General features: G+C 73.1%; 384 protein-coding genes, 8 tRNA genes and 13 pseudogenes (1 of these 405 cut by a window edge). 176 read left to right on the top strand and 229 right to left on the bottom strand.

Annotated features, from left to right (window positions below; genetic code table 11):
• Positions 1-529: the 3' portion of a DUF5336 domain-containing protein gene (locus BN2279_RS26515; RefSeq protein WP_059013544.1), read on the top strand. The gene continues 275 nt to the left of window position 1, outside the view; only the last 529 of its 804 coding nucleotides appear in the window; its start codon lies beyond the left edge, outside the window; the stop codon is at positions 527-529.
• An 87-nt stretch (positions 530-616) separates the two neighbouring features.
• On the opposite strand, the gene BN2279_RS26510 is transcribed toward BN2279_RS26515, so the two are convergent.
• From BN2279_RS26510 to BN2279_RS26500, 3 genes are read right to left on the bottom strand one after another with little or no spacing between them, the layout of a single operon-like run.
• Positions 617-1,690 (bottom strand): prenyltransferase/squalene oxidase repeat-containing protein, encoded by a 1,074-nt coding sequence (locus tag BN2279_RS26510; RefSeq protein WP_059013543.1) that lies wholly within the window; start codon positions 1,688-1,690, stop codon positions 617-619.
• Entirely contained in the window at positions 1,687-2,412 is a 726-nt protein-coding gene (locus BN2279_RS26505; protein ID WP_059013542.1) for a class I SAM-dependent methyltransferase, read from the bottom strand. Before BN2279_RS26505 ends, BN2279_RS26510 begins: the two co-directional genes overlap by 4 nt.
• 4 nt (positions 2,413-2,416) lie before the next feature.
• Positions 2,417-3,736, bottom strand: coding sequence for a glycosyltransferase family 4 protein (locus tag BN2279_RS26500; RefSeq protein ID WP_059013541.1), 1,320 nt, complete (start codon positions 3,734-3,736; stop codon positions 2,417-2,419).
• Between the two features lie 149 nt (positions 3,737-3,885).
• Here BN2279_RS26500 and BN2279_RS26495 point away from each other — a divergent pair, with 149 nt between their 5' ends.
• From BN2279_RS26495 to BN2279_RS26470, 6 genes are all read left to right on the top strand, one after another.
• Positions 3,886-4,497 carry a TetR family transcriptional regulator gene (locus BN2279_RS26495; protein WP_059013540.1) on the top strand — a complete coding sequence of 204 codons (612 nt, stop codon included), beginning with the start codon at positions 3,886-3,888 and terminating at the stop codon, positions 4,495-4,497.
• Between the two features lie 263 nt (positions 4,498-4,760).
• On the top strand, positions 4,761-6,167 hold the full coding sequence (locus BN2279_RS26490) for a prenyltransferase/squalene oxidase repeat-containing protein (protein WP_059013539.1): 1,407 nt from the start codon (positions 4,761-4,763) through the stop codon (positions 6,165-6,167).
• 29 nt (positions 6,168-6,196) lie between these two features.
• Positions 6,197-6,811, top strand: a complete 615-nt coding sequence (locus BN2279_RS26485) for an SCO2322 family protein (protein ID WP_234348091.1) — start codon at positions 6,197-6,199, stop codon at positions 6,809-6,811.
• Entirely contained in the window at positions 6,808-7,944 is a 1,137-nt protein-coding gene (locus tag BN2279_RS26480; protein ID WP_059013537.1) for a CbiQ family ECF transporter T component, read from the top strand. The genes BN2279_RS26485 and BN2279_RS26480 overlap by 4 nt, the downstream gene beginning before the upstream one ends.
• Entirely contained in the window at positions 7,941-9,566 is a 1,626-nt protein-coding gene (locus BN2279_RS26475) for an ABC transporter ATP-binding protein (protein ID WP_059013536.1), read from the top strand. Before BN2279_RS26480 ends, BN2279_RS26475 begins: the two co-directional genes overlap by 4 nt.
• A complete protein-coding gene (locus BN2279_RS26470) occupies positions 9,563-10,390 on the top strand; it encodes an ECF transporter S component (RefSeq protein ID WP_059013535.1) in 828 nt (275 codons plus the stop codon). Before BN2279_RS26475 ends, BN2279_RS26470 begins: the two co-directional genes overlap by 4 nt.
• A gap of 28 nt (positions 10,391-10,418) precedes the next feature.
• On the opposite strand, the gene BN2279_RS30895 is transcribed toward BN2279_RS26470, so the two are convergent.
• Entirely contained in the window at positions 10,419-10,886 is a 468-nt protein-coding gene (locus tag BN2279_RS30895) for a peptidoglycan-binding domain-containing protein (protein ID WP_079032521.1), read from the bottom strand.
• A gap of 587 nt (positions 10,887-11,473) precedes the next feature.
• Here BN2279_RS30895 and BN2279_RS26460 point away from each other — a divergent pair.
• Positions 11,474-13,492 carry an MDR family MFS transporter gene (locus BN2279_RS26460; RefSeq protein WP_059013533.1) on the top strand — a complete coding sequence of 673 codons (2,019 nt, stop codon included), beginning with the start codon at positions 11,474-11,476 and terminating at the stop codon, positions 13,490-13,492.
• 131 nt (positions 13,493-13,623) lie between these two features.
• Here the strand turns inward: BN2279_RS26460 and BN2279_RS26455 are convergent, their stop codons facing one another.
• Both BN2279_RS26455 and BN2279_RS26450 read right to left on the bottom strand, forming a co-directional pair.
• Positions 13,624-14,217, bottom strand: a complete 594-nt coding sequence (locus BN2279_RS26455) for a TMEM165/GDT1 family protein (RefSeq protein WP_059013532.1) — start codon at positions 14,215-14,217, stop codon at positions 13,624-13,626.
• 285 nt (positions 14,218-14,502) lie between these two features.
• The gene (locus tag BN2279_RS26450) at positions 14,503-15,066 is read right to left on the bottom strand and encodes a superoxide dismutase family protein (protein WP_059013531.1); all 564 of its coding nucleotides are present in this window, start codon (positions 15,064-15,066) and stop codon (positions 14,503-14,505) included.
• Positions 15,067-15,263: 197 nt separating this feature from the next.
• Here BN2279_RS26450 and BN2279_RS26445 point away from each other — a divergent pair, with 197 nt between their 5' ends.
• Positions 15,264-15,893 carry a DedA family protein gene (locus tag BN2279_RS26445; protein ID WP_079032520.1) on the top strand — a complete coding sequence of 210 codons (630 nt, stop codon included), beginning with the start codon at positions 15,264-15,266 and terminating at the stop codon, positions 15,891-15,893.
• A 7-nt stretch (positions 15,894-15,900) separates the two neighbouring features.
• Here the strand turns inward: BN2279_RS26445 and BN2279_RS26440 are convergent, their stop codons facing one another.
• Complete coding sequence (locus BN2279_RS26440) at positions 15,901-16,710, bottom strand: SAM-dependent methyltransferase (protein WP_059013529.1); 810 nt, start codon at positions 16,708-16,710, stop codon at positions 15,901-15,903.
• Positions 16,711-16,806: 96 nt separating this feature from the next.
• On the bottom strand, positions 16,807-17,346 hold the full coding sequence (locus BN2279_RS26435) for a hypothetical protein (protein WP_059013528.1): 540 nt from the start codon (positions 17,344-17,346) through the stop codon (positions 16,807-16,809).
• Between the two features lie 208 nt (positions 17,347-17,554).
• Between BN2279_RS26435 and BN2279_RS26430 the strand changes: the two genes are divergently transcribed.
• A complete protein-coding gene (locus tag BN2279_RS26430; RefSeq protein ID WP_059013527.1) occupies positions 17,555-18,931 on the top strand; it encodes an NsdA family TPR-like regulatory protein in 1,377 nt (458 codons plus the stop codon).
• Positions 18,932-18,939: 8 nt separating this feature from the next.
• On the opposite strand, the gene BN2279_RS26425 is transcribed toward BN2279_RS26430, so the two are convergent.
• Positions 18,940-19,011 (bottom strand) — tRNA-Val (locus tag BN2279_RS26425).
• Between the two features lie 159 nt (positions 19,012-19,170).
• Here BN2279_RS26425 and BN2279_RS26420 point away from each other — a divergent pair.
• Together BN2279_RS26420 and BN2279_RS26415 are read left to right on the top strand one after the other, a co-directional pair.
• A complete protein-coding gene (locus tag BN2279_RS26420) occupies positions 19,171-20,439 on the top strand; it encodes a hypothetical protein (RefSeq protein ID WP_407702318.1) in 1,269 nt (422 codons plus the stop codon).
• A 67-nt stretch (positions 20,440-20,506) separates the two neighbouring features.
• Positions 20,507-21,169, top strand: a complete 663-nt coding sequence (locus tag BN2279_RS26415) for a DUF4383 domain-containing protein (RefSeq protein WP_079032555.1) — start codon at positions 20,507-20,509, stop codon at positions 21,167-21,169.
• On the opposite strand, the gene BN2279_RS26410 is transcribed toward BN2279_RS26415, so the two are convergent.
• Genes BN2279_RS26410 through BN2279_RS26400 form a run of 3 tightly spaced genes read right to left on the bottom strand, consistent with a single transcriptional unit; the run spans position 21,102 to position 25,563 of the window.
• The gene (locus BN2279_RS26410; protein WP_059013525.1) at positions 21,102-21,929 is read right to left on the bottom strand and encodes an HAD family hydrolase; all 828 of its coding nucleotides are present in this window, start codon (positions 21,927-21,929) and stop codon (positions 21,102-21,104) included. The two genes, BN2279_RS26415 and BN2279_RS26410, sit on opposite strands and share 68 nt — an antisense overlap.
• The gene (locus tag BN2279_RS26405) at positions 21,926-24,403 is read right to left on the bottom strand and encodes a phosphoribosyltransferase (RefSeq protein WP_059013524.1); all 2,478 of its coding nucleotides are present in this window, start codon (positions 24,401-24,403) and stop codon (positions 21,926-21,928) included. Before BN2279_RS26405 ends, BN2279_RS26410 begins: the two co-directional genes overlap by 4 nt.
• Positions 24,400-25,563 (bottom strand): HpcH/HpaI aldolase/citrate lyase family protein, encoded by a 1,164-nt coding sequence (locus BN2279_RS26400; protein ID WP_059013523.1) that lies wholly within the window; start codon positions 25,561-25,563, stop codon positions 24,400-24,402. Before BN2279_RS26400 ends, BN2279_RS26405 begins: the two co-directional genes overlap by 4 nt.
• A gap of 118 nt (positions 25,564-25,681) precedes the next feature.
• On the opposite strand from BN2279_RS26400, the pseudogene BN2279_RS30890 reads away from it, so the two are divergent.
• Both BN2279_RS30890 and BN2279_RS30885 read left to right on the top strand, forming a co-directional pair.
• Positions 25,682-26,155, top strand: a pseudogene (locus BN2279_RS30890) (TerD family protein); the annotation flags it as partial.
• Between the two features lie 197 nt (positions 26,156-26,352).
• On the top strand, positions 26,353-26,493 hold the full coding sequence (locus BN2279_RS30885) for a hypothetical protein (protein WP_234348110.1): 141 nt from the start codon (positions 26,353-26,355) through the stop codon (positions 26,491-26,493).
• A gap of 29 nt (positions 26,494-26,522) precedes the next feature.
• On the opposite strand, the gene BN2279_RS26390 is transcribed toward BN2279_RS30885, so the two are convergent.
• The 4 genes from BN2279_RS26390 to BN2279_RS26375 form a co-directional block, all read right to left on the bottom strand.
• A complete protein-coding gene (locus BN2279_RS26390) occupies positions 26,523-27,278 on the bottom strand; it encodes a Tellurium resistance (RefSeq protein ID WP_059013521.1) in 756 nt (251 codons plus the stop codon).
• Between the two features lie 100 nt (positions 27,279-27,378).
• A complete protein-coding gene (locus tag BN2279_RS26385; protein ID WP_059013520.1) occupies positions 27,379-28,533 on the bottom strand; it encodes a DUF475 domain-containing protein in 1,155 nt (384 codons plus the stop codon).
• 100 nt (positions 28,534-28,633) lie between these two features.
• On the bottom strand, positions 28,634-29,092 hold the full coding sequence (locus BN2279_RS26380) for a peroxiredoxin (RefSeq protein WP_059013519.1): 459 nt from the start codon (positions 29,090-29,092) through the stop codon (positions 28,634-28,636).
• A 112-nt stretch (positions 29,093-29,204) separates the two neighbouring features.
• Positions 29,205-29,639, bottom strand: a complete 435-nt coding sequence (locus tag BN2279_RS26375; protein WP_059013518.1) for a DUF3052 domain-containing protein — start codon at positions 29,637-29,639, stop codon at positions 29,205-29,207.
• A gap of 368 nt (positions 29,640-30,007) precedes the next feature.
• On the opposite strand from BN2279_RS26375, the gene aceE reads away from it, so the two are divergent.
• The 3 genes from aceE (at position 30,008) to BN2279_RS26360 (ending at position 34,644) form a co-directional block, all read left to right on the top strand.
• Positions 30,008-32,740 (top strand): pyruvate dehydrogenase (acetyl-transferring), homodimeric type, encoded by a 2,733-nt coding sequence (aceE, locus tag BN2279_RS26370; protein ID WP_059013517.1) that lies wholly within the window; start codon positions 30,008-30,010, stop codon positions 32,738-32,740.
• A gap of 105 nt (positions 32,741-32,845) precedes the next feature.
• On the top strand, positions 32,846-33,703 hold the full coding sequence (locus tag BN2279_RS26365; protein WP_079032517.1) for a potassium channel family protein: 858 nt from the start codon (positions 32,846-32,848) through the stop codon (positions 33,701-33,703).
• A gap of 65 nt (positions 33,704-33,768) precedes the next feature.
• The gene (locus BN2279_RS26360) at positions 33,769-34,644 is read left to right on the top strand and encodes a DUF4429 domain-containing protein (RefSeq protein WP_059013688.1); all 876 of its coding nucleotides are present in this window, start codon (positions 33,769-33,771) and stop codon (positions 34,642-34,644) included.
• Between the two features lie 66 nt (positions 34,645-34,710).
• Here BN2279_RS26360 and BN2279_RS26355 read toward each other — a convergent pair whose 3' ends face one another.
• Positions 34,711-35,730: an aldo/keto reductase gene (locus BN2279_RS26355; RefSeq protein ID WP_059013516.1), complete on the bottom strand. Its 1,020-nt coding sequence runs from the start codon at positions 35,728-35,730 to the stop codon at positions 34,711-34,713.
• 8 nt (positions 35,731-35,738) lie between these two features.
• Positions 35,739-36,203, bottom strand: a complete 465-nt coding sequence (locus BN2279_RS26350; RefSeq protein WP_059013515.1) for a MerR family transcriptional regulator — start codon at positions 36,201-36,203, stop codon at positions 35,739-35,741.
• 157 nt (positions 36,204-36,360) lie between these two features.
• Here BN2279_RS26350 and BN2279_RS26345 point away from each other — a divergent pair.
• Positions 36,361-37,170: pseudogene (locus tag BN2279_RS26345) on the top strand (serine hydrolase domain-containing protein); the annotation flags it as partial.
• 139 nt (positions 37,171-37,309) lie between these two features.
• Here the strand turns inward: BN2279_RS26345 and BN2279_RS26340 are convergent.
• Complete coding sequence (locus BN2279_RS26340; protein WP_059013514.1) at positions 37,310-37,975, bottom strand: pirin family protein; 666 nt, start codon at positions 37,973-37,975, stop codon at positions 37,310-37,312.
• A 163-nt stretch (positions 37,976-38,138) separates the two neighbouring features.
• Between BN2279_RS26340 and BN2279_RS26335 the strand changes: the two genes are divergently transcribed.
• From BN2279_RS26335 to BN2279_RS26315, 5 genes are all read left to right on the top strand, one after another.
• A complete protein-coding gene (locus tag BN2279_RS26335) occupies positions 38,139-39,296 on the top strand; it encodes a PucR family transcriptional regulator (RefSeq protein ID WP_059013687.1) in 1,158 nt (385 codons plus the stop codon).
• An 88-nt stretch (positions 39,297-39,384) separates the two neighbouring features.
• On the top strand, positions 39,385-40,326 hold the full coding sequence (locus BN2279_RS26330) for an ACP S-malonyltransferase (RefSeq protein WP_059013513.1): 942 nt from the start codon (positions 39,385-39,387) through the stop codon (positions 40,324-40,326).
• Positions 40,327-40,331: 5 nt separating this feature from the next.
• Positions 40,332-41,318 (top strand): beta-ketoacyl-ACP synthase 3, encoded by a 987-nt coding sequence (locus tag BN2279_RS26325; protein ID WP_059013512.1) that lies wholly within the window; start codon positions 40,332-40,334, stop codon positions 41,316-41,318.
• Positions 41,319-41,396: 78 nt separating this feature from the next.
• Positions 41,397-42,350, top strand: coding sequence for a pentapeptide repeat-containing protein (locus BN2279_RS26320; RefSeq protein WP_059013511.1), 954 nt, complete (start codon positions 41,397-41,399; stop codon positions 42,348-42,350).
• A 174-nt stretch (positions 42,351-42,524) separates the two neighbouring features.
• A complete protein-coding gene (locus tag BN2279_RS26315; protein ID WP_059013510.1) occupies positions 42,525-43,676 on the top strand; it encodes an alkaline phosphatase PhoX in 1,152 nt (383 codons plus the stop codon).
• 80 nt (positions 43,677-43,756) lie between these two features.
• Here the strand turns inward: BN2279_RS26315 and BN2279_RS26310 are convergent, their stop codons facing one another.
• From BN2279_RS26310 to BN2279_RS26300, 3 genes are all read right to left on the bottom strand, one after another.
• A complete protein-coding gene (locus tag BN2279_RS26310) occupies positions 43,757-44,407 on the bottom strand; it encodes an acetoacetate decarboxylase family protein (RefSeq protein WP_079032515.1) in 651 nt (216 codons plus the stop codon).
• Between the two features lie 304 nt (positions 44,408-44,711).
• The gene (locus BN2279_RS26305; protein ID WP_059013508.1) at positions 44,712-45,203 is read right to left on the bottom strand and encodes an SRPBCC family protein; all 492 of its coding nucleotides are present in this window, start codon (positions 45,201-45,203) and stop codon (positions 44,712-44,714) included.
• A gap of 176 nt (positions 45,204-45,379) precedes the next feature.
• Complete coding sequence (locus tag BN2279_RS26300; protein WP_059013507.1) at positions 45,380-45,976, bottom strand: ArsR/SmtB family transcription factor; 597 nt, start codon at positions 45,974-45,976, stop codon at positions 45,380-45,382.
• Positions 45,977-46,116: 140 nt separating this feature from the next.
• On the opposite strand from BN2279_RS26300, the gene BN2279_RS26295 reads away from it, so the two are divergent.
• From BN2279_RS26295 to BN2279_RS26280, 4 genes are all read left to right on the top strand, one after another.
• A complete protein-coding gene (locus tag BN2279_RS26295; RefSeq protein ID WP_059013506.1) occupies positions 46,117-46,596 on the top strand; it encodes a cation:proton antiporter regulatory subunit in 480 nt (159 codons plus the stop codon).
• 61 nt (positions 46,597-46,657) lie between these two features.
• On the top strand, positions 46,658-47,875 hold the full coding sequence (locus BN2279_RS26290; RefSeq protein WP_079032554.1) for a cation:proton antiporter: 1,218 nt from the start codon (positions 46,658-46,660) through the stop codon (positions 47,873-47,875).
• 214 nt (positions 47,876-48,089) lie between these two features.
• On the top strand, positions 48,090-49,517 hold the full coding sequence (locus BN2279_RS26285) for an FGGY family carbohydrate kinase (protein WP_199827803.1): 1,428 nt from the start codon (positions 48,090-48,092) through the stop codon (positions 49,515-49,517).
• Positions 49,514-49,864 carry a DoxX family protein gene (locus BN2279_RS26280; RefSeq protein ID WP_059013505.1) on the top strand — a complete coding sequence of 117 codons (351 nt, stop codon included), beginning with the start codon at positions 49,514-49,516 and terminating at the stop codon, positions 49,862-49,864. Before BN2279_RS26285 ends, BN2279_RS26280 begins: the two co-directional genes overlap by 4 nt.
• Here BN2279_RS26280 and BN2279_RS26275 read toward each other — a convergent pair.
• Complete coding sequence (locus tag BN2279_RS26275) at positions 49,849-50,721, bottom strand: helix-turn-helix transcriptional regulator (protein WP_199827802.1); 873 nt, start codon at positions 50,719-50,721, stop codon at positions 49,849-49,851. The two genes, BN2279_RS26280 and BN2279_RS26275, sit on opposite strands and share 16 nt — an antisense overlap.
• A 217-nt stretch (positions 50,722-50,938) precedes the next feature.
• On the opposite strand from BN2279_RS26275, the gene BN2279_RS26270 reads away from it, so the two are divergent.
• Positions 50,939-51,808, top strand: a complete 870-nt coding sequence (locus BN2279_RS26270; RefSeq protein WP_059013504.1) for an oxidoreductase — start codon at positions 50,939-50,941, stop codon at positions 51,806-51,808.
• A gap of 8 nt (positions 51,809-51,816) precedes the next feature.
• Here the strand turns inward: BN2279_RS26270 and BN2279_RS26265 are convergent, their stop codons facing one another.
• The 8 genes and pseudogenes from BN2279_RS26265 to BN2279_RS26230 all read right to left on the bottom strand — a co-directional run bounded on the left by BN2279_RS26265 (position 51,817) and on the right by BN2279_RS26230 (position 57,953).
• A complete protein-coding gene (locus BN2279_RS26265; RefSeq protein ID WP_159037344.1) occupies positions 51,817-52,155 on the bottom strand; it encodes a hypothetical protein in 339 nt (112 codons plus the stop codon).
• A pseudogene (locus tag BN2279_RS26260) lies at positions 52,148-52,824 on the bottom strand (endonuclease V). The gene BN2279_RS26265 and the pseudogene BN2279_RS26260 overlap by 8 nt, the downstream one beginning before the upstream one ends.
• Positions 52,825-53,178: 354 nt before the next feature.
• Positions 53,179-53,820, bottom strand: coding sequence for a hypothetical protein (locus BN2279_RS26255; RefSeq protein WP_234348090.1), 642 nt, complete (start codon positions 53,818-53,820; stop codon positions 53,179-53,181).
• Positions 53,821-53,927: 107 nt separating this feature from the next.
• Positions 53,928-54,779, bottom strand: a complete 852-nt coding sequence (locus BN2279_RS26250; RefSeq protein ID WP_059013502.1) for a hypothetical protein — start codon at positions 54,777-54,779, stop codon at positions 53,928-53,930.
• Positions 54,769-56,868, bottom strand: coding sequence for a hypothetical protein (locus tag BN2279_RS26245; RefSeq protein ID WP_059013501.1), 2,100 nt, complete (start codon positions 56,866-56,868; stop codon positions 54,769-54,771). Before BN2279_RS26245 ends, BN2279_RS26250 begins: the two co-directional genes overlap by 11 nt.
• A gap of 2 nt (positions 56,869-56,870) precedes the next feature.
• Positions 56,871-57,257, bottom strand: a complete 387-nt coding sequence (locus BN2279_RS26240; RefSeq protein ID WP_059013500.1) for a DUF6507 family protein — start codon at positions 57,255-57,257, stop codon at positions 56,871-56,873.
• A 36-nt stretch (positions 57,258-57,293) separates the two neighbouring features.
• Positions 57,294-57,605 carry a pore-forming ESAT-6 family protein gene (locus tag BN2279_RS26235; protein ID WP_059013499.1) on the bottom strand — a complete coding sequence of 104 codons (312 nt, stop codon included), beginning with the start codon at positions 57,603-57,605 and terminating at the stop codon, positions 57,294-57,296.
• Positions 57,606-57,617: 12 nt separating this feature from the next.
• A complete protein-coding gene (locus BN2279_RS26230) occupies positions 57,618-57,953 on the bottom strand; it encodes a hypothetical protein (RefSeq protein WP_059013683.1) in 336 nt (111 codons plus the stop codon).
• Between the two features lie 246 nt (positions 57,954-58,199).
• Between BN2279_RS26230 and BN2279_RS26225 the strand changes: the two genes are divergently transcribed.
• From BN2279_RS26225 to BN2279_RS26205, 5 genes are read left to right on the top strand one after another with little or no spacing between them, the layout of a single operon-like run.
• Positions 58,200-58,445, top strand: a complete 246-nt coding sequence (locus BN2279_RS26225; protein ID WP_059013498.1) for a hypothetical protein — start codon at positions 58,200-58,202, stop codon at positions 58,443-58,445.
• The gene (eccD, locus tag BN2279_RS26220; protein ID WP_059013497.1) at positions 58,439-59,743 is read left to right on the top strand and encodes a type VII secretion integral membrane protein EccD; all 1,305 of its coding nucleotides are present in this window, start codon (positions 58,439-58,441) and stop codon (positions 59,741-59,743) included. The genes BN2279_RS26225 and eccD overlap by 7 nt, the downstream gene beginning before the upstream one ends.
• Before the next feature lie 25 nt (positions 59,744-59,768).
• Positions 59,769-60,875 carry a CpaE/TadZ family protein gene (locus tag BN2279_RS26215; protein ID WP_079032513.1) on the top strand — a complete coding sequence of 369 codons (1,107 nt, stop codon included), beginning with the start codon at positions 59,769-59,771 and terminating at the stop codon, positions 60,873-60,875.
• Positions 60,872-64,981, top strand: a complete 4,110-nt coding sequence (gene eccCa, locus BN2279_RS26210) for a type VII secretion protein EccCa (RefSeq protein ID WP_059013496.1) — start codon at positions 60,872-60,874, stop codon at positions 64,979-64,981. Before BN2279_RS26215 ends, eccCa begins: the two co-directional genes overlap by 4 nt.
• A complete protein-coding gene (locus BN2279_RS26205; RefSeq protein WP_059013495.1) occupies positions 64,978-66,396 on the top strand; it encodes a DUF6177 family protein in 1,419 nt (472 codons plus the stop codon). The genes eccCa and BN2279_RS26205 overlap by 4 nt, the downstream gene beginning before the upstream one ends.
• On the opposite strand, the gene BN2279_RS26200 is transcribed toward BN2279_RS26205, so the two are convergent.
• The 10 genes and pseudogenes from BN2279_RS26200 to BN2279_RS26165 form a co-directional block, all read right to left on the bottom strand.
• On the bottom strand, positions 66,384-67,475 hold the full coding sequence (locus BN2279_RS26200; protein WP_079032512.1) for an RNA polymerase sigma factor: 1,092 nt from the start codon (positions 67,473-67,475) through the stop codon (positions 66,384-66,386). The genes BN2279_RS26205 and BN2279_RS26200 overlap by 13 nt on opposite strands.
• A gap of 100 nt (positions 67,476-67,575) precedes the next feature.
• Positions 67,576-68,088, bottom strand: coding sequence for a hypothetical protein (locus BN2279_RS30880; RefSeq protein ID WP_407702317.1), 513 nt, complete (start codon positions 68,086-68,088; stop codon positions 67,576-67,578).
• A gap of 41 nt (positions 68,089-68,129) precedes the next feature.
• Entirely contained in the window at positions 68,130-69,104 is a 975-nt protein-coding gene (locus BN2279_RS30875; RefSeq protein WP_234348109.1) for a hypothetical protein, read from the bottom strand.
• A 96-nt stretch (positions 69,105-69,200) separates the two neighbouring features.
• Positions 69,201-70,554: pseudogene (dnaG, locus tag BN2279_RS28225) on the bottom strand (DNA primase); the annotation flags it as partial.
• Between the two features lie 629 nt (positions 70,555-71,183).
• Positions 71,184-72,926, bottom strand: coding sequence for a pyruvate dehydrogenase (locus BN2279_RS26190; protein ID WP_059013681.1), 1,743 nt, complete (start codon positions 72,924-72,926; stop codon positions 71,184-71,186).
• Positions 72,927-73,022: 96 nt separating this feature from the next.
• Positions 73,023-73,538 (bottom strand): GNAT family N-acetyltransferase, encoded by a 516-nt coding sequence (locus BN2279_RS26185; protein WP_079032511.1) that lies wholly within the window; start codon positions 73,536-73,538, stop codon positions 73,023-73,025.
• Positions 73,539-73,547: 9 nt separating this feature from the next.
• The gene (locus BN2279_RS26180) at positions 73,548-74,540 is read right to left on the bottom strand and encodes an Acg family FMN-binding oxidoreductase (RefSeq protein WP_059013493.1); all 993 of its coding nucleotides are present in this window, start codon (positions 74,538-74,540) and stop codon (positions 73,548-73,550) included.
• 71 nt (positions 74,541-74,611) lie between these two features.
• Entirely contained in the window at positions 74,612-75,853 is a 1,242-nt protein-coding gene (locus BN2279_RS26175; protein ID WP_059013492.1) for an NAD(P)/FAD-dependent oxidoreductase, read from the bottom strand.
• Positions 75,854-76,002: 149 nt separating this feature from the next.
• Positions 76,003-77,271, bottom strand: coding sequence for a deoxyguanosinetriphosphate triphosphohydrolase (locus BN2279_RS26170; protein ID WP_059013491.1), 1,269 nt, complete (start codon positions 77,269-77,271; stop codon positions 76,003-76,005).
• Between the two features lie 38 nt (positions 77,272-77,309).
• Positions 77,310-78,047 carry a sirohydrochlorin chelatase gene (locus tag BN2279_RS26165; protein WP_059013680.1) on the bottom strand — a complete coding sequence of 246 codons (738 nt, stop codon included), beginning with the start codon at positions 78,045-78,047 and terminating at the stop codon, positions 77,310-77,312.
• Positions 78,048-78,208: 161 nt separating this feature from the next.
• On the opposite strand from BN2279_RS26165, the gene BN2279_RS26160 reads away from it, so the two are divergent.
• The 3 genes from BN2279_RS26160 (at position 78,209) to BN2279_RS26150 (ending at position 82,426) form a co-directional block, all read left to right on the top strand.
• The gene (locus BN2279_RS26160) at positions 78,209-80,419 is read left to right on the top strand and encodes a molybdopterin oxidoreductase family protein (RefSeq protein ID WP_234348089.1); all 2,211 of its coding nucleotides are present in this window, start codon (positions 78,209-78,211) and stop codon (positions 80,417-80,419) included.
• Between the two features lie 39 nt (positions 80,420-80,458).
• Positions 80,459-80,842, top strand: a complete 384-nt coding sequence (locus tag BN2279_RS26155) for a cupin domain-containing protein (protein WP_059013490.1) — start codon at positions 80,459-80,461, stop codon at positions 80,840-80,842.
• 81 nt (positions 80,843-80,923) lie between these two features.
• Positions 80,924-82,426: a bifunctional phosphatase PAP2/diacylglycerol kinase family protein gene (locus BN2279_RS26150; protein ID WP_059013489.1), complete on the top strand. Its 1,503-nt coding sequence runs from the start codon at positions 80,924-80,926 to the stop codon at positions 82,424-82,426.
• Here BN2279_RS26150 and BN2279_RS26145 read toward each other — a convergent pair.
• The gene (locus tag BN2279_RS26145; protein ID WP_059013488.1) at positions 82,393-83,367 is read right to left on the bottom strand and encodes an AraC family transcriptional regulator; all 975 of its coding nucleotides are present in this window, start codon (positions 83,365-83,367) and stop codon (positions 82,393-82,395) included. The genes BN2279_RS26150 and BN2279_RS26145 overlap by 34 nt on opposite strands.
• 140 nt (positions 83,368-83,507) lie before the next feature.
• On the opposite strand from BN2279_RS26145, the gene BN2279_RS26140 reads away from it, so the two are divergent.
• A complete protein-coding gene (locus BN2279_RS26140; protein WP_059013487.1) occupies positions 83,508-84,008 on the top strand; it encodes a GNAT family N-acetyltransferase in 501 nt (166 codons plus the stop codon).
• 43 nt (positions 84,009-84,051) lie between these two features.
• Here the strand turns inward: BN2279_RS26140 and BN2279_RS26135 are convergent, their stop codons facing one another.
• The 4 genes from BN2279_RS26135 to BN2279_RS26120 form a co-directional block, all read right to left on the bottom strand.
• Positions 84,052-84,780, bottom strand: coding sequence for a hypothetical protein (locus BN2279_RS26135; protein WP_059013486.1), 729 nt, complete (start codon positions 84,778-84,780; stop codon positions 84,052-84,054).
• An 84-nt stretch (positions 84,781-84,864) separates the two neighbouring features.
• Positions 84,865-86,403 (bottom strand): WXG100 family type VII secretion target, encoded by a 1,539-nt coding sequence (locus BN2279_RS26130; RefSeq protein WP_059013678.1) that lies wholly within the window; start codon positions 86,401-86,403, stop codon positions 84,865-84,867.
• Positions 86,404-86,522: 119 nt separating this feature from the next.
• Positions 86,523-87,065 (bottom strand): GNAT family N-acetyltransferase, encoded by a 543-nt coding sequence (locus BN2279_RS26125; protein ID WP_407702310.1) that lies wholly within the window; start codon positions 87,063-87,065, stop codon positions 86,523-86,525.
• A gap of 18 nt (positions 87,066-87,083) precedes the next feature.
• A complete protein-coding gene (locus tag BN2279_RS26120) occupies positions 87,084-88,022 on the bottom strand; it encodes a sulfotransferase family protein (protein WP_059013484.1) in 939 nt (312 codons plus the stop codon).
• 112 nt (positions 88,023-88,134) lie between these two features.
• On the opposite strand from BN2279_RS26120, the gene BN2279_RS26115 reads away from it, so the two are divergent.
• The 4 genes from BN2279_RS26115 (at position 88,135) to BN2279_RS26100 (ending at position 93,450) form a co-directional block, all read left to right on the top strand.
• Entirely contained in the window at positions 88,135-89,367 is a 1,233-nt protein-coding gene (locus BN2279_RS26115) for an NAD(P)/FAD-dependent oxidoreductase (protein ID WP_059013483.1), read from the top strand.
• Positions 89,368-89,370: 3 nt separating this feature from the next.
• Positions 89,371-92,007 (top strand): nitrite reductase large subunit NirB, encoded by a 2,637-nt coding sequence (gene nirB / locus BN2279_RS26110; protein ID WP_059013482.1) that lies wholly within the window; start codon positions 89,371-89,373, stop codon positions 92,005-92,007.
• Positions 92,004-92,342 carry a nitrite reductase small subunit NirD gene (locus BN2279_RS26105; protein WP_059013481.1) on the top strand — a complete coding sequence of 113 codons (339 nt, stop codon included), beginning with the start codon at positions 92,004-92,006 and terminating at the stop codon, positions 92,340-92,342. The genes nirB and BN2279_RS26105 overlap by 4 nt, the downstream gene beginning before the upstream one ends.
• Positions 92,343-92,559: 217 nt before the next feature.
• A complete protein-coding gene (locus BN2279_RS26100; RefSeq protein WP_059013480.1) occupies positions 92,560-93,450 on the top strand; it encodes a universal stress protein in 891 nt (296 codons plus the stop codon).
• A 50-nt stretch (positions 93,451-93,500) separates the two neighbouring features.
• On the opposite strand, the gene BN2279_RS26095 is transcribed toward BN2279_RS26100, so the two are convergent.
• The 10 genes from BN2279_RS26095 to BN2279_RS26050 form a co-directional block, all read right to left on the bottom strand.
• Positions 93,501-95,930, bottom strand: coding sequence for a glycoside hydrolase family 65 protein (locus BN2279_RS26095; RefSeq protein ID WP_059013677.1), 2,430 nt, complete (start codon positions 95,928-95,930; stop codon positions 93,501-93,503).
• A gap of 9 nt (positions 95,931-95,939) precedes the next feature.
• Positions 95,940-96,644, bottom strand: coding sequence for an HAD family hydrolase (locus BN2279_RS26090; protein ID WP_059013479.1), 705 nt, complete (start codon positions 96,642-96,644; stop codon positions 95,940-95,942).
• 71 nt (positions 96,645-96,715) lie between these two features.
• Complete coding sequence (locus BN2279_RS26085; protein WP_059013478.1) at positions 96,716-97,369, bottom strand: pyridoxamine 5'-phosphate oxidase family protein; 654 nt, start codon at positions 97,367-97,369, stop codon at positions 96,716-96,718.
• Between the two features lie 19 nt (positions 97,370-97,388).
• On the bottom strand, positions 97,389-97,685 hold the full coding sequence (locus BN2279_RS26080) for a hypothetical protein (protein ID WP_059013477.1): 297 nt from the start codon (positions 97,683-97,685) through the stop codon (positions 97,389-97,391).
• Between the two features lie 158 nt (positions 97,686-97,843).
• The gene (locus BN2279_RS26075) at positions 97,844-98,206 is read right to left on the bottom strand and encodes a nuclear transport factor 2 family protein (RefSeq protein ID WP_059013476.1); all 363 of its coding nucleotides are present in this window, start codon (positions 98,204-98,206) and stop codon (positions 97,844-97,846) included.
• A gap of 176 nt (positions 98,207-98,382) precedes the next feature.
• Positions 98,383-99,654 (bottom strand): lanthionine synthetase C family protein, encoded by a 1,272-nt coding sequence (locus BN2279_RS26070; protein ID WP_059013475.1) that lies wholly within the window; start codon positions 99,652-99,654, stop codon positions 98,383-98,385.
• On the bottom strand, positions 99,638-102,526 hold the full coding sequence (locus BN2279_RS26065; RefSeq protein ID WP_059013474.1) for a lantibiotic dehydratase: 2,889 nt from the start codon (positions 102,524-102,526) through the stop codon (positions 99,638-99,640). Before BN2279_RS26065 ends, BN2279_RS26070 begins: the two co-directional genes overlap by 17 nt.
• 97 nt (positions 102,527-102,623) lie before the next feature.
• Positions 102,624-102,836, bottom strand: a complete 213-nt coding sequence (locus BN2279_RS26060; protein ID WP_234348088.1) for a hypothetical protein — start codon at positions 102,834-102,836, stop codon at positions 102,624-102,626.
• An 85-nt stretch (positions 102,837-102,921) separates the two neighbouring features.
• Positions 102,922-104,157, bottom strand: coding sequence for a methyltransferase, FxLD system (gene fxlM / locus BN2279_RS26055; RefSeq protein ID WP_159037343.1), 1,236 nt, complete (start codon positions 104,155-104,157; stop codon positions 102,922-102,924).
• 835 nt (positions 104,158-104,992) lie between these two features.
• Positions 104,993-105,346, bottom strand: coding sequence for an ATP-binding protein (locus BN2279_RS26050; protein WP_234348087.1), 354 nt, complete (start codon positions 105,344-105,346; stop codon positions 104,993-104,995).
• A 329-nt stretch (positions 105,347-105,675) separates the two neighbouring features.
• Here BN2279_RS26050 and BN2279_RS26045 point away from each other — a divergent pair, with 329 nt between their 5' ends.
• The 3 genes from BN2279_RS26045 to BN2279_RS26030 all read left to right on the top strand — a co-directional run bounded on the left by BN2279_RS26045 (position 105,676) and on the right by BN2279_RS26030 (position 108,236).
• Complete coding sequence (locus BN2279_RS26045; protein ID WP_059013471.1) at positions 105,676-106,539, top strand: helix-turn-helix domain-containing protein; 864 nt, start codon at positions 105,676-105,678, stop codon at positions 106,537-106,539.
• A gap of 463 nt (positions 106,540-107,002) precedes the next feature.
• Positions 107,003-107,845, top strand: coding sequence for an NAD(P)H-binding protein (locus BN2279_RS26035; protein WP_059013470.1), 843 nt, complete (start codon positions 107,003-107,005; stop codon positions 107,843-107,845).
• Positions 107,846-107,948: 103 nt separating this feature from the next.
• A complete protein-coding gene (locus tag BN2279_RS26030; protein ID WP_159037342.1) occupies positions 107,949-108,236 on the top strand; it encodes a DUF1330 domain-containing protein in 288 nt (95 codons plus the stop codon).
• A 13-nt stretch (positions 108,237-108,249) separates the two neighbouring features.
• Here the strand turns inward: BN2279_RS26030 and BN2279_RS26025 are convergent, their stop codons facing one another.
• The gene (locus tag BN2279_RS26025; RefSeq protein ID WP_059013469.1) at positions 108,250-108,702 is read right to left on the bottom strand and encodes a nitroreductase family deazaflavin-dependent oxidoreductase; all 453 of its coding nucleotides are present in this window, start codon (positions 108,700-108,702) and stop codon (positions 108,250-108,252) included.
• Between the two features lie 160 nt (positions 108,703-108,862).
• Between BN2279_RS26025 and BN2279_RS26020 the strand changes: the two genes are divergently transcribed.
• Positions 108,863-109,564, top strand: coding sequence for a TetR/AcrR family transcriptional regulator (locus BN2279_RS26020; protein ID WP_059013468.1), 702 nt, complete (start codon positions 108,863-108,865; stop codon positions 109,562-109,564).
• A gap of 212 nt (positions 109,565-109,776) precedes the next feature.
• Here the strand turns inward: BN2279_RS26020 and BN2279_RS26015 are convergent, their stop codons facing one another.
• Entirely contained in the window at positions 109,777-111,018 is a 1,242-nt protein-coding gene (locus tag BN2279_RS26015; RefSeq protein WP_059013467.1) for a beta-ketoacyl-[acyl-carrier-protein] synthase family protein, read from the bottom strand.
• Complete coding sequence (locus tag BN2279_RS26010) at positions 111,015-111,254, bottom strand: acyl carrier protein (RefSeq protein ID WP_059013466.1); 240 nt, start codon at positions 111,252-111,254, stop codon at positions 111,015-111,017. The genes BN2279_RS26015 and BN2279_RS26010 overlap by 4 nt, the downstream gene beginning before the upstream one ends.
• Positions 111,255-111,560: 306 nt before the next feature.
• Between BN2279_RS26010 and BN2279_RS26005 the strand changes: the two genes are divergently transcribed.
• The 5 genes from BN2279_RS26005 to BN2279_RS25990 all read left to right on the top strand — a co-directional run bounded on the left by BN2279_RS26005 (position 111,561) and on the right by BN2279_RS25990 (position 115,558).
• On the top strand, positions 111,561-112,484 hold the full coding sequence (locus BN2279_RS26005; protein WP_059013465.1) for an oxidoreductase: 924 nt from the start codon (positions 111,561-111,563) through the stop codon (positions 112,482-112,484).
• Between the two features lie 372 nt (positions 112,485-112,856).
• Complete coding sequence (locus tag BN2279_RS26000; protein ID WP_199827801.1) at positions 112,857-114,086, top strand: lipase family protein; 1,230 nt, start codon at positions 112,857-112,859, stop codon at positions 114,084-114,086.
• Between the two features lie 165 nt (positions 114,087-114,251).
• Positions 114,252-114,887 (top strand): DUF2617 family protein, encoded by a 636-nt coding sequence (locus BN2279_RS25995; protein WP_199827800.1) that lies wholly within the window; start codon positions 114,252-114,254, stop codon positions 114,885-114,887.
• On the top strand, positions 114,880-115,026 hold the full coding sequence (locus BN2279_RS29640) for a hypothetical protein (RefSeq protein ID WP_159037341.1): 147 nt from the start codon (positions 114,880-114,882) through the stop codon (positions 115,024-115,026). The genes BN2279_RS25995 and BN2279_RS29640 overlap by 8 nt, the downstream gene beginning before the upstream one ends.
• A 76-nt stretch (positions 115,027-115,102) precedes the next feature.
• Positions 115,103-115,558 carry a hypothetical protein gene (locus BN2279_RS25990; protein ID WP_159037340.1) on the top strand — a complete coding sequence of 152 codons (456 nt, stop codon included), beginning with the start codon at positions 115,103-115,105 and terminating at the stop codon, positions 115,556-115,558.
• A 175-nt stretch (positions 115,559-115,733) separates the two neighbouring features.
• On the opposite strand, the gene BN2279_RS25985 is transcribed toward BN2279_RS25990, so the two are convergent.
• From BN2279_RS25985 to BN2279_RS25975, 3 genes are read right to left on the bottom strand one after another with little or no spacing between them, the layout of a single operon-like run.
• Positions 115,734-116,582: a helix-turn-helix domain-containing protein gene (locus BN2279_RS25985; RefSeq protein ID WP_059013462.1), complete on the bottom strand. Its 849-nt coding sequence runs from the start codon at positions 116,580-116,582 to the stop codon at positions 115,734-115,736.
• Between the two features lie 21 nt (positions 116,583-116,603).
• Positions 116,604-117,128: a DUF6879 family protein gene (locus BN2279_RS25980; protein WP_059013675.1), complete on the bottom strand. Its 525-nt coding sequence runs from the start codon at positions 117,126-117,128 to the stop codon at positions 116,604-116,606.
• Positions 117,100-117,372 carry a hypothetical protein gene (locus BN2279_RS25975; RefSeq protein WP_059013461.1) on the bottom strand — a complete coding sequence of 91 codons (273 nt, stop codon included), beginning with the start codon at positions 117,370-117,372 and terminating at the stop codon, positions 117,100-117,102. Before BN2279_RS25975 ends, BN2279_RS25980 begins: the two co-directional genes overlap by 29 nt.
• A 338-nt stretch (positions 117,373-117,710) precedes the next feature.
• Between BN2279_RS25975 and BN2279_RS25970 the strand changes: the two genes are divergently transcribed.
• Positions 117,711-118,130: a hypothetical protein gene (locus BN2279_RS25970; RefSeq protein ID WP_159037339.1), complete on the top strand. Its 420-nt coding sequence runs from the start codon at positions 117,711-117,713 to the stop codon at positions 118,128-118,130.
• Between the two features lie 713 nt (positions 118,131-118,843).
• On the opposite strand, the gene ppdK is transcribed toward BN2279_RS25970, so the two are convergent.
• Both ppdK and BN2279_RS25960 read right to left on the bottom strand, forming a co-directional pair.
• Positions 118,844-121,498 (bottom strand): pyruvate, phosphate dikinase, encoded by a 2,655-nt coding sequence (gene ppdK, locus BN2279_RS25965; protein WP_059013674.1) that lies wholly within the window; start codon positions 121,496-121,498, stop codon positions 118,844-118,846.
• Positions 121,499-121,850: 352 nt separating this feature from the next.
• On the bottom strand, positions 121,851-123,050 hold the full coding sequence (locus BN2279_RS25960; protein ID WP_059013459.1) for an ROK family transcriptional regulator: 1,200 nt from the start codon (positions 123,048-123,050) through the stop codon (positions 121,851-121,853).
• A gap of 166 nt (positions 123,051-123,216) precedes the next feature.
• On the opposite strand from BN2279_RS25960, the gene BN2279_RS25955 reads away from it, so the two are divergent.
• Both BN2279_RS25955 and BN2279_RS28210 read left to right on the top strand, forming a co-directional pair.
• Positions 123,217-124,551, top strand: coding sequence for an MGH1-like glycoside hydrolase domain-containing protein (locus tag BN2279_RS25955; RefSeq protein ID WP_059013458.1), 1,335 nt, complete (start codon positions 123,217-123,219; stop codon positions 124,549-124,551).
• Positions 124,551-126,461 (top strand): annotated as a pseudogene (locus tag BN2279_RS28210) (amylo-alpha-1,6-glucosidase); the annotation flags it as partial. The gene BN2279_RS25955 and the pseudogene BN2279_RS28210, both read left to right, overlap by 1 nt.
• 24 nt (positions 126,462-126,485) lie before the next feature.
• Here the strand turns inward: BN2279_RS28210 and dusB are convergent.
• The 3 genes from dusB to BN2279_RS25930 are packed head-to-tail and all read right to left on the bottom strand — an operon-like array spanning position 126,486 to position 128,801.
• Positions 126,486-127,622: a tRNA dihydrouridine synthase DusB gene (dusB, locus tag BN2279_RS25940; protein WP_059013455.1), complete on the bottom strand. Its 1,137-nt coding sequence runs from the start codon at positions 127,620-127,622 to the stop codon at positions 126,486-126,488.
• A complete protein-coding gene (locus BN2279_RS25935; protein WP_199827813.1) occupies positions 127,619-127,801 on the bottom strand; it encodes a hypothetical protein in 183 nt (60 codons plus the stop codon). Before BN2279_RS25935 ends, dusB begins: the two co-directional genes overlap by 4 nt.
• Before the next feature lie 46 nt (positions 127,802-127,847).
• On the bottom strand, positions 127,848-128,801 hold the full coding sequence (locus tag BN2279_RS25930; protein WP_079032505.1) for a helix-turn-helix transcriptional regulator: 954 nt from the start codon (positions 128,799-128,801) through the stop codon (positions 127,848-127,850).
• A gap of 53 nt (positions 128,802-128,854) precedes the next feature.
• Here BN2279_RS25930 and BN2279_RS25925 point away from each other — a divergent pair, with 53 nt between their 5' ends.
• On the top strand, positions 128,855-130,387 hold the full coding sequence (locus BN2279_RS25925) for an MFS transporter (RefSeq protein WP_079032504.1): 1,533 nt from the start codon (positions 128,855-128,857) through the stop codon (positions 130,385-130,387).
• 69 nt (positions 130,388-130,456) lie between these two features.
• On the opposite strand, the gene BN2279_RS25920 is transcribed toward BN2279_RS25925, so the two are convergent.
• Positions 130,457-131,839, bottom strand: coding sequence for a glycine--tRNA ligase (locus tag BN2279_RS25920; RefSeq protein WP_059013453.1), 1,383 nt, complete (start codon positions 131,837-131,839; stop codon positions 130,457-130,459).
• A 195-nt stretch (positions 131,840-132,034) separates the two neighbouring features.
• On the opposite strand from BN2279_RS25920, the gene BN2279_RS25915 reads away from it, so the two are divergent.
• Genes BN2279_RS25915 through BN2279_RS25900 form a run of 4 tightly spaced genes read left to right on the top strand, consistent with a single transcriptional unit; the run spans position 132,035 to position 135,197 of the window.
• On the top strand, positions 132,035-133,051 hold the full coding sequence (locus BN2279_RS25915) for a metal ABC transporter substrate-binding protein (protein WP_104531121.1): 1,017 nt from the start codon (positions 132,035-132,037) through the stop codon (positions 133,049-133,051).
• Between the two features lie 25 nt (positions 133,052-133,076).
• Complete coding sequence (locus BN2279_RS25910) at positions 133,077-133,832, top strand: metal ABC transporter ATP-binding protein (protein ID WP_059013451.1); 756 nt, start codon at positions 133,077-133,079, stop codon at positions 133,830-133,832.
• A gap of 7 nt (positions 133,833-133,839) precedes the next feature.
• Positions 133,840-134,718 (top strand): metal ABC transporter permease, encoded by an 879-nt coding sequence (locus tag BN2279_RS25905; protein WP_059013450.1) that lies wholly within the window; start codon positions 133,840-133,842, stop codon positions 134,716-134,718.
• A gap of 59 nt (positions 134,719-134,777) precedes the next feature.
• Positions 134,778-135,197 (top strand): Fur family transcriptional regulator, encoded by a 420-nt coding sequence (locus tag BN2279_RS25900; RefSeq protein ID WP_059013449.1) that lies wholly within the window; start codon positions 134,778-134,780, stop codon positions 135,195-135,197.
• A 37-nt stretch (positions 135,198-135,234) separates the two neighbouring features.
• Here the strand turns inward: BN2279_RS25900 and BN2279_RS25895 are convergent, their stop codons facing one another.
• The gene (locus tag BN2279_RS25895) at positions 135,235-136,077 is read right to left on the bottom strand and encodes an isoprenyl transferase (RefSeq protein ID WP_059013448.1); all 843 of its coding nucleotides are present in this window, start codon (positions 136,075-136,077) and stop codon (positions 135,235-135,237) included.
• A 48-nt stretch (positions 136,078-136,125) separates the two neighbouring features.
• Positions 136,126-136,875 (bottom strand): DNA repair protein RecO, encoded by a 750-nt coding sequence (gene recO, locus BN2279_RS25890; protein WP_059013672.1) that lies wholly within the window; start codon positions 136,873-136,875, stop codon positions 136,126-136,128.
• Positions 136,876-136,951: 76 nt separating this feature from the next.
• Here recO and BN2279_RS25885 point away from each other — a divergent pair, with 76 nt between their 5' ends.
• The 5 genes from BN2279_RS25885 to BN2279_RS25865 all read left to right on the top strand — a co-directional run bounded on the left by BN2279_RS25885 (position 136,952) and on the right by BN2279_RS25865 (position 141,827).
• Positions 136,952-137,776, top strand: coding sequence for a SpoIIE family protein phosphatase (locus BN2279_RS25885; RefSeq protein ID WP_059013447.1), 825 nt, complete (start codon positions 136,952-136,954; stop codon positions 137,774-137,776).
• An 81-nt stretch (positions 137,777-137,857) separates the two neighbouring features.
• Complete coding sequence (locus BN2279_RS28825; RefSeq protein ID WP_059013446.1) at positions 137,858-138,133, top strand: SpoIIE family protein phosphatase; 276 nt, start codon at positions 137,858-137,860, stop codon at positions 138,131-138,133.
• Between the two features lie 9 nt (positions 138,134-138,142).
• On the top strand, positions 138,143-139,030 hold the full coding sequence (locus tag BN2279_RS25875) for a hypothetical protein (protein WP_159037338.1): 888 nt from the start codon (positions 138,143-138,145) through the stop codon (positions 139,028-139,030).
• 255 nt (positions 139,031-139,285) lie between these two features.
• Positions 139,286-141,073: a 2-isopropylmalate synthase gene (gene leuA / locus BN2279_RS25870; RefSeq protein WP_059013444.1), complete on the top strand. Its 1,788-nt coding sequence runs from the start codon at positions 139,286-139,288 to the stop codon at positions 141,071-141,073.
• Between the two features lie 106 nt (positions 141,074-141,179).
• On the top strand, positions 141,180-141,827 hold the full coding sequence (locus tag BN2279_RS25865; RefSeq protein WP_059013443.1) for a TerB family tellurite resistance protein: 648 nt from the start codon (positions 141,180-141,182) through the stop codon (positions 141,825-141,827).
• Between the two features lie 899 nt (positions 141,828-142,726).
• On the opposite strand, the gene BN2279_RS25860 is transcribed toward BN2279_RS25865, so the two are convergent.
• The 4 genes from BN2279_RS25860 to BN2279_RS25845 all read right to left on the bottom strand — a co-directional run bounded on the left by BN2279_RS25860 (position 142,727) and on the right by BN2279_RS25845 (position 147,211).
• Positions 142,727-143,584: an SAM-dependent methyltransferase gene (locus BN2279_RS25860; RefSeq protein WP_059013442.1), complete on the bottom strand. Its 858-nt coding sequence runs from the start codon at positions 143,582-143,584 to the stop codon at positions 142,727-142,729.
• Between the two features lie 217 nt (positions 143,585-143,801).
• Positions 143,802-144,707, bottom strand: coding sequence for an alpha/beta hydrolase fold domain-containing protein (locus BN2279_RS25855; RefSeq protein WP_059013441.1), 906 nt, complete (start codon positions 144,705-144,707; stop codon positions 143,802-143,804).
• 62 nt (positions 144,708-144,769) lie between these two features.
• The gene (locus BN2279_RS25850) at positions 144,770-146,245 is read right to left on the bottom strand and encodes a flavin-containing monooxygenase (RefSeq protein WP_059013440.1); all 1,476 of its coding nucleotides are present in this window, start codon (positions 146,243-146,245) and stop codon (positions 144,770-144,772) included.
• A 54-nt stretch (positions 146,246-146,299) separates the two neighbouring features.
• A complete protein-coding gene (locus BN2279_RS25845) occupies positions 146,300-147,211 on the bottom strand; it encodes an SDR family oxidoreductase (protein ID WP_059013439.1) in 912 nt (303 codons plus the stop codon).
• Positions 147,212-147,303: 92 nt separating this feature from the next.
• Here BN2279_RS25845 and BN2279_RS25840 point away from each other — a divergent pair, with 92 nt between their 5' ends.
• On the top strand, positions 147,304-147,975 hold the full coding sequence (locus BN2279_RS25840) for a TetR/AcrR family transcriptional regulator (protein WP_059013438.1): 672 nt from the start codon (positions 147,304-147,306) through the stop codon (positions 147,973-147,975).
• A gap of 88 nt (positions 147,976-148,063) precedes the next feature.
• Here BN2279_RS25840 and era read toward each other — a convergent pair whose 3' ends face one another.
• From era to BN2279_RS25800, 8 genes and pseudogenes are all read right to left on the bottom strand, one after another.
• The gene (gene era, locus BN2279_RS25835; RefSeq protein ID WP_059013437.1) at positions 148,064-148,993 is read right to left on the bottom strand and encodes a GTPase Era; all 930 of its coding nucleotides are present in this window, start codon (positions 148,991-148,993) and stop codon (positions 148,064-148,066) included.
• Positions 148,990-149,375, bottom strand: a pseudogene (locus BN2279_RS25830) (cytidine deaminase). The gene era and the pseudogene BN2279_RS25830 overlap by 4 nt, the downstream one beginning before the upstream one ends.
• Positions 149,376-149,403: 28 nt before the next feature.
• On the bottom strand, positions 149,404-150,159 hold the full coding sequence (locus BN2279_RS25825; RefSeq protein ID WP_059013436.1) for a hypothetical protein: 756 nt from the start codon (positions 150,157-150,159) through the stop codon (positions 149,404-149,406).
• A gap of 580 nt (positions 150,160-150,739) precedes the next feature.
• Positions 150,740-152,113, bottom strand: a complete 1,374-nt coding sequence (locus tag BN2279_RS25820; RefSeq protein ID WP_059013435.1) for a hemolysin family protein — start codon at positions 152,111-152,113, stop codon at positions 150,740-150,742.
• Complete coding sequence (gene ybeY, locus BN2279_RS25815) at positions 152,110-152,607, bottom strand: rRNA maturation RNase YbeY (protein WP_059013434.1); 498 nt, start codon at positions 152,605-152,607, stop codon at positions 152,110-152,112. The genes BN2279_RS25820 and ybeY overlap by 4 nt, the downstream gene beginning before the upstream one ends.
• Positions 152,608-152,619: 12 nt before the next feature.
• Positions 152,620-153,636 carry a PhoH family protein gene (locus BN2279_RS25810; protein WP_059013433.1) on the bottom strand — a complete coding sequence of 339 codons (1,017 nt, stop codon included), beginning with the start codon at positions 153,634-153,636 and terminating at the stop codon, positions 152,620-152,622.
• A 90-nt stretch (positions 153,637-153,726) separates the two neighbouring features.
• On the bottom strand, positions 153,727-154,404 hold the full coding sequence (locus BN2279_RS25805; protein WP_059013432.1) for a YoaK family protein: 678 nt from the start codon (positions 154,402-154,404) through the stop codon (positions 153,727-153,729).
• 10 nt (positions 154,405-154,414) lie between these two features.
• On the bottom strand, positions 154,415-155,500 hold the full coding sequence (locus BN2279_RS25800) for a PfkB family carbohydrate kinase (RefSeq protein ID WP_059013671.1): 1,086 nt from the start codon (positions 155,498-155,500) through the stop codon (positions 154,415-154,417).
• Between the two features lie 57 nt (positions 155,501-155,557).
• On the opposite strand from BN2279_RS25800, the gene BN2279_RS25795 reads away from it, so the two are divergent.
• Positions 155,558-156,886: a 6-phospho-beta-glucosidase gene (locus BN2279_RS25795; protein WP_059013670.1), complete on the top strand. Its 1,329-nt coding sequence runs from the start codon at positions 155,558-155,560 to the stop codon at positions 156,884-156,886.
• A gap of 29 nt (positions 156,887-156,915) precedes the next feature.
• On the opposite strand, the gene BN2279_RS25790 is transcribed toward BN2279_RS25795, so the two are convergent.
• Together BN2279_RS25790 and BN2279_RS25785 are read right to left on the bottom strand one after the other, a co-directional pair.
• Complete coding sequence (locus BN2279_RS25790) at positions 156,916-157,836, bottom strand: ribonuclease Z (protein ID WP_059013431.1); 921 nt, start codon at positions 157,834-157,836, stop codon at positions 156,916-156,918.
• A gap of 9 nt (positions 157,837-157,845) precedes the next feature.
• Complete coding sequence (locus BN2279_RS25785; RefSeq protein ID WP_059013669.1) at positions 157,846-158,205, bottom strand: histidine triad nucleotide-binding protein; 360 nt, start codon at positions 158,203-158,205, stop codon at positions 157,846-157,848.
• A gap of 245 nt (positions 158,206-158,450) precedes the next feature.
• On the opposite strand from BN2279_RS25785, the gene BN2279_RS25780 reads away from it, so the two are divergent.
• Positions 158,451-159,833 (top strand): GTPase-associated protein 1-related protein, encoded by a 1,383-nt coding sequence (locus BN2279_RS25780; protein ID WP_059013430.1) that lies wholly within the window; start codon positions 158,451-158,453, stop codon positions 159,831-159,833.
• 29 nt (positions 159,834-159,862) lie between these two features.
• On the opposite strand, the gene BN2279_RS25775 is transcribed toward BN2279_RS25780, so the two are convergent.
• Genes BN2279_RS25775 through hrcA form a run of 3 tightly spaced genes read right to left on the bottom strand, consistent with a single transcriptional unit; the run spans position 159,863 to position 162,769 of the window.
• Positions 159,863-160,615: a 16S rRNA (uracil(1498)-N(3))-methyltransferase gene (locus BN2279_RS25775; RefSeq protein ID WP_059013429.1), complete on the bottom strand. Its 753-nt coding sequence runs from the start codon at positions 160,613-160,615 to the stop codon at positions 159,863-159,865.
• Positions 160,616-161,752, bottom strand: a complete 1,137-nt coding sequence (gene dnaJ / locus BN2279_RS25770) for a molecular chaperone DnaJ (protein WP_059013428.1) — start codon at positions 161,750-161,752, stop codon at positions 160,616-160,618. It lies immediately after the preceding gene.
• Positions 161,753-162,769 (bottom strand): heat-inducible transcriptional repressor HrcA, encoded by a 1,017-nt coding sequence (hrcA, locus tag BN2279_RS25765; protein WP_059013427.1) that lies wholly within the window; start codon positions 162,767-162,769, stop codon positions 161,753-161,755.
• Positions 162,770-162,924: 155 nt separating this feature from the next.
• Here hrcA and BN2279_RS25760 point away from each other — a divergent pair, with 155 nt between their 5' ends.
• A complete protein-coding gene (locus BN2279_RS25760; protein WP_059013426.1) occupies positions 162,925-163,647 on the top strand; it encodes an MBL fold metallo-hydrolase in 723 nt (240 codons plus the stop codon).
• A gap of 32 nt (positions 163,648-163,679) precedes the next feature.
• Positions 163,680-164,528, top strand: a complete 849-nt coding sequence (locus BN2279_RS25755; protein ID WP_059013425.1) for a DUF3097 domain-containing protein — start codon at positions 163,680-163,682, stop codon at positions 164,526-164,528.
• Here BN2279_RS25755 and BN2279_RS25750 read toward each other — a convergent pair.
• Positions 164,525-166,996, bottom strand: a complete 2,472-nt coding sequence (locus BN2279_RS25750; RefSeq protein ID WP_059013424.1) for a SpoIIE family protein phosphatase — start codon at positions 166,994-166,996, stop codon at positions 164,525-164,527. The genes BN2279_RS25755 and BN2279_RS25750 overlap by 4 nt on opposite strands.
• A 101-nt stretch (positions 166,997-167,097) precedes the next feature.
• On the opposite strand from BN2279_RS25750, the gene hemW reads away from it, so the two are divergent.
• Entirely contained in the window at positions 167,098-168,330 is a 1,233-nt protein-coding gene (gene hemW / locus BN2279_RS25745) for a radical SAM family heme chaperone HemW (RefSeq protein ID WP_059013423.1), read from the top strand.
• 64 nt (positions 168,331-168,394) lie between these two features.
• On the opposite strand, the gene BN2279_RS25740 is transcribed toward hemW, so the two are convergent.
• Positions 168,395-170,272 (bottom strand): AMP-dependent synthetase/ligase, encoded by a 1,878-nt coding sequence (locus BN2279_RS25740; RefSeq protein WP_059013422.1) that lies wholly within the window; start codon positions 170,270-170,272, stop codon positions 168,395-168,397.
• Between the two features lie 98 nt (positions 170,273-170,370).
• Positions 170,371-172,230, bottom strand: a complete 1,860-nt coding sequence (gene lepA, locus BN2279_RS25735) for a translation elongation factor 4 (protein ID WP_059013421.1) — start codon at positions 172,228-172,230, stop codon at positions 170,371-170,373.
• 199 nt (positions 172,231-172,429) lie between these two features.
• On the opposite strand from lepA, the gene rpsT reads away from it, so the two are divergent.
• Together rpsT and BN2279_RS25725 are read left to right on the top strand one after the other, a co-directional pair.
• A complete protein-coding gene (rpsT, locus tag BN2279_RS25730) occupies positions 172,430-172,696 on the top strand; it encodes a 30S ribosomal protein S20 (RefSeq protein WP_059013420.1) in 267 nt (88 codons plus the stop codon).
• 230 nt (positions 172,697-172,926) lie between these two features.
• Positions 172,927-173,757, top strand: coding sequence for a hypothetical protein (locus tag BN2279_RS25725; RefSeq protein WP_159037337.1), 831 nt, complete (start codon positions 172,927-172,929; stop codon positions 173,755-173,757).
• A 42-nt stretch (positions 173,758-173,799) separates the two neighbouring features.
• Here BN2279_RS25725 and holA read toward each other — a convergent pair whose 3' ends face one another.
• Positions 173,800-174,786, bottom strand: a complete 987-nt coding sequence (gene holA, locus BN2279_RS25720) for a DNA polymerase III subunit delta (protein WP_234348085.1) — start codon at positions 174,784-174,786, stop codon at positions 173,800-173,802.
• Between the two features lie 60 nt (positions 174,787-174,846).
• On the opposite strand from holA, the gene BN2279_RS25715 reads away from it, so the two are divergent.
• A complete protein-coding gene (locus BN2279_RS25715; protein ID WP_059013417.1) occupies positions 174,847-175,104 on the top strand; it encodes a hypothetical protein in 258 nt (85 codons plus the stop codon).
• Between the two features lie 72 nt (positions 175,105-175,176).
• Positions 175,177-175,635: a pyridoxamine 5'-phosphate oxidase family protein gene (locus tag BN2279_RS25710; RefSeq protein WP_059013668.1), complete on the top strand. Its 459-nt coding sequence runs from the start codon at positions 175,177-175,179 to the stop codon at positions 175,633-175,635.
• Here BN2279_RS25710 and BN2279_RS25705 read toward each other — a convergent pair.
• Positions 175,541-176,980: pseudogene (locus BN2279_RS25705) on the bottom strand (ComEC/Rec2 family competence protein); the annotation flags it as partial. The gene BN2279_RS25710 and the pseudogene BN2279_RS25705 overlap by 95 nt on opposite strands.
• Positions 176,981-177,042: 62 nt before the next feature.
• Between BN2279_RS25705 and BN2279_RS28205 the strand changes: the two are divergent.
• Both BN2279_RS28205 and BN2279_RS25695 read left to right on the top strand, forming a co-directional pair.
• Positions 177,043-178,671, top strand: coding sequence for a recombinase family protein (locus BN2279_RS28205; RefSeq protein WP_079032502.1), 1,629 nt, complete (start codon positions 177,043-177,045; stop codon positions 178,669-178,671).
• Positions 178,672-179,336: 665 nt separating this feature from the next.
• On the top strand, positions 179,337-180,881 hold the full coding sequence (locus BN2279_RS25695) for an HK97 family phage prohead protease (protein WP_199827799.1): 1,545 nt from the start codon (positions 179,337-179,339) through the stop codon (positions 180,879-180,881).
• Between the two features lie 766 nt (positions 180,882-181,647).
• On the opposite strand, the gene BN2279_RS28200 is transcribed toward BN2279_RS25695, so the two are convergent.
• Positions 181,648-182,871: a helix-turn-helix transcriptional regulator gene (locus tag BN2279_RS28200; protein ID WP_079032500.1), complete on the bottom strand. Its 1,224-nt coding sequence runs from the start codon at positions 182,869-182,871 to the stop codon at positions 181,648-181,650.
• Between the two features lie 200 nt (positions 182,872-183,071).
• On the opposite strand from BN2279_RS28200, the gene BN2279_RS25690 reads away from it, so the two are divergent.
• The 5 genes from BN2279_RS25690 (at position 183,072) to BN2279_RS25675 (ending at position 185,164) form a co-directional block, all read left to right on the top strand.
• On the top strand, positions 183,072-183,317 hold the full coding sequence (locus BN2279_RS25690) for a hypothetical protein (RefSeq protein WP_059013414.1): 246 nt from the start codon (positions 183,072-183,074) through the stop codon (positions 183,315-183,317).
• Positions 183,314-183,475, top strand: coding sequence for a hypothetical protein (locus BN2279_RS29635; RefSeq protein ID WP_159037336.1), 162 nt, complete (start codon positions 183,314-183,316; stop codon positions 183,473-183,475). The genes BN2279_RS25690 and BN2279_RS29635 overlap by 4 nt, the downstream gene beginning before the upstream one ends.
• Positions 183,476-183,744: 269 nt before the next feature.
• On the top strand, positions 183,745-184,125 hold the full coding sequence (locus tag BN2279_RS31640) for a helix-turn-helix domain-containing protein (protein WP_059013413.1): 381 nt from the start codon (positions 183,745-183,747) through the stop codon (positions 184,123-184,125).
• Positions 184,126-184,143: 18 nt separating this feature from the next.
• Complete coding sequence (locus BN2279_RS25680) at positions 184,144-184,668, top strand: NUDIX domain-containing protein (protein ID WP_059013412.1); 525 nt, start codon at positions 184,144-184,146, stop codon at positions 184,666-184,668.
• Positions 184,669-184,816: 148 nt separating this feature from the next.
• Positions 184,817-185,164: a hypothetical protein gene (locus BN2279_RS25675; protein ID WP_079032499.1), complete on the top strand. Its 348-nt coding sequence runs from the start codon at positions 184,817-184,819 to the stop codon at positions 185,162-185,164.
• Between the two features lie 97 nt (positions 185,165-185,261).
• On the opposite strand, the gene BN2279_RS25670 is transcribed toward BN2279_RS25675, so the two are convergent.
• From BN2279_RS25670 to BN2279_RS25660, 3 genes are read right to left on the bottom strand one after another with little or no spacing between them, the layout of a single operon-like run.
• The gene (locus BN2279_RS25670) at positions 185,262-186,161 is read right to left on the bottom strand and encodes a ComEC/Rec2 family competence protein (RefSeq protein ID WP_059013410.1); all 900 of its coding nucleotides are present in this window, start codon (positions 186,159-186,161) and stop codon (positions 185,262-185,264) included.
• Positions 186,162-186,202: 41 nt separating this feature from the next.
• A complete protein-coding gene (locus BN2279_RS31635) occupies positions 186,203-186,610 on the bottom strand; it encodes a hypothetical protein (RefSeq protein ID WP_059013409.1) in 408 nt (135 codons plus the stop codon).
• Positions 186,597-187,280 carry a ComEA family DNA-binding protein gene (locus tag BN2279_RS25660; protein ID WP_234348083.1) on the bottom strand — a complete coding sequence of 228 codons (684 nt, stop codon included), beginning with the start codon at positions 187,278-187,280 and terminating at the stop codon, positions 186,597-186,599. The genes BN2279_RS31635 and BN2279_RS25660 overlap by 14 nt, the downstream gene beginning before the upstream one ends.
• Positions 187,281-187,605: 325 nt before the next feature.
• On the opposite strand from BN2279_RS25660, the gene BN2279_RS29625 reads away from it, so the two are divergent.
• A complete protein-coding gene (locus BN2279_RS29625; protein WP_059013407.1) occupies positions 187,606-188,721 on the top strand; it encodes a hypothetical protein in 1,116 nt (371 codons plus the stop codon).
• Positions 188,722-188,850: 129 nt separating this feature from the next.
• The gene (locus tag BN2279_RS25650; protein ID WP_059013406.1) at positions 188,851-189,960 is read left to right on the top strand and encodes a hypothetical protein; all 1,110 of its coding nucleotides are present in this window, start codon (positions 188,851-188,853) and stop codon (positions 189,958-189,960) included.
• Positions 189,961-190,062: 102 nt separating this feature from the next.
• Here the strand turns inward: BN2279_RS25650 and BN2279_RS25645 are convergent, their stop codons facing one another.
• Positions 190,063-190,908 (bottom strand): DegV family protein, encoded by an 846-nt coding sequence (locus BN2279_RS25645; RefSeq protein WP_059013405.1) that lies wholly within the window; start codon positions 190,906-190,908, stop codon positions 190,063-190,065.
• 211 nt (positions 190,909-191,119) lie between these two features.
• Between BN2279_RS25645 and BN2279_RS25640 the strand changes: the two genes are divergently transcribed.
• From BN2279_RS25640 to BN2279_RS25630, 3 genes are all read left to right on the top strand, one after another.
• Positions 191,120-191,965, top strand: coding sequence for a helix-turn-helix transcriptional regulator (locus BN2279_RS25640; RefSeq protein WP_059013404.1), 846 nt, complete (start codon positions 191,120-191,122; stop codon positions 191,963-191,965).
• Between the two features lie 180 nt (positions 191,966-192,145).
• Positions 192,146-192,898, top strand: coding sequence for a dienelactone hydrolase family protein (locus BN2279_RS25635; RefSeq protein WP_059013403.1), 753 nt, complete (start codon positions 192,146-192,148; stop codon positions 192,896-192,898).
• Positions 192,895-193,302, top strand: coding sequence for a carboxymuconolactone decarboxylase family protein (locus BN2279_RS25630; protein WP_059013402.1), 408 nt, complete (start codon positions 192,895-192,897; stop codon positions 193,300-193,302). The genes BN2279_RS25635 and BN2279_RS25630 overlap by 4 nt, the downstream gene beginning before the upstream one ends.
• Before the next feature lie 10 nt (positions 193,303-193,312).
• On the opposite strand, the gene BN2279_RS25625 is transcribed toward BN2279_RS25630, so the two are convergent.
• On the bottom strand, positions 193,313-193,942 hold the full coding sequence (locus BN2279_RS25625; protein WP_199827798.1) for a hypothetical protein: 630 nt from the start codon (positions 193,940-193,942) through the stop codon (positions 193,313-193,315).
• Between the two features lie 30 nt (positions 193,943-193,972).
• Positions 193,973-196,819 (bottom strand): leucine--tRNA ligase, encoded by a 2,847-nt coding sequence (gene leuS / locus BN2279_RS25620; RefSeq protein ID WP_104531136.1) that lies wholly within the window; start codon positions 196,817-196,819, stop codon positions 193,973-193,975.
• 338 nt (positions 196,820-197,157) lie between these two features.
• Here leuS and BN2279_RS25615 point away from each other — a divergent pair, with 338 nt between their 5' ends.
• Positions 197,158-198,600: an FG-GAP and VCBS repeat-containing protein gene (locus BN2279_RS25615; RefSeq protein WP_079032496.1), complete on the top strand. Its 1,443-nt coding sequence runs from the start codon at positions 197,158-197,160 to the stop codon at positions 198,598-198,600.
• 79 nt (positions 198,601-198,679) lie between these two features.
• On the opposite strand, the gene BN2279_RS25610 is transcribed toward BN2279_RS25615, so the two are convergent.
• The 3 genes from BN2279_RS25610 to BN2279_RS25600 form a co-directional block, all read right to left on the bottom strand.
• Positions 198,680-198,752: transfer RNA gene (locus BN2279_RS25610), tRNA-Ala, on the bottom strand.
• A 115-nt stretch (positions 198,753-198,867) separates the two neighbouring features.
• Positions 198,868-199,101 (bottom strand): hypothetical protein, encoded by a 234-nt coding sequence (locus BN2279_RS25605; protein WP_049575784.1) that lies wholly within the window; start codon positions 199,099-199,101, stop codon positions 198,868-198,870.
• A 184-nt stretch (positions 199,102-199,285) separates the two neighbouring features.
• Positions 199,286-200,737 (bottom strand): MFS transporter, encoded by a 1,452-nt coding sequence (locus BN2279_RS25600; RefSeq protein WP_079032495.1) that lies wholly within the window; start codon positions 200,735-200,737, stop codon positions 199,286-199,288.
• Between the two features lie 110 nt (positions 200,738-200,847).
• Between BN2279_RS25600 and BN2279_RS25595 the strand changes: the two genes are divergently transcribed.
• On the top strand, positions 200,848-201,750 hold the full coding sequence (locus tag BN2279_RS25595) for a helix-turn-helix transcriptional regulator (protein ID WP_059013399.1): 903 nt from the start codon (positions 200,848-200,850) through the stop codon (positions 201,748-201,750).
• On the opposite strand, the gene BN2279_RS25590 is transcribed toward BN2279_RS25595, so the two are convergent.
• From BN2279_RS25590 to proB, 10 genes are all read right to left on the bottom strand, one after another.
• Positions 201,731-202,378, bottom strand: coding sequence for a histidine phosphatase family protein (locus tag BN2279_RS25590; RefSeq protein ID WP_059013398.1), 648 nt, complete (start codon positions 202,376-202,378; stop codon positions 201,731-201,733). The two genes, BN2279_RS25595 and BN2279_RS25590, sit on opposite strands and share 20 nt — an antisense overlap.
• Positions 202,375-202,803, bottom strand: coding sequence for a ribosome silencing factor (gene rsfS / locus BN2279_RS25585; RefSeq protein WP_059013397.1), 429 nt, complete (start codon positions 202,801-202,803; stop codon positions 202,375-202,377). Before rsfS ends, BN2279_RS25590 begins: the two co-directional genes overlap by 4 nt.
• Positions 202,804-202,878: 75 nt before the next feature.
• Positions 202,879-204,561, bottom strand: a complete 1,683-nt coding sequence (locus tag BN2279_RS25580; RefSeq protein WP_059013396.1) for an LCP family protein — start codon at positions 204,559-204,561, stop codon at positions 202,879-202,881.
• Positions 204,562-204,581: 20 nt separating this feature from the next.
• Positions 204,582-205,205 carry a nicotinate-nucleotide adenylyltransferase gene (nadD, locus tag BN2279_RS25575; RefSeq protein ID WP_059013395.1) on the bottom strand — a complete coding sequence of 208 codons (624 nt, stop codon included), beginning with the start codon at positions 205,203-205,205 and terminating at the stop codon, positions 204,582-204,584.
• A 10-nt stretch (positions 205,206-205,215) separates the two neighbouring features.
• The gene (locus BN2279_RS30055) at positions 205,216-205,377 is read right to left on the bottom strand and encodes a hypothetical protein (RefSeq protein WP_199827797.1); all 162 of its coding nucleotides are present in this window, start codon (positions 205,375-205,377) and stop codon (positions 205,216-205,218) included.
• A gap of 97 nt (positions 205,378-205,474) precedes the next feature.
• A complete protein-coding gene (locus BN2279_RS25570) occupies positions 205,475-206,539 on the bottom strand; it encodes an SCO2583 family membrane protein (protein WP_059013394.1) in 1,065 nt (354 codons plus the stop codon).
• Between the two features lie 54 nt (positions 206,540-206,593).
• Positions 206,594-207,292, bottom strand: coding sequence for an SCO2584 family spore wall biosynthesis protein (locus tag BN2279_RS25565; protein WP_159037335.1), 699 nt, complete (start codon positions 207,290-207,292; stop codon positions 206,594-206,596).
• A gap of 68 nt (positions 207,293-207,360) precedes the next feature.
• Positions 207,361-208,674, bottom strand: a complete 1,314-nt coding sequence (locus BN2279_RS25560) for a glutamate-5-semialdehyde dehydrogenase (RefSeq protein WP_059013392.1) — start codon at positions 208,672-208,674, stop codon at positions 207,361-207,363.
• A gap of 30 nt (positions 208,675-208,704) precedes the next feature.
• Complete coding sequence (locus tag BN2279_RS25555; protein ID WP_059013391.1) at positions 208,705-209,112, bottom strand: hypothetical protein; 408 nt, start codon at positions 209,110-209,112, stop codon at positions 208,705-208,707.
• Between the two features lie 193 nt (positions 209,113-209,305).
• Complete coding sequence (gene proB / locus BN2279_RS25550) at positions 209,306-210,475, bottom strand: glutamate 5-kinase (RefSeq protein ID WP_079032549.1); 1,170 nt, start codon at positions 210,473-210,475, stop codon at positions 209,306-209,308.
• A 631-nt stretch (positions 210,476-211,106) separates the two neighbouring features.
• Between proB and BN2279_RS25545 the strand changes: the two genes are divergently transcribed.
• Positions 211,107-213,317 carry a flagellar biosynthesis protein FlhF gene (locus tag BN2279_RS25545; RefSeq protein ID WP_059013389.1) on the top strand — a complete coding sequence of 737 codons (2,211 nt, stop codon included), beginning with the start codon at positions 211,107-211,109 and terminating at the stop codon, positions 213,315-213,317.
• Here BN2279_RS25545 and BN2279_RS25540 read toward each other — a convergent pair.
• Complete coding sequence (locus tag BN2279_RS25540) at positions 213,294-213,923, bottom strand: alpha/beta hydrolase family protein (protein ID WP_059013388.1); 630 nt, start codon at positions 213,921-213,923, stop codon at positions 213,294-213,296. The two genes, BN2279_RS25545 and BN2279_RS25540, sit on opposite strands and share 24 nt — an antisense overlap.
• 75 nt (positions 213,924-213,998) lie before the next feature.
• On the opposite strand from BN2279_RS25540, the gene BN2279_RS25535 reads away from it, so the two are divergent.
• Positions 213,999-215,096: an acyltransferase family protein gene (locus BN2279_RS25535; RefSeq protein WP_059013387.1), complete on the top strand. Its 1,098-nt coding sequence runs from the start codon at positions 213,999-214,001 to the stop codon at positions 215,094-215,096.
• Between the two features lie 34 nt (positions 215,097-215,130).
• On the opposite strand, the gene BN2279_RS25530 is transcribed toward BN2279_RS25535, so the two are convergent.
• From BN2279_RS25530 to BN2279_RS25440, 19 genes and pseudogenes are all read right to left on the bottom strand, one after another.
• Complete coding sequence (locus tag BN2279_RS25530) at positions 215,131-217,848, bottom strand: CDP-glycerol glycerophosphotransferase family protein (protein ID WP_079032548.1); 2,718 nt, start codon at positions 217,846-217,848, stop codon at positions 215,131-215,133.
• 85 nt (positions 217,849-217,933) lie between these two features.
• Positions 217,934-219,997 carry a hypothetical protein gene (locus BN2279_RS25525; RefSeq protein ID WP_059013385.1) on the bottom strand — a complete coding sequence of 688 codons (2,064 nt, stop codon included), beginning with the start codon at positions 219,995-219,997 and terminating at the stop codon, positions 217,934-217,936.
• Positions 219,994-221,499, bottom strand: a complete 1,506-nt coding sequence (locus BN2279_RS25520; protein ID WP_059013665.1) for a bifunctional cytidylyltransferase/SDR family oxidoreductase — start codon at positions 221,497-221,499, stop codon at positions 219,994-219,996. Before BN2279_RS25520 ends, BN2279_RS25525 begins: the two co-directional genes overlap by 4 nt.
• Positions 221,500-221,670: 171 nt before the next feature.
• On the bottom strand, positions 221,671-223,113 hold the full coding sequence (gene obgE, locus BN2279_RS25515) for a GTPase ObgE (RefSeq protein ID WP_059013384.1): 1,443 nt from the start codon (positions 223,111-223,113) through the stop codon (positions 221,671-221,673).
• 112 nt (positions 223,114-223,225) lie between these two features.
• The gene (rpmA, locus tag BN2279_RS25510) at positions 223,226-223,483 is read right to left on the bottom strand and encodes a 50S ribosomal protein L27 (RefSeq protein WP_059013383.1); all 258 of its coding nucleotides are present in this window, start codon (positions 223,481-223,483) and stop codon (positions 223,226-223,228) included.
• A gap of 14 nt (positions 223,484-223,497) precedes the next feature.
• A complete protein-coding gene (rplU, locus tag BN2279_RS25505; RefSeq protein ID WP_059013382.1) occupies positions 223,498-223,821 on the bottom strand; it encodes a 50S ribosomal protein L21 in 324 nt (107 codons plus the stop codon).
• 206 nt (positions 223,822-224,027) lie between these two features.
• A pseudogene (locus BN2279_RS25500) lies at positions 224,028-228,028 on the bottom strand (Rne/Rng family ribonuclease).
• Between the two features lie 201 nt (positions 228,029-228,229).
• Positions 228,230-229,021, bottom strand: a complete 792-nt coding sequence (locus tag BN2279_RS25495; protein ID WP_059013381.1) for a TIGR03936 family radical SAM-associated protein — start codon at positions 229,019-229,021, stop codon at positions 228,230-228,232.
• Between the two features lie 125 nt (positions 229,022-229,146).
• Entirely contained in the window at positions 229,147-229,686 is a 540-nt protein-coding gene (locus BN2279_RS25490; RefSeq protein ID WP_059013380.1) for a GNAT family N-acetyltransferase, read from the bottom strand.
• Positions 229,687-229,725: 39 nt separating this feature from the next.
• On the bottom strand, positions 229,726-231,651 hold the full coding sequence (locus BN2279_RS25485; protein ID WP_059013379.1) for a TIGR03960 family B12-binding radical SAM protein: 1,926 nt from the start codon (positions 231,649-231,651) through the stop codon (positions 229,726-229,728).
• 87 nt (positions 231,652-231,738) lie between these two features.
• The gene (locus BN2279_RS25480; RefSeq protein WP_059013378.1) at positions 231,739-232,926 is read right to left on the bottom strand and encodes an FtsW/RodA/SpoVE family cell cycle protein; all 1,188 of its coding nucleotides are present in this window, start codon (positions 232,924-232,926) and stop codon (positions 231,739-231,741) included.
• Between the two features lie 9 nt (positions 232,927-232,935).
• Entirely contained in the window at positions 232,936-235,047 is a 2,112-nt protein-coding gene (gene mrdA, locus BN2279_RS25475; protein WP_059013377.1) for a penicillin-binding protein 2, read from the bottom strand.
• A gap of 64 nt (positions 235,048-235,111) precedes the next feature.
• Positions 235,112-235,822, bottom strand: a complete 711-nt coding sequence (gene mreD / locus BN2279_RS25470) for a rod shape-determining protein MreD (RefSeq protein WP_059013376.1) — start codon at positions 235,820-235,822, stop codon at positions 235,112-235,114.
• Between the two features lie 3 nt (positions 235,823-235,825).
• Positions 235,826-236,950 (bottom strand): rod shape-determining protein MreC, encoded by a 1,125-nt coding sequence (mreC, locus tag BN2279_RS25465; protein ID WP_059013375.1) that lies wholly within the window; start codon positions 236,948-236,950, stop codon positions 235,826-235,828.
• A gap of 133 nt (positions 236,951-237,083) precedes the next feature.
• The gene (locus tag BN2279_RS25460; RefSeq protein ID WP_059013374.1) at positions 237,084-238,103 is read right to left on the bottom strand and encodes a rod shape-determining protein; all 1,020 of its coding nucleotides are present in this window, start codon (positions 238,101-238,103) and stop codon (positions 237,084-237,086) included.
• Positions 238,104-238,439: 336 nt separating this feature from the next.
• Positions 238,440-238,853 carry a nucleoside-diphosphate kinase gene (gene ndk, locus BN2279_RS25455; RefSeq protein ID WP_059013373.1) on the bottom strand — a complete coding sequence of 138 codons (414 nt, stop codon included), beginning with the start codon at positions 238,851-238,853 and terminating at the stop codon, positions 238,440-238,442.
• 57 nt (positions 238,854-238,910) lie between these two features.
• Positions 238,911-239,261 carry a DUF4233 domain-containing protein gene (locus tag BN2279_RS25450; RefSeq protein WP_059013372.1) on the bottom strand — a complete coding sequence of 117 codons (351 nt, stop codon included), beginning with the start codon at positions 239,259-239,261 and terminating at the stop codon, positions 238,911-238,913.
• Positions 239,261-240,769 carry a bifunctional tetrahydrofolate synthase/dihydrofolate synthase gene (gene folC / locus BN2279_RS25445; protein ID WP_059013371.1) on the bottom strand — a complete coding sequence of 503 codons (1,509 nt, stop codon included), beginning with the start codon at positions 240,767-240,769 and terminating at the stop codon, positions 239,261-239,263. The genes BN2279_RS25450 and folC overlap by 1 nt, the downstream gene beginning before the upstream one ends.
• Before the next feature lie 103 nt (positions 240,770-240,872).
• Positions 240,873-243,506 (bottom strand): valine--tRNA ligase, encoded by a 2,634-nt coding sequence (locus BN2279_RS25440; protein WP_059013370.1) that lies wholly within the window; start codon positions 243,504-243,506, stop codon positions 240,873-240,875.
• 485 nt (positions 243,507-243,991) lie between these two features.
• On the opposite strand from BN2279_RS25440, the gene BN2279_RS25435 reads away from it, so the two are divergent.
• Positions 243,992-244,723 carry a hypothetical protein gene (locus tag BN2279_RS25435; protein ID WP_059013369.1) on the top strand — a complete coding sequence of 244 codons (732 nt, stop codon included), beginning with the start codon at positions 243,992-243,994 and terminating at the stop codon, positions 244,721-244,723.
• Positions 244,724-244,804: 81 nt separating this feature from the next.
• Here BN2279_RS25435 and clpX read toward each other — a convergent pair whose 3' ends face one another.
• From clpX to BN2279_RS25410, 5 genes are all read right to left on the bottom strand, one after another.
• The gene (gene clpX / locus BN2279_RS25430; protein ID WP_059013368.1) at positions 244,805-246,106 is read right to left on the bottom strand and encodes an ATP-dependent Clp protease ATP-binding subunit ClpX; all 1,302 of its coding nucleotides are present in this window, start codon (positions 246,104-246,106) and stop codon (positions 244,805-244,807) included.
• 202 nt (positions 246,107-246,308) lie between these two features.
• Entirely contained in the window at positions 246,309-246,956 is a 648-nt protein-coding gene (locus tag BN2279_RS25425) for an ATP-dependent Clp protease proteolytic subunit (protein WP_059013367.1), read from the bottom strand.
• 61 nt (positions 246,957-247,017) lie between these two features.
• Complete coding sequence (locus BN2279_RS25420; RefSeq protein ID WP_059013366.1) at positions 247,018-247,632, bottom strand: ATP-dependent Clp protease proteolytic subunit; 615 nt, start codon at positions 247,630-247,632, stop codon at positions 247,018-247,020.
• Positions 247,633-247,847: 215 nt separating this feature from the next.
• A complete protein-coding gene (gene tig / locus BN2279_RS25415; protein ID WP_059013365.1) occupies positions 247,848-249,278 on the bottom strand; it encodes a trigger factor in 1,431 nt (476 codons plus the stop codon).
• A 110-nt stretch (positions 249,279-249,388) separates the two neighbouring features.
• Positions 249,389-249,465: transfer RNA gene (locus tag BN2279_RS25410), tRNA-Pro, on the bottom strand.
• 123 nt (positions 249,466-249,588) lie between these two features.
• Here BN2279_RS25410 and BN2279_RS25405 point away from each other — a divergent pair.
• Positions 249,589-249,659 (top strand) — tRNA-Gly (locus BN2279_RS25405).
• A gap of 64 nt (positions 249,660-249,723) precedes the next feature.
• On the opposite strand, the gene BN2279_RS25400 is transcribed toward BN2279_RS25405, so the two are convergent.
• Positions 249,724-249,942 (bottom strand): hypothetical protein, encoded by a 219-nt coding sequence (locus BN2279_RS25400; RefSeq protein ID WP_059013364.1) that lies wholly within the window; start codon positions 249,940-249,942, stop codon positions 249,724-249,726.
• 436 nt (positions 249,943-250,378) lie between these two features.
• Here BN2279_RS25400 and BN2279_RS25395 point away from each other — a divergent pair, with 436 nt between their 5' ends.
• Positions 250,379-251,521: an acyltransferase family protein gene (locus BN2279_RS25395; RefSeq protein ID WP_059013363.1), complete on the top strand. Its 1,143-nt coding sequence runs from the start codon at positions 250,379-250,381 to the stop codon at positions 251,519-251,521.
• 12 nt (positions 251,522-251,533) lie between these two features.
• Here the strand turns inward: BN2279_RS25395 and BN2279_RS30050 are convergent, their stop codons facing one another.
• A complete protein-coding gene (locus BN2279_RS30050) occupies positions 251,534-252,253 on the bottom strand; it encodes a M23 family metallopeptidase (protein ID WP_234348082.1) in 720 nt (239 codons plus the stop codon).
• 165 nt (positions 252,254-252,418) lie between these two features.
• On the bottom strand, positions 252,419-253,573 hold the full coding sequence (locus tag BN2279_RS25385; protein WP_059013361.1) for a PP2C family protein-serine/threonine phosphatase: 1,155 nt from the start codon (positions 253,571-253,573) through the stop codon (positions 252,419-252,421).
• Positions 253,574-253,700: 127 nt separating this feature from the next.
• On the opposite strand from BN2279_RS25385, the gene BN2279_RS25380 reads away from it, so the two are divergent.
• A complete protein-coding gene (locus BN2279_RS25380) occupies positions 253,701-254,930 on the top strand; it encodes a GNAT family N-acetyltransferase (protein ID WP_059013360.1) in 1,230 nt (409 codons plus the stop codon).
• 158 nt (positions 254,931-255,088) lie between these two features.
• Here BN2279_RS25380 and BN2279_RS25375 read toward each other — a convergent pair whose 3' ends face one another.
• Positions 255,089-255,565, bottom strand: a complete 477-nt coding sequence (locus BN2279_RS25375; protein WP_059013359.1) for a ribose-5-phosphate isomerase — start codon at positions 255,563-255,565, stop codon at positions 255,089-255,091.
• Between the two features lie 25 nt (positions 255,566-255,590).
• Complete coding sequence (locus tag BN2279_RS25370) at positions 255,591-256,184, bottom strand: biotin transporter BioY (RefSeq protein ID WP_059013358.1); 594 nt, start codon at positions 256,182-256,184, stop codon at positions 255,591-255,593.
• A gap of 154 nt (positions 256,185-256,338) precedes the next feature.
• Here BN2279_RS25370 and BN2279_RS25365 point away from each other — a divergent pair, with 154 nt between their 5' ends.
• Positions 256,339-256,980, top strand: a complete 642-nt coding sequence (locus tag BN2279_RS25365; RefSeq protein WP_059013664.1) for a superoxide dismutase — start codon at positions 256,339-256,341, stop codon at positions 256,978-256,980.
• 251 nt (positions 256,981-257,231) lie between these two features.
• Here the strand turns inward: BN2279_RS25365 and BN2279_RS25360 are convergent, their stop codons facing one another.
• Positions 257,232-257,864 carry a mycothiol-dependent nitroreductase Rv2466c family protein gene (locus tag BN2279_RS25360; protein WP_059013357.1) on the bottom strand — a complete coding sequence of 211 codons (633 nt, stop codon included), beginning with the start codon at positions 257,862-257,864 and terminating at the stop codon, positions 257,232-257,234.
• Positions 257,865-258,025: 161 nt separating this feature from the next.
• Between BN2279_RS25360 and pepN (BN2279_RS25355) the strand changes: the two genes are divergently transcribed.
• The 4 genes from pepN (BN2279_RS25355) (at position 258,026) to pepN (BN2279_RS25340) (ending at position 267,946) form a co-directional block, all read left to right on the top strand.
• Entirely contained in the window at positions 258,026-260,626 is a 2,601-nt protein-coding gene (gene pepN, locus BN2279_RS25355) for an aminopeptidase N (RefSeq protein ID WP_059013356.1), read from the top strand.
• A gap of 172 nt (positions 260,627-260,798) precedes the next feature.
• The gene (locus BN2279_RS25350) at positions 260,799-261,785 is read left to right on the top strand and encodes a PDDEXK family nuclease (RefSeq protein ID WP_059013355.1); all 987 of its coding nucleotides are present in this window, start codon (positions 260,799-260,801) and stop codon (positions 261,783-261,785) included.
• Between the two features lie 132 nt (positions 261,786-261,917).
• Positions 261,918-265,241, top strand: a complete 3,324-nt coding sequence (locus BN2279_RS25345) for a S8 family serine peptidase (RefSeq protein ID WP_059013354.1) — start codon at positions 261,918-261,920, stop codon at positions 265,239-265,241.
• Positions 265,242-265,378: 137 nt separating this feature from the next.
• Positions 265,379-267,946, top strand: a complete 2,568-nt coding sequence (gene pepN, locus BN2279_RS25340) for an aminopeptidase N (RefSeq protein WP_059013353.1) — start codon at positions 265,379-265,381, stop codon at positions 267,944-267,946.
• A 72-nt stretch (positions 267,947-268,018) separates the two neighbouring features.
• Here pepN (BN2279_RS25340) and BN2279_RS25335 read toward each other — a convergent pair whose 3' ends face one another.
• The 3 genes from BN2279_RS25335 to BN2279_RS25325 are packed head-to-tail and all read right to left on the bottom strand — an operon-like array spanning position 268,019 to position 270,859.
• Complete coding sequence (locus BN2279_RS25335) at positions 268,019-268,231, bottom strand: hypothetical protein (protein ID WP_059013663.1); 213 nt, start codon at positions 268,229-268,231, stop codon at positions 268,019-268,021.
• 44 nt (positions 268,232-268,275) lie between these two features.
• Positions 268,276-270,339, bottom strand: coding sequence for a 4-alpha-glucanotransferase (gene malQ, locus BN2279_RS25330; protein WP_079032493.1), 2,064 nt, complete (start codon positions 270,337-270,339; stop codon positions 268,276-268,278).
• Complete coding sequence (locus BN2279_RS25325) at positions 270,323-270,859, bottom strand: HNH endonuclease (protein ID WP_059013662.1); 537 nt, start codon at positions 270,857-270,859, stop codon at positions 270,323-270,325. Before BN2279_RS25325 ends, malQ begins: the two co-directional genes overlap by 17 nt.
• A 318-nt stretch (positions 270,860-271,177) precedes the next feature.
• Between BN2279_RS25325 and BN2279_RS25320 the strand changes: the two genes are divergently transcribed.
• Positions 271,178-272,206 carry a mechanosensitive ion channel family protein gene (locus tag BN2279_RS25320; protein WP_059013351.1) on the top strand — a complete coding sequence of 343 codons (1,029 nt, stop codon included), beginning with the start codon at positions 271,178-271,180 and terminating at the stop codon, positions 272,204-272,206.
• 90 nt (positions 272,207-272,296) lie between these two features.
• On the opposite strand, the gene BN2279_RS25315 is transcribed toward BN2279_RS25320, so the two are convergent.
• Positions 272,297-272,572: a hypothetical protein gene (locus tag BN2279_RS25315; protein ID WP_059013350.1), complete on the bottom strand. Its 276-nt coding sequence runs from the start codon at positions 272,570-272,572 to the stop codon at positions 272,297-272,299.
• A gap of 315 nt (positions 272,573-272,887) precedes the next feature.
• Positions 272,888-273,460 carry a GNAT family N-acetyltransferase gene (locus tag BN2279_RS25310; protein WP_059013349.1) on the bottom strand — a complete coding sequence of 191 codons (573 nt, stop codon included), beginning with the start codon at positions 273,458-273,460 and terminating at the stop codon, positions 272,888-272,890.
• A gap of 185 nt (positions 273,461-273,645) precedes the next feature.
• Here BN2279_RS25310 and BN2279_RS25305 point away from each other — a divergent pair, with 185 nt between their 5' ends.
• From BN2279_RS25305 to BN2279_RS25260, 9 genes and pseudogenes are all read left to right on the top strand, one after another.
• Positions 273,646-275,058 (top strand): hypothetical protein, encoded by a 1,413-nt coding sequence (locus BN2279_RS25305; RefSeq protein ID WP_079032492.1) that lies wholly within the window; start codon positions 273,646-273,648, stop codon positions 275,056-275,058.
• 20 nt (positions 275,059-275,078) lie between these two features.
• A complete protein-coding gene (locus BN2279_RS25300; RefSeq protein WP_059013661.1) occupies positions 275,079-276,146 on the top strand; it encodes a glutamate ABC transporter substrate-binding protein in 1,068 nt (355 codons plus the stop codon).
• A gap of 45 nt (positions 276,147-276,191) precedes the next feature.
• Positions 276,192-277,463, top strand: coding sequence for a hypothetical protein (locus BN2279_RS25295; protein WP_059013347.1), 1,272 nt, complete (start codon positions 276,192-276,194; stop codon positions 277,461-277,463).
• A gap of 41 nt (positions 277,464-277,504) precedes the next feature.
• Positions 277,505-280,018: a serine/threonine-protein kinase gene (locus tag BN2279_RS25285; protein WP_079032491.1), complete on the top strand. Its 2,514-nt coding sequence runs from the start codon at positions 277,505-277,507 to the stop codon at positions 280,016-280,018.
• Entirely contained in the window at positions 280,009-281,397 is a 1,389-nt protein-coding gene (locus BN2279_RS25280) for a PP2C family protein-serine/threonine phosphatase (RefSeq protein WP_324612871.1), read from the top strand. Before BN2279_RS25285 ends, BN2279_RS25280 begins: the two co-directional genes overlap by 10 nt.
• Positions 281,398-281,458: 61 nt before the next feature.
• Positions 281,459-282,814 carry a vWA domain-containing protein gene (locus BN2279_RS25275; RefSeq protein WP_059013343.1) on the top strand — a complete coding sequence of 452 codons (1,356 nt, stop codon included), beginning with the start codon at positions 281,459-281,461 and terminating at the stop codon, positions 282,812-282,814.
• A gap of 369 nt (positions 282,815-283,183) precedes the next feature.
• Positions 283,184-284,032, top strand: a pseudogene (locus tag BN2279_RS28195) (FHA domain-containing protein); the annotation flags it as partial.
• Positions 284,033-284,072: 40 nt separating this feature from the next.
• Positions 284,073-284,807, top strand: a complete 735-nt coding sequence (locus BN2279_RS25265; RefSeq protein ID WP_199827795.1) for an ABC transporter ATP-binding protein — start codon at positions 284,073-284,075, stop codon at positions 284,805-284,807.
• Positions 284,804-285,868, top strand: a complete 1,065-nt coding sequence (locus tag BN2279_RS25260; protein ID WP_059013341.1) for an ABC transporter permease — start codon at positions 284,804-284,806, stop codon at positions 285,866-285,868. Before BN2279_RS25265 ends, BN2279_RS25260 begins: the two co-directional genes overlap by 4 nt.
• Positions 285,869-285,894: 26 nt before the next feature.
• On the opposite strand, the gene BN2279_RS25255 is transcribed toward BN2279_RS25260, so the two are convergent.
• The gene (locus BN2279_RS25255) at positions 285,895-286,278 is read right to left on the bottom strand and encodes a globin (RefSeq protein WP_059013340.1); all 384 of its coding nucleotides are present in this window, start codon (positions 286,276-286,278) and stop codon (positions 285,895-285,897) included.
• 141 nt (positions 286,279-286,419) lie between these two features.
• Here BN2279_RS25255 and BN2279_RS25250 point away from each other — a divergent pair, with 141 nt between their 5' ends.
• Complete coding sequence (locus BN2279_RS25250; protein WP_159037333.1) at positions 286,420-287,583, top strand: acyltransferase family protein; 1,164 nt, start codon at positions 286,420-286,422, stop codon at positions 287,581-287,583.
• Between the two features lie 105 nt (positions 287,584-287,688).
• Here the strand turns inward: BN2279_RS25250 and BN2279_RS25245 are convergent, their stop codons facing one another.
• The 6 genes from BN2279_RS25245 to BN2279_RS25220 form a co-directional block, all read right to left on the bottom strand.
• Positions 287,689-288,345, bottom strand: coding sequence for a DUF8010 domain-containing protein (locus tag BN2279_RS25245; RefSeq protein ID WP_059013338.1), 657 nt, complete (start codon positions 288,343-288,345; stop codon positions 287,689-287,691).
• Positions 288,342-288,770, bottom strand: a complete 429-nt coding sequence (locus BN2279_RS25240) for an acyl-CoA thioesterase (RefSeq protein WP_324612870.1) — start codon at positions 288,768-288,770, stop codon at positions 288,342-288,344. The genes BN2279_RS25245 and BN2279_RS25240 overlap by 4 nt, the downstream gene beginning before the upstream one ends.
• A gap of 2 nt (positions 288,771-288,772) precedes the next feature.
• Complete coding sequence (gene ettA / locus BN2279_RS25235; protein WP_059013337.1) at positions 288,773-290,437, bottom strand: energy-dependent translational throttle protein EttA; 1,665 nt, start codon at positions 290,435-290,437, stop codon at positions 288,773-288,775.
• A gap of 156 nt (positions 290,438-290,593) precedes the next feature.
• Complete coding sequence (locus BN2279_RS25230; RefSeq protein WP_059013336.1) at positions 290,594-292,024, bottom strand: thioester domain-containing protein; 1,431 nt, start codon at positions 292,022-292,024, stop codon at positions 290,594-290,596.
• A 163-nt stretch (positions 292,025-292,187) separates the two neighbouring features.
• The gene (locus BN2279_RS25225; protein ID WP_059013335.1) at positions 292,188-293,840 is read right to left on the bottom strand and encodes a GTPase; all 1,653 of its coding nucleotides are present in this window, start codon (positions 293,838-293,840) and stop codon (positions 292,188-292,190) included.
• 41 nt (positions 293,841-293,881) lie between these two features.
• Positions 293,882-295,462 (bottom strand): dynamin family protein, encoded by a 1,581-nt coding sequence (locus tag BN2279_RS25220; RefSeq protein ID WP_104531134.1) that lies wholly within the window; start codon positions 295,460-295,462, stop codon positions 293,882-293,884.
• A 297-nt stretch (positions 295,463-295,759) separates the two neighbouring features.
• Between BN2279_RS25220 and BN2279_RS25215 the strand changes: the two genes are divergently transcribed.
• From BN2279_RS25215 to BN2279_RS25190, 6 genes are all read left to right on the top strand, one after another.
• A tRNA-Arg gene (locus BN2279_RS25215) sits at positions 295,760-295,832 on the top strand.
• 1,109 nt (positions 295,833-296,941) lie between these two features.
• Positions 296,942-299,404: a sensor histidine kinase gene (locus BN2279_RS25210; RefSeq protein WP_059013333.1), complete on the top strand. Its 2,463-nt coding sequence runs from the start codon at positions 296,942-296,944 to the stop codon at positions 299,402-299,404.
• Complete coding sequence (locus BN2279_RS25205) at positions 299,382-299,837, top strand: roadblock/LC7 domain-containing protein (protein WP_059013332.1); 456 nt, start codon at positions 299,382-299,384, stop codon at positions 299,835-299,837. The genes BN2279_RS25210 and BN2279_RS25205 overlap by 23 nt, the downstream gene beginning before the upstream one ends.
• On the top strand, positions 299,834-300,205 hold the full coding sequence (locus BN2279_RS25200; RefSeq protein ID WP_059013331.1) for a DUF742 domain-containing protein: 372 nt from the start codon (positions 299,834-299,836) through the stop codon (positions 300,203-300,205). Before BN2279_RS25205 ends, BN2279_RS25200 begins: the two co-directional genes overlap by 4 nt.
• Positions 300,186-300,767: a GTP-binding protein gene (locus tag BN2279_RS25195; RefSeq protein ID WP_059013330.1), complete on the top strand. Its 582-nt coding sequence runs from the start codon at positions 300,186-300,188 to the stop codon at positions 300,765-300,767. The genes BN2279_RS25200 and BN2279_RS25195 overlap by 20 nt, the downstream gene beginning before the upstream one ends.
• 205 nt (positions 300,768-300,972) lie before the next feature.
• Positions 300,973-302,688, top strand: coding sequence for an AMP-binding protein (locus BN2279_RS25190; RefSeq protein WP_059013329.1), 1,716 nt, complete (start codon positions 300,973-300,975; stop codon positions 302,686-302,688).
• Positions 302,689-303,166: 478 nt separating this feature from the next.
• Here the strand turns inward: BN2279_RS25190 and BN2279_RS25185 are convergent, their stop codons facing one another.
• Positions 303,167-304,678 (bottom strand): MFS transporter, encoded by a 1,512-nt coding sequence (locus tag BN2279_RS25185; protein ID WP_199827794.1) that lies wholly within the window; start codon positions 304,676-304,678, stop codon positions 303,167-303,169.
• A gap of 234 nt (positions 304,679-304,912) precedes the next feature.
• Between BN2279_RS25185 and BN2279_RS25180 the strand changes: the two genes are divergently transcribed.
• The 6 genes from BN2279_RS25180 to BN2279_RS25155 all read left to right on the top strand — a co-directional run bounded on the left by BN2279_RS25180 (position 304,913) and on the right by BN2279_RS25155 (position 315,063).
• Positions 304,913-306,730, top strand: a complete 1,818-nt coding sequence (locus BN2279_RS25180) for a fatty acyl-AMP ligase (RefSeq protein ID WP_059013328.1) — start codon at positions 304,913-304,915, stop codon at positions 306,728-306,730.
• Positions 306,727-311,109 carry a type I polyketide synthase gene (locus BN2279_RS25175; protein ID WP_059013327.1) on the top strand — a complete coding sequence of 1,461 codons (4,383 nt, stop codon included), beginning with the start codon at positions 306,727-306,729 and terminating at the stop codon, positions 311,107-311,109. The genes BN2279_RS25180 and BN2279_RS25175 overlap by 4 nt, the downstream gene beginning before the upstream one ends.
• A 16-nt stretch (positions 311,110-311,125) precedes the next feature.
• Complete coding sequence (locus BN2279_RS25170) at positions 311,126-312,178, top strand: alpha/beta hydrolase (RefSeq protein WP_059013326.1); 1,053 nt, start codon at positions 311,126-311,128, stop codon at positions 312,176-312,178.
• Positions 312,175-313,158: an acyl-CoA desaturase gene (locus BN2279_RS25165; RefSeq protein WP_059013325.1), complete on the top strand. Its 984-nt coding sequence runs from the start codon at positions 312,175-312,177 to the stop codon at positions 313,156-313,158. Before BN2279_RS25170 ends, BN2279_RS25165 begins: the two co-directional genes overlap by 4 nt.
• Before the next feature lie 112 nt (positions 313,159-313,270).
• Positions 313,271-314,425, top strand: a complete 1,155-nt coding sequence (locus BN2279_RS25160) for a GAF domain-containing sensor histidine kinase (RefSeq protein WP_059013324.1) — start codon at positions 313,271-313,273, stop codon at positions 314,423-314,425.
• The gene (locus BN2279_RS25155) at positions 314,413-315,063 is read left to right on the top strand and encodes a response regulator (protein ID WP_199827793.1); all 651 of its coding nucleotides are present in this window, start codon (positions 314,413-314,415) and stop codon (positions 315,061-315,063) included. Before BN2279_RS25160 ends, BN2279_RS25155 begins: the two co-directional genes overlap by 13 nt.
• Positions 315,064-315,075: 12 nt before the next feature.
• Here the strand turns inward: BN2279_RS25155 and BN2279_RS25150 are convergent, their stop codons facing one another.
• Positions 315,076-316,611, bottom strand: a complete 1,536-nt coding sequence (locus BN2279_RS25150; protein WP_059013658.1) for an AMP-binding protein — start codon at positions 316,609-316,611, stop codon at positions 315,076-315,078.
• A 234-nt stretch (positions 316,612-316,845) separates the two neighbouring features.
• On the opposite strand from BN2279_RS25150, the gene BN2279_RS25145 reads away from it, so the two are divergent.
• From BN2279_RS25145 to BN2279_RS25120, 7 genes are all read left to right on the top strand, one after another.
• Positions 316,846-317,664, top strand: a complete 819-nt coding sequence (locus BN2279_RS25145; protein ID WP_059013323.1) for an alpha/beta hydrolase — start codon at positions 316,846-316,848, stop codon at positions 317,662-317,664.
• A 121-nt stretch (positions 317,665-317,785) separates the two neighbouring features.
• Positions 317,786-318,091: a hypothetical protein gene (locus tag BN2279_RS29620; protein WP_159037332.1), complete on the top strand. Its 306-nt coding sequence runs from the start codon at positions 317,786-317,788 to the stop codon at positions 318,089-318,091.
• A 519-nt stretch (positions 318,092-318,610) separates the two neighbouring features.
• On the top strand, positions 318,611-320,848 hold the full coding sequence (locus tag BN2279_RS25140; RefSeq protein WP_079032488.1) for an MMPL family transporter: 2,238 nt from the start codon (positions 318,611-318,613) through the stop codon (positions 320,846-320,848).
• Between the two features lie 378 nt (positions 320,849-321,226).
• Positions 321,227-321,970, top strand: coding sequence for a hypothetical protein (locus tag BN2279_RS25135; protein ID WP_059013322.1), 744 nt, complete (start codon positions 321,227-321,229; stop codon positions 321,968-321,970).
• A gap of 119 nt (positions 321,971-322,089) precedes the next feature.
• Positions 322,090-323,439 (top strand): alkaline phosphatase PhoX, encoded by a 1,350-nt coding sequence (locus BN2279_RS25130; protein WP_059013321.1) that lies wholly within the window; start codon positions 322,090-322,092, stop codon positions 323,437-323,439.
• Between the two features lie 103 nt (positions 323,440-323,542).
• Complete coding sequence (locus tag BN2279_RS25125) at positions 323,543-325,315, top strand: ABC transporter ATP-binding protein (protein WP_407702305.1); 1,773 nt, start codon at positions 323,543-323,545, stop codon at positions 325,313-325,315.
• Between the two features lie 114 nt (positions 325,316-325,429).
• Positions 325,430-325,780 (top strand): heavy metal-responsive transcriptional regulator, encoded by a 351-nt coding sequence (locus BN2279_RS25120; protein ID WP_059013320.1) that lies wholly within the window; start codon positions 325,430-325,432, stop codon positions 325,778-325,780.
• 13 nt (positions 325,781-325,793) lie between these two features.
• Here the strand turns inward: BN2279_RS25120 and BN2279_RS25115 are convergent, their stop codons facing one another.
• Together BN2279_RS25115 and BN2279_RS25110 are read right to left on the bottom strand one after the other, a co-directional pair.
• Positions 325,794-326,384 carry a hypothetical protein gene (locus tag BN2279_RS25115; RefSeq protein WP_159037331.1) on the bottom strand — a complete coding sequence of 197 codons (591 nt, stop codon included), beginning with the start codon at positions 326,382-326,384 and terminating at the stop codon, positions 325,794-325,796.
• 83 nt (positions 326,385-326,467) lie between these two features.
• A complete protein-coding gene (locus tag BN2279_RS25110; RefSeq protein WP_059013318.1) occupies positions 326,468-331,042 on the bottom strand; it encodes an FtsK/SpoIIIE domain-containing protein in 4,575 nt (1,524 codons plus the stop codon).
• Positions 331,043-331,333: 291 nt separating this feature from the next.
• On the opposite strand from BN2279_RS25110, the gene BN2279_RS25105 reads away from it, so the two are divergent.
• Positions 331,334-331,633: a WXG100 family type VII secretion target gene (locus BN2279_RS25105; RefSeq protein WP_079032487.1), complete on the top strand. Its 300-nt coding sequence runs from the start codon at positions 331,334-331,336 to the stop codon at positions 331,631-331,633.
• A 605-nt stretch (positions 331,634-332,238) separates the two neighbouring features.
• On the opposite strand, the gene BN2279_RS25095 is transcribed toward BN2279_RS25105, so the two are convergent.
• From BN2279_RS25095 to BN2279_RS29615, 4 genes are all read right to left on the bottom strand, one after another.
• The gene (locus BN2279_RS25095) at positions 332,239-332,523 is read right to left on the bottom strand and encodes a hypothetical protein (RefSeq protein WP_059013316.1); all 285 of its coding nucleotides are present in this window, start codon (positions 332,521-332,523) and stop codon (positions 332,239-332,241) included.
• Positions 332,524-332,840: 317 nt separating this feature from the next.
• Positions 332,841-333,107, bottom strand: a complete 267-nt coding sequence (locus BN2279_RS25090) for a hypothetical protein (protein ID WP_159037330.1) — start codon at positions 333,105-333,107, stop codon at positions 332,841-332,843.
• A 26-nt stretch (positions 333,108-333,133) separates the two neighbouring features.
• Positions 333,134-333,346 carry a hypothetical protein gene (locus tag BN2279_RS25085; RefSeq protein WP_159037329.1) on the bottom strand — a complete coding sequence of 71 codons (213 nt, stop codon included), beginning with the start codon at positions 333,344-333,346 and terminating at the stop codon, positions 333,134-333,136.
• A 351-nt stretch (positions 333,347-333,697) separates the two neighbouring features.
• Positions 333,698-333,919, bottom strand: coding sequence for a DUF6896 domain-containing protein (locus BN2279_RS29615; RefSeq protein WP_407702316.1), 222 nt, complete (start codon positions 333,917-333,919; stop codon positions 333,698-333,700).
• Between BN2279_RS29615 and BN2279_RS29610 the strand changes: the two genes are divergently transcribed.
• Positions 333,890-334,054 carry a hypothetical protein gene (locus BN2279_RS29610; RefSeq protein WP_159037327.1) on the top strand — a complete coding sequence of 55 codons (165 nt, stop codon included), beginning with the start codon at positions 333,890-333,892 and terminating at the stop codon, positions 334,052-334,054. The two genes, BN2279_RS29615 and BN2279_RS29610, sit on opposite strands and share 30 nt — an antisense overlap.
• Positions 334,055-334,291: 237 nt before the next feature.
• On the opposite strand, the gene BN2279_RS25080 is transcribed toward BN2279_RS29610, so the two are convergent.
• From BN2279_RS25080 to BN2279_RS25070, 3 genes are all read right to left on the bottom strand, one after another.
• Positions 334,292-334,759: a hypothetical protein gene (locus BN2279_RS25080; RefSeq protein WP_159037326.1), complete on the bottom strand. Its 468-nt coding sequence runs from the start codon at positions 334,757-334,759 to the stop codon at positions 334,292-334,294.
• Positions 334,746-336,884 (bottom strand): RHS repeat-associated core domain-containing protein, encoded by a 2,139-nt coding sequence (locus BN2279_RS25075; protein WP_059013313.1) that lies wholly within the window; start codon positions 336,882-336,884, stop codon positions 334,746-334,748. The genes BN2279_RS25080 and BN2279_RS25075 overlap by 14 nt, the downstream gene beginning before the upstream one ends.
• A 114-nt stretch (positions 336,885-336,998) precedes the next feature.
• On the bottom strand, positions 336,999-339,170 hold the full coding sequence (locus BN2279_RS25070) for a DUF6531 domain-containing protein (RefSeq protein ID WP_079032486.1): 2,172 nt from the start codon (positions 339,168-339,170) through the stop codon (positions 336,999-337,001).
• Positions 339,171-339,356: 186 nt separating this feature from the next.
• Between BN2279_RS25070 and BN2279_RS25065 the strand changes: the two genes are divergently transcribed.
• Positions 339,357-339,815, top strand: a complete 459-nt coding sequence (locus tag BN2279_RS25065; protein WP_059013311.1) for a hypothetical protein — start codon at positions 339,357-339,359, stop codon at positions 339,813-339,815.
• Here the strand turns inward: BN2279_RS25065 and BN2279_RS25060 are convergent.
• Genes BN2279_RS25060 through BN2279_RS25050 form a run of 3 tightly spaced genes read right to left on the bottom strand, consistent with a single transcriptional unit; the run spans position 339,807 to position 347,320 of the window.
• Complete coding sequence (locus BN2279_RS25060) at positions 339,807-344,519, bottom strand: DNA repair ATPase (RefSeq protein ID WP_059013310.1); 4,713 nt, start codon at positions 344,517-344,519, stop codon at positions 339,807-339,809. The genes BN2279_RS25065 and BN2279_RS25060 overlap by 9 nt on opposite strands.
• 14 nt (positions 344,520-344,533) lie before the next feature.
• Complete coding sequence (locus BN2279_RS25055; protein ID WP_059013309.1) at positions 344,534-346,600, bottom strand: SPFH domain-containing protein; 2,067 nt, start codon at positions 346,598-346,600, stop codon at positions 344,534-344,536.
• 54 nt (positions 346,601-346,654) lie between these two features.
• Positions 346,655-347,320 (bottom strand): hypothetical protein, encoded by a 666-nt coding sequence (locus tag BN2279_RS25050; RefSeq protein ID WP_324612869.1) that lies wholly within the window; start codon positions 347,318-347,320, stop codon positions 346,655-346,657.
• A 131-nt stretch (positions 347,321-347,451) separates the two neighbouring features.
• Between BN2279_RS25050 and BN2279_RS25045 the strand changes: the two genes are divergently transcribed.
• The 3 genes from BN2279_RS25045 (at position 347,452) to nhaA (ending at position 351,150) form a co-directional block, all read left to right on the top strand.
• Complete coding sequence (locus BN2279_RS25045; RefSeq protein ID WP_234348080.1) at positions 347,452-348,825, top strand: TrkH family potassium uptake protein; 1,374 nt, start codon at positions 347,452-347,454, stop codon at positions 348,823-348,825.
• A 72-nt stretch (positions 348,826-348,897) separates the two neighbouring features.
• Positions 348,898-349,623, top strand: a complete 726-nt coding sequence (locus tag BN2279_RS25040) for a potassium channel family protein (RefSeq protein ID WP_079032485.1) — start codon at positions 348,898-348,900, stop codon at positions 349,621-349,623.
• A 144-nt stretch (positions 349,624-349,767) separates the two neighbouring features.
• A complete protein-coding gene (nhaA, locus tag BN2279_RS25035) occupies positions 349,768-351,150 on the top strand; it encodes a Na+/H+ antiporter NhaA (RefSeq protein ID WP_079032484.1) in 1,383 nt (460 codons plus the stop codon).
• Here the strand turns inward: nhaA and BN2279_RS31275 are convergent.
• A complete protein-coding gene (locus BN2279_RS31275; RefSeq protein ID WP_324612868.1) occupies positions 351,120-352,055 on the bottom strand; it encodes a tetratricopeptide repeat protein in 936 nt (311 codons plus the stop codon). The two genes, nhaA and BN2279_RS31275, sit on opposite strands and share 31 nt — an antisense overlap.
• A 162-nt stretch (positions 352,056-352,217) precedes the next feature.
• On the opposite strand from BN2279_RS31275, the gene BN2279_RS25025 reads away from it, so the two are divergent.
• Both BN2279_RS25025 and BN2279_RS25020 read left to right on the top strand, forming a co-directional pair.
• Positions 352,218-352,760, top strand: coding sequence for a UTRA domain-containing protein (locus BN2279_RS25025; RefSeq protein ID WP_059013307.1), 543 nt, complete (start codon positions 352,218-352,220; stop codon positions 352,758-352,760).
• A complete protein-coding gene (locus BN2279_RS25020; RefSeq protein ID WP_059013306.1) occupies positions 352,757-353,572 on the top strand; it encodes a GntR family transcriptional regulator in 816 nt (271 codons plus the stop codon). The genes BN2279_RS25025 and BN2279_RS25020 overlap by 4 nt, the downstream gene beginning before the upstream one ends.
• On the opposite strand, the gene BN2279_RS25015 is transcribed toward BN2279_RS25020, so the two are convergent.
• Both BN2279_RS25015 and BN2279_RS25010 read right to left on the bottom strand, forming a co-directional pair.
• Positions 353,546-354,028, bottom strand: coding sequence for a MarR family winged helix-turn-helix transcriptional regulator (locus BN2279_RS25015; RefSeq protein WP_059013305.1), 483 nt, complete (start codon positions 354,026-354,028; stop codon positions 353,546-353,548). The genes BN2279_RS25020 and BN2279_RS25015 overlap by 27 nt on opposite strands.
• A gap of 121 nt (positions 354,029-354,149) precedes the next feature.
• Positions 354,150-354,620: a pyridoxamine 5'-phosphate oxidase family protein gene (locus BN2279_RS25010; RefSeq protein WP_059013304.1), complete on the bottom strand. Its 471-nt coding sequence runs from the start codon at positions 354,618-354,620 to the stop codon at positions 354,150-354,152.
• Between the two features lie 867 nt (positions 354,621-355,487).
• Here BN2279_RS25010 and BN2279_RS25005 point away from each other — a divergent pair.
• Entirely contained in the window at positions 355,488-356,483 is a 996-nt protein-coding gene (locus tag BN2279_RS25005; RefSeq protein WP_059013303.1) for a DUF1259 domain-containing protein, read from the top strand.
• Positions 356,484-356,492: 9 nt separating this feature from the next.
• On the opposite strand, the gene BN2279_RS25000 is transcribed toward BN2279_RS25005, so the two are convergent.
• From BN2279_RS25000 to BN2279_RS24970, 7 genes are all read right to left on the bottom strand, one after another.
• A tRNA-Cys gene (locus BN2279_RS25000) sits at positions 356,493-356,564 on the bottom strand.
• A gap of 112 nt (positions 356,565-356,676) precedes the next feature.
• The gene (locus BN2279_RS24995; protein ID WP_079032482.1) at positions 356,677-357,414 is read right to left on the bottom strand and encodes a GntR family transcriptional regulator; all 738 of its coding nucleotides are present in this window, start codon (positions 357,412-357,414) and stop codon (positions 356,677-356,679) included.
• Positions 357,415-357,466: 52 nt separating this feature from the next.
• Positions 357,467-358,492: a Gfo/Idh/MocA family protein gene (locus tag BN2279_RS24990; RefSeq protein ID WP_059013301.1), complete on the bottom strand. Its 1,026-nt coding sequence runs from the start codon at positions 358,490-358,492 to the stop codon at positions 357,467-357,469.
• A 39-nt stretch (positions 358,493-358,531) separates the two neighbouring features.
• On the bottom strand, positions 358,532-359,434 hold the full coding sequence (locus BN2279_RS24985; RefSeq protein WP_059013650.1) for a sugar phosphate isomerase/epimerase family protein: 903 nt from the start codon (positions 359,432-359,434) through the stop codon (positions 358,532-358,534).
• Positions 359,418-360,260 carry an ATP-binding cassette domain-containing protein gene (locus tag BN2279_RS24980; protein ID WP_059013300.1) on the bottom strand — a complete coding sequence of 281 codons (843 nt, stop codon included), beginning with the start codon at positions 360,258-360,260 and terminating at the stop codon, positions 359,418-359,420. Before BN2279_RS24980 ends, BN2279_RS24985 begins: the two co-directional genes overlap by 17 nt.
• Complete coding sequence (locus BN2279_RS24975) at positions 360,257-361,339, bottom strand: ABC transporter permease (RefSeq protein ID WP_199827792.1); 1,083 nt, start codon at positions 361,337-361,339, stop codon at positions 360,257-360,259. The genes BN2279_RS24980 and BN2279_RS24975 overlap by 4 nt, the downstream gene beginning before the upstream one ends.
• A gap of 5 nt (positions 361,340-361,344) precedes the next feature.
• Positions 361,345-362,352, bottom strand: a complete 1,008-nt coding sequence (locus tag BN2279_RS24970) for a substrate-binding domain-containing protein (RefSeq protein WP_059013298.1) — start codon at positions 362,350-362,352, stop codon at positions 361,345-361,347.
• A gap of 206 nt (positions 362,353-362,558) precedes the next feature.
• Here BN2279_RS24970 and iolC point away from each other — a divergent pair, with 206 nt between their 5' ends.
• From iolC to BN2279_RS24945, 5 genes are all read left to right on the top strand, one after another.
• Complete coding sequence (gene iolC / locus BN2279_RS24965) at positions 362,559-363,581, top strand: 5-dehydro-2-deoxygluconokinase (protein WP_059013297.1); 1,023 nt, start codon at positions 362,559-362,561, stop codon at positions 363,579-363,581.
• Positions 363,578-364,456 (top strand): Cgl0159 family (beta/alpha)8-fold protein, encoded by an 879-nt coding sequence (locus BN2279_RS24960; protein WP_059013296.1) that lies wholly within the window; start codon positions 363,578-363,580, stop codon positions 364,454-364,456. Before iolC ends, BN2279_RS24960 begins: the two co-directional genes overlap by 4 nt.
• Before the next feature lie 77 nt (positions 364,457-364,533).
• Entirely contained in the window at positions 364,534-365,454 is a 921-nt protein-coding gene (iolB, locus tag BN2279_RS24955; protein WP_059013295.1) for a 5-deoxy-glucuronate isomerase, read from the top strand.
• Positions 365,451-367,340, top strand: a complete 1,890-nt coding sequence (gene iolD / locus BN2279_RS24950; RefSeq protein ID WP_059013294.1) for a 3D-(3,5/4)-trihydroxycyclohexane-1,2-dione acylhydrolase (decyclizing) — start codon at positions 365,451-365,453, stop codon at positions 367,338-367,340. The genes iolB and iolD overlap by 4 nt, the downstream gene beginning before the upstream one ends.
• A 236-nt stretch (positions 367,341-367,576) precedes the next feature.
• On the top strand, positions 367,577-367,777 hold the full coding sequence (locus BN2279_RS24945) for a MerR family transcriptional regulator (protein WP_059013293.1): 201 nt from the start codon (positions 367,577-367,579) through the stop codon (positions 367,775-367,777).
• Here the strand turns inward: BN2279_RS24945 and BN2279_RS24940 are convergent.
• Positions 367,737-368,339, bottom strand: a complete 603-nt coding sequence (locus BN2279_RS24940; protein ID WP_059013292.1) for a DedA family protein — start codon at positions 368,337-368,339, stop codon at positions 367,737-367,739. The two genes, BN2279_RS24945 and BN2279_RS24940, sit on opposite strands and share 41 nt — an antisense overlap.
• A gap of 195 nt (positions 368,340-368,534) precedes the next feature.
• Between BN2279_RS24940 and BN2279_RS24935 the strand changes: the two genes are divergently transcribed.
• Positions 368,535-368,801 (top strand): heavy-metal-associated domain-containing protein, encoded by a 267-nt coding sequence (locus tag BN2279_RS24935; RefSeq protein WP_059013291.1) that lies wholly within the window; start codon positions 368,535-368,537, stop codon positions 368,799-368,801.
• 245 nt (positions 368,802-369,046) lie between these two features.
• Here BN2279_RS24935 and BN2279_RS24930 read toward each other — a convergent pair whose 3' ends face one another.
• Positions 369,047-370,372: a citrate synthase gene (locus BN2279_RS24930; RefSeq protein ID WP_407702302.1), complete on the bottom strand. Its 1,326-nt coding sequence runs from the start codon at positions 370,370-370,372 to the stop codon at positions 369,047-369,049.
• 136 nt (positions 370,373-370,508) lie between these two features.
• Positions 370,509-372,743, bottom strand: coding sequence for an SF1B family DNA helicase RecD2 (gene recD2 / locus BN2279_RS24925; RefSeq protein WP_059013289.1), 2,235 nt, complete (start codon positions 372,741-372,743; stop codon positions 370,509-370,511).
• Positions 372,744-373,009: 266 nt separating this feature from the next.
• Here recD2 and BN2279_RS24920 point away from each other — a divergent pair, with 266 nt between their 5' ends.
• From BN2279_RS24920 to BN2279_RS24910, 3 genes are all read left to right on the top strand, one after another.
• The gene (locus BN2279_RS24920) at positions 373,010-375,046 is read left to right on the top strand and encodes a PEP/pyruvate-binding domain-containing protein (protein WP_059013288.1); all 2,037 of its coding nucleotides are present in this window, start codon (positions 373,010-373,012) and stop codon (positions 375,044-375,046) included.
• Positions 375,043-375,966 (top strand): hypothetical protein, encoded by a 924-nt coding sequence (locus tag BN2279_RS24915; RefSeq protein ID WP_059013287.1) that lies wholly within the window; start codon positions 375,043-375,045, stop codon positions 375,964-375,966. The genes BN2279_RS24920 and BN2279_RS24915 overlap by 4 nt, the downstream gene beginning before the upstream one ends.
• Positions 375,967-376,267: 301 nt before the next feature.
• A complete protein-coding gene (locus BN2279_RS24910) occupies positions 376,268-377,971 on the top strand; it encodes a BCCT family transporter (protein WP_059013286.1) in 1,704 nt (567 codons plus the stop codon).
• Between the two features lie 31 nt (positions 377,972-378,002).
• Here the strand turns inward: BN2279_RS24910 and BN2279_RS24905 are convergent, their stop codons facing one another.
• From BN2279_RS24905 to BN2279_RS24895, 3 genes are read right to left on the bottom strand one after another with little or no spacing between them, the layout of a single operon-like run.
• Positions 378,003-378,524, bottom strand: coding sequence for a GNAT family N-acetyltransferase (locus BN2279_RS24905; protein ID WP_059013285.1), 522 nt, complete (start codon positions 378,522-378,524; stop codon positions 378,003-378,005).
• Positions 378,521-379,090: a helix-turn-helix domain-containing protein gene (locus BN2279_RS24900; RefSeq protein ID WP_059013284.1), complete on the bottom strand. Its 570-nt coding sequence runs from the start codon at positions 379,088-379,090 to the stop codon at positions 378,521-378,523. Before BN2279_RS24900 ends, BN2279_RS24905 begins: the two co-directional genes overlap by 4 nt.
• 20 nt (positions 379,091-379,110) lie before the next feature.
• A complete protein-coding gene (locus BN2279_RS24895) occupies positions 379,111-379,536 on the bottom strand; it encodes an SRPBCC family protein (protein ID WP_059013649.1) in 426 nt (141 codons plus the stop codon).
• 91 nt (positions 379,537-379,627) lie between these two features.
• Between BN2279_RS24895 and BN2279_RS24890 the strand changes: the two genes are divergently transcribed.
• A complete protein-coding gene (locus BN2279_RS24890; protein ID WP_059013283.1) occupies positions 379,628-380,131 on the top strand; it encodes an NUDIX hydrolase in 504 nt (167 codons plus the stop codon).
• Between the two features lie 10 nt (positions 380,132-380,141).
• Positions 380,142-380,351, top strand: a complete 210-nt coding sequence (locus BN2279_RS24885) for a hypothetical protein (RefSeq protein ID WP_059013282.1) — start codon at positions 380,142-380,144, stop codon at positions 380,349-380,351.
• On the opposite strand, the gene BN2279_RS24880 is transcribed toward BN2279_RS24885, so the two are convergent.
• Positions 380,345-380,542 (bottom strand): hypothetical protein, encoded by a 198-nt coding sequence (locus BN2279_RS24880; protein ID WP_234348104.1) that lies wholly within the window; start codon positions 380,540-380,542, stop codon positions 380,345-380,347. The two genes, BN2279_RS24885 and BN2279_RS24880, sit on opposite strands and share 7 nt — an antisense overlap.
• Before the next feature lie 934 nt (positions 380,543-381,476).
• Here BN2279_RS24880 and BN2279_RS31110 point away from each other — a divergent pair.
• From BN2279_RS31110 to BN2279_RS24865, 4 genes and pseudogenes are all read left to right on the top strand, one after another.
• Positions 381,477-381,959 (top strand): annotated as a pseudogene (locus BN2279_RS31110) (hypothetical protein); the annotation flags it as partial.
• The gene (locus BN2279_RS24875) at positions 381,933-382,916 is read left to right on the top strand and encodes a PHA/PHB synthase family protein (protein WP_267887144.1); all 984 of its coding nucleotides are present in this window, start codon (positions 381,933-381,935) and stop codon (positions 382,914-382,916) included. The pseudogene BN2279_RS31110 and the gene BN2279_RS24875, both read left to right, overlap by 27 nt.
• Before the next feature lie 280 nt (positions 382,917-383,196).
• On the top strand, positions 383,197-384,072 hold the full coding sequence (locus BN2279_RS24870; RefSeq protein WP_079032480.1) for an alpha/beta fold hydrolase: 876 nt from the start codon (positions 383,197-383,199) through the stop codon (positions 384,070-384,072).
• A 247-nt stretch (positions 384,073-384,319) separates the two neighbouring features.
• Positions 384,320-385,852, top strand: a complete 1,533-nt coding sequence (locus BN2279_RS24865; protein WP_059013278.1) for a GMC oxidoreductase — start codon at positions 384,320-384,322, stop codon at positions 385,850-385,852.
• 285 nt (positions 385,853-386,137) lie between these two features.
• Here the strand turns inward: BN2279_RS24865 and BN2279_RS24855 are convergent, their stop codons facing one another.
• Complete coding sequence (locus BN2279_RS24855; protein WP_079032479.1) at positions 386,138-389,869, bottom strand: ABC transporter ATP-binding protein; 3,732 nt, start codon at positions 389,867-389,869, stop codon at positions 386,138-386,140.
• A 288-nt stretch (positions 389,870-390,157) separates the two neighbouring features.
• Between BN2279_RS24855 and erm the strand changes: the two genes are divergently transcribed.
• Together erm and BN2279_RS24845 are read left to right on the top strand one after the other, a co-directional pair.
• Positions 390,158-390,931 carry a 23S ribosomal RNA methyltransferase Erm gene (erm, locus tag BN2279_RS24850; protein WP_059013275.1) on the top strand — a complete coding sequence of 258 codons (774 nt, stop codon included), beginning with the start codon at positions 390,158-390,160 and terminating at the stop codon, positions 390,929-390,931.
• An 82-nt stretch (positions 390,932-391,013) separates the two neighbouring features.
• Positions 391,014-391,391 carry a VOC family protein gene (locus BN2279_RS24845; RefSeq protein ID WP_107115544.1) on the top strand — a complete coding sequence of 126 codons (378 nt, stop codon included), beginning with the start codon at positions 391,014-391,016 and terminating at the stop codon, positions 391,389-391,391.
• Here BN2279_RS24845 and BN2279_RS24840 read toward each other — a convergent pair.
• On the bottom strand, positions 391,367-391,645 hold the full coding sequence (locus BN2279_RS24840; protein WP_059013273.1) for a hypothetical protein: 279 nt from the start codon (positions 391,643-391,645) through the stop codon (positions 391,367-391,369). The two genes, BN2279_RS24845 and BN2279_RS24840, sit on opposite strands and share 25 nt — an antisense overlap.
• Before the next feature lie 51 nt (positions 391,646-391,696).
• Between BN2279_RS24840 and BN2279_RS24835 the strand changes: the two genes are divergently transcribed.
• Positions 391,697-392,491 carry a phosphatase gene (locus BN2279_RS24835; RefSeq protein WP_059013272.1) on the top strand — a complete coding sequence of 265 codons (795 nt, stop codon included), beginning with the start codon at positions 391,697-391,699 and terminating at the stop codon, positions 392,489-392,491.
• Positions 392,488-393,330: a GNAT family N-acetyltransferase gene (locus BN2279_RS24830; RefSeq protein ID WP_059013271.1), complete on the top strand. Its 843-nt coding sequence runs from the start codon at positions 392,488-392,490 to the stop codon at positions 393,328-393,330. The genes BN2279_RS24835 and BN2279_RS24830 overlap by 4 nt, the downstream gene beginning before the upstream one ends.
• A 27-nt stretch (positions 393,331-393,357) precedes the next feature.
• Here the strand turns inward: BN2279_RS24830 and BN2279_RS24825 are convergent, their stop codons facing one another.
• The 3 genes from BN2279_RS24825 to BN2279_RS24815 form a co-directional block, all read right to left on the bottom strand.
• A complete protein-coding gene (locus BN2279_RS24825) occupies positions 393,358-394,248 on the bottom strand; it encodes an acyl-CoA thioesterase (protein WP_059013270.1) in 891 nt (296 codons plus the stop codon).
• Positions 394,249-394,316: 68 nt separating this feature from the next.
• Positions 394,317-394,390: transfer RNA gene (locus BN2279_RS24820), tRNA-Met, on the bottom strand.
• A 49-nt stretch (positions 394,391-394,439) separates the two neighbouring features.
• Positions 394,440-394,874, bottom strand: coding sequence for a Fur family transcriptional regulator (locus BN2279_RS24815; protein ID WP_059013269.1), 435 nt, complete (start codon positions 394,872-394,874; stop codon positions 394,440-394,442).
• A gap of 168 nt (positions 394,875-395,042) precedes the next feature.
• On the opposite strand from BN2279_RS24815, the gene BN2279_RS24810 reads away from it, so the two are divergent.
• On the top strand, positions 395,043-396,494 hold the full coding sequence (locus BN2279_RS24810; protein WP_234348102.1) for a catalase: 1,452 nt from the start codon (positions 395,043-395,045) through the stop codon (positions 396,492-396,494).
• A gap of 106 nt (positions 396,495-396,600) precedes the next feature.
• On the opposite strand, the gene BN2279_RS24805 is transcribed toward BN2279_RS24810, so the two are convergent.
• Together BN2279_RS24805 and hisN are read right to left on the bottom strand one after the other, a co-directional pair.
• Positions 396,601-396,987 (bottom strand): CBS domain-containing protein, encoded by a 387-nt coding sequence (locus BN2279_RS24805; RefSeq protein ID WP_059013267.1) that lies wholly within the window; start codon positions 396,985-396,987, stop codon positions 396,601-396,603.
• Between the two features lie 176 nt (positions 396,988-397,163).
• Positions 397,164-397,961: a histidinol-phosphatase gene (gene hisN, locus BN2279_RS24800; RefSeq protein WP_059013266.1), complete on the bottom strand. Its 798-nt coding sequence runs from the start codon at positions 397,959-397,961 to the stop codon at positions 397,164-397,166.
• Positions 397,962-398,107: 146 nt separating this feature from the next.
• Between hisN and BN2279_RS24795 the strand changes: the two genes are divergently transcribed.
• Positions 398,108-398,563: a TetR/AcrR family transcriptional regulator gene (locus tag BN2279_RS24795; protein WP_059013265.1), complete on the top strand. Its 456-nt coding sequence runs from the start codon at positions 398,108-398,110 to the stop codon at positions 398,561-398,563.
• Positions 398,564-398,684: 121 nt separating this feature from the next.
• Here the strand turns inward: BN2279_RS24795 and rsgA are convergent.
• From rsgA to BN2279_RS28175, 4 genes and pseudogenes are all read right to left on the bottom strand, one after another.
• Positions 398,685-399,668, bottom strand: a pseudogene (gene rsgA / locus BN2279_RS24790) (ribosome small subunit-dependent GTPase A); the annotation flags it as partial.
• Positions 399,669-399,678: 10 nt separating this feature from the next.
• Entirely contained in the window at positions 399,679-401,028 is a 1,350-nt protein-coding gene (gene aroA, locus BN2279_RS24785; RefSeq protein ID WP_059013264.1) for a 3-phosphoshikimate 1-carboxyvinyltransferase, read from the bottom strand.
• Between the two features lie 42 nt (positions 401,029-401,070).
• Positions 401,071-401,784: a M50 family metallopeptidase gene (locus BN2279_RS24780; RefSeq protein WP_059013263.1), complete on the bottom strand. Its 714-nt coding sequence runs from the start codon at positions 401,782-401,784 to the stop codon at positions 401,071-401,073.
• A gap of 38 nt (positions 401,785-401,822) precedes the next feature.
• Complete coding sequence (locus tag BN2279_RS28175; RefSeq protein ID WP_104531116.1) at positions 401,823-402,782, bottom strand: peptidoglycan recognition protein family protein; 960 nt, start codon at positions 402,780-402,782, stop codon at positions 401,823-401,825.
• A 213-nt stretch (positions 402,783-402,995) separates the two neighbouring features.
• Between BN2279_RS28175 and BN2279_RS28810 the strand changes: the two genes are divergently transcribed.
• The gene (locus BN2279_RS28810; protein WP_059013262.1) at positions 402,996-403,319 is read left to right on the top strand and encodes a hypothetical protein; all 324 of its coding nucleotides are present in this window, start codon (positions 402,996-402,998) and stop codon (positions 403,317-403,319) included.
• Positions 403,320-403,394: 75 nt separating this feature from the next.
• Here BN2279_RS28810 and BN2279_RS28805 read toward each other — a convergent pair whose 3' ends face one another.
• The 4 genes from BN2279_RS28805 to BN2279_RS24750 form a co-directional block, all read right to left on the bottom strand.
• Entirely contained in the window at positions 403,395-403,586 is a 192-nt protein-coding gene (locus tag BN2279_RS28805) for a hypothetical protein (RefSeq protein WP_059013261.1), read from the bottom strand.
• A gap of 428 nt (positions 403,587-404,014) precedes the next feature.
• Positions 404,015-404,090: transfer RNA gene (locus tag BN2279_RS24760), tRNA-His, on the bottom strand.
• A 90-nt stretch (positions 404,091-404,180) separates the two neighbouring features.
• Entirely contained in the window at positions 404,181-404,777 is a 597-nt protein-coding gene (orn, locus tag BN2279_RS24755) for an oligoribonuclease (RefSeq protein ID WP_059013260.1), read from the bottom strand.
• A gap of 46 nt (positions 404,778-404,823) precedes the next feature.
• Positions 404,824-405,930, bottom strand: a complete 1,107-nt coding sequence (locus BN2279_RS24750; protein WP_059013259.1) for a GlxA family transcriptional regulator — start codon at positions 405,928-405,930, stop codon at positions 404,824-404,826.
• A 745-nt stretch (positions 405,931-406,675) separates the two neighbouring features.
• On the opposite strand from BN2279_RS24750, the gene BN2279_RS24745 reads away from it, so the two are divergent.
• A complete protein-coding gene (locus tag BN2279_RS24745) occupies positions 406,676-407,197 on the top strand; it encodes a universal stress protein (protein WP_059013258.1) in 522 nt (173 codons plus the stop codon).
• Positions 407,198-407,497: 300 nt separating this feature from the next.
• Here the strand turns inward: BN2279_RS24745 and glmS are convergent, their stop codons facing one another.
• Both glmS and BN2279_RS24735 read right to left on the bottom strand, forming a co-directional pair.
• A complete protein-coding gene (gene glmS, locus BN2279_RS24740; protein WP_059013257.1) occupies positions 407,498-409,318 on the bottom strand; it encodes a glutamine--fructose-6-phosphate transaminase (isomerizing) in 1,821 nt (606 codons plus the stop codon).
• A 33-nt stretch (positions 409,319-409,351) separates the two neighbouring features.
• Positions 409,352-409,627: a hypothetical protein gene (locus BN2279_RS24735; RefSeq protein ID WP_059013256.1), complete on the bottom strand. Its 276-nt coding sequence runs from the start codon at positions 409,625-409,627 to the stop codon at positions 409,352-409,354.
• A 140-nt stretch (positions 409,628-409,767) separates the two neighbouring features.
• Between BN2279_RS24735 and BN2279_RS24730 the strand changes: the two genes are divergently transcribed.
• A complete protein-coding gene (locus BN2279_RS24730) occupies positions 409,768-410,379 on the top strand; it encodes a hypothetical protein (protein WP_234348079.1) in 612 nt (203 codons plus the stop codon).
• Between the two features lie 13 nt (positions 410,380-410,392).
• Here the strand turns inward: BN2279_RS24730 and BN2279_RS24725 are convergent, their stop codons facing one another.
• Genes BN2279_RS24725 through BN2279_RS24710 form a run of 4 tightly spaced genes read right to left on the bottom strand, consistent with a single transcriptional unit; the run spans position 410,393 to position 416,111 of the window.
• On the bottom strand, positions 410,393-411,544 hold the full coding sequence (locus BN2279_RS24725; protein ID WP_059013254.1) for an acyl-CoA dehydrogenase family protein: 1,152 nt from the start codon (positions 411,542-411,544) through the stop codon (positions 410,393-410,395).
• Positions 411,545-411,551: 7 nt separating this feature from the next.
• Positions 411,552-412,478, bottom strand: coding sequence for a hydroxymethylglutaryl-CoA lyase (locus BN2279_RS24720; RefSeq protein WP_059013253.1), 927 nt, complete (start codon positions 412,476-412,478; stop codon positions 411,552-411,554).
• Positions 412,478-414,472: an acetyl/propionyl/methylcrotonyl-CoA carboxylase subunit alpha gene (locus BN2279_RS24715; protein ID WP_059013252.1), complete on the bottom strand. Its 1,995-nt coding sequence runs from the start codon at positions 414,470-414,472 to the stop codon at positions 412,478-412,480. The genes BN2279_RS24720 and BN2279_RS24715 overlap by 1 nt, the downstream gene beginning before the upstream one ends.
• Before the next feature lie 25 nt (positions 414,473-414,497).
• Positions 414,498-416,111 carry a carboxyl transferase domain-containing protein gene (locus BN2279_RS24710; protein WP_059013251.1) on the bottom strand — a complete coding sequence of 538 codons (1,614 nt, stop codon included), beginning with the start codon at positions 416,109-416,111 and terminating at the stop codon, positions 414,498-414,500.
• 48 nt (positions 416,112-416,159) lie between these two features.
• Between BN2279_RS24710 and BN2279_RS24705 the strand changes: the two genes are divergently transcribed.
• Complete coding sequence (locus BN2279_RS24705) at positions 416,160-416,783, top strand: SACE_7040 family transcriptional regulator (protein ID WP_059013250.1); 624 nt, start codon at positions 416,160-416,162, stop codon at positions 416,781-416,783.
• A gap of 10 nt (positions 416,784-416,793) precedes the next feature.
• Here BN2279_RS24705 and BN2279_RS24700 read toward each other — a convergent pair whose 3' ends face one another.
• Positions 416,794-418,428 (bottom strand): tetratricopeptide repeat protein, encoded by a 1,635-nt coding sequence (locus BN2279_RS24700; protein ID WP_059013249.1) that lies wholly within the window; start codon positions 418,426-418,428, stop codon positions 416,794-416,796.
• A gap of 291 nt (positions 418,429-418,719) precedes the next feature.
• The gene (locus BN2279_RS24695; protein ID WP_079032475.1) at positions 418,720-421,668 is read right to left on the bottom strand and encodes a UPF0182 family membrane protein; all 2,949 of its coding nucleotides are present in this window, start codon (positions 421,666-421,668) and stop codon (positions 418,720-418,722) included.
• A 129-nt stretch (positions 421,669-421,797) separates the two neighbouring features.
• Here BN2279_RS24695 and BN2279_RS24690 point away from each other — a divergent pair, with 129 nt between their 5' ends.
• Positions 421,798-422,361 carry a PPA1309 family protein gene (locus tag BN2279_RS24690; protein WP_059013248.1) on the top strand — a complete coding sequence of 188 codons (564 nt, stop codon included), beginning with the start codon at positions 421,798-421,800 and terminating at the stop codon, positions 422,359-422,361.
• 18 nt (positions 422,362-422,379) lie between these two features.
• Here the strand turns inward: BN2279_RS24690 and BN2279_RS24685 are convergent, their stop codons facing one another.
• The 4 genes from BN2279_RS24685 to BN2279_RS24675 form a co-directional block, all read right to left on the bottom strand.
• Positions 422,380-423,471: a YlbL family protein gene (locus BN2279_RS24685; protein WP_059013247.1), complete on the bottom strand. Its 1,092-nt coding sequence runs from the start codon at positions 423,469-423,471 to the stop codon at positions 422,380-422,382.
• A 25-nt stretch (positions 423,472-423,496) separates the two neighbouring features.
• Positions 423,497-423,670: a hypothetical protein gene (locus BN2279_RS30045; protein WP_199827791.1), complete on the bottom strand. Its 174-nt coding sequence runs from the start codon at positions 423,668-423,670 to the stop codon at positions 423,497-423,499.
• A 236-nt stretch (positions 423,671-423,906) separates the two neighbouring features.
• On the bottom strand, positions 423,907-424,344 hold the full coding sequence (locus BN2279_RS24680; RefSeq protein ID WP_059013246.1) for a molybdenum cofactor biosynthesis protein MoaE: 438 nt from the start codon (positions 424,342-424,344) through the stop codon (positions 423,907-423,909).
• Between the two features lie 23 nt (positions 424,345-424,367).
• A complete protein-coding gene (locus BN2279_RS24675) occupies positions 424,368-425,528 on the bottom strand; it encodes an NAD-dependent epimerase/dehydratase family protein (RefSeq protein ID WP_059013245.1) in 1,161 nt (386 codons plus the stop codon).
• 134 nt (positions 425,529-425,662) lie between these two features.
• Between BN2279_RS24675 and BN2279_RS24670 the strand changes: the two genes are divergently transcribed.
• Both BN2279_RS24670 and BN2279_RS24665 read left to right on the top strand, forming a co-directional pair.
• Positions 425,663-427,111 (top strand): zinc-dependent metalloprotease, encoded by a 1,449-nt coding sequence (locus tag BN2279_RS24670; protein WP_059013244.1) that lies wholly within the window; start codon positions 425,663-425,665, stop codon positions 427,109-427,111.
• Complete coding sequence (locus tag BN2279_RS24665; protein ID WP_059013243.1) at positions 427,108-427,632, top strand: NUDIX hydrolase; 525 nt, start codon at positions 427,108-427,110, stop codon at positions 427,630-427,632. The genes BN2279_RS24670 and BN2279_RS24665 overlap by 4 nt, the downstream gene beginning before the upstream one ends.
• A 12-nt stretch (positions 427,633-427,644) precedes the next feature.
• On the opposite strand, the gene BN2279_RS24660 is transcribed toward BN2279_RS24665, so the two are convergent.
• From BN2279_RS24660 to BN2279_RS24645, 4 genes and pseudogenes are all read right to left on the bottom strand, one after another.
• A complete protein-coding gene (locus BN2279_RS24660; protein WP_059013242.1) occupies positions 427,645-428,400 on the bottom strand; it encodes an AIM24 family protein in 756 nt (251 codons plus the stop codon).
• 15 nt (positions 428,401-428,415) lie between these two features.
• Positions 428,416-429,102: an AIM24 family protein gene (locus BN2279_RS24655; RefSeq protein WP_059013241.1), complete on the bottom strand. Its 687-nt coding sequence runs from the start codon at positions 429,100-429,102 to the stop codon at positions 428,416-428,418.
• A 12-nt stretch (positions 429,103-429,114) separates the two neighbouring features.
• Positions 429,115-430,447, bottom strand: a pseudogene (locus BN2279_RS24650) (TerD family protein).
• Between the two features lie 94 nt (positions 430,448-430,541).
• Positions 430,542-431,147: a M48 metallopeptidase family protein gene (locus BN2279_RS24645; RefSeq protein ID WP_059013240.1), complete on the bottom strand. Its 606-nt coding sequence runs from the start codon at positions 431,145-431,147 to the stop codon at positions 430,542-430,544.
• A 176-nt stretch (positions 431,148-431,323) separates the two neighbouring features.
• Here BN2279_RS24645 and BN2279_RS31270 point away from each other — a divergent pair, with 176 nt between their 5' ends.
• From BN2279_RS31270 to BN2279_RS24635, 3 genes are all read left to right on the top strand, one after another.
• Positions 431,324-431,809 carry a hypothetical protein gene (locus BN2279_RS31270; RefSeq protein WP_324612866.1) on the top strand — a complete coding sequence of 162 codons (486 nt, stop codon included), beginning with the start codon at positions 431,324-431,326 and terminating at the stop codon, positions 431,807-431,809.
• A 111-nt stretch (positions 431,810-431,920) separates the two neighbouring features.
• Positions 431,921-432,520 carry a ThiF family adenylyltransferase gene (locus BN2279_RS31265; RefSeq protein WP_324612865.1) on the top strand — a complete coding sequence of 200 codons (600 nt, stop codon included), beginning with the start codon at positions 431,921-431,923 and terminating at the stop codon, positions 432,518-432,520.
• A 102-nt stretch (positions 432,521-432,622) separates the two neighbouring features.
• Positions 432,623-434,077, top strand: coding sequence for an ABC1 kinase family protein (locus BN2279_RS24635; RefSeq protein WP_059013239.1), 1,455 nt, complete (start codon positions 432,623-432,625; stop codon positions 434,075-434,077).
• Positions 434,078-434,113: 36 nt separating this feature from the next.
• Here BN2279_RS24635 and BN2279_RS24630 read toward each other — a convergent pair whose 3' ends face one another.
• The 4 genes from BN2279_RS24630 to BN2279_RS24615 form a co-directional block, all read right to left on the bottom strand.
• Complete coding sequence (locus BN2279_RS24630) at positions 434,114-434,434, bottom strand: hypothetical protein (protein WP_059013238.1); 321 nt, start codon at positions 434,432-434,434, stop codon at positions 434,114-434,116.
• A complete protein-coding gene (locus BN2279_RS24625; protein WP_059013237.1) occupies positions 434,431-434,781 on the bottom strand; it encodes a WhiB family transcriptional regulator in 351 nt (116 codons plus the stop codon). The genes BN2279_RS24630 and BN2279_RS24625 overlap by 4 nt, the downstream gene beginning before the upstream one ends.
• Positions 434,782-434,905: 124 nt before the next feature.
• On the bottom strand, positions 434,906-435,232 hold the full coding sequence (locus BN2279_RS24620) for a hypothetical protein (protein ID WP_059013236.1): 327 nt from the start codon (positions 435,230-435,232) through the stop codon (positions 434,906-434,908).
• Between the two features lie 146 nt (positions 435,233-435,378).
• Positions 435,379-437,670, bottom strand: coding sequence for an ATP-dependent DNA helicase UvrD2 (locus BN2279_RS24615; RefSeq protein WP_079032545.1), 2,292 nt, complete (start codon positions 437,668-437,670; stop codon positions 435,379-435,381).
• Between the two features lie 132 nt (positions 437,671-437,802).
• On the opposite strand from BN2279_RS24615, the gene BN2279_RS24610 reads away from it, so the two are divergent.
• Entirely contained in the window at positions 437,803-438,060 is a 258-nt protein-coding gene (locus tag BN2279_RS24610; RefSeq protein ID WP_059013235.1) for a mycoredoxin, read from the top strand.
• A gap of 33 nt (positions 438,061-438,093) precedes the next feature.
• Here the strand turns inward: BN2279_RS24610 and nudC are convergent, their stop codons facing one another.
• The 4 genes from nudC to BN2279_RS24590 are packed head-to-tail and all read right to left on the bottom strand — an operon-like array spanning position 438,094 to position 446,131.
• Positions 438,094-439,041, bottom strand: a complete 948-nt coding sequence (nudC, locus tag BN2279_RS24605) for an NAD(+) diphosphatase (RefSeq protein ID WP_059013234.1) — start codon at positions 439,039-439,041, stop codon at positions 438,094-438,096.
• A gap of 9 nt (positions 439,042-439,050) precedes the next feature.
• On the bottom strand, positions 439,051-442,311 hold the full coding sequence (locus tag BN2279_RS24600; protein WP_059013233.1) for an ATP-dependent DNA helicase: 3,261 nt from the start codon (positions 442,309-442,311) through the stop codon (positions 439,051-439,053).
• A 56-nt stretch (positions 442,312-442,367) separates the two neighbouring features.
• Positions 442,368-445,613 (bottom strand): ATP-dependent helicase, encoded by a 3,246-nt coding sequence (locus BN2279_RS24595; RefSeq protein ID WP_079032474.1) that lies wholly within the window; start codon positions 445,611-445,613, stop codon positions 442,368-442,370.
• 20 nt (positions 445,614-445,633) lie between these two features.
• Positions 445,634-446,131, bottom strand: a complete 498-nt coding sequence (locus BN2279_RS24590; protein ID WP_324612864.1) for an MGMT family protein — start codon at positions 446,129-446,131, stop codon at positions 445,634-445,636.
• A 116-nt stretch (positions 446,132-446,247) separates the two neighbouring features.
• On the opposite strand from BN2279_RS24590, the gene BN2279_RS24585 reads away from it, so the two are divergent.
• The 7 genes and pseudogenes from BN2279_RS24585 (at position 446,248) to BN2279_RS24555 (ending at position 456,164) form a co-directional block, all read left to right on the top strand.
• Positions 446,248-448,944 carry a lysylphosphatidylglycerol synthase transmembrane domain-containing protein gene (locus BN2279_RS24585; RefSeq protein ID WP_104531113.1) on the top strand — a complete coding sequence of 899 codons (2,697 nt, stop codon included), beginning with the start codon at positions 446,248-446,250 and terminating at the stop codon, positions 448,942-448,944.
• Between the two features lie 87 nt (positions 448,945-449,031).
• Positions 449,032-449,436, top strand: coding sequence for a TOBE domain-containing protein (locus BN2279_RS24580; protein ID WP_059013231.1), 405 nt, complete (start codon positions 449,032-449,034; stop codon positions 449,434-449,436).
• 3 nt (positions 449,437-449,439) lie between these two features.
• On the top strand, positions 449,440-450,249 hold the full coding sequence (modA, locus tag BN2279_RS24575; RefSeq protein WP_059013230.1) for a molybdate ABC transporter substrate-binding protein: 810 nt from the start codon (positions 449,440-449,442) through the stop codon (positions 450,247-450,249).
• A 6-nt stretch (positions 450,250-450,255) separates the two neighbouring features.
• Positions 450,256-451,026 (top strand): annotated as a pseudogene (locus BN2279_RS24570) (ABC transporter permease); the annotation flags it as partial.
• Positions 451,027-451,125: 99 nt separating this feature from the next.
• Positions 451,126-452,745: an alpha/beta hydrolase gene (locus tag BN2279_RS24565; RefSeq protein ID WP_059013645.1), complete on the top strand. Its 1,620-nt coding sequence runs from the start codon at positions 451,126-451,128 to the stop codon at positions 452,743-452,745.
• A 365-nt stretch (positions 452,746-453,110) separates the two neighbouring features.
• Positions 453,111-454,496: an alpha/beta hydrolase gene (locus tag BN2279_RS24560; protein ID WP_059013228.1), complete on the top strand. Its 1,386-nt coding sequence runs from the start codon at positions 453,111-453,113 to the stop codon at positions 454,494-454,496.
• A 21-nt stretch (positions 454,497-454,517) separates the two neighbouring features.
• Positions 454,518-456,164 carry an alpha/beta hydrolase gene (locus BN2279_RS24555; protein WP_059013227.1) on the top strand — a complete coding sequence of 549 codons (1,647 nt, stop codon included), beginning with the start codon at positions 454,518-454,520 and terminating at the stop codon, positions 456,162-456,164.
• Between the two features lie 72 nt (positions 456,165-456,236).
• On the opposite strand, the gene moeZ is transcribed toward BN2279_RS24555, so the two are convergent.
• From moeZ to BN2279_RS24535, 4 genes are all read right to left on the bottom strand, one after another.
• The gene (gene moeZ / locus BN2279_RS24550) at positions 456,237-457,415 is read right to left on the bottom strand and encodes an adenylyltransferase/sulfurtransferase MoeZ (RefSeq protein WP_059013226.1); all 1,179 of its coding nucleotides are present in this window, start codon (positions 457,413-457,415) and stop codon (positions 456,237-456,239) included.
• Positions 457,416-457,526: 111 nt separating this feature from the next.
• The gene (locus BN2279_RS24545) at positions 457,527-458,480 is read right to left on the bottom strand and encodes an SDR family oxidoreductase (protein WP_059013225.1); all 954 of its coding nucleotides are present in this window, start codon (positions 458,478-458,480) and stop codon (positions 457,527-457,529) included.
• A gap of 46 nt (positions 458,481-458,526) precedes the next feature.
• The gene (locus BN2279_RS24540; protein ID WP_059013224.1) at positions 458,527-459,099 is read right to left on the bottom strand and encodes a hypothetical protein; all 573 of its coding nucleotides are present in this window, start codon (positions 459,097-459,099) and stop codon (positions 458,527-458,529) included.
• Positions 459,096-459,773 (bottom strand): glycosyltransferase (locus BN2279_RS24535; protein ID WP_159037325.1); only part of this gene is annotated, 678 nt, incomplete at its 5' end. The genes BN2279_RS24535 and BN2279_RS24540, both read right to left, overlap by 4 nt.

Raw genomic sequence — 459,773 nt, 5'->3', positions numbered from 1 at the left:
GTTCGCCGCCTGGTCGGCGCTGTGGATGCTGTTCGCCAACCCGCTGGGCTACGGGGACGTGCTGGAGGCGGGCGCGGGCATGGTGCTGAGCCTGATCGCCGTGCTCCTCCTGGCCGCCGCCGCGGTGCTGACGCAGACCCTCCCGGCGCTCCAGGTGCCGCTGACCACCAGCGGCCCCCGCCCGCAGGTGGGCCTCGCCGGCCAGCCGCCGTACGGCGGTCAGACGCCCGGCTACGGCTACCCGGCGGCCGGCAACCCGCAGCAGGCGTACCAGCCGACGCAGGCGATGCCCGCCACCCCGGCGGCCGGTTCGGGCACCGGTACCGACCCGAACTTCCAGCCGTTCTGGTTCGCCGTCCCGGCCGCCCGGCCGCTGTACGGCGAGGACGGTTCGCCGACCCCGGTCGCCGAACTCGCCCCCGGCACCTGGTACCTGGCGGTCGAGCAGCGCGGCCAGGCCCTGGTGGCGCAGACGCAGGACGGCCGGCGCGGCGTGCTCCAGGACACCTCGGGCATCCAGCGCGGCTGATCCGCCGTAGACGGACGGACGAGAACGGCGGCGGCCCGGGGCGGAGAAGCCCGGGGCCGCCGCCGTTCGGCGTTCACGCGTCGCGGATCAGTCCCGGCAGCAGTCCGGTTCGAGGCCGCGCGGCAGGCGGGTGCCGCCGAAGACGGCGCGCGTGGGCTCGTCGCCGGTGAGCACGGCCACGGCCAGCAGCACCGAACCGGCGGTCCAGCTCGTGAGTTCCGTCGGCCAGACGGCGTCGTCGGCGAAGACGTACCCCGTCCAGTACAGGCCGTCCTCGGCCCGGAGGTGGCCGATCCAGCGCAGGATGTCGGTGGCCCGGCCGGGCAGGCCCGCCGCCCACAGCGCGATGGCCAGCTCGGCGCTCTCGCCGCCGGTCACCCAGGGTCTGTTGACGACGCAGCGGACGCCGAGGTCGGGAACGACGAAGGCGTCCCAGTCCTTCTCCAGCCTGGCCCTGGCCTCCGCGCCGCGCAGCGCGCCGCCGAGGACCGGGTAGTACCAGTCCATGGAGTAGCGGGACTTGTCGAGGAAACGCTCGGGGTGGCGGCGCACCGCGTGCCCGAGGCGGCCGGCGGCCAGCTCCCAGTCGGGCTGGGGGGCGCGTTCCAGCTCGGCGAGGGCGAGGGCGCAGCGCAGCGCGTGGTAGACGGACGACGAGCCGGTGAGCAGGGCCTCGGGCACGGCGGTGCCGTCGGGGTCGCGGCGCCAGCCGATCTGGCCGCCGTCCTGCTGGAGTCCGAGGACGAACTCGACGGCGGCGGTGACCATCGGCCACATCCGCTGCCGGAACAGCTCGTCGCCGGTGGTGAGGTAGTGGTGGAGGACGCCGACGGCCGGGTAGGCGCAGAAGTTGCTCTCCTTGCCCAGGTCGGTGGGGTGGGCGGCGTCGCCGTCGGCGTAGGCGGCGTACCAGGAGCCGTCGGCGTTCTGGTGACGGGCCAGCCACTCGTACGCGGCGGCGGCGCGCTCGTGCTCGCCCGCGCTGTCCAGGGCCATGGCGGCCTCGACGTGGTCCCAGGGGTCGAGGTGGTGGCCGCGGAACCAGGGGATCGCGCCGTCGTCACGCTGCGTCGCGGCGATCCCGGCGGCGGTGGCGGCGGCCTCGGCGGCGGTCAGGACTCCGGGCAGCGCGAGGCGCTCGGTGCGCTCGGGGCTTGTCACGCACGCTCCAGGCGGGGCTTGGTGGCGTAGGCCACGAAGCTCTTGCCGAGCAGCGGGTTGAGCGCCTGCTCGGCGACGCGGGTCGCCAGCGGGCGCTTCATGATGTCCCAGACGAGGAGCTTGTGGTAGGCGCGGACGGGGAGCGCCTTGTCGTTGTCCACGCCGAAGGCGCACTTGAGCCACCAGTAGGGCGCGTGCAGCGCGTGGGCGTGGTGGGTGCCGTAGGGGCGCAGGCCGGCCTCGCGGAGCCGGTCGATCAGCTCGTCGCCGCGGTAGATGCGGATGTGGCCGCCCTCCACCTCGTGGTAGGCGTCGGACAGCGCCCAGCAGACGCGTTCGGGGCCGTAGCGCGGGACGGAGACGGCGATCCGGCCGCCGGGGCGCAGCACGCGGACGGCCTCGGCGAGCAGGCCCTTGTCGTCGGGCACGTGCTCCATGACCTCGGAGACGATCAGCGCGTCGAAGCTGTCGTCGGGGAAGGGCAGCGCCAGGGCGTCGCCCTCCATGGCGGTGGCGGTGGCCGTGGCCGGGGCCTCGCCGGCCTCCTTCATGGCGGCCAGCCAGGAGGCGACGTGCTCGACGTCCTTGGGGTTCTGGTCGAGGGCGACGACGTGCGCGCCGCGCCGGTAGCACTCGAAGGCGTGCCGGCCCTCGCCGCAGCCCAGGTCGAGGACCCGGTCCCCCGGCGCGAGCGGGAATCGGGTGAAGTCCACGGTCAGCACGCGGTCAGCTCCTTCGGTGCGCGGGCGTCTGGGCCCGGGCGGTCTTCTCGGCCGGCGCGGCCCTCTCGGCCAGCGCGGCGCGGTAGTGCTCCGCGGTGGCGCGGGCGGCCTGCTCCCAGGTGAAGCGGCGGAGCACGCGTTCACGGCCCGCGTGGGCGATTCTCGTACGGAGTTCCTCGTCCGTGAGGAGACGCGCCAGGGCGGCGGCCAGGGCGCCGGCGTCGCCGGGCGGCACGGCCAGACAGGTCTCGCCGTCCGGGCCCGCGACCTCGGGGATGGCACCGCCGGTGGTGGCGACGAGGGGAGTGCCGGAGGCCATGGCCTCCGCGGCGGGCAGCGAGAAGCCCTCGTAGAGGGAGGGGACGCACGCGATCTCGGCGCCGCGCACCAGATCGGCGAGCTCCTCGTCGCTGATGCCCTTGCGGAACTCGACGGCGCGGTGCAGCCCGAAGCGGTCCATCGCGTCGGCGACCGGGCCGGTCGCGGGGCGGTTGCCGACGACCAGGAGGTGGGCGCGGGGGTGTTCGGTGCGGAGCTTGGCCAGCGCCTCGATGAGGTGGACCAGGCCCTTGAGGGGGGCGTCGGCGCTGGAGGTGGTGACGATGCGGCCGGGCACCTTCGGTGTCGCCGGGTCGGGGTGGAAGACGCGGGCGTCGGCGCCGATCGGCACGACGTGGACGCGGTCGGCGGGGACGGCGAAGTCCTCGACGATCTCACGGCGGGAGGCGCCGGAGACGGTGAGCACGGTCGGCAGGCGGCGGGCGACACGTTTCTGCATGCGTGTGAAGCCGTACCAGCGGCGTACCGAGAAGCGGCGCCTGCGGTCGGCCGCGGCGGCCAGGTCCAGGCGGCGGTCCACGGTGATGGGGTGGTGGATCGTGGTGACCAGGGGCAGGCCGAGACGTTCGATGCCCAACAGGCCGTAGCCGAGGGTCTGGTTGTCGTGCACGACGTCGAACTCGGCGCGGCGCGCGGCCAGTTCGCGGCGGGCGCGGAGGGAGAACGTCAGCGGCTCGGGGAAGCCGCCGGTCCACATGGTGGCGACCTCCAGCACGTCCACCCAGTCGCGGTACTCGTCGCGCTTCGGTGTCCGGAAAGGGTCGGGCTGCCGGTAGAGGTCGAGACTCGGCAGTTCGGTGAGGGTCACCCCCTCGTCCAGGACCGGGTACGGCTGGGCGCCGATGACCTCGATCCGGTGACCGAGCCTGGCCAGTTCGCGGGAGAGATGCCGGACGTACACGCCCTGGCCGCCGCAGAACGGATTCCCCTTGTAGCTGAGCAGCGCCACTCGCAAGGGGCGATCCACACCAGCCTCAGCCGTCACGCCCGCTCCTTCACTTAGCTGCTACTCGCGGGTACCGAAGATAACGCGCCGTCCGTCAGCCGGAATGCGTCGAGTCAGGTGATTATCACCACGTGGGCGCGATGAGTAAACTGCAACGAGTTTCAGAGCCTGCCTCGGGAGCGCCCACCATGACGACGCGACCCCAGCCCTCCGCTCCGGCACGGACCGAGCGGCAGCGGGCCCGCAGGCGACGCATCCTCGACGCCACCACCCGGCTGGCCGCCGCCGGCGGTTTCGACGCCGTGCAGATGCGCGAGGTCGCCGAGAGCGCCCAGGTGGCCCTGGGCACCCTCTACCGGTACTTCCCGTCCAAGATCCACCTGCTGGTCGCCGTTCTGTGCGACCAGTTGGAGCAGTTGCACGAGACGCTGCGGGAGCGCCCGCTGACCGAACGGACGCCCGGCGACCGGCTCGTGCGGACCCTCAAGCGCGCCTTCCGCGCCCACCAGCGCGAACCCCGCCTGGCCGAGGCGATGATGCGCGCCCTGCTGTTCGCCGACGGCTCGGTGCGGGCGGAGGTCGGCGCGGTGTCGCGGGTGACCGCCGCGCTGCTGCGGGACGCCGCCGGGCTGTCGGAGGAGGAGACCGAACGGAACCTCAGCGCCTTCCGCGTCATCGCCCACACCTGGCAGTCGACACTCGTCTACTGGCTCTCCGGCAACATCACGCTCGCCCAGGCCCACCAGGACATCGAAACGGCCTGCCGCCTCGTGAGCCCCTCGTCTGCGCCGATAGAGTGACCGGCATCAGTTCGCCCGCGGCGGGGAAAGTCCGGTGAGAGTCCGGCGCTGACCCGCAACCGTGTGCGGAGCCGCACCGCCCGGGACGAGCGGCCGGCGCCGCGAGCCGGAGCGCCTGCCCGCGGGCCGCACTGGCCGTTCGGTCGCCCGCCCGGCGACCGGCACCGTCGTGGAGTACGGCGCTGAGCCCGGTGCCCCGCAGCGCGACGCCGCGCCGTGGCGGTCGGCCGTGCCGGCGGACCAGCACAGCGAAAGGCGTTCCCGTGTCCCACCAGCCCACCCCGACCTTCGCGCGGTCCCGCGGACACCGCGCCGCCGCGGCGCTGGCCGGCGCCGCCGTGCTGCTGACGGCCGCGCTCCCGGCCGCGTCCGCGGCCGACGACGCCGACTCCGACGCCACCTCGGCGTCGGACCCGCTCTTCGGCGAGGCCGACCCGCAGTACGACGGGGTGTGGCGGCAGTCCCTCGCGCTGCTGGCGCAGGACGCGGCGGGGGACGCGCCGGCCGGTGAGGCGGTGGAGTGGCTGCTCGCGCAGCAGGGCGAGGACGGCTCGTTCCTCGCCTCCCGCGCCGACGTCTCCCGGCCCTGCGACGACGTCACGGCGGCCGACTCCAACGCCACCGCGGTCGCCGTCCAGGCGCTGGCCGCGCTCGGCGGCCACGACGAGGCCGTGGCGTCCGCGCTGGCCTGGCTGACCGGGGTGCAGAACGAGGACGGCGGCTGGAGCTACAACCCCGGCGGCGCCAGCGACGCGGACTCCACCGGTGTGGTCGTCGGCGCGTTCGCCGCGGCGGGCGAGGACCCGGCGGACGTGGTCCGTGACGGCAGCTCCCCGTTCGACGCGCTGGCCGCGCTCCAGCTCGGGTGCGGCGCGGACCAGGAGGAGCGCGGGGCGTTCGCGTGGCAGCCGGAGCCGGGCGGGGAGCTGTTCCCCAGCGACCTGGCGACGGTGGACGCGGTGCTCGCCTCGTACGGCAGCGGGCTGCTGGTCGATCCGGAGAGCGTGACGCAGGCGCCGGTCGTACCGCTGGACTGCGAGGGGGACGAGGACCCGGCGGACCCCGAGGGTTCCGGGGCCACCGAGGGCTCCGGGGACACCGAGGACTCCCAGGAGGCGGAGGACCCGGAGAACCCGGAGGCCACCGACGAGGCGGCGCTCTCGCCGCGGCTCGCGTCGGCCTCGGCGGGCGCGGCGCGGCTGGCGGGCCTGCTGGCGGACGGCGAGCAGCACCTGGTGACGGTCCTGCCCGGCGGCGAGGAGCAGCCGGACTACGCGACGACGGCGCGGGCCGTGATCGCGCTCTCGGCGGGCGGCCACGAGGAGGCGCGCCAGGGCCCGCTGGACTGGCTGCGCGAGCACCACGACGAGTGGACCGGCCGGGCGGACAGCCCGCAGTCGCTGGCCGTGCTGGTGCTGGCGGCCCACGCCGGGGGCGCCTCGCCCCACGACTTCGGCGGCAGCGACCTGGTCGAGGAGCTGAACGCCCTGGGTCCCGCCCCCGAGGAGGCCGGGTCCGCCGACGGCACGGGCGGCGCGGGCGCGTCGGACGACGGCTCGGGATCCGGCGCCCTGCCCTGGGTGCTGGGCGCCGGCCTGGCGCTGGGGCTGCTGATCGGCGTGTTCCTGAGCCTGCGCGGTCGGCGCGCGAAGTCCGACGCCACGCCGTGAGCCGGTCGCGCCGCGCGTGGTGGCCCCTGGTGGCCGCCGTGGTGACCGTCGTGTCCGGGCTGCTCGGGCCGGGCGCGGCGCCCGCCGTCGCCGCGGACTCCGCGTACCGGTACTGGTCGTTCTGGACCTGGGACACGGACGAGGACCGGTGGACGTACGCCACGCAGGGCCCCGGGACCCTGCGGGTCGGGGACGGTGATCTGATCGGGTTCCGGTTCGCCGTCAGCGACGGGGCGTCCGACATGCGCGCGCCGCGCGACGCGAGCGCGTACGACGCCATCTGCGGCGACGGCGCAGGGGTTGCGATCGTCGTCGACTTCGGCACCGCGCGGGACGCCCCGGAGGGTGAGACGCCGCCCGCGCCGCGGACCGCGTGCGCCCGGCCCCCCGGCGGGGCCACCGCCGCCGAGGCGCTGGCCGGGGTCGCCGAGCCGCTGCGGTACGACTCCGACGCCCTGCTCTGCGCCATCGCCGGCTACCCGGCGCGCGGCTGCGCCGACCAGCTCTCCGAGGACGGCGACGGCGACAGCGCCGCGAGCGGCGACGGTGGCGGGTCGGCCGTCGCCGTCCTGGCGGGCGTCGGCACGGTCGCCGCGCTGGCCGCCGCCGCCTGGCTGCGCGCCCGGCGCCGACGGCGGGCATGAGCGACGCCCTCGCCCGGCTGCGCGCGCCCCTGGTCACCCGGAGCAACGCCCTGCACGCGGGCGCCTGGTGGCTGTGGGCGCTCGGCCTGGCCGCCGCCGCCTCCCGCACCACCAACCCGCTGCTGCTGGCCCTGCTCGTCGCCGTCGCCGGTTACGTGGTCGCCGCGCGCCGCACGGACGCGCCGTGGGCGTACGCGTTCGGGTTCTTCCTGGCGCTCGGCGCGCTGGTGGTGGCGATCCGCGTCGTCTTCGCCGTGCTCCTGGGCTCCCCCATCGGCGGCACCACGGTGGTGTTCACGCTGCCCGAGGTGCCGCTCCCGGACTGGGCGCGGGGCGTGCGGCTCGGCGGCCGGGTCACGGCCGAGGCGCTGGTCTTCGCGTTCGAGGACGGGCTGAAGCTGGCGACGCTGCTGGTCTGCCTGGGCGCCGCCAACGCCCTGGCCAACCCGGCGCGGCTGCTGAAGTCGCTGCCCGGCGCGCTGTACGAGCTGGGCGTGGCGGTCGTGGTGGCGATGACGTTCGCGCCGCGGCTCGTGGCCGACCTGCTGCGGATGCGGGCCGCGCGGCGGCTGCGGGGGCGCGCGGACCGGGGCGCGCGGTCGCTGATCGCCGTCGCGCGGCCCGTCCTCGAAGGCGCGCTGGAACGGTCGGTCGCGCTGGCCGCCGCGATGGACGCCCGGGGCTACGGCCGGACCGCCGACGTGCCGCCCGCCGTCCGGCACACCACCACCGCGCTGACGCTGGGCGGGCTGCTGGGCGTGTGCGCCGGCTCGTACGGGCTGCTGGCGGCCGAGGGCGCCGGTTTCGGGCTGCCGCCGCTGCTGGCCGGTCTGCTGGCGGCCCTGGGCGGCCTGTGGCTGGGCGGGCGGCGCAGCCCCCGGAGCCGGTACCGGCCCGACCGGTGGGGCGCGCGGGCGTGGCTGGTGGCCGGTTCGGGCGTGGCCGCCGCCGTGCTCGTCGCCTGGGCGGGCGGCTCCGATCCGGCGGCGCTCAACCCGCCCGCCGTTCCGCTGACCGCGCCCGGATTCCCGCCGCTGCCCGCCGCCGCGATCCTGCTGGGGCTGCTGCCCGCGTTCGTCGCCCCCCGTCCGCCGCGACCCGGCACCGCCCACGCCGAGGAGGCCCGCCCGTGATCCGTTTCTCCCAGGTCTCCGTCACCTACCCGGACGCCGCGAAGCCGGTGCTCGGCCCGGTGGACCTGACCGTGCCGGAGGGTGAACTCTGCCTGCTCGTCGGCCCGTCCGGCGTCGGCAAGTCGACTCTGCTGGGCACCGTCTCCGGGCTGGTGCCGCACTTCACGGGCGGCACGCTGCACGGCCGGGTCACGGTCGCCGGGCGGGACACCCGCACCCACCGGCCGCGCGACCTCGCCGATGTGGTGGGCAGCGTCGGGCAGGACCCGCTGGCGCACTTCGTGACCGACACCGTCGAGGACGAACTCGCCTACGGCATGGAGTCGCTGGGCCTGCCCCCGGCGACGATGCGGCGGCGCGTCGAGGAGACGCTCGACCTGCTGGGCCTGGCCGGGCTGCGGGACCGGCCCATCGCGACGCTCTCCGGCGGCCAGCAGCAGCGCGTCGCCATCGGCTCGGTCCTCACCCTCCACCCGCGCGTACTGGTGCTGGACGAGCCGACGTCCGCGCTCGACCCGGGCGCCGCCGAGGAGGTGCTGGCCGTCCTCCAGCGGCTGGTGCACGACCTCGGCACGACGGTCCTGATGGCCGAGCACCGCCTGGAGCGCGTCGTGCAGTACGCCGACCGGGTACTGCTGCTGCCCGCGCCCGGCGCCGCGCCCGTGCTGGGCGAGCCGGCCGCGGTCATGGCCCGCTCCCCCGTTCACCCGCCCGTGGTGGCGCTGGGCCGGCTGGCGGGCTGGGACCCGCTGCCGCTGTCGGTCCGCGACGCCCGCCGCGCGGCCGGTCCGCTGCGCGAGCGGCTATCCGGCCGCGCGCCGGCCGCCCCGGCCAGGACGGCCGGCGGCGAACCGCTGCTGACCGTCCGGGCCCTGTCCGTGCGCCGCGACCGCGCCGAAGTCCTGCGCGGGATCGATCTGGTGGTGCGGCCCGGCGAGACAGTCGCGCTGATGGGCCGCAACGGCGCGGGCAAGTCCACACTGCTGCGCACCCTCGTCGGCATGCACCCGCCCGCCTCCGGCGGAGTGGAACTCGCCGGAGGCGTCGTCCCGCACCGCGCCGAGCCGGGGCGACTGCTGCGCCACGCCGGGCTGGTGCCGCAGGACCCGCGCGATCTGCTGTTCGCCGAGACGGTCGCCGCCGAGTGCGCGGGCGCCGACACCGACGCGGGCGCGGCGCCCGGCCCCTGCCGGGCGCTGGTGGCCGAACTGCTGCCGGGCGTCCCGGACTCCACCCATCCGAGGGACCTGTCGGAGGGGCAACGGCTGGCGCTGGCACTGGCGGTGGGGCCCCCCGCCGCGCCGCCCGCGCTGCTGCTGGACGAGCCGACCCGCGGCCTGGACTACGCCGCCAAGGCGCGTCTCGCGGCCGTGCTGCGGAAGCTGGCGGCGGCCGGGCACTGCGTGGTGCTGGCCACCCACGACGTGGAGCTGGCCGCCGAACTCGCCCAGCGCGTCGTGGTGCTGGCCGACGGCGAGGTCGTCGCGGACGGCCCGACGGCCGAAGTGGTGGTCGCCTCGCCGTCGTTCGCCCCGCAGGTCGCCAAGGTCCTCGCGCCGCAGGGCTGGCTGACGGTCGGTCAGGTCGCGACCGCGCTCGACGGCATACCGGACGCGGCGTGACCGGCCCGGGGAACGCGCCCCAGCGGCAGGCGCGGCCGATCCGGCCCGGCCCGCGGTCGGCCGCCGCGCTGGCCCTGGTCTCGGCCCCCGGCGTGGTCGCGTTCGGCTGGCCGCTGCTGGCGAGTTCGTCGTCCGGCCTCGCCCACTCCGCGGACGCGCCCTGGCTGTTCGCGCTGCTGCTGCCGCTGCTGCTGGCCGTCGCGGCGGCCACGGTCGCGGACACCGGCCTGGACGCGAAGGCCGTCGCGATGCTCGGCGTGCTGGCCGCCGCCGGTGCCGCGCTGCGCCCGCTCGGCGCGGGCACGGCCGGGCTCCAGCCGATGTTCTTCCTGATGGTCCTCTCGGGCCGGGTCCTGGGTCCCGGGTTCGGCTTCGTCCTCGGCTCGGTGTCGATGTTCGCGTCCGCGCTGCTGACCGGCGGGGGCGGGCCGTGGATGCCGTTCCAGATGCTGTCCATGGGCTGGGTGACGATGGGCGCCGGGCTGCTGCCGGGGCCGCACTCGGTGCGCGGGCGCGGCGAGCTGGCGCTGCTGGCGGCGTACGGGGCGGTGTCGTCGCTGTTCTACGGCCTGGTGATGAACCTCCAGGGCTGGCCGTACATCGCGGGCATGAGCAGCGGCATCTCGTTCGTCCCCGGTGACCCGCTGCCGGACAACCTGGCCCGGTACGCCGCCTACGTGCTGGCCACCTCGCTCGGCTGGGACGTCCCGCGCGCCCTGCTCACCGTGGTGCTCATCCTGACCTGCGGCGGGACCGTGCTGCGGGCCCTGCGCCGGGCGACGCGGCGGGCCGCGTTCGACGTCCCGGCGCGGTTCGGGGACTGACCGCCCCGGGCGCGGGCGCCGGGCGGCGTCAGGGCTCGATGGTCATCGACTCCAGCAGGTCGCGCGTCGCGGCCCCGTAGACGCCCTCGGGGTCGCCCGTCACGCCGTTCGCGAGCTGGAAGCGGGCCACGGCCAGGCGCGTCTCGTCGTCGTACCGGCCGTGCAGCCCGCCGTTGTAGGCCCAGTCGAGCTGCCGCAGCCGGCGCTGCAACTCGGAGACCTCCGGCCCCCGGTCGCCCTCGCTCAGCACCGGGCCGTCGCCCCCGTCCGGCGACGGGCCGCTGGTCGGGCCGCCCGCCGGCGAGGGGGGCGCCGGCGGCTCCAAGCCGTCCGGGGTGGGGCCCCGCGTGCCCGGCCCGGAGGGGCCGGGGCCGCCTCCACCGGCCTCCCCGTCCCGCGTGCGCCGCTCCCCGCTCCCCCGCGCGCCCTTCCGCCTCGCCCCCTCCTGGGCCGCCCGGCCCTCGCCGCCCACGGGCACGGGCCCGCGAGTCTTCACCGCCCCCGGAGTGCGGCGCCGACGTCCCCGCGGCGGGGTGGGGCGGCGGGTGGCCGCCGAGGGGCGGGCGGAGGCAGGCCTGCCCGTCGTCGGCCGCGGCGGGGCCGGGGGGGGGGGGGGGCGGCGCGGCGGGGGCGGGGCGGCCCCCCACCGCCGCGACGGCGCCCCCGGCGGCGACGGCGATCCGGGCGCGCTGGCGCGGCTTGCGGTGGGAGGCGTGGGGGCGGCGCGGGCCGAAGAGCAGCCCGTCGCCCGGCTCGTCGAACAGCGCGACATCGGCCGGGTCGGGGCCGTGCTGCGGGGGCCCGACCGGGCGGGAGAGGGAGTGGGTGAGGCACTCGCAGTCCGGCTCACCGTTGGGCCGTGTCGCGCGACCACAGACGAGGCAGTCGAGCTGGTCGGCCATCACGCCCTCCCCAACGGTCGATTGGCAGCGATTATGCACCACCCGTCCGGGCTACGCCGGAGCCTTACCCGACAAGCGGATTCCGGCATAACCGGACAGAATAACCGCAAGGAAGTGCGACCATCCCGAAGCGTTCGAAGCACGCGGATCGCCGCGAGCGGATCACCGCGAGGAGGCGTCCATGACCCAGGCGCGGCCCTCCCCCGCGACCGGCCCCGGGCCGGCCGGACCGGGCGGGCACACCCGCGGCACTCTGTGGCTCCCGCTCGGCGCGCTGCTGCTCGGGCTGTTCCTGGCCGCATTGGACCAGACCATCGTGGCCACCGCGCTGCCCACGATCGTGAGCGACCTCGGCGGCCTCGACCACCTCTCGTGGGTCGTCACCGCCTACCTCCTCGCCTCCACGGCGGGCACGCCGCTGTGGGGGAAGCTGGGCGACCAGTACGGCCGGAAGACGCTCTTCCAGACGGCAATCGTGATCTTTCTCATCGGCTCGGCGCTCTGCGGCCTGGCCCGGAACATGCCCGAACTGATCGGCTTCCGCTTCCTCCAGGGCCTGGGCGGCGGCGGGCTGATCGTGCTGTCGATGGCGATCGTCGGGGACCTCGTGCCGCCGCGCGAACGCGGCCGGTACCAGGGCCTGTTCGGCGCGGTGTTCGGCGCCACCAGCGTGCTGGGGCCGCTGCTCGGCGGGCTGTTCGTGGATCATCTGAGCTGGCGCTGGGTGTTCTACGTCAATCTCCCGGTCGGCGCGATCGCCCTCGCGGTGATCGCCGGGGTGCTGCACATCCCCCGACGGAGCGAACGGCATGTGATCGACTACGCGGGCACGCTGCTCATCGCCACCATCGCCGCCGCCCTGGTCGTCATCGCCTCCCTCGGCGGCACGACCTGGGCCTGGGCCTCCTGGCAGATCGCCTCGGTGGCGGCGCTGGCCGCGGTCTGCCTGCTGGCGTTCCGGCGGGTGGAACGGCGGGCCGCCGAACCGGTGCTGCCGCTGTCCCTGTTCTCCGTCCGCACCTTCGCGCTCTGCTGCGCCATCGCGTTCGTCATCGGCTTCGCGATGTTCGGCGGCATGACCTACCTGCCGACGTTCCTCCAGGTCGTGCACGGCATCTCGCCCACGCTCTCCGGGGTGCACCTGCTGCCGATGGTGCTCGGACTGCTGCTGACGTCCACGCTGTCGGGGCAGTTGATCAGCCGCACCGGCCGGTGGAAGGTCTACCCGGTGCTCGGCACGGCGATCACGGCCGTCGGCCTGCTGCTCCTGCGCGGCCTGGACGCGGAGAGCGGCGACATCGAGATGAGCCTGTGCTTCGCGGTGTTCGGCATGGGCATCGGACTGGTGCTCCAGGTGCTCGTGCTGGCCGTGCAGAACGCCGTCTCCTACGAGGACCTGGGCGTGGCGACGTCGGGCGTGACGTTCTTCCGCTCCATCGGCGCGGCCTTCGGCGTGGCCGTCTTCGGCACGATCTTCCCCAACCGCCTGGAGGACAAGCTCACCGCCGCCCTCCGCGACACGCGGCTGCCGCGGGGCGTGACGGTGGAGTCGCTGCTGCACGACCCGCGCGGTGCCGGGGCGTTGCCGGGCGACGTGCGCGGACGCGTGCTGACGTCGTACTCGGACGCGATCACCGACGTCTTCCTGTACGCGGTGCCGGTGGTGGTCGTCGCGCACGTGCTGGCGTGGCTGCTGCGGGAGGACCGGCTGCGCGGCAGCGTACGGGTGCCGGACGCGGCCGAGACCGTCCCGCCGAACCCGGTCCACCGTTCGTCGTGCGACGAGTGCGCCCGCGCGCTGTCGGTGCTGGGCAGCCGGGCGGGCCGGCGCGACCTGTACGCGCGGATCTCGCGCGACGCGGGCGAGGACCTGCTGCCCGCCGCGTGCTGGCTGCTGCTGCGGATCCACCGCTACGGCTCGGCCGAGCCGTCGCTGCTCGCGGACCGCGCGTCGATCCCGCTGGAGGTGATCTCCCCGGCGGCGCGGCAGGTCGAGGAACGCGGCCTCGCCGTCCGCGAGGGTCTGCCGCTGATCGCGACCCCGCGCGGCCGGGAGACGGCGTCCCGGCTGGCGGACGCCCGGGAGAACATTCTCGCCGAACTTCTCGGCGACTGGTGGGGCCCGGACCGGCCGCGTGATCTGACGGAACTGGTGCGGGAGTTGAGCGAGGACCTGAACGGCATGCCCGGTTCCCGGTGACGGACGGGCCCGCCCGGGGGGTGGCGCGAGCGGGCCCGTTTTTGTACCGTGGAAGAACAAAGTGGTTCCGCCCGAGTCCCCGACCACGATCCGGGCGGGGCCACTGGCTTTCCGGCCCCGGGCGCGGGCCCTCAGCCCGTGATCGCCTCGTAGAGGCTGAACGCCGCCAGCAGCAGCATCACGGCCGCCGCGACACGCGTGATCAGGCGCAGCGGCACCCGCTTCATCAGGGCCCGGCCGCCCAGGATGCCCAGGCCCGCCACCGCCCACAGGGCCAGGACCGCGCCGACGGCCACCGAGAGCGGGTCGTCGTACCGCGCGGCGAGGTTCGCCGTCATGATCTGGGTGATGTCGCCGAACTCCGCGACCAGGATCAGCGTGAAGCCGCTGCCCGCCACCCGCCAGAACGACGGGTCGGCCGGCTCCTCGATCTCCTCGTCCTCCCCCTCCCCGCCCTTGCGCGCCTCCCGCAGCAGGAGCAGCGCGCCCGCGAGGAAGAGCAGGCCCACCACCGCCCGCAACGGCCGCTGCGGCAGCAGTGTCAGCACGCTGCCGGCCGCCACCGCCAGGGCGACATGGATCACGAACGCCGCCGCGACGCCCGCGAAGACGTACGACGCGCGGAAACGGGTGCCGAGGACCAGGCCCGCGAGGGCGGTCTTGTCGGGAAGCTCGGCCAGGAAGACGACGCCGAAGACGACGGCGGCGACGGAGAAGCTGAACACGGCGGAATCCTCGCTCGGGGTCCGGGCCACCGTGCCACAGGTCCGCGGGGATGCGGGGCTCCGGCACGGCAGCGTCGATGACACTGTCGGCCGAAGGTCTCGCTGGCGGACCGCGATCCGCTCCGGGCGCCGGGTCGCCGTCACCGTCCGCGCTGCGCGGACGGTGACGGCGGACCAGTATGTCGACGGTCCGGCGAAGAGCTACTCCCCTTCAGACCCGTCCACTGTATACGGACGGGTGTGCGGGCGGGTGTGCGCGGACCCCGGGCCGGGCCCGGCCCGCCCTCACTCGCCCTCGAACGGGACCGTGAAGCACGCCGCCCGGTCACCCGCGGTCCCCGGCTCCTCGCCGTCGTGCCCGTGCGAGGTGCCGTGCTCGTGCAGCACGACCGCGTTGGCCTCGCCCTCCCGGAACACCCAGTCCTGCTGGGCCACCGCGTGGCCGACGCCCAGCGCGTCGGCCGTGAAGTCCAGCCAGACCTCGTTCCCGGCCGTCGCGGCGCCCGGCACGTTCTGGTAGTGCGCGCCGGAGTCGGCCGGGTCGGCGCCGCACGGATCGGTGTGGACGTGGGTGCCGTACGTGTGGCCGGGCACCAGGCCCGTCGCGAGGACGGTGATCGTCGTGCGGCCCGCCTGGACCGTCTCGGTGACGAGGATCACGGCGCCCTCCGGCACCAGTTCCTCGTCGTACGTCACCGCCTCCGGCACGGCGGCCGCGTCCGCCGCCACCGACTCGAACTGCCCCACGGCGACGAGCCCGCCCGTGACCGGACCGTCCCCCGCGACCGCCGTTCCCGCCGCCGCCAGCACCGCGGCCATCGCGGCGGCCCCCGTGACCATTGCCTTCATCGCCTGCTCCCTCGCGTGGTCGGATTCAACCCGTGGGCCACAGTGCCCACAACGGCCCCTGAGACACCCGCCACACGCACCCGCATGCGCCGGGCGAAGGACACAGGCGTACGCTGTACGGCGGAACCGGGTAACGCAAGTACGCGTCCTGGCAAGTCACGGACATGACATCGACCGATGGGGAAACGGGGACCCACGTGCAGGAGACCTTGGGGATACTGCTCTATGCCCCCTGGATCTACGTGATCATCGGGGTGTCCGTGCTGCTCGACGTCTTCCTGCCGGTTCTGCCCAGCGGTGCCCTCGTCGTGACCGCGGCGACGGTCGCCGCCGGTACCGCCGCCGACGTCGCCGGCATCCCGTCGCCATACCCCGACAGCCGGCTGCCGCAGCTCTTCCTCCTCGTGCTCTGCGCCACCACGGCGTCGATCGTCGGCGACCTCCTCGCCTACCGCCTCGCCCTGCGCGGCGGGCGGCGCTTCGGTCACGCCATCGCCCGTTCGCGCCGCCTCTCCGTCGCCCAGCGGCGGCTGGAGACCGCCCTCAGCCGCGGCGGCGGCCCGCTCGTCGTGCTCGCCCGCTTCGCCCCGGCCGGACGCGCCGTGGTCAGCCTCGGCGCGGGCGTCGCCCGCCGCCGGGCCCGGGACTTCCTGCCCTGGTCGGCGCTGGCCGCCGTCGTCTGGACCTGCTACAGCGTCGGCGTCGGCTACCTCGGCGGCCAGCTCCTCGGCGCGAGCTGGTTCGCCACCGGCCTGTCGCTGGTGGCCCTGGCCGCCGCCGGCCTCGTCGCCGCCCGCGTCCTGCGCCCGGTCGCGACGGACGCCTGAGCGCCGGTCACCCGGCCGCCAGCCGCCCGATCCCGCCGTACCAGGAGACGTCCGCGTGGTCGGGCCGCCGGTGCTCCGGCTCGGTGGCCCGCCAGTCGCACACCACCTGGACGCCCGGCTCCACCAGTTCCAGGCCCGCGAAGAACTCCGTGAACCGCTCCCGGCCACGCAGCGTCAGCGGCACGCCCTGCGAACGGTAGGCGCGCTGCACGCCCATCGCCGCCTCCGGCGCGATGTCGGCGGTCGCGTGCGACAGGATGAAGTGGCTGCCCGGCGGCACCGCCTCGCGCAGCACCCGCACGATGCCCTCCGGGTCCTCCTCGTCCGCGACGAAATGCAGCACGGCCACCGCGAGCACGCCGACGGGCCGCTCGAAGTCGATCAGCGCCCGCGTCTGCGGATGGTCCAGAACGGCGCGCGGCGCGCGGATGTCGCCCTGGATGACCGCCGTCCGCGCGTCCCGCGCGAGCAGGGCGCTGCCGTGGACGAGGACGATGGGGTCGTTGTCCACGTAGACGACGTGGGCCCCCGGATCGGCGGACTGGGCGACCTGATGGACGTTCTCGGCCGTGGGCAGCCCCGAACCCAGGTCGATGAACTGCCTGATCCCCGCCTCCCGGACGAGATACCGCACGGCCCGGCCGAGGAACTTGCGGTTCTCGCGGGCGGCGGTGCGCAGCATGGGGAACGCCGTCAGCGCCTTCTCCGCGGCCTCGCTGTCCACCGTGTAGTGGTCCTTGCCGCCCAGGAGGTAGTCGTACATCCGGGCGGAATGCGGCTGGTGGGTCCGCAGATCGGGCGGCGGCCGGTCCTCCACGTATGTCTCTCCCTCGTCCCCGGGTAGATCAACAGCCCGCAGGGTAACGCCCGTTGAACGTTCCGCACGAACGTCTCCGGCATATTCCGGCCGCCGTCACGGTCCCGTGCCGTGGCAGGCGCAGTCGCACGCCTCGTAGATCACCGAACTGTCCGGCGGGGACTGCGGCACCTCGCCCTTCGTGCACGCCTCGCACTCCTCCATGTGGCACTCCGGCGCCCGGTCCCCGCCGCCCGTGCCCCGCCGGGACGGCTCCCCGAGCACCTGGGCCAGCGTGGCCCGCAGCGCCTTCGCGTCCGTGAGGCACCCGCCCCTCGGCCGGATCAGCCACCGCGTCACCGGCGCCCCCGACCAGGGCCCGTTCACCCACGCCGCCGGCGGCACCGCCAGACACCGGCCCCGGCCCCACACGGCCACCCCCGCCAGGCTCCAGCGCTCCGCCGCCCCCGGGCGCACCAGCCAGGTCAGCACCTGCCCGACCTGGTCCTCGATCACCGGCCCCGACCGCTCGCCCAGGCGGTCCAGGGCGCGGAACCCGGCGACGCCCGGCACCCGTACCGCGTCCCACCACCGGCCGCACGGCACCGTCCGTACCCCCCAACCGTCGGGCGGCAGCCACGAGGCCATCGAGTCCATCCGGCAACTCCCTTCCAACGGCTCACCCTTGGCCAACACGTACGGTGCGCGCCGCATCACCTAGTGGAACGGAACACGGCGGCGCAGACCACGCCCTTCGACCCGCCCCTTCGCCGTCCGGCGGGCGCCCTTTCACCCGCCCTTTCCGCCAACGGGCCCTGGGCGGGTAGTCACTAGCGTGGTTCGCCCGGACGGACGGAAAGGCGCCATGGCTGGAGCGGGACAGGGAAACGCCGCGCTGCGACGGGCCCGACGGGCGCTGCGACGCACGCAGGAGGAGATCGTCGGCGATCTGCGGGAGTGCGCCGCCCGCCTGCACGCGGCGGGCGCGCTCAGAGCGCGGGTGGAGATCAGCCTGCGGCAGTACCAGAAGTGGGAGAGCGCGCAGCCGCCCTGGCCCCATCCGGCCAGCCGCCGGGTCCTGGAGGCGTTCTTCCGCAGGACCGTGGAGGAGCTGGGCTTCACCTCCCCGTACGGGGCGGAGCCGGCGCACGGCTCCCCGACGAGTCGGCCCGCGCCGCCGCGTGCGGCGCCCAGCGAAACGGGTGATCCTACGAACCGACGCAGTGCCCTGGCCCTCCTCGGCGGAACCGCCCTGACGCCGCTGGTCGTGGTGGAGTCGGCGCGCGCCGAGGACGTGCGCGCCTACACCCGCAGGGCCGAACTCACCGATCTCGTACCCGACGACATCGAGTCGCTGGAGCGGGCGGTGCACCACTTCGACGTCGCCTACTCGGCGCTCACCCGGGCGCCGCACTCGCCGCGCGACCTGTGGCCCGTGGTCGCGGCACACCGCCACCGGGCCTCGACGCTGCTGGACGCCCGCCGCCACACGCTCCGCGAGGGCCGCGAACTCGCCCACCACGCCGGGATGTTGTCCGTGGTCCTGGCGTGGCTCGCGCACGACATGGGCCGCCGTGACCTCGTTCCGGCGCTGTGCGCGGACGCCTGGCACCACGGCCGCCAGGCCGGGGCACCGGAGGTGTGCGCCTGGGCGGAGGACGTGGCGTGCACGGAGGCGCTGTACGCGGACCGCCCGCTGGACGCCCTGACCGCCGCCACCCGGGGCCTGGCCGTGGCCCCGCGCAACGGCAGTGCCGCCGTCCGGCTCTCCACTCAACTCGCCCGCGCCCAGGCACGGTTGGGCAACCGTGAGGGCTTCGCGGAGGCGGCGGCCCGCGCCCACCGCCACCGCGACGCGCTGCCGGCGCACGGCACGGGCCTGTTCGCCGTCGACGCGGTCCGCATCGTGTCGGTGGACGCGACCTCGTTCGGCTGGCTGGGCGCCCACCGGCGCGCGCTGGACGCGGCGTCCGAGGCCACCGGCCTGTACGAGACGGCCCCCGCCCCGCGCCCCGCGCCCCCCCGGCGGGCCATCGCCCGCCTCGACCTGGCCCTCGCACAGGCCGCCCTCGGCGAACCCGAGGGCGCCATCGCGACGGCCCGCCGGGCCCTGAACGGCGACCGCCTGGTCCAGGCGATCCGCGACCGCGCCACGCACCTGCACCACGCACTGACCCGCCGCTACCCGGCCCACCCCACGACCCGCACCTTCGGCGACCACCTGCGCGCCCTGACAGCCTGAACGAAAGGTGGGTGCAGACGGGTTCGAACCGCCGACATCCGCCTTGTAAGGGCGGCGCTCTACCGCTGAGCTATGCACCCGGAATCGGGCCACAGCCTACACGGCCGCCTGTCGGGGCGGGGCTGGTGGGAGAGTGGCCGGTCTCTTAAACACATCTCCGAGCCCACGAGCCAGGCAACAAATCCGCAACACCGCTTCTTCTTCCAGAAAAGAAAAACATATACAACCGACGCTGTCCTATATGGGGCGGGTCGGCGGGGGGGGTCGGAGTGGGAGAGGGGAGGGGGGGGGGGGGGGGGCGGGTCGAGGAGCTGCGCGCGGAGGCGCAGGCGGCCAAGGACGCGGCGGCCGACGCGTTCTACGAGATGGACACCGCGCAGCGCGACCTGCGGATCACCGTCGAGACCATCACGGCCGCCGACGACAGCCGGCAGGCGGCGCTGGCCGCCTCGGACTTCGCCGGGTTCGGCCGGCGCATCGACCACGTCAGCCAGGAGTACATCGCCGCCGTCGACGCCCATGACCTGGACAGCGGCGCCCTGGACGCCGGGACCGCGTCCCGGGCCCGGGAGGAGCTGCTGCGGGTGCGGGACGAGCTGGTGCGCGCCCGGCGGGAGCTGGAGCGTTTCGGGCGCGGGCTGGAGCCGCTCGCGGCGCGCGCGGCGTCGCAGCTCGCCCGGGGCGCGCCCACCGTGGAACGCGCCCGGCCGGCGCTGCGGGAGGCGACCGGGGCGCTGGACGCGGCGCGCGCCGCCGGGCTGTCCGCCGACGGGCCGGCCGCCGCGCTGGCCGCGCTCGGCCCCGGGCTGCGGCTGCTGAACGAGGGCGCCGGCCGGCACGGCGTCAAGCCGACGATCCGCCGCGCCGAGGACGTGCGGCGGCGGGCCGAGGCGGTCGCCGCCGAGGCGCGGCGGCTGCCGGAGACCGCGGCGGGGATCGGCCGGCGGCTCGCCAGCCCCCGCACCCGCGCCGAGGCCATCACGACCCGCGCCGGGAACGTCGAGCCGGGCCCCAGCGAGCTGCGCCGCCGCTTCAGCGCCGCCTGCTGGCAGGACCTCCAGCGGGTCCCCGAGCAGGCCGCCGAGTCGGTGCGGCAGGCCCAGGAGGTGCTGAGCCGCGCGCGGCGGGCGCGCGAGGAGCAGCGGTTCGCCGAGGCCACGGCCCTGCTCCAGGAGGTGCACGCGCTGTTCGGCCGGACCGAGGAGGCGGTCTCGGCGGCCGGGGAGCGGCTGCGGCGGCTGGAGGAGGTGGCGGTCGCGCCTCGGCGGGAGATCGACAGGACCCGGTTCGTGCTCCGGGACGCGCAGCGGCTGGCGATGACCGGCCGGACGTTCCCCGAGCCGCGGCACGCCGGACCGCTGGACGCGGCGGCGGAGCGGCTGGAGCGGGCGGTCACGGCGCTGGAGAACGGCGGGCGCAACCCCGACTACTGGGCGTTCCTGACCGAGACCGAGGCCGTGCGGAGCATGGTCGCCGCCGTCGTGGAGGAGATCCGGGCCGGGCGTTAAGGACCGTTCCGGACGGGTACGCGGGGTGCTCCGGCCGCGATGCCACCCGGAGGAGGTCGAGTCCGCCATGCCCGCGACACTCGTCGGCACCGACGCGCGCGGGGAGCCGCGCCTGCCGCACACCGGCCCCCGCTCCCTGCTGCGGCGGGCCAGACTGGACGAGCACCTGCCCGTCGACCGCCGCCTGAGCCGCGTCTACCGGATCGGCGCCGGGCTGGTGGGGCTGGGGCTGATGCTCTTCGGCGTTCTGGGCCTGACCGAGAACGTCGGGATGTTCGACACCCGCGACGACACCGTCTGGGGCCTGAACACCAACGGGGCGCTGGGCTGGCTGTCGATCGTCGTGGGCCTGCTGCTCCTCGCCGGCATGATCAAGGGCGGGAACTTCGCGTCCACCCTCAACATGCTGCTCGGCGTCGCGTTCGTCCTCAGCGGCTTCGTCAACCTGGCGCTGCTGGAGACCGACGCCAACATCCTCAACTTCCGCCTCCAGAACGTGATCTTCAGCTTCGCCGTCGGCCTGCTGCTGATGACGTTCGGCATGTACGGCCGGGTCAGCGGCCGGCTGCCGCACGACAACCCCTACTGGCGGGCCCGGAATCCCGGGGCGGCGGGCGAGGAGCGGCGCCGTCGAGAACTGGCCGAGCGGCGCCGCCGCGAGCTCACGACTCCGCCGACAGGGCGGCCACCCGCCGCAGGAGGATCCGCAGGATCTCCTCCCCGCACCTGACCCCGCGCGACGGCAGCGGCACCACGTGCGGCGCGGCCCAGCCGGTCGAGGCCAGTTCGCCGTGGCCCGGCCGCCAGCCCTCGTGGGCGGCGAGCAGCAGGTCGGCGTCGAGCAGCGAGTCCCCGGCCGCCAGCACCGTACGGGCGCCCGTGCGCCGCGTGATCTCGGCGACGGCGGCGCTCTTGGTCAGCGGGCCGGGCACGGCGTACAGCTTGCGGCCCTGGAGCGAGACCGTCCAGCCGCGCGGCTCCGCCCACGCGGCCAGTTCCTTCGGCCAACTGTCCGGCATCAGGTCGCGTTCGACGACGAGATAGGTGAACAGCTCTTCCGCCTCACGCTCCTTGAGCAGCCACGACGGGTCGGCGGTGCGGACGAGGTGGTCGCGGACCTCGCCCAGCGGGACGCAGGAGGAGTCCAGGGCCTGACGGACCGACAGATTCCAGTCATGGTCGGTCCTGCCGTCCACCAGCAGGTGGCCCCCGTTGGCGCAGATCGCGTAACGCGGCACCGGGCCGGGGAAGTTGATCCGCCGGTACTGCTCACGGGTCCGGGTCGTGGTCGGCACGAAGAACGCGTCCGGATGCGCGGCCAGTTCCGCGATCATCCGGGCCGCGGGCTCGGTGACGAACGACTGCGGCCGGGAGTCGTACATCTCGACGCTGACCAGCCGGGGCGCCCGCGCGTCCGGCACGTCCAGGCCGAGGGCGGCGGCCGAGTAGATGAGGGTGCGGTCCAGATCGGTGGCGACGAGCGTGGTCACTGTGCGGCCCTTCCGTCGGCACCGGTGGCGCCCTTGGTGTAACGGGGGTGGATGAGCCCGACACAACTGTAGGGCAGGTCGTCGGTCTCCTCGACGGGCACCCCGCGCTGGTCCGCCAGCAGCCGGATGTGGTCCAGGTCGGCGCCCGCGCCGCGCCGCGCCAGCACCCGCCAGGGCACGCGGCGCAGCAGGACCCGGGTGGTCTCGCCGACGCCGGGCTTGACGAGGTTCACGTCGCCGATGCCGTACTCCTCGCTGATCCGCTCCACCGCGCGCCAGCCCTCCCAGGTGGGGGCGCGGTCGCCGGTCAGCAGGGCGTGGGTGTCGGCGGCGACGCCCTCGGCCAGGCCGGGGGCGTCGAAGTGGCCGCTGACGACGTCGAGGAAGTGGCGGGAGAGGTCGGCGCCGGCCAGCTCCCGGTAGTACTTGGCGCCGTGGAAGTCGTCGGGGCCCACCAGGTCGGCGCGGAGCACCGTGCGCGAGATCAGCCCGGACACCGTGGAGTTGAGGCACGCGGACGGGATGAGGAAGTCCTCGCGGGTGCCGTAGGTGGTGACGCAGCCGCCGGGGTCGGCCAGCACCGCGAGGTCGGGGTCGAAGCCGGGGAACGCGGCGAGCGCGTCGGTGAGTTCACGGGTGATCGCGCCCTTGCCGGTCCAGCCGTCCACGAACACGACGTCCTCCGCGTCGTGGTGGGCGGCCAGCCAGCGCAGCGCCGTGGTGTCGATGCCCTGGCCGCGCACGATGGAGATGGCGTAGTGCGGCAGGTCCAGGCCGTGGGCGTGCCGGGCCCAGCGGCGCATCAGGACGCCGACGGGCGTGCCGGCCCGCGCCAGGGAGACCAGCACGGGCACCCGGCCGGGGCGGGCCCGTTCGGCGAGCACGGCCTCGGTGACGGTGCCGACCGCGCGGGCCACCCGCGCCGCCGACGCGTCCAGCGCGGTGTGGAACAGCCGCTGGTACTCCTCGCTCGGCTGGTACTCCACGGGCAGCGACTCGGCGTAGTGCGCGCCGCCGGACTGGATGGCCTCCTCGCGTTCCTCGGCCGGGGCCTCCAGGGTGACGTCGGACAGGTCCTGGAGCAGCCAGCCGACCTCGTCGGGCGCGTAGGACGAGAACGCCGGTCCGCGCAGCGGCTCCGGCAGCCCGGAGCCCGCGGCGCCCGTCTCGTCCGCCCGCCGGGCGGACGAGACGGCGGCGGCCGGGAAGGAGGGCACGACGGCCAGGAACAGGTGCGGGGCGTGGGCGCCGAGCACCGCCAGCAGGCCGTCGGGCGCGTGCAGCCGGGGGGTGTCCCCGGCGGAGTCGGTGACGAGCACGATCGCGTCCCAGTCGCGCCCGGCGACGTTGTACGCGTACCGCGGGCCGGGCCCGTCGGCGGGCGCGTCGTGCGCGGGGAACCGCAGGCGGGTGCGGATCGCGTAGCCGGGGTCGTCCACCGGCAGCACCGGGGAGCGGGTGGTCGTGGAGAAGTACGCCTCCACGCCGTCCGCCGCCTCCTCCAGGGCCCCGGCGAGCCGCAGCGGTACGTAGATCAGCTCCTCGGTGCCCAGCACCAGCACGCGCCGGGCCTCCGGCGGCAGCGCGGCGGCCAGCCGCGCGCCGAGGCCGGGCAGCAGCTGAGCCAGGCGGGCGCCGTCGGCGGGCGTGAAGCCGTGCCGCCCGCCGTCCGGCAGCCCTTCGGGCCAGCCGAGGTTCACCCGCGCCGGGCGCGCGGCGAACGGTCCCGTCGTCTCGATCATGCCCGCCTCCTCGGCGGCGACGAGGGCGGCGCCGCGTTCCAGCACGTCCGCGGGGAGCGCGACCCGGCCGCGCGCCAGCGCGGTCACCTCCACGGTGGCGCCGAGGTCGGCGGCGAACTTCTCCAGCGCCTCGCGCTCGGTGTCCGTGCGCATGTCGACCAGCGCGGCGACCACGTACCGCTGCCGGGGACGGCGGCGGTGCAGCGCCTCGACGGTGTTCCGCACGGTCCGGCCGGTGGACAGTTCGTCGTCCACCAGCACCAGCGGTCCGTCCCCGTCGAGCAGCGCGGGATCGGCCGGCAGCAGCAGGTGCGACGTGTGGTGGCTGTGCTCCTCCTCGAAGCCGCCGACCGGCTCGACGCCCGGCACCGGGCGGCGCGTCGAGTGCAGGTACGGCACGCCGCCGAGGCCGTCCGCGACGCAGTGCCCGAGGCCGGTCGCGGTCTCCGCGTAGCCGAGCACGACGGCCTCGCGGGCCGCCGCCGGGCCCAGCAGCGCGGCGACGCGGCGGCCGAGTTCGACGCCGGTGCCGTGGACGACGGCCGGGCGCTGCGGGATGTGCTTGCCGAGCACGCCGGACACCAGCAGGTGGGCGCGCCGGGGGTTGCGGCGCAGCGCGAGACCGAGGAGGTCGCGCACGCCGTCGCCGTGCAGCCGCACGCCGAGGCGCGCGGAGACCCACTCGCCCGGCCATATCGGGTCCTGGGCCGGGTTCAGGTCGGCGGCGCTCATTCGACGCCCGCCGCGAGCAGGTCCACGAAGTCCACGCCGTCCCGGGCGACGCCGAACATCTCGGCGCGCAGCAGAGTCCGTTCGGCCCAGGCGCGGTGCGGCTTCACCTCGTTCATCTTGTTGGTGTAGGCGGAACGGAGCACGCCGCCGCCGTCCGGGCCGGTGCCGATGATGTCGGCCGCGTCGCTGAACTCCTCGTGCGAGACGACGGACAGCGCGTGCACGGGCGCGACGTGCGAGGGGTGGATGCAGGTCTTGCCCATCAGGCCGTTGGCGCGGTCGAGTTCGATCTCCTGGAGCAGGCTGTCCATGTCCCGCTCGATGAGGCGCCGGCGCAGGCCCTCGGCGCGTCCGCTGAACGGGCTGTTGCGCAACTGCGGCTTGAACATGCGCTCCTGGCCCCGGAAGTACTCCCACACCGGCCCGCTGACCGTGTAACCGGTGCCGTCGGCGCGGCCGAAGACGTTGACGACGTCGGCGATGACGGACGCGACGAGGTGCACGTCGTACGCGGTCATCTCGGGGCTGCGGCGCAGGCCGTAGACGGAGCAGAAGTCGGTGACGCCCAGCCGGACGGCCGGTATGCGGTCGCGGTACTTGTCCACGACGCGGGCGGCGGCGGTGAGGGCCTCGGCGCGGGTCTCCAGGTGCAGCAGCTCCGGCGACTCCAGCACCGGCATGGCCAGCAGCCGGCGGCCCGACATCACCTCGGCGCCGGTGAGGGCCTCCAGGAAGGCGGGGCCCGAGTCGGCGGTGAACTTGGGGATCACGAAGCCGGTGAGCAGATCGACGGCCGGGCCCAGACGGCTGGTGAGGCTGGTGATCTGCTCGGGCACGCGGACGCGGACGAAGAGCAGCGGCAGATCGGCGTGCCGCTCCTCGCGCATCAGCTTGCCGAACTGCTTGACCAGATTCTCCTCCGCGCCGGGCACCTCGGCGTCGCTGATGGAATCCTCCAGGCACAGCACCATGGACACCACGCCCGCCGCCGCCTGCTTGCGGATGTCGGCGGCGAGCCGGGTGCGGGTCGCCGGACTGTAGAGGGTGGCGCCCAGCGCGACCCCCAGCGTCCTGACGGGCGAATCCGGCCCGAACTCGGCCGGCTCCTGGTGGAACAGCGCGCGACGCTGCGCAGGCGAGAGATGCCCGTAATGCCGCATAGAACTCCCCGACTTGTCGACTCGGTCACTCCGGACGCTCCACTGGCCGCACCGGATCCCTCGGCAATCGTAGGCGGGCCATTGTTTCGGGGGTGTGGCGACAGGCAGGATTCCTGTTATGACACGTGCGCTGGAGAAGGGGGCAACAATTCACCTTCCCTTCGGCGTGTTACGCGCCGTGGTGAGGTGGACGCCCATCGCCGTCGGTTCGGGGCCCGCGGTGCCGGATCTGGATCTCTCGGTGCTGCTGGTCGACGCGGGCGGACGGGTGCGCACCGAGGGCGACTTCGTGTTCTACAACCAGCCGCGCCACCCCACGGGCCTGGTCCGGCGGCTGCCGAAGCGGCGGGACGCGGAGGGTCTGCGGGACACGGTCGAGGCGGAGCTGGCGCGGCTGGACGCGACGGTCCGGCGCGTGGTGCTGGCCGTCTCGACCGACGCCGGCTTCCGCGCCGCCGCCAGCCGCCCCCGGCTGGCGCTGCACGACGCGGCGGCGCCGGACGCGCCCCCGCTGGCGGTCCTGCCGCTGACGCCGCTGCCCCGGGAGACGGCACTGGTCGGCGGCGAGGCGGTGCGCGCGGACCGCGGCTGGGAGTTCCGCGCGGGCGGGCGCGGCTACACCGGCGGACTGATCGGCCTGGCCGGGGACTTCGGCATCACCGCGGCCGGCCGCCGGGCCCCCGACCCGCGCCGGCAGCCCGGCTACGGCTCTTCCTCTTCTACACAACTGGAGCTTCCTGCGCACACGGTAGAGGATGCTTCTTCTGCCGTCCGCTTCTCAACATCGTTGTGTGTATCTACGCAGCGTTGCGGTGCATCACCGCGGCCGGCCGCCGGGCCCCCGACCCGCGCCGGCAGCCCGGCTACGGCTACCCCCAGCCGGACCCGGCGTTCACCCTGCCCCCGCAGGGCCCCCAGTTCCTGCCCTGAGCCCCGGAAGCGGGAACCGGTCGCGGGTGTCAGGCGCGGAGGCGGCTGGGCTTGGTGCCGCGGCCCCAGGACATGCCCCAGCCGTAGAGGCGGTCTATCTCCGACTGGAACCCGTACACGTACCGCACCTCGCGCCGCGCCACCAGGCGCCCCTTGTGGTGCTCGATCAGCGCCACCGCGCAGGAGCGCGCGTTCGGGGCCGGGTCGGTCAGGCCGATCTCGATGTTCTTGCCGTCGGCCGAGACGAGGGTGACCACGACGTCCGCGCGGTCGAACGCCGGGATGCCGTCGTAGATGAAGACGAAGACGACCAGCCGCTTGAACTCCTCGGCGTGGTCCAGGTTCACGTACAGGTTCTCGCCCGAGCCCGTGCCGAAACGGTCGTCGCCGCTGAGCTTGATGTACGGCGGGGCGTTGAAGTCGCCCTCCAGGCCGCCCAGGGACTGGACGACCCCCTTGGTGCCGTCCTTCAGCTCGTACAGGCACGCCAGGTCGAGGTCGATGCTGGCGACGCCCTGCGAATGCCCTTGTATCTCCGCCGGCTTGAAGATCTCCAGCGGCCGGCGCCACAGCGTGGACCACTGGGTGCCGCCGAAGTCGGCGCTGCCGCGCATCCGCCACGACAGCTCGATCCGCAGCGTACCGGTGTCCGCGCCCTCACCGGTCAGCGGCGCCGTCGCGTTCCGCCGGTTCAGCTCCACCGCGTACGTCGAAGGGCCGCCCACCGTGTCGAACTTCTGCTTGGGCATGCCGCCGTGCCGCCAGTAGTTCCACAACGACACCATGGCCGTCCCCCACCCTCACTCGTCGGGTCACAACACACGTGGCGGGACGGACCGGTGACCGGTCCGTCCCCCCACGGAGGATTCCGCGTTCCCCCCGGGCTCACACCCCGGAGCGCACCGCCGGTTGCTCCGTCGGTCCGCCTCCGCCGCCTCCGCCGCCGTTGGCCGCGTCGAGCCGGTTGTGCCGGACCGAGGACCAGAACGCCGCCGCGATCAGGCCCACCCCGACGAGGCCGGTGACGACCTCCGGCAGGTGCCAGCGGATGCTGATCAGCAGCATCACGGCCAGCGCGCCGATCGCGTAGTGCGCGCCGTGCTCCAGATACCGGTAGTCCTCCAGCGTGCCCTGGCGGACCAGGTAGATGGTGAGGGACCGCACGTACATCGCGCCGATGCCGAGGCCCAGCGCCATCTCGAAGATGTCGTTGGTGATCGCGAACGCGCCGATGACGCCGTCGAAGGAGAACGAGGCGTCCAGGACTTCCAGGTACAGGAACAGGAAGAACGCCGCCCGGCCGCCGACACCGACCAGCGTGGGCTGCCGCCCGGCGCGGGCCGCGGCCTCCTCCGCCTCGTGCGCCCGCTCCTCGTCCTCCTCCAGCCGGTCCTCGAAGTACCCGGACAGACCGCCGACGACGAGATAGGTCAGCAGACCGGCGAGGCCCGCCAGCAGCACCGTCTCGGTCTTGTCGATGTGCAGGCCGCCGTGCTGGTACGCCTCGGGGGCGACGAAGGACGCGGTCAGCAGCAGCGCCGCGAGGGCCACGCCCACCGAGAAGGCGTCGATCTTGCCGAGCTTGGCCAGCGGGCGCTCCAGCCAGCGCAGCCACATGGTCTCCCGCTCCTCGAAGATGAATTCGAGGAAGATCATCAGCAGGAACATACCGCCGAACGCGGCGATCGCCGGGTGCGCGTCGGTGACCAACTGCTCGTAGTGGTCCGGGTCGTCGATCGCCAGATCGACGGCCTCCATCGGACTGACGCCGGCGGTGAGCGAGACGATCACGACCGGGAAGACCAGCCGCATGCCGAAGACGGCGATCAGGATGCCCACGGTCAGGAAGATCTTCTGCCAGAACTCGTTCATCCGCTTCAGCACACCGGCGTTGACCACCGCGTTGTCGAAGGAGAGCGAGATTTCCAGGACGGACAGGATCGCCACGATGGCGAACCCCTGCCAGCCCCAGAGGATGAAAGCGGCGGCCAGGCCGAGAACAGTCACGCCGAATGACCAGCCGAAGATTTTCAGAATCACAAGAAGTCCAGTCTCCCGCGCAGGGCCGCGGATGTGCAGGCAGACGCCGGCCTGGTGGATGGTGCCGATGCGGACGGGTCCCCCGGGAGGGCCCGCGGAATCACAGAGCCCGGAGCGCCGTGACGTAGTCGTCGAGATCGCGGGCGTCGGGCAGACCGTTGACGACCGTCCAGCGGATCACGCCCTCCTTGTCGATGATGAAGGTGCCGCGCACCGCGCAGCCCTTCTCCTCGTCGAAGACGCCGTAGGCCCTGGAGACCTCGCCGTGCGGCCAGAAGTCGGAGAGCAGCGGGTACTCCAGACCCTCCTGCTCGCCGAAGACCCGCAGCGAGAACGGGGAGTCGTTGGAGACGGCGAGAAGCTGCACGTCGTCGTTGACGAACGTGGGCAGCTCGTCACGGAGCGCGCACAGCTCGCCGGTGCAGACGCCGGTGAACGCGAACGGGTAGAAGAGCAGGACCACGTTCTTCCCACCGCGGTAGTCCGCGAGCGAGACGGTCTGGCCGTGCTGGTTCCGCAAGCGGAACTCGGGGGCCTTGCTGCCGGGCTCAAGTGCCATGGGCGGGTAATCCGTTTCCCTGTCGGAGGTAAAGTTACGCCGCCCAGCCTACGACGCGGCCCCCGGCGACCCACCAGCCCCCGGGGACCGAGCCCGCGCACCGGCGCGGGTGCTACTTCTTCCCGGCCGCCTTCGGGGTCACCAGCCGGCTGCCCGACCAGTCCCGGCCCGCGCTGACACTGCTGGTCTGCGCCAGGCCGGCGGTCGCCGCCGCCTCGCCGATGTCGCTCGGCTCGACGTAGCCGGCCCGGCCCGTCTTCGGGGTCAGCAGCCAGACCGGCGCCCCGGGGTCGATCATCGTGGTGGCATCCACCAGCGCGTCGGTCAGATCGCCGTCTTCCTCGCGGAACCACAGCACCACCGCGTCGGCCACGTCGTCGTAGCTCTCGTCGACGAGCTCCTGGCCCGTGATGGCCTCGATTCCCTCGCGGAGTTCCTGCTCGGCGTCCTCGTCGTAGCCGAGCTCCTGGACCACCTGCCCGGGCTGGAAACCCAGCCGAGCGGCGGGGTTGGTCCGCTCCTCCGCGTGGTCCGCGGTCGCGCTCACGGATAGCTCCTGTCCTGTGTGGGAAGTACGGGGAGGCCGCGCGTACGCGCGGCTTGGGCGTAGTCCACACGGGCGGGGCGGATCGCGCAAGTACCCGGCCGCCGAGCCTGCCCAAACGTTGACGTCTTGGCCCCCGACGGGCGCGTGATCTGCGCCATAGTCCGCGAACGCCTGTTCGCCGGGCGCACCGGGCGCGTACGGGTGCGGCCGGCACGCGCGGACGGCACGCGGCGCCCCCGCGGCCACCCTCCCATGATCCCGGAGCGGGGGGTTACCGATCAGTAGAGATGACGTTTCGCGTTCGTCGGTGGACCATGGAGGCGGCGCGACACATGCAGAGCAGACAACTCATACAGTGAAGGAACAGCGTGGCTTCCGGATCAGATCGCAACCCGATCATCATTGGCGGCCTTCCCAGCCAGGTCCCGGACTTCGATCCCGAGGAAACTCAGGAGTGGCTCGACTCGCTCGACGCGGCCGTCGACGAGCGCGGCCGGGCCCGGGCCCGTTATCTCATGCTCCGCCTGATCGAGCGCGCCCGAGAGAAGCGGGTCGCCGTACCCGAAATGCGCAGCACCGACTACGTCAACACCATCGCGACCAAGGACGAGCCGTTCTTCCCCGGCAACGAGGAGATCGAGCGGAAGATTCTCAACGCGACCCGCTGGAACGCGGCCGTGATGGTCTCCCGCGCGCAGCGCCCGGGGATCGGGGTGGGCGGTCACATCGCCACCTTCGGCTCCTCGGCGTCCCTGTACGACGTGGGCTTCAACCACTTCTTCCGCGGCAAGGACGGCGGTGAGAGCGGCGACCAGATCTACTTCCAGGGTCACGCCTCCCCGGGCATCTACGCCCGCGCCTTCCTCCTCGACCGCCTCACGGACCGCAACCTGGACGCGTTCCGCCAGGAGCGGTCCAGGGCGCCGCACGGGCTCTCCAGCTACCCGCATCCGCGCATGATGCCGGACTTCTGGGAGTTCCCGACCGTCTCCATGGGCCTGGGCCCGATCAGCGCGATCTACCAGGCCCGGATGAACCGGTACATGCATGCGCGCGGCATCGCCGACACCTCACGGTCGCACGTGTGGGCGTTCCTCGGCGACGGCGAGATGGACGAGCCGGAGTCGCTCGGCCAGTTGTCGATCGCGGCCCGGGAGGGCCTGGACAACCTGACGTTCGTCGTCAACTGCAACCTCCAGCGCCTCGACGGGCCGGTGCGCGGCAACGGCAAGATCATCCAGGAGCTGGAGTCGATCTTCCGCGGCGCCGGGTGGAACGTGATCAAGCTCATCTGGGACCGCACCTGGGACCCGCTGCTGGCCCAGGACCGCGACGGCGTCCTGGTCAACAAGCTGAACATCACCCCGGACGGCCAGTTCCAGACGTACGCGACGGAGACCGGCGCGTACATCCGCGAGCACTTCTTCGGTGATGACCACCGCCTGCGCTCGATGGTCCAGAACATGACCGACGACCAGATCCTGCACCTGGGCCGGGGTGGTCACGACCACCGCAAGATCTACGCGGCGTACAAGGCGGCCCTGGAGCACCAGGGGCAGCCGACGGTGATCCTCGCCCAGACCGTCAAGGGCTGGATGCTGGGGCCGAACTTCGAGGGCCGCAACGCGACCCACCAGATGAAGAAGCTCACCGCGGCCGACCTGAAGGGGTTCCGGGACCGGCTGAGGCTCCCGATCCCGGACAGCCAGTTGGAGTCCGGCGCCCCGCCGTACTACCACCCGGGTCCGGACTCGGAGGAGATCCAGTACATGCACGACCGCCGGCGCGCGCTCGGCGGCTATGTGCCGACCCGCGTGGTGCGGGCCAAGCCGCTGCCGCTGCCGGGCGAGAAGACCTACGCGGCGGTCCGGAAGGGGTCGGGGCAGCAGGAGATCGCCACCACGATGGCGTTCGTGCGGCTGCTGAAGGACCTGATGCGGGACAAGGAGATCGGCAAGCGCTTCGTGCCGATCGCGCCGGACGAGTACCGCACGTTCGGCATGGACTCGCTCTTCCCCTCGGCCAAGATCTACAACCCGCTGGGGCAGACCTACGAGTCCGTGGACCGTGAGCTGCTGCTGTCGTACAAGGAGTCGCCGACCGGCCAGATGCTGCACGACGGCATCACCGAGGCGGGCTGCACGGCGTCGCTGATCGCCGCCGGCTCCGCGTACGCGACGCACGGCGAGCCGCTGATCCCGGTCTACGTCTTCTACTCGATGTTCGGGTTCCAGCGCACCGGTGACCAGTTCTGGCAGATGGGCGACCAGCTCGCGCGCGGTTTCGTGCTGGGCGCGACCGCCGGGCGCACGACGCTGACCGGTGAGGGCACGCAGCACGCCGACGGGCACTCCCAGTTGCTGGCCTCGACCAACCCGGCGTGTGTCGCCTACGACCCGGCGTTCGGGTTCGAGATCGCGCACATCGTGCGGGACGGGTTGCGCCGGATGTACGGCGAGGCGCCGGAGGACGTCTTCTACTACCTCACCGTCTACAACGAGCCGGTCGTCCAGCCCGCCGAGCCGGCGGACGTGGACGTGGAGGGCATCCTCAAGGGCCTGTACCGGTTCCGGGCGGGCACCGAGGGCGGCGTCCCGGCGCAGATCCTGGCCTCCGGGGTGGCCGTGCCGTGGGCCGTCGAGGCGCAGCGCGTCCTGGCCGAGGAGTGGGACGTGCGGGCGGACGTCTGGTCCGCCACCTCCTGGAACGAGCTGCGGCGCGAGGCCGTCGCGGTCGAGGAGCACAACCTGCTGCACCCGGAGGAGGAGCAGCGGATTCCGTATGTGACGCGCAAACTCCAGGGCGCGCAGGGGCCGTTCGTGGCCGTTTCCGACTGGATGCGGTCCGTTCCCGACCAGATCGCGCGCTGGGTGCCCGGCACGTACCAGTCGCTGGGCGGTGACGGGTTCGGCTTCGCCGACACCCGGGGAGCGGCGCGCCGCTTCTTCCACATCGACGCGCAGTCCGTCGTGGTGGCCGTGCTCACCGAGCTGGCCCGGGAGGGCAAGGTCGACCGGTCGGTCCTCAAGCAGGCCATCGACCGGTACCAGTTGCTCGACGTGGCCGCCGCCGACCCCGGCCCGGCGGGCGGCGACGCCTGAGCGTCGTCCCCGCCCGGCCGGCGGGCTCCCGGAACGCGCACCGCGCCGCCCGGGAGCCCGCCGCCGTGCCGGGCCGTTCCCGGGGCCGGACCCTAGGATGCCGCCATGGGCCCGCACCCCGACACCGATGAGACGTCCCGGGCCTCGGTGGCCGCCCTGGTGCCCGAGGCGGACACCGACGGGACGCGCGTGCGCTGGGAGGAGCGCACGCAGGTGCCGCTGCTGTGGCTGGCGGTGGCGTTCGGCGCGGTCTACGCCGTGCCCATCCTGTTCCCCGGCGCGCCGGCCGCGCTGCGGCGAGGCTGCTCGATCGCGGAGTGGCTGATCTGGGGGTGCTTCGCGCTCGACTACGGCATCCGGTGGTGCCTGGCCCATGACCGGTGGCAGTTCACGCGGCGCCATCCGTTCGCGCTGGCCGCCGTGGTGCTGCCGTTCCTCCAACCGCTGCGGCTGACGCGGCTGGTCGCCGCCCTGCTGCTCGTCGGGCAACGGGCCCGGCTGGCCTCCCAGATCCGGGTCACCACCTATGTGGCGGGCTCCTGCGTCGGGCTGCTGCTGTTCGGCTCGCTGGCCGTCCTGGAGGTCGAGCGGGAGAGCCCCACGTCCAACATCCGCTCCATGGGCGACGCCATGTGGTGGGCGTTCACCACGATGACCACCGTCGGCTACGGGGACACCACGCCGACGACGACGATGGGCCGGCTGCTGGCGGTCGGGCTGATGCTGTCGGGGATCGCCCTGCTCGGTGTGGTCACGGCCAACATCGCGGCCTGGTTCATCGCCCGCTTCGAGCGGGAGGACGACGACACCGTGGCGCACACCCGGGCCATCGAGGAACTGACGGCGGAGGTACGGACGTTGCGCGCCGAAGTGGCCGCGCTGACGGCCCGCGCGCGGGCGGCGGGCGAGCACGCCGCGCCCCACGGGAGCCACACGGGCACCAGGGGCGACACGTCGCCGTGAGCTGACGCGAACACACCCATCCGGGGGAAGCCGTTTCGTCAGCCATGGCCCTTACGATGACCCGCATGGGTGATGTGCTGGCCGGAATCCACTCCACGTGGGAGTTCGACACCGACTCCGTGCTCATCCGCTTCGAACGGGGGATACGCACACCGAAGCTCTTCCAGGTGCTCGGCGAGCGCCGGATCCCGTACGAGGCGCTGAGCTCGGTCGACCTGACTCCGGGAACGCGCAAGGGCACGGTGGTGCTGCACGCCGTGCCGCGGCCCGGCGCCGATCCGCTGCTGGAGGCCGCCGCGGGCCAGCTCAGACAAGCCGCCGACCCGTACCGGCTGGTGCTCCCGGGCGAGCGCGAGACGCTCGCCGACTACTACGCGACCGAACTGCGCTCCGCCCTCGGTCCGCTCGCGGACGAGGACGCCGACCAGTATCTGGTGGCGGCGCCCGCGGCCCCGCTCCAGTTCAAGGCGTTCGACGGGAAGGTGTCGTTCGACGGCAAGGTGGTCTCGTTCCGGTGGTTCTGGACGGGCGCGTCGTCGGCGAAGTGGAAGGCGGGCGACCAGTCGTTCCCGGTGAGCGAGCTGGCGGACGTCGAGTGGCGCTCGCCCGAGATCGCCGGCGGCCACCTGCGGCTGCTGCGCCGCGGCCCGGACGGCGCCCCGCGCGACCACGAAGGACCGGCCGACCAGGACCCGGCGGCGGTGGTGTTCGGCCTCGGCTACGGCCTGGTCCACGAGTCGCTGCCGCTGGCCGCGTCGGTCCTGGAGGCGGTCCGGGCGGCCGAGCCGATCGTCACCGACCGCCTGGACGGGAGCCGCCGCCGGGGGAACCCGGCGGACATAGCCAACCGCATCCGCCATCTGGGCGAGCTGCACGCGTCCGGGCTGCTGACGGACGAGGAGTTCACCGCGAAGAAGACGGAGTTGCTCGCCGAGCTGTGAGCACCGCCCGCCGCACGCGCGGAACGCGCGCGGCGGGCTCGCGGAGTTCCCCGCCCGGCCGGCCGGTTACTCGCGGCCGGCCGACGAGAACGACATGTCCGCGTAGCGGTCGCCCCTCACCCGCGAGGCGATCGGCTCCAGGGCCGCCGTCTCGTCCGGGGTCAGCTCGATCCGGGTGGCCGCCGTGTTCTCCTCGACGCGGGCGCGGCTGCGGGTGCCGGGGATCGGGATCACCGACATCCCGCGCGCCGCCGCCTGGGCGTGGACCCAGGCCAGCGCGACCTGCCCGAGCGTGGCGCCGCGCGCCTCGGCGATCCGGCGGACCGGCTCCAGCAGGGCGCGGTTGGCCTCGGCGTTGGCGCCGTTGTAGCGCGGCAGGTGGCGGCGGAAGTCGTCGGCCGTCAGCTCGCCGGAGGCGTCGGTGAACGCGCCGGTCAGGAAGCCCCGGCCGAGCGGCGAGTAGGGCACGAACGCGACGCCCAGCTCCTCGGCGGCGGGGACGGCGGTCCGTTCCACGTCGCGCGAGAACAGCGACCACTCGGACTGGATGGCCGCGATGGGGTGCACGGCGTGCGCGGCGCGCAGCTCGGGGCCGGTGACCTCGCTCAGCCCGAGGTGCTTGACCTTGCCCTCGGCCACCAGCTCGGCCATCGCCCCGACGGTCTCCTCGATCGGGACGGCGGGGTCGCGGCGGTGCATGTAGTAGAGGTCGATGACGTCCACGTCCAGCCGCCGCAGGCTGGCCTCCACGGCCTGCCGGATGTAGGGCCGGTCGTTGCGGACGTTCCGCGCCAGCGGGTCGGCGGGGTCGAGGACGATGCCGAACTTGGTCGCGATGGTGACCTCGTCGCGGTGGGCGCGGAAGAACGGCGACAGGAAGGTCTCGTTCTCGCCCGCGCCGTACATGTCGGCCGTGTCGTACAGGGTGACGCCGAGTTCCAGGGCCCGTTCCAGCGTGGCGCGGGCCTCGGACGTGTCGGTCGGTCCGTAGGCGAAGGCCATGCCCATGCAGCCGAGGCCCTGGACGCCGACCCGGGGACCGCCGGCGCCGAGGGGGGCGGTGTCGATCACTGTGGTGTCGCTCATGCGGAGGTTCAGAGCCTTTCCGACGCCGAGGGGGCGTCAGCGTAGAAGTCGATCTTGAAGTCGAGGACCGTGAGGGTGTCCTGGAGCTCGCCGATCCGGCGCAGCACGCTCTCCCGGGTGGCGAGCAGCAGCGCTCTGCGCTCGGCGAACGTGTGGTCGCCCTGCCGCACCAGATCGGCGTAGCGGACCATGTCCGCGACCGCCATCCCGGTCAGCCGGAGCTTGCCGACGAACGAGAGCCACGCCAGATCGCGGTTGGTGTAGCGGCGCTGCCCGGTGTGGGAGCGGTCGATGGTCGGCATCAGGCCGATGCGCTCGTACCAGCGCAGCGTGTGGACGCTCAGCCCGGTGTGGGCGGCGACCTCGCTGATCGTGTAGCGGTCCTGGCCGTCGGGTCTGGGCACGGGCTTGGGGGGCGCGCACGGGCCGACGGTCTCGTCAAGCCCTGGCTGCTTCCGCTGGGTCAGGGTCATATCCCGAACGCTAAAGACCTGGAGTGCACTCCAGGCAAGTGGCCCCGGTGGTGAATCCGAAACCCACACGCCGCTCCCCCACGCCGCCGCACGCCCCGCCGGAGGATGTCTCCCCCGTGGAGCGGGCGTGTCGGGGCGCCGCGCTACGCTCGGGGGCATGCGCAGCCTGGAGCTGATCGACACCTGGCCCGTTCCCACGGCCGCCGCCGCCGTCGTCTTCCCGGCCGGCGGCCGGTTCGCCCACGGCCCCGGCGAGCGGCCGTTCCGGCTCGCCTCCGTCACCAAGCCGCCCGCCGCGTACGCCGCGCCGATCGCGGTCGAGGAGGGCGCGATCGGCCTGGACGAGCCGGCCGGCCCCGAGGGCTCCCCCGTCCGGCGCCTGCTGGCGCGCGCCTCGGGGCTGGCGTTCGACGAGCACCGCGCGATGGCGCCGCCCGGCCCCCGCCGGCTCTACTCGAACGCGGGCTTCGAGGTCCTCGGCGACCACATCGCCAAGGCGGCCGGCATGCCGTTCGCGGAGTATCTGCGGCAGGCGGTGCTCGCGCCGCTGGGCATGACCGCCACCGAACTGCCCGGCTCCCCCGCCAAGGACGGCGTCTCGACGCTGGACGACCTCACCGCCTTCGCCGCCGAGCTGCTCTCCCCCCGCCTGCTGGCCCCCGAGACGCTCGCCGAGGCGACGGCGGTGGCGTTCCCCGGGCTGAACGGCGTGCTGCCCGGCTTCGGCCACCAGAAGCCCAACGACTGGGGCCTGGGGTTCTCCCTGCGCGCCCACAAGTCGCCGCACTGGACGGGCGCGACGTCCTCGCCCCGCACCTTCGGCCACTTCGGCCAGTCCGGCACGTTCCTGTGGGTGGACCCGGACGCCCGCGCGGCCTGCGTCGTCCTGACCGACCGCGCGTTCGGCTCCTGGGCCGCCGAGTCCTGGCCCGCCTTCACCGACGCGGTCCTCGCGGAACTGCGCGGCCAGACACCCCTCTCTCTTATACACCTCTCCCCCTTCTCACCTACAGCCCTGCTGAGATTCTCTGGCCGCCCCCTCCCCCTCCCCGGCCCCCCCACTAGCCGCTGCGCCGCCGGCGTCAGATGTGAATAGGGGGCCGGTGTCAGTCCGGTCGCCCCAGCTCCCACAGCAGCAGCTCCGCCGGCCCGCCGGCCGCGCGGACCTCCGCCTCACCGGCGTCCGTCAGCCGCGCCGAGTCGCCCTCGCCCAGCGGCTCGCCCGCCAGGGTCACCGCCCCGCGCACCACGTGCGCGAACACGCGCGGCGCCGCCGGGACCGCCGTCCGCTCACCGTCCGCCAGCCGCCGCACGTGCAGCACCGCCGCCGTGCGCGGCAGCGCGTACGGGGTGCCGTCCGCGATCCCGCGCACCACCTCGTACTCCGGCGCGCCCCCAGGCCGGTCGGGCACCAGCCACATCTGGACGAAACGCAGCGGCGCCGGCCCCGCGTTGCGCTCCGCGTGCCGGATGCCGGAACCGGCGGTCATGCGCTGGACGTCTCCCGGCGCGATGACAGTGATCCGCCCCAGGGCGTCCTCGTGGGTCAGCTCCCCCTCCACGACCCAGCTCACGATCTCCACGTCGCGGTGCGGGTGCGGGGGGAAACCCGCGCCGGGCGCCAGACGTTCCTCGTTGCAGGCGGTCAGCGGACCGAACCGCACGTTGTCCGGGTCGTAGAAGCCACCGAAGGAGAACGCGTGCCGGGTGTCGATCCCCACGGCCGGATCGCCACCCCGGAAACGCTCACCGGACCGCAGTACCTGAAGCATGGACCCACCGTATCCACCGTGCGTCCACCCCCGCCGGGTATGACCGAGACAGAAATGAGGCAGGCTGGTCCCCGTGTCCGATGCCGATGATGGAGCGTCCGCTGGTGCGACGCCCGACGAGAACGCCGGGAACACCGGAAACGCCGGGAACACCGACAGCGCCGTGGCGCACGCCGCGACCGTGCGCCGCCTCGAGCAGTCCTCCGGGAAGCTGGCCGCCGCGGCGATCACGCGGATGGACGAGCAGTTGTCGTGGTACCGCGCCATGCCGCCGGAGAACCGCTCCTGGATCGGCCTGGTCGCCCAGGCCGGCATAGCCGCGTTCACCGAGTGGTTCCGGCACCCCGACACCCCGCAGGCGATCAGCACCGACGTCTTCGGCACCGCGCCGCGCGAGCTGACGCGGGCGATCACGCTGCGGCAGACCGTCGAGATGGTGCGCACCACCATCGAGGTCATGGAGACGGCCGTCGACGAGCTGGCCGCCCCCGGCGGCGCCGCCGCGCTGCGCAACGCGCTGCTGGTCTACGCCCGCGAGATCGCGTTCGCGACCGCGCAGGTCTACGCGCAGGCCGCCGAAGCGCGCGGCGCCTGGGACGCGCGGCTGGAGTCGCTGGTCGTCAACGCCGTGGTCTCCGGCGAGGCCGACGAGAGCGACGTCTCCCGCGCCGCCGCCCTCGGCTGGAAGGCGCCCGAGCACGTCACGGTCGTGCTGGGCAACGCCCCGAACGGCGACAGCGAGCTGACCGTCGAGGCGATCCGCCGGGCCGCCCGGTACGCGAAGCTCCAGGTCCTGACCGGGGTGCTCGGCAAACGCCTGGTGGTGATCGCGGGCGGCAGCGACGACCCGTTGCACGCGGCGAAGGGCCTGATCGGACCGTTCGCGTCCGGGCCGGTGGTGGCCGGTCCCGTGGTGGGCGACCTGCTCGCCGCGACCCGGTCCGCGCAGGCGGCGGCGGCCGGGCTGCGGGCGTGCGCGGCGTGGCCGGACGCGCCGCGTCCGGTGCTCGCGGACGACCTGCTGCCGGAGCGCGCGATGGCGGGCGACCCGGCCGCGAGGGCGCTGCTGGTGGAGGAGATCTATAAACCGCTCCGCGAGGCGGGCTCGGCCCTTCTGGAGACGCTGAGTGTCTATCTGGAGCAGGCGAGCAGTCTGGAGGGGGCGGCGCGGATGCTGTTTGTGCATCCCAACACCGTTCGTTATCGTCTGCGTCGTGTGACTGATGTCACCGGATGGCCCCCTTCCGATGTCCGCTCGGCCTTCACTCTGCGCATCGCGCTGATGCTCGGACGCCTGGAAGAAGAGGATCATCACTCCTAGCATTTTGTTGAGGATCTACAACTCCCTCCACGGTTCTTAGTCCTCGCCGCCACGGGCGGGGGCCGTGTCGCCAAGAGAGAGTGAAAGGGTGCTCGTACTCGTCGCTCCCGGCCAGGGTTCCCAGACCCCTGGCTTCCTGAACCCCTGGCTCGACCTTCCCGGCGTCGCCGACCGGCTCGGCGCCTGGTCGGAGGTCCTCGGTCTCGACCTCGTCCACCTCGGGACGAAGGCCGACGCCGACGAGATCCGTGACACCGCCGTGGCCCAGCCGCTGCTGGTCGCGGGCGCGCTGCTGTCCGCCGCCGAGCTGTTCGGCGGCGGGCCGACCGCCGCCGGAGCGGTCGCCGGGCACAGCGTGGGCGAGGTGGCCGCCGCCGCGCTGGCCGGGACGCTGACCGAGCACGACGCCCTGGCGCTGGTGCGCCGCCGCGCCGAGGCCATGGCCGAGGCCGCCGCGGTCACCGAGACCGGGATGTCCGCCGTCCTCGGCGGCGACCCGGCCGAGGTCGCCGCCCGCCTCGACGCCCTGGGCCTGACCGCGGCGAACAACAACGGCGGCGGCCAGATCGTCGCCGCCGGGACCAAGGACCAACTCGCGGCGCTCGCCGCCGAGAAGCCCGGGAAGGCCCGCGTGATGCCGCTGAAGGTCGCCGGCGCCTTCCACACCCGTCACATGGCCCCGGCCGTGGCGGCGATGGCCGAGGCCGCCGGGCGGGTCGGCGTGGCCGACCCGGTCATCCCCTTCGTATCGAACGCGGACGGCGCGGTTGTCACCGACGGACAGGAAATCGTGCGTCGTCTGGTCTCGCAGGTTTCGAATCCGGTTCGCTGGGATCTTTGCATGGAGACGTTCCGGCGTCTCGGTGCCACGGCCCTGATCGAGCTGTGCCCGGGCGGGACGCTCACCGGCCTCGCCCGGCGCGTTCTGCCGGACGTGGCGCGAGTGGCCGTGAAGACCCCGGATAACCTGGCCGAGGCCCGCGAGTTGATCGCCGCGCGAGCCGCCGAAGCCGCCGAACAGGAGCACTGAACAGCATGCCCGCCACACTCAAGGCCAGCAGGGGCGCGCCGCACGCGCGGATCCTCGGCGTCGGTGGCTACCGGCCGACCCGCGTCGTTCCCAACGCGGAGATCCTCCAGCACATCGACTCGTCCGAGGAGTGGATCCGGTCCCGCTCCGGCATCGTGACCCGGCACTGGGCCGGCGAGGACGAGACCGTGGCCGAAATGGCGATCGCCGCCGCCGGCAAGGCCATCGCCGACGCCGGGATCACCGCCGAGCAGGTGGACGCGGTGATCATCTCGACCGTCTCCCACTTCGCGCAGACCCCGGCGATCGCCACCCTGATCGGGCACCGGCTCGGGGCCCGGCGGCCCGCCGCGTTCGACATCTCGGCCGGCTGCGCCGGTTTCGTCTACGGCATCACGCTCGCCAAGGGCCTGATCATGGAGGGCAGCGCGACCTACGCGCTGGTCATCGGCGCCGAGCGGCTGTCGGACCTGACGGACCGGGAGGACCGTTCCACGGCCTTCCTGTTCGGCGACGGCGCGGGCGCGGTCGTGCTCGGGCCCTCCGAGCAGCCCGCCATCGGGCCCACGGTGTGGGGTTCCGAGGGCGACAAGGCCGATGTCATCACCCAGACCGTGCCCTGGGACCGCTACGCCCCGGGCGACAAGTTCCCCGCGATCCGGCAGGAGGGCCAGACGGTCTTCCGCTGGGCGGTCTTCGAGATGGCCAGGGTCGCTCAACAGGCCCTGGACGCCGCCGGGATCACCGTGGCGGACCTGGACGTCTTCATCCCGCACCAGGCCAACATGCGGATCATCGGCTCGATGGTGAAGACGCTGAAGCTGCCGGAACATGTCGCGGTCGCCCGCGACATCGAGACCACCGGCAACACGTCGGCCGCCTCCATTCCGCTCGCCATGGAGCGGATGCTGGCGACCGGGCAGGCGAAGAGCGGAGACACCGCGCTCGTCATCGGCCGCGCTCGGCGGGCTTCGCGGCTCAGGGCCGGATGACAGCGTTCTCCCCCACCTTCCGGTCCTCGCCGTAGCCCTGCGCGGAGGCGTCGCGGGACTCGGGGGGCGACGCTTCGGATGCCGTACAGGAACAGCGCGCAGTTGCGGCGCACGGCTCAGCGCGCCGCGCGGCGCGGTGCGGGTGGCCGGGCCGGGGGCGGCGGGGGGCTGGACTGGGCGCGGCGCATCGAGCTGGCGTCGGTCGTCCTGGCCTCTCTCGTCGCGGCGGCCGGCCTGTGGTACTCCAACGTCCAGGTGCGCGAGCAACTGGTCCTCACCCAGCAGAGTCACATCACCGACCGGTACAACGCGGCGGTGACCAACCTGGGGTCCGAGGCCGTCGACGTGCGCCTGGGCGGCATCTACGCGCTCCAGCGGATCATGCAGGACTCGCGCCGGGACCACCGGACCATCTCCAACGTGCTGGCCGCGTACATCCGCACGCACACCGCCCCGGCCGGGGAGGGGGAGCAGGCCGAGGAAGCGGAGGAGCAGGAGGCGGCAGAGGCGGCGGAGGAGGACGACACGGTCCTGCACGGCGCGCGGGCCGATGTGAACGCCGCGCTGCTCGTGCTGGCCTACCGGGACACCACCGAGGACGATCCCTACTTCACGCTCGACCTGCGGGGCGCCACCCTGTCGTACACCGACTTCCCGTACGGGAACCTCGCGCGGGCGTTTCTCTACCGCGCGGATCTGAGCCACGCGTACTTCCCCCTCGCGGACCTGTCCGGCGCGACCCTGGTCGACGCCGACCTGAGCGACGTGGACGCGCGGGGAATGTATCTGGCGGGTGCCGACATGCAGGGCGCGTTCCTGGTCCGGGCGCGCCTGGCGGGGGCCGATCTGCGAGGCGCGAACCTGTCCGAGGCGCAGCTCGCGGGAGCCGACCTGCGGGGCGCCGACCTGACGTCCGCGGTGGTGACCCCGAAGCAGCTCGTCACCGCCCTGGTCGACTCCACGACGACGCTGCCGCCGGACGTCGCGGCCAATCCCGACGTGCGCCGGGTGATCGCCGGGAGCGGCGGATGACGGCGGGCGCGGGGCCGAAGCCCCCGGCGGGGCGCCCGCCGAGGAGTTCCTCGCGCGTTCACCCGGCGGTGCCTCCCGGCCGATGAGAGTTCCCCTGGCCGATCCTTAACGGCACGCGCTTCCCCTCCTACGCTCCACGGTGTCCAACACCCCGCAGGAGCAAGGAGATTGGCCATGGAACGCCGTAACGTCCTTCGTGCCGCCGCCCTCGGAGCCGGCGCTGCCGCCTTTTCCGGGTCCCTGTGGCGGCAGGCCGCCGCCTACCCCGCGCTGCCGGGCACCGGCCCCTACGGCGCGCTCAAGCCCGCGGACGCCAACGGGATCATGCTGCCGAACGGTTTCACCAGCCGCGTCATAGCCCGCACCGGGCAGACCGTCGCCGGGACCGGCTACACCTGGCACCAGGCGCCCGACGGCGGCGCGTGCTTCGCGGACGGCTCGGGGTGGATCTACGTGTCCAACGCCGAGGTCAGCAGCTCCAGCGGGGGCGGCGCGAGCGCCGTGAAGTTCAACAGCTCGGGCTCGATCACCGGTGCCTACCGCATCCTCTCGGGCACCAACAGAAACTGCGCGGGCGGCGCGACCCCGTGGAACACCTGGCTGTCCTGCGAGGAGGTGGCCGGCGGTTACGTCTACGAGACCGACCCGTGGGGCGTCAACGCGTCGGTGCGGCGGGCCTCCATGGGCCGGTTCAACCACGAGGCGGCGGCGGCCGACCCGGTCCGGCGCGTCATCTACCTGACCGAGGACGAGTCGGACGGCTGCTTCTACCGCTTCGTCCCGACGACGTGGGGCAACCTCTCGTCCGGCACCCTCCAGGTGCTGCGCGAGTCCTCCGGCACGCTGTCCTGGGTCAACGTGCCCGACCCGGACGGCAGTCCGACCCCCACCCGCGACCAGGTGTCCGGCGCCAAGCTGTTCAACGGCGGCGAGGGCTGCTACTACCGCGACAACATCTGCTACTTCACCACCAAGGGCGACAACCGGGTCTGGGCGTACAACGCGAGCGCCAACACCATCGCCGTCGTCTACGACGACAACGTCTCCGGCGCCCCGCTGACCGGCGTGGACAACATCACCGCCGCCGCCGTCGGCGACCTGTATGTCGCCGAGGACGGCGGCAACATGGAGATCTGCGTCATCACTCCGGGCGATGTCGTCGCGCCGTTCCTGCGGGTGACCGGCCAGTCCGGCTCCGAGATCACCGGCCCGGCGTTCAACCCGGCCGGGAACCGGCTGTACTTCTCCTCGCAGCGCGGCACGTCCGGCTCCAGCTCCGGCGGCATCACCTACGAGGTCACCGGCCCGTTCCGCACCTCCCTCTAGGCGCGTTCCGGCGGACCACGCGAGCGTCACGGCCGGTCGTCCGGCGGTTCCGGCCGTGACGCCGCGCGGGGGCGGCCGGTTCAGCCGCGCGGCGGCGCGGTCGCCTCGCCGACCAGGAAACGGAAGTCCCGTACGGCGACGGTGACGCTCGGGCGGTGGCCCGCGAGGAAAGCCAACGGGCCGGTGTCCGGGGCGTGGAGGCGTTCGCGGCCGAGCCCGGCCCGGCCGGACAGCCGCAGCGGCACCTCGCACGTCCCGAGGCCGGGCCTTCGCTGCACGAGCCGGGTGCGGAGCGGGAACCGGATCGGGGGCAGTCGGAGCCGGTCCCGGTAGGAGGTGCCGGCCGTTTCCCCCGAGGCGGTGGTCAGCCCGGCCGTGAACCCGGCGGCCGGGTCGAGGGTGAAGGTGAAGGTGCCCAACTCCTTTGGGATGCCCCACAGTTCGCGCCCGCCCGCCAGGGAGCGCCCGTCGTCCACCCAGACGGCCACGGCCGTGGAGGCGATGCCGCGCCGGTGGCGGACCAGCAGCGAGACGAGGAACTCGCGGTACTCCAGCACACCGCCGGGGCGGTAGTCGACCCAGAAGGTCGCCAGCACCCGCCGCCCGCCCACCGCCAACGGACGCACACCCGGCGGCAGTTCCCAGTCCGGAACGGACCGGGCGGGCAGCCGCCAGAGGGAGACGTACATATCGCCCTTCAGCCGCCAGGGCGCGGGTGGATAGTCGCTCATGCACCGACTGTAGCCGGGAGTTGACCGGAGGCCGGGGTCGCGGGCCGACGTCGGGGTTGTCGACGAGGACGAACGGCGACTCCTGCCGCCCGGTCGTGAGGCCGAGGTCGGGCACTGGTTCACCGGTGCGGACACCGGCACGGAGAGCCGGACGCCGGAGGCACCCTTCGCATCGCTCCCGCTGTGCGCGGCGGACAGGGCGAGCGCCGTCGCGGCGCGGGCGTCGAGAGCCGCCCCTGCTCAACTCCTCGACGACGTGCCCGACTCCGTCGCGGCGTTCGCGAGGCGGAAGCGCGCGCCCTGTTCACGCCGGCTGGCGGGACTCCAGATGGGCCTTGAGACGGTCCAGAGTGGTCGCGATGTGCGCGTTGTTGGCGCCGACGCGGTCGGGAATGCCGGTGATCAGGATGGCGACGGGCCTGAACCACACCGGTACGCGTATCCAGTTGCTCTCGGTGATGACGCAGCCGGTGCCGTCGTCGGTCGGGTCGATGTCGTACTGCCAGAGCGATATCGGGATGCGCAGCGGGGTGGCCGCCACCTCGTAGGCGAACCGGCGGTTGCGGGTGGCCTCGGTGACCGTGCAGGTGGTGCTCCAGCGGCGGCGCCCGTTGCGGTTGACGCCCCGGAAACGGGCGCCCACGGCGGCGTGGGTGGCGCCGCGCAGCCAGCGCGCCTCCACGGTCTCCTCCGCGAAGGTGGTCATGAGGAGCGGATCGCTGACGACGCGGTAGGCCTCGGCGGGGCTGACGTTGACGGTCACCTGACCGGTGGCGACAGGGGCCTTGGACGACATGGGTCAACCTCCCTGTGGGCGATGACCGCTGCTTATCGCGGCGGCGGCCCACCGGGCAATGGCCCGGCGCGTTGTCGTGCGGCGGATGAGCAACGCCGCGCCCGTTCTCGTCATCGGCCTGACCGTGGTCCGCCCGACCGCGGGTATCCGCGCACGCGGCGGCGGGAACGTGCCCGTCACGGCCGGTCGGCCGGTTCCGGCAGCACGTGCGTCAGGAACACGACGCGTTCGCTCCCGGCCGGCGCCGACCCGTTCTCCTCCGGCGTGTCCCGGCGGAAGCCCGCCACCACCGCCCTCACCTCGTCGCGCAGGCGCCGGGCCTCCGCCGGGGTGAGGCGCAGCGCGACGTCGCTCAGGTCGAACGCGTGCCGCCACGGCTCCGGCATCGTCTCCAGCGCGTCGAGCGTCCGCTGGACGCGGAGCGCGTTCACGGCGGCGAGGGACCGCGGGTACGCCGGCGCGGCCCCGGGGGCGCCGGCCGGGCGATCCGGGTCGCCGGGCGACGCCGGCCGGTGGACGGGACGCCACCAGCGCTCCCGGGCGTTCCCGCGCCCGGTGTCCTCGTCGACGAAGCCGGCCTCGCCGAGGCGGCGCAGGTGGTAGCTGGTCGCGCCGGAGGTCAGGTCCATGCGCCGGGCGAGCTGGGTCGCGGTGGCGGGGCCGTGCTCGCGCAGCAGCCCCAGGAGCCGCACCCGGACCGGGTGGGCGAGGGCGCGCAGGCCACGGGCGTCGAGGGCGGCGTCGCGGCGCGCGCCGGGAGCCGGGTCGGTCATGCCGGTCACCCTAGACACCCCACGACTCTTTGCAAAGCATTCTTTGCGAACGTGTGCGCGAGTCGTGCGAGAATGGAGCAAGATCCCAGGTCGCGCCGTGTCCCCGACGCGCGCCGCGACCGCTGCTGGAGGAGGTCTTCATGGTGACGCGACGCACCCCGCTCCCGGGCGTCGGCACCCAGTACGACATCGCGACCAAGGACGGCCGTCACATCTCGGTGGTGGTCCACGAGGACGGACGCCGGTTCATCGGGTTCTACGACCCCGACGACCCCGACGCCTGCCAGGGGACCGTGCCCCTGGAGGCGGAGGAAGCCGCCAGGTTCGCCTCGATCATCGCCCCGGACCGCACCGAAGTGGCGCTGCCCGGCAGCGAGTTCGATCTCAACCTGGTGACCGAGCGCATCCCTGTCGGCCCCGACTCCCCCTACCGGGGCCGCCCGATGGGCGACACCAAGGCCCGTACCCGGACCGGTGTGTCGATCGTCGCCGTGCTCCGCAGGACCGGCGCGCACCCGTCGCCGGGCCCCGACTACCGCCTTGAGGCAGGTGACACGCTGCTGGTCGTCGGCACCCGGGAGGGCGTCGACGACCTGGCCGAGATCGTCGCCGGCTCGTGAGCCGCGCCCGCCCCCCACACGACCCGCTCTTCAACGGGCCCAACGGAAAGGCGCGGTGACCGTGCACGACACCACGACCATGCTGATCGAGCTGGGGGCCGTCGTGTTCGGCCTCGGTCTCGTCGGAAGGCTGGCCGGGCGACTCGGCCTCTCACCCATCCCCCTCTACCTGCTCATCGGCCTCGCGTTCGGTCACGGTGGATTCATACCGCTTTCCACCAGCGAGGACTTCATCGAGGTCGGCGCCGAGATCGGCGTCATCCTGCTGCTGTTGATGCTCGGCCTGGAGTACACGGCGACCGAGCTGGTTGACAGTCTCAAGACGCAGTACCCGTCGGGCATCGTCGATCTCGTGCTCAACGCCACGCCGGGCGCCGTCGCCGGGCTGCTCCTGGGCTGGGGGCCGGTCGGCGCGCTGGCCCTGGCCGGCGTCACCTACATCTCGTCCTCGGGCGTGATCGCGAAGATCCTCACCGACCTGAACCGGCTGGGCAACCGCGAGACCCCCGTCGTGCTCGGCGTGCTGGTCATCGAGGACCTGACGATGGCGGTCTATCTGCCGGTACTCTCCACGGTGTTGGCCGGGGTCGGCCTGGCGAGCGGCAGTCTGACCCTCGGCATCGCGCTCGGCACGGCCGGTGCCGCGCTGTACGTGGCGCTGCGGCACGGCCGGGTGATCAGCAAGGCGGTGTCCTCGGACAACCCGGAGATGCTGCTGCTGGTCGTGCTCGGGCTGACGCTGCTGGTGGCCGGGGTCGCGCAGCGGCTGCAAGTGTCCGCGGCGGTGGGCGCGTTCCTCGTCGGCATCGCGCTGTCGGGCGCGGTCGCGCACAACACGCGGCGGCTGTTCACGCCGCTGCGGGACCTGTTCGCGGCGGTGTTCTTCGTCTTCTTCGGCCTGTCCACCGATCCGAGCGCGATCCCGCCCGTGCTGGTGCCTGCGCTGGCGCTGGCCGTTGTCACGGCGGCCACCAAGATCGCCACCGGCTGGCACGCGGCGCGGCGGGCCGGGATAGGGCCGCGCGGCCGGATGCGGGCGGGCGGCGCCCTGGTGGCGCGCGGCGAGTTCTCCATCGTCATCGCCGGGCTGGCGTCGGCCAGCGAGCCACGTATCGCCCCGGTGGCCACGGCGTACGTGCTGATCCTGGTGATCGTGGGTCCGTTCGCCGCCCGCTGGACGGAGCCCGCCGTCCGCCGGCTGCGGGAGCGGCGCGCGTCGCGGCGGGGGGGCGGCGCGGAGATCGTCGGCGAGGTGCGGACGGCGGAGACCGGCGCCTGACCGTCGCGCGGACGGCCGTCCGGCGGCCCCGGCCGCGGGTTCGGCCGCGGGTCCGGCCGCGGGTCCGGCTGCGCCTCCGGCCCGGGTCTCGGCTCCGGGTTTTGGCTCGGGTTTCGGCCGAACGGCCATCGCCGCGTCACTGTGTCGATCCCGGATCGTCACAAAGTGACCTTATGGTCCGCTCCTCGGAAAGAATGAGGCATCATCTGACCTCATGGGATTGGTCGCAGGTCTGGACAGCTCCGCCGCCTACACCCGCATCGTCGTATGCGACGCGGAGACCGGGCAGGTCGTCCGGCACGGCCACGCCGAGCACCCGGCCGGGGAGGCGCCCCCCGAGGCGTGGCTCCTCTCGCTCGGCGAGGCCGCGGACGGCGGGCTGCTGGAAGAGGTCACCGCCATCGGCGTCACCGCCCAGACGCAGGGCGTCGTCGCCCTCGACGCCGACGGCCACCCCGTGCGCCCGGCGCTGACCGGCACCGGCGACGGACGCGGGCAGACCGCAGCGCTCGGCCTCGTGGACGCGCTCGGCGGCCGGGCGGCGTGGGCCGAGGCCGTGGGCTCCGTACCGCAGCCGGGCCAGCCCGTCACCCAGCTCCGCCGCCTGATGCGCGACGAGCCGGAGGCCGCCAAGCGCGTCACCGCCGTGCTCCGGGCGCAGGACTGGCTGGTCTGGCAGCTCCTGGGCCGGCCCGGCCGCTGGACCACCGACCGGGGCGCGGCCTCCGGCACCGGATACTGGTCGGCCGTGTCGGAGGCGTGGCGCTTCGAGCTGGCGGAGCTGGCCATCGGCCACCCCGTCGCGCTCCCCGACGTGCTCGGACCGGCCGAGGCCGCCGGCCGCACCCCCGAGGGCCTGCTGATCTCGGCCGGCACCGGCGAGACGATGGCCGCCGCCCTGGGCCTGGGCGTCGGGCCGGGCGACGCGGTGATCTCGCTGGGCGCGTCGGGCTCGGTCTGCGCGGTCCACGACCAGGCGCTGACCGACCCCACCGGCACCATCACCTCCCTCGCCGATGCCACCGGCCGGCACCTGCCCGTCGTCCAGACCCTCAACGCCACCCGCGTCCTGCGCGGCGCCGCCGACCTGCTCGGCCGCGACCTGCCCGCCCTGTCGGAGCTGGCCCTCGCCTCCACGCCGGGCGCCCACGGCCTGGTCCTCCTCCCCTACCTGGCGGGCGAACGTACGCCCGAACTCCCGCACACCGCGGGCACGCTGGCCGGGCTGCGGCGGGAGAGCATGAAGCCGGAGCACCTGGCCAGGGCCGCGTTCGAGGGCATGCTGTGCGGGCTGGCCGACGCCGCCGACGTGCTGCGCGGGCGCGGCGTGCGCGTCGAGCGCGTCTTCCTGCTGGGCCAGGCCGCCGAGTTGCCCGCGGTCAAGGTGCTGGCGCCCGCGCTGTTCGGCGCCCCCGTCGTCATCCCCGCCCCCGCCGACTACACCGCGCTGGGCGCCGCCCGGCAGGCGGCGTGGGCGCTGGGCGTGGCGGACGGCGCGCTGGACGACACGACACCGCCGCCGTGGCCGTCGGCGCCCGGCGAGGTCCTGGACCCGGGCGACGACCTCGCGGTGGGTACGGCGGTGCGCCGGCAGTTCACCGCAGTCCGTGACCAGACTCACCCGGGAGCCTTCGACAGATGACCGCAGCCCTCGGCGTACTCGCCGCCGTGCTCGCCCTGCTCTTCCTCGCCACGGGAGGAGCGAAGCTGCTGAGACATCCGCGGTCGCGGCGCATACGCGACCGTTTCGGGCTCTCCCCCGCCGCCTGGACGGCGATCGGCGTCGCCGAATGCGTCGCCGCGGTCGGCCTGTTGGCCGGCCTGGCGGTTCCCCTGCTCGGTCTGGTGGCGGCCGTCGGCCTCACCGGCCTGGTGACCGGCGCGGTCATCAGCCGCCTGCGGGTCAACGACCCGGCGGCGCTGGTGCTTTTCGACGTGGCGGTGCTCGGCCTCGTCTGGGCGGTGGTCGCCCTCTACGCCTCCGACTGAGCCTCCTCCCACTGCGGCCCGGCGAACTCCCGCCAGCGCAGCGCGAGTTGAGTGCGAGTTGTGACTCCCGTCTTCGCCAGCACCCGCGTGAGGTGCTTCTTCACCGTGCCGACGCCGACGAACAGGCGTTGCGCGATCTGCTGGTTGGTCAGCCCCTGCGCCGCCAGCCCGGCGACCTCCCGCTCGCGGGGCGTCAGACCCAGGTCCCCGGCGGCCGAGGCGGCGGCGCGGTCGTCGGCGAGCAACCGGGTCACCAGCGGCTCCAGATGCCTGCGCAGGGCCCGCATCACCGCGAGATCGCGCGCCGGGATGCGCTGCGCGCCCCGGACGACGACCCCGACGTACATGACGCCCTCCGCCCCGGCGTCGACGAGCAACGCCACCTTGTCGTGGATGCCGTGCCGCTTCAGGAACCGTTCGACGTACACCCGCTGTGCGGGCACGAGTTCGGGATGCAGCTCGCGCAGGGTCACCACGCCGTGCTCCGCGAGGAGTTGGTGGGCGTGCGGCGACATGTACGGGTCGGCGGTGATCCAGCGTTCGGCGTACTCGGTGAGGAACTCCCGCGAATAGCCGGTCTTCACGCCCCGCCCGTCGTACAACGCGGCGGTGACCGTGGGCCCGTGCAGCACGGCGATCGTGGAGTACCCGAACCACTCCTCCAGCGCGCGCAGCAGCCGTTCGCGGAACGCCGGCAGGTCCGGGGCCCGGTCCACCGCCTCGATCACGCCGAACAGCCGCCGGTAGTCCTCGGGCGGCAGCGGCTCGCCACCCGGCAGCCGCCTGGGCCGGCGGGGCTCGGAGACGAAGGCGTGCGCGGCGGGCAGTGGTCTCTGCGATCGCGGGTCGGGGGCCACTTCGTCGTTATAGGCCGGGAATGATCGCGGACGCAAGGCGATAGAAGGCGGCCTGTTCCACCTTCGGGCCATGTGACGGACGACCGGCGGCGGGCAGTGTCGTTCCCGCACCCCCACACCCCTCGTACGTATCGCACGTCCCGCGCGGTACGTATACCGCGCGCGTGCGATCCCGTACGACCCCGTCCGATGCCGACCGACCCGAAGGAACAGACACATGAACGCAGCACCCACGCCCGCGTCCGCACCGGCCACCGACGCCAGGCGCTGGCTGATCACGGGTGCCAACAGCGGGTTCGGCGCCTCCTTCACCCGCGCGGCGCTCGCGGCGGGCGATCTGGTGGTGGCGGCGGTCCGCCGCCCGGAGACCATGGCCGAACTCGTCGCCGAACACCCCGACCAACTCTCCGTCGTGGCCCTCGACGTCGCCGACCCGGAACAGTGCCGGCAGGCCGTCGAGACGGCGGAACGGACGTTCGGGCACATCGATGTGCTGGTGAACAACGCCGGGTTCGGCACGCTCGGCGCCGTCGAGGAGACCAGTGAGGACGAACTGCGGTACGCCATGGACGTGATGTTCTTCGGCGCGATGCGGCTGACCAGGCTCGTCCTGCCGTCCATGCGCCGTCGCCGCAGCGGCACCATCGTCCAGATGACCAGCATGGGCGGGCTGCTGGCCTTCGCCGGGGTCGGCGCCTACTGTGCCGCCAAGGGCGCGCTGGAGCAGGCCAGCGAGGCACTCGCCGCCGAGACCGCGCCGCTGGGCATCCGGGTGCTGATCGTCGAACCGGGCGCGTTCCGCACCGAGTTCGCCACCGCGTTGCAGGCGGCCGGGACGATAGCCGACTACGACGCGACGGTCGGCCCGGTCCGTGAGGGGCTCGGCTCCTCCCACGGCAAGCAGCCCGGCGACCCGGACAAGGCCGCCGCCGCCCTGCTGGCCGCCCTGGACCTGCCGAACCCGCCGCTGCGGCTGGCGCTCGGCGACGACGCGGCCTCCATGATCCGCGAGAAGCTCGCCGCCGTCGCCGCCGACCTGGACGCCACCGCGCACCTCGGCACCGGCGCCGCGATCAACTTCCCCTGACAGAACGGTCAGGCCGTGGCGGCCTGCTCCCGCAGCGCGGCCAGGCTGGGCGCGTCGGCCTCGGAACCGGGCACGACATGGCCGATGCGCCCGCCCCCCGCGTGCACCGTCAGCTCGATGAGCGCCTGCGACGGGGTCAACCCTCGTGCCTTGCAGGCCCGCAGATGCCGCGCCCAGGACACCCCCGCGCGGTACGCCTGCTCCCCGCCCCCCTCGCGCGGCCGGTATCCGGCGGCGTCGTCGGGGTCGGAGATCCACAGGTAGCCGAGCACACCGTCGTCGTTGGCGACCTGGACATAGCGGACGGGCTGCTCGGTGGTGAAGGCGTAGTGCTCGTCGCTATCCATGTGCCGCATTGTGCCGGACGGCTCCCGCCTCCCGCAGCACGCGGCGGCTGAGGTGATCGGCCCGGCGCGTCGTCTCCGGCAACCGGTAGCGGGGCGTGAGACGCAGCGTGTGGGCACAGGCGTTGTCGAGCCCGATGCCGCCGCCGACGGAGACGAACACCGGCTTGACCCCGCTCCGCGTCCGCACGGCACGCCCCACGACCTCGTCACCGTCGAGGAGCGGACGGGTGTCACCGCGCTCGGGTCCCGACTCCTGGCAGTCGTAGAGGAACGGTGACTTGGCGACGCCGAAACACGGCACGCCGGTCAACACCCCCAGGTGCACGGCCAGCCCGGCGCGGCGCGGATGCGCGACGCCGTATCCGTCGCAGACGAGGAGGTCGGGGGTGCTCCGCAGCTTCTCCAACGCGGCGAGCACGGACGGCAGTTCGCGAAAGGCGAGCAGCCCCGGCACATACGGGAACGCGGCACCGCCGACGACGGTGACCTCCTCGACGACGTCCAGCGACGCGGCGTCCAGCACCACGGCGGCGGCGACGAGCCGGTCACCGGCCTCGCCACCCCCGGCCCGGCACTCCCCAGATCCGCCGCCGCCCGCACCCGTTCCTGAACGGCGAACGCCTCCCCCTCGGTCCCGGGCCACCGCACCCCGCCCGCCGGCGTACTCAACTCCACTGACGCTCCCGTATCGTTCCCGCTCCCCCGGCCCCGGACCGCACCGCGACTCAGTGACGCAGGCTCATACTGTCGTCCGCAGGTCGCCAGCCATGCGACTGGGGTGGACGTTCCGGCAGGCGCCTTCGGCGGCGGGTCGCGGTTTCCCGCGCTCCAGATCCCTGCGGACCTCGACCAGCGCGTCGAAAAAGCTCCACGAGACACGCTCCACCGCACGCATATCGCGGGAAACGCGGACGGCGTGATCGCTTTCGATCAAACTCACGATCGGGTGCGCTCGGGCCACTCCCGTCGACCCGACCAGGGAGACCGGCTTGCCGCAAAGGATCGACGTTGATGCGCGGGGAGTCACAATTTGTCGGTCAGGTCAGGACCGTAGCCGTCGTCCGAAGCGTCGGGAGTCGCGATTCCGTATCCCTCGGCGACCCCGAAATAGGTGGGCTCCCCCGGCACCGCCTTGACCGCCAGGGTTTTCTCGATGTCCTGCAGAGCAAGCGCCAGCCGAGGCGCGTTGCGCCGCTGCACGTCGGGGTGTGGGCGGCCCGAGAAGTCGAAGTACTTCCAGATGTCGTGGTGCACGGTCACCTCGATCGCGAGGTCGATGGCGTCCGGTGTCACTTCCACGTCCACCAGCCCTGGTTCCCGGTGCGGCCTGCCCTGAACGTCGAACCAGACACCGGACCCCAGCACCCTCACTCCGCTGATCTCCGCGGTCGGAAACCCGGACGGACGCGCCCGGAACACCTGATCCACCAGGCCGGGATCGTCGAGTGCCGTGGTCAGCCCGAGCCGGGTGGACAGCCCGAGCCCACCTCTCCCGGGGATGTACCAGCCGTGTTCCAGCGCATGCGGATCGAGCAGCGAATGCCGTCGCAGCACGTCGACGACCCGGGCCACCGCTCCTAGGGCGGCCGTCAAACCGCCGTCAGTCTCGCCCAGTTCCCAAAGCCACGAACCGCACTCCCGAGGAGCACGCATCAGGATGGCCACAACAGCTCCCTACGGGTAAACACGCGCGTGCGAAGGCACAGTGACGGAACCATCGGTGAACCGCAGATGGGGACAACACGACGAGTTGATCCGTGCGGGCCGCGCTCCTACTCGGTCGCCCACGGCGCGTCCGCAGGACGTCGTAGCCAGTACCACGGACGGGTCCTCAGCTCGTCAGCGGGCAGCGAGCACACCTCGGCAAGGCTCTGTCCGTCGTCATCCACTGTCATGCGCCGATAAACCGCATCGATATCGTCCAGCGCCCTTGTGACCGGGTCCTGCCGTTCGGCGGGGATCCTCGAGGCGAGTTGAACGACCTTGTCGCGGAGCCGCAAGTCATCCAGGTACATGTCAGCTGGATACCAGGAGGAAGGAGGCCAACCGCGGGCCATCCGTACGGTGAGCCGTTCCCAGTTCACGAGAAGTCCCCGTACCTCTCGCAGGTCGTCGGCTCCGTCGGGAAGGTAACTATCCACGATCGGCGTGTCGAGTTGCAGTTCTTTGATCACTTCGGGGAAGCGGGATACCGGCACACTCGCCAGTTCCGGAACAGGAATCTCAACGCCTGTCACCTCGAGGGCGTCGGTGTCGCTCACAGGCTCGATGACTCTCGCGTACGCGACCTCCCCTCGGGGAGTGGAGACCTTCCACACGCTGGGAAGCTTCTCCACCGCAGGAAAAAGGATCACCGCAGCGAGGTCCCGGGCAAGCCGGACGGCGAGCGCGTCTTCCTCCGGAGCCGCTGTGACCGCTTCCGTCACATAAATGTCCAGCGACAGGCTGAAGGGGCCCGGCCTTCGCTCATACTCGCAGGAGACAGCAGCGTCCCAATTGCGGGAATCATCGTCAGCTTCTGCCGCCATGTCCACGGCGTCCAGCGAAACCCCGAACGCCTCGGCCAGCGCCCGGGCAATGCGCTCAGGCTCATCAACCCCGGCGAGGAGCAGGTCATACATCATTTCCGTATTCCCGGTACAAGTCGATGGCCCTCTGCACGGCCTGCGGATTTTCTCTGAACTTGGGGTTGTTGTCGAACATTTTCTGGAGCCTGTCGATGTCGCCATTCGCGCGGGCGATCTGTTTCAGCGCATCGTACTCAATTCTGTTCAGGTTGATGATTCCCGGCCCGGAGTCGGGGAACACCGTGCCCGAGGGCTCGATTCCGTATGTCCTCCCGTTCACCTCGTATCGCTGTGTGACTGGGTCGAACCGAGCGTTGCCGGCCGCGATTTCCGCGATGTCATTGCGCATCGCCTGCACGTAATCGGGCAGCACCAGACTATTCTCCGGTTTGACCATGCCGTGTTTGACGCCGCCCATGGTGTGCCTGGGATGCGGCTCGCGCAGCAGGCTGTTCCTCGCCGGGCCTTCGACATCGGATCCTGCCGGCCACTCCCTGCGTCCCGAGCCACCGGAACCGCTTCGCGGCGGATCCTGCGACCCAGCGGCAGGCTCCTGTCCACCGCCTCCGGTTTCCGCCGACGGGCCGTCAAGTGGCCCGTCGTCGCCAGGTGATGTCCCATTCCCTGCGTCGGAAACCTGCTCGCCACGAGACGGCAGGTCAGGAGGATCGTGGGATGCCCCGGCACCTGGCATGTCACTGCCGCCCGTAGAACCAGTCGGAAGGTTGTCACCCGCTTGGGCCGTAAGAGCCGAGGGAGTGGTGTTCGCACCTATGGCAGCTGGTTCGCGGGGCAGTTCGGTGGGGACCTGGTCGGGGGTCTGGATCGGTTGACCGTTGGGGAGGTCCAGTTGGCCGCTCGGGTGGAGGGTGGTGCCGTCGGGGAAGCGGATCGTGCCATCGGGAAGGCCGATCGGAGTGGTGATGTTGTCGGGGAACGGACTGGTAGGGGAAACGACCTGGCCGTCGGGGAGGCGGAGGGCTCCGTCGGGGAGTTGGATGGCGTGGACGCTGTCGCCGATGTTGGCCAGGCCCGTGGTGATGTCGCCGATCCGGGGCAGGGCGGTGGCGGCGCGGGTGACGTAGGTCAGCGGGTCGATCGCGTTGCCGACCCGGGCGGCCGTCGTGGCCGCGCGGGCGGCGGCGCCCGTGCCGCGGACCGCTGTGCCGGTGCCCAGGGTGGCCACCGTCGTCACCACGTTGAACGTCACCAGGCCGGCCGCCCGGGCCGGGTTCTCGCTCCACTCGTCCCACGCCACCAGGGACCTGCCGACCTGCACCGTGGTGTCCATGCTGTCGTCCACCCACTGGCGGACCGCGTTGTCCTCCGGCAGGAGGCGGGAAGCGGCCAGTGCCGCCGGGCCGGCCAGCGGCATCGCCAACAGGGCCAGGCCCGTGGCGAGCTGGCCGAGGCCCTCCCAGGCGGCCCCGAAGTTCTCGTCCCACGGGTTGACCAGCGTGGCCAGGCCGGTCAGGGTGCCCCAGATCCCGTCGACGATGACGCCGTCCCACACGAAGCTCTTCAGGTGGTGCCATACCTCCCAGGCGTGGTGCTTCTCCTCCACCGCCTGTCCCCACGGGGTCTCCCCGGCCTGGCGCATGTCCTCCACGCTCAGGCCGTACATGTTCTCCCCGCCCGACCCGTCGTCGGTCGTCCACCGGGTCCCGCCGACCAGCGCCGTGATCGCGTTCGCCGCCCGCCGCTCCGCCTCCCAGAACCGGGCCACCGTCTCGGAGATCTCGCGGAGCAACTCGTTGTTCCGGTCCACCGTGTCGCCGTCGTAACGCCAGTCGTCGTCCAGACCGGCCACGAAGTCCGTCGCCTCGGTCTTCAACTGCCGCAGACGCTCCACCAGTGGGCGGATCTCCGACGCGTACGAGGACAGCGTGGAGCCCACCGACTCCAGATCGCCGGCGAAGGTGTCGGCACGGTCCCGGACGGGGGCCGTCGTGGCGAAGAGCTGCTCCGCCTCCGGGGTGTCGTAGAACGCCGACAGCCCCTGGAAACCGCTGTGCACATCGGCACCGATGTCCCGGATCGTTCCGGCGGAGGAGGTCAGGGCCGCGTGGTCCAGCTCCAGTTGACCCAGATCGCCGGTGAACTCCGGGATACCGGAAGGATCGACCCGCTCCGGCTCGTCCGACATGGCTACCGGCCCCCGCCCTGCTCGTCGGCGGGCGGCGTCTCCAGGTCCGGCTCGGCCAGCGCGTTGCGCTGGGCGCGCTCGGCCATCTCCATGTCGCCGTTGAGGTATTCCACGGTCGCCTGCAACGCGCCGTTCAGTGAGGCGCTCGCGCGGGCGGCGATGTACTGGAGGTCTTCCTGGGTCTTCTCCGCGAACTCCGCCAGGGCGGCCCCGACCAGGCCGGCCTCGGGCCGTTCGGCGCCGCCCATGTACAGCGTCCCGGCCGACGACGCCGCGCTCCGCAGACTCTCCTGGTAGCCGGTTCCCCAGCCCTCCAGTCGGCCCGCGGTCTCCGCCGTGCTCGTGAGCACGTCCCGCACGCCCTGCGGATCGATGTCCCAATCCGGCATGTGTCAACAACCTCCCCCGGACACGGCCGAGAACCGTCAGCCGATGTTGTCCACCGCGCTCCGCGCGCGCGTCAGCGTGTTCTGCGCGGTCGCGTCGTTGCTCTCCAGCGTCGACTTCAACAGCCCGATAATGGACCGGACTTCGTTCGCCGATTGATTCCACCGCTGTTCCACGCCGTGATATTGCTCGGAGACCCCGTCGGCCTGGAAGTCCGCCATCGCGGCCTTCACCTGCCGGTCCCGGTCCGCGATCACGGTCTCCAACTGCGCGATGACGCCTTGGAGATTCGTCTGCGCCTCGCCCGAGGCGTCCGTGTCGTAGCTGCGGCGGTCACTGTTCGCACCCATGTCCAGGCCCCCTCACGCCCGGCCCGAGAAGCGGGCCGCGTCGAAGTTCGCCGACGCCTGCGCCTGCTGCGCGTTGTCCGCCGACTCGTGCTCGCCCTCGCCGAACGCCTGCTCCATCCCGGACTGACCGCCCAGGATCTGCCGCAGCGCCGTGTTGAGGGAGGCGGAGATCTCGTCCGACCGCGCCTTGAACGAGTCGAACGCCGCCCGTCCGGCGCCGTTGAACCGGCCCTCCAGAGGCTCGGCGGCGGCGACCAGGCGCTGAATCAGCGTGCCGAGATCGGTGCTTGAGGTCTGTGACTGCTGGATCAGGTTCGACAGCGCCTGATTCCCCATGTCGAACTTCATGCCCACCGTGAACTCCCCCTGTCGGCCGAGTTGCTCCACTCATAGCAGCGTCTCATGAGCGGAGGCAAACAGGCGAGTGAATCAATTCCCCCGATCTTCACGGAAGCCGCACCCGTCGAATATGCCGCGGGCAGCGGCGGAGATCCGCCCCGCGTTCCCGGCCGGTGCGGAACATCGCCGCTGGTAAGCGTGCGGAAAGATTCGTAAGGTTCCCCCGTAGGGATTCGCGAGAACGGGGGCGGTGCGGTGGCCCGGGACTACGACAGTCAGTTGCTGGAGTCGGTCGCGGTGCGGCGTCGGCGGCTCCGCGACGCGGTCGCGTTCGGGTCCGAGCGCACGCGGCGCGGGCTCGACGAGAACACGGGGAAGATCTTCGGCGGGATCGCCCTCGCCGCCGTGCTGTGCGCCGGGTGCGTGGGGTGGTCGTTCATCTCCCACACCATGGCGGAGAGCGACGATCAGGGCGCGGCGGAGCTGACGTCGCCATGGTGAGCCGGGTGACGCTGGTGGGACACCGGCGGCGGGTCGATCTCGTGCTGCCGTCCGACGAGCCGATCGGTGAGCTGCTGCCCGATGTGCTGCGGCTCCTCGGAGAGCGGGCCGCCGGAGTGCCGGCGTCACGGTGGCTGATCACGCCGGGCGGCGAAGTGCTGGGGCAGGACGAGACGTTGTCCTCGGCCGGGGTGGCGGACGGCGCGGTGCTGCGGCTGGTGCGGCAGGAGGAGACCCCGGCGGCGCCGGTGGTGCACGACGTCACCGATGTGGCGGCCGACGATCTCGACGCGCGCGGCTGGCGCTGGGACCACCGGACCAGGATGTGGACGGCCGGGGCGGCGACGCTGACGCTGGGGCTGGTCGCGGCGGCGCAGGCGCGGGAGCGGTTGGGCGCGGACGACGCCGGGGGCTGGCTGCTGGGCGTGGCCGGTGCCGTCGCCGTGCTGGGCGCGCTGGTGGCCGCGGTGCTGGGCGGGCGGCGGCTGGGCGCGGTGCTGATCCTGCTGGGCGGCGCGCTGGGCGTGTTCGGCGCGTGGACGGCCACGGAGGACGAACGGCCCGCCGCCGTCGGGCTGGCCGTCGTCGTCACCCTGACGCTGCTGGGGCTGTGCACGGCGGCCGGGCGGGGCGCGCTGGTCGGGGCCGCCGCCCTCGCGCTGGCCGTGGGTGGTTGGGAGGCGTGCGCCGCGCTGGTCTCCGAGACGTACGAGAGCGGTGTGCTGCTGGGCGTGGCGTCCGTGCTGGCGCTCGGGTTCCTGCCGCGGGTCGCGCTGTCGGCGGCCGGGCTGGCGGCGCTGGACGACCGGCGTTCGGGCGGGGCGTCGGTGAGCCGGTACCGGGTGGACAGCGCGCTGGCCGCCACGCACCGCGGGCTGGCGCTGGCGACCGTGGTGACGGCGGGTTCGGCGGCGGTCGCGGGGTGGCTCGCGGTTCAGGAGGCCGACGCGTGGCGGGTGGCGGTGACGGCGCTGCTGGCCGTCGTCCTGCTGTCCCGGGCGCGGGCGTTCCCGCTGGCGGTCGAGGTGGTGGCGCTGCTGGCGGCCGGTACGGTGCTGGTGGTGCGGCTGCTGTTGCTGTGGGCGGACCGGCCGGGCGGGTCGGCGGCCGGTCCGCTGATCGCGCTGAGTGTGCTCGCGGTGCTGCCGCTGGCGTTGTTCGTCGTCCGGCCGCCCGACCATGTGCGGGTGCGGCTGCGGCGGTTGGCGAATCTGGCCGAGTCGGTCGGCGTGGTGGCGCTGATCCCGGTCGCCGTGGGCGCGTTCGGCGTCTACGGGCGGCTGCTCGACACGTTCTGAGGTCATCGAGAGGGTCGGGGGAGTCATGTCCGCACAGTCGCGAGGCGCGCAAGGGGACTGGCAGCGGGACGTGTTCCGCGAGCTGGGGGGCGCTTCCGCCCCGGCCGATCCGGATCCGGCCGTGCCGGGGACGGGGACCGAGGCGGCCCCGCCGGGGGCGCTCCCGCCGCCGGCCCGGTCCTCCCGGCCGTCGTTGCCGCCGCCGGCGCCGGAGCCCGAGCCGGTCGTCTCCCCCGCGCTGGGCGGCGACCGGGTCCGGCACGGGGACCCGCTGCCGCGCCGGGCCCTGCGCGTGCTGCGCCGGACGCTGTTGTCCTCGGCGGCGCGGCAGACCGAGGAGGCGGCCCGTGTCGCGCGGCTGATCCAGCAGCCGATCACCACGGGCCGCCAGATCGCCGTCACCAGCATCAGGGGCGGCGCGGGCAAGAGCACGGTCGCGGCGCTGCTGGCGCTGGCGTTCGCGCCCCACCGCCACGACCCGGTGCTGGCCGTCGAGGCCGATCCGGCGCTCGGCACGCTGGCGAGGCGGCTCGGCGCCACGCAGGTGCGGTGGACGTGCGGTGACGTGGCGCGCATCATCGATCCGTCGATGCAGATCACCGATGTCACCGGCTATCTGCTGCCGTTCGCGGGGGGCGGCTGGCTGCTGCCGGGGAGCCGGGGAACGGCCGGGGCGCAGCTCGACGTCGAGATCTACCGGATCGTGATGACGTCGCTGCGCCGCTACTTCGGGACCACGGTCGTCGACTGCGAGACGATGCCGGCCGAGGTGGCCCGCACGGCGCTGGCCACGACGCAGGCGCGGGTGCTCGTCAGCCCGGCGACCACGGCGGGCGCCGTCGCGACCCGGTCGGTGCTGGACTGGCTGGGCGGGCTGCACCGGTCGATGCTGCCGCGGACCGTGGTGGTCCTGGCGCACACCGCGCCCGACATGGGGCTGGACCCGCGGAAGGCGGCCGCGTACCTGGAGGCGGGCGGCGCGCGGGTGGTGGCGCTGCCGTACGACCGCGCGCTCGCCGGGGGCGGCGTGATCCGCACCGGGCTGCTCGGGGAGGCGACCCGGGAGGCGGCGGCCCTGATCGCGGCGGAGTCGATGGACCGCGCGATGGCGCGGGGCGGAGGCCGCGCGTGAGCACGCGCCAGGTGCACCGCCCGGCGCGGACCACCCGCCCGCTGCCGGAGCCGGCCGAGCGGGCGATCGAACCGCCGCCGAACCTGCCGGAGGGGAACGCCGGTTCGACCGCCGCGTCGCTGCTGCCCATGGCGGGGGTGATGGGTTCGGTGGGGATGATGACGGTGCTGCGCGGCAGCCAGTTCGCCGCCATCGGTGCCCTGGTCCTGGTTGTCGCCGTCATCGGCGGCGTCGGGCTGCTGTTCAGCCAGCGCGGGCGCGCGCTGCGGACGCGCCGCACGCAGCGGGAGCGCTACCTGGAGTACCTGGAGGAGCTGCGCGAGGAGTTGAGCGCGGAGGATCGTGAACGGCGGGCCGCGGCCCGGGTGCTGAACCCGGCGCCGGAGGCGCTGTACGACGTGGTGGACGACCCGGCGCGGCTGTGGGAACGGCGGCGCGGGGACCGGGACTTCCTCCAGGTCCGGGTCGCCACGGGCCAGGTGCCGTCGCGGGTGCTGACGCTGGAGCAGCGCGGTACGACGGTGCTGACCCCGCCGGACCGGTTCATGCTCAACGAGGCCGCGGGGCTGCGCGAACGCTTCTCCGCCGCGCCGGAGATGCCGTTGACCGTGCCGCTCGACCGTGCCGGTGACGTGAGCGTGATCGGTGAACGGGCGGACGTGCTGCGCGTGGCGCGGACCCTGGTCGCGCAGGCCGCCGTGTCGCACGCGCCGGAGGACGTGGCGCTGGCGCTGGCGTGCGGGGAGGACCGGCTCGGGGACTGGGAATGGGTGAAGTGGCTGCCGCACGTGCTGGACGCCGACGCGCTCGACGGCCCGGTCAGCGCCCGCCGGATCGCGCCCGATCTGGCCTCGCTCGGCCGGGGACTCGGCGCCGAACTGCGCGAACGGGCCGCTTACGCGGCCGAGGTGCGGCGCGGTCTGGCCGGGCGGGAGGCGTTGCGGCTGGCCAAGCGGCTGCTGGTGATCAGCGACGGGTACGGGCGGGTGGCGGCCGAACTGCCGCGCCCTGACGAGGCGGTGCCGCTGCGGGACATGGGCGTCACGGTCGTGCATCTGCTGGCCGAACGGATCCACGAGCCGGGCGAGGTGTCGCTGCGGATCACGGTCGGCGACCCGGACGGTGCCCCGGACGCCGAGGCGCGCGGCGGCGCGGGCCGGGCCCAGATCGCGGTCGAGGACCTGCGGGGCGAGAACCCGGTCCTGCTGCGCGGCGGGCTGGACGAGGTGACGGCGGCCGGGGCGGCCGGGCTGGCACGCATGCTGGCGCCGCTGCGCCTGACGCCGGAGTCGGCCGCGGCGGGCGCGCCCCTGTCGGGTCCCGTGGACTTCGGTGAGCAGCTCGGCGTCGAGGACCCGGCCGCGCTCGACCTGGACCGGCTGTGGGCGCCGCGCCGGGGGCAACAGGCGTTCCTGCGGGTGCCGATCGGGCTCGGTGACGACCGCCGGCCGGTACTGCTGGACCTGAAGGAGGCCGCCGAGCTGGGCATGGGGCCGCACGGCCTGTGCGTGGGGGCGACCGGCTCGGGCAAGAGCGAGCTGCTGCGGACCCTGGTCCTGGCGCTGGTGGTGACGCACCCCCCGGAGGACCTGGCGCTGGTGCTGGTGGACTACAAGGGCGGGGCGACGTTCGCCCCCTTCACGTCGCTGCCGCACGTCGCGGGCGTCATCACCAACCTGGAGAACCGCGCGGGCCTCGTCGAGCGCGTGCACACCAGCCTCGCCGGCGAGGTCAAGCGGCGGCAGCGGGTGCTGAAGGACGCGGGCAACATCGCGGACATCGCCGGCTACGCCGCCGCCCGCGCCGACCGGCCCGAACTGCCGCCGCTGCCGCACCTGTTCGTCGTCATCGACGAGTTCGGTGAACTCCTCACCGCCAAGCCCGACTTCGTCGACCTGCTGCTGTCCATCGGCCGGATCGGCCGCTCGATAGGGATTCATCTGCTGCTGTCCAGCCAGCGGATCGAGGGCGGCAGGCTCAAGGGCCTGGACACGTACCTGTCCTACCGGCTCGGCCTGCGCACGTTCTCCCCCGAGGAGTCGCGGACCGTGCTCAACACCCCGGACGCCTTCCACCTGCCGCCGATCCCCGGCTTCGGCTACCTGAAGGTGGACACCAGCGCCTACGACCGGTTCAAGGCGAGTTACGTGTCCGGCCCCTACCGCCGCCCCGCCCGCCGGGAGGCGGAGGCCGCGGCGCGACGGCCCGAGGTGTTGCCGTATCCCGCGTACAACTCCCTGGGCACGGCCGGGGATTCGGCCGACGGCGACGACGCGCCCGCGCCCGCCCGGCGCACCGCCGGGCCGTCGCTGCTGTCCACGGTCGTGGACCAACTGGCCGCCGCCGCGCCGCCCGTGGCGCAGATCTGGTTGCCGCCGCTGCCCACCGCCGTGGCGCTGGACGCGGTGGCCGGACCCCTGGGGACCACGGGCCGTGACGGCATGCGGCTGAACCGGGCACCGCGCCACCCGATGCGGGTGCCGATCGGGTTGCTGGACGACCCGGCCCGGCAGTGGCAGGGCCAGTGGACGCTGGACCTGACGGTCGCGGGCGGCCACGCGGCGGTCATCGGCGGGCCCGCGTCCGGCAAGACGAACCTGCTGCGCACCCTCGTCCTGTCCCTCGCCCTCACCCACACCCCGCGCGAGGTCGGGATCTACGGGCTCGACCTGGCCGGTGGCGGCCTGGGCGCGGTGGCCGGGCTGCCGCACGTCGGGGGCGTCGCGGGCCGCGCCGACCGGGAGCGGGCCGCCCGGACGGTGGAGGAGCTGCGCACGATGCTAGCGGCCCGCGAGGAGTCGTTCCGGGAGCATGGCATCGACTCCATGGATCACCTGCGGCGGCTGCGCGCGGCGGGCGGGCTGCCCGATCTCGGCCCGACCGACGTCGTCCTGGTCATCGACGGCTTCGGCGAACTGCGCGACGCCTTCGACGAGCTGGACGACGCGGTCACGGATCTGCTGCGCCGCGGCGGCGGTTACGGAATCCACGTGGTCGCCGCGATGCTGCGCTGGAACGACGTCCGCATCGCGTCCCAGTCCGCGTTCGGCACCCGCGTGGAGCTGCGGCTGAACGACCCGGGCGACAGCGGCGTGGACCGGCGGCTGGCCGAGACCCTCGCCGCCGACGAGCCGGGCCGGGCGCTGACCGGCGACAAGCTGTTCGCGCACGCCGCGCTGCCCCGGATCGACGGGCGGGCCACCGCCGACGGCCTCGGCGCCGCCGTCGAGACGGCCGTGCGCGCCGTCAGGTCCGCGTGGTCGGGGCCGTCCGCGCCCCCGGTGCGGGTCCTGCCGCCGCGGCTCACCCGCCGCCGGCTGCCGGACCGGGACGCCGAGCCGAAGCGGGTCCCGATCGGCCTGGACCAGAACGCGCTGCGGCCGGTGGCGCTCGACCTGTTCCGTCACGACCAGCACCTGCTGATCCTGGGTGACAGCGAGTGCGGGAAGACGAACCTGCTGAAGCTGATCGCGCGCGGCCTCGTGGAGCGGTACGGGGACGAGGAGCTGGTCTTCGCCGTGATGGACCCCCGGCGTGGTCTGCACAGCGTCGTGCCGGAGCCGTACCGCGGCGGGTACGCCTACAACGCGAAGCTGGCGGCGAGCCTCGCGGCCGGGATCGCGGGGGTGCTGGAGCGGCGGCTGCCGGACGAGGGGGCGCCGCCCGAGGTGCTGGCGGCCGGGGGCGCGGCGCCCTCGGGGCCCCGGATCGTGGTGCTCGTCGACGACTACGACATCCTGACCACCGCCCGGCGGCAGCCGCTCGACCCGTTCCTGCCGTACGTGGCGTCGGCGCAGGACATCGGGCTGCACTTCGTCGTCACCCGCCGCGTGGCCGGATCGTCGCGCGCGATGTACGAGCCGTTCCTCACGGCGCTGCGGGAGAGCGGCACGTCGGCGCTGGTGATGACGGGCGACCGGACCGAGGGGCAGCTCTTCCCCGGCGTGTACGCGGCGACGCGGCCCGCCGGGCGGGGCACGTTCGTCCGGCGCGGCGAGCCGAACCGGCTGATCCAGACGGCCCTCGTGGACGGCGACACCGACGAAACCGACGGCACCCACGACGCGGGCGACGGCATGGACGGCGAGGGGCGGGACGGGGCATGACGACGGATGTGATCGCGCTGACCGAACGGATGCCGGACGCGTGGAGCCTGGTGGCCGGCCTGATGGCGGGCGGCCCCGACGCGGCCGTGTCGGTCGAGGGCGACGGCGCGGTGATCCAGTTGTGCGACCCGCGCGGCCGGCCGCTGGCGTCGGTCGAGGCGCCGATGCTGGTCCACACACCCGGGGAGGTCGCCCGTCTGCTCGGCGCCGAGGTGAACGGCCCGGTGTGGTGGACGGAGGTGCGGGCCGCGACCGCCGCGGAGGGAGCGGACCGGCTCGCGGGTGCCATCGCCACCCGGCTCGCGGTCCGGCTCGGCGGCTCGGTGTGGCCGCCGGAGGCGACCGCCCCGGACGGCGGCGCGGCGGCGGTGACGGGGGGGGCGACGGCTTCGGCGCCCGCCGCGGCCCAGCCCGCGGTGGACGTGCTCACCGACAAGGTGGCGGCCGTCATCCAGGACCGGCCCGTGGTCGCCATGACGGCGTGGCTGTCGGACGCGCTGCGCGCCGCCACGGCGGGCGGGCGGGCGTTGCAGATCGTGACCCCGGCCTCGGCCCGGCTGTCGCTGCCGCCCCGCCCGGCGCTCGGCGGGCTGCCCCACCGGTGGGTGGTGCGCGACGGCGAGGGCGGGTTCTTCGACGGGCTGTCGGGCGCCGTCCTGCGGTGGGTGGACGGCGCGTTCACGGCCACCGGCGACGGCGCCCCGGCGCCGGTCTTCGCCGAGGCCACCGCGCGGGCCGGGGGAACGGCGGACCGGCAGCTCCTGCTGTCGTTCGTCACCCGTCACCGGGCCGACCGCGAACTCCTGCTGGGCGGTGGGCTGGAGGCGGCGTGGCGGCGGCTGACCGGTGCCCCGCCGGCCGGCTGGGGCACCGCCGAACCGGCCGGTCTGCCGTGGTCCCGCGAGGGGTTGACCGCGCTGGCCCGGGCCCGCGCGCCCGAGCCGACCTGGTTCGTCGTGGTCGGGCGGCCGGACCGGCCGGCCATCGCGACCCTGCGGGTCACGCGCACCACGGGCGGCGTGGAGGAGGACGTCACCCTGGCCCTCGGCCACCCGGCGGGCGGTGACGTGCCGGACCGCGGCCATGAGGTGGCCGAGGAACTGGCGGTGCGGCACGGGCTGGTGTCGCTGCTGGTCCAGTCACGGCGGGCGCGGGCCGACCTGACCGTTCCGGCGTGGCTGGAAGCGCCGCCGGAGCCGGTCGCGTTCGCGGTCGGCGCGGACGACGTGCGCGTCGTCGGACTGGAGAACGCGCGTCGCGCGCCGCTCGCCGGGCCTCCGTCGTTTCTCGGCCCGGCGGCCCGGCCAGGGCTGTTCTTCCCGCTCGGGGACGCGGGCTGGGACGGGTTCCGGCGGCTGATGGCCCATCTGCACGGTCTGGACAGGCGTGGTGCGGAAGGGAGTCAGTCGAGGTAGCCGCGCAACTGCTCGGCGTACGCGTGGTCGCGGAGTTTGCCGAGTGTCTTGTGCTCGATCTGGCGGATGCGTTCGCGGGTCACGCCGAAGAGCCGGCCGATCTCCTCCAGGGTGCGGGGGCGGCCGTCGACCAGGCCGTAGCGCAGTTCCACCACGCGCCGTTCCCGGTCGGCGAGGGTGGACAGGACGCATTCGAGCTGCTCGCGCAGGAGCAGGAAGGCGGCGGACTCCGCCGGGGAGGGGATGTCGACGTCCTCGATGAGGTCGCCGAGGCTGACGTCGTCCTCGTCGCCGATCGGCGTCTGGAGGGAGACCGGGTCCTGGGCCAGCCGCAGGATCTCGCCGACGCGGGTGACGGTGATGCCGAGCAGGACCGCTATCTCCTCGGACGTCGGCTCGTGGCCGCGCTCCTGGAGGACGCGGCGCTGGACGCGGATCACGCGGTTGATCAGCTCCACCACGTGGACCGGGACGCGGATCGTGCGGGCCTGGTCCGCTATCGCCCGCGACATCGCCTGTCTGATCCACCAGGTCGCGTACGTCGAGAACTTGAAGCCACGCGTGTAGTCGAACTTCTCGACCGCCCGGATCAGCCCGAGGTTGCCCTCCTGCACCAGGTCCAGCATGGTCAGGCCACGCCCGATGTACCGCTTGGCGACGGAGACGACCAGCCGCAGGTTCGCCTCGATGAGCTGCCGCTTCGCCACCCGGCCGCGGACGACGAGCCGGTCGAGGTCAAGCGTCAGCCGCTCGTCCAGGTTCCCGCCGGTCAGCAGCCGCTCCTCGGCGAACAGGCCCGCCTCGATCCTGCGCGACAGCTCCACCTCGTCGGCGGCGGTGAGCAGCGGGATGCGGCCGATCTCGCGCAGGTACTGCCGGAAGAGGTCGCCGGACGCGCCGTTGCCCTCCGGCCGCGGGGCCACCCTGGGCTCGGGGGCCGGAGGGGTGCTGGGCAGGGTCGGGGTCTGCACGGGTAAGCCTCCAGGAATCTCGCGGCAGGCGGGGAAGAAAGGAGGGGATGCGGCATTGACCTCAGTGTGACCGACGGCGAGCACCGGCCACGAGATGCGTGCGTACACTTTTTGACGGTGGTCGTGACGGGCCGCGTGGCTACCCAACTACCCGTGTCCTCAATCCTGTTGCCGCCGGTGAGCGGCGTGCTGACGTCCGGGCGCGGGCTCAGCCGTAGAGGGCGGCGACGCCGCGCTCCCGCAGCGCCGTGCGGTACTGCCCCAGCTCCCACACCTGCCGGCGGGCGTCGGCCGCCGCCTGCGCGTCGTCGCCTCCCGCCTCGGCGCGCAGCGCGGTGGACTCCAGTTGGCCGATCCGCCGCTCGACCGCGGCCAGCCGCACCTTCACGAGGAACTGCCCGGCGTACAGGTCGATTTCGCGCTGCCTGCGGCGCGGCAGGTTCAGCGGCTCGACGGCCAGCTCGGTGATCAGCACCCGCACCGAGTCGTCCGGCGCCGCCTCCCGGACGCGTTCCAGGTACGCGTCGTCGGCCGCCGCCACGCCGCCCGCCTCCGCGACGGCGCGGCGCACCACCGTGTACGGCGGAACGGTGAACTCGTCCTCGCCGTAGGCGTCGAAGACCGGGGAGACCAGCTCCGGGTACTGGAGGGCCAGCTTCAGCAGCTCCCGCTCGGCCAGCGCGGCGGGGCTGCGCAGGTTCAGCGGCTGCGTCTTTTCCACCACCCCCGCCTCCCCCGCGGGCATGGAGTTAAGCCCCAGAGCTACCCCTGCGTCGCACCAAACCAACTTGGTGGGTCGGGCTGCGTGTGCGGAGCGCGGCTGCGTCGCCCGCTTGCATCTTCGTCGGGAGCGTCGGATGTGTATAGGGGACGGGGGGTGGGCAGGCCGGGCGGCTCGGCGGGGAGGGGTACGGGTGAGGCGTCCACGAGGGCCTTCTCGACCTGTTCCGGCGACTGCGCGGCCAGCGCCGCCGCCCATTCGGCGGCCGGCAGCTCGTAGGCGACGGCCGGGACGCCGGGCCGGTCGAACGGGCTGACGGACGGGCGGCCCGGGGCGCGCGGCTCGGCGAGCAGGCCGCCGGTCACGGTGTCGAGGAGGCGCACGGCGCCCTCGTTGAGCCGGGCGGCGACCGGCATCCGCGCGGACGCCGCGTGGAACAGCGGTCCCAGGTGCTGGCGTGCCACCACATCGGCGGGCAGCCCGCCCTCCGCGATCACGTCGAGGGTGGCGCAGGCGCGGGCCAGCGCCGGGTGGGTGACGCAGCCGACGGCCATGGGGTCGGCGGCGGGCGGCCCGCCGAAGCCCAGCAGCGCCAGATAGCGGCCGGTGGCCTCCCCGGGGAGGCGGCGGGTCGCGCCGGGCAGCGGCGAGGCGTCGATGAAGCAGCCGATCGCCCGCGCCGCCGCCGCGTGGTAGGGCGTGGCGGCGGTGCGCCAGACGTGGGCCGTCCCCCACCAGTGCTGGTGCACGGTGTGGTCGCCGATCTCGGCGACGCCATGGGCGGCGAGCTGCACCAGCCCGTCGTACGGCTCGTCGTCGCGGTACCGCCGGTCGTTGTAGGCGAGGATGTCGCCGGCCTGGATGCGCAGCAGGCGGCACAGGTACTCCATGGCGCCCCCGGCGTCGGGGCGGGCGAGGATGCGCTGGTACTGCGGGGACGGCGGCAGTTCCAGCGAGCCGCCGCCGATGGCTCCCAGGACGGTCCGCGCGGTGCGGTGGTCGGCCCGTATACACACCCGACGCTGGCTGCGGCCGGGGCGTTGCAGCCAGCCGTGTCACCCCCGAGCGGGACGGGGGCGCGGCGGGCGCGGACCGGGGGGCGGGGGGCGCGGCGCGCTGCCGGTCCCGTCCCCACCGGGTGAGCTGCCCGACGCGGCGCACGACGAAGCCCTCGTCCGGGATGCCGACGAGCCCGGCGAGCCGCACGGCGTACTCGTGCTGGATCGCGCTGTCCTTGATCTGCGCGACGATGGGCGCGGCGTGGTCGAGCGCGGCGGAACGGCCCTCGGCCGTCTCCAGGTTGTGCTGCCGGACGATCGACCGGATGGCGAACTCGAAGAGCGGGGAACGCCCCTCGATCAGGTTCCGCACGGCCTCGTCGCCCTGGGCGATCCGCAGCTCGCACGGGTCCGTGCCGTCCGGCGAGACGGCGATCGAGGTCCGGGCGGCGAACTTCTGGTCGTCCTCGAACGCCCGCAGCGCGGCCTTCTGCCCGGCGGCGTCGCCGTCGAAGGTGAAGACGACCTCGCCCGCGCTGTGCGAGCTGGAGCTGTCCATCAGCAGCCGCCGCAGGATCTTGACGTGCTCGCCGCCGAAGGCCGTGCCGCAGGTCGCGATGGCCGTGGTGACCCCGGCGAGGTGGCACGCCATGACGTCCGTGTACCCCTCGACGACGACCGCCCGGTTCGACTTGGCGATGTCGCGCTTGGCGAGGTCGATCCCGTACAGCACCTGGGACTTGTGGTAGATGGGGGTCTCGGGCGTGTTCAGGTACTTGGGGCCGTTGTCGTCGTCGCGCAGCTTGCGGGCGCCGAAGCCGACGACCTCGCCGGTGATGTCCCGGATCGGCCAGATCAGGCGCCCCCGGAACCGGTCGATCGGTCCGCGCCGCCCGTCCTGCGCGATGCCGGACGTCAGCAACTCCCGGTCGGTGAAGCCGCGTCCGCGCAGGAACCGCACGAGGTGGTCCCACCCGGCCGGCGCGTACCCCACGCCGAACCGCTCCGCCGCCGCCGCGTCGAAGCCGCGCTCGCCGAGGAACCGCCGGCCGATCTCGCCCTCCGGCGAGCCGAGCTGCTCGGCGTAGAACCGGGCGGCGGCCTTGTGCGCCTCGACCAGCCGCGTCCGCTCCCCCTGCTGCCTGCCCGGGCTGTATCCCCCCTGCTCGTACCGCAGGGTGATCCCGGCCTGGGCGGCCAGCCGCTCGACGGCCTCGGAGAACGACAGGTGCTCCATCTTCATGACGAAGGCGAGGGTGTCCCCGCCCTCCTGGCAGCCGAAGCAGTGGAAGAGGCCCTTGCTCGGACTGACGTGGAACGAGGGCGACTTCTCGTCGTGGAAGGGGCACAGGCCCTTGAGGTTTCCCCCGCCGGCGGCGCGGAGCTGGAGGTATTCGGACACGACGGCGTCGATCGGGACCGCGTCCCGGACCGACTTCACGTCCTCGTCGTTGATCCTGCCCGCCACGTGGGAAGTCTACGGCGCGGCGCGGACAGCGCGGACGGCCGTCCGGCGGCGCCGCCGGACGGTCTAGCGGCTGGCTCTTATACACATCCGACGCCGCCGGCGACCGGGGGAGGGGGGGGGGGGGGGGGGGGGGGGGGGGGGAGGAGACATGGACGTAGAGGTGGCTGTGGGGGGAGGTCTCGGCGGCGGTGACGAGCTGGACGTCGCGCCGGTCCGGCGGCAGGCGCAGCACGTGCTCCTGGAGGAACTCCCAGACGCCTTGGGCGACTTCGGCGTTGGCGGCCACGGGGTCCTTCGCCGCTCGGGCGTCGGCCGCCTCCAGCAGACGCGGCCCGGGTCCGCCGGGCAGTCCGGTCGCCGAGGTCAGCAGGTCACGGATGTCCGCCGTGGGGACGGGGGTGTGCCGGACGCCGAGCATCATGGCGGGGATCACACCGCTGTCCGCCCCGGCGGCGGAGGGCCGGGCGAACACGATCCGCGGTACGACATGCGTCAACGACCACTCCCGGAGCTGTCAGCGGACCCCGAGGGGCGGCGTGTCATGTCCCTGGATTCCGACATGCTGTCAGAGAAGCGGCGCCGTGTCTCCATATCTCCCACAGATTTCGGCCATGTACCCGTCGTCCGCGTCAAGGGCGGGGAATATTACGGAGGTTGGAACGCGCCATCTGCGCCATCCGGCCGACGCCACCCTCCAGCACCATCCGGCCGGCGGACAGCGCGAAACCGGTCACCATCTCGGCCTTGATCTTCGGCGGGATGGACAGGGCGTTGGGGTCGGTGACGACGTCCACCAGCACCGGGCCCTTGTGGCGGAACGCCTCGCGCAGCGCGCCGCGCAGGTGCTTCGGCTTCTCCACCCGGATGCCGTGCGCCCCGGCGGCGCGGGCGATGGCGGCGAAGTCCGGGTTGTGGTTGGTGGTGCCGTGGGCGGGCAGGCCGGAGACCATCATCTCCAACTCGACCATGCCGAGCGAGGAGTTGTTGAACAGCACGACCTTCACCGGCAGGTCGTACTGGACGAGGGTGAGGAAGTCGCCCATCAGCATGCTGAATCCGCCGTCGCCGCTCATCGACACGACCTGCCGCCCCCGGTCGGTGAACTGGGCGCCGATCGCCTGCGGCAGCGCGTTGGCCATGGAGCCGTGGCTGAACGAACCGATCACCCGGCGGCGGCCGTTGGGCGTCAGGTAACGGGCGGCCCACACGTTGCACATGCCGGTGTCCACGGTGAACACCGCGTCCTCGGCCGCCTCTTCGTCCAGCACGGAGGCCACGTACTCGGGGTGGATCGGGGTCCGCTTCTCGACCTTCCGGGTGTAGGCGCCGACCACGCCCTCCAGGGCGTCGGCGTGCTTCTTCAGCATCCGGTCCAGGAAGCGGCGGTCCGTCTTCTCCTTCACCATCGGCGTGAGACAGCTCAGTGTCTCCTTCACATCGCCCCAGACCGCGAGGTCGAGCGTGGAACGGCGCCCGAGGTGCTCGGGGCGGACGTCGACCTGCGCGATGCGGACGTCGTCCGGGAGGAAGGCGTTGTACGGGAAGTCGGTGCCGAGCAGGATCAGCAGATCGCACTCGTGGGTCGCCTCGTACGCCGCGCCGTAGCCGAGGAGACCGCTCATCCCGACATCGAACGGGTTGTCGTACTGGATGTACTCCTTGCCGCGCAGCGCGTGCCCGATCGGGGACTTGACCCGCTCCGCGAAGCGCATCACCTCAGCGTGCGCCCCGGCGGTGCCGCTGCCGCAGAACAGCGTCACGCGTCTGGCCTCGTCCACCAAGGCGGCCAGCTCCGCGATCTGCGCGTCCGCGGGCCGGACGGCGGGCCTGCCGGTGACCAGGCCATGTTCCTCGGCCGCCTCGGGAACCTGCTCGGCGGCGATGTCGCCGGGCAGGGCGAGCACGCTGACGCCGCCGCGGCCCACGGCGTGCTGGATCGCGGTCTGGAGGACGCGCGGCATCTGGCGGCGGTTGGAGATCAGCTCGCAGTAGTGGCTGCACTCGCGGAAGAGCTGATCGGGGTGGGTCTCCTGGAAGTACGCGGTGCCGATCTCGCTGGAGGGGATGTGGGAGGCGAGGGCGAGCACGGGCGCCATGGAACGGTGGGCGTCGTACAGACCGTTGATCAGGTGCAGGTTGCCCGGGCCGCAGGATCCGGCGCAGGCGGCGAGCCGGCCGGTGATCTGGGCCTCGGCGCCGGCGGCGAAGGCGGCGGTCTCCTCGTGCCGGACCTGGATCCACTCCATGTCGCGCTGTCTGCGGACGGCGTCGACGACCGGGTTGAGGCTGTCCCCGACGACTCCGTACAGCCGCCGCACCCCGGTCCTCGCGAGCGTTTCGACGAACTGCTCCGCCACGGTCTGCTTGGCCACCACTCACGCACCCTCCGTCGGAGACGACACATGAGGAATCTAACCGCTTCGGGAGGATTCGGCTGATTTTCGGCCTTCCCGCCTTTCCTGCCCTTCCTACCCTTCTGGCCCTTCTGGCCCTTCTGGCCCTTCCTGCCCTTCCCGCCGGTTCGCCGCCTTGTCCACGTCGTCCACGTCGCCGGCGAAGACGAAGTGCGGGCCGATCCCCTCGATCTCGAATTCCCCGCCCACGACGGTGAAACCGTGCCGTTCGTAGAAGCCGCGGGCCGGGGCACGGCCGTTGCACCACAGCAGCCGGGGGCCGCGGCCGGCCGCCGCCCGCGCGGCGGCGGCCAGCACGGCGGCGCCGAAGCCCCGGCCCCGGACGGCGGGCGCGGAGGCCATGCCCCGGAAACGGTGGGCTGGCCGGTCGTCCCCGGGCAGCGGTTCGGGGAAGAGGGTGACGCAGGCGAGCACCTCGGGCCGGTCGTCCTCGTACGCGGCCAGGTGCAGCGTCCCGGGCAGCGCGTCCTCGGCGAACTCGGCGCTCGCCGGCGGCAGTCCGGGCCGCAGGACCGAACGGCGCAGCTCGTGGATCACGGAGCGGGGAACGACGGCGGTGCGGATGGCCATGCGGCCAGCCTAGGACGTGCCGTCCGGGGGGTTCGCGGCGCGGTGGCGGGGCCCGTTCTCGACGCGCAGGACCTGCGAGACGGGCCGGCGGGGGGTCGCCGGGACGCCCGGGCCGTGGCCGAAGCGCAGGACGGCGTGCACCTGCCCCATCTCGGAGAGCGGATCGCGGTCCGTCCAGCGCAGATCCGCCCACTCCATGGCGGTGGCGCTGAGCCCGGTGGACAGGCCGTGGCGGGTCGCCTCCAGCAGCACCCGTTCCATCGCCTGCCCGGCCCGCACCCAGTCGGTGGTGCGGTCCTCGGCGGTGCCGAGCAGCGCGAGCTGCGGCGGCGGCCCCGGGTCGGTGGCGGCCGGGTGGTCGCCGGTGGCGAGCCGGCCGGCGAAGTCCCGGGCCGGTGGCCCGCCGTCCGTCTCCGACCACTGGGCCAGCTCCTCCAGGCGGCCGGGGACGGCCAGGTCGCGGCCCTCCGCGTCCTGGGTCATGTCCAGGACGGTGGTGATGTGCCACGCGGACGGGAAGTGGAGCTGGGCGCCCTCCGTCTCGGCGGCGTCGCGCAGCGCGGACCGTACCGGGTCGGGCACCCGCTCCTCGCCGAACGGCAGCCGGCTGCTGCGGCGGTTCCCGATCGCCGGGTACAGCTCCGCCAGCGCGGCCACCTCCGGATCTCCCCCGGTCCCGTCCCGGCCGTCGGGCACCAGCTCGACGGTGGCCAGCAGCCGGGGGTCGTAGGGGTCGGGCAGCAGGGTGGTGACCGGCCGCCATCCGGCGTGGGCCGCGGCGACGCGCAGGTTGAGCAGCGCGGCGCCGCAGCCCATGTGCAGGGCGCGGCCGTGCGGGTCGGAGTGCGGCAGGGTCCGGTCCAGCGAGGCCCGGACCTGGAACGTGGCCTCGCCGCGCAGGTAGTGGAACCGCCACGGCTGCGCGTTGTGCAGCGAGGGGGCCGCCGAGGCGGCCTCGGCCAGGGCGGTCACGGTCCGCGTATCGGGGGTCTCGACCCGCACCTGGCTTCCCTTCCGCGCGCACCCCCGCCACCGTCCTGTTCACCATAAGCCGGATGCCCCGGCCGCGCCGGTCAGGCGGCGGGCAGCAGCGAGGCCAGCGGCGTCTCCGGGTCGGCGAGCGCGTCCGGGTCGACCGGGCGGCCGTCCCGGATGAGGCCCTGGATGGCGTCGGTGACGTCCCAGACGTTCATGTTCAGCCCGGCCAGGACCCGGTTCTCGCGCAGCCAGAACGCGATGAACGTCCGCTTGGCGACATCGCCCCGGAAGACCACGCGGTCGTAGGAGCCGGGCGGCGCCCACCCGGAGTACTCCATGCCCGCGTCGTACTGGTCGGAGAAGAAGTACGGCACCCGGTCGTACGTCACCTCCCGGCCCAGCATGGCGCGGGCGGCGGCCGGGCCGGAGTTGAGGGCGTTGGCCCAGTGCTCCACGCGGCGGCCGGCGAGGGAGGCCACGTCCCCGGCGGCGAAGATCCGCGGGTCGCTGGTCCGCAGCGAGGCGTCGACGGCGACGCCGCCGCCCTCGGCGAGGGTCAGCCCGGCGGACTGGGCCAGCGCGACGCGCGGCCCGGCGCCGATGGCGGCCAGGACGGCCCGCGCGGGCAGCTCACGGCCGTCCTCGGTGACGACCCCGGCGACCATGCCGTCGCGCCCGGTGATGGCGGTCGGCCGGGTGCCGAAGTGGAACTCGACGCCGTGCTCGCGGTGCAGACCGGCCAGGACGTCGCCCAGCTCCGGGCCGAGCACGGCGTGCAGGGGCGCCGCCGCCGGCTCGATCACCACGACGCGGGAGCCCAGCGTGCGGGCGGCGGCGGCGACCTCCAGGCCGATCCACCCGGCGCCCGCGATCACCAGCGGCTCGTCGCCGTCCGCACGGCCGGTCAGCACGCCCCGCAGGTGGTCGGAGTGCGACAGCCGCCGCAGGTGGTGCACCCCGGCGAGCTCGGTGCCGGGCACGCCGAGGCGGCGCGGCTCGGCGCCGGTGGCCAGCAGCAGCGCGTCGTACGGCACGCGGGCGCCGTCGCCGAGCCGCACCTCGCGGGCGTCCCGGTCGATGGCGACGGCGGGCTGGCCGAGGTGCAGCTCGACGCCGTGCGTGGTGTACCAGGTCGGCTCGTGCACGAACAGGCTCTCGCGCCCGGCCTGCCCGGTGAGGTAACCCTTCGACAACGGCGGGCGCTCGTAGGGCTGTTCGTGCTCGTCCCCGATGAGGATGACCCGGCCGGCGAAGCCTTCCTCACGCAGCGTCTGCGCCGCTTTCGCCCCGGCCAGTCCCGCACCGATGATGACGAACGTCTCGTGTGTCTCGCCCACTTGTGACCCTCCGGTCGCTCAGCCGTTCCCGTGCCGGCGCACATTCCGTCACGGGCCTGCCCGTTCCAACGAGCCGGCCCGCTCGAACGAGCCTGCCCGACGGCGGGCTCGGCCGGAAGAGGGCAGGTCATGCCGGGCGCGTGCCGAGGTCAGGCTCCGACGAGCCGGGCGTGGAGGGAACGGGCGGAGGCGTCGGTGAGTGCCGCGATCTGGTCGACCACGACGCGGAGCCGCGCGGAGTCGTCCCCGGCGGCGTCGAACAGCGCCCGGTACTGCGGGTCGAGCCCGTCCGGCGCGCGGGCCAGCAGCGCGTCGCCCAGCTCGGTGAGGAGGGCGCGCTGCCGGGTGCGCAGCCGTTCCTGCTCGGGCCGCCGCATGACGTGGACGTCGGCGACGGCCTTGAGCACGTCGCACTCCAGCCGGGTGGCGCGCGGCACGACGAGCGCGGCGGCGTACCGGCGCAGCGGCCCGGGGCCGGACCGGTCGCGGGTGGCGCGTTCGGCGGCGAGGCAGAAACGGCCGATGAGCTGACTGGTGGCGTCCTTCAGCCGGGCCTGGGCGAGGGCGCCGCCGTCGTAGCCGTGCGGCCACCACTCCTGGGCGAGGAGCCGGTCGAGGGCCTCGGCCAGCTCCTCGTGGGGGGTGCCGGGCGGGGCGTAGCGCTCGGCCGCGACGGCGAAGACGGCGTTCCGTTCGGGCGCGGAACGCAGGCAGCGGGGGTCGAGGTGGCCGGCGTGCAGGCCGTCCTCCACGTCGTGCACGGAGTACGCCACGTCGTCGGACCAGTCCATGACCTGGGCCTCGAAGCAGCGTGTCGCGGGCGGCGCGTCGCGGCGCAGCCATGTGAAGACGGGCAGGTCGTCCTCGTACACGCCGCATTTGACGGAGGCCGGGTCGGTGGGGGGGCCGCCGCGCGGCCAGGGGTACTTGGTGGCGGCGTCGAGGGTGGCGCGGGTCAGGTTGAGCCCGGCGGACCGGCCGTCGGCGGCGAACCGTTTCGGCTCCAGGCGGGTCAGCAGCCGCAGGGACTGGGCGTTGGCCTCGAAACCGCCGCAGGGCGCGGCGATCCGGTCCAGGACGCGTTCGCCGTTGTGGCCGAACGGGGGGTGGCCGAGGTCGTGGGCGAGGCAGGCGGCCTCCACGATGTCCGGGTCGCAGCCGAACGCGGCGCCGAGGTCGCGGCCGATCTGCGCGCACTCCAGCGAGTGGGTGAGCCGGGTGCGGGGCGCGGCGTCCTCGGCGCCGCCGCCGGACACGCCGGGGGTGACGACCTGGGTCTTGCCGGCCAGCCTGCGCAGGGCGGCGGAGTGCTGGACCCGGGCGCGGTCGCGCTGGAACGCGGTCCGGCCGGGACGTTTGTCGGGCTCGGGGTCGAACCGTTCTGCTGCGGCTTCGTCGTAGCCGGCGGCGTGGTGCATACCCCGACCGTAGCTCCCGGCGGGTGAACGGCGGGCGCTCAGGCGGTGGCGGCCAGGGCGCGGGGGAACGGCTCGGCGCGGGTGCCCCGGGCCTGGTCGTAGCGGTGCAGCAGCAGGCGGGCCAGCGCCGGGTGGCTGCCGAGCGGCGCGGACGCCACGCCGGGCGCGGCCTCGGCGCAGCGGGTGGCGAACAGCCCGGGGGCGGTGAAGCACGACGCGACGGCGGGCTCGCGGTGGCCGCGGGCGCGCAGCTCCGCGACCGCCTCCGGCACGGTCGGGCCGGCGGCGGAGGCGTAGGCGGGCAGCACCGGCACCCCGCCGAGGCGGGCGGAGAGCATGCCCGCGGTGTACTCGGTCCCGGCGGCCGACTCCGGGTCGAGCGATCCGGCGGCGGCCAGGACGACGGCCTGGCCGCGCCGGTAACCGGCCTCGGTCAGCCGGCTGTGCAGCGCCTCAGCCAGCAGCGGGTGCGGCCCGAGGCAGCCGGCGGTGACGGCGTTCAGGTGCCCGGCGCCGGCCAGGACCGACGGGATGTCGTGCTTGACGTGGAAGCCGCGGCTGAACAGCAGCGGCACCAGGACGGCGTCGCCGCGCAGCCGGGCCAGGGTGTCGGTCAGCAGCGGCTCGTCCGTCTCCAGGTGGCCCAGCTCGACGCGCAGCCCGGGGCGCAGGGCGCGCAGGAGCCGGAGCAGCGCGAGAACGGACTGCCGGGCCCTCGGGTCCGGGGAACCGTGGGCGACGACGACCAGGGTCGGCGGGGTGCTGGCTGCGCTCATGGCGTCAGACTGCGCCCGCCGCGTTGCGGCCATGTTGCCGAGGTGTCACCAACAGCGGCACCGTTCCTCACCGCCGGGGCCGTGACGTGCTGAGACGGCCGCACCGGCCGGGTAACGCGGGCGGACCTCCGGTGTAACAAGGACGAAGCATGCTGGGGACCATGAGCGAGGTCATGAGCGACGCCGGCACGAGCACGGACACCCACTGTCCGTACTGCGCTCTGCAGTGCGGGATGCGGCTGCGCCCGAACGCGGAGGCGGCGGGCGGCCTGGAGATCGTGCCCCGTACCGCGTTCCCGGTGAACCGGGGCGCGCTGTGCGGCAAGGGCCAGACCGCCAACGAGGTGCTCGCCTCCGGGGCGCGTCTGACCGAGCCGCTGGTGCGCCGGGTGCGCGGCGGCGAGCTGACGCCGGCGACCTGGGAAGAGGCGCTGGACCGGATCGCGGCCGGCCTGTCCCGCACCCGGGCCCGCTACGGGCCCGACGCCGTGGGGGTCTTCGGCGGCGGGGGGCTGACCAACGAGAAGGCGTACACGCTCGGCAAGTTCACCCGCCTGGTGCTGGGCAGTTCGCAGATCGACTACAACGGCCGGTTCTGCATGTCCTCGGCCGCGGCGGCCGGGACGAAGGCGTTCGGCGTGGACCGGGGCCTGCCGTTCCCGATGGAGGACATCCCGCGCACCGGCTGCGTCATCCTCGTCGGCTCCAACCTCGGCGACACCATGCCGCCCGCGCTGCGGTACTTCACCGAGCTGCGGGAGAACGGCGGCACGCTGATCGTCATCGACCCGCGCCGCACCAAGACCGCCGAACAGGCCGACCTGCACCTCGCGCCCCGCCCCGGCACCGACCTGGCGCTGGCGCTGGGCATGCTGCATCTGGTCGTGGCCGAGGGGCGGACGGACGAGGCGTTCATCGCGGCCAGGACGTCCGGCTGGGAGGAGGCCAGGGCGGCGGCGATGGCGCACTGGCCGGAGCTGGTGGAACGGATCACCGGCGTGCCCGTCCCCGAGCTGCGCCGGGCCGTGCGGATGTTCTGCGAGCCGGACGCCGCCATGGTGCTCACCGCGCGCGGCCCCGAGCAGCAGGCCAAGGGCACCGACACGGTCGGCGCCTGGATCAACCTGTGCCTGGCGACCGGCCGCGCGGGCCGCCCGCTGTCCGGCTACGGCTGCCTGACCGGGCAGGGCAACGGGCAGGGCGGGCGCGAGCACGGCCTGAAGGCCGACCAGCTCCCCGGCTACCGGATGCTCGCCGACCCCGCCGCCCGCGAGCACGTCGCGCGGGTGTGGGGCGTGGACCCGGACGTGCTGCCCGCGCCCGGCCGCAGCGCGTACGAGCTGCTCGACGCGCTCGGCCGCGACACCCCGGACGGGGTGCGGGCCCTGCTGCTGATGGCGTCCAACCCGGTGGTCTCCGCGCCGCGCGCCGCGCATGTCGAGGAACGGATGCGGTCGCTGGAGTTCCTGGCCGTCTGCGATGTGGTGCTCTCCGAGAGCGCGGCCCTGGCGGACGTGGTGCTGCCCGTGACGCAATGGGCGGAGGAGACCGGCACCATGACCAACCTGGAGGGCCGGGTCCTGCTGCGCCGCAAGGCCGCCGACCCGCCGGCCGGGTGCCGCAGCGACCTGGAGGTGCTGCACGCGCTGGCCGGGCGGCTCGGCTGGGAGAAGGGGTTCCCCACCGACCCCGAGGAGGTCTTCGACGAGCTGCGCCGCGCCTCGGCGGGCGGCAAGGCGGACTACTCGGGCATCACCTACCGGCGGATCGCGGAGGAGGACGGCGTGTTCTGGCCGTGCCCCGAGCCGCCGTCGCCCGGCGCGACGGCCCCGAGCGACGACCCGTCCAACGACCACTCCGCCACGCCGCACCCGGGCACGCCCCGGATGTTCCTCGACCGCTTCGCCCCCCCCGACGGCCGCGCCCGTTTCACGCCGGTCACGCACCGGCCCTCGGCGGAGGAGCCGACCGCCGAGTATCCGGTGCTGCTGACGACCGGCCGGGTCCTGGCCCAGTACCAGTCGGGCGCGCAGACGCGGCGCGTCGCGCGGCTCAACGCGGCCGAGCCCGGCCCGTTCGTCCAGCTCCCCCCGAGGCTGGCGGAACGGCTGGGCGCGGCCGAGGGCGACCGGCTCGCGGTGATCTCGCGGCGCGGCCGGGCGGTGGCCCCGGCCCGCATCAGCCGGGACATCCGGCCGGACACGGTGTTCATGCCGTTCCACTGGCCGGGTGAGGGCCGGGCCAACACGCTGACCAACCCGGCGCTCGATCCGACCTCCCGGATGCCGGAGTTCAAGGTGTGCGCGGTGCGGGTGGAACTCGCGGAAACGGCACCGGGCCCGGAGACCGGCGCCACCACCGGGACCACGTAGCCGAGTTGCGGTCCGGCCGCGACCCGGGAGCATGGAGTCATGGATCTGGATCTCACGGACAATCTGACCGCCCTCGCGGACGAGCACCTGGCCCTCGCCCGCCGCGCCGAGCACGGCCGCAGCGCCCATCTCTTCCTGCACGACGGGCCGTTGCGGCAGAGCGTGATCGCCCTCACCGAGGGCTCCGAGCTGGAGGAGCACAACGCGCCGCCGGCCGCCAGCCTCCAGGTGCTGCGCGGCCAGGTGCGGCTGCGCACGGACGAGGGAACGGTCGACCTGTCCGCCGGACAGGTGATGCGCGTGCCCCAGGCGCGGCACTCGCTCGCCGCGCTGTCGGACTCCGTGGTGCTGCTGACGTCGGTGACGGCGACCCCGGAGCCGGTCGTCGTATACGACACCCGCCGCGTCGGGAACCCCGCGTAACGACCAACCGGGCGTGACTGCCGCCCGCCCGCCTGGGTAGGCGGAGGCGCGAGGACAGCCGCCGAGGGAGGGGACGACACGATGGGACGGCTCAGCCGCCTGGACCGCCGGATCTTCGAACGTGTCGCCGCCGCCGAGCCGCCGGGCGTCCAGTTCGTGCTGCCGCGCCTGACCCGGGCCGCCAACCACGGGCGGCTCTGGTTCGGCACGGCGGGCGCGCTCGCCGCGTTCGGCGGCCGGAGCGGGACGCGGGCGGCGGGGCGCGGGATCGCCGCTCTCGCGCTGGCGTCGTTCACCACCAACACGGTGATCAAGTACGCCGCCAGCCGGCAGCGCCCGCTGATCGACGCGGTGCCGCTGGCGCGGCGCCTGACCCGCCAGCCGCTGACCAGCTCGTTCCCCTCCGGCCACTCGGCGTCGGCGGCGGCCTTCGCCACCGCCGTCGCCATGGAGTCCGGCCGGCTGGGCGCGGCGGTCGTGCCGGTCGCCGCCGCCGTCGCGTTCTCCCGGATCTACGTCGGCGTCCACTACCCGGCGGACGTCCTCGTCGGCTGCGCGCTGGGCGTGGGCGCGGCGCTGGCCACCGGCCGGGTCTGGCCGCGCCGCCCGCAGCCCGCGCAGTTCGTGCACCACCGGGTGCCGGTGCCCGCGCTGCCGGACGGCGAGGGGCTGGTGGTGGTGGTCAACGACCAAGCGGGCGGCGGCGGCACCTCGGCGGACCGGCTGCGCGAGGTGCTGCCCAAGGCCGAGATCGTCACGTGCGACGCGGGCGACGACGGCCCGCGCGACCTCGGGGAGCTGCTGGACGACGCCGCCGCGCGGGCCGCCGAACGGGGCGGCGCGCTCGGGGTGTGCGGCGGCGACGGCACGGTCAACGCCGCCGCGTCCCGGGCCGCCGACCACGGCGTGCCGCTGGCGGTCTTCCCCGGCGGCACCCTGAACCACTTCGCGCTGGACACCGGCATCGAGACCTTCGAGGACACCGCCGCCGCCGTCCGTTCCGGCGACGCCATCGCCGTCGATCTGGGCCGCATCCGCCCGGCGGGCGGCTCGACCGGTCCCGCGACGCACTTCCTGAACACCTTCAGCCTCGGCATCTACCCCGATGTGGTGCGGCTGCGCGAGGCGTTGGAGCCGCTGGAGCGGCGGATCGGCAAGTGGCCGGTGGCCGCGCTGTCGCTGGCGCGGGTGCTGCGCACCGCCCGCCCGCTCCAGGTCGAGCTGAACGGCCGGCCGCACAAGCTGTGGCTGCTGTTCGCGGGCAACGGCCTGTACTCGCCGGAGGGTTTCGCGCCGTCGCACCGCACCCACCTGGACGACGGGCTGCTGGACGTGCGCACGGTGACGGGCGACAAGCGGTTCGCGCGCACCCGCGTCGTGGTGGCCGCGCTGACCGGCACCCTGGCCCGGTCGCACGTGTACTCGGCGGCCCGGCTGCCCCGGTTGCGGGTGTCCGGGCTGGGCGAGGGCAGCACCCTGGCGTACGACGGCGAGGCCGCGCCCGCGCCCGCGTCGCTGGTGCTGGACAAGCGGCGGGACCGCCTGTCGGTCTACCGCCCCGACCCGGGGCCGCCGCTGCTCTGACCGGGCGCGTTCCCCGTCTGGTCGCGGTACTCGCTGGGGCTGACGCCGCGTTCGCGTTTGAACGCGGTGCTCAGCGCGAACGGGCTGCCGTAGCCGACGCGCCGGGCCACGGCCTCGACGGTGGCCTGCGGTTCGCGCAGCAGCTCGGCCGCCATCTCCAGCCGCAGCCCGGTGAGATACGTCATCGGCGGCTCCCCGACCAGCGCGGAGAAGCGCCGGGCCAGCGCGGCCCGCGACGCCCCGGCCTTGGCCGCCAGCGACGAGACGGTCCACGGGTGCGCCGGATGGTCGTGCATCAGCCGCAGCGCCTGCCCCACGACCGGGTCGCCGTGCGCCCGGAACCAGGCGGGCGCGGTGGCCTCCGGCCGGGCGAACCAGGCGCGCAGCACGGAGATCAGCAGCAGGTCCAGGAGCCGGTCCAGGACGACCTCCTGTCCCGGCACGTCACGGGCGATCTCGGCCGCGAGCAGCGCCACCAGCGGGCAGTCCCAGTCGCGCCCGCGCAGCAGGAGCACCGGCGGCAGGGAACGCAACAGCCGCCCGCTGACCTCCCGGTGGAGCTGGTAGGTGCCGATCAGCAGCTCGGTCGGCCCGTCCGGGTCCGCGCCCCAGGCCCGCACGCCGAGGTCGAACTCCTCGCACAGATCGGTGCCGTCGCGCCCCACGCTGCACCCGCCGGGCAGCACCGCGATCTGCGGCTCGGTGGCCGGGTCGTCGGCCACCACGTACGGCTCCGGGCCGCCGACGACGGCGACGTCCCCGGCGACCAGCCATGTCTCCTCCCCCGCCCGGGAGATGACCGCGCCGCCCCGCGTCGCGCACACCAGCGTCAGCGGCGCCTCGTCCCGCACCTCGACGGCCCACGGCGGGGTGAGGACGGTACGCATCAGGAACGCCCCCCGGGCACGGGGGCCGTCCAGCAGACTCGTGAGTGCGTCCACGCCGCTCAGCGTAGACGCCCCCGCGCACGGGTGAACGGCCGAACGACACGCCGGTGTCCGCGACCCCGCGGAACTTGTCGCACGGCAACGGATTCCGCGCCCCGGGCGCCCCTCGCCGGTGCCGTTCCTAGGATGTCCGGATGGAAATCCGCCAGGCGACCGCCGCCGACCTCGACGCCGTCGGGGAGATCTTCGCGCACTACGTGACCCACACCGTGATCACGTTCATGGAGACCCCGCCCACCCCCGCGGAGTGGCACCGGAAGCTGACCGAACTGACCGGCCTGCGCCTGCCGTTCCTCGTCGCGGAGACGGACGGCCGGGTCGTGGGCTTCGCCACCGCCTCACCGTGGCGGACGCAGCCCGCCTACCGGCACACCGCCGAGAACAGCATCTACCTCTCCCCCGGCCACACCGGCCGGGGCCTCGGCCGCGCCCTGCTCGACGCGCTGCTCGCCCGCTGCGCCGAGGCCGGGGTCCGGCAGCTCATCGCGGTGATCGCGGACACCGGCGACAACGGCGCCTCCCCCGCGCTGCACCGCGCGTTCGGCTTCACCGACGCGGGCCGCCTCACGGCCGTCGGCCACAAACAGGGCCGCTGGCTGGACACGCTCCTCCTCCAGCGGGACCTGTCCCGGTGACGCCAGGACCGCTGCCCCGGCGGGCGCCGCGGAGAACAGGCCGCTACATGTCGTCGTCGTCCTCGAATTCGTCGAATTCCTCGAAGGAGGTCGGCTCATAGCGGCGGGCATACTCGGCGAGGAAATCCACCACCGAATCGGGGAGCGGGAGATCGGCGGTCACGCCGTACTCCAGAATGCGCTTCCTCGGGTAATAGCCCCAGAATTCGAAGACGGCCTCGCCCAGTTCGACCACGCCCGGATACCGCGAGCGGACGCCCAGTGAGTCCAGCAGATCCGGCAGCGCGGCGGTCTCGATCCCGGGGGCCGGGTCGGCCGGCAGCACGATCCGCTCGCCATCGCCGCCGTCCCGGACCGGCCGGCCCTCGGTCAGCGCCTTCAGGTGCTTGGGCCGAAGCGTGAACCAAGGGCCCTTCGCGGTCAGGACCAGCCATTCGTCGTACGACGTGTTCCGGTGGATCGAGCACTCCTCGTTCGCGTAGAGCAGCTCGCTGAAGTACAGACCGGGCTGGCTCACGGTGTGCTCGGCGGAGCCGACCTCGACGGTGATCTCCCGGCCCCGGCCGGTCAGGATCTCCTTCAGCTCCTTCTGGAACGGCTCCAGGTGCTCCCAGCCGGTCAGGCAGGAGAAGTGCAGGGGGCCGTGGAAGAATTCGTGCTCGGGACGCCACGTCGCGCGCATCGACCAGTAACTCGGGACGATGCTCGTCCAGCCGGGAACCTGAAGCACGAACTGTCCGCAGATCCGGCATGACGCGTTGTTGTCACCCATGATCCCGCACCTTTTCTGTCACCTGTCCATTCCTGTCACGTCTCTCACGGTCCTGCGAATTCCCGAATTCTCTCAGGCTATCAGTCAGCCGACACGCGGAACGGGCACGATGAAACCGAGGTCGTTCACGGGTCCGTTGGGCGGATAGACACCGGGAGGCAGTTCCATGATGCCGTCGCCGTCGAAGAAGCGGAGCTGGCCGTCGCGGCTGATGACGACCTCGGTGTGGTCGGAGTGCTTGTACTCCAGGTCGCGCGACATGCTGTTGGGCTGATTCATGGCGCGTTCCACGTCGTTGAGCGCCGGGCCCGGGAGACGGTCCTCGGGGTGCGTGTGGGCGATGAAGTCGTAGCCCTGACCACGCAGATCCGAGGGGATCGAGGAGGTGCGTTCCGTGCCCCGGAACAGGCGCAGTTCACCGGCCGGGTTCTGGATGATCGCGTGCTCCACGCCGTTGAACCGCTGCAACTCGGCCATGTGCGAGACGTTGACCTCGCCCCGGCGGATGGGGATGTGCCCGTCGGCGTCCAGCCGGCGGACCAGGCTCCTCGCCTTCGGCGACAGCGCCCGGTAGGGGATCATGCCGCCCGGCATGCGGGCGGAGCCGCGGATCGCGCCCGCCATGCCCCGGACGCCGCCCGCCATGCCGCCCAGACCGCGCCGGGCGCCCGTGACGAGGTTGCGGCCCATGACGAGGAGCCCGCCGGCGGTGGTGAGGCCCTTCATGCCGGGGATGCAGTCCAGGGCGGCGAACGCCACGTCGAGCAGGGTGGCCTGGCCTTTTGCGTATTTGACGAGGGTGTCGGCCAGCACGATCAGCGCGGCGGCCAGTACGACCCAGGCGAGGGGCCCGCCGATGATCATCACCACAACGCCGAGGACGGCGACGATGATCTTGCAGACCTCGACGATGGTGTCCCAGTTGTCCTGGACCCACTTGAACGCCTTCTCCCACCACTTCCGGTTCTGGATACCGGCGTCGGAGGCCTCGTCGATCGCGGAGGCACAGGCCCGGGCGGCCTCCTCGCGCATCTCCCGCGCCTGTTCCGCGAGATCGCGGGCGGCGGCGAGGTTGTCCTCGGCCGTCGCGACCCGGTCCCGGGCCGCCCCGGCCGCGGCGTCCGCGGCCTGCCGGTCCCGCACCGCGTTACGGACGTCCTCCTCCGACGGCGGCTCCGGAGCGTCCTCCTCGTCCTCCAGGCGTTCGGCCTCGTCCCCGGCCCGCGAGACCCAGTCCTCCGCGTCCGTCAACTGCGCTTGGGCGGCACTGAGATCGGCCTGCGCGGCGATCGCGCGCTCCAGCGCGCGGTCCGCCATGCCCTGCGCGGTCTGCAACTCCGGCCAGTACCGCGCCAGCGCGTCCGCCGCCATGTCGTACGACGTCTGGAGCTTGGTCAGGTTGTCCGGCACCCCGTCGAACTCCGCGCGGAACGCCTCCGCCGACAACCCGGCCCAGTCCAGCACGGCGCGCTCCCCGGCCATGCCCCGGATCTTCCCCAGCGCCTCACCGACATCGTCCGCGAAGTCCTGCAAACTCTCGGCGAGTTGACGGACCTCGTCCGGGTTGCCCGGCGTCGGGTCCCGGTCCATGGCCACGGGACTCCAGTCGGACGGCCGCGCCATCACCGACACCCCCTTCACGGCAGACGTTCAAGACCGCATCAAACTAACCGGACTTCGCACTCGCGTTCCATCCGGGAGTGTCACAGCCTCGTCGCGAACGTGTCCCCGTGCCGCCCGCGCTACCAGACGTCGCCGTCCCGCCAGTCGCACACCAGTTCCCCTGACAGGTCCAGCCGGGCGGCCACGGGGAGGACGTACACGCCGCCGTCGTCCTCCTCGGTGCGCGCTATGCCCAGGGGGGTCAGCGCGAACGTCGGTCCCTGCCACAGGCGCCAGCCGCGTTCCGCGTAGAACGGCAGGGCCTCGTCCGACGAGGCCAGGGCGCCGAGGTCGTAACCGCCGCGTATCAACCGCTCCAGCGCCGTCAGCAGCGTGGCGCCGTGCCCCCGGCGGCGGTGGGTCTCCCGGACCGCGACCGCCTCCACGTAGCCCGAGCGCAGGGCCCGGCCGGCGTGCAGCAGGCGGCGCTGCACGACGGAGGCGTGGCCGATCAGGTCCGCGCCCTCCCAGAGCAGGGCGTGCATGCCGCCCAGCGCGTGTTCCCAGTCGTGATCGGTGAACTCTCCCTCGAACGCCTCGTCGAGCAGGGCCCGCGCGGCGGCCAGGGCCGCCGTGTCCAGGTCTGCGGTGTGGGCGACGCGCACCTCGGTCATAGGTGTCATACCTGCCATCCTTGCGGGTCAACGGGATTGCGCGAGGGCACGGATGCCCGGCGCGCAGCTCGCCCGTAGTCGTGCCAGTGCGTCCGGGGCCAGGCGCCGGGAGGCGCCCCGCCGGGTCGGGTCGAGAAGGGCGCGGGCCGCCGTCAGCCAGCCGTCGTCGGGGTTCGCGCCCGCGAAGGTGGCGAGCCGGGTCAGTTCGCGGTCGGGCGCGGAGAGCAGGTCCTCGTACGACAGCGTCGTCCGCGACCCGGGCGGCACGGCGTCCAGATGCGCGACGGCCTCGGTGACCAGCTCGGACCACAGCGCGCCGAACCGCGTCACCGGGACGTCCCGTGCGACGGCCGCCGCCGGGTCGAACGGAAGGGCCGAGTCGGGCGGCAGGTCGCGCAGCAGCGAGATGACGCGGTAGGCGACGTGGCGGCTCATCGACAGCGCGCAGTCGGGGCCGTCCCGGTACAGGTGGACGAAGCGGGCCTCCGGGAACGCGGCCCGCAGCCGGGGTATCCAGCGCACCGAGTAGCCGGAGCGCTCCACGACGGCGTCGCCGCGGCCGAACCGCGCGGACAGCAGGTCGAAGAAGGCGCGGTAGTGTGCGGGCGCCGGGCGGCGCGGCCATCGGGTGACCTCCCGGGCCAGGGCGTCCAGCGCCGCGTCCGGATCGTCGGTGAGGTGGGGCAGGACCATCAGGTTCAGCGCCGGACTGGCCGGGCGCGGGCGGAGGAACTCCGGCAGCGGCACCCCGGCGTTGATCATGGCGTCGAAGACCGGGTTGACGTCTGCGAGGATGCGCCAGAAGGCGTCGCCGGTCAACGGCTCGGCGGGCAGGCCCCGTTCGGGATCCTGGAGCGAGGCGAGCAGCTCGTTCAGGCTCAGGATGCCGGGGTGGAGGTTGAGGATGCGGGACAGCAGCGTCGATCCGCTGCGCCCGGTGCCGACGATGAAGGTCAGGTGCCGCACGGCGGCAGCGTAGCGGGCTCACACCCCGGACAAGGGCGAGCTGAGGGCAGCGTTGCCTATGAGAAACGGATGTGATGCGGACGGGTAACAGCACCACCGCACTCTCAGGGGTATGAGTCCGAAAACGCGTGTCGTGATCGTCGGTGGCGGGATGGCCGGCGCCCGCCTCGCGCAGCAGCTCGGTACGGCGGGGAACACCGTGATCACCGTGCTGGCGGAGGAGCCGCACGCGCCCTACAACAGGGTGCTGCTGGCCGATGTGCTGGCCGACAGGTACCCGGCCGACGTCATCGCGCTGCCGCGCCCGGCCGGAGCCGTCACCTGGCGTGGCGGTGTGCGGGTGGCGCGGATCGACCGCGCCGCGCGGCAGGTCGAGTGCGAGGACGGCTCGGCCACGCCGTACGACGTGCTGGTGCTGGCCACCGGATCGAGCCCGGTGCTGCCGCCGCTGCGCGGACTGGTGGCGGGCCTGCCCGAGGGCGTGCACGCGTTCCGCACCCTGGACGACTGCCTGGCGCTGCGCGAGGCGGTCGGCGAGGGGACCCGGGCCGTGGTGATCGGGGGCGGGCTGCTGGGCGTCTCGGCGGCCCGCGCGCTGGCCGGGCGCGGCGCCGGTGTGGTGGTCGCCCAGCAGGGCGAGTACCTGATGGACCGTCATCTCGACGTGGGCGCGGGTCAGTTGCTGCATTCGCATCTGGCCGCGACCGGCGTGGAGGTGCACACCGAGTGCCGGGTGCGCGGTCTGCGGACCGAGGACGACCGGGTGCGCGGTGTCGAACTCGCGGACGGATACGAGCTGGGCGCCGATGTCGTGGTGCTGGCCTGCGGCGTCCGGCCGCGGACCGGCCTGGCCCGGGAGGCCGGGCTGGCGCTCGGCGCCCGCGGCGGGATCGCCGTCGACGACCGGCTGCGGACGTCCGACCCCGACGTGTACGCGATCGGGGACTGCGCGGAGCACGACGGCGTGCTGTACGGGCTCGCCGGCGCCGCCCAGGAACAGGCCGACGCGCTGGCCCGGATGCTCAACGGAACACTGAACGGCCGTGACGACGCGGCCGGTTACTCCGGCACCCGCTCCCTGGTCCGGCTGACGCTGCCGGACGGGCCGCTCGACCTGGCCGCGTTCGGCGAGACGACCCCCTCACCGGGCGACGATGTCGTGCAGTTGGCGGACGCCACGCGCGGCGCCTACCGCAAGATCGTCGTCCGCGGCGACCGGTTGCTGGGCGGGATTCTCGTCGGCGACCTGGGCAGCGTCGGGACGCTCGCCCACACCTGGGAAGGCGACGAGCCGCTTCCCGCCACTCCCCTGCTCCACCTGCTCACCCACGACGGAGGGTACTGACCCATGTCCACCGCCACCGAGAACGCACCCGGGACCCCGGCCGAGACGATCGTCCTGATCGGGCACGGGATGGTCGGCCAGCGCTTCCTCGAAGAGCTCGCGGACCGGGGCGTGACCCAGCGGGCCCGCGTCGTCGTGCTGTGCGAGGAGCCGCGCGCCGCCTATGACCGGGTGCACCTCACCTCCTACTTCTCCGGCAGCTCCCCCGACGAACTGTCCATGGTCCCCGAGGGATTCATGGAGCGGCACGGCATCGAGCTGTACACGGACGACCCCGCCACGGCCATCGACCGCGCGACGCGGACCGTGACCGCGCGCAGCGGCCGGGTGTTCGCCTACGACACGCTCGTCCTGGCCACCGGCTCCTACCCGTTCGTGCCGCCGGTGCCCGGCAAGGACAGCGCCGGGTGCTTCGTCTACCGGACGGTCGAGGACGTGCTCGCGATCGAGGAGTACGCGAAGAACTGCCGGACCGGGCTGGTCGTCGGCGGCGGGCTCCTCGGACTTGAGGCGGCCGGCGCGCTGAAGGGCCTCGGCCTGGAGACGCACATCGTGGAGTACAACCCGCGCCTGATGGCGATCCAGGTCGACGAGGGCGGCGGCGCCACACTGCGCCGCACGGTCGAGGACATGGGGCTGATCGTCCACACCGGCGTCGGCGGCCAGGAGATCACCGCGGACGCGGACGGCGCGGTCAACGGCATGGCCCTGTCGGACGGTTCGACCGTCGCGACCGACATGGTGATCTTCTCGGCCGGTGTCCGGCCCAGGGACGAACTGGCCAGGGCGGCGGGCCTCGACATCGGGGAGCGCGGCGGCGTCGTGGTGGACGAGTTCTGCCGGACGGCGTCGGACCCGGCGGTGTTCGCGATCGGCGAGTGCGCGCGGGCCACCGACGGCATGGTGTACGGACTGGTCGCGCCCGGCTACGAGATGGCCGTGGCCGCCGCCGCGACCATCGCGGAGGGCGGATCGCCGGCGGCGGACGCCAAGACGTTCACCGGCGCGGACACCTCCACCAAGCTGAAGCTGCTCGGCGTGGACGTGGCGTCGTTCGGCGACCCGCACGGCCGGGCCGAGGGCTGCCTCGACGTCGTCTACTCCGACTCCCGCTCCGGCGTCTACAAGAAGCTGGTGATCGGCCGGGACGGCACGCTGCTCGGCGGGGTGCTGGTCGGCGACGCCGAGTCGTACGGGCTGCTGCGCCCGCTGACCGGCAGCGTGCCCCCGGCCGCGCCCGAACAGCTCGTGCTGCCCGCCGGACTGGCACCGGCCACCGCGATCGGGCCGTCCGCGCTGCCGGACGACGCGATCATCTGTAGCTGCCACAACGTCAGCAAGGGCGCCATCCGGGCGGCGGTCGGCGAGCACCAGTGCGTCACCGTGCCGGAGGTCAAGAAGTGCACCAAGGCCGGGACGGGCTGCGGCAGTTGCGTGAAGACGCTGGGGCTGCTGGTCAACGACGAGCTGGCCGCCAACGGCGTCACCGTCGATCCCGGGCTGTGCGGCTGCTTCTCGCAGACCCGCCAGGAGCTGTACGAGATCGTGCTGGCGCTGCGCCTCAACTCCTACCAGGAGCTGCTGGACAACCACGGCCGGCCGGCGGCGCGCGGCGGCGACGGCTGCGAGATCTGCAAGCCGGCGGTGGGCTCGATCTTCGCCTCCCTCGCCCCGACGATCGGCGCGGACGTCTACGTGCTGGACGGCGAGCAGGCCGCGTTGCAGGACACCAACGACCACTTCCTCGCCAACATGCAGAAGAACGGCTCCTACTCGGTGGTGCCGCGCATCCCCGGCGGTGAGATCACCCCGGAGAAGCTGATCGTGATCGGCGAGGTGGCCCGGGACTTCGGCCTCTACACGAAGATCACCGGCGGCCAGCGCATCGACCTGTTCGGCGCGCGGGTCGATCAACTCCCCATGATCTGGGCCCGGCTGGTCGAGGCGGGCTTCGAGTCGGGCCACGCGTACGGCAAGGCGCTGCGCACGGTGAAGTCGTGCGTGGGCTCCACCTGGTGCCGGTACGGCGTGCAGGACAGCGTGCGGATGGCGATCGACCTGGAGCTGCGGTACCGGGGCCTGCGGTCGCCGCACAAGCTGAAGTCGGCGGTGTCCGGCTGCGCCCGCGAGTGCGCGGAGGCGATGGGCAAGGACTTCGGCGTCATCGCCACCTCCAACGGCTGGAACCTGTACGTCGGCGGCAACGGCGGCGCGACACCGCGCCACGCCGACCTGCTCGCCCAGGACCTGTCCGACGCCGAACTGATCCGGCTCATCGACCGGTTCCTGATGTTCTACATCCGCACCGCCGACCGGCTGGAGCGCACCTCGGCCTGGCTGGAACGGATCCCGGGCGGCCTCGACCACGTCAAGGACGTGGTGGTGCACGACTCGCTCGGCATCTGCGACGAGCTGGAGGCGCTGATGGCGGCGCACGTCGCGACCTACCGCGACGAGTGGGCGGAGACGATCAGCGACCCGGAGAAGCTGCGGCGCTTCGTGTCGTTCGTGAACGCGCCGGGCGCGCCCGACCCGACGGTCCGGTTCGTGCCGGAGCGGGACCAGGTGAAGCCCGATCTGACCATCCTGGCCGGGCCCGAGCTGCCCGTCCGCACGCTTGAGGGGAGCAGCACGCGATGAAGGTGGAAGTCCAGTTGACGGGCGACGAGTGGGTCCCGGTGTGCGGACTGGCCGAGTTGACGCCGGGGCGCGGGGTGGCGGCGCTGCTGCCGGACGGCCGGCAGGCCGCGGTGTTCCTCGACCGGCACGGCCGGACCTACGCGATCGGCAATCGTGACCCGTTCACCGGCGCCTATGTGCTCTCCCGCGGTCTGATCGGCTCGACGGGCAACGAGGGCATGCCGTTCGTGGCGTCGCCGCTGCTGAAGCAGCGCTTCGACCTGACGACGGGCCGCTGCCTGGACGACCCGGACCCCGAAAAGGCGGTCCCGGTGTACGCCACCCGCAGCCGCTGAGCCCCGCCGGGAGCCGCCGGCCCTCCCCCTCCCGGGGAGGGCCGTCACGGTCCCGGCCCTCCATCGGCGGCCCCGCCGGCCTCGCACGCCCTGCCCTGACGAAGCGACGCCGGCGGAGCCGCACCCCCGAACGGTCACGGAGGACGGCGGCACGCCTCGCTCCCGCGGTTGAAACGCGGGAGAATGGACATACCGGAAGTTTTCGGAGGGATGTCCCATGACCGGCCCCACGCCCCGCCCCGTTCCCCGTCCCATCACGGTCGGCATCGACGGTTCGGCCGAGAGCGCCACCGCCGCCCGGTGGGCGGCGCGGGAGGCGGAGCGCCGCGGCGCTCCCCTGCACCTCGTGCACGCCTGGATCACCGAGCCCGTCTATGTGCCGCCCACCCCCGACGAGGGCGCGGCCCGCGACCTGCTGGCCAGGACCCGGGCCCAGGTGGCCGCCGAACGCCCCGGCGTGTCCGTCACCACCGAGCTGGTCCCCGAGATCGCCTCCACGGGCCTGATCGAGAAGGCCGCCGACGCGGAGATGCTGGTCATCGGCTCGCGCGGCCACAGCGCTCTCGTCGGCTTCCTGCTCGGCTCGGTCGGCCTGTCCGTCCTGGCCCGCGTCAGCCGGCCCATGGTCTTCGTCCGCTCCGGCACCCAGGAGCGCGCCGACGAGGGCGACGAGATCGTCGTCGCCCTCAAGGACCTGGGCCCGGCCGCCGACGCCCTGCTCGACTTCGCCTTCACCACCGCCGCCACGCGCGGCGCCGCCGTCCGCGCCGTCCGGGCCTGGGGCACGCCGTCGCTGTTCGGCCCCGAGGTGCCCGACAGCCTGACGGAGGAGAGCAGCCGGGACCTGGAGGAGCTGGAGGGCCGCGAGCTGGCCCAGACCCTGGACCCGTGGCGGCGGCGCCACCCCGGCGTGCCCGTCGTGGAGCACCTGCGCTCCGGCAACGCGTCCGAGGTGCTGCTGACGGCCGCCGCGTTCCGGTCCGGGCTGCTCGTCGTCGGCCGCCGCGTGCACCGCCCGGTGCTCGGCATGCGCGTCGGCCCGGTCGTGCACGCCGCCCTGCACCACGCCCGCTGCCCGGTCGCGGTCGTGCCGTACGACAACGACTGACGGCACGGGAGCGACCGGCGGCACGGGACCGGGCCGACCCCGGCGTCGGCTCAGTCGCCGCGCGGCGGGCGCAGCGGCAGCAGCCGGTGCTCGCCCGGCGCGATGTCCACGGCCAGCCCGTCCAGCACCACCCGCACCGGCACCGGCGTCTCCTCCCACGCCGGAACGCCCACCCAGAGCTGTCCCGGCTTCATCCGCACCCGCACCCCGATCCCCCGGTGCCGCACGGAGAACCCGAACTCCGACAGCTCCGGCACCGGCGCCGGGTCCAGCCACAGCGCGCCCTCCCGCGTCCGCAACCCGGTCAGCCCCCGTTGCACCAGATCCAGCGTGCCCGCCATGGCGCCCAGGTGGATGCCCTCGGCGGTCGTCCCGCCCTGGAGGTCCGCGACGTCACCGGCCAGCGCCTCCCGCAGGTGCGTCCACGCCTCACCGCGCCGCGCCCGGGCCAGCACCCACGCGTGCACCAGGCCGCTGAGCGTCGAGCCGTGGCTGGTCCTGGCCAGGTAGTAGTCGACGGTGCGGTTCCACATCTCGTCGTCCAGGCCGTGCCCGAGCCGCGCGAAGACCTCCCGCAGCTCGTCCGGCGCGAACAGATAGCCCAGCATCAGCACGTCCGCCTGCTTGGACGCCTGGTAACGGTTGGCCGAGTCGCCCTCCGACTCCAGGATGCGGTCCAGCCGCCTGATGTCCCCGTACCGGCGCCGGTAGCCGTCCCAGTCCAGTTCGGCCAGTTCGCCGTACCCCTCGAACTGGCTGATCACGCCCTCGTGGAACGGCACCCGCAGCAGCCGCGACACCTCGTCCCACTTCTCCGGCTCTTCCGGCCGCAGTTGGATGCGTTCGAACAGCTCGCGGCGGCGTGAGGTGGGCAGCGTACGGGCCAGCTCCAGCGCGCGGGCCAGGACCCAGGCGCCCGTGACGTTGGTGTACGCGTTGTCGTCCAGCCCCGGCTCGGCCGCCCCCGGATACCCCTCGTGGTACTCGTCGGGCCCGACGACACCCCGGATGCGGTACCGCTCGTACGCGTCGTCCCACCGCGCGATGTCCGCCCAGAACCGGGCGATCTGGAACAGCGTCTCCGCGCCCTTGGTGTGGGTGAACTCCGTGTCCCCGGTGACCTGTCCGTACCGCCACACGTTGTACGCGACCGCCGAGCCGACGTGATGCTGGAGCCGCGAGTTGTCCGGCAGCCAGCGCCCCGAGCGCGGGTTGAGGTGCGTGCGAGGCGTCTCCTCGCGGCCGTCGCTGCCGCTCTGCCAGGGGTACATCGCGCCCTCGAACCCGGCCGCCCCGGCGAGCCGGATCGCCTCCGGCAGCCGCCGGTAGCGGTACATCAGCAGCGACTTGGACAACTCCGGGAAGTGCAGGTTCAGATAGGGCAGCACGAACTGCTCGTCCCAGAACACGTGCCCCCGGTACGCCTCCCCGTGCAGCCCGCGCGCCGGTACCCCGACGTCGAGTTCGGGCGTGTGACGCGGCGACAGCGTCTGGAGCAGGTGGAACAGGTGCAGCCGCAGGATGTGCCCCGCCTCGCCCGGCACCTCCAACTCGGCCTGTCGCCAGAGCTGTTCCCACGCCCCGGCGTGGGTCTCCAGCAACCCGTCGAAGTCCGGCGCGCGTTGGACCCGCGACAGCGCGGCCGTCAGGGGGCCGCTGATCGCGGCGTCGCGCGAGGTGTGCAGGGCGACGGTCTTCTCCACCGTGACCGGCCGGCCGGGCGCGACGGGCAGCGTCAGCAGGTGCGCGGCCCTGAAGTCCGTGGTGCGGCAGCGCCGTTCGGCCGCGCCCTCCCACTCCCCGCTGGTCGTCCTGGCCGCCATGACGATCCGCGTGTCCGAGTCGCTGGTGCGGCACCGCAGCCACACCGTGTCGGGGTCCTCGGCGCCGGTCGTCATGCCCGTGAGGTGGTGCCCGGCGAGGTCGCGGTAACGCGCCACGCCCGTGTTGCCCACCATGCCGTCGATCGCCGACTCCACCTCGACCGTCCCGGACCAGTCCTCGGCGGTGAACGTCGTCCGCAGCGCGGCGAGATGCGGGTCCTCCATGTGGACGAGCCGGGTCTGCTCGACGCCGAGATGGCGGCCGTGCGGGTCGCGGTGGCGCAGCAGCCGGGTCAGCGTGCCGCGCCGCAGGTCGAGGACCTGCCGGTACCGCAGCAGCGCGCCGGGGTCGTGGTCCGGGCTGAACCACTGCCCGTCCGGCCCCTCGTCGGGGTGCGGACGAAAGCGCAGCGTCAGCCAGTTGGGCAGGTTGACCAGGTCCTCGTGCTGGAGCCGCCGGCCCGCGAGGGTGGTGGTGAGGCGGTTGTAGAGGCCCGCCGCGTAGGTGCCGGGGTAGTGCGCGGGACCGGCCACGGTTTCGGGGGCGGCGCCACGCGTCGCGAAGTAGCCGTTTCCCAGCGTGCACAGCGCCTCCCGCAGCCGTTCGGCGCGCGGGTCGTACCCCTCGTACTCCCAGGTCCAGTCGGAGTCGGCCACCGGCACCGGTCACCTCCCCAGCAGCTCGGCGAGGTCGTTGACGACGAGATCGGCGCCGTGCCCGAGCAACTCGCCCGCGCCGGCCGGGCCTTCCGACCGGTCCACACCCACCACCAGCCCGAACCCGCCGCGCCGGGCCGCCTCCACCCCGGCCAGGGCGTCCTCGACGACCGCCACCGACCCCACCGGCACGCACAGCCGCCGCGCCGCCTCCAGGAACAGCGCCGGATCGGGCTTGCCCGGCAGCCCGAGCCGCGCCGCGTCCTCGCCGTCCACCAGGGTCTGGAACAGCGAACGGACGCCCGCCCGCGCCAGCAGATCGCGGGCGTGGCGCGAGGCGGAGACGGCGGCGCAGGGGACCCGGGCGCCGTGCAGGGCGTTCAGCATCCGGACCGTGCCGGGGTACACGTCGACGCCGCGTTCCTCCAGCATCCGCTCGAAGGCGGCGTCCTTGCGGGCCGCGACGGCGGACACGGCCGCGGGATCGGCCGGCAGGCCCCGGGCGGCGAGGAACGCGGCGGCGCCGTCGAGGCGCGCCCGGCCGTCCACGTGGCGGCGGTAGTCCCGGTGCTCGTCGAACGGCGGGTCCACGCCGGGGACCACGTCGAAGGCTTCCTTCCAGGCCGCGGCGTGCGCCCGCGCCGAGTCGGTGATCACGCCGTCGGTGTCGAACACCACCGCGCGGCACGTCCACAGCTCCGGCACGTCGACCATGGCACTCCTTCCCACCTTCCATGGGAACCCCCGCGCCCCCGGCCCGCAAACGGCGCCGCGTCCGGCCCGCGTCAGCGCAGGTAGACGCGCCGCCCGGTCACCCGCGCCGGGCGCAGCCGGACCCACAGGTCCCGCTCGCCGGGCGCCCACGGCTCGGTGGGCGTCTCCTCGGCCAGCCGGGCGATCTCCTCCGGGTCGGTGACTTCCCTGGCCGGACCGACGAACAGCACGCTCCAGCCCACGCCCTGGGCCTCGTCCAGGGCGTCGATCTCGAACGCGGTCTCCGCCGCGTCGGGCGCGAACGACGGCCCGGCCCCCGGCATGGTGCGGAACACGACCGTTCCGTCGACCAGGGCGTAGTTCACGGGAATGATCGCCGGGCCGTCGGGCGTGGTCACCCCGACCCGGCCCACGGTGTGCCGGGCGGCCAGCTCGTGGCACTCGCCGGGGTCGAGCCGCACCATCTCGCCGTGCGGCGGCGGGCAGGGCGACGCGACGGGCGGCTCGGCCCCGGTCAGCTCCGCGACGCTGGTCTCCAGAGCCCTGGCCACGCGGGTGAGCGACGCGACGCTGGGCGAGGCGGGCCGCTCCTCCAGATACCGCAGGTACTGCGGCGCGACCCCGGCCCGGTCGGCGACGTCCTCGCGGCTCAGCCCGAGCTGCTCGCGCCGGATCGCGACGCGCCGCCCGACGTCGCTGCGGTGGTTGTGCACATGCCCGTCCATCCCTTCAGCATCACGCGCCTCAGCCGAAGAAGCCACCGGACGACGGACCGGCCGGCCGTGGCGCGTGATGCCGCGCGGGCACGGGCGTGGGCAGCGAGCCCGGGACGCCGAGCCCGGCCCCGGCGGCGGCCCCGGCCCCGGCCCCGGCGCATTCGGGCAGGCAGCCCCAGAGCCGGTACGTGTACCCGTACCGGGCATGCCGGACGGTCCCCAGCTCGCGCGCCCGGATCCCGAGATACCGCCCGCAGAGCGCACAGGTGACCCCGATGAGCTGCCGCTGATCCAACCGCTCCGGATCCGGCAGCCCCCCGCTCATCCCTGGCCTCGCCGACGGGAACGAAAAGCGATCGTGCTCATGACCAGACTCCTGTCTTCGCGCCATGACCCGACACCCCATTCATCCCCGGGCAAAGCCGCTCTAAAGGTGTTCGGCCCGCATTCCCGAAGTTCCGTTCGCCTCGTCGCCCGTCCGTGTCAGCTCGGACTCGGACCGTAGGCACCGAGACCGCGACAGACCAACCCGTCCCGGAAGGTCAGCACCTCGGAGACGGCCTGGCCCTTCTCGTTGCGGTAGTTGATGACGAGGGTGTCGACGGAGACCCGCACGTCCTCGACGGTGAAGTGAAGATCCGGCAGCAGCCGCAACCCGGCCGCCCAGTAGTCGCGGAGCGCGCCCTTGCCACTGACCACCCCGGACGGCTCCCCGATCAACTCGGTGATCTTCGGCGAGACGAAGACGACGTCGTCCGTGTAGTGGGCGAGGATGCGATCGAGATCCCGGGAGTTCCACCCGGCGACCCACTCCTCGACGAACTCCCTGGCGAATTCAAGGTCCATCCCGGAAGCGTAAACGATTACGTGAAGAAGGAGGTAGGTAAGGGCCAAAGGCAAAGAAAGTTCTCGCGCACGCCCTGGCAGCCAGCAGCCGCTCTGTCGTATTCGTCGGAAGCGTCAGATGGGTAGACGAGGCAGTGGCTGTACCTCTCGTGCCCGGAGGGCCATGGCGTGCTGCGTCAGGACAGCAGGAGCAGGCAGTCCCAGGAAGCGGCCGGATCTGAGGGAATCAGTCCACCGTGGTCGGCGAGGGCAAGGGCCGTTCCGGCGGCCCCGGTCAGGAAGCCCGGATTGTCGAACGCCGCTCCGGCTTCGAGATGTGCGAACCCGAACGGACGCTCGCTGTCGTAGAAGGCGGCGGTGTGTTCGGCAGCCAGCCGGGCAACAGCCTCGCATCCGGCCTTGGTGGCGGCTTGGAGCACTCCGGCCGAGCCATGGCACAGCGTGGGACCTTCCGTGTCCCAGCGACTGGGATCGCGGTCGGCCATCGGAGCGATGGCCGTGCGTCCGGCGCCGACCAGAGCGGGATCGTTGAGCGCGTGCCCGGCGAGAGTCAGAGCGCGGCCGATGCCGGGGGCGCCGTAGCACCAGGCGTCGCGCCTTCCCGGGCCGGCGGGCGTTCGGCGGACGGGCGAGGCGTCGAGGTCGTGACCGCTGACGAACGGCGGCCAGCTCGCAGTGGGTTCACGCCGGGCCAGGAGCCAGCGCGCGGCCGTGCGTATCGCCTCCGCCTGCCCAGGAACGGCATGGCCTTCGATGTGTGCCACGGCCAGGGTGGCGAGGGGACCGGCGATGCCGTGGGCCAGGCCGGTGGTCGCGGCCCCGGAGGAAGGAGCGTTGACGCGCGCCGGATGCTCTTCGGCCGATAGCCACCAGCCGGGCCGGGCACCGTGCCGAGTACGGATGAGAGTCGTGAGGGTGGTGAGCACGGCGGCCAGGCCCGGCTCTGCCGCCTGCCCGTGCCCGGCGGTCCGAGCGGCGAGGAGCACGCGGCCGATACCCGCCAGCCCGTTGATCGCGTCGTACACGGCCCACGGGGCGCCCGGCCGGTCGTCGTCCACGCGTCGCCGCTGGTGGCGAGCGAGCCCTTGCGCGCGGGCGGACAGCCAAGCGGTTGCCTTGCTCGTCGTATCGCGGTGGAGGTCCGCGTCGGGAAGGTGGCCGGAGCCGATGATCAGGGACGCGGCCAGGGCACCGGTGCCGGTGTGGATGCCGTTCGGCGGCGCGTCGCCGCGCAGGCGGCCGGCGGCTGCCCAGTGACGAGCGGCAGCGGTGGTGAACTCCGGGCCGATATGAGCCAGGCAGGCATGCAGGAGGGCGGTGCCTGCCAAGCCGTCGGACAGCGTTGCGGCGGCTTGCGGGGGGACTGCCGCTGCGACCCGTTCCGGGTCCAGAAGTGCGCGGGCCACGGCCACGGCTTGCTCGGCCAAGGTGTCACTGCTCGTGGACATGCGCCTGTGCGTGCAGGAGGTCCGTGGCCAGCGAGCGGGCGATGCGCTCGCGTGCCGGGTCGGGGCCGAGGAGCCGGTTGCAGTGCATATGGACGAGATCTGACGCGCACAGGGCAGACACACCCGGATCGGCGAGCGCGATGCGGTAGGCGGCCAGCGCCTCGTGCCGCGCGGACCAGGCGGCGGCGAGGGGTGCGGGAATGCGGGAGGCGGGCTGGGCGACCGCTGACCGCAGGCGGGGTCGTAGAGCATCGCGGGTGCGGCGGTCCGGAGGGGTCAGCCGGTGGCCACGCAGGGCCTTGTGGTTCTGGTCAGTCACCGTGCGGACGATGTCAACGGCGGATACGGCAGCGACCAACAGCCGCTCGTCCGTGGAGCGGGTGAGGGCGAGGCATCGGGCGGCGAACGCGCTGTCGGCGGCGAAAACCTCCTCGGCGGCGCTCATCGCCTTCGGACCGCCGTACCGTTCGGTTTCCGGTTCATAGGACTCCAGCACCATCCGACCGGCCAGCCTTTGGTCTGCCAGTGCGGAGCACCAGGCGGTGAGCAGAGGCACGACGCGAAGCGCGAGGACTTCGGGATCGCCGGTAGCGCGAATGCGCAGATGATCGCCCAGGGCGGGGGTGTGGAAGCGCAGCCAGAACCAGCGGTCGATGTGCCGGCCGGCAGGCGCCAACACGTCGTAGAGCTGCCCCAACACCCCGTCTTGGTGACCGGCGGGGACCGGGACGGCGGCCGAGATCCAGTTCCCGCCCGGGCGGTGCACGGCACTATGGCGGCGGGGAGTCGAACGCGGATCTCGCTGCGCCGTGGGTGGCTCGTCACGGCGGGTAAGGTTCACCACCAGCTCGACCACATGCCGACCGCCCGGCCCTTCGAGGACCGCGCCGTCCACACCAGGGCCACCGAGGGGTTCGGTGATGGCCCGCGCTCCGCGACGCACGCTGCGACGCAGCAGTTCTCTGTCCTCGTCCAGCCGCAGATCGATGGGAAGTTGACGATCCGACTCCTGGACCACCATCACATCCGGCGGCGACGGAACGGAGTCGGTGCGCCAAGCGGCCAGTGCCCTGTCCCAGGCATGCCGGTCGGAAGCGGCGCTGGTGAGTTCTTCGGGGAGTCTCCAGCGGGCAGGAGCGACAAGGATGTTCTTGTACCGGACGCGCGGCGCGAAGGGGAGACAACCGGCCGGTCCCCAGGACCAGGCATGCCAGGGGCGGATTCCGGCGTGCCCGATCACACGCAGGGCGTGGGCCGCCGGAGGCAGCAACTCACGGGTCAGGCGGCTGAACAGCACCGGTATGACAGGGCGTTGGTGCCGGGCGGACCACACGACAAGGTGGCGGCCAGCGGTGCCGATCAGCAGTTCTTCGGGGAGTAGATCGCAGGCTCGCTCGGGCACGCCGAGGGGGATGCGGTGGGGGGCGAAGCCGGTCTCGACGGCGAGGGCGGCAGGCGGCCCTGTCCGGGGGCGGCAGACGATCTCCGCGACCATCGCTCCCTCCGATCCCGTCACTTCCGGCGCGAGTTGGGGAAGCCAGCGGGCGAAGCGCCCGGCGGCCGAACCGGCATCCTGCGACCCCATGTCGCCGACCGCTATCCGGAAGTGGCCGCCGTGGCGCAGTAGTCGCACGTGAATCTCCGCTGTTCGCGGCGGGACAGCACCTGCGGAGTGCGCCAACTGCTCGGCCAGAGCATCGTCCACGACGACCTCGGCCTGTCCCCGGGCCGTGGCCTCGCCCAGCAAGCGGGCCAGCAGCGCCGCCCGACGAGGCTCGATGTCTCTCTGGGCGCCAATGTCGTCGGCGTCGTCAGGCGGTCCGATACCGATGGCGGGGTCGATGACCTCCAGCAGCGGCACCAGGCGCTGATGGCCGTAGGTGCGGACGAACTTCTCGTAGTAGGGAGTTCTTGGAGGGGTCGTCTGGCTGATCCGCCACAGGAAACCGGCGGCCTGCGCGGCCTCTTCCCCGACCGCACGGGGAACGGCGAGGGTGGCGTCGGCCAATGTGTCCACTGCCAAGGGGCGTTCGACTGTCACTACCTCGTCGGCGGTTCGGCGGGCAGCTCGCAGCAGTGCCAGCCGTTGGGGAGTGCCGAGTGCGAACTCGTCGGCGCGGGTCAGCAGGTCCCGCAAACGCTCCAGAACGGGCCGAAGCGCGACCGATGACGGGAGTCGAGCAAGGAGGTGCCCGAGCGGGTCGTCTCGCATGTGGGCGGGAAGGGAGTCGGTGAGGAGTAGACCGGTGCGGATCATCTGCCGCACCGCGGTGGTGATCACGGTCTCACCAGCCGCTGGATATCGCGTTGCCAAGCCGGCGAGCACCGTCCGCGCCGGCATTCCCTCTCGACAGGTGTCCAGCACCCAGAGGGACACCTCGGTGGCGCGGATGCTGCTGCGCTGGGCCATGCCCCCGTTCGGCGCCGCATGCTCGGCTTCCAGCCGGTCACCGCGCCGCACCGCCAGGTTGTTGGACGTCAACGTCAAGTGGGGCAGCAACTCCTCGCCGTCCAGGAGCTGATCCGTCACGGTGATCAGCCACGCGGGACTCACGGTGGTGATGGTTCGATGCCGTGTGCCGAGACGGAGCGCGGTGGACTGGTCGGTGAAGATGGCGGGCGCGACACCGGAGAACACTCCGTGCGGAGTGGGGCGGGAGCGGGAACGGATGTCGTAGGCGCGCCAGGTGGCCCGGAGCCGCGAACTCACGGCGGCTTGCGCACTGTCGTCGGCGTGTGTCATGGAACGGGAGGCGAGGAACACGCCTTCGGCCAGCAGGCCCGCGCTGTCCTCGTCCGGGTCAGGTGCGGCCGGACGCAGCGGAACGCGGGCCATGGCCACCGGTTGGTGGGTGAACACATGGCGGACCATCGCGCGTCTTCTTCCTGTGAGCGCATCGCGCCGGGTGCGGTCCGAAGCCCGTGGTACCGCACCCGGGATGCCTGCCGGACGGACGAGAGGCGAGGCCCTAGGCGAGGTTGCACCCGCCACCATCGCCCCGCACCGGCCCGTCCGGAGTGACACACCCCGTGGTGGGGCCGGTGGTCGGGGACGGCCCGCAGCCGTCCTGAGTGCACGGCTCGGAATCAGCGAGTCCGGAGCTGAGGAGGGACAGGTCGGTTGTCTCGGGGTCGAGGTGGAACGCGTCATCCAGTGCCGACATGGCGCTCTGAGTGGTCATGGCTTCCGCAACTCCTTCGATGGATGAAAGTGGGAAGACACCCGGCAGCCCGGCCGGGGAGTCGACGTGGCCGAGTAGCGTGACGTCAGGGCAGGGAGACGACGAGCCGGGAGTAGCGATGGGTGATGACCCGCCCAGGGGCGAGCTGCTCCTCGGGGGTATCCGCCGGATAGACACGAACGGTCGGTTCCACCGAGCCCCGGTGGCCGCCGCTGTCCCAAGCTCGGACGTGCTCCGCGAGTCGTGCGGCCAGAAGGTCGCGATCGGGACCGTAGGCGTGCACGCCAAGTTCGAAGCCACCCGGATCGTTCGCGGTGTCCGGGCGGATGGTGAGGTAGGCGAGGGTGCCGTCCTCCCACGTGGCGGAAGCGGCGATGGTCCAGCCGGACAGGCCACGTTCCACGGCCCTGCTGCCGGCATAGATCCGCGTGCAGGGATCGACATTGCTGATCAGCCACAGGTCCAAGGAGGGCAGGGCCCCCTCGTTGCCGCGCAGGGTCACTCCCGTCCAGGTGGTGCTCTGTGGTGAGGAAGCGACGGCGGAGCGAAGCGCCTCGACATCGACGTGCTGATCGTCATCCAGGCCCAGCCGCAGATCCTCGCCGCTGAGGTCGATGAGGTGGCCGCCGTGGCGGTTGTCCCCGCGCATGCCGACGAAGCCGCACTCGGTCCGCCCACAACTGCGGAGGTGCCCAGCTTCGCGTTGGAAGGCGAAGACTTGACGGGTACCTCGAAGGCTGAGCGGAACGACGAGCCGTCCCCGCTCGGAGAGCTGATCGATCCAGGCCGGAGGAAGATCGGAAGCCTGGGCGGTGACGATGATGGCATCGAAGCCACCCTCCGGAGCCAACTCGACGGCCCCGTAGGTTCCGTCCGCGCACAGCACCCGCACTCGGTCGTAGCCGGTCTCTGCCAGCAGCCGCGTCGCCCGGTCGGTCACTTCCTGGTCGATATCGACGCTGACGACCTCGCCATGCTCCCCGACCAGCTCGGCCATCAGGGCGGCGTTGTAGCCACCGGACCCGATCTCCAACGCCCGCATACCGGGGCCAAGTCCCGACAGCTCCAGCATCCGGGCCTGCACCCACGGCGACGACACAGAGCTGACCGGGTAGCCGCGTTCGTTCCGCTTGGTGATCACGGAGTCGTTGGCGTACGCCTCTTCCAACGTCGCTCCGGGAGCGAAGCGGTGTCGCGGCACCGCATCGAAGGCCGCGGCGACACGGCTGCCGCGTACGTCCCCGCGCTCGCGTAGTTCGTCAAGCAGCTTCCTGCGCAACGATCCGGCGTGAACGGCCACTTCAGCGGTATCGGGAGCCATGGACCAGAGTGTAGTCATGCGCATACTCCTGATCACCAGCGCGGTGCGGCAGACGGCGACGTGTCAATCTCCACCCGAGTGCAGCGGGTGAGTTCCAGGACGAGTTGGGAGGCCAGGAACCACGGGGTGGCGGGGTGGCCGTAGGGGAGGTGTTCGTCTTCGGGGGTGGAGGTGAGGCGGCGGCCGTCGGCCGGACTGGCCCCTCCTCCCCGCCCCCCCTCACTCCCCCCCCTGCGCTCCCCCCTCGCCCCTCCCCTGCCCCCCCCTCCCCGCCCCGGTCGCCGTCCGCTCCCGCACGCCCCGTTCCTGGCTCTCCTCCGGCGGCTTCTCCCCCCCCACCCCCTCCGGCCGCCGAAGACGCCCCAGACACGGGGCTTGCGGGAGCGGACGGCGACCGGAGCGGTCAGGTGGGGGCAGTGGCGTGCCGCGAGGGACGCGCAGGGGCGGCAGACCGGGGGTTTGGTGCACAGCGCCCCTTCCGGCCAGTCCGCCGGCCGACCGGCCGGGCCGGGGTCCTGGAGCAGGAACAGCCAGCCCCGGGACGTACGATCGGCCGGGCCGCCGCAGACCTGACACAACATGCCGAACATGGCCCGCCGTTGGCGAACGGAGTGCATCGTCCGGAATTCCGGCCGCCCCTCGCCGGGCGCCTCCCTGTGCCGCGCCCACAGCACGCCGTGCCGGTCACGGTCGAGCGGCGTCTCGTTCACGTAGGCCAGCCCGGCGCCATCCGCGCGAACGGTCAGCCCCTTCACGGCCGGACGTTCGGCGCTCCACGCGGCGGCGTACGGCACCGGCACGTTGTTCGGCCCCCACGACACCACGGACCCGGCACTCACCGCGCCACCTCGCCCCAGACCCGCTTGCCCGACGCCAGCAGATCGGCGCCCCACCGCGTGGTGAGCGCCTCCACGATGAGCAGCCCGCGCCCACAGACGTCACCTCCCCCCGGGCACCGACGCACGGGCAGAACACGGGACTTGTCCACGACCGCGATCCGCACGACGTTCCCACCGACACGGGTGACGGTGACCCGCAGGACACGACTCGGCGTGTGCCGGACGGCGTTGGCCACCAACTCGGAGACCAGCAACGCGCCGTCGTCGCAGAGATCGTCCAGTCCCCAGGCGGAGATCACCACACGGACGAAGGCACGGGCCTCTGCGAGGCTCTCGGCCTGACACAACATCGTCCCTGTGTACTCGGGGTGTTCAGGGGGGCTCGCGGTAGCGGTCATGATCATCGTGGTCGCCTCCGGTCTCGGGCTCGCTCGGCGCGTGTCCGGGGCGCCGGTGCCGCCCGCTGCGGGCTTCACCTGCGCTCACCACGACACGTGACGAGGCGGTGACAACAGCAGCTTCCAGCCACGGCAACTCGCATCGCAAGGGAGAGTGAAATTCTCAGCGAAAGTGGCATATGTAGTCGCGTCAGCTCTAGGCTGCCGGAGGAGCACTCACAGCGGTTCACCCGTGGCTGACGGTAAGGGGCTGCGGGCTCGGGCATTGAGGAGGCAGACTCGTGGCAGCACCAACCGGGCCGACCGTTCGGCGCATGCAACTGGGAGGGGAGCTCCGCAGATTGCGCGAGAAATCCAGATTCACCCTCGCGGAGGCGGTCAGCGGGTTGACGATCTCCGTCTCGAAGCTGCACCGGGTGGAGAACGGGCTGACCGCCCTGAAGTCGGCGGCCGAACTGCGCGCGTTGCTGGACCGGTACGGCGTCACGGATGACGACGACGTCGACTTCCTCGTGGAGATGCAGCGCGACTCCCTCAACCGGGGCTGGTGGTCGCACTACCGCAACACCATGCCGTCCGGCATGGCCATGTACGTCGGATTGGAGAGCGGCGCCCGCACCATCCGCGCCTGGCATCCGAACGTCGTCGCCGGGCTGTTGCAGACCGAGCGGTACGTCCGGGACCTGCTCCGGGCGGCCAAGCCGGTTGAGGAATCCACCACGGAGTTGGTCGAACGCACCATCCAGCTCCGTATGGAGCGCAAGGAGCAGCTCACGCGCCGGGACAGCCCGCTGGAGCTGTGGGCCGTGCTGGACGAAGCCGCGCTGCGGCGCGTGGTCGGCGGCCCGGATGTGATGCGCGAGCAGTATCAGGAGATCATCAGCCTGTCCCAGCTCGACAACGTGACGGTACAGATCCTGCCGATGGCCACCGCGACCTACCGGTCCAGCTTCAACTTCAATCTGCTGGAGTTCGAGGCGCCGCTGCTCACGGTCGTCCAGACCGACACGGCCGAAGGTTCGCAGGTCAGCGACAAGGACACCACCGTCTGGTCCTTCTCCCGCAGGTTCGACGCCCTGCGGGCGGGTGCGCTCGCCCCCGGCGAGACCCCGGCCTTTCTGCACCGACTCTCAGGAGAGATCTGATGGCACTCATCACCCCCGACACCGCCTGGTTCAAGTCGTCCTACAGCTCGGAGAACGCCACCGCCTGCGTGGAGGTCGCCGCCTTCCGCCACGCGGGGCGGGTCGGTATTCGCGACTCCAAGGACACCACCCGGCCCGCACTGGCCGTCCCCGGCGGCCAGTTCGCCGCCTTCATCACCCTGTCTCCTATTCTTCTCATCTACGCCCCCCCGAGACAAGAACACATCTCCGCGCCCACCAGACACCTCGCGAACAGTTTTTGTTTGCAAGGGGAAGAAGGCATACGAGATTTCTGCCTGGCTCGTGGGCGCGGAGTTGTGTGTAAGAGCCCGTCCCCGCCCCCGGGGACGGGCCTCGGAATCTCGGCGTCCGCGCCATCGGCACTCGCGGTGAAGCTTTGCCCGTAGGGTGCGGAGCGCGGCGGGGTCGGCCGCCGTGACCGTGGGGGGGAAGGGGAAACGCGATGTATCTGGTGACGGGTGCGACGGGGAACGTGGGGGCCGAGGTCGTCGCCGCGCTGGCCGGTGCCGGGGAGCCGGTGCGGGCGCTGGTGCGCGATCCGGCGCGGGCGAGCCTGCCGGCCGGTGCGGAGGCGGTCGGCGGTGACCTGAACGAGCCCGCGTCGCTGACCGACGCGCTGGCCGGGGTGCGGGCGTTGTTCCTGCTGCCGGGGTACGAGGGGCTGGCGGGCACCTGCGGCCTCGCCCTGCGGGCCGGTGTGGAGCGGGTGGTGCTGCTGTCGGGCGGTTCGGCGGAGACCGGGGATCTGGAGAACGCGGTCGCGCGCTACATGATCCTCTCCGAGCAGGCCGTGGAGAACTCCGGGCTGCCGTGGACGTTCCTGCGGCCGAGGTCGTTCATGTCCAACGCCCTGCGCTGGATACCGCAGTTGGAGAAGGGGGACGTGGTGCGGGTGCCGTTCGCCGAGGTGCCGACCGCGTCGATCGACCCGGCGGACATCGCGGCCGTCGCGGTGGCGGCCCTGATGAACGACGGGCACGAGGGCGCCGTTTACGACCTCACCGGTCCGGAGCCGCTGCTGCCCGCCGAGCAGGTCGCGGTGCTGGCCGAGGAGTTGGGGCGGGACCTGCGCTGCGAGGGGCTGAGCGACGAGGAGGCGCGCGCCGAGATGAGCGCGAGCATGCCCGCCGCGTACGTGGACGCGTTCTTCGCCTTCTTCGTGGACGGGCTCGTGGACGAGCAGACGGTGTACCCGACGGTGCGCGAGGTGACCGGGCACGAGCCGAGGACGTTCCGCCAGTGGGCGAAGGCACACGCCGACGCGTTCCGCGTTGGGGGGAATTGACAAGGGGTTCCGAAGGCTGTTGCCGGGGCCGCCAGTTCGGCCGCTGTCACCTTGGAAGAAAGTGACATACGTGGGCCCGTTCCACCCGGCTACAGTCGTTTTCATGACCGCTTATGTGATTGCTGAAGCGCAATTGACGGGGGACCCCGCGGAGTTGGGCGAATACAGCGCCAGGCTGGTTTCGACCATCGAGCCGCACGGCGGGAAGTACGTGGTGCGGGGCGCGCCGGTCGAGGTGCTCGACGGGGAGAGTTCCGGCTTCATCGGTGTCCTCGAATTCCCGAGCGTCGAGGCCATCCGTGCCTGGTACGCCTCGGACGCCTACCAGGAAATCCTTCCGATCCGGCTGCGCAACACCAAGGGCAAGGTCCTGATTCTCGACGGAGTCTGAACAGGCGGCGGGTTCAACCGCCGACCGTGATACGGAAAACGGGGTGGTCGGGGGCGATGCGACGCAGGTCCTCCTCCGGGGAATCAGGGCCGACGCCGCGGAAAAAGACCCCGACCTCCGCCTTCCAACGCTTGAGATAGGCACGCAACAACTCCGGCTTCTCGTCGTCGGGGATCTCCTCGGCCGTGAAATGCTCCACCGTCTTCCCGAGGTGGAGTTCACCGCCGCCCGCTGCCCGCATGTTGTGGGTCCACTGGACGTGACCGCGCGGGGCGACCAGATACTGACCGCTCTCCAGGGTCAGCACATTGACCGGGGTGCGGCGCCACTCGCCGCTCTTGCGCCCGCGCACGGCGAGGACCCGGGAGCCCCATACGCTGACGCCGCGCCGGGTGAGCCAGGCGACGAGGCGGTTGACGACGTTCCTCGTGACCCAGCCGGGCCTCTTGACGTGGGACTCGCTCATCTCTTCCCGGTCCTTCCGTGCTCGTGTCACTCATCGAAGCGGTGCTCACATCCGCGAGCAACGCTCTCCACATGCCCCAGCATGCCCGCTTTGACACAGAAGAACAAGAGCACTGCTCTCATTATTGGTCAACGCTCCAAGGGATGGCAGACTGGCCCGCATGACCGCCATCCAGGGAGCCAGGGAACGGGCGCGGCGCGAGGTGACCGCCGCCATCAAGGAGGAGGCCAGGCGTCGGCTCGCCGCCGAGGGCGCGGCCAAACTGTCGCTGCGCGCGGTCGCCCGCGAGCTGGGCATGGTCTCGTCCGCCCTCTACCGGTACTTCCCGAGCCGCGACGACCTGCTCACCGCGCTCATCGTGGACGCCTACGACGCCGTGGGCGAGGCCGCCGAGGCGGCACTCACCGCCGTGCCGGACGACGCGCCGCCCGCCGACCGGTGGACCGCCGTCTGCCTGGCCGTCCGCGCCTGGGCCCTGGCCCACCCGCATGAGTACGCGCTCATCCACGGAACGCCGGTGCCGGGCTACGCCGCACCGCGCGACACCGTCGGGCCGGGCACCCGGGTGCCGCTGGCCCTGGCCGCCGTCGCCCAGCGGGCCCGGCTGAGCGGGCTCCTCGGCGAGCCCGCCGGGGACCCGCCGCCCGGGCCGGTGCGCGCCGAGGCGGAGGAGCTGGCCGCCGAGCACGCGCCCGGCCTGCCGGGCCCGGTGATGGCGGCACTCGTGGCGTCGTGGGCGCAACTCATCGGCCTGGTCGGCTTCGAGGTCTTCGGCCAGTTCAACGGCGTGGTGGTGGCCGCCCGTACGGAGTTCTTCACGCACACCGTGCGGCGCATGGCCGGCGACGTGGGCCTGCGCTGACCGGACGGGGTCCGCGCCGGGGTCCGGTCTGAGGACCCGCAGGTGGTCACCGGTGCCAACAGCGGCTGGAGCCGGGCCGGCCTGGCGTCGGTGCGGCGTCCTCGCATTCCCGAGCCTCGCACGTCGGCGGTTCAACCGCCCACCGTGGCGCGGGGGAACGGGGTGGCCGGGGCCCGGCCATCCCGTTCCCCGTACCGGTGACTCCCAACGGGTCAGGCGCGGGTGAGGACGAGGGCGGCGTTGTGGCCGCCGAAGCCCAGGGAGGTCTTCGCCGCCGCGGCCAGTCGCGCGGGCCGGGCGCGGCCGGTGGGGATGTCGAGGTGGACGTCCGGGTCCTGGCGTTCGAGGTTCGCCGTCGGTGGCACCGCCGACGTTTCCATCGCGAGCACGGTCAGGGCCGTCTCGATGGCGCCGGACGCGCCCAGGGTGTGGCCCGTGACGGCCTTGGTGCTGGTCACCGGCGGGTGGTGCGGAAGTACCCGGTGCAGCATGGCGGCTTCGATGGCGTCGCCGGCGATCGTGGCGGTGCCGTGCGCGTTGACCATGTCGAGGTCGGACGGTGCCAGCCCGGCGTCGGCCAGGGCATCGCGCAGCGCCCGCTCGATCCCGGCGCCCGTCGGGTCGGGGGCGGCGGGGCTGTGGCCGTCGCTGGACGCGCCGTACCCGGTCACCAGGGCGCGGATGTCCGCCCCCCGGGCGCGGGCGTGTTCGGGGCGCTCCAGGATGAGCATGCCGGCGCCTTCCCCGCTGACCATGCCGTCGCGGTCGGCGTCGAACGGGCGCAGCGCCGCGGCCGGATCGCCGGTGCGGGTGGAGACCGCGCGGGCCCGGCAGCAGGAGGCGAACAGGGCGCGCGAGCGCATGGATTCGGCCCCGCCCGCGATGGCGATGTCGCACAGTCCGGCCTGGAGCATCATGCGCGCGGTGCCGATGGCGGTGGCGCCGGAGGCGCAGGCGGCGGCGAGGCCCATGCTCGGCCCGCGGGCCCCGGTGTCCAGACAGACGCTGCCGGCCGCGGCGTTGAGGAGACTCAGCGGGGTGAGGAGCGGGGAGACGCGGCGATCGCCCTTGTCGTTCATCGTGCGGGTCTGCTCGTCGTAGACGGTCAGGCCGCCGTGGGAGCTGCCCACCAGGACGGCGACGCGGGTGGCGTCCCAGTCGGAGGGTTCCAGGCCCGCGTCGGCGAGGGCCTCCCGGGCGGCGGCCACGGCGAGTTGGGCGAAGCGGTCCATCTGCCGGGCGCGGGAACGGCCCAGTACCGCGTCGGCGTCGAAGTCCGGTATGTCGTAGAGGAAGTCCTGTGGCAGACCCGCCAGCGCGGGCAGCCTGGTGATGTGGCCGACGCTGCCGTGCAGGACGCTGTCCCAGGTGGCCTTGGCCCCGATCCCGGCCGCGCTGACGATGCCGAGTCCGGTGATGGCCGCCGCGAAGGGCGGGGTGCCGGGGGCCCTCACGCGTCGGCCCTCGCGGAGTCGATCACGTGCACCAGGGCGCCGAAGGTGTCGTGCGCGCTGATCCGGGCGTCCGTGAGATCGATGTCGAAGCACTCCTCGGCCATCGTCCGCAGTTCTTCCAGGGCGAGCGAGTCGAGCGCCAGCTCGCGCAGTCGCCGGTCCGCGCCGATGGCGTCGGCCGGAATCCCGAATTCGTCGGCCAGAAGACGGCGGACTCGCTGATCTGTCGTACTCATGTTTTCTTTTCCCGTGCAGGTCGTGGGGGGAGGCGCCGTGGCGCCGGCCGGTCCGCGCGTCAGCGAAGTCGTCCGCGGCGCGCATGCGGCGGGACCATTCCGCCCTCGCCGTGCGCGTTTCCCGGGTTCCCTCGGCGATCGCGCGGATCCGTTTCTGTCTTTCTCTCCCGTGGGAGCGACCGTTCGAGGCTAAGAGGGAACAGTCCGACAGTCTTTGATCATGGGTGGCGGAGTCCTTGACGATCTGTGCACGCGCCTTCCCGAGGCAGGGCCCGGACCGGCCGGATCTGGCCTACGCTGGGGCCCATGGGCTGGACCGTACGCGACATCCCCGATCTCAAGACCCGCACCGCCGTGGTCACCGGAGCCAACAGCGGCCTGGGGTACGTCACGGCGCTGGAGCTGGCACGGCGCGGTGCGCACGTGGTGCTCGCCTGCCGTGATCAGCGGCGTGGGCAGGCCGCGCTGGACCGGTTGCTGGGCGAGGTCCCCGAGGCCGAGGCCGAGTTGAGGCTGCTGGACCTGGCGGATTTGGCGTCGGTGCGGACGTTCGCCGGTGACTGGGGCGGACGGCGCCTGGACATCCTGGTCAACAACGCGGGCCTGATGGCGATCCCGCGCTCCCGGACGGCGGACGGTTTCGAAACGCAGTTCGGCGTCAACCACTTGGGGCACTTCGCCCTGACCGGGCTGCTTCTGGAGAGCCTGCTCGCCGCCCCGGCCGGGCGCGTGGTGACCGTGTCCAGCATGCTGCACTGGATGGCCAACATCGATCTGCGTGACCTCAACGCCGAGCGGAAGTACGGTCGTTGGCTGGCCTATGGCCGTTCCAAGACGGCGAACCTGCTTTTCACGCACGAGTTGGCCCGGCGGCTGCGGGGCACGACCGTGGTGGCCGCCGCCGTTCATCCCGGCTACGCCCGGACGGAGTTGCAGGCCAAGGGTCCGCGCATGGCGGGCAGCGCGCTTCAGGAGCGCGCCGCCGCCCTGCTCAACCGGCTGATGGCGTCCCCTCCCGAAGTCGGCGCCGCGCCCACGCTGTTCGCGGCCACCGCCCCCGATGTCGCGCCCGACTCGTTCACCGGCCCGGGCATCCTGGGCCGCCGCACCCCGCGCGGCGGCCCCGGCGCTTCGCGGCGGGCGCCCTGGACGCGGGACGACGCCATCGCCGAACGGCTCTGGCACGCCTCGGAGGAGCTGACGGGCGTCCGCTACCCCGGCCGCGCCTGACGGCGCGCCCCGCCCCGCGCGAGTTCTGCCCGCGGTTCTCGCACGGTGACCGCCCTCGCGTGCGCCGGTGACCGTGTGCCACGCCGAGGACTCGGACCGGGCCGCCCTTCCGCACTCCGCGTGGCCCCCGGGCAGATGCCGGCGCCCCGCCGCGAACGTCCCCCGGCGCATTCCGCGACGTCCCCCGGGAGACCCGCCGGACGCCGCCCCGCCGCCGGACACTCACTCCCCAGCGCAAAAGTGCTGTGCGCGGTACGGGATTTGAACGTCTTCGTGTTCGGAGTGTTGACCTCCTCCGTGGCCCGCACCACCCTGCTACCTGCCCGACCCGTCAGTAACAAGCCTACGGAGAGTCCCCTCATGCTCGGTTCGATGCGACGTGGCATCGCCGTCACGATGGCCCCGGTGCTGGTCGCCGCCGGAGCCGTGGCCGCCCTCGTCCTCGGCGGCCCCACGGCCGACGCCTCGGAAGAGTTCTACCAACCCCCCTCACCCCTGCCGGCCGGCCAGCCCGGCGACGTGATCAAGTCCGAGCCGTCCACCTACAACGGCGCGACGGCCACCCGCATCATGTACCTCTCGCGGGACATCGACGACCAGCCCATGGCCGTCACCGGCACCGTCCTCGTCCCCGACAAGCCCTGGACCGGCCCCGGCCCCCGGCCCATCGTCGCCTACGCGACGCCCACCGTCGGCGCCGGCGACCAGTGCGCGCCGTCCAAGACCATGGCCGGCGAGGGCCAGGCGGACCTGCTGTCCATCGCCCACTCGCTGTTCATCAACCCGCTGCTCGACAAGGGCATAGCCGTCGCGCAGACCGACTACCAGGGTCTGGGCACCCCCGGCGACCACACCTACATGATGCGCGAGCCGCAGGCCCACGCCGTGCTCGACGTGATCCGCGCCGCGCAGAACCTGCCCGGCACCGGCCTGCCCGCCGACGGTCCCGTCGGCATCACCGGCTACTCGCAGGGCGGCGGCGCCTCCGCCGCCGCGGCCGAACTCGCCGCCACCTACGCCCCCGAGCTGGACGTCCGGGGCGCCTACGTCGGCGCGCCGCCCGCCGACCTCGCCGCCGTGGGCGAGAGCGCGGACGGCGGCTACGCCGGTGCCGTCGTCGGCCTGGCCGTGTACGGGGCGCGGGCCGCGTACCCGGACCTGGACATCGACTCGCTCCTCAACGACCGCGGCCGGCAGGCCCTGGAGGAGGCGGGTGAACTGTGCCTGATCGACGGCGCGTTGCGGTACCCGTTCCTCAACACCAAGGACATGACCGCCGACGGCCGGTCCATATCCGAGTACCTGGCCGAGGAGCCGTACAGCACGGTGGTCGAGGAGCAGCGGATCGGGAACATCGCCCCGTCCGTCCCGACCCTCGTCGAGCACACCCCGACCGACGACCTCGTCCCCTACGAGCAGGGCAGGCAGATGGCGCGGGACTGGTGCGAGCTGGGCGCCACCGTCCAGTTCCGTGACGTGCACACCCTCCCGTTCCTCCTCTCGCACGCGTCGGCGGCACTCCCCGCCTCCGGCAACTCCGCGGCCTGGCTGGCCGATCGCTTCGCCGGGCAGCCCGCGACGAACAACTGCGGCCAGTTCTGAGCCCACTCGCGAACGCCCCGGCCCCGGGATCTCCTTCCCGGGGCCGGGGCGTTCCCCCGTGTGCCATACTCGGCGCCGATCAACGCCGGACCGACCGACCGGGGGATGCCCGATGGGGCCTGTACTTGGGGTGTTCCACCGCGCGAGGCGCCCGGGGAGCGGCACGTGAAACGGGTCCGGCTCGCCGCTCCCTACCTCGACACCAGCGCCGACCACCTCGCGTTCTCCCTGACGGCCCCCGTCCGGGAGGCCCTTGCCGTGAACACGGTCCGACTCGGCGGCGTCAGCGTCGAGTTGCGGCTGCTGGGCGCCTCCCACCAGGTCGTCGCCGGGCCGGTGACGGAAACGCTCGCCTGCCTGCCGGACCAGCCGGGCGGCGGTCCGCCGCCCGCCGACATCACCGAGGACATCGACGGCTGGGCCTACCGGTTCACCTCCGCGCTGCGGTGTCACGAGCCCCGGGAGTTCCCCCCCCGCGCCGCCCGGCTGCGCGAGCGACTGGCCGCGCACCCCGCCTCGCTGTACGGGGCGTTCCCCGGCTCACCGGACGCGCTGTCCGCGCTCACCGCGCAACGCGTGGGCGACGTCATCTCCTGGCAGACCTGGCACGTCTACCCACAGTCCGGCCAGATCGTGGAGACCCGAACCACCCTCCGCCCACCGCACGGCGAAGCGCCACACGAGGCCGAACAGAAAAACGGGGGCGGCGCCTCCGCACAGCCTCTCACCTGCGGCGCAGCCGGGAGGCAAAGCCCCGAGGGCGCTTTGAAGGCGCTCAGCCCAGAAGAACTTCATGGCTGAGCAGCGCCGTGTCATCCCCGTGGTGCTCCCTGACGCCTGCCAGTACCTGTCGGAAGACGACTGGTTGACAGTGCACATGTACCGGATCGTCGACGACGTAGGCGGCTTCGAGGACTTCGGCATCGACACCGAGCACTAGCAGGCCCCCGGGACACAGGGTCACAGACCGGTCACACCGCCAACACCCGTCGTGCCAGGGCGACATGCTGGCCCGCATGACACACACCTGCCGCCGCACCGCGGCGGCCCTCACCGCTGTCCTCGCCCTGGCCCTCACTGCCTGCGGCAGCTCCGACGACAGCTCCGAGACTCCCAGCAGTCCCGGGACGACCGCCGAACCAGCACCCGAGGAGACCGTCGACCAGGACGAACTCGACGCCGCCCTGGAAGAGATGGGCTACCCGCCCGAGGCCGACGCCGCCACCGAGGCCGCCTACATCGACGCCCTGGACGCCATCGACCCGCGCATCGACAAGGACAACCCCGACAGCGCGGTCAGCCGGGGACGGGACACCTGCCGCACGATCCACGACCACCCCGACGACCGCGCCCACCAGATCGAACAGACGAACATCCGCTTCAGCCACCCCGACGCCCCGGACGGCTGGGGACTGGCAACCGCCGAGCAAATCCTGGACGTGGTCCACGAACACCTCTGCCCCACCTTCTAGGCGACGGGCCGGACCACCGGGTGCGGTGGACGGGGAGCAGCGGCCCCTGGCGTGAGGGCGCCCGGGGCCGTCGCACACCGAGGAAGGGTCGTGGACGACTCCGGCAAGGAGTTCCCGCCCGGCCCGGGGTGGCGACGCGGCCCCGCGTGCTGGAGCGGGTGGCTGGCGGTAGAGGTCACCGCAGCGCTTCGATCGCCTTCACGACCAGCGCCCGTGCCTCGGCACCATAGACGGCCAGTTGGCGCAGTTCCTCGAAAGCGCGCCGATACTGGGCGACTTCGGACGGCTGTGTGACCGTGACGCGGGCCGTCAGCATCTCCACTGCCACCAAGTCGTCGTACATGTGGAACGTTTCCAACGGCCTGATCCGGCGGTCGGGTAGGTCGGCGGGGATGATGCCCAGCGAGACGGCCGGGAGGGCGCCGGCGGTGAGCAGGTGCCCGAGCTGCGCGGCCATCGCGTCGGCGTCCCCGAGTTGGTAGTGGAGGACGGCCTCCTCGATGAGCAGCAGGAAGCGGCGACCGGGGCGGTGGATGATGCTTGAGCGCTGGACGCGGGCGGCGGCGGCTTCGTGCACGTCGTCCGGGGCGCCGTGGAAGCGGGCGATGCCGCGCAGCAGCGCGGCGGCGTACCCCCCGGTCTGAAGCAGGCCGGGGACGATCCGGGCCGAGTACACGCGGAAGACCCGCGTCCGCTCGAACAGGTCGGCGTAGCTTTTCTGGAGCTGGCTCAGGCCCGTGCGCATGGTGCGCTGCCACTCGACGTACATCGACTGAGCGGTGCGCGAGGCGGCGATGATGTCGGGGGCCTGATCATCGGCGCCGCAGGCCCGGCACCACCGCCGGATGTCGTCCGTCGAAGGCGACGAACGGGCGTTCTCGATGCGCGAGGTCTTGGCGTGGTGCCAGCCGCACCGGCTGGCCAGCTCGACGATCGTGAGCCCGGCGTCCAGCCGCAGTTCCTTCAACCGCGCGCCGACTGCCTCGCGCGCAGCCTGGGCGGAAGAGGACGGGGATGCGGACATGAGCCGGCCAGTCGGTGTGCGTCAGCGAATCTCGTACTGTCCGTGCGGTGTGGCGCGTGCCCAGACCGCGTCGAACGCGTCGGAGCACATCTTGACGACTCCTGGGTCCTCGGTGAGGTCGTGCCCGGTCAGGGCGCCATCCCCGCTGAAGTGCCCGAACCTGATCAACCGGCCGTCGAACAACCAGAAGTCGTTTCCCGGGAGGGCGAGGTCCGACGTCTGCCGCCGGGGCAGCCAGCGCACCTCTTCTCCCGCGGCGATGTTCACAGGGGTGCCGGCGTGTTCGAAGCGGATGTACTCGCTCACCGGCTCCGACACGATCCGCGCCCGGTGAACGACGACTCCTCGCGCCACTGTTCGCCGGACGACGTTCACCCAGTTCTGCCAGTATGGCGACTCCGGGCCGGAGCGCCGGCCGGTTGCCCGCCACCGGGTCAGCTCCTCGGACTCGGGATCGACCGCGTAGACGTCACGCATCTCCAGATGCACAGCGGAGTGGACGGCGGAGTCGAGCAGATCAGCGATCGGCGGTACCGGGCGCGTCAAGGGCATCGAGTGCCTTCCTGATGATCGGGGCCATGCGGGCGGGGATCCGGACGATTGTCTCGTGCGCGGGGACTGCACTGTCGTGGCCCGGGGCGGTACCGCCCTCGGAGTAGCAGCGGTTCTCTTCCTCAGCGGTCGCCGTCCAGCCCTGGATCAGCAGCTCACCCGCGTCGGTGTCCGCCCACACGGTGGGGGAGTCGCCTTGCTCGCTCGCGGGGTCGATCCCGATGAACAGTAACGGCACGTCGGCCTCCCACGGTCAGGGCTTGCATACCTGTGCAGCACTGTCGTGGGTGGCACTTGATCAGGTCAAGAAGGCATCACGCACCAGTTCCGCCGGGAGATTCACCCGCACAGAAATGCACATTCCTGGCTGCCGAGGACGCCTGCTTCCTACCGTCCTTCGCACGGATCCCCCTTGCTTCGGAGGCCGGAATGAGCACTCAGCCCCCACCCGCACCCGCACCCGCACCCGCACCCGACGTACCAACCTGGGTGCCTTCCGGTCACCTGGCCCAGGAGCGCCCCTGCGGCGTGCATTGGGACGCCGTGCTTGTGGGCTATACCGACGGTGTACGGGCCTTGGGAGTCCTCGACCGGGCCTCCGGAGCTGCGATCGCCGATCCGCAGGTGGACTTCGTCGCGTGGCTGGTCGAGCCGGGCTCGGCTGTCGGCTGGGACCTGCCGGGCGTCGCGGCGTTCGGCCGGGGGCACGTCCTCTTCGTGCCTCCTACGACGCCGCCGGACACGGCAATGTCGCGGTGGGCGATCGAGCCCGACAGGGACTTTCTGACCTGCCCGAAGGCGTTGTACGGGGCGCTCGTTCGCGTGACCGGTGGCCGGGTCGACCCGCGCGTGCTGTCCAGCTACACGTCTCCCGAGTGCCTGACGAACGGGCACGAGGCGTGCACGAAGGGCGAGGTGCGGCCGACGCCGCCGGGCAGCGGCGTCGTGGTCGAGCCGTGCGTCTGCGGCTGCCATTGGGCGGAGAACGGGCGGTGAGCGCCACCGTGACTGGCGCCGACCTGTTCCCCGTCCGATTGCGCGTCCGCGCCCCGGTGCGCCCCGGGCCGGCACTCGCCCGGACCCGCACCCACCCCACCGGGGCCGACAGGGCGCGTCCCGTCCCCTCCAGTTGTCAACCGGGGGCGGGATGGCGATGCGCGTCGCTCCCGTGCGCCCCTGCGCGGGTCCGGTCCGCTCCCGCACACTGGGAAGGAGGTGAAACCGCCCATGCCCGATGAGGTAAACGGCTACGACGTGGCCGAGCAGGAGATCGTGATGCCTGCCGAGCCGCCGCAGGACGAGCAGACCCAGCAGGACACCCATGGCGACCAACCCTGTTGATCCCGATCAGCCGCCGCGGGTCAAGGACATGTTCCACCGCCCGCTGATCGACACCGCGCCGGAACCCCCGGTGTGCGAGCGGCACCCCGAAGCCACGCCGCGCCGTGTGCTGCGCGCCGGTTGGGTGTGTGTCGCTTGTGTACGCGAGGGCCCGGCAGGTATGTGACAACGCGGCCGGCTCCCGCACGTCCGCCGTGTCCCGGCGCCCGGGCGGGAGGTTCACGATCCGGCGGCGCGGGCTACGAAAAATGGGGGCGGCGCCTCCGCACAGGCGCCGCCCCCGGGGGTTCCCCAAGGGACCGCTGAGGCTCTCCGCCGGTGAGGGTTTCCGGGGAGCGGGGAGAGCCGTCAGCGGGCCCCGGCGACGGTCAGGAGGCCGCCGTTGCCGCCCGGCCGGCTTCGAGCCGGGCGATGGGGATACGGAACGGTGAGCAGGACACGTAGTCCAGGCCCACCCCATGGAAGAAGTGCACCGACTCCGGATCGCCACCGTGCTCGCCGCAGACGCCGAGCTTGAGGTCGGGGCGGGTTGCCCGGCCTGCGGTCGCGGCGGCCCGGACCAGGGAACCGACGCCGTCGGCGTCGATGGTCTCGAACGGAGAGACCCCGAAGATGCCCTTCTCCAGGTACGCGGTGAAGAAGCTCGCCTCGACGTCGTCGCGGGAGAATCCCCAGACGGTCTGGGTGAGGTCGTTGGTGCCGAAGGAGAAGAAGTCCGCGCTCTCCGCTATCTGACCGGCCGTCAGGGCGGCGCGCGGCAGCTCGATCATCGTGCCGATGGGAAGGCCCAGTTCGACGCCGTGCAGGCGCTCGGCCTCGGCGACGACGCCCTCGGCCTCCTCCCGGACGATCTCCAGCTCCTGGACGGTGCCCACCAGCGGGATCATGATCTCCGGCAGCGGCGTGCCGCCGGCCAGCCGCCGTTCGGCCGCGGCCTCGGCGATCGCCCGTACCTGCATCGCGAAGAGGCCCGGTACGACGAGGCCCAGGCGTACGCCGCGCAGACCCAGCATCGGGTTCTGCTCGTGCAGCCTGCGCACGGCCGACAGCAGCTTGATGTCGTTCTCGTTCTTCTCCACGGCGACCCGCACCGACAACTCGGTGAGGTCGGGCAGGAACTCGTGCAGCGGCGGGTCCAGCAGCCGGACCGTCACCGGCAGTCCGTCCATCGCCTCGAAGAGCTCCAGGAAGTCGCCCTTCTGCAACGGCAGCAGGGACGCCAGCGCGGCCTCCCGCTCGTCGTCGGACTCCGCGAGGATCAACCGCTCGACCAGCTCGCGGCGTTCGCCCAGGAACATGTGCTCGGTACGGCACAGCCCGATGCCCTGCGCGCCGAACCGGCGGGCGCGGGCCGCGTCCTCGGCGGTGTCCGCGTTGGCGCGCACGGACAGCCGGCGGGCGCCGTCCGCGACGTTCATCAACCGGTGCACGGCCGCGACCAGTTCGTCGGAGTCGGCCGCCACGGTGCCCTCGAAGTACTCCATCACGGGTGAGGGGACCACCGGGACCTCGCCCCGGTAGACCTTGCCGGTGGTGCCGTCGATCGACAGCAGCTCGCCCTCGTGGATCACCGTGCCGTCGGCGGTGGTGAGTTCACGGCGCGCGGCGTCCACGCGCAGCTCCTCGGCGCCGCAGACACAGGTCTTGCCCATGCCGCGCGCGACGACGGCCGCGTGCGAGGTCTTGCCGCCCCGGGAGGTGAGGATTCCCTGCGCGGCGATCATGCCGTCCAGGTCGTCGGGGTTGGTCTCGCGCCGTACCAGGATGACCCGTTCACCGGCCGCGGCCCTGGCCACGGCGGTCGCCGAGTCGAAGACGGCGGCGCCGACCGCCGCGCCGGGCGAGGCGGCGATGCCGGTCACCAGGTGCTCGGCCTTCGCGTCGGTGTCGAAGCGCGGGAACATCAGGTGGGCCAACTGCCCGCCCGTCACCCGGCGCAGGGCCTCGGTCTCGTCGATGAGGCCCTGGTCGACGAGCTGCGTGGCGATGCGGAACGCCGCCGCCGCCGTGCGCTTGCCGACCCGGGTCTGGAGCATCCACAGCTTCCCGCGCTCGATCGTGAACTCGATGTCGCACAGGTCCTTGTAGTGGGTCTCCAGCACCTCCATGATCCGCATCAACTCGGCGTAGGAGGCGGGGTCCAGGCGTTCCAGCTCGGACAGCGGCACGGTGTTGCGGATGCCGGCCACCACGTCCTCGCCCTGGGCGTTCTGGAGGTAGTCGCCGTACACGCCCTGGTGGCCCGAGGCGGGGTCGCGGGTGAACGCGACGCCGGTGCCCGAGTCGGGGCCGAGGTTGCCGAAGACCATGGAACAGACGTTGACCGCCGTGCCGAGGTCGTGGGCGATGCGCTCCTGGCGGCGGTAGAGGCGGGCCCGGGCGCCGTTCCACGAGTCGAAGACGGCCCGGATGGCCAAGTCCATCTGCTCGCGCGGGTCCTGGGGGAAGTCCCGGCCGGTGGCGTCCCGCACGATGTCCTTGAACTGCGCGACGAGCCTCTGGAGTTCGCCCGCCGTCAGCTCGACGTCGGTGGCGACGCCCGCGGTCTTGCGCATCTCCTCCAGGCGGTCCTCGAACAGGTCGCCGTCGATGCCCAGCACGGTCTTGCCGAACATCTGGATGAGCCGCCGGTAGGAGTCCCAGGCGAAGCGCTCGTCGCCCGCCTGGACGGCGAGCGCGTTCACGGAGACGTCCGTGAGGCCGATGTTGAGGACGGTGTCCATCATGCCCGGCATGGAGAACTTGGCGCCGGAGCGGACCGAGACCAGCAGCGGGTCGTCACCGCTGCCGAGCTGCTTGCCCATCCGCTTCTCCAGCGCGTCGAGGTGCGCACTCACCTCGTCGCGCAGAGCGGCCGGTTCGGCCCCGGAGCGCAGGTACTCGCAGCATGCCTCGGTGGTGATCGTGAAGCCCGGGGGAACGGGCAGGCCGAGCCTGGTCATCTCGGCGAGGTTGGCGCCCTTGCCGCCCAGGAGGTCCTTGAGGTCCTTGTGACCCTCGGTGAAGTCGTAGACGTACTTCACCGTCGGCTCCGTGGCGGCTATCGGCGGCTGGATGACGGACGTGATTTGCGTATCCGGCACGGGACTCGCTCCTCGTGAACGGCTGCCCTGACAGCGGGAGGTTACCCCGCGATTTGCTCATCTGAGCGTCCGCGTCTTCATACGTGAGGGGCATCACGCCCGCAAAAGGGACAGAGACTCCCGCAAGCCTGCGAAATGCCTCGGCACTCAGTGCCACTCAGCATCCGTCGACTGACCTTAGACCCCTCAATACCCCCGGATCCAGGCCCTACAAACGGGTGGCACCCCGGGCCACCTCGCGTGGAGGACACCGCCCGTTCATGGGTTCACAACCTGAACCCGATACGCGCGATCAGACCGCGAGACCGTTCAACCGCGAATCCGCGCGGTCCGGCGAGTAGAGCGACTCCACGACCATCGCGGCGGCCCCGATCAGACCGGCCCGGTCGCCCAGCCGGGACGTGACGACCTGGAGATAGGCCGTCGTCCGCGGCATCGCCCGCTGGTACAGCAGCTCCCGCACCCCGGTCAGGAACGGCGGGCCCGCCAGGTCGCCCGCGATCATCAGCACCCCCGGGTTGATCAGGGTGACGACCGTGGCCAGCACCTCGCCCACCAGCCGGCCGGCGTCCCGCGCCAGCCGCAACGCGTCGGGCTGGCCGACGGCGAGCTGGTCGCGCACCCCGGAACCCGAGGTCGTCGGCACCCCGGCCGCCGTCAACTGCTCGGCCAGCGCCCGGCCGCTGGCCACGGCCGCCAGGCAGCCGTACGACCCGCAACGGCACAGCGCGTGCGGGTGGTCGCTCAGCCGGATGTGACCTATGTCGCCCGCGGCCCCGTCGATCCCCCGGTACATCTCGCCGCCGATCACCACCCCGGCGCCGATCCCCGTGGAGACCTTGATCAACAGAAAGGCGGAGCAGTCCGGGAAGCCCCGGCGCTGCTCCGCGTACGCCATGAGGTTGGCGTCGTTGTCCACCAGGACCGGTATGTCCCCACCACTCGCGCTCACATGAGCGGCGAACGCTTGGCGCATCCGCTCCGGCACCGGATAACGGTCCCAGCCCGGCATGATCGGCGGCTGCACCACCTGCCCGGAGACCGGGTCCACCGGCCCGGGCACCGAGAGCCCGATGCCGCAGACCGCGCCGGCCGCCACCCCGGCCTTGTCCAGCAGCATCGCGAACCACTGCCCGAGCCGGTCCAGCACCTCGCCCGGTCCCTCGTTGATGAGCAACGACCCGGAGTGCTCGGCCAGGACCGTGCCGGACAGGTCGAGAACGGCGGCCCGCGCGTGCCGGGTCTCCAGGTCGGCGCAGAGGACGACCGCGTGCGAGGCGTCGAACTCCAGCCGCAGCGCGGGCCGGCCCACGGTGGGCACGTCGAGGGGGTCGGCCGCCGTCTCCCGGATCCAGCCGGCGCGGAAGAGCTGATCGAGGCGGTGGCCGACGGTCGACCGGGACAGCCCGGTGATCCGCTGCAGCTCGCCGCGCGTGGTGGCCCGCCCGCCGCGGATCAGCCACAGCAGGTGTCCCGCGCTCGCCTGGTTCATCGCTGCCTTCCCGGCCGACGGGATTTTCTCTCCCCCTTTAGCTTGTGAAGTCGATATTACAGGGGTACTTTTGCGTGTTAAGTAGACGTAACTCTACGGTACCTTCGACAAAACACACGGTGCAGCCGCATGGCAGCGGCAAAGCCGACGTCCCCTCGGAGCCTTCGTGGATCGCGCTGATCAGCCATCAAGACCCGCATCGATCGCATACAACAGCGCACGCAGTGTTCTCTCCGGCAACTGGGTGGGGGCCTCCACAGTCCCCTCCCGCACCCTGTACCCCCACCAGTGGAGCTGGGACTCGGGTTTCATCGCCATCGGACTGCGCCACCTGTCGGCGTTCCGGGCCCAGTTGGAGCTGGAGACCCTGCTCGACGCGCAGTGGTCGGACGGACGCATCCCGCACATCGTCTTCAACCCCGACGTTCCCCTCACGGCGTACTTCCCGAGTCCCGACTTCTGGCGCTCCTCGACCGCCGGGGGCGCGGCGGGGGCGCCGGGCGCCGTCGAGACCTCCGGCATCGTCCAGCCGCCCATCCACGCGATGGCCGCCTGGCTGGTCCACCAGGCCGCCCCCGCCCCCCCCGCCCGCCGGGGCTTCCTGCGCCGGGTCTACCCCCGCCTCATGGCCTGGCAGCGGTATCTCACCGACAGCCGCGACCTCGGCGGCCGGGGCCTGGCCTCCATCGTGCACCCCTGGGAGTCCGGCATGGACAACAGTCCGTGCTGGGATTCGCCCCTGTCCCGCGTCGAGCCGGCCGCCCCCGACTCGTTCCACCGCGCCGACCTCGACCACGGCTGCCCCGCCGACCGGCCCACCGACCTCGACTACGGGCGGTATGTCCGGCTCGCCGCGCACTACCGCGACCTCGGCTACCAGGACGCCGCCGCGCGCCACCTGTTCGCCGTCGAGGACCCCGGGCTCAACGCCCTGCTGATCGCCTCCGAGCACGCCCTGGCCGAGATCGCGACCGCCCTGGGCGAGGACTCCTCCGACCATCAGGTCCGCGCGGAGCAGCTCACCACCACCCTGCTCAAGCGCCTGTGGAACCCGGACGCCGGCATGTTCTTGTGCCAGGACGTGATCACCGGCGAGCCGATCCCCGAGCGCAGCGCCGCCGGGCTGCTCCCGCTGATCCTGCCGGGGCTGCCGGAGGACATCGCGGACACCCTGGTCCGCACGGCCTCCGGCGAGCACTTCGGCCTCGGCTCCACCACCCGCCTGGTGCCGAGCTACGACCTGACCGGCTGCGCCTTCGACGCCGCGCGGTACTGGCGGGGCCCGGCGTGGTTCAACGTCAACTGGCTGCTGGAGCGCGGCCTGCGGCGGCACGGCGCGCGGCGGCAGGCCGACGCCCTGCGCCGCACCATGCTCCGCGCGGCCGAGGAGTCCCACTTCGCCGAGTACGTGGACCCGTTCACCGGCGAGGCCCGGGGCAGCCGTGACTTCAGTTGGACGGCCGCCCTCACCATCGACCTGATCGCGGAGGTGGCCCGGTGATCACGACGAACCACTGCCTGCTCGTCCAGGACGGCACCTTCGTCGCGGTCGGCCCGGCCGGGGACATCACCGACGAGCGCGGCTCCCACCCCCTGGGGCTGTTCGCCCGGGACGCCCGGCACCTCAGCCGCTGGCAGCTCACGGTGGACGGCTCGGTGCCGACCGTGCTGGTGCCCGCCGCCTCCACCGGCTCCACCGCCACCGCCGTCCTCACCCCGCGCGGCTCGCGCGCCGAGGCGCCCGCGCTGACCGTGTTCCGCGAGCAGACCGTGAGCGACGGCGCCCTGACCGAGCGCATCCGCCTCAGCAGCAACCGGGGCGACGCCTCAAGCGCCCTGGTCGCCCTCACGGTGAACGCCGACTTCGCCGACCAGTTCGAGCTGCGCTGGGACCACCGCTGGTACGACAAGCCGCACGCGGTGCGGACCCGCGCCTCGCTGCCCGACGGCGTCGAGTTCGGGTACCGGCGGCGCGAGTGGACCTCGCGGACCGTCGTCACCGCCCGGCCCGCGCCCGACGCGGTGGAGGAGACCGGCAGTGGCGCCCGCCGCCTGTGCTGGCTCCTCGACCTGCCGCCGCACGGCTCCGCCGAGCTGACGCTGCGCGTCGAGGCCCACCCCCACGGCGCCCCCGAGCCGCACGCCGCCGAGGCCGCCGACGTCTTCCCGTCCGGCGCCGCCCTGGAGACCGAGGTTCCGGACGGCTGGCCGGAGCTGGCCCGCGCCTGCGCGCAGGGCTCCGCCGACCTGTCCGGGCTGCGGGTCGCGGCCACCGGCCCCGACGGCGAGGCGCTGCGGGTGCCGGCCGCGGGCGTGCCGTGGTTCCTGACGCTGCTGGGCCGGCACGCGCTGATCACCTCCCTGTTCACGCTGTCCAGCCACCCCGAGCCGGCCGCCGCGACACTGCTGGCCCTGGCCGCCACCCAGGCCAAGGCCGAGGACGCCGACCGGATCGCGCAGCCCGGCAAGATCGTGCACGAGCTGCGCCACGGCGAGCTGGCGCACTTCCGGCAGGTCCCCTACGGGCGGTACTTCGGGTCCGTCGACAGCACTCCCCTCTTCCTGATGCTGCTCGGCGCGCACGCCGAGGCCACCGCCGACGACAAGCTCGCCCACCGCCTCCAGCGCAACGCGCGGGCCGCCGTGGACTGGATGTTCGAGCACGGCGGGCTGCGCGAGCACGGCTACCTGCTGTACCGGGCGGACGCCGGCGGTCTGGCGAACCAGAGCTGGAAGGACTCGGCCGGCGCGATCTGCTTCGCCGACGGCACCCCGGCCAAGGGCGTCATCAGGGCCGCCGCCGTCCAGGGCTATGCCTACGACGCGCTGCGCCGCACCGCCCGCCTCGCCCGCACGGCGTGGGGCGACGCGTCGTACGCGGACCGGCTGGAGGACGCCGCCCACCGGCTGCGGCAGCGCTTCGTGGCCGACTTCTGGCTGCGCGAGCACGACTTCCCGGCGCTGGCGCTGGACGGCGACGGCCGCCGCGCGGACGCGCTCGGCTCGGACGCGGGCCACCTGCTGTGGACGGGCATCCTCCCGCAGGAGCACGGCGAGGCGGTGGCCGAGCGGCTGCTGTCCGCCGAGTTCTTCTCCGGCTGGGGCATCAGGACCCTCGCGGCCGGACAGGAGGCGTACCACCCGCTGTCGTACCACCGGGGCAGCGTCTGGCCGCACGACAGCGCCATCGCCGCCCTCGGTCTGGCCCGGTACGGGATGCACGACCACGCCCGCGCGCTCGCGCGCGGCATCCTCGACATGGCCGCCCGCCACGAGTACCGGATGCCGGAGGTCATCGCTGGCTACGCCCGCGCCGACCACCCCGAGCCGGTGCCCTACCCGCACGCCTGCTCCCCGCAGGCGTGGTCCGCGGCGTCGCCGTTCGCCCTGCTGACGGCCGTGGCGGGCGCCTCCGGCGGCTGCCGCGCGCGGGCGTCAGCCGCCCGACGTGTCCAGCTCGGCGTCGCCGCAGACCGCCGCCGTGTCGTACGGATCGGCCAGCCAGCCGTCCGGCAGGACCACCCGGTTCCTGCCGGACGTCCTGCCGCGCGGCCCGTCGGCGCCCGCGGGCCAGGGCTGGTCGAGGTCCAGCTCCCCCAGCAGCGCCGCCAGCTCGTCCAGGGACGCGGCGACGGCCAGCCGCTGCCGGAGCGCGGAGCCGACCGAGAAGCCCTTGGTGTACCAGGCGATGTGCTTGCGGAAGTCGATGACGCCGCGCGACTCGTCGTCCAGCCACTCCCCGAGCAGCGCGGCGTGCCGCAGCATCGTGTCCGCGACCTCGCGCAGCGACGGCCGCGCGTATTCCCCGGCGCCCTCACCGCCGAACGCGGCGACCAGATCGGCGAAGAGCCACGGCCGCCCCAGGCAGCCGCGCCCCACGACCACGCCGTCGCACCCGGTCTCGCGGACCATGCGCAGCGCGTCGTCGGCCGACCAGATGTCGCCGTTGCCCAGCACGGGGATCTCGGGCACGGCCTCCTTCAGCCGGGCGATGGCCTCCCAGTCGGCCTGCCCGCCGTAGTGCTGGGCGGCGGTGCGGCCGTGCAGGGCGATGGCCGTCACCCCCTCCCCGACCGCGATGCGGCCCGCGTCGAGATACGTCAGGTGGTCGTCGTCGATGCCCTTGCGCATCTTCATCGTCACCGGCAGCCCGCCCGCGTTCCCCACCGCGGCGCGCAGGATCGCGCGGAGCAGGGGCCGCTTGTAGGGCAGGGCCGACCCGCCGCCGCGGCGGGTCACCTTGGGGACGGGGCAGCCGAAGTTCAGGTCGATGTGGTCGGCCAGGTCCTCGTCGGCGATCATGCGGACGGCGCGGCCGACCGTCTCCGGGTCCACGCCGTACAACTGGACGGACCGGGGCTTCTCGGCGGCGTCGAAGTGGATGAGCCGCATGGTCTTGTCGTTCCGCTCGACCAGCGCCCGGGTGGTGATCATCTCGCTGACGAACAGGCCGAGCCCACCGCTGAACTCCCGGCACAGGGTGCGGAACGGCGCGTTGGTGATCCCCGCCATCGGCGCGAGCACCACCGGCGGGTCGACCGTGTGGGGGCCGATCTGCAACGGCTGGGTCATGGACGGTCCTTCACGGGCTCGGCGGACGACACGGACGGCACGGACGGCGCAGCCCCGGACAGGGACGTGTGCGCCACCGGTCCCCATTCTCCCTCCGCCCGCCAGCCGGGGTGGGTGAACGCCAGCAGCATGCAGTTGCGGTCCTCGGCCGGGACGGCGTCGAGGTCGCAGAGCAACAAACCGCCGTATCGAGCTTTACGCCCAATAATTCCGGAGTGCTCTTGTTTACAAGATGAAACCGGCACAGGAGATGCGTGCCTGTCTCGTGGGCTCGGAGATGTGTACAAGAGAAAGCCCGGCGAACATCGCGTGCAGCCGCTCCAGCCGCTCCCGGGACTCCTCGTCGGCCGGGGAGTAGGCGATCAGGCGCGAGCCGGACTGCGGACCGAGCCACAGGCGCGTCCCGTGCAGGTGGAGCAGGCCCACATGGGGGTTGCGGAAGCGCTTGTGCTGGGCCGGATGGGAGCGGATCACCTCGTGCCGCTCCCACAGCGCGCGGAACTCGTCGGACTCCCGCAACAGCCGCTTCAGCAGGTGCTTCCAGGCGGGCTCGGCGAGGTGCCCGGCCATGAACGCCCGGTAGTTCGCGGCCATCAGGCGTACGGTCTCCTCCCGGTCCACCAGCGCCGCCCGCCAGCCGGGGTGGGTGAACGCCAGCAGCATGCAGTTGCGGTCCTCGGCCGGGACGGCGTCGAGGTCGCAGAGCAACTGCCCGTACGTGGTGTTGTAGGCGAGGATGTCGTACCGGCTGTTCTGCACGCAGGCGGGGATCGGCGCGAGCTGCCGCAGCACCTCGCGCAGCGGGCCGGGGACGCCGGGCGACTCCGCGCCGGGCGTCGGGTCGGCCACCCCGGCGAGGGTGAACAGGTACTCCCGCTCGTTGGCGTCCAGGAGCAGCGTCCGCGCGATGGCGTCGAGGACCCCGGCCGAGACCTGGATGGCGCGGGCCTGCTCCAGCCACGTGTACCACGTGACACCGACGTTCGCGAGGTGCGCGACCTCCTCGCGGCGCAGCCCGGGGGTGCGCCGGCGGCGGCCCCGGGACAGGCCGACCCGTTCGGGCGTGATGCGCTCCCGGCGGCTGCGCAGGAACGCGGCCAGCTCCCGGCGGCGCGTGGCGCCCTCGTCGGCCGGACGCGCGTCGGGAACGGTCCGCCGCGATTCCTCCACGGATGTCATGCCTCCAGCATCGCCGCTTCCGCAGGCGGTTTCCAGGTAGCCGGAATACCAGGATGAAGACACTCTGGTACCAGGCTGTGCCCGGGAGGAGCGTCGTGGTCGTGACTGAATCCACCGCGACTCCCGCGACTCCCGCGATACCCGTTCCCGGCACGGTCACCGTTCCCCCGCCGCGCCGGCCTCCCGCCGCGGCGGAGGGCGGCGGCGCGCTCGGCCCGCTCGGGCTGTTCACGGTGCTGTTCTGCGCCGCGCTGCCGCTCGTCGACTTCTTCATCGTCAATGTCGCCCTGCCCACCATCGACCGCGATCTGGACGCGGGGCCGGCCCTGCTGGAGCTGATCGTCGCGGGGTACGGCCTGGCCTACGCCGTGCTGCTGGTGCTGGGCGGCCGGCTCGGCGACATGCTGGGCCGCCGCAGGCTCCTCCTTCTGGGTCTCGTCGCCTTCGGCGTGACCTCGCTCGCCTGTGGACTGGCGCCCGACGCCTGGACGCTGGTGGCCGCCCGCGTCGCGCAGGGCGCTTCAGCGGCGCTGCTGCAGCCGCAGGTGCTGGCGACCATCCAGTCCACCACCGCCGGACCCCGCCGGGCCAGGGCGCTCGGCCTGTACGGTGCGACGGCGGCCCTGGCCATGGTCGCGGGCCAGATCCTGGGCGGGGTGCTGGTGGCCGCCGATGTCGCGGGCACCGGCTGGCGTTCGGTGTTCCTGGTCAACGTGCCCGCCGTGGTCCTCGCGACGGTCCTGGTGGTCCGGGCGATCCCCGAGACCAGGGCGGACCGCCCGGCGCCGGTGGACGTGCCGGGGACGCTGCTGCTGGCCGTCTCCCTGATGACGCTGATGGTGCCGCTGACCGAGGGCAGGGCCGCCGGGTGGCCGGTCTGGACCTGGGTGCTGCTGGCTTCCTTCCCGGTGGCGGCCGGGGCGTTCCTCGCCGTGGAGCGGCGCGCGGAGCGCCGGCCGGGCACGGTGCCGCTGGTGCCGCCCGGGATGCTGCGGCTGACGGGGATGCGGTGGGCGCTGCCGCTGATGATGATCGTGCTCGCCGGGTTCGGCGGCTTCATGTTCGTGATGGCCGTGGCCTTCCAGAGCGGCCTGCACTACGGCCCGGTGCGGGCGGGCACCGCCCTGGTGCCGTTCGCCCTGGCGTTCTTCGCGGCCTCGCTGGCCGGGCCGCGACTGACCGCGCGGTACGGGGCCCGGGTGATCACGGCCGGGGGCGCGGTGCAGGCGGCCGGCGCCGCCGCGCTGGTGGTGGTCGTGCTGCGGGACTGGTCCGGACTCGGGCTGCTGGAGCTGGCGCCCGGCCTGGCCGTGGCCGGGTTCGGGCAGGGACTTCAGATACCGGTGCTGGTCCGGCTGGTGCTGGCGGACGTGCCGCCGGAGCGGGCCGGGGTGGGCGCGGGGGTGATGGCGACGGCGCAGCAGTCGGCGATCGCGCTGGGCGTGGCGCTGCTCGGCGCGCTCTTCCTGGCGGTCGAGGCGGCGTCGGGGATGCGCGACGCGCTGGCCGTGACGCTGACCGCGCAGCTCGCGGCGGTGGTGGTGACCACGGCGCTCAGCGTCCGGCTGCCCCGGGGAACCGAATGACGCCCCGCGGCCCTGGGCCCCGGTCCCCGCGCGGGGGGCCGGGGCCCAGGGCCGTGGTCCGGTGGGGGGTCAGCAGCCGATCAGGCGGGCGCCGAGGTAGCCCTCGATCTGGTCGAGGGAGACGCGCTCCTGCCGCATCGAGTCGCGCTCGCGCACGGTGACCGCGTTGTCGTCCAGGGTGTCGAAGTCGATCGTCACGCAGAACGGCGTGCCGATCTCGTCCTGGCGGCGGTAGCGGCGGCCGATGGCGCCCGCGTCGTCGAACTCGATGTTCCAGTGCTTGCGCAGCGCGGTCGCCAGGTCGCGGGCCTTCGGCGAGAGCTGCGGGTTGCGGGAGAGCGGCAGCACGCCGACCTTGACCGGCGCCAGGCGCGGGTCGAGGCCGAGGACGGCGCGCTTCTCCATCTTGCCCTTGGCGTTGGGCGCCTCGTCCTCGCGGTAGGCGTCCAGCAGGAACGCCAGCATGGTGCGGCCCACACCGGCGGCCGGCTCGATGACGAACGGCGTCCAGCGCTCGCCCGCCTCTTGGTCGAAGTAGCTCAGGTCCTGGCCCGACGCCTTGGAGTGCGCGTTGAGGTCGTAATCGGTCCGGTTGGCGATGCCCTCCAGCTCACCCCACTCCGAGCCCGCGAAGTTGAAGCGGTACTCGATGTCCACGGTGCGCTTGGAGTAGTGGGACAGCTTCTCCTTCGGGTGCTCGAACCACCGGATGTTGTCCTCGGTCATGCCGAGGTCGCGGTACCAGTTCCACCGCTGCTCCATCCAGTACCCGTGCCACTGCTCGTCCTCGCCCGGCTTGACGAAGAACTCCATCTCCATCTGCTCGAACTCGCGGGTGCGGAAGATGAAGTTGCCCGGGGTGATCTCGTTCCGGAAGGACTTGCCCATCTGCGCGATGCCGAACGGCGGCTTGCGGCGCGACGTCTGCTGCACCTGCGCGAAGTTGGTGAAGATGCCCTGCGCGGTCTCGGGCCGCAGATAGGCCACCGAGCCGGTGTCCTGCGTGGGCCCGAGGTGGGTGGAGAGCAGCCCGGAGAACTGCTTGGGCTCGGTGAAGACGCCCTTGTTGCCGCAGTTGGGGCAGTTGAGGTCGGCCAGGCCGTTGGCCGGAAGGTGACCGTGCTTCGCCTCGTACGCCTCCTCCAGGTGGTCCGCGCGGAACCGCTTGTGGCAGGAGGTGCACTCGGTGAGCGGGTCGGTGAACGTGGCGACGTGCCCGGAGGCCTCCCAGACCTCCGTGGCCAGGATCACCGACGAGTCCAGCCCGACGACGTCGTCGCGGGACGTGACCATGGACCGCCACCACTGGCGCTTGACATTCTCCTTCAGCTCCACACCCAGCGGTCCGTAGTCCCAGGCGGCACGCTGCCCGCCGTAGATCTCACTGCTCGGGTAGACGAAGCCACGGCGCTTGCTGAGGCTGACGATGGTGTCGATCTTGTCGGCGGCCACGGTGCTCTCTTCGGGATGAAGGACGAGAAGGAATCGCCTCAGATTACCGGCGTCCGAGGGGGCCGCAGCAAATCGGTAAGCCGGAAACCGCTGGTCCCTCACCCGCCGTCCCGCGAGGCCCCGGGTATCCCTTCGGTCACACTTTCGGTCTCCTCACGTTGACCCATTTGACAATGATTTCCACCTGACTTGAAAATGGCTGTCATGACCGCAAGACCCGGAGCCAGATCCCGCGCCCGAATATCCGCCACCGCCCTCGCCGCCGGCGCCACCGCCCTCAGCGCGCTCGCCCTGACCGGCTGCGGCACCGACGACGGCGGGGGCGGCGGGGACGACGGGCGGCTGGACGTGATCGCGTCCTTCTACCCCATGGAGTTCCTCGTCGAGCGCATCGGCGGGGAGCACGTGACGATCGACACGCTCACCGAGCCCGGCACCGAGCCGCACGACCTGGACATCAGCCCGCAGCGGACCGCCGACCTCGCCGAGGCCGACCTCGTCGTCTACCTGGCCGGGCTCCAGCCCGCCGTGGACGAGGCCGTCGAGCAGTCCGGCGCGGAGCATGTCGTGGAGGCCACCTCGTTCACCGAGCTGGAGGCCCACGGCACCGAGGTCCACGGCGAGGACGAGCACGCCGAGGACGAGCACGCCGGGGAAGAGGAGCACGAGGACCACGACCACGGCGAGGACGGCCTCGACCCGCACCTGTGGCTGGACCCCACCAAGTACGCGGAGGTCGCCGAGGGCGTCGGCGCGGCGCTCGCCGAGGCGGACCCGGACCACGCCGCCGACTACGAGCGGAACACCGCGCGGCTCACCGACGAGCTGAACGCCCTGGACCAGGAGTTCACCGAGGGCCTGGCCACGACGGAGACCGACACGTTCATCACCACCCACGCCGCCTTCGGCTACCTCGCCGCCCGCTACGGCCTGCACGAGGAGGCCATCTCCGGCCTCGACCCGGAGTCCGAGCCGAGCGCCGCCAGGATGCGCGAGCTCCAGGAGGTCGCGGAGGATGACAACGTGACCACCGTGTTCTTCGAGACACTGGTCAGCGACGAGACCGCGCGGACCCTCGCCGGTGACCTCGGCCTCGCGACCGCGGTCCTCGACCCCGTCGAGGGAATCACCGACGACTCCCCCGGCGCTGACTACGTCGAGGTGATGCGCGCGAACCTCCAGGCCCTCCGCGAGGCCCTGGGCGCGTCCTGACCGGCGCCGGAAAGGAAGCAGCGACATGGAGCCCGTCATATCCCTGACAAAAGTGGCCGCCGACCTCGGCGGGCGCCCCGTGCTGCGCGGTGTCGACCTGACCGTCCACCCGGGGCAGGTGGTGGCCCTGCTCGGCGCCAACGGATCGGGGAAGTCGACGGCGGTCCGCGCCGCGGTCGGGCAGGTCCCGGTCACGGCCGGGGAGCTGACCCTGTTCGGCTCCCCCGTGCGCCGCTTCCGGGACTGGGCCCGCGTCGGCTATGTCCCCCAGCGCTCGACCGCCGCCGGCGGCGTGCCGGCCACCGTCCGCGAAGTGGTCTCCGCCGGCCGCCTCGCCCGCCGCCGGCTGCGCCCGCTGGGCCGCGCCGACCGCGCCGCCGTGGACCGCGCCCTGGCGCTGGTGGGCCTGGCGGACCGCGCCCGCGACTCCGTCAACGCCCTCTCCGGCGGGCAGCGCCAGCGGGTGTGGATCGCCCGCGCCCCCACCGGCGAGCCGGACCTGCTGATCAGGGACGAGCCGCTGGCCGGCGTGGACCTGGCCAGCCAGCGGGTCCTCGCCGCAACGCTCCGCGCCCAGCGCGACGCGGGCGTGGCGGGGCTGCTGGGGCTGCACGAGCTGGGACCGCTGGAGCCGCTGGTCGACCGGGCCGTGATCCTGTCACACGGCCGGGTGGAACGCACGGTCGAGCACCCGGCCCAGCTTCCCGAGAGCCACGCCTGCCACCCGGCGGACGCGGACGAGCCCTCCGCCGAGCCCACGCTCCAGACCGGGATCCTGTGATGCCCTGATGTTCGAAGTCCTGGACTACCCGTTCATGCAGCGGGCGCTGCTGGCCGCGCTGCTGATCGGCGTCGCCGCCCCGGCCGTGGGCATCTACCTCGTGCAGCGCCGCCAGGCCCTGATGGGCGACGGCATCGGACACGTCGCCCTGACCGGCGTCGCCCTCGGCTTCCTGCTCAGCACCAACCCGGTGTGGATGGCGGTGGCCGTCTCCGCGGTCGGCGCGGTCGCCATGGAGCTGCTGCGCTCCTCGGGCCGGGCCCGGGGCGACATCGCGCTGGCGATGCTGTTCTACGGCGGCATGGCGGGCGGTGTGATGATCATCAACCTGGCGCCCGGCGGTTCCACCGCGAACCTGACGTCCTACCTGTGGGGCTCGGTCACCACCGTCTCCCCGTCCGACATCGCCGCGATCGGCTGGCTGTCGGCGTTCGTGCTGCTGGTCTCCCTGGGCCTGCGCCGCCAGCTCTTCGCGGTCTGCCAGGACGAGGAGTTCGCCCGCGTCACCGGCCTGCCGGTCCGCACGCTCAACCTCCTGCTGGCCGTCACCGCCGCCGCCACCGTCACCATCGCCATGCGCGTCGTCGGCCTGCTGCTGGTCAGCGCGCTGATGGTGATCCCCGTCGTCGCCGCCCAGCAGGCCACCCGGAGCTTCGCGCTGACGCTGGCGCTGTCGGTGATCATCGGCGTGCTGGTGTCGGTGTCCGGCACGGTCACCTCGTTCTACGCCGACGTGCCGCCCGGCGCGACGATCGTGCTGTTCGCGCTCGGCCTGTTCGTGCTGATCTCCCTGCTCGCCCTCCCGCTGGCCAGGCACCGGGCGCGCCGCGCCGCGGCCGGCGCGAACCGGGCGGGGCACGAGCCCGCCCTGGCCTCCCGTCCGTGAGCCCGCGGAAAGCGGCTACCCTGACCGGGCAGGGACGGCAGACGCAAGGAGGCCCACTCGTGGGGACGGCAGAACCGCCGGTGCGCGGCCGGTCGACGCGCCAGCGCGCGGCGGTCGCCGCGGCACTCGCCGAGGTCGACGAGTTCCGCAGCGCGCAGGAGCTGCACGACATGCTCAAGCACCGAGGCGACTCGGTCGGCCTGACGACCGTCTATCGCACGCTCCAGTCCCTCGCCGACGCGGGCGAGGTGGACGTCCTGCGCACCAGCGAGGGCGAGGCCGTCTACCGCAGATGCAGCACCGGGGAGCACCACCACCATCTGGTCTGCCGCTCCTGCGGCAAGGCGGTGGAGGTCGCCGGGCCCGTCGTGGAGAAGTGGGCGGACGCCATCGCCACCGAGCACGGCTTCGTGGACGTCGATCACACCGTGGAGATCTTCGGCACCTGCGGGGACTGCGCCGCCCGCGCACGCGGCTGACCGCGCCGACCCGGCCCGCGGGCCGCCGCGGGCGCCGTCACCCGCCGGGCGCGCCCGCCTGGTCCGGCACCGCCACCTCGTTGGGCACCGCGCCGCCGAAGCGGCGGTCCCGGGAGGCGTACTGGAGGCAGGCCCGCCACAGATCACGGCGGTCGAAGTCCGGCCACAGCACGTCCTGGAACACCATCTCCGCGTAGGCGCTCTGCCAGATCAGGTAGTTGGACGTCCGCTGCTCCCCCGAGGGGCGCAGAAAGAGATCGACGTCCGGCATGTCGGGGAAGTACAGATACCGCGCGAGGGTCTTCTCGGTGACCTTCTCCGGCGATATCCGCCCGGCTCGCACGTCCTCGGCCAGCCGGGCCGCCGCGTCGGCGATCTCCGCGCGCCCGCCGTAGTTGACGCACATGTACAGCGTCATCGCGTCGTTGTCCCGGGTGCGTTCCTCGGCCGCCTGGAGCTTGTGGATCACCGACTTCCACAGCTTCGGCTCGCGCCCCGCCCACCGCACGCGCACGCCCATCGCGTGCAGCTCGTCGGTGCGGCGGTCGATGACGTCGCGGTTGAACGCCATCAGGAAGCGCACCTCTTCCGGGGACCGCTTCCAGTTCTCCGTGGAGAAGGCGTAGAGCGAGAGGTTCCGCACGCCGATCTCCAGACAGCCCTTGACCACCTCCAGGACCACGGCCTCGCCCCGCTTGTGCCCCTCGGTGCGGGGCAGCCCGCGCTCCTTGGCCCACCGGCCGTTGCCGTCCATGACGACCGCGACATGCCCGGGGACCAGCTCGCCGGGGAGCTTGGGCGGACGGGCCCCGGAGGGGTGCGGATCGGGGGCGCGGTACTCGCGACGCTGTCGCGACGACAGCATTCCGCGGCGGGCCATAGGGGAACTCCGTAGGGTCGGTCGGTCTGCCGCCCGAGCGTATCCCGGTCAGCCCTTCTCGACGAACCTCAAGGACCGCAGCCCGCGTTCCAGATGCCAGTGCAGATAGGCCGAGACCAGCCCGCTGCCCTCCCGCACGTGCCGCGGCTCGGCGCTGTCCGCCGTCTCCCAGTCCCCGGTCAGCAGCGCGCCGAGCAGCCGCAGCGCCCCGGGGGACGGCACGACGCTGCCCGGCACCCGGCAGTCGCCGCAGACGGAGCCGCCGGCGGCCAACGAGAAGAACCGGTTCGGCCCCGGCAGCCCGCACCGCGCGCAGTCCTCGAAACTCGGCGCGTACCCCCCGACCGCCAGCGAGCGGAGCAGGAACGCGTCCAGGACGAGCCCCGGCGCGTGCGCCCCGGCGGCCAGCGTCCGCAGCGCACCGATCAGCAGCAGGTACTGCTGCACGTTCGGCTCGCCCTCGTGGTCGGTGAACCGCTCCGCCGTCTCCAGCATCGCGGTGCCCGCCGTGTAGCGGCCGTAGTCGTCGACGATGTGCCGGCCGTAGGGCGCGATCGTCTCGGTCTGCGTGCACAGCGGCAGCCCGCGCCCGATCAGCGCGCTCCCCCGCGCGAAGAACTGGACGTCCACATGGGAGAACGGCTCCAGGCGCGCGCCGAACTTCGACTTCGTCCGCCGCACCCCGCGCGCCACCGCCCGCACCCGGCCGTGCCCGCGCGTCAGCAGGGTGATGATCCGGTCCGCCTCGCCCAGCTTCTGGGTGCGCAGCACGATGCCGTCGTCGCGGAACAGACTCATGCCGCCATTCTGGCCCATGCCCCGAACGGCCCACCCCCGCCGGGCGCGTCCGGTGCCGGTCCCGGAAGGTGGACGCGTGGACCCCACCGCTCCGCGCCGGCGCCCGAGGTGGCACCGGAACATCCTGTTCCCGGCCGAGCCGGTCCTGCGGCTCGGCCGCTGGAACGTCTCCTGGCTGCTGCCCGCCGCGGTGCTGGTGCTCATCGCGGTGGTCGACTGGAACTCGTCGGGCGATTTCCGGATCGTCACCTGGATCGTGCTGGTGCCGGGCATCGCCGGGGCGATGTGCGGGGTGGCGGCCACCGCGCTGTTCGCCGTGGCCTGCGCCCTCACGTACGCGCTGATCGACAGCGCCTTCGAGTACGACTACCAGGAGGGCCCGGCCGACTTCTTCCTGGTCGTGGCGGGCGGGCTGCTCGCCGTGCTGGCCTGCTGGCTGCGGATCCGCGCCCAGGGGCTGCTGACGCGGGCGGAGGACGCCGCCGAGGCCATCCGGCTGGCGGTGATCCGCCCGATCCCGCCCGGATCGGGCGGCCTGGACTCGGCGAGCACCTATCTGACGGCCGACGTCTCCGCCCGCGTCGGCGGCGACTTCTTCGACGTCCAGCCGTCGCCGCACGGCGCGCGGGTGCTGCTCGGCGATGTGCAGGGCAAGGGCACCTCGGCCGTGGACGCCGCCGCGGCGGTGCTGGGCGCGTTCCGCGAGGCGGCGTTCTACGAGGCGGATCTCGCCGTGGTGGCCGCGCGGCTGGAGAGCCGGATGCGCCGGCACAACGCGTACACGGCGGCCCGCCGCTGGGCCGCCGGCGGTTCGTGCCCGGCCTGCGCGCGCGGGCTGCGGGGACGGCCCCCGCGGGGGGGTGCGGTGGGCTCCCGCGCCCCGGCCCGGCCGGGGCCGTGATGCGTGGCGGGGGCGGGGACGCGCGGGGGGGCGCCGGGCGCGGGGGGGGGCCGGACGCCGGTCGCGGGCGGCCCCCCGCCGGTGCTGCGGGTGCCGCTGGCCGCCGACGAGACGCTGCTGATGGTCACCGACGGCGTCACCGAGGCCCGCGACTCCTCCGGCGCGTTCCTGCCGCTGGCCGAGCACGTGGGCGCGGGCGGCGGCACGTCGCCGGAGGCCGTGGTGGCGCGGGTGGAGAAGGCGGTCCTCGGGCACACGAAGGGGAGGCTCGCCGACGACACGGCGATCCTGGCGGTGCGGCGCAGACCGCCAGGACCGGACGGGGCCCCTGTGCCGCGGGGGGGCGGGGGGAACTAGGCTCCGTCCATGGTGAGGTCCAGGACCAGGTCCGCCGCCGCCGGCGGATGCGCGGCGCTGTCCCTGCTGTGCGCCATGACGGGCTGCCTGGACGCGGGCGGCGGGCCGACGGAGCTGCCCGGGGTGCTGGAACAGGTGCGGTTCACGGTCCTGCCGCCGGACGGCGTGACGTACGTGGACGCGGAGCGGGCGGGCGAGCTGGTGGACGAGGACCCGGAGCGTTTCGCGTTCGTCGCCGGCCTGGGCACGCCGCTGCTGGCCGCCGCCGACCTGCCGGAGAACCGCTTCGGCCTCGACCCGGGCAGCGCGGACGCGGCCGTGACGGTCGGCTTCCACGACCACTACGGGTACTGGGTGGGCGACTTCGACGAGGACGACGTCGTGGGGGCGCTGGAGGACGACGGCTTCGAGGAGGACGACGGGGTCTGGCGGAACGAGGAGGCCGGCGTCGCGTTCCAGGTCTCCGCCGACCGGATCGCCTGGGGCGACGAGGACTTCACCCCGGCCCGCCTGACGGAGGGCGAGTCCCTGGCGGACTCCCCCGCCTACGGCGAGGTGACGGACTGCCTCGGCGACGTGTACCGCGCCGACTTCATCCAGGGCGCCGAGACGGCGGCGGTCCCGCTGTACGCGTACGGGCACCTGGCGGACTCGCCGGAGGAGACCGCGACGGTGCTGTGCGTGCTGACCGACGACCGGGCCACGGCCGACGAGGCGGCCGGGCTGCTGCGGGAGACGGTCGAGACCTACCCCGAGACGTACCGCGACGCGGAGGTCACGCCCCTGAGCGGCGGCGACGGGGTGAAGGTGACGGTCCCCGACACCCGCGCCGACCAGCTCCCGGGCCGCCTGCTGTCCACGGACGTCGGTCTGATGCGGACGCTGGCGCAGTTGTGAGCCGGGACACCGCGCGGTCCCGGCCGGCGCCGGGTGTGGCGTACGTCTCGGATGCTGATACGGCGGGGGCCGGTGGCGCGGCCGGGGTTAGGCTTGCTCACGCGATGCGTTTCGGGATGCTTCTCCTTAGCCGCCGCGGCGAGGGTCTGTAGTCAGATACGGCCGACCCCCTCCCCGCGGAGTTCGGCGCTGCCGTCGGCCTTGTCCCATCCCGCCGCGATTCCGCGCGATCCGCGCAAGGAGATCCTCCGCACCATGAGCGACGCCATGAGCCACGCCCTGAGCAAGCCGACGCCCCAGACCGCCGAGACCGTCCGCCAGCGGCCCTCCGGGATGCCGATCCACCGGTACCGCCCGTTCGAGGCCGTGGACATCCCCGACCGGACCTGGCCGGGCCGGCGCGTCACCGCCGCCCCCCGCTGGCTCTCCACCGACCTGCGCGACGGCAACCAGGCGCTGATCGACCCGATGTCCCCGGCCCGCAAACGCGCCATGTTCGACCTGCTGGTCCGCATGGGCTACAAGGAGATCGAGGTCGGCTTCCCGTCCTCCGGCCAGACCGACTTCGACTTCGTACGCTCCATCATCGAGGAGGACGCGATCCCGGAGGACGTCACGATCTCGGTGCTGACGCAGGCCCGGGACGAGCTGATCGCCCGCACGGTCGAGTCGCTGGTCGGCGCGCGCCGCGCCACGGTCCACCTGTACAACGCGACGGCCCCGACGTTCCGCCGCGTCGTGTTCCGCGGCGGCCGGGACGAGGTCCGGCAGATCGCGGTGGACGGCACCCGGCTGGTGATGGAGTACGCCGACAAGCTGCTGGACGACCGGACGGTGTTCGGCTACCAGTACAGCCCGGAGATCTTCACCGACACCGAGCTGGACTTCGCGCTGGAGGTCTGCGAGGGCGTGATGGACGTCTGGCAGCCCGGCCCCGGCCGGGAGATCATCCTCAACCTGCCGGCCACCGTGGAGCGTTCGACCCCCTCCACGCTCGCCGACCGGTTCGAGTGGATGTCGCGGAACCTGTCGCGCCGCGAGTTCATCTGCCTGTCCGCGCATCCGCACAACGACCGCGGCACCGCCGTGGCCGCCGCCGAGCTGGCGCTGATGGCGGGCGCGGACCGGGTCGAGGGCTGCCTGTTCGGTCAGGGCGAGCGCACCGGGAACGTGGACCTGGTGACCCTGGGCATGAACCTGTTCTCGCAGGGTGTCGATCCGCAGATCGACTTCTCGCGCATCGACGAGATCCGCCGCACCTGGGAGTACTGCAACCAGATGGAGGTCCACCCGCGCCACCCGTACGTGGGCGACCTCGTCTACACGGCGTTCTCCGGCTCGCACCAGGACGCCATCAAGAAGGGCTTCGAGGCGATGGCCGACGAGGCCGCGGCGGCGGGCGCCTCCGTGGACGATCTGGTGTGGGACGTGCCGTATCTGCCGATCGACCCCAAGGACGTCGGCCGCTCGTACGAGGCCGTGATCCGGGTCAACTCGCAGTCCGGCAAAGGCGGCGTCGCGTACGTGCTGAAGGCGGACCACGCGCTGGACCTGCCGCGCCGCATGCAGGTGGAGTTCTCGCGGATCATCCAGGAGAAGACCGACGCCGAGGGCGGCGAGGTCACCCCGGCGCAGATCTGGGACGTCTTCCGGGACGAGTACCTGCCGGTACCGGGCGCCGCCTGGGGCCGGGTCGCGCTGCGCGACGCGCAGACCTCGACGTCGAGCGAGGGCCACGACGAGCTGACCGTCGAGGCCGTGGTGGACGGCGTGGACACCGTCCTGACCGGCCGGGGGAACGGGCCGCTCGCCGCGTTCTTCGACGCGCTGGCGGCGGCCGGGGTCATCGGCGACGACATGCGGCTGCTGGACTACGTCGAGCACACCATGAGCGAGGGCGCCGGGTCGCAGGCCGCCGCCTACATCGAGTGCGCCATCGGTGACCGGGTGCTGTGGGGTGTCGGGATCGACGCCAACATCGTGCGCGCCTCCCTGAAGGCGGTCGTCTCGGCCGTCAACCGGGCGACGCGCGCGCCGAGGTGAGGTCCGCTTTCCGTACCGGTTTTGCCGACGCACTACTGACGCGGGCGGCGCCGTGTGGTTAGCATCACGCCACGGCAAGGTTGCCAAGCGGTGACGGAGGTACGGCGTGGTGCGCTCCAGGTTGGCCAGACTGGCGGGGATCCGCACGGCCTGGCGGGTGATCGACGACGGTGATTTCTTCTGCGCCGCCTGCGGTGGTGACCGCTGCTACCAGCGGCTCGGCGGGCGGCGCAGGTTCACGGTGCTCGGGCTGCCGGTGCTGGCCCGAGGCGACGCCGAGCCGGTCGTGGAGTGCGTGTCCTGCCGTGGGCGTTTCCCGCTGTCGGCGCTGGACGAGCCGACGACCACGCGGCTGTCCGTACTGCTGCGCGACGGTGTGCACACCGTCGCCGTCGCGCTGCTGGCCGCCGGGGGCGGCGGCGCGGTCGCCGCGCGGCGGACGGCGGTGGAGTCGGTGCGGGCGGCCGGGTTCCGCGACTGCACGGAGGAGCGTTTACTGACCCTCCAGGCGGCGATGGGCGCACGGACCCTGCCGCCGCCGGCCCACGAGGTCCGCGAGGCGCTGACGGCGCTGGCGCCGCACCGGGCGGCTCCCGGCCGGGAGAGCCTGCTCCTGCACGGCGCGCGCATCGCGCTGGCGGACGGCCCCTACGGCGCCGAGGAACGGGAGATGCTGACGATCGTCGGCGACGCCCTGAGACTGCCCCCCGCCGACACAGAACGCCTGCTCGCCGCAGCGGCCCAGCCCCACTGACCCCACCGCCCACCGGCCGGCCCCGGCAACGCCGACAACACGGACGCGGCGAACGATACGAACCAGCCTCATCCAGCGGGCGGTTCAGACAACCCGACGGCACCGCCCCCGCACCGAGTGCCGGGGGCCTGACCAGCCGGTCCACGGCGACCCCGGCGACACAGCCGCAGCTCACCGCATGAAACGCCCTGCCCAGCGGGAAGTTCAGAAGCTTCCACCGCACAGCTACACCACGCCGGACAGCAGCCAGGCGACGGTGATCCCGACACCGCAGCCGCAGCCCCACCGAACCGCCCGCGCCTGACGGGAAGTTCAGACGACCCCACAGCACCGCCCCACACGCCGAACGACAGGGACCACGGCCAAGCCCGGCAACGCGACCTCACCGGCCGGTCCATGGTGATCCCGCCGCACCGAACCGCATCAAACGCCCCTGCCCAGCGGAGAGTTCAGACGTTCCCCAGCACCGCGCTACGGGTCCCAGCCAAGCCCGGCAACGCGACCTCAGCAACCGGTCCACGGCCACCCCGGCGACACAGCCGCAGCTCCGGGGACGCGGTCGCCTGTCACCGGCGCGTACGGCCGCGCCGACCACTCTTCGCGGGCGGGACGCTCGCGCGGGAGTCTTCGCCAGGGCGGGGCGGGTGAGGCGCCGCCACCGCGCGCCGTCCGGGAGAGCGAACGACGCGCGGTGACGGCATCTGTCCCTTATTCACATCTCCCAGCCCACGAGGCAGGGCGAAAACTAGTTAGCCGGCTTTAGCGGCCCCGGCCATCACCCCCGAAGACCATCTCCCTCCCCCCGATGCCGTCACCGCGCGCCGTCCGGGAGAGCGAACGACGCGCGGTGACGGCATCGGGGGGAGGGAGATGGTCTTCGGGGGTGATGGCCGGGGCCGCTACGTGCGGACGGCGGTGAGGTAGCCGTTGTCGGGGCTGCCGCCGCCCTCGCGGCCGTACGACTCGGTCAGCTCGGGGTGGGGGCGGAACCGGGGCTCCCAGCCCTGCTCGGCCAGCCACTCCGGCGCGTCCGGGCCGAGCCCGCCGGGCGGACGGGCGGTCTGCTCCTGGCCGAGCAGCTTCCGGATGCCGTCGAGCCCCGGGCTGTCGGGCCGGATGTGCTCGCACGAGAACCGGCTGCCGGCCGGCGTCATGGCGCCCGCCGTGGTCAGCACCCGGCGGGCGGCCTCCCGGGGCACGTAGCCGAGCACGCCCTCGGCCAGCCACGCGGTGGGAACCCCGTCGCGGAACCCGGCGCCGTGCAGCGCGGCGGCCCAGTCGTCCCGCAGGTCGCAGGGGACGACCACACGGCGGCAGGCGGGGGCGGCGTCCCGGGTGCCGAGGATCTCCTCCTTGAAGGAGAACATCTCGGGCAGATCGACCTCGAACAGATCGACCGCCTTCGGCCAGGCCAGCCGGAACGCGCGGGTGTCCAGACCGGCGCCGAGGATGACGACCTGCTCGCAGCCCGTGGCGACGGCGTCCAGCAGATAGTCGTCGAAGAAGCGCGTGGCGACGGAGCGGCCTTCGTAGAAGACATCGACGAGCCGTCCCACGGTGGCCCAGGTGTCGGCCGACCCGGGGGGCGCCGACGGGTCGAGGAACGCGTCCCGCGCCGCGTCGGCGAACGCCTGGGCGAAGGGATCCGCGTAGAGCCTGTCCTCGCGGCCGGTCTCTCTGGCGCGGATGAGGGCGACCCCGATCGCCGTCGTGCCCACTCCCGCCAATGATTCCGGCACACTCGCCGCTGCTGCCATCAACACTCCCTCGTCTCCGGGTGGATCAGGGCGACCCGGCCGACGTTAGCCGTGATCGCGCGATGCGGACCCACGCGTACGAAATTCGTGAGATAGCGATGAAAGTGCGGGCGGGGCGACTCAGTCGGGCGCGATCGGTGACCGGCTCATCTTTGCTTCCGGCAACACTCGCCTCGTGTCGTCCCGAGCGTGCCGCGCGGCCGGGAAGGCGCGCCGTTCAGGCCGTCGCCGGTGCTCCGGCCAGGAAGGCCGCGATGGCCTCGCGCGGGCCCCGGGCCTCGGGGACGGCGAGGAGGGGATAGACGTGGATGGACCCGAGGGCCACCACCAGATCGCAGGCGACGCCCGCCGCGCGGGCGCGGCGGGCCAGGTCGCGGTTCTGCGGGTGGAGCGTGTCCCGGGTGCCGGTGAAGACCAGCATGCGGCCCAGGCCGGTGAAGTCGCCGAAGAGCGGGCTGATCTCGGGGCGGGCCGGGTCGTCGGCCCCGGCCCAGGCGCGACCGCAGGCGCGCAGGCCCTCGGCCGCCAGCCAGGGATCGGTTTCGTCGTGCGCGGCGGTCTCCGGGTCCGTCAGCGTGGCGTCGACGAACGGCGAGATCAGCACCGTCTCGGGCGCGTGGCCGCCCTCGGCGGCGAGGGTCTGGGCCAGGGCGAGGACCAGGCCGCCGCCCGCCGAGTCGCCCATCAGGACCGGCGGCGGGCCGCCCGTTCCCCGGGCCATGTCCAGCAGCGGCGGGAACGTGTCGCGCCACGTGTGGCCGGGTGCCAGCGGGTACTGCGGGGCGCGGACGACCGAGCCGGTCCGTTCGGTCAGGTCGGCGAGGAACTCCCAGTGCTGCGGCGCGAAGTCCATGATGTACCCGCCGCCGTGGACGTAGAGCACCGCGCGGCCCGGGTGCGCCGGGTCCGCGGGCCGCTTCGGGCGGAAGGTCCAGACGGGGAAGCCGGGGGCGTCGTCGCACGACAGGTCCACCCGGCGGCCGACCCTGGCCGGTGGCCGGGCGGGGCCCTCGGCCTGGAGCCGGCGCGCCCCGGTGAGGGTCCGCTCGGCGTCCGACAGCCGGTCCTTCATCGCCAGCAGGCGCAGCGTCTGGATGAACGTCGTCTGCTCGGCGCTGATCATCCGGTCCGTCTCCTCACCCCGCGCGGCTCGCCCCCCGCGGCACCCGGTCGCACGTCACACGGTCACACCCGCGTCGCGGCGCGGGGCGACGCGCTGACCCTCATCTCCTCCTCGACCGAACCCCGCCGCAGCGAGCGGATGTCGTACAGGTAGTTCATCCGCAGCCGCCACGGCGCGCGCGCCCCCTGCTTGGGGAACGCGTCGATGGAGCGGAGCACATATCCGGCGGCGAAGTCGAGGAACGGCTCCTCCGCGACGGACGGGTCCCGTTCGGGGACGCACTGACGGTAGCCGTGCTCGTCCATGTGCGCCAGGAGACGGCACACGTACTCGGCGACCAGGTCGGCCTTGAGCGTCCAGGAGGCGTTGGTGTAGCCGACGGTGAACGCGAAGTTCGGCACGCCGCTGAGCATCATGCCCTTGTACGCCATGGTCTCGGGCAGCTTGACGTCCCGCCCGTCGACGGCCAGTTCCATCCCGCCGAACGCCAGCAGGTTGAGCCCGGTGGCGGTGACGATGATGTCGGCCTCCAGCTCGGCGCCGGAGACGAGCTTGATGCCGGTCTCGGTGAAGCGCTCGACGCGGTCGGTGACCAGGGAGACGTCACCGCGCCGTATCGCCTTGAACAGGTCGGCGTCCGGCACCACGCACAGCCGCTCGTCCCACGGGTTGTAGCGGGGCTTGAAGTGGACGTCGATCTCGTACCCGGCGGGCAGCGACCGCTTGGCGAGCGTCCGCAGCACCTTCTTCACGAGCTGCGGCCGGTGCCGGCTGAGCTGGTAGAAGCCGGTGTGCAGAAGGACGTTCTTCCACCGGGTGGCGGTGTACGCGGCCTTCTCGGGCAGCACCTTGCGCAGGCCGTGGTGGAGCGGGTCCACGCTGGGCTGAGTGATGATGTAGGTGGGGGAACGCTGGAGCATCGTCACCTTGGCCGCGTCCCGCGCCATCGACGGGGCGAGTGTGACGGCTGTCGCGCCGCTGCCGATGATCACCACGCGCTTGCCCGCGTAGTCCAGGTCGGTGGGCCAGTGCTGCGGATGGATGATCCGGCCGGTGAACCGGTCGGCGCCGGGGAACTCGGGGGTGAAGCCCTCGTCGTAGCGGTAGTAGCCGCTGCACGTGTAGAGGAAGCCGCAGGTGAGGCGCACGGTCTCGCCGGTGTCGGTGCGCTCGGCGGTCACCGTCCAGCGGGCGTCGTCGCTGGACCACTCGGCCCGCACCACGCGGTGGTGGTAGCGGACCGCGCGGTCGACGCCGTACTCGCGGGCGGTGTCGCGGACGTAGGCCAGGATCGACGAACCGTCGGCGATCGACTTGCGGTCGGTCCACGGCCGGAAGCGGTACCCCAGGGTGTACATGTCGGAGTCCGAGCGGATGCCCGGGTAGCGGAACAGGTCCCAGGTGCCGCCGATCGCGTCGCGGGCCTCCAGGATGGCGTACGTCTTGCCGGGGTTCTCGCGCCGCAGATGGCACGCGGCGCCGATGCCGGACAGGCCGGCGCCGACGATCAGGACATCGACGTGCTCGGGAGTGCTCATCGCTGTTACCTCGCTGTACTTCTCGTTGCTGTCCTCGTGACGGTGCTGCGGGGGCTACTTCGGGGCGACCGCGACGTCGTCCAGGGCCGTGTTGCGGGCGCTGGTCGAGCGGCCGAGCCGGGCGACCTCCTCGTCCATCAGCGGCAGCAGCCTGGGCGCGTGCTTGAGGGTCTGCCGGTCGCCGAGGCGTGAGGCGATCACCGGCTTCAGCCAGCGCAGCGCGCCGACCCAGCCGGGCACGTTGACGCGGCGCTTGCGCCCGGCGAGCCCCTTGACGAACGCCTCGACGCAGACCTCCACGGACGTGGTCCGCTTCAGCGGCCCCGGCAGGACCTTGAGCATCTGCCGGAACGCGGACAGGTCCTGCTTGGCGTCACGCACCAGCGGGGTGTCGATCCACGACGGGTGGGCGCTGCCGACGGCGACGCCGTGGTGGGCGACCTCCAGCCGCACCGCGTCGGCGAAGTGCTCGACGCCGGCCTTGCTGGCGTTGTAGGCGACCAGGCCGGGGGCGGGCGTGAACGCGGCGAGCGAGGACACCACGAGGATGTACCCCTTGCGCTCGATCACCGAAGGGAGCGCGGCGCGCACGGTGTTGAAGACGCCGAGCACGTTGATGTCCATGACGCGCTTGAACGTGGCCGGATCGACGCGCAGGACCGAGCCGTAGGAGGCGATCCCGGCGTTGGCCAGCACCAGATCGATGCCGCCGAACCGGGCGGCGCCCGCCGCGACGGCCCGCTCCATGGCGGGCAGGTCGCAGACGTCGCAGGCGACGGTGTGCACGTTCTCCTCGCCCAGCTCGGCGGCGAGGGCGGCGAGCGGCTCCGCGTCGAGATCGGTGAGCACCAGCTTCACGCCGTGTCCGGCCAGCGCGCGGGCGGTCTCGGCACCGATGCCGCGGGCGGCTCCGGTGATCAGGGCGACTTTGCCCTCAAGCGCCCTGATCGACGGTGATATGGGCATGGACACCTCCTCGGTACGGCCCGTGTCACGTATCTGGAACCGGGCGGTGTCACTTTTGCATCTGATACGCCGCAGTGTCAATATCAGGGGTGATGAGCCCCGGACAGCAGACGACCCCGCCCACGGCCCGGACCACGACCGGCCGCACCTACCGCGGCGCCGACCGGCGCCAGCGCCAGGACGAGCGCCGGGCGCGGCTGATGGAGGCGGGCATCGAGACGTTCGGGACCATCGGGTACCGCAACGCGACGGTCGACCGCGTCTGCGCCGCCGCCGGGCTGACGAAGCGGTACTTCTACGAGTCCTTCGACGACAGCGAGGAGTTGCTGCTGGCCGTCTACGGGCGGGTGGCCGAGGAGTTGCACACGCGGATCGTCGCCGACGCCGAGGCCGCCGCCCCGGACATCGAGGCGCAGGTGCGGGCCGCCCTGACCGCGCTGTTCCGGACGATCGGCGACGATCCGCGCCTGGCGCGGATCGCGTTCGTGGAGATCCTCGCGGTGAGCGGGACGGTCGACAGCGCCTGGCAGGCGGTCAACACCGCGTTCGTGGACACGATCCTCCAGCTCACGCAGCCCTATCTGGACGCGGCCGACCTCTCCGAGACCGATCTGGAGATCCTCGCCACCGGCGTCCTCGGGGCCGTGGTGCTGATCGCGCAGCGGTGGATCCTGGGCGAGCGGGCCCAGCCGATCGAGGCGCTGGTGTCCAACGCGCACACCCTCGTGATGGCCGTGGTCAGCCGGGTCGCCGCCCTGGACTGAGACGCCCGGCCCCGAACGTACGACGGCGGCCCGGCGGACGGTTCTCCACCGTCCGCCGGGCCGCCGTCGTGCGACCGCCGCGGGGCCGTCAGAAGCCCAGGCGCCGGAGCTGCTTGGGGTCGCGCTGCCAGTCCTTGGCGACCTTCACGTGCAGGTCGAGGAAGACCGGCGTGCCCAGCAGCGCCTCGATCTGACGCCGCGCCTTGGTGCCGACGTCCTTCAGCCGGGCGCCCTTCGGGCCGATCACGATGCCTTTCTGGCTGGACCGCTCGATGAAGAGGTACGCGTGGATGTCCAGCAGCGGCCGGTCGGCCGGGCGGTCCTCCCGGGGCAGCATCTCCTCGACCACCACCGCGATCGAGTGCGGCAGCTCGTCCCGCACGCCCTCCAGCGCGGCCTCGCGGATCAGCTCCGCGATCATCACCTGCTCGGGCTCGTCGGTGAGGTCGCCCTCCGGGTACAACGGCGGACCCTCGGGCAGCAGCGGCACCAGCAGGTCGGCCAGAAGCGACACCTGCCGCCCGGCGGTGGCCGAGACCGGGACGATCTCCGCCCACTCGATGCCCACCTCCCGGCCCAACTGGTCCACGGCGATGAGCTGTTCGGCGAGCGCGTCGTTGTCCACCAGATCGGTCTTGGTGACGACGGCGACCTTGGGCGTCCGCTTGATCTGGGACAGCTCCTTGGCGATGAAACGGTCGCCGGGGCCGATCTTCTCGTTGGCCGGGAGGCAGAAACCGATCGCGTCCACCTCGGCCCACGTGGCCCGGACGACGTCGTTCAGCCGCTGGCCGAGCAGGGTGCGCGGCTTGTGCAGACCCGGGGTGTCCACCAGGACGAGCTGCGCGTCCGGGCGGTGCACGATGCCGCGCACCGTGTGCCGGGTGGTCTGCGGACGGTTGGAGGTGATCGCGACCTTGATGCCCACCAGGGCGTTGGTCAGCGTGGACTTGCCCGCGTTGGGACGGCCGACGAAACAGGCGAATCCGGAACGGTGGCTCGGCTCAGAGGTGCTCATGACCCGGCGATGGTCGCACGAAGCCGCCCGTCGGGGCCAGCCAGGAGCACAGTGACGCCCTTGCCGCCCGCCCCGCCCCCGCCCCGCCCACGTCCCGGACGGCCGCGAGATCGCCCTCCGCCACCCCGTCCGCCGCGCTGACCACGGCCGCCGCCTCCAGCGCCACCGCCCCGCTCGCCACGGCCATCGCCACCGCCGTCTGGAGCGCGCTCAGCTTCAGCGAGTCCAGCGCGACGGTGGTGGCCACATAGGTGCGGCCGGTCTCGTCGCGGACGGCGGCTCCCTCCGGAACGCCGTTGCGGGCACGGGCACTTCGGGCGAGCGTGATGATCTTGCGGTCCTCGGGATCGAGCGCGTCTGCGGAGGGGGCGGCGTCAGTCATACGACCGAGCTTATGTGCTGGGCCGGGCTCACAGATCCGTGGTACCCGGCTGGTCCGGGGGCGGGGCGGGCACCCGTCCCGCGGCCACCCCCTCCAGCTTCTCGACCGCGCGCTCCGCGATCTTCTCCACGTCCCCGAGGGCGCCGTCGTCCCGCCCGGCCTGCGCGACCCGGAGGATCTGCGCGCCGACGCGGACGATCACCAGATCGGCCACGACGGGCGTGCTCGCCGTCTCGCCGTCGATCCGCCGGTGGAAACGGACGGCGAGCGACTCCTCGCCCAGGCGTCCCGTCTCCAGCGGCGCCGCGTCGTAGGCCACGGAGACCGCCTTGTCGGCCGGGCCCTCGGGCGTGTGGAAGGTGGCGCACTCGTCGAGCGCGGCGCGGACGTCGTCCAGATCGCCCCCGGCTGCCCCGGCGTCCGGGTGCGCGGCGGCGACGGTGGTGACGAACGGGCCGCTGCGGGACTTGGCGAACCCGGCCCTGACCACGCCGTCACTGTCGCTGTCGCTGTCGTCGGCGCCGTCGCCGCCGTCGATGTCGAAGAGGCCGTCACAGGCGGGCTCGGTCGGCCGGGGAACGCCGAAGCCCCGCTTCTCGGCGTTCTTCTCGCTGTCACCGGCCCAGCCCTCGGGGAAGTCCACGGCGTCGAGCAGGGCCTCGCGCAACTGGTGCTCGCTGAGCGCCTCCCCGGCCGCCGGCCGCCCCGGAGCCAGAGCCAGGCTCAGCACGGACAGCCCGACGGCGAGGGCGGTCCACAGGGTCCGAAGGTGGTGAGCGTGCATGCCTCCCATGGCGCCACCCGAACGCCCGTGCGGCCACCGACGCACGGCCATTCGGGTGACACGAGCGAGGGGGACGCGCCCCCGCGGGGCACGCCGGACCGCCCTCACGGGCGAGGTGACGCACGGCCCGGGGCAGGCGACGTCGTCCGGGACCCGGCCTCGGGGCGCCCCCGGGTATGGCCCCGCCAGGGCCCGGAACAGAGGCCCAAGAGCCTGTCTTCCGGCTCGCGGATCAGGCCGCGCGGCCCTCGGGCCCTCGGAAAGAGCCCGGAAGTGCCCCCGGCTCGCGGCTCGTGCCCGGCCGGTACCCGCGCGACGCGGCAACGCGGCCCGGGGGCACCTCCCGACGGAAGACCGGGGAGGGACGCCAGGGCGCGCGGCCCCGCCACAGTCCGGAAGGGAGGCCCTGAAGCCGGTCTTCTGGATCTTTGTGGATCAGGCCGCGTGTCTCCCAGGCCCTCGGGGGCCTCGGAGGTACCCCCGGATCGCGGCTCGTACGGTGGGGGCACCTCCCGGACGGAAGAGCCGGAGGGACGCCATGGCGCGCGGCCCCACCGCAAGAAATCCGGAAGGAGAGGCCCTAGCTCTGCCCCTGCCCGTGGCCGTGGTCGCGGCGGGAGGCCGGGGCGGGGGTCCGGTCGCCGTCCCCGGCGGGTTCCGCCGCGATCGGCTCGACCAGGACGCGGTCGATCCTGTTGCGGCGGCCGGCGGCCGACTCCGCCGTCAGGCGCAGCGCGGCCGGCGGAGCGACCGGGGTCAGGCTCTGCTCCGACGAGACGTCCACCACCGCCCTGGCACCCGCGATCGGGACCCGGCCCAGGGCCTTGGCCAGCAGGCCGCCGACGGTCTCCACGTCCTCGTCGTCCAGCCGCAGCCCGTACAGCTCGCCCAGCGCGCCCAGGTCCAGCCGGGCCGTGACCCGGCGCACGCCGCCGCCCAGCTCCTCGACCGGCGGCAGCTCCGTGTCGTACTCGTCGGTGATCTCGCCGACGATCTCCTCCAGGATGTCCTCGATCGTCACCAGCCCGGCCGTGCCGCCGTACTCGTCGATCACGACCGCCGCGTGCGTGTGGTCCCGCTGCATCTCGCGCAGCAGGTCGCCCGCGTTCTTGGTGTCGGGCACGAACGTGGCCGGCCGCATCACCGTCTCGACCAGCTCGGCCTCGGCCGCCCGGCTGTCGTGCACCTTCCGGGTCAGGTCCTTCAGATACGCGATGCCGACGATGTCGTCGTCGCTCTCGCCCGTCACCGGGATCCGCGAGAAACCCGAGCGCAGCGCCAGCGTGAGCGCCTGCCGCAGCGTCTTGTGCCGGTCGATCGTCACCAGATCGGTGCGCGGCACCATCACCTCGCGCACCAGGGTGTCGCCCAGCTCGAACACCGAGTGCACCATCCGGCGCTCCTCGTCCTCGATCAGCGACTCGCGCTCCGCCAGGTCCACCATCGCCCGCAGCTCGGCCTCCGAGGCGAACGGCCCCTTGCGGAAGCCCTTGCCCGGCGTGAGCGCGTTGCCCAGGATGATCAGGAACTGCGTCAGCGGGCCCAGCACCCGCGCCAGCGGCACCAGCACGTACGCCGCGGCGGTCGTCGTGTTCAGCGGGTGCTGGCGGCCGATCGTGCGCGGCGAGACCCCGACCGCGACGAACGACAGCAGCACCATCACGCCGAACGCCACGGTCAGCGCCTGCCAGACCTCGCCGAACTCCTTCAGGCAGGCGTACGCCACCAGCACCGCCGCGCCCATCTCGCTGGCGACGCGCAGCAGCAGCGCCAGGTTCAGGTAACGCGTCGGGTCGGCGGCGGCCACCGCGAGGCGGGCCGCGCCGCGCCGGCCGGCGCGGACGGCCTCCTCGGCGCGGAAGCCGGTGATCATCGCCAGACCGGCCTCCGCGCAGGACGCCAGCCAGGCCACGACGAGCAGGGCGACGACGGCCAGGAGCAGGGAGCCGGTCATGTCATCGTCGGAGCCGGCGACGGCCCCGTCAGGCCGCGCTCGCCGCGCCAGCCGTCCACGATGGCCTTCTGGAGTCCGAACATCTCGGCCTTCTCCACGGGCTCCTCATGGTCGTAGCCCAGCAGGTGCAGCACGCCGTGCACGGTGAGGAGCTGGAGCTCGTCGTCCATGGAATGCCGGGTGGGTGCCTCCTCGCCCTGCTTCCTGGCCACCTGGGGACAGAGCACGACGTCCCCCAGGAGGCCCTGGACGGGCTCCTCGTCGTCCCGGGACGGGGGCCGCAGCTCGTCCATCGGGAACGACATCACGTCGGTCGGCCCGGGCAGCTCCATCCACTGGAGATGGAGCTGCTCCATGGCCGCCTCGTCGACCGCGATGACCGACAGCTCGGACAGCGGATGGATGCGCATCCTGGCGAGGGCGTAGCGGGCGATGTCCAGAAGGGACCGCTCGTCGATCTCGACGCCGGATTCGTTGTTGACCTCGATCGCCATGATGACGGGCGGCTACTTTCCGTTCCGGTCGTCGAAGCGGTCGTACGCGTCCACGATGCGGCCGACGAGCTTGTGCCTGACGACGTCCTGGCTGGTGAGCCGGGAGAAGTGGACATCGTCCACGTCCTGGAGGATGTCCTGCACCTGCCGCAGCCCGCTCTTGGTGCCGTTGGGCAGGTCGACCTGGGTCACGTCGCCCGTGATCACGATCTTGGACTCGAAGCCCAGCCGGGTCAGGAACATCTTCATCTGCTCGGCGTTCGTGTTCTGCGCCTCGTCCAGGATGATGAACGCGTCGTTCAGCGTCCGGCCGCGCATGTAGGCCAGCGGCGCGACCTCGATCGTGCCCGCGCTGAGCAGCCGCGGGATCGAGTCGGGGTCGAGCATGTCGTGCAGCGCGTCGTAGAGCGGGCGCAGATACGGGTCGATCTTCTCGTAGAGCGTGCCGGGCAGGAAGCCGAGCCGCTCGCCCGCCTCGACGGCGGGGCGGGTGAGGATGATCCGGTTGACCTGCTTGGACTGGAGCGCCTGCACCGCCTTGGCCATCGCCAGGTACGTCTTGCCGGTACCGGCCGGGCCGATGCCGAACACGATCGTGTGGGTGTCGATCGCGTCCACGTAGTGCTTCTGGTTCAGCGTCTTGGGGCGGATCGTCTTGCCGCGGTTCGACAGGATGTTCTGCGTGAGGACCTGCGCGGGGCTGGTGGCGCCGCCGCTGCCGTCCGTGCCCCGCAGCATCGCGATCGACCGCTCGACGGCGTCCTCCGTGAGGGGCTGGCCGGTGCGCAGGACGAGCATCATCTCGTCGAACAGGCGCTGGATCAGGTCCACCTCGGCCCGATCGCCGGTGGCGCTGATCTCGTTCCCCCGGACGTGGATGTCCGTCGCGGGGAAGGACTTCTCGATGACGCGCAGCAGCGCGTCGCCGGAACCGAGCACCGTGACCATCGGGTGCTTCGCCGGCACGGTGAACCGGGCGGTCGCTTCGGCGGCGGGGGCCGCCGGCTGGTGTGTCGGTGTCTGTGTCATGGGCGGCCCGCTGCGGACCTGCTCATCCCTCTCTGCACTGGAGTACCGGATTCCCAGGGTACGACGCGGAACCGGCGGAGCCGTAGGAAATTACGGAGCGCGATCACCCCTGTTCGCCGCGGCCGTGAGGCCGGCGCCGGTCAGCGCGGCGGCCGTCGCGAGGGCGGCGGCGGCCAGCAGCGCCCAGGCGGGGTCGAGACGGATCAGGCCCGCCCCGGCGGCGGCGCCGGCGGCCAGGCAGGCGATGGCGCCGGCCCGCCGGGGCCAGGGCTGCGCGCGGCCGGCGCCCAGCGGGGAGTCGGCCGCGAGGCCGGTGACCGTGGAGGTCACGACGACGGTGGTGACGTCCTTGACGGCCATCTCGCGGGCGACCGCCGCCTGAGCGCCCATCGCGACGGCGAGGGCCCCGGCGACCGGCAGATGCCCGGTGCCCGCGAACAGCGCGGCCCCCGACCCGGCCGTCACCAGGCCGACGCCGACGACCAGCGCGGCCTGCCGCCCGGGACGCCCGGCCCGGCCGGGCCCCGCCGGGCGCAGGACGCGCCCGGCGACCGCCGCTCCGGCGGCGAAACACACCAGGGTGACGGCGGGCCCCAGCGTGGGCAGCTCCCCGGTCCCGGCCACGGCGGCGCCGAGGATGATCACGTTGCCCGTCATGTTCCCGGCGAAGACGCCGCCGAGGGACAGATAGCTGACGGCGTCGACGGCGCCGGTGGCGAAGGTCAGGACGAGCAGGAGCCACAGCCGCAGGTGCCGGTGCGCGGCCACGAGGGCGGCCTCAGCCCCGGAAGCCGAGCGTCGGCACCGCCCGGCGGCGGGGGCACAGGCGGCCGGTGCCGGACAGCAGGCCCGACAGGAACGCGTACCGCTCCAGGTCCCCGCCCGGGGACTCGCCGCGCGGGGTCAGGGCCCGCACCCGGTGCCACCAGGCCGCCACCTCGCCCCAGTCGGGCGCGGCCAGCGAGCCGCCGAACTCCTGCACGGACAGCGCCGCCGTCAGCCCGGCCAGCGCCAGCCGGTCCGCCAGCGGCCAGCCGGCGAGCGTGCCGGTGACGAACCCGGCCATGAAGACGTCCCCCGCGCCCGTGGTGTCCAGCGGCTCCACGAGGATCGCGGGCACCTCGGCGGTCTCCCCGGTGCGGCCGTCCACCGCGTACGCCCCGTCGGCGCCCATGGTGACGACGGCCAGCGGCACCACGGCGGTCAGCGCGTGCGCGGCGGCCCGGGGCGAGTCGGTCCGCGTGTACCGCATGGCCTCGGCGGCGTTCGGCAGGAACGCCTCGCAGTGCGCCAGGTCGGGCAGGGCTCTCAGATCCCAGGCGCCCGTCTCGTCCCACCCGGTGTCCGCGAAGACCAGGCTCCCGGAGCGGGCCGCCTGGCCGATCCACTCCTGCGGCTCCCCCGCGCGCAGCGAGGCGACGCAGGACCGGGCCGGCGGCGGGCACCGGTCCCCCGGCGCCTCCCTCGGCAGCGGCGCCTCGTGCCCGTGCGACACCATCGTGCGGTCCCCGTCGTACGCCATGGAGACCGTCACCGGGGAGTGCCAGCCGGGCACCATCCGGGAGTGGGACAGGTCGATGCCCTCGCCCCGCTCCAGCGTCTCCCAGCAGTACTCGCCGTACTTGTCGTCGCCGAACGCCGCCGCCAGGCTCGTGCGCAGACCGAGCCGGGCGAGGGCGGTCGCCATGTTCGCCACGCCGCCGGGGCTGGAGCCCATGCCCCGGGCCCACGACTCGGTGCCGCTCACGGGCGCCGAGTCCAGCCCGGTGAAGATGATGTCCAGGAACACCGTCCCGGTCAGGTACACGTCGCACGGCGGATCCCCCGGGGCACGCACCGCGGCGAGCGGGTCAACGGTCTGCATGGTCACCAGTGGCTCCGGGTCGTGGTCGTGGCGGACATCTACGGTACGTTCCGGCTCATGAGGCTCTCCATCATCGGCGGCGGCGGATTCCGCGTTCCCCTGGTATACCGGGCCCTACTGACAACGGCGGGCCGCGACGCGTCCGGCCGCCGCTGCTCCGAGGTGACGCTGTACGACACCGACCCGCGCCGCGTCCGGGTGATCGCGTCGGTGCTCGCCGCCGAGGGGGCGGGCGTGCCGGACGCGCCGTCGGTGCGGATCGCGGACTCGCTCGATGACGCCGTGCGCGGCGCGGACTTCGTGTTCTGCGCGGTGCGCGTGGGCGGCACGGCGGGCCGCGTGGCCGACGAGCGGGTGCCGCTGGCCGCGGGGGTGCTCGGCCAGGAGACGGTCGGCGCGGGCGGCGTGCTGTACGGGCTGCGCACGATCCCGGTGGCGCTGCGGATCGCGGCGCGCGTCCGTGAACTGGCCCCCGAGGCCTGGCTGATCAACTTCACCAACCCGGCCGGGATGGTGACCGAGGCGATGTCCGCCGAGCTGGGCCACCGGGTGATCGGGATCTGCGACTCGCCGGTCGGCCTGGTCCGGCGCGCGGCGCGGGCGGCGGGCGCCGACCCGGCGGAGGTGTCGTTCGGCTACGTCGGGCTCAACCACCTCGGCTGGCTCCAGTCGTTGACGCACCGGGGCACCGATCTGCTGCCCGGGCTGCTCGCGGACGACGCGGCGCTGGCGTCGTTCGAGGAGGGCCGGCTGTTCGGCGCGGAGTGGCTGCGGGCGCTGGGCGTGCTCCCCAACGAGTACCTGCACTACTACTACTTCGGCGGCGAGACCCTGGCGGCGACCCGCGAGGCGGCCGAGACGCGCGGGGAGTTCCTCCACCGGCAGCAGGGCGCGTTCTTCGCGGCGGCGGAACGCGCGCCGGAGCGCGCCGCCCAGTTGTGGGAGCGGACCCGGCTGGAGCGTGAGGAGACGTACGGCGCGGAGGGGCGCGCGGCCACCGGCGGCGGTCGGCGCGACAGTCACGACCTGGAGGGCGGCGGCTACGAGCGGGTGGCGCTGGACCTGATGCGGGCGATCGCCGACGACCGGCGCGTCCGCCTGATCCTCAACGTCCGCAACGCGGGCGCCGTCCCCGCGCTGCCCGACGACGCGATCGTCGAGACCGTCTGCGAGGTGGACGCCCACGGCGCCCACCCGGTGCCGTGCCTGTCGCCCGGCCTGCCGGAGCTGGGCCTGATGCTCCAGGTCAAGGCGGTGGAGCGGGCCACGATCGAGGCGGCCGTGACGGGCTCCCGCGCCGCCGCGCTGCGCGCGCTGACCCTGCACCCCCTGGGCGGCTCCCCCGCCACCGCCGCCCGGATACTGGACGCCGCGCTGCCCACCTGACAACCGCCCCGGGCCCGGCCGCGCCGGGTTCAGTCGTCCGTCGGGGTGCGGCGCGCGGGCAGTGGTACGCGCAGGAGGTCCTCGGCCACGGTCAGTTCGCCCGCGAAGCCGGCGTCCCTGGCCTCCTCGGCGAACACCCGGGAGTCGGGATAGCGCTGCGAGAAGTGCGTCAGCACCAGATGCCGCACCCCGCTGCCGGTGGCGACACGGGCCGCCTGCGCGGCCGTCAGGTGGCCGTGCTCGCGGGCCAGCGCGCTGTCCGCCTCCAGGAAGGTGGACTCGATGACCAGCATGTCGCACCCCTCGGCCAGCGCCCACACACCGTCGCACAGCCGGGTGTCCATGACGAACGCGAAGCGCTGGCCCGGCCGTTCCGCGCTGACCTCCGCCAGCGTGACGCCCCGCAACCGCCCCTCCCGCCGCAGCCGGCCCACGTCGGGACCGGAGATGCCGTGCGCGGCGAGCCGGTCGGGCAGCATCCGGTGGCCGTCCGGTTCGGTCAGCCGGTAGCCGAACGACTCGACCGGGTGGGACAGCCGGTGGGCCGTCAGGGTGAACGCGCCGGTCTCCGCGATCACGCCCTCGTCCGACACCGGCCTCGTCAGCAGATGCCCGGCCTCGCGGTAGGCCGTGGCGTACCGGAGCCGGTCGAAGAACTCCTGCCCGCTCGCCGGGTAGTGGGCGGTGACCGGGTGCGGCACCTGGTCCAGGCTGATCCGCTGGAGCACCCCGGCCAGCCCGAGCGCGTGGTCGCCGTGGAAGTGGGTCACGCAGACGCGCGTCAGGTCGTGCGCGCTGACCCCGGCCAGCAGCATCTGCCGCTGGGTGCCCTCGCCCGGGTCGAACAGGAGTGTCTCGGCGTCCCAGCGCAGCGCGTAACCGTTGTGGTTGCGGTGCCGCGTCGGCACCTGGCTGGCCGTGCCGAGCACGACCAGCTCACGGGCGGACAACCGGGCCCCTCAGCCGGGCGGCCAGGCCAGGCCGCGCCCGGCCAGCACGTGGGCGTGCGCGTGGAAGACGGTCTGCCCGGCGCCCGCGCCGGTGTTGAACACCAACCGGTAGCCCTGGCCGTCCACCTGCTCCCCGGCGGCCACCTCACCCGCCTCGCGCAGCACGTCGGCGGCCACCTCCGGCGCGCCGGCGGCCAGCGAGGCCGCGTCCGGGTAGTGGGCCCGGGGGATCACCAGCACGTGGCACGGCGCCTGCGGGTTGATGTCGCGGAAGGCGACGGTGGTCTCCGTCTCCCGGACGATCGTCGCCGGGACGTCACCCGACACGATCTTGCAGAACAGGCAGTCGGCCTGGGGTTCTCCCGCCATCGCCGGGGCCTCCTCGGGGACGTCGCCGAACGGATACCCACCGGATGCTACCCGCTGCGCGGCGCCGCCCGGATCCGGCACCGGACCCGGGGAGTTGGCCACCCGGCACGCCGCCGAAGCCGCGCCGATCATTACCACTGGGAAAAAATTCGCCCAAGGACCTGCGGATTCCGCACCGCTTTCGCGAAACTGGTCCACAACGCGGGGTCACAGTCGATGCCGCGGCCCAGGAGGGTACAGAGCTGATGCACGGGAGCCACGTCATCCGCAGGCTCCGTTTCACCGTGGCCGTCGATCCCGGCAGCGGTGAGGTCTCCGCGCGCCACATCCCCGTGGCGCCCCCCGTCCCGGACGGGCTGGCGACCGCGCTGGCGCCGGTGGTGGCCGCCTCGGCCCCGGCCCCGGGCGACTCCCTGAGCTACGCGCGCCTCCCGGGCGACGACGGCGCGGTGCTGTGCCACACCCCCGCCAAGGGCGGCGAGGCCGACGTGCTGTACCTGCCGAACGGCGCGGCCGGCGACCTGCCCGCGATGTGGCCCATCGACCTGTGGCGTTCCCCCACCTGGCGTCACACCCGGCCGGTGGTGCCCGCCGGCCGCAGGCTCGGCGAGGACACCGTGCCGCGCCCGGCCATGGAGATCACCGACGGGCGGCTGGCCGACTTCGCGCGGGCCCGGCAGACCCGCATGATCTCCTTCCTCAGCGATGTCCGCCGCCTGTTCACCGGCTCGCTGCCGGGCTCCCCGCCCGGCCCGGCGATCGTGGTCGCCGAGGAGGAGCAGGCGTCCGTCGCGCTGTGGGTCGCCATCGCCTGCCGCTTCCTGCACCGGTTCGTGGACGAGTCGCACGCCAGGTCCCTGACGTTCACCACCCGCGCCCGGCGCCCGTACGAGGCGGCCCAGCAGATCATCGGGATCGGCCCGGACAGCGAGTTCGACCGCGAGGACCCCGGGGTCCTGGCACGTTTCCGGGTGCACGACGGCCTCGGCGGCGACGGCAGCGCGCCCGAGCCGGACCCGTGGGTGGCGAAGGCGGCCCGGGTGTGGCTGCGCGAGCTGCCGGGACGTTCGGGCCCGGTGCCGCAGAGCCCGCCGCCCAGCACACCGGAACGGCTGCGCCTCGCGGCGGAGCGCCTGCGCGGGCGGCCCCACCAGCTCCACGGCACCGGTCTGTATCGGGTGCTGGCGGCCCGCCTGCCGGAAGGCCGGCCGACCGACCCGGACACCCTGGTCCTGATGTACGAGCTGGTCTGGGGCACCGCCGGGCCCGATCTGAAGGGCGCCCTGGAGATCGCCCGCACCTGCCCGCCCGATCTGGTCGTCGCCGCCCGCCTCCATCTGTGGCTGACGTCCTGGCTGAGCCGCCCCGGCGAGATCACCGAGGACCGGTGCGCGCTGGCGCGGGAGCTGCTGCGCCACGAGCAGGTGTACCGGCTGGACGCGACCAAGCGCGCGGTGGCCGAACTCCTGGTCCGGGGCGAGGACATCACCGTCGGCGGCGAGGCCGCCGACGCGGCCGAGCGCCTGATCCGCGCCCGCCTGAACCGCCATGACACGCCCCTCACGACGGAGCTGCTGGCCTGGGCCCGCCGCCGCCTGCGCCGTTACGAGGAGAGCGCCCGCCTCTGACACCCCGACACCGGCATCCGGCGGACGGCTCAGTCCCAGCGGCCTGTCCGGCCCAGCAGCAGGGCGGTCGCGGCGGTGCCCGCCGTCGAGGTGCGCAGCACGGTCGGCCCCAGGCGGTACGGCGCGGCGCCGGCATCGGCGAAGGCGGCCAGCTCCTCCGGGGAGACGCCGCCTTCCGGGCCGACCACCAGGACGATCTCGCCGTCCCCGGGCAGCGGGACCGTGGACAGGGGCCGGGTGCCCGACTCGTGCAGCACCCCGGCGAAGGCGGCGTCCGCCAGGAGCCGCGCCACCTGCCGCGTCGTCATCAGGTCCGTCACGCGCGGGACGCGCAGACGGCGGGACTGCTTCGCCGCCTCCCGGGCCGTCGCCCGCCACTTGCCCAGCGCCTTCTCGCCCCGCTCGCCCTTCCACCGCGTCACGCAGCGCTCGGCGGCCCACGGCACCACGGTGTCCACACCCGTCTCGGTCATGGTCTCCACGGCCAGCTCGCCCCGGTCGCCCTTGGGCAGCGCCTGGATCACCGTGAGCGCGGGCCGGGGCGGCGGCTCGCGCCGCACCCCGGTCACCGTCACCCCCAGCCGGTCGCGGTCCTCGACCGCCGCCACCGTGCCGGACGCGCCGGCGCCCTCGCCGTCGGTCAGCCCGACCGCCTCGCCCGCCCGCAGGCGGCGGACGGCGACCGCGTGCCGCCCCTCGGGGCCGTCGAGCACGAGCGTGCCCCCGGGAACGGCCGCGTCCAGCACGCCGGGCCCGGCCAGGAAAACAGGCGCGGTGCTCATCTACCGGCCGTTGAACGCGTCCTTCAGGCGCGAGAACAGACCCTGCTGCCCGGGCTGGAACTGGCCCAACGGCCGCTCCTCACCGCGCAGCTTGGCCAGCCGGCGCAGCAGCTCCTCCTGCTCGGGGTCCAGCTTGGAAGGCGTCTGCACCTCCACGTGCACCACCAGATCGCCCCGCCCGTTGCCGCGCAGGTGCGTGATGCCCCGGGCGTGCAGGGGGATCGACTGGCCGGACTGCGTGCCGGGCCTGATGTCGACCTCCTCCATGCCGTCGAGCGTCTCCAGCGGCACCTTGGTGCCCAGCGCGGCGGCCGTCATGGGGATGGTGACGGTGCAGTGCAGGTCGTCGCCACGGCGCTGGAAAACGGCGTGCGGCTTCTCGCGGATCTCCACGTACAGGTCGCCGGCGGGGCCGCCGCCCGGGCCGACCTCGCCCTCGCCCGCGAGCTGGATACGCGTCCCGTTGTCCACACCGGCCGGGATCTTCACCGTCAGCGTGCGCCGGGAACGGACCCGGCCGTCGCCCGCGCACTCGGGGCACGGCGTGGGCACGACCGTGCCGAAGCCCTGGCACTGCGGGCAGGGCCGCGACGTCATGACCTGGCCCAGGAACGAGCGCGTGACCTGCGAGATCTCGCCGCGCCCCCGGCACATGTCGCACGTCTGCGCCGAGGTCCCCGGCGCCGCGCCCTCGCCGCTGCACGTGGCGCAGACGGTGGCCGTGTCGACCTGGATCTCCTTGGTGGTGCCGAAGGCCGCCTCGTTGAGGTCGATCTCCAGGCGGATCATGGCGTCCTGGCCGCGCCGTGTGCGCGACTTCGGGCCGCGCTGCGAGGCGGTACCGAAGAAGGCGTCCATGATGTCCGAGAAGTTCCCGAAGCCGCCGCCGAAGCCCGCGCCAGGGCCGGCCGAGGCGCCGCTGCCCAGCGGATCGCCCCCCAGGTCGTACATCTGCTTCTTCTGCGGATCGGAGAGCACCTCGTACGCGGTGTTGATCTCCTTGAACCGCTCCTGCGTCTTCGGGTCCGGGTTCACGTCCGGGTGCAGCTCACGCGCCAGCCTGCGGAACGCCTTCTTGATCTCTTCCTGGGAGGCGTCCCGCTGCACACCGAGAATCGCGTAGTAGTCGCCCGCCACTTAGTTCTCCGCGAGGATCTGTCCGACGTAACGTGCCACTGCGCGCACCGCTCCCATCGTTCCGGGGTAGTCCATGCGGGTCGGTCCGACCACGCCGAGCTTCGCGACCGCCTCGTCGCCAGAACCGTAACCGACCGAGACGACCGATGTGGACGTCAGGCCCTCGTGAGCGTTCTCATGCCCGATGCGGACGGTCATACCCGAGTCCTTCGCCTCCCCGAGCAGTCGCAGGAGAACGACCTGCTCCTCCAGAGCCTCCAGCACCGGCCGGATCGTCAACGGGAAATCCTGTGCGAAGCGGGTCAGATTGGCGGTCCCGCCGATCATCAGCCGCTCCTCGGTCTCCTCCACCAGAGTCTCCAGCAAGGTGGACAGCACCGTCGAGACCGTCCCCCGCTCGTCGGCGTCGAACGAATCGGGCAGATCGGCCACCAGGCGCGGCACCTCGGGGAACCGCTCGCCCGCGATCCGGGCGTTCAGCCGGGCCCGCAGGTCCGCGAGGGAGGTCTCGCCGAACGGCGCGGGGCAGTCGATCATGCGCTGCTCGACCCGGCCGGTGTCCGTGATCAGCACCAGCATCAGCCGGGCCGGGGCCAGCGAGAGCAACTCGACGTGCCGCACCGTGGAACGGCTGAGCGAGGGATACTGCACGACGGCGACCTGCCGCGTGAGCTGGGCGAGCAGCCGGACCGTGCGGCCCACGACGTCGTCGAGGTCCACGGCGCCGTCCAGGAAGTTCTGGATGGCGCGGCGCTCGGGGGCGGTCAGCGGCTTGACGTCGGCGAGCTTGTCGACGAACAGCCGGTACCCCTTGTCGGTGGGCACGCGGCCCGCGCTGGTGTGGGGCTGGGCGATGTACCCCTCCTCCTCCAGCGCCGCCATGTCGTTGCGCACGGTGGCCGGGGAGACCTGGAGGTTGTGCCGCTCGGTCAGGGCCTTGGAGCCCACCGGCTCCTCGGTGCCCACATAGTCCTGGACGATGGCTCGCAACACCTCGAGCCTGCGCTCACTGAGCATGCCGCACACCTCCCGTCCGGCCGTTCGAATCTCCACCGCCGCCCTGGCACTCCGCTGCTCCGAGTGCCAACCCTGCTCCAGTGTACGGCCGGGTAGCACGGGCAGGGAACTGAGCGTCCCGGGAGAAGCTGATCCCGGACCGCTAACGTCGCAGCATGGAGACCAGTTGGGAAGAGGTCGCACCGGGTGTCCTCCGCGTCCGGCTGCCGGGCTGGGACGAGACGGTGGGCGCGGTCGCCGGTCCGGACGGGGTGCTGCTGATCGACGCGGGCCCCTCCCGGGCCGTCGCCGAGGGCCTCGCCGCGCGGCTGGGCGCCCTGCTCGGGGCGCCGGTCACACGCGTGGCGATCACGCATCCGCACTTCGACCACATCCTCGGTCTGGCGGCGTTCCCCGGGGCCGAGGCGTACGGGGCGGCCGGTCTGGGCGCGTTCCTCGCGGACGGCGGCCGGGAGGCGCTGGCGGCCGACGCGGCCCGGTACGGCGCCGACGAGCGGGCGGCGGCGGCCGACGCCGCCGCGCTGACCCGCGACTGGCACGAGGTGGACGGGCGGCTCGCCCTCGGGCCGGGCGCGGGCCGGGGGGCCGTGCTGGCGGACTTCGGCGCCGCGCACTCCCCGCACGACCTCGCCGTGCTGGTGCCCGGCGACGGCGGGGCACCGCCGGTGGTGTTCTGCGGCGATCTGGTCGAGGAGTCCGGTGAGCCGCAGGCCGGCCCGGACGCGGACCCGGCCCGCTGGCCGGCCGCGCTGGACCGCCTGCTGGCCCTCGGCGGACCGGACGCGCGGTACGTGCCGGGGCACGGCGCGGTGGTCGACGCGGCGTTCGTGGTGGCCCAACGGGAGGCGCTGGCCCGGCGCTTCGGCGCCGCCCCCTGAGCGGACGCGGTCCGGCGTGATCGAATGAGGCCATGCGCAGCAGACAGTACGGACCTGATCTGACGCCGCCGTGGAAGCGGCCCCAGCCCGCGCCCGAGGTCGCCGCCGATCCGGGCCTGGTCGTGGAGGAGGCGGGCACCGGCTTCTGCGGGGCGGTGATTCGCTGCGAGAAGACGGCGCAGGGCCCGACCGTGACGCTGGAGGACCGGTTCGGCGCGCACCGCGTCTTCCCCCTCCAGCCGCGCGGCTTCCTGCTGGACGGTCGGGTCGTGACGCTGGTCCAGCCCGCCGCCGGGGCCCGGCCGGCGTCCGGCCCGGCCCGCACCGCCTCGGGTTCCCTCGCCGTCCCCGGCGCCCGCGCCCGGGTCGCGCGCGCCGGACGCATCTACGTCGAGGGCCGGCACGACGCGGAGCTGGTCGAGAAGGTGTGGGGCGACGACCTGCGGGTGGAGGGCGTGGTGGTGGAGTACCTGGAGGGGGTCGACGACCTGCCGGCCGTGGTCCGCGACTTCGGGCCCTCGGCCGACGCCAGGCTCGGGGTGCTGGTGGACCATCTGGTGCCGGGGTCGAAGGAGTCGCGGATCGCGGCGGAGATCAGCGATCCGCACGTGCTGGTCGTCGGCCATCCGTTCATCGACATCTGGGCGGCGGTGAAGCCGTCGTCGGTCGGCATCCCGCGCTGGCCGGACGTGCCGCGCGGCCAGGACTGGAAGACGGGCGTGTGCCGGGCGCTGGGGTGGCCGGAGCACACCGGCGCGGCCTGGCAGCGCGTCCTCGGCGCGGTGCGCGACTTCCGCGACCTGGACCCGGGGCTGCTGGGCCCGGTCGAGCACCTCATCGACCACGTCACGGTCGGCGGCCCGGCGGGCCCGGTCGCCTAGCGGGGCACGAGCTGCTCGGCCCAGATCGTCTTGCCCTCGCCGGAGTAGCGCGTGCCCCAGCGGTGGGTGAACCGGGACACCAGGAACAGGCCACGGCCGCCCTCGTCCGTGGCGCGGGCGTGGCGCAGGTGCGGGGAGGTGCTGCTCCTGTCGGACACCTCGCAGGTCAGGACGTGCTCCCGGATCAGCCGCAGCCTGACCCGTCCCGAGGCGTGCCGGATCGCGTTGGTGACCAGCTCGCTGACGACCAGCTCGGTGGTGGACGCGAGGTCGCCGAGGCCCCAGTCGGCGAGCTGCCCCGACGCCGACTCCCTGGCCCGCGCCACGGCGGCCGGTTCGGCGTCCACCTCCCAGGTGGCGACCCGCCCCGGGCCCAGGCCGTGCGTCCTGACGAGCAGCAGCGCCGCGTCGTCCGAGGGCCGGGCGGGCACCAGCCGGTCCACGACGTCCCTGGCCAGGCCGTCCAGCGCCAGCCCGGGGGCGCGCAGCGCGGCCCGCAGCCGCTCCAGGCCGCCGCCGTCGCCCGTTCCGTCCCCGTGGTCGCCGTGCTCGCCCCCGCACAGGCCGTCGGTGTAGAGGGCGAGCACGCTGCCCTCCTCCAGGGTCACCTCGGTCGACCGGAACGGCGGGCCGTCGACCCCGAGCGCGGGCCCGGCCGGCACCTGGAGGAACTCCACGTCCGCGCCCGGGCCGATGAGCGCGGGCGGCGGATGGCCCGCGCTGGCCATCGCGCAGCGGCGGGAGACGGGGTCGTAGACGGCGTACAGGCAGGTGGTGCCGACGACCCCGGCGTCGGCGTCCGGGGGCGCGGCGCTGTGCTCCTCCGCGATGCGGCAGACGAGGTCGTCGAGGTGGCCGAGGAGTTCCTCGGGCTCCAGGTCCTGGCCGGCCAGGGTCTGGACGGCGGTGCGCAGCCGGCCCATGATCGCGGCGGCGTGGATGCCGTGGCCGACGACCTCGCCGACGACCAGCGCGGTCCTGGCGCCGGAGAGCGGCAGCACGTCGAACCAATCGCCGCCCACCCCCGACAGCTCGTCGGCCGGCCGGTAGCGGGAACCGATGTCCACCGCGTTCAGGCCGGGGACGCTGTGCGGCAGCAGGGTGCGCTGGAGGGCGAGGGCGGCGTCGCGCTCCCGGGTGTAGCGGCGGGCGTTGTCGATGCAGACGGCCGCCCGCGCGACGAACTCCTCGGCGAGCCGCAGGTCCGCCTCCGTGAACGGCTCCTTCCGGCGGTGGCGGAAGAAGGACGTGATGCCCAGGGTGACGCCCCCGGCCCGGATGGGGAGGATCATCGCGGTGTGCAGGCCCAGTTCGGCGAACCGCGCCGCGCGACCGCCGGGGATGCCGGCGGCCCACTCGTGGGCGCCGGGGTCCAGCCGCTCCCTCCCCCACGACCTGCCGCTGACCAGGGTCCGGGCGGGCGGCGACCACCTGTGGTAGCGGGCCTCGTCGCCGATGCCGACCACGGCCTCCGGCACGCCGTCGCGCCCCGACTGATGACCGGCGCGGCGGAAGGGAACGGGCCCGGCGGCCCGGCCGTCCGGCCCGGTGACGGGCGCGGACGCGGCGGCCGACGCCGGTTCGCCGCCCCTGAGCACGGGCTCCAGCAGGTCGACGGCGACGAAGTCGGCGAGGTCGGGCACGGCGATGTCGGCGAGGTCCTGCCCGGTCCTGGCGACGTCCAGGGACCGGCCGATGAAGTCGCCGGCCCGGTCGAGCAGGGCCAGCCGGTGGCGGGAGCGGTAGCGCTCGGTGACGTCGGTGAGCGTGTAGAGGACGCCCAGCGGCTCGCCGGACTCGTCCTCCATCCGCACGGCGGCCAGCGCGTGGACGTGTTCGCGGCCCGGCTCGGTGCGGGACCGCAGCACGTGCTCGTAGTCGCGCACGGCCTCGCCGGTCCGCAGCACCTCGGTCAGCTTCTCCTCCACCACCTGGGACCCCAGGCCCGGCAGGGTCTCCCCCGGCCGCCGTCCCAGGCGCCGCTTGACCGGCACCTCCTCCAGCGCGGCGAGGGCGTCGTTGGCCCAGACGTACCGCAGGTCCCGGTCCACGACGCCGACGCCGACCGGCGACCTGGCGAACACCCGGTCCAGCACCCGCCGCGTCGGCTCCTGATGCGGGGCGGCGGCCAGGTCCACGGCGAGGACCAGCCACCGCCCGCCGCCGTCGCCGTCGCGCCCGGTGAGCGGCGAGACGCGCGCCCCGACCGTCACCGTGTGCCCGTCCCGGTGCCGGCCCGACAGCATCCCGGTCCAGCCCCGCTCGGCGAGGCAGCGTTCGACCAGGGCGGGGAGGCGTCCGGCGTCCTCGGGCGTCAGGAGGAACGCCGCCTCCCGGCCCAGCACCTCGTCGGAGGCGTAGCCGAGCAGCTCCCCGGCCTCCCGCGTCCAGCTCGCGACGGCGCCGCGCGCGTCGAGCAGCAGCGCGGCGCCGTTCACCGACTCGGAGCGAGCGTCGAAGATCGCCACCGTGCACCCTCCGGATGTCACCTTTTGTGACCAAATTACCCGTATCCGGGGGGCGCGCTACCCGGCGGCGGCCACCTCCCGGGCACCGGACAATGGGAGGCATGCCCTCCACGCTCCCCGCCGGCGAACCCGTTCCCGAGGACGGCGCGCTGCCCGCGTCCGCCCTGGCCGGGGCCGCCTCCCGGCCGCTCGCGTTCTACCTGCACGTGCCGTACTGCGCGACCCGCTGCGGGTACTGCGACTTCAACACCTACACGGCGGGCGAGCTGCGCGGCTCCGGGGGCGCCCTGGCCTCGCGGGAGAACTACGCGGAGACGGTGGCCGAGGAGATCCGGCTGGCCCGCAAGGTGCTGGGGGACGACCCGCGCCGGGTCGCCACCGTCTTCGTCGGCGGCGGCACGCCCACGCTGCTGCCGCCCGCCGACCTGGCGCGGATGCTGGACGCGGTGCGGCAGGAGTTCGGCCTCGCGCCGGACGCCGAGGTGACGACCGAGGCGAACCCCGACTCGGTGGACCCGGCGTCCCTGGCCGCCCTGCGCGAGGCGGGCTTCACCCGGGTCTCGTTCGGCATGCAGAGCGCCAGGCGCCACGTGCTGGCCGTGCTGGAGCGGACCCACACCCCGGGCCGTCCGGAGCGCTGCGTCGCCGAGGCACGGGACGCGGGCTTCGCGCACGTCAACCTGGACCTGATCTACGGCACGCCCGGCGAGAGCGACGACGACTGGCGGGCCACGCTGGACGCGGCGATCGGCGCCGGGCCCGACCACGTCTCGGCGTACTCGCTGATCGTGGAGGAGGGCACCCGGCTCGCGGGCCGCGTGCGGCGCGGCGAGGTCGCCGCGCCCGACGACGACACGCACGCCGACCGTTACCTGATCGCCGAGGAGGCCCTGTCGGCGGCGGGCTTCGCCTGGTACGAGGTGTCCAACTGGGCCACGTCCCGCGCCGCCCGCTGCCGCCACAACGAGCTGTACTGGACGGGCGCCGACTGGTGGGGCGCGGGCCCGGGGGCGCACAGCCACGTCGGCGGCGTGCGGTGGTGGAACGCCAAGCATCCCGGCGCCTACGCGCAGGCCCTCGCCGGGGGCCGCTCCCCCGGCGCGGGCCGCGAGCTGCTGTCCGAGGAGGACCGCCGGGTGGAACGGATCCTGCTGGAGCTGCGGCTGGCGGAGGGCTGCGCGCTGTCCCTGCTGCGCCCGGCGGGCCTGGCGGCGGCCCGCCGCGCCCTGGCGGAGGGCCTGCTGCGCCCGGAGCCCTTCGCGGCCGGCCGCGCCGCCCTGACCCTCGACGGCCGCCTGCTGGCCGACGCGCTCACCCGCGACCTGGTCGACTGACACCGCGCCCGCCCGCGCCCGGGAAACGGGCGGGGGCGGGCGCGGAAGGCGTCGGCCGGGCGGCTCACACCAGCGGCTTGTACATCTCCTCGATCAGGTGGCCGAACTCCCGCTCCACCACCGGCCGCTTCAGCTTCAGGCTCGGCGTCAGGTCGCCGTGCTCGACGTCCAGCTCACGCGGCAGGAGCTGGAACTGCTTCACCGTCTGCCACCGCTGGAGGCCCGAGTTCAGCTCGTCCACGTACCCCTGGACGAGCTGCCGGGTCCTGTCGTCCGCGACGACCTCGGCGTACGTGCCCTCGACGCCGTTCTCCGCCGCCCAGGCCAGGATCGCCTGGCTGTCCAGCGCGATCAGCGCCGAGCAGAACTTGCGGCCCGAGCCGATGACGACCATGGACGACACGTACGGACACACCGCCTTGAAGCGGCCCTCGATCTCGGTCGGCGCCACGTACTTGCCGCCGTCCGTCTTGAACAGGTCCTTCTTCCGGTCGGTGATCCGCAGGTACCCGTCGTCGGTCATCTCGCCGATGTCGCCGGTGTGGAACCAGCCGTCCGGCTCCAGCACCTCCGCCGTCTTCTCCGGCAGCCCGTGGTAGCCCTGCATGATCCCGGGACCGCGCATCAGGATCTCGCCGTCCTCCGCGATCCGCACCTCGTTGCCCGGCAGCGGCTTGCCTATCGTGCCGGTGCGGTAGCCCTGCCACGGGTTGACGGCGCTGGCGGCGGCGGACTCGGTCAGGCCGTAGCCCTCCAGGATCGGGATGCCCGCGCCGCAGAAGAAGTACGCGATGTCGGGGGCGAGCGCCGCCGAGCCGGAGACGCAGCCGCGGAGCCGGCCGCCGAAGGCGGCCCGCAGCTTCCGGTACACCAGCCGGTCCGCGATGGCGTGCTTGGCCGCCAGCCGCGCGGGCACCGCCTCCTTGCCGGTGCGCCGGAAGTTCTCCTGGGAGACCTTCGCGTACTCACGGGCGACCTCCGCCGCCCACGAGAAGATCTTGAACTTGGCGCCGCCCGCCGCCTTGGCCTTCGACGCGACCCCGTTGTAGACGCGCTCGAATATGCGCGGCACCGCGCACATCGAGGTCGGCCGCACCACGGGCAGGTTCTCGATGATCTTGTCGACCCGGCCGTCCACGGACATCACATGCCCGACCACGATGTGGGCCGAGAGCAGCATCTTGCCGAAGACGTGGGCCAGCGGCAGCCAGAGGTACTGGTCGTCGTCCTCCTCCACCAGGCCGATCTCCCGCACGGCCAGGCCCATGTACGACCAGGTGTCCTGGCTCAGCCGCACGCCCTTGGGGCGCCCGGTGGTGCCGGAGGTGTAGATGAGCGTCGCCAGCGCGTCGCCGCGCAGCGCGGCCACGGTGTCCCTGACGCAGTCCGGCTTCTTCTCCAGGTAGGCGGCGCCGCGCTCGGCCAGCTCGGTCAGGGAGAGGACCCAGCCCTCCGGGTCGCCCTCGGCGGGCACCGCGTCGGCGGGGTCGATGACCACGACGTGCCGCAGCCCGGGAAGCTGGTCGCGCCGCGCGCGGGCCTTGGCGAGCTGGGCCGCGTCCTCGGCGATCAGCACCCCGGAGCCGGAGTCGGCCAGGATGAACGCGGTCTCGTCCTCGTTCGTCTGCGGGTAGACGGTCGTCGTGGCCGCCCCCGCGCACATGACACCCAGGTCGGCCAGCACCCAGTCCACGCGGGTGGCCGACGCGATGGCGACCCGGTCCTCGGGACGGACCCCGAGGTCCATCAGCCCGGCGGCGAGGGCGAAGACCCGCTCGGCCGCCTCGCCCCAGGAGTACGACCGCCACTCGTCGGGCCCGCCCTCCTCGGACGGCACCGGGTACCGGAACGCCGTCCGGTCCGGTGTGGTCTCGACCCGTTCCAGGAAGAGATGCGCCACGGACGGCGGCCGGTTGTGGATCGAATACTGCTTCTCGGTCACGACTTCCTCCGGGTGCCGCGCTGCAACGGGGTAACTCACGAGTAACCATCGCGTGGCGTTCAGGGTAAAGGCGGCGGCGTCCCTTTGTAAGGGGGTGACTATTTCTTGTTCTTCGCGTCACTCGCGTCGCTGTCGGAGGACAGGGCGGCGATGAACGCCTCCTGCGGGACCTCGACCCGGCCGACCATCTTCATGCGCTTCTTGCCCTCCTTCTGCTTCTCCAGCAGCTTCCGCTTCCGCGAGATGTCACCGCCGTAGCACTTGGAGAGGACGTCCTTGCGCATCGCGCGCACGGTCTCGCGGGCGATCACCCGGGAGCCGATCGCGGCCTGGATGGGCACCTCGAACTGCTGCCGCGGGATCAGCTCGCGCAGCTTGGAGGCCATCCGCACGCCGTACGCGTACGCCTTGTCCTTGTGCACGATCGCCGAGAACGCGTCCACTTTGTCGCCGTGCAGCAGGATGTCCACCTTGACGAGCGCGGCGGCCTGCTCGCCGGTCGGCTCGTAGTCGAGCGAGGCGTAGCCGCGGGTCTTGGACTTCAGCGCGTCGAAGAAGTCGAAGACGATCTCCGCCAGCGGCAGCGTGTACCGCAGCTCGACGCGCTCCTCGGACAGGTAGTCCATGCCCTGGAGAGAGCCGCGCCGGGTCTGGCACAGCTCCATGATGGCGCCGATGAACTCGCTGGGGGAGATGAGCGTGGCGCGCACCACCGGCTCGCGGACCTCGGCGATCTTGCCGTCGGGGTACTCGCTGGGGTTGGTGACCGTGTGCTCGGAGCCGTCCTCCATGGTCACTCCGTAGACCACGTTGGGCGCGGTGGCGATCAGGTCGAGGTTGAACTCGCGCTCCAGCCGCTCGCGGATCACCTCCAGGTGGAGCAGGCCGAGGAAGCCGACCCGGAAGCCGAAGCCGAGCGCGGCGGAGGTCTCCGGCTCGTAGACCAGGGCGGCGTCGTTGAGCTGGAGCTTCTCCAGCGCGTCGCGCAGCGCCGGGTACTCGGAGCCGTCGATCGGGTACAGCCCGGAGAACACCATCGGCTTGGGGTCCTTGTAGCCGCCGAGCGGCACGGTCGCCCCGTTGCGCTGCCGGGTGATCGTGTCGCCGACCTTGGACTGCCGCACGTCCTTCACGCCGGTGATCAGATACCCCACCTCGCCGACGGCCAGCCCGTCGGCCGGCGTCATCTCCGGCGAGCTGACGCCGATCTCCAGCAGCTCGTGGGTGGCGCCGGTGGACATCATCTGGATGCGCTCACGCTTGCCGAGCCTGCCGTCGACCACCTTCACGTACGTCACGACGCCGCGGTACGCGTCGTACACCGAGTCGAAGATCATCGCGCGGGCGGGCGCGTCCGCGTCACCGACCGGGGCCGGGACCTGGCGGACCACCTCGTCCAGCAGCTCGGCCACGCCCTCGCCGGTCTTGGCGGACACGCGCAGCACGTCGCCGGGGTCGCAGCCGATGAGGTGCGCCAGCTCGGCGGCGAACTTGTCGGGCTGGGCGGCCGGCAGGTCGATCTTGTTGAGGACCGGGATGATCGTGAGGTCGTTCTCCATCGCCAGGTAGAGGTTGGCGAGGGTCTGGGCCTCGATGCCCTGGGCCGCGTCGACCAGCAGGACACAGCCCTCGCAGGCGGCGAGCGAGCGGGAGACCTCGTAGGTGAAGTCGACGTGCCCGGGGGTGTCGATCATGTTCAGCACGTGCGCCGTGCCCCCGGCCTCCCACGGCATGCGGACGGCCTGGGACTTGATGGTGATGCCCCGCTCACGCTCGATGTCCATGCGGTCGAGATACTGGGCGCGCATCTGGCGCTGCTCGACCACGCCGGTGAGCTGGAGCATCCGGTCGGCGAGCGTCGACTTGCCGTGGTCGATGTGCGCGATGATGCAGAAGTTGCGGAGGAGAGCCGGGTCGGTGCGGCTGGGCTCCGGCGCGTTCGAGGGGATCGCGGGCACGCGGGGGGTTCCTGTCGGGTCATGGCTGCGGGTCGCTTGGTCGCTCCCATGGTCCCATGCGGGCGGCCCTCCTCCGGATTGGGAGCCGGGCGGGGGCCGCTGGTACGCTGGCCCACTGTGCCCTGTCAGGGCACCCCCATCTCCGAAACACCCCAAGTCTTAAAACCCAAGTCTCCAAAAAACCTGAGAAGGCTCATTCGTGGCGAACATCAAGTCCCAGATCAAGCGGATCAAGACGAACGAGAAGGCCCGTCTGCGGAACCAGGCCGTCAAGTCCGAGGTCAAGACGGCCGTCCGTCAGGCCCGCGCGGCGGCGGCGTCCGGCGACTACGAGGCGGCCGAGGCCGCGCGCCGTGTCGCCGCCCGCAAGCTCGACAAGGCCGTGAGCAAGGGCGTGCTGCACGCGAACAACGCCGCCAACAAGAAGTCCTCGCTGGCCGCCCAGGTCAACGCCCTCCAGAGCTGAGCCCCTTCCGGGCGCCGCTCCGTCCTTCCAGGAGGAGCCGCGCCCGTGACCGGTCCGGTTCCCGCGGCCCCTCTCTCCGCTCCGGCCGGGTTGTGCTCCGGCGCCGCGCCGATCCCGACGTTCGCCACGCGGGCGCGGTGCCGTCATCAGGCGCGCGACTGTCGCAAGGCCCCATTCCGCCCTTCCCCGGCGGTCTGGGGCCTTCTCGCCGAACGCGGTACGTTACCCGCATGTCGATACCGGGGGGACCGTCGAATCCTTACCCGCCGCACGGTCCGTACGGGCCGCCGGCGTACGCGGGTTACAGCGCCGGGACCGGCGCCTCGCCGGGGCCGGGCGGTGGTTACGGGCCGCTGATGCCCCCCACGGCGGGTCCGCCGGGGAGTGGCGGGACCAGCGGCGGCAGCGGTGGGCGGCCCGGCTGGCTGTGGGGAGTCGCCGGGGCGGTGCTGGCCTCGGCCGTCTGGGGCGGCACGCTGGTGGCCACGGGCACCGTGGGCGGCGCGGGCGGTCCCGACCTCGACTACGCGTTCGCCGAGGACCTGTGCACCGAGGCGGACATGACGGCCTTCGAGAACGACTACGACCCGTCGCCGGACGCGGAGCCGTCGTCCCGCTCCTTCCAGCACGACGATCTCGACTCCGCGCACTGCGAGTTCGGCCTGACGCCCGCCGGCGCCTCGACCGGCGACTTCGAGATGGTCTACGTCTCCTACGACCTCCTGTGGCACAAGCGCACCGACCCGGCCGGGGAGTTCGCCGCCACCTCCGAGTCCTACACCCAGTACAACGACGACCCCGGCTACTCGTACTACGAGTACGAGATCGAGCCGGTCGAGGACCTGGGCGAGGAGGCGTACATCGTCTACGGGACCGACTCCACCAACTCCACGCTGAGCTGGGTCACCCTCTCCGTCCGCGACGGCTGGCTGGAGTACACCCTGACGTGGAACTCGCTGGTCACCGGCGACGCCTACGCCGATGTGACCGGCCGGGCCGGCGTCACCGACACGCTGATCGCCGCCACCCGGACCACCCTGGACACGCTCCGGGAGGACTGACCCCTCACGCGGGCCGGGGACGCGGCCGGTGGGACGGGAGGCTCAACGGGAGCGCGCCGCCCCCGCGATGGCGACCACGGCCTTCTCCAGCGCGTACGCCGGGTCGTCGCCGCCGCCCTTGACCGCCGCGTCGGCGTCGGCGCAGGCGCGCAGCGCGACCGCCACCCCGTCGGCCGACCAGCCGCGCATCTGCTGACGGACGCGGTCGATCTTCCACGGCGGCATGCCCAGCTCGCGCGCCAGATCGGCCTGGCGCATGCCGCCGGGCGCCGAGGCCAGCTTGCCGATCGCCCGCACGCCCTGAGCCAGGGCGCTGGTGACGAGGACCGGCGCGACCCCGGTGGCCAGCGCCCAGCGCAGCGCCTCCAGCGCCTCGGCGGCGCGGCCCTCGACGGCGCGGTCGGCGACGGTGAAGCTCGACGCCTCGGCGCGGCCCGTGTAATACCGCGCGACGACCGCCTCGTCCACGGCTCCCTCGACATCGGCGGCGAGCTGCGCGCAGGCCGAGGCCAGCTCCCGCAGATCGCTGCCGATCGCGTCGACCAGCGCCTGGCAGGCGCCCGGGGTGACGCTGCGCCCGGCGGCGCGGAACTCGGCGCGGACGAAGCCCAGCCGGTCGCCCGGCTTCGTCATCTTCGGGCAGGCGACCTCCCGGGCCCCCGCCTTGCGGGCCGCGTCCAGCAGCCCCTTGCCCTTGGCGCCGCCCGCGTGCAGCAGGACGAGGCTGATGTCCTCGACGGGCGCCGCCAGATAGGTCTTGATCTCCTTCACCGTGTCCGCCGACAGGTCCTGCGCCTGCCGGACCACCACGACCTTCCGCTCGGCGAACAGCGACGGGCTGGTGATCTCCGCCAGCGTGCCGGGCTGGAGCTCGCCGGGGGCGAGATCCCGCACATCGGTGTCGGCGTCGGCGGCCCGGGCGGCGGCGACCACGTCCCGCACGGCACGGTCCAGCAGCAGATCCTCCTGGCCGACGGCGAGGGTGACGGCGGCGAGGAGATCGTCCGCGCTGGTCGTTCTGGCAGCCATGCGCCCCAGCATCCCACGCCCCTGTGACAACCGGCCCCGACCGCCGTCGACAATGGGCGCGTGACGGACACGCGACACATCCTGGTGCTGCCGGACCGCGACGCCGCCGAGGAGGTGGCCGCCGAGCTGGCCGAACGCCTCGGCCTCCCGGAGGAGCCCCGCCCGGTCCGGGAAGCCCTCGCGGGCGAGGACGACGCGGAGGACGCCCAGTGGCTGATCGTCCTGGAGCCCACCACCCCGGCCCACCGCACCCCGGCGGCGCTCGCGGAGCTGGCCGAACTGGCCGCGGCGTACGACGGCTGGCTGGAGAGCGACTAGGCACCGGGGCCCACCCGATCTCGGCCATCCGCCCGATGCCCGGCCGGCGGGGGCGGTCTACCTTTGCTGGTCATGACGACCGAGAAGACATCCCCACGGGACGGCGCGCTGCGCAGACGGGACGTGCTGAGACGGCTCACGGAGGACGAGGACCTGTGGGTCTCGACGGCGAGCCGGGACGGCGTGCCCTGCCTGGTGCCGCTGTCGTTCGTCTGGCACGGCGGGGCGCTGCTGGTCAGCACGCGGGCGAGCAATCCGACCGCGGTCAACGCCTGGGCGACCGGCAAGGCCGTCGTCTCCCTCGGCCACACCCGTGACGTGGTGGTCATCGAGGCCGACGCCGAGGTGGTCCCCCCCGACGCGGTCACCGAGGCGGAGGGCGAGGCGTTCGTCGGCAAGCTGCGCTTCGACACCAGGAGCCGCCCGGCCTGGACGTTCATCCGCTTCCGGCCCCGGACCGTCCGCGCCTGGCGGGAGGAGGACGAGCTGGCCGGCCGGCACCTGATGGCGGACGGCGTCTGGCTGGTCTGACCCGGCCCGCGCGGCGGCCATCCCTGACGTGACCTCGCGGCCCCTCCGGCGCGGAGGTGACCGCGAGCGCGCCCTGCGTGTCCGTCCTGAGCACCGCCGCGCCGACCGCGTCCAGGGCCGCCAGCGTGGCCGGGGCCGGGTGGCCGTAGGTGTTGTCGGCGCCGGCGGAGACCAGCGCGAGCCGGGGCCGCAGCCGGTCCAGCAGCGGCCGGTGCTGCGCCGCCGAGCCGTGGTGGGCGACCTTCACCACGTCCACCGCGGCCAGGCCCGGCCGCTCGGCCAGCAGCCGCTCCTGCGCGAGCGGCTCTAGGTCACCCGCCAGGAACAGCGTCAGCTCCCCGGCCCTGACCAGCAGGACGACACTCGCGTCGTTCGCCCCGAGCCCGTCCGCCGCCGCGTCCGGCGGCGGCCACAGCACCTCCCAGCTCAGCCCGTCGCCGAGCGAGCCCCGCTCCCCCGGCACGACCGGCAGCACCGGCACGCCCGCCCCGGCCGCGACCCGTTCGACGAACTCCGCCTGCTCCGGGGCGTCCCGCACGGTCGACGTCTGGATGGCGCCGACCTCCCGGCCGTCCAGCACCCCCGGCAGCCCGGCCACGTGGTCGGCGTGAAAATGCGTCAGCACCAGCAGCGGCACCCGCCGGACGCCCAACTCCCGCAGACAGCGGTCCACCGGCTCCGGCTCCGGCCCGGCGTCCACCACCACCGCCTGCCCGTCCCCCGCCGACAGCACCAGCGCGTCGCCCTGCCCCACGTCGCAGACGACCAGCCGCCAGCCGGGCGGCGGCCAGCCGGTGAGCAACCGGGTGACCGGGGGCGGGCGCAGGACCGCGACCAGGACCAGCAGCACGCACAGCGCCGACAGCCAGGGGCGCCGCGGCAGGCGCCGGACCAGCGCCAGCACGCCCAGCGCCACGGCGAGGAGCAGCGCCGCGCCCCGCCACCCGCCGGGCCAGCCCAGCTCGGCCCCGGGCAGCCCGGCGCCGCCCCTGGCCACGGCGGCGATCCAGCGCGTGGGCCAGCTCGCCGCCCACGCCAGCGCGGTGGCCACCGGCATCGAGACCGGCGCGACGGCCAACGCCAGCCAGCCCAGCACCACCACGGGCGCGACGGCGGGCTCGGCCAGCAGGTTGCACGGGACGGCCACCAAGCTGACGCTCGACGCGAAGACGGTGACGACCGGCGCGCAGACCACATGGGCCGCCGCCGCCACGGCCAGCCCCTCGGCGAGCCGCACCGGCACCCCGCGCCGCCGCAGCGCCGCGCTCCAGCCCGGCGCGACGGTCAGCAGCGCGCCGGTCGCCAGCACCGAGAGCAGGAAGCCGAACGAACGGGCCAGAGTAGGTCCAACACCCTGAGACCTTCCGGTTAGCGGACCGTTTCCGCTGGTCAGAAGGGGTGGCCAGCATGGCAACCAGCACAGTCATGCAGTCCGCGCGCTCCCAGAAGCTCATGGAGACAGCCGCACAAGCCGACGACAGGCCAGAGATCGACCTGTTGCTCCGCAAGTCGAAGATTGTTCGGGAAGGGGAACACGCTCTCTCGCTCCGTGCCCAGGAAGAGCGCGGGCGCCGCTGGGCGGACGAAGAGGGTTACCGCGTCCGCAAGATTTGGAAAGAGAACCTGTCGGCTTGGAGTGACGTACAACGCCCCAAGTACGACGCCGCCATGTCAGCGGTGCTGAATGGCGAAGTCCCCGCGCTATGGGTCTACGCCTTGGACAGGTTCAGTCGTAAGGGCGCTGAGGCAGTTGTGCCGATTCTCGGCAAGGCTCGCGTGATCTTCGACTATGAGCGCCTTGACTCCATGAATGAGCGTGACAGGCGCTGGATTATTGACCGCGCCGAAAACGCACGCGAGTACTCTGCACGCCTGTCGCACAATATTTGCGACACCAAGACTCGACAGCGAAACGAGGGACGCTGGCTCGGGCGTGCACCGTTTGGATTGGTTGCCGAAAAGACGCGGAAGCTATCCCCCGAAACCACCCCTATCAAAGGCGAGCACTATTCCCCATGGGACGTGGTCTGCCGCATCTTCGAGGAGATGTCAAAAGGTGCTTCCGCCCGCGCGCTAGCGCGAAAGCTCAACGCGGAAGGCGTGAAGTCTGCCACGGGCAAGACGTGGCGCGCTGATTCCGTCCGGGCAATCGTCATTCACCCTGTCTATGAGGGTTGGCTGACTGTCTCCCCCTCGGTGGGTAAGTCCCACAAGGCGCCCGTTCACTACTTGAAAGACACTGGCGAGCGCGTCCGGTGTGTGACAGACGAATCGATACCGATGATGATCTCGGCAAAAATCGCTGAGAAGGCCCGTCGTGTTCTCAGCGGACACCAGATCATTGACCGTACTCCGCGCCCCGGACGCGTCAAGTACTTGCTCTCCGGAAAACTTGCTTGCGCGGGATGTGGGAAATCGATGGCCATCCTCGGTAAGTCCTACTCCTGCCACCTCCGCAATGCTGGCGGGACTTGCCTAGCTCCCGCGTCGGCCTCGCGTGAAGCCCTGGAAAGATATGTGGTGGATCACTGGCTTGCTCGCATGGTCAATGCCAAGGCTGACGACCCGCTGATGATCGCTGTTGCCCAGCGGTGGGCGGCGCTGACGAAGCCGGAGGAGACGGAGGAGATCCGAGAGGCAGTGGCGGCGGTGCGGGCGGCTGAAGCGTCGCTTGACAAGTTCCACGCGGACGATCGGGAGGGGTTTTATGCGGGGCGTTCGGCCAGGTACCGACTGCCGGCGAAGAACCAAGCGGAGGCACGCCTTTCCGCTGCCGAAGAACAGCTTGCCGAACTGTCGGGCGGTGCCGTGGATGTCTCGTTCCTACTGTACGGCGGAGCGCGGGAAGCGTGGGAAGCGGCTGATGACGTTCTGCGTCGTGACCTTGTGGCCGTAGCGATCGACGGAATCACGGTGGCGCGCGCTCCGGGGCGCGGAGCCAGGTTCGACGGGGAATCCCGGGTCACCATCGAATGGGCTGAGCCCATGGATGAGGACGCAGAGACGACACCGGACGATATGGCGATGGCCGCATAGCCCCTCAGCGGCCCCGAGGAAGCCCCGGCAAGGCCCATGTCCTTGCCGGGGCTCTTCTGTGCCCTCACAGGGGCGCTGAAGCCTTGCGGCGGGCAGTGACGGAGCACGGCTCCGGACCCCGGCAGGGTTCAGCGGGAAGGGGGTGACGGGGTGACGATTTTTCGCTCAGTCCGGTATCTCTTAGATTTTTCTATAGGTAAACCGGGCTCATCGAAAAATCGTCACCCCGTCACCCCCCTCTCCCTGCCGCGCGTCCGGGCCGTAGTGGGAAGTCGCTGCTCTCCAGTCCGTCTGAGAGCGGGACGCCGCGCACCCCGCGACGGCAGGGAGCACCTACCAGTTTGGTTAGGTGGTCGTAGCTACCCGCGCCGAGGCAAGCTACCGGCCGCAGGAGAGGGCCGCTCCCGGAAGGGAGTCGCCATGCGCGGCGCCCTTCCGATGTCAGGTGGTGGGCGGGCACCACCTGACCAGGGGGACAGCGGATGGCACCTACCAAATTTGGTAGGTGCCCCCGGGCGGCGCCACGTGGTTCACCGGTGAAGTCCGGCCGGTGCTTGGGCGCCCGCTGATGGCCCGACTTGGGCTCCAGTGCTCGCAGGCCGAGCACTCCTGTCCGGTTAGGCGCTCACAGATGGCGCTCTTGCCTGATGCCGAGGAGAAGTGCTTTGACACACACAGAGATCCGTTCAGTTCCTTCGCGCGTCGAACTGCGCACCGTATCCGGAGTCCACACCCTCACCGGGTACGCCATACGCTTCAATGAGTCCTCCGCCGATCTCGGCGGGTTCGTGGAGCGGATCGCCCCCGGTGCGTGGGACCCGGTGCAGGCGACGCACGATGTGATCGCCACCTTCAACCACGACACGAACAACGTGCTTGGGAGAAAGAGTGCGGGGACGCTGAGGCTGTTCGCGGACTCGCGTGGCATCCGGTACGAGATCGACATCCCCGAGACGACGACGGGCAGGGATGTCACGGAGCTTGTCCGGCGCGGTGACATCGTGGGCAGTTCCTTCACGTTCCGCGTGAATCCGGGAGGAATGGAGTTCACAGCAGAAAGTGACACGGGGAGCGGATTGCCTGTACGTGTCATCACGTCCATGACCGTGCTTGAAGTCGGCCCGGTTCTCCTCCCGGCATACCCGACCACGAGCGTCGGTGCTCGTTCTCGCTCCCAGCCGAGTTCCGCATCGGATGTACACAGCCGCACGGCTTCCGGCGTTCGGACGGGCGCGTCATTCCTGCCGATCGACATGCGTGCCATTCCCTACAACTCGGAATGGCTCGTCACGGAACCAGCCGCCCTGTGGGTGGACATGATCGCCCCGCGCTCGAAGTTCCTCGCGAACCTCCCTGCCGCCAACCGGCTTTCGATGCATAAGCCATCGATGACGCTCCCGGCCATCAGCACCCAAGACGCTTCGTACGTGGCGGCAGACCAGCCGATCCCCGAGCCCGCTACCGAAATCATGGGGCGCACGAGCGCCGCTGTGAAGTTCGGAGCCGCTGAACGAGTAACCTCGGAAGTCGCACAGGACTCGGGGCCTGACCTCAACGCGGGCATCAACCAGTCTCTTGCCCTGGCCGTAGCACGCGGCGTTGACCGGGCACTTTTCAATGGTGCCGGTCCGGCAGTTGGTGATGACCCCCGGCGTATCATCGGCCTACTGTCTCAAGCCGTGACGACCAACGCCGCCGTGAACCTTTCCGAGATCAGTGAGGCAATCGGGCGAATGGAGGATACCGGTGCCGCCCCTTCGGTCATGTGGTGCGACCCGATTGCCGCACGCGCATTGCGATCACAGATCCTGGCCACAGAATGGCCCAAGGGTGTCTATGGCCTGATACCGGTAGTTTCCCACCACCTGCCACCGGACACATTGGTCCTTGCCGACAACGCCCGGATATTCGTCGGACTGCATACCGACATCTCGGTTGCCGTCTCCCTTCGGAGCCCCGGCGCCTTTGAACAGGACTATGCGCTATACCGCGCGATCGCCCGGACCGCCGGAGTTTGGTTGCAGGAGTCCGAATCGGTGCAGGTCATCAGCAGCACGCTGCCGGACAATGTGCCCGACCTCACGGTCTTTGCTGACCGAACCACCGAATCCCTCAACTCACCCGCCGCTCTCGCCGCTGCACAAGCGAGGCATATCGTTGAGACGGAAGAACGACGGAAAGAGAAAGAGGCGGAGAGGGGAAGGGCATGACGCCCTGGCAACGGGCAATGGCCATATCCCGGATTTTCCATCTCGCACGCTATCGTCGCCCAGAGCGCGAACCCATCCTCGTCCAGAAGTGCGCTCGCCTGTGGCAACACCGCGCGCTGAAGCATGCGTGCGACATCTGCACTGGCACCGGGCCGCCGTTGGCCATGGTCGTTGCGTGGCGCACGCCGATACAAGAGGGCGGCAAGCGGACATGGCAAAACGTGCTGATGTCCTGCCGAGGCTGCTGGTCCGAAACTCAGCGGAAAGACGGCTTGGACGTCCCGGAGGGCGCGACTATCCATGATCGCGCGTTGGACGCTCGCTCGCCCATCAAGATCATCGAACTCCGTTAGGGTACTCAGAATGTGAGTACCCCAACGACTGCCCTCGCGATGGAAGGTGTGCAACGTATGCACACCTTCCAAGAATTTCCTCACAATCGGTGGCACCCGACTCGCGGGTAAGCCCCTCGAAAGTTCCCGGCGTTGCCCGTTCCCCGACCCCGGCCCCAGCTCTCCGCACGCGCGCTAGGTGCACGGCTGTTTTCCAGAGCGCCAACCCACTGACCAGGGCTTCCGGCAGACAGGACTACCCGGAATCGCATCCAGGGTATTGCCGAAGGGCTCCATAGCGCATTTAGCCACGCCCTTTCTGCCTCCCAAGCATTGATAGCGCAAGGCATCGAGCCCTCCTACCCGCTTCCTCGCGGGTAGGAGGGCTCTTCATTATGCCGGAATTCTGAAGTCCAATCGCCAGCGGCTTGGGGTCAGGAATTGGGAAATCGGGCTGCCCTGTATTCCGCGATAAGTGAGGCAACCTCGGGAATCTCCGAGAACGCTTCAAGCCTATCCAGAACGACACGCACCCGCTCCGCTGTCCTTTCTGAAGCGACGTCGGCCGATAGTGTGATGACTCGCTCCGCCGTTTCCGCTGCGGCTTCCGGCTCGTTGGCATCGGCAAGAGCTACAGCGAGCCAGGAAGAGTAAAGGGCGACTTCCCGCGTGTGTGTCGCCTCATATTCGCCTAGCACGCTTTGCAGCATGGGGACAGCCCGCAATGGTCGATGAAGTTCAGTGAATACACGTGACTCCATGACTCGGAGTTCGCCAGCGTCTACCCAATAGAGATAGTCGGGGGATTCCGTGTCCGGACCATCTTCCGTCAGCGCTTCGCCAGCCTCACCCAATGCACGCATGGCAGGTTGTGCCTGTCCGGCTTTAGTGTGCGCCCATGCGATCCTGTCCCAATACAGCGCACGCGCTTTCGGCGGGGCGCCGTCCCCCGCTTCTGAAAGGGCGGCTTGCGCCAGTGTCAGACCCTCTGTCTCTCGCCCTGTATTGCTGAACTGATAGGCGAGTGACCCGGCAAGGTTTCCGGCTAGCGTGTGGTCTTCCGCCTGCCTTGCCGCACTGATCCCAAGCCGGTATATGCGTTCCGCTTCATTGTGCTGTCCGGCATCACTAGCAATCCATCCGGCAATTTGTGAGAGTTCGCCAATCTGCCTGAGAAGTCCCCGCCCTACTTCGCTGTTGTAGGTGCCTTCTCGATACACGCGAACAGCAGAACGAAGTTCACGAAGCGCCGGACGGATAAGGTCGCCTCCGGCAATTACGTCATCGGCCAGTCTTAGCCCGTGTACCCGCTTTTGTAGGTCGCTCACCGCACCAACGCCAATTCGACGGCCTGGCCGGGCGCTGAGGGAGGCGAGCGGATTACCTTCCGGCAAGTAGTCAGCCAGGGTGGGCAAAGGTGGCTCAGGGGGGCCGTGTCGCCCTTCGAGATCATCCACGGTCACGCCAAGTGCCGTAGCAATGATCGGCAACCAGTCACGGGGAGTTCGCTTCCCTCTCTCGTAGCGGCTGATCTCGTAACGGCCGATCGGTTCTCCGCTGACACCTGCCAACCGGCACACTTCGTGCGCTAGTCGCGCCTGGCTCCATCCTCGCTCTTCGCGAAGGCGGCGCATGTTGGCCCCAATGACGTTCGCCATGCCTCAAGTCTGGCCCACACCTGGCCCACACGTGGCCACTCCGACAACTCGTTGTTCTCGCGGAAGGGTTGGAAGACAGCAAGTACCCCCGCGACCGATGCGCGTCGGCCCGGGGGCGTGGACCACCTGAAGGAAGGACAGGCAGCCATGAGCAAGCTTATGTACAGCGGCGGCGCCACGGTCGCCCCGGTGGGCGAGCGGTGAGCCTGAGCATCGGTCCGCTGGATCACGTGAAGCTGATCTCCGACGCGACCGACCCCGTGATGCACCACAAGGGCCACGAGGTGACCGACACGTCGACCGGCCGCACGGGCGTCCTTAAGGACGTTTTGGTGTGGGAGCGGGAGGGGCGCCGGCAGGTGCAGGTGTTCCTTCGCCGTAACGGTCACGAGTGGGACACCGAGCCCGACGCCATTTGCTGCTCGTGCGGCAAGGCACTGACATGACCGGGCCACGTCGCCGCGCCCACCCCCGCGTCGTGGAGTTCTTCGCGGAGATCAAGGATCAGGTCCTCCGTTACTCGGGGCCACTGCTCTTACTCGGCTACTGCGCCGCATTCGGCGCCCTCATATTCATGGCCGCAGAAATAGGCCCCCTGGAATGAGGAAAAGGACCCATGAAACTCACCCCGCCGGACCCGCAAGAGCAAGTCCCCCAAGCGCCATGCACGCACAGCGGCGAGCTGACCGTGACGCCGGAGGGCAAGCGGTGCGCGACGTGTAAAGCCCTCATCTACGCGTCGGCAGTGGTCCGGAGAATCACCACCCCAGCCGCTGAAGACCTCCCCGAATAGACACCCCGCCCCGCCGGAGTGGCACGTTCCTCCGGCAGGGCGGGGGACCAGGAAACGAGACAAGGAGAAAAAGAGGGCTCATGCCTGATGAGGCGGACCGGCTGAGTAGAAAGGTGGCGGGCCTCTTCCGCTGCGGAGTGACTCCGTACGAGATCGGCCACTTCCTCGAAATCGACACCACGGAAGTAACCGGATTACTCACTGATCAGAGGTTGGACCCGGGTACGGGCCGGAGGAAGCTGCCGCTACGGCGGCGCATGGGGTGGCGAGAGCGGGTCGCGGACCTGCTTAGGGCCGAATACGAGTGCGGTGCAAGCACGAACGAGCTGGCCCAACGGCATGGGCGGACTCAGCAGAACGTGCACACCCTCCTGATCGAAGCCGGTACCGACATGCGACGCCCGGGGCGGCAACAGATGGTCGTGGTCGTCCCACGCCAGGACCCTCCGCAGGAAACCTAAGAAAAAGGAAGGCGAAATATGGACACAGCCCGTTGGGTCAAAGTGAGCATCCTCGTCCTGTCAAAGGATGATAGGAGCGTGCTCTACACGAAGCTCACCGGTTCTTCGGATTGGAGTCTCCCGGGCGGATATGTCGAAGAGGGGGAATTGATCCTCGAACGTGGTACGCAGTTCCTCGCGGAGCAGACCGGATTGCAGGTATCCCTCATGCGCGCTCTCGCTCTCGACCAGACTCCCGCCAACTCGGAAACCCGTGAGCCGGAAACCCTCACCTACGTCCTTGGCGCTGGATACGCAAAGCCCAATTCCATCCGCCCCTTCGGTCCCGTGCGCTGGGTCGGTCTGGAAGAGGTCATGCGTGCCGAAGGGCTCACGAAGTACGCGGTGACGTCCGCTCTTTATGCGGGGGGAAAGGCCCTGTCGATCTGCCTCGGCGGAGAAGCGATCTACAGCGACGCTGACTACCGGATGGCGGAAAAGCTCAAGCAGGCCCATCGGCGCGGTGAGTGGACCCCGGGCAATCCGATCCCGGAAGGTTTCTAACCCTGGGACGCACGACAGCCCGGGTACGCCAACGGTTGAGCGGACGCCCAGGCGCTGCCTCGGAGGGCTGACAGCCGCACATTCCGCCCCGTCTGTGCGCTCCCCGGCACATGGGCGGGACTCCCCACAATCGGAGAAAGGTGCCCCCATGCTGCAATGCACTGCCGTTGGCGCTGTGCCGTGCCCGGACGGAAGTGTTGGCCATCCTTCGTGCGAGCTGGAGGAAGAGCACGACGGAGAACACGCCGAATGCTGCTGGGTCAACAACTACCTCGACAACGCGCTGTGGTTCCGCTGGGAAGGCGAGTCGGGGCGGTTCGTCACGCTGCCCTGGTGCGACGCCATGCGGGGTGACGACGACGCCTGCACACTGTTCGCCGACCACCCCGGGGCACACGTCTGGCAGTTCTCAGACCCCACCCTCGACGCCATCCGGGCCGATCTCCTGAACCGGTACCCGGACCTGACCGGAACACGCTCCCACGAGACCGACTAGGACAAGACCGCGAACCCGTCAGACGCCCCGTCCGTGCGCCCCCCGTGCGCATGGGCGGGGCTTCCTCATGCCCGATGATCTGTGGTGATCCAAGCTGTCAGGGTGTAGGGTCCGCCAGCCCCGGATCCCACAGCACCAGCAGCAGCACCGCCGCCGCCAGGGCGGGCAGCAGCGAACGGCGCCGCCCGGTGGCGACGGCCAGCAGCGCGATGCCCCCGCACACCGCAGCACGCAGCACGCTGGGCCCCGGTCGGCACACCAGGAGGAAGGCCACGACCAGACCGCCGCCCACCACGGCCGTGGCGCGCAACGGCAGACCCAGCCGGGCCGCGAGCCCGCCACGCTCGGCCCGCGACGCGGCGGCCGGGCGGCCGATCAGCACGGCCAGCACGATCGCCAGGTGGCTGCCGCTCACCACGATGGCGTGCGTCAGCCCCGTCGCCCGCACGGCCTCGGCCAGCTCCGGCGAGAGACCGGAGGTGTCACCGACGACCAGGGCCGGCAGCAACCCCCGGGCGTCGCCCGGCAGATCGGCGGCTGCCTCCCGCAAACCGTCCCGCAACCGCCCGGCGAACCGCTGCGGTGCACCGGGCGCCCCGGTCACCTCCGGCGGCCCCGCCCCCGCGACGCGCAGCACGGCCGCGATGCCGCCCTCCCGGCCGGGCAGCGGCGCCACCACCTCGGCCCGGATCCGCAGCCGGGTGGAGGGCAGCAACTCCCGCCACCCGTCCCGCTCTTCCTCCTCGCTCCCCTCCTCTCCCACCTCCTCACTCCGCTGCTCAGACCCCTGACCCGCGGGCTCGACCACGACCACCAGCACCGGGCTGCGGACGGCCTGCTCCGTGCCCCCGACCCGGACACGCGTCACCTCGGCGTCCAGCAGGACCGGCCCCGGAGCGCCACCGGGCCGGACGTCGGCGGCCCTGGGATCGCCGGTCACGGTGACCTCGGCGGTGACCCACTGCCCGGCCGCCCCCGGCAGCGGCCCGCCGCGCACTCCCGCCCGGTGCAGCCCGTGTTAATTAAGGATTAGGTGGCTTAGTGTAGATGAGATGTGGTTAAGTGACTGTTGTTGTTTTTGCTCAAGCAGGAGGCGGCATGGGAGATTACTGCCTCTCTCGTGGGCTGGGATATGTGTATAAGAGACAGGAGCAGCACCACGGCGAAGGCCACCGCCACCGGCCGCTCCGGCCGCGCCCCGCCGACCGGACGGCGGCCCCGCACCAGCAGGGCCCCGGCGGCGAGGAGACAACAGACCACCCAGCCCGCGGTGACCCGGGCGGACGCCCCGAGCGCCCAGGCCGCCGCCGCCCAGGCCGCCGCGGCGGGCGGCACCAGCCGCAGGTCGCCGGGAAGCTCCTGCCTCGGGTGGGCCGCGCCCAGCCGGTGACCCGAGGCGGCGTGCACCGGGTGCCGCCGGGCCGCCGGCCGGTCACAGCCCGACACGGTCCCTGAGGTCAGCCAGCCTGCGCTCCCCGATCCCGGAGACCTCGCCCAACTGCTCGACGGAGGTGAAGCCGCCGTTCTCCTGGCGATAGGCGACGATGTGCTCCGCCAATACCGGCCCGATGCCCGGGAGAGTCTGGAGCTGCTCGGGCGTCGCCGTGTTGAGACTGACCAGGCCCCCGACCGCCGCTCCGGCTGTCCCGGCCGCCGCCGCGCCCGGCACCGGGACGGGGGCGGCCACCGCGTCGGCGCCGAACAGGATCTGCTCACCGTCGACCAGCGGCCGGGCCCGGTTCAGCCCCGCGCTGTCCGCCCCGGGCTCGCCACCGCCCGCCGCCTCGATCGCGTCCGCCACCCGGGACCCGGCGGGCAGCGTGTACAGACCGGGCTCACGCACCTCGCCCGCCACGTCGACCACCAGCTCGGCGGCGGCGACCGCCGACATCGAGGGCGAGGCGACCGGCGTCGCGGCGGGCACCTCCCGCTCCGCCACGGTGACGGCCCCGGGCCGCCCGGTCGCGTACTGATGGGCGGCGATCCCGGCCGCCACCAGCAGCACCACCGACAGCGCGGCCAGGGTCCGCGTCTCCATCCCGCACCGCGACCTGACCCACGGCGGCAGCCGCTCCCCCACGGCCAGCCGCGCCCGCCGCCACGGCGAGAGCCGCACCGGCGGAGGCGCCGGGGACGGTGGCGACGGCGACGGCGACGGCGACGCGGCCAGGGACGGCGATGGGGCTGACCCTTATAAACATCTCCGAGCCCACACGACAGGCAGAAAGAACGTATGCCGCCTTCTGCTTGAAAAAAGGGGACTGTCTGGGTTCCTCGCCTCGTCTCCATGGCACGGGACGCTAGAGCCCGCCGGATCCCCGTGGAGGCGCCGGCCGGAATCTGTGGATAACCCCAGCTCTGTGGAAAACTTCGTCACCGACCTGAGTACAGCTTCGCGCCAGGGCTTGTGCGGCCCTCGGCCAAAGGCAGAGGATCAGGCCATGACCTCGTCGGCCGCCCCCGCCGACACCGATGACCGGTGTCCTGCGGCGACGCGGCGTGCCCTGACGGCCCTTCTGCTGCTGGGCGCTGCCCTGTTCCTGGCCTTCCTGTTCGCCGGATCGGCGCGCGCCGAGCAGTCCGGCGGCCCGCCGCCCTCACCGGTCGCGGCGCTGACGCGGCACCTCCCGGCGTTGCCGGGACAGCCCGAGCCGGGACAGCCCGAGTCGGGGCAACAGCGGTCCGGACAGGAGGAGTCGAGGCAGCAGCCGGGGCAGCCGGGGCAGCCGGGGCAGCCGGAGCCGGGATACCACCAGTCGAGGCAGCAAGAGCCGGGCGGCGCGCCGGACTTGGCCGCCGAGCGGGCTCCCGTGGTGCCCGCCGCGGTCGACGTCACGGTCCGGCCTTCCCCACCGGCCGGGGACCGGGCCCCGGAGCAGGCCGCCGGCGAGGTCCCGGACCAAGCCGCGGAGCGCGCCGGTGAGCAGCCCCCCGCCGGTGCGTCCCTCGACGGGATAGGCAGCGCGGCCGGGTCCGCGCCCCGCGCGATCGAGCCCGTGGTGAGGGGCGTGGCCGCTCACCTTCCGGTGGTGCGCGCCACTCTGCCCCCGTTCTCCCAGCCCCCCGGACAGGACCGGGCCGGTCATGGCCACGGAAAGGGAAACGGCCACGGGAACGGTCACGGTCGCGGCGGCAGTGCGGAAGACCGGGGCACCGGCATATCCGGCGGGCCCGACCGGGAGGCCGCCGGCACCGCCACTCCTGAGCGGGACGAGCGCGCCGACGCCTCCGGCTTCGGTCCGTCCGCTCCCTCCGCCGCGCCCCCTGCCGCGGCGGCGGCCCCCACGGGGGCGTCGACAGCCCCGTCCCCGCCGTCCCCGGCCACGTTCCGGCCGGACGACGCGGCGCCGGGCGACGACGGACCGTCCCCGTCACCCGGCCCGCACCACACCGCCGACCTGGGGCGCAGTGCCTGTGACCACACCCCGCGCGGTGTGGACCAGCCGACCGCCCTGCCTTCGGGCCACCCCCTGCTCTCCGGCGAGGACCAGCTCCCCACCGGGCCGGACCACCCGCTGCGCGACCGCCCGTACGGCGTTCTCGTCCTGCCGGGCTGACGCGGCGCCACGCGCTCCTCGCGCGTGCGCTCCGCTCACCATCAGCCCGAAAGAAGCAGGACAGAGAGCACCGTAGATGTTCATATCCCGCGAAAATCCGGCATGCCGCCCCAGCGTCGTGGAGGGGCCGTGAAGAAGACCGCCGAGGAAGTCATCCAGATACTGGTGGCCTACGACGCCACCCAGTGCGCGCACGCGGCGGCGCGCATCGTCGGCTGCGACCCGAAGACCGTTCGCCGCTATGTCGCGGCCCGCGACACCGGCCGCCCGGTGGCCGCACCCGTCCGCCGCCCCCGGCTCACCGACGTGTACGTGGAGAAGGTCGAGGAGTGGGTCGACCGCTCCCAGGGGCGGCTGAGCGCGGCCCGCGCCCACGAGCGGCTGGTGGAGATGGGATTCGACGGCACCGACCGCACCACGCGGCGGCTGGTGGCCGAGGCCAAGGCCCGCTGGCGCGCCGGAGTCCGCCGCACCTACCGGCCATGGGTCCCCGAGCCCGGCCTGTGGCTGGAGTTCCGGTGGACGCAGGGCCCCACCGTGCCGGGCCCGGACGGGCGTCCGCGCCGGACGTCCCTGTTCCACGCCTGGCTGCCCTGGTCGCGGTTCCGCGTCGTGATCCCCTCCTGGGACCGCACCCTCGCGTCGCTGGTCTGCTGCCTGGACACGGCGCTCCGCACCGTCGGCGGCGTCCCCGCGCACCTGCTGACGGCCCCCGGCGCCGGAGCGGGCATCCGGCACTCCGACCTCGCGGAGGTCGGCCTGCACTACGGCGCCCAGGCCCGGGCCCGCGTTCCGTACACACCGGACTCGATGGGCGACGGCCGGTGGGCCGAGATCCGCATCGCGCCGGCCGATCTGGTGCCCATCGGCACCGACCTCCGCCAGCGCTACCCGTCGTTCGCCGCGCTGCGCTCCGCCTGCGCGCTGTTCACCGAGCGGATCAACACCGGGAACGAGCGGATCCCCATGGAGCGCCGGCGTCTGAGCCCGCTGCCGTCCGAGCCCTGCGCGCTGGCCCTCGGCCGGCGGCGGACCGTGGACGGCGACCGCGCCATCGCCTACGGGGCCCGGCGCTATCCGCTCCCGCCCAGCCTGGCCGGGCGCGACGTGTGGATCCGCGCGGCCGACGGCGAGCTGGTCATCGTCGCGGACCTGGCCGGCCCGACCCGGCTCGCGGAGGTGGCACGGCACCGGCTGCCCGCCCGGGCGCCGCGGGAGCGGGCCTTCCGCGTGGGCTGAACGGCCAGGGCCGGCCGCCGGTCTCCACCGGCGGCCGGCCCGCCCCGCCTTGTACCGCCCCGCCTTGTACCGCCGCGCCGCGGGCCGCCGCGCCCGGTCGTCTCACCTCGGTGAGCCGACCACGCCCAGCAGCCCGGGCCCGGTGTGCGCGCCGAGCACCGCGCCCACCTCGCCGACGTGCAACTCCGCGAGCCCCGGCAGCCGCCGGGTGAGCCGTTCGGCCAACTGCGCGGCGCGCTCCGCCGCCGCCACATGGTGGACCGCGACATCGACCGGCCCCGCCGCCGCGTGGTCGACGGCCAGCCCCTCCAGCCGCGCGATGGCCTTCCCCGCGGTCCGTACCTTCTCCCGCAACTCGATGCGCCCCTCGGTCAGTTCGAGCAGCGGCTTCACCGCGAGCGCCGAGCCGAGCAGGGCCTGCGCCGCGCCGATCCGGCCGCCGCGCCGCAGATGCTCCAGGGTGTCGACATAGAAATACGCGCGGGTCGCCTCGGCACGTTTCACCGCCCCGGCCACCGCCTCGTCCAGCGTGCCGCCGACCGCCGCGACCTCGGCCGCCGCCAGCACCGCGAAGCCCAGCGCCATCGCGACCATCCCGCTGTCCACCACCCGCACCGGCACCGGCGCCTCGCGCGCCGCGACGACCGCCGCGTCATAAGTGCCGGAGATCTCCGAGGACAGGTGCAGCGAAACGATGCCCGTCGCGCCCGCCTCGGCCGCCGCCCGGTAGGCCGCCGCGAACAACGGGGGCCCCGGCCGCGATGTCGTCACCGGCTGCCGCTGCCGCCGCGCCTGTTCCAGCCGCCGCCCCGCCTCCGCGGTGCCGTCCTCCAGCGCCTCCCGGCCGAGCACCACCGTCAGCGGCACCACCCGGATCGCGTGGCTCGCGACCACCGCCCGCGGCAGGTAGGCCGTGGAATCGGTGACGATGGCGAGAGAGCGGGGCATAGAACGGAGACTACTGGAGCCGTTCGCGGACCCCGGAAGAGCACCGGCGGGATGCGCGTCCGGGATGTGACCCACATCGCCGGCAAAGAGTTCACGGCCCGCCGCCCGCCGGTAAAGTCCGTCCGGGGAAGACCGGGAAGACCAGGCAGACCGGGAAGACCGGAACGACCGGGCAGACCTGCGAGACCGGGGAAGCGAAGGGGGGCCGCCCGTGCCGGAGACCGCCGCGCGACAGCGACGGCGCGAGGAGCTGAGCCGCTTCCTCCGCTCGCGCCGTTCCCGCCTCACCCCCGACGAGTTCGGCATCGCCGTGTCCGGCCGCCGCCGCACCCCCGGGCTCCGCCGCGAGGAGGTCGCCGTGCTGGCCGGGGTCGGCACCTCCTGGTACACGTGGCTGGAGCAGGGCAGGGAGATCAACGTCTCGGAGTCCGTCGTCTCCGCCATCAGCCGCGTGCTGCGCCTCAGCCCCTCCGAGCGGTCCTATCTGTTCCGCCTCACCGGCCTGAAGCCGCCCGCCCACCCCGACCCGGAGGACGCGCGCCGCGACACCGCGTTCCTGGAACGGCTCGCCGAGACCGTCGACCGCTGGTCCCCCAACCCGGCCCTGGTCAAGGACCGCTTCTGGAACGTCCTGGCCGCCAACGAACCCGCCGCCCGGCTCCTCGGCTTCACCCCCGACAGCGGCAACATCCTCCTCGCGTTCTTCACCGACGATCACCGCCACGAGCGGTACGCCGACGCCGGCGAACTGGCCCGCGACACAGTCGCCCGCTTCCGTGCCGAGGTGGCCGACTGGTTCGGCCACCCCCGCCTCGAAGCGCTCGTCGCCGAACTGTGCGACCGCAGCCCGGACTTCTCCGCGCTCTGGCACGGCCACGACGTGTCGGAGACAACCGGCCACCGGACGAAGGAGATCCGGCACCCGGACGCCGGCCCGCTCGCCCTGTCCGTGCTGACCTGGGACCTCTCCGCCCACGAGGGCGTGCAGCTCATCCTCCACACCCCGGCCGACCCCGCCACCCAGACCCGGCTCGCCGCCCTCTTCCCGCGCGCCTGAGCCCCACGGCTCCCCGGCAGCCGCGGCCCGTGGCCCGCGGCCCGTGGCCGAGCCTGTCACCGCCACCACCACCATCGGCACCACCAGCCCCGGCGCTTCCGGCCCGCCCCGCCGCGCCACTAACGTGCGGTGCGTCCCGGGACCCCAGCTCACCGCACCAGAGAAAAGGCTGACCATTCCATGTGCCACAGCACCGACAGCAGGCCGCCCGCCGCCCCCGACCCCGGCACCGTGGCCGGCGCCGGGCCCGTCGAGCTGACCTCCCGGGACGGCACCGCGTTCACCGGCTTCCACGCCCGCCCCGGCGAGCCCAACGGCCGTGCCGTGCTGATCCTGCCCGACGCCCGGGGCCTCCACCCGTACTACGAGGAGCTGGCCCGCCGCTTCGCCGAAGCGGGCTTCGCCGCCGTCGCCCTCGACTACTACGGCCGCACCGCCGGCCCCGGAAGGCGCGGCGACGACTTCGACTGGGAGCCGCACTACGCCGCGCTCGTCCCCGACCGCGTCGCCGAGGACGCCGCCGCCGCGGCCGGCCTGCTCGCCGAACACCACCCCGGCACGGCCGTCTTCTCCGTGGGCTTCTGCATGGGCGGCGGCCACTCCTGGCGGCTGTCCGGCACGGGCCTTGGGCTCGCCGGCTCCATCGGCTTCTACGGTCTGCCCGCCCTGGCCGAGGACCGTCTCGACGCCCTCGACGCGCCGCTCCTGCTGCTCCTGGCCGGCGACGACGCGGCCACCTCACCGGAGCGGTTCGCGGCGTTCACCGCGCGGCTGGACGCGGCCGGGAAGACGTACGAGCGGCGGGTCTACGACGGGGCGCCGCACTCCTTCTTCGACCGCGCCGACGAGCGGTGGCGGGAGTACGCGGCCGACGCCTGGGAGCGGATCCGCGACTTCACCGCCCGGCACGCGGAACGGGTCCCCGCCGCATGAGCGCCGAATCCCGTCTCGCGCGCGGCCGGCGCACCCTGGCGGAGCTGGGCGGCGACGGCGAGGCCGTCTTCGCGGCACTGGCCGACATCGCCCCCGACATGGGCCGCTACGTCGGCGAGTTCGTCTTCGGCGACCTCTACGGCCGCCCCGGCCTGACCGTCAGGGAACGGCAGTTGCTCACCCTGGCCTCGCTCACCGCGCTCGGCGGCACCGAACGGCAGGTCGCCTTCCACCTCGGCCTGGCGCTCAACGCGGGGGCCACGCCGAACGATGTGGTGGAGACCCTGCTCGCCGGTCTGCCGTTCGCCGGCTTCCCCCGCACGGTCAACAGCCTGATCGCCGCGCGGGAGGTCTTCGCCGCACGCGGCCTCCTGCCGGTGCCGGCGGCACCCGACCCGGACTGAGCACAGCCGCTCAGTCCCCGTCCTCGACCGCCTCGCGCCGCACGGCGCCCCGGTCGGTGACCTGCCCGAACCCCTGCTCCCCGGTGATCTGCCCGGTCACCGGGGACCAGTGGCGCAGCGCGTTCGCCTCCAGCGCGATCTGCTCGTGCAGGGCGTCCAGGCCCGCCGTGTCGTCGTGACGCGCGCGGTCCTGGGCGGCCTGGCGCAGCGCGTCGGCGGACGACCGGATCCGCGCCGTCCGCCCCCGGAGGTCCGGCAGGCGGGCGGAGACGCGGGCCCGGTCGGGTTCGGCGGCCATCAGCAGGGCCAGTTCGCCGTCGAGCCGTTCCGCGTGCTGGGCGAGCTGGTCCAGGAGCCCGAGCGCCTCCCGCAGCGCGGGATCGCGCCCGGCCCCGGCGGACAGCGTGCCGCGGGTGCTGTCCAGCGACAGCCGCAGCTCGCGGCGCATGCGCGCCAACTCACCCATCAGGCCCGGCTGGGCGGACCGCGCGGTCAGCGCGGCATCGGTCAGCGTGCGGCGGACCTCCCGCCGGGCACGCGTGATGCCGCGCCGCGCGGCCCGCACGCCGCGCACGACCACCGCGACGAAGACGCCGAACACCACCAGGGACAGCACGAGCCAAGCGATGACTATCTCCATGAATCCCCAGGGTAGGTCCCGGCGGCCGGATCAGGCGGGCACGATGTTGACCAACTTCGGCGCGCGCACGATGACCTTGCGGATTCCGGCCCCGCCCAGCGCCGCGACCACCCCCGGATCGGCCACCGCCAGTGCCTCCAGCTCAGCGTCGGAGACGGTCGGCGGCACCTCCAGCCGGGCCCGCACCTTGCCCTTGACCTGCACCACGCACGTCACGGTCTCGTCCACCAGATACGCCGGGTCGGCGACCGGGAACGCCTCGCGCGTCACGCTGCCGGCGTGCCCCAGCCGGTGCCACAGCTCCTCCGCGATGTGCGGCGCCAGCGGCGCGACCAGCAGCACCAGCGTCTCGGCCGTCGCCCTCGGCACCCGCGGCAGCTTGGTGACGTGGTTGTTCAGCTCGGTGATCTTGGCGATCGCGGTGTTGAACCGCAACTGCTCCAGGTCCGCGGTGACGCCGTCGATCGCCTTGTGCGTGACGCGCAGCGTCTCCTCGTCCGGGTCGTCGGCGACGACCGTGACCTCGCCCGTCGCCTCGTCCAGCACATTGCGCCACAGCCGTTGCAGCAGCCGGTACTGGCCGACGACCGCCCGGGTCTCCCAGGGCCGCGACACGTCCAGCGGACCCATCGCCATCTCGTACAGCCGCAGCGTGTCGGCGCCGTACGCGGCGAAGATCTCGTCGGGGGCGATCACGTTCTTCAGGGACTTGCCGATCTTGCCCAGCTCGCGCGTGACCGGCTCCCCCTGGTGCACCCAGCCGCCGTCCCGCTCCTCGACCTCGGCGGCGGGCACCGGGAAGCCGCGGCTGTCCCGGTAGACGTACGCCTGGATCATGCCCTGGTTGAACAGCTTGTGGTACGGCTCGTCCGACGAGACGTGCCCCAGGTCGAACAGCACCTTCTGCCAGAACCGCGCGTACAGCAGATGCAGCACCGCGTGCTCGGCGCCGCCCACGTACAGGTCGACACCGCCGGTCGGCATGCCCTCGCGCGGGCCCATCCAGTAGCGCTCGATGTCGGGATCGACCAGCTTCTCGCTGTTGTGCGGGTCCAGGTACCGCAGTTGGTACCAGCACGAACCCGCCCAGTTGGGCATGGTGTTGGTCTCGCGCCGGTACCGCCGGGGCCCGTCGCCCAGGTCCAGGGTGACGTTGACCCAGTCCTCGTTGCGCGACAGCGGCGTCTCGGGCCGCGTGTCGGCGTCGTCCGGGTCGAACGTCCGCGGCGCGTAGTCGTCGACCTCCGGCAGCTCCAGCGGCAGCATCTCCTCGGGCAGCGGGTGGGCCACGCCGTCCTCGTCGTAGACGATGGGGAACGGCTCGCCCCAGTACCGCTGGCGGCTGAACAGCCAGTCGCGCAGCCGGAAGTTGACGGTGCCCTCGCCCAGGCCCCGTTCCTCCAGCCAGGAGTTGATCCTGCTCTTGGCCTCCGGCACGGTCAGCCCGTCCAGACTCACCTCGGCCGACGCCGAGTTGACGACGCGCCCGTCCTTGGCGTCGAACGACTCCTCCCACGTCGCCGGGTCCGTGCCCCGCCCGTCGGTCGGCTCGACGACGCACCGGACCGGCAGCTCGAAGGCCCGCGCGAACGCGAAGTCCCGGCTGTCGTGCGCCGGAACGGCCATGATGGCGCCCGTGCCGTAGCCCAGCAGCACGTAGTCGGCGATGAAGACGGGAATCCGCTCGCCGTTGACCGGGTTGACCGCGAACACGCCGGTGAAGACGCCGGTCTTCTCCTTGGTGTCGGCCTGCCGCTCCACGTCCGACTTCGCGGCGGCCTGCTTGCGGTAGGCCGCGACCGCCTCGGCCGGGGTGGCGTGCCCGCCGGTCCACACCGCGTGCGTGCCCTCCGGCCAGGCGGCGGGGACGACGGCGTCGATCAGGTGGTGCTCGGGCGCCAGCACCATGTAGGTGGCGCCGAACAGCGTGTCCTGGCGGGTGGTGAAGACCGTGACGGTGCCGCCGTCGCCCTTCTCACCGACCGGGAAGTCGATCCGGGCGCCCTCGGACCGGCCGATCCAGTTCCGCTGCTGGAGCTTGATGGCCTCGGGCCAGTCCACGGTGTCCAGACCGTCCAGCAACCGGTCGGCGTACGCGGTGATCCGCATGTTCCACTGCCGCAACTTCGCCTTGAACACCGGGAAGTTGCCCCGCTCGGACCGGCCGTCGGCCGTGACCTCCTCGTTGGCCAGCACGGTGCCCAGCCCCGGACACCAGTTGACCGGCGCCTCGGAGGCGTATGCCAGCCGGTACCCGCTCAGCACGTCGGCGCGCTCGGCGGCGGTCAGCTCCCCCCACGGCCGCCCGTCCGGCGTGGCCCGCTCGCCCGTCTCGAACGCCGCGACCAGCTCACCGATGGGCCGCGCGCGGCCGGCGTCCCGGTCGTACCACGAGTTGAAGATCCGCAGGAAGATCCACTGCGTCCACCGGTAGTACTCCGGATCGATGGTGGCGAACGAACGCCGCTGGTCGTAGCCCAGGCCCAGCCGCCGCAACTGGGTCTTGTACGTCCTGATGTTCGCCTCGGTGGAGACCCGCGGGTGCGTGCCGGTCTGCACCGCGTACTGCTCGGCCGGCAGCCCGAAGGCGTCGAAGCCCAGCGTGTGCAGCACATTGTGCCCGGTCATCCGCTGGAAGCGGGCGTACACGTCGGTCGCGATGTACCCCAGCGGATGCCCCACGTGCAGCCCCGCACCCGACGGGTACGGGAACATGTCCATGATGAACTTCTTGGGCCGTGCCGCCTGCTCCGGATCGTCCGCCAGGTCCCCGCTCGGGTTGGGCGTCTCGTAGGTGCCGTTCCGCTCCCAGTGGTCCTGCCAGCGCGCCTCGATGTCCGCGGCCAGGGCGGCGTCGTACTTGTGTGTCTCGCTCATCGTCTCCGGCACTCCATCGGTCGTCTCTGCCACGCAATGAAAAAACCCCTCGCACAGGAGGGGGAGCCGCGCTGGCGTCGTGTCGTCGTTCCGTCAGCGCGGCCACGTAAGCAGAAGGCGTACGGCACGCATGCCGACAGGGTAGCGCACCACCGGGAACCGGCCCCCGCCGGAAAACACGGCCCCCCCCTGCGCGCCCGCTGCCCACGCTCACCTCGGGCCGGGCTTCCGGCCGGGGATACGGCAAAGATGACAACGTTCGCGCCTGCTACTCCCGTCGCGTCCGGGCCGTCCCTAGCCTGCCGGGGACGCACAACAGCTCAGGAGGGGACCCGACCATGCGCTCACGATCACTTGTCCGTCGCGCCGCGTTGCCCGCGACCTTACTGGCCCTGCTGGCGGCCGGATTCTCGGCCCCAGCGGCCGAGGCCGGCCTCCTTCCCCGCCCGGCGGTGGAGCAGGACTTCAACGGCGACCGCTACCCCGATGTGGTCATGGCCACCCCGTACGCCGCCGGCGTCACGGTGATGTACGGCTCGGCCTTCGGCGTCTCCCCGTCCCGGTCCGACACCCTCACCGACCCGGACAACCCGGAGTACCCCATCGCCAACTACTTCGGCGAGACCGTCACCAGCGGCGACCTGGACGGCGACGGATACAGCGACCTCGTGGTCACCGCCCGCACCGCACCGGTGGGCGAGCGCGACTGGGGCGTCGTACGGATCTACTGGGGCGGGCCGCGGGGCCTGGACTACGGCCACACCTCCATCTCCTCCCCCGACGCGGGGGCCGCCTCCGCGTTCTTCGCCGTGGACACCGTGGTCGGCGACTTCGACGGGGACGGCCGCCAGCAGCTCGCGGTGCTGGGCTACGAGGCGCTGTACGTGTACGACGACGGCTTCTCACGCTCAGGACCGTCCGGGGTCCGGATCATCACGGACGGCCTCGGCGACTTCGCCCAGGACGCCGAGGGCCTGGTCGCCGGGGACTTCGGCGGTCGGGGATACGACGATCTCGTGGTGCACGGGTCGACGGTCCCGGGCGACACGGGCCGGAACTGGCTGCTGTCCTACCCGGGCGGCCCCGGGGGCACCAGCCGGACCGCGGTGGACTTCTACGAGACGGACCACGTCATCGGTTCCGCGGCCGTGGCGGACCTGGACCGCGACGGGGACGACGATCTGGTCACCGGCCAGCCGACCGCCCACTCGGACAACCCGGGCTACTACGGACGGGTCGCCATCCACTACGGGCAGCCCGGGGGGCTGACGGAAGCCGCGCCCACCTACATCGACCGCGACACCCCCGGCATCCCCGAGGTCTACTACCGCAACGACTCCTTCGCCGCGAGTGTCGCGGCGGGCGACATCACCGGTGACGGCTACCCGGACCTGGCCGTCGGTGCCCCGGACACGGAAATCGGCGAGGATTGGGCCGGACAGGTGCTCCTCATCCCCGGTTCCCCGAGCGGACCGACCGGCGCGGACACGGTGGCGATCACCCAGGAAACGCCCCGCGTTCCCGACGCGTCCGAGACGCGCGACGAGTTCGGCGCCGATGTCGCTCTCCTCAACACCGACCTCGACCGCACCCCGGAACTGATCATCAGCGCACCGGGCGAAGGCATCGGCGACGTGCCGGTGTCCTCCGAACACGGCGCGGTCTCGGTGGTGCGGTGGTCGCGCCTGACCGACACGGTGCGCGGTGGCACCCTGTTCGACGCCACCGACTTCGGACTCCCGCTGGAGGACGTCCAGTTCGGAAAGGTCCTCGCGGACTGACCGGCGGCCCGAAGCCGTAGGACGCCACTCACCCACACCACAGAGGCCGGTTCCCGATCGGGAACCGGCCTCTGACCTGTGGAGCTAAGGAGAATTGAACTCCTGACCTCTTGCATGCCATGCAAGCGCTCTACCAACTGAGCTATAGCCCCTTGCCACTCCGCCTCGGTATTTCCCCTTCGGGGCTTCCCCTCGGCGGCGATGCCTACTGTACACGCCACCCCGGCTCGTTTGCCAAATCGGTTCCGGGGCGGGCCGGGGGTGGGGTCAGACGCTCGCGAACGAGTAGAAACGCTTCAGCGCGCAGTGCTCGTCCAGCAGGCGGCCGTAGATCGGCTCGCCCTCCAGCTCCCGGTACACCTCGATCGGGTCGCCCTTTATGATCAGCGCCCGCGCGCACTCCACACACCAGTACTGGTAGGCCACGTTGACCGGTTGGAGGTCACGGACGATGGGCGTGCCGGCCCCGCACCAGTCGCACTTCCTGCTGTGTGCACCCATGCGCTATCAGCTCCACCCTCGGTTGTGGGCCGTGCACACGAGGCATACCCCTCCGTCGAGCCGGGCGATCACGACCGGAAGGTCCCGCTTCCGGCGTAGTGACGATTCTGCCACGGCAGGGGCCCCCCGATAAGCCTTGTGATCCCGCCTCCGCACGAAGGGAGACGGGATCGATACACAGGGCTCAGCGGCTGTTCACACGGCTCCGCGCACCGGCCGCCACACCCACCACAGCCGTCACGGCCAGTGCGACGGTCGTCGCCCACAGTCCGTCCGCCGACGACCCCGCGCTCTCGCTCCGGTGGAGATAGAGGGTGCCGAAGGTGGCGACGCCGACGAGCATGCCCAACTGCGTCATCATCGCCGTCACCCCGCTCGCGTCCGGCGCGTCCTCCGGGCGGACGGACCCCAGGGAACGGGTCAGCGTCGGGCTGTAGGCCAGCGCGCACGCCGCGCCGTTCACGCCGAACGCCAGCAGCGCCACGGGCCCCACGCCGTCGCCGCGCAGCGTCAGGCCCATCGTCAGGATCGCCAGCGCCGACACCGCGAACCCGCCGGGGACCAGCAGGCCGTGCCACCGCCCCGGTATCCCCCGCCACATCAGCGAGACCGCGCCGAACGTGACGGCCGTGGGCAGGAAGACCAGCCCGGCGCCCAACGGCCCGTACCCCAGCGCCTCCACGGCCTTGGAACCCTGGAGGTGCAGCGAGAAGGCGAACATGACGCCGCTGTTCACCGACATCGCCAGGAAGATCCGGAACGCCGCCAGCGGCATGCCGGGACTGCCCAGCACCCGGGGCGAGATCAGCGGGGCGCCGCCGCGCCGCGCGAGCCGCGTCTCGTAGGCGGTGAACGCGGCCACCAGCACCGCGCCGGCCACCAGCGACGACCAGCACCACAGCGGCCAGTCCTGCTCCTGCCCGAGCACCAGCGGGACGGTGACCAGCATGACGGCCGCGCTCAGCAGCGCCAGCCCCGGCAGGTCGAGCGGGCGGGCCCGTTCGGTGCGCGCCGGGCGGTCCAGCGGCACGGCCCGCAGGCCGAACACGAACAGCGCGGCGCCGATCGGCACGTTGACCAGGAAGACCGGACGCCAGCCCCAGCCGAACAGGTCGGCCTCGATCAGCGCGCCGCCCGCGACCTGCCCGGCGGCGGCGCCGGTGGCGATCACCGCCGCGTACAGGGTCAGCGCCCTGGCCCGCGCGGGTCCGTCGAAGGTGCGCTGGATGAGGCTCAGCACCTGCGGCAGCATCAGCGAGGCGCCCGCGCCCTGGAGGAAGCGGAAGACGATGAGCTGCCCGCTGTCGGCGGCCAGTCCGCAGGCGAGCGACGCGACGGTGAAGAGGGCCAGCCCGCCGAGGAACAGGCGGCCCGCGCCGTACCGGCCGCCGAGCCGGGCGCCGGTGACGAGCAGGACCGCGTAGGAGATGGTGTAACCGGCGACGACGAGTTGCAGCTCGCCGCCGGACGCGGACAGATCGGTGCGGATGGTGGGGGCGGCGACGTTGACGATGAAGATGTCGAGCATGGCCATGAACAGGCCGGTGAGGATGATCGTCAGCAGCCGGCCCGGCCGCCCGGCCGGGCGGCCCCCCGTGGTCCGCCCGGTCGGCCTGGTCATCGATGTCGTGGTCATGCGGACCAGCGTGCGCCGCGCCCGGTACCGGTAACGAGAGCCGGGCGATACTGGTACCGGCAGCACCTGGCAACCGGTGCCCGGTGACGGCAGGGTGGGGAGCTGTGACCATGACGATCCCGGCACGGAGGAGCACCGGCGACCGTCGGCGCCCGGAGCTGGCCGCCTTCCTGCGCGGCAGACGGGCCCGCGTCACGCCCGCCGACGTCGGCATGCCGCCCGGTCTGCGCCGCCGCACGCCCGGCCTGCGCCGCGAGGAGGTCGCGCAGCTCGCGGGCGTCGGCGTCACCTGGTACACGTGGCTGGAGCAGGGCAGGCCGATCAACGCGAGCGCGCAGGTCCTCGACGCGGTGGCGCGCACGCTGCGGCTGGACGCGGCCGAGCGGCGGCACCTGTACCACCTGGCCGAAGTGCCCTACGTCCCCGGCCGCGAGGACGGCGCCCCCGGGGTGGACGCGATCGGCCCGGATGTGCAGACGATGCTCGACGCCCTCGACCCGCTGCCCGCCGTGGTCTACAACCTGCGCTACGACGTGCTGGGCGACAACGCCACGTACCGGGGGCTCTTCCCCCGGCTGCTGCGGATGCCGGGCGGGGTGCGCAACGCGCTGTGGACCCTGTTCACGACCGATCCCGCGACCTGCCCGATCGTCCTGCGGGAGAGCGAGCTGAAGATCATGGTCGCCACCCTGCGCGCCTCGTACGGCGGCCATGTCGGCGAACCGGCCTGGGAGTCGTTCGTCCGGGAACTGTGCCGGGTGAGCCCGGAGTTCGCCGCCATGTGGGCCAGCGGCGACGTCGTGCCGCCGGGGCCGCGCCTGAAGACCTTCCGGCATCCGGACATCGGCGAGGTGCGGATGCGCACGCAGTCGCTGTCCGTCAACGGCATGCCGGACTCGCGGATGGTGGTCTACGTCCCGGGCGACGAGGAGAGCCGCCGCCGCGTCGCGACGCTGGCCGGCGACGGGCCGGCGGCGGACGGGGAGCCGTCGCTCACACGTCGTCGCCGATGACCGGCTCGGGCAGCGAGCCCGCGTTGTGCTCCAGCAGCCGCCAGCCGCGCACGCTCTCGCCGAGCACCGACCAGCAGCAGTTCGACAGCCCGCCCAGCGACTCCCAGCTCGCCGGGGGCAGCCCGAGGAGCCGGCCGATGGTGGTGCGGATCGCCCCGCCGTGGCTGACGACGACCAGCACCCGGCCCGGCGGCAGCTTCTCCGCCGCGCGCTCCACGAGCGGCGCCGCGCGGTCCGCGACCTCCGTCTCCAGCTCGCCGCCGCCGCGCCGCACCGGCTCGCCGCGCTTCCACGCCGCGTACTCCTCGCCGAAGCGGGCCATGATCTCCTCGTGCGTCAGCCCCTGCCAGGCGCCCGCGTACGTCTCCCGCAGCGCCTCGTCATGGGTGACGTCCAGGCCGGTCACGGCGGCCAGCTCGGCGGCCGTGTCCCGGGTGCGCCGCAGGTCGGAGGAGATGATCGCGAACGGGTCGAGCCGCGCCAGCAGCCCGGCGGCGCGGCGTGCCTGGGCCCGGCCGATGTCGGTCAGCTCGATGTCCGTGGTGCCCTGGAACCTGTTCTCCAGGTTCCACGCGGTCTGACCGTGCCGCCACAGCACGATCCGGCGCAGGCCGTTCACGCCGCTCAGCTCTGCTCACCGCCCTCGCCGATCTCACCGGCGTGCGCGGCGGCGCGGCCCCGCGTGGCCTTGGCGTCCGCCGGCAGCTCCAGCAGCGGGCAGTCCTTCCACAGCCGCTCCAGCGCGTAGAACACGCGCTCCTCGGCGTGCTGCACATGCACCACGACGTCCACGTAGTCCAGCAGGACCCAGCGGCCCTCCCGCTCGCCCTCCCGGCGGACCGGCTTGACGCCCAGCTCCTTGGAGAGCCGCTCCTCGATACCGTCCACGATCGACTTGACCTGGCGGTCGTTGGGCGCGGACGCCAGCAGGAAGGCGTCGGTGATGGCGAGGACGTCACTGACGTCGTAGGCGATGATGTCGTGCGCGAGCTTGTCGGCGGCGGCCTGGGCGGCGACCTCGATCAGCTCGGTGGCGCGGTCCGTGGCGGTCACAGGTGCAGCAGTCTCCTCGAAGTCGCGGGCGCGGGTCCCGTCCGTGCTGTCCAGGGTCTCACGCCGCGCCGACACTCACGCCCCGGCATCCTGTCCCAGGATGATCGTCACATCGGCGGTGCCCGGGCTTTCGCCCTGGACGACGGCCTCCTCGGGCAGGCCCAGCGTCCTGGCCACGTCGATCGCGGCCTCCCGGAACGTCTCGTCCGCGTAGCTCACCGACGTCTCCGCGCTCACGTCGTCCACCGCGCGGCTGTCGATCACCGAGAAGCCGCCGTTGAGCAGGGTGACCCTGGCGGTCTCGGCCGCGGCCTCGCCGGCGCCCGCGTCCCTGATGCCGACGCGCGGCGCGGCGCCCGGGGCGGCGTCGTCGGCGGTGCCGCCGAGCACGTCCGCCAGCAGCCCCTCGGCGGTCTCGTCGCCGATCGTGCCGCCCTCCTCGACGGGGAGCGGCTCGGTGGCGTAGTCACCGGCGCGCGCGTACCCGGCGAGCCGGGCGAGGGTGGCGCCGAGTTCCTGCTCGGTGAGCGAGGGGTCGGCGGTCATGAACAGGTTCTCCACGATCCGGACGGCGGCGCTCTCGCTGTCCGGCATCTTCTCCAGCACGGCCCGCATGACCTGGCCGAACCGGGCGAGCTGCGCGTCCTGCGGCTCGTCGTCGGCGCGGTGGGTGGCGTAGGCGACGGCGGCCCGGCCGTCGAGCTGGACGTTCTCGCCGAGCGGCACCAGCGGGCCCTCCCCGCCGCCTTCCCCGTCCTCGCCGGCTTCCTCGGCGGTGATCTCGGTGTCCGTGGTGAGGGTGATGCCGCCGACCATGAGGACCAGATTCTCCAGGTACGGGGTGTCCAGCCGCCAGGTGCCCGTGATGTCGGCGCCCAGCAGGCCGCCGAGCGCCTCCCGGACCGAGCCCGCGGCCTCGTCGGCGACGGCCTGGCCGAGCGTGGTGGGCCCGTTGTCGGGGGTCACGGCCAGCTCGTTGGGCAGCAGCAGCGTGGTGCCGGCCGAGGTGGTGTCGTTGGCGACCAGCAGGACGGTGGAGGACTCCTCGGAGTCGGTCGGGACGAGGGGGACGACGATCACGTCGCGCTCCTGCGCCCCGGCCGAGGCCCCGTCGCCGTCGTCCGACCCGGTGAACGGCAGCCGGTCGGTGGCCCACAGGTAGCCGGTGCAGCCGAGCAGCGCCAGGACCAGCGCCACGACGAGCAGCCGGCGCCGGTTGCGCCCCCGCCGCTTGGCCTCCTCGCGGCGCTCGGTGCGGCTCTCGGTGAACTTCAGCCAGTCGATGACGTCCGTGGACTCCTCGTCCTGGTCGTCCACGAACGCGAACTGCTCGGTCTGGTAGCCGTCGTCCGGCGGCTGTCTCTGCGGCGGCACCGACGCGGGTTCCGCCTCCGGACCGCCGGCGGGCGGCGCGGCGGTGTCGTGGTCGTAGCCGTACCCGGGCCGGACATCCGTGGCGGGGGGCTGCGGGGCCGTTCCGTAGGCGTGGCCGTACTGCTGCCCCGGGTACGTCTCCGGGGAGCCCGGGGCATACGCGCCGCCGCCGTATCCGTAGTCCTGGTACGCGTCCGGCCCGCCCTGTCCCTGCTCCGGGTACTGGTCCCCAGCCGGGTACTGGTCCTGCTGGTCCTGCTGGTCGGGGTGCTGGTCCTGCTCGTCCCGCCGGGCATGCGGCTGCGGAGGAACCGGGGCGTACAGCGGGCGTCCGTACTCGTCGTACCCGTAGATGTGCCCGTACGGATCCTGTCGGTCGTTCACGGTGCCGCCCTTCAGCCCGCTCAGCGTGTGGGTTCGGTGAGGTCCCGGTACAGCGCACGCTTGTTGATGTAGCGCACGACCCCGTCGGGCACGAGATACCAGACGGGATCGCCGCGGGCGACCCGTTCGCGGCAGTCCGTGGACGAGATCGCCAGGGCGGGCACCTCGATCAGCGACACGCCGCCCTGCGGCAGGCCGGGATCGGCGAGGACATGACCGGGCCGGGTCACCCCGATGAAGTGCGAGAGCGAGAACAGCTCGGCGGCGTCGCGCCAGCCGAGGATCTGGGCCAGCGCGTCGGCGCCGGTGATGAAGAACAGGTCCGCGTCCTCGTGCTCGGCCCGCAGATCCCGCAGCGTGTCGATCGTGTACGTCTTGCCGCCGCGGTCGATGTCGATCCGGCTCACGGAGAACTGCGGATTCGACGCCGTGGCGATGACCGTCATCAGATAGCGGTCCTCGGGCGGGGACACCGACCGGTGTCCCTTCTGCCACGGCTGCCCCGTCGGCACGAAGACGACCTCGTCGAGGTGGAAACGCGCGGCCACCTCGCTCGCGGCGACCAGGTGACCGTGGTGGATCGGGTCGAACGTCCCGCCCATCACGCCCAGCCGCCGCTTGGCGGGGCCTATCTTCTCTCGCATGGCGCCGACCTTAGCGGTCGCGGTTGAGCCGCGTCGTGATCCAGAGCAGAAGAAGAAGGGCGGCGAAGGCGCCACCGCCGATGGCGTAGGCGTTGAGGGTGCTCTCGTGACCGCCCTCCTCGGCGAGGGTGCGCAGGGCCGAGGCGGCGGGAGAAGCGGTGAGGTGGGTCATCGCGAACCTATCCGGGAACGGGACGGCATGGACTCGGTGCCTGTCATCGTATGCGGACCGGTCCCGGGCGGCCTCCCGCCCCCACCGAAGCCGGACGTCAGCCGTCCTCGGGGAACGCGCCGCACGGCGCGTCCGGTTCCCCGTCCATCGCGTACGGGTCGAAGGCGCCGGGCGGCGGCGCGGCGGGGCTGTCCCCGGCGAGCAGCGGGCTGAGCGTCACGGAGACGTCGGTGCCGCAGTCCATCGGCCCGGCGACGGTCTCGGTCTCCCGCAGCACCACCGTGCGGTCCCGCAACTCCTCCTTGCCGAACTGGAAACGCACCAGCCGCCGCACGGTGAACAGCGCGGCCTCGGTGTCCAGGGCGCCGGGCGGGCGCAGCGCGTAGACGAAGACGTGGTGGCCGTCGACCTGGAGGATGTCCTCCGAGATCTGCGTGAACGTGAAGTCGCCCGTCACCCGCACCTGCGGATCGGCGACGAGCGCCTCGTCGGGGTCGAAGCGGATGAGCCAGTCGGTGGCGTCCGAGACCGGGTCGCGCCCGCCCACGGCGCTGTCGAACTGCCGCTGCTGCTCGGCGCCCAGCAGCTCGCGCACCGGGATGGTGGTGGCTCCGGCGAGCACGTTGGGGGTGAGGGCGCTGGCCACGACGTACTCCTTGGCGAGGGTCAGCGCGGTGAGCACCTGCTCGCGGGAGAAGTCGGCCGTCCCGCTCGGGTCGGGCAGCGCCACACCTCCGGCCCCGGCGCCGTACCCCTCGGCGGGACTGCCCGCGTACAGCTCCGACGTGTCGGCCGAGCCCGGCACCTCGCCCTCGGGCACCAGCGCCACCAGACTGCCGGCCGGCGGATCGGCGCGGATGCCGTGGTCCACCTCGTACGGGCCGCCGGCGCCCAGGTAGATCGCGGCGGCGAACGCCAACAGCACGACCAGGCCCAGCGCGAGGGCCTGCTTGGGCAACACCCGGCCGAACCCCGGCACGGACTCGGGCAGCCGCCTGCGGACGGCCGTCGTGTGGTCCTCCAGCCGCTCCTGCGCGGAGAACTCCTGCAAACGCGCAGCTCTGACGAACGACTCGTCGAAGACGGTCGATTGATACTCCTCGTCCCCGGCTCCCGGGGTGCCTCCCGGAGCTCCGTCCGGAGGGTCGGTCCGCCCGGCCACCCTTCAAGCGTAGGTCGCGGACGCAGGCGTAAACAGCCCTCCCGGGCAGGGAATTTACGGCTGGGAGCCGTCTTCGGCCGACTCGGCGTCGTCCGTGGTCCGTCCGCCGCCCTCGCCCTCCGCCTCACTGGCCGGCGCGGGCGGGGGCGCGGGAACCCGGGGCTGGGCCGCTCCGGCGCGCTGGATGGCTATCAGCGCGAACGCGAGGACGCTGATGCCCATCACCATGGCCAGCACACAAGCCACCGGCCGCTGCCAGCGGTTGGGCCCTCCGCCCGCGCCGCCGTGGGGCCGGGGGGACGGCCGCCAGGCCCCCACCGGGGGCCGCGCCTCGTGGCCGCCGGAGCCGCGTCCCCCGTCGCCGCCGGCATAGCCGCCGAGCGGGGGATACGAACCGAACGCCGATCCGTCCTCGTCGTCCTCGTCCGGCAGATAGCGGGTGTAGTCGGAGCGGTCGAACCGGCCCTCGTCGTCCGCGTCGTCGTCGCCGTCGAAGCCGCCGAGCCCGTCCGATCCACCGGGATCGAGGTCGGGGTCCCGGTAGAACCCCACCTCCCCCGCGGCCTCGGACTCGGCACGCTCCATCGCCGCGTAGAGGATCCGCTCGGCCGCGGTCGGCTCGTGGATCCTGGCCGCCTCGACGAACGCCTCGTCGAGCACCACGGAGGCGAACACCTCCTCGGCTGCCCCGAGATCATGGCTGTCGGGCCCTTCACCGCTCGGGAACGGCTGGCCCCCCAGGTCGTCCGGCACGCTTCCCAGCGTAGGCGCAATGCGTCCCCGGGGGGAGGGCCATCCGGATATCGCTGCCGGACCGGACATCAGTCCCGGATGTGACCGTCCCCGGTGACCACGTAGGTGGTGGAGGTGAGTTCCGGCAGCCCCATCGGGCCGCGGGAGTGCAGCTTCTGCGTGGAGATGCCGATTTCGGCGCCGAAGCCGAACTGGCCGCCGTCCGTGAAGCGGGTGGAGGCGTTGACCATCACGGCCGTGGAGTCCATCAGCGACACGAAACGGCGGGCGGCGCCCGTGTCCTTGGTGACGATCGCCTCCGTGTGGCCCGACGTCCAGCGGCGGATGTGCGCCGCGGCGGCGTCGAGGTCCGGCACCACGGCGGCGGCGATGTCGTAACTCAGGTACTCCGTCGCCCAGTCCTCGTCCGTCGCCGGGAGCACCTCGGTGTCCGCCGCCCGGCCCGCCTCGCGCCACGCGTCGTCGCCGTGCACGGTGACCCCGGCGGCGGACAGCGCGGCGAGGGCGCGCGGCAGGAAGCGGTCGGCGATCCCGGCGTGGACGAGGACGGTCTCGGCCGCGTTGCACACGCTGGGGCGCTGCGCCTTGGAGTTGACGAGGATGTCCACCGCCATGTCCAGATCGGCCGACTCGTCCACGTACACGTGGCAGTTGCCGACGCCGGTCTCGATGACGGGCACGGTCGACTCGTTGACCACGGTCTGGATCAGCGAAGCGCCGCCGCGCGGGATCAGCACGTCGACCAGGCCCCGGGCACGCATCAACTCGTGCACCGCGTCACGGCCCTCGCCCGGCACCAACTGCACGGCGTCGGCGGGCAGTCCGGCCTTCTCCACGGCGTCCCTGAGCACGGCCACCAGCGCCGTGTTGGACGCGTACGCCGAGGAGGAGCCGCGCAGCAGCACGGCGTTGCCCGACTTCAGGCAGAGCGCGGCGGCGTCCACCGTCACGTTCGGCCGGGCCTCGTAGATGATGCCGACGACGCCGAGCGGGACCCGGATCTGCCGCAGCTCCAGACCGTTCGGCAGGGTGGAGCCGCGCACCACCTCGCCGACCGGGTCGGGCAGCGCCACCACATCGCGCACGTCGGCGGCGATGGCGGCGACACGCGGCGGGGGGAGCGTCAGCCGGTCCACGATCGACTCGGAGGTGCCGGCCGCGCGGGCCCTGGCGATGTCCTCCGCGTTCGCCGCGATCCCCTCGTCGGCACGCGCCTCCAGGGCGCCCGCGATGGCCGCCAGCGCCGCGTCCCGCGCCGAGCGCGGCAGCGGTGCCAGCGCGGCGGCGGCTTCCCTGGCCCGGCGGGCGGTGGCGATGACGGGGGAATCGGACGAGGTACCGGAGGTGCCGGTGGCGGCGGCGGAGTGCGCGGGACTGCTCATGCATCAGAGCCTAACCGCCCGCGCGCGGCCTCAGAACGGGTGCACGCCCACCGGGACGGCGGGCGGCGGGCCGTACCCCTCGGCGATCCGCTGGTGGTACGTCTCGCGGCCGATGACCTCCAGGCCGACGATCTCCCACGGCGGCAACTGCGCGGTGCGCCGGTGCTCGCCCCACAGCCGCAGCGCGACGGCCGCCGCGTCGTGCAGGTCCCGGGCCTCCTCCCAGTACCTGATCTCGGCGTGGTCGTGGGTGTAGCGGCTGGTCAGGAGGAACGGGTGGTCGTTGGCGAGCTTCTCCAGAGCGCGTCTGACGTCTGGCAGCGGCGCGGCGGCGCCGGCCACGCTGAGCGTGATGTGCCACAGCCGGGGCGTCTCGCGGGTGGGCTCCTCGCGCGGCTGCGCTCCCCCGGAAGGTCCGACGCTGGCCAGTCGTCTCACCGGCGGCCTCCTGACATGGTGCTGATGTGGTGCGGGTGCGGGACGCGGTGCGGGCGACGCGTCCTCACCCGAAAGTTGACCAGTTCGCGCGCGACGGCGCGGCCGATTCCCGGAACCTTCCGTGGAAAGACTGGTCTTTCACAGCTCTGGCACCGGACCCGGCCGCCCCCTTCGCCGGGGTTCGCCCTTGGGACTATGCCCGCAACAGCACGAGGTCATCGCGATGTACGACTTCTCTTTCGTATGCCGGGCCCAGCTCGCGGGCCAGCTCGTGCGTGGAGCGGCCGATCAGCCGGGGGATTTCCCTGGCGTCGAAGTTGACGAGTCCGCGCGCCACGGCTCGGCCCGACTCGTCGCGCAGCTCGATGGGCTCACCGGCCGCGAAGTCGCCCTCGACGGCGGTGATCCCGGCGGGGAGGAGCGAGCCGCCGCCCTCGGTGATGGCCCGCACGGCCCCCGCGTCGAGCGTGACCGAGCCGCGCGGCGCCGAGGCGTGGGCCAGCCACAGCAGCCGGCCGGCCGAGCGGCGGCCGGTGGCGCGGAAGTACGTGCCGGCGGCGGCCGAACCCGACAGCGCGTCGGCGGCCCGGCTCGCGGAGGTCAGCACCACGGGGATGCCGGCGCCGGTGGCGATCGAGGCGGCCTCGACCTTGGTGACCATCCCGCCGGTGCCGACCCCGGCCCGGCCGGGCCGCCCCAGCTCGATGCCCGCCAGGTCCTCCGGCCCCCCGACCTCGCTGATCAGCCGGGTGCCGGGCCGCGACGGGTCCCCGTCGTACAGGCCGTCCACGTCGGAGAGCAGCACCAGCAGGTCGGCGCGGACCAGGTGCGCGACGAGCGCGGCGAGCCGGTCGTTGTCGCCGAAGCGGATCTCGTCGGTGGCCACGGTGTCGTTCTCGTTGACGATGGGCATCACGCCCATCGCCAGAAGCTGGTCCAGCGTGCGGAACGCGTTGCGGTAGTGCGCGCGGCGGCGGGTGTCGTCCGAGGTGAGCAGCACCTGGCCGACGCGGCGGCCGTACCGGGCGAACGAGGCGGTGTACCGGGCCAGCAGCAGCCCCTGACCGACGCTGGCGGCGGCCTGCTGCCGCGCGAGGTCCGCCGGACGCCTCGGCAGCCCCAGCGGGGCGAGGCCCGCGGCGATCGCACCGGAGGAAACCAGTACGATCTGCCTCCCGTCCTGTTTCACCAGCACATCGACGAGTGCGTCCACCCGGTCGGCGTCCAGCCCGCCGGCCGCGGTGGTCAGCGAGGATGACCCGATCTTGACGACGATCCTGCGGGCCCCGGAGACGTCCTCCCGTACCCCTGCCACTGTGTCTCCTTGTTCGCTTCTCCGCCCGCGCGGCGACTGCGCGTCCATCGCCGAACCCTCCACCCCGGCAGCCGCGCGTGCGCCGCTCACCGAGTCTCCTTGCCGTTCGCTTCTCCGCCCGCGCGGCGACCGCGCGCCCATCGCCGAACCCTCCACCCCGGCAGCCGCGCGTGCGCCGCTCACCGAGTCTCCTTGCCGTTCGCTTCTCCGCCCGCGCGGCGACCGCGCGCCCATCGCCGAACCCTCCACCCCGGCAGCCACACGCGCGCCGCTCACCGAGTCTCCTTGCCGTTCGCTTCTCCGCCCGCGCGGCGACCGCGCGCCCATCGCCGAACCCTCCACCCCGGCAGCCACACGCGCGCCGCTCACCGAGTCTCCTTGTTCGCTTCTCCGCCCGCGCGATCGCCGCGCCGGCGTCGAGATAGCGCGGGGGCGGGCGTTCGTTCCCGGGCGAACCGGACTGCCGTCCGTAATCTATGCCACCGCGCCGATAAGCCGCTCGCTCATATAAGCGCACCTCGTCACCCCTCTCACCCCCGTCCCACGGCGATTGCCGGGCGGGGGCGCCCGGCCTACGCTCGGGACCGGGCCAGCACATATCCGCACATCGGGTGACACATCCCTCTCTCCTTCCTCATCGTTCACATTCCCCCACTTCCCCCCTTTCCGGAGCCTCACTGTGCCTGCGGGACCGTCGCCACGTCGTGGCGCGCAATGGATCGCGCTCGCCTCCCTGCTGTGCGCCTTCGTCCTCCAGTTCCTCGGCGCGTTCCTGCCGAACGCCCCGCTGCTGTGCGCCGCCACCGCGGCCGGCGTCGGGCTGGACCTGTCGTTGCGCCGCTGGCAGCCCGGCATCCTCGCCCTGCTCGCGAAACTGCACTGCGACGAGGCCGTCAGACAACTGCTGCGGGACCTGCTGATCGTCGTGGGCCTCGCCCACCTCTCCGGGCTCGCCACCGGCGCCCGCCTGGCCCTCGTCGGCGGTCTCCCCGCCTGCTACGCCGCGCACTTCCTCTGCCGCGCGCTGGGCGTGCTGGTCCGCCGCTCGCGGACGCTGCCGATCGTGACCCGCAACATCGACACCTCCGGTCTGCGCCTGACCCCCGCCCCGCCCCGGCCGCTGATGCGCCCCGGCCGCCGGATGCCGTTGTTCGCCGTGCCCGCCACCACCGGGATGCTGGCGACGGCCCTCACCGACCGCACCGCCTGGGGCCTGCTCGGCGTCGCGGTCTCCTTCGCCCTGTTCGCGGGCGGCACGGCGTACCTGGCGACATGGCTCCTGCCGGGCAAGCGCCCGCCGGACGACGAACGGACGCTGGAGTGGTTCGCACGCTGGCTCGCCGACTACCGCCCCGACGTCGGCCTGTACTTCTCCGGCGGCTCCGGCACCGCCTACCAGGCGAACATGTGGCTGAGCACCCTCGCCGCGCTCGACGCCCGCCCGCTGGTCGTGCTGCGCGAACGCGGCATGGTGCAGCAGATCGCCGCGACCGACGTGCCGATCGCGTGCCTGCCGAAGGTCGCGCACCTGATGCTGCTGGAGCACTCCTCGCTGAAGATGCTGCTGCACCCGGCCAACGCGCCCAAGACGTCCCAGGTGCTGCGCATCCCCACCATCAAGCACGCCTTCACCAACCACGGGGAGAGCGACAAGCTGTCGAGCTGCAACCCGTACGCCAAGGTCTACGACGAGGTCTGGGTCGCCGGCCCGGCCGCCCGGCGGCGGTACGCCCTCGCGGACGTCGGCGTCGACGACCGTGACGTGGTGGGGGGCGGCCGCCCGCAGCTCACCCCGATCCGGCCCGCCGACGGCCCGCCGGACCCGGCCGGACCGGTCACCGTGCTGTACGCGCCGACGTGGGAGGGCTGGACCAACGACCCGGGCAACACCTCCGTGCTGCTGGCCGGGGAGAACATCGTCCGTGCCCTGCTGGCCGACCCCCGGGTCCGGCTGCTGTACAAACCGCACCCGATGACCGGCTCGGTCAACCCGAAGGCGGGCGAGGCCGACGCCCGCATCCGCGCGCTGGTCGAGGAGGCCAACGCCGCCGCCGCGCCCCGCGGCCCGGTCCGGCGGCTGCCGGCCAGGGGCGCCGCCGAGCGCGGCGCGCTCGCCGCGCCCGCCGCGGGCGAGGTGCGGGAGGCGCGAGAGGTGAGAGAAGCGGACACCGCCGTCCCCGGGCCGGGGGCGCTCGGCGTCACCGTGCCGGCCGACGGCCGGAGCCCCGCCGAACAGGCCCGGCTCCTGGCCGAGCTGGCGCGCCGCACCGAGGAGCTGGACGCGCTGACCGCCCGCGCCTTCCGCCCGGGGGCCGACGAGGTGGAACGCATGACGCGGCAGACGGCACCCGAACTGGGCCGGGCCGAGGCGGTGGCGGCGGCCACCGAGGCGTGGCGCGAGGCGTTCTGGGCCGCCCAGCCGCCCCGCGCCCATCTGGTGCTCACCGGGACGCGGCCCGACCTGTACTCCTGCTTCAACCAGGCCGCCGTGCTGATCTCCGACGTCTCCAGCGTCGTCGCGGACTTCCTGGCCAGCGCCAAGCCGTACGCCGTGGTCAACACCAGCGGCCTGTCCGAGGACGAGTTCCGCGCCGCCAACCCGACGGTACGGGCCGCCACCGTGCTGCCCCCCGACGCCACGGGGATCCGCGAGCTGCTCGACGCGGTCCTCGACCCGGCCCGCGACTCGCTCGCGGCGGAACGCGCCGCGCTGAAGGAGTACCTGCTCGGGCCCGCGGACCCGCCCTCGATCGTCCGGTTCCAGGACGCGGTCCGCGCCCTGTGCGCCGCCGCCGACGCGCGCCGGGAACGCCAGGCCCGCGTCGACACGGCCGCCGCGCCGCCGGAGCTGCCCGTGACCGGGCCGTCAGGCCGGGGCGTGCCGCAGTAGCCAGTCCCCGACCGGCCCCACGACGGCGGCGAGCGCCTCGTCCCGCGAGACGCCCGCCGCCTTCGGGACGGCGAAGCCGTGGTCGGCGTCCGGCACCTCCAGCAGTTCCGTGCCGGACGGGAACTCGGCGGGCCGCCCGAACGGGTCCCGCCCGCCCTGCACCACCAGCACCGGCACCCCGGCCCCCAGCAGTTCGTCCGCCCGCGACTTCTCCGGCCTGCCGGGGGGATGCAGCGGGAACGACAGCGCCAGCACCGCGCGGGCACCGGTCTCCCCCGCCGTACGGCAGGCGACCCGGGCGCCCGCGCTGCGCCCGCCGGCCACCACCGGCGGTCCCGCCTTCTCCAGCTCGGGCCAGAGCGCGGTCCACGCCGCGTCCAGGGTGCGCGGCGCGGGCGCCAGCTTCCTGCCCGCCACGCGCCACGGCTGCTCGACGAGGGCGACGGTCACGCCCCGCGCCGGCAGCGCGGCGGCCAGGGTCCGCAGGTCGGGCGCCTCGACGCCGCCGCCGGCGCCGTGGCCCAGGGCCAGCACCGCGCGGGCCCGGGCCGCGGCGTGCCAGGTGATACGGGCGTCCCCCACGGGAGTCTGCACAGTGCGGATCATGCGCCCCAGTCTGCCCCCGGACCCCCGCCGTCCCGAGGACGTCACCCGGGCGCCATCTCCCGTTAAGGTGCCGGGGTGACCGACTCCAGGCAGCTCGCGGAGTCCCCGGCCGTCGCCCTGCCCCGCCAGAGCGCGACCGCGCCGGGGGCCCACGCCTCCGGGGAACGCGACCCGTTCTTCGACAACGCCAAGTACGCCGCCATCGTGCTCGTCGCCCTGGGCCACGCCTGGGAGCCGCTGCGCGAGGGCTCGCGGAGCGTCATGGCGCTCTACATGGCCGTGTACGCGTTCCACATGCCCGCGTTCATCGTCATCGCCGGGTACTTCTCGCGCGGCTTCGACGGCCGCGCCGACCGGGTCCGGCGGCTGGTCACCGGCATCGTCGTGCCGTACCTGCTGTTCCAGGTCGCCTACACGCTGTTCCTGGACCGGCTGGAGGACGACGGGGACACGTACATCCCGCTGCTGGAGCCGCGCTGGCTGCTGTGGTTCCTGATGGCGCTGTTCATCTGGCGGCTCACCGTGCCGCTGTGGAAGGCGCTGCGGTGGCCCGTGCCGGTCGCCCTGGCCGTCGCCGTGGTCGGCTCCGTCTCGCCGTCCCTCGGCGGCGACCTCCAGCTCCAGCGCGTCCTGCAGTTCCTGCCGTTCTTCGTCCTGGGCCTGACGCTGGAGGCCGGGCATTTCCGGGCCGTGCGCCGCCGCGCGGTGCGGCTGGCGGCCGTCCCCGTCTTCGCCTCGGCGGTGCTCGTGGCGTACTGGGCGGTCCCGCGCATGGACCACGCGTGGCTCTTCCGCAAGAGCAGTGCCCAGGAGCTGGGCGAGCCGTGGTGGACCGGTGTCGCGATGACGGTGGGCCTCTTCGGCTGCGCGCTGCTGCTGACGGCCTGCTTCTTCGCCGTGGTGCCCGGCCGGCGCCTGTGGTGCACGGCGCTGGGCGCGGGCACCCTGTACGGCTACCTGCTGCACGGCTTCCTCGTCCGCGGCTCGCGCGCGTGGGGCTGGTACGACCCGGACGTGATGCACGAGCAGCCGGCCGCGTTCCTCATCACGAGCGCGGTCGCGGCGGTCGGCATCACCCTGCTGTGCGCGCCGGTGGTGCGGCGGGTGTTCCGGCCCGTGGTCGAGCCGGAGCTGACCTGGCTGTTCCGCCGCCCCCCGGCCACCGGCACCTGAGCGCCCCGGCCGGAAGGGGGCTCGGGCGCCGGGGCTACGCGCCGGGCGGCGGGACGATCTCCAGCATCCGGTCCACGACCCTGGCCGTGGCCAGGCCGTCCGACGGCTCGCAGAAGTCCCGCACGAACGCGGCGTACTTGCCGGCGTACTCCGTCCGGACCCGGTCGATGTCCCGGATCGCGTCGATCAGCTCCGCCGACGTCTTGATCAGCGGCCCCGGGGCCTTCTCGGTGAAGTCGAAGTAGAAGCCCCGCAGCGTGTCCCGGTAGTGCTCCAGGTCGTAGGTGAAGAAGAGCATCGGGCGCCCGGAGTGCGCGTAGTCGAACAGCACGGACGAGTAGTCCGTGATCAGCACGTCCGCGATGAGGTACAGCTCCGCGATGTCCGGATACGCGGACACGTCGTACACGAAGCCCTGCCCGGCGCCAGGGACGGCGTCCAGGATCTTCGGGTGCTTGCGGAACAGGAAGACGTGGTCCTCGCTCAGCGCCTCCCGCGCCGCCGTCAGGTCCACCTGGAGGTCGAGCTTGAACTTGGACGCGGTGTGCCGCTGGTCGTCCCGCCAGGTCGGCGCGTACAGCACGACCTTGCGCCCCTCCGGGATACCCAGCGTCGCCCGCACCCGCTGGGCGGTCTTGTCCCGGTCCTCCCGGTGGAAGATGTCGTTGCGCGGGTAGCCGGACTCCAGGATCTCGCCCTCGCAGCGGAACGCGTTCCGCATGATCGGCGTCGTGAAGGCGTTGGGCGACACCACGAAATCGAACTGCCGGAAGCGGTGCGGCAGGCTGTCGATGTAGGCCGGGTTCGCCTTGGGCGTGCCCAGCAGGTCCGCGCCGATCTTCTTCAGCGGCGTGCCGTGCCAGGTCTGCACCACGCACTGGCCGTCGCGGCGCTCGTACCACTCGCCGAGGCCGACGTTGGTCACGACGTACCGGCTGCGCGCCAGCGCCTCGTACCACTCGCGGCTGTGCCACTCCAGCGGCCGGACGCCCGGCGGGAGGCTGACCTGCGCGTCCGCTACCGACCACAGGTGCTCCACCTCGACGCCGCGCCGGACCAGCTCCTCGTGGATGGCGCGTGGCGAGTCGGAGAACTGCTTGCCGCCGAAGCTGTTGTAGAAGACCGCGTCGCGCAGCGGCTCCCGCTGGAAGCGCGGGAAGTGGACCTGCCGCAGCTCCCGCTGCCGGTACGCGCCGCGCTCCTCGCCCGACAGCACCGGGCCCGAGCCGAGGAAGATCCGGTCGAAGAAGCGGCGGTTGACGGTGTACGTGCGGCCGGCGACGCGTTTGCGCAGCGGCAGCGTCCCGATCAGGTCGGCCCGCAGCTTCACCGGCACGTCCGCCGCGTTGCCCCAGGCGTCGCGGTCGCGCAGCGAGAAGTACCAGCGGCCGGCGCGCAGCGACAGCACCGCGTCGTACGTCGTCATCCGGTGCGGCGCGACGGTGACGCTGAACCGCCCGTCGTTCCACGTCAGCGGCAGCAGATGCTCCTCGAACCGCTCGCCGTGCCGCAGCACGAAACGCATCCGGTCGCCGGGCCCGGTGTAGGAGCCCTCGATCAGCAGCTCGCCCTTGCCGGTCCACCGCAGCGTGTCCACGACGGCCTGCCGGGCCCGGTCGTGGAGCTTCAGCAGGCCGGGCCCGTCGGTGGTGACGGCGATCTCCCGGCCGTGGGGGCGCGGGTGGCGGCCGGGCGCGAAGCCGTCGATCACGGTGGCCCGCCGCGAGGAGCCGTCCGTGAACTCGATGGTGGCGATGAAGTCGAGGGTCTTGTCCCGCTCGGAGCCGGCCACGGACAGGTCGGCCTGCGGCACGTCCACCGTCCAGCGGGCCCACGTGCCGTCACCGGCCGCCTCGTCGCGGCGCACCGCGTACACCGTCCCGGTCTTCTCGCCCTTGCGGACGACACGCAGCCCCGTCGGCTCCTTGCCGCCGGCCGGTGACCGCAGGCCGAGCCGGAGCACGTCCCCGGTGAACGCCTGGTCGGCCACCTCCGCCTCGGGGAGGTCGACGGTGACCTGGAACTTGTCGTCCGCGAACCCGGCCACCAGCCGCGCGCCGCCGCCGAGGTCGTGGGCCTGGGAGTGGCCGGCCGACCCGATGTCGCCGCGCGTCACCTTGCCGGGGACGTAGCCGCCGGGCCGGGGCAGCGCCAGCGTCAGGCCCCAGGTGCCGGCCTTCCAGTGGCCCCGGGTCCTCAGCCGCTCGGGGTCGATGACGATCTCGAACCCGGCGTCGTCGTAGTTGTGCAGCGCCTGCTTGGAGTCCCGCGTGGCCCGCGACGCCTCCTCGGCGCGGAACCGCACGGGCACCCGCCCGCCGCCCGGCCGGCGCAGCCACGCCAGCCTCGGCATCGGGCCGGCGGCGGCGCCGGGGATGTTCTGGACGTACGCGTAACCGCGCACGATCAGCTTGCCGTCCCGCCACAGCACCTCCGTGGCCCTGGCCCGCGCCGGCATCTCGCGCGGGCACAGACGGACGACGGACGACGGCAGCGCGCGGGCGCTCACGCCGGGGATCGCGAGGTACGGGCGCAGCCGCCCGCGTACCGGGAACGCCGACGGGTTCTCCCGCTCGAACCGCAGGACCGTCAGCAGGTCCTCCAGCCGCCCCTCACGCGCCAGGTGCCACTTGACGCGCGCCAGCGGCGGCAGCTTGTCGGGCTTGACCGCGCCGGGCGACGCCAGGAAGTCCGCGGCCCGGCCGAGGAAGTCGCGGCGTTCTTCTTCGGACGCCTCCGGCAGGAAGCGCATGCCGCGCCGGAGGTCCTCGGGGATCATGTCTTCTGGCTTGGCCACCACAGACGTGCCTTCTCTTCTCTTCCCGCTGCCGGTGCTGTCAGGTGGTCGGAGTCGTCGTCACCACGGCGGCGCCCGTCGCGCCCTGCGCCTGGTTGCGTGCCTCGGCCCGCGCCGACAGGGCGGCGATCGCCGCGTTGAACCGCTCCAGCGAGGTCGGCTCGTCGGGTCCGAGCAGGTAGTGCTTGAGCGCGACGCGGTCGGCCGCCAGCGGGTCGGTGCCGGGCGGCGCGTGCACGGCGTCGAGCAGGTCGTCCAGCCGGGCGGCGTCGTTGGCCAGGATCACCGCGGCGCGCACGGCGGTGTTCTGGCGGCGGAACTCGTCGGCGCCGAGCCCGGCCGAGTCGGTGACGGCGTACGGCTTGCCGCTGGCGATGAAGTCCGACACGACGCTGGATATGTCGGAGACCAGGGCGTCCGCCTCGTTGAAGCAGTCGAACAGCTCCGGATGGGGACCGGTGATGACCCGGTGCTCCCACCAGCCCCGCGACCGCCAGAACGCCTCGTTCCACTCCCGCAGCCGGCGTTCCTCGGCCGCGGCGGTCTCCGGCGGCGTCACCGCGTCCCGGGAGACGGAGGCGTCGTCCCAGGCGACGGCCGCCTCGGCGCCGGACAGGCCGCCGGACTCCTCGGCGGCCCGCAGCGTCGCCGCCGCGCGCGCCCGGTCGGCGGCGGTCTGTTCCGCCGCGGCGGCCCAGCGCGGGTCGGCGGCCCGTTCGGCGGCGGCCCGTTCGATCATCGCCGTGATCCGCTGGTGGACGGCGCCGGCCTCGCGGTCGCGTGTGCCGGTGAACGGGTGCGGCTTGTACAGCACCCGCACGGGCCGTTCGGAGGCGAGGAGGCGGCGGACGATGTTCTCGCCGGCCAGCAGCAGCGACGTGTTGCCCGGGTCGTCGGTCCAGCCCTCCCAGGTGGGCGCGTACAGGACGGTCGGGATACGCCCCGGGGGCACGCCCCGCGCCGACCGGATCGGCGCGAGTTGCGGGCGGCCGACCTCGACGACGTCCTCGTCGCGCACCCCGACGTCGGCCAGCGCGAACCGGTCACGCCCGGCCCGGCCCGCGGTCCACACCTCGTCGTACGCCTTGGCGTACGGGTTGATGCTGGCGATCTTGTCGCTGTCGCCGTGGCCGATGAAGACGTGCTTCATGGTCGGGACGCGCAGCAGGTGCAGGTTCTTGCCGACGTTCGCCGGGTAGAGCCCGACCCGCAGCGTCGACAGGTCCATGTTCATCAGGTCCACCGCGCTGGGCACGCACACCACGGGCACGGTGGTGGTGGCCAGCCGGCTGTGGACGGCGCGCTCGCGCAGGATGACCAGCGGTCTGGCGTCCAGCCGGGCCATGGTGTCCAGCCACATGTTGACCTGGTAGACGGCGTCCTTGGAACCGGAGAAGTACAGCGCGACGGTCGGCCGGTGCTCCCGCAGCCAGCCGTCGAACCACTCCAGCGTCTTCTCCGGCGGGGGCGGCAGGCGGCGGGCGGAGAGGTAGGGCAGCAGCGCCAGCACGTACAGCGCCACGAGCGCGAGCGTCACCGCCGTCCCGGCGTAGCCCCAGGCGGGGGTGTCCGTGAGGACGACCGCGACCAGCCCGGCCAGCATCGGCACCTCGGTGTGCAGGACCTTCTCCACGGCCCGGTGCGTCAGCGCGCGCGGCGCGCCGTCGGGCACCGGCAGCGTCGACAGGTCGATGTTGCGGGTGGCGATCGGCAGCCTGCGCTTCCTGCGCACCACCGTGACCAGCGCGGAGTGCGGCGCCTGGAGGGCGTAGAACGCCAGCACGCCCAGCACCGCCGCGTGGAACACCGTCTCCCCCGCCCAGTCCGCGCGGGCCATCAGCAGCAGGAGCAGAAGCTGCCGGAGCACGAACCGGAGCGTGAGCCCGACCCTGGCCTTGCCGAGCCGGACCAGCAGGTGGCTGCCCCTGCGGTGCAGGAAGTGGTCGCCGGCGTACGACAGCGCGGCGCCGGCGGCGAACGCGCCGGCCGACGGCAGCAGCGCGGCCAGGAGCATCAGCGGGTAGGAGGCCGACATCAGCAGCGCGGCGGCCAGCTCGGCGCCGCTGGACACACCGGCCAGCCGGTGCAGCGTCGCCCGGGTCATGCCACCCCACCTGCCGTGTCGGCGTCGAGGGCGGCGGCCAGGGCACGTTCGAAGGAGCCGGCCTGGGTGGCGTCCGCGGTCGGGTCCTGCCGGCGGACATCGATGACGTGCCCGGTCATCGGGGACAGCAGCACGTCCAGCGAGGTGCGGGCGACGGCCTCGGACGACAGCAGCGTCCCGGCGGGCTCCTCGCCGAAGGCGCGGGAGCGCATCGGGGTCGCGGTGCGCTCGGGGTTGACGCAGTTCACCCGGATCGCGTCACCGGCCCACTCGTCGGCCAGGGCCTGGGTGAGGTTCACCATGGCCGCCTTGGTGGAGGAGTACAGGCTGTACTCGGCGCGGCCCCGGGTGTAGCTGCTGGAGGTGTAGAGCAGGAGCTGGCCGCCCGTCTCGGCGAGGTACTTGTGGGCGGCCCTGGCTATGCGGACGGGCGCGAGGTAGTTGACCTTCAGCGCCTCCTCGATGACCGCGTCCTCGGTCTCGGCCAGCTTGCCTATGCGCAGCACCCCGGCGGTGTTCACCACGAAGTCGACGCGGCCGGTGTCCGCGTACGCCTTGGCGAGGGCCTCGGCGATGTCGGCGGGGTTCTCGACGTGGGTGCCGGTGGTGGAGCGGCCCAGCGCGTACACGGCCGCGCCGTACCGCGCGGCGAGGTCCGCGACGTCCTTGCCTATGCCGTACGAGCCGCCGAAGACGACGAGGGTCTTGCCCGCCAGCCGCTCCCGGTAGGCGTCCTCCTGGGACTGGGCGGGGGCGGCGGTGGAGGCGAGCTGGAAGAGCTTGTCGGCGATGTACACGTCGACGGGCTGGGTGACCTTCATGTTGAACTCGTCACCCGGCACGACGTGGATCGGCACGTCCGGCAGGTACTTCAGGACCACCGAGCAGTCGTCGGTGGCCTGGAAGTTCGGGTCCCCGGCGGCGATCTCGTAGGCGCGGCGGATGGTGGACAGCCGGAACGCCTGCGGGGTCTGGCCGCGTCGCAGCCGCGAACGGTCGGGGACGTCGGTGATGAACTCGCCGTCCTCGCCGTGGGTGCGCGTGACGATGATCGTGTCGGCGGAGGGGATGGCGACATCCACGGCCCGGTACCGGTCGAGAGCGGCGACGCAGTCGGCGATCACCCGCCGGGAGAGCAGCGGGCGGACGGCGTCGTGGAACAGGACGTACCGCTCCTCGTCCTCGCCGAGGCCCTCGCCGAGCACCGCGATGGCGCGCTCGGTCGTCTCGTTGCGGGTCGCGCCGCCCTCCACGACGCGGGTGACCTTGGTGAGGCCGCTCCTGGCGACGATCTTCTCGACCTCGTGCGCGTAGCCCGGAGCCATCATGACCAGGACGTCGTCGATCTCCTCGGCCTCTTCGAAGACGGCCAGGGTGTGCTCGATGACGGCCTTGCCCGCGATCTTGATCAGTTGCTTCGGTATGGAGAGACCCACACGCTGGCCCGTGCCACCGGCCAGGACGACGGCGGTGGTGTGGGGGGACGGTCCATGGGGCTGGATGGTCAAGGAAGCTCCTGCCGGGTATCAAGAGGTGTCGCCTTCGCGAGGAGAAGGTTAACCCTTGTGGAAGCTTGACCCCTAAGCACGATGAACCGTTGTCGAACGTTACCCCTTTGTGACAGCGAGAAGTTACCCTGCGGCCTTCACCGCAGGGCCCGTACTTCCGGCATTTCAGTCGAAAGGACTGAATTCCTCGAATTCCCGCTGCGCGGTGTCGCGGCGCTGCGCCTCCCGGTCCCGCCGCCGGCCGGCCGCCGGTCGCAGGGTGGTCATGCGGTGGTCCTCGCCACGCCGGCCCAGCATCTCGGCGCCGCCGGTGACCGCCGGCTCGAAGTCGAAGACCACGGAGTTCTCGTCGCTCCCGATCGCCACCCCGTCGCCCTCCCGGGCACCGGCCTTGATCAACTCCTCCTCCACACCGAGCCGGTTGAGCCGGTCGGCGAGGTAGCCCACGGCCTCGTCGTTGGTGAAGTCGGTCTGCCGGACCCAGCGCTCCGGCTTGTCGCCCCTGACCCGGAAGAGCCCTTCCTCCTCCACGGTCACCGTGAACCCGGCGTCGTCCACCGCCTTCGGGCGGATCACGACACGCGTCGCCGTTTCCCTCGGCTTCGCCGCCCGCGCCTCGGCGACGAGCGCGGCGAGCGCGTAGGAAAGATCTTTCAGGCCCTTTCGGGACACGGCGGAAACCTCGAATACGCGCAGCCCGCGCGCCTCGAGATCGGGGCGCACGATTTCGGCGAGATCCTGCCCCTCCGGGATATCCGTCTTGTTCAGCACGATCAGCCGCGGGCGATTGTCCAGGCCGCCGTACTGGGCGAGTTCCGCCTCGATCACATCGAGGTCGGTGAGCGGATCGCGGTCGGATTCCAGCGTCGCGCAGTCCAGCACGTGCACGAGCACCGAGCAGCGTTCCACATGCCGCAGGAACTCCAGGCCCAGGCCCTTGCCCTGGCTGGCGCCCGGGATGAGGCCGGGCACGTCGGCGATGGTGTAGACGGTCGTCCCGGCCGTGACCACGCCCAGGTTGGGCACCAGCGTGGTGAACGGATAGTCCGCGATCTTCGGCTTGGCCGCCGACAGCACCGAGATCAGCGAGGACTTCCCCGCGCTGGGGTAGCCCACCAGCGCGACGTCCGCGACCGTCTTCAGCTCCAGGACGATGTCCCGTTCCTCGCCCGGCTCCCCGAGCAGCGCGAACCCGGGCGCCTTCCGCCGAGGCGAGGCCAGCGCGGCGTTCCCCAGCCCGCCCCGGCCGCCCTGCCCGGCGACGAACGTGGTGCCCACGCCGACCAGGTCGGCCAGCACCTCGCCCTTCGCGTCCAGCACCACCGTGCCGTCCGGCACCGGCAGCACCAGATCGTGCCCCTCGGCGCCGGTCCGGTTGCCGCCGGCGCCCGGCTTGCCGTTGGTGGCCTTGCGGTGCGGCCGGTGGTGGTACTCCAGCAGCGTGGTCACGTCCGGGTCCACGACGAGCACCACGTTCCCGCCGCGCCCGCCGTCACCGCCGTCCGGGCCGCCGAGCGGCTTGAACTTCTCGCGGTGGACGGAGGCACAGCCGTGGCCCCCGTTACCCGCGACGATGTGCAGCTCGACGCGGTCGACGAAGGTGGTCATGACAGTGCCTCCATAGTGCTTGCCTGGGGTGTGAACACGGCAAGGGCGGACCAGCTTCCCGGCATGGGAAGGCGGTCCGCCCTCGGAAAACGGTGGTGCCGTCGGCGCCCGGTTACTGGGCGACGGGCACGATGTTGACGACCTTGCGGTCGCGGTACCGGCCGAACTCCACGTGGCCGGCCTGGAGCGCGAACAGCGTGTCGTCGCTGCCGCGGCCCACGCCCTTGCCCGGGTGGAAGTGCGTGCCGCGCTGGCGGACCAGGATCTCACCGGCGTTCACGAGCTGACCGCCGAAGCGCTTCACGCCGAGGTACTGCGGGTTGGAGTCGCGGCCGTTCCGGGTGGACGACGCGCCCTTCTTGTGTGCCATCTTCGCTCAGTCCCTTACTTCGCGGCCGGGGCGGGGATCTCGGTGACCTTCAGCGCGGTGTGGAGCTGACGGTGGCCCATCCGCCGACGGTAACCGGTCTTGTTCTTGAACTTCTGGATCCGGATCTTGTCGCCCTTGTGGTGGTCGACGACCTCGGCCCTGACCTTCACCCCGGCGAGCACCCACGGGTCGCTGGTGACGGTCTCGCCGTCGACGACGAGCAGGGTGGAGAGCTCGACGGTGTCGCCGACCTCGCTGGTGGAAATACGGTCAACCTCGATGACGTCGCCCACAGAAACCTTCTGCTGACGGCCGCCGGTGCGCACGATCGCGTACACGCGACAACTCTCTCTCACTCGATCGGAGCCCCTGATGCCAGCGACGGGCGAACCCGGCCTCTCCCCGGCACGGCGAACCGTGCGCGCGGCGGGGAGGAAGGTGCTCAGGGGCATGGCACGCCGGAAACGACACACCAGCGGCCAAGAATACGGAGGCGCCGACAAGGCGGTCAAATTCACCGCCCCGCCGGCGCCCGGGACCCGTATCAGTCGTCGGTCGACGCGGACACCGACGGCGGCTGCGGCTGCTCCGCCGCCGCGGTGGTGGCCTTGGCCGTCTTCTTGGCCGGAGCCTTCTTCGCGGTCTTCTTGGCGGCGGCCTTCTTGGCGGTCTTCTTGGCCGGAGCCTTCTTCGCCGCCTTCTTGGCCGGGGTCTTCTTCGCGGGCGCGGTGACGACCGTCACCACCGCCTCCGTCGCACCCTCCGGCGAACCCGCCGGGGCCGAGGCGCGGCGCACCGCGCGGCGGCGCGGCGGCGGCGCGTCGGAGACCACCGTCCCGGACTCCTCGCCGGCCGGCTCGGGACCGGCGGGCTCCGGCTCGGGCGCCCCGGCCGCGGCCCGCGGCTCGGTGGCGGCCACGACCAGCACCTCCGGCTCCCCGGCCGCCCGGGGCGATCCGGCCGGAACGGTGACCTTACGGCTCCCCCGGCGCCGCGCGGGCGCGGGCGGGGTGTCCTCGGCGGGCGCGGTCTCCTCGGCGGGAACCGACTCGCCCGGGATCTCCGGAGCCGGGGCGGGCTCGGCGGTGACCACGGTCACGGCCGCCTCCTCCGCCTCGACGTCCGCCGTCCTCGGCGGCCCGGCCGGCGCGCTCACCTTGCGGCTGACCCGGCGCCGCCTGCGCGGCTCGGCCGCCGCCTCGGGGGCGGGCTCGGGCTCGGGACGCGCGGGCTCCGCCTCGGCGGCGGGCTCCACGACCTCGACGGCCTCGACGCGCTCCCCGGCGGGCCCGGCGTCCATCGGCTCGACGGCCTCGGTCGTGTCCACCATCGCGGTGTGCACGATCGGCTCCACGGGCTCCTCGGTCTCGGCCGGCTCCAGGACCGGCAGCGGCTCGTCGGCCGCGCCCTTGCCCCGCTTGCGCCCCTTCCGCCCACCGCCGCCACCGCCGCCGCCCGCCGCGTGCGCCTGCTCCGCGTGGACGATGACGCCCCGGCCGTTGCAGTGCACGCACGGCTCGGAGAACGACTCCAGCAGGCCCTGCCCGACACGCTTGCGCGTCATCTGGACCAGGCCGAGCGAGGTGACCTCCGCCACCTGGTGCTTGGTGCGGTCCCGGCCCAGGCACTCCAGCAGCCGCCGCAGGACCAGATCCCGGTTGGACTCCAGCACCATGTCGATGAAGTCGATCACGATGATGCCGCCGAGGTCGCGCAGCCGGAGCTGGCGCACGATCTCCTCGGCCGCCTCCAGGTTGTTCCTGGTGACGGTCTCCTCCAGGTTGCCGCCCTGCCCGGTGAAGCGGCCGGTGTTCACGTCGATGACGACCATCGCCTCGGTCCGGTCGATGACCAGCGAACCACCGCTGGGCAGCCACACCTTCCGGTCCAGGGCCTTCATGAGCTGCTCGTCGATCCGGTACGTCGCGAAGACGTCCACCTCCGACGTCCAGCGCTGGAGCCGCCCGGCCAGGTCGGGCGCCACGTGCGCGACATAGCCGTGGATGGTCTCCCAGGCGTCGTCGCCGCTGACGATCACCTTCGAGAAGTCCTCGTTGAAGATGTCGCGGACCACCCGGACGGTCATGTCCGGCTCGCCGTACAGCAGCGTCGGGGCGTTGCCCTTCTTGGCCTTCTTCTGGATCTCGGCCCACTGCGCCTGGAGCCGCTCCACGTCACGGGTCAGCTCGTCCTCGCTGGCGCCCTCGGCAGCGGTGCGTACGATGACGCCCGCGTCCTCGGGGACGATCTTCTTGAGGATCTGCTTCAGCCGGGCGCGCTCGGTGTCGGGCAGCTTGCGGCTGATGCCCGTCATCGACCCCTCGGGCACGTACACGAGGTAGCGGCCGGGCAACGAGATCTGGCTGGTCAGCCGGGCGCCCTTGTGGCCGATCGGGTCCTTGGTGACCTGGACGAGGACCGGCTGCCCGGACTTCAGCGCCGACTCGATACGGCGCGGGCCGTGACCCATGCCGAGCGCCTCGAAGTTGACCTCACCGGCGTAGAGCACCGCGTTGCGGCCCTTGCCGACGTCGACGAACGCCGCCTCCATCGACGGCAGCACGTTCTGCACCTTGCCGAGGTAGACGTTGCCGACGTACGAGGAGGACTGCTCCTTGTTGACGAAGTGCTCGACCAGGACGTTGTCCTCCAGGACCGCGATCTGGGTGCGCTCGCCGCTCTGCCGGACGACCATGACCCGCTCGACGGACTCCCGGCGCGCCAGGAACTCGGCCTCGGTGATGATCGGCGCGCGGCGGCGGCCCTGCTCGCGGCCCTCGCGGCGGCGCTGCTTCTTCGCCTCCAGCCGGGTGGAACCCTTGATGGACTGCACGCCGTCCGAGCTCTCGGCCGCCTCGTCACGCCTGCGGCGCGGCTCGCGGACCTTGACGACCGTCCGCTCCGGGTCGTCCCCGGCGGCGCCGCCCTCGGGGGCGTCGCCGTTCCGGCGCCTGCGGCGACGGCGGCGACGGGAGCCGCCAGCGCCCTCCGGGTACTCGTCGGCGCCCTCGGTGCCCTCGTCGGCCGCCTCCGGCTCGTCCACGTCGAGGGGACCAGCCTCGGCCTCCTCGTCGTCCCTGGTGGCCCCGGTGTCCCCGGCACCGCCGGAGACGGCCTCGGCGGCGCGCTCCACGGTCTCGCCCCGGCGGCGCCTGCGCCCGCCGCGGCGGCGCCTGCGGGCGGGACGGTCGGCCAGCGCCTCGTCCTCGTCGTCCTCCTCCGCCTCGGCGGAGGTGACGTCCTCAAGCGCCTCCAGGTCCTCCAGCTCCTCGACGACCTGCTCATCCTCGTCCTCCGCCTCGGCGGGAACGGTCTCGCGCACGGCCTCCTCGGCGGCGCGCTGCGGCGTCTGGAACATGGGTGCCTGGAACACCGGCGCCCGGAAGACGGCGGTCGTCGCGACCGGCACGGCCGGCGGCAGGGGGGTGTCCTCGGCGTGCGGGGAGGGCGCGGCGCTCTCGTCGGCCCGGGGGGCCGTCCCGGCTTCCGGCGCGGCCTCGGCGCGGGTGGCGCGGCGGCGCCTGCGCGTCGCGGGAGCGGGCTCAGGCTCGGCCTCGGCCGCCTGCTCCGGCTCGGGCTGCGGCTCGGGGCTCGGCGCGGCGGTCTCGGCGGCCGGGGGGGCCGCCCCCGCCTCCGGCGCGGGCTCGGCGGGGGGGGGGGGGGCGGGGCGAGGTGGTCGGCGGGGGGGGCTGTCGCGGTCCCGGGCGCGGGGTCGGCGGGGGGGGCGCGGGGGCGCCTGCGCGTCGCGGGGGCGGGCTCGGGCTCGGCCGCGGCCGCCTGCTCCGGCTCGGGCTGCGGCTCGGGGCTCGGCGCGGCGGTCTCGTCGGCCGGGGGGGCCGCCTCGGCCTCCGGCGCGGCCTCGGCGCGGGTGGCGCGGCGGCGCCTACGCGTCACGGGGGCGGGCTCAGGCTCGGCCTCGGCCGCCTGCTCGGGGCGCGGCTCGGAGTCGGTCCCGGGCTCCGGCGCGGCGGCGGCCCGGGTCGCCCGGCGCCGCTTGCGGGCCGGGGCGGGCTCAGGCTCGGCCTCGGCCACCGGCTGCGCCTCGGGCTCCGGCGTCGGCTCCGGCACGGCGGTCTCGTCGGCCGAGGGGGCCGCCTCGGCCTCCGGCGCTGCCTCGCGGCGGGGGCGGGGGCGGCGTCGGCGCGACGGGGGGGGGGGCTGCGGCTGGGCCGCCGGGTGGGGGCGCGGCCCGGGGCGGGGCGCGGGGGCCGGCCCGGCGGCCTCGGGCGCCGTCGCGGGGGCGGTGGCACGCCGCCGCCTGCGGGGCGCGGCGGGCGGCTCCTCCTCGGCGGCGGCCGTCTCCGGCTCCGCCGTCCCGTCGGGCTCCGGCGACGCCACGCGCGTCACACGGCGGCGCTTGCGGGGCGCCGGTTCGGCCTCGGCCGCCTCGGCGGCCGGCTCGGCTCCGGCCGGGGGCCCGGCCGGGCGGGACGCCGCGCGCCGACGGCGCGGCGGCAAGGTGTCACTGGGGGTACTCGTGGTAGGGACGTCGTTCTCGACGCGGCCGACACCGTCCGCCTCGGCGGACTCGTTGGGCTCTTGCATGCGGGCGGTTCTCCCGTCACGCTCCCGGGCGCCACGCCGGAACTGAGCGGGCGCCGCTCGGGAGCTGTCGTTATCACTCGCCGGTTCCGGACCGCGTGGCCCGGCTACGGCGAAAGTCTTCTGGTAGGTGCGTCGCCCGGAACAGCCGGACCCGAGTGGCTCTCTGGCACCAGGCGGTTCGGCGGCGCAGCAACGGCATCGCTAAACGGTGATCCCCGGCACCGCCGCAGCCCGCTGCCCGGCGGCCCTGGTCGAGGCGGCCCCGGCAGCTTCGCGGTCAGGCGCGAACGGGTCTGTCACCGTGCCGGTCTCCTCATCGAGCGGCCCCTGCGCCAGCCTGGTCACCGCTGCGGGGACCGGCGGCGCCAGGTCGGCCGTAGCGCGGAGACCGGACAGGACGTCGTCGGGTCGTACGGCAGGGATGAGATGCCGTACTACCAGCCGCAGTATCGCACAAGGGTGGGGGTCAGGCCCATGGGACCCCGCCGGGTCCGGAGGATCCGGCAGGACGGCGAGCGATACGACGGCCGCGCGGGCGTCGAAAACACGCAGGCCCTTCTTGGTCTGCCGCCGCACCTCGACGGTCTCGGCGGCCAGGAACGCGCGGACCGCGCGCCCGGCCTCCGCCGGGTCCACGCCGTCCAGCCGCAGCTCCCAGTGGGACGCCGTGAGCTGCTCGGCGAAGTCGCCGGTCCTGGCCTCGACGATGTCGATGATGTCGAGCCCGTCCGGCAGCGACGCGTCCAGGCTCGCCCGCAGCTCCTCGATGTCCCGCGTCCGGGCCAGGGCGATCTCCAGGTACTCCGCCTCGCTCGCCGTGCCGGTCGGCGCGGCGTTCGCGTAGCTGACCTTCGGGTGCGGGGTGAACCCGGCGGAGTACGCCATGGGCACGTCGGCCCGGCGCAGCGCGCGCTCGAAGGCGCGCTGGAAGTCCCGGTGGCTGGTGAACCGCAGGCGTCCGCGTTTGGTGTACCGCATCCGCACACGCTGCACCGCCGGAGCGGGCGGCGGGCCTACGGGCTGTCGCTTGCCCAGTTCTGTTCAGTCCCTCGTACGTACCACTTTCGGGGCCCGGTCACGGGCCGTTGCTTGACTCCAGGTTACGTCCCTCCGGAGGGTCACGCTGTCGCTATCCAATAACGCAGCTTCTCCGCGCGCTGATCCTCGAAGACCCCGCCGCACGCCTCGATGACCTTCCGGGACGCCACGTTGTCGTCGTCGCACGTCACCAGCACCCGCTCGTGCCCCAGCGCGCGGGCCACCGGTAGGGACTCGCGCAGCATCGCCGTCGCGTGGCCCCGGCGGCGGGCGGAGGGACGGACGTCGTAGCCGACCAGGCCGCCCCAGTCCAGCAGCCTCCGGGTGAGGCGGTGCCGGATGGAGAGGCGGCCCAGGAACGTGTCGCCCGCCACGTACCACAGGATCGTGGACGGTACGAAACCCTGCGGGCGGGGGCTTTCCGGCCTCGCGTCCGCGATCGTTCGCTCGACGTACTCGGCGAACACCGCCGGCTCCCGCCACCGCGGGCCGTACACCGCGATGTCGCGGCCCAGCATCGAGTTGTCCTGGAGGGTGCCCCGGCCCTCGGCCTCGAACTCCTCGACCGCGTCGAGGAACGAGGCGTGCACGGCGGTGGTGGGGGTGACAAGCTGCGGCATCGCTTCATCCTCTGCCCGGGATTCCGCCGGGGCAACCTGTCACTTCACGACTGTGAGCGGCAGCAACTTCTTCCCGGTCGGCCCGATCTGGATGTGGGTGTCCATCTGCGGGCAGACGCCGCAGTCGAAGCACGGGGTCCACCGGCAGTCCTCGACCTCGGTCTCGTCGAGCGCGTCCTGCCAGTCCTCCCACAGCCAGTCCTTGTCCAGACCGGAGTCCAGGTGGTCCCAGGGCAGGACCTCCTCGTACCCGCGCTCCCGCGTCGTGTACCAGGCGACGTCCACGCCGAACGGCTCCAGCGCGGGCCCGGCGCACGCCATCCACTGGTCGTACGAGAAGAACTCGCGCCAGCCGTCGAACCGGCCGCCCGCCTCGTACACCGCGCGGATCACCGCGCCCACCCGCCGGTCGCCGCGCGACAGCAGGCCTTCCACCGTGCCGGGCTTGCCGTCGTGGTAGCGGAAGCCGATGGAGCGGCCGTACCGCTTGTCGGCGCGGATCGCGTCCCGCAGCTTGGCCAGCCGGGCGTCGGTCTCCTCGGCGGAGAGCTGCGGCGCCCACTGGAACGGCGTGTGCGGCTTGGGCACGAAGCCGCCGATGGAGACGGTGCAGCGGATGTCGTTGGACCCGGAGACCTCGCGGCCCTTGGCGATGACCTTGCTGGCCATCTCCGCGATCTGGAGCACGTCCTCGTCGGTCTCGGTCGGCAGCCCGCACATGAAGTACAGCTTGACCTGCCGCCAGCCGTTGCCGTACGCGGTGGCGACCGTGCGGATCAGGTCCTCCTCGGAGACCATCTTGTTGATCACCTTGCGGATCCGCTCGCTGCCGCCCTCCGGGGCGAACGTCAGACCCGAGCGGCGGCCGTTGCGCGTCAGCTCGTCGGCCAGGTCGATGTTGAACGCGTCGACCCGGGTCGAGGGCAGCGACAGGCCGATCTTGTCCTCCTCGTACCGGTCGGCCAGGCCCTTGGCGACCTCGGCGATCTCGCTGTGGTCGGCGGACGACAGCGACAGCAGGCCGACCTCCTCGAAGCCGGTCGCCTTCAGCCCCTTGTCGACCATCTCCCCGATGCCGGTGATGGAGCGCTCCCGCACCGGCCGCGTGATCATGCCGGCCTGGCAGAAGCGGCAGCCGCGCGTGCAGCCGCGGAAGATCTCCACCGACATCCGCTCGTGGACGGTCTCCGCCAGCGGCACCAGCGGCTGCTTCGGGTACGGCCACTCGTCCAGGTCCATCACGGTGTGCTTGGCGACCCGCCACGGCACGCCGGACCGGTTCGGCACGACCCGCGCGATCCGGCCGTCCGGCAGGTACTCCACGTCGTAGAAGCCCGGCACGTACACCCCGCCGGTCCGCGCCAGGCGCAGCAGCAGCTCCTCGCGCCCGCCGGGGCGGCCCTCCCGCTTCCAGGCCCGCACGACATCGGTGATCTCCAGCACGGCCTGCTCGCCGTCGCCGAGGACCGCGCAGTCGATGAAGTCCGCGATCGGCTCGGGGTTGAACGCGGCGTGCCCGCCGGCGATCACCACCGGGTGGTCCTCGGTCCGGTCCTTCGCCTCGATCGGGATACCCGCCAGGTCCAGCGCGGTCAGCATGTTGGTGTAGCCGAGCTCGGTGGAGAACGAGAAGCCCAGCAGGTCGAAGGCGCCCACCGGCCGGTGCGCGTCCACCGTGAACTGCGGGACGCCGTGCTCCCGCATCAGCTCCTCCAGGTCCGGCCAGACGCTGTACGTCCGCTCGGCGAGGACGCCCTCACGCTCGTTGAGCACCTCGTAGAGGATCATGACGCCCTGGTTGGGCAGCCCGACCTCGTAGGCGTCGGGGTACATCAGCGCCCAGCGGACATCGCAGGCGTCCCAGTCCTTCACGGTGGAGTTGAGCTCACCGCCGACGTACTGGATCGGCTTCTGGACGTGCGGGAGGAGGGCCTCCAGGCGCGGGAAGACCGACTCGACAGGCATGGCTGTATCTTTCGCGAGCTGTTGGGGGCGTGATCCGGATGTCACGGAGCTGACCATTCAGCCTACCCGGACCCGGCCGGTGGCCTCTCAGGCGGCGGACAACGGACGTTTCATGCTCACGGACTGGAGCAGTCCTATCGCGATCCACGACACGAACATCGCCGTGCCGCCGTAGGAGAGGAACGGCAGCGGCACCCCGGCGACCGGCATGATGCCCAGCGCCATTCCGATGTTCTCGAAGGACTGGAACGCGAGCCACGCGACGATCCCGGCGGCGATGATCGTGCTGTACAGGTCGGTCGCGCCGCGCGCGATGCGCAGCGCCCGCCACAGGATCAGGCCGATCAGCACGATGATCCCCCCGGCGCCGAGGAACCCCAGCTCCTCCCCCGCCACGGTGAAGATGAAGTCGGTGTGCTGCTCGGGGACGAACTGGCCGGTGGTCTGCGTGCCGTTGAAGAGCCCGGTGCCGTTGAGCCCGCCCGAACCGATCGCGATACGGGCCTGGTTGACGTTGTAGCCGACGCCCGACGGGTCGCGGGACGGGTCGGTGAACGCGGCGAAGCGGTCGAGCTGGTACTGGTCGAGGACGCCGAGCGTCCAGACGAGCACGGCCGCCGCCACCCCGGCCAGGATCAGCCCGAGCGACCAGCGCAGCGGCGCGCCCGACGCGAGGAGGATGCCCAGGACGATGACGCTGAGCACCATCGCCATGCCCATGTCGTCGATGACGACGACGGCCAGCGGCGCGGCGGCCAGGGCCAGGGACTGCCAGATCGCCCGGCTGGCCGGCTGCTCGCTGTCGCCCGCGTCGACCTGGGCGGCGAGGATCAGCGCCATGCCGAGGATGATGGCGACCTTGGCGAACTCGCCGGGCTGGAGCGTGTACCCGGCGACCGACAGCCAGGCGCGCTGGCCGTTGATCTCGGTGCCGAGCGGGGTGAAGACCAGGAGCATCGCGCCCATGGAGAAGGCGAAGAACAGCGGGACCGCGCCGCGCAGCCGGTGGTGGCCCAGCCACATCACGCCGAGGGCGAGCGCGACGCCCACGGCGAGGTTGATCACCTGGCGTATCAGGAAGTACCGCGGGTCACCGTCGGTTATCTCGGTGCGGTTGCGGGTGGCCGAGTAGATCAGCAGCAGGCCGAGGAGGGACAGCGCGGCGGCGGCCAGCAGCAGCACCCAGTCGACGCGGCGCGCGACGGAGTCCCGCGCGGAGAGCCGGCGCCAGGCGTTGCCGCGCTGGGCCGGCAGGGTCAGGGTGTGGACGCTCACAGGTTCCCGTCACTCGTTCCGCTCGTCGCGCTGCGGGATGATCGTGCCGTTCTCGTCGATCTCCGGCAGGTCCCGGTTCGGCTCGGGCAGCAGGGCGGCGTCCTGGTCGATGGAGCCGTCCTCGCCGACGCCGTAGATGGCCTCCCAGATGTTCCGCACGGCCGGGCCGGAGGCGCCGGAGCCGGTGCCCGCCTGGGAGATGGTCATCACCACGGTGTAGTCCTCGGAGTAGGTGGCCAGCCAGGACGTGGTCTGCTGGTCGCCGGACGCCTCCGCGGTGCCCGTCTTGCCGCGCAGCGGGATCTCGCTCTGCGGCCAGCCGCCGAACCGCCAGGCGGCGCTGCCGGTGGTCATCACCGCGGCGGTGGCGTCGCGGAGGTTCCCGATGGTCTCGTCGTCGGCCGGGAGCTGACCGTTCGGCTGCGGCTCGAACTCCTCGACCACCTCGCCGTCGGCGGCGACGACGGCCCGGCCCACGGTCGGGGTGTACAGCGTGCCGCCGTTGCCGAGCGCGGCGTAGACGGTGGCGAGCTGGATCGGGGTGACCAGCACGTCGCCCTGGCCGATGGAGAAGTTGAGCATGTCACCGGCGCGCATGTTCATGCCCTCGGTGCAGTTCTCGCGGGCGATACGGGCCTCGTAGTCCTCGCGGTCGGAGTCCGCGATCTCGCACCACGTCTCCTGGTTCGCCTCCCAGTAGTCCTGCTTCCACTGGCGGTCCGGGATGCGCCCGGCGGCCTCGTTGGGCAGGTCGATGCCGGTGGGCTCGCCGAGACCGAAGTCGTGCGCGGTGTTGAACAGCCAGTCGTCGGGGTTGTCCACCGGGTCGGTGCCGCCGTCCGCCAGCCACTCCTGGTGGGCGATGCCGTAGAAGACGGTGTTGCAGGAGACCTCGATGGCCCGGCCCAGGGTGATCGGGCCGTAGGAGGACGACTCGAAGTTGCGGAACTCCTGGCCGCCGACCTCGTAGGAGGACGAGCAGTCGTAGGTGTCGTCGAAGTCGTACCCGGCGTTGACGGCGGCGGTCGTGGTGATCACCTTGAACGTCGAACCGGGCGGCCCCTGGCCCTGGATGGCCCGGTTGAGCAGCGGGTTGTCGGAGTCCTCGCTGGTGAGCCGCTCGTACTCGTTCGCCGAGATGCCGCCGACCCACACGTTGGGGTCGTAGTCGGGCGCGGAGGCCATGGCGACGACGCGGCCGGTGTCGTTCTCCAGCACTATGGCCGCCCCGGAGTCGGCCTCGAAGTTCCGCCCGGAGACGTCGTCGTGCGTGTCGCGGGCCGTCTCGATGGCCTGCGCCAGCTCGTCCTCGACGACGGCCTGGACCCGGGAGTCGATGGTGGTGATGAGGTTGGCCCCGGCCTCGCCCGGCTCGCTCTCCGACTCGCCCAGCACGCTGCCGAACTTGTCGACCTCGTACCGGGTGACGCCCGCCCGGCCGCGCAGATAGCTGTCGTACTGGCGCTCCAGACCGGACCGGCCGATCTGGTCGGACCGCAGCAGCGGCGCGTCGGTGTCCTCCGTCTCGGCGACCTCCTCGTCGGTGACCGGCGAGAGGTAGCCCAGCACCTGCGCGGTGTTGGCGCCGTCCGGCGAGGGGTACCGGCGCACGGCGGTCGGCTCGGCGCTGATGCCGGGGAAGTCCTCGGCCCGTTCCCGGATCTGGAGCGCCTGCTGCGTGGTCGCCTCGTCGGTGATCGGGATCGGCTGGTACGGCGAGCCGTTCCAGCACGGCTGCGGCGTCTCGGCGTCGCACAGCCGCACCCGGTTGGTGACCTCCTCGACCGGCATGCCGAGCAGCTCCGCCAGGTCGGCCAGGACGCTCTCGCCGTCGTCCGGGAGGCTGCCCAGCTCGGTGCGGTCGGCGGAGACGACGAGCCGTGTCTCGTTGTCCGCGAGCGGCACGCCGCGCGCGTCCAGGATCGAGCCGCGCACGGCGGGCTGCACGACCTGCTGGACATGGTTGCCCGCCGCCTCGGCGGCGAACTCGTCGCCCTGGCGGATCTGGAGATACCACAGTCTCCCGCCCAGGGTGAGCAGGAGCGAGAAGACCAATATCTGGATGACGACCAGCCGGATCGTGATCCGGGAAGTCCGGCCCGTCTCGGGGATGTTGGTCACGACGTCCTTCCGTTCTCCGCCGGGCCCCGCCCGGTGATGCCGCCCGTCCGCGGGGAAACGTCCCTCATAGCCGCTTGACTCCCTTGACGCGTCCCACCTTGCCGCGCGCGGGCCGGCCGAGCAGCGGCGAACGCCCGCCCAGCCGCGCGGCCTTGCCGTACCGGCTGCGCCGCGGGGCGCGGGTCCGCAGCCCGGTCCCGCCGCCGCCCAGCCAGCGCACGCCGGTGTCGGCACCGCCCGAGGAGCCCGAACCGCCGTCCCCGGCCAGCGGGTCGCTCTCCAGGCGCCGCGCCATGGCCATCACCACCGGCACGGTGAACGGGGCCAGCAGCAGGTCGTAGAGGGTGGCCGTCAGCAGCAGCTTGCCGATGCCCGCGTCCTGGACCGCGGTGTCCCCGACGAGCGTGCCGACGAGCGCGTACAGCAGCGTCGAGGCGACGGCCCCGGCCGCGACGACGACCATCGGTCCGGTGGCCGAACGGTGCTGGCCCGTCTCGGGCTTGGTGAGGCCCGCCGCGTAGCCGATGACGCACAGCACCAGCGCGTACCGGCCCACGGCGTGGTCGGCGGGCGGCGCGAGGTCGGCGAGCAGCCCGGCGGAGAAGCCGACCAGGCAGCCGCCGACGTGCCCGTAGACCAGGGCCAGCGCCAGCACCGTGAGCAGCAGCAGGTCGGGGACGGCGCCGGGCAGTCCGAACCGGGCGAGCACGCAGACCTGGACGACCAGGGCCGCGACCACCAGCACGGAGGCGAGCAGGGTGCGGGACACGCGCATCGGTCAGCTCCTGGTGGCCGGGTCGTCGGGGTTCCGGTCGTCGCCCGGGGTCTCGCCCCGGGTCGCGTCCGCGCTCGGGATCGCTGTCGCGTCCGGGGTGTCGTCCTCGGGGTCGCGGGCGACGGCGTCCTCCGTCCGCCCGGCCTCCGCGGTTCCACCGGTCTCCCCGGCCGGGTCGGCATCGGCGGCCGGGTCGCCCTCCGCGTTCGCGTTCCGATCCTCCTGGGCGGCTTCCTGGGCGGCCTGATCCCCGTCGCCCTGCTGGTCGGGCCGGGGCGGCAGCACGGAGTCGCGCGGGTTGTCGCGCGGCGGCTCGACCACCACACCCACCAGGTCGAGCTGGGTGAACTCCACGTAGGGCCGCACCCGGACGGTCCGGGTCAGGTCGCCGGTCGTGCGGTCCACGCTGATGACCTCGCCGACCGGCACCCCGGGCACGAACGGCTTGTTGTCGGCGGAGCCGAAGGTGACCATCCGGTCGCCCTCCTCCACCTGCGCCTGCTGGTTCAGCAGTTGCACGTCCAGCGTGTTGTCGCCGCGGCCGGTGGCGAAGCCCAGCTCCTGGTTGCCCTCCAGCCGGGTCCCGACGGTGAAGTCCGGGTCGTTGGCGAGCAGGACGGTCGCGGTGCCAGGCCCCACGGTGGTGACGCGGCCGACCAGCCCGTCGCCGTTGAGCACGGTCATGTCGCGGGCGATGCCGTCCTCGCTGCCCGCGTCGATGGTGACGGTCCAGGAGAAGCCCTGGGCGGCGCCGATCGCGATGACCTGGGCGCCGACGATCCCGTACTGCCCGGCGCCCGCGGTCCCCAGCAGCTCGTCCAACTGCTCGACGCGCGCCTCGCGGTGCTCGTCGCTGCCCAGCTGCTGCCGCAGCTCCGCGTTCTCGCGCTCCAGCTCGCTGATCCGGTCGTGCCGCTCGCCGGAGTCGCGGACGGCGGCGATGGCGTTGGCCACCGGGTCCACCGCGCCGGCCATGCCCTCCTCGACGGGCCCGAAGACGGACGCGGCGGCCTCTCTCGCGCCGTCCAGCGGGGAGTCCTCCCCGCCGCGGATGTCCATCGTAATGAAGGCGAACGCGATGGAGATCAGCAGGACGAGAAGCAGCCGGCTCTCTCGGGTGTCCCTCACGTGCGGCGGCCGTGCCTTTCTGGTTCGTTCCCCGGTCCAGGGCTGGGTCGGTTGTGCTAACGATCCGCCACGCGGAATGGTGTCCCTCCACGCGGCGGACCTTCAGCGGGGCGCCGGCTCGCGGATCGCCGGATCAGCGCCGGGGCTGGGCGTCCAGGACCTGCTGAAGCGCCTCGAACTCCTCCACGCACTTCCCGGAGCCCAGCGCCACCGAGTCCAGCGGGTCCTCGGCGATGTGGATGGGCATGCCGGTCTCCTTGCGGAGCCGCTCGTCCAGGCCGCGCAGCAGGGCGCCGCCGCCGGTGAGGACGATGCCGCGGTCCATGATGTCGCCGGACAGCTCGGGCGGGCACTTGTCGAGCGTGGTCTTCACCGCGTCCACGATGGCGTTGACCGGCTCCTCCATCGCCTTGCGCACCTCGGCCGAGGAGATCACCACGGTCTTGGGCAGGCCGCTGACCAGGTCGCGGCCGCGGATCTCGGTGTGCTCGTCCTGGTCCATCTCGTGGGCCGAGCCGATGGTGATCTTGATGCTCTCGGCGGTGCGCTCGCCCAGCAGGAGGCTGTACTCCTTCTTGATGTGCTGGATGATCGCGTTGTCCAGCTCGTCGCCGGCGACCCGGATCGACTGCGCGGTGACGATGCCGCCGAGGGAGATGACGGCGACCTCGGTGGTGCCGCCGCCGATGTCCACCACCATGTTCCCGGTCGCCTCGTGCACGGGCAGCCCCGAACCGATCGCGGCGGCCATCGGCTCCTCGATGATGTGCACCTGGCGGGCGCCCGCCTGCGTGGACGCCTCGATCACGGCGCGCCGCTCGACACCGGTGATGCCGGACGGGACGCACACGACGACCCGCGGCCTGGCCAGATATCGGCGCTTGTGGATTTTCAGAATGAAGTAACGGAGCATCCGCTCCGTGATCTCGAAGTCGGCGATCACGCCGTCCTTCAGCGGGCGAACCGCCACGATGTTGCCCGGGGTCCGGCCGATCATCTTCTTGGCCTCGGCACCGACCGCGAGAATGCCGCCCGTGTTGGTGTTGATGGCGACGACGGACGGCTCGTTGAGGACAATCCCGCGACCTCTGACGTACACCAGCGTGTTGGCCGTCCCGAGGTCGACTGCCATGTCACGTCCGATGAACGACATATTGTTCGCCATAGGGATACATCTGGCCTTCCAGACTGGAGCGATTTGAGCGGGGAGGTCGGCAGGGGGTGCGATGGGCTAGCGCTGGCGGGGTCCCTCCCGCCTAGGGGGAGAGAGTCGCGGCGTAGCCATCGTATCCACGGCCGGTCGAACACGGAGCGCCGGAGCGCCGCTTTCGCCATTGTCGGCGGAACGTGGCCCACCCTCCATCATGGTGACGTCGTGTTCGGGTGAAGGGTTCCCTCGTTCGACTGTATCCACTGCCAGGAATGACTGCATTCAGACGTACACCGGGGGTGACACGACCGCGGGTGCCGACGGGCATTCAGCGGATGATCAGGCGAGACCCGGGAAGAAAATCTTCAGTTCCCGTTCGGCGGACTCGGGCGAGTCGGAGGCGTGGATCAGGTTCTCCCGCACGACCGTGCCGAAGTCCCCCCGAATGGAGCCGGGCGGCGCGGCGATCGGGTCGGTGGGGCCGGCCAGCGCGCGCATTCCCTCCACGACGCGCTCGCCCTCGACCACGAGCGCGACGCTCGGCCCGGACGCCATGAACTCCAGCAGCGGCTCGTAGAACGGCCGGCCGACGTGCTCCGCGTAGTGCGTGCGCAGCGTCTCCGCGTCCAGCGTGCGCAGCTCCAGCGCGGTGATGGTCCAGCCCGCCTTCCGCTCCACGCGGCCGACGATCTCGCCGATCAGGCCCCTCCTGACCGCGTCCGGCTTCAGAAGGACAAGAGTGCGCTGGCTCATGGGCGGCGGCTCCCGGAAGATCGCAGGGGTGCGGGGCCAGCAAGATTACCGTGGCGCTCAGCCCGCACCGGCGGCGGCCTCCGCCCGCGCGTGGGCCGCCTTGATCGCGTCCACCTGGCGGCCGTAGTGGACCGAGGCCCACCACAGGGCGGCGAAGGCCGCCCCCAGCAGGAACAGCGCCGGCAGCACGAGACCGCCGGCGATCAGGGCGATCTGGAGGGCCCAGCCGAGCTGCACGAAGCCGCGCCGGCCGGCCATGCCGCACAGCAGGACGCACAGCGCCATCGCCGTGCCGCTGACCGCCCACACCGCCCCCGGCGACACGTCGGTCAGGCGGGTGGCCGCCAGGGCGGCCAGGCCGATGACGATGAACTCCCCGACCAGCGTGCCGGCGCAGAGCGTGCGCATCAGCGGGACCTCCCCAGCAGCAGGCGGGCCTCGCCCACCGTGATCACGGAACCGGTGACCAGCACTCCGCCCCCGGCGTACTCCTGCTCCTCCTCGGCCAGCGCGATGGCCGCCTCCAGCGCGTCGTCCAGCCTCGGCTCGACCCGCACCCGGTCCTCGCCGAACACCTCGACGGCGACGGCGGCCAGCGCGTCCGGGTCCATCGCGCGGTGGCTCGCGTTGCTGGTGATCACCACCTCGTCGAGAACCGGCTCGAACGCCTCCAGCAGCCCGCGGGCGTCCTTGCCCTCGCTGGTGCCGACGACGCCGATGAGGCGGCTGAACCCGAACGACTCGGTGATCGCGGCGGCGGCGGCCTGCGCCCCGGGCGGGTTGTGGGCGGCGTCCAGCACGACGGTCGGGCTGGTGCGGACGACCTCCAGCCGGCCGGGCGAGGTGACGGCGGCGAACGCGGTCCGCACCACCTCCACGTCCAGCGTGGCGGCGGGCCGGTCGACGCCGACGCCGAAGAACGCCTCCACGGCGGCCAGCGCCACGGCGGCGTTGTGCGCCATGTGCTCCCCGTGCAGCGGCAGGAACACCTCGGGGTACTCGCCGCCGAGGCCGCGCAGCGTCAGCATCTGGCCGCCGACCGCCTTCTCCCGGGCCAGCACGCCGAACTCCAGGCCCTCCCTGGCGACCGTGGCGTCCACCTCCACGGCCCGCCGCAGCACCACGGCGGCGGCGTCGATCTGCTGCTGGGCCAGGATCACCCGGGAGTCGGGCTTGATGATGCCGGACTTCTCCACGGCGATCTGCTCGGGCGTGGTGCCCAGCCGGTCGGTGTGGTCCAGGGCGATCGGCATCAGCACCGCGACCTGGCCGTCGATCACGTTGGTGGCGTCCCAGGTGCCGCCCATGCCGACCTCCACGACGGCCACGTCCACGGGCGCGTCGGCGAAGGCGGCGTACGCCATGCCCGTGAGCACCTCGAAGAACGACAGCCGGTAGCCGTCCCGGGAGTCGACCAGCTCGACGTAGGGCTTGATGTCCCGGTAGGTCTCCACGAACCGCTCGGGGCTGATCGGGGAGCCGTCGAGGCTGATGCGCTCGGTGATGGACTGCACGTGCGGGCTGCTGTACCGGCCGGTGCGCAGATCGAAGGCGCCGAGCAGCGTCTCGATCATGCGGGCGGTGCTGGTCTTGCCGTTGGTGCCGGTGATGTGGATGGCCGGGTAGCCGCGCTGCGGCTCCCCGAGCACGTCCATCAGCGCGCGGACGCGCACCAGCGACGGGTCGAGCTTCGTCTCCGGCCACCGCTCGGCCAGCTCCGACTCCACCTCGCGCAGCGCGCGGTCCACCTCGGGGTCCTCGGGCCGGACCGGCAGGTCCTCGCCGCGCGGCGGCCCGGCCTGGGTCCGCAGCGTGCGGCTGCCCGCCTCGATCACGGCGAGATCGGGATCCCGCCGGGTCTCGGCGGACGCGATCTCCTCGAAGGACGCGTCGGCGTCACTGCCTGGGTCACTCACGGGCACCAGTCTACGAACAGCGGACGGGCCCCCGGACCGCCACCGGGCGCGGTGGCGGTCCGGGGGCCCGTGGCGCGGTCGCGCGCGGCCCGCCGGGGGCGGGTCAGCCCGGGAGCCGGTCGAGCTGGGTCCCGATCCGCGCGATGTCCGCCTCCGCCGCGGCGCGGCGGGCCCGGATCTTGTCCACCACGTGGTCGGGCGCCTTGGCCAGGAACGCCTCGTTGCCCAGCTTCGCCGTCGTCTGCGCCAGCTCCTTCTCGGCCGCCGCCAGGTCCTTCGTCAGCCGCCTGCGCTCCGCCTCGACGTCGATGGCGCCGGAGAGGTCGAGGGCGACCGTGGCGCCGGCGACCGGGAGGGTGGCCGTCGCGGTGAAGTCCCCGCCCGCGGGCTGGAGGCGGAGCAGCGAGCGGATCGCCTCCTCGTGGGCGGTGAGGGCCGGAACCGCCGTCAGGTCGAGGGCGGCCGGGACGCGCTGGCCCGGCTGGAGGCCCTGGTCGGCGCGGAAACGGCGGACCTCGGTGACGAGTTGCCGGACGGTGTCGATCTCCCGCTCGGCGGCCGGGTCGCGGAAGCCGGAGTCCTCGGGCCAGGCGGCGACGACGACCGACTCGCCGGACGTCAGCGTGGTCCACAGCTCGTCGGTGACGAACGGCGTGACCGGGTGCAGCAGCCGGAGCGTGACGTCGAGGACCTCGCCGAGGACCCGCCGGGAGACCTCCGCCGGGCGGCCACCGGCCGCGAACGTCGTCTTGCTCAGCTCGACGTACCAGTCGAAGACCTCGTCCCACGCGAAGTGGAACAGCGCGTCGCTGAGCTTGGCGAACTGGTAGTCGTCGTAGTACGCGTCGACCTCGGAGACGACCGAGTTCAGCCGGGAGAGGATCCACCGGTCGGTGGCCGACATCTCCTCGGGCGACGGCAACTCGCCTTCGACCGTCGCGCCGTTGAGGAGGGCGAAACGGGTGGCGTTCCAGACCTTGTTCGCGAAGTTCCGCGACGCCTGGACCCAGTCCTCGCCGATCGGCACGTCCACACCGGGGTTGGCGCCCCGGGCCAGGGTGAAGCGGACGGCGTCCGAGCCGTAGGCGTCCATCCAGTCCAGCGGATCGACCGCGTTCCCGAAGGACTTGGACATCTTCTTGCCGAACTGGTCGCGGACCATGCCGTGCAGGGCGATGGTGTGGAACGGCGGGACGCCGTCCATCGCGTAGAGGCCGAACATCATCATCCGGGCGACCCAGAAGAACAGGATGTCGTAGCCGGTGACCAGGACGGAGTTGGGATAGAACCGCGCCAGGCTCTCGGTCTTCTCCGGCCAGCCGAGCGTGGAGAACGGCCACAGCCCGGAGGAGAACCAGGTGTCGAGGACGTCCGTCTCCTGGTGCCAGCCGTCGCCCGACGGCGGCTCCTCGTCCGGGCCGACGCAGACGGTCTCGCCGTCCGGCCCGTACCAGACGGGGATGCGGTGGCCCCACCACAACTGGCGGGAGATGCACCAGTCGTGGAGGTTGTCGACCCACTCGAAGTACCGCGAGGACATCTCCTTGGGGTGGATGGCCACCCGCCCGTCGCGGACCGCGTCACCGGCCGCCTCGGCCAGGGGGGCGACCTTGACCCACCACTGCATGGACAGCCGCGGCTCGATGGTGGTCTTGCAGCGCGAACAGTGCCCGACCGAGTGGCGGTACGGGCGCTTCTCCGCGACGATCCGGCCCTCGGCGCGCAGCGCGGCGACCACCGCCGACCTGGCCTCCAGCCGGTCCAGACCCTGGAACGGCCCGTGCGCGGTGATGATCGCGTGCTCGTCCATGACGGTGAGCTGCGGCAGGCCGTGACGGCGGCCGATCTCGAAGTCGTTCGGGTCGTGCGCGGGGGTGACCTTGACCGCTCCGGTGCCGAACTCCGGGTCGACGTGCTCGTCCGCGACGACCGGGATGGACCGGTCGGTCAGCGGCAGCCGCACGGTACGGCCGACGAGGTGCGCGTACCGCTCGTCGTCGGGGTGGACCGCGACGGCGGTGTCGCCGAGCATCGTCTCGGCCCGGGTGGTGGCGACGACGACGGAGTCCTCGCCCTCGCCGTACCGGATGGAGACCAGCTCGCCGTCGTCCTCCTGGTACTCGACCTCGATGTCGGAGATGGCGGTCAGACAGCGCGGGCACCAGTTGATGATGCGCTCGGCGCGGTAGATCAGCCCGTCGTCGAAGAGCCGCTTGAAGATGGTCTGGACGGCCCGGGACAGGCCCTCGTCCATGGTGAACCGCTCACGGGACCAGTCGACGCCGTCGCCGAGGCGGCGCATCTGCCCGGAGATCCGGCCGCCGGACTCCGCCTTCCACTTCCAGACGCGCTCGACGAACGCCTCGCGGCCCAGATCGTGGCGGGACTTGCCCTCCTTGGCCAGCTCCCGCTCGACGACGTTCTGGGTGGCGATCCCCGCGTGGTCCATGCCGGGCTGCCACAGCGTCTCGTATCCCTGCATCCGCTTGCGGCGGGTGAGGGCGTCGATCAGCGTGTGCTCGAACGCGTGGCCCGGGTGGAGACTTCCGGTGACATTCGGCGGGGGGAGGACGATCGCGTACGGCTCTTTTCCGCTTTTCGGGTCAGCGGCGAAGTAACCCCGCTCCACCCAGCGCTCGTACAGCTTCCGCTCTACATCGGCCGGCGTGTACTGCGTCGGCAGGTCGGTGGAGGCGCTGTGGGGCCCGAACGCGGGCGGCTGGGTCTTCTCGGTCACGGCGTCAGTCTAAAGGCGCCGCTGTCATGCACTCGAACCCATTCCGGGGGCGGATGTACAGAGCGGCATCTTGTCAGACAGGATGGGCGGAAGTGTTGAGGTAAAGGCTCTTGAGGGGAAGCACATGAGTTACAACCAGCCGGGACCGTACGGGCAGCAGCCCCCGCAGGGGCCCCCGCCGCCCGGACAGCCCGGCCTTCCCGCCTGTCTCGGGGGCTCGGGGATGTGTATAAGAGACGGACGGGCAACAGCCCCCGCAGGGCCCGCCGCCGCCCCCACCGGGTGGTCCGGCGCCCTACGGCCAGGCGCCCTACGGCCAGGGCGGTGCTCCCGGTGCTCCCGGATACGGCTTCCCGCAGCAGCCGGGCCAGTACCCGTACGGTCAGGCGCCGCCGCCCCCGCCGGGCAAGAAAGGCAACCGCACGGCGCTCGTCGCGATCGCCGTCGTCGCCGGACTCGCGGTCATCGGCGCCGGGGCCTTCTTCGTGCTCGGCGGCGACGACGGCGGGGACGGGCCGTCCGCCGACGACCCGCGCTACACGCTCGCCATGCCGGACACCACCGGCGAGTTCACGCTCGTGCCGGGCTCCGAGGAGGAGTTCTTCACCGAGGAGGACCTCGAAGCCGCGGGCCTGACCAACATGGAGCAGGACACCGGCGCCTACATGAACACCGACCCCGACGCGGAGGTGCCCGAGCCGGGCACCATCGTGCTCCAGGCGGGCGGCGCGTGGGGCGAGGTGGCGGACCCCGAGGCGGCCGTGGACGGCCTGTTCGCCATGGTGGGCGAGGGCGAGGGCGACGAGGACTTCCAGGGCGAACTCATCGGTGAGCCCGCCGAGTTCTCCGACGACGGCAGCATCCTCAAGTGCCAGGAGGCGGAGGGCACCGAGCCCGACCCGACCTTCGGGTACCCGCTGCGGGTGGCGATCTGCGTCTGGGCCGACTACAGCACCCTGGGCGCCACCGTCACCATGCCGATGCCCACGTTCCCCTCGGACTTCGACCCCGACTCCGGCGAGATTCCGGAGCTGAGCGCGCCCGATCCGATCAGCCTGGAGACGGCCGCCGGCCACACCCGGCAGCTCCGCCAGGACGCCTTGGTCACGGACGACAGCGCCCCGGCCGAGGAGGGCGATGCCGACGGTGACAGCGGTGACGGCGGCAACGGCGAGATCCAGGGCGACATCGAGATCCCCGGGCCGTCCACCCAGTGACCCTTCCCTGACCCGAGCAGGCGGGGCCCGGACCGAGCGAATCGGTCCGGGCCCCGCCAGTTCTCCGCCTCCGCCGCCGGGTCAGGCGGTCTTCTCGTGCGGCGCCGAACTGCTGCCGCCGCGCTGCTTGGTCAGCCGGGAGCGCGGGACCAGCGTCGGGTTCACGTTGGACCGGACGACGTCCTCGGTGACCAGCACCTGGCCCACGTCCTGGCGGGACGGGACCTCGTACATCACCGACATCAGGACCTCCTCCATGATCGCCCGCAGGCCGCGGGCGCCGGTGCCGCGCAGGATCGCCTGATCGGCGATGGCCTCCAGCGCGGGGAGGTCGAACTCCAGCTCCACACCGTCGATCTCGAAGAGCCGCTGGTACTGCTTGACCAGCGCGTTGCGCGGCTCGACCAGAATCCGCAGCAGCGCCTCGCGGTCCAGGTTGTGCACCGAGGTGATCACCGGCAGCCGGCCGATGAACTCGGGAATCATGCCGTACTTGACCAGGTCCTCGGGCAGGGCGTCGGTCAGGAGCTGTGCCGAGTCGCGGTCGCGCTTGGAACGGATGTCCGCGCCGAAGCCGATGCCGCGGGCGCCGGACCGGGCCCGGATGATGTCGTCCAGCCCCGCGAAGGCGCCACCGACGATGAACAGGACGTTCGAGGTGTCGATCTGGAGGAACTCCTGGTGCGGGTGCTTGCGCCCGCCCTGGGGCGGCACCGCGGCCGTGGTGCCCTCCAGGATCTTCAGCAGCGCCTGCTGGACGCCCTCGCCGGACACATCGCGGGTGATCGACGGGTTCTCGCTCTTGCGGGCGACCTTGTCGATCTCGTCGATGTAGATGATGCCCTGCTCGGCCTTCTTGATGTCGTAGTCCGCGGCCTGGATGAGCTTGAGCAGGATGTTCTCCACGTCCTCGCCCACATAGCCGGCCTCGGTGAGCGCGGTGGCGTCGGTGATGGCGAACGGGACGTTGAGCATCCGGGCGAGCGTCTGGGCCAGCAGTGTCTTGCCGGAGCCCGTCGGGCCGAGAAGCAGGATGTTCGACTTGGCGAGCTCGATCTCCTCGTCACGCGACGAGGCGTCGGCCTCGCTCGCCCGCACCCGCTTGTAGTGGTTGTAGACGGCCACGGAGAGCGCCTTCTTGGCGTCCTCCTGGCCCACCACATAACTTTCCAGGAAGTCGTAGATCTCGCGCGGCTTCGGGAGTTCGCTCAGATCCGAGTCGGGTGACTCGGCGAGCTCCTCCTCGATGATCTCGTTGCAGAGATCGATGCATTCATCGCAGATGTAGACCCCCGGACCCGCGATGAGCTTCTTCACCTGTTTCTGGCTCTTGCCGCAGAACGAGCACTTGAGCAGATCGCCGCCGTCACCGATGCGTGCCACGAGGTGCTTCCCCTTCGCCTGCGCACCGCCGGGGAGACGGTGCCTAGTGCTTTCTGAAGACGACGGTACCCTGTCGCCCCGGCGGAATGGCCCCCCTCGACGGGAATCCCCCTCGGCGGGGCCTTCCCGTCGAAAGGGGGTGGCCAGTCGTTGTCTTGCGTTGTCGTGCCGGGTGATGCTGGAGGGTCCTGCCGATGAGCGATCAGGCCGTCGTGGACCGCGTCGTGACGATCTGGTCGATCAGTCCGTACTCCACGGCTTCCTCGGCGGTGAGGATCTTGTCCCGCTCGATGTCGTCGCTGATCTGCTCGATCGGCCTGGTGGAGTGCTTCGCCAGCATCTCCTCAAGCTGATTCCGCATGCGCTGGACCTCACGCGCCGCGATCTCCAGGTCGGAGACCTGACCGCGCCCGGTCTCGCTGTACGGCTGATGAATCAGGATACGCGCGTTCGGCAGGGCCATGCGCTTGCCCCGGGTGCCGGCCGCGAGCAGCACGGCCGCGGCGGAGGCCGCCTGGCCCATGCAGACCGTCTGGATGTCCGGCTTGACGAACTCCATCGTGTCGTAGATCGCGGTCAGCGCCGTGAAGGAGCCGCCGGGGCTGTTGATGTAGATCTGGATGTCGCGGTCCGGGTCCATCGACTCCAGGCACAGGAGCTGCGCCATCACGTCGTTGGCCGACGCGTCGTCGATCTGCACGCCGAGGAAGATCACCCGCTCCTCGAAGAGCTTGGCGTACGGATCGTACTCGCGCACACCCTGCGAGGTGCGCTCGATGAAGCGCGGGACGACATAGCGGGACTCGGCCGGGAGACGGTCGTAGATGCCGGAGCCGGGGATGCTGTTCATGGGAAGTGATACCGCCTTGATCTCGGTCTGCGAACGGGGCTGCGGGTGGGGCGCCGGGCGGTCAGGCGCCCGTACCGCCGCCGCCCGCGATGTCCGAGGCGCTGGTGATGACCTCGTCCAGCAGGCCGTAGTCGCGGGCCTCCTCGGCGGAGAACCAGCGGTCGCGGTCCGCGTCGCGCTCCCACTGCTCGATGCTGACGCCCGAGTGCTGCGCGGAGAGCCGGGCCATCTTGGCCTTGGTGCGCAGGAGCTGCTCGGCGTGGATCTTGATGTCCGAGGCGGAGCCGGCCAGACCGGCGGAGGGCTGGTGGATCAGCACCTCGGCGTTCGGCAGCGCGTACCGCTTGCCGGGGGCGCCGGCGGTCAGCAGGAACTGGCCCATGGACGCCGCCAGGCCCATGGCGATGGTGACCACGTCGTTCTTGATGTACTGCATGGTGTCGTAGATCGCCATGCCGGCCGTGATCGAGCCACCGGGGCTGTTGATGTAGAGGAAGATGTCCTTGTCCGGATCGGCCGCGAGGAGGAGGAGCTGCGCGGTGATGCGGTTGGCGATGTCATCGTCGACCGGCTGGCCCAGGAAGATGATCCGCTCGCCGAGCAGCCGGTTGTAGACCTGGTCACCGAGGCTGCCGCTGATCGGCTCCGCTGCGGCGGAAGGCATCAAGAGCGTCACGTATCCACCTGCTCATTCTCGGACGGCCCCGCTTTCGCCCGGCCGTCGTTCGACATCTGCGTTGTATCTACGGACCCTAACGCGCTGGCCTGACGGACCCTGCCCGACCTGGGAACTGTTCGCTGTCAGCGCAGGGTCGGCGGGGGCGTGCGGAGCCCGGGAGCAGCGGACGGGGCCGGACGCGCGGGCAGCGCGTCCGGCCCCGTACCGGCCGCTCAGTCCTCGGTCTTCTCGCCGGTCGCGGCGGTCTCCTCGCCGGCCTCGGCCTCGGCGGCCTCACCGGCGGCGGCGGTCTCCGCGGACTCGGCCGCCGCGGTGTCGGCCTGCTCGTCGTCCTCGTCGTCCAGGCGGACGGGCTCGCCGTTGCTGTCGGTGACGGTGGCCGACTCCACGACGGTGGCCAGCGCCTTGCCCCGGCTGACCTCGCCGACCAGCATCGGCACCTGGCCGCCCTCGACGACGGCCTTGGCGAACTGGTCGGGGCTCATGCCGGAGGACTGGGCGCGCCGCATGAGGTGCTCGGTCAGCTCGGCCTGGCTGACGTTGAGGTTCTCGCGCTTGGCGATCTCGTCCAGCACGAACTGGGTGCGGATGCCCTTCTCGGCCTGCTCCTTCAGCTCGGCGTCGAACTCCTCGGCGGTCTTCTCCTGGATCGCGAGATACGCGTCGAGGTCGATGCCGAGCTGCGAGAGCTGGTGGTGCTCCAGGTTGTGCTTGCGGGTCTGGATCTCGTCCGCGAGGAGCTTCTGCGGCATCGGGACCTCGACCAGCTCCAGCAGGGCGTCCAGGACCTTCTCCTGCGCCTCGGTCGCCTGCTGGTACTTCTTCTCGTCGGCCAGCCGCCTACGGCTGTCCTCGCGCAGCTCCTCCAGCGTGTCGAACTGGCTGGCGAGCTGGGCGAAGTCATCGTCCAGCTCCGGCAGTTCGCGGGAGGAGACGCTCTCGACGGTGACCGTGATCTCGGCCTCGCGGCCGGCCGCGGAGCCGCCCTTCAGCTCACTGGTGAAGGTGGCGGTGCCGCCGGCCTCCAGGCCGGTGACGGCCTCGTCCAGGCCGTCGAGCATCTGGCCGGAGCCGATCGTGTAGTTGACGCCCTTGGCGACGCCGTCCTCCAGGACCTCGCCGTCGACCCGGGCCTCCAGGTCGATCTTCACCACGTCGCCCTCGGCGGCGGCCCGCTCCACGACGGTGGTGGTGGCGAAGCGCTCGCGCAGCCGCTCGACGGCGGAGTCCACGTCCTCGTCGGCGACCTCGATCGCGTCGACCGTGACGGAGATCCCCGAATAGTCCGGGATCTCGATCTCGGGCCGGATGTCGACCTCGGCGGTGAACGTCAGGAGCTCGTTGTCCTTGAGCTCGGTGATGTCGACCTCGGGCTGGCCCAGGGGGCTCAGCTCGCCCTCGGAGACGGCCTCGCTGTAGAACTTGGGAAGCGCGTCGTTGACCGCTTCCTCCAGGACCGCGCCGCGGCCGAACCGCTGGTCGATGATCCGGGCGGGGATCTTGCCCTTCCGGAAGCCGGGCACCTGCACCTGCTGGTTGATCTTCCGGTACGCCGCGTCGAGGCTGGGCTTGAGCTCCTCGAAGGGCACCTCGACAGTGAGCCGAACCCGGGTGGGGTTCAGGGTCTCCACGGCGCTCTTCACGGTCGGTCTCCTTGGGGCTGACATCGGGAGGGGTGGCGCTTGTACTCCTGGGATTCCCGGTCCGCGCCGGACACGGACACACCACAGGCACGCAGGCTACTCATAGTACGTGGTCGGGGTGGCCGGATTCGAACCGACGGCCTTCCGCTCCCAAAGCGGACGCGCTACCAAGCTGCGCCACACCCCGCGGAGGCTCCGGACGCGACACGTAGCGTACAGGCCCGCGCGTGTGCGGTCTGCCCGGATCCGGGCCCCGTTGGGGCGCTGATACGATGCAGACCGTGCCGGCCGATGAACTCGCCCGGCCGACGCGGGCGTAGCTCAATGGTAGAGCCCTGGTCTTCCAAACCAGCTACGCGGGTTCGATTCCCGTCGCCCGCTCGCGCGATCCGGCCCGGCTCCCCTCCTCGGGGTGCCGGGCCTTTCGCTTGCCGGGGGCTCCGGCTCAGTCGCCGTTCGAGCTGTTGATCGAATCGTCGACCTCGTTGACGCCGTCCGTCACGGACTGCAGGAAGTCCTGTATCGGGTCGGCGGCCCCCGTGGAGGCGAGGGAGAAGCCGAAGAGGATCGCCACGATGGCCGGTCCCCACTTGATCGTGCCGGCGCGGATCAAGAAGAACATGATCACGCCGAACAGCAGGGCCAGAGAGAACGAGATAACCACAACTGATCACACCTTCGGAAAGTTCGCCTCTGCTCCACCAGGGGCTTGACCACCGTCGCGGCACCCCCGCAGACACCATCGTGCCATCAACCGGACGCCGCGTGGAGAGCGCTGACGTGGCGTCTGCTCCCGGATGTGCCCGGGGGGCCACCCTGCGTACCGAGGTGGCCCGTTACCGTCCCGTGAGCCACCGGGGCCGGGCGGGCGGGGAATTCGGGGGTCGCGCCGGGGTGTTCCGGATTCCCTTTCGCGGGCACGGCGACGCGTTCTCCGGCGGCGCCGGGCGGGAGGAATCGACCGATTTGACAGCGGGCATTGCCGCCATTTCGGACGCCTCGGCCGGATGACGCGCGGCGGCGCGGGGAATTCCCGGTGATTTCACGGCGCCCCGGGGCGGGAATTTGCCTGGCGTCGCACGCGGACTATCGTGCCGTCAATGTTGCACGTCCGTAATCAAGGAGCCCCCCTGACCACGGCCCGGGCGACGGTGGCCGACCCCACACCGGCGGTCACGGACGGCCTGTCGGGGGTCAAGCCGCGCGACCCCTACTTCGACAACGCGAAGTACCTGGCGATCGTCCTGGTCGCCGTGGGCCACGCCTGGACGCCGCTGCGGGACGACTCCCGCGCGGCCTCGGCGCTGTACCTGTTCGTCTACACGTTCCACATGCCGGCGTTCATCCTGATCGCCGGGTACTTCTCCCGCGGCTTCACCGGCCGGCCCGACCAGCTCAAGCGGCTGATCACCGGCATCGGGGTGCCGTATCTGGTCTTCGAGATCGCCTACATCCTGTTCAAGCGGTGGGGCGACGACGACCCGGACTATCCGTTCAGCATCCTCGACCCGTACTACGTCACGTGGTTCCTGATCGCGCTGTTCGTCTGGCGGTTCACCGCCCCGGTCTGGCGGATCATCCGCCGGCCGGTTCCGGTGGCGCTGTGCGTGGCCTGCGTCGCCGCCGTCTCCCCCCACCTCGGCGACGACCTCAACATCCAGCGGGTGTCGCAGTTCCTGCCGTTCTTCGTGCTCGGACTGCTGTTGCGCCGCGAGCACTTCGCGCGGGCGCGGCGGCCGGCGGTGCGGGCCGCCTCGGTGCCGGTGTTCGCGGCGGCGCTCGCCGCCGCGTACTGGCTGGTGCCGCGCGTGGACCACAGTTGGTTCTACCGGACGAACAGCGCCCAGGAGATGGGCGCGCCGTGGTGGGCCGGGGTGGTGGCGACGTGCGCGCTGACCGCCTGCGGCCTGGTGCTGACGGTCTGTTTCCTGGCCTGGGTACCGGTGCGCCGCACCTGGTACACGACCCTGGGCGCGGGCACGATCTACGGGTATCTGCTGCACGGCTTCATCGCCAAGGGCTCGCGGTGGTGGGACTGGTACGCGGCGGACTGGGTCAACTCGCCCGCCGGACGGGTGGTGGTGACGGTGATCGGCGCCGCGACCGTCACCGCGCTGTGCACGGCTCCGGTGCGGCGGGCCCTCCGTTTCCTGGTGGAGCCCACGATGGACTGGGCGTTCCGCCGGGAGGCCCTGCGGGCCGACCACCACCCGGCCGCGTCCGGATGGCAGCGGACCGGCTAGTCCGCCGGTCCGCTAGTCGATCGACACGCCGTGGTCGGCGAGATAGGCGATCGGGTCGACGTCCGTGCCGTACGCGCGTTCCTCCCGTACCTCGAAGTGCAGGTGCGGGCCGGTGCTGTTGCCCGTGTTGCCGGTCTCGCCGAGCTTGGTGCCGGCCTTCACCTGCTGGCCCTGGCGCACCGCGATCTCCGACAGGTGGGCGTACAGCGTGTAGTGCCCGTCCGTCATCTTCACGACCACGACCTCGCCGTAGTCCCCGGAGTACTCGGCGAGCATCACCGTGCCGGGGCCCACGGAACGGACCTTGGTGCCGGTCGGCGTGGCGAAGTCGACGCCCGTGTGGTGGCCCGCCGCCCAGGAGCCGGGGGTTCCGTAGGGCTCGGAGACCGGGTGGCCGCTCACCGGGCTGACCCAGGAGTCGGCGGCGCGGACCACCGGCGGCGGGGGCGGTTCCCCGCGTCGCTCGGCCGGGCACGGGCCGAACGGCGCCTCGTAGATCCGGGCGGTGCGGCGTGGTTCCGGTCCGCGTTCGGCGGCCGGGCCGGTGGGGTCCGCCGCCGGGGGGTCCTGACCGGCGGCAGCCTGGCCGGTCCATGGTCCCGTGATCACCAGCGCGCCCAGCAGCGTGCCGCCGACGGCGCGGCCGGCCAGCCGGGACGGGGTGAAGCGCGGTCTTCGGTGCCGCCGCGTCACGGGGCGTGCGGGCGGCGCGGGAATCCTGCGTTCGCTCATGACACCGAGCCAAGGACAGCCCGGGGGCCGCCGCATCCGCCGCGGCGGCCGGGTCGCGGCCGATCGGCGGACAGCGCGCGCACCGGGCGCGACGGTGTCGTCGCAGGTCGGCGCGGCCTGTCGGCTGGCGGGAGCGGAGGGTGAGTGATCCGCTCCGCCGGGTGATCACTCCCGGCTGATGAGGAGCAGGGCGCGGTCGTCGTTGACGTCCTTGGCCACGGACTCGATGAGGTGCCAGGCGGCGCCCCGGAACCCGGTGGTCACATAGCGGTCGGCCTCGCCGGTGAGGCGGTCGATGCCCTCGGTCAGGTCCCGGTCGGAGCGCTCCACGAGGCCGTCCGTGAAGAGCATCAGCACGTCGCCCCGGCGCATCGTGCCCTTGGCCGCGTGAAACTCGGCGCCGTCGTACACGCCGAGCAGCGGGCCCTCGGGTTCGACCAGGTGCCAGCGGCCGGTGCCGGCGTTGAGCTGGACGCCGGGCACGTGACCGGCGGACAGCAACTCGTAGTCGCCGGTGTCCAGGTCGAGCACCAGGTGGATGGAGGTGGCGAACCCCTCGTCCCAGCTCTGGCGCAGCAGGTAACCGTTGGCGGCGGGGAGGAAGGAGTGCGGCGGCAGGGAGCCCAGCAGCCCGCCGAAGGCGCCGGAGAGGAGCAGCGAACGGGACGCGGCGTCCATGCCCTTGCCGGAGACGTCGGTGAGGACGACCTCCAGGGTGCGCGCCTCCGGTCCGGTGCGGGCGGCGACGACGAAGTCGCCGGAGAAGGACTGGCCGCCGGCCGGGCGCAGCGACATCTCCCGGTGCCAGCCCTTGGGCAGGCGCGGCAGCGCGCTCTGGGCGCGGATCCGCTCGCGCAGGTCGAACAGCATGGTGCCGCCGCGCCGCCAGGGCACGCCGACGCGGCTGCGGAACTGGGCGATGAGCAGGCCGATCAGCGCCACGGCGGCGACCACGAGGATGCTGCCCGGGGTGACCGGGTCGGGCTTCGAGCGGTCGGCGTCGATGAGCGCGGTCTCCAGCACCAGCGCGGTGGCGGTGACGGCGTACAGGCCCAGGAGGCTGGCGGGGCGCAGCAGCAGCCCGCCCGCGACCAGGGGCAGCACCAGCGCCTCCGGCGAGCACCAGTCGGGCCACAGGACGGTGGCGCCGCCGAGCAGCGGGACGGTGAGGAGCAGGGCGACGAAGGCGAGCCAGTCGGAGCCGCCGCCCCTGAAGTAGTCGACGGCGGAGCGCCGCAGCCCTACCCGGGCGCGGTGGAACGCCTTCTGGGCCCCGGGTCTCCGGGCCCTCCGGGGTGCCGTGTCACTGCCGCGCGCCATGACCTCGGACCCTACCCACCCGTTCGGCGGCGCGTCGAACCCCTCCCGCGCCCGGATATGCGTGCGGACCGGCACCGGCCCGGGAAATGTGTCGCGGCCCACAGCGGGCGTTGGTGGGCATGGGGCCATGACGATGGAGCTGCGCGGCCTGGAGAAAACCGAGTGGGAGACCTGGTACCGGTCGCTGGAGTGGGCGTTCGGCGGGGTGGCCGAGTCGCCGGAGGAGCGCGGGCTGTGGCGGGAGCTGACCGAGTACGACGGCTCGCCGGCGCTGTGGGACGGGGACCGGCTGGGGGGCTCGATCGCCGCCTTCTCCCTCGGGCTGTCGGTGCCCGGCGGGGCCGTGGTGCCGACAGCGGGGGTGACCATGGCCGGGGTGGCCGCCACGCACCGGCGGCGGGGCATCCTGCCGCGGCTGATGCGCCGGGCGCTGGAGGACCACCGGGAGGCCGGGGAGCCGCTGGCCGCGCTGACCGCGTCGGAGGCGGGCATCTACGGGCGCTTCGGGTTCGGGATCGCCGGCCAGGCGCCGGCCGTGGACATCGACACCGCCCGGGTGGGGCTGAACGTGCCCCCGGGGACCGAAGGGATCCGGCTGCGGGTGGAGGAGCCGGCGGCCGAACTGGACCGTTGCGAGGCGCTGTACGCGGGGCTGGTCCGCGACCGGCCCGGCATGCTCGAACGGCGGCCCGGCTGGGAGAAGGTGCCGCTGCTCGACCCGCCGGGGGAGCGGGAGGGCGCCCCGGAGCTCCGCGTGGTCCTGGCCGAGCGGGACGGCGAGCTGGTCGGCTACGCGCGCTACGCCTTGAAGCCGGACTGGGACGGCGGTCTGCCGGACGGGACGGTCCTCGTGCGGGACCTCGACGCGGCGGAGCCGGCCGCGTACGCGGCGCTGCTGCGTTTCCTCGTGTCCACCGATCTGATGGGGACGGTGGCGCTGCGGAACCGGCCGGTGGACGATCCGCTGCTGCATCTGGTGACGGACTTCAGGCGCTGTCGTCCGCGGCTGGTGGACCGGCTCCATCTGCGGCCGGTGGACGTCGGGGCGGCGCCGGCGGCGCGGACGTATGTCACCGACGTGGACGTGGTGCTGGAGGTCGCCGACGACTTCTGCCCCTGGAACGAGGGGCGTTGGCGGCTGAGCGGCGGACCCGGTGGCGCGGTCTGCGAGCGGACCGGCGACGCGGCCGATCTCGCCGTCCACGTAAGGGCGTTGAGCACCGCCTATCTGGGCGGCGCCGGTCTGCCCGGCATGGCCGCGGCCGGGCCGGCCCGGGAGCTGCGCCCGGGGGCGCTCGCCGCCGCCGGGGCGGCCTTCCTGTGGCCGGTCGCGCCCTGGCTGCCGCACAGCTTCTGAGAGCCGCGCTCCGGCAGAACTCACCGCCCACCCCCTGACGTTGTGAAGCCCGAGGATACGGCCCGGGAGCGGGCGCGGGAATAGTCAACCGGAGCGGGCCGCACCACCCCCGCGAACGGCGGGGGATGGCACGGCCCGGGTGTCGGCCCGGTGCCGGCTCAGCTCGGGTCGGGCAGCGGGGGCAGCGTGCCGTCCGTCTCGTAGGCCGTGAGCATGCCGATGCGGCGGCTGTGGCGTTCCTCGCCGGAGTAGGGCGTGTCGAGGAAGGCGGCGACGAAGGCGGTGGCCTCGTCGGTGGTGTGCATGCGGGCGCCGACGCTCAGGACGTTGGCGTCGTTGTGCTGCCGGCCGAGGCGGGCGGTCTCCTCGCTCCAGGCGAGGGCGCAGCGCACGCCGCGGACCTTGTTGGCGGCGATGGCCTCCCCGTTGCCGGAGCCGCCGATGACGATGCCGAGGGACTCGGGGTCGGCGGCGGTCCGTTCGGCGGCCCGCAGACAGAACGGCGGGTAGTCGTCGGCGCCGTCGAAGTGGTGCGGACCGCAGTCCACCGGCTCGTGGCCCTGGCCCTTGAGCCAGTCGATCAGGTGGCTCTTGAGGTCGAAGCCGGCGTGGTCGGAACCCAGGTAGACGCGCATGGGGAGGAGTCTGGCACGAGCGGTGTCACCGGTGGTCATCGGTCCCGGTCACCCGTCCGGCGAGCTTCCACACCGCGGGCAGGGCGCCCATGGCGAGGGCGGCCTTGAGCGCGTCGCCGAGGAGGAACGGCACCAGCCCCTTGGCGGCGGCGTCGGCCAGGGACAGGTCGGCGGCGACCGCGAGGTACGGCACGCCGACGGCGTAGATGACGGCCGTGCCCAGCGCCATGGTCGCCACGGTCCTGGGCACGGTCCGGTCGCCGCCGCGCGCGGCGAGGGCGCCGACGAGGGCGGCGGCCAGGGTCATGCCGATGACGTACCCGAAGGTGGGCATCCCGTAGCCGGAGGTGCCCTCCGCGAACCAGGGCGTGCCGGCCATCCCGGCGAGGGCGTAGAGCAGCAGGGAGAGCAGCGCGCGGTGCGTGCCGAGGGACGCGCCGATGAGGAGCGCGGCGAACGTCTGGCCGGTGACCGGCACGGGCGAGCCCGGCACCGGCACGGCTATCTGGGCGGCGGCACCGGTCAGCACCGCGCCCCCGACGATCAGCGCGGCGTCCCTGACCCGCGCCCGGGGCGCGGTGGCGGCGGGGAGCAGATCCGCGAGGACGGCTGTGCTCATGGGGCGACTCCATGGTCTGGGGGACGGAGACCTTCCGACGCTAACCGACCGGGCGGGCGGCGACGGCGTGATCTCCGCGACACCCGACGGACGGCACTCCTGCTGGTAACTTGTTACTGCAACTGACTCGCAATTAGTGGAGATGGGCAACGGCATGGCCACGTACACCCTCCCCGACCTCCCGTACGACTACTCGGCCCTGGAGCCGGTCATCAGCGGGGAGATCGTCGAGCTGCACCACGACAAGCACCACGCCGCGTACGTCAAGGGCGCGAACGACACGCTGGAGCAGCTCGACGAGGCGCGGGAGAAGGACCAGTGGGGGGCGATCAACGGGCTGGAGAAGAACCTCGCGTTCCACCTCTCCGGCCACATCCTGCACTCCATCTACTGGCGCAACATGACCGGTGACGGCGGCGGCGAGCCGCTGGAGCGGGACGGCACGGGCGAACTGGCCGACGCCATCGCCGAGTCGTTCGGCTCGTTCGCGCGGTTCAGGACCCAGCTCTCCAAGGCCGCCGCGACCACCCAGGGTTCGGGCTGGGGCGTGCTCGCCCTCGAACCGGTCTCCGGGCGGCTGGTGGTGGAGCAGGTCTACGACCACCAGGGGAACGTGGGCCAGGGCTCGGTGCCGCTGCTGGTCTTCGACGCCTGGGAGCACGCGTTCTACCTCCAGTACCGCAACCAGAAGGTGGACTTCGTCGAGGCCATGTGGCGCGTGGTCAACTGGCAGGATGTGGCCGCCCGTTACGCGGCGGCGAAGGAGCGGACCGGATCGCTCCTGCTGGCTCCCTGACGTTCGCGGAATCGCCGGCCGTCCGGTGGCGGAGCGGGACCACGGTCAGGGGAACGGGGTCCCCCGGCTCCGCGCCACCCGCGCCGTCCGGCCCGGGGCGGCGTCGCCGGCCCCGGGTGTTCCGTGGACTCCCGGCCGCCTGGATCGTCTTCTCACCTTCGGGCAGGCGGACCGGGGAACAAGGAGCGGCCCCCGCGCGGAGGCATCGCGCGGGGGCCGTCTCGTCGGTGGGGGTTCAGCCGTTCAGTCGTTCAGTCGAAGGAGGGCTCGGCGTCCCGGGTCCGCTTGATCTCGTAGAAGCCGGGCGTGGACGCCACCAGCAGGGTGCCGTCCCACAGCCGGGCGGCGGCCTCGCCCCGGGGCGTCGGGGTGACGACCGGGCCGAAGAACGCGACCTGCCCGCCGTCCGCGCCCGGCACCGCGATCACCGGCGTGCCGACGTCCTGGCCCACCAGGTCGATGCCGGTCTTGTGCGAGGCGCGCAGTTCGGCGTCGTAGCGGTCGGATCCGGCCGCGTCGGCGAGCGCCGCCGGCAGCCCGGCCTCCGCCAGGGCCTCCACGAGGGTCTCGCGGTTCCGTTCCCGGCCCTGGTTGTGGAAGCGGGTGCCGAGCGCCGTGTAGAGCGGTCCGAGCACCTCGGAGCCGTGCTCCTGCTCGGCGGCGATGCACACCCGTACCGGGCCCCAGGCCGTCTTCAGGAGCGCGACGTAGTCCTCGGGCAGCTCGTCCATCCTCGGCTCGTTGAGCACGGCGAGGCTCATCACGTGCCAGCGCACCTCGACCGGGCGGACGCGTTCCACCTCCAGCATCCAGCGGGACGTCATCCACGCCCACGGGCACAGCGGGTCGAACCAGAAATCGGCGGGGATCTTCGCGGTGGTCATGGGGTCTCCTCGTCGGGCGGGGCGCCACGCGGTCACCGGCGGGCGTCACCGGCAGGGGTCGAGCGGGCAACCCCTCGGCACCCCCGCCGCATTCCGCATGCGTCCTCCCGAACGGCCGTGACATGCTGACTCGCGCCCGCACGACGAAGGGGAGCCACACCGTGCCCGGAGAGAACCTGACCCGCGACGAGGCCCGCGAGCGGGCCGGTCTGCTGACCGTGCACGGGTACGAGGTCGCCCTCGACCTGCGGTCCGCGACCGGGCCGCCGCCCGCCACCGGGCCGCGCACGTTCCGCTCCACCACCACCGTCCGCTTCGCCTGCGCGGAGGAGGGCGCGGACAGCTTCGCCGACCTGATCGCGCCGCACGTCCACTCCGTGACGCTGAACGGTGTCCCCCTCGTGGTCGACCAGGTCTTCGACGGCTCCCGCGTCGCGCTGTCCGGGCTGGCCGCCGAGAACGAGCTGATCGTGGACGCGGCCTGCGCCTACAGCCGCACCGGGGAGGGACTGCACCACTTCACCGACCCGGAGGACGGGGAGGTCTACCTCTACACGCAGTACGAGCCCGCCGACGCGCGCCGTGTCTTCGCCAACTTCGAACAGCCGGATCTGAAGGCGCCGTTCACACTGCGCGTGACCGCCCCCGCGCACTGGACGGTGCTCGGCAACGGCGCCGAGACCGGCCGCGAGGAGCTGCCCGGCGGCTCCGACGCGACCTGGTCGTTCGCCCCGACGCGCCCGATCTCCACCTACATCACGGCCGTCCTCGCCGGGCCCTACCACCACGTCACGGACCACTACACCCGGGAGCTCCCCGACGGCCCGCCGCTCCGGATCCCGCTGGGCGCGCTGTGCCGCAAGGGGCTGGCGCGGCACTTCGACCCCGAGGAGATCTTCGAGACGACCAAGCGGGGCTTCGACTTCTTCCACGAGCACTTCGGCTATCCGTACCCGTTCGGCAAGTACGACCAGGCGTTCGTGCCGGAGTACAACCTCGGCGCGATGGAGAACCCCGGGCTGGTGACGTTCCGCGAGGAGTACGTCTTCCGCGGCCGGACCACCCGGTCGGCCTACCAGGGCCGGGCGAACACGCTGCTGCACGAGATGGCGCACATGTGGTTCGGCGATCTGGTGACCATGGAGTGGTGGGACGACCTGTGGCTCAAGGAGTCCTTCGCGGACTTCATGGGCGCCCTCGCGCTGGTGGAGGCGACACGGTTCGAGGAGGGCTGGATCACCTTCGCCAACCGCCGCAAGGCGTGGGCCTACCGCGCCGACCAGCTCCCCTCCACGCACCCGATCACCGCCGACATCCGCGATCTCCAGGACGCCAAGCTGAACTTCGACGGCATCACCTACGCCAAGGGCGCCGGTGTGCTGAAGCAGTTGGTCGCCTACGCCGGGCGGGACGCCTTCATGGAGGGCGCCCGCCGCTACTTCCGGCGCCACGCGTACGGCAACACGCGCCTGCGCGATCTGCTGGCCGTGCTGGAGGAGACCTCCGGCCGGGACATGGGCGAGTGGGCCGAGGCGTGGCTGCGGACCGCCGGGGTCAACTCGCTGACGCCGCACGCCGTGTACGACTCCGCCGGCCGCGTCACCGAACTGTCGGTGCTCCAGGAGGCGCCGGAGAGCCACCCGACGCTCCGCCCGCACCGCGTCGCGATCGGGTTCTACCGCCGCGAGGAGCCCGGCGGTCCGCTGCTGCGGTACGCGCGGGCGGAGGCCGACGTACGGGGTCCGCGCACCGTCGTGCCCGAACTGGCCGGGGTGGCGCGCCCGGAGCTGATCCTGGTCAACGACGAGGACCTGACGTACTGCAAGACCCGTTTCGACGAAGGCTCGCTGGACACCCTGCGCGGTCATCTCGGGGATGTCGCCGACCCGTTGGCCCGCGCCCTGTGCTGGAGCGCGCTGTGGAACCTGACGCGTGACGGCCTGATGCCGGCCCGCGACTTCCTCGCGCTGGTACGGGACTTCGCCGGGGCGGAGACCGACATCGGCGTGCTCCAGATGGTGCACTCCTGGGCGCACGTGGCGCTGGACCTCTACACGGCGCCGGAGCGGCGGGCGGCGGCGGGCGCGGAGCTGGCGGCGGCGGCGCTGGGCGAGTTGCGGCGGGCGGCGCCCGGCGGCGACCACCAGCTCGCGTGGGCCCGTTTCTTCGCGTCGGGCGCCGCGTCCGACGCGGACTTCCAGCTCCTGGCCGGGCTGCTCGCGGGCACCGCCCGGATCGAGGGTCTGGAGGTCGACCAGGAGCTGCGCTGGCTCCTCCTGTTGCCGCTGACCGCGCACGGCCACGTGGGCGAGGAGGAACTCGCCGCCGAACGCGCCCGCGACGACACGGCGTCGGGCCACCGTCATCAGGTGCGCTGCCTGGCGGCGCGGCCGTCGCCCGGGGTCAAGGCGGCGGCCTGGGAGCAGGTCGTGGAATCCGACGAGCTGTCCAACGCGCTGGTCGAGGCGACCGTCGACGGCTTCGCCCGCCCCGGCCAGCAGGCGCTGCTCGCGCCGTACACCGAACGGTACTTCGCCATGGTGGACCGGGTGTGGCGGGAGCGCACGATCGAGATCGCGATGACCGTCGTGCGCGGCCTGTTCCCCGGGCTCCAGGGCGACCGGGCCACGCTGGACGCCACGGACGCCTGGCTGGCCTCCCACGAGGACGCTCCCCCGGCGCTGCGCCGCCTGATCCTGGAGTCCCGCGACGACCTGGCCCGCGCCCTGCGCGCGCAGGAGCGGGACGCCCGGGCGGGATGATCCGGGGCCGGGGCCACCGGCCCCGGCCCGGCCGCGCCCCGGCGCGTGCGGGAGTGGCGCGTGACCCGCCGCACGCCCGAACGCCAGTTCATTTTGAGCGGGGTTGTCCCTGTTTACCAACGGATGGGTAACGGAGGTTGGCTGAACCCCCCTGGTGGGGAATCGGCCGGGCATGACCGAAGATTCGCCGTTCGCCCCTCGCCCTCTGCGTCAACTCCCCGACGCGCAGCGGCTGGTGATGACCAGCCAGGAACTCCGCGAGCACGGGGTGTCGCTCGCCGCCGCGCACGAGCGCTGCCGGCCCGGGGGTCCCTGGCAGATGCCGCTGCCCGGGGTGTTCCTGCTCCACTCCGGACCGCCCACCGGCGAGGAGGTCCTGCACGCCGCCCTGGGATACATCGGCGGACGGGAGGGCGAGGCGGTGGTCAGCGGGCTGGCCGCCCTCGCGCTGCACGGCTTCACCGGCGCGCCGCCGCTGACCGCGCTGGACCGGGTGGACGTGCTCGTGCCGCGCACCCGGCGGCTGCGCACCTCCGGGTTCGCCCGCGTGGTGCGGACCCACCGGCTGCCCAGGCCCGTGGAGCTGGCCGGTTTCCCGGTCGCCCCCGTGCCCCGGGCCCTGGCCGACGCCATCGCCCGGCTGCCCGATCCGCTCGCGGTGCGGCGGCTGCTGACCGAGGCGGTGCGCGGCGGGCACTGCGATCCGCAGGCGGTCGTCCGGGAGCTGGCCCGCGCCCGGCTGCTGGGGCATCCGCACGTGGCCGCCGCCGTGGACACGCTGCTGGTGGAGGGCAGGACCATGGCCGAGGAACGGCTCCTGGAGACGGTACGGACCGCGGGCCTGCCCGATCCGTGCTGGAACGTGGGCCTGTGGCTGCCCGACGGGCCGTTCCTGTGCGCCGTGGACGCCTACTGGCCGGAGCAGGCCGTCGCCGTCGAGATCGACGCGCGGGCCCCCCGGCAGCGGGCGGAGGAGGCCGGACGCGCCGAGTACGACCGCACCCGCCAGACCCTGCTGGGGCTCGGCGTCACGGTCATCCGGGTGACGCCGCGCAAACTCCGGGAATCGCCCGAGCAACAGGTCGAGGCGGTCCGGCAGGCGCTGCGGGCCGCCACCGGCAGGCCCCCGGCCACCTATGTCGTGGTCATGCCGCGCTGATCGGCGGACCGCGCGGAACCGGCTCCGCGCAAACGTGACTGGCCGGAACGCGTCAAGTTCATGTCACTCGCCCCGTCCCCGTCACCCCTTCCGTATGATGACCGGTCATCCTGCTCCGCATTCCGAACAAGGATGCCCATGTCACTGAGACACCAGCCCATAACCCCACCGGCCGGCGAACCCGGCCGCGGTCGCCTGCGCCGGACGGCGCTGGCCGCCGGCCTGGTGGCGGCTCTCGCGCTGACCGGCGCCACGCCCGTCCTGGCGGCCGACGACGCGCCCGGCACGGGACCCGACAAGCCGCTCGGCGAGAAGTTCGGCACCCAGGACACGGCCCTCCTCGCCGAGGCCAGGGCCGCCGACAAGCCGTTCGTGACCATGCTGATCGCCGCCGAGCCGGGCGAGACCGCCGAGGTGGCCGACCGGCTCGACGCCATCTCCGGCGCCTCCGTCGGCTTCACCGAGGACCGGATCGGCTATGTGCGGGCCACCGTCCCGACCGGCCGCGCGGAGGCGGCCATCGACGAGGCGGCCGGACTCTCCTCGGTGCTCGCGATCGACCTCAACGACGTCGTCGAGATGCCGGACCCGGAGCCCGCGTCCGCCCCGGGCGACCGGGCGACGGTGGAGCGGACCTACCCGGGACCCGACGAGGACACCCCGGCCACCAACCCCTACCAGCCGGCCCACGAGACGGGCGCCGTGGACTTCGTCGAGGACCACCCCTCCTACGACGGCCGCGACATCACCATCGGCATCCTCGACAGCGGCGTGGACCTGGCGCACCCGGCGCTCGCGGAGACCACCACGGGCGAGCGCAAGATCACCGACTGGGTCACCGCGACCGACCCGGTCATCGACGGCGACGGCTCCTGGCGCGCGATGACCACGGCGGTCTCCGGGCCGTCGTTCTCCTACTCCGGGCGGCAGTACACCGCGCCCGGCGGGAGCTACCTCGTCAACACCTTCCGCGAGTCGGTCGCGGTCGGCGAGGTCGGCGGCGACGTGAACCGCGACGGCGACACCACCGACTCCTGGCCGCTGCTGTACGACCCGGAGGCGGGCACCGTCCGCGTGGACCTCGACGGCGACGCCGACTTCACCGACGAGACCGCGCTGGCGCCGTACGGCGAGGACCACCAGATCGGCTGGTTCGGCACCGACGACCCGGACACCGAGGTCGCCGAGACCATGCCGTTCGTGATCGAGATCCGCGAGGACGTCCCGATGGACCCCTACGGCGGCGACTGGGTCGGCCAGGTCCGGGACTTCGTCAACATCGGCATCGTCTCCAGCGACCACGGCACCCACGTGGCGGGCATCACCGCCGCCAACGGCCTGTTCGGCGGCGAGATGAACGGCGCCGCGCCCGGCGCGCAGATCGTCTCCTCGCGCGCCTGCGTCTTCAGCGGCGGATGCACCTACACCGCGCTCTTCGAGGGCATGATCGACCTCGTCACCGAACACGACGTGGACCTCGTCAACGTCTCGATCGGCGGCCTGCCCGCCCTCAACGACGGCAACAACGCGCGGGCGCAGCTCTACAACGAGCTGATCGACACCTACGACGTGCAGCTCTTCATCTCCGCCGGCAACGACGGCCCCGGCACCAACACCGTCGGCGACCCGTCCGTGGCGGAGCGGGTGGTCAGCGTCGGCGCCGCCGTCTCGCGGGAGACCTGGGCCGCCAACTACGGCTCCGCCGTGAGCACCCGGTACGCGATGATGCCGTTCTCCAGCGTGGGCCCCAGCGACGACGGCGGCTTCAAGCCGACCATCGTCGGGCCCGGCGCCTCGGTGAACACCATCCCGACGTGGATGGAGGGCGCCCCGGTCGCGGAGGCCGGGTACGACCTGCCGCCGGGCTACGGCATGTTGCAGGGCACCTCGATGTCCTCGCCGCAGGTCGCGGGCGCCGCCGCGCTGCTGCTGTCCGCCGCGAAGCAGCGGGACATCGACCTGTCCGCCGCCGACCTGCGGACGGCGCTGACCAGTTCGGCCGACCCGATCCGCGACGTCCAGGCCCACGAGCAGGGCACCGGCCTGATGGACACCGAGGGCGCGTGGACGCTGATCAAGCGCGGCGCCACGGCCCGCTCGTACACCGTGTCGGCGCCGGTCGACCACACCCTCGACGGGTTCCTGGACACCCCGGGCTCCGGCGACGGGATCTACGACCGCGAGTCGGCGCCCGAGGTCGGCGCGTCCGAGACCTACGAGGTCACCATCACCCGCACCACCGGCCCGGCCCGCTCGGTGCGGCACGACCTGGAACTCGTCAACAACCACGACAGCACCTTCCGGATCGTCGGCTCCGACTCCGTGGCGCTCCCGCTGAACCAGCCGGTCACCGTCAAGGTCAAGGCCAAGCCGCGCTCCACCGGGGCGCACAGCGCGATCCTCACCGTGGACGACTCCGCGACCCGGGGCATCGACAAACAGATCATGGCGACCGTCGTGGTGCCCGAGGAGCTGAGCGCCCCCGACCACGCCCTGTCGTACTCCGGCACGGCCCAGCGCAACAGCACCACCTCCTACTTCGTCACCGTGCCCGAGGGCGCCGAGACGCTCCAGGTCGCGATGAGCGGCCTGGCGGAGGGGAGCCAGACCCGCTGGATCGCCATCACCCCCGAGGGCACGCCGGCCGACCCGACATCCACGCCGAACTGCTACCCCAACTACGACAACCCGGCCAACACATGCCGCCCGGACCTGCGCGCGTACCCCGATCCGTCCCCGGGCGTGTGGGAGATCGAGGTCGAGTCCCGGCGGACGTCGCCGCTGCTGGACAACCCGTACACGGTCACGGCCACCGCGCTCGGCGTCACGTTCGAGCCGGAGACGGTGACCGTCGAGGAGGCCGCGGTCGGCGCCCCGGTCCCCGTCACCTGGGACGTCACCAACGGCTTCGCGCCGCTGGAGGGCACCCTGACGGCCGGCGAGCTGGGCTCGGCCCTGACCTCGACGCCGACCATCGCGCCCGGTGAGTACATCACCAGCGAGGTTCAACTGCCCGAGGGCGTCTCCTCGTTCACCGTCGAGATCGGCTCCGCGTCCGACCCGGGCGCCGACCTCGACCTGTACGTGTACCTGGACGGCGAGGAAGTCGGCTCCTCCATCAGCCCGACGGACGACGAGGTCGTGCACCTCGACGACCCGGCGGCCGGCACGTACACGATCGAGGTGCACGGCTACGCGGTGCCCACCGGCAGCACCACCTTCGCCTACCGGGACGCGTATCTCAGCGCGGGCCTGGGCACGGTGGCGGTGGACACCGGGCAGGTCATCGGCCTGGACACCGGCGAGTCGGCCGAGGTCGCGGCGGAGGTCACGGTCGCGGAGTCCGCGCTCGCGGCCGGCGCCGACCGGCGGGTCTTCGGCGAGGTCGGCCTGCTCAACGAGGCCGGAACCCTCGTGGGGACCGGCCACATCCTCGTGGAACACGTGACGGAATGAGCCGCTGACGGCACGCCACGGACACATCTCCGCGGGACCCCACCGGGGCGGGCACGGCGCACACCGCCGCACCCGCCCCGGTGGCGCGTGGCGTGGAAGGATGGCGGACGAAGACGCACGACGAAGGAGACCACCAGGTGCCTGGCACGAATCTGACCCGGCAAGAGGCGCAGGAGCGGGCACGGCTGCTCGGCGTGGACAGTTACGAGATCACCCTGGATCTCTCCGGCGCGCAGGAAGGGGGCACCTTCCGCTCGGAGACGACCGTGCACTTCACAGCCCGCGAGGCCGGAGCGACCTTCATCGACCTCGTCGCCCCCGAGGTGACGGAGGTCGTCCTCAACGGCGTGTCCCTGACGCCGTCCGAGGTCTTCGCGGACTCCCGGATCGCGCTGCCCTCGGTGTCCGAGGGCCATAACGAACTGCGGGTCGTCGCCGACTGCACCTACACCAACTCCGGTGAGGGTCTGCACCGTTCGGTGGACCCCGTGGACCAGCAGGCTTATCTCTACACCCAGTTCGAGGTCCCGGACGCGCGGCGGGTGTTCGCCTGCTTCGAACAGCCGGACCTCAAGGCGTCGTTCCAGTTCACCGTGACCGCCCCCGAGGGGTGGACCGTCATCTCCAACTCCCCGACGCCCGAACCCCGGGGCAACGTCTGGCGGTTCGAGCCGACGCCCCGCATCTCGTCGTACATCACGGCGATCATCGCCGGCCCGTACCACTCGGTGCACAGCAGCTGGCAGGGCGCGGACCGCACCGTGCCGCTCGCCGTCTACTGCCGGCCGTCGCTGGCCGAACACCTCGACGCCGAGGCCATCTTCGACGTCACGCGGCAGGGATTCGACTGGTTCCAGGAGAAGTTCGACTACCCGTACCCGTTCGCCAAGTACGACCAGCTCTTCGTGCCGGAGTTCAACGCGGGCGCGATGGAGAACGCGGGTGCCGTCACCATCCGCGACCAGTACGTCTTCCGTTCCAAGGTGACCGACGCGGCCTACGAGATGCGGGCCGAGACCATCCTCCACGAGCTGGCCCACATGTGGTTCGGCGACCTGGTCACCATGGAGTGGTGGAACGACCTGTGGCTGAACGAGTCGTTCGCCACCTACACCTCGATCGCCTGCCAGGCGCACGCGCCGGGCAGCCGCTGGCCGCAGGCGTGGACCAGCTTCGCCAACTCCATGAAGACGTGGGCCTACCGGCAGGACCAACTGCCCTCCACCCACCCGATCATGGCGGAGATCCGGGACCTGGACGACGTCCTGGTCAACTTCGACGGCATCACCTACGCCAAGGGCGCCAGCGTGCTGAAGCAGTTGGTCGCCTACGTCGGGGAGGACGAGTTCTTCCGCGGCGTGCGGACGTACTTCAAGCGGCACGAGTGGTCCAACACCCGGCTGTCGGACCTGCTGACCGCGCTGGAGGAGACCAGCGGCCGTGACCTCAAGGCGTGGTCGAAGGCGTGGCTGGAGACCGCGGGCATCAACATCCTGCGCCCCGAGATCGTCACCGACGAGGCCGGGAACATCGTGGAGTTCGCCGTCCGTCAGGAGGCGCCCCCGCTGCCCGCCGGCGCCAAGGGCGAGGCCGTGCTGCGCCCGCACCGCATCGCCATCGGCCTGTACGAGCTGACCGACGGCGCCCTCGTCCGCACCGACCGCGTCGAACTGGACGTGGACGGCGAGCTGACGAAGGTCCCGCAGGTCGAGGGCCGCGCCCACCCGGCCGTCGTGCTCCTCAACGACGACGACCTGTCGTACGCCAAGGTGCGGCTCGACCCCCGGTCCGCGGCGGTGGTCGCCCAGCACCTGGGCGACTTCGCCGAGTCGCTGCCGCGCGCGCTGTGCTGGGCCTCGGCCTGGGACATGACCCGCGACGGCGAGATGGCCGTCCGGGACTACCTGTCGCTGGTGATCTCCGGGATCACCAAGGAGACCGACATCGGCGTGGTGCAGTCGTTGCAGCGGCAGGTGAAGCTCGCCCTGGACCTGTACGCCGCGCCCGCGTGGCGCGACACGGGCCTGGCTATCTGGTCGGAGACGACGCTGGAGCGGTTGCGGGCCGCCGCGCCCGGCGGCGACCACCAGCTCGCCTGGGCCAGGGCGTTCGCGTCCACCGCCCGCACCGGCGAGCAACTCGACCTGCTGGCGGGGCTGCTGGACGGGACCGAGACGATCGAGGGCCTGACCGTGGACACCGAGCTGCGCTGGGCGTTCCTCCAGCGGCTGGCCGCCACCGGCCGTGCCGACGAGCCGGAGATCGCGGCCGAGCTGGAGCGCGACGCGACCTCGGCGGGCGAGCGGCACGCCGCGACCGCCCGGGCCGCCCGCCCGACGCCGGAGGCCAAGGCGGAGGCGTGGGCCGCGGTGGTGGAGAGCGACAAGCTGCCCAACGCCCTCCAGGAGGCCGTCATCGGCGGCTTCGTGCAGACCGACCAGCGGGAGCTGCTCGCGCCGTACACGGAGAAGTACTTCGAGGTGCTCAAGGGCGTCTGGGAGAGCCGCAGCCACGAGATGGCGCAGCAGGTCGCGGTCGGTCTCTACCCGGCGATCCAGGTCTCGCGGGAGACCCTGGAGGCCACGGACGCCTGGCTGGACGCGGCCGGACCCTCACCCGCGCTGCGCCGCCTGGTCACGGAGTCCCGCGCGGGCGTCGAGCGCGCGCTGAACGCCCAGGCCGCGGACGCGGCGGCGGCCGTCTGACCGTCGCGGCGCCCACGGGGGCCGGTGACGCGGGCGCGGCCCGGGTCACCGGCCCCCGTGGCGCCGGACGCGTCAGCGCTTGCGGTCGCTCAGGACCACCAGGCCGGCGATCAGGGCGAAGAGCGCGATGGGGGTCACCACGAAGAGGCCGAGCGTCTCGGCCACGCTCAGGCCGCTGCCCGGGTCGTCGCCGTCGTCCCGGTTCAGCGCGTGGGCCACCGGTGATGTCATCAGCGTCAGCAGCACCGTGCCGAGGGAGACCGCGACGGCGCGCTTCTTGTTCATGTTGACCACGGACACCACAGTAGCCAACGCCTCCGGCCGTCCGTTCACGGGCCCGCCGCAGGCCGGGCCAGCTCCTCCCGCACCGCTCTCACCAGGGCCGCGACCCGGGCGGAGCCGGTCAGCTCCTCCAGGGTCACCGGCCGGCCGGTGCCGTCCGCGACGGGCAGCCGCCAGTTCGGGTACTCGCGCCAGGTGCCCGGCAGGTTCTGCGGGCGGCGGTCCCCGATCGCGTCCGGCAGCCAGATCCCGACCATGGCGGCCGGGGTGCGGGCCAGGAACCGGTAGGCGGCGGCGATCCGCTGCTCCTCGGGAGCGCCGCGCGGCAGCAGTCCCAGGCGGGCGAAGGTGTCCAGCCACTCGGCGTTCTCCGCCATCAGCGAGCGCAGTGCCTCCGCCGCGTCGTCCTGGAGGCCCAGCCGCTCCTTGAGGCGGATGTACGAGCCGTCCAGCCGGGTCGCGGTGGGCGGCAGGTCGTGCGTGGTGACCGTCGCCAGGCAGGCCGCGCGCCACTCCTCCGGGCGCAGCGGCGGCTGCTTCCGCCGCTCCCAGTGCCGCTCGAACCACAGCACCGACGTGCCCAGCACGCCGCGCCCGGCCAGGTCGGCGCGGACCCCGGGCTCGACCGTGCCCAGGTCCTCGCCGATGACGGCGACGCCCGAGCGGTGCGCCTCCAGCGCCAGCACGCCGAGCATGGCGTCGGCGTCGTACGCGACGTAGGTCCCCTCGTGCGGCGCGGCGCCCTCGGGGATCCACCACAGCCGGTACTGGCCCATCACGTGGTCGATGCGCAGGGCGCCCGCGTGCCGGGTCAGGGCGGCGACCAGCTCCCGGTAGGGGGCGTAGCCGCGCGCGGCCAGCGCGTCCGGGCGCCAGGGCGGCAGGCCCCAGTCCTGGCCCCGGTCGTTGAACGCGTCCGGGGGCGCGCCCACGGACATGCCGGTGGCCAGCACGTCCTGCTGGGACCAGGCGTCCGAGCCGTGCGGGTGGACGCCCACGGCCAGGTCGTGGACGAGTCCGATCGGCATCCCGGCCAGCTCCGCGGTCCGCTGGGCGCGGGCGAGCTGGACGTCGGTGAGCCAGGCCAGCCAACTGTGGAAGTCGATGCGCTCCAGGTGGTCGCCCCGGGCCCGGGCGGTCGCGGCCGAGCGCGGGTCGCGCAGCCCGGCGGGCCAGCCGCGCCAGTCGGGTCCGTACAGCTCGGCCAGGGCGCACCAGGTGGCGTGGTCCTCCAGGGCCTGGCCCTGGCCGGCGAGGTAGGCCCAGTACGAGGCGGCGCGGCCGGGGCTGAGCGGGACGCGGCGGACGATCTCCAGCGCCTCCAGCTTCAGCGTCCACACGGCGTCGCGGTCGATGGGCGCGCCCTTGCCGAGCACGGCGGCGCGCAGCGCGGCGGCGCGGGCCAGGATCTGGTCGGTGCGCCGCCTGGAGTCGGCGTCGAGGTAGGCGTACTCGGGGATGTCCTCGACCCGCAGGTAGACGGGGTCGGCGAAGCGGCGGGTGCCCGGGCGGTACGGGGAGGGGTCGGTGGCCTCGCCCGACGCGCCGGGGACGGCCGCGTGCAGCGGGTTGACCTGGACGAACCCGGCGCCGAGGGTGTGGCCGGCCCAGCTCGCGAGGTCGGCGAGGTCCACCAGGTCGCCCATGCCCCAGGAACGGTCGGAGAGCACCGAGTAGAGCTGGACCAGGAGCCCGGCGGTGCGGCCCGGGAGCTCCGGCAGCCGGGCGGGGGCGACGACGAGCGTGGCGCGGGCGGTGCGGCCGTCGGGGGCCTCGGCGCGCAGGGTGTGGCAGCCCGGTGGGAGCGGCTCGCCCGGGGGGGCGCGGGGGGGGCCGGGCGCGGGGGCGGGGGGGGGGGCGGGGGCCGCCGGGGGGGGGGCGGGGGGGGGGGGGGGGGGGGGGGGGGCGGGCGGGGGGGGGATGACCATATGGGGGAGGCGGGGGAGGGGGAGGGGGGGGGACTGCGCAACCGACCGGCCACGGAAGGGAGGTGGGAAAAGCGGGAGACAAGGGAGCCCTGTGGTGAACGACACAATCAGCACATTTCGCGATCGTGGTGGCGGCGGCGGAACTGCGGGGGCGGGGCGGCGGCGGTCAGGCGGATCTGCCATCGATCCTGGCCAGCGCGTCGTCGGCGCCGTAGGGCCGCAGATACGGCAGCCACCGCGGGTCACGGTGGCCGGTGCCGATGATGCGCCAGGCCAGACCGGTCGGCGGCCCGGGCGTATGTCGGAGCCGCCAGCCCAGCTCGGCGACATGCCGGTCGGCCTTGATGTGGTTGCAGCTCCGGCAGGCGGCGACGACGTTGTCCCAGGCGTGCTGGCCGCCGCGGCTGCGGGGGATGACGTGGTCGACGCTGGTGGCGACGCCGCCGCAGTAGGCGCACCGGCCCCCGTCGCGGGCGAAGAGCGCCCGGCGGGTGAGCGGCACGGCGGTGCGGTAGGGGACACGCACGAACCTCTTGAGGCGGACGACGCTCGGGGCGGGTATCGCGTCGGTGGCGCTGCGCATGAGGGAGCCGGAGTCCTCCAGACTCACGGCCTTGTCGTTGAGCAGCAGAATCAGAGCGCGCCGGACCGGCACGACCCCAAGCGGCTCGAACGACGCGTTGAGGACCAAGACGTGTGGCACGAAAACGCCCTCCGTTTCCGTCGGCGGCACGTGGCTCGCGCCGGGACGATCTCCCTCAGTGTGTCCCGCGCACCACCGCCCGCGCCACCACGATCGCGAAATGTGCTGATTGTGTCGTTCACCACAGGGCTCCCTTGTCTCCCGCTTTTCCCACCTCCCTTCCGTGGCCGGTCGGTTGCGGGCGGTGCGGGCCGGGGGCGCGTCGGGGGCGCTCTCGCGGAACGGGCGCCGGCCCGCCACCCTGACTACCGTGGACCGGTGATCGCCGGCCGGTGACCGGTGCGCCCGGGAAGCGGGAGAGGACGGAAAAGGGACCGCATGGGAGACAACTGGGAGACCTGGCTGGCGTCCGGGCTGCGCATCCTGCTGATCGTGGCCGTCGCGTTCACGGTGCGTTTCGTCGTGCGCAGGGCCATCACCCGGCTCATCGGGCGGCTGAACCGCGAGGACAGCGCCAAGCGGCGCTCGGCCGCCCTCGGCGGGCTGCTGGTCAACCCCGAGCGGCGCAGGCAGCGTTCCGAGACCATCGGGTCGGTGCTGCGCAGCACGGCCTCGGTGCTGATCCTCGGCACGGCGGCCCTGATGGTGATGGACGAACTGGGGGTGCAGCTCGGCCCGCTGATGGCCAGCGCCGGTATCGCGGGCGTGGCCATCGGCTTCGGGGCGCGCAGCCTGGTGGCGGACGTGCTGAGCGGCCTGTTCATGCTGCTGGAGGACCAGTACGGCGTCGGGGACACGATCGACGTCGGCGAGGCCAGCGGCACGGTGCTGGAGATCGGGCTGCGGGTCACGACGCTGCGCGGCGACACCGGCGAGACCTGGTACGTGCGCAACGGCGAGATCAAGCGTGTGGGCAACCTCAGCCAGGGCTGGGCCACCGCCGCGGTGGACGTCACCGTGGAGGCGGACGCCGACCTCGACCGGATCCGCAAGCTGATCGCGGTGGTCGGCGACGACCTGTCGGGGACGGAGCCCTGGGACGAGCTGCTGTGGGAGCCGGTGGAGGTGCTGGGCGTCGAGTCGGTGGCCGGTGAGCAGCTCGTGCTGCGGGTGATCGCCAAGACCCAGCCGGGCAAGGCGCCGGTGGTGGAGCGTGAGCTGCGCTGGCGGATCAAGCGGGCCCTGGACGGCGCGGGCATCACCCAGACGGAGGCGAACGGCGCGCCTCGGCCCGTCCCGGCGGCGGGCGGGCCGGGCGGGGGCGGCCCCCCCCCCCCCCACCCCGCGCCTTGTCATTGTCTGTTGTCTGCTCGCATGCGCGGCTGCTCTTCTCTTGTCTTTTATGTGGCCGCGGCCCCCCCCTGTACTCCCTCCACCCCCTTCGCCGGCATCGTCTCATGGGTATAAGGGCCGGGGGGACCTCGACCCGGCGGCCGGGCGCCGGTTCGTACGCGGTGGCGACGCCATGCGTCGCGGCGAGGCGCGCCAGCCGGTCCATCAGACCTCGCCGGCCTCCGCGCCGCCGCGGCCGTTGGACTCCGCGGTGAGGGGCGGCTGGACGGCCAGCGGCTGCTCGGCGGTGAGGGGCGTGAGGTCGCCCAGCGGCGGCTCGCTGGTCAGCGGCATCTCGCGGCCCCGGGAAGCCTCCGGCATGCGGGTCAGGGCGGGCCCGTCCGGGTTGGGCACCCTCCGGAGCGGTATCCGGGCCGGCTCGGTCGGCTCGGGTGCGAGGTGGGTCTCCGGATCGTCGATGGTCCGGGCGGCTCCGGCCACGGGGAACTCCGTTCGCTGACGGCGGCGGGCTGTGCAGAGAATGCTCCTACCCAGTCAACGACACCGCACCCCTCCTCGCGACGGGAAAGCGACGCAGCTCACGCCCCCCGCGGCGGAAGATTTACCGCGGCGGTCCGGCGGATCTGCCATCGCCCCTGGCCAGCGCGTCGTCGGCGCCTTCGTGCCGCCGATACGGCCCCCCCCGCGGGTCACGGCGGCCGCGGGCGCCGCCGCGCCAGCCCCCCCCCGGCCGCGGCCCGGGCCTTCGGCGGCAGGGGAGGGGTGGAAGAGCCAGGGGTAGCGCGGAGGCGCGGGTCAGCGCGGGCCGGGGGCGGGCTCCGGCGCGTGCTCCCACGTCAGGAGCGTGAACCGGTGGTCCGCGCCCTCCCTCAGCAGCGGCTCGTCGTCGGTGAGCCGGTAGCCGGTGGCCCGCGCCACGGCGTTGCTCGCCGCGTTGTCCCGGTCGATCCGCAGCACCACGCGGGCGGGTGCCAGCTCCCGGTGGGTGAAGTCGGTGAGGACCGTCAGCGCCCGCCGCGCCAGCCCCCGGCGGCGGTACGGGCGGCCGACGGAGTAGCCGAGTTCCACCTCGCGCCGGCCGTCGTCGCCCGGCAGCAGCACCACCTCGCCCAGGGGCGTCAACCCGTCGGTGGTGATGGCGAGTTGGATGCGGGTACCGGCCGCGGCGCGGGCCAGCGCGTTGCTCAGGTACTCGCGGGCGGCGTCCTCGTCGAACGGTGAGCGCAGCGGTGTCCACCGGGCGACCTCGGGGTCGTCGAAGAGGCCCGCCATGGTGTCCAGATCCTCCGGCAGCCACTGCCGCAGAACGACGCCGTGCCCGGAGAGCCGGACGGTGGTGGGCAGCGCGAAATCGGGCTGACTGGTCATAGGACGATCCTGCCGTGTGCCGGGAACCGCCGGGCCCCCGGCCGCGTGTTCGCGGGGGTGGGGCGGGGACGCCCCGCACATCGCGATCACGACAAGATCTCCGCAAGGGCTGTGTCCCCGCTCCGGCCGGGCGGCATACTGCTGGCCGTGGCCCGTGCCGGAATCGTGAGGGGGAGGGCCCGTACGTGACTCACCCGCCGAGCGCACCGCCCGCTTCACCGCCCGCCCCGGCGGTGCCACCGGCGCCCGCCCGGCCGGCTCCCGCCGCCCCGCCCGAGGTGCCGCGCCGCCGCACCGCCTTCGCTGAGGGCGCGGCACGGCTGCGGGCCGCCGCACGGACCGAGCCCGGCCGGCTGCGCATCATCGGCGCCGTCGTCGCCGGGCTGCTGCTGCTCCTGGGCGGGGTCACGTTCGCCGAGATCTCCGCCCGCGCCGCCGACGCCGACACCGTGCGGGGCGGCAGCCAGCCGCTGAGCGCCCGCGCCGCCGAGATCTACCGCTCGCTCGCCGACGCCAACACCACCGCCGCCGCGGGCTTCCTGGCCGGCGCGCAGGAGGACCCGGAGACGCGGCAGCGGTACGAGCGGGACATCGACACCGCCGCCGCGCTGCTCGCCGAGGCCGCCGCCCGCAGCTCGGGATCGGCCGAGGCCCAGCGGTACATCGCCGTGCTCAACGAGGCGCTGCCCGACTACACCGGTCTGGTCGAGACCGCCCGTGCCAACAACCGGCAGGGGATGCCGCTGGGCGGCGCGTATCTGCGGTACGCGGACGAGCGGATGCAGGAGACGATGCTGAGCGCCGCCGAGGCGCTGTACGCGCTGGAGACCGAGCGGTTCCAGGACGACCTCGACGACGCCAGGGCCTGGCCGTGGGCGTCGATGGTCACCGGCCTGGTCGTGCTGTCGGTGCTGCTGTGGGCGCAGCGCCGGCACTACCTGCGGACCAACCGGGTCTTCAACCAGGGCCTGCTGGCCGCCACCGCCGCCACCACCGTGCTGCTGGTCTGGCTGGTGGGCGCGCACGCCGTGGCCCGCTCCGCGCTCACCGACGCGGACGAGAACGCGGCCCAGTCGCTCAGCGCGCTGTACGGCGCCTGGACCGAGGCGCTCAAGGCGCGCGGCGACGAGAGCATCACCCTGATCGCGCGCGGCGCGGGCAGCGAGTCCGAGGACAGCTACCGGACCCACATGGACCGGCTCGCCGGCGAGGAGGGGCGGCCGGAGGGCAGCCTCCTCGACAAGGCCCACGCGCTGGCCGACGACGCCGAGGGCCGCGAGCCGGTGGAGCGGGCGATCGAGGCCACCGCGGAGTGGCGGTCCCGGCACACCGACGCCCGCGCGCTCGAACTCGCCGGTGAGTACCAGGATTCGGTGAACATGGTGATCGGCCCGGAGGACACCACGGGCGAGAGCTTCGACGCGGTGGACGCGTCGCTGGCCGCGGCGGTCGACCACGAGCAGGCGGAGTTCACGCGGGCGGCGAACGACGGCCACTCCGCGCTGGGCGGCCTGCGGGCGGCGGCCGTGGTGCTGACCCTGCTCGGGGCCGTGGGCGCGGTGCTGGGCATCGGCCGCAGGCTGTCGGAGTACCGGTGAGGGCGCGGGGGGTGCGGACCATGCCGGAGAACGGTCCCGGGCAGCCGGCCGGCGACGGTCGGCGCGGGCGGCGGCGCGACCGGCGGGCGCTGCTGCTCGCCGCGGCCGGTCTCGCGCTGACCGGCTCCGTCCTCGCCGGGTCGCTGCCGCCCGGCCCCGGCCACACCGCCACCGGCCGGACCGGGGAGAGCGGGCAGGCGGAGCACGCCGCCCACACCGACGACGAACCGGTGCCGTCCGCCGCGCGCGAGGAGTGCCAGGACGGCCGGGACCCCGACGAGAGCTACGCGCCGGCCCGGATCGCCGGCCCGGCCGTGTCGGAGATCAGGGAGCGCGGCCAGTTGGTCGTCGGCATCGACCTGAACAGCTACCTGTGGGGGTACCGCTCCCCGCAGACCGGTGACATCGTCGGCTTCGACATCGACCTGGTGCAGGCCATCGCCGAGGACCTGCTCGGTCCGCGGCCGGACATCAAGTACCTGGCCATCCCCACCGACCAGCGGGAGCGCGCGATCCAGGACGGCACCGTGGACATGGTGGTGCGGACCATGTCCATCACCTGCGACCGCTGGGAGCGGGTCGCGTTCTCCACCGCCTACTTCGAGACCGGCCAGCAGCTCCTGGTGCCGGCCAACTCCCCCATCCAGGGCTTCGACGACTCCCTCGACGGCATGCGGGTGTGCCGCGCGAACGGCTCGACCGCGAGCAAGCTGCTGGACGCCGAGAGCCACGGCGCCCAGGTGGTGGGCGCGGACAACCACCTGGACTGCCTGGTGCGGGTCCAGCTCGGCCTGGCCGACGCCCTGATGACCGACGACGCGCTGGCGGCCGGGCACGTGGCGCAGGACCCGTCGATGCGGCTGGCCGACGAGCCGCTCACCCGGGAGTCGTACGGCGTCGCGATGAACCTCGCCAACACCGATCTGGTGAGCTGGGTCAACGCCGTGCTGGAGGATTACCGCGCGCCCGGCCCGGACGGGGAGCCCAGCGAGTGGCGCCAGTCGTACGACCGGTGGCTGGCCCGTTATCTGTACGACGAGGAGACCGATCCCCCGCCCGCGCCCCCGCTGCCGCAGTACCGAGACTGAACCGATCGACACCGCAACGAGCAGGACAAGACCGAGGGGAGAGCGATGGCCCCGGATTCCGGCGGGCAGGTGCTGAGCCGGGAGGAGGTGGACCGCGCGCTGGCGCGGCTCGGCGCCGAGCACGAGGCGATCGAGTCCTCCCTGCTGGCGCTCCAGGACCACGCGGGCCGCAGACTCCTCGAAGGCGCCGAGCTGTCGGGCGTCACCCGTGAGCGGTGGGCGCGCGCGGAGCGGACCGCGACCCGGCTGTGGACGTACTTCGACACGTGCACGGACGCCCTGGAGACCGCGCGGGAGCTGCGGGACAGAAGCCGTTTCCCCGGCCGGGACGACCTGCTGCGGCTCAGCGAGCTGCTGGACGGCGGCCGTCTGCTGGTCTCCGGCGAGGGCGGGCAGGCCGAGCGGCTGAGCTGGTCGGAGCTGGTCGAGCGGATGACCACCGGCTACGCCGAGGTCCTCGACATCGTGATCGCCGCCGACGCCGTCTGGTCGGCGCTGCCCGCCCGGATAGACATGCTCTCCGCCGAGTTGCGGCGGCTGAGCGAGCTGGCGCACTCCGTCGGCGTGCGCCCCGGCGCGCACCCGGCGGGCGACGATCTCCAGCAGGTCACCGGCGAACTGACGGGGCTGCGCGCCGAGGTGATCGCCGACCCGCTCGCGTTCTGGATCGCGGACGGCGGCAGCAGCGCGCCCGGCGGCGGCCGGCCCGACACCGCCCGTTACGACCGCGCCGCCCGCGCCCTGGACGACATCAGGCGCGAGGTGGACGCCGTCATCCAGGTCCGCAAGGACGCCGAGGACCGGCTGATCCGGCTGCGCGACCTGCTCTCCCGCGCCGACCGCACGCTGGCCGAGGCGCGCACCGCGCGCGGCGAGGTGCTGGCGAAGATCGCCGCCTCCGAGGTCCCGGCGGTCAGCGGCCCCAACAGCGCGCTGCACGAGCAGCTCGCCACGGCGGCCGACTACCGGCGCCGTTCCCAGTGGCACCGGCTCTCCCCGCTGCTGGAGTCGCTGGAGCGGCGCGCCGAGGAGGAGCTGGAGCGGGCCCGCGCCTCCCTGTCGGCGGTCACCGCGCCGCTGGCGGTGCGGGCGGAGCTGCGCGGCAGGCTCGACGCGTACCGGGCGCGGGTGACCCGGCTGGGCAAGGCCGGGGAGCCGATGCTGGCCGAGCGGTACGACCAGGCGCGGCGGCTGCTGTGGACGGCGCCGTGCGACCTGCGCGCCGCCGAGAACGCGGTGCTGCGGTACCAGGCGGCGGCGGCCGAGGTCCTGGCGCCTGGCGAGGAGGAGCCGGTGGGCGGGAGGGCCGAGCCGTGACGAAATGTCAGCGGCCCGGCTGCCCCGGGACGTACGAGGACATGGGCGGCGGCGAGCTGTACTGCGGCGTGTGCGGCCTGGCGCCCGTCGTCTCGCCGGCGGGGATGATCGGCTCGGTCGCGACCGGTGTCACCGCCTCGGGCCGGAGCAAGGGCAGCGGCGCCCCGTCCCGGACCGGTGACGGCGCGGGCGGCGAGAGCCGGGGCAGCGGGCGGGGCAGCGGCAGCGGTTCTTCGCGCTCGCAGTTCTCCCGCCGCTCGGTCTCCGGACGGCTGTCGCGGACCGTCTCCGGCGGGCTGCCCGGCCGTTCGGTCACGGTGCGCAGCTCCCGCACGAGCACCAGCAGTTCGGCCCGCGCCCGGCTGGGCGCGGGTCTGGTGACGATGCCGGAGGTGCCGAGGCCCGATCCGCTCTCCGCCGTCCTGGAGGACCCGGAGGTGCCCGAGCGCAAGCGGTTCTGCGGCAACAGCGACTGCGGCGCGCCGGTCGGCCGGTCCCGGGGCGGGCGGCCCGGCCGCACCGAGGGCTTCTGCACCAAGTGCGGGCACCCGTACTCGTTCATCCCCAAACTGGAGCCCGGCGACGTGGTACGGGACCAGTACGAGATCGCGGGCTGCCTGGCCCACGGCGGACTGGGGTGGATCTACCTCGCCATCGACCGGGCCGTGTCCGACCGCTGGGTGGTGCTGAAGGGTCTGCTGGACACCGGGGACGAGGACGCGATGGCCGCCGCCATCTCCGAGCGCCGCTTCCTGGCCGAGATCGAGCACGCGAGCATCGTCCGCATCTACAACTTCGTCGAGCACCTCGACCGGCGCACCGGCAGCGTCGACGGCTACATCGTGATGGAGTACGTCGGCGGCAAGTCGCTCAAGGAGATCGCCAACGCCCGCCGCGCCCCCGACGGCCGCCGCGACCCGCTGCCGGTCGAGCAGGCGTGCGCGTACGGGATCGAGGCGCTGGACGCGCTCGGCTACCTGCACAGCCGCAACCTGCTGTACTGCGACTTCAAGGTGGACAACGCGATCCAGCAGGACGACCAGTTGAAGCTGATCGACATGGGCGCGGTGCGGCGGATGGACGACCACGAGAGCGCCATCTACGGCACGGTCGGCTACCAGGCGCCCGAGGTCGCGGAGATCGGCCCGTCCGTCGCCTCCGACCTGTACACGGTGGCCCGGACGCTGGCGGTGCTGACGTTCGACTTCCAGGGCTACACCACGGTCTTCTGCGACAGCCTGCCCGAGCCGGAGAACATCGAGGTCTTCCAGCGGTACGAGTCCTTCTACCGCTTCCTGGTGCGGGCCACCGATCCCGATCCGCGCCGCCGGTTCGCCTCGGCGCAGGAGATGGCCGATCAACTGACCGGCGTGCTGCGGGAGATCGTGGCGATCAGGACCGGGCAGCCGAGGCCGGCGCTGTCCCGGCTGTTCGGCCCCGAGTCGCGCGTGGTGCACACCGAGCTGGTGCCCCCGCCGAGCGGCCCGGTGTCGCGGCTGGGCGCGCGGGAGCACCGCCGGTCACGGGCGGCCACCGGCCCGCGGCCCGGGCCCGGGGCGACGGTCCCGCCGCCCCGGCCGTCCGCGCCGCCGCTGCCGACGGCGCCGCAGACCGTTCCGCTCGACGTGCGGCAGATCGCGCTGGCGCTGCCCGTGCCGCGCGTCGATCCGGGCGACCCCAACGCCGGTTTCCTCGCCGGCCTGGCCGCCACCTCCCCCGCCGATCTGGTGGTGGCGCTGCGTTCGGCCCCCACCGACTCGGTCGACCGGCGCGTCCGCGAGGTCCGCGCCCACCTGGAGACGCCGGGCGAGGAGGCGGAACAGGCGGCCTCGCGGCCCCTGGACGCGCTGGCCGCCCGCCGGCCCAACGACTGGCGCGTGGTCTGGTACCAGGGTCTGGCCGCGCTGGTCCGGGAGGACTGGGAGCTGGCCGCGCTCTCCTTCGACGCGATCTACGACGCGTTCCCCGGCGAGGTGGCGCCCAAGCTGGCGCTCGCCGTGTGCGCCGAGGTGCTGGGGCAGCTCGACAACGCGGCCGACTACTACGAGCTGGTGTGGACCAGCGACCCCGGCCATGTCAGCGCCGGCTTCGGCCTGGCCCGGGTGCGGCTGGCGGCCGGGGACCGGCCGCGCGCGGTGGCGGCCCTGGAGTCGATACCGGAGACGTCCGCCCACTACACGGCCGCGCGGGTCGCGGCCGTGCGGGCCCGGCTGCGGCAGCGGGCGGCCACCGAGGACCTGCTGCCCGACCTGCTGGCGGCCGGACGGCAGGTCGCCGGCCTGCGTCGCGCCGGGCTGGAACCATCACTGGGTGAACAACTGTCCTGTGAAGTGCTGGGTTGCGCGCTGGACTGGGTATTGTCCCAACCCGCCGGACAGTTTCGTCAGCAAACGGACCACCCGGGCGAGCTCCTGGGTGCCCCGCTCGACGAGACCGGTATCAGACTGGGCCTTGAACGCTCCTACCGGCGTCTGGCCCGGCTGGCGCAAACCAGTGGTGAACGGACCGAAATGGTGGAGGCGGCGAATCGCTTCCGCCCGAGGACATGGGTGTGAGGATGCCGCAGCTCGATCAACTCTCCGCCTGCCCCGGCTGTGGCGAGCCTCTGGAGGACGACGACCGCTTCTGCGGAGTGTGCGGCAGGGACCTGCGGACGGCCGGGCGCCGCGACCGGCCCGCGACCCCCGGCACGGCGGCGTCGGCCGCGATCCCGGAGTCGTACACGCCCACCGAGCACGACTTCACGCTGCCGCCGCCGCTGCCGGAGGCCGCCGCCGGGCAGCGGGAGGAGGAGAACGAGGAGAACGAGGGGAACGGGGAGGCCGAGGGGGACGAGCCGCAGCTCCGGGCCGCGCCCATGCCCTCTCCCGCGCCCTCGCCCGAGCCGGCGAGCACCGGGCCGGCGAGCACCGGGCCGGAGGCGGCGATCCCGCCCATGCCGACGACCCCGCCGCGGGTCCCGGCCGCCGACCCGCGCGCCCTCGATCCGCGGGGGCCGCTCGCCCCCGACCCGCGCGCCGACCTCGCCGCCCGGCCCCTGTGCGCCGTGTGCGGCGAGCGCCGGGTCACCGAGGACGGCTACTGCGCGGAGTGCGGGCGCCCGCAGCCGGGCGAGCGCGCCCACGTGGAACGCGCGCTCGGCGGGGTCGCGGCCGTCAGCGACCTCGGTCTGCGCCACCACCGCAACGAGGACGCGTTCACCGTCTCCGCCACCGCGCTGCCGGACGGCTCCCCCGCCGTCATCGCCGTCGTCTGCGACGGGGTGTCCTCCTCCAGCCGCCCCGACGAGGCGTCGGCGGCGGCGGCCGAGACCGCGCAGGAGTTCCTGCTGGACGCGCTGCCGCGCGGCGTCGCCACCCGGCGGGCCATGCACGAGGCGCTGGTCGCCGCGGCGAACGCGGTCAGCGCGCTCGCCGACCCGGCCGAGCGGGAGCCGGGCCGTAATGCCCCGGCCTGCACCATCGTCAGCGCGATCACCTCGGGCCGCACCCTGACCGTCGGCTGGATCGGCGACAGCCGCGCCTACTGGGTGCCCGAGGAGGAGGGCGCCGCGCCCGCCCGCCTCACCCAGGACGACTCATGGGCGGCGCAGATGGTCGCGGCGGGGCTGCTCAGCGAGGCGGAGGCGATGAACGACCACCGGGCGCACGCCATCACGGCCTGGCTCGGCGCCGACGCGCAGGAAGTCGAGCCGCACACCCGCCTGTTCGAGCCGGACCGGCCCGGCGTCGTCATCGTCTGCACGGACGGCCTGTGGAACTACGCGGAGGCCGCCGAGGACATGGCCCGCGTGGTGCCCGCCAAGGCGCGGTCCGCGCCGCTGCCCAGCGCCCGGTACCTGGTGCGGCACGCGCTCGACTCGGGCGGCCACGACAACGTGACGGTCGCGGTCATCCCGTTCCCCGTCGAGACGCGCCGGGCGGAGGTCTCCTGACCCGCGGCCGCTCCATTCCGTCCGTCCCGGGACGACGACACGGCGTCAGGAGGGCCCGGCCTTGGCCGACTTCAGCAAGTCGCACTCCCCCCGGTTCGCCGTGGAGGTGCACCAGAACCCGCGACTGCCGCGCGGCGCGCGGGAGGTGCACGCGGTCGTCACCGTCACCGCGACCGGCAGCGGCGGCCTGCCGCTGCCGGTCGAGGAGCCCCGGGCCGCCGTGGTCCTGATGGTGGACTGCTCGGGCTCGATGAACCGCCCGCCGGACAAGCTGCGTCAGACGCGGCTGGCCACCGAGGCGGCGATCGGCGCGCTGCGCGACGGGGTGGCGTTCGCGATCGTCGCGGGCAACCACCGGGCGGCCGAGGTGTTCCCCGGCGGCGGCCGGCTCGCCGTGGCGGACGACGTCACCCGGGCCGCCGCGCGGGCGGCGGCGCGCGGTCTGACCGCCTCCGGCGGCACCGCGATCGGCACCTGGCTGCGGCTGGCGGCGCGGCTGTTCGACTCCCTGCCCGACCGGGTCACGGTCCGGCACGGCGTCCTGCTCACCGACGGCCGGGACGAGCACGAGACGCCCGAGCGGCTGCGGGAGGCCCTGGACGCCTGCGCGGGCCGGTTCACCTGCGACGCGCGGGGCGTGGGCACGGACTGGGACCCCGGCGAGGTGACCGGCATCGCCTCGGCGCTGCTCGGCACGGCCGACATCGTCGCCGAACCGGAGGGCCTGGCCGCCGACTTCACCGCGATGATGACGGCCGCGACGGGCAAGGGCGTCGGCGACGTCGCCCTGCGGCTGTGGACGCCGCACGGCGCGTCCGTCGTCTTCCTCCGGCAGGTCTCGCCCGGCCTGGAGGACCTGACGTCCCGGCGGGTGGAGTCACCGCCGCGCTCCGGCGACTACCCGACCGGCTCGTGGGGCGACGAGTCCCGCGAGTACCACCTGTGCGTCCGGGTCGAGGACGCCGGCGTCGGCCGCGAACTGCTCGCCGCCCGGGTCGGGCTGGTGGTGCGGGAGCCGGGCGCCCCCGCCGCGCCGCCGGCCGCCGTGCCCGGCCGCGGCCACGGCCTGGTCCGGGCGGTGTGGACCGACGACCTCGCCGCCGCCACCGCCGTCGACCCGCGGGTCGCGCACTACGCCGGGCAGACGGAGATGGTCCGGGCCATCCGGGAGGGACTCGATCTGCGGCGACGCGGCGACACCGCCGGGGCGACCGCCCGCCTCGGCCGGGCGGTGCGCCTGGCGCACCTCTCGGGGAACGAGGCGACCGCGAAACTGCTCGCGAAGGTGGTGGACGTGGACGACGCGGCGACCGGTACTGTTCGGCTGAAGGCTAGAGTCTCCGAGGCCGACGCGATGACCCTGGAGACCCGGTCGACGAAAACGGTCAGAGTGAAGAAGCCGAGCGAAGACGAGTGACGCGAGTGACGTGAGGGGGAGGCATCACCATGCCGACTTGCCCAAACGGCCACCAGTCGGTGGCCGAGGACTGGTGCGAGGTGTGCGGTCACCGCATGCTCGCGCCCGCCGCCGTCCCTCCCCCACAGGCGCCGCCTGGCTACCCCGACCGGCATCAGGGACGCCTCTTATACCCCTCTGACGCTGCCTCCGACGAGTCGAGTAACTGAGCATGAGTGGTACGACGGAGGGGTTGGAAGAGTAGAAGCAGAGTAATGGGGTTGGACTGGGAGGTGAGTTGAATGTTGGGTAGGCAGAGGATGGGGGGCACGGGGAGAACTCCCCTGGCCTCTTCGTCGGCAGCGTCGGGATGGGGAAAAGAGACAGCCCCCCTACCCCGGCGCCGACGGCCACCCCGGCTACCCCGGCCAGAACGCCCCGGCCACCGCCGCGCCGCCGCAGACCCAGCTCTGCCCGCAGTGCCACACCCCGCGTGAGGCGCAGGCGCCGTTCTGCGAGGAGTGCCGGTACAACTACCTGACCAACTCCCCCACCACGTACATACCGCCGACGCCGCCCGGCCCCCGCCAGCCGATGTACGACCGGCAGCAGCCGGCCTCCGCGCCGCCGCAGCAGCAGCACCGCCCGCAGCACACGGAGCACTCGCTGCACACCCAGCCGCCGCGGCAGCCCAGCGGCGACTGGATGCTCCCCCCGCCGTCCCACCAGGCGCCGCCGCAGCAGCACCAGGGCCCGCCCGTCCAGCATCAGGCACCGCCCGCGCTCCACCAGGCGCCGCCCGGGTACCCGTCCCCGCCGCAGCCCCAGCAGACGGCGGGCTGGGTGGTCACCATCGGCCCGGACCCGGTGTACTTCGCGGCGATGATGAGACGTTCGGGCCCGGAGGCGGCCCAGCTCTCCCTGCCCGCGTACGCGCCCGAGCAGCGCCTGCCGCTCAACGGGCCGCAGATCACGATCGGCCGCCGCCGCCAGTCCACCGGCGAGGCCCCCGACATCGACCTGTCGCACCCGCCGGAGGACCCGGGCGTCTCCCACCAGCACGCCCTTCTCGTCCAGCGGCCGGACGGCGGCTGGGCCGTGGTGGACCAGGACTCGACCAACGGCACCACCGTCAACGGCGCCGAGGACCCGATCCAGCCCTTCGTCCCGGTCCCGCTGCACGAGGGCGACCGCGTCCACATCGGCGCCTGGACGACCCTGACGCTCCACCGGGGGTGACCCACCGGCCGGGGACCCGGCCGGACTTAGGATCACCCGGGTGAGTGACACAGGAGCCGCGATCGCGGTCGAGGGGCTGCGGAAGCGGTACGGGGACGTCCAGGCCGTCGACGGGGTGACGTTCGAGGTGGGCCGTGGCGAGTTCTACGGCATCCTCGGGCCCAACGGCGCCGGGAAGACCACGACGCTGGAACTGGTGGAGGGGCTGCGCGAGCCCGACGAGGGCACCGCCCGGCTGCTCGGCCGGCCGTCCTGGCCGCGCGACCCCGCGCTGCTGGCGCGGATCGGGGTGCAGCTCCAGACCTCGGCGTTCTTCGACAAGCTCACCGCCCGCGAGCAGATCCGCACCTTCGCCGCGCTCTACGGCGTCCCGGCGGCCCGCGCCGACGCCATGCTCGGGACGGTCGGCCTGACCGACAAGGCACACGTCCGCGACGACAAGCTCTCCGGCGGCCAGGCCCAGCGGCTGTCGCTCGCCTGCGCCCTCGTCCACGACCCGGAGCTGGTCTTCCTGGACGAGCCGACGACCGGCCTCGACCCGCAGGCCCGGCGCAACCTCTGGGACCTGCTGCGGGAGATCAACGCGGCGGGCCGCACGATCGTCCTCACCACGCACTACCTCGACGAGGCCGAGCTGCTGTGCGACCGCGTCGCCATCATGGACGCCGGCCGCGTCCTGCGCGTGGGGGCCCCGGCCGCGCTGATCCGCGAACTGGGCGTGGCCACCCTGGAGGACGTCTTCCTCCGGCTCACCGGGCGGGAGTACCGCGGATGAGCGCCTTCATCAGCCTGTCGCGGGCGATGACGCTGGGGCTGATACGGGACCGCTCGGCGGTCTTCTTGACCCTGGTCTTCCCGCTGATGTTCCTCGCGCTCTTCGGCGCGCTGCTCCAGGACGACGGGGTCTCCCGCTCCACGGTGATCCAGGTCGGGGAGGTCGGCGTGCTGGACGACATGTCCGGGGAGCGGCTCGCCGAGCTGTCCGACGCGCTGACCGTGCGGCGGACCGGCGCCCTCGGCCCGGCGCTGGAGGACGTCCGCGGCGGGGACGCCGACGCGGTGATCTGGGAGGAGGCCGGGCGGCTCCAACTGCGGTACTCGGCCGCCGACCCGGCCCGCGCCGGCACGGTGGTCGGCCTGCTGGAGTCGATCGTGCAGACCGCCAACGTGGCGGCCACCGGGCAGCCGCCGGAGTTCGAACTGACCATCGGGCAGGTCGAGGACGAGTCCATCAAGCCCATCCAGTACCTCGCCCCCGGACTGCTGGGCTGGGCCGTCGCGACGGGCGCCTCCTTCATGTCGGCCTTCACACTGGTGAACTGGCGCAAGAAACGCGTCCTGCGGCGGCTGTGGCTGGCCCCGGTCAGCCCGGCGACGGTGATCGGCGCCCGCGTCGGGGTGAGCCTGGGCCTGGCGTTCGCGCAGACCGCGATCTTCCTGGCCGTCGCCACCGTCCCGTTCTACGGGCTGCGGCTGACCGGCTCGTGGTGGCTGGCGCTGCCGCTGGTCGCCTGCGGCGCGCTGGCGTTCATGTCGATCGGCCTGCTGGTCGGCGCCTGGGCCACGTCGGAGGAGGCGGCCAACGGCGCGGTGCAGGTGGTCATCCTGCCGATGGCGTTCCTGTCCGGCTCCTTCTTCCCCACCGACGACATGCCCGGCTGGCTGCGGGCGGTGTCCGGCGTGCTGCCGCTGAAGTACCTCAACGAGGCCGTGCAGGACGTGCTGACCCGGGGCGAGGGCTGGGAGGCGGCGCTGCCGACGGCGGGCGGGCTGCTGCTGTTCACCGCCGTCGTGACGGCGGTCGCGGCCCGCGTCTTCCGCTGGGACGACACCTGATGGCCCGGCCAGGACCGCGCCCGGGGTCAGTCCGGGGTGTTCACCATGGAACGGGCCGCGTAGACCATGTACGCCCAGAGCTGCTGCTCGTGCGCGGGTGCCAGGCCCAGGGAGTCCACGGCGTCGCGCATGTGCCGCAGCCAGGCGTCGTGCGCGGCCTGGTCCACGGCGAACGGCGCGTGCCGCATCCGCAGCCGGGGGTGCCCCCGGTGGTCGCTGTAGGTGCGCGGCCCGCCCCAGTACTGCATGAGGAAGAGCGCCAGCCGCTCCTCCGCCGGGCCGAGATCCTCCTCGGGATACATCGGCCGCAGCACCGGATCCTCCGCGACTCCCTCGTAGAAGCGGCGGACGAGCTTGCGGAACGTCTCCTCGCCCCCGACCTGCTCATAGAACGACTGCTGGTCCGTCACCCCTCCATGGTCTCAGATCGCCGACACGCCGGATCGTTATGGATCGTTCACTCAGGAAAACGCATCGCCGGCCCCGGACGAGAGGTCTAATGCGTCGTGAAGGGACGACTACGCGGCTCCTCGCGCCGCGACAGGGAATCGATGATGAAGAGCCGTGATCCACACTGGGACAACCTGCGCTACATATCCGGCACCCTGGTCGTTTTCGGTCATATGACCGATACGATCATGGACCGCGACGGGCTGCGCTGGCTCCAGATCGCCACCTGGGCGCTGCGCGTCCCCGTCTTCGTGATGGTCGCCGGGTACTTCAGCCGGGCCGACGCCCTCACCGCCCGCGAGGCCAGGCGGCTCATCGAATCGATCCTCGTCCCGTACCTGGCGATCGGGTTCCTGCACACGCTGGAGCAGCGGTACTACTGGGGTGACTGGAACTTCCAGATCGCCCACCCGCCGTGGGCGCTGTGGTTCATGCTGTCGCTGGTCTTCTGGCGCGTGGGGCTGCCGTACCTGGCGCAGCTCCGCCATCCGCTGGCCTTCTCCGTCGTGGCCGCGCTGGCCGTCGGCTACCTCTCCGACTTCGGCGACTTCCTGTCGCTGTCGCGGACGGTTTGCTTCCTGCCGTTCTTCCTGCTCGGCTGGAAGCTGCGGCAGGGCCTGTTCGCGGAGGCGCTGCGGGCGGCGTGGAGCCGCTGGGCCGCGCTCGCGGTGATCGCCTGCACCTGCGTGGCCGCGTGGTTCTGGCGGCACGACGTGCCCTTCAGTTGGCTGCGGATGAGCAAGCCGTACGACGCGACGTACGGGCTGCCGCTCGTCGGGGACTGGGTCATCCGGGGCGGGGTGCTGTGCTGCGGCATGGTCATCGCGCTCGCCTTCGTCCGGCTCGTGCCGCGCCGGAAACTGCCGCTGATCACCTACCTCGGCGCGGGCGGGCTCTACATCTACCTGCTGCACCCGCTGGTGCTGCGCCCGGTGCTGCTCGAATGGGGCATGGACTGGGTCGGCCCCTGGTACGAGCAGGCGCTGATCCCGCTGGCCGCGATCGCGCTCACCGTGGTCCTCGGCTCGGCGCCGGTGCGCAAGCTCACCCGGCCGGTCGTCCAGCCCTCGCTGGACTGGCTGTTCCGGCCCCAGCCGGAGAAGCCCGAGCGGACCGGGAACACGGGGAACACCGGGAACACGGACGGCACGGGGCGCGACGGGACCGAGCCGCCGGCCGCCCCCGTCCCTGTCCCTTATACCCCTCTGACGCCGCCCACGCAGCCGCCACTGGAGAGCGCTGTGCGCGCGATGATCGATGTGTAGTACAGCATAGTTAGCTGGCTGTACCTGTGTCGTGCTCAACGCGATAAGCGTACCAACGCTCGGTTGTTTTGTTTTTTTGTTAAGGCTGCGGGAGCCCGCGCGGACCTACACTATCCTCTTGGTCGGCGGCGTCAGATGTGTAAAAGAGACCGCTATCGACCCGATCGCGGTCCGCAGCCGCAGCCAGGAACCGCCGGTCACGACCCGCACGGGCGCGCCGGGGCCGAGGAAGCCGAGGGCGTGGGCGGCGTGCACGGCCCGCAGCGGCAGCGGTGTGCCGGGCAGCGTCCGGGACCACAGCTCCTGGGCGAGAGCGTCGAGGACCGGACGGGTGCGTTCGGCCTCGGGGAGCCGCTCGGTGCGGTCCTTGAACTCGGCGACGACCGCCACGGCGGCCGACCGGACCGCCTCGTGCGCGACCTCCGCCAGCGGACGCCAGCCGCCGCGCGGCGGCAGCAGCCCGGCCCAGGGCGGGCCGGTGACGGGACCCGGCACGGTGACGCGGCCGGCGGTCTCGTCGATCGCCTCCAGCAGCTCACCGGCCGAGACGGTGACGTCCAGGGCGGCGGGCTCGCGGAGCGGGGAGGAGCGGACGGCCAGCACGTCGAAACGGGCGGGCCGGGTGAACACGGCGAGGACCTCGCCGTCCGCCCTCAGCCGGGCGGCGGCCGTGCGGTCCCAGCGGAGCTGGCGGCCGAGGAACGCCGCGAGGCGCGCCGCCTCTCCCCCGTCGGCGAAGGACAGCTCCTGGTGGCCGGTCATGCGTAGGGGACGCCTCCCGCCTCGTCGTCCCGGTACTTCTCCAGGAACGTCTTCTCCTCGGCCGTCAGCCGGCGCGGCCGGCCGGCCTCCAGGTTGAACGGGACGATGACGGTGGCGGCGCGGACGTAGACCGTCTCGCCGTCCTTGATCTCGTAGGCCACGGTGACCGACGCGTTGCCCAGCTCGGTCACCCATATCTGGATGAGGACCGGCTCGTGCCGGTGGTGCAGCGGCTTGAGGTACTGGATCTCGTGCCGGGCCACCACCGAGCCGCCGGTGAACGCCGTGGACGCCGCCTGCCGCGCCAGCCGGAACATGAAGTCGATGCGCGCCTCCTCCAGATACCGCAGGAAGACGACGTTGTTGACATGCCCGAAGGCATCCATGTCCGACCAGCGCAGCGGGCAGAGGAATTCGTGCCGCACCGTCAGCCCCGGGTCAGCTTCTTGTAGGAGGCCCGGTGGGGGCGCGCGGCCTCCGGACCGAGACGCTCGATCTTGTTCTTCTCGTACGACTCGTAGTTGCCCTCGAACCAGAACCACTTCGACTCGCCCTCGTACGCCAGGATGTGCGTGGCGACGCGGTCGAGGAACCAGCGGTCGTGGGAGACGACGACCGCGCAGCCGGGGAACTCCAGCAGCGCGTTCTCCAGCGAGGAGAGCGTCTCGACGTCGAGGTCGTTGGTGGGCTCGTCCAGCAGCAGCAGGTTCCCGCCCTGCTTGAGGGTGAGCGCGAGGTTGAGCCGGTTGCGCTCGCCGCCGGAGAGGATGCCGGCCGGCTTCTGCTGGTCGGGGCCCTTGAAGCCGAAGGCGCTGACGTACGCGCGGGACGGCATCTCGACCTGGCCGACGTTGATGTAGTCCAGCCCGTCGGAGACGACCTCCCACAGCGTCTTCTTCGCGTCGATGTTGGCGCGCGACTGGTCCACGTACGAGATCTGCACCGTGTCGCCGACCCGGACCGAGCCGGAGTCGACCGGCTCCAGGCCGAGGATCATCTTGAACAGCGTGGTCTTGCCAGCGCCGTTGGGGCCGATGACGCCGACGATGCCGTTGCGCGGCAGGGTGAAGGACAGGCCGTCGACGAGGACCTTCTCGCCGAACGCCTTGCCCAGGTTCTCCACCTCGACCACGACGTTGCCCAGACGCGGGCCCGGCGGGATCTGGATCTCCTCGAAGTCGAGCTTCCGGGTCTTCTCCGCCTCCGCCGCCATCTCCTCGTACCGGGCGAGACGGGCACGGGACTTGGCCTGGCGGCCCTTGGCGTTGGAGCGGACCCACTCCAGCTCTTCCTTCAGCCGCTTGGCCCGCTTGGCGTCCTTCTGGCCCTCGACCTTCAGACGGGTCTGCTTGGTCTCCAGGTACCTGGAGTAGTTCCCCTCGTAGGCGTAGGCCCGGCCCCGGTCCAGCTCCAGGATCCACTCGGCCACGTTGTCCAGGAAGTACCGGTCGTGGGTGATGGCGACGACGGTGCCGGGGTACTTGGCGAGGTGCTGCTCCAGCCACTGCACCGACTCGGCGTCGAGGTGGTTGGTGGGCTCGTCCAGCAGCAGCAGGTCGGGCTGCTCCAGCAGCAGCTTGCACAGCGCCACGCGGCGCTTCTCGCCGCCGGAGAGGGTGGTGACGGGCCAGTCGCCGGGCGGGCAGCCGAGGGCGTCCATGGCCTGTTCGAGCTGGGCGTCGAGGTCCCAGGCGCCTGCGTGGTCGAGCTGCTCCTGGAGGGTGCCCATCTCCTCCATCAGCTCGTCGCTGTAGTCGGTCGCCATCAGCTCGGCGATCTCGTTAAAGCGGTCGAGCTTGCCCTTGATCCCGGCGACGCCGTCCTGGACGTTCTCCAGCACGGTCTTCGACTCGTCCAGCGGCGGCTCCTGGAGCAGGATGCCGACGGTGTAGCCGGGGGTGAGGAATGCGTCCCCGTTGGAGGGCTGCTCCAGACCGGCCATGATCTTCAGAACCGTCGACTTGCCGGCGCCGTTGGGGCCGACCACACCGATCTTGGCCCCGGGCAGGAAACTCAACGTGACATCGTCGAGGATCACCTTGTCGCCGTGTGCCTTGCGCGTCTTGCGCATGGTGTAGATGTACTCAGCCAAGAGAAACCGTCCGGCAGGGCTCGTCAGTGGGCAGAACGCAGACGTCACCATCCTGCCGCATGTCCCGGCCACGGCGGAAACCGGTGGCCACGCCGACCACGGAAGCCCCGCCCCCGGCCCGCGTCGCCGCGTGGTGCGGGCCGGGGGTGGTGGGGGTCACTCCTCGGGGTCGGTGTCCCGGTCGTCGGTGCGGCGGCGGACCAGGAGGAGCGCGGCGGCGCCCGCGGCCAGCAGCACGGCGGCGAGGCCGCCGATCAGCGCGGGGTTGGTGCCACTGCCGGTCGCGGCGAGGTCCGGGGAGGCGCCGGCGGTCTCATCGCCGCCCGAGCCGCCGGTGGAGGCGGGGACGGGCCGGTTGTCGCCGTCGTCGGTGGCGGCGCAGTCGAGGAAGTCGCTGAACACCCAGTCCGCCACGCCCGCGGCCGGGTTGTCGATGACGATCTCGTACGCCTGCCCGTCGGCGACCGGGACGAGCACGGACTCGCTGCCGTGGGCCGGGACCTCGACGGTCCGGCCCGCCAGGTCGAACGCGAAGGGCCGGTCGCCGTTGTTGGTGGCGGTCACCTCGACGCCGCCCTCGGCGCAGACCTCCTCGGTGGTGATCGACGGCGACGGCTGCCCGGGCGCGGCCCAGGAGACGGTGGCGGCGGCCGGGACGGACGCCAGGGTGGTGTCCGCCAGGATCATGGTCTGGGTCGGACGCTCCGGGTCGGTGCCGGTGAAGGCCCGGCCGACGGGCACCTCGACGCTGGCGGTGGCGGTCAGCGAGGCGCTGCCGTCCGGCGTGTCCTCGGGGACCGAGAAGTACAGCTCGGTGCCGTCGGCGACGAGCCGGTCCTCGGTGACCGGTTCGCCGTCGCTGTCGACGACGGTGACGCCCTGCGCGGTGGCCGCCTGGTCGGGGGTGACGCTGACGGCGTCGGCGGTGGTGCGCACGGGGACCGGGCCGATCGTCCCGCCGGGCTGCCCGGACACCTGCGGCGGGGGCAGCTCCAGCGACACGCCGGGTTCGGCCAGGTCCTCGGCGTGGCCGGCCAGCCACGCGGTCAGGGCGCGGGCCTCCGCGTCGTGCGGGACGGCGGTGACCTCGTCCGAGAACTGCCAGATCGCGGCCTGCGTACCGGCCGCGGCGTCCTCCTCGGTCAGCCCGTCGCCGATGCCGGCGTCGCGGGCCAGGGCGTGCACGTCGACCGTGGGGTAGGAGTGCTGGAGGATCCAGTGGATCCTCCCGGCGTCCTCGTCGCCGGAGAGCGTGGAGGAGGCCCAGTCGGTCTCCTCGTACACCGCGTCCGGGCGGGTGTGCGTGTTGTAGTCGACACAGTAGGTCAGGAACGTGCCCGCGCCGCCGGGGGCCGCCAGCCGGAACAGGCCGCCCTCGACCTCTTCCTCGCCGCCGCCGTCGGGGAGGGAGACGGTGATGTCCCCGGCCACCTCCAGGCCCTCCAGGGTGGCGGTGGCGCCGCCGCCGAGCGGCGCCTCGTCGGCCGCCGCGGGCCCCGCGGTCGCGATCGCCCCGGCCATGAGCAGGCCGGTGGCGAGGGCGGTGGCCGCGAGGCGGGGAGCTGTGCGCCCGCGCGCAAGCTTCATGTGTGATCCCTCCACGAACTCACGGGCGCGCGGCGCGTTTCCCGGGCCACGCGCCCAACGAAGTCCCCATGTGCACGGAGCATCGTAGAGAGGCGATCAGTCAATATGCCCAGCCCCCTCATGACTCACACATTCCCGTGAGGAATCGTTACCTGACGCTCGGTCACCGGATCGTGGGCGACAGCTCCGTTCCGCCGGTCGGCGAGGCGGCGATGACGTACCGCTCCCGGACCTCCCGGTACCGCATGAGTTCCGACGCCACGGGTTCCAGGACATGGCTGCGGCCCCGGTCGGCGGCCAGCCGCCGCAGCCGCCACTCCTCCTGCTGCCCCCAGGCGCGGGCCGGGCCGCGCGCGGCGATGCGGCAGGCCCAGCCCAGCAGCGGGCCGCCGACCGAGCCGCCGAGCAGCAGCAGGAACGGCAGCCAGCGGCCCACCACGGGCTGGCCGACCAGGGCGGCGACCAGCCAGCACAGGCCGAGGAACTGGGTGGTGAGCAACACCGCCTGGCCGATCGCCGCCACCGACCACCAGCGGGGCCGGGGAATCCGGGAGCGTTCCCCCGGCCGCCCGGCGGACTGCTCCTCCAGGCCCGTCTCCAGGGCCCGCGGCAGGTCCTCCGCGCCGCGCCTGGCGGCCTCGCCGACCGCGGCGGCCCACGGCTCGGGCAGCCCCTCGGTGGCGTCCGCGGCGAGCTGCCGCACGGCCTGCTCCACGGCGGCCCGCGTCACCACGGGCGGCGCGGCGGCGGGGGTCCGTTTGGCGGCCAGCGCGGGCGGTTCGCCCCGGCGTTCGGACTGGTGGTGCGCGACGCGGCGCAGGAGCTGCGCCCACGGGGTGCCGCAGGCGCGGTCGGCGCGGCGCAGCCAGCCCCGTTCGGCGGCCTGGCCGGCGGCCTGGGCGCCGATGGCGGCGGCGAGCCGGTCCTCGAACTCCTCGCGGGCCGCGGCGGTCAGCCCGGCGGGGGCCTGCCCGGCGTCGGCGATGTAGACCGGGCCGAGGCGGCGGGCGACGCCGTCCACGTCGGCGGCCAGCCGCCGCAGGGGTGCCGTCCGGCCGGCCACCAGCTCGCCCACGGCCTGGCGCAGTTCGGCCACGCCGTCGCCGGTGAGCGCGGAGACGGCCAGGACCCCGGCGCCGGGCTCGCCGTGCTCGCCGAGCGCGACGCCCCGCTCGTCCAGCAGCCGCCGCAGGTCGTCCAGGACGGCGTCCACGGCGTCACCGGGCAGCCGGTCGGCCTGGTTGAGCACGATCAGGGAGACGTCGGCGTGGCCGGCGAACGCGCCGAGGTACCGCTCGTGCAGCACGGCGTCCGCGTACTTCTCCGGGTCGACCACCCAGATCACGGCGTCCACCAGGGACAGCAGCCGGTCCACCTGGTCGCGGTGGGCGGTGTCGACGGAGTCGTGGTCGGGCAGGTCGAGCAGGACCAGGCCGCGCAGCCCGGTGTCCACGACGTGCGCGCGGCGGCGGGCGCGGGACGGGACGCCGAGCCGGTCGAGCAGGCGCTCCGCGCTCTGGCCGGTGCCCGCGTCCCAGGTGCAGGAGACGGCGGTGGCGGTGGTGGGGCGGCAGACGCCGGTCTCGGAGAGCTGCGCGCCGGCCAGGGCGTTGAAGAGCGTGGACTTGCCGCTGCCGGTGGCGCCGGCGATGGCGACGGCCGTGTAGCAGTCGGGGAGCCGCTCGCGGAGCGCGGCGTCGTCCAGGACCCGGCCGGCCTCGGCGAGGACCTGTTCGTCCAGGCGGGTGCGGGTCCCGTGCGGCGGTCCGGTCACGTTCCTCGTCTGGGCCCTGGTCCTGGTCCCGGTGTCGGCCATGGTGTGATCTCCGGTCGCTGTCGCGGGGCGGATGGGAAGGGTCATGCGGCGGTGCCGGTCCGCCGCGCCTGGACGGCGGAGAGGGCGGCGACGAGTTCGACCTGCGGTGCGGCGGTGATGGCGAGCCGGTGCAGGGGGGCGCCCCGGCGGTCGCGTTCCGCCCTGAGCACCCGTTCCACACAGGCGCGTACCTGCCGGGCGCCCTGGTCGCGGAGCTTGACGGCGGCGCGGGGCCCGAGGACGCCCGCCAGGGCCTGCTGGGCGACGTTGCCGGTGCGCCCGCCGAGCAGCGAGGCGGCCAGCAGGGCGGCGGTCTCGGCGTCCTCGCCCGGCTCGCCGCGCGCCCCCACGGAGGCCCTGGCCTCCTCGGTCAGCTCCTCCAGGCAGCGCCGCAGGCGGCGCACGAGCAGGCCGACGCGCTCGCGGACGGCCTCGGCGTCGTCGTCGCCGCCCTCGGGCGCGCCGGGTTCGTCGCGCCAGGCGGCGGTGACGCGTTCGTCGGCGGCGGAGACGGCCTCGACCAGCAGGCCGGTGAGGCCGTGGGTGAGCGCGTCGAGGAGCTCCTCGGCGCTGGCGTCCTCGGGGAACGCCAGCCAGTGGGCGCGGGCCTGGCCGGTGAGCAGCCCGGCGTCGGAGAGGCAGGCGCGCACCCGGCGGTCGGCCTCGGTGTACGCCTCGGGCAGCCGCTGGTCGAGGCGGACGGCGGCGGCGTACTGGGCGGCGCCGGCCGAGGCGAGGGCGGCGACCCGGCCGCGCAGCGAGCCGAGGGCGCCGGTGGCGGTGCGGGCGGCGGCGGTGGCGCGGGCGGCGGGGTCCTGCGCCCGGCGGCCGAGCCACTCGCGCAGGCCCGCCACGGCGGTGGCGGGCAGCAGCCCGGAGCCGCCGCCGGCGGACTCGGGCAGTTCGGGAACGGTGAAGCGGGGGATGTCGCCGAGGCCGGCGCGGTCGAGGAGGCTGTCGTAGTGCCGGGAGACCTCGGCGGCGATCTGGTGCGGCACCCGGTCCAGGACCGTGGCGAGGGTCACGTCGTACTCGCGGGCGCTGCGCAGCAGGTGCCAGGGGACCGCGTCGGCGTACCGGGAGGCGGTGGTGACGAGGACCCAGATGTCGGCGGCGCAGATCAGGTCGGCGGCGAGGTCGCGGTTGGCGGCGACGAGGGAGTCGACGTCGGGCGCGTCGAGGAGGGCGAGCCCGGCGGGCAGGGCGCGGCTGGTCACCAGGGCCAGCGCGGGCGGCCCCTCGGTCTCCTGGCGGGGGCCGACGACCCGGCCGAGCTGCGGCAGTACGCGGCGGCCGGAGAACCAGTGCTGGTCGTGGGGGTGGCAGACGAGGACGGGTGTCCTGGTGGTGGGCCGCAGCACCCCGGCCTCCGTGACGTGCCGGCCGACCAGCGTGTTGACCAGGGTGGACTTCCCGGCCCCGGTGGAGCCACCGATGACGGCGAGCAGCGGCGCCTCGGGATGGCGCAGCCGGGGCAGCAGATAACCGTCGAGCTGGGCGAGCAGTTCGGCGCGCGACCGCCTGGCCCGCTCGGCGCCGGGCAACTCCAGCGGGAAGCGCGCGACAGCCAGGCGCCTCCGCAGTTCGGTCAGCGCGTCCAGCAGTTCGGGCCGTGCGTGCAAGATCGCCACATGCGCAGAATGCCTAATTTCAATCGGTTTCCCTAGCATTTCCGCCCGAACGCGCCCCAAAGCGGGCGGGCGGCGGCATGACCGCGGGATAACGAGTACGCAACACCCCTGATCCGAGCCACCAAAAACGCTGCGCTCCTCGCACTCGCCTGCGATTATCAGGGCTGCTTCACTGGATCTCCACACGAGGGTGTTGCGGTGAAGCAACCGGGACGATCCCCTTGAAGCCCTATCCTGTGCGCGGCGAGGTCACCAAGGGGGCACCGTCCCACGCCATGACCAAGACCGGCCCCCGTAGCTCAGTGGATAGAGCAGGCGCCTTCTAAGCGCTTGGCCGCAGGTTCGAGTCCTGCCGGGGGCACACGGACCGTCCACTCCCTGTCTCCTCTCTCCACCCTACTCCTCCCACGCCCTGGCAAGGTGCGTTCCCGTGCGTAGCCGGGTCCTTGAGAATCGGAATTAATCACACATTAGGATGCGGTGTGCGGCGAGAACGCCAGTCCTTGTTCCCATCTGGATAGGCCACAGGCCGGCACTCGTTCATCACCGTACCCTCCTGCTCGGCGGCGGCAGAGGTGTATAAGGGCCGGCCCCGATGCGGGGCGCGGGCCCCCGGGCGCCGGGGATCGGCCATCGCCCCGGCATCGCCGCAGGTCACCGCCGTTTCGCCGGAGCCCGTCCGGTCCGGAGCGCCGCGTTCGCGCCGCCGCGCGGCGGGGTCCGGCGGGGCCGGGCCGACGTTGCCCCCTCCCCGGTCGCCGTGGGACGGGAACCGGCCAGCCCGTCGCGTTCCCGGCGCCCGAGGGGGTGTTCCGGCGGTGCGGCGGTGCGGGGGGGGACGCGCCGCCGGGGGCCGGCGTCCGGCGTGCCGGGGCCTCGCGGCGCGCTCCCGCCGGGGAACCGCGCGGGCGGTCCGCCCTCCACCGTCTTCACGCGCTGTCCGCGAGCGGGCACGTACTCACCGCTGTGGGGGTGATCCGTGGTCACGGAGCGTACGAGCCGATCGCGTTGGGCGGACGTGCGCGGGGTACGGTTTCCGGCGGGCCGTCACCATCCGGGCGAGTCGCCCGCGTCAGGGGTGAGCGGTTTCAGCCTGTGGCGGAAAAGCATGCCACCCGTTAGCATCACCGCGCGAGAGGTTGTCGCTCAGATGACGACGCGGTGAACGCGCGTGACGCACCCCCGGGTGCGGCGTCTCGTGTCCCGCCGCTGAGGGCGATCCCCGGAGTCGTGGCGTGGACCGGGACCGAAACCGCGCCCCCGCTCCGCCCATGGAGCTGCGCCTCTCCTCCATAGCTCCATCTTCACCGACATATCCACCGTCGCCGTGCCGCCCAGGAGCCGGGGCGCGCCCCGCGCAGCGGGGCCGGCGAACCTGTCGGCGTGCCCCTCCGGACGTCCGCCGTCCGGCGGCGGTGCCGCCGCGGGCGGCTCCTGACGGCCCGCGGCCACCGCGAACGAGGAACACAGGTGACAGGCAGCAGCAACAGTTGGCTGGGGGCGATAGCCAGGTCCCGCCGCTACGGCAGCATCCGGCTGTCCCTCGTCCTGCTCGTGGTGATCCCGGTGTGCGCCATGGCCGGGCTCTGGGCCGCCGGGACGGCGGTGATCCTCGATCCGTGGCAGCGACTCAGCGACGGCCGGGGGGACTTCAGGACCACCGAGTCGGTGTGGAGCCCCCTGCGGCAGGCGCTCCAGGCGGAGCGGCGGGGGACCATGGCGCGGCAGGCGACCGGCGGCCCCCGGGACGCCCGCGACGCGCGGCGGCAGGAGACCGACGCGGCGATCGACACCTACACACGGGCCGCCCTCGACCGTCTGTGGCCGGACGTCCCCGAGTTCCCCGCCGTCTCCGCCGAACTGACGGGACGGCTCGCGGAGCTGGAGACGGCCCGCGAGGCGATCGACGAGGGCCGGCTCGGCCGCCTCGAAGCCTTCGACGCCTTCACCCGCGCGGTGCGCGCCGCCGACGCGCTGTTCCAGCCGATCGCGCGGACCTCCGACTCCAGCAGCGACCTGACCGAGGATCTCCTCGACCTGCTCGCGCTGCTGGAGGCGGGCGAGATGCTCTCGCAGGAGAGCGCGCTGCTCGGCGCGGCCATGACCGCCGGGACCATCAGCGCGGAGGAACGGGACACCCTGACCGCCGCCATCGCCGTCCGGCTCCAGCTCCTCGACCACCTCGGCCCGCACCTGGAACCCAGCCAGCGCCGCCTGCTCGACGAAACGTTCACGCTGGACGCCGGGGCCCACCTCGCCGCGCTGGAGAACGCCGTCATCACGGGCTCCGCCCCCACCGCGTCCGGGGCGGGGGACGAACTCGTCCTGCCGCGCCTGGACCCGGAGTGGGCCGAGGCGCCCGCCGCCGTCCTGGAGGGCTTCGGGCGCGTGGTGGCCGAACGCAGGGCCGGGCTCACCGCCCAGGCCGAGCACGACGAGAACGCCTTCGTGCGGCGCCTCGTCCTCAGCAGCGTCATCGGCCTGGTGGGCGTCATCGGCACCGGCCTGATCTCCTTCCGGATCACCCGTTCGCTGCTGACCCGCATGTCCGCCCTGCGGGCGGCGACGCTGGACCTGGCGGAGCGGCGCCTGCCCGATCTCGTGGACCGGCTGCGGCGCGGCGAGCGCGTGCCCGAGGCCGACCGGGCGCCCGGCCTCGACTTCGGCACCGACGAACTCGGCCGGGTCGCCTCGGCGTTCGGCGCGGCCCAGCGGACGGCCGTGGCGGTCGCCCTGGAACAGGCGGCGCTGCGCGAGGGAACCCGCCGGATGTTCCTCAACATGTCCCGCCGCACGCAGGTGTTGCTCCGGCGGCAGCTCGGCGTCATCGACGCCATGGAGCACAAGGCGACCGACCCGGCGGATCTCGCCGACCTCTACGCGATCGACCATCTCGCGGCCCGCATGCGGCGCAACGCCGAGAGCCTGACCATCCTCAGCGGCGCGACGCCCGGCCGCCGCTGGCACGCCGCAGTGCCGCTGGGCGACATCCTGCGCGGCGCGGTCTCCGAGGTCGAGAACTACGCGCGGGTCGTCGTGGACGGCACCGCGGACCACGCGGTGATCGGGCCCGCCGTCGGTGACGTCATCCACCTGCTGGCCGAACTCATCGAGAACGGCACGGTGTTCTCGCCGCCGCACACCGAGGTGCACGTCCGGCCGGTGACCGTCGCGCAGGGCGTGGCGGTGGAGATCGAGGACCGCGGCCTGGGGATGGCGGCGGCCGACCTGGAGGCCGCCAACCGTCTGCTGAGCGACCCGCCCGAGTTCAGCCTGACCGCCCTGGGCGAGGACCCCCGGCTCGGGCTCATCGTCGTCAGCCACCTCGCGCGGCGGCACGACATCACGATCACCCTGCGGCCCTCCTCGTACAAGGGACTGCTGGCCGTCGTCCTGCTGCCGCGCGAGATCCTCGCGGCGCCACCGGTCCAGGCGGCACCGGCCGTCCCGCACGACGACCGCGCCGACCGCCATCTGGCCTCGGTCCCGCACGCGGAGGCGGGCCGGCACCGGCGCCTCCCGGCCGCCCCCGGCGGCGACGGCCAGGGACGGGCCGGGACGGCGCTCCCCGAGGAGCGGCCCCGGCCGGCGAACGCGCTGCCGCGCCGCGTCCGCATGACCCACTTGGCCCCCCAGCTCCGCCAGGGCCCGCCCGGGGCGCCACCCCCGGCGGCCCTCACCGGCCCGCCCGCTCAGGACCCCACCGCCGGCCCGGCTCCGGGCCCCGCTCAGGATTCCGCTCGGGGCCCCGCCGCCGCGGCCCGGGAGGCCGCCGAGGCCGAGCGGAGCGCGGGCCAGGCGCGGGCCGTGCTGCTCGCGCTGCGCGGCGGCACCCGCCGGGCTCTGGACGAGCCGTCCCCCCACCGGCCTCCGCGACCCCATTCCCAACCGGATTCGACAAGGAGTTCCCATGACGGCGACCCAAGCCGGTGAGGGCGGGCTGAACTGGCTTCTGGACGGGCTGGTGGCCAAGACCCCCGGCACCCTGCACGCCATCGTCCTGTCCGAGGACGGCCTGCTGGTCGGCGCCTCGGCGTCGCTGGCCCGGGAGGACGCCGAGCAACTGTCCGCCATAGCCTCCGGGTTGCAGTCGCTCGCGCAGGGCACCAGCCGCCACTTCACCGGCGGCAAGGTGCGTCAGACGATGATCGAGATGGACGACCTGTTCCTCTTCGTCACCGCCGCGGGCAGCGGCGCCCGGCTCGCCGTGCTGGCCGCCTCCGGCGTGGACATCGGCACCATCGCCTACGAGATGACCATGCTCGTCCGGCAGGTCGGCACCTTCCTGACGGCCGCGCCCCGGCTCCCGGAGACCGGGCGGGCGGCGGCGCCGGCGGCGGATGTGACGGGGGGTGAGCCTGGGTGAGGCACTGGTCGGAGGACTCCTGGGACGCGCAGCAGGGCGGGCCGATCGTCCGCCCCTACGCCCTGACCCAGGGCCGCACCACGCCGAGCCGGCCGGACATCGAGCTGATCTCCATGGTCAGCACCGTCCGCCTGCCCGGCCGCACGACCAGGCTCCAGCCCGAGCAGCTCAGGGCCCTGGCGCTGTGCCGCACACCCACCGCCGTCGTGGAGGTCGCGGCGCACCTCGCGCTGCCGGTCTGCGTCGTCAAGATCCTCCTCGGCGACCTCCTCGACCACGAACTGATCGCCCTGTCCTCCCCCGACGCCTCCGCCGCGACGGACGTCCGATTCCTCCAGGCGGTGATCGATGGCATCCGCAGACTCTAGGACCGTCCCCAGCCCCGACGCGGCGACCGGCAAGATCGTCGTCGCGGGCGGCTTCGGCGTGGGCAAGACCACGATGGTCGCCTCCGTCAGCGAGATCGCGCCGCTGCGCACCGAGGAGCTGATCACCGCGACCAGCGCGGGGGTGGACGATCTCGCGGGCATCGAGGGGAAGTCCACCACCACGGTGGCGATGGACTTCGGCCGCATCACGATCAGCCGGGACATGGTCGTCTACCTCTTCGGCACGCCGGGCCAGAACCGGTTCTGGTTCATGTGGGACGACCTCTCGCGCGGCGCGCTGGGCGCCGTCGTCCTGGTCGACGCCCGCCGCCTGGACGTCAGCTTCGCGGCCGTCGACTTCTTCGAGCACCGGGGCATCCCGTTCGTCGTCGCGGTGAACTGCTTCGACGGCCGGCAGGTGGCCCGGGTGGACGAGATCGCCACGGCCCTCGACCTGCCCCCCGGAACGCCGACGCTGCTCTGCGACGCGCGCGACCGCGAGTCGGTCAAGGAAGTCCTGCTCACCCTCCTGCACCACGTCCTGAAGGCCGCCACGGCCTGACCCGTCAACGGGGCTGGGGTTCGGGACATCCGCGCGGGCGGGTGTTCCGGGGGCGTCGGACAGCGGAGACTGGGACCCCGCGCACCGGGCCGGCAGTCATGGGAAGCACAATGCGGGGAACCACGCGTGCGTCCGGATGACAAGCCCCGGCCAGTGGCGGTGCGCGATCATCGTCCGACGGGATCAGAGGGGATGGGAACGGGAGATGCCGGAGTCCGGACCACGGGCGGAGAACGCGCCCTGGCTGACCTACTACCCGGCCGGGGGCCCGCACGATGTCCCCGTCCCGGACGCCCCGCTCACCGCGCTGCTGGACGACGCGGCCGAGGCGTTCGACCGCCGGACGGCACTGGTCTTCTTCGGACGGCGGACCCGTTACGGCGCGCTGCGGCGGGCGGTGGACCGTTTCGCGGCCGGACTGCGCGACCTGGGCGTCTCACCCGGTGACCGGGTGGCGCTGGTGCTGCCCAACTGCCCGCAGTTCGTCGTGGCGTTCTACGCCGTGCTGCGGATCGGCGCGGTCGCCGTACCGGTCGGGCCGCGGCTCGGGGAACGGGAGCTGCGGCACCTGCTCGCCGACAGCGGCGCGGTCGCCGCCGTCGTCGTGGAGAACGCGCTGCCCCGGGTGCGGCCGGTCCTGCGGCACACCGCGCTGAAGCACGTCATCTCCACCTCCTTGGCCGAGGCGCTGCCGTTGCCTACGCGGCTGGCGCTGCGGCTGCCGCTGGCCAGGTCCCGCGCGGCCCGCAAACGCTTCTCGCCCGGCGTGCCGCGCGGCACGGACACGATCCCCTGGCACGAGGTGGCCCGGCACGCGCCCGGCGGCGGCGAGCCGGCCCCGGGCGCGCCCGGCGACCTGGCCGTGCTCCAGTACACCGGCGGCACGACCGGCCCGCCCAAGGGCGTGATGCTGACCCATCGCAACCTGCTCGCCAACGCGCACCAGGTCGAGGCGTGGCACGCGCCGCTGCGCGGCAGGCGGGAGACGCTCCTCGCGGTGCTGCCCTTCACCCACGCCTACGGGCTGACGCTGGGCCTGGGCGCCGCGATCCTGGGCGGCGCCCGTACCGTGCTGGTGCCCACGCCGGACACCGGGGGGCTGCTGCGCGCCGCCCGCCGCTGGAAGCCGACGCTGCTGCACGCGACGCCGCCCGTCTTCGAGGACCTGCTCGCCCGGCCGCCGCGCGAGCTGGAGGCGCTGCGGACGCTGCGCGGCTGCGTGTCGGGCGCGCTGCGGCTGTCGCCGGAGACGGTGACCCGGTTCGGCGAGGTCGTCGGGCGGACCTGCCTGGTGGAGGGGTACGGACTGACCGAGGCCGCGCCCGTGGTGCTGGTCAACCCGCTGAACGCCAACGCCCGGCCCGGCACCGTCGGCATCCCGCTGCCCGGCACCGAGGTCCGCGTCGCCCGCGAGGACGACCCGGCCGCCGACGCCGCGCCCGGTGAGGCGGGTGAGCTGCTGGTGCGCGGGCCGCAGGTGTTCGCCGGGTACTGGAACGACCCGGCGGCGACGGCCGCGAGGCTGCGCGACGGGTGGCTGATGACCGGGGACATCGCCGTGATGAGCCCGGACGGCTTCGTCACGCTCATCGACCGGCGCGTGGACGTGATCGACGTGGCCGGGACGCCGGTCTTCCCCTCCGAGATCGAACGGGTGCTGTGCGAGCACCCCGCCGTCCGCGAGGCCGCCGTGATCGGCGTGCCCGACCCCGCGAAGCGGGGCCTGGGCCAGGTGGTGCGGGCCGTGGTGGTGATGCGGGGCGGTCACGCGGTGAGCCGGGGAGCGCTGATGGAACACTGCGCGGCCCGGCTGCCGCCGTACAAGGTGCCGACCCTGATGGAGTTCCGCGGCGCGTCCCTGCCCCGCGGAGAGGTCGGCAAGATGCTGCGCCGGGAACTGCGCGAACCCCCCACCAGGTGACGGCACGGCCCGTCAGCCGTCACCACCCACCCGCGGTACCGGAGGCGGCTGGCCGCGCGGGCCGCCAGGCTCCGCCGCCCTCCGGACCGGCGGAGGGCCCGGCCGACAGGCCCCGGACAACCGCCTCGCCCGGCACGGCGAATGCCACGAACACAGCCGGAACGCCGATGAGGACAGCTCGGCCGCCCTTGCCACGGCCGGACCTGCGGCAGGGGCGGCCCGCCACGGACGGTGGCCTCGCTCGGCGTGGCCGATCCGGGCACGGCACGGCGGATGCCACAGACACGGCCGGAGCGGCGACGAGGGCGGCCCGAGGGTCGGCGCCACGGCCGGATCGGCAGCGGAGGCGGTCTCCCCGGCGGGTGACCGTGCGGGGCGTCAGGCTTCGCCGGTGTCCGGGCCGGCGGAGGTTCCGGCCGGGAGCGCCGGGACGGCGGGCTTGTGCGGCGTGGCCGGGCCGGAACCTCCGCCCCGGCTCTTATACACAACTCCGAGCCCACGAGACAGGCAGAAAAATCGGAGCTCCACCTCTCTCCACGGCCGCACCGGGGGTCGTTCTGGTCAGGGGGAGGCGTGGGCGGCGGGTGGCGCGGTGGCGGCCGGGGCTGCGCAGGGCGACCAGGGTGATCAGGGCGCCCGCCAGCACGCAGGCCGCCGCGAGCCGGAGCCCGGTGTCGTAGCCGCTGAGGAACGCGGCGGCCGGGTCGAGCCCGTCGTCCAGCGCCGACCGCTCGCGCCGGGTCAGCACGACGCCGACCAGCACCACCCCGAACACGCCGGACACCTCGCGGGCCGCGCTCACCACGCCGGACGCCATGCCGGTGCGGGTCGCGGGAACGCCGTTCAGGGACCGGATCGTCAGCGGGGTGGTCAGCGCCGAACCGGCCCCGATCAGCAGCAGGCCCGGCTGGAGGCTGCCGAAGGTCGCGTCCGCGCCCTGTTGCGACACCAGCAGCAGCCCGCCCGCGACGGCGGCCAGCCCGGCGGCGATCACCCGGTGCGCGCCCAGCGTCTTCGACCAGCGCTCCGCGTAGGGCGTGGTGACCAGCAGCGCCAGCGCCAGCGGCAGGAAGACGAGCCCGGCCTTGGTCGGCGAGAAGCCGAGGACCTGCTGGAGGTACAGGGCGGTGAAGAAGAACACCCCGTTGACGCCGATCCCCCACAGGACCTGCGCCGCCGTGCCGCCGCTCAGCGCGCGGTTGCGGAAGAGCCCCGGGTCGACCAGCGGCAGGAACGTGCGGGACTCCACGATCAGGAACAGCAGGCCCGCGACGGCCGCGCCGGCCAGGTACTGCGGCACGGGCGCGGTCCCGAAGCCGTCCGCGCCGCCCTCGACCAGCCCGTACGTCAGCAGGTACAGCGCCAGGGTGGAGAGCAGGACGCCCGGGACGTCGAGGACGGACACCAGGCGGCTGTCGTCGTTCTCCGGGCGGGGTTCGGCCGGGACGGCGTAGGCGAGGGCGAGGGCGGCGGCGCCGAAGGGGACGTTGAGGTAGAACACCCACTCCCAGCCCCAGTGGTCGGTGACGATGCCGCCCGCCATCGGGCCCAGCGCGAGCGCGACGGCCAGCGCCGCCGTCCACACGCCGATCGCGAAGGCGCGGCGTTCCTCCGGCAGGTCGCCGGCGACGACCGCCAGCGAGGCGGGGGTGACCCGGGCGGCGCCCCCGCCCTGCACGGTACGGGCCGCGATCAGGGACGAGCCGGTGTCGGCCAGGCCGACGAAGACGGAGGCGATGGTGAAGATGACCAGTCCGGCGACCAGGACCGGCCGGCGGCCCAGCAGGTCGGCGAGCCGGCCACCGACCAGCAGGAGGGCGCCGAAGCTCAGCACGTAGCTGGTGGCGACCCACTCCAGGTCCTTCAGGCTCAGGCCGAGATCGCGCTGCACGGACGGCAGCGCCACGTTGATCACCGTGTTGTCGAGCGTCGTGATGAAACCCGCCAGGGCGATCATGGCCAGGACCGCGAGCTGCCTGGTTCTGCCCACTGCTTACTCCCTCCCTGTGTGCGGACCATACTCGCGCAGGGCCCGCCCCCCTTGTGCCGGATGTGACAAAGAGCCGTGAGGGAACTGTCACCGGCTTCTCTAACCGGTGCACGCACCACATCAGAACCTTCTCTTTGGGGTCACGATCGGGTCTGCGTCGCATACGGATGCTCCGACCCACCCGTTCGTGACCGCACCCAGGCAGTCCCCCCATCGCCCTGCCCATGGAGCGTCATGCCACCGAAGCACACGACGACACGTCCGACCGAGTATCGCCCGCTCACCGCTGAGCTGCGGCGCTGGGCGGACGAGCGCGGGCACCTCCGCGCCTTCACCTTCGTGGAGTTTCCCGACCTGGATTCTCCCGGGGTCCACCGCAGCCTGACCTGGCAGCGGCTGTACCAGCGCGCCCAGGCCGTCGCCGAGCGACTGGCCGAAACCGTGCGTCCGGGAGACCGGGCGGCGCTGATGCTGCCGCAGGGACTCGATTACGTGGCCGCGTTCCTCGGCTGCCTGTACGCGCGGGTGATCGCGGTGCCGCTGTTCAGCCCGGACCTGCCCGGTCACGAGGGACGGCTGGCGGCGGTGCTGAACGACTGCGAGCCGGCGTGCGTGCTGAGCGACACGGCGACCGCCGGGCTGGTCCGGGGCTTCGCCGAGGAGCACGGCAACCCGGCGGTGCCGATCGTGCTGGTGGACGAGCTGCCGGAGGCGGCGACCCGCGAGATCGTGGTGACGCCCGACGCGGACGACATCGCGTACCTCCAGTACACCTCGGGCTCCACCCGCACCCCCGCCGGTGTGATGATCAGCCACGGGAACGCGGCGGCCAACGCCCAGCAGACGATCGCCGCCTTCGACGGGCACCCGGACCGCTCGACCACCGTGGGCTGGCTGCCGCTCTTCCACGACATGGGCCTGGTGCTGAGCGTCGCGGCGCCCATCGTCTGCGGTGTCCCTTCGGTGCTGATGGACCCGATCTCCTTCCTGGAGGAGCCGGTCCGCTGGCTGCGGCTGCTCGGCTCGTACCGGGGAACGATCCGCGCCGCGCCGAACTTCGCGTACGACTACTGCGCCGCCCGGATCGACGCGGAGCAGGCGGCGACGGTCCGCGGCCTGGATCGGGTGCGGACGCTGATCAACGGCAGCGAGCCGGTCCGCACCGGCACCATCGAGCGGTTCCAGGAGGTCTTCGGCGACGCCGGGCTGCGGCCGGAGGCGCACTGCCCGTCGTACGGGCTGGCCGAGGCGACCGTGTTCGTCTCCGCCGACCCGCTGGACCGGGCGCCGCACGCGGTGGCCTGCGAGCGGGAGGCGCTGGCGCTGGGCCGGATCGAGCCGGTGGACCCGGCGGACCCGGCGGCGACCGCGCTGGTGGCGTGCGGGGTGCCGGTGGGGCAGGAGCTGTGCGTCACCGACCCGGAGACCGGCCTTCCGCTGCCGGACGGGCGGGTCGGGGAGATCCGGCTGCGCGGCCCGAACATCGGCCTGGGGTACTGGAAGCGGTCGGAGCGGTCGTCCGACACCTTCGGCGCGCTCGTCGCGGGCACCGGCGAGGAGCCGTGGCTGCGGACCGGTGACCTCGGCGCGGTGCACGACGGGCAGTTGCTGGTCACCGGCCGGCTGAAGGACCTGATCATCGTGGACGGCCGCAACCACTACCCGCAGGACCTGGAGGAGACCGTCCAGGCGGCGGTCGGGGCCGTGCGCCGCGACCGGCTGGCCGCGTTCGCCGTGCCGGCCGACGGTGACGGGCCGGGCGACGGGCTCGGCGGGGACGGCGGCGACCGGGTGATCGTCGTGGCCGAGCACCGCCGGGAGTTGACGCCGACGCCGGAGCTGCGTGAGGCGGCGGAGGGCACGGCACGGGCCGAGGTGTCCGTCGCGCACGGGCTGCGGCTGGACCGGCTGCTGCTGGTGCCGCCGGGCACGGTGCCGCGCACGTCCAGCGGCAAGGTGTCGCGCAGCGCGTGCCGGGCGCAGTACCTGGCGGGCGCGTTCGGCGAGACCGAGCCGGCGTCGCACGCGTCGCGGCAGCGGGAGGCCCAGTGAGTGCCGGCGTCGCGGAGTCGGTGCGCCGCACGGTCGTGGCCAGGCTCGGCGAGTGGTACGGGCTGACGGCCGGGCAGGTCACCGACGACCGGCCGTTCGCCGAGCTGGGGCTCACGTCGCGGCACGCCGTCGCGCTGGCCGCCGACCTGTCGGCGGCCACCGGGGTGCGGCTGCCGCCCACGCTGATGTGGGAGGCGTCCACGCTGGCCCGGCTCATGGCGCTGGTCGACGACCTGGCCGACAACGTGACCGAGGACGACATCCCGGCGGCCCTGCCCGCGATCCCCGCCGCGTACGTGCCCGGCGCCGCCGCGCCCGCCGTCGCGGTGATCGGCGTCGGCTGCCGCATGCCGGGCGGCGTGAGCGGCGCGGCGGCGTTCTGGGACCTGCTCAGCCAGGGCACCGACGCGGTCGGGACGGTGCCGGACGGGCGCTGGGACCCGTTCGCGCCCGAAGGGGTCCCGGCCGAGGTGACCCGGCACGGCGCGTTCCTCGGCGGGATCGACGAGATCGCCGCGTTCGACGCCGAGTTCTTCGGCATCTCCCCGCACGAGGCCGCGGCCATGGACCCGCAGCAGCGGATCCTGCTGGAGGTGGCGCGGGAGAGCCTGGACCACGCCGCGCTGCCCGCGACCCGGCTGGCCGGCACGCGCGCCGGCGTGTACATCGGGATCAGCGGCAACGAGTACGCCCGGCTGACCACCGCCGACCTCGACCGCGTGGACGCGTGGGCGCCGCCGGGCGCGGCCCTGTCCATCGCCGCCAACCGCCTGTCGTACGCGCTGGACCTGCGCGGCCCGAGCATGGCGATCGACACCGCCTGCTCGTCGTCGCTGGTCGCCGTCCACCAGGCAGCCCGCGCGCTGGCCGGCGGCGAGGTGGACACCGCGCTGGCCGGTGGGGTCAACCTGCTGCTGACCCCGGAGGTGACCCTCGGGCTCCAGCGCGCCGGGGCGGTCGCCGCGGACGGCCGGTGCAAGACGTTCGACGCGTCGGCCGACGGCATGGTGCGCGGCGAGGGCTGCGGCGTCGTCGTGCTCAAGCGCCTCGCGGACGCCGAACGGGACGGCGACCGGATCCTGGCCGTCCTCCGCGCGACGACCGTCAACTCCGACGGCCGCTCCAACGGGCTGCTCGCGCCGAACGCGGAGGCGCAGCGCGCGCTGCTCGCCGAGGCGCACCACGGCCTGGGCCCGGTCGATCCGCTGCTGGTGGACTACGTGGAGGCGCACGGCACCGGCACCGCGCTGGGCGACCCGATCGAGGCGGGCGCGCTGGGCCGGGTCCTGGGCCGGGGCCGCGACGCGGACCGGCCGCTGCTGATCGGCAGCGCCAAGACCAACGTGGGTCATCTGGAGGCCGCCGCCGGGATCACCGGGTTCATCAAGACGGTGCTGGCGCTGCACCACGGCGAGATCCCGCGCCAGTTGCACTTCCGCGAGCCCAGCCCGTACATCGACTTCGACGCGCTGGCGCTGCGGGTCGTCACCGACGCCGAGCCGTGGCCGAGGTACTCGGGCACGGCGACGGCGGGCGTGTCGGCGTTCGGCTTCGGCGGCACCAACGCCCACGCGGTGCTCCAGGAGTACACGGCCCCCTACCGGCCGCGTGTCTCCGAGCCCCCGGCCGCGCCCGCGATCACGCTGCTCGACGCGCCCACCGGGGCGCGGCTGCGCCAGGACGCGGGCGACCTGGCGCGGTGGCTGGCGTCGCCGGCCGGGCGGCGGCGCCGCCCGTTCGACGTGGGCCGCACGGTGTCCGGCCGGACCGGCCGGGGGCGGTTCGCCGCCGCGGCCGTCGCGCACAGCGGCGAAGAGCTGGCCGAGGCGCTGACAGCGCTGGCCGAGGGCCGCCCCCACCAGGCGCTGATCACGGGCGACGGCCGCCGCGCCGCCGCCTCGGGCGCGGGCGCGGTGTGGGTGTTCTCCGGCTACGGCTCGCAGTGGCCCGGCATGGCGGAACGGCTGCTGGCCGCCGAACCGGCCTTCGCCGAGGCCGTGGACCGTCTCGAACCGATGATCCAGCGCCACGCGGGCCTGAGCCTGCGGGGGCACCTGCGGGCGGACGCCGAGCTGGAGGTGCCGTCGGTGGTCCAGCCGGTCCTGTTCGGCATCCAGGTCGCGCTGGCCGAGTTGTGGCGCTCTTACGGGCACGAACCGGCCGCCGTCATCGGCCACTCGATGGGCGAGGTGTCGGCGGCCGTCGTCGCCGGGGCGCTGGACGCCGACACCGGCGCCCGGGTCATCGCCACCCGTTCGTGGCTGCTGGACGGGCTGTCGGGCGGTGCCATGGCCGTCGTCGGGCTGGCCGAGGACGAGGTGCTCGCCAGGGCCAGGCCCGGGAGCAGCGTGGGGATCGCCGTGCACGCCTCGCCCGAGCAGTGCGTCGTCACGGGCACGGCCGAGGACATCGGCGAGCTGATCGACCGGGTGACCGCCGAGGGCGGTCTGGCCCGCGCGCTGCCGTCGCGGACGGCCGGGCACTCCCCGCACGTCGATCCGCTGCTGGGGCCGCTGCTGCGGGAGCTGGGCACCGTGCCGTACTCGGTGCCGCGCTGCGGGTTCTACTCCACGGTGGAGGACGACCCGCGCCACACGGCCGTGTTCGACGCCGACTACTGGGCGGCGAACCTGCGGCGGCCGGTCCGTTTCGCGCAGGCCGTCACGGCCGCCGCGCGGGACGGGCACCGGGTGTTCGTCGAACTGTCCCCGCACCCGACGCAGTTCCACCCGATGACCGAGACGCTGCGCGCGGCGGGCGCGGACGGCCCGCTGGTGCTGCCGACGCTGCGCCGCGACACGGACGACGCGGTCGCGTTCCGGCGGGCGCTGGCCACGCTCGCGGTCCGGGGCGTCATCGCCGTGCCGCCCGGCCTGCATCCGGGCGGCACGGTGATCGACATCCCGGGCCCGCGCTGGAACCACCGCCGGTACTGGGCGACGGACGACCCGGCGGACCTCGCGCCGGCCGAGCCGGAGCGGGTGTCCGGCGGTGGCCCGGTGACGACCGAGGACCGGCTGCGGACACGGGTCGCGGCGATCATGGGCTACTCCCCCGACAGCGTCGGCCCGGACGTGCCGCTGACCGACCTGGGGCTGGACTCGCTGATGGCGGCGCGGATCATCGCGGCCGTCGCCGACGAGTTCGGCACCCGGCTCGACGCGCGGGTCCTGCTGCGGCAGGGCACGCTGGCCGGGGTCGCGGCCCTGCTGGACGGCTCGGGCTCGGGCTCCGGCTCCGGCTCCGGCTCCGGCTCCGGCTCCGGCGACACGGTCGCCGGTGACGGCGGGATCGTTCCCGGGCGGGCCGCGCCCGGCGGGCCGGCGCCGCGCGACGAGGCCGAACGGCTCGTCGCGCACGCCTGGCAGGCCCTCACCGACGGGCCGCCGCCCGGCGCGCTGGCGGACCTGCGGCTGGCCGAGGCCGACCCCGCGCTGGTGCGCCGCCTGGCCGCCGCGCTGGCCGAGGGCACCGGCACGCCGGTCACCGCCGAGGAGCTGACCCGGCCGCCGACCACCGTCGCCGCGCTGGCGTCCCGTGTCCGCCCCGCCCTCACCGCCGCCACCGGCACCGGGCCGCTCACCGTCCTGGCGTCCGGCGGCAGCCTTCCGCCGCTCTTCCTCGCCCACCCGGCGGGCGGCACCACCGCCGTCTGCCGGACCCTCGTCCAGCGCCTCGGCGGCGACCGGCCGGTGTACGGGCTGGAGCGGCTGCCGGGCATGGCGGACGTGGGCGACCGGGCCGCCGCCTACGCGGACCTGATCCGCCGGACGGCCCCGGACGGGCCGTGGATCGTCGGCGGCTGGTCGTACGGCGGGCTCGCCGCCCAGGAGACGGCCCGGCTGCTGACGGACGGCGGCGGCACCGTCGCCGCCCTCGTCCTGATCGACTCGGTGCTGCCGCTGCCGGTCGCCGGCCCGGCGCTGTCCCCGGCGGGCGGGGCACGCCGCCGGTTCAGCGCGTTCGCCGTGTACGTCGAGCAGACGTACGGCGCCGAGCTGGCCCTGCCGTACGACGAGCTGGCGGAGCTGAGCGACGACGAGCAGGTGGAGCGGGTGGTGAAGGCGCTGGAGCAGGCGATCGACCTGCCGCCCGCCATCGCCGACCACCAGCGGACCTCGTATCTCGACCTGCGCAGCGCCGAACGGCACACCCCGCGCCCCTGGGCGGGCCGGACGCTGCTGTACCGGGCCACCGAGGAGGCGCCGCACACCGTCCGCGACCCCCGCTACGAACGCACCGACGAGGCGCTGGGCTGGGACGCGCACTGCGCGGACCTGACCGTCGCCCCGCTGCCGGGACACCACATGTCCCTGCTGGAACCACCCGTCGTCGATCTCCTCGCCGGGCTTCTCGTCCGTGACCTGGCCGAGAGCTGAGAAGAAGGAACCCCGCATGCCCGCACAGCCGCAGCGCCGCCGTCCTGTCGCCCGCGCCGCCGTCGCCGCCACGGCCACTCTCGCCGCCCTGACCGGCCTGGTCTACGCCCCCGACGCCATGGGCACGGGCACCAGGACCGGGACCACGGTCGTCGCGGGGCCGTCCGTGAAGGCCGACGACGGCGCCCGCGTCGTCTCCGAGACCTGGCTGGACGACCGCACGGTGGACCTGTCCATCCAGTCGCCGGCGGCGCGGCGCGCGGTGCCGGTCCGGCTGCTGCTGCCGGAGGGCTGGTCGGCGAACGCCAACCGCACCTGGCCGGTGCTCTACATGCTGCACGGCGCCAGTGACGACTACACCTCCTGGACCCGCGAGACGGACATCGAGGAGTTCATGGCGGACAAGGACGTCATCGTCGCCATGCCGGACGCCGGGCGCACCGGCCTGCCCGCCAAGTGGCAGGACGGCACGGACTACCTGACGTTCCAGACCGACGAGTTGATGCAGCTCCTCCAGCGCGGCTACCGGGCCGGCGCCGACCGGGCCGTGGCCGGGATCTCCACCGGCGGCTACGGCGCGATGGCCCTCGCCATCAAGCGTCCCGGCACCTTCGAGGCCGCCGCCTCCTACAGCGGCGTGCTGAACACGCAGTTCCCCGGCGTGCCGACCCTGGTCACCGCGATCCTGGGCCGGGAAGGGCTGCTGGGCGGGGCGCTGTGGGGCTGGCCGTTCCTGAGCTGGTCCACCTGGGAGGCCAACAACCCGTACACGCAGGCCGAGAAGCTGCGCGGCACGGACCTGTACGTCTCCACGGGCAGCGGCATCGCGGGCGGGAGCTGGGACCTGGTGGGCGGGACGCTGGAGAGCGTCATCCTGCCGTCGTTCCAGTCGTTCGTCGGGCGCCTGTCGTCCCTGGGCATCCCGGCCGAGGTCCACTCCTACACGGGCGGCTCCCACACCTGGCCGTACTGGCAGGACGAGTTCAAGTCGTCCTGGCCCATGTTCGCGCAGGCGCTGGGCGGCGCCCTCACCCTCACCCTCACCCTCACCCCTGGAGGGGCCGCATGACACAGCCCACCACCACCCCCGGTTCCGACGCCCTGTGGGGTGACCGGATGGGGACCCGTGACCGCGTGATCGTCGGCGTCTTCGTCGGTATCCCGTTCCTGGCGGTCATCGCCTCCGTCGTCGTCCTGTGGGGCTGGGGCGTCTCCTGGCACGACCTGGTGATCGGCGCGGTGATGTACCTGATCGTCATGCACGGCGTCACGATCGGCTACCACCGGCTGTTCACCCACAAGGCGTTCAAGGCGAACCGGCCGCTGAAGATCACGCTGGCCGTGGCCGGTTCGCTGGCCGTCCAGGGCGACCCGATCACCTGGGTCGCCGACCACCGCCGCCACCACCAGTTCGCGGACCAGCCGGGCGACCCCCACTCGCCCTGGCGGTTCGGCACCTCGGTGCCCGCGCTCATCAAGGGCATGGTGTGGGCGCACATCGGCTGGACGTTCAACAACGAGAAGACCAACGAGCGTCACTACGTGCCCGATCTGCTGGCCGACCGCGACATGGTGCTCATCCGCAACCTGCAACTGCCCCTGGTTCTCCTCACGTTCGGCGCCCCCGCGGTGGCCGGCGGGCTGTGGGGCGAGGGCACCTGGGACAGCGGCGCCGCCTGGTCGGCGTTCTTCTGGGCCGGGTTGGTGCGCGTCGGGCTGATCCACCACGTGACCTGGTCGATCAACTCCATCTGCCACATGGCGGGCGAGCGGCCGTTCAAGTCCCGTGACAAGTCGGGCAACGTGTGGTGGCTGGCGCTGCTGTCCGGCGGCGAGGCGTGGCACAACCTGCACCACGCCGACCCGACGTCGGCGCGGCACGGCGTGCTGCGCGGGCAGATCGACTCCAGCGCCCGCCTCATCCAGCTCTTCGAGAAGTTCGGCTGGGCCACCGACGTGCGCTGGCCCGACGAACGCCGCATCGCCGCCAAGTCGGTCACCCCCGGCTCGGTGACACCCACGTCCGCGCTCAAGGGCGACCGGAAGTGACGCGTACCGTCCCGTTCCCGGCCCGGCGCGGGAGGGAGGCGTTCCCCGCGCCGGGGCGGTAGGACAGATGATCGTGTGGTGCCGACGGCGCCCGGTGTGCCAGTCTCGTGCCATGGACGAGGACGTCGCCGCGGCGCTGCGGGCGTCGGGAACGCTCGACGAGCTGATCGACGAACGGCGCCAACTTGCCCTGCTGCTCAACCGGGTGGCGCTGCTGCGCGGGATCGCCGACGCGGCGCGCGACGCCGGCGGCGTGGACATCGGGATGGTCGGCGACCCGGGCGGCGGTCCTGGCGGTGACGAGGTGGTGCTGCGCGGCCTGGTGGGCGTGGAACGCGAGGGCCTGCGGGATCTCGTGGTGCCGCGCGGCCTGGGCCTGGGCGGCAAGGTCGCCGCGCTGCTGCGGCCGGTGTGGGTGCAGGACTACGTGCTCAGCGGCACGATCACCCACGACTTCGACGGGCCGGTCAGCGAGGAGGGGTTGCGGGCGCTGCTGGCCCTCCCGATGCGCTACGGGGACCACTTCACCGGCGTGCTGTACGTGGGGCTGCGGCGGCAGGCGCGGTTCGGGGACGACGCGATCGCCCGGCTCCAGCGGATAGCGGACGACGGCGCCGAGCAGTTGTACGTGGCGGACCGTCTTGAGGAGCGCACCGAGGCGGCGGTGGCCGCCGAACGCGGGCGGATCGCGGCCGGGTTGCACGACTCGGTGGGCGCGATGCTGTTCACCGCCGGGGCCGAACTGCGCGATCTGCGGACCGCCCCGGGGCTGAGCCCGCAGGTGTCGGCGCGGCTGCGGAGCGTGGAGCGGCGGATAGCGGAGGCCGCCTCGTTGTTCCGGGAGTCGCTGGCCGGGATGGACGACACGGCGCCCCGCGCGGAGTTGCACGCCACGCTGGTGGCGGACTGCCGGGCGTTCGGGGAGCGGACCGGGATCGTGGCGCGGTGCGTCGTGGTGACGCCCGTGCCGGAGCTGGACGGCGGGCGGCGCGGCGCGCTGGTCGCCGTGGCGCGGGAGGCGTTGCTGAACGTGGAGAAGCACGCGCGGGCGTCGTCGGTGGTGGTGAGCCTGGCGGGCATCGACGGCGGCGTCAGCCTGGCCGTGGCGGACGACGGCGTCGGCTGGAACGACGCGCCGCCCGACCCGGCGTGGTCGTCCGGGCGCGGCCTGCCGACCGCCCGGGAGCGGCTGGAGCGGCTGGGCGGCTCGCTGTCCGTGGTCAGCGACGAGGACGGCGGGCTGACCGTGCGGGCGTGGCTGCCGTGAGGGCGACGGCGGACGCGCCGCTGCGGCTGCTCGTGGTGGACGACCACCCGGTGGTGGCGGGCGGGGTGCAGCTCCTGCTGCGTTCCGACCCGACGATCGTGATCGCGGGCACGGCCCGCTCCGGCCGGGAGGCGATCCGGGTCGCGGCCGACGTCGCGCCCCACATGGTGCTGCTGGACCTGCGGCTGCCGGACATGCTCGGCACGGAGGCGATCGGCGCGCTGCGGGCCCGGGTGCCGGGGGTGCGGATCGTGCTGTTCACCGCCTACGCCGAACACGCGGCGCTCCCGGCCGCGTTGGCCGGCGGCGCGGACGGCTGCCTGCTGAAGGACTCCACGATCACCGACCTGGCCGACGCGCTGCACCGGATCGCGAGCGGCGTGCGGGTGATCGACCCCCGGCTCGGCCCGGAGGGCTCGGGCCGCGTGACGGAGGCGCTGATCCGCACCGGTCTGACCCCCCGGGAGTACGAGGTGCTGCGCTGGGTCGCGGTGGGCCGGACCAACCCGGAGATCGCGGAGCAACTCGGCCTGACGCGGAACACGGTGAAGGCGTACCTCCAGAGCGCGATGGCGAAGCTCGGCGCCCACAACCGCGTGGAAGCGGTCGCCCGCGCCGGCCAGGAGCGCCTGCTGTGACGCCGGCGTCCGCTAGTTGACCTCGCGGTCGCGGCCGGACCAGTAGGGCCGGCGGAGCTTGTACTTCTGGAGTTTGCCGGTCGCCGTGCGGGCCAGTTCGACGCGGAACTCCACGGAGGTGGGGGCCTTGTAGCCGGCCAGGCGGCGTTTGCAGTGGGCGATCAGGTCGTCCTCGGTGACGGCGAAGCCGGGTTTGAGGACCACCAGGGCCTTGACCGTCTCGCCCCACTTGTCGTCGGGGACGCCGATCACCGCCGCCTCGGAGACCGCCGGGTGCGAGAACAGGACGTCCTCCACCTCGATCGACGAGACGTTCTCCCCTCCGCTTATGATCACGTCCTTCTTGCGGTCGCTGATGGTGAGGTAGCCCTCCTCGTCGATCGTCCCGCCGTCGCCGGTGTGGAACCAGCCGTCGGCCAGGGCCTCCTCGGTGGCCTCCGGCTGCTGCCAGTACCCGCGCAGCACCACGTTGGACCGGGCCAGGACCTCGCCGGACTCGGAGGTGCGGAGGGTGACGCCGAGGGCCGGCGTGCCGGCCCGCACCAGCTTCTCGGCGCGGGCCTCCACGTCGAGGCCGTCCCATTCGGCGCGGCTGCGGTTGACGGTGAGCAGCGGGGAGGTCTCGGTGAGGCCGTAGATCTGGATGAACTCCCAGCCCAGCTCGTACTCCACGCGCGCGATGGTGCTGGTGGGCGGCGGGGCGCCGGCGACGATGACGCGGACCCGGTCGCGGCCGGGGATCTCGCCCTCCCACTCGCGGGCGGCGGCCAGCACGGCGTTGACGACGGCCGGGGCCGCGCACATCACGGTGACGCCGTGCTCGGCGACCCGGCGCAGGATCTCCGCACCGTCTATCCTGCGCAGCACCACGTGCCGGGCGCCGAGGCCGGTCATGGCGAACGGCATGCCCCAGCCGTTGGCGTGGAACATCGGCAGCGTGTGCAGGTAGACGTCGCGGTCGGTGATCCCGGCGTGGAGCGCGAACGTGACCGCGTTGACCCAGGAGTTGCGGTGGGTGATCTCCACGCCCTTGGGGCGGGCGGTGGTGCCGCTGGTGTAGTTGATGGTGGCGAGGGCGTTCTCGTCGGCCTCCCACGGCACCGGGGCCGCGCCGAACCGGTACAGCTCGGCGTCGGCCTCGGCACCGAGGGTGAACCGGTGTTTGACGGGAACGGAGGCCAGCGGCCTGGCCAGTTCGGGATCGGCCAGGAGCACGCTCGCCCCGGAGTGCTCGACGATGTACGCGATCTCGTCCGGCTTGAGGCGGAAGTTGACCGGGACCAGCACCCGGCCGTACCCGGCCACGCCGAAGAACGAGGTGAGCAGCCGGGCGCTGTTCGGGGAGACGACCGCGACCCGTTCGCCGGGGCCGACGCCGAGCGCGTCCAGCCCGGCGGCCTGGGCGGCGGCCAGCTCGCCGAGGCGGCCGTAGGTCAGGTCTCCCCAGGACTCGGCAGGCTGCGCGGGCTCGTCCACGACCCCCGTGCGCTCGCCGTACACCGTGACGGCGCGGTGGAGGAAGTCGCGGACGCTGAACGGCACGAACATGCCGGCCTCCATCTCTGTGGCTCGTGTGGCTAGTTGCCGTGCGCTTATCGGGCCATGAACGAGCGGTTGCGAACACCCCCATATGGGTGGGGCGCGGAAGCGTTGCGTTCGGCATTGCCGAACGCTGTTTGGGAACTGTACGCTCGCCACACTTTTCCGGCCAGACCCGCGGAGCACCCGAGACCATTCGGGGACATCCAGGACATAAGACGTTGAGGGAGCGAGGAGAGACCGATGGCGGAATCGCGCGAACACGTGTTCACCGGTGCCGGTGGCGGCGAGATCGTGGCGCGGGAGTGGCCGAACGAGCGCCCCCGCTACGTCGCCCTCCTGGTCCACGGCTACGGCGAGCACATCGGCCGTTACGAGTACGTGGCCGACGTCCTCGTCCGGCACGGCGCCGCCGTCTACGGCCCCGACCACCTCGGGCACGGCAAGTCGGCGGGCGAGCGGGTCCTCATCGAGGACTACGAGGCCGTCGTCACCGACGTGCACACCCTGGCCCTGCGCGCCCGCGAGGACCACCCCGGCGTACCGGTCGTGGTGATCGGCCACTCCATGGGCGGCATGATCGCGACGCGCTACGCGCAGCGGTACGGGCACGAGCTGGCGGGTCTGGTGCTGTCGGGGCCCGTGATGGGCCGGTGGGACCTGCTGGCGACGCTGCTCGACCTGCCCGAGATCCCCGAGATCCCGATCGACACCACCGCCCTCTCCCGCGACCCGGCCGTGGGCGTCGCCTACGCCGACGACCCGCTGGTGTGGCACGGCACGTTCAAGCGCCCCACGCTGGAGGCGCTCGGCCGGACCCTGGACGCCATCGCGGCCGGCGGCGACCTCGGGGAGCTGCCGGTGCTGTGGATGCACGGCGAGGCCGACCGGATAGTGCCGGTCGACGGCACGGCCGAGGGCATCGAGCAGGTGCGCGGCAAGAACCTGACCCAGCACCTGTACCAGGGCGCGGAGCACGAGATCTTCAACGAGACCAACAAGGACGAGGTCCTGGCCGAGACCACCCGCTTCATCGACCGGGTCCTGGGCGGAACGGCGTAGGCCCGTCGTCCCGCAGCCACCGGCACGCCGGACGCCAACGCCGATGCTCCGGGCGGGTGATCCCGTGGCTCGGAGTCGTATCGGCCCGGGGGGACGGGTCGTTGAAGGCGTCGTGCCGCCCATGCGCTGTGTTCTGGCGGCCGTCGTCCTCGCCACCGCGCTGGGGACGACGGCCGGTTGTGTCACGTCCGGCCCGGTGGAGGCCGGTCCCGAGCCGGTGGCCGGGCCGGAGGACGGGCGGGCGCCCGAGCCGCCGGCCGGGCGGGGAGCCGGTCCCGGGCCGACGCAGGGACCGGCCACGGAGGGCCTCACCCCGCCCTCCCCCCCCCCCCCCCCAGGCGGGGACACCCCCGGCCCTTCCCCACCACCCGCGCCGCCGGCGGAGGGGGACGACCGAGGCCTGGCCGCGGCCCGCAGTGGCGAGTGAGAGTGCTGGAAGACGGACCGAGGAGGGATGGGGTGCTGGGGGCGGGAGCCGGGGGCGGAGGCCCGCCGCGCCGGGCGGCTCCCGACCGGATCGCGCCCCGGACCCCGGATCGGCCGTCGCGCCGGGGGTGGCGGAGGACGCGACGGCCGAGGTGTGCGACCTCGGCGCCGAGCTGGGGTACCTCGACGACGAGGAGCTGCGGTCGGCCTGCGGCCGGATGTTCCCGGCGCCGTGACGGAACGGGGGCGGCGGGTGACTGTTTCGCGGTGCGACCCGTGGGGCACCCGGGAGGGAACGTTCCCGAGCCGCCATGACGAACGGAGGCGCGTCGCGATGACCACGCCACGACCCGATCCCGTTCCGCCGACGCCCACGCCGCCGCCCATGTAGCACCCTTCGGGTGTGATCCCGGTCTCCCTCACCGCCCCGGTGTCACATCCGCGCGGCGTCGATCCGTCCTGGCCGCCGTGCACGCAGAATCCGCGTGTGCCGCGTGTGCCACGAGGGAGAGACACAACGATGCTGGCGAAACTGACGGCATTCCTGCTGCGGAGGCGACGGGCCGTGGTGGCGGTCGCCGTGCTGCTCGCGCTGGTGGGCGGCGCGCTGAGCGCCACCCTGTTCGACGAGATGAAGGCGGGCGGGTTCGACGATCCGGGCGCGGAATCGGGCCGGGCCGCCGACGCGCTGGAGGAGACGTTCCACCGCGAGGGCCTCAATCTGGCGCTGCTCGTGCACGCCCCGGACGGGGTGGACGACCCGGCGGCCGTCGCGGCGGGCACCGAGCTGAGCCGGCGGCTGGCCGGCGAGGAGGGCGTCACCGACGTCACCTCCTACTGGCTGGCCGGTGAGCCTCCCCAACTGCGCGGCGCCGACGGCGACAAGGCGTTGATCCTGGCCTCCATCCCGGGCGACGACACGGAGGCCGGTGAGCGGCTGGCCGAACTCGGCCCGCGCTACGAGGGCGAGCAGGACGGCGGGCTGCGGGTCCAGATCGGCGGCACCGCGAAGATCGGCGAGGAGCTGGGCAAGCTCAGCGAGGAGGACGCGGTACGCGGCGAGTTGATCGCGTTCCCGATCATGCTCGTGGTGCTCGTCCTGGTCTTCGGTAGCCTGATGGCCGCCGCGCTGCCGCTGATCGTCGGCATGCTGACCATCATGCTGTCCCTGGGCATGCTGTGGGGTCTGGCCGTCACCACGGACCTGTCGGTCTTCGCGGTCAACGTCGTCACATTGCTGGGTCTCGGACTCGCCGTGGACTACAGCCTGTTGATGGTCAACCGGTACCGGGAGGAGCTGGCCGCTGGGCGGGAACAGGCCGCCGCCATCAGGGCGACGATGCTGTCGGCCGGGCGGACCGTTCTCTTCTCGGCCGTCACCGTGGCCGTCACGCTGGCCGGGCTCGCCTGGTTCCCGCTGCTGGCGCTGCGGTCCATGGCGTACGCGGGCATCGCCGTGGCCCTGCTGACCGCCGTCACGACGCTGACCGTACTGCCCGCGCTGCTGGCCCTGTTGGGGACGCGCCTGGACAAGGGCCGCGTGCTGCGCCGCCGCCGTGACGCGGTGGCGCGCGACGCGGAAAGCGGCTTCTGGCACCGGCTCGCCTCGTTCGTCATGCGCCGCCCGGTGCCGGTGGCGACGCTCGGGCTGCTCCTCCTGCTGCTGCTCGGCGCGCCGTTCCTCGGCATCACGATGGGTCCCGCCGACGAACGCGCGCTGCCGGAGTCCTCGTCGGGGCGGCAGGTGGCCGAGGTGCTGCGCGCCGAGTTCGGCTCCGGCGAGAGCCAGGCGGTGCTGGTCGTCCTGCCGGACACCGCCGCCGGTTCGCCGGAGGTCGCCGCGTACGCGGCCCGGTTGTCCGGGCTGCGCGACGTGGCGCGCGTGGACAGCGCCGGTGGTTCGTGGGTGGACGGCTCCCTCGCCGCGCCGCCCGGCCCGGCGCACGAGGGGTACGCGGCGCCGGACGGCGGCGACGGCGTGTACCTGTCCGTGGTGCCCGATCCGGTCGGCAACGGGCAGGTGGAGCGACTCGTGCGGGACATCCGGGAGTCGGCGGCCCCCGGCGAGGTGCTGGTGGGCGGCCAGACGGCGGTCAACCTCGACGGCATCGACGCGATCGTCGACCGGCTGCCGATCGCGGGCCTCACGCTGGCGGTCGCGATGACGGTGCTGCTGTTCCTGCTGACGGGCAGCGTGCTGCTGCCGTTCCTCGCGATCCTGCTCAGCGTCCTCGGCCTGACGGCGACGTTCGGGGCGCTGGTGTGGGGCTTCCAGGACGGGCACCTGGCCGGGGTGCTCGGCTTCACCCCGACCGGTGAAGTGGTGGGCACGGTCCCGGTGTTGCTGTTCGCCGTGGCGTTCGGGCTGGGCATGGACTACCAGGTGTTCCTGCTGTCCCGCATCCGTGAGGAGTACGAGCACACGGGGTCCCCGACGGCCGCCGTGTCCCTGGGACTCGAACGCATCGGCCGGATCGTGACCGCCGCCGCGGCCGTGTTGTCCGTCGTGTTCCTGGCGTTCCTCGTCTCGGACATCTCGTTCATGCAGGCGATGGGTGTGGGGCTGCCGCTGGCGGTGCTGATGGACGCCACCCTGATCCGCGGCGTGCTGCTCCCGGCGACGATGCGGCTGGGCGGCCGGGCGATCTGGTGGCTGCCGCCGTGGCTGCGCCGGGTCCACGACCGTTTCGGCCTGCGGGAGTCGGACCCGGCGGACGGTGCCGGGCGGGCCCGGGAGAACGAACGGGCCGGGGCGTAACGGGAGTCGGACGGCCGTCCGTTTCCGGCCGGGGGTGGCCGTCCGTTTCCCTGTTCCCATAACCGCGCGGCGCCGGGGGCGTTGGACCCGGTGGAAGTGCCGGGTTGCGGACGGACGGCGGTGGGTCTCATGGTCGGGACGGTCAGGTGGGTCGCGGTGGCGGCGCTCGTCGGGGGCGGGGTGCTGTGCCTGTCTCGTATACACGTCTGTCGCTGCCGACGTAGTGGATAGCGGGGAAGTTGACAGGCCGCGCTTGATCGTCAACACGACTCATGGGGGGGGTATGACGTGGAGAGGTGGGGGGAGAGCCGGGGGGAGTGTGGTGGAGAGGGGGGGGGGGCGGGGGATAGGAGGGGCGGGGCGGTCAGGTGGGTAGCGGTGGGGGCGGTCGGCGGGGGCGGGGTGCTGTTCTCGCCGGGGGCGGCGGCGCGGGAGGGGACCGGGGAGATCGAATACGCCGTGGACCTCGCGGAGTTGCCGGGCGCTGTCGTCCGCACCGAGCGGGGACGGGCGACGGACGACGGGACGTGCGTCTTCGCGGACGGTGGCGAGGGGACGGCGTCCGAGGCGGGCACGGCGACGGGGGCCGGCGAGGGGGCGTACGACCCGGGCGCGTGCGTGCGGCGCGTGGCGCGGGCCGTCTATCCGGCGGACGGCGTACCGGCGTCGGTCGCGGAGCGGTTCGGGATCGCCCCCGCGCGCTCGTCGGACGCGGGAAGCGCCGGGGAGCCGGGGCCGTGGGTGGGGAGCCTGCGGGTGAACGTCACCGATCCGCTGGGGCTCGACGTCTCCAGCACGACGTCCGCGCTGGAGTGGGAGGCGCGGGACGGGGGCGGGGTGCGCAGCGAGCACGACTCCGACTGGGACTGGCTGGCCCTGACCGGCTGGACCCGGACCGGCGCGGAGCACGAGGAGCGCAACGACGGGACGGTGGCGAGCACGGACACCGAGGGCGACTTCCTCAACAGTGTGTTCTGCCTGACCATCGACACCGTCACCCACCACCGCCAGACGTACTTCGAGGGCGCCGTCGACGGCTCGTGGCGCTGGGCGTACGAGGTGGAGAAGGCCGGGGGCTGCGCGGACCTGCTGCGCTACACGTACGTCGTGATCACTCCCTGACGGCGGGGAACGGTGAGGCATTTGCCCAGATGTCACTTTCCGTTCGGAAGCCCGCGGCGGTCCTCCTCCTAGGGTGACAGGGCTCCCCCCAGCCCCCCTCGTCACCGAAGAGGACTGCCATGACTGACGTTTCCGCCGACAGACCCGCCGGCTTCCAGCGACGCTCCCTGCTGCGCGGGGCCGGTGTCGCCGCCGCCGGCGTCTCGTTCCAGGCCCTGAGCACGCGGACCGCCGCCGCCGCGCCCGGCAAGCCGGCGCCCGGCCTCGGCTACGGGCCGCTGCGGCCGGTCAGGGACCAGACGACCGGGCTCGAACTGCTGTCGCTGCCGCGCGGGTTCGAGTACATCTCGTACGGCTGGACGAACGACGTCATGGACGACGGCGTACCCACGCCCGGTTCGCACGACGGCATGGCCGCCTTCCGCCACGGCGACAAGGTCCACCTGGTCCGCAACCACGAGCGCGGCGCCGGCGCGGCGTTCACCGCGCCCGCGTACAACCCGGCGGCCGGCGGCGGCACCACCACGCTGGTCTTCGACCCGGACGCCGGGCGGTGGCTGGAGTCCTACGGCAGCCTCGGCGGCACCATCCGCAACTGCGCGGGCGGGCCGACGCCTTGGAACACCTGGCTGACGTGCGAGGAGACCTTCGGCACCACGGCCGGTGTGCGGCACGGCTACATCTTCGAGGTGGCCTCCGAGGGCAAGGGCAACCCGGTCCCCTACACCGCGATGGGCCGCTTCAACCACGAGGCCGTCGCCGTCGATCCGGCGACCGGCTACGTCTACGAGACGGAGGACCGGGGCGACGCGGCGCTGTACCGCTTCGTTCCCGCCGTGCCCGGCGACCTCTCCCGGGGCGGGCGCCTGGAGGCGATGCGCATCGGCGCCGCCTCCTACGACACCCGCCGCGACGGCGAGCGGTCGTACGGCACGGTCTCCTGGGTGCCCGTCGAGGACGTGGACCCGGCCTCGGACACGGTCCGTTACCAGGCCCAAGCGGCGGGCGGCGCGGTGTTCGGCCGGCTGGAGGGCGCCTGGTACGGGAACGACCGCGTCTACGTGATCAGCACCGACGGCGGCCCGGCCCGGCAGGGGCAGGTCTTCGAACTCGACCCCGCCACGGACGAGTTCCGCGTGCTGTACGCCTCCCCCGGCGCGGACGTCCTCAACGCCCCCGACAACATGTGCGTCAGCCCGCGCGGCGGCCTCGTCCTGTGCGAGGACGGCGACGGCACGGAGTACGTCCACGGGCTGAGCCAGGACGGCGAGATCTTCCCGTTCGCCGCGAACAGCGCGGACCTGCGGGCCGGTACGGCGGGCAAGGGCGTTCCGGCGGCCGACTACACCGGCTCCGAATGGGCCGGTTCGGTGTTCGAGCCGAAGAACGGCAACTGGCTGTTCCTCAACATCCAGTCCCCCGGCATCACGTTCGCCATCACCGGCCCCTGGCGCCGGGGTGCCCTCTGACGGACACCGGCCGCACCGCGCCCGCCCCCGGCGCCAACCGGGCGGCGGGCGCGGTGATCGCGCGCCCTGGAACGAAGATCGTCAGCCCGGTTACGCTGGTCGGGTGGCCCAACTGACAAGCACCACGGTGACGTCCGGCGGCGACCCACCCGCCTGGCGGGTCCTCGCCGGATATGTCCGGCCGCATCGCGGCGCGTTGGTCCTGGGAGCGGTGCTGTCGCTCGCCACCGGCGCCACCGGGCTCGCACTGCCGCTGGTGGCGCAGGAGTTGATCCAGAGCCTCTCCGACGACCGTTCCATCTCGGGCGCGCTGGTCCTGATGTCGCTGCTCGTCGCGGCGAACGCGGGCATCGGCGCGCTCGGGGCGTACGTCCTCCAGCGCACCGCCGAGTCGGTCGTCCTGACCGCGCGCCGGTCCCTGACGTCGTACCTGCTGCGGCTGCGGATCTCCGCCGTGGACGCCACCGAGCCGGGGGACCTGCTGTCGCGGGCCACGTCCGACACCACCCTGCTGCGCGCGATGACCACCGAGTCGCTCGTCGGCTTCTCCACCGGCGGGCTCACGCTGGTGGGCACGCTGGTGATGATGGGCACCGTCGATCTGGTGCTGCTCGGTGTCACGCTCGGCGTGATCGCCGTCGCGGCCACCGTCATGGGCCTGATCGTGCCGCTCATCCACAAGGCCAGCAAACGCGCCCAGGAGTCCATCGGCCAGATGGGCGCCGCGCTGGAGCGGGTCCTCGGCGCGCTCCGCACCGTCAAGGCGTCCGGCGCCGAGGACCGCGAGCGGCGGACCGTGCACGAGGCGGCCGAGGAGTCCTGGCGGCAGAGTGTGCGGGCCGCCAAGTGGCAGGCCCTGGCGGGGAACACGGCCGGGCTGTCGATGCAGGTCGCGTTCATCACGGTGCTCGCGGTCGGCGGCGCCCGGGTCGCCACCGGCGCCATCGGCATCGGCGCCCTCGTCGCGTTCCTGCTCTACGTCTTCTACTTGATGTCGCCGATCCAGCAAGTCGTCAGCGCCATCACGCAGTACCAGATCGGCGCGGCGGCCATCGCCCGCATCCAGGAGGTGCGGCGGCTGCCCAGCGAACCCGTCCACGCCCCCGCCCCGCTCCCGGCGCCCGGCACCGCGCCCGCGACCGTCACCTTCGACGACGTCCGCTTCCGTTACGGGCCCGAACTGCCCTACGTGCACCACGGGGTGAGCTTCTCCGTCCCGGCGCGCGGCATGACCGCGTTCGTCGGCCCGTCCGGCGCCGGCAAGACGACGGTCTTCGCGCTCATCGAACGGTTCTACGACGCCACCGACGGGCGGGTGCTGCTCGACGGGAAGGACGTCACCGACTGGGACTTCGGCGAACTGCGCGCGGCCATCGGCTATGTGGAGCAGGACGCGCCGGTCCTGTCCGGCACCCTGCGGGAGAACCTGCTGTTCGGCGCCCCCGAGGCCGACGACCGGGCCGTCGCCGAAGTCCTGCGCACCACACGGCTGGACGGTCTGGTGGCCCGGCTGCCCGACGGCCTGGACACCGTCGTCGGCCATCGCGGCACCAAGCTCTCCGGCGGCGAACGGCAGCGCGTCGCGATCGCCCGCGCGCTGCTGCGCCGCCCCCGGCTGCTGCTGCTGGACGAGGCGACGTCGCAGTTGGACGCGGTCAACGAGGCCGCGTTGCGCGAGACCGTCGCCGAGGCGGCACGCGAGACGACCGTGCTCGTGGTGGCCCACCGGCTGTCCACCGTCACCACGGCCGACCGGATCGTGGTCATGGACGCGGGCCGCGTCCAGGCCGTCGGCACGCACGCCGAACTGGTCGCCGCCAACGCGCTGTACGCCGAGCTGGCCGCCACCCAGTTCCTCGCGGCGACCGTCGAGTGAACCCCGCGTGAGCCGCGGGCGAACGGGGAAGCACGCCGGGAAGTGAGCGGCGACACGGTCCCGGAGGGGTGAAGCGCTCTTCCTCCGTGGCCCCGTCCGTCACATGCTGGACACATGCGTATCGGTACGCTCGCTCACGCCGCCGGTGTGACGACGAAAACGGTCAGGTTCTACGAACAGGCCGGTCTGCTGCCGGAGCCACCGCGCACCCCGTCCGGATACCGGGACTACCCGCCGGAGTTCGCCGACCGGCTGGTGTTCATCCGGGGCGCGCAGGCCGCCGGGCTGACGCTGGCCGAGATCCGCGACGTCCTCGCCGTGGGCGACAGCGGCCAGGCACCCGACGGCGCCGCCGCCGAGTTGATCGCCGCGCGGCTGCGCGCCATCGAGACGCGGCTGGTGGAGCTGACCCACACCCGCGACGCGCTGCGCGCGCTCACCCAGGCCCGCGACCCCGGCACCTGAACCACCGGCTCGCTCACCAACCGTCGCCCGGCACCCGCTCGGTGCCGTGCCCGCGCAGCACCGGCACCCCGGCCGCCCGCGCCGTCTCCACCAGCGCGTGCGACACATCGGGCCGCAGCGCCAGGAACGCCGTGGTGTACATGCACGCCCGAACGGTGCGCTCCCGGCCCAGCAGCCCCCGCGCGGTGAACTCACAGGCGATGTCGGGCGAGTCCGCCGCCTCCGGCTCGCGGTCGGCGCGCTCCCGCAGCTTCGCCACGAGCGTCTTCAGCCCGTCCGCGCCCTTGCCCAACGCCCACTTGCGGCCCGGCACCGGCGGCAGCAACCCCCGCAGCCGCTCGGTCTCCGCGTCGATCGAGTGCGCGGCCACGGCCGTGAACCCGTTGTGCAGCCGGAGTTGGACGATCTTCTCCCACGGAACGTCGTCCTCGCCGTCGAACCCGAGGCCCTCCGGCCCGATCCGGACCGACCCCAGGGCGTCCAGCGCGCCCAGCGGCCCGGCCAGCGGGCCGGGCACCCGCGGATGGCGGGCGATCTGCGCGCCGACGCCGAACTCCCAGGGCTCGTCCACCGGTACGGCGACCGGGCCCGGATACGCGGTCATCCGCGCCACCATCCAGGCCCCGGAAGCGGCTGCGGCGGACCGCGCCGACGCGCCGAGTCCGCCGAGCCGTCTGCCGATCTCCACTACGGCGCGGGCGTGGTCACGGTGAACGGCACGCCGTCCCCGAGGTGCAGGATCGCCCGGCCGGGCGTCGGCTGCTCGCTCGCCGCGCTGCGCGGCAGCTTGGCGCCGATCAGCTCGCCGTGCCGGTGACTGGACGGCGACAGCAGCACGCCGCGGCGCGCCTTCTTCGCGTCCACCTGCCAGCCGGAGAAGCCGCCGCAGAGGTCGCCCTCGTCACCGGCCAGCACCAGGTACCGGCCCAGCTCGGAGCCCTGCGTGATGATGTTCTTCAGCTCGTCGCCGCCGTCCGCGCGCCGCAGGTCCTCCCCGTCGTCCACCAGGAAGACGATAGGGTTCTCGGGCGACGACGTGCTCACCGCCTCCCGCACCTCCGCCTCCGAGATGTCGTCGCCGGTGAAGACCTGGATGACACCTTCCTGTCCGGCCAGATCACGCAGCGGCGACGGCCGGGGCGCGGCGATGACCAGCCGCACGCCCTGCGCGAGATACGACTTGGCGAGCATCAACAGCACCGTGGACCGGCCCGACTTCGCCGGCCCGGCGATGATGAACGCCGGGGTCCCCTGCGCCAGGTCGGGGCCGTAGCCCATCAACTCGTCGCCGCCGACGCCGATCAGGCCCCACAGCCGGGACTCCGACGCCTCCGGGTCGCGCATCTCCCAGGCGTCCGCGAACGTCAGACGGCTGGGCAGCACGTCCACCCGGAACGGGCGCTTGGCGCGCGGCACCGCCGCGTCCCGCTGGGTGGCCCAGTCCCCGATGGCCCCCAGCGCCGCGGCCTGCGCCTGGCCCGACAACTCCTCGGCCAGGACGGCGACCTGGATCTCCGTCAGCGCCTGGTTGCGGAACATGCGGCCGTCGGCGATCTCCTCGGGCACCTTGCGGGCGGGCATGCCGATGTGCGAATAGTCGCCGCGGTCCGACAGCCGCAGCGTGTACCGCTCCTCGGTCAGGGCGCTGACGCGGCCGGACAGCACGGTCCGGTCGCCGGTGATGATCAGGTGGATGCCGACGCTGGCGCCCTCGCGGAGGATCACGTACAACTCGTCGGTCAGCGCGCCGTGGTCGATCTCGCCCAGGGTGCTGACCCAGCCCTCCCAGCGGTCGATCAGCACCACGATGTGCGGCAGCCGCTTGTCGGGCTCGGCGGCGGCCCGCTGCTCCCCAATGTCGGCCAGCGCGTCCTGCGCGAGGATCTCCTGACGGCGATCGACCTCGGAGCGGAGCCGCTTGACGAGGCGCCGCACCCGCTCGGTCTGGGTGCGGGACACGACGGCGCCGCAGTTCGGCAGCTTCGTCAGGGCGTTGAGCGCGCCGTTGCCGCAGTCGATGCCGTACAGGTGGACATCGGCGGTGGAGTGGATCCACGACAGCGAGCCCGCGATCGTCCGCAGCAACTGCGACCGGCCGCTGCGCGGGGCGCCGCCGACGATCATGTGGCTGAAGGTCTTGAAGTCGATCGCGACCGACCGCCTGGCCTGCTGCTCGGGCAGGTCCTCAAGACCGTAGGGCGCGGCGGGCAACGGACCGGCCGGGACCGGGTGTTCGAGGTCGCGCAGCAGCACCTTGTCACCGAGGGCGGGCAGCCACGGGCTGTGCTGCTTGGCGAAGCCCAACTGCCGGTCGGCCTCGATGATCGCGTCCACCAGCACCTTCAGGTCGGTGATCTCCTCCTCCTCGGCCTTGGCGCCCGCCGGGCGCTTCAGCCGGCCGCGGCCCAGGTCGTTCCACTCCAGGCGCCCGGCCCACGGCCGGCTCACCGCCGGATCGACGGCACCGGGCCGCCGGCCACCGACCCGGCCGGACTGGAACGGCACCAGCGACGCGTGCCCGAGCCGCACATAGGCGCGTCCCGGCGTGGACTTGGCGATGAACCCGGCGTCGGGCGCGTCGATGACGTCGGAGGACTCGCTGGCGTCGGTGACGCGCAGCGCGATCCGCAGGTTGGTGTTGGCGCGGATCTCCGGGGAGACGACACCGCTGGGCCGCTGCGTGGCGAGCAGCAGGTGGATGCCGAGGGACCGGCCCCGCTGCGCGATGTTCACCAGACCCTTCACGAAGTCCGGCAGTTCGCGGACCATCGAGGCGAACTCGTCGATGACGATGAGCAGGCGCGGCATCGCGACGAGCCGCCCCGGGGAGCGGCGCATCAAGTCCTGGTAGTCCTCGATGTCCTTGGCGCCGACCTCGGCCAGGATGTGCTCGCGGCGGGTCAGCTCGGCGCCCAGCGAGGCCAGCGCGCGTTCCACCAGGTGGTTGTCGAGGTCGGTCACCATGCCGACGGTGTGCGGCAGTTGGACACAGTCCTTGAACGCGGAGCCGCCCTTGTAGTCGACCAGGACGAACGTCATGTTCTCGGGGGTGTTGGCCACCGCCAGCGACGCGACGATCGTCTGGAGCAGCTCGGACTTGCCGGAGCCTGTGGTGCCGGCGATCAGGCCGTGCGGGCCGTCGCGGCGGATGTCGATGGCGAACGCGCCGTCGTAGGACTCGCCGATCACCGCCTCCGTGGACTGGCCGCCCAGCCGCCAGCGGGCCGCGATCGCGCCCGCCGTCGGCGGCTCCATCTCGATGACGTCCAGCAGCCGGCTGGACGACGGGATCGCCGCGTCCTCGGACTCGCCGCTGATGTCGCGGATCGGGGAGAGCGAACGCGCCAGCAGCTCGCACCACTCGGGCCGCACCCAGTCCGGCCGCACGTTCCTGATGCGCCAGGCGCCGGTCTGCTCCACCCGCAGCCGGTCCGCGAGTTGCGCGGGCGCGGGACCCGCGGCGAGCTGCCCGGGGCCGGAGGCGCTACCGGGCACGGCGAGAAAGGTGTGGAACCCGGTCGCGTAGCCGGGCTGCCGGGCGCCGCCCTGCCCGCCGACGCGCTCCGGGTTGGGCTCGGCGATGACGACGGCCTGGCACTCGCCGGGCAGGAACCGTTCCTCGTCGTCGAGGCAGAGCGCGAAGATCGAGGCGTCGGGCCCCTCGCGCAGCAGCCGGATCACGCCGGGCAGCGACCGCATGCGGCGCGAGCCGTCGAAGACGACGACGATGTCCGGGTCCTTGAACGTGGTCGCGCCCTGCGAACGGGCCTGCTTGGCGGCCTTCTGCCGGGCGTCGAGCAGCCCGATCAGCTCCGCGATGCGGGCGCCGATGGTCTCCGCGTCGGTGCCGATCAGCGCGTTGATCTCGTGCTCGGGCGTGGGCCTGGAGTGCGGCAGCCAGCGCATCCAGTCCCAACTGTGCTGACCCGAGCCGTCGGTGAGCAGGAAGAACTGCACGTCGACCGGGCTGTGCAGCACGGCGATCTGCCCGACGGCCCAACGCCCCAGCGCGCGGGCCGAGTCGCCGGGACCGGCGAAGCCGACAACGCCGAGGGTCCGCAGCGGCAGTGTGACGGGCGCGTCGGCGATCTTCCAGAACACCTGCCGCTTGTGCTCGTCCTGCTCCGGGTCGGTCAGCACCACCTCGGAGTCCAGCTCCACCGTGCCGACGCGGATGAGGAGATGGTCGTTGTCGGTGCGCCTGCGCTCCCACAGCCGGGTGCGCGGGCCGGTCGCCTGCGTCAGCACGGTCGCCGGGTCGGGCGCGGCGTGCCGGCGGGCGAAGCGTTCCGCGATGAGCGCGTCCCGGGCGTCCTTCTCGATCCGGGCCTTGCGTTCCCCGTACTCCTCGACCTTCTTGGCGTGGGAGATGCGCCCGCGCTTCTTGTCCATCATGTAGTTGGACAGCAGCATGATGGGGCTCATGAAGGCCATCATCAGGAAGATCCAGCGCCCGGTGATGCTGGCCATGGCGACGGCGCCGACGACGGGCAGGATCGCCATCAGCAGCGGCAGGGGCCGCTTCTCGCGCTCGCCGGGCGGTCTGGGCAGCGTGAACTTCGTCTGCCGCTCCGGCGGCAGCAGCCGCGGCGGCCGGTTGTAGTCCAGCCCGGCGCCGTCCTCGGACACCTTCAGCGCGGCGTCCGGCGGGAAGTACGGCGTGAGTTCGAAGAGGGAGTCGCCGACGGCGAGTTGCTTGCCGAGTTTCCAGTCGCCGCGGTCACCCTCGGTGTGGGTGAACGGTTCGCCGTCGATCAGCGGCTGCGTCTCGCTGTAGACGGTGACCTTGCAGGTGCCCTCGGCGGCGACGCGCAGCGTCATGGCGTGCTCGGGGAGGGTGGGGTCCTCGATCCGGATGTTCATGTTCTGGCCGCTGCCGATCTCGACGCGGCCGACACCCATGCGGTGCACCGCGCCGGCGGCCGGGCCGCCGACGACGCGCAACTCGACGATGCCCTGCGGCTCGCCGGGCCGGCAGCCGCCGGGGTTGTGCAGGCTGACGACGGTGCCTTCGCGGAGCGGGGACTGGGCGAGCGTGAGGGAGGGGTCGACGTACTCGCCGTCGACGAAGAGGTGCGCCGTCCCCGCCGTGTCGGCGGGCATGCCGTGCCCGGCCATACCGGCGGGCTGGCTGAAGCGGCTCCCCACCAGGCGCGTGAACTCCGGCGCCAGGTCGCCGATCTGCGTCTCGGGAGCGGCATCGATCACGGTGTCGGCACTCAGACCCCCGACTGGGTCGACGACTGTCAGCGTCAGGCGCACGCTGTTCCTCCCGTTGTGACACAGCAAAGTGCTTCGCTGGACATGACCATAATCGCATCTTGTGCGGGCGTGACAACGGGTGCTGCGAGCTGGTGCAACCGCAATGCGCCGGGCTGCGTCCTATGGTGCACCGAGGCGCTCGGCGCCCCCCGTTGCCGGGGGTATCGCCCTGTGCGTCGCGGACGTAGTCTGAGTGCACGTGGCGCTGTGCCGGTTCACGAGGGCCACGCCGCACACCGGAATCCAGCGGGGGGACCGGCCCCCTGCCCCACGACAGAAGGGGGATCCGTCATGGCCGACCTCAATGTGACATATGACGACATGCGGGAGGCGAGCAACAGGCTCATCTCCGAGTACCAGGCCATGGACGCGAAGCTCGATGAGCTCCAGGGCTACATCGATGGTCTGGTGTCGGACGGTTACGTGACCTCGCGGTCGTCGCGCGCCTTCGACGAGTCCTACCGGGAGTTCACCCAGGGCGCCAAGAAGGTGCTCGAAGGACTCGAAGGCATGGGCCAGTTCCTCCAGACGGCGGCCGACACGATGGAAGAGACCGACACCGGTCTCGAAAGCGCCATCCGCGGCGGCTGACCCCATATCCCGCACAGCGCGGGGCGATGCCCGACGGGCATCGCCCCGCGACTGTTTCCGGCCACACGCGTACGCGGTCGCGAATCACCGGACCGGGTGAAGATTCGCTCCGCACGGTGAACCAGTGGCGGCCAAGGCCCGCCAGGACCTGACGACCGCCGGGTTCCCTCTCCCCGCTCCTGACCACGTGACTGCTTGTGGCCGGCGTCACCCGGATACCGGACCGTCCGCGAAAGGCGACCCCTGGCGGCCCCATTCGTAGGAGAATTCACCGCCGTCGACACTGACTCCCGCGCCGCTCGGCGGGAGATCGAAGGTCTCACGCAGCCACCCGTCGATGGCCAGGGCCGCGACTTCCGAACGGTAGTCGGAGAGTGGGTGGTCCAGTTCCTGGACAGCGATAAGCAAGCCTTCCGGACATGCCGCGACGAGAGCCGGGCCGGAGAGGGAGATGCCGAAGGCCAGCCAGGCGGCGCCCTTCCATAAGCCGGGACGCGTCAGATCCCACCAAGCCCAACCCCGGCTCTGTCCTCCGGATCGAAGCGATAGAGCCAGCCCTGGAGGTTCCAGGGCCCATCGGTGCCGCGGTGCCGTTCGTAGGCTTCTCATCCGGCCAACACGAACGCCGGCGCCCTCGTCGGCCGCCATTCACAGATTCGGACGACCGAGTCCGGAATGCTGTGGACAGGGATCTCCTCACCTTGGAACGGCTGGGACAGGGCCAGCTCCAGGACAGGGGAGAGGACCTCCCGCACGCGGCGGACGTAGCCTTGCTGATCCGTCGGCACGGTGACATCGAGGAACGCGAGGACCGGGGTGTTCGCATCGGGCCGCGGCCTGATGTCAAGCCGCTCCTTTTCACGTGTCAGATCTTCCGGTTCATGCAGCATGGAAAAGCCTCCGACTCTCAGACGAACGTACCGCGAGGTTCGCTCACCTACTCACTCAGCCAGATAGGAGAAGTCCGTTTCATCGACTTCGCAGGGGGCAGCTACGATCTTCACCCATTCCCTCCGCTCCTGCTCCCCCGTCGTTTCCCGTTACGGATTGGGCGAAGTGCGGGCCGCTCGAGAATGCCTCCGCCTCCTCGCCACCCTCGAACCTGAAGAGGACAGCAGCCCGCAGCAGCGTTTCGGCAGCGATCGTGGATTCTAGATCCACTGTGGGTACGAGAAGGTTCCTTCCGAAGTTCTGAGTTCACCTGTTCTCAGTCATCCGGCTTCTCGGCGAGCGACACCAGCCTCATGCCCGGACGCAGCCCCTCCACGTCTGGGCCGGCGAGCCCGCCCTTCGCGTTGTGCGGAGGATCAAGGATTTCCACCGGACGCTCGTACCGTGTGATCCATTCCAGGCGCAGTGGCGTGACCTGATCAGCGGTGAGCCACATCCCTTGCCGCGCGACTCCGGACAGGCACCGCACGACACATACCGCATCGCCGTCCTGTGCGCGCTCCACATGCTCGATCACCAACATCGCCGTGTGGCAGGTCCGGGACCCGCTCATCCCTCGGCCGGGCTCTTCGGGAGGCGGAGGATCAGGTGCTGAAGATCCTGTGGGGCGACATCCAGGTTCTTGGAGACTGACTTCCTCACCACCATCGCCGCGATCAGCAATTGCAGATCATGCCCACCCGCTTCCAGGATCTCGTCGAGCGTCTGGAGCGCCGGGACCAAGGACACCTCGACAACGGGTGGGAGCGCGTCGAGGTACATCGTGCCCTCGGTGAACACAAGGTCGGCCAGCTCGGTGGCGGCTTCCCGGACGCGCTCGACCTCCGGAGTCCCCAGAAGGCTTCGCGCCTTTTCTTCCTCCGGGATGCCTTCGGGAAAGAAGTCCTCGCTCCGTATGATTGTTTCCTCGGACTGAGCTGGAGTAGTTGACGTTCAGGTGATCCAGCAACGGCATGCAGGCATCCGGGCAGGGGGACGCCGGGGCACCAACGGGTACCTACTTACCCAGCCGACGCCTGACCCCTAGCGATCCACCCCGCCACAACCTTCTGGGCCACCCGCCGCGTCCCCCCACCTACGCCGCCGGTCATAACCGTCGGCGTGCCCTGGATCTCATGCAGCATACGCGGCCAGTCTGTAGTAGCCCTGGCCGAGGCGCTCCAACTGGCCTTGGCCGACCAACCGCTCCAGGACAGCCGAGACCTGCGTGATGTCGCACTCCTCGACACGGCCGGATGTCTCCAGGTACTGGCAGACGTCATACACCTTGAAGCAGTCACCCTCTCCGGACCGCGTCCCGTCGAGGTGAACCTCCGCTCCATCGTGGCCCGCCAGGACCTCGCCGCCGTCGAATCCCTCACACTGCCCGAGACCACGCCGGACGAACTGACCTACTACGTCTGCGCCCTGAAGCGAAGCCTGTGCAACCTGCTCCAGCTCATCGCCCACCTGGAAGGCCACAACCGATGAACCTGCCGGCCGGTGTGATGTCCCCGGTGGAAATCGACGCCACCACGGCCCGCCGTGGCGAACAACTCCTGATCGGCGGCCAGGTCTTCACTATCCACACCATGACCGCCCTCCGGAACGGAGGCAAACTCCTGACCTTCACCACGGGCGAGTGGCTCACCCTCCGCCTCACAAACACCCTCTGGGCCACCCGCCGTGTCTCCCCGCGAATCCCCCCGAAGCACCATAGTGCCGGCACTACGTCCGAGACAGCGACGAGAAGAAGCGCCGGAGGGCGGTGATCGTGGTCTCCCACTCGGAGATCCGGCGACCGTCCTCGCTGACCGTGGTACGCGGTCTCACCGATTTCCAGGGCGCATCGGCGTCGAAAGCTTCGTCCAGTTCGTCGAGGAAGATCACCGAGTTGTGCACATGGACCACTTCTCCTGCTCTGTAGAGCGGCCAGCAGAAGATAAAGTTGCTGTCCTCCGGATCGGTGATGGATGTCACCAGGCATGACGTGGCATTGTCGTCCGAACTCAGGACTTCGAACGCTTCGCGCCAACTACGCACGTAGTCGTCCACACTCCAGAAGCTCAGGCTGGCCAGGAAGCTCTCGCTGAAGTCCCCGATCCGGATCGTTCCGCTGCCCTCGGTCAGGCCTGTCGCGTCCCGAGGGATCTCCCCTGATTCGAGGGTGATGGAGAAGGTGTCATTCTTTGACATAGTTCAGATCCGCATCATAGGTACCCAGACGTTCGCCCCTGCGGTCGAACATTTTCCAGCCATCGGTGACATTGTGACCGTCGACGTCGGGTGTGATGTAGTTCCTGCCGTTGGAGAAGACTGGCTGGCCATGAGAGTGGAACGGCGCCCTCTGCGGCGGGATTCTCCTCGTGTAGCCGAGATCCCGTGCCCGGTCGCTCACGCTCGGACCGTACGCCTGCCTGTTCTCAGCGCTCCGTGCCGCGACCGAGTCCGGATGGTAGGGGTCGCCCCGCAGAGCGGGAGACGAAGTGTATCCCTCGCGAAGCCCCGGATGCGCGCTCAGGCCCAGCGGGTCAACCCACGTGTGCGGGTTGGGGACGTAGGCGTAATGGTTGGGACCGGGAGCGAGGCCGAGAGGATCCGGGCTGGTGTAGCGGGCGGTATGGGGGTCGTAGTGACGGTGGAGGTTGTAATGCCAACCCGTCTCGGGGTCGGCGTACTGGCCGGGGAAGCGGAGCGGAGTGTGGGGACCCGTGCCGCCCTCGGCTGCCGCTGTTCCCCAGAGGGACGTTCGGCTCTGCCACGCGATGCGACCGGTTTCGTCCACGAGTTCGGTTGGAGTGCCGACGAGATCGGTGACGATGGCGTAGAAGCGGCGATCGATCTCGCTCTGCGCCACACTCTCAGTCTGAGTGATGGGGTGCAGGCCGTCGTAGTCCCACGTCATCGTCCGGGCCGTGGCGGAGCCAGTGTCAGTGGTCTGCTCGACAAGCGTGTTGTCGTGCCACGTGAAGACCGTGCTCTCGGCCACGTCGCCGTTCTCGTCGAGGCGTTGCTTCTCGATCCGGCGCCCGAGCGGATCGTAGTGATACCGCCAGACAGTGCCGTCCGGAGTTGTCACCTCCCGAAGCCGGTCCTCGCTGTCCCACACATATCGCCACGTTGAGGGCCTCTTCGAGAGATTCTTGATCTGACGCAAAGCGACACGACCCGCTGAGTCGTGCTCGAAGCGGACGCGACCGGCTCGACTGATCCGGGTCCCCGTGTACGAGCGCTCGCCCAGGGTGTCGGAGGAACTCCGATCCGGCCAGTCGGCCGCCGTCTGATTGCCAGCCGCGTCATAGACGTAGCTTTCGGACCATCCGCGTGCCGAAACGGCGGTCACACGGCCGGCCAGGTCCAATGCGAAGGAAGTCGGCCCGCTGACATCATCGTTGACCGTGGTGACGAAGTGGTCGGAGCGGTAGGTGTACGAGCGACTGCGAAGCCCACGGCCGTGCGCGGTCAGCCGCTGCTCGGCGAGGCGCCCGGCGGCATCCCATGTCTGCTGGAGATCGATGCCCGGAGCCATGCGCCGACCGATTTCCTGGCCGACGGCGTCCCGCTCAAAGAGAACGGCGCGGCCCGCGATGTCGAGGCTGGCGAGGTGGCCCGACATGTCATAGTTCAGGGCGCTGATCTGGCCGCTGGGCGTGGTGCGTGTCAGCGGGCGCCCCAGGGCGTCATAACTGTGCCGGAGAACTCGACCGTTGACCGTCTCAGCCAGAACCCGCCCCAGTGGATCGCGTTCGATGGTCAGCTCGCAGTCGGGGCCGGTGGCGCTGACCAACTGCCCTGTGGGGTCGTAGGTGTAGGTGGTGACCTGACCGTCGCTCTGCTTGGACTCGATGTTGCCCAAGGGGTCACGCCCGTAGGTCACGGTCTGACCAAGAGCGTTTGTACGGGCGATGAGTTGCCCCGCGGCATCCAAATGGTAGGTGATTTCGCGATCGTCGAAGTCGGACTCGGAGATCAGGCGCCCTGCCGCGTCATATGCGTAATCCCAGGTGAGGCCCTGCGGGTTGCTGACGCTGATCAGTTGGAGTTCGGTGTCGCGCTCGAAGGAGTACCGAGCCCCGTCGGCGTCGACCTGCACCGTAGGCAGGTCGAAGGCTCCATATTCGAAGCGAGTGACCCCGCCCTTCTCGTCGGTGTGACGGAGACAATTTCCTTCGGCGTCCCAGGTCCATGATTGAGTCCCGCCCACCGGATCGGTCTGACTCAGCGGCTGCCCCTCCACCGTGTACGTCATGTGCCTGACGGCCCCCAGGGGATCGATGACCTCGATGACACGCCCGAACGCGTCCCGGTGGACAGTGGCCACCTCACCGTCGGAGCCGATGAACGCGATGGGCAGCCCGACGGCATCGCAACGAATCCGTGTCGTGTTGCCGAGGGCATCGGTGATCGTGGCAGGCCCTCCATGCCGGTCATAGGTCTACCGCGTCCGGTTACCAGCCGGGTCGACGAGGGTGGTCCGGTTCCCGGCGGCGTCGAATGCCAGGCGCCACACCGTACCGTCCGCCTGGGTGAGCTCGGTCGCGAGACCGAGGTCGTTGTACTCCACCACTGTCTCTCGTCCGTCGGGCCTGACGACGGCGACCACGTCCCCATGGTCGTCGTGCTGGTACCGGGCCGTACGGCCGAGGGGGTCGGTGATGGTGAGGGCGCGGTCGTAGCGGTCGAATTGCCGGTGGGTGGTGTTGCCGAGGGGGTCGGTTTCGGCGATGAGCTGGTAGCTGTCGTTGAACTGGTAGACCGTGGCGTGGCCGAGGGAGTTGATCGCTGTGGTGCGGTTGTTGTCGGTGTCGTAGGTGTAGCGGTATTCCAGGACGCGGTCGGTGCCGGTGGTGTATACGCAGCGGCCTTCCGGGTCGTACTCGTAGGAGTACCAGTAGCCGTTGCGGTCCTCCCACTTGGCCAGGCGGTGGTGGTCGTCGTAGGAGAACTTCAGTGGCAGGCCGGAGGAGTTGTAGACCTCGCAGAGCAGGCCGGCGTTGTCGTAGCCGTAGCGCAGGAGGACCGGCTGGTCGGGGTCGTTGAGCAGGCGCAGTTCGGTGACGCGGCCGTCCGTCGTGGTGATGCCGAGGTGGTAGCCGCGGTCGTGGATGACGTCGGTGGGTGCGCCGGTTTCGTCGTATGCGACGCGGATGCGGTTGGTGTTGCGGTCGGTGATCGCGGTCAGCGGCAGTTCGCTGCTGGGGCGGCCGGGGTCGGCCGCGAAGTGCAGGGTGCGGCCGGTGGGGCGCTGGTGGATGGCCAGCGGGGTGCCGGGCTGCCCGTCCCAGGACAGGCCCCAGCGGGGGCCTTCGACCGGCATGACCTGCTCGCCGGGGATCGGGCGCGGGTAGAGCAGGGTCATGCCGTCGGCGGTGAACAGCCGGGCGCCGTACGCGTCCAGCGCCTGGCGCTGGTCAAGCTTCGAGGCCCAGGAGGTGCCGAACCGGCGGCCCGAGCGGTAGCTGGAGATGTGGTGGCGTTCCAGGATCAGCGGCAGGACACCGGGCAGTTCGACATCCGTCGCGGACATCACCAGCTCGCCGGTGGCCATGTCCACCGGGTCACCGCACAGGTTGCGCCCGTCCATCTCGGTGGCTTGCCGGCGGGTCTGCCGCCCCAGCCGCAACGCCCCTTGCCGCATGCCGCGCAGGCCGGTGGTGGCCAGGGAGCGTGCGCCTCGGGCGAGGCCGCCGAGGGTGGTCAGGCCCTTCATGCCGGGGATGCAGTCCAGGGCGGCGAACGCCACGTCCAGCAGGGTGGCCTGGCCTTTTGCGTATTTGACGAGGGTGTCGGCCAGCACGCTCAGCGCGGCGGCCAGTACGACCCAGGCCAGCGGCCCGCCGATGATCCTCCCCACAACGCCGAGGACGTCGACGATGATCTTGCAGACCTCGACGATGGTGTCCCAGTTGTCCTGGACCCACTTGAACGCCTTCTCCCACCACTTCCGGTTCTGGATACCAGCGTCCGACGCCTCATCGATCGCCGAAGCACACACCCGCGCGGCATCCTCACGCAACCCGCGCGCCTGTTCGGCCAGTTCGCGGGCGGCGGCCAGATTGTCCTCGGCCGTCGCGACCCGGTCCCGCGCCGCCCCGGCAGCGGCGTCCGCCGCCTGCCGGTCCCGCACCGCGTTACGGACGTCCTCCTCCGACGGCGGCTCGGGCGCGTCCCCCTCCTCCTCCAGGCGTTCGGCCTCCTCCCCGGCCCGGGAGACCCAGTCCTCCGCGTCCGTCAACTGCGCCTGCGCGGCGGAAAGATCGGCCTGCGCGGCGATCGCGCGCTCCAGCGCGCGGTCCGCCATGCCCTGCGCGGTCTGCAACTCCGGCCAGTACCGCGCCAGCGCGTCCGCCGCCATGTCGTACGACGTCTGCAACTTGGTCAGGTTCTCCGGCACCCCGTCGAACTCGCTGCGGAACGCCTCCGCCGACAACCCCGACCAATCCGCCACCGCCCGGTCCGACGCCATCCCCCGGATCCTGCCGAGAGCTTCACCGACATCATCGGCGAACGTCTGGAGCTCCTCCGCCAGTTCACGGACCTCGTCCGGGTTGCCCGGCGTCGGGTCCGAGTCCATGTCCAGCGGACTCCAGTCAGAAGGACGCCCCATCGTCGCCACTCTCCCCGGTATGACAGGCGGCCGATCCTGGAGACCGGCCTCGTGGAGTGAGACGACAACGGGACCTGGCCGGTTTCCGTGGTCGCGGGTGTCGTGCGGCACCCGGACGTGGACGCAGTGACGCTGGTGGGCCCCAGCTAGGATGATCGACCTCTAGTACGACAGAAGATGAGAAAGATGCTGTTTTCGATCACCGAGACGGGCTGGTGGCTGATCGCCCTCGTCGCGACGGTGTTGTTCATGGCGCTCATGGGAGAACTGGTCGGCGGGATGCGGTTCCCGCACGAGTCGCCCGCCGAGCGGATGGCACGGGCCAGGAAGTCGCGGCGAGGGATCTACCTCATGACCCCGCTGGTCGGCGGCCTTGCCCTGGCGCTGGCGATGGTCCGGCCCGTCGCCCGGGCGGAGATCCTGTTCCTCTACAGCGCGATGTTCGCCGCCATTCCGCTCGCGCTCTACCCGGTTCGCGGCCGGATGGTCAAGAGCGTGATCGCCCAGCGGCGGAACCCAGGGACCGAGATCAAGCCCGACCTGTTCACAAAGGTCTGGGTCATCGGCGTCCTGTCGGTCGCGCTCCTCGGTTGCGTGGTCGCGCTGATGGCGACCGGCCGCGGCGCGACGGCCTCGTCACCGTGACACCGCCCACGTGCGTTTGATCTCCGCCCAGCGGGCGGCCTGTTCGGGGGTGAGACGGCCGCGCAGTTCCGCCAGCTTCAGCAGGTTCGCCTCCGCGCCCGTCGTCAGGGTCTGGGCCTCCGCGAGGTAGTGGTCGTCGATCACGGCCTCCAGTTCGGCGTCGTCCATCACCGGGACGATCCGTTCGGCCAGCTTGTTCGTGTTGCGGTAGGAGCCCTGGAGGCGGAACGGGGGCTCGGTGCGGGTCGCGTCGTCCTGTCCCGCGGAGGCGATGTAGGCCGCGTTGACCGCCAGGGTCGTGCGCTGGACGTGCAGCAACTTCCGCAGCACGGACAGGATCTGGTCGAGTTCGGCCGGGGTGTAGGGGTGGGCGAGCCGGTCGGCGGACGCCGTCGCGTCGTGGCGGGCCAGGCGGACCAGCAGGTCGATGTCGTCGCGTTCGCGTGCCGCCAGCGGCGCGAGGACGGGGTTGGCCGTCAGCGCGTTCTCGATGTGGCTCAGCGCGAACAACTCCTCGCGGCCGGACAGGACATCGCCCAGGTTCCACACGTCGGCGCGGTTGGCGAGCATGTCGGGGAGACGGAAGCGGCTGCCGGACTCGGTGAACGGGTTGCCCGCCATCGACACCGCGAAGCGCTTGCCGCGCAGGTCGTACGCGCGGACGCCGTCCACCCGCCGCTGCGCGTCGCACAACGGGATGAACCGCTGGAGCAGTTCGGGCGAGGTGTGCTGGATGTCGTCCACGTGGAGCAGGACGTTGTTGCCCATCGCCAGCGCGAAATCGATCTTCTCGACCTCGCGGCGGGCCGCCGCGTCGGGGGCGGCGGCCGGGTCGAGGGAGGTGGTGCCGTGGCCGAGGGCGGGGCCGTCGATCGTGACGAGGATCAGGCCGAGCCGCGCGGCGACGTACTCGACCAGCGTCGTCTTGCCGTAGCCGGGCGGGGAGAGCAGGAGCAGCAGGCCCTGGCTGTCGGTGCGGCGGGTGTCCCCCGCCGTGCCGAGCTGCTTGGCCAGGTTGTCCCCGATGAGCGGCAGGTAGACCTCGTCCAGCAGGCGGTGGCGGACGAACGCGGGCATGACGCGCGGCCGGTGGGCGGCCAGGCGCAGCCGGTCGCGGTCGGCGTCCAGCAGGGCGCCGCGGCGGTGGACGTAACGGCGGTGGGCCGGGACGCGGTGGAGACGGAAGTCGGTGGTCCGGGTCAGGAACTCGTCCAGGCGGACCGTCAGTTCGCCGCCCCGGATTCTCGGGTGGCTGCCGAGCAGGCCGCCGGCCGTCGCGGTGAGCGGGGCGTCGGCGGTGCGGTGTTCGACGGTGTCGGCGCACAGTTCGACGGCCGCCGCCTCCGGCAGGTCGGTGGTGTCCCGGCCGGTGGCCTCCGCGAACGCGCCGAGCCAGGCGGTGACGAGTTGCCGCCGGGCGGGCAGATCGCCGGCCAGCGCGGCCATTTCGCGTTCCAGTTCCTTGCGCCCGGTGGCGCCGAGCGCCGCGTGGAAGTCGTCCAGCAGGGAGCGGGCCGCCGGGCTGACGGCGAACGCGGGGCCGTCGAGGGCCAGTTCCTCGAAGAGGTAGGCGCCGGTCCCGTCCGGTGCCGGTCCCAGCCGGTCGGTGACGGCCGCCGTCAGCTCCGCCGCCAGGGCGGGGATCGCGGCCGGGGTGCCGCCGAACGTGGCGCGGGCGCGGGCCAGGGACTGGGCCCGGACGATCCAGGAGCGGCGGGCGGGTTCGTCGCAGCCGTGGGCCCAGAAGAGCTGGGCGGCGGCCCGCGCGTCCGGCGGGTGGCTCAGCAGGTCCGCGCCTTCCCGCAGCCGCAGCAGCACGGTGAGGATCCGCGCCGCGTCGTGGTCGTGCACGCCCCGGTCGTACCCCTCGTCGTACGCCGACTCGGCGGCGCGGCGGACCAGTTCGGGCACCGCGTCCGGGACGGGGTCCATGGCCAGCACGGTCGCCGCCAGGTGTTCGGCGCGGTAGACCTCGGGGGACTCGGACACCAGCGGCTGGTCCCAGAACCGGCGCGCGGCGGTCAGTTCCGGATCGGTGACCGGCGCCCGGTAGTCGGTCCCGGTCACCGCGAACGCCAGCCCGTCGCCGTGCGGCACCAGTGTCAGGTCGATCGGCTGGGTGGTGACCGAGAAGCGGTGGCGGCCCAGCCGGACCGTGCCGTCCGCCCCGTACAGGTCGGCGCGGTCGCGCAGGGCACGGCCCGCCTCCTGGCGGGCGGCCTTCAGCCGCCCGTCCAGTTCGTCGGCGCGTACCGTCTCCCCGATGCCGCGCAGTTCGCCGGCGGTGGCGCGGACGCGGGCGACGAGGGGGTCGGCGGCGAAGTAGGCGTTGACCTCGTCCAGGCTGTCCAGCGCGGTGGCCCGGCGCGTGATCGTCGCCAGCACCCGATCGGCGGACTCGACCAACCGCTGGGCGTGCCGGGCCCGTTCGTCGAGCTGGGCCTGCTTGCGGGCGGCGAAGGTCTCGTAGATCTCCTCGCGCTGCCGGGTGAGCCGGTCGAGGAAGTCGTCGAACGCGCCGAAGCGGGCGGTCAGGTTCTCCGCCTGGAGCAGCAGCCGGCCGAGGTGCTCGTCGCACTCCTCGGGGGTGCGCGCGGCGGCGAGGGCGGCGATGACGGCCTGCCCGAGCAGCGCGTACTCGGCGGCGAACTCGGCCCGGCCCTCGGTCTCCAGCAGGGCGCGGCGCCGGCCGTCGAGGACGGCGCGGGCGCGGTTGACCGCGCTCATCACCTCGCCGATGCGGGTGAGCAGTTCGGTGCGGACGGTGGTGTCGGCGATGTCGAGCCCGCCGATGACGTCGGTCACCGTGCGCAGCGCGTCGCCCTGTCCGTCGATCTCGGCGGCCAACGGCTCGGCGTCGCCGGTGCTTTCGACGGCGGCGGCCCGCTCGGTGAGGTGGGCGACGGCGGCGTGGCTGTCGTCGAACGCGTCGGGCCGGGACAGGAACGTGACCGCCCGGCGGCCGGTGGCGGTCAGGGACTCGGCCAGTCGCGCGGCGATGCCGTCGACGGCGGCGAGGTCGGCGTACCGCAGGTCGCGCAGGGACTCCACCGAGCCCTGGGCGCGGCGCAGTTCGGTGAGGAGCGCCACCCACGCGGCGGCGGTCCTCGGTGCCTCGCCGCGGGCGCGCCGCAGCAGGGCGGTGACGTCCGTGTCCGCCTCGGTCACGGCGGTCCGCGCCTGCTGCCGGAGTTGGCGGACGCGTTCGTACTCGTCGATGACCTGGGCGGCGGTGGCGCGCAGCGTCCCCACGGGTTCGTGCAGGGCGGCGAACCCGTCGAGGGGCAGCCAGTGGTACTGGTCGGTGAGCCGGTCGCAGGCCGCGACGACGGCCTCGAACACGGCGGTGTCCGGTGCGAGTTCCGTGGCGAGCCGGGCGACGGTCAGCGCGTCCGAGATGCCGCGCACCAGCTCCGCGTTGCCGACGCGGGCCAGCGGCCCGTCGCCCGCGGGGCGGGCGGCGGCGTGGGCCTCCGAGACGAACGGGGTGCGCCACACCTGCACGGTGTGCACGCGGACCGGTTCGGGGGCGTCGGCGCGGCACAGCGCCATGGTGCCGTCGTCCAGCAGCGCGAAGCCGTGGGCGGTGAGCGGCGCGGCGACCTCCTTGCGGATGAGGTTGTACGGCAGCAACAGCGCCCGGCCGCCGCCGGGTTCACGGAAGACGTACAGCACGTCCTCGCCGTTGGGGGAACGGACGGCGGTGTCGAACGTCAGCCCGCGCGTGTCGGTGTCGAACGTCCTGGCGGCCGAACCGGCGGGCGCGGCGGCCAGGTAGTACCCGCCGGGGAAGACGACGCCCTGGTCGTCGGGGAGCGCCCGGCACGCCTGCCCGATGTTGTCGAGGCGGACGACCTCCCGGGTGCGGGTGTTGTGGACGAGGTGGCGCGGCTCCGTCTCGTTGTAGGGCAGGACGCGCAGCAGCACGAGCGGTCCGACGCGGGCGTACGCGACCTGGGCGTCGGCGAGTGACTGGAGCGGGTCGTCCACCGGCTCGCGGTACGCGACGGCCGCCTCGTCGTCCTCCCCGGCGGTGACGGTGAGTTCGCCGCCGACCGTGGAGACGGTCAGCCCGCCGCCGAGTGCGACGTGCGGGCGCGGGCCGTCGACGTGCTGTTCGCGCCCGGTCGGCGTCCAGGTGAAGTCGTGGGCGGCGGGCGGGACATCGTCCCGTTCGCCCTTGGCGTCCAGGTACTCGGGCCGGCCGTCCGGGTGCAGCCGCCAGCGCAGCACCCGGGTGTCGGCCGCCGTCTCGCCCGTCCGGAAGACGGCGAGCAGCAGCGGGCCGACGACGCGCAACCGCCGCAGCCGCGCGCCCCGGTAGTAGCGGTACAGCTCCTCCACGTCGCGCTGGAACGCGGGGTCGTCCAGCAGCCCCGGGACCGCGTCGGGCGGCGCGGGGGCGAGGCCGCCACCGTCCGTGACGCGGTGGAGGGCGAGCGTGTCGCGGTCGGCGGGCACATGGTGGCCGAACAGCAGCAGTCCCCCGACCTGCGCCACATCGCGCGGTACGGCCGGGAGTTCGGTGCGCACCCGGTCCGTCGCGACGAGTTCGAGCCCGGAGCCGCCGAATGCCGCGGTGCGGCGCTCGTTCAAAGCCTGGGCCCGCTCCGCGAGTTCGCCGGCCGCCGCTGTCATGCGGTCGCGCAGCACCTCGTAGCTGCCGCCGTCCAGGCCCCCGTCCGGGCCGCTGTCCCTGGCCATCCCGCCGGCGCCGTTCACTTGGCGAGCGGCACGGACGGCACAGACGGCACGGACGGCACGGCCGGACCCGAAGTCCCCGGCTCACCGGCGCCGTTGAGCCTGACGTCGGCCAGCCCCCGGGACCGCACGGTCTCCAGCAGATCGCCGAGTTCGCCGGACCGGTCGCCGCCGTTCGTGATGAGGGCGGTGAGCAGACCGGCGAGCGTCAGGTCGCGCAGCCCGCCCGCGCCGAGCCCGGCGAGCATCGCGCCGAGGTCGCGGGTGAACGTGGAGTTCTCCTGGTCCAGCCACGGCCCGGCCAGCGCCCGCACCTGCTCCGAGTTGCCGACGAACGCGTCCACGCCCTTCCCGGCCGAGATGGCGCCGACGAGGCGGTCGAAGAAGACGGAGTCGCCGCCGACGATGTCGATCTTCGCGTTCTCCAGTCCCGCGCCGATGACGGCGGCCTGCGCCTCGGCGATCTTCCGGTGCACGTCGATCCCGGCGATCCGGACCTCCTTCTCCGCCTCCAGGCGCAGCCGGTACTCCTCGTGGTCGCGGCTGGCGGCGTCGAGCGCGGCCATGGCGCCCGCCTTGTCCCGGATGCCGGCGGCCTCCGCGCCCATCTTCTCCCGCAGCGCCTCCGCCTCGGCCTGCCCCATCTCCTTGGCGGCCTCGGCCTCGGCGTGCCTCGTCCTGGCGATGGCGTCGGCCATCCGCTCCTGCACCTCGGCCTGCGCCAGCCCCTCGGCGGCGACGTCCGCGCGCCTGCCCTCCGCGAGGCGGATGGCGGCCTGCGCGTCGAGGTCGGCGGCCTTGCGGCGGGCCTCGGCCATGGTGAGGGCCTCGCGGGCGCGGTGTTCCGCGGCCTGCTCGGCGGCCTCGGCGGCCTTGATGTCCTTGACCAGGCGCTCCTGGGCCTCGGCCTCGGCGTGGATGATGAGGGACTGCCGGTCGCGCTCGGCCTCCTCGACGGTGCGCAGCTTCTTGATCTCCTCCTCCTGCTGCGCGACGGTCTTCTCGACGGCGATCCGCTCCCGGACGACGTCCGCGATCTCCCGCTTCTCGCCCTCGACTTCCTTGTCCTTGGCGATGCGCCGCAGCTCCGTCTCGCGTTCCCGGGCGATGACCTCCAGCAGCCGGTCCTTCTCGATGCGCTCGTTCTCGATGGCGACGACACGGTCCCGGTTGAGCCGGGCGACGACGATCTCGCGTTCGCGGTTCTCGTTGTGAACGCCCAACTGCTCCTCGGTCTTGATGTGCGCGGTCTCCGAACGCAGCCGCTCCTCGGCCTGGATGCGGGCGGTCTCGGCCTCCTCGCGGGCCCGGGTCGTCTCGACTTCGCGCTTCTGCTTGATCTCGGCGTCGGCCTGGCGGCGTTCGAGTTCGAGGACGGCTTCCCTGGCGTCGACGTTCTGCCGGGTGATCTCCTTCTCCTCGTTGCGCCGGAAGTCGTTGGTGAGGACGTTCTGCGCGGCGGTCAGCTCGGTGATCTTCCGGATGCCCTGGGCGTCGAGGATGTTGTTCTTGTCGAGGTGGCTCAGCGGCGTCTGTTCGAGGTAGTCGATGGCCGCGTCCTCCAGGCTGTAGCCGTTGAGGTCGGTGCCGATGACGGCGATGATCCGGTCGCGGAACTCCTCGCGCTTGGTGTAGAGGTCGGCGAAGTCGAGCTGCTTGCCGACCGTCTTCAGCGCCTCGGAGAACTTGGCGTTGAACAGCTCCTGGAGGGTGGCCCGGTCGCTGGCCCGCTCGGTGCCGATGGCCTGGGCGACCTTGATGACGTCGGAGACCGTCTTGTTGACCCGGACGAAGAACGAGATGCGTATGTCGGCGCGGATGTTGTCCCGGCAGATCAGGCCCTCCCGTCCGGTGCGGCCGATCTCGATGGCCTTCACGGAGATGTCCATGACCTCGGCCTTGTGCAGGACGGGCAGGACGACGGCGCCGGTGAAGGTGACGTCCACCTTGCGCACCTTGGACACGATCAGCGCCTTGCCCTGTTCGACCTTGCGGAAGAGCCGACTGAGGATGAACAGGACGGCCAGGACGATGATCAGCAGCGAGGCGACGAGTACGCCGAGACTGGTGCCGATGGTCTGCATGGTGAGGTGAGGCCCCCCTCGTGAAGCCGCGAGTTCCGTCCTGTGAAGGACGTGTCAGGCGGGTGTGCGGTTCTCCTCCGGCCCCAACTCGTCCGAGCCGCCCAGGTCGTAGGGCGCCACCCAGAAGAACTCGCGGTCCGCGTCGTAGCCGAAGATCAACGCCCGGCGTCCCGAGGTGAGTTCGGCGGCCTCCGGGCCCTCGGCCCGCACCTGGATGATCGACGTGCCGCCGTCGTCCGCCGCGACCTCGGCCTGGCCGAACCCGGCCGTGACCCGGCCGGTGCGCACGACGCAGACCCGGCCCACGAAGTCCTCGTGGTAGATGCCCTGTTCGGCCCGGAACACGCGGCGCAGCGGCAGCACGAGCAGCCGGGCGCCGGCCCAGCCCGCGAACAGCGCGGCGGGCAGCACCAGAACCCGCCGCCATCCGGCGTCGAGCAACTCGGTCCCGGTCATGGCGGTGAACCAGCCGAACGCGACAACCAGCGAGACGGGCACGGCCGCCGGAACGCCACCAAGGCCGAACACCGCGACGGCACCGGCGAACCCACCCGGCGCCCCGGGCCCGGCGGCGGCCTCCGCGACATCCGTCCCGACGCCGAAGAGAAGGGCGAAGAGCCAGTACGCGAGGACCACGCCGAGCGGGAACGTGAAGACGACCGCCGGGAATTGCAGGGCGGTCGAGAAGAAGTCCCCCATGGTCCGCCCCCCTGTGTCCACACCGGCTCCTCTTTATACGCCGGGGACGCCACGGCCCGGTAGTCCCGCGAGACTCGCGGTGGCGTGGCGGTGGCGCGTTAGGGTGTCCCGTTGTCGATGCTCGGATCACCGGAACCCCAGGACGGAACGGCGTGGCGGTACACCCCTCGAATCCCCTGCGCCGGCTGGTGTTCGACACCCACCCGGCCCGGATGGTGGTCCTCGCCTTCGCCGTCACCGTCACCATCGGCACCACCGCGCTCGCCCTCCCCGTCGCTTCCGCCGACGGCACCACGGCGCCGCTGCTGACCGCCCTGTTCACCGCGACCTCGGCGGTCTGCGTCACCGGCCTGGCCGTCGTGGACACCGGCACGTACTGGAGCGGCTTCGGCGAGGTCGTGATCCTGGTGATGATGCAGGCCGGCGGCTTCGGGGTGATGACGCTCGCGTCGCTGCTGGCGCTGCTGATCGCGGGCAAGCTGCGGCTGCGCATGACGTTGCAGGCGCAGGCCGAGACGAGGATCGGCATCGGGGACGTGCGGCAAGTCCTGCTGCGCGTCGGCGCGATCACCGTGGTCGTGGAGTCGGTGACCGCCGTGGTCCTGGCGTCACGCTTCTACTTCGGCCACGACGACCCCCTCGGCCGGTCCGTCTACCACGGCGTCTTCCACTCGGTCGCGGCGTTCAACAACGCGGGCTTCGGCCTGCGTTCGGACAACCTCGTGCAGTACGCCGAGGATCCGTGGGTGCTGCTGCCGGTGTCGTTCGCCGTCATCCTCGGCGGGCTGGGCTTCCCGGTGATCATCGAACTGCTGCGGCACCGAGCGCGGCGGCGGGCCACCGGACGGCGCAGCTGGTCGCTGCACCTGAAGCTGACGCTGTGGATGTCGGCGGTGCTGCTGGCCGGGGGCACCCTGCTCACGCTCGGCCTGGAGTGGGGAAACCCGGGCACGCTCGGGCCGTTGGGCGTGGACGAGAAGCTCCTCGGAGCGTTCTTCCACTCCGCGGTCAGCCGCACCGCCGGGTTCAACGCGACCGACATCGCGGCCATGGAACCGGCGACGCTGCTGGGGACTTCGGTGCTGATGTTCATCGGCGGCGGCAGCGCGGGCACGGCGGGCGGCATCAAGGTCACCACGTTCGCCGTGCTGGGCGCGGCGATCCTGGCCGAGGTGCGCGGCGAGCCCAACTCCGGCGTGTTCCGCCGCCGTCTCGCCCCGCACGTGCTGCGGCAGGCGCTGACGGTCGCACTGCTCGGTGTCGGCCTGGTGATCGTCGCGACCCTGGCGCTGCTCACGCTGGTGGACGCGTCCACCGACGCCGTGCTGTTCGAGGCCGTCTCGGCGTTCGGCACGGTCGGGCTGACCGCCGGGCTGACGTACGAACTGCCCGCCGCCGCACAAGTGATCCTGGTCGCCCTGATGTTCATGGGCCGCGTCGGACCGATCACCCTGGTGTCCGCCCTCGCCCTGCGCGAACGGACACGACGCTACCAACACCCGGAAGAACGACCGATCATCGGTTAGCCGGCGGGCGAACCAGCCCCGCCGGCCACCTCCACAGTCGGGACACCCCGAAGTCGGGACAGTGATGAGCAGATGAGCAACTACCTGCACTCGATCCGCCGCCGCCGCGACAAACGGCTCGCCCAGACCTACGCCCAGCGCGACGGCGGCGACCAGCGGATCGCCGTCATCGGCCTGGGCCGCTTCGGCAGCTCCCTCGCCGAGGAACTGATGCGCCGGGGCTGGGAGGTGCTGGGCGTGGACGAGGACGAGCGGATCGTGCAGCGGCACGCCGACGCCCTCACCCATGTCGCGGTCGCCGACTGCACCGACGTGGAGGTGGTGCGGCAGCTCGGCGTGCACGAGTTCCCCACCGCGGTCGTCGCCATCGGCACCGACATCCAGGCCAGCATCCTGGTCACCTCCAACCTGCTGGAGGAGGGCGTGCCCAACATCTGGGCGAAGGCGATCAGCCGCCAGCACGGCAAGATCCTGGAGCGCCTCGGCACCCACCACGTCGTGCTGCCCGAGTACGAGATGGGCGAGCGCGTCGCGCACCTCGTCACCGGCCGGATGCTCGACTTCATCGAGTTCGACGAGGACTACGCCCTCGCCAAGACGGTCGCCCCCGGCGTCGCCACCGGCACCCCGCTCGGCGTGAGCGCGGTCCGGTCGAAACACGGTGTGACCGTCGTCGGGATCAAACGGCCCGGCCAGACGTTCACCCACGCGACCGCCGACACCGTCATCGAGCCGGGCGATGTCATCATCGTCACCGGAAAGACGCAGGCCGTGGAAGCTTTCACCAACCTCGGGTGAGGGATCCGGCGGCGCGGGGTAAGGTGGAGAAGCGGCGTCCTGTTCCTGTCCCCGACGTCGAAGGTGCGCCGGGAAGTCTGGTCGGCAACGGAGCGTCACGATCCCTCCGTCCGTCCGCTCGTTCCCGACGAAAGGCCGCCGTCCATGACGTCGCCACGCCGCCGCCCCCAGCCCGGGCAGACCCCGCAGTCGCCGTCGTCCCCGCCGTACCCGTTCCTCAGCCGGCTCCGCCGCGACCCGCGGGCCGAGGCGGAGCGGAGCCGCCGGTCGCTGGCGGCGTTCCTGCGGCTGGAGACCACGGGCGGGCTGATGCTGCTGGCGGCGGCGACGCTGGCGCTGCTGCTGGCGAACTCCCCGCTCGGCGACACCTACTTCGACCTGCGCGATCACCATCTGGGCATCCCCGCCCTCGGTCTGGACCTGTCGGTCGGCCACTGGGCCTCGGACGGGCTGCTCGCCGTCTTCTTCTTCATCGCGGGCATCGAGCTGAAACGGGAGCTGGTCATCGGCGAGCTGCGCCGCCCGGCCGCCGCCGCGCTGCCGGTCGTCGCGGCCGTGGGCGGCATGATCGTGCCCGCGCTGGTCTATGTGGCGGTCGCGGGCGCCGGCGGCGGCGACCTGGGCGGCTGGGCGGTGCCGATGGCCACGGACATCGCCTTCGCGCTCGGCGTGCTCGCCGTCGCGGGCCGCCGGCTGCCCTCGGCGCTGCGCACGTTCCTGCTCACGCTCGCCATCGTGGACGACCTGATCGCCATCGTCGTGATCGCCGTGTTCTTCACCGCGACCCTCGACCTGTGGGCGCTGCTGGGCGCCGTGGCCGGTTTCGCGCTCTTCGCGCTGCTGCTGCGGCTGAACGTGCGCGGCTGGTACGTCTACGTGCCGGTCGCCGTGGCGACCTGGGTCCTGATGTACCACAGCGGGGTGCACGCGACCATCGCGGGCGTGGTGCTGGGCATGCTGCTGCGGACCACGCCCGGGCCGCTGGAGAAGGAGTCCCCGGCCGAGCGGGTCGAGCACCTCGTGCACCCGTTCTCCGCCGGGGTCGCGGTCCCGTTGTTCGCCCTGTTCGCGGCCGGGGTGCAGGTGTCGGGCGGCACGTTCGGCGCCCTGGTCCGGGAGCCGGAGGCGCTCGGCATCACGCTGGGGCTGGTCGTCGGGAAGGTCGTCGGCGTCTTCGGCGTCACCTGGCTCACCGCGCGGTTCACCCGGGCCCGGCTCAGCCCGTCGCTGGCCTGGGCGGACGTCGCGGGGGTCGCGATGCTCGCCGGGATCGGCTTCACCGTCTCGCTGCTGATCGCCGAGCTGGCCTTCGCCGGGGCGCCGCACCTGGAGGAGCACGCCAAGGTCGCGGTGCTGTCCGGCTCGGTCCTCTCGGCGCTGCTGGCGACCCTGATGCTGACACTGCGCGGCCGGGCGCGGCAGGACACGACGGCGGACGCCACGGACGAGGACTCGGCGGTGAGCGACACGGACGAGGCCGGGGTCCGCGGCGCGGGTCAGGACCCGGGCGACAGCAGCCGCGCGTAGTTCCCCAACGACCGCTGGTAGAGCGGCAGGTGCGGCGCGAGCGCGCCGAGCGCCACCGACACGGCCTCCCGCCCCCGGTCGGCCTCCAGCAGCGCGAGGGCGAGGAACGCCCGTACGACGTCGTCCAGTTCGTCGGACCCGGCGGCCAGCTCCTCGGTCAGCAGCTCGACGCTCTCCGCCGCCCGGCCCGCGTCGCGCAGCGTCCCGGCCAGCGCGATCACCGCGCGCCGCCGCCGCTCACCGGTGAGACCGAGGTCCAGCGCCTGCCGGAACAGCGGCGCGGCGAGCCCTCCCCGGCCCGTCGCGTCCAGCGCCGCGGCGCGTTCGAAGAGGCCGATCGCGCTGCCGGGCGGCAGCTCGGCGACGAGCTTCTCGACCGTCGCCACGAACTCCTCGGCACCGGACCGCTCGGCCGACGCCCAGGCGTCCGACAGCCGCCGCTCCCACGCGGGTTCACCCATCGGTTCGCTCACGGGCTCAGCCTCGCACACTCCCGCAGCGCCGCGAGGGGCGCCGACCTTGAAGGCGAGCCAGACGGTCTTGCCGACGGTGTGCTCCGTGAAGCCGTACGCGTCGGCCAGCTCGGCTATGAGCGCCAGGCCGCGCCCGCCGTCCCCGTCCGGCCCGAACGCCCGGGGCGCGGGCCGGCCCGCGCCGGTGTCGCGCACCGCGATTCTCAGCCAGTCGGTGTCCGCCTCCAGCCGCACGCTGAACTCCCGCCCGGTGGGGTCGCCGTGGAGCAGCGCGTTCGTCGCCAGCTCGGACACGCACAGCCTGGCGTCGTCGTCCCGGTCGGCGAGCCCCCACTCGGCGAGGGTGGCCGACGTGAAGTCCCGCGCGGCGCGAACGGACGTGAGGTCTCTGGGGAACTCACGTCGCCGTGATCGGGCCCGTGACAGAAACACGGTGCATCACCGCCTTGACGAAAGGGTGTTACCCGCGTAGAAACCGTACCGCTCTTCGCGAAAGGCAACAAGGGCGGATGGCGTAGTTGATACGAAGAGCGGGTCGCCTACGGTGTATGACGGCAGGGACGCACCGGCGCGCATGCCGAGCGGGAGGACGCCGTGAGCAGCAGTGATTGGGTCAGCACCTCCGCGCCGTACCTGACTCCCCGGGAGGGGGGCCGAAGTGACGCGTGGAGCGAGGAAACAGCGGCGCGCGGGCGGCGCGGCCGGCAGCGGATCGTCCACGCCGGGGAGGTTCCGGCACCGGCGGACGTCGCCGAACTGCTGGGCACCACCAGGGGACAGGTGGTCGTCGTGCGCCGGAGGATCATGTATCTGGACGACCGGCCCTGCGAGTTGACGGACACGTACTATCCCGCGCACATCGCGTCCGGCACCCGTCTGGCCGGCACGGCGAAGATCCCCGGCGGCGCCGTGACGCTCCTGGCCGAACTCGGCCACGCGGGCGCGCTGGCGCGCGAGGACGTCACGGCCGGAATGCCGGACGCGGAGGAGCGCGGGCTGTTGCGCACGGGCCCGGACGAGCCGGTGTTACGGCTGACGCGGGTCACGCTGGACGGCGCGGGACGCCCGATCCAGGTCGACAAGATGACCATGCCGGCGGGGCGCCAGCGGCTTCGTTACGAACTCCGGATTGGATGATCTTGCCCAGAACCACTCCCCCCATCGAGGCGGATGCCGCGGACCCCCGCTCGCTGCACGAGCGCATCGCCGCCGATCTGCGCGACGAGATCATGAGCGGGGACCTGGCGCCGGGCGCCAACCTGCCGTCCACGGCCCAGCTCACCAGCCGGTTCGGCGCCTCCAACGCGACCGTGCAGAAGGCCGTCGCGCTGCTGAAGGAGGAACGCCTGGTCGTCGGCCGCGCGGGCGCGGGCGTCACCGTGCGCGAGCACCGGCAGCGCACCGTGCGGCCCGCCGCGTACATGGCCCCGGCGGCGGCCGGGGAGCCGTACCGCTGGCTGGCCGAGGCCGAGCGGCTGGGCCTGCGCGCGCGGGGCGAGTTGCTGGAGGTGGGCGAGACGACGCCGCCCGCGGACGCCGCCGCCGCGCTCCGGCTCGCGCCCGGCGAACGGGCGCTGCTGCGCAGCCAGGTGCTGCTGCTGGACGACGAGCCGGTCGAACTGGTCAAGTCCTACTACCCGTTGGGCATCGTGCGGGGCACCGCCCTGATGGAGCACCGCAGGATAAGGGGCGGCACCCCGACGCTCCTGGCGAAGCTGGGATATCCCCCTCGGCTGAGCGTGGACCGGGTCTCGGCCCGCATCCCGACGCAGGAGCAGTACACGCTGCTGCGGCTGCCGGGCGATCTGCCGGTGCTGCGGACGCTGCGCGTGGTCCACAGCGACGACGACATCGCGATCGAGGCGTCGATCCTGGCCAAGGCGGGCCATCTGTACGAGCTGCGCTACGACTTCGGTCCGTCGTCACCTGGGCAGGGAGACGTCCCGTAGGGCCTCGGTCGCCGCGCGCACCACACCGGGCGGCAGGTCGGCGAAGAGCCTCTCGTGCGCGGCCGAGGTGGCCCGCACGGCGGCCTCGGCCAGCCGCCTGCCCTCGGCGGTGAGGCGGATCAGGGTGCCCCGGCCGTCGGCCGGGTCGTCCTCCCGCTGGACGAGGCCGCGCCCGGTCAGGCGGTTGACGATGTTGCTGGTGCCGCCGGTGGAGAGCAGCAGCGCGCTGCTCAGCTCATTCGGCCGCAGCCGGTAGGGCGTTCCGCAGCGGCGCAGCGCCACCAGCACGTCGAACTCGGCGGGGGTGAGCCCGTACTCCGGCAGCACGCTCCGGGTGGCGGCGGACAGCTCACCCGCCAGCACGGTCACGCGCTTGATCAACTCGGCGGCCGGGCCCAGCACATCCGGCAACTCGGCCTGCCATGCCTCGATCAGCTCGTCCACCGGATCTTTCACATTCAACAGGGTAGGGCACGCGTAGATAGCTTTGAGGAAAGCTTTTACATGAGCGGCCTTCCCCGTCATGGAACTCCTCCTCCATGACGCCCCCGGCCGGGGGTGGTTCACAAGGCGGGCTCTAGCGGCGGCGCACGGTGCGCAGGCCGTGGCCGGGGCGCCAGAACGACACCACCAGCTCGTCGCCCTCGACCGTGGTGCGCACCACCTCCTCCACCGCGGTCCGGAAGAGGTGGAACGGCTCGGGCGGCTCCGTCTCCGCCGCGTAACGGGCCACCAACGCCGGGTCGTTCACCTCGAACGCCCGGCCCGCGATCCGCGCGTCGCCGCCGTCCATGCCGTCCCCGGGGCCCGGGTTGGCGTGAACGGCGAACCGCGGATCGCGCCGCAGGTCCGCCGCCTTCCGCGAGCCACCCATCATTCCCAGCCACAACTCGCCGAATCTGAAGTCCACTTCGAGTCCACTGAGCCGGGGCGCCCCATCGGCCCGCACCGTGGCGAGCACATGGTGCCGGTATCCCGCGAACCGCGTCCGCACGATCCCGGCGAAGTCACGCTCCGCCGTCTCGAAATCCGCCCATGCCGTCGTCATGCCCCTATGCCACCGCGGATACCCGACACCTTCTGTCGGGTATCCGCGCCCTCTTTCACGCATATGCCAGAAGCACCTTCCCTCCATTCCTGGAAGGCTTCCACCCGGAGGAGCGGGAATCGTCGCGAACCGATCAGGCCACGCACCGAACATCACGGAAAAACGAAGGAGAAGCGAGGGATTCGTGCGGCGCTCCACAGGCCGGCGGGGCAAGCCCTGGAAACAACGGGCAGCTCTCTTCACCATTGACCCGCGCGACGCCCGGAAAAGCAGCCGGAAGGCGATCACTCCACACGCCAACTCCGCCACATATCCACATAGGACACACAGAAGGATGGCCGAAAGCCCACCTAAAAAGGCGTGGTAAATAGGGAATCACTACCGCAGCCGATGTGTCACACTTCGGCCAGGGGCCGGGGGGCCGCACCGGATAGGAGTGGTGTATAAGTGAAGGGAGTGGGAGAGCACATGGGAGGAGGAATAATCGGATACATGAGGGTTTTTTTTTTCAAGCAGAAGACGGCATACGAGATTTCTGCCTGTCTCGTGGGCTCGGAGATGTGTATAAGAGGCGGGTATGGGGAAGGGGGGTTCGGGGTGGTTCATCACGGCTGCCGCCGGCGCGCTCGTCCATCGGGCGGCGCAGGGGCGGCGGGATCGCTTCTTCACTGCGTGGAAGATGCCGCCATGTCCGGGCGTGACCGCCCGGGCAGCATGAGGTGACGCGAAACTCCACGCCCGGACGCGTTGACCCGGCGGCCGATGCCCCTCGCGGCACCGCCGTCCGGTGTCCGTCATGCGCGCGCGTCTTCCTTTCACACCTCCAGCGTCACTGTCACGCCACATTCACCTGACAGGATCGAGAAAATGAGCAGAGACAGCAAGCTGCGCAGCGTCCTCTCCGCCGGGACTCCGCGCCGCCGTGTCATGACCGCCGCCGCACTGACGCCCGTACTGGCAGGTTCGATCACGGGTGCCGCCGTGATATCCGGCGACAACAGCTCCAGCCACTCGGACGACATGCTCGAACCGGTGGTGACCCAGGAGTCGGACTGGGAGAAGGTCGCCCGCGCCCTCGGCCGCCCCGGCGACATGCGGCGGGAGATGCTCTGGCACACGGCCTTCCTCCGCGACGACCTGGAGGTGACCTCCCTGGGCTACCCGATCACCTCGTCGCTGGCGCTGGGCACGCATGTGTCGTTCGTCCGTTACAACGACGGCAGCACGATGCTGATGGGTGACCTCGTCGTCAAGGAGGAGGAACTCAACGGGGTGACCGACGCCCTGCGCCGGAACGGCATCGCGCAGACCGCGATCCACAAGCACCTGTTCGCCCACGACCCCTCGGTCCTGTGGACGCACGTCCACGACCACGGGAACGACCCGGTGCGGATGGCGCGCGGCATCCGCGCCGCGATGGACCGCACCTCGACGCCGCCCCCGGCGACGCCGGTCCGCCCCGAACTCGACCTGGACATGGCGGGCATGGACGAGGCGATGGGCATCGAGGGCGTCCAGGACCAGACGGTCTGGAAGTACTCCTTCGTCCGCAGGGAGACGATCAGCGAGAGCCACCTGATCCTGCCGCCCGGCCTCGGCTCGACCACCGCCCTCATCTTCCAGCCGGTGGGCGACGGCAAGGCCATCCTCAGCGGCGATCTGGTGATGATCGCCGACGAGGTCCAGGACACGCTGGTGGCCCTGCGCCGCGGCGGGATCGACATCGTCACGCTGCACAACCACGGCCTGCGGGACGAACCCCGCCTGTTCTTCTTCCACATCTGGGCCGCGGGCGACCCGGTGCGCATCTGCCGGGGCCTGCGCCGCGCGGTGGACACGACCGACGTCGTGCCGCTGCGGTGACGTGCTGGGAGGCCGTGGCGGGATTCGAACCCACGTAACTCGCTTTGCAGGCGAGCCCCTGAACCACTCGGGCACACGGCCATGTGCTGTGGCGTGGTGACGACTCTGCCGCCCCGGCCTCCCGCCGGTCAACGGTGCCGGAAGAAGCGCAACGCGATCGCCAACCGGCGTTCTCGGGGGTTCACACAAGCCCCTACGGGCGGATGAGGAGCTGGTGCTCGAACGTGTAACGCGAGGCCCGGTACAGGTGCGAGCCGAACTCGACGGCGCGGCCGGTGTCGTCGAACGTGGTGCGCCGCATGCTCAGCAGCGGCGCACCCTTCGGCTCGCACAGCAGCTCCGCCTCCTCCCGGGAGGCCGCGCGGGCGCCGATCGACTGGCGGGCGCTGTGCAGGGTGGTGCCGGAGGCCCGCATCAGCCGGTACAGCCCGGTGGCCTCCAGCTCGGCGGCGGTCGGCTCCAACGTGCGCGGCGGCAGGAAGTTCCGCAGGTAGGCGATGGGGTCGTCGTGCGTGAGACGGAGGCGCTCGATGCGGTGCACCTCCGCGCCCTCCGGCACACCGAGGGCCGCGGCCACCTCGCCGGGGGCCGGCACCAGGGAACAGTCCAGGACCCGGGTGGTGGGCCGCAGGCCGGCGGCTTCCAAGTCCTCGTAGAGACTGCTGAGTTCGAGCGGGCGCCGGACCTGGCTGTGCACGACCTGGGTGCCCACGCCCCGGCGGCGCACCAACAGGCCCTTCTCGACGAGCGCCTGGATGGCCTGACGGACCGTCGGACGGGACAGGCCGAGCCGTCCGGCGAGCTCTATCTCGTTCCCCAGGAGGGTGCCGGGAGGCAACTTGCCGTGCTCGATGGCCTTTTCGAGCTGCTGGGACAACTGGAAGTACAGCGGCACCGGGCTGGTGCGGTCGATGCGAAACGCCACATCCACCGGGTCCTCCTTCCCACGTTCGGAGCCTACCGCCACCCCATGACAACCACCGTCAGGAGAAGAAGGGCGGCCGATCGATCATGCGGACCGGCACCCGCCGGCCCGTCCGCTGGGCCTCGATCCCGGCCTCGCAGGCCGCGGCGACCGCGTAACCGTCCCAGGTGCCGGGCCCGGTGACCCGGCCGCGCCGCGTCGCGTCCACCCACGCCCGCACCTCGCGGTCGTAGGCGGCGGTGAAGCGGGCGAGGAAGTCGGGCGCGATGGCGCCGCCCCACCGGCCGTTCACGTTCGTCATCAGGCCGTGCGCCTCACCGATCCGCGCGGTGCCGCGCTCGCACACCGCCTCGGCCTGTACCTGATAGCCGAACCCGCTGGTCACGAAGATCTCCACGTCCACGACCGCGCCCGCGTCGGTCTCGAAGACGACGAACTGCGGGTCCCCGAGCCCCGCCGGGGCGTGCCCGTTCGGCGTCGGGCGCAGCACCTGGACGGCCGTGATCTCCTGGCCCAGCAGCCAGCGCGCCGCGTCGAACTCGTGCGAAACCGAGTCGTTGATCAGCATCTCGTCCGTGAAGTACCGGTGGACGGACACGTTGCGGTGGCGACAGTGCAGCATCAGCGGGCGACCCAGTTCGCCGCTGTCCAGCAGCGCCTTGAGCTGGAGGTACTCGGCGTCGTACCGCCGCATGTACCCGACCTGTATCCGCCGGTGTCCCAGGCGGAGTTCGGCCTCCAGCACCCGCAGCGCGCTCTCGCTGCCCGTGGTCAGCGGCTTCTCGCACAGCACCGGCAGGTCCCGTTCGAGAGCGGCGAGCAGCGCCGCCTCGTGCGCGACGCCGGGGGAGGCGATCAGCACCGCGTCCACGCCGGGCGCGGACATCGCCGCGACCGGGTCGGTATAGGCGCCGCAGCCGTCGATCCCGGCGGCCATGTCCTGGGCGCGCGCCTCGTCGATGTCGGCGACGGCGGCCACCCGGGCGCCGCTGATCACCTCGTCGATGCGGCGCACATGGTCGGCGCCCATCATCCCGGCGCCGATCACGGCGACCCCGAGCCGCCCTCCGGTGGCGTTCGTCATGCGGGACTCCTCAGCTCGCTCGCGTGGTCCGGACGGGGCTCATGCCCCGCACGACGCCAGGAAGCGACGGGTACGGCGGGCCACGGGCAGCGGCCGGTCGGGCGGGCAGGGGTACATGTCCTGTTCCACGATGGCGAAGAGTTCGACGCCCAGGTTCTGCGCCGCCGCCAGGACGGGCGGCAGCGCCGGGACCCCGCCCGGCGGCTCGGTCATCACGCCGCGCCGCACCGCCGAGCCGAACGGCAGCCCCCGGGCCACCACTTCGGCCAGGATCACCGGATCGATCTGCTTGAGGTGGAGATAGCCGATGCGCTCGCCGTAGGTCTCGATGAGCCGGAGGCTGTCCCCGCCGCAGTAGGCGTAGTGCCCGGTGTCCAGGCACAGGGCCACCGAGGCCGGGTCGGTGGCGTCCAGGAAGCGGGTGACGCTCGCCTCGCCCTCCAAGTGCGTGTCGGCGTGCGGGTGGACGACGACCCGCAGGCCGAACTCCTCCCGCACGCGCCGCCCGATGCGCTCCATGCCCGCCGCCAGGTCCGCGAAGGCCGAGGGCGTCAGGCGGCGTTCGTCCGTCAGTTCGCCGGTCAGCGGGTCGCGCCAGAACTCGGGGATCACCACCAGATGCCCGCCGCCCGTCGCCCGGGTGAGCGCCGCGACCCGGGCCACGTGCTCCCAGGTCGCGTCCCAGACGGCGGGTCCCCGGTGCGGGGCGGCGAAGACCGTCCCGGCGGAGATCCGCAGCGCGCGGCGGTCCAGTTCGTCGCGGAGCCGGGCGGGGTCGGTGGGCAGATACCCGTAGGGGCCCAGTTCGATCCACGGATAGCCGGCCTCGGCGACCTCGTCGAGGAAACGCTCCCAGGGGACCTGCCGCGGATCGTCGGCGAACCACACGCCCCACGAGTCCGGTGCCGAGCCGACCCGGATGCGGTCAAGTACCCGCGTCATCGCCGTCCTCCCCCGGCCCGGCCCCGGCGCCGCCACCGGCGGCCTGGCCCAATTCGTGCCGCAGCGCCGCCAGTTCGGCGCCGCCCGCCATGCGGGTGATCAACTCCTCCAGGGACACCGCGCCGCGCGCCGCGCTCAGCTCCACGGCGCCCAGCCGCAGCACCGTGAAGTGGTCGCCGACCAGATAGGCGTGGTGCGGATTGTGCGTGATGAAGACGACGCCCAGGCCACGTTCCCGCGCCGCCACGATGTACTTCAGCACCACACCGGACTGCTTGACGCCCAGCGCCGCCGTGGGCTCGTCCAGCACCAGCACCCGGGCGCCGAAGTGCACGGCGCGGGCGATGGCGACGGACTGCCGCTGGCCGCCGGAGAGCGAACCGACGGGCTGGTCCAGGTCGTCCAGCACGATGCCCATCCCGCGCAGCTCCGCGTCGGCGGTCCGCTTCATGCGGGCGATGTCCAGCCGCTGGAACGGCCCGCGCCCGCGCGTGAGTTCGGAGCCGAGGAAGAAGTTCCGCCAGACCGGCATCAACGGCACGGTGGCCAGGTCCTGGTGGACGGCGGCGATGCCCAGGCCGAGCGCGGCGCGCGGCCCGGAGAGCCGGACCGGCTCGCCGTCGACGCGGAACTCGCCCTCGTCGGGCCGGTGGAGACCGGTGATGATCTTGATGAGGGTGGACTTGCCCGCGCCGTTGTCACCGAGCACGCACGCCACCTCGCCCGCGCGCACGGTGAGCCGGACATCGCTCAGCGCCCGGACGGGCCCGTAACTCTTGCCGACCCCGGCCAGTTCGACCAGCGGGGGAACGGTGCCGGCCGTCATGCCCGCCCCGCCTTCCCGCGCGTCCGCCGGACGGCCGTGGCCCGCCGGCGCACCGAGAGGTTGAGCAGCGTGGCGAGCAGCAGCACCGCGCCCAGGAAGAACATGAACCAGTCGGGGTCCCAGTCCGCGTAGACGATGCCCTGGGAGACCATCCCGAACAGGAACGCGCCCACCACCGGCCCGAAGACGGAGCCGTAGCCGCCGGTGAGCAGACAGCCGCCGATGACGGCCGCCGCGATGTACAGCAGCTCGTTGCCGACGCCGCCGCCCGACTGGACGGTGTTGAACGCGAAGAGCTGGTGCATGCCGACGAACCACGCCGTGAACCCGACCAGCATGAACAGGCTGATCTTGACGAACGCGACCGGCACCCCGACCGCCCGCGCGCTCTCCTGCCCGCCGCCCACGGCGAAGATCCAGTTGCCGTACTTGGTGCGCAGCAGCACCCAGGTCGCCAGACAGGCGAAGCCGATCCACCACAGCACGGTGATCCGCACATCGGTGCCGCCGACCGTGAGGGTCGCCGAGAAGACGTTCCTGGCCTGGTCGAAGCCCTCCATGTCGCTGATGGAGTCGGTCGCCACGGTTCCGGTGATCGCCTTGGTGAGGGCGAGGTTGAGGCCCTGGAGCATCAGGAACGTCCCCAGCGTGATCAGGAAGCTGGGCAGCCCGGTCCGCACCAGCATCACGCCGTTGAACGCGCCGATCGCCAGGGAGAGCACGAGGGCGACGAGCACGCCCGTCCACACGTTGAGGGTGAGCTGGAAGGCGACCATGCTCGCGGTCAGCGCCGAGGAGACGACGGCGACGCCCGCCGACAGGTCGAACTCGCCGCCGATCATCAGCAGTGCCACGGACAGGCCCACGATGCCGAGCGTGGACGACTGGTAGAGCACGGTGGACAGCGAGTCGAGCTGCCGGAAGGCCGGGGCGGCGGCGTAGAAGAGGACGTAGACCGCCAACGCGCCGATCAGCACGCCCGTTTCGGGACGGGCCAGCAGGCGGCGGGCACGGCCCTCCCGGCCGAGGGAGCCGGCGGGCGGGGCATCGGAGCCGGCGGGCGCGGCGGCGCGGTTCACGCGGCTCACCTCGTGCCGTTCCCGGCGAACGCGGCGATCTCCTCGATGTTCTCCGCGTCCACGAACGCCGGTCCGGTGAGCACGGGTTGGACGCCGCCGCCGCTGAAATTGCCGTTGGTGTGGAAGAGCCACAGCGCGTCGATCGCCAGATAGCCCTGGAGGTAGGGCTGCTGGTCGACGGCGAACTCGATGTCCCCGTTCTCGATCGCCGTCACCAGCTCGGCGTTGAGGTCGAAGGTGGCTATCCGCGCCTCGCTGCCCGCGTCGTCCACCGAGCCCACGGCGGCCAGCGCGAACGGGGCCCCCAGCGCCACCACGTAGTCGATCGAGGACTCCTGCCGCAGCTTGGCCTCGATGGTGGAGCGCACCGACGGCATGTCGGTACCGTCCACGTAGAGGATCTCGCTCTCCCCCTCGAACGTCTCGGCCACGCCCGCGCAGCGCGCCTCCTGGTCGACGTGGCCCTGCTCGTGGATGACGCAGACGGCGTGCCCGGCCCCGGCCGCGTTGAGCCGCTCGCCGAACGCCTCGCCCGTCAGGCGTTCGTCCTGGCCGAAGTAGGAGAGCAGGCCCAGCTCCCGCCAGGCGTCCATCCCGGAGTTGAGGCCGACGACCGGGATGCCCGCCTCCTCGGCCCGCCGGACGGCGTCGGCGAGGGCCTCGGGGTCGGGGAGGGACACCGCGATGCCGTCCACGTCCTGGTCGACGGCGTTCTCGATGAGGGCCGCCTGCCCGGAGACCTCGGCGTCGCCGGCGTAGACCAGCTCGGCGTTGCTCTTGTAGGCGGCGTCCTCGGCGCCCGCCCGGACGGTGTCCCAGAAGGTGTCGCCGGTCCCGCCGTGGGTGATCAGCGCGACCTTCATCCGTGCCGTGTCGGCCTGGCCCATGGCGTTCGCCGCGTCCTCGGCGGCCTCCTGGGCGCGCCGGCCGCCCGTGTCGCTGGTGCAGGCGGACAGCAGCAGCGCCCCGAGGGCGCAGGCCGCCACCGGCACGGCGTACCGGGAGGTGTTCATCGTCCGGACCCCACTTCGCTGTGAGAGCTGAGAGACACCACGACACCACGCGTCGCTGGTCGGGACGATACTGCCCACCACAAGCCCTATTGTCCATATGTCAGGACAAATTGTTGACAGGGATGCGGTCCGGCATTACATCTGAGAGGTGTTCCACGGTGACCAGCCGATCCACCGACCCGCCGATCCGCCGAAGGGACGCCGTCATGGCCGGACCAGCCGGACCGTTCGACGTCATCACCATGGGACGCGTCGGGGTGGACATCTACCCGCTCCAGACGGGAGTACCGCTCGCGGATGTCGAGACCTTCGGGAAGTTCCTCGGCGGCTCCCCCACCAATGTGGCCGTCGCCGCCGCCCGCCTCGGCCGTTCGGTCGCGGTCGTCACCCGCACCGGGCGGGACCCGTTCGGCGTCTACTGCCGTCGCGCGCTGCGGGAGTTCGGCGTGGACGACCGCTGGGTGACCGAAGTGCCGGACCACCCGACGCCCGTCACGTTCTGCGAGATCTTCCCGCCCGACGACTTCCCGCTGTACTTCTACCGCCGCCCCACGGCACCCGACTTGATCATCCACCCGCACGAACTCGACCTGGCGGCCATCGCGTCGGCCCGCGTCTTCTGGATGACCGGCACCGGACTGTGCGCCGAGCCCAGCCGCGCCGCGACCCTCACCGCCCTCGCCGCCCGCCGCGCCGAGGCCCGACCCGGCCAGGTCGCCACCGTCTTCGACCTCGACTGGCGGCCCATGTTCTGGCCGGCCGGCTCCGCCGCGCGGGCCCGCGCCCCCTACCGCGAGGCACTCGCCCACGCGACCGTCGCGGTCGGCAACCTCGCCGAGGGCGAGGGCGCCACCGGCGAACGCGAGCCCCGCGCCTGCGCCGAGGCCCTGCTCGACGCGGGCGTACGGCTGGCCGTCGTCAAGCGCGGACCGGCCGGCGTCCTGGCCGTGGACCGCGACGGCACCGTGACCGAGGTGCCCCCGCACCCCGTCGAGGTGGTCAACGGCCTCGGCGCGGGCGACGCGTTCGGCGGGGCGCTCTGCCACGGGCTGCTGGCCGACTGGGCACAGGACCGCGTGATCCGCTACGCCAACGCGGCCGGCGCCATCGTCGCCGGACGGCTCGCCTGCTCGGCCGCCATGCCCCACGCCGCCGAGGTCGACGCCCTCCTCGCCACCGCCACCGGCCCGCCCCCCGGCTCCACCCCACCGTCAGGAGAGCCCAGTTGAGCATCAGCGTCTCCGAGATCACCACCGTGCGCGCCCGGCACCCCGAGGCCATCGCCGAGGCCGCCGCCCGCCGGCGCCGCCGCCCGTTCCTGGGCGAGCACGGCCGCCTGTTGATCGTCGCCGCCGACCACCCGGCGCGCGGCGCGCTCGGCGTCGGGGACCGCAGGCTCGCCATGGCCGACCGCGCCGATCTGCTGGAACGCCTGACGCTCGCCCTCTCCCGCCCCGGCGTCGACGGGGTCCTCGCCACCGCCGACATCCTGGACGACCTGCTGCTGCTCGGCGCGCTGGACCGCAGACTCGCCATCGGCTCGATGAACCGGGGCGGCCTGGCCGGCGCCGCCTTCGAACTCGACGACCGCTTCACCGGCCACCGCGCCGAGTCCCTCCAGCGGCTCGGTTTCGACGGCGGGAAGCTGCTGCTCCGCATCGACTACGCCGACACCGGCTCGCTCACCACCCTCCACGCCACCGCCCGCGCCATCGACGAGATGGCCGAACGCCGCCTGCCCGTCTTCGTGGAGCCTTTCCTCTGCCGCCGGGTGGGCGGCAAAGTGAGCACCGACCTGAGCGCCGAGGCGGTCGCCACGTCCATCGCCATCGCCTCCGGCCTCGGCGGCACCTCGGCCTACACCTGGCTCAAGGTGCCGGTCACCGCGGACGCCGAGCAGATGGGACGCGTGATGGAGACCTCCACCCTGCCCGCCGTGCTCCTCGGCGGCGACACCGGCCACGACCGGGACACCACCTTCGAGCGGTGGCGCGAGGCGCTGCGCCTGCCCACCGTGCGGGGCCTCGTCGCCGGGCGCTCCCTGCTCTACCCGGCCGACGACGACGTGGCGGGCGCCGTGGACACCGCCGCCGGACTGCTGTGACGAGCGAGGAGCTGTGACGACCGAGGACCCGTGACGACCGAGAAGCTGTGACGACCGAGGAGGAGCGACCGCCGCCCATGACCACCAGCCCCGGAGAGCCGGACCCCGGCTCCCGCCACCACCTGCCCGCCGGTTCGGCCGCCGCCGGCCCGTACAGCCTCGCCGTCTCGCCCGAGAGCGCCGGCTGGGGCTTCTCCTCGCTGCGCGTGCTGCCCCTCGCCGCCGGAGCGGACCACACGTTCCGCACCGGGGACAGCGAGTGGATCGTGCTGCCGCTGGCCGGGAGCTGCGCGGTGACCGTGCCCGGCGAGCACGCCGCGTTCGCCCTGCGCGGCCGGGCCGACGTCTTCGCGGGCGTCAGCGACTTCGCCTACGTGCCGCGCGACGCCGAGGCGACCGTCTCCTCCCCCGGCGGCGGCCGGTTCGCCCTGGCCGGGGCGCGGTGCGCCCACCGGCTGCCCGCCCGCCGGGGCGACGCCGGGGCCGTCCCCGTCGAGCTGCGCGGCGCCGGGCCCTGCACCCGCCAGGTGCGGAACTTCGCGGCGGCCGACGTCTTCGAGGCGGACCGGCTGATCGCCGTCGAGGTCATCACCCCCGGCGGGAACTGGTCCTCCTACCCCCCGCACAAGCACGACGAGTCCCGCCCCGGCGAGGAGTCGCGGCTGGAGGAGATCTACTACTACGAGGTCGCGCCCGCGCCGGGCGGCGCCCAGGGCGTGGGCTACCAGCGGGTGACGCCCTCCGGCCGGGGCACCGGCACCGATCTGCTGGCCGAAGTACGCACCGGTGACGTCGTGTTGATCCCCGACGGCTGGCACGGTCCGGCCATCGCCACCCCCGGCCACACCTTGTACTACCTCAACGTGATGGCCGGGCCCGACGCCGAACGCCAGTGGCTCATCAGCGATCACCCCGACCACGCCTGGATCAGGGACACCTGGGCGGAGCAGCCGCCCGACCCTCGGCTGCTCCCCCTGGCACCGGAGGCCCGCCCATGACCGAGCAGCACGTCCGACTCACCGTCGCGCAGGCCCTGATCCGCTTCCTGGCGCACCAGTTCACCGAACGGGACGGCGTACGGCACCGGTTGATCGACTCCTGCTGGGGGATCTTCGGCCACGGCAACGTCGCCGGGATCGGGCAGGCGCTGGTCGAGAGCGGCCAGGGGCCCGGCGCCCCGTTCCCGTTCCGCCAGGGCCGCAACGAACAGGCCATGGTGCACGCCGCCGTCGGCTTCGCCCGCCAGCGCAACCGCCTCTCCGCCCAGGCCGTGACCACCTCCATCGGCCCCGGCGCCACCAACCTCGTCACCGGCGCCGCCCTGGCCACCGTCAACCGGCTGCCCGCACTCCTGCTGCCGGGCGACGCGTTCGCCACCCGCCCCGCCGATCCGGTGCTCCAGCAGCTCGAACACCCCCTGGCGGGCGACGTGTCCGTCAACGACGCGCTGCGCCCGGTCAGTCGGTGGTTCGACCGGGTTCACCGGCCCGAGGCGCTGATCCCCGCCGCCCTCGCCGCCGCGCGGGTGCTGGCCGACCCGGTCGAGACCGGCGCGGTGACCCTCGCGCTGCCGCAGGACGTGCAGACCGAGGCGTACGACTGGCCGGCCGCGTTCCTCGCCGAACGCGTCTGGCGCGTGCCCCGGGCCGTCCCGGACCCCGACGCGCTCGCCGCCGCCGTCCGGGCCGTCCGGGCCGCCCGCCGCCCGCTGCTGATCGCGGGCGGCGGGGTGCACCACAGCGAGGCGGAGGACGCGCTGCGCGCCCTGGCCGACGCGACCGGCATCCCGGTGGCGTCCACCCAGGCCGGGAAGGGATCCCTGCGCCACGACCACCCCTGCGACGTGGGCGGCGTCGGCCACACCGGCACGGCGGTGGCCGACGACCTGGCCCGCGCCGCGGATCTGGTGATCGGCGTCGGCACCCGGTACACCGACTTCACCACCGCCTCCGGCACCCTCTTCGCCGCGCCCGGGGTCCGCTTCGTCAACCTCACCGTCTCCCCCGCCGACGCGCACAAGCTCGGCGGCCTGGCCCTGGTCGCCGACGCCCGCGCCGGCCTCACCGCGCTGAGAGGCGCCCTCGCCGGGCACCGCGTCGACCCCGGGTACGCCGCCGAGTACCGCGCGGGCAAGGCCCGTTGGGACCGGGTGGTGGACGCGGCCCTCACCCCCCGCGCCCCGGACGCCCGCCCCACCCAGACCGAGGTGATCGGCGCGCTGGACGCGGTCGTCGGCGACGACGACATCATCGTCAACGCGGCCGGCTCCCTCCCCGGCGACCTGCACAAGCTGTGGCGGGCCCGGTCACCGCGCCAGTACCACCTGGAGTACGGGTACTCCTGCATGGGGTACGAGATCCCGGGCGCCATCGGCGTGCGCCTGGCCGCCCCCGGCCGCCCGGTGTGGGCGCTGGTCGGCGACGGCACCTATCTGATGATGCCGACCGAGCTGGTCACCGCCGTCCAGGAGGGCGTGAGCATCAAGGTGTTGCTCGTCCAGAACCACGGATACGCCTCCATCGGCGGCCTGTCGGAGGAGACCGGAGCCGAACGGTTCGGCACCGCCTACCGGTTCCGCGCGCCCGACGGCTCCTACACCGGCGACCCGCTGCCGGTGGACCTCGCCGCCAACGCCGCCTCGCTCGGCCTGACGGTGTTCCGCGCCACGACCTGCCGCGAGCTGCGCGAGGCCCTCGCGGCGGCGCGCGCCCTCGACCGGCCCGTGTGCGTCCCCGTCGAGACGGACACCGCCGCAGGGCCCACCGCCCCGCCCGCGCAGGCGTGGTGGGACGTGCCGGTGGCGGCGACCGCCACCCGCCCGGCGGCGCGGGCGGCCCGCGCGGAGTACGAACGCCGGTCGGCCGCCCGCCGCCGCCACCTGTGAGACCGCACCCCGACGCGGCGCCGGCCCGGACTTCCCACGGAACCGGTGACGCACACCTGCCGCGGCGTCACGGATCGTCAGGGTTCCGCGACAGCCGTCACCGTTACGCGCCTTGCCCGTCACAGATGGTCAACAGACCCATGCGCCACTCCCACCCCGTCGTTCACCGGGCACAGGATCGGTGACCACCGGTCATCACCCCGTCTCACAGCGGGTTTCCGAGGAGGTGCGAAGAGTTGACGGATCGCGGACTCTGGTCGTACAAGGAGATCGCCGCGCATATCCAGGTGCAGCCGGACACCGTGCGCTCCTATCGCAAGCACGGGCTGCTGCCGCCGCCGGACGTGGTGGAGAACGGGCGGCCGTTCTGGTACCCGGACACGATCAAGAAGTGGGTCAGCCGCCGGCCGGGCCATCGGGGTGGGCGGCGGGACTGAGCCCGCCGGAGGGCGGCTCCGCCCGGCCGGCTCTGCTCGCCAACTGGGCCACGCCCGCGACGAGCAGCGAGACGCCGAGGCCGACGAGCAGCGCCGACCAGGTGCCGCCCAGAGCGGAGCCGCCCCAGTAGCCGAGGGCGACGCTGTAGGACGCCCAGACGATCTCGGCGAGTCCGGCGCCCAGCAGGTAACGCCCGGACCCGAACCGGACGACGGCGGCGGTGAGGCCGCCGACCAGCCGCCCGCTGGGCAGGAACCGGACGCCGACGACGAACGGCACGCCGTGGGTGCGGAACCGGCCGGACGTCCAGGCGAGGACCGCCTCGCGGCGGGAGGTGCGGGTCAGCCACCGGACGACCCGTCCGCCGGCCAGCCGCCCGATGCCGTACACCGCGGCGTCGCCCGCCAGGGCGCTGACGGCGACGACCAACAGGACGAGCCCCAGGCTCAGTTCGCCCGCCTCGGCGAGCGCGCCCGCGGACGCTATCAACGCCGCGTTCGGCACCAGCGGCGGAGCGGTCGTCAGCGCCAGCAGGACGTACATCCACAGTGCGCCGTCCATGCCGAAATCCCCGTTCCGTCGCCTCGGGTCGCTACCCGGTCCCCAACCTGTAAGGCAAAGCTGACACGTTGAGCGGTGAACACGAAAGGGCACTTGGCTCATTCCCGGGACCACACCGGGTTACCCCTAGGGGCGCCGCGACACGGACCCTGACGCCCCGGTAGCCTCATACCCCAGTGGGGTACATCCCCGCGGATGCGCACACACCGGCACAGGGCCGGAGAAGAGCCGAGAATCGAGGCAGACGCCATGAGCACCACGACCTACAAGGTCTCGGGCATGACCTGCGGCCACTGCGAGGGCGCCGTCACCGCCGAGGTGGGGGCCCTCCCGGGCGTGACGGGGGTGACCGCCGTCGCGACCACCGGCCTGGTGACCGTCACCGCCGAGGCCCCGCTCGACGACGAAGCGGTCCGCGCCGCGGTCGACGAGGCCGGCTACGAGCTGATCGGCCGCGCCTGACCACGACGCCAGGGGGGCGGGGGAGGGAAAACGGGAAAGCGCCCCGGCGGCGGGTCCCCCCACAGGGCCCGGCGCGGGGCGCTTCCTGTCGTCCTGCTCAGAGCGTCCCCCCACGGGACCCCGGCTGGACGACTGTCGGCGTGGATCCAGCCGAATCCGCGCCAACTCTGAACGGTTAGACCCACAGCTCCATCAAAGGTTGCACACCAAATGATGTGACCCGCGTCACATCATCGGAGTGCTTCCTAGCGCTGCTCGACCGGCTTGTAGTCGCGCTCCACGACGCCCGTGTAGACCTGGCGCGGGCGGCCGATGCGGGTGCTCGGGTCGGTGATCATCTCGTGCCACTGGGCGATCCAGCCGGGCAGCCGGCCCAGCGCGAACAGCACGGTGAACATGCTGGTCGGGAAGCCCATGGCCCGGTAGATCAGGCCGGTGTAGAAGTCGACGTTCGGGTAGAGGTTGCGCGAGACGAAGTAGTCGTCGCTCAGCGCGCGCTCCTCCAGCGCCAGGGCGATGTCCAGCAGTTCGTCGGACTTGCCGAGGGCGGAGAGGACGTCGTGCGCCGCCGCCTTGATGATCTTCGCCCGGGGGTCGAAGCTCTTGTAGACGCGGTGCCCGAAGCCCATGAGGCGGACGCCCGAGTCCTTGTTCTTCACCTTGCGGATGAAGGAGTCGACGTCGCCGCCCTCCTTCTGGATCGCCTCCAGCATCTCCAGCACGGCCGCGTTGGCGCCGCCGTGGAGGGGGCCCCACAGGGCGTTGACGCCCGCGGAGATGGAGACGAAGAGGTTGGCCTGCGAGGAGCCGACGATCCGCACGGTGGACGCGGAACAGTTCTGCTCGTGGTCGGCGTGCAGGATGAACAGCTTGTCGAGGGCGCCGGCGACCACCGGGTCCGCCACGTATTCCTCGGCCGGGACCGAGAAGGTCATCCGCAGGAAGTTCTCCACGTAGCCCAGGTCGTTGCTCGGGTAGACCAGGGGGTGGCCGATCGCCTTCTTGAAGGCGTAGGCGGCGATCGTGGGCAGCTTGGCGAGCAGGCGGATCGTGGAGAGGTGCCGCTGCCGCTCGTCGAAGGGGTTGTGGCTGTCCTGGTAGAACGTGGACAGGGCGCTGACGACGGAGGAGAGCATCGCCATCGGGTGGGCGTCCCGGGGGAAGCCGTCGTAGAAGCGCTTGACGTCCTCGTGCAGCAGCGTGTGCTGCGTGATCTCGTTGCGGAAGCTCGCCAGCTCGTCCACCGTGGGCAGCTCGCCGTGGATGAGCAGATAGGCCGTCTCCAGGAACGTGCCGTGCTCGGCGAGCTGCTCGATCGGGTACCCCCGGTACCGGAGAATGCCCTTCTCGCCGTCCAGGTACGTGATGGCCGATTTGCACGCCGCTGTATTGCCGTAACCGGAGTCCAGGGTCACCAGACCGGTCTGGGCACGCAGCTTGCCGATGTCGAAGCCCCGGTCACCGACCGTGCTGTCCACCAGCGGGTAGCGGTACTCGTCGTCTCCGTACCGCACTACTACTGCATTGTCTGCATTGTCGCCGTAGCGGTTTTCGCTCACGTCATCCCTCACCGACGTTGTGCCTCTTCCTCGAGGTGCCCTGACTCCTTCCACTGTCCCCCATCTGGAGCCAAGATGTGCACTCGGGGTCGGCCATCCGACCGCAATTTGGCACGCCGTGCCGCGAGAAAATGGACTTTACGTAACCTTACGGAACAATCCCCCCGGCCAGTCGCGCGTCGAGCGCCGTGCACCGGCGACCTGCGGAAACGGCGCGCACGGCCTGACCGAGCGCGCGTGGTGAACCCACGAGCACAACCAGTCGCTTGGCCCGTGTCACCGCGGTGTACAGAAGATTTCGCTGGAGCATCATCCAGGCGCTCATCGTCACCGGAATGACCACACACGGATACTCACTGCCCTGGGACCGGTGAATGGTGACGGCATAGGCGTGGGCCAGCTCGTCCAGCTCCGCGAAGTCGTATCCCACTTCCTCGTCCTCGTCCGTCCGCACGGTCAGCCGCTGTTCGACGGGGTCGAGACCGGTCACCACGCCGACCGTGCCGTTGAAGACGCCGTTGGCGCCCTTCTCGTAGTTGTTCCGGATCTGCGTGACCTTGTCGCCCACGCGGAACACCCGCCCGCCGAACCGCTTCTCCGGCAGCCCCGGCCGCGCCGGGGTGATCGACTGCTGGAGCAGCCCGTTGAGCGTCCCGGCGCCCGCCGGGCCCCGGTGCATCGGCGTCAGCACCTGCACGTCCCGCCGCGGGTCCAGGCCGAACTTCGCGGGGATACGGCGGGCCGCCACGTCCACCGCGAGCCGCCCCGCCTCCTCCGTGTCGTCCTCCACGAAGAGGAAGAAGTCGGACAGACCCCGCGTCACCGGCGGCAGCCCGGAGTTGATCCGGTGCGCGTTGGTCACCACGCCCGACTCCCGCGCCTGCCGGAAGATCTGTGTCAGCCGCACCGCCGGCACCGGCCCCCCGGGCGCCAGCAGATCGCGCAGCACCTCGCCCGCGCCCACCGACGGCAGTTGGTCCACGTCCCCCACCAACAGCAGGTGTGCCCCCGGCGCGACGGCCTTCACCAGCTTGTTCGCCAGCAGCAGGTCCAGCATCGACGCCTCGTCCACCACCACCAGATCCGCGTCCAGCGGCCGGTCCCGGTCGTACGCCGCGTCCCCGCCCGGCTTCAGCGCCAGCAGCCGGTGCACCGTGGACGCCTCCGCCCCCGTCAGCTCCGCCAGCCGCTTCGCCGCCCGGCCGGTCGGCGCGGCCAGCAGTACCTTCGCCCGCTTCGCCCGCGCCAGCTCCACCACCGACCGCACGGTGAACGACTTCCCGCACCCGGGGCCGCCCGTCAGGACCGCCACCTTCTCGGTCAGCGCCAGCCGCACCGCCTGCTCCTGCCCGGGGGCCAGCTCGGCCCCCGTCCGCCGCGCCAGCCACGCCAGCGCCTTCTCCCAGTCCACGTCGCGGAACGCCGCCAGCCGGTCCTCCTCGCTCGCCAGCAGCCGCCGCACCTGCCCGGCCAGCGACAGCTCGGCGCGGTGGAACGGCACCAGGTACACCGCCGTCACCCGCCCCTCGGGACCGCCGGGGCCCTCGGGATCGGGCACGGCCTCCCGCACCACGCCCTCCGGCTCCCCGGCCAGCTCGCCCAGGCAGTCGATCACCAGGCCCGTGTCCACCTGGAGCAGCTTCACCGCGTCCGCGATCAGCCGCTCCTCCGGCAGAAAGCAGTGCCCCTGGTCCGTGGCCTGCGACAGCGCGTACCGCAGCCCGGCCTTCACCCGCTCGGGGCTGTCCTGCGGGATGCCCACGGCCCGCGCGACGCGGTCGGCGGTCAGGAACCCGATGCCCCACACCTCGGCGGCCAGCCGGTACGGCTGGTTCCGCACCACGGAGATCGACGCGTCGCCGTACTTCTTGTAGATCCGCACCGCGATCGACGTGGAGACCTCGACGCCCTGGAGGAAGACCATGACCTCCTTGATGGCCTTCTGCTCCTCCCACGCCGCCGCTATCAGCGCCGTGCGCTTGGGCCCCAGGCCCGGCACCGCGATCAGCCGCCGCGCGTCGGCCTCGATGACGTCCAGCGTCTCGGTGCCGAAGTGCTCCACGATGCGCTCGGCGGTCTTCGGGCCGATGCCCTTGATCAGCCCCGACCCCAGATAGCGCCGGATGCCCTGCACGGTCGCGGGCAGGACCGTCGTGTAGTTCTCCACGGTGAACTGGCGGCCGTACTGCGGGTGCGAGCCCCAACGGCCCGTCATCCGCAGCGACTCCCCCACCTGGGCACCCAGCAGCGAGCCCACCACCGTGAGCAACTCGCCCTCGCCGCGCCCGGTGTCGACACGGGCGACGGTGTACCCGTTCTCCTCGTTGGCGTAGGTGATGCGCTCCAGGACTCCCTCGAGCACCGCCATCGCGCTGTCCGGCATGCGACGACGTTAGCCGCCGCCTCCGACAGTTCCGAAGGGCCTGGCCCCCCCAGGTCCAGGCCCTTCGATCCCCTCCTGCCATACGAGACCCACGACGGACCGGAATGGTTGCACGACAGACCGCATTCTTATGCTGTTTTTTCTCGGGTGCGCCCCGGCCCACTCCGCGCCGGGGGAATTTCCCGCCCACCGCGCCACGCTGTCAGGTAACGACGGATCTCCCGGCGTCTTCCCCGGAGGGCACCTGGGATCGTAGGAGGCGCACGATGCACACCGAGGACATCGAGGTCAACGACGACGGTCCGCGCACCACCACCGCGGGCGTCGCCCTCCCACTCACCGACCCGCGCGCACGACGCGCGGCACTGACCGGAGGCAAGGCCGCATCCCTGGCCGAAGCCGCCGGGGCCGGGCTTCCCGTCCTGCCCGGCTTCGTGGTCCTGCCCCCGGGGACCAGCCACCGGGGCCAGGATCTCCGGGACGCCTGGCGGAAGTTGAGCGCCAACGGTAGCACGCCGCTGATCGTGCGCTCGTCGTCGGCCGCCGAGGACACCGAGGACTCCTCCATGGCCGGCCAGTTCACCTCCGTCCTCGACGTACGCGGCTGGGACGCCTTCCGCGACGCCCTGCGCACCGTGCGGGCGTCGTCGGCGGAGCCCATGGCCGTGCTGGTCCAGCCGATGGTCAGGTCCCGCGTCGGCGGTGTGCTCTTCGGCGCCGACCCGGTGGCCGGCCGCACCGACCGGCTGCTGGTCAGCGTGGTGCCCGGCGGACCCGACACCCTGGTCAGCGGCGAGCGGCCGGGCACCGAGTTCCTCCTCACGCGGCACGGCAGGCTGCTGCGCACCGAGCCGGGCGACCCGGCGGACCGCCTGCTCCACACCGCGGAGCTGCACCGTCTGACCACGCCCGCCCGCCGGACGCGCCATGTCTTCGGCCGTCCGCAGGACATGGAGTTCGGCTTCGACGAGGAGACCGGCCGGCTCTGGCTGTTCCAGTCGCGCCCCATCCCCGCCATGGCGCCGCGCCCGGCCCGCCGGGCGCGGCTGCTGGGCCCGGGGCCGGTCGCCGAGACCCTTCCGGGGCTGCTGCGCCCGCTGGAGGAGGACCTGTGGGTGGTGCCCATGGCCCACGGCCTGGCGACCGCCCTCGACCTCGGCGGCACCGCCGCCCGGCACACGCTGCGCACCACGCCCGTCGTCACCGCCGTCGCCGGGCACGCCGTCGCCGATCTGGCCCTGCTGGGCATGGTGCCGCCCCGGCACCGGTGGCTCGCCCTCCTCGACCCGCTGCCCGCCGCTCGCCGCCTCGGCGCCGCCTGGCGCGTGGGCCGGCTGCGCTCGTCGCTGCCGCACCTGGCGACCGCCCTCCTCGCCGACGTGGACCGGCAGTTGTCCGAGGCGCCGCCCCCGTCCGCGCTGTCCCCGGCCGGCCTGACCGCCGCCCTGCGCTGGAGCCGCGGCGCCCTCGTCGCCCTCCACGCGCAGGAGGCCCTGGCCGGCGCGCTCCTCACCGACGACCGGCCCGGCTCCACGGCCGCCGCCGCGGCGCTGGCCGCGCTCCACCACGGCCGCGCCGAGGGGCTGACCGACGCGCAGACCGTGGCCGCGCGGCCCGAGGTGCTCGCCCTGATACCGCCCAGCCTGACCGAGCCGCCGCGGCTCCCGGCGCGCGGCGTCGCGGGCACCGGCCCCGGCACCGGCACCCCCACGCCGAGGGAGGCGCTGCGGATGCGGATCAGGTGGGTGCAGGAGTTCCAGGTGGCGCTGGTCCGCGAAGTCGCCGCGCACAGCGTGGACGTGAGCCTGATCGCGCTGCTGCGCTGGCCGGAGCTGGTGACCGTCGCGGAGGGCGGCCCGCTGCCGGCCGACCTGGCGCAGCGGCGGGCGCCCCAGGAGGGGACGCCGCTGCCGGACGCGTTCCGCCTGGCGGACGACGGTACCGTCGTCGCCCGCCGCGCCCCCGGGCGGGCGGACGGCCGCGGCGGCCAGGGCGTCTCCGGCGGACGCGCCGAGGGCGGCGCCTGGGACGGCACCGGGCAGCCGCCGCGGGACGCGGTGCTGGTCGTGCGGAACCTGGACCCGGCCCTGGCCCCGCTGCTGCCCCTCCTGACCGGGCTGATCGCGCAGACCGGCAGCCCGCTGTCGCATCTGGCGGTGCTGGCCCGCGAGCTGGGGCTCCCGGTGGTGACCGGCACGACCGGCGCGGTGGACCGTTATCCACCGGGCACCCGCCTGCTGCTGGACGGCGCGACCGGCGAGATCGGCGTCCGGGAGCACGCCGGGCAGGGGGCGTCGTCATGAGGGGCGCGCGCCTGGCCGGATATCTCTTCGGCGGCGCCGCCGCGTCGGGCGCCGCGCTCTATCTGGTGATCTACCTGTACCGCTGGCAGTGGCAGCGGGCCATCATGTGCGGCGTTCTGCTGCTGGTCGTGGAGGTGCTGCTGCTCGGGCTGGCGGCGCTGGACCGTGTCTCCCGCCTGGAGCAGCGGATCAAGGACGGCGACCGGCGACAGGACGAGATCCTCGCGCAGCTCCGCCAGGCCGACCGCGAGACGGGCGGCGGCCGTCCGGCCGGGGGCGGGCCCCGGTTCGCGTGGCTGGGCGACGGCGAGGGGCGGACGTTCGTCTTCGTGCCGGTCCTGATGGCCACGGGCGTGGCGCTGTCCGGCCTGGCCTGGGTGGTGGAGCGCGTGGCGCGGGCGACCGTGCGGCCCGCGGCGCGGCGGCGCCTGGCCGGGCGGCTGGCCCCGCTCGCGGCCCCGCCCGGCGGGCTCCACGGCGCGGTGCCCGATCTCCCCGACCGGCCGGCCCTCGGCTCCGGCCCGCCGCGCGGCCGGGTGCGGCGGGTGGCGGCCGCGGCCCTGGCGGTGGCGGCGTGCGCCGGCCTGTTCGCCGGGCTCCAGGCGATGACCGAGACCCAGCCGCCCGAGCGCGGCGGGAGCCGGGCGACGTCGCTGCTGTTCACCGTCGACGGCAACGGGGTCGACGCCTCCCGCGCCTCCCTGGCCGCCGAGCAGATGTGGGAACGCTGCCGCGACGCCACGGCGGTGCCGCTGGTCCAGGCCGGGATGACGTCCCTGGACGACGGCCTGTTCGCGGCGACGATCCACCCGTCCCTGAGCGAGCACGACGAACTCCGCCTGCGCGGCTGCCTGGAGGACGCCGGCGTGGACCGCGTCCAGCTCCATGTCCTCGGCACCGGCTCCATAGAGACCGGCTGACGCCAGACCCGCGCCGAGCACCCCGATCGCCGGTCACCCCGCCGGGGCCCTCGCCGTGAGCGCCCCGGCCCCGCCGATTCCCGCAGGCCCGGCGGGCTCGCGCGCCGTCGGCCGTTCCGGCAACGCCCTTGGCCCGCACCGGGCATGGCCGGCTCCGTGCCGCGACCCGGCGCGGGAGCCGGCGTGCGACACCCTCCCCACCCCTTTCGCACCTTTCGCCCGGCTCCGTACCGTTCACCCCTTACGATGCTGCATGCCGCTCGCACAGACGCCGGCACGGACGAAAGGGCCGGGAGACGCCATGCACGGTTTGGAGACGACCAGGTCCGGGCGGCCGGCACCGGGGAAGCCGCGGACCGACCGTGTCGTCTTCGGCGTCGCCGCCGCGCTGACCCTCGCCTTCGTGCTCTGGGGCTGCCTCGCCACCGACTCGCTCGCCGACGTCTCCGCCGACGCGCTCGACAGCGTCATCCACAACGCCGGCTGGGTGTTCGTCCTCGTCTCCTCCGGCCTCGTCGTCTTCGCCCTCTGGCTCGCCATCAGCCGCTACGGCCGGGTCACCCTGGGCGAGGAGGGCGAGGAGCCCGAGTTCCGCACGGTGTCCTGGGTGGCGATGATGTTCAGCGCCGGCATGGGCATCGGCCTGATGTTCTACGGCGTGAGCGAGCCGCTCAGCCACTTCGCCACCCCGCCGCCCGGCACCGCGCCGCTGGACACCGGTGAGCGCATGGCCACGGCGATGGCCACCACCCTCTTCCACTGGACCGTCCACCCCTGGGCGATCTACGCGGTGGCGGGCCTGGCCATCGCCTACAGCGCGTTCCGGCGCGGACGCCGGCAGACCATCAGCGCCGTCTTCACCCCGCTGATGGGCGCGCGGCGCGCGAACGGCCCGGCCGGCCGCGTCATCGACATCCTGGCCATCTTCGCCACCCTCTTCGGCTCCGCCGCCTCCCTCGGCCTCGGCGCCCTCCAGATCGGCGGCGGGGCCGAGCACCTGGGCTGGATGTCGGAGGTCGCGACGGGTGTCCTCGTCGTGATCATCGCCGTGCTGACCGCGGCCTTCGTGCTGTCGGCCGTCTCGGGCATCGACAAGGGCATCCAGTGGCTGTCCAACATCAACATGGTGCTGGCCGGGCTGCTGGCCGTCTTCCTCTTCGTCGCCGGCCCGACCGTGCTGATCCTCGATCTCGTCCCGACCTCGGTCGGCTCCTTCCTCGACGCCCTCCCCGGCATGGCCGCCCGCACCGAGGCCAGCGGGGGCGAGGACATCGGAGGCTGGCTGTCGAGCTGGACGGTCTTCTACTGGGCCTGGTGGATCTCCTGGACGCCGTTCGTCGGCATGTTCATCGCCCGCATCAGCCGGGGCCGGACGATCCGGCAGTTCGTCGGCGGCGTGATCCTGGTGCCCAGCGCCGTCAGCCTGCTGTGGTTCACCGTCTTCGGCGGCACCGCGATGCGCCTGGAGGCGCGCGGCGCGGGCATCACGGACGAGGCCACCACGGAGGGACGGCTGTTCACCGTTCTCCAGGAATACCCGCTGGCGAGCCTGACGACCGTGCTGGTCATGGTCCTGGTCGGCATCTTCTTCGTCTCCGGCGCGGACGCGGCCTCGATCGTCATGGGAACGCTGTCGCAGCACGGCACGCTCACGCCGCACCACCTGATCGTCGTGTTCTGGGGCGTGGTCACCGGCGCCGTCGCCGCCGTCATGCTGCTCATCGGCGGCGGCGGGTCCGACGCCCTGGACGGCCTCCAGAACCTGACGATCCTCGCCGCCGTGCCGTTCACCCTGGTCCTGATCGGCCTCGGCGCGGCCCTCATGCGCGACCTGCGCCAGGACACGGTCATCGTGCGCGGCGAGCAGGCGGAGGAGGCCGTGGAGATGGCGGTCATCGCGGGCCACGAGCGGTACGCGGGCGACTTCGAGATCCGCATCGGCCCCGGCACGGGCGAGATCGACATCAGCTCGACGCACCCGGAGAAGCCACCGCCGGAACGGTGACCCGCGACCGCTCCGGCGCCGCCTCCCCGGGTCAGGGCGCGACGGCGGCCGGCAGGTCCTTGCGGTAGAAGCTGGTCGGCCGGGGCACGCCGTCCGGGTCGGCCGCGTGACCGGGCACCTCGCCGAACTTGATCCATCCCTCCGACCGGTACAGGCGCTCCGCGCCGCTGTCCTTCTCCGTGTCGAGCATCAGCAGCGTCACCCCGGCGTCGGCGGCGGCCCGCTCCGCCACGGCCAGCAGCGCGCGGGCGACCCCCCGCCGCCGTGCCGCGCTGTGCACCAGCAGCTTGACGATCTCGGCGCGGTGCCGCCCGGTCGGCTTCTGCTCGAAGACCAGGGAAACGGTCCCGATCCACCGCCCGTCCCCGTCCACCGCCGCCCAGACGGCCATCCGGCCCGCCGCGACGGCCGCCGCGTGCCCGGCCCACCACGCCGCCGCCTCCCCGGCCGTGAAGGGCCGCAGAAAACCGACGGACGCCCCGCTCTCCACCGCGTCCACCACCAGCTCCGCCAGCCTGGGCAGTTCCCCGGCGGCCAGCCGTACCGTCCTCACGGCAGCACCACCACGACCGCGTACCGCACCGGATCGGGGCCGGGGCACCGGTACCGCGAGGCGCCCCAGAGCCGGAACCGCAGGCAGTCCCCGGCCGCGAGCCGGTGGTCCTCGTCCCCCACCCGGATCTCCAGCGGGCCGCCCGCCAGCACCCAGACGTGATGTTCGAGCCCGGGGACCGGCGGCCCGTCGTACGGCACGTCCGCGCCCGGCTCCAGCACCCCCTCGATCACCTCGCCGCGCAGCCCGGCGTGCGGCGGGGACACCGACCGCCGGACGAAGCCGGCCTCCTCGTCCCGCCACACCGCCTGCCGCGCCGCCCGCACCACCCCGAACGGCTCCCGCTCGACCTCCATCAGCAGCCGCGACATGGTCCGCCCGTAGACGGAACAGAGCTTGCCGAGCAGCGCGGCCGTCGGGCTGATCTCGCCCCGCTCCAGCCGCGACAACGTCGAACGGCTCACGCCGCTGCGCTCGGCCAACTCGTCCAGCGACCATCCGTGTTCACCCCGGAGCCCGGCCAGCCGCTCGGCCAGCCGGGCGTCGAGGGACGTACCGTCTCTCATATGCGAGAGGGTATCCCAGATCAGGGAGCGAGGTGCAGCGCGAGACTGTCGAGCAGCATCCGGCTCCCCTCCTCCGCCGCCGCGCACTCCTCCGCCGACTCGCACTCCTGCGTGAGGACCAACCGCGTCCGCCGGCCGCCGTCCAGCTCCGCCAGCTCCATGTCCAGCAGCGCGGGCTCCGCCCGGCCCGGGACGTCCATGGACGTCACCAGCCGCCGGGGCGCCTCCACCACGGGATAGGTCCCGGTCATCGGGAACTCGCCGCCGTCCGGCGTCACCAGCGTCGCCCGCCACGCCCCGCCCGGCCGCACGTCCAGCTCCACGGACGGCAGCGGCGCCCCGAACCACTGCGCGAACCGCTCCCGCAGCGTCCAGGCGTCCCACACCTCCGCCACCGGCGCGTCCAGCTCCCGCGTCAGCGTGTACCCCGTCGTCGTTCCGCTCATGACCGTCATCTCCCTGTGCTCCGGTACGTGTCTCGACACCGGGACAGACCACGCCTCCGCCGGAAACTCATCGGCGGCTAGGCTGCCCGTCATGAACGACTCCGCCCCCCTGGCGACCGGTCCGCTGGGCATGCGCCTGCTGGCCTTCGAACGCCTCCCGGAGGACACGGAGTTCACCGACGCGCCGGTCGGCTACAGCCTGGTCGCGCTCTGGCACGCGGGCCTGCTCCTGCTGGTCCACGTGCGGGGCCGGGACTGCTGGGAGCTGCCCGGCGGCTCGATCGACCCGGGCGAGACGCCCCGCGAGGCGGCCGTCCGTGAGCTGCGCGAGGAGACCGACCACGTCCTCGCCCCCGGCGACCTCGTCTTCACCGGCTTCGCGATGACGTCCCTGCCGGACAAACGCGTGCTGCGCGGCGCGCTGTACCGGGGCGAGACGGCCGACCCGACCGCGTTCGAGCCGAACGACGAGATCTCCGCGATCCACTGGTGGAACCTCGAAGACCCGCTCCCGTACGGCCGGTTGCAGACCGTGGACGCCTACCTCGCCGGTCTGGCCCGCACCGCGGGGCCGGGCACGGCGGACCGGCCCTGACGGCGCGCCCATGGGCCGGGTGCACGGTCTCGCGTACGCGGAACACCCGGACGGCACCGCGCGCGTCACGCACCACGGCCGCCCGGCCGTGACCGCGCGCTTCCTCGCGGAGGTCACGACCGGCGACCCGCGACTCGTCATGGCCCGCCGGACCGGCGACCACAAGAGCGGCGACGAACGCACCGCCGCCGCGCACCCGCGCGACCGCCGCGCTCAGTAACGCCGCACGCGGCCGGCCACGGCGTTGCCGATCACCAGGTACACCGCCGCCGCCAGTCCGTAACCGCAGACCACGCGGGCCCACTCCTCGTCGAAGGTGAACAGGTCGTGCGACCAGCTCGCCAGCCAGCGCGAGGCGTCGTGGAGGAACTCCACCAGTTCGTTGCCCCGGTTGGCATCCAGCAGGTACATCAGGATCCACAGCCCGATGATGAAGGCCGCGACATCGGTGGCGACCGCTATGACGGCCGCCACCGGACCGAATCTCGTGTTTTTAGCGGACATGACATACCGGGTTGCCCGGCCGCCCGACGCCAAACCCTCGCGCCGGCCCGGGAGTACGGCGACCGCCGCCCCCACGCGGGCCGGTGGCCCCGCCGGGCCGTCGCGCCGGGAAGAGCCGGCTGCCGGAGAACGGAAACGTTGCACGCGGCACGGCTCCGGCCGATTCCCCCCACCGATTCCCGCCATCCCGGAGCACCCCGTGACTGTCCGAAAGTGGCGGGGTTCCGCGAGCCGGGAAGAGCCGTATAGTCGAGAGCCCCCGCAGCGAAAGCGGCGCCTCACCCCCGGCTTTCCCACGCGCGACGGAGAATCGTAGAAGATTCACCCAGCGGAAAGGCGGGAGAGAAAAGAATCTTCCGCCCACGCGACGCCGAACCCTCCTCTCCGGTGAAACGTTCCCCGTCGCACCGGCAGCCGGGAAGGCCGCCGCCGGACCTCCGCCGACGGCGGAATCCCCGGCAGCCCGGCTGGATCATTTTTCAACTTTCCCGATTTCCCCGATCCCCGAATTCCCCCACTCCTCCGACGAGAGGGAACGCCATGGTCACAGCGGCGGAATCACACGCCCCGGACCCCGGAGGGAGAGACCCCGACGCCCACCGGACGGAGCCGCCTCGCACGGCCCTGTCTCTTATACACCTCCGACCCGGTGGGGTAGCGGGCCACCCCCGCCCCCCCCCCGGGGGGGGCGGGGCGGGGGGGGGGGGGGCGGGGCGGGCGGGGCGGGTGGGGGGCCCCGCGGCCCCGGCCCCGCCCGGCCCCCCCCCCCCCCGGGGGGAGAGCGGCGGGGGCGGCGCTCGCCCCCCCGCCCCCCCCCGCCCCGGACGGCGACCGCCGTTTCGGTGACAGCGCCTGGCAGACCCATCCCTACTTCCGCCTCCTGCACCGCACCCACCAGGCGGGGGACCGGTTCCTGCGCGAACTGGTCGACGCCGCCGAGCTGTCCAGGAGCCAGCGCCGCCGGGCCCAGCTCGCCGTGGACCTCCTCAGCGACGCGCTCGCGCCCGCCAACAACCCGTTCGGCAACCCCGAGGTGCTCAGGAACGCCGTGCGCAGCCGCGGCGTCAGCCTGCTGAAGGGCGCCCGCAACGCCGCCGAGGATCTGCTGCGCAACCACGGCCGCCCCCGCCAGGTCGAGGCGGCCCACTTCGCCCTGGGCCGGGATCTGGCCGCCACCCCCGGGCGCGTGGTCCTGCGCACGCCCTTGCTGGAGCTGATCCAGTACGAGCCGCAGACCCCGACAGTGCACGCCGTTCCGCTGCTGCTCAGCCCGCCCTGGATCAACAAGTACTACGCCCTGGACCTGGCGCCCGGCCGCAGCCTCCTCGAATGGGCGGTCCGCCACGGCCACACCGTCTTCACCATCAGCTACCGCAACATCGACGGCGGCTTCCACGACGTCGGCCTGGAGGACTACCTGTTCCGGGGGCTGCTCACCGCGTGCGACGCCGTGCGCGACATCACCGGCGCCGAACAGCTCAATCTCATCGGCGCCTGCAACGGGGGCACGCTCGCGGTGATGCTGCTGGCCTGGCTGGCCGCGGGCGGCGACGAGCGGGTCCACAGCGCCACCCTGCTCAACACCAGCATCGACTTCTCCGACCCCGGCATGCTCGGCGCCTTCTGCGACGACCACACCCTCCACCACGCCGAGAGGCTCATGGCCCGGCGCGGCTACCTGGACGGCCACCACCTGGCCATGCTCTTCGACCTCCTGCGCGGCCGGGACCTGTTCTGGCACTACCTCACCCGCGGCTGGCTCATGGGCGAGAGTCCGCCCCCCTTCGACATCCTCACCTGGAACAACGACGTGATGAACGTCGCCGCCGCGACCCAGCGGGACTTCCTGCACGGCCTCTGCCTGGAGAACGGACTGGTCGAGGGCTCCCTGAGGGCCTCCGGCCGGCCCCTGCTCCTGGACCGGGTCCGCGCGGACGTCTTCATGGTCGCCGCCCGCAACGACCACCTCGTCCCCTGGCAGGCCGCCTACCGCGGCGCCCGGACGCTGGGCGGGGACGTCCGTTTCGTCCTCACCTCCGGGGGCCACGTGGCCGGGCTGGTCAACCCGCCGCGCCCGAAGGTGCGCCACTGGACCGCCACCACCCTGTCCGCCGATCCCGGTCAGTGGCTGGCCGGCGCCGAGGCGCGGTCCGGCTCCTGGTGGGAGCCGTGGGCGGACTGGCTGGCCGAGCGCGCCGGCGACCGGCAGGCCCCGCCCGGGATGGGCAGCGCCGCCCATCCGGCCACCGACCCGGCACCGGGTACGTACGTGTACCACTGATCGACTCCCGCCCGCCGCCGGAGCGCTCGCCGCACGGAAACGTGGCGCGTTCTCCCCACCGCTACCGATAACAGCCGGCCCACGCCACGCGCGGCGCCCCGAGGCCATGCCGCCCTGCGCGCGACCGGAAGAATTCGCGGCGACCGGTTATTCCGCACGGCATCCGGCCGGGATTTCCGGAGCCATTTCGAGCCCTTTCCCGACACCCGCTTCCCACAGAACCTACCTGTCAGTAGCGTGATGGAGGCGGGGATCGATCCACCTTGAAAGGAGCGAGCCGATGCCTCCCGACGAAATGATCGAACGCCGGGTCACCGTCCAAGGAATTTCCACCCTGTACTTCGAGGCCGGCGAAGGCCCGGTGATCCTTCTGATACACGGCAATGCCACCACTCCCCGGGACTGGTGGCGGATCATGCGCGAATTGTCCGCGACCCACCGGGTGGTGGCACCGGCATTACCCGGTTATGGCGACACCGGTCCGCTGGGGAACGTGCGGCCGGCGCGTCTGGTGGCGTTCCTGACCGCGTTCCTCGACGAGCTGGGCGTGGACCGGGTCATCGCGGTGGGCCATTCCTTCGGCGGGCTGCTGGCGGGCGAGTTCACGCTGACGCACCCCGGGCGGGTGACGCGTCTGGTGCTGGCCGACTCGGCCGGGCTGGGACGCGCGGTGAGCCCGGTGCTGATCGCCCAGTCGCTGCTCCCGCCGCCCGTCGCCACCGCGCTGGTCAAGGCGCTGACCCTGCCCGGCGCCGACGTGGCCAGGGTCCTGGGCCTCGCGACGCAGTTCCGGCAGCCCTGGCGGGTGCCGCTCTTCGTCTGGGTGAGCCAACTGCGGCTGTCGCACGCGCCGACCTTCCTGCGCACCTCGTTCACGGTCATCCGGGTCGGCGTCGGACTCCTCGGGCAGCGCTTCGTCCTGACCGGCCGGCTCGACGAGATCCGCGTCCCCACGCTGCTCATCTGGGGCCTCACGGACTCCGAGTTCCCCGTGTGGCAGGCATGGTCGGCGGCACAGCGGCTGCCCCTGGGCCGCGTGGTGGTCATCCCGGGGGCCGGCCACCCGTCCTACCTGGAGTGCCACGAGGAGTTCGTCGACGCCCTCGCCCCCTTCATCCGGGACCGGGCCGCGGCGGGACCGCCGCCCCCGGGCTGACTCCCGCCCCGCCCCCCCCCGCCCGGGCCGCCGCCCCCCCCCCCCCCCCGCCGCTGCCGACGCAGAGGCTCGCGGCTACCTCGGTGCGCTCCCTCGCCGACACCCAGTCGAGTGGTGTTGCCACGACCCCGCGCGCCCGCGGCGCTGCGCTCCCCCCTCCGCCGGCGGCGCCGGAGGGCGGGACGCGCGCCACCCCGCCCCGCTCGCCGGCGGGACACCGGACCGCCGGCTCCCCGATGGAGGACACATGTCGAACGACACACCCCGCGGCCCGGTCCGCGAGGAAAGCCACCCGGTCGTGATCATCGGAGCCGGAGTGGGCGGCAGCGTCGCCGCCTTCCGGCTCGCCGACGCCGGCGTGGACAACCTCGTGCTGGAACGGGGCCGCCGCTGGCCCATCACCCCCGACGGCGACACCTTCCCCACGGTGCCGTACCCCGACAAGCGCATCATATGGCTGGACGACAAGCCCCCGACTCCGGTGTGCGACCAGGTGCCGTGGCTGGCGCGGATCACCGAGTCGATCACCGCGGCGGCCCTGCCGCGCTCCACCGGGCTGCTGGACGTGCTGCCGCACAAGAACCTCACCGTCGTGTGCGGCGCCGGAGTCGGCGGCGGCACCCTCGTCTACGGCGGGATCCTGCCGCAGCCGAAGGCCGGCCCGTTCCGGGAGGTGTTCCCCCCGGAGGTCGACTACGAGGAGATGGACCGCGTCCACTACCCGCGGGCCCGCCGGCGCCTGGGCGCCGCCGACTTCCCCGACGACGTCCTCGCCCACCGCCGCTACCGCTCCAACCGCGTCTTCGGGTCCGCCGTCGAGAAGGCCGGTCTCCCCGTGGAACGGGTCCCCTCCACCTTCGACTTCGACATCATCCGGGCCGAACTCGACGGCCGCGCCAAGCCGTCGGCCACGGTGGGGCAGTACTTCTTCACCGGATGCGACAGCGGCGCCAAGCTGAGCGTGGACCGCACCTACCTGGCCCGCGCCGAGGCGACCGGGAGGACGGAGGTACGGCCGCTGCACAAGGTCACCGCCATCGCCCAGGACGCCGACGGCCGTTACCGGGTCTCCGCCGAACGGCTCGGCGTGGACGGGGACGTGCTGGAGCGGATCGACGTGCTCTGCGCGCGCCTGATCCTGGCGGCCGGCGGCGTCCACACGCCCCGCATGCTGGTCACCGCCCGCGACACCGGCGCGCTCCCCCTGCTGAACGAACACGTGGGGGAGCAATGGGGCACCAACGCCGACCAGTTGCCCCTGATCAGGACGATCGCGGTGGCCACCGGCAGCCGCCAGGGCGGCCCCCCGACCTTCCTCACCCGGAACGCCGACGGCTCCGCCCTGCTCACCCAGGGAGGCCAGCCCGTCCCGGTCGAGACCGGACTGCTGCTGTGCCCCGGCGTGGGCATGTCCGACCGCTTCGGGCGGTGGACGTACTCCGCCGCCACGGAACACGCCCACCTGCGCTGGGCGAGCGGCAGCGACACCACCGGCCGGCGCGCGATCACCGAGCTGCTGCACCTCGTCGCCCGGCACATCCCGCTCGGCGGCGTCGGCCTGAACCCGCTCGCGCCGCACCCGCTGGTGCTGCACCCGCTCGGCGGCGCGGTCATCGGCAAGGCCACCGACGCCTACGGCCGCCTGCACGGCCACGACGGCCTGTACTGCCTGGACTCCGCCCTCATGCCGGGCTCCACCGCGGCCGTCAACCCGGTCCTCACCATCGCCGCCGTCGTGGAACGCTGCCTGGACCACGTCATCGGCGACTTCACCTCCTGACGACACGCCCCGCACGGCGTCGGGGAACCGGGAAACCGGACAACCGGAAGGGGAACGCCCATGTCCCTCACGCAGCCGCCCGGGTCCGGGTCCCCCGGGCCGAACCCACCCGCCACGCCGGTCCTCACCGGCCCCCTGCCCGCGTTGTTCCGGCGCCACCCGGAGTTCGTCGACGCCCTCGGCATCCGGGCCGGGACCCTGCCGCCGGTCCGAGCCCTCCGGGAGCACGTGCGCGAGCCTTACGGTCTCAGGTAGAGAGGCGGCCGGGGCCGGCCCCGGCCGCCGTCAACCCCCCACCGCGGGCGTCGGTTCGCCCACGTACGTGCGCCACAGCTCCGCGTACCGCCCGTCCGCCGCCAGCAGTTCCGCGTGAGTGCCGTCCTCCACCACCCGGCCGTGGTCCAGCACCACCACCCGGTCCGCCCGCGCCGCCGTCGTCAGCCGGTGCGCGACGACCAGCGTCGTCCGGCTGCCCGCGAGACGGTCGGTGGCCCGGTTGACGAGCGCCTCCGTCGCCAGGTCCAGCGCCGCCGTCGCCTCGTCCAGCAGCAGGATGTCCGGCTTCACCAGCTCCGCCCGCGCCAGCGCGACGAGCTGCCGCTGACCCGCCGACAGGTTCCGCCCGCGCTCGCCGACCTGATACCGGTAACCGCCCGCCAGCGCCGCGATCATCCGGTCCGCGCCCACCGCCCGCGCCGCCGCCGCGACCTCGGCGTCGGTGGCGTCCGGCCGCCCGTAGGCGATGGCGTCCCGGACCGAGCCCCGGAACAGGTACGGCTCCTGCGGCACCACGCCCAGCCGGTGCCGGTACCCGGCCAGGTCCAGCTCCCGCAGGTCCGTGCCGTCCACCCGCACGGCGCCCGCCGTCGGGTCGTAGAAGCGGGCGACCAGCTTCACCAGCGTGGACTTGCCCGCACCCGTCTCCCCGACGAACGCGACGGTCTGCCCGGCCGGAATCCGCAGCCGAATCCCCGACAGGGCCTCTTCCTCCTCGCCCCGGTACACGAACCGCACATCGTCGAACTCCAGCTCGCCGCGCAGCGACCCGACCGCCACCGGCGCGGCGGGCACCGGCGTGCTCGTCGGCTCCCGCAGCAGCTCCTGGACGCGGCGCAGCGACACCACGGCCTGCTGGTAGCCGTCGAAGACCTGCGAGAGCTGCTGCACCGGCGCGAAGAACAGCTCGATGTACAGCAGATACGCCACCAGCGCGCCCGCCGTCAGCGTCCCGTCCCCGACCCGCCCGGCGCCGACGATCAGCACCCCGGCCGTCGCCAGGGTGGCCAGAAGCTGCACGAACGGGAAGTACACCGAGATCAGCCACTGCCCGTACACCCGCGCCTGCCGGTAGCCGTCCGACCGTGCGGCGAAGCGCTCGTACCCGTCCCGCTCCCGCCGGAACGCCTGCACGATCCGCAGCCCGGCCACCGACTCCTGGAGGTCGGCGTTGACCCCGCTGACCCGCTCGCGCGCCAGCTCGTACGCCCGGACGCTGCGCCGCCGGAAGAAGACCGTGCCGATCACCAGCGGCACCAGCGTGACCAGCACGACCAGCGCGAGCTGCCCGTCGATCGCGACGAGCACGCCCATGATCCCGAAGAACGTCAGCACCGCGACCAGCGCCTGCGTCAGCCCGGTCTGGAGGAACGTGGTCAGCGCGTCCACGTCCGTCGTCATCCGGGTCATCACCCGGCCGGCCTGCTCGCGTTCGAAGTAGTCCAGGCCCAGCCGCTGAAGGTGCGCGAAGATCTTCACGCGCAGCGCGTACAGCGCCCGTTCGCCCGTACGGCCCACCGCCCGGATCGCGCCGTACTGCGCGGCCCACTGCGCCAGCACCACGGCCAGCGCCAGCCCGGACGCCACCCACACCGCGCCCAGCGCGTCGCGCTGCACGCCCTGGTCGATGCCGTGCCGGATCAGGACCGGCAGCAGCAGCGACGCCACCGCGTCGGCCACCACCAGCAGCAGCGCCAGCGCCAGCGGCCGGCCCAGGCCACCGAGGAGCCGCCGCAGCCCGTAACTCGTCTCCGGACGGACGGCCCGCTCCTCGTCCACGTCCGGCACGTCGGTGGCCGGGGGCAGCGCGGCGACCTGCGCCAGCAGTTCCGGCGACGCGCCCTCCGCGCGGTCCTCCTCCTCGGCCGGCCCCCACAGCGCCGGGTCACCGGCGGGACCCGCCGCCCCCGTCGCGGTGACCCCGGCCGGGCCCCGTTCGCCGCCGCCCAGCTCGCCGGGATCGGCCAGCAGCCGCCGGTACAGCTCGCAGCGCGCCACCAGCTCCTCGTGCGTCCCGCTGTCCACCACCCGCCCGGCGTCCAGCACGGCGATCCGGTCCGCGAGCTGGAGCGTGGACTGCCGGTGCGCGATCAGCAGCGTGGTCCGGCCCGCCATCACCGACCGCAGCGCGCCGTGGATCTCGTGCTCCACCCGCGCGTCCACCGCCGACGTCGCGTCGTCCAGGATCAGCAGCCTGGGGTCGGTGAGGATGGCGCGGGCCAGCGCGACACGCTGCCGCTGCCCGCCGGAGAGCGTCAGGCCCTGCTCGCCGATCACGGTGTCGTAGCCGTCGGGCAGGTCGCGGATGAACGCGTCGGCCTGCGCCGCCCGCGCGGCGGCCACGATCTGTTCCTCGGTCGCCTCCGGATGCCCGTAGGCGAGGTTGGCGCGGATCGTGTCGGAGAAGAGGAAGCTGTCCTCCGGCACCAGCCCGATCGCCGCCCGCAGCGAGTCGTACGTCAGCTCCCGGATGTCCTCGCCGCCCACCCGGATGGTGCCTCTGTCCGGGTCGTAGAAACGCGGCAGCAGCAGCGAGACGGTGGACTTGCCGCTGCCGGAGGTGCCGACCACGGCCAGGGTCTCCCCCGGGTCGATGCGCAGCGACAGCTCCCGCAGCACGGGCCGCCCCTCGCCGTACCCGAAGCCGACCCGGTCGAACTCCACGGTGGCGGGCGCGTCGGCGGGCAGCGGGCGCGCGTCCGGGGCCTCCCGGATCTCCGGCTCCATGTCGATGAGCTCGAACACCCGCTCCACGCCCGCGCGGGCCTGCTGCCCCACGGTGAGGATCACGGTGAGCATCCGGACCGGACCGACGAGCTGCGCGAGGTAGGTGGAGAACGCCACGAACGTGCCCAGCGTGATCTCCCCCCGGGTGGCCATCCAGCCGCCGAGGGCCAGCATCGCGACCTGTCCCAGGGACGGCACGGCCTGGAGGACGGGCGTGTAGCGGGCCGTCAGCCGCACGTTCCGCATCCGGGCGGCGAACAGCCGCCGCCCCGCCGCCCGCAGCTTCGCGGTCTCCTGCTCCTCCTGTCCGAACCCCTTGACGACGCGGACCCCCGTGATCGCGCCGTCCACCACGCCCGCGACGGCGCCCGCCTCGTTCTGCGCGACCCAGGTGGCGGGGAACAGCCGGACGCGGCTGCGGTCGGCGACGAACCACAGCGCCGGGCCCACCGCCAGCGCGACCAGGGTGAGCACCGGCGACAGCACCGCCATCACGACGAGCGAGACGGCGAAGAGCATCACGTTGCCGATGGTCATCGGCATCATGAAGAGCAGGCTCTGGATGAGCTGGAGGTCGCTCGTCGCGCGGCCCACGACCTGCCCGGTGCTGAGCCGGTCCTGCCGCCGCCCGTCGAGCCGGGTGATCGTGCGGAACATCTCCGTCCGCAGGTCGTGCTGTACGTCGATGCCGAGCCGGCCACCGTAGTAGCGGCGGATGAACGTCAGCGCGTAGACGACGAGGGCCGCCCCGATCAGCAGCCCGATCCACAGGCCGAGACCGTCCTCCTCGCCGATGACCACGTCGTCGATGACGACCTTGACGATCAGCGGCATCAGGGCCATGACCCCCATGCCGGCCAGCGACGAGCCGACCGACAGGAGCAGGTTACGGCGGTACCGCCAGCAGGCGGCGGTCAGCCGTCGTATCCATCCACCGTCCACGCCATTGCCTCCCGCTCCACGCCCGCCCTGCCGCTTCCACCGGTGGCCAACGCCCGGGCCTGCGCGTTTCATCCCACCGCAACACCATGAACGGCGGCCCGCCACCGCGGAAAACCGCTTGCGGCCCGCCCGCGCCCCGGCCTACGGTCACCGCCATGGGAATCCAGGCGCTGATCAACGGGCCGTGCGCCGCCGCGCCGGCCGCCGGCTGGAGCCCGCTCCAGACCCGCCGTCCGCGCCGCCGGCGCCCGGCCCTGGTCTGACCTCTCACCCCCTCGGCCCAGGGCCGTCCGTGTGTCCACCGCACCCGGACAGGCCGCCGACCGTCGTGGCCTGTCCTCACACACGAGGACGACGCCCGTGGCTTCCCGCCGAAAGCACCTCTCGCAGAACTTCCTGTACGACACCGGCGTGCTGCGCCGGATCCTGCGCGCCGCCGACCCGCGCCCCGGCGACCTGATCGTCGAGCCCGGCGCGGGCGAGGGCACCCTCACCCGCGTCCTGGCCCGCGCCGCGCGCGAGGGCATCGCCTACGAGCTGGACCCCGCCCTGGCCGCCCGCCTCCCCGCCCGCCTGCGCCACGAGCGGAACGTGCGCGTCGTCCCGGGCGACTTCCTCACCGCCCGCGCCCCGAGCGCGCCGTTCGCCGTCGTCGGGAACATCCCGTACTCCCGCACGACCGCCATCGTCCGCTGGTGTCTGGACGCCCCCGCGCTGACCTCGGCCACGCTGGTCACCCAGCTCGAATTCGCCCGAGGGCGGACCGGCCGCTTCGGCACCTGGCCGCTGCTGACGGTCGTCACCTGGCCGGAGTTCGACTGGCGCCTCGGACCGCGCCTCGACCGCCGCCACTTCGTCCCGGTCCCCAGGACCGACTCCGCGGTCCTGCGCCTCGTCCGCCGCGAGGCGCCGCTGCTCCCGCGCCGCGACCTGCCGGCCTACCGGGCCCTGGTGACGGAGGGCTTCACCGGCGTCGGCGGCTCCCTGCGCGCCACGCTCGGCCGGCACCACCCCGCGCCCCGCGTCCGCGCGGCCCTGGCGGCGGCCCGCGTCCCGGAGAACGCCCCGGTCGGCCTGGTCAGCCCCGACCAGTGGCGCGTCCTGTTCCACCACCTGCGCCGGGCCCGGCGGTGACCGGCGTCCGCCGTCCGGGTCCCGGCGCGCGCGTCCCGATGAGTTCCGCCGCCCGCCCGGGTCATTGCTCCGACACCCCGTCATGAGAGGAACCACCGTGCTCAAGGACAGCAAGGCGTTCAGCGGCTTCTCCGTGGACGACATCCCGGCGGCCCGGCGCTTCTACGGCGAGACGCTCGGCCTGGACGTCTCCGAGGAGAACGGCATGCTCGTCCTCCACCTCGCCGGAGGCCACGACCACCTGATCTACCCCAAGCCGGACCACACGCCGCCCCCCTGCACCCTGCTCAACTTCCCGGTGCCCGACATCGAGGCCGCCGTCGACCACCTCGCCGGACGCGGCATCACGTTCGAGCGGTACGAGGGCGCCGACGAGAAGGGAGTCCACCGCCAGGAGGGCCCGCCCATCGCCTGGTTCCGCGACCCGGCGGGGAACTACCTGTCCGTCCTCCAGAGCTGACCCGGACGGCACAGCGGATGACCGGCCCGGCCGTTCCCCGGATCGGCCGGGTCGTCACCGCACGGCGCGCCCGCCGCCCGGAGCCGGGCCGGGTCCTCCACCGTCATGAAGCCGGGCGCGAGCGACTCGTTCACCCGCACGGGCGCGAAGTCCCCCTTCCGCCCGGCGTCGGCCCCCGGCGCCTCGGCCGCCTCGGCCAGCCGGGTCCCCAGCGGCTCGTCCTGGTCCGCGAAGACCCGGAAGCCGGAGATCACATCTCGGGCACTTCCCCTCCCTCACACGGACTTCGGGGCGATACTGGCCGTATGCCGACGACCGCCGTGCCCTCCCGAGCGGACCTGATCGACCACCTCATACGCACCCGCATCGCGGGCGACGTGGCGACTCCGCGCGAGAACAACCTCTCCCACTACCGGGAGCTGGCCAACGGCAACCGGTACTTCTGGCTCGGGCTGGAGTTCGGCGACCGCTGGACCGACGAGCAGGACGTGCTGGCCGTGATGGCCGAGCGCTGCGGCGTGGACGAGGACCCCGGGCACCGGCAGGGTCAGGACACGATCGACCCGGAGCTGACCGTCGCCGGACTGGACCGGGCCGCGTCCCTGCTGCGCAAGGCCGTGGAGGGCCGGCGGCGGGTGCTGGTCGCCACCGGGCACCCCGGCGGCCTCCTCGACGTGCACGCCCGCACCGCCGCCGCCCTGGAGGCCGCGGGCTGCGATCTGGTCCGCGTGCCGATCGGGCTGACGGCCGACGAGGGCGTCGTCGCCCAGATGGCGGGCGTCGCGATGTACGAGCGGGGCGCCACCCTGTGGCACACGCACTCCCCGCAGCCCATGGCCGAGATCCTCGACGCCCTGCGGCGGCAGGGCGAGCCGCTGCCCGATCTGGTGGTCGCCGACCACGGCTGGGCGGGATGCGCCGCGCTGCGCGGCATCGACACCATCGGCTACGCCGACTGCAACGACCCGGCGCTCTTCCTCGGCGAGGCCGAGGGCACCCTGTCGGTGTGCGTCCCGCTGGACGACCACGTCACCAACCCGCGGTACTACGAGCCGCTGACCGCCTACCTGCTGGACGCCGCCGGGCTGGCCGGGGCGTGACGCCCCGGGCCGCCCGCCACGACCGGCCCCTGCCGGACGCCGCGCCGGGCGACGTGCCGCTGGCCGTTCCCGGCGCCGACGGCCTCTACCGCCGCCACCGCCCCGACCCCGAGTCGTTCGACGCGAGCTGGAACGCGGCCGACGTGCACCGGCTGTTCGCCCGCCTCACCGGCCCCGACCGCCCGGCGGCCCTCGACCGGTTGCTGACGGCGTGGGAGGGCGTCCTCCCCGTCTGGCCGCGCGGCGCGGACGCCGAGGCCGTCTTCGTCTGGCCGAGCCGCGACGTGGCGCTGACCCCGGTGCTGCTGACGCACGGCCTGGTGCCGAAACGGATCGCGGCCGTCCGCCCGACCGTCCACCAACTCCCCGGCCCGCGCGAGAGCCCCGACGCCCAGATCCGCCCCCTGGAGCCGGCCGACACCGACCGCGCCACCCGCCTGTGGCTGGACGGACTGCGCTGGGACGCCCAGTTCGGCGCCTGCGCGATCCGCGCCTCCTCGGCGCGGAACGTCAGGGAGCGGCTGTCCGCCACCCTCGCCTGGGTCGCCGCGACCCCCCGCGACGTGGTCGGCCTGCTGGCCGTGGACGACCCGTCGGGGCGGACGGCCCTCCCGCGCGGCACCGGCTATCTGACGTCCCTGGTGGTCGCCGCCCCCCACCGGGGCCGGGGCGTGGGCACCGCGCTGGCGAGGACCGCGCACGCGGCACTCGCGGAGGCGGGCTGCACGCGGACGACGCTCCACTACGCCGCGCTGAGCCCGGTCTCCGCGCCGTTCTGGCACCACCACGGCTACCGCCCGCAGTGGACGACGTGGAGCCGCCGGGCACCCCTGTGCTGACCCCACCGCCCCGGGAGGGCCGGCGGATCAGGGCCGCGGCCTCGGCACCCGCATCAGGCCCTCCTGGATCACCGACACCGCGAGCTTCCCGTCCCGGGTGAAGATCCGGCCGCGCGCCAGACCCCGGCCGCCCTGCGCCGTCGGGGAGTCCGTGTCGTACAGCAGCCACTCGTCCGTCCGGAACGGCCGGTGGAACCACATCGCGTGGTCCAGGCTCGCGCCCACGATGTCGCCCGTCATCCAGCCGCCCCGCCCGTGCGCGAGCAGCACCGAGTCCAGCAGCGTCATGTCCGAGACATACGTGCCCAGGCACAGGTGAACCACCGGGTCGTCACGGTCCCCGTCGAGCTTGCCGTTGATCCGGAACCACACCTGTGACCGGGCCTCCCGCGGCTCCCCCGCCGTGGCGAACGGCGGCTCCGCGACATAGCGCAGGTCGATCGCCCGTCTCGCCTGGAGCAGCAGCTCCACCGCGCTCTCGTGGAAGAACAGGTCCGCGTAGCGCGGCAGCAGCTCGTCCGCCGTCGGCAGCGTCTCGGGATCCGGCGCGTCCGGCATCTGCTCCTGGTGCTCCAGACCCTCCTCCGCCACCTGGAACGAGGCCGACAGGTGGAAGATCGGCTGCCCGTGCTGCACGGCCACGACCCGCCGGGTGGTGAACGAGCGGCCGTCGCGGATGCGGTCCACGGTGTAGACGATGGGCGAGCCGGGGTCGCCCGGCCGCAGGAAGTAGGAGTGCAGGGAGTGCGGCAGCCGGTCCTCGGGAGCGGTGCGGCAAGCGGCGACCAGGGCCTGGGCGGCGACCTGCCCGCCGAAGACCCGGGGAATCACGGAGGCGTGGCTGTCGCCCCGGAAGATGTCCCGCTCGATGCGTTCGAGGTCCAGCAGGTCGAGCAGATACTGCAGAGTAGCGTCCATACCGGTGATTCTTCCGTACAAATACGCGAAAGCCCGGATCCTGGTCGGGATCCGGGCTTCCGGTTCAGTAGCGGGGACAGGATTTGAACCTGCGACCTCTGGGTTATGAGCCCAGCGAGCTACCGAGCTGCTCCACCCCGCGTTGATGTCTCAACCTTAGCCCGGCCCGGACCAGCCGTGCAAATCGACAGTCACCCACCGGCTACGGCCGTGGCGGCGGCGCAGTCGGGGCAGCGCCCGTAGTACGTCACGTGCGCCTCCGAGACGGCGAAGCCGAACCGCTCCCCGGCGGGCAGCGCGGCCAGCGGGTCGGCGGTGATCCGCACGTCCCGCATCGTGCCGCACCCGGAGCAGATCAGGTGCTGGTGGGGGTGGTGGGCATTCGGGTCGTACCGCTTGGCCCGGCCGTCCGTGGTGACCTCCAGGACCTCGCCGAGCGCGACCAGCTCGCCCAGCGTGTTGTACACGGAGGCGCGGGAGATCTCGGGCAGCCGCTCGGCGGCCAGCGCGTGCACCTCGTCCGCGGTGAAGTGGACATGCTCACCGTCCAGCACCTCGGCGATGACCCGCCGCTGCGCGGTGAGACGCCAGCCGCGGTCACGGAGTCGCTGCAGCAGGTCGCTCATGCCTTCCACCCTAACGCGGGACCCTCCTTGACCCGAGCGTGTACAGATCGAGGGTGTGTCTTGACTTGGACATAGTCCAATATAGGATCTGGACTGACGACGGCCAAGGGCCTGAGCAGGACAGAGCACCGGAAAGCTGAAGGGCGTGGCAGGCAGATGACCGACCAGATCGCGACGGGACCGCTCACCACGGAGGCGGGGGCCCCCGTCGCGGACAATCAGAACAGCCAGTCCGCCGGTGTCGGCGGTCCCGTGCTGATCCAGGACCAGCTCCTCATCGAGAAGCTGGCCCACTTCAACCGCGAGCGGATCCCGGAGCGGGTCGTGCACGCCCGCGGCGCCGGGGCGTACGGCACCTTCACCGTCACCGCCGACGTGACCCGGTGGACCCGGGCGAAGTTCCTCTCCGAGGTCGGCAAGCAGACCGAGGTGTTCCTCCGCTTCTCCACCGTCGCGGGGAACCTGGGGGCGGCCGACGCCGTGCGCGACCCGCGCGGCTTCGCGGTCAAGTTCTACACCGAAGAGGGCAACTACGACCTGGTCGGCAACAACACGCCCGTCTTCTTCATCAAGGACGCGATCAAGTTCCCGGACTTCATCCACACGCAGAAGCGGGACCCGTACACCGGCTCTCAGGAGGCGGACAACGTCTGGGACTTCTGGAGCCTGTCGCCGGAGTCCACGCACCAGGTGACCTGGCTGTTCGGCGACCGCGGCATCCCCGCGTCCTACCGCCACATGGACGGGTTCGGCTCGCACACCTTCCAGTGGAGCAACGAGGCGGGCGAGGCGTTCTGGGTCAAGTACCACTTCAAGACCGACCAGGGCATCAAGAACCTCACCACCGAGGAGGCCAACGTCCTGGCGGGCACGGACCCCGACAGCCACCAGCGCGACCTGCGCGTCTCCATCGAGAACGGCGACTTCCCGTCCTGGACCGTGCAGATCCAGGTGATGCCGGCCGCCGACGCCGCGACCTACCGGTTCAACCCGTTCGACCTGACCAAGGTCTGGCCGCACGCGGACTACCCGCCGATCACCATCGGCAAGCTGGAGCTGAACCGGAACCCGCGGAACATCTTCGCCGAGGTTGAGCAGTCGATCTTCTCCCCGCACCACTTCGTGCCGGGCATCGGCCCCTCGCCCGACAAGATGCTCCAGGGCCGCCTGTTCGCCTACGGCGACGCCCACCGGTACCGGGTCGGCATCAACGCCGACCACCTCCCGGTGAACCGGCCGCACGCCACCGAGGCCCGCACCAACGGGCGCGACGGCTTCTTCTACGACGGCCGCCACGGCGGCGCGAAGAACTACGAGCCGAACAGCTTCGGCGGCCCGGCGCAGACCGACCGACCGCTGTGGGAGCCGGTCGCCCTCTCCGGGTACACGGGGGACCACGAGGCCCCCCGGCACACCGAGGACGACGACTTCGTCCAGGCCGGGAACCTGTACCGGCTGATGTCGGACGAGGAGAAGGACCGTCTGATCGAGAACCTCGCGGGCTTCATCGCGAAGGTCTCCCGGGACGACATCGCCGAGCGGGCCATCGAGAACTTCCGCAAGGCCGACGAGGACTACGGCAAGCGGCTCTCGTCCGCGGTCCAGGCCCTCCGCGGCTGATATCCCGATATCACGCCGCTTGCCGTGTTACCCCGGAGCGGCCGGACGCCCAGAGGCTCCGGCCGCTCCGGACCGCTCCCGGCGCGATCCCGCCGGCCGGCGGGGCTCAGGCCCTGCCGACCACCGGGGTCCAGCAGTTGATGATGTCGCGGACCGAGACGATGCCGACCGGACCGTCGGCGTCCAGCACGATCAGGTGCCGGAAGCCGCCCTGCGCCATCGCGGAGGCCGCGTCGGCGAGCGTCCACTGCGGAGCGGCGAAGACCACGTCCGTGGTCGTGTGCGCGCCCGCCCGTTCACGGTCGGGATCCTGGCCCCGGCCGACCGAGGTCAGGACGTCGCGCTCGGTGATGATGCCGATGCCGGAGGTCTCGGGGTCGAGCACGACCGCCGCGCCGACCCGGCGGGCCGACATCAGACGGGCGGCCTGACGGAGTGTGTGGTTCGGGCCGATGGTGAGGACGACGGTGCTCATCGCGTCGCGGACCAGCATGGGATGAGCCACCTCCTGCCATGAGAGGGGGTGAGGGAGGGGTGAAGCACCCGGAAAGCGGAGAATCCGGGCGGCACTTGCGAGGGGTTTCACAAGGCCACAAGTGGGGGGATTCCCATGCTCACACGCCGCCACCGCCCCAACAAGGGCGCGTACCGCGAAAACCCGGGCCCGGGTCAGGCGCCGCCCAGGTACCCCAGCAGCCCGTCGTGCAACAGGCCGTTGGACGCCGCCGCGTCCCCGCCGAGCGGGGTGTCCCGCCCGTCGAGGCCGGTGAACCGGCCGCCCGCCTCCCGCACCACGATCGCGTTCGCCGCCATGTCCCACAGCGACAGCTCCGGTTCGGCGCAGATGTCCACCGCCCCCTCGGCGACCATCATGTAGGACCAGAAGTCGCCGTACGCCCGCGTCCGCCAGCAGGCCCGGGTCAGCTCCATGAACCCGCCGAGCCGCTCGCGTTCCTCCCACCCCGACAGCGACGAGTAGGAGAACGACGCGTCCGCCAGCCGGGACACCCCCGACACCCGCAGCCGCGTCGCCGACGTCAGACTCCGGCCCGTGTAGGCCCCGCCGCCCAGCGCGGCCCACCAGCGCCGCTGGAGCGCCGGCGCGGAGACCACCCCCACCACCGGCCGGTCGCCGTCCTCGCCGCGCTCCATCAGCGCGATCAGCGTCGCCCACACCGGCACGCCGCGCACGTAGTTCTTGGTGCCGTCGATCGGGTCCACCACCCAGCGGCGCGGCCCCTGCCCCTCGGCGCCGAACTCCTCGCCGAGCACCGCGTCCCGGGGCCTGGCCCGCTGGAGGACGCCCCGGATCAGCTCCTCGGCGGCCCGGTCCGCCTCGCTGACCGGCGTCATGTCCGGCTTGGTCTCGACTTTCAGATCAAGGGACTTGAAGCGTTCCATCGTCGCGGCGTCGGCGGCGTCGGCCAGGACGTGGGCGAGACGGAGGTCATCGTGGTAATCGGACATGCCCCACAGTATGGGCCGCGACGGACCTGGTCCGTTGCCGGATGTCTTGACACCTCCTCCCCCTCCCGTCAATCCTGTCCCGAATTCCGTCCGAGATTCCGTCCCGAGTCCTGTCCCGAGCCTTGTACCGGTGCGAGGAGGCGAAGATGCCCACCGCGCGTGAGTCCTTGCTGCGTGCCGCCAGGGACGCCCTGGAGCAACGCCCCTGGACCGTGGTCAGGATGGTGGAGATCGCCGGCGCGGCCGGGGTGTCCCGGCAGACCCTCTACAACGAGTTCGGCGACAAGGCCGGGCTGGGCGCGGCGCTGGCGGAGCGTCAGGTCACCGCGTTCCTCGACGGTTTCCGCGCGTTCTGCTCCGGCGACCAGGCGTCACCGGCCGAGACCATGGCCGGGATGACGGACTGGATCCTGCGCGCCGCCCACGCCGACGTCCTGGTCCGCGGCTCCCTCGTGGGCTGCCCGGGCGCCGGGCTGCCGCAGTCCGTGTGGCGGCCCGGCGAGCTGGTCGCCGAGCTGCGCGACCGGGCCGTGCGCGCCCTGGCCCGCCGCACCCCGCCCGCCGAGGCGGAAGACTACTACGAGCGCTTTAAGACAAATTAATCCGGAGAATGTTTGTTTTCAAGCAAAAGACGGCGTACGAGGTTTCTAGCTGGCTCTGGGGCTCGGAGAAGTGTATGAGAGACAGCCCGCAGACGCCGCGAGGGCGACTAGGCGCGGTGTTCCGGGTCGCCAGCAGGCGGCGCAGGGAGTGCAGGCGGGCCGGGTCCGCGTGGCCCTCGGTGACCCACGCGTCCAGCGCGCAGTCCGGCTCGTCGTGGCTGCACGCGCGCGGGCACTCCACCGTTCCCGGCTCCAGGTCGGGGAAGGCGTGGATCACCCGGGACGGGTCCACGTGGTGCAGCCCGAACGACCGCACGCCCGGGGTGTCGATGACCCAGCCCGAGCCGCCGGGCAGCGGCAGGGCGAGCGCGGAGACGGTGGTGTGCCGGCCCCGGCCGGTGACCGCGTTGACCTCGCCCGTGGCCCGCTGCCGCTCCGGCACCAGCGCGTTGACCAGCGTGGTCTTGCCGACCCCGCTGTGCCCGACGAACGCGGTGACGCGCCCGGCCAGCAGCTCCCGCACCCGGCCCACGGTCTCCTCGTCGAACTCCTCGCGCGTGGTCACCACATGACGGATGCCGAGCGACCCGTAGCTGTCCAGCAGCGCGTCGGGCGGGGCCAGGTCGGACTTGGTGAGGATCAGCAGCGGGTCGAGCCCCGCGTCGAACGCCGCGACCAGGCAGCGGTCGATCAGGCGCGGTCTGGGCTCGGGGTCGGCGAGGGCCGTGACGATGGCCAACTGGTCGGCGTTGGCGACGACGACCCGTTCGAACGGATCGTCGTCGTCCGCGGTGCGGCGCAGCGCGGACCGGCGCTCCTCGACCCGCACGATCCGCGCCAGGGTGTCCTTGTCACCCGACAGGTCCCCGACGACGGCCACCCGGTCACCGACCACGACGCTCTTGCGGCCCAGTTCCCGGGCCTTCATCGCGGTGATCGTGCGGTCCCCGACCAGGCAGTGGACGCGGCCCCGGTCCACGGTGAGCACGAAGCCCTCGGTGGCGTCCTCGTGGGCCGGGCGGCGGTTGGTGCGCGGCCGGGTGCCCCGGCGGCTGGGGCGGACCCGGATGTCGTCCTCGTCGGTGTGCTTCCCGTACCGGCGCATGGCGGCCGACCTAGTCGCTCTCTCCCGAGAGCATCCGGTGCCACAGATCCGGGAAGTCGGGCATGGTCTTGCCGGTGGTCGCGATGTTCTCGATCTCGATGTCCTTCACGACGAGACCCAGGATCGCGCCCGCGGTCGCGAGCCGGTGGTCCTCGTAGGTGTGGAAGACGCCGCCGTGCAGCGGGCGCGGGCGGATGCGCAGACCGTCGGCGGTCTCGGTGACGTCGCCGCCCAGCGAGTTGATCTCCTTGGTCAGCGCGGCCAGCCGGTCCGTCTCGTGCAGCCGCAGGTGCGCGACACCGCGCAGCACGGACTCCGAGTCGGCCAGCGCGGCGACGGCCGCGATGCCCGGGGTCAGCTCGCCGACGTCGCTCAGGTCGGCGTCGATGCCGCGCACGCGCCCGGAGCCGGTCAGCGTCAGCCCCCGGTCGTCCAGGACGCAGCGTCCGCCCATGTCCGTGAAGATCCGCCGCAGCTCGTCACCGGGCTGCGTGGTCCGCCGGGGCCAGTCCGGGATGGTCACGGAGCCACCGGTGATCAGCGCGGCGGCCAGGAACGGCTGGGCGTTGGACAGGTCGGGCTCGACCACCAGGTCACGGCCGAGGAGCGCGCCCGCGGTGACCCGCCACACATTGGGCTCGCCGCCGGAGTCGGGCGAGTCCACCTGGGCGCCCGCCTTGCGCAGCATGTCCACGGTCATCCGGATGTGCGGCACGGACGGCAGGGTGCGGCCGGTGTGGCGGATCTCGATGCCCTGGTTGAAGCGGGGCGCGGAGAGCAGCAGGGCGCTGATGAACTGCGACGAGGTGGAGGCGTCGACCTCGACATGCCCCCCGTCGAGCGACCCGGCGCCGTGCACGGTCATGGGCAGCGCGCCGCGCCCGTCGTCCTCGACGCGGGCGCCGAGGGCCCGCAGGGCGTCGATCAGGCCGCCCAGCGGGCGCTCGTGGGAGCGGGGGTCGCCGTCGAAGCGCACCGGCCCCTCGGCGAGCGCGGCGAGCGGCGGCAGGAAGCGCATCACGGTCCCCGCGTTCCCCACGTCCACGGTGGCGGGCGCCTGCGGCATGCCGGGGATCACCCGCCAGGACTCGCCGCGGCCACGCGGCAGCCCGGAGACGGCGGAACTGGAGGAGACGGTCTCCTCGATGCTGATGCCCAGGGAGCGCAGCGCGTCGGCCATCAGGAGCGTGTCGCGGGAGCGCAGCGGGCGGCGCAGCCACCCCGGGTCGGCGGCGAGAGCGGCCAGGATCAGGGCGCGGTTGGTGACCGACTTGGATCCGGGCACCGTGACGGTCGCATCGACCGCGCCGGAGGCGAGGGGCGCGGGCCAGAGCGCGAGGTTTTCGCTGTGGTCGGTCATAAACACTCACTCTAGTGCGCGACGCGCCGCCTCCACCCGGAACTACAGGCCGAGCAGCCAGCGAGCGCCGCCGGTCAGGGACGTCAGGGTGACGGCGTGGAAGAACAGGAACCACATCGCGGCGGGCACGTGCGTCAGCCGGGCCAACTGGTCGGCGTCGGAGTCCCGGGCCGCGCCACGCCGGCGCTTGGTCTGGAGCTCGAACACCGGCCTGACGCCGCCCAGCAGCAGGAACCACACCACCAGATACGCGAACGCCGCCTGCACGTCCGGCCCGGTGAGCCAGGACACCAGCAGGAACGCGGCGCCGGTGAGGACCACGGCCAGCACGCCGTAGGCGTTGCGGACCATGACGAGCAGCGCGAGCAGGAGAGCGGTGGCCCCCCACAGCAGGGCGGTGATGCGGCCCTCGGAGAGCAGCGCCGCGCCGCCGAGCCCGAGCAGCGAGGGCGCGGTGTACCCGGCGGCGGCGGTGAGGATCATGCCGAAGCCGGAGGGCTTGCCACGGGAGACGGTGAGCCCGGAGGTGTCGGAGTGCAGCCGTATGCCCTCCAGCCGCCGCCCGGTCAGCAGGGCCATCAGCCCGTGGCCGCCCTCGTGCGCGATCGTGATGGTGGTGCGGGACAGGCGCCAGACGCCGAACGGCGTGACCGCCGCGAGGGCGAGGGCGGCCGTCCCGAGGATCAGCCAGAGCTCGGGCTCCGGCTGCGTGCCGGTCACCCGGTTCCACAACTCGTCGAAGTCAGCGATGTCCATAGCGGGCCGATTTTAGGGGCCCGCCGGTCAGTGTGGGGTTAATTCGCGGATTGTGTGATCGCTTGCTCTATCCGGGCGACGAGCGCGTCGGCGTCCACGCTCCCGTCGCCGGCCGCCAGCGTGGCGGTCAGCTCCGCGACGGCGGCCCGCAGCGCGGTCACCTCGGCGACGAGGGCGGTGAGGTGCCCCCAGGCGTCCTTGGTGGCGCCCTCGGCCTTGAACTGCCAGGTGTGGTGCGGCGACGAGGCGTCGTCCCACATCTGGCGGGCGTCCCGGCTGTCCAGCCGGGTGTCCTTGTACAGGGCCACCTGACGGGCTGCCGCCAGCGCGATCTTCTCGATGTCGTCGTCGGACACGGCCATGTCGTCCTCCTCCGGATTCCAGTCGGCGGCGTGCTTGAGTCGTTCCGCGACGCGCTTGCGCACGTCGCCCATCGTGATGCCGGGGCCGCGCGGGTCGATCTTCCCCGGCTGCCACTCCAGGTGGCCGATCACCGAGGTGTCGCCCGTGGTGCCCCAGCCGTGGGCCCGGCAGATCGCGGCGGAGGCGCGGACCGCGGCCTCGACCTGCTCGGGGGGCCACGGGTCCTTGTTGTCGCCGAGGTTGACGCACTCGAACCCGTAGAAGTGGGTGTTGCCGTCGGTGTCGGCCTCGTTGTCGGCGGGCAGGGACGCCTCGGCGATCACGGCGGCCAGGACGTCGCCGTCACCGGACCCGGCGTGGTTGGCCCGGCCGTTGCCGACCAGGTACACGGTGCCGTCCTTGGCGATGACACCGTGGCACAGCGGCCCCGGCAGGTCCGAGCGACCCGCGTAGCACAGCTCGACCGTCGCGTCGGTCCCCGTGGTGACGGTGTGGTGGATCATCACCCCGTTCACCGGTCCCCAGGGGCCCTTCTCATTGCGGTTGTTCGTGCGCCACGACTTGTACTCGACGACCTTGACGCCCTCGTTCTTCAGCGCTTTCAGCAGAGAGTCGGCGGAGAGTGGAGAAGCCACAGCAATCCCCCTTCGCTCCGGGGCGGGGCGCCCCGGACGCTGTAATCAGATTGCCACGGGGAGTGGCACCCCGTGCCCAACTTGACGGAAATAACGCCCTTTTGGGGGGCACGATGGACGATCGGCGCGGTGGCGCGCGAACCGGCGTGTTCCCGGTTGCGCCTGCGTCGGGCGGGCAGGGTGAGGGCAGGGCCGTCGACCGCGGTCCATGACATGTACAGGGGGTACCCGGTGTCGGTCCTGATCATCGGCCGCGGACGGAGCATCGTGGACAAGGCCGTCGCCACGCTGCGGGAGAACGGCTTCGAGGCGGCGGGCGTCACGGCGGACGAGGACGCCGTCCGCCTGCTGGCCGCGGGCGGCGTCGGCGCGCTGGTGATCGGCGGCGGCGTGGGCCCCGCGAGCCGTGAGCGGCTGGCCGGCCTGGCCCGCCCGGCGGGCGCCGAGGTCATCCACGGCCGCGTCGGCCGCGGCGGCATCCGCCGGTACGTCCGCCGCCACCTGATTCCCGAGCTCCGCCGGCTCCGGTCCTCCTGAGCCCACCCGGCCCCGGACCGCGCGAAGGCCCGGCCGCGCCGAACGCGAGCCGGGCCTTCGCCTGGGGTGGCGCGGTCAGGGGACCGGCGGGGTGACGGTCGACCAGCCGTCGTCCAGGGGGACGTCCGTGATCCAGCTGTCGTCCAGGGGCACCACGGTCGACCAGCCGTCGTCGGCCGGGGCGTCGTCGGCGAGCGCGGGACTGGCTCCGGCCGCCAGCAGCGCGGTCGCCGCGCCGGTCATGATCAGGCGTCGCACGCGTGTCATCGCTTCTCCATTCGCGAGCGTGAGAGGGGCTGTCCGGCGGCGGGCGACTCCCGGCGCCGGTACCGCGGGCGCCGGGCGGGGGGTGAACGGTCACCCGCCACGCCCGTCGCAAGCCCGGTGTTCCAGGGCTCTCCCCCGCCCGGCGCGTCCAGTCTGCCGGGGCCGGTCCCGCGGTGTCGTTGACGCGCAGTCCCCACCCGGACCGACTTTCCGTCTCCATCACCGACGACGGACGACGGCGCTGCCCGGCCGCGCGGCGCCGGCCGGCGGTTCGGGGCGCGAGCCCCGCCTTCGCGCCGGCGTCTCCCGACGCTCGCCATCACGGGGAGTATGAGAAGAACTTCCGACAGACGGGTTCCCGTCGTGTTCCCGGCTTCGCGACATGACGAAGGCCCGACCGCGTTTCCGCGGGTCGGGCCTTGATCGTCTGGGGTGAGCGACGGGACTTGAACCCGCGGCCACCTGGACCACAACCAGGTGCTCTACCAACTGAGCTACGCCCACCATGACCGGTTCAAGCGGGAGAAGAAACCCTTCCGCACCGGCCGGGTTATGAGTGTACAGGGTCCGCGGCCCTGCCGACGCCCGCGTTTCTCAGCGCACCACGTGCTGGGCGGCGATCCGTTTGGCCGCCTCGGAGTCGGGGCCCGGCTGCGGCACGAAGACGGCCTCGCGGTAGTACCTCAGCTCGGCGATGGACTCCTTGATGTCCGCCAGCGCCCGGTGGTTCCCGCCCTTCTCGGGGCTGTTGAAGTAGACCCGCGGATACCAGCGGCGGGCCAGCTCCTTCACCGAGGAGACGTCGATCACGCGGTAGTGCAGATGCGACTCCAGCAGCGGCATGTCCCGGGCGAGGAAGCCCCGGTCGGTGCCGATCGAGTTCCCGCACAGGGGGGTCTTCCCGGCCTCCGGCGCGTGCTCCCGGACGTAGTCCAGGACCAGCCGCTCCGCGTCGGCCAGCGTGGTGCCGCCCGGCAGCTCGTCCAGGAGCCCGGAGGCGGTGTGCATCGCCCGCACCACCTCCGGCATCGACGCCAGCGCCGCCTCCGGCGGGCGGATCACCACGTCCACCCCCTCGCCGAGCACGTTCAGCTCGGAGTCGGTCACCAGCGCGGCCACCTCGATGAGCGCGTCGTCGGCCAGCGAGAGTCCGGTCATCTCGCAGTCGATCCACACCATGCGGTCGTTCATGCGAACAACCTTACGTCGCCGGGCGCGACCGGTCCGCGAGCGTCGCTCACCCCGCGGGGCGCCCGCGCTGGCCCGGCAGGCGGGGCGAGAAGCCGTCGCCGACGGGCTTGCCGCGTTCCGCCGTGTCCTGCTGCCGCGCCCGGTACGCGGCCCGGTAGGCGGCCGGGGAGGAGCCGAGCTGCCGCCGGAAGTGACCGCGCAGGGCCACCGGCGAACGGAACCCGCAGCGGCCCGCGACCTCGTCCACCGAGTAGTCCGACACCTCCAGCAACCGCTGCGCCTGGAGCACCCGCTGGGTGATCAGCCACTGGAGGGGCGCGCTGCCGGTCAGCGCCCGGAAGCGGCGGTCGAAGGTGCGGCGGCTCATGTAGGCCCGCGCGGCCAGGGTCTCGACGTCGAACTGCTCGTGCAGGTGCTCCAGCGCCCACGCGACGACCTCGGCCAGCGGATCGGCTCCGATGTCCTCGGGTAAAGACCGGTCGAGGTGCCGGTGCGGCTGCGCCTCGGTGCCGGCGCCCCTGCGGGGCGGCAGCACCAGGCGGCGGGCCAGCGCGGCGGCGGCCTCCGGGCCGTGGTCCGTGCGGACGATGTGCAGGCACAGGTCGATCCCGGCGGCCGTGCCGGCGGAGGTCAGGATGTCGCCGTCGTCCACGTACAGCTCCCGGGGGTCCACATGGACCGACGGATAGCGCTTGGCGAGCGTCGGGGCGTACATCCAGTGGGTCGTCGCCGGGCGCCCGTCCAGCAGCCCGGCCGCGCCGAGGGCGAAGGCCCCCGTGCACAGCCCGACGATCCGGGCCCCCTCGGTGTGCGCACGGCGCAGCGCGGCGAGCGCGGGAGCCGGTGGCGGGCCGGTGATGGACCGCCAGGCCGGGACGATGACGGTGCCCGCCCTGGCGACGGCGCTGAGGCCGTAGGGGGCGCGCAGTTCGAGACCGCCGGTGGTGCGCAGCGGTCCCTCCTCGCCGGCGCAGGCGAGCAGACGGTAACGCGGCACCCCGGCATCCTGGCGATCGACGCCGAAGACGGACAGCGGGATGGAGCTTTCGAACATGGGACTGCCGCTGAACAGCACCACCGCGACGACTTCGCGGCGGCGGCGGGCAGCCAGCTTGACGGCGGGCTCGGGGCCGTGCGTTGGGTCCTGGTTCATGCTCCTCAGTTCCCTCGGTCGTCGCATCCTCTCGGTCCTGCCACGTTTCCCCCGACGTCATTGCCAAGATCGAATCTACTGTGTCGGTTGAGGTTGGCGGGACAAGTTCACCACTCGGCGCTAAGTCGACATGACAACGTGGCGTGAAGCATTCGATCAGGAAGCGTTACACGGACGGGCAGTTGGGGGAAGTGGGCCTCACCTCGGCACTCGTCGCCGGGAGGGCCCGGAACCGAGCCCGCGTCACCGCCCCGGCCTGCGAAAGGTGTTGTCGGGATGGGTGGGCAACGTGGTTCTGATGAGGGGAAGTTGGCTGAAAATAAAAGCTGTCGGCACGACAGTCCGACCGCGAGCGGGGCGTACGCCGGGGGCGTCCGCCGGTTCGCGGCGCTGTAGTTCCCCGGCCACCCTCAGCGAGCCGCCGCTGCTCGCGCGGGGGCGGACGCGGCGTCCGGGAGGCGGGCGCGGGGCGGCTCGCGGGGCCGGTCACGCTCCGGAGGCGGCCGTGTCGCGATGTGTCCGAAAGCATTGCGCGGCCGGGCGCCCGTAGGGCATGCTGCTCCGTCACGGCGTCAACGCAGGGTCTCCGGTTCCGCACGCACCGTTTCTGGGATCCGGCTGTCCGGCGCCGTACTCTGGAGGGAGAGCCACGGAAACGGCGAAGGATCTTCTCCGCTTCTCCGTGCGTCACCTCCATCCCCGACACGCTCACGAGGTTTCCTCACTGACCCCCGCTGAGGCTCCGATGGCTGGATACGACGTTCCCGAACCAGCGGATCGCAGGCGCGTCATCGACCCCGCGTCACCGCCCGACCCGGCCGCAGAGCCGCGGGTCTCGTGCGATCCGGCCTTCCAGCACGGCGTGGTCGTCGGATTCGACGGGTCCCTGTCGAGCGAACGGGCCCTGGCGTACGCGGTGGGCATGTCCCGGCGCTCCCGGTCCGGGCTGATCATCGTGCATGTCGCCAACCGCCTCCCCACCACCGTCTGGGCCGGCTGCGAGCCGCCCGCGCTGGTGGACGTGCCCGACCACAGCACCGAGGTGCTCGGGCTCGAACTGTCCTGCGCCGAGCACCTCGCGGACGTGCCGTGGGTGCTGCTGGAGCGCGGGGGTGACATCTGTCACGAACTGGAGGAGGTCGGCCGGGAGTTCTCGGCGGACGCCATCGTCGTGGGGGCCACGCACGGGCTGCTGGGCCGCCTCTTCGGCTCGGTCTCGGGCCGCCTGGCGCGCCGGGCGCGGCGTCCGGTGATCGTCATCCCCTGACCGGCGCGCCCGCCGGACAGCCCGACGCCCACGGATTCGCCGCAGAACCGCAGCTCACCGGGGATTCACCAAATTCATCCGCCACCAAGGGTGGATTGTGCGTTTGTGATGGGCATAAAGGGGACATCGACTGAGCTTGAGCCGCTCGGCGGGAGGTGACGGACCCGTCGACGGCTTCTCCCCGCCGGCGTAATGGGCGACGCCGGCGCGCATGGCGGCCCCCGGGGGTGCGTATGGTGGCACGCACCCCGGGGGTCGCCGCGTGTCCCGGGCGTTGCTCACGTCCCGGTCAGGGCCGCCTCACTCCACGGTGACGGACTTCGCCAGGTTCCGGGGCTTGTCGATGTCCCGGCCGAGGGCCAGGGCCGTGTGGTAGGCCAGCAGTTGGAGCGGGATGCCCATCAGCACCGGGTCCAGCTCGGGCTCGTTGCGCGGCACCACGATGGTGTCGTCGGCCTTCGGCTGCTCCTCGTGCGCCACGGCCAGGATGCGGCCGGACCGGGCCTTGATCTCCTCCAGCGTGGCGCGGTTCTTCTCCAGCAGCTCGTCGGTCGGAATGATCGCCACCGTCGGCACGGCCGGCTCGATCAGCGCCAGCGGGCCGTGCTTCAGCTCGGAGGCCGGATACGCCTCGGCGTGGATGTAGGAAACCTCCTTCAGCTTCAGGGACGCCTCCTTGGCCACCGGGAAGCCGCGCACCCGGCCGACGAACATCATGCTCTTGGACTCGGCGAACTCGGCCGCCACCTTCGCGATGCGGTCCTCGTCCCGGAGGATCTCCGCGATCTGCTCGGGCAGCTTCCGCAGCCCGTCGATGATCCGCTTGCCGTCCGCCACCGACAGGTCGCGGATGCGGCCGAGGTGCAGCGCGAGCAGCGCGAAGGCGACGGCCGTGTTGGTGAAGCACTTGGTGGAGACCACGCACACCTCGGGCCCGGCGTGGACGTAGACCCCGCCGTCCGTCTCGCGGGCGATGGCGGAGCCGACGACGTTCACCACGCCCAGCACCATGGCGCCCTTGCGCTTCAGCTCCTGGACGGCGGCCAGCGTGTCGTACGTCTCGCCGGACTGGCTGACGGCGATGTAGAGCGTGTCGGGGTCCACCACGGCGTTGCGGTAGCGGAACTCGCTGGCCGGCTCGGCGTCGGCCGGGATGCGGGCCAGTTCCTCGATGAGCTGCGCGCCGATCAGGCCCGCGTGGTAGGCCGAGCCGCAGCCGAGGATCTTCACCCGGCGGACGCCGCGCGCGGCGCGGGCGTCGAGGTTGAGCCCGCCGAGCCGGACGGTGGCGAACCGGTCGTCGATCCGGCCGCGCAGCACCCGGTCCACGGCGTCGGCCTGCTCGGCGATCTCCTTGTGCATGTACGTGTCGTGGCCGCCCATGTCGTAGCTCTCGGCCTCCCACTCCACGGTGGTCGGCGAGGCGGCGGTGCGGCTGCCGTCGGTGGTGTACGTGCGGTAGTCGTCGGCCTTGATGGTGGCCATCTCGCCGTCGTCCAGGGTGATGACCTGGCGGGTGTGGCTGATGAGCGCGGCCACGTCGGAGGCGACGAACATCTCCTTCTCGCCGATGCCGAGCACGACGGGCGAGCCGTTGCGGGCCACCACGATCCGGTCGGGGAAGTCGGCGTGCAGCACCGCGATGCCGTAGGTGCCCTCGATGTACCGCAGGGCCTCGCGGACCTTCTCCTCCAGCGTCTGCGCCTGGGCGCGGCCGATCAGGTGGGCCAGCACCTCGGTGTCGGTGTCGGAGGCCAGCTCCACGCCGTCGGCGGCGAGCTTGGCGCGCAGTTCGGCGGAGTTGTCGATGATGCCGTTGTGGACGACGGCGACCCGGCCGGGCCCGTCGAGGTGCGGGTGGGCGTTGACGTCGTTGGGCGCGCCGTGGGTGGCCCAGCGGGTGTGCGCGATGCCGCAGGTGCCGGAGAACCGGGCCGGTACCTTGCTCTCCAGCTCCCGCACGCGTCCGGCGTTCTTGACGGTCTTCAGACCGCCGCCCTTCCCGCTGCTGTGGATGGCGATGCCGGCCGAGTCGTAGCCCCGGTACTCCAGCCGCTGGAGACCCTCCAGGAGGAGGGGGGCCACATCTCGTTTCCCGATATATCCGACGATCCCGCACATAGGCGTTCCTCCTGCTGGTCTGTTGGGTCCCGCTCAGCCGTACACGATCCGCCGGAGCTGCCGCAGCGACAGTCCGGGCGGTGCCACCGCGCGATGCGGCAGCTCCGCCGCGATCCGCTCGAAGATCGCCTCGTTGGTCAGCCCCCGGGCGCGCAGCTCCCGGTGGCGCCTGCGGACGAACTCCTCGGCGGTCTCGTCGAAGTACGCCAGCACGTCGAGGACCACCCGCGCGGCTTCCCCGCGGGCGAGCGGGGTGCTGCGGACCAGGTGGTCCACGAGGTCGTCGTGGGGCGTACGGCGTTCGAGCACTCCTCGATACTGCGGAGCCGGGATGCTTTTCGCAACAATCCTGCCCGATTTCGGGCACGGGCGTGTCGGACGGGCCCCTTCCCCCGCCCGTGCCGGGGGTGGTGTACAGCCCGGCGCGCGACCGGCGCATGATGGAGCACGTGAAACGCGCTCCTTTACTTCTTCTGCTCCCGGCGCTGCTGTGCGCGCCCGTCCTGACCGCCTGCACCGATGACTCGGGCGACGACCCGGCCTCGGCGGACACGACGGCGGCGCCCGAGGCGGACCGGTCCGACCTGGAGGCCCGCGCCGCGGCCCTGGAGACCACGCTCGAACACGTCTACGTGATCGAGCTGGCGGGCTACGAGCTGGCCGAGCAGTCCGTCGCGCCCTCGGGCGAGGACGGCTACCAGAGCACCTACGTCTCCTCGGAGACCGGCACGCAGCTCCACCTGGTCGTGGACCGCGGCGAGGTGGACGAGGCGACGTGCGGCTGCGTGTACGACGTGGACGCCTGGTACCGCGTGCCCGCCGAGGGCGGCGGGCACGCGTACCTGCGGGAGGACAGCAACGGCACGGTGACGGTCGAGGCCGACCCGGAGGCGGTGTCCCGCGAGGATCTGCGCACGGCCCTGGCCTGGACCCGCCCGGCGACCGACGAGGAACTGGACGCGATCCTCCCGGAGGCCGGTTCCGAGCAGCCGGTGGAACGCGGTGACCTGCCGTCCGCGGGCGACGCCGCCCCCCAGGACCCGGAGAACGCGTCCGGCTGATCCGTCCGGGCGCTCACGCGGCTCCCAGCTCGCGGGCGATCAGCATCCGCTGGACCTCGCTGGTGCCCTCGCCGATCTCCAGGATCTTCGCGTCGCGCCACATCCGCGCCACCGGGTACTCGTTCATGAACCCGTACCCGCCGTGGATCTGGGTGGCCTCGCGGGCGTTCGTCACCGCCACGTCCGAGGAGTGGAGCTTGGCGATGGCCGCCGCCTTCTTGAACGGCTCGCCCGCCAGCAGCCGGGACGCCGCGTCGCGCCAGGCCGTCCGGGCGGTGTGGGTGCGGGCCTCCATGTCGGCCAGCTTGAACTGGATCGTCTGGTTGGCGCCGATCGGGCGGCCGAACGCCGTGCGGGTGCGGGCGTAGGCGAGGGACTCGTCCACGCAGCCCTGGGCCAGGCCGGTGGCGAGCGCCGAGATCGCGATGCGGCCCTCGTCCAGGATGCTGAGGAACTGGGCGTAGCCGCGGCCCTCCTCGCCGAGCAGGTTGGCGGCGGGGACGCGGACGTCGGCGAAGGACAGCTCGTGGGTGTCCGAGGCGTTCCAGCCGACCTTGGAGTAGGGCGGCGCGACCGTGAGGCCGGGGGTGCCGGCCGGGACGATGATCGTGGAGATCAGCGGTGCCCCGTCCGGGCGGCGGCCGGTGACGGCGGTGACGGTGATCAGGCCGGTGATGTCGGTGCCGGAGTTGGTGATGAAGCTCTTGGTGCCGTTGACGACCCACGCGTCGCCGTCCCGGACGGCCGTGGTGCTGGTGCCGCTCGCGTCCGAACCGCAGCCGGGCTCGGTCAGGCCGAAGGCGCCCAGGATCTCCCCGGCGCACAGCCGGGGCAGCCACTCCCGCTTCTGCTCCTCGGTGCCGAAGCGGTGGATCGGCATCGCGCCCAGCGAGACGCCCGCCTCCAGGGTGATGGCCACGGAGGAGTCCACGCGGGCCAGCTCCTCCAGGGCGAGGCAGAGGGCGAGGTAGTCCCCGCCCATGCCGCCGTACTCCTCGGGGAACGGCAGGCCGAAGAGGCCCATCTTCCCCATCTCCCGGACGATTTCGTAGGGGAACGTGTGGTGCTCGTAGTGCCCGGCGATCCGGGGGGCGACGACGTCGTGGGCGAACGCCTCGACGGTCCGGCGCAGCTGCTCGTGCTCGGGTGACAGGCGGTGGTCCACGTCGTCCTCATTCCTGGTCGGAGGGAGGGGAGAGCGCCCGCACGGTGCGGGACGGACTGGGCCGGCCGAGGTGTCCGGCCAGCCAGCGGCTGGTGGCGACGAGCCGGCCGAGATCGACCCCGGTCTCGACACCGAGGCCGTCGAGCATCCACAGCAGGTCCTCGGTCGCGAGGTTGCCGGTGGCGCTCCGGGCGAACGGGCAGCCGCCGAGCCCGCCGGCCGAGGCGTCCACGGTGGTGACGCCGTGCCGGAGGGCGGTCAGGGTGTTGGCGAGGGCCTGGCCGTAGGTGTCGTGGAAGTGGACGGCGAGCCGGCCGGCCGGGATGCCCGCCTCGCCGAGCGCGGTGAGCAGCGCGGTGACCCGGCCGGGGGTGGCGACGCCGATGGTGTCGCCGAGGCTCAGCTCGTCGCAGCCGAGGTCGGACAGGCGGCGCGCCACGCGGACCACCTGGCCGGGGGGCACGTCGCCCTCCCACGGGTCGCCGAAGCACATCGACAGATAGCCGCGCACCGGCACGCCGGCCGCGACCGCGCGGGCCACCACGGGGGTGAACATGGCGAGCGACTCGTCCACGGTCCGGTTGAGGTTGGCCCGGGCGAAGGACTCGGTGGCGCTGGCGAAGACCGCGACCTCGCGGGCGCCGAGGGCCAGGGCCCGGTCCAGGCCGCGCTCGTTGGGCACGAGGACCGGCAGCCGCACCCCGTCCAGGTCCCCCAGCAGGGGGAACAGCTCCTCGGCGTCCGCGAGCTGGGGCACCCAGCGGGGGTGCACGAAGCTGGTGGCCTCGATGGTGGTGAGCCCGGCGTCGGCCAGCCGGTGGATGAACTCGGCCTTCACGGCGGCCGGGACGACGACCGGCTCGTTCTGGAGGCCGTCCCTCGGGCCGACTTCGTGGATACGGACCCGCGCGGGGTACTCGTCGGGAACGGCCATCACGCCTCCCGGGGGGTGACCCGGGCGAGCACCTGATCGATGGCGACCGTGGCACCGGCCGTCACGTCGAGCGCGGTGACGGTCCCGTCGTGCGGGGCGGCGATGACGTGCTCCATCTTCATCGCCTCGACCACCAGCAGGCTCTGGCCCGCCGTCACCTCGTCACCCACGGCCGCCTTGACGACGGTGACCGTGCCGGGCATCGGTGCGGTCAGCGTCCCGGCGCCCTCCGCCCGGCCGCCGCCCGCCGCGGCGACCGGATCGTGGCCGTGCACGTGCCAGGCGTCGCCGTCGCGGCCCAGCCAGTGACCTTCGGCGATGGCGGCGTGGGCGAAGGCGTACGCGACCCCGGCGACCTCGACGCGCACCACGCCCTCGGCCGGGCCGTCGAGCAGTCGCGCCGGAACGGGCCCGCCGTCGCCGACCGCGACCTCGCCCGGCCGCACCCGCACCGTGACCGGCTCCCGGCCGGGCACGCGCAGCGGGTGCGCGGTCCAGGCGGGCTCGCCGCCCAGCCGCCAGCCGGACGGCACCGCGAACGGGTCGGTCCACTCCCCGGCGCGGGGGCGCGGCGCCAGGGCGGCGTGGCGCAGCAGCGCCGCCGCCGCGTAGACCTCGTCGGGCACCCCGGCCGGGACCAGCGACGCGGCGGCGGCGTCGATCAGGCCGGTGTCCATGTCGCCGGACCGGACGTCGGGGTGGGCCAGCAGGCGGCGCAGGAACCCGGTGTTGGTGTCCACGCCGAGGACGGTGGTGCGGGCGAGCGCGGCGCGCAGGCGGCGCAGGGCGGTGGCGCGGTCGGGGCCGTGGGCGACGACCTTGGCGAGCATCGGGTCGTAGGCGGTGGAGACCTCGGTCCCGGCCGCCAGCCCGGAGTCCACCCGCACCCCCTCCCCGGACGGCTCGCGCAGCAGCAGCACCGGTCCGGCCGAGGGCAGGAAGTCCACCCGGCCGCCGCCCTCGGCGACGCGGGCGGTCTCGGCGCAGATCCTGGCCTCGACGGCGTGCCCGGTGACGGTGATGTCGTCCTGGGCGAACGGCAGCGGCTCGCCCGCCGCGATCCGGAGCTGCCACTCGACCAGGTCCAGGCCGGTGATCAGCTCGGTGACCGGGTGCTCGACCTGGAGCCGGGTGTTCATCTCCATGAAGTAGTGCGTGGCGCGGTCGCCGCCCGGCACGATGAACTCGACGGTGCCCGCGCCCCGGTAGCCGCAGGCGCGGGCCGCGCGCACGGCGGCGGCGCCCATCGCGGCCCGGGGGGCGGCGTCGAGCAGCGGGCTCGGGGCCTCCTCGACGACCTTCTGGGGGCGCCGCTGGAGGGAGCACTCGCGCTCCCCGAGGTGGATCACCGTGCCGTGCCCGTCGGCCAGGATCTGGATCTCGATGTGCCGGGGCCGGTCGATCCACCGCTCGGCCAGCAGCGTGCCGTCGCCGAAGGAGGCGAGCGCCTCGCGGCGGGCCCCGGCGATCTGCTCGTCCAGCTCCGCCGCGTCGCGGACCAGCCGCATGCCCTTGCCGCCGCCGCCCGCCGACGGCTTGAGCAGCACCGGCATGCCCAGGGCGCGGGCGGCGTCGGCGAGGCCGTCGCCGTGCGCGCCCGGCACCACGGGAACCCCGGCGGCGGCGACGGTCTCCTTGGCGCGGATCTTGTCGCCCATCGTCTCGATGGCCTGGGCGGGCGGGCCGATGAACGTGAGCCCGGCACCGGTGACGGCCCGGGCGAACGCGGCGTTCTCCGCCAGGAATCCGTAGCCGGGGTGCACGGCCCGGGCGCCGGTCCGCGCGGCGGCCTCCAGCAGCCGGTCGGCCGACAGATAGCTCTCGGCGGCCGGCGCCGGGCCGATCCGCACGGCCATGTCCGCCGCGGCCACATGCGCCGCGCCTGCGTCGGCGTCGCTGTAGACCGCGACCGAGGCGACGCCGAGGCGGCGCAGGGTGCGGATGACGCGGACGGCGATCTCGCCGCGGTTGGCGACGAGCACCGTGTCGAACATCCCGGGCCTCATCAGGTCCCCTCCCTCACATCCGGAAGACGCCGTAACCGGTGGCGGGCAACGGCGCGTTGGCGCAGGCGGTCAGGGCCAGGCCCAGCACGGTCCTGGTCTGGAGCGGGTCGATCACGCCGTCGTCCCACAGGCGGGCCGTCGCGTAGTAGGCGCTGCCCTGCTCCTCGTAGCGGGCGCGGATCGGCGCCCTGAACGCCTCCTCGTCCTCGGCGCTCCACTCCTCGCCCTCGCGAAGCTGGTCCCGCTTGACGGTGGCGAGCACGGCGGCGGCCTGCTCGCCGCCCATGACGGAGATCTTGGCGTTGGGCCACATCCACAGGAACCGGGGCGAGTACGCCCGGCCGCACATCGAGTAGTTGCCCGCGCCGTAGGAGCCGCCGACGACGACCGTCAGCTTCGGCACCCGGGCGCAGGCCACGGCCGTCACCATCTTGGCGCCGTGCTTGGCGATGCCGCCCGCCTCGTAGGCGCGGCCGACCATGAACCCCGAGATGTTCTGCAGGAAGAGCAGCGGGATGCCGCGCTGGTCGCACAGCTCGACGAAGTGCGCGCCCTTCTGGGCGGATTCGGAGAACAGGACCCCGTTGTTCGCCACGATCCCGACCGGATGGCCGTGGAGGCGCGCGAAGCCGGTGACCAGGGTGGTGCCGAACTCGGCCTTGAACTCCTGGAACCGGGAGCCGTCCACCAACCGGGCGATCACCTCCCGCACGTCGTACGCGGTCCGGGGGTCGGCCGGGACCACGCCGTACAGCCCGGCCGGGTCGACGGCCGGCTCCTCGGCCGGGCGCACGGTCCACGGCAGCGGGCCGCGCTCCGGCAGCGTCGCGACGATCGAGCGGACGATGCGCAGCGCGTGCGCGTCGTCCTCGGCGAGGTGGTCGGTGACGCCGGAGACCCGGGCGTGGACCTCGCCGCCGCCCAGCTCCTCGGCGGTGACGACCTCGCCGGTGGCGGCCTTCACCAGCGGCGGGCCGCCGAGGAAGATCGTGCCCTGGCCGCGCCCGATGACCGCCTCGTCGCTCATCGCCGGGACATCCGCGCCGCCCGCCGTGCACGAGCCGAGCACGGCGGCGATCTGCGGGATGCCCTGGGCGGACATCCGGGCCTGGTTGTAGAAGATGCGCCCGAAGTGCTCGCGGTCGGGGAAGACTTCGTCCTGGAGCGGCAGGAAGGCGCCGCCGGAGTCGACCAGATAGAGGCAGGGCAGCCGGTTCTCCAGCGCCACCTCCTGGGCGCGCAGATGCTTCTTGACGGTCATCGGGTAGTACGTCCCGCCCTTGACCGTCGCGTCGTTCGCCACGACGACCGTCTCGCGCCCGCTCACCCGGCCGATCCCGGCGATCACTCCGGCGGCCGGGGCCTGCCCGTCGTACATCCCGTCGGCGGCGAGCGGCGCCAGCTCCAGGAACGGGGAGCCGGGGTCGAGCAGGGCGTCCACCCGGTCACGCGGCAACAGCTTGCCGCGCGCGGTGTGCCGGGCGCGGGCGCGCTCCCCGCCGCCGAGGCGGGCGGCGGCGAGCTTCTCCCGCAGCCGGGCCGCCAGCTCGCGGTGGGCGGCCTCGTTGGCCCGGAAGGTGTCGGACGTGGGGTCGGCGGTGCTGGTCAGCGTCGGTGCCTGCCGCATGCCGTCCAGGTTAACGCTCGCTAACCACCGTGTCTACAATGGGCTCTCATGACCACCACCTCGCCCGCCTCCCCCGCCTCGACACGCCGGGAGCAGATCCTCCGGGAAGCCTCCCGGCTCTTCGCCGAACGCGGCTTCCACGGCGTCGGCGTGGACGAGATAGGCGCCGCGGTCGGCATCAGCGGCCCCGCGCTGTACCGGCACTTCACCGGCAAGGACGCGATGCTCACCGAGCTGCTGGTGGGCATCAGCAGCCGGCTGAGGGACGGCGGCAGCCGGCGCGTCGCGGAGGCCACCGCCGCCGGACTGCCGGCCGAGGCGGCGCTGGACTCGCTGATCACCGGCCACATCGACTTCGCACTGGACGACCGGGCGCTGATCACCCTCCACGACCGGGAGCTGGACCGGCTGCCCGGGGCCGAGCGCAAGCGGGTGCGGCAGCTCCAGCGGCAGTACGTGGAGCTGTGGGTGGAGGTGGTGCGGCGGGTGCACGCCCGGCTCCCCGAGGACCAGGCCCGCATCTGCGTGCACGCCGTCTTCGGCCTGCTCAACTCCACCCCCCACCTCTTCCGGCCCAGCTCGCTCCCCGACCGGGACGCGACGGCCGCGCTGCTCCACCGGATGGCCCGGGGCGCCTTCGCCGCGGCCGACGCCCGGGCGGCCGGCTCCTGACACCGGCCGCCTAGGCCGTCAGCTCCTGGCGCAGGGCGTCCCGGAGCCGGGCGGCGCGCTCGGTGACCTCCGTGGGGCCCAGCTCCATCGCCCGGGTGCACCACGTGCCGCCGCCCGCCAGGTCGCCCCGGCGCGAGGCCAGCAGCGCCAGCCGCAGCGCCGCCCGGCCGTGGCCGGCCTCCGCCGCCCTGGTCCACCACAGCGCCGCCTCCGGCTCACTGCCCTCACGGGCCAGCAGCAGGCCCAGGTTGAACGCGCCGTTGCTGCTGCCGGCCTCGGCCGCCGCCCGGTACCAGCCCGCCGCCTCGACGATGTCGCCGCGCGCCGCCGCGCACATGCCCAGGCGGACCTGGGCGCGGCGGTGCCCCTGCTCGGCCGCCCGGGCGTACCAGCCCTCGGAGACCTCCCCGGGGCCCCCACGCCGCTCCAGCAGCACGGCCCGCCGGAACGCGCCCTCGACGCTGCCGCCCTCGGCGGCCTGCCGCAGGCACTCCTCGGCCCGCGCCTGGTCCGCCTCGGACCCGCCGCCGCGCAGCAGCCCGACGGCGATCTGGAGCGCCGCCTCGGCGTGCCCGGCGGCGGCGGCCTGCTCGTACCAGTGCAGCGCCTGCTCCGCCTCGCCGCGCCCGGCGTGCAGGATGCCCAGGTTGAACGCCGCGTCCACGCTGCCCGCCTCGGCGGCCTTCGAGAACCACGGCTCGGCCCCCGACGCGTCGCCGCGCTGGAGCAGCAGGACGGCCAGCGCGTTCGCCGCCTCCCGGTGCCCGGCGTACGCCGCGTGCCGGTACCACTGCTCGGCCTGCGCCATCCGGCCCTGCGCCGAGCAGAGCAGCGCGAGGTTGAACGCGCCGTTGACGTCCCCGGCGTCCACCGCCGCGCGGTACCAGCGCTGCGCCTCCTGACGCTCGCCCCGCTCCGCGTGCAGCGCGCCCAGCGCGTTGGCCGCCGGGCCGTCGCCGTCCCGGGCCGCCTGGCGCCACCAGCGTTCGGCGGCGGCCACGTCGCCCGCGTCGCGCAGCAGGAAGCCGAGCGCGCGGGCGGCGCGCGGCTCGCCTGCCTCGGCGGCGCCCGCGTACCAGCGGCCGGCCTCGGTCGTCTCGCCGCGCTCCTCCAGCAGCGCGCCGAGCCGCAGGGCGGCGCGGCGGTGGCCCCGGGCCGCGGCCTGACGGAACCACGGCTCGGCCGCGGCACCGTCCGACTCGGCGATCAGACAGGCGTACCGGTACGCCGCCTCGCGGTGACCGCGCTCGGCCGCCGCGCGGAACCACCGCTCGGCGCCGGGCGCCGCCCGGTGGTCGAGCAGGTCGGCGAGGGCGTAGGCGCCGGAGGGGTGACCGGACTCGGCGGACTGCCGCAGCCAGTACTCCGCGGCCACCTCGTCACCGCGCTCGCGGTGGTGACGGCCGAGAGCGTGCGCCGCCGCGGCGGAACCCGCGACCGCGGCGATCCGCCACCACTCGGCCGCCTCCTGGACCCGGCCGGACTGATGGAGAAGGACACCGAGGTTGTTGGCGGCCGAGCGCTCACCGTCGGACGCGGCGGCGCGCAGCGGCGCCTCGGCCCGGTCGAGATCGCCAAGACGCAGCAGCCGCGCACCCTCCCGCGCCGCCGCATGGCTGCTCTCGAACCTTGCCATGTCCCCCATAAGGTCCATAGTGGCACCACCTGAAACCTGCGTACACCTGGTATACCGCAGCCCGTGAAGTAACTTCAGCGTTTTGTCGACTTCCCGACATAGCTGCATCCAAACACAGTTCCGGCGGGAGTTGTTCAGCTTCTTCCCGCTTCCCGGGGGCGGGCTGACGGGCCCTCGCATCACAGCAGGTCAGCCCCGGCCTCCCGGCAAATGCCGAACACGTGCCCAAGGTTGATGAAATGGGACGAGGGGCCCACAAGTCACCCGGACTCGCGGACCCCTCGTCACGACAGGGGGGCGTCAGGCGTTGCCGTCGCCTCCGCCGTCGCCGCCATCCCCACCGTCGCCGCCGTCACCCTCGTCGCCGCCCTCCAGCTCGGACAGGCGGTTGAGGGCCTCCTCCAGCCGGGCCTGGGCCTCGCCGTAGGCCTGCCAGTCGCCCTCGGCGAGAGCGTCCTGACCCTCCTGCCACGCCTCCTGGGCGTCGCGCACGGCCTCCTCGAGCGTGGGATCGCCCGTCGGCGGCGGCTCGTCGCCCTCGTCCGGCGGTGGATCACCCTCGCCGGGTTCCTCCCCGGACTCGGTCACCTCGAACACGGCGTCCAGGGCCTGGTCGAGCGACTCCTCGAAGACGATGCGCTCGCCGTAGGCGACCAGCACCCGTTGCAGCAGCGGATAGTCCTGCCCGGCACCGCGGACGTACACCGGCTCGACGTACAGCAGGCCGCCCTCCAGGGGCACCGTCAGCAGATTGCCGTACTCGACCTCGGAGTCCCCGCGTCTCAGGAGGTTGATGGACTCGGCGATGTCCGGATCGGAGTTGAAGCGGCTCTGCACCTGCTGTGGACCCCACACCGTCGTGGTGGACGGCAGGGTGAGGATCCGCATCGTGCCGTAGTCCTCGCTTCTGGCGTCCGCCTCGACCGCCATGTAGGCCGACAACGTGTCCCGGTTGAGCGGGGTGAACGTCGTCGTCAGCGAGAAGACCTGCTCCTCCTGGTCGGGCATCTTCATGCTCAGGTAGTACGGCGGGACGGACTGGCCCTGGTGGGTCGGGTCGTCCGGCACCTCCCACCGCTCCGAACCGCTGTAGAACTGCGCGGCGTTGCTCACGTGGTAGCGCTGGAGCAGATCCCGCTGCACCTTGAACAGGTCCTGCGGGTACCGCAGATGGTCCATCAGCTCGTCGCTGATCTGGTCCTTGTCCTCGACCACGCCGGGGAACGCCGCCCGCCAGGTCTGGAGCACCGGATCGTTCTCGTCCCACTCGTACAGGACGATCTCGCCGGAGTAGGCGTCGACGGTCGCCTTCACCGAGTTCCGGATGTAGTTGACCTGGTTCTCCTGGGCGATCACCTCGCCCTGGTTCTCCGTCAGGGACGTCTCGGTGACGTCGCCCAGCGTCGTCCGCGCCGAGTACGGATAGCCGTTGGTCGTGGTGTAGGCGTCCACGATCCACAGGATCTTGCCGTCCACCACCGCCGGATACGGGTCGCCGTCGATCGTCAGCCAGGGGGCCACCGCCTCGACGCGCTCCTTGGGCGTGCGGTTGTAGAGGATCTGCGATTCGGCGCCGATCGCCCCGGAGTAGAGGATCTGCGGCTCGCCCATCGTCAGCGCGTACGCGGCGCGGTTGAACCAGTTCCCCAGGCTGACGCCGGCGTCGCCCGTGTAGCTGTACTCGACCTCGCCGTCCTCGCCCGCGTAGTCGATCTCCTGCTGCGGGCCGCCGACGATGGAGTACTGGGTGGTGAACTCACCGAAGTAGACCCGGGGTTCGTACTCGCCCAGATCGCCGGTCGGCGGCAGGTCCTGCTCGGTGAAGAGCGGCTGGCCGTCCTCCACCTCGGTGCCGCTGGCGGCCACCATGCCGAAGCCGTGGGTGTAACGGAAGTGCTCGTTGATCCAGTTCTGCTCGGGGAGCTGATTGATGTTCATCTCCCGCAGGCCGACCACCGTGTCCTGGTCGCCGTCCTCGGTCGGGTACCGGTCCACGTCCAGCGCGGCGGGGAACTGGTAGTACCCGCGCACCTGCTGGATCTGCTGGAACGCCGGGGAGACCACACTCGGGTCGAGCAGCCGGATGCTGGCCGTGGTCTCCACGGCGTCGCGCAGCGCTTCCGGTTCCGCCTCACTGGTGCCCGAGTAGTCCTCGATCTCGGCGTCCGCGATGTCGTACGCCTCCTTCGTGGCCTCCATGTGCTTCTGGATGTACTCGGTCTCCTTGGCCTGCTCGTTCGGCCGCACCTGGAACTGCTGCACCAGCGCCGGGTAGACACCGCCGATGAGCACCGCCGAGAGCACCATGAGGCCGAGCCCGATCACCGGGAGCTGCCAGCCGCGCCGCCAGAGCGTCGCGAAGAACAGCACCGCGCAGATCGCGGCGATGATCGTCAGGATCGTCTTGGCCGGCAGGTAGGCGTTCGCGTCCACGTAGCGCAGGCCGGTCCAGCCGTCCGCGTTGCGGAAGTCGCCGCTCTTCAGCGCCAGCCCGTACCGGTCCAGCCAGTACGCCACGGCCTTCAGCGCCACGAACAGCCCGAGCAGCACCGACAGATGGCCGGTGGCCGACTGCGTGATGCGGCTGCCCGGCGTGGTCAGCCGGATGCCGCCGTACAGGTAGTGCGTCAGCGCGGCGGCCAGCGTGGACAGCACGACGACCGCGAAACCGAAGCCCAGCAGGAAGCGGTAGAACGGATAGTCGAACGCGTAGAACGCGACGTCCATCCCGAACTGCGGGTCCTTCTCCCCGAACGACGTCCCGTTCGCCCACGCCAGCCACGTGCGCCACTGACCGGACGCCGAGCCGCCCGCGATCAGGCCGATCAGCAGCGAGACCGCCGGCAGCACCCACCGCTTGTACGGCGCGATGCTCATCCGGTACCGGTCGAGGTTCTGCTGCTCCATCGACATGGCGCTCAGCGGCGGGCGCAGCCGGTGGGCCAGCCAGATGTTGAACCCGACGGCGAGCGCCATGACGGCGCCGAACGCCGCGAACATCGTCGCGCGTGTCACCAGCTCCGTCCGGTACACACTCGTGTAATCGACCGAGCGATACCAGAGCCAGTCGGTCCAGAAACCGGCGAACATCGCGAAGAGAATCGCGAGCCCGGCCAGAATCGCCGCCGTGATCAACAGGGACTTGGCGCCTCTCGGCGGGCGTCCGACACTGAACCGCGGCCCGCCCGGGCCTCTGGGACCTCTTGGCCCGTTCGGACCGTTGGGGCGACCCGAGCCCCGGTCCGGCATCTGGAAAGCCAACGCGCGCACCTCGTCGATTCGCAGGGTCGTAAGCCGAGCAGGCCAGGAATCGGCCCACCCGCCTAACTTACTCAAGCTTTACTCGGTTCCCGATTTCGGGGTGTGAGACGGCACGATATGCCCATGGACAACACTCCCCCCGACACGCCCGACACCACGGCGACGGCCACCACCCCCCTGACCAGGGCCGTGCTCGAAATCGACGAATACGCCGCCGGGCTGGGCTGGGACCGCCCGGCGCAGCTCTTCGCCCTGGTCGACACGGCGCGGCTGCGCACCGAGGAGCCGGGGCTCGCCGAGCAGCTCGACATCCAGGGCGACAGCGGCCTGACCCCGGTGGAGCAGGACGAACTGCCCGAAGGGCTGCCGCTGGACGAGTTCCTCGCGACGATCGCCTGGCCCGACGCGGTGGCCGGCTGCGCGCTGACCGTCGAGCGGGTGATCCTGCCGCCGTCCGCCGAGGCCGCCATCCCCGAGGGCCTGCCGGGCCCGGAGCTGACGCGCTGGGTCGCCCGGCATCCGGAGCGGCAGGAGGTGCGGATGACGGTGGCGGTGCTGCGGGACGGACGGCGCGAATCGGCCATCCGGCTGAGGGAGAAGGACAGCACGACCGAGGTGCTGACCGGCGCCGGGCTCGTCCCGGGGCTGGCCGACGCGCTCGCCTCGACCTTCGAGGGCTGACGGCCCGCCGCTACCCGGCTACTCCGTCTCGCACAGCGACAGCTCGTCCAGGTTCTCCGCGCGGATGTCGGCGAGCGCGGCGAGGGCGTCGTCCAGCGTGCCGACCCGGACCAGGGTCAGCCCGTCGGGGACGCTCTCGGCCGCCGTCGCGCAGTTCTCCTCGGGCGTGAGGAAGAAGTCCGCGCCGGCGTCCCGCGCCGCGATCGTCTTCATCGTCACGCCGCCGATCGGGCCGACCGTGCCCTCGTCGTCGATCGTGCCGGTGCCCGCGACGAAGGCACCGCCGGTCAGGTCCTCCGGCGTCAGCTTGTCCATCAGCCCCAGGGCGAACATCAGTCCGGCGCTCGGACCGCCGACGTCGGCCAGCTCGATGTCTATGGCGAACGGGAACGTGTGGCTGATCCCGGCCTGTATCCCGACGATGGCCCGGTGGTCGTCGGTGGCCTCGGCGGTGGTGATGGTGATGTCCTCGGTGTCCGTCGGCAGGTCCTCGCCGGCGTCCTGGGCGGCCTGCACGCGCTCGGCGGGGACGATCGTGAACACGGTGTCCTCGCCGGGCTCGTGCTCGGTCACCAGCTCGGCGACCTGCCCGGGCTCGGTGACCTTCGTGCCGTCCACGGCGACGATCGCGTCCCCGGCGTGCAGCCGGCCCTCGGCCGGGCTGTCCCGGACCACGGCGGAGACGATCGTCTGCTCCTCCACCTCGTAATCCAGCGCGCGCAGGGCGGCGACCTTGGCGCTCTCCTGCGACCGGCTGAACTCCTCCGCGTTCTGCTCCTGCACCTCGTCGGCGGAGACGTCCTCCGGGTACAGCGTCTCGTGGGGCACGACGGCGTGGTCGTCCGAGAGCCAGCCGGCGACGGCCTCCAGCAGGTTCATCCGGTAGTTGACCCCGGTGACGCGGACGGTCGTCATGTTGAGGTGACCGGACGTGTCGTACGTCCGCTCGCCCTCGATGTTCAGCACCGGCTCGCCGTCGTGCTCCCCCAGCGTGTTCACCGTGGGGCCCGGGGACATCTCCGCGTAGGGAACCTCCATCAGGAGGCCGCCGCAGAGCAGCCCTATGAGCAGCAGAGTCGACGTCAGCAGCGTCGCGGTCCGGCGTGGCATGCCTTGACAGTACGTGACCGCACTGTCAGCCGTCCGCCGGGGCCCGCTCCATCGCCGCCCGGAACGCCTCATACCCCTGGACGCCCGCCACATCCGCGACCCCGCCCGCGCTGGTGCCGCGACGCGTGGCCCACATGCTCCACACCCCGGCCACCAACGCCCCGGCGACGGGGATCAACAGCCATACGAGAACCGACATGACCTACCTCCCACCTCGGCGACGTACTCCCCACGCTCCGCTGGTCAAACGCGTTGCGCAACCGGAGTAGTGCCCGTCCGGCCGAACTTTTTCCAGCGGTTACCACGAACAGCGGTGGACGAACCGGCGAACACCGCTCAGCAGGCGCCGACCTCGGGCGTCTGGGCCCGTCAGCAAGCCCCTACCCTCCCCCAGACTTCGTCCGGGGGTACCCCCACCTCGGGCGTCCGGGCCCGTCAGCAGGCCCCTACCCACTCGGTGGTGCCGTCGGTGAAGGTCTGGTGTTTCCAGATCGGGACCCGGTGCTTCAGGTCGTCGATCAGGCGGCGGGAGGCCGTGAACGCCTCGCCGCGGTGGGCACAGGAGACCGCGACGACCACGGCCAGGTCGCCGATCGCCAGCTCCCCGACGCGGTGGACGGCGGCCAGCGCGATCACCGGGAAGTCCCCGGCGACCTCCTCGGCCACCCGGCGCAGCTCCGCCTCCGCGCTCGGATGCGCGGAGTAGGCCAGTGAGGTGACGGCGGCGCCTGCCGCGTGCCCGTCGTGGTCACGGACCGTGCCGACGAACAGCGCCGTGCCCCCCGCCGACGCGTCGCCCACGGCCGTGAACACCTCGTCCACCGAGAGCGGGGTGTCGCGGATCGCCAGCAGCCGGATGGGGTCGGTCGTCATGGGCCCATCCTCCCGCACCGCGCTCACCTCCGGCGCGCCTTGCGGGCCCGGCGGACCAGGGCCGCGGTGCCCACCAGGGCGACGGTGGCGCCCGCGGCGCCCAGCGACGCCGCCGCGTCCTTGCGGCCCAGGCGCCGCCCGGCGACGGTGTGCCGCCCGGTGACCTCGGCGAGCAGCTCGGCCAGCACCTCCTCGTTGCTCCAGCGCGGACGCCAGCCGGCCTCGTACAGCTTGCTGCCGCTGACGACCCACGGGTGCATCGTGTACGCCAGGTCCCCGGCCGGGGACGGGGTCAGGCCGAGCCGGTGCAGCCTGGTCGCCGCGCCGAGCGCCACCGAGGACGGCAGCTCCATGCGGCGGATGCCGGACAGCTCCTCGATCTCCTCCTGTTCCAGCCAGCCGTCGCAGCCGACGGCCAGCTCGCCCTCGACACGTTCGAGGGCGGCGAACTCCAGGGCGCTGACCAGGTCTTCGACATGGCAGAACTGCCAGCGCGGCCGGGAGCCGGCGACCACCAGCAGGCGCGGGGACTCGAAGTAGCGGGTGAGCGCGGTGTCGGTGCCGCCGACCAGGACGGCCGGGCGGAGCACCGTGACGTTCAGGCCGGGGTGGACGCGGGGCGCGCGGCGGGCGAGGCGTTCGATCTCCAGCAGGTCGCCCAGGCACGTCGCGTCGGCGGTGGCCCGCAGTTCGGCGTCCTCGGCGAGCGGCACGGCGTTGTCGGGCAGGGCGCCGTAGACCATCGCGGAGGTGCACAGCACGACCCGGCGGACGCCGGCCGCCGCGGCGGCGGTGAGGACGGTCTGGGCGCCGCGCACGTTGTACGCGGTGCGGGCCGCCGGGTCCGCCTCCAGGTCCAGGTCGAGGGCGAGGTGGACCACCACGTCGACCGGGCCCGCCGACTCCCGGTCGCGGGCGGCCGGCGAGGTCGCGTCGCGGGCGGCGCCCGCGGTGCGGAGCAGGTCGGCGATGGCCGGGTCGCGGATGTCGAGGGTGTGCCACTCGGCGCCCTTCACATCGCCGAGGCGCTCGTCGAGGGCGAGGACCCGTTTGACGTCTGAGGCGGCGAGCAGCCGCTCGATGAGCAGTGCTCCGACGCCCGACGCCGCTCCGGTGACCGCGACGGTCAGCGGGGCGCCGGGGCCGTTTCGCGCTGCGCGAACGGCTGGCTCCGGGGAACTCACAGGACCTCTCCAGCGGTTGTTTCGGTACGACGTGCGCAGGCCCATCCTGCCTGAGAGGTGTCTAGGCTGGAGGCACAGACCAGCGATTCGCAGGCACGTTGGTTCCGTCCCACGACACAGACCCGAGGATTCCCGTGAGTGACTTCCCATTCGGATTCGGCCTCCCGGAGGAGCCGGACGACGGCGAATCCGGCAAGAAATCCGGCAAGAAATCCGGCGAGGGGGACGGCGGTCAGGGCCCGGCCGACAACCCGCTGGCCGCCATGTTCGGCTTCGGCCCGGGCGGCGCGGGCGGGATGAATCCTCGGGATCTGGGTGCCGCGTTCCAGCAGCTCGGGCAGATGCTCAGCTATGAGGGCGGCCCGGTCAACTGGGAGCTGGCCAGGACCGTGGCCCGCCAGACGGTGGCGCAGGGCGCGCAGGACGGCTCGCGGGACGCCAGCGTCGGCCCGCAGGACAGGTCGCGGGTCGAGGAGGCCGTGCGGCTTGCCGACCTGTGGCTGGACGGCGTCACCTCGCTGCCCTCCGGCTCGGGCACGGCGGTGGCGTGGAGCCGGGCCGAGTGGGGCGAGGCGACGCTGCCGGTGTGGCGGGAGCTGGTGGACCCGGTGGCCGAGCGGGTCGGGGCGGCGATGGGGAGTGTGCTGCCCGAGGAGATGCAGGCCATGGCCGGGCCGCTGCTGGGGATGATGCGCTCGATGGGCGGCGCCATGTTCGGCACGCAGATCGGGCAGGCCGTGGGCGTGCTCGCGGGCGAGGTCGTCGGTTCGACGGACGTCGGGCTGCCGCTGGGCCCGGCGGGCAAGGCGGCCCTCCTGCCGCAGAACGTGGAGGCGTTCGGCGCGGGCCTCGGCATCCCGCAGGAGGAGGTGCGGCTGTACCTGGCGCTCCGCGAGGCCGCGCACCAGCGGCTGTTCGCGCATGTGCCGTGGCTGCGGTCGCATCTGTTCGGCGCGGTCGACGGGTATGCCCGGGGCATCCAGGTGGACACCGCGAAGCTGGAGGATCTGGTCGGGCAGCTCGACCCGACGCGGCCGGAGGAGCTTCAGGAGAAGCTCCAGCAGGGCCTGTTCCAGCCGGAGGACACGCCGCAGCAGAAAGCGGCGCTGGCCCGGCTGGAGACGGCGCTGGCCCTCGTGGAGGGCTGGGTCGACGCGGTGGTGCACGCCGCCGCCGAGCCGCATCTGCCGTCGGCGTCCGCGCTGCGCGAGACGCTGCGGCGGCGCCGGGCGACGGGCGGGCCCGCGGAGCAGACGTTCGCCACGCTGATCGGTCTCGAACTGCGGCCCCGGCGGCTGCGGGACGCGGCGCGGCTGTGGGCGTCGCTGACGGACGCCCGCGGCGCGCAGGGCAGGGACGCGCTGTGGGCGCACCCGGACATGCTGCCGACGGCGGACGACCTGGACGACCCGGACGGCTTCGTCCACCGCGAGCAGCTCGACTTCTCGGAGCTGGACCGGATGCTCGACGACGGCCCGGCGGCCGGGACGCTCGACAAGCACCCCGAGCAGGACGCCGAGCGGGACGACGACAAGGACGGGAACGGGACGGACGGCGGCGCCGGGGACGGCCGGGGCGCGTGAGTCTGCACGGGGACGCGGCGCGCGTGCTGCGGGAGTGGACCGCGCCCGACGCCGGTCAGGACGAGCTGCGGCGGGCGTACGCGGAGCATCTCGCCGCGCACCCCGACGGCATGTGGAAGGCGTGCGCGGCCGGGCACATCACGGCCAGCGCGATTGTGGTGGACCCGGCGCGCGGGCAGGCGCTGCTGACCCTGCACGCCAAGCTGGGCAAGTGGCTCCAGACCGGCGGGCACTGCGAGCCCGCGGACGCCTCGCTGGCCGGGGCGGCGCTGCGCGAGGCGACCGAGGAGTCGGGGATCGAGGGGCTGCGGCTGCTGCCGGACCCCGTGGCCCTCGACCGGCACCGCACGCCGTGCGCCACGCATCTGGACGTGCAGTACGTGGCGGTGGCGCCGGCCGGGGCGACGGAGCTGATCAGCGACGAGTCGCTCGACCTGCGCTGGTTCCCGTTCGACGAGGTGGCGGGAGTGGCGGACCCGTCGGTGGTCCGCCTGCTGACCCGCACCCGCGCGTCGCTGTGACCCCGCCGGGGGCTACCGCCCCCAGGCGCCGCCCTGGCCGAGGCCCGGCGCGCCCTGCCCCGGCCTGAGCTGGCCGCGCAGCAGGTCGCCCGCGGCCGACAGGGTGGGCGGCAGCATCTCGCTGGGCTGGACGACGACATGCCCGTCGCCCATGAAGCTCAGCTCCCATCCCTCGCCGGTGTTGCCGCGCCGGCGCCAGATCGGTTTGCTGCTGGTCTGGGCCTGCATCTGCACGCGGAGCGAGGTGGACCAGGCCACCACGGCGTCCGCGTCCGCGCTGCAGTACCGGTCGGGCGCGACCCGCATGACCAGGGGACGCCCCGAGGTGGTGATGGCCACCTTGCCCTGCCCGCTGATGACCAGGTTGTACGCGCCCACGCCGGGGATGCCGTACTGGCTCTCGACGGAGACGACGTCCCAGTGCAGATGGGCGTCGAGCGCGAGGACATAGGAGCTGTCCACGGTCAGGCCCTCGTGGTCGACGTCGAGGATGTGCACGTTCTGGGCGAGGTTGGCGAAGTAGATCGCCCCCTGGCCGAAGCAGCGCATCAGCGGCAGGACCTCGCCGGCGTGCTGCTGGCGGCGGCGCTGCCCGGGCGGCTGGTACTCACCGTCGAACTCGATCATGCCGTCGAAGGCGACCATGCTGCCCGCCCTGGCCACCACGTCCTCGCCGCGGGACAGGTTGACCCGCAGCATGTGCTCGCCCTGGAGCGCGAAACGGTCCTGGGACTGGTTCACGGCGTTGTTGAAGATGGGACTCTGCATGCCGGCACTCCCCCGTCAGTTCTGCTGGCCCTGAGTGAGCCGGTCGGTGCTGTCCTCGCTCGGCTGCACGATCACGAAACCCTGGCCCGAGAAGGCGAGCTGGAACGCCTCGCCGCTGCCCCTGCCGACCAGCGAGGACGCCTTGAAGCTGCGCTTGCCCTCGACGCGCAGGCCCGTGGACCAGGCGACCAGGGCGTCGGGGTCCACGCAGGTCTCCCCTGACTGGCCGCAGTCCACGACGATCGGCATGCCCCGGCTGGTGATGGCGACCCAGCCGGTGCCGGAGATGCCGAGGTTGAACAATCCCTGCCCGGCGAACTTCGCTATGCCCTTCACCCGCTGCACGCCCCATTCGAGGTGGGCGTCGAAGGCGAGGACATTGGTGGCGTTCACCGAGATGTTCTCGTTCTGGAGGGGGAGGCAGACGACGTCGGCCCCGTAGTCGGCGACGTAGAGCAGGCCGTCGCCGTGGCAGCGCATCAGCGGGACGCTCTCGCCGGTCATCCGGCCGGCGAACGCCTGGCGCAGCGCCGCCGGGTTCGACTCGTACTGGATGTAGCCCTCGTACGCGATCATCGAACCGGTCCTGGCGAACACGTCGTTGCCCGTCTGCATGGCGATCCGCGCCATGGCCGGGCCGTGGTTCTCCATGCGGGCGGCGGGGGCGGCCGGGGCGTACCCGGTGATCATCCGTTGATCCATCACGGGCTCCCGTCAGATCTCGTAGGGCTGGACGATGGCGAAGTTCCCCGGCGCCCCGCGGAACTGGAGCTGGGTGGTCTCGCCGGTGTGGCCCGGGTAGGCGTGCCGGCGCAGCCGCACCTGGTTGGCGACGAGCACCTGCGCCCCGGCGGACCAGGCGATCACGGCGTTGGCGTCGGCGAACGTCATGGGCGTGACCGGCATGACGAGCGGCTCGCCCTTGGTGGTGAGCACGAGGGTGCCGGTGCCGCGGAACTCCATGGCGAACAGCACGCCGCCCGGCAGGCCGTGGCCCTCGATGCGGCGGACGTCGAACTCCAGGGACTCGTCGAAGGCGAGCACCCGCTGCGCGGACACGCACAGCGCGTCGCCCTGCAACTCGACCGGGTGGAGCCGGGTGGCCTGCTCCGCCAGGTAGACCTGGCCGCCACCGGTGCACCGCATGAGCGAGGGCAGCCCCTCGCCGGTCAGCTTGCTCTTGACCCGGTTCATGATGCCGGCGCCCTTGTGGCCGAAGTCCACGTCGCCCTGGTACAGCACCATGCTGCCCTGGCGGGCGAGGATCGGCCGGCCGTCGATGCCGAGGTCGGCGCGGACGAGCTGCGGGTTCTGCAGGCTCCAGCGCTGCCGATCGGCGGAGCCGCGGTACTTGCTGAGCACCGCCTGCATGCCGCCGCCCGCGGCGGCGTGCTGCGGTACGCCCGCCGGCTGCGGCGCGGCCGGAGCCGGGACGGGGGCGCCGGGCGGGAACTGCTGCGGCGGCGCCGGCGGGCTGAAGCACTTCGGCGGCGGGAGCGGGGGCCGGGGCCGGCTCCTCCTCCTCGACCTCGCCGCCGAAGTGCTTCAGCAGCGCGGCGAGGCCGCCGTCGAAGCCCTGCCCGACCGCGGCGAACCGCCAGCCGTCCTTGCGGTAGAAGTCGCCGAGCATCACGGCTCGTTCGGTGGTGAAGGCCGAGCCGTCGAACGCGTAGCGCGCGACCTCCTCGCCACCGGCGACGATCCGCAGATAGCCCGGGGCGACCTGCGCCATGGTGCCGTCGCCGTCGATGGTCGCGGTGAAGGCCAGCCGGTCCACCGAGGCGGGCAGCCGGTCCAGCGTCACGCGGAACGACTCGGTGTCGCCGGCCTGCGCGCCGAGGAGCTGGATCGCCTCCTCGGGCGACTTCGGCTGGTTGTAGAAGATGAAGTAGCGGTCGTCGGAGAGTCGTTCGGCCCCGTCAAGGCCGAAGCAACTGATGTCGAAGGTCATTCCGGGGCCCGCTATCTGCACGCCCACGTACAGATCGGTGCCCAGCGTCAGATCGCTGAGCCTGGTTTTCTGGCCCCGCTGGAAGTGCGTCACCATACGTAACGACCGTCCCCCATCCGATAAGACAAACATTCGGCGGGGTCAGACTAGCCGCTCGCACCGACGGGGACGCCCGGAAGCCCGGCGAACGCTAGTCGGTGCGCAGCCAGGGAATGTACGGCAGGCGCTCGGCGGCGACGACGCCCTCCAGGAAGCCGCGGGCCCGCTCCGTGCGGGGATAGCCGTCGAGCAGCGCCCAGAAACCGGGACCGTGACCGGGGACGAGCAGGTGCGCCAGCTCGTGCAGCAGCACGTAGTCGATCACGTACTCCGGCATGCCCTGGAGGCGGTGGGAGAGGCGGATGCTGCCCAGCGCGGGCGTGCAGGAGCCCCAGCGGGCGTTCTGATTCGTCACCCAGCGCACGCTGTCCGGGCGCGCGCGCCCCTGGAGGTAGCGCTGGGAGAGCTCGGCGGCGCGGGCGGCCAGCGCGTCGTCGCCGAGGATGCGGCGCTCTTCCTGGGCGGCCAGCTTGTCGAGCATGACCGTCACCCAGCGCCGCTCCTCCTCGGCCGTCATCCGGGCCGGGATGAGCACGATGGTGCGGTCGCCCTCGCGGTAGGCGGAGACGGTGCGTCTGCGGCGGGCGCTGCGGCGCACCTCGACACGCTCGTGCGGCCGGTGTCCGTCCAGCATCACCCGGCCCGCCGGGGGAATGCGCTGCGGCGGGCCGGCGCTGTTCAGCGGATCGGCGGGCACACCTTGACGTTACCCGGTGGGGGCCTGATATGTCCCGCCTGCCGGACGGTGGTGGGGGCGTGGACTCCCATGGGACGGGAACAACATCCTTTACTATCGCCCCATTTATATACCTTTCTCGGCTTCCTGTGGAAAACATCACACGCGTCCGGTCCGTCCCGCTCCATCATGGGTCCATGCATCCGATGATCAAGCCCTCCCTGCGCCGTGGCTGGCGCGACCGGCAGACCGTCCGCTATGGCGTGACGCCCGCGCACTCCGTCCTCTTCGGCCCGCTGGACAGCGCGACGGAGAGCTTCCTCACCCTGCTGGACGGCACGCGCGGGCTGCCCGTGCTCCGGGACGCCGCGGCGGCGCTGGGGCTCGGGCGGGACGCGGCGGACCGGGTGGCCGGCCGGCTGGCGGCGGCCGGGGTGCTGGACGACGCCACCGCCGACCGGGAGGCCGCCGCGCGGGTCACCGACGGGCTGCGGCCGGACCTGGCGACGCTGTCGCTGCTGCACCCGGCGCCCGGACACGGGCTGCGGCGGCTGACGGACCGCCGCCGGGCCCGCGTGCAGGTGCGGGGCGCGGGCCGGGTCGGCGCCCCGGTCGCGGTGACCCCCTGTCTCGTATACACCTCTGCCGCGGCCGACGAAGTGGATAGTGTGGAGCGCGGATAGCGGCGGGTGGATTCAAAAAAGAAGTGCGCAACGAGAGGTGCGGTGAGCACACCCGCCGGAGCTCCCCTCACCACGTGCGTCGGCAGCGTCAGATGAGTATAGGGGACGGGGGTGGAGCCGGAGGACCTGGCGCCCGGCGGGCTGCGGCCGGAGCAGGTGGGGCAGCGCCGGGCGGCGGCGACGGACAGCCTGGTGCGGGCCGCCCGGCCGTGGCGCGACAAGCCGCGGCCCGAGGAGCCGGACGGGCCGCGCCTGGTCATCTTCGCGCCCCGCGACGGCCTCGCGGCGTACGCTCCCGACCCCGCCGCCGCCGAGGAGGTCGTCGCGGCCGGCACGCCTCATCTCTACGCGGGCGTGGTGGAGGCGACGGGCTTCGTCGGGCCCCTGGTGCGGCCGGGCGCGACCGGCTGCGCGGGCTGCCTGCTGCGGGCCCGCGCCCAGCGCGAGCCGTGCTGGCCGCTGCTGGTGGCCCAGTGGCGCAACGGCCGCCGGCCCGGCGTCCCTTCCTGCGACGGCGCGCTCGCCACGGCGGTCGCCGGGATGACGGCCTGCGCCGCGCTGGCCCACCTGGACGGCTCGGCGTCCCACTCCTCCAGCACCCGCACGGAGTTGACGCTGCCCGGCCTGGCGGTGACGCATCAGACCATCGAGCCGCACGCCGAGTGCCCCTGCGGCGCGGCCGACGCCGCCCGGACCGCCCGGTCGCCGTGACCGGGGTCCACAATGGGCAGGGTACGAGCTGAAGCCGTGCATCCGCACACCACGGCGCACCAGGTGGTCTCGGGGCACTTGATGGGAGTTGGAGGGGACGATATGTCTGACCTGCCCCGGAAGGCAGTGACCAGGACCGCGAAGCTCGCGACTCTGCCGCTGAGTTTCGCCGGCCGGGCCACCTGGAGTCTCGGCAAGCGGATCGGCGGGCGATCGGCGGAGCTGGTGAGCAGCGAGCTCCAGCAGCGCACCGCGCAGCAACTCTTCTCGGTGCTGGGCGAGCTCAAGGGCGGCGCGATGAAGCTCGGACAGGCCCTGTCGGTCTTCGAGTCCGCGCTGCCGGAGACGGTGGCCGCGCCGTACCGGGCGGCGCTGACCAAGCTCCAGGACGCGGCCCCGCCCCTGCCCGCGGCCACGGTCCGCGCGGCGCTGGCCGAGCGGATGGGCGCCGACTGGCGGGAGCGGTTCGAGGAGTTCGACGAGCGGCCCGCCGCCGCCGCGTCCATAGGCCAGGTGCACCGGGCGGTCTGGCACGACGGCCGCGAGGTCGCCGTCAAGATCCAGTACCCGGGGGCGGGCGAGGCGCTGCTGTCCGACCTGACCCAGCTCGGCAGGTTCGCCCGGCTGCTCGGCCCGTTCATACCGGGCATGGAGATCAAGCCCCTGATAGAGGAGATGCGGGACCGGGTCGCGGAGGAGCTGGACTACGGCCTGGAGGCGGAGGCCCAGCATAGGTACGCCGAGGAGTTCCGCGACGAGCCGTGGGTGGAGGTGCCCGAGGTCGTCTGGCAGGGCGAGCAGGTCCTGATCACCGAGTGGATGGACGGGATTCCGCTGTCGCGGGTCATCGACGACGGCACCCAGGAGGAGCGGGACCGGGCGGGGCAGCTGCTGGCCCGCTTCCTGTTCACCGGCACGGCCTGGACCGGGCTGCTGCACGCCGACGCCCACCCGGGGAACTTCCGGCTGATCCCGGTGGAGGACGAGCCGGCGTCCCGCTGGCGGCTGGGCGTGCTGGACTTCGGCGCGGTCAACCGGCTGCCCGGCGGCCTGCCGCCCGTCATCGGCCGGGCCCTGCGGCTGACGCTGGACGGACTGGCCGACGAGGTCTACGACCACCTGGCCGCCGAGGGGTTCGTGAAGGAGGGCATCGAGCTGGACCCGGACGCCGTGCTCGACTATCTGACCCCGATCATCGAGCCGGTGCGGGTGCCCGAGTTCCACTACACCCGGGACTGGCTGCGGGAGCAGGCCGCGCGGGTGGCCGATCCCCGGTCCGCGGCCCACCAGTTGGGCCGCCAGCTCAACCTTCCGCCGTCCTATCTGCTGATCCACCGGGTCACGCTCAGCACCACCGGGGTGCTCTGCCAGCTCGGCGCCCGGGTGCGGATGCGGGACGAGATGATCGACGGCCTCCCCGGCTTCGCGGACCCGGACGCCGACACGGTCCCGGCCCCGGACCCGGACACGTCCGGGACCGGGACCGGGGACGAGGCGGCCGGGACGGAGACGCCGGAGAGCGGCACACCGGAGGACAACGGCCGACGGCCGGCCTAGGTGGGGTGATGGTCGCCGGGCGACGCCCGGTGGGTGTTACTGCCTAACCGCCTGGGCGAGTGCCCGGCGGGCGCGCCGTGAGGCGCTTTCGGCGCGCCGGTGCAGCCGGCGGGCCTTGCGCTCCATCCGCCGGGCCCGGACGAGGTGGTCGGCGAGGCGCTGGGATTCGGCTTCCCGGATCCGTTCCATATGGGATCGGGCCAGGGCTTCGGGTATGAGTTGCAACTTCCTGGTCCTGTTCTGTTCCTGGCGCGGCCTGCGGGCCACTGTCCTGGTGAAGTCGTGGGTGATCGTCATGTCGGGTTCGCGTCGCGGGCCGTGTGCCTTCGGCCGTCCGATGGTGCCGGGGATGTTCATGCCGTGACCGGGTTCTTCCGGGGACGGCCGCGCGGGCGCTTCCGCGGCACGACGACGCCCTGGACGAACAGTTCGCCGCCCCAGACGCCCCACGGCTCGCGGCGGTCCTTGGCGCCGGCCAGGCACGCCTCGCGCAGCGGGCAGGTGCCGCAGAGGGACTTGGCGTACTCGACGTCCTCGGGGGACTCGGCGAAGAACACCTCGGGGTCGTAGGAACGACATGGCACGCGGGCGTCGAGCTGCTCGATGGCCTCGTCGAGCTCGTTCAGCGTGAACAGCGGGGTCACAGAAGTCTCCGGATCGGGTGGTGAGTTCAGGTCGGGTCGGGCGTACGGCGCGAGTGGCATGGTCCGGTCCTCGTGTCGTCGGTCGTCCGGCCCTGGGGCCGGTCGGCTGGCTGGCAAAGCAAAAGGGCCGCGGATCCCGGTGTGGGTTCCGCGGCCCTGGAAGGTGCCGACCTGATCTCGCCGATCAGGCTGGATCACTCCAGGGATCGAGCCCGCGGAGGGCCCACATCGAGTGGTGCTGCGTCTTCTGCTGTCCAAAGATCTGGTTGCCGGCGCCTGCGACATGCGCGATGGAGACATAGGCACGGCTCCGTGCCGCTGCCGCTGCCACTACCGCTGCCGCGGACGCCTGCGCCGGTCGCTCGCCGGCAGCCGCCTCGCGGGACGCGAGGGCCACCGGGCGCACGGCCGCGGCACCGGACACACCGGTGCCCGACAGGGGAGCGCCACCGGGCACGCAGAGACGGACGGACTCAAGGCCGGTCAGTTTGCTCATGAAGAAAATGGCCATGGGACTCGCCTCCTCCGCGACGTCTCGGTGGACAGGAACTCTCCTGCCCAAGTGGTACACACCAGTACAGCATGGCTTCCAGGGAAGGGGAACCCTCCCCGGCGCCACGCGAAGAACGCTATGCGGATGCCTCCCGCAGACGCAAACTATTTTTCCGGTCCCATTTGGGGGACTTGAGGAGCGGGGACGTGAGGGCCGGGGACCTGGGGCGCGGAATCGGGCCCGGACACCGCCTCCGGCTCGGGCGCCGGGAGTTCCTCGCCGGCACACAGGGCCAGCACCTCGGCGACGAACTGCCGCAGCTTGTGCGGCCCCACCCCGGAGATCCCGGCCAACTCGCCCTCGCTGCCCGGCAGGTTCTCCGCGATGGCCATCAAGGTCACGTCCGTGAACACCGCGTAGGCCGGCCTGCCCAGCTCCCTGGCCCGCTCCACGCGCCACGCGCGCAGCCGCTCGTACAGCTCCTCGTCCATCGCCGACGGGCAGTCCGCGCACCGCCGCAGCTTGATCTCGGGCGCCTCGGTCAGCGTCCGGCCGCACACCCGGCACGGCACCGGCCCGCGCGGCTTGCGCCCCCGTGATCCGCCGCCGCGCTCCACGCCTCCGCCTCCACCGCCGCCCGCCGACCCGGCCCCGGCCGGACCCGACCCGGGCCGCAGCCCGTCGAGGAACCGGCTGGGCCGCCGCCCGGCCCGCCCGCCGGGCGACCGCGCCAGCGCCCACGACAGCGTCAGGTGCGACCGCGCCCGGGTGACGCCCACGTACAGCAGCCGGCGCTCCTCCTCGATCTGCTCCGGCGTCTTGGCGTAGGTGATCGGTAGCATGCCGTCGGTCAGCCCGACGAGGAACACCGCGTCCCACTCCAGGCCCTTCGCGGTGTGCAGCGAGGCGAGGGTGACGCCCTCGACGGTCGGCGCGTGCTGGGCGGCGGCCCGCTCGGTCAGCTCGGTCACGAACATGCCCAGCGTCGCGTCCGGGGCGGCCCGCTGGAAGTCCTCCGCGAGCCGCACCAGCGCCCGCAGCGACTCCCACCGGTCCCGCACCGGGCCGGAACCGGCGGGCGGCTCCGGCGTCCAGCCCGTCCCGGCGAGCACCGCGCCCACCTGCCCTGCCAGGCCGTCGGCGTCCTCGGCCACCCGGTCGTTCTCCCCCGCCCTGGCCGCGCCGCGCAGCGCGAGCGCGGCCTGCCGGATCTCCGGCCGGTCGAAGAAGCGCTCCGCTCCCCGCAACTGGTACGGCACCCCGGCGTCGGCGAGCGCCTGCTCGTAGATCTCGGACTGCGCGTTCACCCGGTACAGCACGGCGATCTCGCTGGCCGGGACGCCCGCGCCGCCCCGCTCCACCGGAGTCACCAGCTCCCGGATCCGCCGCGCGGTCGCCTCCGCCTCCGCCGGCTCGTCGGCGTGCTCCGCGTAGACGGGCTCGGGTCCCGCCTGCCGCTGCGAGACCAGCTCCAGCCGGTGCTCGGCGGCCCGGCCCCGCGCCTGGGCCAGCAGCCCGTTCGCCAGGTGGACGACCTGCGGCGTCGAACGGTAGTCCCGCACCAGCTTGACCACCGTCGCGTCCGGGTGCCTGGTCCGGAAGCCGAGCAGGTGGTCCGGAGTGGCGCCGGTGAACGAGTAGATGGTCTGGCTGGCGTCCCCGACCACGCACAGGCTGTCGCGGTCGCCCAGCCACAGCTCCAGCAGCCGCTGCTGGAGCGGGCTGACGTCCTGGTACTCGTCGACGGTGAAGTGCTGGTACTGGCGGCGGACCACCTCGGCGATGTCCGGCCGGTCCTGGAGGATGCCGACGGTCAGCAGCAGCACGTCCTCGAAGTCGATCATCCCCCGGTCGCGCTTGAGCTGCTCGTACGCCGTGTAGATCCGGCGGATCTCGGCCGGGTCGCGCGACGTCTCGCGGCCGGACTTGGCGAGCGCCGCCGGATAGTCCTCCGGCGTGGTCTGCGTCACCTTCGCCCACTCGATCTCGCCGGTGATCTCCCGCAGCTCCAGCCGCCCCAGCCGCTCCTGCCCGATCCGGTTGCGCGCGGCGGCCTCCGCGACCAGCGGGATCTTCCGCTCCAGCAGCCGGGGCGACTCGCCGCCGACCGCCTTGGGCCAGAAGTACTGCAACTGCCGCAGCGCCGCCGAGTGGAACGTCCTGGTCTGCACCCCGCCCGCGCCGAGCTGCCGCAGCCGGCCGCGCATCTCGCCCGCCGCCCGCGCGGTGAACGTGACCGCCAGCACGGTGGCCGGCTGGAACACCCCCGCCAGCACCCCGTACGCGATGCGGTGCGTGATGGCGCGCGTCTTGCCCGTCCCCGCGCCGGCCAGCACGCACACCGGCCCGCGCAGCGTGGTCGCCACGGCGCGCTGCTCGGGGTCGAGCCCCTCCAGCACGGCGTCCGCCGAGTCCGGCACGTCTGGGAACGGAGTGGACCGCGTTGCTGATGTCACCCGGCCATGCTGCCAGGTCCGGAGGGGACGGGTGCGGCGCTCCTCCACAGCCGGGCGGGATTACTCATACCGCGCCGCGTGTTGTGCTGGGGCAGGACGCGACGGCGTCAACGACACGAAGGAGCAGTGACGATGCGGGGCACCGTGACGATGTACAGCACGACCTGGTGCGGCTACTGCCGTCGGCTCAAGAGCCAGCTTCAGCGCGAGGGCATCGCCTACACGGAGATCGACATCGAGCAGGACCCGACGGCCGTCGCCCTGGTCGAGAAGGCGAACAACGGCAACCGCACGGTCCCCACGGTCGTCATCGCGCCCGGCAGCGGCGCGGACGAGGTCACCATGACGAACCCGTCGCTGGCCGACGTCAAGCGGGCCCTGGCCGCCTGAGCCCGCCCCCGCCACGGGCGGCCCGCGACGGGCTCACCAGACCGTGGGCGGCAGCGGCTTGCCGTACCACTGCTCGACCAGGCGGGAGGCGATGGAGATCCCCGAGGGCGCCAGCACCTCGCCGGACTCCATCGCCTCCCGCAGGTCGTCCCGGGAGAACCAGCGGGCCTCCTCGATCTCCTCGCCGTCCACCCGCAGTCCGGTGGTGGTGGCGCGGGCGGTGAAGCCCAGCATCAGGCTGGACGGGAAGGGCCACGGCTGGCTGGCGACATAGCCGACCTCGCCGACCGTGACGCCGACCTCCTCGGCGACCTCGCGGATCACCGCCTGTTCTATCGACTCCCCCGGCTCGACGAACCCCGCCAGGGTGGAGAAGCGTCCCTTGGGCCAGTGCACCTGCCGCCCGAGCAGCGCCCGGTCGTCCTCGTCCACGACGAGCATGATCACCGCCGGGTCCGTGCGCGGGTAGTGCTCCGCGCCGCACGCCTGGCAGCGCCGGATGTGCCCGGCCGCGGCGATCACCGTCCGCTCGCCGCAGCGCGAGCAGAAACGGTGCAGCCGCTGCCAGTTCTCCAGGGCGACGGCGTGCACCAGCAGTTCGTTGTCCCGCTCCGACAGCAGCGCCGCGGCCTCCCGCAGCCCGGCGGGCCTGGCCACGTCGTCCATCCGCCCGGGCAGGCTGTCCTTCTGGAGCGCGAAGTACCGCACGCCGTCGGGGTCCGTGCCCAGGAAGTACCGGTGGGCCTCGGTCAGCGGCGCCTCGAACGACGGCATCGTGACCAGCTCGGTCCTGCCGCCCTCGGTCTCCTCGATCAGCGCCTGCCCGCCGGACACCACGAACACCCGGGTCGACGGATGGCTCCACGCCGCCGCCAGCCACGCCTCGTCGAGGCGGTGACCGGCGTCGCGGTCGATGCCGCCGGTGCCGGTGAGCGGGATCGGCTGGACGGCGCTGTCCGAGGATGCCGGGGTGGTACGCATGCCAAGAGCCTAACCGGGGTCGTTCGGCTCCCAGGAGTCCTCCCCCAGCAGCAGTCGCTCCAGGCCACGCCGTCCCGGCAGCACCGTCGGGCGCCCCAGCTCGCCGCTGCGCACGTAGAGGAACGCGGCGCTCACCGCCGACAGCGGCAGGCCGTGCCGCTCGGCCCACGCCACCCGGTAGATCGCGAGCTGGAGCGGGTCGGCGTCCTGGCGGCGCGTGGTCTTCCAGTCGATGATGTCGAAGCCGCCGGTCGCCGTCCGGTACACCGCGTCGATACGGCCCCGGATCACGCGCCCGGCGAGCTGGACCCGGAACGGCGCCTCCACCCGGTACGGCGTCCGCGACGCGTACGGGGTGCGGCTGAACGCCTCCTTCAGCGCGGCCAGTTCCCGCTCGTCGCGGATCTCGGCGTCCTCCTCCGGGTCGCCGCCCGGCAGCTCGTCCAGGCCCAGCATGGGCAGCGCCAGCGTCTCGAACCGGGACTCGACCCAGGCGTGGAAACGGGTCCCGCGCCGCGCGGCGGGCTGCGGCGGGCGCGGCATCGGCCGGGCCAGCTCGCGGGCGAAGCCCTCGGGGTCGGCGGCCAGCCGCTGCACCTGCGACGCGGACAGCGACAGCGGCAGCTCCACGTCCCGCACCGCCGCCCTGGCCTGCCGCAGCTCCCCGGCGAGCGCGGTCAGGTCGCGGTCCCAGGACGCCACAGTGCGCTGCTCCTCGGGGGTGAGTGTGACATCCGCGACATCGTCGTCGGGACGCGGCGACGGCACGCCCCGCAGCCGGGCCAGCACCGCGTCCGCGGCCTCGCGGCGGCGGGCCAGCGCCGCCTCGTCCAGCGGCAGCGGCCACGCGTGCTCGCGCGCCGGTCCGGCGAGCGCCGGGTTCTCCGCGTCCTCGTCCGGCGCGTCCGCCCAGTGCTCGACCTCGCCGTGCGCCGGGTCGGCCTCGCAGTGCGCCCGCAGCGCCTCCAGGAACGGGGACGGGCCGCGCCGCCGCTTCTGGCTCGGCCCCCACCAGTGGCCCGACCCCAGCAGCAGCGAGCGCGGCCGGGTGAACGTCACATAGCCCAGCCGCAGCTCCTCCAGCGCCAGATGCGCGGTGACGGCCGCCGTGTGCTCCTTGTACGCCGCCGCCGTCCACGCCTCGATGCCGGGCAGGGTGCCGGCGTCGCCGCGCAGCGGCTGGGGCAGCGCCCGGGCGTGCCGGAGCCAGGAGTCGCGGGACCCCTTGGCGGGGAACTGGCCGGCGGTCAGGCCCGGCACGACCACCACGTCCCATTCCAGCCCCTTGGCCTTGTGGGCGGTGAGGACCTTCACCGTGTTCTCGCCGCCGGGCAGCGAGCTGTCGAGCCCCCGGTCGTACTGCGCGGCGGCGCGCAGGAAGGCGAGGAACGCGGGCAGCGTCGCCTCGCCGTCCACCGCCGTGCCGGCCCGGCCCGCCGCGAAGCCGGCGGCCAGGTCGAGGAACGCGCCGAGGGTCTCGCGCCGCCGGGCCGCCAGCGCCCGCGGCGACGCGGACAGCTCCACCTCCAGCCCGGTGGCGGCCAGCACCCGGTGCAGCACGTCCATCAGCGGGTCGCCCAGCGAGCGGCGCAACTCGCGGATCTCGGCGCCCAGGTGCGCGAACCGCACCCGGGCCGCCGCCGAGAACGGCAGCCCGTCGTCGGGTTCGGCGCCGCCCTCGGCGGGCCCCGGGCCCTGGACGAACGTGTCCAGCGCGTCCGCGAGCGAGGTGACCTCGACCGCGTCGGTGCCCTCGACGGCGGCGGCGAGCCGTTCGGCGCCGCCGTCCGGGTCGGCGCGGCGCACCAGCAGCCGGGCGCGGCGGCCCAGGAGCGCCAGGTCCCGCGGGCCGATCCGCCAGCGGGGTCCGGCGAGCAGGCGTACGAGGGCGGCGTTGGCGGTGGGGTCGGCGAGCACCTGGCAGACGGCGACGAGGTCGGCCACCTCCGGCAGGTGCAGCAGCCCGGACAGGCCGACGACCTCGACCGGCACGTCGCGGGCGGCGAGGGCGCGCTGGATCTCGGGGAAGTCGCCGGCCGTGCGGCACAGCACGGCGATCTCGCCGGCCGGGGTGCCGGTGGCGACGAGGTGGGCGACGGAGTCGGCCAGCCACTCCAGCTCCTCGGCGTGCGTGGGCAGCAGCGCGCACCGCACCCGGCCCGCCTGCTCGGCGCCCTCGGCCGGGCGCAGCGGGACGACGGCCGGGTGCCGTTCGCGCAGCGGCGCGGCCAGCTCGTTGGCCAGCGCGAGGAGCCGGCCGCCGCTGCGGCGGGTCTCGCCGAGGCTGTCGCGGCGGGCCGGGGTGCCGTCGGCGTGGGGGAAGTGCGCGGGGAAGTCGTCCAGGTTGGCCACCGAGGCGCCGCGCCAGCCGTAGATCGCCTGGCAGGGGTCGCCCACGGCGGTCACGGCGTGCCCGGTGCCGCCGCCGAACAGCCCGGCGAGCAGGACGCGCTGGGCGACGGACGTGTCCTGGTACTCGTCGAGCAGGACGACGGTGAACTGCTCGCGCAGGGCCCGGCCGACCTCGGGCACGTCGCGGGCCAGGGTGGCGGCCAGGGACATCTGGTCCCCGAAGTCCAGCAGGTCACGGCCGCGCTTGCGCGCCCGGTACTCCTCGACCAGCCCGAGCAACTGGCCCCGGCCGCGGGCGGCTTCGGGGATGAGACGGAGGTCGGCGTTGGTGAGGTCGGCGCCCTCGAGTTCGGCCAGCAGCGCGGCGTCGAACGCGCGGAGCCGCTCCGGCGTGACCAGATGCTCGGCCAGCTCGGCGTCGAGCGCGATGAGATCGGCGACCAGCGAGGTGAACGCGCCGCCGGGCGGCTCGAATTCGGCGGGCGCGGACCGCAGCACCTCGGCGGCGAGCTGGAAGCGCCCGGCGTCGGCGAGGAGCCGCGCGGCGGGCTCGATGCCGAGCCGCAGCCCGTGCTCGGCGAGGAGCCGCCCGGCGAACGAGTGGTACGTGGAGATCTGCGGCTCGCCGTCCTCGGCCTCACCGATCCCGGCGCGCGCCAGGGCCTTGCGCACCCGCTCGGCCAGCTCGCCCGCGGCCTTGTTGGTGAAGGTGAGGCCCAGCACCCGATCCGGCGCGGCCTGGCCGGTGCCGGTGAGCCAGACGACGCGGGCGGCCATCACGGTGGTCTTCCCCGAGCCGGCGCCGGCCACGATCGCCTGGGGCGCGGGCGGCGCCGTGATACAGGCCAACTGCTCGGGGGTGAAGGGAATTCCGAGCAGCTCCCTGAGCTGCTCGGGGCGGCTGAGTCGGGCGGGCACCCGAGTGAGACTAGTGCCCGGCACCGACAGTGCCCGTCAGTGCCGGCCGGCGTCGGTCAGTCCACCGCGTGGCGGCCCTCCGGGCGGGCGCTGCACGCGCCGTGGAAGGCGCACGAGCCGCAGTGCTGCCCGGTGGAGGCCGTGAACCGTTCGTCGAGGACCCGGCCCGCGGCCTCGGCGAGGAGGCCGCCGACCCAGTCGTCGCCCGGTTCGCGGGTCAGCGGCTCCTGCCGCTGCACGGTCGGGAGCGTGTCGCCGCCGTCCCGCCGGGGGGCGCCCTGCCGGAGGTGGACCAGCTCCGCGCCCGCCACCTCGCCGAGGGCCTCGTCGTGGCGGACGGCGAGCTGGTAGACGGCGAGTTGGGGATGCCGTTCGACCTCGGCGCGGGTCGGTTTCGTGCGGCCGGTCTTGAAGTCCACGACGTATGCCCGGCCTTCGGCGTCCCGCTCGACGCGGTCCAGGACGCCCCGGATGCGGACCTGATGCTCGCCGGCCTCCAGGGTGACGTCGAACGGGGCCTCGCTGGCGGCCGGTTCGCGGCCGTTCGCCCGCTGGAGCACATGCCAGCGCAGGAACCGCTCCAGGGCCGCGCGGGCCTCCGCCTGCTCCGTGCGCGACTGCCACGGCGCCTCGAAGGCGAGCGAGTCCCAGACGGTGTCCAGCCGTTCCATCAGCACCGACAGGTCGGCCGGGGTGGTGCCGGAGGCGACCTCGTCGGCGAGGACGTGCAGCACGTTGCCGAAGCCCTGCGCCGTGGTGGCGGGGGCGTCGGCGTGCACCTCGCGGCCGAGGAACCACTGGAGCGAGCAGGTGTTGACGAGCTGGTCGAGCGCGCTGCCGGACAGCGTGACCGGTGCCCCGGGGTCGCGCAGCGGCACGTCGGAACGGGTCGGCTCGCGCAGGCCCCACCACCGTTCGGGGTGCGCGGCGGGCGCCAGCGCGTAGCCGTCGTCGTCCCGCAGCGCGGCGAGGTCGGCCAGCCGCTGGGCGGCGGCCCGGCGCAGCGCGGGCGACGCGGCGGGGCCCACGGTGGTGGCGCGCAGTTCGGCGATGAGCGCCGCCGCCGCGAGCGGCCGGCGCGGGCGGCTGCCGACGTGCACCGGCTCCACGCCGAGTTCGCCCAGGAACCGCGACGGCTGGTCGCCGTCGTCCGCGCCGCGCCCCGCCGTGACGACCAGCCGCCGCCTGGCGCGGGTGGCCGCGACGTAGAACAGCCGCCGCTCCTCGGTCAGCAGCGCGGCCTGGCTCATCGGCTCGGCCAGCCCGTCGCGGCCGATGCGGTCGGCCTCCAGCAGGGAACCCCGGCGGCGCAGGTCCGGCCACAGGCCCTCCTGCACCCCGGCCACCACGACCAGGGACCACTCCAGGCCCTTGGCGCGGTGGGCGGTCATCAGCCGTACGGCGTCGGGCCGCACGGCGCGCGCGGCGAGCGTGTCGGCGGCGATGTCGTGCGCGCCCAGCTCCTCCAGGAAGATCAGCGCGCCCCGGCCGCCGGTGCGTTCCTCGGCGCGCGCCGCCACCTCGAACAGCGCGCAGATCGCGTCCAGGTCGCGGTCGGCGTTGCGGCCCGCCGCGCCGCCCCGCCGGGCGGCGCGCTCCAGCCGCTGCGGCCAAGTGGTGCCGTCCCACAGCAGCCACAGCGCCTCCTCGGCGCTGCCGCCGCCGGACAGCAGCTCGCGGGTCTTGCGCAGCAGCAGCCCGAGCCGCTGCGCGCCGGACGCGTACGCCGGGTCGTGGGTGACCAGCCGCTCCGGCTCGGCCAGCGCCAGGGCGAGCAGTTCGTCCGAGGGGCGCGGCACGGCGGCGCCCGCCGCGCGTTCCTCGTTCCGCAGGGCGCGGCCCAGGCGGCGCAGGTCGGCGGCGTCCATGCCGCCCAGCGGCGAGGTGAGCAGCTTCGCCGCCGTCTCCGGGTCCGGCGGGCCGCCGTCCGGCTCGGCCACCACGCGCAGCGCCGTCAGCAGCGGCGCGACGGCCGGTTCCCGGCGCAGCGGCAGATCGTCGCCGTCCACCTCCAGCGGGACCCCGGCCGAGGTGAGCACCCGGCGCACCCCCGGGATGAACAGGCTCCCCGCGCGCACCAGGACCGCCATCTCGCCCCATGGAACGCCGTCCTCCAGGTGGGCGCGGCGCAGCAGGTCGGCGATGTTCTCCAGCTCGGCGCCCGGCGTGGGGTAGGTGAACACCTCGACCCGGCCGCCATCGGTCTCGGCGGTGAGCGCCCGGTGGCGGCGGACGGCGTCGGCGGGCAGCCGGGGCAGCGGCATGCGCTGGGTGAGCAGCCGGGTCGCGGCCAGCAGCTCCGCGCCGCCGCGCCGGCCCGTGGTGAGCACGGCGACGGGCGCCGGGTCGCCGGAGGCCGTGGGGAACGCGTCGGGGAAGCCGAGGATGCCGCCGATGTCGGCGCCGCGGAAGGCGTAGATCGACTGGTCGGGGTCGCCGAAGACGACCAGGTCGCGGCCGTCCCCGGCCAGCGCGCGCAGCAGCGCGACCTGCGCCGGGTCGGTGTCCTGGTACTCGTCGACGAACACCGCGTCGTACCGGGCCCGTACCGCCGCGCCCGGCTCCGGCTCGGCCGCCAGCCGGGCCGCGCCGCGCACCAGCTCGGTGTAGTCGAGGACGCCCTGCGCCCGGGTGACGTCGAGGTACTCGGCGAGGAACCGGGCCGCGGCCTCCCAGTCCGCGCGCCCGGTGCGGCGGGCGAAGCCGGCCAGGGTGCCCGGGTCCAGGCCCAGTTCGCGGCTGCGGGCGAGGACGGCGCGCAGTTCGTCGGCGAAGCCGCGGGTGGTCAGGCAGGCGCGGAGTTCGTCGGGCCAGCGGAACGGCCCAAGCCCCTCGCGCTCCAGTTCGCGGTGGCCGGCCAGCAGCTCCCGCAGGTACAGGTCCTGTTCGGGGCCGGACAGCAGCCGCGGCGGCTCCGCGTACAGCTCGCGGTCCTGGTGGGCGCGGAGGAAGGCGTAGGCGAAGGAGTGGAACGTCGTCGCCTGCGGCGCCAGCCCGCCGAGCCGGGCCGTCAGCCGGTCCCGCAGCTCGGCGGCGGCCTTGCGGCTGAAGGTCAGCACCAGGACGCGTTCCGGGTCGGTGCCGTCCGCGACCCGGCGGGCGACGGCCTCCACCAGGGTGGTCGTCTTGCCGGTGCCGGGACCGGCGAGCACCAGCAACGGCCCCCCGGGGTGGTCAACCACGGCGCGCTGGCTCGCGTCCATTGCCACAGCGCGCGCGTCGGCGACCGGGGCGCGCACCAGTCGGTACGCTCCCGGGGCGGGCGGCCGGTCAGTGGACGGGACGGAGAGGTTCACGTGCATCGCGGGTTCTCGGGGACATCTCAGGAGACGCTACGCCAGTCGGCTCCCGTGGCGCGGCCTTTCCCCGGCGTCCCCCGGACGGACGGCCGTCCGGCCGCCGCGCCGGACGATGCCGGAAGCTGGTGCCTGTGAGCCGCCGCCCCACCGCCGCCGTCACCCGCGGACGCGACACCGTCGCCGTCGCCGGGCGCGTCGCCGTTCCAGCGGGCGCGTTTCAGGTCGAGGCGGGGCGTGTCGCCGGGGCCCGCGCCCGCGCGCAGCGGGGTGCCCTCGGCGCGGTAGTGCTCCAGCGCGCGCCGCTCGTGCCCCGGCAGCAGTTTCCCGTCGGCCCGCACCACCCGCCACCACGGCACCGCCCCGCCGTACAGCGCCAGAGCCCTGCCGACCTGCCGCGGGCCGCCCTCGCCGAGCAGCCCGGCGATGTCCCCGTACGTCAACACCCGTCCCGGCGGGATCTGTTCGGCCATCGTCAGCACACGATCGGCGTACTCGGGGAGGCTGTGCGTCGGTCCTGCCATGGCGCCCATCGTGCCCTACGGCACGGACGCGCCCTCCGCGGACGGTTCACATGCCACTATCGTCGCACCGTCGGGGGGAGCTGGTCGGCAGTTCCAGCACGAGGAGAAGCCCAGGGATGCGGCCGGTGATACGGGGCGAAGAAGAGCGGGCACAGCGCCCGGAGGACCCTCCGGAGGCCGGGGCCGCGTCACCGGCGCGCCCGGAGCCGCCGACCGAGCCGGCCACGCTCGCCGAGCGGTCCGGGCGCCTGGCCGTGGACGAGCCGATCCTCGCCGCCCGCGTCCACCGCCCCGCCGATCTGCTGCGGGTCCTCCTCGGGCTGCTCGGCATCGGCGTCGTGCTGGCGCTGGCCACCTTCGCGATCGGCACCACGGAGGGCATCGAGCAGGACGTCGACAAGGGCGCGGAGCAGGCCCCGTCGCTGCTGATCAGCTTCGCCGGTTTCGCCTCCAGCGTCGCCGTACTGGTCGTCCCGGTCGCGTTCGCCATCCAGCGCCTGGTGAAACGGGACGGGCTGCGCATCGCCGACGGCGTGCTCGCGGCGGTCCTGGCCCACGGCGTCTCGCTCACCTTCAGCCTCTGGGTCGCCCGTGTCTCCCCCGAGTCCGTGCAGAACGCGCTGACCAGGGACGCCCCCGGCGGCGGCCCGACCGACCCGGTGCACGGCTATCTGGCGCCGGTCATCGCCGACGCCACGGCCGTCGGCATGACGCACCGGCCGCGCTGGCGGCTGGCGATGTGGTCGGTCCTGCTGCTGGACGCGTTCGCGGTGCTGGTCGCGGGGTACACCACCCCGTTCTCGATCATCGTCACCGTCCTCATCGGCTGGACCATCGCCTACGGCACGCTCTACGCGGTCGGCTCGCCCAATGTGCGCCCCACCGGCCAGCAGCTCCTGGCCGGGCTGCGGCGCGTCGGCTTCCGGCCGGTCAGCGCGCTGCGCGCCGAGGAGCCGGCCGACGTCGAGCGCCAGGCCGGGAACGACCGCGCCGCCGAGCCGACCCGCCGCTATCTGGTCACCCTGGAGTCCGGGCCGCCGCTGGATGTCACGGTGGTGGACCGCGCCCAGCAGGCCCGCGGCTTCTTCTACCGCGCCTGGCGCCGCCTCGCGCTGCGCGGCGTCGCGCAGCGCCGCAGCCTGCCCTCGCTCCGCCAGGCGCTGGAGCAGGAGGCGCTGCTGGCGTACGCGGCCATCGCCGCCGGGGCGAACGCGCCCAAGCTGATCGCCACCTCCGAGCTGGGCCCGGACGCGGTCATGCTCGTCTACGAGCACACCGGCGGCCGGCGCCTGGACTCGCTGCCGGACGACGAGATCACCGACGAGCTGATGGAGACGGCCTGGGGCCAGGTCGCCGCCCTCCAGTCGCGCCGGATCGCGCACCGCAGGCTGGGCGGCGGCTCGCTGCTGGTGGACCGCGACGGCACGGTCTACCTCACCGATCTGCGCGGCGGCGAGATCGCGGCCGGTGACCTGTCGCTGCGGATGGACGTGGCGCAGCTCCTGACGACGTTCGGCCTGCGGGTCGGCGCCGAGCGGGCGGTGGCCGCGGCCGTGTCCGTGCTGGGCCCGGACGCGGTGGCCGACAGCCTGCCGCTGTTGCAGCCGATCGCGCTCAGCCGCGACTCCCGTGCCGCGCTGCGCCAGCTCGCCCGTGAGCGGGCCCAGCGCGAGCGGCAGGCGGTGCTGGACGCGACCCGGGCATACCGCGAGGCGCGCGGCAGCCTGCCGGAGGACGCGGACCGCAGGACGGTCAAGGCCGCCAAGCAGGCGGAGAAGCAGGTGATGGAGGCCGCCCTGGAGAACGCCAGGGAGCCGGACCTGCTCTCGCTCATCCGCAGCCAGGTGCTGCTGATCCGGCCGCAGGCGGCGATAGAGCCCGCGCGCATCGAACGGATCAGGCCGCGCACGCTGATCAGCCTGGTCGCCGCCGCGTTCGCCATGTACGCCCTGACGTCGCAGCTCATCACCGTGGACTTCGAGCAGGTGTGGGCCGACGCGAACTGGGGCTGGGTCCTGGTGGCGGCGGGCTTCTCGGCCCTGACGTACTTCGCGGCGGCGCTGAGCCTGCTGGGCTTCGTGCCCGAGAAGGTGAGCTATCCGCGGACGGTGGTGGCCCAGGTCGCCGGCTCGTTCGTCAAGCTGGTGGCGCCGGCCGCGATCGGTGGCGTGGCGCTCAACGCGCGCTATCTCCAGCGCCAGGGCCTGCGCCCCGGCCACGCGGTCGCCAGCGTCGGCGCGTCCCAGCTCTTCGGCCTCGGCAGTCACATCGTGCTGCTGCTGTCGTTCGGCTACCTCACCGGCACCGAGCACACCCCCACGCTCTCCCCGTCCCGCACGGTCATCGCCGGCCTGCTGACGGCCGCGGTCGGGGTGCTGATCGTCACCGCCGTGCCCAGTCTGAGGAAGGCCATCTCCGAGCGGGTGCGGGCCCTGTTCGCGGGTGTCGTGCCGCGCATGCTGGACGTGATCCAGCAGCCGAGGAAGCTGCTCAGCGGCATCGGCGGGATGCTGCTGATGACCCTGGCGTTCGTGATGTGCCTGGACGCCTCGCTGCGGGCGTTCGGCGAGGAGGTGAACTACGCGACCATCGCCGTCGTCTTCCTCGCGGGCAACGCGCTGGGCTCGGCGGCGCCGACGCCCGGCGGCATCGGCGCGATCGAGTTCACGCTCTCGGCCGGTCTGACCGCCTTCGGCGTGCCCACCCCCGCCGCGCTGGGCGCGGTGCTGCTGTTCCGGCTGATGACCTTCTGGCTGCCGGTGCTGCCCGGCTGGCTGGCCTTCTCCCATCTCACGCGGAGAAACCAGATCTGACCCCCCGCCGCCGCGTGTCCGCGTCTGCGACTCCGTACGGCCGGATCGCCTTGCGTCTGCGGACTCTTGGCGCATAGTGTCCCGCACATGCGGTCTTACGGCATGGGGCGGGCGGCCCGGCTGCTCGGCGTCAGCGCGGACACGGTCCGCCGCTGGGCCGACGCGGGCCGGCTGCCGACGCGGCGGGACGAGGCGGGCAAGCGGCTGGTCGACGGCCAGGACCTCGCCGCGTTCGCCGTGGCCCTGGCCGCCGAGGCGGCGAACGGCCCGGCCGAGGCGGGCGAGCCGTACACCAGCGCCCGGAACGCGTTCCCCGGCATCATCACCGCCGTCCGGCTGGGCGATGTCGCGGCCCAGGTGGAGATCCAGGCGGGGCCGCACCGCCTGGTGTCGCTGCTGACCCGGGAGGCCGTGGAGGAGCTGGGGCTGGCGGTCGGCATGGAGGCCGTGGCCCGGGTGAAGGCCACCAGCGTGCACATCGACAGGACGTGAGACATGACTCCGGCCAGACCCCCCGGCCGACCCGGCCGGCCCGCTCGCCGCGCCGCCGTGCCGGGGCCGCTGATCGCCGCGCTGCTGCTCCCGGCGGCCGTCGCCTGCGGCTCCGACGGCGGTGACGGCGACAGCGATGGCGGCGGGAGCGTCACGCTGACCGTGCTGGCCGCCGCCTCCCTCACGGACGTCTTCACGGAGGCCGGCGAGGTCTACGAGGAGGCGCACCCCGGCGTCACCGTCCGGTTCTCGTTCGCCGGCTCCCAGGAGCTGGCCGCCCAGGTCACCCAGGGCGCCCCCGCCGACGTGCTGGTCACCGCCGACACCCGGACCATGGCGGACGTCGCGGACGAGACCGCCGAGCCGGAGATCATCGCCCGCAACGAGCTGGTCATCGTCACCCCGCCCGGCAACCCGGCGGACGTCACCTCGCTCGCCGACCTCGCCGATCCCGGCCTGCGCCTGGTGCTCGCCGCACCCGAGGTCCCCGCCGGCCGGTACGGACAGCGGATCCTCGACGCCCAGGGCCTGGAGGTCACCCCCGACTCGCAGGAGCCCAACGTCCGCGCCGTGCTCGGCAAGGTGGAGCTGGGCGAGGCCGACGCGGGCCTGGTCTACGTCACCGACGCCACCGCCGCGGGCGACGATGTGCGGGCCGTCCCCATCCCCGCGGGGCAGAACATCGTCGCCGACTACCCGGCCGCCGCCCTGAACGGCTCGGACCACCCCGAGCGGGCCCAGGAGTTCGTCGACTGGCTCGCCCCCCCCGAGGTGCGGGCGCTGCTGCCCGACGCCGGTTTCCGCTCGCCGTAGCCCGCCGTGTCCCGCCGCCCTCCGCTGCTCCTGGCGCTGCCCGCGCTCCTCGCCGTCGCGTTCCTGCTCCTGCCGCTGCTCGGCATCGTCGCCGCCGCGCCCTGGTCCGCCCTGGCCGGCCGGCTCACCGCGCCCGCCGTCACCGAGGCGCTGGGCCTGTCGCTGCTGGTCTCCGGCTGGGCGCTGCTGATCTCGCTGCTGCTCGGCGTGCCGCTGGCCTGGCTGCTGGCCCGCGCCGACTTCCCCGGGCGCGCGCTGGTGCGCTGCCTGGCGATCCTGCCGATGGTGCTGCCGCCCACCGTCGCGGGCGTCGCGCTGCTCCAGGGCCTGGGGCGGCGCGGCCTGCTCGGCGGCCCGCTGGAAGCCCTCGGCGTCACCCTGCCGTTCTCCACGGCGGGCGCGGTCGTCGCCGCCGTCTTCGTGTCGATGCCGTTCCTGGTCATCAGCCTCGAAGGCGCCCTGACCGGCCTCGACCCGCACTTCGAGGAGGCCGCCGCCACCATGGGCGCGGGCCCGCTGCGCCCCCTGCGCTCGGTGACGCTGCCGATGACCGGCCCGGCCCTGACGGCGGGCGCGGCGCTGTGCTGGGCACGGGCGCTGGGCGAGTTCGGCGCGACGATCACCTTCGCGGGGAACCTGCCGGGCACCACGCAGACCCTGCCGCTGAAGGTCTACCTGCTGCTCCAGGACGACCCGGCGGGCGCCACCGCCGTGTCGCTGCTGCTGCTCGCCATCGCCGCCGCGGTGCTGTTCGCGCTGCGCGGGCGCTGGCTCGGGCCGCTCCGCACGTCACCCGATTGACCGGGCCCCGGGTGCGGCCCGGCACCCGCCCGGCCGACGATGAGGCGGTCGGAGCGAACGATGGGAGCCCTCGCCATGACCCGAGTCCGACCCCCGGGGCCCGTGCTCGCGCCGTGCGTCCTGGCCGCCGCGCTCCTGCTGACGGTGGCGTCCTGCGCCGCCCCCGACCGGGTCGGATCGGCCCCGGCCGCCGCCGGGTCCGGCGCGACCGACACCTCCGACCTCCCCGAGTCCCTCACCGGGCAGGACCTCGACTGGTCGGCGTGCGAACCGCCCGCCCCCGCCCAGGGCGACGACCAGATGTCGCCCGCGCCGCTGCCGGACGGCGCCGCGTGGGAGTGCGCCACCCTGACCGCGCCGCTGGACTACACGGACCCCGAAGGCGACACCATCGGCCTGGCGATGGTCCGCGCCCGCTCCGAGGCGCGCGGCGACGACCGGATCGGCTCGCTGCTGTTCAACTTCGGCGGCCCCGGCGGCTCCGGCGTCGTCACCCTGCCCGCCTTCGGCCAGGACTACGCCAAGCTCCGCGAACGGTACGACCTGGTCAGCTTCGACCCGCGCGGCGTCGGCGGCAGCGAGGGCGTGCGGTGCCTGGACGACGCCACCCTCGACGAGTTCTTCGCCGCCGACCCGGTCCCGGACGACGCCCGGCAGCGCCGCGCCCTGAACGACCGCCTGAAAAGGTTCGCGGACGGCTGCGAGGAGTCCGCCGGCGACCTGCTGCCCCACCTCACCACCACCGCCACCGCCCGCGACCTGGACCTGATGCGCGAGGTGCTCGGCGACGACAAGCTGCACTATTTCGGCATCTCCTACGGCACCGAACTGGGCGGTGTCTACGCCCACCTGTTCCCCCGCCGCGTCGGCCGCGCCGTCTTCGACGCCGTCGTGGACCCCACCGGCGACACCGAGGACGGCGCCCTCGGCCAGGCCGCCGGATTCCAGCTCGCGCTGGGCTCCTACCTGGAGCAGTGCGCCGAGAACGACGACTGCCCCCTCGGCGGCGACCCCGACGACGCCGAGGACCGCCTCGCCCGCTTCCTCGACGGACTGGCCGACGACCCGCTGCGCACCCAGGACCCGGACGGCCGCGAGCTGACCCAGGCCCTGGCCTGGAACGGCGTCGCCCAGGCGCTGTACTCCGAGGAGTTCTGGCCCTACCTCACCCAGGGACTGGACGACGCCCTCGCCGGGGAGGACGCCGACGGCACCGTCCTGCTGGCCCTCGGCGACGCCATGAACGGCCGCAACCCGGACGGCACGTACACCACGCTCCAGTCGTCGCTCACCGCCATCAACTGCGCCGACTCCCGCCGCCGTTACACCGTGGACGACGTGCGCGACGCCATGGACGACTTCGAGGAGGCGTCCGGTGTCTTCGGCCCGCCGATGGCCTGGTCCCTGCTGGGCTGCACCCACTGGCCGGTCGACGGGCAGCGCGCCCACCCCGACGTCGCCGCCCCCGGCGCGGCACCGATCCTGCTGGTCGGCACGACCGGCGACCCGGCCACGCCGTACGAGGGCACCCGCCGCATGAAGGAGGCCCTCGGCGACGACGTCGGCGTCGAGCTGACGTACGAGGGCGAGGGCCACGGCGCGTACAACGGCGGGAACGAGTGCGTCCGTTCGACCGTCAACGCCTACCTCCTCAAAGGCCGGGTCCCCGAGGACGGCACGACCTGCTCCGCCTAGCCCCGGCCCCCGCACGCCGGGATACTGTCCGGTAACGACAGGGGGGTGGGGGATGGGCGCGGCCCGGTCGATGCGCCTCGCGGCGGTGGCGGTGGCGCTCGCGCTCGCGGTGGGCGCCTGCGACGCCGGCGGCGGCCCCCCGGACGACACCAGCGCCGCCCGGACCGCGCCCGCGGGCGGCACCGGCACCGGCGAGCCGTCCGGCCCGCCCACGGAACCGGAACCGCCCGAGCTGCCCGACGAGTTCACCGACCAGGCCATCGACTGGGGCCCCTGCGCCGCCCCCACCCCTCGTCCTCTTCTCCCCCCCCCCCCCCCCCCCCCCCCCCCCCCCCCCCCGACCCTCGTCGTCGGCAGCGTCAGATGTGTACAAGAGCCAGGCCCCCGGCCCGGGCTGGGAGTGCGCCACCCTCACCGTCCCGCTCGACTACGCCCACCCCGGCAACGGCGAGACGATCGGCATCGCCCTCATCAGGACCCGCTCCACCGCCCCGGCCGGCCGCGTCGGGTCGCTCGTCCTCAACGTCGGCGGCCCCGGCGGCTCCGGCGTCGCCACCCTCCCCCGCGTCGCCGACCGCTACGCCACGCTGCGCGCCGGCTTCGACCTGGTCAGCTTCGACCCGCGCGGCGTCGGCGAGAGCGACGGCGTCGTCTGCCGGACCGGCGCCGAACTCGGCGCCGCCGCGCAGGAGGACGACGGCCCGCCGGCCACCCCCGCCGAGGAACGGGACCTCCTCGCCGAGCAGCGCGCCTACGCCGAGGACTGCCAGGAACACGCCGGACGGCTGCTGCCGCACCTCACCACCGAGAACACCGCCCGCGATCTCGACCTGCTGCGCCACGCCCTCGGCGACGACCAGCTCCACTACTTCGGCATCTCCTACGGCACCAAGCTCGGCGCGGTCCACGCCCACCTCTTCCCCGACCGCGTCGGCCGCACCGTCCTGGACTCCGTGGTCGACCCGACCCGCGACCTCGTCCAGCGCGCCCTCCTCCAGGCCGAGGGCTTCCAGCTCGCCCTCGACGCCTACCTCGCGGACTGCGCCCCCCGCGCCGGCTGCCCCACCGGCACCGCGACCGGCGAACCGGCCCACGCCGCGCTGACCGGATTCCTGGCCGGGCTGCGCGACCGTCCCCTGCCCACCGCGACGGACCGCGACCTCACCCAGGGCCTCGCGGTCACCGCCCTGCTCGCGCTGCTCTACGACGAGGACTCCTGGCCGTACCTCACGCGGGCCCTCGCCCAGGCCCGCGACGACGGCCGCGGCGATCTGCTGCTGGCCGCCGCCGAGCAGTACAACGGCCGGGACGACGAAGGCCGGTACCGGAACCTCCAGGCCGCCAACAACGCCATCAACTGCGCCGACTTCGCCTCCCGCCCCACCCTGGAGACCGTCCACGCGCACGAGGCCGCGTTCGCCGACGCCTCCCCCGTCTTCGGTCCCCATCTGGTCTGGTCCCTGCTCTCCTGCGCCTCCTGGCCCGTGGCCGGCGAGAGCGACCGGCCGGAGGTGTCCGTCGAGGGCGCCCGCACCATCCTGCTGCTGGCCACCACCGGCGACCCGGCCACCCCGTACGCCGGGGCGGAGCGCATGCGCGAGGCCATGGGCGGCCCCGGCGCGGCGGCCCTGCTGACCTTCGAGGGCGAGGGCCACGGCGCCCACGCGTCGGGCAACGCCTGCGTCACCGCCGCCGTGGAGGCTCACCTCCTCTCAGGAGCCACACCGGACGACGGTACTGTCTGCACCTGACCCCCATCCGACCGAGGAATCATGATCACATCTCCGCGCCGCCCCCGCGTCCTGCCCACCGCCGCCGTGCTGGCCGCCATGCTCCTGGCGACGGTGACGGCGTGCAGCGGGGACGGTCCCGACGGCGACGACCCGGCGCGCGACGACGGCGCGGCCGAGGAGTCCATACCCCTGTCCGACAGCTACCCCGGGCTCCCCGACGAGCTGGCCCGGCAGCGCCTGGCCTGGGAGCGCTGTCCCGGCCCCAGCGTCCTCCAGGGCGCCGACGGGGGCCGCCCCAACACGCTGGCGGACGGCACCCCCTGGCAGTGCGCGGACCTGACCGTTCCCCTCGACTACGAGGACCCCGGCGGCGAGACGATCGAGATCGCCCTCATCCGGGCGGTGACCTCCGCCCCCGACGACGAGCGCATAGGCTCCCTCGTCTTCAACTTCGGCGGCCCCGGCGGCTCCGGCGTCGCCACCCTGCCCGGCCTGGCCGAGGACTACGAGACCCTCCACGAGGGCGGGTTCGACCTGGTCAGCTTCGACCCGCGCGGCGTCGGCGAGAGCGAGGGCGTCGTCTGCTGGAGCGGCGACGAACGGGACGCGGCGAACGAACGGATACCCGGCCCGCCCGAGACGCCGGAGGAGGAACGCCTCTACGAGGAGCTGGACGCGGAGTACGCCGCCGCCTGCCAGGAGAACTCCGGCGCCGTGCTGCCGCACGTCACCACCGCCAACACCGCCCGCGACCTCGACCTCCTGCGCCACGCCCTCGGCGACGAGCGGCTCCACTACTTCGGCATCTCCTACGGCACCGAACTCGGCGCCGTCTACGCCCACCTCTTCCCCGGGAACATCGGCCGCACCGTCCTGGACGCCGTCGTGAACCCCGCGGTCGACCCGATCGAGAACGGCCTCCGCCAGGCCGAAGGCTTCCAGCTCGCCCTGGACCACTACCTCGCGTACTGCGTCGGCGAGGGCGCCTGCCCGCTGGGCGCCACCGAGGCCGAGGCCACCGACATGCTCACCCGCGTCCTGGAGTACCTCGGGGACCACCCGATGCCCACCGGCGACCCCGACGGCCGCGAACTGACCCGCGACCGGGCCGAGAGCGGCATCGTCGCCGCCCTGTACTCCGAGGAGAGCTGGGAGTACCTGACCACGGCGCTCCAGCAGCTCATGGACGGCTCGGGCGACACGCTGCTCGGCTTCTCCGACCTCCTCAGCGGCCGGGACAGCAACGGCGAGTACAGCAACCAGAGCGACGCCCAGACCGCCATCACCTGCGCCGACTACTCCTACGGCGTGGACATCGACGACGTCGACGCCTACCGCGACGAGTTCCTGGAGGCGTCCCCGGTCTTCGGCGACTCCATGGTCTGGACCGTGACCGGCTGCGAGGGCTGGCCGGTGACCGGCGCGACGACCGGGGCGCTCGACGTCTCCGTCGAGGACCCCGCCTCGCCGCTGCTGCTGGTGGGCACCACCGGCGACCCGGCCACCCCCTACGAGGGCGCCGCCGCCATGCAGGAGGCGATGGGCGGCGAGTCCGTCGCCTCGCTCCTCACCTACGACGGCGACGGCCACGGCGCCTACAGCCCCGACCACCCGTGCGTCGCCGACGCGGTGAACGCGCACCTGCTGACCGGCACCACCCCCGAGAACGGCACGGTCTGCACCTAGCCATGGCGTCCCGGGACGACCGCGGCCCCGGGCGGCATGTGCCGTCCGGGGCCGTGCGTCACGCGTCCGCCGTCAGTAGACCGGCTTCTCCGGCTCGATCTGGTTGACCCAGCCGATGACACCGCCACCGACGTGCACGGCGTCGGCGAAGCCGGCGTTCTTCAGCACCGCCAGCACCTCGGCCGACCGCACGCCCGTCTTGCAGTGCAGCACGATCCTGCGGTCCTGCGGCAGGTCGCCCAGCGCGTTCCCCAGCAGGAACTCGTCCTTCGGCACCAGCCGCGCGCCCGGGATCGAGACGATCTCGTACTCGTTGGGCTCCCGGACGTCGATGATGTCGATCTTCTCGTCCGCGTCGATCCACTGCTTGAGCTGGAGCGGGGTGATGGTCGAGTCCTTCGCCGCCGCCTGCGCCTCGTCCGACACGACGCCGCAGAAGGCTTCGTAGTCGATCAGCTCGGTGACGGTCGGGTTCTCGCCGCAGACCGCGCAGTTGGGGTCCTTGCGGACCTTGACCTGCCGGTAGTTCATCTCCAGGGCGTCGTAGATCATCAGCCGGCCGAGGAGCGGTTCGCCCGTCCCCGTCAGGAGCTTGATCGCCTCGGTGACCTGGATCGCGCCGACCGACCCGCACAGCACGCCGAGCACGCCGCCCTCGGCGCACGACGGCACCATGCCGGGCGGCGGCGGCTCGGGGTACAGGCAGCGGTAGCACGGCCCGTGCTCCGACCAGAACACGGACGCCTGGCCGTCGAAGCGGTAGATCGAACCCCACACGTACGGCTTGCCCAGCAGCACGCACGCGTCGTTGACCAGGTACCGGGTCGCGAAGTTGTCCGTCCCGTCCACGATCAGGTCGTACCGGGCGAACAGCTCCAACACGTTCGACGAGTCCAGGCGCTCCTCGTGGATGTTCACCTGGATGAACGGGTTGATGCCCTCCACGGTCTCCTTGGCGGAGAGCGCCTTGGGCTTGCCGATGTCCGCCTGGCTGTGGATGATCTGGCGCTGGAGATTCGACTCGTCGACCACGTCGAACTCGACAATGCCCAGCGTGCCGACCCCGGCCGCGGCGAGATACATCAAGGCGGGCGACCCCAGTCCGCCCGCGCCCACACAGAGGACCTTGGCGTTCTTCAGCCGCTTCTGCCCGGCCATCCCGACATCGGGAATGATCAGGTGGCGGGAGTACCTGCGGACCTCGTCGACGGTGAGCTCGGGGGCCGGCTCTACCAGGGGTGGCAGCGACACGGTGACTCCGTAGGGTCATAGGGACAGTCGTTCCGGGTTCAACACTGCCATGCGCCGACCCATTCCGAGACACCAGTCCCACAGTCCGGGCAAACCGCGGCCGGATCGCCCTCACATCCGGCAGGCGGCCTCCATCCAGATGTCGGCGAGCGACTCCTCCAGACCGATCCTGGCCCGCCACCCCAGCCGGTCCCGCGCGGTGCGGACGTCGGCCTGCTGCCAGGTGCCACAGCCGTCCGGATACGGCACCGGCGGCGACAGATGCCCGTGCGGCAGGCCCTCGCCGACCGGCGGGAGCCGGGGCGCGGGCGGGCCCTCCAGCTCGTGGACCGTCCCGCCGTAGCCGGAGATCCGCGCCAGCGCCGCCGCCGCGTCGCGCAGCCGGACCGCGTGCCCGGTGCCGATGTTGACCACGCCCTGCGCCGCCGAGAGCGTCGCCGCGTGCACCGCGCGCGCCACGTCCCGGACGTCCACGAAGTCACGCTGCACGCCGAGGCCCCCGAGCTTCAGCTCGCTGTCGCCGTGCTGCATCGCGCGCCGCAGCGAGTCGGCCAGCCGCCCCAGCGGCGAACCGGCCGGGGTGCCGGGCCCGGTCGGTGAGAAGACCCGCAGCACGATCGCGTCCAGCCCCGAGCCGAGCACCAGCTCGGTGGCGGCCAGCTTGCTCACGCCGTACGGACCGCCCGGCCGCGCCACCGCGTCCTCGGCGATCGACGAACCGGTCTGCGACGGCCCGTACTCGGCGGCGCAGCCGAGGTGCACCAGCCGGGCGCGGCAGCCGCTGCGCCGCATGGACTCGCACAGGGTGGCCGTGGCGACGGTGTTGTGCCGGGCCAGCTCGCTCGCCGTGCCCCGGATCGCCCCGGCGCAGTTGACGACGACCCCGGGGTGCACGGCGTCGAGGAAACGGGTCAGCGCGCCGGGGCTGCCGGTGGACAGGTCGAACCGGACGTCCGCGTCGTCACCCCGGCCGAGCGCGGTGAGCTGGACGGCGGGGTCGGCGAGCAGCCGGTCGGCGACGAACCGGCCCAGATACCCGCCCGCGCCGAGAAGCAGCACTCTCATCGGAGGGCCTCCCGCGCGATCCGGGGGACGCCGGGCAGTTGTGGGGTCATCGGTTCCTTGCTCCTTGCTTCGTGTCGCATGGGTAGAGGGGTAGGGGAAGGAAAGAGATCGGGTGCCGGACGGCGGCGTGGCACAGCAGGACGGCCGCGGCGCCGCCACAGGCCAGCATGGGCACGACGGCCAGGCCGTGGGCGTCGACCAGCACCCCGACCGGGCGGCCCAGGCGCTCGCAGCCGGGCAGCCAGGAGCCGCTGGCCAGGGCCGGCGCCAGCAGTTCGGCCGCCCCCGCGGCCGACAGGGCGAGCGCGGCGGCGCGCCGGGAGCCGCGCCCGGCGGCCAGCACCGCCGCCCACAGCAGCGCGGTGGCGGCGGCGTGGCCGCCCGCCCACAGCAGCGCGCCGACCAGACCGGCCGCCAGCACGGCGAACCGCCCGCGCGACCACACGGCCGCCGCCACGGCCGGCGCGAGAACGAGCACGGCGGCCGTCACGCCGCCGCCGGACACGTCCTGCGGTCCGGGCAGCAGCCCGGCCAGGGCCCCGTCGCCGACCAGCGCGTACGCCGCCACCGGCAGCCCGCACAGCACGACGGTCCCCAACGGCTCGCCCGGGGACGTCACGCCGGTTCACCCCGCCCGGCGGCGACGGGAACGGTGACGAGAACGGTGGGGCCGGGCCGGACGCCGCGTATCGGCTCCTTCGGCCCCGGGCCGCGGCCCGCCCGGGAGGCACGGCCGGCCGTCGCGGCCAGCTCCGGATAGACCGCGCGGAAGACGGCGACGCTCCGTTCGACCGTGAACAGCTCCAGCGCCCGGACGCGCGCCCCCGCCCCGAGCCGCGCCCGGCGGGCGGGGTCGCGCAGCAGCGACAGGCACGCGCGGGCCAGCGCGCCCGGATCGCGCGGCGGCACGACGAGCCCCGCGCCGCCCACGATCTCCCGCACCGCGCCCACGGGCCCGTACCCGCCGCCGTCCACCGAGACCGTGGCACGCGCCCGGAGCATGGCCGCGACCAGCGGCACCGGGAACCCCGCGCTCTCGCCCGGCCGCACCACCACCTCGTCACCGCCGCCGAGGGCGTCGGCGGGCCCGTCCGCCTCGGTGAACGCGACCGCGTCCGGCTCCCCGGGGAAGAGCCGCCCGGCCAGCGTCCGGCACCGCGCGAGGTAGGCGGCGTCACCGCGCGGCAGACCGGCGATCCGCAGCCGCGCGGCGGGCTCGGCCCACCCCCCCCCGTCGGACGCGCGCAGCCGCCCGGCGAGCCCACCCCCCCGCTCCGCGCGCCCCGTCCCTCC

The sequence above is a fragment of the Streptomyces specialis genome, assembly GCF_001493375.1.
Classification (GTDB): Bacteria; Actinomycetota; Actinomycetes; order Streptomycetales; family Streptomycetaceae; genus Streptomyces; species Streptomyces specialis.
This window is presented reverse-complemented; position numbering and strand designations above follow the sequence as displayed.

Excerpts from the sequence above, each read along its gene's own strand:
- BN2279_RS26495 (WP_059013540.1), top strand. The coding sequence starts at position 3,886 with ATGACGACGCGACCCCAGCCCTCCGCTCCGGCACGGACCGAGCGGCAG.
- BN2279_RS26480 (WP_059013537.1), top strand. The coding sequence starts at position 6,808 with ATGAGCGACGCCCTCGCCCGGCTGCGCGCGCCCCTGGTCACCCGGAGC.
- BN2279_RS26460 (WP_059013533.1), top strand. The coding sequence starts at position 11,474 with ATGACCCAGGCGCGGCCCTCCCCCGCGACCGGCCCCGGGCCGGCCGGA.
- BN2279_RS26450 (WP_059013531.1), bottom strand. The coding sequence starts at position 15,066 with ATGAAGGCAATGGTCACGGGGGCCGCCGCGATGGCCGCGGTGCTGGCG.
- BN2279_RS26435 (WP_059013528.1), bottom strand. The coding sequence starts at position 17,346 with ATGGACTCGATGGCCTCGTGGCTGCCGCCCGACGGTTGGGGGGTACGG.
- BN2279_RS26430 (WP_059013527.1), top strand. The coding sequence starts at position 17,555 with ATGGCTGGAGCGGGACAGGGAAACGCCGCGCTGCGACGGGCCCGACGG.
- BN2279_RS26415 (WP_079032555.1), top strand. The coding sequence starts at position 20,507 with ATGCCCGCGACACTCGTCGGCACCGACGCGCGCGGGGAGCCGCGCCTG.
- BN2279_RS26405 (WP_059013524.1), bottom strand. The coding sequence starts at position 24,403 with ATGAGCGCCGCCGACCTGAACCCGGCCCAGGACCCGATATGGCCGGGC.
- BN2279_RS26400 (WP_059013523.1), bottom strand. The coding sequence starts at position 25,563 with ATGCGGCATTACGGGCATCTCTCGCCTGCGCAGCGTCGCGCGCTGTTC.
- BN2279_RS26390 (WP_059013521.1), bottom strand. The coding sequence starts at position 27,278 with ATGGTGTCGTTGTGGAACTACTGGCGGCACGGCGGCATGCCCAAGCAG.
- BN2279_RS26380 (WP_059013519.1), bottom strand. The coding sequence starts at position 29,092 with ATGGCACTTGAGCCCGGCAGCAAGGCCCCCGAGTTCCGCTTGCGGAAC.
- BN2279_RS26365 (WP_079032517.1), top strand. The coding sequence starts at position 32,846 with ATGGGCCCGCACCCCGACACCGATGAGACGTCCCGGGCCTCGGTGGCC.
- BN2279_RS26360 (WP_059013688.1), top strand. The coding sequence starts at position 33,769 with ATGGGTGATGTGCTGGCCGGAATCCACTCCACGTGGGAGTTCGACACC.
- BN2279_RS26355 (WP_059013516.1), bottom strand. The coding sequence starts at position 35,730 with ATGAGCGACACCACAGTGATCGACACCGCCCCCCTCGGCGCCGGCGGT.
- BN2279_RS26350 (WP_059013515.1), bottom strand. The coding sequence starts at position 36,203 with ATGACCCTGACCCAGCGGAAGCAGCCAGGGCTTGACGAGACCGTCGGC.
- BN2279_RS26340 (WP_059013514.1), bottom strand. The coding sequence starts at position 37,975 with ATGCTTCAGGTACTGCGGTCCGGTGAGCGTTTCCGGGGTGGCGATCCG.
- BN2279_RS26325 (WP_059013512.1), top strand. The coding sequence starts at position 40,332 with ATGCCCGCCACACTCAAGGCCAGCAGGGGCGCGCCGCACGCGCGGATC.
- BN2279_RS26320 (WP_059013511.1), top strand. The coding sequence starts at position 41,397 with ATGCCGTACAGGAACAGCGCGCAGTTGCGGCGCACGGCTCAGCGCGCC.
- BN2279_RS26315 (WP_059013510.1), top strand. The coding sequence starts at position 42,525 with ATGGAACGCCGTAACGTCCTTCGTGCCGCCGCCCTCGGAGCCGGCGCT.
- BN2279_RS26310 (WP_079032515.1), bottom strand. The coding sequence starts at position 44,407 with ATGAGCGACTATCCACCCGCGCCCTGGCGGCTGAAGGGCGATATGTAC.
- BN2279_RS26305 (WP_059013508.1), bottom strand. The coding sequence starts at position 45,203 with ATGTCGTCCAAGGCCCCTGTCGCCACCGGTCAGGTGACCGTCAACGTC.
- BN2279_RS26300 (WP_059013507.1), bottom strand. The coding sequence starts at position 45,976 with ATGACCGACCCGGCTCCCGGCGCGCGCCGCGACGCCGCCCTCGACGCC.
- BN2279_RS26295 (WP_059013506.1), top strand. The coding sequence starts at position 46,117 with ATGGTGACGCGACGCACCCCGCTCCCGGGCGTCGGCACCCAGTACGAC.
- BN2279_RS26285 (WP_199827803.1), top strand. The coding sequence starts at position 48,090 with ATGGGATTGGTCGCAGGTCTGGACAGCTCCGCCGCCTACACCCGCATC.
- BN2279_RS26280 (WP_059013505.1), top strand. The coding sequence starts at position 49,514 with ATGACCGCAGCCCTCGGCGTACTCGCCGCCGTGCTCGCCCTGCTCTTC.
- BN2279_RS26270 (WP_059013504.1), top strand. The coding sequence starts at position 50,939 with ATGAACGCAGCACCCACGCCCGCGTCCGCACCGGCCACCGACGCCAGG.
- BN2279_RS26265 (WP_159037344.1), bottom strand. The coding sequence starts at position 52,155 with ATGGATAGCGACGAGCACTACGCCTTCACCACCGAGCAGCCCGTCCGC.
- BN2279_RS26250 (WP_059013502.1), bottom strand. The coding sequence starts at position 54,779 with ATGATGTATGACCTGCTCCTCGCCGGGGTTGATGAGCCTGAGCGCATT.
- BN2279_RS26245 (WP_059013501.1), bottom strand. The coding sequence starts at position 56,868 with ATGTCGGACGAGCCGGAGCGGGTCGATCCTTCCGGTATCCCGGAGTTC.
- BN2279_RS26240 (WP_059013500.1), bottom strand. The coding sequence starts at position 57,257 with ATGCCGGATTGGGACATCGATCCGCAGGGCGTGCGGGACGTGCTCACG.
- BN2279_RS26235 (WP_059013499.1), bottom strand. The coding sequence starts at position 57,605 with ATGGGTGCGAACAGTGACCGCCGCAGCTACGACACGGACGCCTCGGGC.
- BN2279_RS26230 (WP_059013683.1), bottom strand. The coding sequence starts at position 57,953 with ATGAAGTTCGACATGGGGAATCAGGCGCTGTCGAACCTGATCCAGCAG.
- eccD (WP_059013497.1), top strand. The coding sequence starts at position 58,439 with ATGGTGAGCCGGGTGACGCTGGTGGGACACCGGCGGCGGGTCGATCTC.
- BN2279_RS26215 (WP_079032513.1), top strand. The coding sequence starts at position 59,769 with ATGTCCGCACAGTCGCGAGGCGCGCAAGGGGACTGGCAGCGGGACGTG.
- BN2279_RS26205 (WP_059013495.1), top strand. The coding sequence starts at position 64,978 with ATGACGACGGATGTGATCGCGCTGACCGAACGGATGCCGGACGCGTGG.
- BN2279_RS26185 (WP_079032511.1), bottom strand. The coding sequence starts at position 73,538 with ATGGCCATCCGCACCGCCGTCGTTCCCCGCTCCGTGATCCACGAGCTG.
- BN2279_RS26170 (WP_059013491.1), bottom strand. The coding sequence starts at position 77,271 with ATGCACCACGCCGCCGGCTACGACGAAGCCGCAGCAGAACGGTTCGAC.
- BN2279_RS26165 (WP_059013680.1), bottom strand. The coding sequence starts at position 78,047 with ATGAGCGCAGCCAGCACCCCGCCGACCCTGGTCGTCGTCGCCCACGGT.
- BN2279_RS26160 (WP_234348089.1), top strand. The coding sequence starts at position 78,209 with ATGAGCGAGGTCATGAGCGACGCCGGCACGAGCACGGACACCCACTGT.
- BN2279_RS26155 (WP_059013490.1), top strand. The coding sequence starts at position 80,459 with ATGGATCTGGATCTCACGGACAATCTGACCGCCCTCGCGGACGAGCAC.
- BN2279_RS26150 (WP_059013489.1), top strand. The coding sequence starts at position 80,924 with ATGGGACGGCTCAGCCGCCTGGACCGCCGGATCTTCGAACGTGTCGCC.
- BN2279_RS26140 (WP_059013487.1), top strand. The coding sequence starts at position 83,508 with ATGGAAATCCGCCAGGCGACCGCCGCCGACCTCGACGCCGTCGGGGAG.
- BN2279_RS26135 (WP_059013486.1), bottom strand. The coding sequence starts at position 84,780 with ATGGGTGACAACAACGCGTCATGCCGGATCTGCGGACAGTTCGTGCTT.
- BN2279_RS26130 (WP_059013678.1), bottom strand. The coding sequence starts at position 86,403 with ATGGCGCGGCCGTCCGACTGGAGTCCCGTGGCCATGGACCGGGACCCG.
- BN2279_RS26125 (WP_407702310.1), bottom strand. The coding sequence starts at position 87,065 with ATGACACCTATGACCGAGGTGCGCGTCGCCCACACCGCAGACCTGGAC.
- BN2279_RS26115 (WP_059013483.1), top strand. The coding sequence starts at position 88,135 with ATGAGTCCGAAAACGCGTGTCGTGATCGTCGGTGGCGGGATGGCCGGC.
- nirB (WP_059013482.1), top strand. The coding sequence starts at position 89,371 with ATGTCCACCGCCACCGAGAACGCACCCGGGACCCCGGCCGAGACGATC.
- BN2279_RS26105 (WP_059013481.1), top strand. The coding sequence starts at position 92,004 with ATGAAGGTGGAAGTCCAGTTGACGGGCGACGAGTGGGTCCCGGTGTGC.
- BN2279_RS26100 (WP_059013480.1), top strand. The coding sequence starts at position 92,560 with ATGACCGGCCCCACGCCCCGCCCCGTTCCCCGTCCCATCACGGTCGGC.
- BN2279_RS26090 (WP_059013479.1), bottom strand. The coding sequence starts at position 96,644 with ATGGTCGACGTGCCGGAGCTGTGGACGTGCCGCGCGGTGGTGTTCGAC.
- BN2279_RS26085 (WP_059013478.1), bottom strand. The coding sequence starts at position 97,369 with ATGGACGGGCATGTGCACAACCACCGCAGCGACGTCGGGCGGCGCGTC.
- BN2279_RS26080 (WP_059013477.1), bottom strand. The coding sequence starts at position 97,685 with ATGAGCGGGGGGCTGCCGGATCCGGAGCGGTTGGATCAGCGGCAGCTC.
- BN2279_RS26075 (WP_059013476.1), bottom strand. The coding sequence starts at position 98,206 with ATGGACCTTGAATTCGCCAGGGAGTTCGTCGAGGAGTGGGTCGCCGGG.
- BN2279_RS26070 (WP_059013475.1), bottom strand. The coding sequence starts at position 99,654 with ATGTCCACGAGCAGTGACACCTTGGCCGAGCAAGCCGTGGCCGTGGCC.
- BN2279_RS26065 (WP_059013474.1), bottom strand. The coding sequence starts at position 102,526 with ATGGTCCGCCATGTGTTCACCCACCAACCGGTGGCCATGGCCCGCGTT.
- BN2279_RS26060 (WP_234348088.1), bottom strand. The coding sequence starts at position 102,836 with ATGACCACTCAGAGCGCCATGTCGGCACTGGATGACGCGTTCCACCTC.
- fxlM (WP_159037343.1), bottom strand. The coding sequence starts at position 104,157 with ATGGCTCCCGATACCGCTGAAGTGGCCGTTCACGCCGGATCGTTGCGC.
- BN2279_RS26050 (WP_234348087.1), bottom strand. The coding sequence starts at position 105,346 with ATGTTGTGTCAGGCCGAGAGCCTCGCAGAGGCCCGTGCCTTCGTCCGT.
- BN2279_RS26035 (WP_059013470.1), top strand. The coding sequence starts at position 107,003 with ATGTATCTGGTGACGGGTGCGACGGGGAACGTGGGGGCCGAGGTCGTC.
- BN2279_RS26030 (WP_159037342.1), top strand. The coding sequence starts at position 107,949 with ATGACCGCTTATGTGATTGCTGAAGCGCAATTGACGGGGGACCCCGCG.
- BN2279_RS26025 (WP_059013469.1), bottom strand. The coding sequence starts at position 108,702 with ATGAGCGAGTCCCACGTCAAGAGGCCCGGCTGGGTCACGAGGAACGTC.
- BN2279_RS26020 (WP_059013468.1), top strand. The coding sequence starts at position 108,863 with ATGACCGCCATCCAGGGAGCCAGGGAACGGGCGCGGCGCGAGGTGACC.
- BN2279_RS26010 (WP_059013466.1), bottom strand. The coding sequence starts at position 111,254 with ATGAGTACGACAGATCAGCGAGTCCGCCGTCTTCTGGCCGACGAATTC.
- BN2279_RS26005 (WP_059013465.1), top strand. The coding sequence starts at position 111,561 with ATGGGCTGGACCGTACGCGACATCCCCGATCTCAAGACCCGCACCGCC.
- BN2279_RS26000 (WP_199827801.1), top strand. The coding sequence starts at position 112,857 with ATGCGACGTGGCATCGCCGTCACGATGGCCCCGGTGCTGGTCGCCGCC.
- BN2279_RS29640 (WP_159037341.1), top strand. The coding sequence starts at position 114,880 with ATGGCTGAGCAGCGCCGTGTCATCCCCGTGGTGCTCCCTGACGCCTGC.
- BN2279_RS25990 (WP_159037340.1), top strand. The coding sequence starts at position 115,103 with ATGACACACACCTGCCGCCGCACCGCGGCGGCCCTCACCGCTGTCCTC.
- BN2279_RS25985 (WP_059013462.1), bottom strand. The coding sequence starts at position 116,582 with ATGTCCGCATCCCCGTCCTCTTCCGCCCAGGCTGCGCGCGAGGCAGTC.
- BN2279_RS25960 (WP_059013459.1), bottom strand. The coding sequence starts at position 123,050 with ATGAACCAGGCGAGCGCGGGACACCTGCTGTGGCTGATCCGCGGCGGG.
- dusB (WP_059013455.1), bottom strand. The coding sequence starts at position 127,622 with ATGACCCAGCCGTTGCAGATCGGCCCCCACACGGTCGACCCGCCGGTG.
- BN2279_RS25930 (WP_079032505.1), bottom strand. The coding sequence starts at position 128,801 with ATGACATCCGTGGAGGAATCGCGGCGGACCGTTCCCGACGCGCGTCCG.
- BN2279_RS25925 (WP_079032504.1), top strand. The coding sequence starts at position 128,855 with ATGAAGACACTCTGGTACCAGGCTGTGCCCGGGAGGAGCGTCGTGGTC.
- BN2279_RS25915 (WP_104531121.1), top strand. The coding sequence starts at position 132,035 with ATGGCTGTCATGACCGCAAGACCCGGAGCCAGATCCCGCGCCCGAATA.
- BN2279_RS25910 (WP_059013451.1), top strand. The coding sequence starts at position 133,077 with ATGGAGCCCGTCATATCCCTGACAAAAGTGGCCGCCGACCTCGGCGGG.
- BN2279_RS25905 (WP_059013450.1), top strand. The coding sequence starts at position 133,840 with ATGTTCGAAGTCCTGGACTACCCGTTCATGCAGCGGGCGCTGCTGGCC.
- BN2279_RS25895 (WP_059013448.1), bottom strand. The coding sequence starts at position 136,077 with ATGGCCCGCCGCGGAATGCTGTCGTCGCGACAGCGTCGCGAGTACCGC.
- recO (WP_059013672.1), bottom strand. The coding sequence starts at position 136,875 with ATGAGTCTGTTCCGCGACGACGGCATCGTGCTGCGCACCCAGAAGCTG.
- BN2279_RS25875 (WP_159037338.1), top strand. The coding sequence starts at position 138,143 with ATGGTGAGGTCCAGGACCAGGTCCGCCGCCGCCGGCGGATGCGCGGCG.
- leuA (WP_059013444.1), top strand. The coding sequence starts at position 139,286 with ATGAGCGACGCCATGAGCCACGCCCTGAGCAAGCCGACGCCCCAGACC.
- BN2279_RS25860 (WP_059013442.1), bottom strand. The coding sequence starts at position 143,584 with ATGGCAGCAGCGGCGAGTGTGCCGGAATCATTGGCGGGAGTGGGCACG.
- BN2279_RS25855 (WP_059013441.1), bottom strand. The coding sequence starts at position 144,707 with ATGATCAGCGCCGAGCAGACGACGTTCATCCAGACGCTGCGCCTGCTG.
- BN2279_RS25850 (WP_059013440.1), bottom strand. The coding sequence starts at position 146,245 with ATGAGCACTCCCGAGCACGTCGATGTCCTGATCGTCGGCGCCGGCCTG.
- BN2279_RS25845 (WP_059013439.1), bottom strand. The coding sequence starts at position 147,211 with ATGCCCATATCACCGTCGATCAGGGCGCTTGAGGGCAAAGTCGCCCTG.
- BN2279_RS25840 (WP_059013438.1), top strand. The coding sequence starts at position 147,304 with ATGAGCCCCGGACAGCAGACGACCCCGCCCACGGCCCGGACCACGACC.
- era (WP_059013437.1), bottom strand. The coding sequence starts at position 148,993 with ATGAGCACCTCTGAGCCGAGCCACCGTTCCGGATTCGCCTGTTTCGTC.
- BN2279_RS25825 (WP_059013436.1), bottom strand. The coding sequence starts at position 150,159 with ATGCACGCTCACCACCTTCGGACCCTGTGGACCGCCCTCGCCGTCGGG.
- BN2279_RS25820 (WP_059013435.1), bottom strand. The coding sequence starts at position 152,113 with ATGACCGGCTCCCTGCTCCTGGCCGTCGTCGCCCTGCTCGTCGTGGCC.
- ybeY (WP_059013434.1), bottom strand. The coding sequence starts at position 152,607 with ATGGCGATCGAGGTCAACAACGAATCCGGCGTCGAGATCGACGAGCGG.
- BN2279_RS25810 (WP_059013433.1), bottom strand. The coding sequence starts at position 153,636 with ATGACACAGACACCGACACACCAGCCGGCGGCCCCCGCCGCCGAAGCG.
- BN2279_RS25800 (WP_059013671.1), bottom strand. The coding sequence starts at position 155,500 with ATGCAGACCGTTGACCCGCTCGCCGCGGTGCGTGCCCCGGGGGATCCG.
- BN2279_RS25795 (WP_059013670.1), top strand. The coding sequence starts at position 155,558 with ATGAGGCTCTCCATCATCGGCGGCGGCGGATTCCGCGTTCCCCTGGTA.
- BN2279_RS25785 (WP_059013669.1), bottom strand. The coding sequence starts at position 158,205 with ATGGCGGGAGAACCCCAGGCCGACTGCCTGTTCTGCAAGATCGTGTCG.
- BN2279_RS25780 (WP_059013430.1), top strand. The coding sequence starts at position 158,451 with ATGCACGGGAGCCACGTCATCCGCAGGCTCCGTTTCACCGTGGCCGTC.
- BN2279_RS25775 (WP_059013429.1), bottom strand. The coding sequence starts at position 160,615 with ATGAGCACCGCGCCTGTTTTCCTGGCCGGGCCCGGCGTGCTGGACGCG.
- hrcA (WP_059013427.1), bottom strand. The coding sequence starts at position 162,769 with ATGCTCAGTGAGCGCAGGCTCGAGGTGTTGCGAGCCATCGTCCAGGAC.
- BN2279_RS25760 (WP_059013426.1), top strand. The coding sequence starts at position 162,925 with ATGGAGACCAGTTGGGAAGAGGTCGCACCGGGTGTCCTCCGCGTCCGG.
- BN2279_RS25755 (WP_059013425.1), top strand. The coding sequence starts at position 163,680 with ATGCGCAGCAGACAGTACGGACCTGATCTGACGCCGCCGTGGAAGCGG.
- hemW (WP_059013423.1), top strand. The coding sequence starts at position 167,098 with ATGCCCTCCACGCTCCCCGCCGGCGAACCCGTTCCCGAGGACGGCGCG.
- BN2279_RS25725 (WP_159037337.1), top strand. The coding sequence starts at position 172,927 with ATGTCGATACCGGGGGGACCGTCGAATCCTTACCCGCCGCACGGTCCG.
- holA (WP_234348085.1), bottom strand. The coding sequence starts at position 174,786 with ATGGCTGCCAGAACGACCAGCGCGGACGATCTCCTCGCCGCCGTCACC.
- BN2279_RS25710 (WP_059013668.1), top strand. The coding sequence starts at position 175,177 with ATGACGACCGAGAAGACATCCCCACGGGACGGCGCGCTGCGCAGACGG.
- BN2279_RS28205 (WP_079032502.1), top strand. The coding sequence starts at position 177,043 with ATGGCAACCAGCACAGTCATGCAGTCCGCGCGCTCCCAGAAGCTCATG.
- BN2279_RS28200 (WP_079032500.1), bottom strand. The coding sequence starts at position 182,871 with ATGGCGAACGTCATTGGGGCCAACATGCGCCGCCTTCGCGAAGAGCGA.
- BN2279_RS29635 (WP_159037336.1), top strand. The coding sequence starts at position 183,314 with ATGACCGGGCCACGTCGCCGCGCCCACCCCCGCGTCGTGGAGTTCTTC.
- BN2279_RS31640 (WP_059013413.1), top strand. The coding sequence starts at position 183,745 with ATGCCTGATGAGGCGGACCGGCTGAGTAGAAAGGTGGCGGGCCTCTTC.
- BN2279_RS25680 (WP_059013412.1), top strand. The coding sequence starts at position 184,144 with ATGGACACAGCCCGTTGGGTCAAAGTGAGCATCCTCGTCCTGTCAAAG.
- BN2279_RS25675 (WP_079032499.1), top strand. The coding sequence starts at position 184,817 with ATGCTGCAATGCACTGCCGTTGGCGCTGTGCCGTGCCCGGACGGAAGT.
- BN2279_RS29625 (WP_059013407.1), top strand. The coding sequence starts at position 187,606 with ATGACCTCGTCGGCCGCCCCCGCCGACACCGATGACCGGTGTCCTGCG.
- BN2279_RS25645 (WP_059013405.1), bottom strand. The coding sequence starts at position 190,908 with ATGCCCCGCTCTCTCGCCATCGTCACCGATTCCACGGCCTACCTGCCG.
- BN2279_RS25635 (WP_059013403.1), top strand. The coding sequence starts at position 192,146 with ATGTGCCACAGCACCGACAGCAGGCCGCCCGCCGCCCCCGACCCCGGC.
- BN2279_RS25630 (WP_059013402.1), top strand. The coding sequence starts at position 192,895 with ATGAGCGCCGAATCCCGTCTCGCGCGCGGCCGGCGCACCCTGGCGGAG.
- BN2279_RS25625 (WP_199827798.1), bottom strand. The coding sequence starts at position 193,942 with ATGGAGATAGTCATCGCTTGGCTCGTGCTGTCCCTGGTGGTGTTCGGC.
- leuS (WP_104531136.1), bottom strand. The coding sequence starts at position 196,819 with ATGAGCGAGACACACAAGTACGACGCCGCCCTGGCCGCGGACATCGAG.
- BN2279_RS25615 (WP_079032496.1), top strand. The coding sequence starts at position 197,158 with ATGCGCTCACGATCACTTGTCCGTCGCGCCGCGTTGCCCGCGACCTTA.
- BN2279_RS25605 (WP_049575784.1), bottom strand. The coding sequence starts at position 199,101 with ATGGGTGCACACAGCAGGAAGTGCGACTGGTGCGGGGCCGGCACGCCC.
- BN2279_RS25600 (WP_079032495.1), bottom strand. The coding sequence starts at position 200,737 with ATGACCACGACATCGATGACCAGGCCGACCGGGCGGACCACGGGGGGC.
- BN2279_RS25595 (WP_059013399.1), top strand. The coding sequence starts at position 200,848 with ATGACGATCCCGGCACGGAGGAGCACCGGCGACCGTCGGCGCCCGGAG.
- nadD (WP_059013395.1), bottom strand. The coding sequence starts at position 205,205 with ATGCGAGAGAAGATAGGCCCCGCCAAGCGGCGGCTGGGCGTGATGGGC.
- BN2279_RS30055 (WP_199827797.1), bottom strand. The coding sequence starts at position 205,377 with ATGACCCACCTCACCGCTTCTCCCGCCGCCTCGGCCCTGCGCACCCTC.
- BN2279_RS25560 (WP_059013392.1), bottom strand. The coding sequence starts at position 208,674 with ATGAGCAGTCCCGCGCACTCCGCCGCCGCCACCGGCACCTCCGGTACC.
- proB (WP_079032549.1), bottom strand. The coding sequence starts at position 210,475 with ATGGACGCGCAGTCGCCGCGCGGGCGGAGAAGCGAACAAGGAGACACA.
- BN2279_RS25540 (WP_059013388.1), bottom strand. The coding sequence starts at position 213,923 with ATGATCCGCACTGTGCAGACTCCCGTGGGGGACGCCCGTATCACCTGG.
- BN2279_RS25530 (WP_079032548.1), bottom strand. The coding sequence starts at position 217,848 with ATGCGCTTCCTGCCGGAGGCGTCCGAAGAAGAACGCCGCGACTTCCTC.
- BN2279_RS25525 (WP_059013385.1), bottom strand. The coding sequence starts at position 219,997 with ATGACCCGGGCGACGCTGCACCGGCTGGCCGGTGTGTCCAGCGGCGCC.
- obgE (WP_059013384.1), bottom strand. The coding sequence starts at position 223,113 with ATGACCACCTTCGTCGACCGCGTCGAGCTGCACATCGTCGCGGGTAAC.
- rpmA (WP_059013383.1), bottom strand. The coding sequence starts at position 223,483 with ATGGCACACAAGAAGGGCGCGTCGTCCACCCGGAACGGCCGCGACTCC.
- BN2279_RS25490 (WP_059013380.1), bottom strand. The coding sequence starts at position 229,686 with ATGCCGCAGCTTGTCACCCCCACCACCGCCGTGCACGCCTCGTTCCTC.
- BN2279_RS25485 (WP_059013379.1), bottom strand. The coding sequence starts at position 231,651 with ATGCCTGTCGAGTCGGTCTTCCCGCGCCTGGAGGCCCTCCTCCCGCAC.
- mreD (WP_059013376.1), bottom strand. The coding sequence starts at position 235,822 with ATGCGCGTGTCCCGCACCCTGCTCGCCTCCGTGCTGGTGGTCGCGGCC.
- BN2279_RS25460 (WP_059013374.1), bottom strand. The coding sequence starts at position 238,103 with ATGTCGTTCATCGGACGTGACATGGCAGTCGACCTCGGGACGGCCAAC.
- ndk (WP_059013373.1), bottom strand. The coding sequence starts at position 238,853 with ATGAGCCAGCGCACTCTTGTCCTTCTGAAGCCGGACGCGGTCAGGAGG.
- BN2279_RS25450 (WP_059013372.1), bottom strand. The coding sequence starts at position 239,261 with ATGCGCACGCTCTGCGCCGGCACGCTGGTCGGGGAGTTCATCGTCATC.
- BN2279_RS25425 (WP_059013367.1), bottom strand. The coding sequence starts at position 246,956 with ATGAACAGCATCCCCGGCTCCGGCATCTACGACCGTCTCCCGGCCGAG.
- BN2279_RS25395 (WP_059013363.1), top strand. The coding sequence starts at position 250,379 with ATGTTGCACGTCCGTAATCAAGGAGCCCCCCTGACCACGGCCCGGGCG.
- BN2279_RS30050 (WP_234348082.1), bottom strand. The coding sequence starts at position 252,253 with ATGAGCGAACGCAGGATTCCCGCGCCGCCCGCACGCCCCGTGACGCGG.
- BN2279_RS25385 (WP_059013361.1), bottom strand. The coding sequence starts at position 253,573 with ATGGCGCGCGGCAGTGACACGGCACCCCGGAGGGCCCGGAGACCCGGG.
- BN2279_RS25380 (WP_059013360.1), top strand. The coding sequence starts at position 253,701 with ATGACGATGGAGCTGCGCGGCCTGGAGAAAACCGAGTGGGAGACCTGG.
- BN2279_RS25375 (WP_059013359.1), bottom strand. The coding sequence starts at position 255,565 with ATGCGCGTCTACCTGGGTTCCGACCACGCCGGCTTCGACCTCAAGAGC.
- BN2279_RS25370 (WP_059013358.1), bottom strand. The coding sequence starts at position 256,184 with ATGAGCACAGCCGTCCTCGCGGATCTGCTCCCCGCCGCCACCGCGCCC.
- BN2279_RS25365 (WP_059013664.1), top strand. The coding sequence starts at position 256,339 with ATGGCCACGTACACCCTCCCCGACCTCCCGTACGACTACTCGGCCCTG.
- BN2279_RS25360 (WP_059013357.1), bottom strand. The coding sequence starts at position 257,864 with ATGACCACCGCGAAGATCCCCGCCGATTTCTGGTTCGACCCGCTGTGC.
- BN2279_RS25350 (WP_059013355.1), top strand. The coding sequence starts at position 260,799 with ATGACCGAAGATTCGCCGTTCGCCCCTCGCCCTCTGCGTCAACTCCCC.
- BN2279_RS25345 (WP_059013354.1), top strand. The coding sequence starts at position 261,918 with ATGCCCATGTCACTGAGACACCAGCCCATAACCCCACCGGCCGGCGAA.
- BN2279_RS25335 (WP_059013663.1), bottom strand. The coding sequence starts at position 268,231 with ATGAACAAGAAGCGCGCCGTCGCGGTCTCCCTCGGCACGGTGCTGCTG.
- malQ (WP_079032493.1), bottom strand. The coding sequence starts at position 270,339 with ATGGCAGATCCGCCTGACCGCCGCCGCCCCGCCCCCGCAGTTCCGCCG.
- BN2279_RS25320 (WP_059013351.1), top strand. The coding sequence starts at position 271,178 with ATGGGAGACAACTGGGAGACCTGGCTGGCGTCCGGGCTGCGCATCCTG.
- BN2279_RS25310 (WP_059013349.1), bottom strand. The coding sequence starts at position 273,460 with ATGACCAGTCAGCCCGATTTCGCGCTGCCCACCACCGTCCGGCTCTCC.
- BN2279_RS25300 (WP_059013661.1), top strand. The coding sequence starts at position 275,079 with ATGCCGGAGAACGGTCCCGGGCAGCCGGCCGGCGACGGTCGGCGCGGG.
- BN2279_RS25295 (WP_059013347.1), top strand. The coding sequence starts at position 276,192 with ATGGCCCCGGATTCCGGCGGGCAGGTGCTGAGCCGGGAGGAGGTGGAC.
- BN2279_RS25285 (WP_079032491.1), top strand. The coding sequence starts at position 277,505 with ATGGGCGGCGGCGAGCTGTACTGCGGCGTGTGCGGCCTGGCGCCCGTC.
- BN2279_RS25280 (WP_324612871.1), top strand. The coding sequence starts at position 280,009 with ATGGGTGTGAGGATGCCGCAGCTCGATCAACTCTCCGCCTGCCCCGGC.
- BN2279_RS25260 (WP_059013341.1), top strand. The coding sequence starts at position 284,804 with ATGAGCGCCTTCATCAGCCTGTCGCGGGCGATGACGCTGGGGCTGATA.
- BN2279_RS25250 (WP_159037333.1), top strand. The coding sequence starts at position 286,420 with ATGATGAAGAGCCGTGATCCACACTGGGACAACCTGCGCTACATATCC.
- BN2279_RS25245 (WP_059013338.1), bottom strand. The coding sequence starts at position 288,345 with ATGACCGGCCACCAGGAGCTGTCCTTCGCCGACGGGGGAGAGGCGGCG.
- BN2279_RS25230 (WP_059013336.1), bottom strand. The coding sequence starts at position 292,024 with ATGAAGCTTGCGCGCGGGCGCACAGCTCCCCGCCTCGCGGCCACCGCC.
- BN2279_RS25225 (WP_059013335.1), bottom strand. The coding sequence starts at position 293,840 with ATGGCCGACACCGGGACCAGGACCAGGGCCCAGACGAGGAACGTGACC.
- BN2279_RS25205 (WP_059013332.1), top strand. The coding sequence starts at position 299,382 with ATGACGGCGACCCAAGCCGGTGAGGGCGGGCTGAACTGGCTTCTGGAC.
- BN2279_RS25195 (WP_059013330.1), top strand. The coding sequence starts at position 300,186 with ATGGCATCCGCAGACTCTAGGACCGTCCCCAGCCCCGACGCGGCGACC.
- BN2279_RS25190 (WP_059013329.1), top strand. The coding sequence starts at position 300,973 with ATGCCGGAGTCCGGACCACGGGCGGAGAACGCGCCCTGGCTGACCTAC.
- BN2279_RS25180 (WP_059013328.1), top strand. The coding sequence starts at position 304,913 with ATGCCACCGAAGCACACGACGACACGTCCGACCGAGTATCGCCCGCTC.
- BN2279_RS25170 (WP_059013326.1), top strand. The coding sequence starts at position 311,126 with ATGCCCGCACAGCCGCAGCGCCGCCGTCCTGTCGCCCGCGCCGCCGTC.
- BN2279_RS25165 (WP_059013325.1), top strand. The coding sequence starts at position 312,175 with ATGACACAGCCCACCACCACCCCCGGTTCCGACGCCCTGTGGGGTGAC.
- BN2279_RS25160 (WP_059013324.1), top strand. The coding sequence starts at position 313,271 with ATGGACGAGGACGTCGCCGCGGCGCTGCGGGCGTCGGGAACGCTCGAC.
- BN2279_RS25150 (WP_059013658.1), bottom strand. The coding sequence starts at position 316,611 with ATGTTCGTGCCGTTCAGCGTCCGCGACTTCCTCCACCGCGCCGTCACG.
- BN2279_RS25145 (WP_059013323.1), top strand. The coding sequence starts at position 316,846 with ATGGCGGAATCGCGCGAACACGTGTTCACCGGTGCCGGTGGCGGCGAG.
- BN2279_RS29620 (WP_159037332.1), top strand. The coding sequence starts at position 317,786 with ATGCGCTGTGTTCTGGCGGCCGTCGTCCTCGCCACCGCGCTGGGGACG.
- BN2279_RS25140 (WP_079032488.1), top strand. The coding sequence starts at position 318,611 with ATGCTGGCGAAACTGACGGCATTCCTGCTGCGGAGGCGACGGGCCGTG.
- BN2279_RS25130 (WP_059013321.1), top strand. The coding sequence starts at position 322,090 with ATGACTGACGTTTCCGCCGACAGACCCGCCGGCTTCCAGCGACGCTCC.
- BN2279_RS25120 (WP_059013320.1), top strand. The coding sequence starts at position 325,430 with ATGCGTATCGGTACGCTCGCTCACGCCGCCGGTGTGACGACGAAAACG.
- BN2279_RS25115 (WP_159037331.1), bottom strand. The coding sequence starts at position 326,384 with ATGACCGCGTATCCGGGCCCGGTCGCCGTACCGGTGGACGAGCCCTGG.
- BN2279_RS25105 (WP_079032487.1), top strand. The coding sequence starts at position 331,334 with ATGGCCGACCTCAATGTGACATATGACGACATGCGGGAGGCGAGCAAC.
- BN2279_RS25095 (WP_059013316.1), bottom strand. The coding sequence starts at position 332,523 with ATGCTGCATGAACCGGAAGATCTGACACGTGAAAAGGAGCGGCTTGAC.
- BN2279_RS25090 (WP_159037330.1), bottom strand. The coding sequence starts at position 333,107 with ATGTTGGTGATCGAGCATGTGGAGCGCGCACAGGACGGCGATGCGGTA.
- BN2279_RS25085 (WP_159037329.1), bottom strand. The coding sequence starts at position 333,346 with ATGTACCTCGACGCGCTCCCACCCGTTGTCGAGGTGTCCTTGGTCCCG.
- BN2279_RS25080 (WP_159037326.1), bottom strand. The coding sequence starts at position 334,759 with ATGTCAAAGAATGACACCTTCTCCATCACCCTCGAATCAGGGGAGATC.
- BN2279_RS25070 (WP_079032486.1), bottom strand. The coding sequence starts at position 339,170 with ATGGGGCGTCCTTCTGACTGGAGTCCGCTGGACATGGACTCGGACCCG.
- BN2279_RS25065 (WP_059013311.1), top strand. The coding sequence starts at position 339,357 with ATGCTGTTTTCGATCACCGAGACGGGCTGGTGGCTGATCGCCCTCGTC.
- BN2279_RS25060 (WP_059013310.1), bottom strand. The coding sequence starts at position 344,519 with ATGGCCAGGGACAGCGGCCCGGACGGGGGCCTGGACGGCGGCAGCTAC.
- BN2279_RS25055 (WP_059013309.1), bottom strand. The coding sequence starts at position 346,600 with ATGCAGACCATCGGCACCAGTCTCGGCGTACTCGTCGCCTCGCTGCTG.
- BN2279_RS25040 (WP_079032485.1), top strand. The coding sequence starts at position 348,898 with ATGAGCAACTACCTGCACTCGATCCGCCGCCGCCGCGACAAACGGCTC.
- nhaA (WP_079032484.1), top strand. The coding sequence starts at position 349,768 with ATGACGTCGCCACGCCGCCGCCCCCAGCCCGGGCAGACCCCGCAGTCG.
- BN2279_RS25020 (WP_059013306.1), top strand. The coding sequence starts at position 352,757 with ATGATCTTGCCCAGAACCACTCCCCCCATCGAGGCGGATGCCGCGGAC.
- BN2279_RS25010 (WP_059013304.1), bottom strand. The coding sequence starts at position 354,620 with ATGACGACGGCATGGGCGGATTTCGAGACGGCGGAGCGTGACTTCGCC.
- BN2279_RS25005 (WP_059013303.1), top strand. The coding sequence starts at position 355,488 with ATGAGCAGAGACAGCAAGCTGCGCAGCGTCCTCTCCGCCGGGACTCCG.
- BN2279_RS24990 (WP_059013301.1), bottom strand. The coding sequence starts at position 358,492 with ATGACGAACGCCACCGGAGGGCGGCTCGGGGTCGCCGTGATCGGCGCC.
- BN2279_RS24985 (WP_059013650.1), bottom strand. The coding sequence starts at position 359,434 with ATGACGCGGGTACTTGACCGCATCCGGGTCGGCTCGGCACCGGACTCG.
- BN2279_RS24980 (WP_059013300.1), bottom strand. The coding sequence starts at position 360,260 with ATGACGGCCGGCACCGTTCCCCCGCTGGTCGAACTGGCCGGGGTCGGC.
- BN2279_RS24970 (WP_059013298.1), bottom strand. The coding sequence starts at position 362,352 with ATGAACACCTCCCGGTACGCCGTGCCGGTGGCGGCCTGCGCCCTCGGG.
- iolC (WP_059013297.1), top strand. The coding sequence starts at position 362,559 with ATGGCCGGACCAGCCGGACCGTTCGACGTCATCACCATGGGACGCGTC.
- iolB (WP_059013295.1), top strand. The coding sequence starts at position 364,534 with ATGACCACCAGCCCCGGAGAGCCGGACCCCGGCTCCCGCCACCACCTG.
- iolD (WP_059013294.1), top strand. The coding sequence starts at position 365,451 with ATGACCGAGCAGCACGTCCGACTCACCGTCGCGCAGGCCCTGATCCGC.
- BN2279_RS24940 (WP_059013292.1), bottom strand. The coding sequence starts at position 368,339 with ATGGACGGCGCACTGTGGATGTACGTCCTGCTGGCGCTGACGACCGCT.
- BN2279_RS24935 (WP_059013291.1), top strand. The coding sequence starts at position 368,535 with ATGCGCACACACCGGCACAGGGCCGGAGAAGAGCCGAGAATCGAGGCA.
- recD2 (WP_059013289.1), bottom strand. The coding sequence starts at position 372,743 with ATGCCGGACAGCGCGATGGCGGTGCTCGAGGGAGTCCTGGAGCGCATC.
- BN2279_RS24920 (WP_059013288.1), top strand. The coding sequence starts at position 373,010 with ATGCACACCGAGGACATCGAGGTCAACGACGACGGTCCGCGCACCACC.
- BN2279_RS24915 (WP_059013287.1), top strand. The coding sequence starts at position 375,043 with ATGAGGGGCGCGCGCCTGGCCGGATATCTCTTCGGCGGCGCCGCCGCG.
- BN2279_RS24910 (WP_059013286.1), top strand. The coding sequence starts at position 376,268 with ATGCACGGTTTGGAGACGACCAGGTCCGGGCGGCCGGCACCGGGGAAG.
- BN2279_RS24900 (WP_059013284.1), bottom strand. The coding sequence starts at position 379,090 with ATGAGAGACGGTACGTCCCTCGACGCCCGGCTGGCCGAGCGGCTGGCC.
- BN2279_RS24895 (WP_059013649.1), bottom strand. The coding sequence starts at position 379,536 with ATGAGCGGAACGACGACGGGGTACACGCTGACGCGGGAGCTGGACGCG.
- BN2279_RS24890 (WP_059013283.1), top strand. The coding sequence starts at position 379,628 with ATGAACGACTCCGCCCCCCTGGCGACCGGTCCGCTGGGCATGCGCCTG.
- BN2279_RS24885 (WP_059013282.1), top strand. The coding sequence starts at position 380,142 with ATGGGCCGGGTGCACGGTCTCGCGTACGCGGAACACCCGGACGGCACC.
- BN2279_RS24880 (WP_234348104.1), bottom strand. The coding sequence starts at position 380,542 with ATGTACCTGCTGGATGCCAACCGGGGCAACGAACTGGTGGAGTTCCTC.
- BN2279_RS24870 (WP_079032480.1), top strand. The coding sequence starts at position 383,197 with ATGCCTCCCGACGAAATGATCGAACGCCGGGTCACCGTCCAAGGAATT.
- BN2279_RS24865 (WP_059013278.1), top strand. The coding sequence starts at position 384,320 with ATGTCGAACGACACACCCCGCGGCCCGGTCCGCGAGGAAAGCCACCCG.
- BN2279_RS24855 (WP_079032479.1), bottom strand. The coding sequence starts at position 389,869 with ATGAAACGCGCAGGCCCGGGCGTTGGCCACCGGTGGAAGCGGCAGGGC.
- BN2279_RS24845 (WP_107115544.1), top strand. The coding sequence starts at position 391,014 with ATGAGAGGAACCACCGTGCTCAAGGACAGCAAGGCGTTCAGCGGCTTC.
- BN2279_RS24835 (WP_059013272.1), top strand. The coding sequence starts at position 391,697 with ATGCCGACGACCGCCGTGCCCTCCCGAGCGGACCTGATCGACCACCTC.
- BN2279_RS24825 (WP_059013270.1), bottom strand. The coding sequence starts at position 394,248 with ATGGACGCTACTCTGCAGTATCTGCTCGACCTGCTGGACCTCGAACGC.
- BN2279_RS24815 (WP_059013269.1), bottom strand. The coding sequence starts at position 394,874 with ATGAGCGACCTGCTGCAGCGACTCCGTGACCGCGGCTGGCGTCTCACC.
- BN2279_RS24805 (WP_059013267.1), bottom strand. The coding sequence starts at position 396,987 with ATGCTGGTCCGCGACGCGATGAGCACCGTCGTCCTCACCATCGGCCCG.
- hisN (WP_059013266.1), bottom strand. The coding sequence starts at position 397,961 with ATGTCCGATTACCACGATGACCTCCGTCTCGCCCACGTCCTGGCCGAC.
- BN2279_RS24795 (WP_059013265.1), top strand. The coding sequence starts at position 398,108 with ATGCCCACCGCGCGTGAGTCCTTGCTGCGTGCCGCCAGGGACGCCCTG.
- aroA (WP_059013264.1), bottom strand. The coding sequence starts at position 401,028 with ATGACCGACCACAGCGAAAACCTCGCGCTCTGGCCCGCGCCCCTCGCC.
- BN2279_RS24780 (WP_059013263.1), bottom strand. The coding sequence starts at position 401,784 with ATGGACATCGCTGACTTCGACGAGTTGTGGAACCGGGTGACCGGCACG.
- BN2279_RS28810 (WP_059013262.1), top strand. The coding sequence starts at position 402,996 with ATGTACAGGGGGTACCCGGTGTCGGTCCTGATCATCGGCCGCGGACGG.
- BN2279_RS28805 (WP_059013261.1), bottom strand. The coding sequence starts at position 403,586 with ATGACACGCGTGCGACGCCTGATCATGACCGGCGCGGCGACCGCGCTG.
- orn (WP_059013260.1), bottom strand. The coding sequence starts at position 404,777 with ATGAACGACCGCATGGTGTGGATCGACTGCGAGATGACCGGACTCTCG.
- BN2279_RS24750 (WP_059013259.1), bottom strand. The coding sequence starts at position 405,930 with ATGAACCAGGACCCAACGCACGGCCCCGAGCCCGCCGTCAAGCTGGCT.
- BN2279_RS24745 (WP_059013258.1), top strand. The coding sequence starts at position 406,676 with ATGGCTGGATACGACGTTCCCGAACCAGCGGATCGCAGGCGCGTCATC.
- glmS (WP_059013257.1), bottom strand. The coding sequence starts at position 409,318 with ATGTGCGGGATCGTCGGATATATCGGGAAACGAGATGTGGCCCCCCTC.
- BN2279_RS24720 (WP_059013253.1), bottom strand. The coding sequence starts at position 412,478 with ATGGCCGTTCCCGACGAGTACCCCGCGCGGGTCCGTATCCACGAAGTC.
- BN2279_RS24715 (WP_059013252.1), bottom strand. The coding sequence starts at position 414,472 with ATGTTCGACACGGTGCTCGTCGCCAACCGCGGCGAGATCGCCGTCCGC.
- BN2279_RS24710 (WP_059013251.1), bottom strand. The coding sequence starts at position 416,111 with ATGCGGCAGGCACCGACGCTGACCAGCACCGCCGACCCCACGTCCGAC.
- BN2279_RS24705 (WP_059013250.1), top strand. The coding sequence starts at position 416,160 with ATGACCACCACCTCGCCCGCCTCCCCCGCCTCGACACGCCGGGAGCAG.
- BN2279_RS24700 (WP_059013249.1), bottom strand. The coding sequence starts at position 418,428 with ATGGGGGACATGGCAAGGTTCGAGAGCAGCCATGCGGCGGCGCGGGAG.
- BN2279_RS24695 (WP_079032475.1), bottom strand. The coding sequence starts at position 421,668 with ATGCCGGACCGGGGCTCGGGTCGCCCCAACGGTCCGAACGGGCCAAGA.
- BN2279_RS24690 (WP_059013248.1), top strand. The coding sequence starts at position 421,798 with ATGCCCATGGACAACACTCCCCCCGACACGCCCGACACCACGGCGACG.
- BN2279_RS24685 (WP_059013247.1), bottom strand. The coding sequence starts at position 423,471 with ATGCCACGCCGGACCGCGACGCTGCTGACGTCGACTCTGCTGCTCATA.
- BN2279_RS30045 (WP_199827791.1), bottom strand. The coding sequence starts at position 423,670 with ATGTCGGTTCTCGTATGGCTGTTGATCCCCGTCGCCGGGGCGTTGGTG.
- BN2279_RS24680 (WP_059013246.1), bottom strand. The coding sequence starts at position 424,344 with ATGACGACCGACCCCATCCGGCTGCTGGCGATCCGCGACACCCCGCTC.
- BN2279_RS24660 (WP_059013242.1), bottom strand. The coding sequence starts at position 428,400 with ATGCAGAGTCCCATCTTCAACAACGCCGTGAACCAGTCCCAGGACCGT.
- BN2279_RS24655 (WP_059013241.1), bottom strand. The coding sequence starts at position 429,102 with ATGGATCAACGGATGATCACCGGGTACGCCCCGGCCGCCCCCGCCGCC.
- BN2279_RS31270 (WP_324612866.1), top strand. The coding sequence starts at position 431,324 with ATGCATCCGATGATCAAGCCCTCCCTGCGCCGTGGCTGGCGCGACCGG.
- BN2279_RS24635 (WP_059013239.1), top strand. The coding sequence starts at position 432,623 with ATGTCTGACCTGCCCCGGAAGGCAGTGACCAGGACCGCGAAGCTCGCG.
- BN2279_RS24630 (WP_059013238.1), bottom strand. The coding sequence starts at position 434,434 with ATGAACATCCCCGGCACCATCGGACGGCCGAAGGCACACGGCCCGCGA.
- BN2279_RS24625 (WP_059013237.1), bottom strand. The coding sequence starts at position 434,781 with ATGCCACTCGCGCCGTACGCCCGACCCGACCTGAACTCACCACCCGAT.
- BN2279_RS24620 (WP_059013236.1), bottom strand. The coding sequence starts at position 435,232 with ATGGCCATTTTCTTCATGAGCAAACTGACCGGCCTTGAGTCCGTCCGT.
- BN2279_RS24610 (WP_059013235.1), top strand. The coding sequence starts at position 437,803 with ATGCGGGGCACCGTGACGATGTACAGCACGACCTGGTGCGGCTACTGC.
- nudC (WP_059013234.1), bottom strand. The coding sequence starts at position 439,041 with ATGCGTACCACCCCGGCATCCTCGGACAGCGCCGTCCAGCCGATCCCG.
- BN2279_RS24595 (WP_079032474.1), bottom strand. The coding sequence starts at position 445,613 with ATGCACGTGAACCTCTCCGTCCCGTCCACTGACCGGCCGCCCGCCCCG.
- BN2279_RS24590 (WP_324612864.1), bottom strand. The coding sequence starts at position 446,131 with ATGGCAGGACCGACGCACAGCCTCCCCGAGTACGCCGATCGTGTGCTG.
- BN2279_RS24585 (WP_104531113.1), top strand. The coding sequence starts at position 446,248 with ATGCGGCCGGTGATACGGGGCGAAGAAGAGCGGGCACAGCGCCCGGAG.
- BN2279_RS24580 (WP_059013231.1), top strand. The coding sequence starts at position 449,032 with ATGCGGTCTTACGGCATGGGGCGGGCGGCCCGGCTGCTCGGCGTCAGC.
- modA (WP_059013230.1), top strand. The coding sequence starts at position 449,440 with ATGACTCCGGCCAGACCCCCCGGCCGACCCGGCCGGCCCGCTCGCCGC.
- BN2279_RS24565 (WP_059013645.1), top strand. The coding sequence starts at position 451,126 with ATGACCCGAGTCCGACCCCCGGGGCCCGTGCTCGCGCCGTGCGTCCTG.
- BN2279_RS24555 (WP_059013227.1), top strand. The coding sequence starts at position 454,518 with ATGATCACATCTCCGCGCCGCCCCCGCGTCCTGCCCACCGCCGCCGTG.
- BN2279_RS24545 (WP_059013225.1), bottom strand. The coding sequence starts at position 458,480 with ATGAGAGTGCTGCTTCTCGGCGCGGGCGGGTATCTGGGCCGGTTCGTC.